The following is a 452,593-nucleotide window of genomic DNA, read 5'->3' as shown; positions in this document are numbered from 1 at the left end:
AACCTCGACGCCAACACGCGTGCGCGCGAGACCGCTCGCCTCAAGCGTCAGGATGCCAACGCCTGAGTCCGAACAGGACCGATAAGAGGGCCTCGCTCCGCAGAAATGCGGCAGCGAGGCCCTTTTCTCATGAAAAGCCCAGGTGGGACCTATATTCCGTCCAGGCTCTGCGGAGGGTTCGTTCAGAAACATGACACAGAATCGATGACTTGCGTCCGATGAGTCGGCTCCCGATGAGCCGCCCTGTCCGCAGGTCCGGGCGCTCGACGACCCGAAAGTCGATTCTTTGCTTCACCTTCAGAACACCCGTGCTTCCCGGCGCGCCCTCGAGGCCGCCACCGCCCACTCCGCCGTCCGCTCACGTCGGCCGTTGCTGCTCCTCGGCACCGCCGTCGGTGCGATGCTCGGCATCACGCTGACCGCCGGACTCGTCGCGGGCCCGGCCTCCGGCGCCACCGAGACCGATGACGCATCGCCCTCGGCGACCACCGGCACCACCACGACCGTCGAGGCGTCGGACGACGTCGCGGCGACCGCGACCGCCGCGACCGATGCCATTGATGCCGCCGATAAGCTGTCCGCCGAGATCGACGCCGCAGGCTTCGACCTGAGCGGAGTCGTCCCCGCCGTCGAGACCGCGCAGTTGCAGAGCAATGTCGACACCCTCGACGGTCGGAAGGCCGTTCCGGCCATCGAGCTCACTCTCACCACGGTCATCGCCCAGCAGCACACCGAGAAGGTGATCGAGCAGACCGCGGCGCTCCAGTCGGCGTTCACCACGGCGCAGGAGAAGAAGGCGGCGGACGACGCGGCCGCCGCAGCCGCCGCGCAGGCGCAGGCAGAGGCCGAGGCGGCAGCTGCAGCGCTCGCCTCGTCGAACACCCCCGAGGGGGCCAAGGCGACCGCACGTGTCATGGCGGCCGACCAGTACGGCTGGGGAGAGGACCAGTTCTCCTGCCTGAGTTCGCTGTGGCAGAAGGAGTCGAGCTGGAACTACCAGGCCTACAACCCGAGCGGCGCGACCGGCATCCCGCAGGCGCTTCCCGGCAGCAAGATGGCCTCGGTGGGCAGCGACTGGCAGACCAATGCCGCGACCCAGATCGCCTGGGGTCTGGGATACATCTCGTCCGTGTACGGCACCCCGTGCAGCGCGTGGGGGCACTCGCAGGCGATGAACTGGTACTGAGCCCGCAGGCACCCGCGAACGCCCCCGGTAGACACCTTCTACCGGGGGCGTTCGAGCGCTATCGTGGCGAATGACGGCTGGGGCGTCGTCGAACGCGAGGAGAGCCCGTGGACACGGCCGGATGGGACCACGTCCCGCAGCAGGTCTCGACCGGGTCATTGCCCGGGTGGCGAGACGTCGAGCGGCTGGTCGGTGATGCGCACGCGCGCTTCGCCGGGGATTCCGACGGCATCGTCGCCGACTACATCCCCGTGCTCGCCGAAGTCGACCCCGAGCTCTTCGGGCTCGCCGTCATCGAGGTCGGCGGGGGAGTGCACGACGCGGGCGACGCGCAGCATCCGTTCTCGATCCAATCGATCTCGAAGATGTTCGTCTACGCCCTCGCCATCCAGGAGCACGGGCACGAGCGCGTCCGCGAGATCGTCGGGGTCAACAACACGGGGCTTCCCTTCAACTCGGTGATGGCGCTCGAGCTGAACGCCGGGCATCCCATGAACCCCATGGTCAACGCCGGCGCGATCGCCACCACCGCGCTCATGCCGGGGGAGACGTCCGCCGAGCAGTGGGAGCGCGTCCGTGAGGGTCTGTCGGCGTTCGCAGGTCGCGCTCTCGGACTCGGCGGCGTCGTCTACGCCTCCGAGGCGCGTACGAACGACCGCAACCGAGCGCTCGGGCGCCTGCTCACCAGCTATGGACGCCTCGAGGGCGACCCCGACGAGGTCGTCGACGTCTACACCCGCCAGTGCGCTCTCACGGTGACCGCGCACGATCTGGCGGTCATGGGGGCCACGCTGGCCGACGGCGGCGTCAACCCCATCACCGGGCAGCGGGTGGTGTCGGCCGAGGTGTGCCGTGACACGCTCGCCGTCGTCGCCGCCAGCGGCCTGTACGAGCGCTCGGGTGAATGGCTGTTCGAGATCGGACTCCCGGCCAAGTCCGGTGTCTCCGGGGGCATCGTCGCGGTCGCCCCCGGCAAGGGCGCCGTCGCGGGCTTCTCGCCGCGTCTCGACGATGCCGGCAACTCCGTGCGCTCGCAGCGCGCGATCGGCTACCTCTCCCGGGCCCTCGGGCTCAACCTGTTCGCGTCCGCACCCGCCGCTGCACCCGCCCCCGAGGAGTCCCGATGACCGAGTCCGCGCCGCAGACCGCATCCGTCGCCGTGAAGTCGTCCTGGCTCCCCATGATCAGCCTGTTCATGGCGCAGGTGCTGATGTCGTTCAACGTCGCCGCGCTCCCCATCTCGCTGGGTGGGATGGTGAGCGAGTTCGGCGTGCCGCCGACGGTCGCGAGCACCACGATCGTCATGTACGGGTTGGCCGTCGCGGCGCTCGTGATGACCGGTGCGAAGCTCGGTCAGCGCGTCGGATGGGTGCTGATCTTCCGCGTCGTGATCGCGCTGTTCGCGGCATCGTCGGTGCTCATGCTGATCGCACCGAGCATCGGATGGGCGATCGCGGGTCAGGCGGTGGCCGGTGCCGCGGCGGCGATCATCGTGCCCTCGATCGTCGCGCTCATCGCCGAGAACTACCGCGGCGCCCAGCAGGCGACGGCGATCGGCGCGATCGGTTCGGCGCGGGCGATCTCCGGCGTCACCGCGTTCCTCATCGGCGGCACTCTCGGCACTCTCGTCGGGTGGCGTCCGATGTTCTTCATCGTCCTCGGCATCGCCGTGCTCGTCTTCGCCTTCAGCTTCACGCTGCGCGGAGACCGCGGCGACCCCGGCATCCGCATCGATCTCGTCGCCTCGCTCCTCATCGGCGCGGCGATCGTGCTCCTCACCCTTGGCTTCAACAATCTCAACGGCTGGGGAGCGATCGAGGCGACGGAGGCGGCCCCGTTCGACATCCTGGGGCTCTCCCCGGCACCGCTCTTCATCGTGGCCGGCGTCGTGCTGGGGCAGGGGTTCTTCCTGTGGACGCGTCGGCGGATCGCCGAGGGACGTGTGCCGCTGATCGACCTCAGTATCCTGCGTTCCTCGAAGGAGCGCGCGGCGGTGTACGCCATGTTCATCGTGGTCGCACTCGAGGCGTGCGTGAACTTCACGATCCCGCTCTACATCCAGATCGTTCAGGGGAGGACTCCCTTCGACACCTCGATCGCGATGATGCCGTTCAACCTCACCGTGTTCATCACCGCGACCCTCGTCGTGCGGTTCTACAAGCGCTACCCGCCGCGTGTGATCGGCGTCTTCGGATTCCTGCTCACGACCGGCGCCCTCGTTTGGCTCTCGTTCGTCGTGAACAACAACTGGGAGACGCTGCCGACGATCCTCGGTCTGGTGGTGTTCGGGATCGGGCAGGGGGCGCTCGTGACCCTCGTCTTCAACGTGCTCGTCACCTCGGCGCCGTCGTCGCTCGCGGGTGACGTGGGATCGCTGCGGGGCACGACCCAGAACCTCGCGTCGGCGGTGGGGACGGCGGTCGCGGGTGCGCTGCTCGTCTCTCTGCTGGGGCTGAGCGTCGGGCGCGCGGTCGTGGAGCATCCGGAGCTGCCGCCGGCGCTCGTCGCGCAGGTCGATCTCGACAGCGTGAACTTCGTGAGCAACGACGACCTGCGCGTGGTGCTCGAGCGCACCGACGCGACGCCCGCCCAGGTCGACGCCGCCGTGGCCGTCAACGAGGAGTCCCGTCTGTCGACGCTGCGGCTGGGTCTGCTCGTGCTCGCCGGGATCAGCGCCCTGGCGATCCTCCCGGCCTCCCGACTGCCGCGATACAAGCCGGAGGAGATCCCGGATCCATCGCCCGTGGCGGCGTCGGACTGATCCTCAGCGCAGCTCGGAGATCAGCACGGCGCTCGTGCTCGGGGCCGTGGCCTCGAACACGTGCGGGGCGTCGCCCGGGTAGGTGAGGTAGTCGCCCGGGTTCAGCAGTGCGGCGGCCTCGGCGGGGCCGACCTTCGCCTGCCCCGAGATCAGCACCACGTGCTCGATGGTCCCGGGGTGGTGCGGATCGGAGCGTCGGGCCTCGCCCGGTTCGGCGGAGATCAGGTACAGGTCGCGCCGTGCGCCGGGCGGGGAAGCGGCCAGTAGGGTGGCGCTGTACGCGGCGGCCGAGGACGGGACGCCACTGAGATCCTCCCGGCGGATGAGCGTGGGCCCGCTCTGGGGCGGGTCGACGAAGACGGCGAACGGCACGTCGAGTGCGACGCCGAGCGCCCAGAGGGTTTCGACGCTCGGGTTCCCGGCTCCGCTCTCGAGCTGCGACACGGTGGCCTTCGAGACGCCGGCGCGCCGAGCGAGTTCCGAGACCGAGAGGGCTGCGGCTTCACGCTCCCGGCGCAGCGTGCGGGCGATGCGGGTGCGGAGATCCTCCATGCGTTCATCATGTCAAACGATCGTTCGCTTGACTAGTCGTCCTTGAATGTTCAGAATGATGGTCATGTGTTCATTGCAGCGAACGGTGCGCGAGGGGATCGCCCCGTGACCGCCGAGCGCGAGGTCTGGCGCGAGGCCCTCGGCGTCGTGCTGGCGACGAGCGCGTACGGCATCTCGTTCGGTGCCCTCGCCGTCGCGGCCGGGCTCGACGTCTGGCAGACCTGCGTGCTGAGCCTGCTCATGTTCACGGGAGGATCGCAGTTCGCCTTCGTCGGGGTCTTCGCGGCCGGCGGTGTCGCGGCGCTCCCCTCGGCGATCGCCTCAGCCGTCCTCCTCGGCGTGCGCAACGTCGCCTACGGCATGCGCATGTCGCCGGTCATCGGAGGAGGGCCCGCGACCCGTGCGCTGGCCGCCCACTTCACGATCGACGAATCGACGGCGGTGGCGATCGCCCAGCGCGATCCGCGCCTGCGCCGGGTCGGATTCTGGGTGACCGGCATCGGGATCTTCGTCGGCTGGAACATCACCACCCTCATCGGCGCCCTCGTCGGCAACGTGCTCGGCGATCCGAGGGACTGGGGGCTGGATGCCGCGGCGGCGGCCGCCTTCCTGGCGCTGCTGTGGCCGCGCCTGCAGCAACGCCAGGCGATCGCGGTCGGGATCGCCGCCGCCGTCGTCGCCGCGGCGCTCACGCCCTTCCTCCTCCCCGGTCTGCCGGTGCTCGTCGCGGCCCTCGTGGCCGTGATCGTCGGGTGGTTCAACTGGCTGGGGCGCCCGGCATCCGATGGCCGCGCAGCGGATGCCGATGAGAAGGGGGAATCATGACCCTGTGGAGTGCGATCCTGCTGGCGGCTCTCGTCTGCCTGTCGCTGAAGGCCGTCGGATACCTCGTGCCGCCGAAGGTGCTCGAGGCGCCCCGACCCGCGCGCATCTCCGACCTGCTGACCGTCGCCCTGCTCGCGGCGCTCGTCGCGGTGCAGACGCTGGGCGACGGTCAGGCGATCGTCGTCGATGCGCGCGTGCCCGCTCTGCTCGTCGCGGCGGGTCTGCTGTGGCTGCGGCAGTCCTTCCTCGTCGTGGTGTTCGCGGCGGCGCTCACCGCTGCCCTCCTGCGTCTGTTCGGACTCGCGGCCTGACCGCGCGTAGGATCGGAGGGTGGGCGTGAGTCGGTTGTCGAGAGTTCTGTCGTGGGTGGCCTCGGCCCTGGTCGGTGGCGTCTACGGTGTCGCCGGCACGATCGCGCACAGCCAGACCTGGGGTCCGATCCCGACCGGCATGATCGTCGGAGCGATCGCGTGCGCCGCGATCCTCGTCGCCATCCGCGTGCTTACCCACGACCGCGGCGCCGCCGTCGCGGCCGGCCTCGGGATGGTGGGCATGCTGCTCCTGATCTCCGGCCGGGGCCCCGGCGGATCCGTCGTCGTCGAGAACACGCTCGCGGGACAGATCTGGACGTACCTGATCGCCGCGATCGTTCTCGTCGTCATCGCGTGGCCGTCGTTCCGGTCGGTGCCCGTCGCCACGGAGGCGGAGAAGTAGACTGGAGCGGTGACGTATGTGATCGCCCTCCCGTGTGTCGATGTGAAGGACCGAGCCTGCATCGACGAATGCCCCGTCGACTGCATCTACGAAGGCGAGCGCTCCCTCTACATCCACCCGGACGAGTGCGTCGACTGCGGCGCCTGCGAGCCGGTGTGCCCCGTCGAGGCGATCTACTACGAAGACGACCTGCCCGACGAGTGGCAGGACTACTACAAGGCGAACGTCGAGTTCTTCGACGAGGTCGGCTCGCCCGGAGGCGCGGCCAAGGTCGGCGTCATCGCGCACGACCACCCGATCATCGCGGCCCTGCCGCCCCAGGGCGAGTAGGCCGGCGCCCGTGAGCGTCCGCGACCTCGCCGACTACCCCTGGGACGCCGTCGTCCCCTTCCGCGAGCGGGCGTCCGCGCACGCCGGCGGACTCGTCGACCTCTCCGTCGGGTCGCCCGTCGATCCCACGCCCGAGATCATCCGGCGCGCTCTCGCCGAGGCGACGGACGCGCACGCCTATCCGCAGACCGTCGGTACACCGGCACTGCGCGAGGCGATCGTCTCCTGGTACGCGCGTCGCCGCGGGGTCGATGACCTCACCGTCGCGAACGTGCTGCCTACGATCGGCTCGAAGGAGCTCGTGGCGCTCCTCCCGACCCTCCTCGGGCTGGGAGAGGGCGACATCGTCGTGCACCCCGAGATCGCCTACCCGACCTACGACGTCGGAGCACGCGTGGTCGGAGCGACGCCGCTTCCCGCCGATGACCCGGCGGACTGGCCCGAGGGCACCAAGCTGATCTGGATCAACACTCCGGGCAATCCCGACGGTCGCACCTGGACGGTCTCGGAGCTCGCCGCCGCGGTGCGCCGTGCGCGCGAGCTGGATGCCGTCATCGCGAGCGACGAGTGCTACGCGGAGCTCGGCTGGGACGGTGCCTGGGCGACCGAGGCGATCCCGTCGATCCTCGATCCGCGGGTGACCGGGGGGTCGCGGGCCAACCTGCTCAGCGTCTACTCGCTGAGCAAGCAGTCGAACCTCGCGGGCTACCGCGCCGCCTTCGTCGCCGGCTGCGCGCGCATCGTCGCCGACCTGCTCACCGCCCGCAAGCACCTGGGCCTCATGCCGCCCGAACCCGTGCAGCACGCCATGGCGGTGGCGCTCGGCGACGACGAGCACGTCGCCGCCCAGAAGGAGCTCTACCGCGAACGGCGGGAGCTGCTGCGTCCCGCCGTGGAGGCCGCCGGCTTCCGTCTCGACGGCTCGGAAGCCGGTCTCTACCTGTGGGTGACCGAGGGGCGTGACGCATGGGAGTCGATGGCTCGCCTCGCCGATCTCGGCATCCTGGCGGGTCCGGGTCCGTTCTACGGAGCAGCCGCCGCCTCGCACGTGCGTCTCGCGCTGACGGCGCCGACGGATCGCGTCGCGGAGGCGGCTCGACGCCTGCACGCCGCCGCTTCGTAGAGAATCTGTAGGTTTCCCCCTCCCAGCGCCGATCCGTTTGGCGGATGCGACAGTAGGCGTGCGGGCCTACTAGGCTGTAAAGGCGATTCGGTCGTGACCCGACCTGGCGCTGTGCGCCGTGCGATCGCCCGCTCCGATGAGATCAGGTTCCAAGGATGACCGATCTGCTCGGGGCGAGACGAGACAGACTACGGGCAGAAACCCCAAGGAGGTCCGCGTGAGTGCAGCGGCAGACCAGCAGGCCACGGCGAAGCTGACGATCGGTGACACGACCGCCGAGTTCCCCGTGCTGCAGGGCACGGCGGGCCACAACAGCATCGACTTCTCGACGCTGACCCGCCAGACCGGCTACACCGGGCTCGACTACGGGTTCGTCAACACGGCGTCGACGAAGTCCGACATCACCTTCATCGACGGCGAAAAGGGCATCCTGCGCTACCGCGGGTACCCGATCGAGCAGCTCGCCGGTCGCACCAGCTACCTCGAGGTCGCCTGGCTGCTCATCTACGGCGAGCTCCCCTCGGAGTCCGAGCTGGCCGAGTTCGACGAGAAGATCCGTCGCCACACGCTGCTGCACGAAGACCTCAAGCACTTCTTCTCGGCACTGCCGCACACGGCGCACCCGATGTCGGTGCTGTCCTCGGCCGTCGCCGCGCTCTCGACCTACTACGAGGGCCAGACCGACCCGCACAACCCCGAGCACGTCGAGATCAACACGATCCGCATGCTCGCGAAGCTCCCGGTGATCGCGGCCTACGCGCACAAGAAGAGCGTCGGTCAGGCCTTCCTCTACCCCGATAACTCGCTCGGCTTCGTCGAGAACTTCCTCAAGCTCAACTTCGGCGTCAACTCCGAGCCCTACGAGATCAACCCGGTCATGTCGAAGGCGCTCGAGCTCCTGCTGATCCTGCACGAGGACCACGAGCAGAACGCGTCGACCTCGACCGTGCGACTGGTCGGATCGACCGGGGCGAACCAGTTCGCGTCGGTGTCCGCCGGCATCCAGGCCCTTTCGGGGCCGCTGCACGGCGGGGCCAACGAGGCCGTTCTCACGATGCTCGGCCAGATCCGCGACTCGGGTCAGAGCGTCTCGCGCTTCGTCGAGCGGGTGAAGAACAAGGAAGAGGGCGTGAAGCTGATGGGCTTCGGGCACCGGGTCTACAAGAACTACGACCCGCGCGCCAAGCTCGTCAAGGACGCCGCCGACGAGGTCCTCGCCTCCCTCGGCGTCACCGACCCGCTGCTCGACCTCGCGAAGGAGCTCGAGGAGATCGCTCTCGCCGACGACTACTTCCGCGAGCGTCGTCTGTATCCGAACGTCGATTTCTACACCGGCGTGATCTACAAGGCGATGGGGTTCCCCACGCGCATGTTCACGGTGCTGTTCGCCATCGGCCGTCTGCCCGGCTGGCTCGCGCAGTGGCGCGAGCTGCAGCTCGACCCGCAGACCAAGATCGGTCGCCCGCAGCAGCTGTACACCGGGTCTCCGGAGCGTTCGTACCCGAACCGCTGACACGACGCCGATGCCCGTCGTCAGCGCCGAGGCTTTCGTTCCGGTCGATCCGGCGACGGCGTTCGCGGTGTCGCAGACGACCGGCGCGGTTCGCCGGCGCTGGGACGGGTTCATCAGTGAGCAGCATTTCCTCGACGGTGCGAAGAGCGCCGCGAAGGGCGTGCGTACCTTAACGCGCCAGCGGTTCGGTCTGTCGATGGTGAGCCGCTACGTGTCGTACGCTCCGCCGACGAACGTGGGAATGGTCATGGAGACCGGCCCCTGGTTCTTCGAGAAGCTGGGCGGTGGCTGGCGTTTCGTCGCCGCACCCGATGGGTCGGGCACGATCGCAACGTGGAAGTACAACTTCTCGTGCCGCCCGGCCTGGCTCGCGCCGGTGGCTGAACGCGTCGGCGCAGTGATCCTCGGTTTCGAGATCCGGCGGCGCCTCGCAGGGTTCGTCGCCGGATGCACGAACCCCGAGGTCATCCGTTCCGTGCGGAACGGGACCCCGGGGTCGTAGACGTGCGGATGCTGCGGGTCAGCGTCCCTGCGAACCGCGGCCGCCCTGGCGGGACTGTCCACCCTGACGACTCTGGCCGCCCTGGCGCGCGAAACCGCCGCCCTGGCTCTGGCCCTGACCGCCACCGGAGCGGGGGCGACGACGGCGTGCGGGCGGGTTCGCCGCGCCGCTGCGCTCGCCACCGGCGGGACGCTGCTTCGGAGCCTGACGCTGCGGAGCCTGCACAGGGGCGGGACGCACGTGCGGTGCGCGCTCCGGGACGAGCTCGGTCACGGCGCCGGCGGTGACGTCTTCGAGCGGGGCGACGATCGCGGCCTTGCGCAGCAGGTCCTTGACGTCGCGGCGCTGCTCGGGGAGCACGACCGTGACGACGGTACCGGCGGCACCGGCGCGGGCGGTGCGGCCCGAGCGGTGCAGGTACGCCTTGTGCTCCATGGGCGGGTCGACGTGCACGACCAGGTCGACGTTGTCGACGTGCACTCCGCGGGCTGCGACGTCGGTCGCGACCAGCACGCGCACGCCGCCGTCGGCGGGGTCCGACGAGAACGCGCCGAGGTTGCGCTCACGGGCGTTCTGCGAGAGGTTGCCGTGCAGGTCGACGGCGGGGATGCCCGCAGCGGTGAGCTGCTTGGCGAGCTTCTTCGCCTGGTGCTTGGTGCGGGTGAACAGGATGCGGCGACCGGTGCCGGACGCGAGGTCGCGCACGAGGGTCGTCTTGTTCTCGGTGGAATCGACGACGAGCACGCGGTGCGTCATCTCGCCCACGGGGACGCTCTCCTCGTCGACCTCGTGGCTGACGGGGTTCGAGAGGAAGCGGCGGGCGAGCGAATCGATGCCGCGGTCGAGCGTCGCGCTGAAGAGGAGACGCTGTCCGCCGGCCGGCGTCGCGGTGAGGATACGCGTGACGCCGGGCAGGAAGCCGAGGTCGGCCATGTGGTCGGCCTCGTCGAGTACGGCGACCTCGACCGCGCTGAGCCGAACGATCTGCTGCTTCATGAGGTCTTCGAGGCGGCCGGGGCACGCGACGACGATGTCGACGCCGCCGCGGAGCGCCTGCTCCTGTGGGCGCTGGCTGACGCCGCCGAAGACGGTGGTCACGCGCAGACCGGCGGCTTCGGCGAGGGGGGAGATCGTCGCGGCGATCTGCGTCGCGAGCTCACGGGTCGGGGCGAGCACCAGGCCGCGGGGGAGGCCCGCGCGGCGCTGCTTGCCGGACGCGGCGAGGCGGGCGACGAGGGGGAGCGCGAAGGCGATGGTCTTGCCACTGCCGGTGCGACCGCGACCGAGCAGGTCGCGGCCGGCGAGCGAGTCGGGGAGGGTGTCGCGCTGGATCGCGAAGGCTTCGGTCTTGCCGGAATCGGCGAGAACGGCGGCGAGTTCGGCGGGAACGCCGAGTTCGAGGAAAGTAGGCATGGATGACTCCGTCCGTACGCGAGAAGACACGCACGATAGTGGGCTGAGGTGGGCGACGGCGCTCGCAGGGGGCGTGCGCATCGGTTCGCCGTGCGAAAGGCCAGCAGAGCGCTGGTGATGGGAGCCGGGTGACTCGCTTCGGTCCTCAGAGACCCCGTGACGACGACGACGTTGGCGAGCTCGTGCTCGGGCAACAGCCACAGTCTATCAGCGCCCGCTCCGAGGCGGCCGCAGGTGCGGATGACCGCGCGTCAGGCGTGCAGCGCCTCGTTGAGCGTGACGCCGACGCCCGCGCGACGCACGGCCTCGACCGCGCCGCTGATCGAGTTGCGGCGGAACAGCAGTCCGTTCTGCCCCGACAGCTCGGCGCCCTTCACGCTGGTGCGGGTGCCCTCGGCCGTCACGGGGCCGTCGACGAGCACGATCTTGGTGCCGGCGGTGACGTAGAGGCCCGCCTCGACCACGCAGTCGTCGCCCAGCGAGATGCCGATACCGGCGTTCGCGCCCAGGAGCGTGCGCGACCCGATCGAGACACGGTGCGAGCCCCCGCCCGAGAGGGTTCCCATGATCGATGCGCCGCCGCCGATGTCGCTGCCGTCGCCCACGACGACGCCCTGCGAGATGCGGCCCTCGACCATCGAGGCCCCGAGGGTGCCCGCGTTGAAGTTGACGAATCCCTCGTGCATCACGGTGGTCCCCGGCGCGAGGTGGGCGCCGAGGCGCACGCGCGAGGCATCGGCGATGCGCACGCCCTGCGGCTGCAGGTAGTCGGTCAGGCGGGGGAACTTGTCGAGCCCCTGCACCTGGATTCCCGCGCGCTGGAGCTGCGGACGCAGGCGGGCGGCATCGGCGGGGAGCACGGGGCCCGCGTTCGTCCAGGCGACGTTCGGGAGGTGACCGAAGATCCCGTCGAGGTTCAGCTCGTTCGGGCGCACGAGCAGGTGCGAGAGCGCGTGCAGACGCAGGTAGGCGTCGGCGGTCGAGGCCGGAGCGGCATCGAGGTCGATCTCGAGCCGCACCGCCTCGACGGTGACATTGCGCCGTGCGTCGGGACCGGTGAGTCCGTCGAGATCTGCCGCGGCATCCGAGGGCAGGGCGCCGGTGCCGAGGGTGGCGTACCAGGCGTCGAGAACCGTGCCGTCGCCGGCGATGGTCGAGAGTCCGATTCCCCACACGGTGCGCGCATCAGTCATGCCTCCACGGTACCGGCTCCCGCGATCACGCCCGGCCCATGTGACCGGCGTCCGATGACCGCGCGCCGAGGTCATAGGCTGGGGGCATGGTGCTCGATCTGACCGCATCCTCTCTCGACCTCACGCGCGCGATCTGCGACATCGCGAGCGTCTCCGGAGACGAGAAGACCCTGGCCGACGAGATCGAACAGGCGCTCGCGCCGCTCGACCACCTCGAGGTGATCCGGCACGGCAACACGATCGTCGCCCGTACCGACCTCGGTCGCGCCCAGCGGGTGGCCATCGCCGGTCACATCGACACCGTCCCCATCAACGACAACCTGCCCACGCGCCTGATCGACGTCGACGGCGAGGCGTACCTCTGGGGCCGCGGCACGGTCGACATGAAGGCGGGCACGGCGGTGCAGCTGAAGCTCGCCGCCGAGCTGACCGATCCCGTCGTCGACATCACGTGGATGTGGTACGACAACGAGGAGGTCGAGGCGTCGAAGAACGGGCTCGGTCTGCTCGCCGCCGTGCGTCCCGATCTCTTCGTCGCCGACTTCGCGATCCTCGGAGAGCCGTCCGACGGTGAGGTCGAGGGCGGATGCAACGGCACCATGCGCGCGATCGTGCGCACGAGCGGTGTCCGCGCGCACAGCGCACGCGCCTGGATCGGCGAGAACGCCATCCACCGCGCGGCCCCCATCCTCGCCCGCCTGGGCGAGTACCGGGCGCGCGAGGTGCTGGTCGAGGGTCTTCTGTACCGCGAGAGCCTCAGCGCCGTGCGCATCAGCGGCGGTGTCGCGGGCAACGTCATCCCCGATGCCTGCGAGGTCGAGATCAACTACCGGTTCGCTCCGAGCAAGTCGGCGGCGGATGCCGAGGCTCACCTGCGCAGTGTGCTCGCGGGCTTCGACCTCGAGGTCACGGACTCGGCGGAGGGTGCACGTCCCGGCCTCGACGCACCGATCGCCCAGCAGTTCGTGGCCGCCGTCGGCGCGGAACCGCGCCCCAAGTACGGCTGGACCGATGTCGCCCGTTTCTCTGCGCTCGGCATCCCGGCGGTGAACTACGGGCCCGGCGATCCCCACCTCGCCCACCACGACGAGGAGCGCGTTCCCGTCGCGCAGATCGATGCCGTCGAGCGGGGACTGCGGGCGTGGCTCAGCTCGCACTGAGCGCCGCGCGTCGGTGGGCGCAGATGCCGCTGCCGCTGCGCATCGCCGTCATCTACCTGATCGCCCGGCTCGTCACGACGGGCTTCCTCCTCTTCGCGGCATCCGCCTCGACGTCGCTGTCGCGCTTCGGAGCGGATGCCGGACTGGCCGACTTCGTGCTCGGCTGGGATGCGCAGTGGTACTGGCTGGTCGCGGAGAGCGGATACCCCTCGACGCTCGAGCTGACCGACGCGGGCACCGTCGTCGAGAACCAGTGGGCGTTCATGCCCGTCTTCGCCTACGCGGCGAAGGCGATCGGGTTCCTTTTCGGATCCTGGGGAGTGGGGGCGTTCCTGCTCTCGTTCGTGGCCGGCTATCTCGCCTGCCTCGCTCTGCATCGGCTGCTGCGTGACCGGATCGGATCCTCCGCGGCGCTGTGGGCGGTGGTGTTCTTCGCCGCGGGGCCGCTCGCGGCGATGTTCCAGGTGGGATACGCCGAAACGCTGTTCCTGCTCCTGCTCTTCCTGGCACTGGACGCGGTGATCCGCCGCCGGTACGCCTGGCTGTACCTCCTGCTCCCGATCATGGCGTTCACCCGCCCGGGCATCCTGGCGTTCGCGCTGCTGCTCGGCCTCCACGGCATCGCCCGCTGGATGAACCGTCGCCGCGAACCGCTGACCGCCGTCGAGATCGTGCACATCGTCGCGACGGCGGCGCTGGCGACCGTCGCCGGTTTCTCGTGGCAGGTGATCGCCGGTCTCGTCACCGGCGACATGGGCGCGTACCTCGCCACCGAGCTGGCGTGGCGTCAGCACTGGATCAGCGGGGGAGTGGCCGGGTTCGTACCCTTCGAGGGCTGGATCCAGGCGTCGCAGTTCTGGTTCGCGCAGTGGGGGATCCCCGCGTGGTGCGGCCCGATCGGACTCGTGGTCATCGTCGTCGCCACCGGACTCGCGCTCCTGCGCTCGCCGCAGGTTCGAGCGCTCGGTCTCGACCTCCGGCTCTGGAGCGCGAGCTACCTGCTGTACCTGCTGGCGGTGTTCTTCCCGCAGTCGAGCACCTTCCGGCTGCTCCTGCCGATCAGTCCGCTCTGGGGAGCGGTGGCGGTGCCGCGCTCGCGGCTCTGGCGGCTGAGCGTTCTGGCGCTGTGCCTCGTGGGTCAGGGCGTGTGGATCTACTTCGTCTACGCGCTCGGGAACACCTTCTGGCAGGTGCCGTGAACATGAAGAATCGATGCATTTCTTCACAGGTGACGCTCAGGTCGCGACGACACCGATAAACTCTTCCCATACCACCGAGGAAAGGAAGCCGCGATGGCAGCGATGAAGCCGAGGACCGGGGACGGCCCCATGGAGGCCGTGAAAGAAGGACGACTCATCATCGTGCGCGTTCCGCTCGAAGGAGGAGGCCGTCTGGTCGTCTCCGTGAACGACGCCGAGGCCAAGGAGCTTCACGACGTGCTGGCAGCCGTCGTGGCGCCGGCCTGAGTCACCCCGATCCGTCTCACGGATCAACCGAAGGAGGCGGCGGATCATCGGATCCGCCGCCTCCTTCGTCTGTCGTGGGGAGCGTCAGTCGCGCTCGGCGACGCTGATCAACTGCAGCAGGCCCTCGCCCGCGGGAGACACGGTCGCGAGCACGGCCGACGACTCCTGGGTCTCCTGGATCAGGGAGCGGTAGCCCGCCGTGATCTCATCGCGCTGCACGGGGTCGGCCACGCGGCCTCCCGCGAGAACGCGGGGGACGAGCACGATACCGCCGCGGCGGACGAGGCGCAGTCCGTGCTCGACGTAGTCGATGACGTTCTCGGGATCGGCGTCGACGAGCACGATGTCGTAGGCGTCCTCGTTCATGCGGGGGAGCACATCGGCGGCGCGGCCCGTGATGAAGCGGGCGCGGGTGGCCGGGACCTTCGCGTCGGAGAACGACTGGCGGGCCGCGGCGAGGTGCTCGGGCTCGTTGTCGATCGAGGTGAGCACGGCCTGCGGCGCGCCGCGCAGCAGCCAGAGTCCGGAGACTCCGGCGCCGGTGCCGATCTCGACGATCGAACGGGCGGCGGTCGCGGCGGCGAGCACGGCGATCTGCGAGCCGACGGCGATGCTGATCGGCGCCGCTCCGAGCTCGACGCCGTGCGCCCGAGCGCGCGCGATCGCATCCGGTTCCGTGAGGGACTCTCGGATGAAACGTGCGTTCGCGTCGTGTTCGCTCATGACCTGATCCTCCCGTCCACGCTGTGACTCCTCCCAGCGTATTGGCTCGGTGCGCACGCGGAGCGCAGGCGCGGCGGTAGCCTGGACAGATGCAGTTCGGGTTGACCTTCGAGAAGCTTCTGCTGATCGGTCTCATCGCGGTGCTCATCGTGGGCCCCGAACGCCTTCCGCGCATGGCCGAGGGCTTCGCCAAGGTCGTGCGCCGCGCCGGGGAGTACCTCCGCGACACGCGCACCCGCGTGCGCGACGAGATGGGCCCCGAGCTCGACGACGTCGACTGGCGCAAGCTCGACCCCCGCCAGTACGACCCCCGTCGCATCATCCGGGACGCCCTCCTCGAGGAGCCGACCCCTCCGACGCATCCGATGGCGGCGGCCGCCGCCATTGCGGAGCCCGAGCCGCGCACCCCGCCGCAGAGGTTCACTCCCGGCGAGCTGCCGCCCTTCGATCTCGAAGCCACCTGATCGCATCGGCGATCGACGGCGGTCGCGACCTCAGCCGAGCGACATCGGCAGCGGGCGACCGGCGAGTCCGCGCCCGCGCCCGGCCAGGGAACGTGCGAGGGTGCGGATGGCCGTGGCCGCGGCATCCGTCTCGGCATCCAGCACGACCGGAGCACCTGCATCCCCGCCGGCGCGCAAGGCGGGGCTCAGGGGGATCGAGGCCAGCAGAGGGACGCCGGCTCCGTCGGACGACAGCGCCTCCGCGACCGCGGCTCCACCGCCCGCACCGAACAGATCGACCACGGTCCCGTCGGGGAGGGTGAGACCCGCCATGTTTTCGACCACCCCAATCACGCGCTGACCGGTCTGACGAGCGACGAGCCCGCTGCGAATGGCGACCTCGGCGGCGGCCGCCTGCGGGGTCGTCACCACGAGCACCTCGGCGTGCGGCAGCAGCTGTCCGATCGAGATGGCGATGTCGCCGGTGCCCGGCGGCATGTCGATCAGCAGGATGTCGAGGTCGCCGAAGTGCACGTCGGTGAGGAACTGCGACACGGTGCGGTGCAGCATCGGGCCTCGCCAGGCGACCACGCCCTCGCCTTCGCGCAGGAACATCCCGATCGATATGGTCTTCACCCCGTGCGCGACCGGCGGCAGCATGAGGTCGTCGATGCGCGTCGGCTGCGTGCCCGCGGGGATGCCCAGCAACCCGGGGATGGAGAAGCCGTGCACATCCGCGTCGACGAGGCCGACCGCGAGGCCGAGGTCGGCGAGGGCGACGGCGAGATTCGCGGTGACGGTCGACTTGCCGACGCCGCCCTTGCCGCTGGAGACGAGGATCACGCGTGTCAGGGAGTCCGGGCCGAAGGGCATCTGGCGGGGTGCTCTGCCGTCGCGCAGCTTCTCGGTCAGGCGCTTGCGCTCCTCGGGCGTCATCACCCCGACCTCGACCTCGACGGCGTCGATGCCGGGAACGGATGCCGCGGCACGGCGCACATCGGACTCGATCTTCGTCGCGGCCGGGCACCCGACGATCGTCAGGACGATCCCGACGGTGGCGCTGCCGCCCTCCACGACGATGTCGCGCACCATGTCGAGGTCGCCGATCGGACGTCGGAGTTCCGGATCGGATACCGCGGCGACCGCGCGTCGGACGTCATCGGCGGACGTCATGCGCGCGGGCGACGCGGAGGCCTCGTCGCCACCGGCCCCGTGGTCGGCGCGGGGGAGGCCGCGGGGGCCTCGGGGTCCGCGTCGTGGTCGCCGAGGTCGGCGAGCAGTGCCTTGAGCTCCTGTCGCAGCACGTCGCGCGTGACGACGTGCGAGTTGCGCTCCTCGAGCGCCATGCGCAGCGCGACGATCTCGCGGGCGAGGTACTCGGTGTCGGCGAGGTTCCGCTCGGCGCGCTGACGGTCCTGCTCGATCTGCACCCGGTCACGGTCGTCCTGCCGGTTCTGCGCGAGTAGGATCAGCGGCGCGGCGTAGGAGGCCTGCAACGAGAGCACGAGGGTCAGAGCGGTGAATCCGAGGGCGGCGTCGTCGAACCGCAGGCTCGTGGGCGACATCGTGTTCCACACGATCCACAGGATGCAGAACAGGCTGAGGATCAGCAGGAACGCCGGTGTGCCCATCGCGCGGGCCACCCACTCGGTGAACCGTCCGAAGCGGTCGCGCGAGGTCGGACGCTGACGGGTCGTGCCGCGCCCGAGCGGGGCGTCGAGGCGGGGGGAGCGGGCCATCAGCGCACCTCCGTGGTCGTGTCGTCCGACACCTCATCGACATCGTGCGTGCGCCAGTCGTCGGGCAGCAGGTAGTCGAGCACATCGTCGACGCTGATCGCACCGACGAGCCGGTGCGCGGCATCGACGACGGGGAGCGAGACGAGGTCGTAGCTGGCCAGCAGACGGGCGACCTCGGCCGCGGAGGCCGTGGCGGACACCGGTTCGAGACTGTCGTCGACGATCGCGCCGAGGCGCTCGTGCGGCGGGTAGCGCAGCATCCGTTGGAAGTGCACGACGCCGAGGAGGCGGCCCGTCGGCGTCTCGAACGGGGGGAGGGTGACGAAGACCGCGGCCGCGAGGGCGGGGTGCAGCTCGTGGCGACGGATCAGCGCGAGCGCCTCGGCGACCGTCGCGTCGGCCGAGAGCACGATCGGCTCGGGCGTCATGAGCCCGCCGGCGGTGTCGGGGCCGTAGCGCAGCAGCATGCGCACGTCTTCGGCCTCCTCCGGCTCCATGAGTTCGAGGAGGTGCTCCAGGCGGTTCGGGGGGAGCTGGGCGAGCAGGTCGGCCGCGTCGTCCGGTTCCATCTGGTCGAGGATGTCGGCGGCGCGCTCGTCGCCGAGGCGGTCGAGGATGTGCACCTGCTCGTCCTCGGGCATCTCCTCCATGGCGTCGGCGAGGCGGTCGTCGGACAGCTCCTCGGCGACCTCGATCATGCGCTGCTGCGGCAGATCGAGGAGCGTGTTGGCGAGGTCGGCCGCGTGCAGCTCGGAGTACGACGCCACGAGCTGTTCGGCGGACTGCGACTCCCCGGGCGCGCGCTCCTCGGTGACCTCGCTCCAGGCGGCGAAGGTCGTCGAGCCCTTCGCGAACGGCGAGGCGCTGGTCTTCGGCTTCCGGAGGAACAGCTGGCTGACGGCCCACTCGCCGAGTCGATTCGGCTCGATGGCGACGTCTTCGATCACAGCCGTGCCGCTGCCGTCGGCGAAGCTGACACGGCGCCCCAGCATCTCGGCGAGGACGCGCACCTCGCCGGCGCGCGGCGAGAAGCGGCGCACGTTGATGAGCCCGGTGCTGATGACCTGACCGGAGCGGATCGAGGTGACCCGACCGATCGACAGGAAGACGTGGCGACGGCCCGGGATCTCGACGACGAGGCCGATCACGCGGGGGGCCGCGGTACTTCGGTACACGATGACGACGTCCCGGACCTTGCCGAGCCGGTCGCCCACGGGGTCGAAGACGGCGCAACCGGCCAGGCGCGCGGCGAATACCCGTTGTGTGCTCACCCACCCAGCGTAGTCCGCGCGGCCCCGGGGCGTCCCCCGGATCGACGCTCCGAGGACGCGCGCATCGAGGCGTGGGACAATGGGCGGATGAGCATGCTCAACCGTCCCGTGAACAGCACCGACACCGGCGAGATGGTGGCGTCCACCCGTGACTACGCCACCGCGCAGAAGACCGTGTCCACGCTGATCGCCGCCGAGATCCCCGCCCGTGACATCGCGATCGTGGGCCAGGGCGTCCGCACGGTCGAGCGCATCACCGGTCGCCTCGGCTACGCGACGGCCGCGCGTTCCGGTGCGGTGAACGGCGTGCTCATCGGCCTCTTCCTTTCGGCGATCCTCGTGATCGGCAATCCCGAGGTCCCGATCCAGCTGTTCCTGGGCTTCGTGCTCATCGGCGTGGCGATCGGCATGATCCTCAGCCTCGTGACCTTCGCGATCGTCCGCCGACGTCGCGACTTCGCGAGTGTGACGCAGCTGGCGGCCGACCACTACGAGGTCACGGTGCTGCCGGCGTCGCTGGCGAAGGCTCGTCAGGCGCTGGGGACCGCCCGCCAGGCGCCCGTGCGCCCGCCGGTCGATCTCGACGAGCCCCCGCGCTACGGCGAGCGGATCACGCCGGGGAGCCAGGGACAGGCGCCCGTGCCCTCCGGCGAACCGGTGATCCCGCCGCGGCCCGCCGCACCGGTCGCTCCCGGAGCAGACGCGCCGACCGCGCCCGAGGGCACCGAGCCCGGCGAAACGGAGCAGGGCAAGCCCGCGAAGCCCTCCGAGGGCGGCGCTCCCGCTGCAGGTACGCCCGAGCCCGCCTGATGCTCGCATCCGGACGCTCGTCGTTCGAGGTCGCCCTGCCCGCAGGTGGCACGCAGGTCTCGGTCGAGCGCACCCCGGGCGAGGGGCGTACGACGATCCTGATCGCCCACGGTGCGGGTGCCGGAATGGACCACCCGTTCCTCACCGGGCTCGCCGCGGCGTTGATGGAGGCCGGGCTCTCGACCGCGAGGTTCAACTTCCCCTACGTGGAGCAGGGGCGACGGATGCCGGGCCCCGCCGCGCACGCGATCGCGACGTGGCGCGCCGCCGTCGCCGCGGAGCGGGAGCTCGACCCGACCGCGCGGATCATCGCGGCCGGCAAGTCGTACGGCGGCCGGATGGCCTCGATGGCCGTGGCCGAGGGACTCGACGTCGACGCTCTCGTCTATCTCGGCTATCCGTTGCACCCGCCGGGCGCCCCCGAGAAGCTGCGCGCCGAGCATCTGCCGGCGATCGCCGTGCCCCAGTTGTTCATCGAGGGCTCGAACGACCCGTTCATCCAGCCGCTCACGCAGTTCGAGGAGGTCGTCGAGGCCTGCCGGGATGCGCGCGTCGCCTGGATCGACGGCGGAGGTCACAGCTTCGAAGTGAAGGGGCGCAAGCGTCCGGCATCCGATATCGGTGCCGGGCTCGCGCCCCTCCTCGTGGACTTCGCCGCCCGGATCTGACTCCCGAGGGATCAGCTCTGGACGCGGGCGATCCAAGCCTCGATCTCGTCGGCCGTGCGGGGGATGCCGGCCGAGAGGTTGACGGGGCCGTCCTCGGTCATGAGGATGTCGTCCTCGATGCGCACGCCGATCCCGCGGAGTTCGGCGGGTACGGTGAGATCGTCGATCTGGAAGTACAGGCCGGGCTCGATCGTGAACACCATGCCCGGGGCGACGATGCCGTCGTAGTACATCTCGCGGCGGGCCTGGGCGCAGTCGTGCACGTCGATGCCGAGGTGGTGCGAGGTGCCGTGCACCATGTAGCGGCGGTGCTGGCCGCCGGCCTCGGCGTCGAGGGCCTCCTCGGCCGTGACGGGGAGCAGACCCCACTCCGCGACGCGAGCGGCGATCACGGTCATGGCCGCGGCGTGGATGTCGCGGAAGCGCACCCCGACCTTCGCGGCGGCGAAGGCGACGTCGGCCGCTTCGCGCACGGCTTCGTAGACGCGGCGCTGCACATCGGTGAACGTGCCGGAGACGGGCAGTGTGCGGGTGATGTCGGCGGTGTAGAGGCTGTCGGCCTCGACACCGGCGTCGACGAGGATCAGATCGCCGGGCACCACGGCGCCGTCGTTGCGGGTCCAGTGCAGGTAGCAGGCGTGGGGCCCGGAGGCGGCGATGGTGTCGTATCCCTCCCCGTTGCCGTCCTCGCGCGCCCGGCGGTGGAACACGCCCTCGACGACGCGCTCGCCGCGCGCGTGCGCCACGGCGGAGGGGAGCTCGCGGATGATGTCGTCGAAGCCGGCGGCGGTGATCTCGACCGCACGTCGCATCTCGGCGATCTCGAAGTCGTCCTTGATGAGGCGCAGCTCGGAGACCGCACGGGTCAGCGCCTCGTCCTCATCGAGCACCAGCTCGCCCTCGGCCGGCGCGAACTCGGCCAGGTGCGCGGTGGTGAGGGCGAGGTCGGCGGCGACACCGGCCAGCGAGGGGCGCGGTCCGATCCAGAACTCTCCGACGGTGGCGTCGGCGTAGAACTCGGTCGTGGTGCGGTCGGCACGCTCGCGGAAGTACAGGGTCACGTCGTGACCGTCGTCGGTCGGGTCGAAGACGAGCACCGAGTCGGGCTCGGTGTCGGATGCCCAGCCGGTGAGGTGCGCGAAGGCGGAGTGCGCACGGAACACGTAGTCGGTGTCGTTGCTGCGCTGCTTGAGGGAGCCCGCCGGGATGACGAGGCGCTTACCGGGGAACGCGGCCGAGAGCGCGGCGCGGCGCACGGCGGCGTAGGGTGCCTGCTCGCGCGCGCCGGGAAGCGTCTCGGGACGCTCGGCCCACCCGGTCGAGATGGTGTCGAGGAAGCCCTGCGGGAACGGCTGCTTGCGATTCGTGTTGCTGTTCTCGACGTCGGGTTCGGCGATCGTGTCGCGTTCTGCTGCGGTGCTCATCCCTCAAGTCTCTCACTCGGGGATGCACGCCGCCTCTCAGCCGGCGGGCTCGAGCTGCACCACGAGGGCACGGTGATCGCTGCCGCCGGCGTCGTCGAGCACGACCGAACCGGTGGGCGTCCAGTTCTGCGAGGCCATCACATGATCGATCGGCGCGCCCGCCAACGGGGGCAGCGAGCTGGGCCAGGTTCCGACGACTCCGTTGCCGGTGCGCGAAGCGACATCGCGGCAGTACCCGATGTCACCGCCCTCGATGCCGAGACCGGCCATGTGGTCGATCGTCGCGTTGAAGTCGCCCGCGAGGATGAAATCGCCCGCGGGGCACTGGTCGGCGATCCACTGGAGATCGGACTGCCACTGCTGCATCTCCTCCACGCGGGGCGCCACGGCGTGCACCGCCACGACCGTCGGCCCGCTCCCATCGACCGGCATCAGCACGACGCTGGGCACCGAGCCGGTGTTGCTCGTGCCGTCCTGCGACGATTCGATGACCGAGTACTCCCCGAGGTCGGGGGAGACCAGGACGGTCGTCTGCCAGGACTGCGGGCCGTCGGGCACGTCGGGGCGGAACTGCACGTGGTGCACCCACATCGGATGCCCCTGCTCGCGCAGCATGAGCGCGATGCGCTCGCCCACGGCCTCGGTCGTCTCGGGGAGTGCGACGATGTCGGCTCCCTGGTCGAGGATCTCCTGGGCGATCTGGTCGGCCGACACCGCCTCGCCGGCGGTGTTCCAGGTCAGAACACGGACGCTCGTCTCCGTCTTGTCGGGGAGGGTCGACGTGCCGAATCCGCGGGTCGCTCCGATGATTCCGGTCGCTCCGGCTCCGAGCAGCGCGACGATGAGGATCGAGGCGGCGAAGCCGCGCAGCGGGCGGGCGAGCAGGAGCAGCAGCGCCAGGAGCGCGATCACCACGAAGATGCCCAGCACCACACCGCGCGCCGCGACGACCTGCGCGAAGGGATAGGTCTGCTCCAGCCGGAAGAACTGCGGCCACACCACGACGGCCGTGGCGGCGGCGAACAGCACGGTGATCAGGATTCCGAGGAGGCGAAACATCCCCTCCAGCGTAGGAGCGCCGCCTGTGAAGTCCCTGCCGCGACAGGCGGGACTGCGCTCCCGTGCGCCCGCCCTCCGCCCCGCTCGGTACGCTCGGAGGATGGCCCCTGAGCACTCCCGTCGATTCGTCGGTCCTGCCGACCTGCATCTGCACTCGAATCACTCCGACGGAACCGAGGCGCCGGCCGAGGTCGTGCGCCAGGCGCACGCGCACGGACTGCGCACGATCGCGCTCACCGACCACGACCGCACGACCGGTTGGGGCGAGGCGGCGGAGGCGACGGCGGCGCTGGGAATGACCTTCCTGCCGGGGATGGAACTGTCGGCGAAGCACGACTGGCGCAGCGTCCACGTGCTGGGCTACCTGTTCGACCCCGACGACGCGGCCCTGCGGGCGGAGACGGATCGCATCCGCGGCGACCGCATCGGCCGGGCCGAGCGGATCGTCCGCAGCATCGGCCGCGACTACGACCTGCACTGGGACGACGTGCTCGCCCAGACCACGCCGGACGCGACGGTCGGTCGCCCGCACATCGCGGATGCGCTCGTCGCACGAGGAATCGTCCGCGACCGCACCGAGGCGTTCGACGGCATCCTGCATCCGCGCGAGGGGTATTACGAGCCGCACTACGCGCCGGATCCGCTCACCGCCGTCCGGCTCATCACGGACGCCGGGGGAGTGGCGATCATCGCCCACCCGGTGACCTCCGGTCGCGACCGTATGATGCCGATGTCGTTCCTGGGGCAGCTGATCGATGCGGGGCTCGGCGGCTTCGAGATCGACCATCGGGAGAACACCGAGGCGGGGAAGGCCCTGCTGCGCGAACTCGCCGCTCGACGCGATCTCATCGTCACCGGCTCCAGCGACTACCACGGCAGCGGCAAGCCCAACCGGCCCGGGGAGAACACCACGAGCGACGAGATGGTCGAGCGCCTGATCGCGCGCGCCTCCGGTACCACACCGCGCTACCCCTGACGGGGCTTCCCGGCATACTGGCGGTCGACTCCCGGCGCTCTCGCCGTCGTCGTCGATACGCTCGCCCGATGCAACGCGCCACCTCGCTCGAGCTCCGGATCGACGCGGCCGCTCACCGTCTGCTCCGCGATGCCCCGGCGAACGGCATCCGCGCGTTCCTCGTCGAGTTCGCCGTCTTCGTGCTCAAGCAGGCCTGGGCCTGCATCTTCGGCGCGGCGCTCCTCGTTGTGATCGTCGCCGCGCGGCTCTGGTATCCCGATGATGCGGCCCTCGCCCGGAACGATGCCCTCACGATCGCCGCCGTGCTCATCCAGGTCGCGATGCTGGTGTTCCGGCTCGAGAGCGGACGCGAGCTGTGGGTGATCCTGCTCTTCCACGTCACCGGCACGGTCATGGAGTTGTTCAAGACCGACGTGGGGTCGTGGGCGTATGCCGCCGACGGCATCCTCCGCATCGGCGGAGTGCCGCTGTTCAGCGGCTTCATGTACGCCGCGGTCGGCTCGTACATGGTGCGCGTCTACCGCCTGTTCGATCTCGGGTTCACGCGCTACCCGCGCCGATGGCTCACCGCCCTCGTCGCCCTGGCGATCTACGCGAACTTCTTCGCGCACCACTACTGGTGGGATGCGCGCTGGGTTCTGCTGATCGCCGTGCTCGTGCTCTGGCTGCCGACGGTCATGCACGCGCGGGTCTGGCGGCGGACGCTGCGTATCCCACTCCTGCTGGCGTTCGCCGGCGTCGCGGTGTTCATCTACTTCGCCGAGAACATCGGCACGCTGGCCGGTGCCTGGGCGTACCCGGATCAGGCCGATGGATGGCAACCCGTCTCGCCGAGCAAGCTCGTGTCGTGGTTCCTGCTCATGATCATCTCGGTCGTGCTCGTGACGTGGGTGTACCCGCCGAAGGCCCCGGCGCGGGCCCGAGCCGGGACATGAAAGAGGGGCGGATGCCGCAGCATCCGCCCCTCTGTCGAAACCGTCTCAGGCGCCCGCGACCGGTGCCGCGCCCGCTCCGCCGGAACCTCCGCGACGACGGCGGCGACGGCGAGCCGGGGCGGGCTTTCCGTCGTGGTGCTCCTTGCCCGCACCGTCGTGCGTGCCGGCGCCCTCGGCGCTGCGATCGGCGGCGGGGGCACCGTCGCCGTCACCCGAGGCCGCAGGTGCGGCGCCCTCGGCGAACGTCGAACCGACCGGGTTCGCCCCGCCGCGACGGCGACGACGGCGGCGCGTGCCGCCCTCGTCGGTGCCCTCGGCAGCGGCATCCGCTGCGCGCTCGGGGCGCGGGGTGCGCGGGGGACGGGTCGACTCCGCCTTGGGCGCCGAGACGAGACGGCCCTTCGTGCCGGCGGGGATGTCGAGGTCCTCGTACAGGTGCGGGCTCGAGGAGTAGGTCTCGACGGGCTCGGGCTGACCGAACTCGAGGGCGCGGTTGATCAGGGCCCACTTGTGCAGGTCCTCCCAGTCGACGAACGTGACCGCGATACCGGTCTTGCCCGCGCGGCCCGTGCGGCCCGCGCGGTGCAGGTACGTCTTGTCCTCGTCCGGGATCGTGTGGTTGATCACATGCGTGACGTCGTCGACGTCGATGCCGCGGGCGGCGACGTCGGTCGCGACCAGGACGTCCTTCTTGCCGGCCTTGAACGCCGCCATCGAGCGCTCGCGCTGGTCCTGGCCCATGTCGCCGTGCACTCCGCCGACATTGAAACCGCGGTCGCCCAGCTCGTCGACCAGGCGCTGCGCGGCGCGCTTGGTGCGGGTGAAGATCACGGTCTTGCCGCGGCCCTCGGCCTGCAGGATGCGGGCGATGACCTCGTCCTTGTCGAGCGAGTGCGCGCGGTAGACGAGGTGCTTGATGTTCGCCTGCGTGAGGCCCTCGTCGGGGTCGTTGGCGCGGATGTGGATCGGGTTCGTCATGAAGCGACGGGCCAGCGCCACGATCGGGCCGGGCATCGTCGCCGAGAACAGCTGGGTGTGGCGCACGGCCGGCACCTTCTGGAAGATCTTCTCGATGTCGGCGAGGAAGCCGAGGTCGAGCATCTTGTCGGCCTCGTCGAGCACGACCTCGGTCGCGTTCGACAGGTCGAGCAGACGCTGGCCGGCGAGGTCGATCAGGCGACCGGGCGTGCCGACGACGATCTGCGCGCCGGCCTTGAGCTGGTCGATCTGGCCCTCGTACGCCTTGCCGCCGTAGATGGCGACGACGCTGGTCGAGCGGTTGCTGGTGAGCAGGTCGATGTCCTCGTAGACCTGCACCGCGAGCTCGCGGGTCGGCACGACGATGAGCGCCTTCACCCCGTGCTCGGGGTCGAGGCCGAGACGCTGCACGACGGGGATGCCGAAGCCGAAGGTCTTACCGGTTCCGGTCTTCGCCTGGCCGATGATGTCCTGGCCCGGAAGGCCGAGGGGGATGGTCTGCTCCTGGATGGGGAACGCGTCGACGATGCCCTTCGCAGCGAGCGCATCGACGATGTCCTGATCGATCCCGAGATCGGAGAAAGTAGTCACTGTATTCAGATTGCCTGTCCGGCGGTCGTGCTGAGACCGCCACGTTAACGATCCACGCCGTCTCTTGTGCCACAGGCGCGGGCCCCGCTCCGACGGCGGGGACACGCCCAGCCTACCGGAGGGCGACCGAACGCCCGAGGAGGACCTCCGCCCCGGGTATTGTGATCGTCGTGGCGAACTCGGTAGGGAGACCTCGTGGTTAAGTGGTTCTGGCAGCGCGACGATGCGCCGCGACGCACTCTCGCCCTGCGCAGCCGGGGCGACCAGGGCGACGCGACCCGCGTGGACTTCGCCGACCTCGCACCCGAGCTGCCCCGCTTCCTGGGCCAGGCCGCCTATCTGCAGCTGGGGTACTTCGAGACCCTCACCCGTCTCATCCGCGCCACGCCGGAGCTCGCCGAGAAGGAGGCGCTCTCCCGTGCGGCCGGCGCCGCTCTCACGAAGCATCGCGGCATCGTCGAGGTGATCGCCGAGCGCGGTGACGACCCCACGCAGCTGATGCTCCCGTTCCGCGAGAACCTCGATGCGTTCCGCCGCAAGACGATCGGTGCGCGACCGCGCGAGACGCTCCTCGCCGTGTACATCACGGCCGGGATGCTCGACGACTTCTATCTCGCCCTCGCGTCCAGCTACGGCGAGACCGGGCGGCGGATCGCCGAGATCCTGCGCGAGGACGACGCCCGCCACGAGATCGTCTCGATCATCCAGGAGACGATCGAGAGCGACGAGGAGTGGCGCTCACTGCTGTCGATGTGGGCGCGACGCCTGGTGGGTGACACGATCCTCGTCTGTCGCTCGGCGCTGAAGCCCGAGGTCTTCGTGGCACCGGACGACGAGCGCATCGAACCGGTGTACACCGAGCTGATGGGCGCGCACGCGCGTCGCATGGATGCGATGGGGCTCGCGTCCTAGACCTGCAGATCTATCTGGACGTGCGGACCTAGATGCCGAGGGCCGCGGTCTTCGCCGCGTCCGAGCGACGTCGGGCGGCGACCAGAGCGAGAGTCGCGACGACGGCGACCACGACACCGCCGAGGATGCTCGCGAGCCAGAGCCACACGTTGTCCTCGCCGAGACCGGCCCACTGCAGGCCCGTGTAGAGCGCGGCGGTGACGACCGTCGCGATGCCCGGGGTCAGTGCGGCGCCGCGGAGTTCGCGGCCGTCGACGAGGAAATGCGCGGCGATGCCCAGAGCGCAGGCCGCGACGAGGGCGAGAAGGATGTACATCGCGATCAGGCGACGAAGCCGACCCGGCGCGATTCCTCGGTGCCCAGCTCGATGTAGGCGAGGTTCGCGGTGGGGACGATGTAGGAGTTGCCCTTGATGTCGGTGAAGCTCAGGTGCGCGGTGCTCTGGTCGAGCGCTGCCGCGACCTGGGTGCGGATCTCTTCTGCTGCGGTGGCGGTCTCGAAGCTCAGCTCGCGGCCGGTGTTGATGATTCCGATGCGGATTTCCACGCGTACTCCTTGGAGTGTCAGGACGATGTCGTCGTCCGAGGTCTGCGCCAACTCTACCCCGCAGGTGCGTCGCCGGATCGGCGCAGGGGAACGGTTTCGCCGTGAGCGCACACGCGCCCGACCCGCCGCGGGAGGCGATGTCGGCGCACGCCGCTAGCGTGGAGTGCATGACAGGGGATGCCGCGCAGCGAGCCGTGATCGACGCCGCGGCGACCGCATCCGGAGTCATCATCGGCGCACCGGGAACGGGCAAGACGCGCACGTTGATCGAGCGCATCGGCAGGCTGCTCGATCACGAGGGGCTGCGCCCCGAAGAGGTGCTGGCCCTCACTCCGAGCAGGCAGGCGGCGACGGCGCTCCGCGACCGTATCGGCGTGCGCGTCCGCCAGGCGACGCCGGGTCCGCTCGCGCGATCGCTCGGATCCTTCGCCTTCCAGATCGTTCGCGGAGCGATGGTGCACGCGGGCTCCGAGCCGCCGGCGTTGCTCACGGGTGCCGATCAGGACCGGATCATCGCCGAGCTCCTCGCGGGCGACGCCGAAGACGGCGGCATCCGCTGGCCCGACGCGCTCAGCGCATCGGTGCGCGGGTCGAAGGGGTTCCGTTCCGAGCTGCGTGCGCTCATCGCCGAGTGCACCGAGCTGGGTGTACTCCCGGACGAGCTGAAGGCATCGGGCGACCCGATCTGGGCGGCCGCCGCCGATTTCATTCTCGAGTACCGCTCGGTGCTCGACGCGTTGCGCTCGGCGCATCGCGACGCCGCAGACCTGCTCGGCGAGGCGAGCACGATCCTCCGTGACGCGTCCCTGGGCACGCTCGGCCCCCTGGCGACCCTGCGCGTGGTGCTCATCGATGACGCGCAGGAGTTGACCCGCGGGGGCGTCGCCGTCGTCCAGGCGCTGCGTGCCCGAGGGGTCTCGGTGCTCGCGTTCGGCGATCCCGACATCTCCTCCGGTGCGTTCCGAGGAGCGAGCCCCGAACTGTTCGCCGACCTCGTGTCGGCGCTCGAAGCGGTGCATGTGCTCGACGGCGCGCACCGCCAGCACCCGGCGCTCACCGCGCTCACCCGCACCGTGACGCAGGCGATCGGGGTCTCGGGAAGGGTCGAGCACCGGCGCGCACCGCAGACCGGCCCCATCGAGGGAGCGGATGCCGCCGTCACGTCGTTCCTCGCCCCGTCACCGCACGAGGAGTTCGACCGCATCGCCGGTGTCATGCGCGAATGGCACCTCATGCAGGGCGTCGCCTGGGATCGCATGGCCGTCATCGCCCACGACACGCGTCAGGTGACACTGCTCGAGACCGAGCTCGCCGCGCGGGAGATCCCGACACGGGCCGCCGGCGTGCAGCGCCCGCTCGGCAGCGAGGGCGTCGTGCGCGACATCGTCGGCATCGTGCGCCTCGCACTCACCCCGGCAGCGGAGCGCACGTCCGCGGAACTCGAAGAAGCCCTGCGCACGCCGTTCGGGGGGATGGACGCGATCGCCCTGCGTCGTCTGCGCGCGCGGCTGCGACACCTCGAGCTGGAACACGGGGGAGCCACACCCGCTCGCGAGCTGCTGCGCCAGGCGATGGCCGACCCCGAGCACTTCACGCTCATCGATGCCCCGGAGTCCCGCACGGCCCGGCGGTTCGCCGAGACGATCGAGGCGGTCTCGGCCGCCGCGCGAGCCGGCGAGACGATCCACGACCTGCTCTGGCGGATCTGGGAGCAGTCGCGGGCGATCGACGGCCGCCGCCTGCACATCGCGTGGCGAGAGGTGTCGGCGCAGCCCGGCGGCGCCGAGACCGCGCGATCGCTGGATGCCCTCGTCTCGCTGTTCGACGCGGCCAAGCGCTTCGTCGAGCGCACGCCGAACGAGCGCCCGGAGACGTTTGTTCGCGACATCCTCGACAGCGAGGTGCCCGAGGACTCGCTCTCGACACCCGATCGGCCGGGGCGGGTCATTCTGCTCACCCCGGCGACCGCGCTCGGCACCGAGTTCGACGCGGTCGTCGTGGCCGGTCTTCAAGACGGCGTCTGGCCGAACCTCCGGCTCCGGGGCGGGATGCTGCAGACCTGGCGTCTTCCCGACGCCGTGACGTCGATGCGTACCGGCGTCCCCCTCGAGACGCCGGGCATCCTGGATCGGCGAAGAGGAGCGCTGCACGACGAGCTCCGCCTCTTCGTCCGGGCCATCTCGCGCGCGCGGGACCGGATCCTCGTGACGGCGGTCGACGACGACGACCAGAGCCCGAGCCCGTTCTTCGCGTTCCTGCCGACGCCCGACGCCCCGGAGGCACACGCATCGGCCGAGCATCCGCTCACCCTCCGCGGACTCGTCGCGCGCCACCGACGCACCCTCACGACGGCGACCTCCGACCCGGCACGTCGTCTCGCCGCGGAGCAGCTCGCGATCCTCGCGGCCGAGGGTGTCGCCGGCGCGGATCCGCGGGACTGGTACGGCGTCACGCCACCGAGCACCGATCGTCCCCTGCGGGACCTCGCCGCCGACGGTGCGCGGGTGTCGCCTTCGAAGATGGAGTCCTACGAGGAGTGCGGCCTGAACTGGGTCGTCTCCGCCCTGGGGGGCGACACCGTGATGCCGCCGACGGCGGGGATCGGCACGATCATCCACGAGGCCATGGAGAAGGTACCGGACGGCGACCTCGAGCAGATGCGGGCGATCGTCGCGGAGCACTGGCCCGAGCTGGACTTCGAGACCGAGTGGATCGGACGCAAGGAGCGGCGTCGAGCCGACCTCTACGTCGACCGGCTGCACACGTACCTCGGCGACGTCCGACGCGACGGAGGGCGGGTCGTCGGCAGCGAGACGCGGTTCGACTTCGCCGTCTCCCTGCCCGATGACGACGGCCTCCCGGTCGTGCACGACGTCGGTGACGACAGAGGAGCGCGCGCGATCGTGAGCGGCTACATCGACCGTATCGAGGCCTATCCTCCGGGGGCGGGGGAGCATCCCCCGGCGCGGGGGCGCGGGTGGACCGAGATGACCGCGGACCGCGAGGGCGAGCGCGCGGTGGTCGTCGACCTCAAGACCGGACGCACCGATCCGGAGGCGGACGCGGGAGTCCGTGAGCACGCCCAACTGGCGGCGTACCAGGTGGCGGTCCAGCAGGGCCTGATCGAGGGTGCCCCCGCCGATGCCCTCGCCGGGGCGCGTCTCGTGATCGTCTCGAAGACCCTCGCCAAGAGCGACTACCGCATCGCCCACCAGCACACGCTCGACGACACCGCGCGCGAGGCGTTCCTGCGCCGTGTGGCCGATGCCGCCCGCGGGATGTCGGCCTCGAGTTTCACCGCGCAGGTCGAGTCGCACTGCGCAGACACCCAGCGCCGCATCCACCCCTGTCGGATCCACACCGTCCCGGCGGTGAGCGCGTGACCGGCTGGGGCGGCGGCCTCGGCCTGTCGGCGACCGATGTCGCGGCAGCTCTCGGCCAGCCCTCACCCACCCCCGCGCAGCAGCAGGTGATCGAGGCGCCGCCGTCGCCCGCCCTCGTCGTCGCCGGAGCGGGCAGCGGGAAGACCGAGACGATGTCGGGGCGCGTGGTGTGGCTCGTCGCCAACGGTCATGTGCGACGTGACGAGATCCTCGGACTCACCTTCACCCGAAAGGCTGCGGGCGAGCTCGCCGAGCGCATCGGCCACCGCCTCGCCGTGATCGACGAGTTCGGTCGCCGCGGTCTGCTGCCGCACGTGCCGGAGATCGTGGCGACGCACGCCCTGCGCCGGGTGGAAGAGGCGGCCGCGGGCCGTCAGCGCGACCTGGTACGGACGCACGTGCTCGACGAGCTCGCCGACCGCTACGGCACGGGCTGGGACCCGACCGCTCCGCGTGCGGCCGAGGAGCTGATGATCCGCCCACGGGTGTCGACCTACAACGCCTTCGCCGACGGCATCGTGCGCGAGCACGCCGCTCGGATCGGACGCGATGCCGACGTCGCGATGCTGAGTCAGGCCGCGTCGTGGATGCTCGCGCGAGAGGTCGTGCTGCGCGCCGACCTCCCGGAACTTGAGGGGATCGACTACGCGCTCGGCACGGTGATCGACGCGGTGCAGCGTCTCGCGGGGGAGGCCCTCGACCATCGGGTCGATCTTGACGAGGCCGAGCGTCTCGCGCGCGAGACGGCGCTGTCGTTCGAGCCGTACCGCGGCAACGGCGACGTCGAGAAGGCGGCGGCGAACCTTCTCAGCCTGCCGACGCTCGCCGCGCTCGTGCGCGAGTACATCGCCGAGAAGGGACGCCGCGGCGTGCTCGACTTCGCCGATCAGGTCGGTGGCGCCTACGACATCGTCGAGGCCGCTCCCGACGTGCGCGCCGAGCTGCGCGAGCAGCATCGCGTCGTCCTGCTCGACGAGTACCAGGACACCTCGGTCATCCAGACCCGTTTCCTCGCCGAGCTGTTCCACGACAGCGCGGTGATGGCCGTGGGAGACCCGCACCAGTCGATCTACGGCTGGCGCGGCGCGAGCGCCGACAATCTGTACGCGTTCTCGAGCGCCTTCGCGCGCGAACAGCGGGCGCAGACGTACAGCCTCATGACCAGCTGGCGCAACGACCGCGGCATCCTCGATATCGCCAATCGCGTGCTCGAGCCGCTGCAGCGGCCGGGGCTCGACGTGCCCCCGCTCGAACCCCGTCCCGGTGCGGGCTCCGGAAGCGTCGATCTGCGATTCGCGTTCACGGTCGACGACGAGGCTGCCGATGTCGCTCGCTGGTTCGTCGAGCGACGAGCCGCGCACGATGCATCCGTCGCCGGGCGCCCGCACACCGGCGCTCTGCTGTTCCGTTCGAAACGTCACATGCAGACCTTCGCGGCCGCGCTCGCCGCGGAGGGCGTACCGCACCGCATCCTCGGGCTCGGCGGACTGTTGGCGACCCCCGAAGTGGTCGACGTCGTTTCCACCCTGCGCGTGGTTCACGACCCGACCGCGGGTTCGGCACTCATCCGTCTGCTCACGGGTCCGCGGTTCGGCGTCGGGGTGGCCGATATGGCCGCGCTCTACGATCTCGGCCGAACCCTCGCCGAACGCGACACCTCGATGATGCCGCTTCCCGAAGAGGTGCGCGTGCGACTGCGCTCGTCGCGCGGCGCCGATGAAGCGGTGTCGATCGTCGATGCCGTCGACGTGGTGCGAGCGGTGCGCGACGACTATCGGCTGCTGGACGGATTCACCCCCGACGGGCGATCGCGCATCCGTGCGGCGGGGGAGATGCTCGAGCGGCTCCGACGGGCCTCGTCGCAGCCGCTGACCGAGCTGCTGCGCCTGATCGAACTCGAGCTGCGCCTCGACATCGAACTGGCGGCGAACGAGACCCGGGGGCCGGCACGGGTCGCCTCGACGCAGCTCCGCGCGTTCTCCGATGAGGTGCGTGCCTTCCTCGCGGCCGACGACCGCGGCACGATCGGCAGCCTCCTCGCCTGGCTCGACAAGGCGGAGAGCACCGACGAGCTCATGCCGCGCCCGGAGCCCCCCGAGCCGGGCGTGGTGCAGCTGCTGACGATCCACGGATCGAAGGGGCTGGAGTGGGATGCCGTCGCCGTCGTCCGTCTCGTCGCCGACGAACTCCCCAGCCGGGTCTCCGACACCTCGGGCTGGTTCGGCTTCGGGGTCGTGCCGTTCGCGCTCCGCGGCGACCGCGACGCGCTGCCGCGATTCGATTGGGACCCCGAGAGCGCGGTCGGCGGCGAGCTCGACCCGAAGAAGCGTCAGGCGCTGGCGCAGGCGTCACTGTCGGGCGGGGCGACCAAGGCCAATCCCCAGGGCGGCGCGATCAAGCGCTTCAAAGACGCATACCGCGCCTATCAGCAGCAGGAGGAACGCCGGCTCGCTTACGTGGCGGTCACACGCGCGCGCACCGACCTGCTTCTCAGCGGTGCGCACTGGGCGGGGCAGAAGGCTCCCCGCACGCCGAGTCCTTTCCTGCTCGAGGCGATCGACGTGCGCGAGCACGAGCCCATCGAACCGGTCGATCCCGACGAGAACCCCTACGACGGGCCGGGAGCGACGATCTCGTGGCCACTGGATCCGCTCGGTGCCCGCCGTCCGCTCGTCGAGTCGGCGGCGGAGATGGTCGCGGGGGCCCTCGCGCGACCCGAGACGCTGATTCCCTCGGAAGAGCTCGGGCGGCTCCTCGCCGAGCGAGCCGCGCGTCTGCGTGGCATCGACGCAGCGGCGCCGACCCGCGTGCCCGCCTCCCGTTTCAAGGACTACGTCACGGACTACGGCGGCACGGTCTCGGCGATCATCCGCCCGATGCCGGAGCGTCCGTACCGGCAGACCCGACTCGGCACGCTCTTCCACGCCTGGGTCGAGCACCGGTCATCGCTCGTGGGCGTCGGTGCCCGCGTCGACGAGGCGCTCTGGGAGATCGACGAAGACGAGGTGGGCGGCGAGATCGCGCCGGCACCGGGAGAGGGAACCGGCGAAGCGGCGGATGCGGCCGACCTCGCCATCCTCCAGGCGACGTTCGAGCGCAGCGAGTGGGGGGCTCTCCAGCCGATCGCCGTCGAGATCGAGATCGACTTCGCGCTCGGCGCCGGGCTCGCGGATGCCCCCGCTGACCGCGCCGGCGAGTCCGACGCGCACATCGTGATCTGCAAGCTCGATGCCGTGTACCGCCGCGACGATCGTGGAGGCCGGATCGAGATCGTCGACTGGAAGACGGGAAAGCCGCCGAAGGGCGAGGCCGAGCGGGACGAGCGGATGCTGCAGCTCGCGCTGTACCGTCTCGCCTACCACCGCCGATTCGGGGTGCCGCTCGACGAGATCGACGTCGCGCTCTACTACGTCGCCGACGACCTCGTCATCCGCGGAGACCGGGTCTACTCCGAGTCCGAGCTCTTCCAGCGCTGGAGCGCCGCGCGCGCCGCGCGCTGAGCCTCGTCGTCATCGCGTTCGTCGTCATCCGCGTCGTCACCGGCGTCCGCCGGAGCCGTGAAGATATCGCCGACGCCGGTGAGGTCCTCGGTCTCGACGTCGACCATCGCGGCGCGACGCGCCGCTTCGGAGGTGTCGGTCGACGACGATTCCTCCTCCGATTCCTGCGCCCAGAGTTCGTCGGGATTGTAGGCGTCGGTCTGCATCGAGGTGTCGATCAATGCTGCGGCTTCCGCGGGAACGCGGTCGAGCGCGTCGAGGGCCGAGTCGACCCCCTCGTTCCGCGCGGCGACGACGGCGAGGTCGTCCGCGCGGAGACCCTCGGCGAGCGCCTCGAGAAGGGCAGCCGCATCGTCGACGATGTCGGGGCGGTGCAGCGAGTCCCCGTGCACCAGCCAGCGCGCGAACTCGAGTTCGGCGAGCATCCGTGCGCGCACCTCGATCGCACCGTCCGGTGAACGCTCCGACGACCGGGCGTAGGCGGCCTGCACGTCGGGTGCCGCGTCGGGCGCGGCCGAGAGCCAGGCGAGGTCGACGGCCGGATCGCCGACCGAGAGGCCGTGCCAGTTCAGCAGTCCGGTGACCTGGGGACCGCGCTCATCGTCGTCCTCGAGCAGGAAGGAGGTCGACTGCACGCCGTTCAGGGTCACGGTCGACTCGAAGCGCCACAACTCGTCGTCGGCGACGGCATCCCGCCAGCGCGCCGTCAGCCGGGCGGGAACACGGCCGGTGGAGGCCGCGTCGTCGACCAGCCGCCGGATGTCCTCACGGCTCTCCTCGGCCGAGCGTGAGACGAGACCCGCGCTCCGGACGATCGAGACGGGCAGGCCGTGCACGGCGGCGATCGCTGCCCCCATCGACTCCGCCGTGCCGCGTCCGGCCGGCACGTGGGCGGCCTCGACCTGGAAGCCGGGGAGGAGTTCGGTGACGAGGGCGCGACCATCGCCGACGCGAGTCTCGCCCACGTACTCGGGTGCGCGGAACGGGAGGATCGCCCGCGCGCCGGCCGTCAGGGCGCGCAGCGCGAGGGACTCGGCGGCGAGCTCACGGGCCGTCTCGTCGTCGTCCGCGACGCGGATCGCGAGCTCGCGCCCGTCGGCCAGCGAGGCGACGGCGGAGTCGAAACGTGCGTCACCGTCTGCGCTCAGCGTGCGAGTACCCGTGACCTCCGCGCCGGGCAGTGCCGCCGTCACGGCCGCGGCTAGAGTGAAAGGTGAGCGTCCCATGCCCTAAGGGTAGGTCGGCTCAGGGGCGGTCCCGCCTCCGCCACGCCCGTGAGAGAGGGAGTCGATCACCCATGCACCGCCCAACCCTCGACCGCGCGGCCGAGCTCCGCGAGGAATCCGGCGTCATCGATCGTCTGCGCGGAGAGACGTCGACACGCGTGATCGCCGTCCGCGACGGTCGAGTGCGCGTGACCGATGATCTGCTGGTCCGCGTCGCCCCGACAGAACCCGTCGATGCCACATGGGCGCTCCTCGGGCGCGACGAGTCCGGAACTCCGCTGTTGTTGGCCGCGCTTCCGGCCGAGAGCGCATCGATCGACGCGGCCCCCGACGAGACGTGGCTCGGGCTGCGTGATCTCGGAGCGCGGCTCCCGGCGCAGGAGAGCGAGATCCTCATTGAGGCGCTGGCGCTCGCCGCCTGGCTGCGCGATGCGCCATTCTGCCCGACCTGCGGCGGAGGCACCGAGATCCGTCAGGCGGGATGGTCGCGTCGCTGTCTGGTCTGCGGGCGCGATCACTTCCCGCGCACCGACCCCGCCGTGATCGTGGCGGTCGAGAGCCGCGACGGCGAGCGACTGCTCCTCGGCGCGAACGCGAACTGGGGCGGTCGGATGTACTCGTGCTTCGCGGGGTTCGTCGAGGCGGGCGAGTCGCTCGAATCGACCGTCCATCGTGAGCTCGCCGAGGAATCGGGGGTGCGCCTCTCCGCGCTGCGCTACGTGTCTTCGCAGGCTTGGCCGTTCCCGCGCTCTCTGATGGTCGGCTTCCGCGCGGTCGTCGACGACGAGGCGGATGCCCGCCCCGACGGCGAGGAGATCGTCGACGTGCGCTGGTTCACCCGCGCGGAGATCACGTCGTCCCTGGCGGGAGAGGGGCCCGTCGGGCTGCCCGGACACGCATCGATCGCGCGTGCACTCATCGTGGACTGGCTCGAGGCGGGCGCGTGAGCGCTCTTGACGCACTCGACGAGCGCCAGCGGCAGGCGGCATCGGTCCTCCGCGGACCCGTCGCGGTGCTGGCGGGGGCCGGTACCGGCAAGACGCGCGTGATCACCCACCGGATCGCGCACGGAGTCGACACCGGCGCGTACTCGCCCGCGCGGGTGATGGCCGTGACGTTCACGGCGAAGGCCGCGGGGGAGCTGCGTGGGCGCCTGCGTGCGCTCGGGGTCGAGGGCGTCGCCGCCCGCACGTTCCACGCCGCCGCTCTCGCGCAGCTCAACTTCTTCTGGCCGACGCTCGCCGGACAGCCCGCCCCGTCGATCATCGACAACAAGGTGCGGATGCTGGGACAGGTCGCCGACGCCATCCGCCTGCGTCCCAGCACCGCGACCCTGCGGGACATCGCGTCGGAGATCGAATGGCGCAAGGTCTCCATGCTCTCGATCGAGCAGCACGCGACCCTGGGACGGTCGGTATCCGGCGTCGATGCGACGCAACTCGCCGAACTGCAGCGCGGATACGAGGCGCTCAAGGACGAGCGGAACCAGCTCGATTTCGAAGACGTTCTCCTGGCGTGCGCCGGGATGCTCGAGGCCGAGCCGCGAGTCGCCGCATCGGTGCACGAGCAGTACCGCCACTTCACGGTCGACGAGTTCCAGGACGTCTCGCCTCTGCAGAACCGCCTGCTCGAGCTCTGGATCGGTGACAGGCACGACATCTGCGTGGTCGGCGACGCCAGCCAGACGATCTACTCCTTCGCCGGCGCCGAGCAGCGTTTCCTCCTCGAGTTCGAACGCCGCCATCCCGATGCGACCGTGGTGCGGCTCGAGACGAACTACCGCTCGCAGGCTCCCATCCTCTCCGCCGCGAACGCGCTGATGAAGGGGCGCCCCGGCGCGCTGGAGCTCACGCCCGCGCGCGAACAGTTCGCGACCGAGCCGCCCACCGTCACCGCCTACGACAGCGAGCGCGACGAGGCGGAGGGAATCGCCGCGTCCATCTCGGCACAGATCGCCGAGGGCATCTCTCCCGCAGACATCGCGGTGCTCTACCGGGCCCATGCTCAATCGGCCGCGCTGCAGCAGGCGCTCGCCGCGGAGGGGATCGCGACCACGGTGCTGGGCGGCACCCGTTTCTTCTCGATGCCCGAGGTGCGTCAGGCGATCCTCGCGATCCGTGCTGCGGCCGTCGCCCCGGTGGAGCAGGGGTTCGTCCCTGCGGTGCAGCGCGTGCTGCGCGAGCTCGGACTCACCGAGGAACCACCGGCGGCGGGCGGAGCCCAGCGCGACGGCTGGGAGGCGCGACGCGCGATCCTCCGCCTCGCCGAGGAGGCCGGGCCCGAAGCCACCTTGCGCTCCTTCGGTGATGCGCTCATGGCCCGGGCGAAGGATCAGCACGAGCCGACCATGCGCACCGTGACGCTCTCGACCCTGCACGCCGCGAAAGGCCTGGAGTGGTTGCACGTGCACCTCGCCGGATGGGCGGAGGGGGCATTGCCGATCTCCTACGCGACGAGCTTCGAATCGGTCGACGAGGAGCGCCGTCTCGCGTACGTCGGCGTCACGCGAGCCGCGCGAACTCTGTCTCTGTCGTGGTCGCGCTCGGCGGGACGAGGCGAACGGGCTCCCTCGCGCTTCCTGGCAGAGATCGGGACGACGGGACGCGGCACAGGCATTCTCCGTGAAACCTCACCGCTCGCGAGTCGCGGGACCCGTCCGCGCTGAGCCGGATGATCTCGCTCTCCGCCGAGGGCGTGGCGGCGAGAAGGCGCGCGGCGATCGCTCCGGCGCCCGCGACGAGCACGGCGCGAACGCGTCCGGGGTCGCGAGCGACGAGCTGCGTGTGCAGTCGGGGCCAGGCGAGGTCGAGATCGCGAGCATGGAGATCGCGGCACGTGAGGCACGGCGTGATGCCGGGGACGACCATCGGGCCGATCGTCACCTGATCGCGACCGACGGCGACGGGCAGGTGCGTCACATCGTCGCGGAGGTACGTCGCCAGTTGCATTGCCGCAGCGCTGCCGGCGACGAGCACCACGGCCGCGTCGGACCGGGAACCGTGCTCTCCGATCGGAACGCCCTCGTCGGCGAGGCTCTCCCGCAAGCGATGCTCGGTGCGGGCATCGGTCACGCCGAGACGCTCGACCCAGGCGGCGCGCGGCGCGGGCGGGTCGTCGATGAGGAGGTGTTCCAGCCGCGCGAGCAGCGCTCGCGCCTCCTCGCGCGGCGCCCCGAGTCCGTGCGCGATCACGTCGAAGGAGGCTCGGCGGAAGCCGGAACCCATCCGTGACAGCAGCAGCTCCACCCATGCCGCTTCGGCGTCGATGTGCAGATCGCCGTCGAGTCCGAGCTGCAGCGTGCGCTCGTCGCGCCAGAGCAGCGGAAGGGCGGGGGAGAGGCGGGTGAGTGTCGTCGGCGTGAGCGGAGGCATCCACCGATTCTGGACATTCCACGGCGTCCATGGGATGCCGCAGAGACATCCGTGGACAACGTGACTGCTCCTCTCCGATGGGGAGGAGCAGTCACGACTCAGACCGGTCGGTCGCCCTCGGGGCGGTCTTCCGACTCGTCTCCGCCCGACGAATCTCCGCCCGACGAATCTCCGCCCGACTTTTCGTCGGCGTCGCCCGAGAAGTCGTCACCGTCGAGCAGACGGGCCAGCGCCTCGTCGAACTCGTCGGCAACCGGCTGCTCACCCCGCGCCGTCGCCTGCAGGCGGGCGACGAGGGCCGTCGGGTCGTCGATGTCGTCGGCGGTCGGCATCAGATCGGGGTAGTCCCAGAGCGCGTCGCGGGCGGCGATGCCCACGGCATCCGTGACCTGCTGCCACATCGCCCCGGCCTCGCGCATGCGGCGCGGGCGCAGCTTCAGACCGACGAGAGCCCCGAGCGCGTCCTCGGCGGGACCGCCGACCGCGCGCCGACGACGCGCCGCCTCCGCGAGCCGTGCACCGTCGGGCAGGCGCGAGGTCGCCTGGGTGGTGACGACGTCGACCCAGCCGTCGATCGTCGCGATGAGGTTCTCGAGCCGTGTCAGTGCCTCGCGCTGCGCCTCGGTCTGCGTCGGCAGCAGGGCACCGCCCTCGATCGCGGCCCGCAGCTCCTCGGGGTTGGACGGATCGAGGCGGCTCGCCACGTCTTCGAGTGCATCCACATCGACCGTCACCCCGCGTGCGAAGTCGGTGATCTGGGCCATCACGTGCAGGTGCAGCCACTTGGCGTGCCGGTACAGGCGGGCGTACGCGAGCTCGCGCGCCGCGAGATAGAGGGCGATCTGGTCGTCGGGGATCTCGAGTCCCTCGCCGAAGGCGGAGAGGTTCTGCGGGATGATCGCGGCGGTGCCGGCGGGGAGCACCGGGATGCCGACGTCTCCGCCCGAGACCACCTCGAGCGAGAGGTTGCCGAGCACCTGGCCGAACTGCGCGGCGAACACCGAACCGCCGAGCCCGCGCATGAGCCTGCCCGCGCCCTGCACGACGTCGCGCATCTCCTCGGGGACCTGCGTGTCGAGTGCGCTGGTGAGCGCATCGGCGATGCTGGTCGAGACGGGGCCGGCGATCTCCTTCCACACGGGGAGGGTCTTCTCGACCCATTCGCCGCGGGTCATCGCGACCGGCGCCTGGGCGAGGTCGGAGATCGTGGTCGCCTCGCCGAGCCAGAGCCCCGCCAGGGCGAACGCATCCACGAGCGAGGTGCGCGAGCCGTCGGTGATGCCCTGTCCGTCGCGGTTCGCGATGTGCAGCGCCTGGCGCAGCGCGTTCTCCCAGGCGTCGCCGCCGAACGCGCCCTGCAACTGCGACATGATCGTCTGCATCATCGCGGGGTCGAGCGCCAGCCCGTCCATGCCCTCGAAAGCACCACGCAGCGCCTCGGGGTCGATGTCGCCTCCCTGGCCTGCGAGCATCCGCCGCAGGAACTCCTGGAAGTCCTCGGGTGTCGGGTCGTTGTCTGCCATGTCGATCGCCCTCTCAGCACGCCTATAGCCGTGCCATCTACGCTAGTCACAGGTTCATGCGAGCGAACCCGATGCGGGCAGATCCCTGTACGCCGCTCGCGAACGACGGAGGATGCTGTGGAACGAACGCGGCCTGTGAAGCTCGGACTCGGCGTCTGGGCGTTGATCGTCGCACTCGTGGCACTGGTCGTCCTCACCTTCCTCCCCACCCCCTACGTCATCCAGCGGCCGGGCCCCGTCTACGACACCCTCGGCACGGCCGCGGGTGCGGACGGGGAGAAGGTGCCGCTCATCAGCATCGAGGGCGCCGAGACGTTCGACACCGGCGGCACGCTCGATCTGACCACCGTCCAGGTCGTCGGCAACCGCGAGCGCACCCCCAGCTGGTTCGAACTCGCGCTGGCGTGGACCGACTCCTCCCGCGCCGTCGTGCCGCTCGACTCCGTGTTCCCGGAGGGCGTGACCACCGAGCAGCGCGATGAGCGCAACGCGACCCTGATGGTCGACTCGCAGCACGAGGCGACCGCCGCGGCGCTGGGAGAGCTCGGCTACGACACCGGGGCCGAGGTCGTCGTCGTCGAGGCCGTCGAGGATTCCCCGGCCGAGGGCATCCTCGAACCCGACGACGTGATCACCGCGATCGACGGCGACCCCGTGGTGTCGGCGAAGCAGCTGCGCTCGCGCATCCAGGACATCGGGGGAGCGGAGATCGACCTCACGGTCCTGCGCGACGGCCAGGAGCAGGACGTCACGATCACTCCGCAGGAGTACACCGAGGGCGACACGACCACGTGGCTGATCGGCATCACCCTTCGCACCGACTACGACTTCCCGATCGACGTGACGATCCAGCTCGACAACGTCGGCGGCCCCAGCGCGGGGATGATGTTCGCTCTCGGGATCATCGACCAGCTCACCCCGGGCGAGCTCAACGGTGGCGAGAACGTCGCCGGCACCGGCACGATCGAGGCCGACGGCACGGTCGGCCCCATCGGCGGCATCCGTCAGAAGCTCTACGGGGCGCGTGATGCGGGGGCCGAGTTCTTCCTCGCTCCGGCATCGAACTGCGACGAGGTCGTGGGCCACGTGCCCGACGGGTTGCAGGTCGTCCGCACCGCCACGCTCGAGGAATCGCTCGACGCTCTCGAGGTCATCGCCGACGGCGGAGACGTCTCGGCGCTGCCCGCCTGCACCGCGTCGTGACCTCGCCGTGACCGGGATGACAGCCGCAGCCCAGTAACGCGTGCCTAGGATGGGGGTGTGACCTCGACCTCAGCTCCGAACCCGGCCACTCCTCGAACCTCCCGACGCATATTCGGCATCTCGCTGGTGATCATCGCCGCATTGATCGCGGTGTTCTTCGTCTTCGCGTCGCTCTACACCGAATTCCTCTGGTTCGATCAGGTGGGCTTCACCGGTGTGCTCACGACCCAGTGGGTCGCCACCGTGGTGATGTTCGTCATCGGCTTCCTCGGGATGGCGGTGCCGCTGTTCGTCGTGATCCAGCTGGCCTACCGCCTGCGCCCGGTCTACGTTCGCCTGAGCTCCCAGCTCGACCGCTACCAGGAGGTCATCGAGCCCCTGCGTCGTCTCGCCATGTGGGGTATGCCGATCTTCTTCGGTCTGTTCGCCGGCTTCTCGGCCGCCGGGCAGTGGAAGACGGTGTGGCTCTGGGCCAACGGCGTCGCGACGAGCGACGTCGACCCGCAGTTCGGCATCGACACCGGCTTCTACATGTTCGCGATGCCGTTCTACTCGATCGCGCTCGCGTTCGTCTCTGCCGTGCTGCTGCTCTCGCTCCTGGTCACGGCGCTCGTGTCGTACCTCTACGGCTCGGTGCGCATCGGTCAGGGAGAGCTGCGCATCTCGAAGGCGGCGCGCATCCAGCTCGCCGTCATCGCCGGTCTCTACATCCTCGTGCAGGCGGTCAGCCTGTGGCTCGACCGCTACAAGACGCTGGTCACCCCCGACGACCGCATCACCGGTGCCGCGTACACGGGCGTCAATGCCACGATCCCCGGTCTCGCGATCCTGGCGATCATCGCCGCACTCGTCGCGATCCTCTTCTTCGTCACGGCCGTGATCGGCCGCTGGCGCTTCCCGCTCGCCGCCACGGCGCTGCTGATCGTCGCCTCGCTGGTCGTGGGTGTCGGATACCCGTGGGTCGTCACGACCTTCCAGGTGAAGCCGAACCAGAACGCCTACCAGGCCGAGTACTACCAGCGGAACATCGACGGCACGAAGGAGGCGTACGGGGTCGCGAACCTCGAGACGACCACCTTCGAGGCCGAGACGGATGCCGAAGCCGGTCAGCTGCGCGCGGATGCCGACACCACGGCCTCGATCCGCATCATGGATCCGAAGGTCATCAGCCCCACCGTGCGGCAGCTCGAGCAGTACCGCGCGTACTACCAGTTCGAGGAGACGCTCGACGTCGACCGCTACGAGATCGACGGCGAGATGCAGGACACGGTCGTCGCCGTCCGCGACCTCGACATCACCAAGCTCGGCGAGGGCGACAACTGGAACAACCGTGTCGCCGTCTACACGCACGGTTACGGCCTCGTCGCTGCCGCGGGTAACCAGCGCACGAGCGACGGCGAGCCCGTCTTCCTCGAGCGCGGCATCCCGTCGTCGGGCTTCCTGACCGACCGCGAGAACTTCGAGCCCCGCGTCTACTTCGGTGAGAACTCGCCCGAGTACTCGATCGTGGGAGCCCCGGAGGGCGCCGACCCGGTCGAGATCGACTACCCGCGCGGCAAGGACGGCGCGAGCGAGACGAAGACGACGTTCAACGGCGAGGGCGGCCCCGCCATCGGCGACACGTTCACGAAGCTCCTCTACGCGCTCAAGTTCCAGTCCGAGCAGATCCTCTTCTCGAATCTGGTGAACGAGGACTCGCAGATCCTCTACGACCGCGACCCGAAGACCCGTGTGGGCAAGGTCGCTCCGTACCTCGAGCTCGACAGCGACCCGTACCCCAGCGTGGTCGACGGCCGCATCGTCTGGATCGTCGACGGTTACACGACGAGCTCGACCTACCCCTACGCGACGAGCGTGAGCCTCTCCGACGCGATCACCGACTCGAACACGCGGGCACCGAGCCTCGCGATCGACGAGATCAACTACATCCGCAACTCGGTCAAGGCGACCGTCGATGCCTATGACGGCACCGTCACGCTCTACGCGTGGGACGCCGAGGACCCGATCCTCAAGACCTGGCAGAAGGTCTACCCGTCGACCGTGAAGCCGATCAGCGACATGTCGGGCGAGCTCATGAGCCACGTCCGCTACCCGACCGATCTGTTCAAGGTGCAGCGCGACATCCTCGGGATCTACCACATCGACACCGCCGGGTCCTTCGCCCAGCAGGACAACCGCTGGCAGACCCCGAACGACCCGCGCAGCGACGCGATGCTGCAGCCGCCGTACTACCTGACCATGCAGATGCCGGGGCAGGACAGCGCGCGGTTCTCGATGTTCTCGACGTTCATCCCGGCGTCGCAGGGCGCCGGCAGCAGCCGAGACGTGCTGATGGGCTATCTGGCCGTCGATTCGGATGCCGGTGCCGAGGCGGGTGTGAAGGCGGAGGGCTACGGCCAACTGCGCATGCTCGAGATCAACGACGACACGACGGTGCCGGGTCCCGGTCAGGTGCAGAACACCTACAACTCCGACACAGCGGTCGTCCCGCAGCTCAACCTGCTGCAGCAGGGAGAGTCGGAGGTCATCTACGGCAACCTGCTGACGCTCCCCGTGGGTGGCGGTCTTCTCTACGTGCAGCCCGTCTACGTGCAGTCGTCCGAGGGCACGCAGCTCCCGCGTCTGCAGAAGGTGCTCGTCGCCTTCGGCGACAGGGTCGCGTTCGAGAACACCCTGACCGAGGCGCTCGATTCCCTCTTCGGCGGTGATTCCGGTGCCACCGGAGGAGATGACGAGGTCGAACCGGTCGACCCCTCTGAGGTCGACCCCGACACGGGTGAAGTGCCGACCACCGAGCCGACCGAGCCCACGACGCCGACCGACGAGCAGGCTGCAGCCCTGGCCGACGCGCGCCAGGCGCTCCTCGACCGCGACACCGCTCTGAAGGCCGGTGACCTCGAGAAGTTCGGCGAGGCCGACAAGCGTCTCACCGAGGCCGTGCAGAAGCTCCTCGACATGGAGTCCGCCTCGGGGGAGTGATCCTCGGACCGCACTGACGAATGCCGCATCCCTCGGGGTGCGGCATTCGTCGTTCCCGGGTGTCGGCGATCGTGTCGGTCCACGCATCCACCGGGCACAGCGAAAGGCCCCCGACCGGGATTTCTCCTGATCAGGGGCCTTTCTTGTGTCGCATTCTCGTTGCGGGGACAGGATTTGAACCTGCGACCTCCGGGTTATGAGCCCGGCGAGCTACCGAACTGCTCCACCCCGCGGCACAAGGAATAGCCTAACACGGGAATCGGGAGTGCGCGAATCGAGGCGCAGTCCGTGGCGATGCGGGAGGATGAGGGCATGTCCGTGAGCCCCGCCGTCCCCGTCGCCGTCTGCCAGTTCGCGCCCACCGATTCCCGCGAGGGCAATCGCGAGCGCATCGCAGAACTCGTGGCGGATGCCGCGGCGCGGGGCGCACGTCTGATCGTTCTGCCCGAGTACTCGAGCTACTTCGTGAATCCGATGGACGAGACCCTCGCCGCACACGCGGAGACGCTGGAGGGCGACTTCGTGCAGACGCTGATCGCGCTGGCGGGGGAGCACGCGGTGGTGATCGTCGCCGGACTCGTCGAGAAGTCGGACGACACCCATCGCGTCCGGAACACGGTGGTCGCCGTTCGGGGCGACGGCATCCTGGCCGTCTACCGCAAGCAGCACCTCTACGACGCGTTCGGGCAGACCGAGTCGGACTGGGTCGAGCCGGGAGAGGTGGGCGAGGCGGCGACGTTCGACCTGGCAGGCCTGCACTTCGGCCTGATGACCTGCTACGACCTCCGCTTCCCCGAGGTGGCCCGCACCCTCGTCGACGCGGAGGCGGACGTGCTGGTCGTGCCCGCCGAGTGGGTGCGCGGTCCGCTCAAGGAGCATCACTGGACCACCCTGCTCGCCGCCCGGGCGATCGAGAACACGGTCTACGTCGTCTCCGCCGACCACCCCGCGCCGATCGGCGTCGGCCACTCGCAGATCGTCGACCCGCAGGGAGTGGTGCTCGCCGGTGTCGGCAGTGCCGAGGGCATCGCGGTGGCGCCCGTCGAAAGGGCGGTCATCGACCGCGTCCGCGAGACGAACCCGTCGCTGCGGGTGCGACGGTACGCCGTCGTTCCGCGCTGACCGGCGAGCTCTCCGCACCTCGCGGCGGAGCCTTCGGCTCCCGTGGGCCGCTGGGAGAGCCTTCAGTCCCGCAGGCGCGCCAGGCGCGAGACGGCCTCGTCGATGACCGACACCTTCTTGCAGGCGGCGAAGCGCACGATGCCCGCGTACTCCGGGTCGGCGCGGTGCGCCGGCGGCAGGAAAGCAGCCAGCGGAATCGCCCCGACGCCGAAGCGCTCGGGCAGGGTGCGGCAGAACTCCGCACCATCGGCGCCGCCGACCGCCGTGGCGTCGGCGAGGGTGAAGTACCCGCCCTGCGGGGCGAAGACGGTGAAACCCGCGGCCTGCAGTCCGGCACCGAGCACGTCGTGCTTGTGGGCGAGCGTCGCCGCGGCATCCGCGAAGAAGGCGTCTCCCAGGCGGAGCCCGACCGCGACGGCGGGCTGGAAGGGGGCGGCCCCGACGTAGGTGAGAAACTGCTTCACGGTGAGCACGGCGGTGATCAGTGCGGCGGGACCGTGGATCCAGCCGACCTTCCACCCGGTGGCCGAGAAGGTCTTGCCCGCCGAGGAGATCGTCAGCGTGCGCTCCGCCGCGCCGGGCAGTGTCGCGACCGGGATGTGCCGGGCACGGAACGCCAGGTGCTCGTAGACCTCGTCCGTCACGATGAGTGCGTCGTGCCGCTCGGCGAGGCGAACGATCTCGGTGAGCACGTCCGCGTCGAACACCGTGCCGGTCGGGTTGTGCGGATCGTTCACGAGGATGATCCGCGTACGGTCGGTGACGGCATCCGCCAACCGGTCGAGGTCCGGCTGGAAGTCCGGCACGCGCAGCGGCACGGTGCGCAGCGTGCCTCCGGCGAGAGAGACCGCGGCCGCGTAGGAGTCGTAGTACGGCTCGAAGACGACGACCTCGTCCTCCGGACCGTCGATCAGGGCGAGGAGCGTCGCCGTGAGAGCCTCGGTCGCTCCGACCGTGACGAGCACCTCGGTGTCGGGATCGACGTCGATGCCGTAGAACCGCTTCTGGTGCTCGGCGATGGCGAGTCGGAGATCGGCGGTGCCCCGACCGGGCGGGTACTGGTTCACCCCATCGGCGATCGCCTGCCTGGCGGCTTCGAGAACCTCGGCCGGGCCGTCCTCGTCGGGGAATCCCTGCCCGAGATTGATCGCTCCCGTCGAGGCCGCGAGGGCCGACATCTCTGCGAAGATGGTGGGCGCGACGGCCCCGTCAGGCGAGAGCAGGCCCGCGCCCGCCGCTGTGCGCCGCCATGCACCGGTGATGACACTCATGAAGAACAGGCTATGGCCATAAGGGAAACTCACCTTCGCCATATGAAACGCACAGACTCGGAGAGCACTCTGAAGGGGCGTTGTTGAAGGAGCACACACCATGAACGAAGACAACACCCCCGACCACTCGGCACCCGACGTGCCGTCCACCGAGGCAGCAGAGGTCGCCGACCGTTCGGCGCCGCAGGCCGCCGCTGACATCCCCGCCGCGCCGGCCGCGGAGCCCGCCGCCCCCGTGGCCGCAGAGTCCGCTCGCGCGCCGCAGCCGGCCGCGGGACACCAGGTGCCCTCGACGTTCGCGTCGCCCGCTCCCGCCGCCCCCGCGCCCGTGATCGCTCCGGCCACCGCGCAGCAGTTCGCTGGCTCGACGGCCACGTCGCCGGGAGCCGCGTTCGGTCTCCACTCCGGCGCCGCCCACACCCAGCCCACGGTTCCCCTGGGCGGAACCGCGCCGCTCGGCCTCGGTGACGCACCGGCCGATCCGCACGTGAAGACCAAGGAGGCCAAGCCGCGCGGCGGCGTGCGCCTCGCGGCCATCGTGGTCGCCGCCGCACTCGTCGGAGGCGTCGCGGGCTTCGGCGGCGGCGCGATCTGGAACGCCGTCGGCACCACGCCCTCGAGCGGTGTCGCAGAGGGGCCGCAGACGGTCACCGTCAACAACCCCGGCTCCGTGAACGAGACCACGGCCGTCGCCACCAAGGCGCTGCCGTCGGTGGTCACGATCGAGGTCGCCGGCACCAGCGAGGCCGGCAGCGGCTCCGGAGTCATCATCAGCGACGATGGCTACGTGCTCACCAACACGCATGTGGTGACGCTCGGTGGTGCCGTCGCCGACCCCACGATCCGTGTGACGACTTCCGACGGTCGCATCTACTCGGCGACTGTCGTGGGGACCGACCCCATCTACGACCTCGCGGTCATCAAGCTCACCGATGCCACCGATCTCACGCCCATCGAGTTCGCGGACTCGTCCGAGCTGAACGTCGGCGACACGGCCGTGGCACTCGGCGCGCCGCTCGGACTGTCGAACTCGGTCACCACCGGCATCGTCAGCGCGCTGAACCGCAGCATCCAGATCGCGTCCTCCGCCCTGCCGGACTCGTCGAGCGAGGACGCCCCGCAGGAACAGGCGCCCGAGGACGGTCAGCAGGACGGCCAGCAGGGTCCGTTCCAGTTCGATCTGCCCGGCAACGGCCAGCAGCAGACGTCGGAGTCGATCTCGATCGCCGTGATCCAGACCGACGCCGCGATCAACCACGGAAACTCCGGCGGTGCCCTCGTCAACAGCAAGGGCGAACTGATCGGCATCAACGTCGCGATCGCCAGCTCCGGATCGTCGGAGGAATCCGGGTCGATCGGCCTCGGGTTCTCGATCCCGTCGAACATCGCCCAGCGCGTCTCCGAAGAGATCATCGCCGACGGTGCGGCCACGCACGGCCTGCTCGGGGCGTCGGTGCAGGATGCGGCCTCCGTGCAGGGCGCGGATGTCGCAGGGGCGTACATCGCCGACGTGACCAGTGGGGGAGCGGCGGCAGCCGGCGGTCTCAAGGCCGACGACATCGTCACCGCCTTCAACGGCGTGCCGATCACCAGCGCCAGCGACCTCACGGCCCAGGTGCGCGCCGCGGCCGGGGGCAGCGACGCGAAGGTGACCTACATCCGCGGCGGCAAGGAGTACCAGATCGAGGTGACGCTCGGCGAACTCGCCGGCTGATCCCACCGCCCAGAGAAGGACGCCACCTCCGCGATAGGCTCGCGGGGTGGCGTCCTTCTCTTTCGGGTCCGGCAATGCGGCCAAGCTGCTGAGGATCCCGCTCTCCCTCGTAGGGCGCCTCGGCACGCTCGTCGTACCGCGCGGCGATCGTTGGGTGTTCGGATGCGGTGCCGGGATCGGTGACGGCGCGCTCGCCCTCCACCGTTACGCGACCGCGCAGGGCCACGAGGCGGTCTGGCTGACCCGATCGCAGCGGGAGGACGACGAGGCCTCAGCGCTCGGCATCCGCACGCTCCGACGATCGAGCATCCGTGGCTGGTGGGCGACCGCACGTGCCGGGGTCCTCGTCGTCACGCACGGTCTCGGCGACATCAACCGGTACGCCGACGGGGGCGGGTTCATCGTCCAGCTCTGGCACGGCATCCCCCTCAAGCGCATCGGACTCGACTCGCCGGCGACGACCCAGGTTCCGAACGTCCCGGGGTCTGCGATCCTGCGGCGGGCCATCGCGATCCTGTACCGGGCCGCCGCGCAGAGGATCCGCGTGCTCCCGGCCGCCTCCGACCGCTCCCGCGGGCGCCTGGAGTCGGCCTTCGGGCTGCCGAGCGACCGCGTCGTCGTCACCGGGGAGCCGCGTGTGGACGTGCTCTCGGAGGGATCGCCGGAGGAGCGTCGCGCACGAGCATCCGCCCGACTGCGCACGGCGCTCGATGGCCTGACCGAAACGTCTCGCGTGGTGCTGTACGCGCCCACCTGGCGCGACGGTGCGGCCGACCCCGCCGTCCCCTCGGCCGACGACTGGGTACGGATCGTCCGAGTGCTCGAAGAGCGCGATGCGACCCTGATCATCCGATCGCATCCGCTCGGCGAAGGAGGCTACGTCCCGCCTCTGCCGAGCCGTCGGGTGCGGACGCTCGGCTCCTCCGTGCTCGCGGACGTGACCCCGGTGCTGCCGGCGGTCGACGTGCTGATCACCGACTATTCGTCTCTCGCCTACGACGTCGGACTCCTGGCGATGCCCGTCCTCTTCCTCGCGCCCGACGCGGAGGAGTACGCGCACTCACGCGGCTTCTACGGTCGCTTCCGCGACGTCGCAGGTGCGGATGCCGCGTCCTCCTGGCCGGACGTGCTGGAGCAGCTCGAGGGGCTGCTGTCCGACGAGGCCGCGTTCACCGAGCGGGCCGCCCGTTCCGCTACGCTCAGCGCGGAGATGCACGCCTTCCGCGACGGCCGAAACACCGAGCGGGTCTATGGTGCGATCCGCGCGCGGGGAATCCGCGCACCGAAGGGAGCAGTATGACAACGGCCCGGATCGATGAGTCGGCGCAGACGCTGGTCATCGCAGGAACCGGACCGCGCCCGGCGCACGCCGAGCTGGTCGGCCCGCGCGCGCGGGTCGACGCCCGCCTGTCGGGTGCGGGGAAGACCTGGAAGGCGGTGTTCGCGCTGCAGGCCGCCCGATGGGGCGGTCCCGCACTCCCGCTTCCCGCCGGCGAGTACCGCTTGACGGTCGCCGACACCGCGTTCGACGACATCGACGTCGCTCCGGTGCTGCTGCCCGGGCTCCGCGTCGAGGTGGCCGGAGACACCGTGCGCATCGCCGCACCGATCGATCCCATCTACGAGACCGCCGAGGGGCAGGCCACGCTCGAGGAGCGCTACGTCGCCCAGGCGGGCGGCACAGAGAATGCGGTGTTCTTCGAGAGCTTCTACGGCCGGAGCGTCGGGTGCAATCCGCAGGCGATCGACCGCGAGATCGCGAAGCGCGCCCCCGACGTGCGTCGCTACTGGAGCGTGGTGGACTTCTCGGTCCCCGTGCCGGAGGGGGCGATCGCCGTCGTCGAGGGAAGCCCGGAGTGGTGGCACGCTCGGGGAGCGGCGCGCCTGCTCGTCGTGAACGACTGGCTGCGCCGGAGATTCGCCCGCAAGCCCGGCCAGAAGGTGCTGCAGACCTGGCACGGGACTCCGCTCAAGCGGCTCGCGCTGCATCGTCCGGGATTCGACCCGCGACGGATGGCGGCCGTCGTCAAGGAATCACGGCGGTGGGACGTGCTGCTCGCGCAGAACACCTACGCCGAGCGCATCCTCAAGAAGGCGTATGCGTTCTTCGGGCGTCCGATCTGGGTCGAGGGATATCCACGCAACGACGCGCTCGCGACCACCGATCCGGCCGTGATCCGCGCGGCGCTCGGCATCGGAGCCGACGAACGCGTGCTGCTGTACGCACCGACGTGGCGCGACGACCGCACCGAGATGGTCGACTTCGTCGACGCCGAGCGGCTGGCCGAGCAGACCGATGCGGTCGTGCTCGTGCGCGGGCACTCCCGCACGCTCGACGCCGGACGCGACCATGCCGGCGCGCGCGTGATCGACGTGACCGGCTATCCCGAGACGGCCCAGCTGCTGCTCGCGGCCGACGCCCTCATCACGGACTACTCCTCGGTGATGTTCGACTTCAGCGTCACCGGCAAGCCGATGTACTTCCTCGTGCCCGACATCGAGCACTACCGCGGAACCCTGCGCGGGTTCTACTTCGATCTCGGCGCCCGAGCTCCCGGGCCGCTCGTGGGGAGTCAGGACGAGCTCGTGCGCGCGCTCGCCGCGCCCGACCACGAGCAGGTGTACGCCGAGCGCTACGACGCATGGCGGCGTCAGTTCAACGCGCGCGATGACGGGCGAGCGGCCGAGCGCGTCGTCGACCGCATCCTCGACCAGGGCTTCCTGACGGCCTGACCCGCGGCCGCAGGTCCTCGGCCCGCCATGGCCGGGCAGGTCAGGGCAGCGGAGTGTTGCGGGTGCCCAGGCGGGAGGCATCGACGGTGTCGCCGGCTCCACGCAGAACGCCGCCCAGGAAACCCCAGCCCCAGGCCAGGTGCATGGTCGGCAGCACGAGCAACGTCCACAACCGCTGTCGGATGCCGCCACCGCCCGGTGCGGCGGCGACGGCCACGACGAGCAGCGCGTAGGCCGCGAGCGGGGCGTAGACGATCGAGGCGATGAGTGAGGCGAGGCCGCTGAGCACCCCGGTGAGCTGCAGGATACCGACGATCACCGCGACGATCGTGAGCAGCACCAGAACCGGCGGGGCGAAGAAGCGGATGCCGTTGCGCCGCCCGAATCGCCGCACGAGCTCTCCGCGCCAGGCGCCGGTCGCGCGGAACTGGCGCGCCAGGCGCACCCAGCTCTCGCGGGGCCAGTACGTGACGGCGAGGGTGGGGTCGAACCACACTCGATGACCGGCCTGGCGGATGCGGAGGTTGAGCTCCCAGTCCTCGCCGCGTCGGATCGTCTCGTCGAAGAGACCGACCTCGTCGAGGACCTCGCGGCGCATCACGCCGAGGTACGCGGATTCTGCTTCCCCCTCGTGCGCGCCGCCGTGGTAGGCGCCGCCTCCGAGGCCGACGGGGGAGTTGTAGAGGCGCGCGACGGCCTTCTGGAACGGTGCGCGCCCCTCGGCGTGCATCACACCGCCGACGTTGGACGCGCCCGTGCGCTCGAGGGTCTGCATGGCACGGGCGGCATAGCCGGAGGAGAGCTCCGAGTGCGCGTCGACGCGGATCACGGTCGAGTACCGGCCCGCGCGGATCGCCGCGTTCAGGCCCACCGGGATGTGCGCGGCGGGGTTGTCGACGAGGCGGATGCGCTCGTCGTCGGCGGCCAGTCGGTTCGCGATCTCGGTCGTTCCGTCGGTCGAGGGCCCGAGGGCGAGGATCAGCTCGACGGGAACGTCGAGATCCTGGGCGAGGACGGACTGCACAGCGTGCTCCAGATACCCGCGTTCGTTCAGCACGGGCATGACGAAGGAGACCCCGACGGGCGGCGCGTGCGAATCGTCATGCTGCATTCGTCGATCATGTCATGGGGCGTCGGACGTTCGCTGATCGAGATCTCGGCCCTGCTCCCGGCTCGGTATCCTGGAAGGATGGGTGCAATCTCCGACGCGAAGAAGGCGTACCGACTGCTGAAGCGGGCGGTGGCGTCGAGGACGGCCGTGCAGCGCGTGCGCCGCAGCCTCGCGGTCAGTGAGCAGTTCCCCGAAGGGCACTTCAAGATCGCCGTCTACTTCGCCGACGGTGCGGTGAACATGTACCAGATGCGGCAGTGGTACCGGCCGCTCGCCGAACTGTCGAAGCGCTGGCCGGTCGTCGTGCTCGCGCGACAGGCGACGGGTGCCGAGAAGCTGCTCGCCGAGGACGCCCCTCCGGTCGCGTTCGTGCCGACCGTGCGCAATCTCGAGAAGTTCGTCGCGCAGCACGACATCCGCATCGTGCTGTACGTCAACCAGAACACCCGCAACTTCCAGATGTTCCGGTACGGACGCCGGTGGCACGTGTTCATCAACCACGGCGAGTCCGACAAGATGTACATGACCACCAACCAGTACAAGGCGTACGACTACGCGATGGTGGCGGGTCAGGCGGCGCGTGACCGTCTCTCGCGCACTCTCTGGGCCTACGACGTCGATCGGCGTACCATCGAGATCGGCCGTCCGCAGGCCGATCACTATTCGGGTGAGCTCCCCTTCACGCCGGACGACCGCACCGTGGTGCTCTATGCGCCCACCTGGGAGGGCGACCGACCGAGCGCGCACTACGGGTCGATCTCCACGCACGGCGAGCGGCTGGTGTCGACACTGCTGGCGACCGGATCTCACCGCGTCATCTACCGGCCGCACCCGCGCAGCGGTGTCGTCGACCACGAGTACGGGGCGGCGCACCGTCGGATCATCGCCGCGATCGCCGCGGCGAACGCCACCGACCCGCGCGCTCAGCACGTGTACGACGACGGCCCCGAGCTCGGATGGCAGCTGTCGGCCGCCGATGTGGCGGTCGTCGACATCTCCGCGATGGTCTACGACCGTCTCGCCTCGGGCAAGCCCCTGATGATCACGCGTCCGGTCGACGAGCGCGCCTCGATCGACACCACGGGCTACCTCTCGGACTGCGAGTGGCTGACCGCGGATGCCGCCGCCGACATCGTGTCGGAGGTCGAGCGGGTCCGCGCCGACGATGCGGCGATCGCGCGTCTGCGCATGTGGGTGCAGCACTACTTCGGCGACACGACTCCGGGCGCCGCGACGGCCAAGTTCCACGCGGGCATCGAACAGCTCATGGCCAAGTGGGACGACTGGGAGGCGCACGAGATGGGTGCCGTCCGGCCGGATCTCGACGACGATGACGAAGAGGGCGACGAGGAGGAGATCTGATCATGGATCTCCCGATCGCGCGAGACGTCGCCCCCCGGATCGAGTACGTGCCGGCGTCGGCATCCACGAACGCCGATCTGCGGCTGCTGGCCGAGGATCCGCTCGGCTGGCCGCACCTGTCGACCCTGATCACACGGAACCAGACCGCCGGTCGCGGACGGCTGGATCGCGTCTGGACGGCTCCCGACGGGGCGGCGCTGGCGATCTCGATCGTCGTGCGCGTCTCGGTGGAACCGGCGCTCCGCGGTTGGATCCCCCTGATCGCGGGGATCGCGATGGCGGATGCCGTCGCCGCACAGCTGCCCGCGCGTGCGGTGGGCGTGAAATGGCCGAACGACGTGCTCGTCGACGAGCGGAAGATCTGCGGCATCCTCGCCGAGGCGACGTCGGATGCGATCATCGTCGGCGCCGGCGTCAATACGGCCATGACGGCGGAGCAGCTGCCCGTGCCCACCGCGACATCGTTCGCCGTGGAGGGGGCCGCCGCCGATGAGGATCGGCTGCTCGCCGACTACCTCCGGGGATTCGACGCGCACCTCGCGGCTCTCGCCGAGGCCGACGACGCGGTCTCCAGCGGCCTGCACGCCGTGGCGACGGAGCGGATCACGACCCTCGGTCGCACCGTGCGGGTGTCGTTGCCGGGGGAGCGGACGCTCGACGGCGTCGCGCGCGAGCTCGACGACGAAGGGCGTCTCGTGGTGCGTGACGGCGGGGTGGATCATCCGATCTCCGCCGGTGACGTCGTGCACGTGCGCCCCCTCGCGGACTGACACGCCGCCCGCCCGCGCGTCGATGTCGGAGATCACGGGCACAATGGTGGGGTGACGCAGCCTGTGACGCTCAGCGGTCGGCCGATGATGCCGCCGCCCGGTGCGCCGTCCGAGGAGCGTCTGATCGCACGCTTCCGCGGGCACGCCCGTCGCCTCTTCTGGTCCGCGCTCGTGCTGGTGGCCACCTTCGGGGCGACCGCCTACTTCTACGACAACCTTCCGGCGCCGTTCGAGAACTGGATGCTGCTGTCCGCCGCCGGCGGCGTGGTGCTGCTGCTCGTCGTGATTCCGTTCACGGTGTGGCTCGCACGTTCGACGACGGTGACGACCCGGCGGGTGATCGTCCACGGCGGCGTGGGCGCGCGCAACCGCCGCGAGATGTCGCACGCGCGCGGGTACACGATCGGAGTGCGCCGCGGACCGCTGCAGCGGATGTGGGGCACGGGGACGATCACGCTCTCCAACGGTGTCGACGCTCCGCTGCGATTGGTCAACGTGCCGAACGTCACTCTCGTGCACGAGACCCTGGCCGATCAGATCGAGGTCAGTCAGATCCTCGCCCACCGCGACGCCCAGACCGGCACCGAGGGCGTCGCATCCGCGTGACGCGCGCCCGCACTACCGTGCACCCGCGATCTCGAGATGTCATCCGCACCGATGACGATGCGCGAGAATGGTCGAGACGAAAGGGAGACGGCACATGGCTTTGCGTGTGGGCGTGATCGGCGGCGGACAGCTGGCTCGGATGATGATCGCTCCGGCGGTCGAACTGGGGCTCGATCTCCGAGTGCTCGCCGAGGGGGAGGGGATGTCGGCCCAGCTCGCCGCGACCGCCGTCGGCGATTATCACGATCTCGAGACCGTGCGCGCCTTCGTCGCCGACGTCGACGTCGTCACCTTCGACCACGAGCACGTGCCGCAGGACATCCTGCGCGCCCTCGTCGCCGATGGCGTGGCCGTGCACCCGGGCCCCGACGCCCTCCAGTTCGCCCAGGACAAGCTGGTCATGCGCGCGCGCCTGGCGGACCTCGGAGTGCCCCAGCCCGACTGGGCTGCGGTCGCCTCCGAGCAGGAGCTGCAGTCCTTCCTCGACGCCCACGACGGGCAGGGCGTCGTCAAGACGCCGCGCGGCGGGTACGACGGAAAGGGTGTGCGCGTCGTCCGTGCCGCGAGCGATGCCCGCGACTGGTTCGCCGCCGTGCCCGCGGGCGAAGCTCTGCTGGTCGAGGAGCTGGTGCCCTTCGTGCGCGAACTCGCGCAGCAGGTGGCGCGCCGCCCGAGCGGTGAGATCGCGGCCTATCCCGTCGTCGAGACCGTGCAGCGCGATGGCGTCTGCGCCGAGGTGATCGCGCCGGCACCGGCGGCCGCCGAGCGCCTCGTCGAGGTGGCCGAGAGCATCGGCGTCCGCATCGCCGAGGGCCTCGGCGTGACGGGGATGCTCGCGGTCGAGCTGTTCGAGACCGACGACGAGCGCATCCTCGTGAACGAGCTGGCCATGCGCCCCCACAACAGCGGTCATTGGAGCCAGGACGGCGCCGTCACCGGGCAGTTCGAGCAGCATCTGCGCGCCGTGGCCGACCTCCCCCTCGGCAGCACCGCCCCGCGCGCACCGTGGTCGGTCATGGTCAACATCCTCGGCGGTCCCGCCGAGGGAGGGCTCGGGGAGCGCTTCGCGAGCGCGATGGTCGCCCACCCCGAGGCGAAGATCCACACCTATGGCAAGGATCCGCGGCCCGGGCGCAAGGTCGGCCACGTGAACGTGTCGTCGAGCGATCTCGACGACGCGGTCTACGTCGCGCGCGCCGCGGCCGCGCATTTCGCCTGATTCGCCGGACGAGGGTGCCGCTCGGCCGCGTGCCGTGGGGGCAATCTCCAGCACCAGACCGTAGCCTGTTCTGGTGACCGAGCCACTGCACTCCTCCGCCGCGCCCCTGGTCGGCGTCGTCATGGGATCCGACTCCGATTGGCGCGTCATGAGCGACGCGTCCCAGGCGCTCACCGACTTCGGCATCGCGCACGAGGTCGAGGTGGTGTCGGCGCACCGCACGCCGGACAAGCTGATGAGCTACGCCCGCGAGGCTCGTGCCCGTGGCATCCGTGTCATCATCGCCGGCGCCGGCGGCGCGGCCCATCTGCCGGGCATGCTCGCCTCGATGACGCCGTTGCCCGTGGTCGGCGTGCCCGTGCCGCTCGCCTACCTCGACGGAATGGATTCGCTGCTGTCGATCGTGCAGATGCCCGCGGGCATCCCCGTCGCCACGGTATCGATCGGGGGAGCGCGCAACGCCGGTCTGCTCGCCGCTCGGATCCTCGGGACCGCCGATGAGGCTCTCGCCGACCGCGTCGAGGACTACGCCCGCGAGCTCGAGGCCCAGGTCGAGGCCAAGAACGAACGGCTGAAGGACTCCCTGTGACCCTCGCGCCACCGCGGGCGGGTGGGCGGCCGCTGATCGAGACCCGGCCCATGCGGCACCCGGACTCCACCGACGAGGGGGCGATGGCGAAGCGCGGCTGGTGGCTGGTCGCGCTGAACGTGCTGATCCCCGGTTCCGCTCAGATCGTCGCGGGCAACCGTCGACTGGGGCGCATCGGTCTGCGGGCGACCCTGCTCGCCTGGTTCCTCGTGATCGTCGCGGCGGGTCTGGCGCTCTTCGCGCGCCCCGTGCTGCTGTGGCTGACCGTGGGCGCGGGATGGTTCTCCGCTCTCGTTCTCACGCTCGTGCAGATCCTCCTCGTCGTGTACGTGGTGCTCTGGGCCGTGCTCACCTTCGACGTGCTCCGCATGGTGCGATTGGTGAAGGTGCCGACGGCATCCCGGTTCGCGATCCCGGTCGTCGCACTGATCCTGCTGGGGCTCGTCGGCGGGGGAGCGGCCTATGCGGCAACGGTCGTGGGATCGACCCGCAACACGATCAGCTCGATCTTCGGGCAGAGCGGACCGAGCCTCCCGCCCGACGACGGCTACTACAACATCCTGCTGCTCGGCGCCGACAGCGGTGACGGCCGCGACTCCATGCGCTTCGACAGCATCTCGGTGGTCTCGGTCAATGCCGACACCGGAGCGGTGACGATCACCGGAATCCCGCGCGAGCTGCCGAATGCACCGTTCAGCGAGGGCAGCCCGATGCAGGAGCTCTACCCGAACGGATTCGAGGGTCACGGTTCGTCCAGCTGCGGGTGGAACGGATGGATGAACCACGTCCGCAACGCCGCCGAGGTGTGCCGCGATGACAACGGCACGGGTCTGTACCCGAATGCGCAGGCTCAGGGATCCGAGCCCGGCATCGAAGCGACGAAGGATGCCGCGGAGGGTGTGCTGGGGATCAAGATCCCCTATTACGTCTTCGTCGACATGCACGGCTTCGCCGATCTGGTCGACGCACTCGGCGGTGTCGACATCACCGTGACGGAGCGTCTGCCGAAGGGCGGACCGCCCGAGGGCTGGCACGGGACGGACGTGAACGAGTGGGCGATCGGGTGGATCGAGCCCGGCGCGCAGCACATGGACGGCGACACGGCGCAGTGGTACGCGCGCTCGCGGTACACGACCAGCGACTGGGATCGTATGAAGCGCCAGCGCGAGCTGCAGGCGGCGATCCTCGCGCAGTTCACCCCGCAGACCGTCCTGACCCGGTTCAATGAGGTGGCGGCGGCCGGTACGGCGCTGATCAGTACGGACCTTCCGCAGGACAAGCTTCCGGAGTTCTTCGACCTGATGATGAAGGCCAAGGAGCTTCCGGTGAACACGATCGAGCTCACCCCGGAGCAGGGTGTCGACGAGTTCCAGCCGGACTACGCCTACATCCACGAGATGATCCAGCAGGCGCTTCACCCGCCGACGCCGACGCCGACTCCCGCTCCGTGACGCGGAGGGTGACGGCGGAAGATCGGCCCCGGGCATGAATGTGCCCACGGCCTCCTCGGGAGAGTGTGGAGGAGGCCGTGGGCTTCCGGTGTATCACCGGATTCGCCAGACGACGGTGATCGGAGGGGGAGGGATCACCGTCGTCCAGTCGACCGCCGCACGAGGCGGCGATCAGATCTAGGCGCGCTTGCGGCGGGCGGCTCCGATGACCACGAGGCCACCGCCGACCGCGAGTGCCGCAGCACCGCCGCCGATCACCCAGGGCGAGATGCTTCCACCGGTGAGCGCGAGTTCGATGGAGCCGTCACCCGAGAGCGGCAGTTCGGTGCCTGCAGCCGCGACGCTCGGGTCGTGGGCACAGCTCGACGTGCCGCTGACCGTGATGACGGCGGTGTACTGGCCGATGCCGGCGACCGATGCCGCTCGAGCCGCGGCATTGGCACCCGCGCCCGTGAACGTGATCGCATACGCGCCGGAGCCGCCGGACGGCGGGCGGAACGAGACCGTGAGGCTACCGTCGGCAGCAGCGGTGTTGCCCGAGATCTCGGACTCTTCGGCGCGGAGGCCGGAGACGGAGACGCCGACGACCTCGGAGGGCTGGAACGATCCGGCCCCGAAGACGATGGTCGAGACGTCGCAGATGTCGATGATCGGGTCGTTGACCGTCACACTCGGCTTGTCGGCATAGGAGTCGGACGACGCCGCAGAAGCGGCGGTCGGCGCGGCGAGAATGATGACGCCAGCGGCAAGGCTGATAGCAGCCAGTTTCTTCAGCATGATGTTTCCCCAGAATTTCACGCGGAATCACACCCGGATACACCCCTGCATCCGACTGTGTGGGCCCTCCCTGCCCCCACGGCAGGTTTTTAGAGCCCAGATATTCCCCAGTGAGATGACGGTACCCCATCCCGGGGAGAAAGTCACGAGGTGCAGCGCAGTTCTTCGCGTGTCGCCGTCGGCGCATCGATCGTGGGCGTCTGCACGACCGAGTCGATGCGCTCTCCTGCACCGTCTCCCTGGAATTGCACGGTGACGGTGGTGGACTCGCCCGGCGCCAGGAGGACGTCGTGCTGCACGACCGAGCGCGTCCCGAGGAGTGCGGTCTGCACGGGCTCCTCCTCGCCGTCGCGATCGGCGCGCGACAGCGTCGCCCCCTCCGGGCCGTAGATCGCGAGCAGGGTACGGGTGCTGCCCGGGTCGACGCCGAAGTTCCCACCGCCCGTGACGTACGGGGGAAGAGCGGTCGCGGCATCCGCCGGCGCCTCGTTCGTCCACGTCACGCTCACCTGCGTCGTCGGCATGCCCGCGCAGCTGCCGATCGCCGTGGAGACCGTGGCGCGCGCGTAGAAGTCCATCTTTCCGCCGGTGGTGTCGTTGATCAGGACGCCGACGTGCGTCCCGGCATCCGTGTCGACCGGGAGCGTGCCTCCGACCGTCGAGGCGGCGAGGACGCTCTGCTCGTCTTCGTGCGCGCTCCAGATGCGGACCCGTCCCTCGTCCGCCGATGTCGCGAGCGCTCCCAGAAGCGCTCGGGGATCGCCGCCCGCGAGTGCCGCGCCGAAGAGACCGGTCGCGGCCTGGGCGAACACCTGGTCCTGGACGACCGGGTCGGCGATCGCGGCGTAGATCTCCGAGAGCAGAATGCTCACCACGTTCTCCGAGGTCGCGGTGAACGGACCGAAGCTCAGCTCGCCGATCGCGTCGACCAGGTGCTTCGCTACGACCGTGTCGACCGCGATCACCCCGTCGACCGGGCCACCGAACACGCCCTCCCAGCGGGCGGCGATGGCGGGGCCGGCCTCGGCGAAGTCCGGGATGCTCGTCAGATTCTGCAGATAGCGGCCGGGGCCGTCCTCGAAGAGGGCGATCGTACTGTCGCTCAGGGGGAGCGGATCCGTCAGCGGCGGGAAGTCCAGAGTGGACGCTTGCCGCTCCAGGGAGATCCTGCCGTTCTCGGCCCGCAACAGGGCGATCGACCCGATGATGCCGCCGGACGAACGGAGTTCGGCGTTGTTCTGCATCGCGAGGACGTAGGTGCGGGGGCCTTCGCCGCCGAGCATCGTGGGGAGCAGGATCGCGGCGCCGTTCAATGTGCCGACCACGGTCGCGGCCTCGGTGACGTTGGTACGCACTTCTCGCACGGCATCCGCCAGTGGAGGGAGCGTGGCATCGGCATCGATGCCCTCCGCTCGTGCGAGCGCCTCATCGAGCACGCTCGATGCCTCCGCGAGCGGCTCCCGGATCGTGGCGAACGGGGCCAGGTCGATCGCGCCCCCGGAGAGGCCGAGGCTCGCCAGATCGACCTCGGCGGCGACGTCGAGCAGCGGTGTGAGCGCGTCCGTCCCTACGCTGTCGGCGATGGCGGCGATGTCGCTCACCGCGCGGAAGTTGGGGCCGACGAACGGCACGGCCGCGAAACCCTGCCACACGAAGTCGGAGGTGAGGTCGTTCGCGGATGCCGCGTGCCGGGCGATGCTGCCGGACACGTCCGCGGCCCTGTCGAGGTCACCCTCCGCGATCGCCGCTTTCAGATCCGAGGACTGCTCGGCGACGTGCGTCAGGTTGTCGACCGCCCCGATCCCTCGAATCGTCACCCAGCCGAGGGCGAGGACGAGGAGCGTCAGGACGATGCCGACGGTCCACCCCACCCATCGGCGCCGTCGTGGAAGTCGCCCGTCGCTCACGTGAGCATTCAAGCATGAACGCGGGGTGCGGGCGAGGATGCTGAGCGAACGCTGTCAGTCCGTGCGACGCGTCGGCGTCCTCCGGGCCGGAAGCGGTCGACGGAGATACTCTGAGCGCATGGGTGCTCGACTGCGTGTGGTTCTGGATCAGCTCGTGCAGGTGGTCGACCCGGATCACGCTGCCGCCGCGATCGAACTCACACGCGGACTCGTCGCGACAGCCCCCTCGGGGTGCGATGTCGAAGCGATCGTCGCCGCGGGTAGCGAGGTGTCGATCCCCGGCGTCACCGAGGTGCGGACCCTCGGACTGGCCCGCCGGGAACTGGCGGCGTCGTGGCAGCTCGGGATCGCCGCCGGCGCCGGTGGAGGACTGATCCATTCGCCGACGCTGATGGCACCGCTGGTGCGGCACGACCGCACCCACGACAACGATCAGACGACCGTGACGGTCTGGGGTCTCGAGGCCTGGGACGCGCCGGACAGCCTGTCCCGCGCCGCGGTCGCGTGGCAGAAGGCGATGCTGCGCCGCGCCGCGAAACATGCGGATGCGGTCGTCGTGCCGACGCACACGATCGCGCAACGGATCCAGGAGATCGCCCGTGTCGGAGATCGTGTGCGCGTGATCGCGGGGGCGGCGCCCGAAGGCTTCGTTCCGCCGTTCGACGCCGCCGAGCGGCGCGGCGGGCTCTCCCTGCCCGAACGTTACGTCGTCGTGCACGGCACTTGGGACTCGGTCTCCGACGGATTCCGCGGCGCGCTGGCGGCCGGGGCGCACGCCGTGGTGCTGGATGCGGCGGAGGGAACGGAGCCCCGCTACTCCGACATCGCGTCCTCCGCGGGACTGGCCGAGTCGCGCGTACACGTCCGGGGTGCCCTCGACACGTCCGACCGCGCCGCCGTGCTCGCCGGAGCCGCCGCCTACGTCGCGAGCAGTCCGACCGCCGCCTGGCCCTGGCGTGCGGTGGAGGCGATGCGTCTCGGTGTACCGGTGGTGGGCGTCGACTCGGGAACGCACCGGGACGTGCTCGCCGACGGGGGACTGCTCGTCGACCCGGGTGACCTGGCCGAAGCGGTCGAGAGCGCGACCGGGGGCGAAGGAGCGCGACTCTCGGTGCTCGCGGCGGACCGCTCGCGGGCGTTCTCGTGGGCCGGATCGGCCGAGCGCGTGTGGGGTCTGCACGCGGATCTGTGACGATGAGGCCGCGCCTGGGAGGTGCCTTCGGATCGGAGGGACACGCCGACACGCGGTAGCCGATATTCCGTAACAGTGGCATCATCACGTGACTTCCGTCACACTGGTCACATGTCTCGACGTGCCCCACGCTCGCGAAACAACCGGAAGATCACCCGTCTCCTCACTTGTTTCCTCGCTGTCACCGCTGTTGTCGCCGGAACCGTGCTCCCGGCCGGTGCGGCATCCGCGGCTGCCCCTGCCGCGGCCCCCGCGGCGACGACGGTCTCGAACGCCGTCTCACAGGTCGTGGGAGACCCGGCGGCATCCGGCATCGTGAAGTCCACGCTCGTGGGCTTCAATCCGGGAAACATCATCAGCGACGCCGTGTTCACCAATAAGAGCACGATGACCGAGGCGCAGATCCAGGCGTTCTTCAACAGCAAGGTGTCGAGATGCCTGGGCGGCACCGACGAGAACGGCAAGCCGATCGTCTGCCTCAAGGACTTCAAGATCACGTCGGTCACGCGTCCGGCTGATCAGTACTGCAGCGGGTACTCGGGAGCTGCGAACGAGTCGGCGGCGCGGATCATCTATCGCGTCTCGCAGGCGTGCAACATCAACCCGCAGGTTCTGATCGTCATGCTCCAGAAGGAGCAGGGCCTCATCACCCACACGTGGCCGAGCGCATGGCGATACAACATCGCGCTGGGCCAGGGTTGCCCCGACACCGCTCCGTGCGACCCCAACTACATCGGCTTCTTCCACCAGATCTACGGCGCCGCGCGTCAGATGCAGATCTACATGGAGGGGCGCTGGTTCCAGTGGTACGCCCCGGGCAAGACCTGGAACATCCTCTACAACCCGACCGCCAGCTGCGGCTCTTCCCCGGTCTACGTCGCGAACAAGGCGACGTCGGCGCTCTACTACTACACGCCGTACCAGCCCAACGCGGCCGCTCTCCGAGCGGGATACGGCAACGGCGACGGATGCTCCGCCTACGGCAACCGCAACTTCTACAACTACTTCACCGACTGGTTCGGGTCGACGCAGGGCATCAAGTACCCGGACGGCCCCATCGTCAATGTCGGCAAGGACATCTACGCGATCTCCAACGGCACGGCGTATCACATCACCGCCGATGTCTGGCCGGAGTACAAGGCCGCGTACGGCAATCCCGAGGCCACGGTGAACGCCCATATCGCGTCGCTCGGTCAGGGCGGAGCCGCCTCGCTGTTCCTCCGCGACGCCACGGCGGGCACCGTGTCGTACCTCAACGGCGGCAAGACCCATCGCTTCGCGAGTTGTGATCTCGTCGCGAAGTGGAAGGGCAACTGCGCCTCGCTCACGACCTTCGATTCCGACGACTTCCGCAGTCCGGGTGCCGGTGCCGAGATGACGACGCGTGCGAACGTGAAGGGCGATGCCCGTATCTTCGCGCTCGAAGGTTCCGCTCTGGTGCCGTATCAGAACGTCGCCGCAATGACGGCATGGGGGCAGCAGGCGCCGTCGGCGTTTGCGGCGACCATGCCCGCCGCTCACGCGGCGAAGTATCCGGCGGTGCCGACGCGGTTCGTTCCGGGGCAGCTCATCACGGTGGTCGGATCGGATCGCGTGTTCCTGCCCACCGCTGACGGCCAACTGATCTATCTGCCGAAGTTCGACAATGCTCGGAGCATGGGGCTCTCCACGGACGTTCTCAAAGCAGTGCCGACCGCCTCGATCGTCAATCATCCCGGGCGGTCGAACCTCGGTCGCTACGTCGTCTGCAACGGTGCTACGTACTTCACGGCGAACGGAGCCCTGTATCGGGTGCCCTCCTCGGGCGGTTTCACGGCTGTCACGCCCGACAGTCGTACGTGCGCTCTGCTGAAGATCGCCGACGACGCTCAGGGCCCACTGTTCGTCAACGCGACGGGGGATTCGACCATCTACATCGCAGACGGAGGAGCCTTTCGCCATGTGGGCAACCCGGCCACCCTCACCGCGCTGAACGGTCCGGGTGCGACGCGGGTCGTCACACTCGCACCGGCTGATCTCGCTGGTCTACCGAAGGGCCAGATTCTCCGTGCCGACATCGGGTTCGTGGTGACGCCCGGCGACGGCAAGGTCTATCTCGCGGACGCCGGACGCCTGCTGTATCTCAACTCCTGGTCGGTGGCAGACGCGCTCGGGCTGCCTCGCGCGGCGGTCAGCATCTCCGACGCCGCAGGCGCGGCGTTGCCCAAGGCCGGCACCGTGACGGCGGTCGTCAGGTGCAACGCGCAACTCTACTCCGCTGCGAGCGGTACCTTCACCAAGATCACCGACGCCGGCGGCACCAGCGTGACCGAACTCTCGGCCGCGAACTGCGCCACCCTGCGACTTCCCTGACACTCGCGCCACCGACGACCTCGGTCGCACGCGGGTGCGCTGACGGCTTCCATCCAGCCTGACGGACTACGATGAGAGACGGTATGCGCGCCTATCGAGGCGTGTGACGAGGAGGCACGGTGGTAGTCAGGTGAGCACGGTCGACGCACGCTTGTATCAATCTCCGGGGCGTGGCCGTGGAGTACTCGACATCTTCCGTCGTAGGTATCTCCTGCGCCTACTCGTGCGCAAGGCGACGGCGACGCGATACCGCAACTCGGTGCTGGGATGGACGTGGTCTTACGTCAAGCCGCTGTCTCAGTTCGCGGTGTACTACTTCGTCATGGGGATCATCCTCAACATCCACCGCGATGTCGACAACTTCGCGATCTACCTGTTCTCGGGCATCGTCATCATCAACCTCTTCAACGAGGGCTTCAGCAACGCGACGAACTCGATCGTCGACAACGGGGCTCTGGTGAGGAAGATCTATCTTCCGCGAGAACTGTTCCCGGTGGCCGCGATCATCGTCGCGTTCGTGCATTTCCTGCCGCAGGTCGCGGTGCTGCTGGTGATATGTCTGCTCCTGGGATGGACGCCGTCTCTGATCGGTCTCGCCGCGATCCTGGCAGCCGTGGTGATCGTCATCGTCTTCGCGATCGGTCTGGGGCTGTTCTTCGGCGGCATCAACGTTCGCTTCCGCGACGCGCAGAACGTGGTCGAGATCATCCGAATGTTCTCCACGTGGACCTCACCGGTGCTCTACATGTGGACGCTCGTGATCGACAAGATGCCGCCGTGGCTGTTCCACATCTACATGTCGAACCCTCTCACGGTCGCCGCCGAACTCTTCCATGTCGGCTTCTGGGCTCCGACGGCATCGTCGACGCCCGGACTTCCGCCGCACTTCATGATTTACGCGCTGGCGGCGTGCGTGGTCAGTCTGATCATGCTCGTCGTCGGGCAGACCGTTTTCCGGCGCTTCGAGCGCAGCTTCGCCCAGGACCTGTGAGCACATGCAAGATCTGATCACCGTCGAGACCTCGACGCCGCCCACGATCATCGTCGAGAACGCCTCGAAGTTCTTCCTCCGCCGCAATTCGCACTCCTTCAAAGAGGCGTTCATCGGCTGGATCCAGCGAAAGAAGGTCGGCACCGACCACTTCCTCGCGCTCGACGACATCAGCTTCCAGGTGGGCGAGGGCGAGTCCGTCGCGATCCTGGGCATGAACGGTTCGGGCAAGTCCACCACGCTCAAGCTGGTGTCCGGCGTTCTCGAGCCGGACTCGGGGCGGGTCCTCACCCGTGGTCGCGTCGCGGGACTCATCGAGGTCGGCGCAGGATTCCATCCGGACCTCTCCGGACGCGAGAACGTGTACCTGAACGCGGCGATCCTCGGGATGTCGCGCAAGGAGACCGACGAGAAGTTCGACGACATCGTCGCGTTCTCGGAGATCGGCGACTTCATCGATCAGGAGGTCAAGCACTATTCCTCCGGCATGTTCATGCGCCTGGCGTTCTCGGTGGCCATCCACGTGAAGCTCGACACGCTCCTCGTCGACGAGGTGCTGAGCGTCGGTGATGCGCCGTTCCGCGCTAAGTGCGCGCTGAAGATCAAGGAGCTCACCGGCCGGGGCGTGACGATGCTCGTCGTCAGCCACGACAGCAACATGGTGAAGCAGCTGTGTTCTCGCGGGATCGTGATCGCCAAGGGCAAGAAGGTCTTCGACGGACCGATCGACGAGGCCGTGGACTTCCTGAAGGCCTGAGCCGCGGGTCAGCGGCGACGCACGCGACGCAGGGCGCGGCGCCAGAACGACGAGGCGACGATCTCCGCACGGATGCCGTTCTCGACGTCCACGAAGCGCTGGTCGATGAACTTGGTCAGATACAGCACGAGTCCCGTGCCGTTCTCCTCGACCCAGCTCCGGAGGGCCTCGTCGCGGATGCTCGCGTCGTACTTCGCGTGGTCGCTGCGGGCGCCGGCGACGCTGTTCGCCGCGTTGCCGGTCGCGCCTCGACGCTGATGCCAGTATGCCAACGGCTGGTCACCGAGGTACTCCAGAGGACCGCGGGAGAGCACCTTGAGGTTGAAGTCCCAGTCCCCGACGACGGGAAGCTTCTCGTCGTACAGGCCGAGCTCCGCGTGCAGGGAGCGTCGGTAGAGGAAACCGATCGGGACGAAGCGGTTGAAGAGGAGGGTGTCGGTGAGCAGGGGCGCGGTGAGCTGCGCCTGGAACTCTTCACGCTCGTCCACGACGAAGTGCCCGTTCTCCTCGCGCTCCCAGACGATCTCGATGCGGGAGACGACGCCCTGACGGTCGGGACGGGCATCCAGGTACTCGACCGCCCGTGCCAGGAAGTCTCGGTGCCAGGAGTCGTCGTCGTCGTGCAGGACGAGGAACTCGCCTGCGGCCGCGAGGACTCCGGCGTTCGCCGAGACCCAACGTCCACGGGACTCGTCGTGGTCGATGACGCGGATGCGGTCGCGATCGGCCGCACGCGGCAGCCCGGCGACGAGAGCGGCGACCTTCTCGGGGTTCCCGCCGTCGTTGACGACGATCGCCTCCCAGCCTTCGAAGGACTGCCCGGTGATGCTCGAGAGGGCGCGCGCGAGGAAGTCCGGTCGATCCTTGGTCCGGACGACGATGCTGACGCGCGGGGCGCTCATGGCCGGCCCATGCCGTGATAGGTCCATCCGGCCGCACGCCAGGCCTCGGGGTCGAGGCAATTGCGCGCATCGACGATGATCCTGGCGGAGGTCGCGGACGACACCGTCTCGGGGTCGAGATCCCGGAACTCGCGCCACTCCGTCGCCACGACGACGACCTCCGCGTCTGCGATCGCAGCGAGCGCGGAATCGGCATAGGCGAGGTCGGGTGCCACTCGGCGCGCGGTCTCATTGGCGGCGGGGTCGAACGCGCGCACCTCGATGCCTGCCGCATGCAGACGACGGGCGACGTCGAGCGCCGGCGAATCGCGCGTGTCGTCGGAGTCGGGCTTGAACGCGAGCCCGAGAACCGCGACTCGCCGACCGTCCGCCGTGCCATCGAGCGCGCCGAGAACGAGATCCGCCACTCGCTGACGACGGCGCAGGTTGATGGCGTCGACCTCGTGGAGGAAACGGACCGACTCACCGACGCCGAGCTCCTCGGCGCGCGCGGCGAAGGCGCGGATGTCCTTGGGCAGGCATCCGCCGCCGAATCCGATACCGGCGTTCAGGAATCGGCGGCCGATGCGGGCGTCGAAGCCGATCGCATCGGCGAGCTGGGTGACATCCGCACCCGTGACCTCGGCGATCTCGGCCATCGCGTTGATGAAGGAGATCTTGGTGGCCAGGAAGGCGTTCGCCGAGACCTTGACGAGCTCTGCCGTGGCGTAGTCGGTGACGACGCGGGGGGTGCCTGCATCGATCGCCGGCCGATAGATCTCGTCGAGTACGGCGACGTCAGCGGACGAGAGGTCGTCGCTCTCGATGCCGTAGACGAGGCGGTCGGGTTCGAGAGTGTCCTGGATGGCGAAGCCCTCGCGGAGGAACTCCGGATTCCAGACCAACCGTGCGCCGGTCGGGCGGATCGCGTCCGCGAGCCGCCGGGCGGTACCCACCGGGACGGTGGACTTACCGACCACGAGGTCGCCGGGGGAGAGCACTGCCGTCAGCGACGCGATCGCGCTGTCGACGTAGCGCAGATCCGCCCCGTCGCCGTCTGCGCGCTGCGGGGTCCCGACAGCGACGAAATGCACCGTCGCGTCGGACGCGGCGGCGAAGTCCGTCGAGAACGTCAGCGTTCCCCGGTCACGCGCTTTCGTGAGGAGATCGTCGAGACCGGGTTCGAAGAACGGAGCCTTCCCCGATGCGAGCATCGCGATCCGGTTCTCGTCGACGTCGATCCCGACCACCTCGTGGCCGAGGGAGGCCATCGCGGTCGCGTGAACGGCCCCGAGGTATCCGCAACCGATGACGCTGAGCTTCATTCCCTCAACCCTTCAGGCCTGCGACGTACGCACGCAGGGACTCTTCTGCCGGAGCGGGCGTGAAGCCCGATGCGATGATCTTGGTCAGGTCCAGACGGCTGTTCCGCGGACGCGGTGCCACCGGACCCGTCGCCGAGGCGAAGTAGTCCTCCGTGCTGACGGCCGTGACGCGCTCGGGGTCGTGGCCGCCGAGACGGAAGACCTCGCGTGCGATCTCGGCCCAGGACCGGGCATCGCCCGATCCGGTCACGTTGTAGACGCCGTAGGCGGCATCCGATGCGTAGAGGTGCGCGATCGCGTCCGCGATGTCCGCGGTGAAGGTGAGGCGCCCGAACTGGTCGCCCACGACCCGCGGGTCGATTCCACGCTCGGCGAGCGAGTGCATCGTCCGGACGAAGTTGCCTCCCTCGCCGATGACCCAGGAGGTGCGAACGACGTAGTGCCGCGACGCTGTGGACGCGGCGAGGTCGCCGGCCGCCTTGCTCTGGCCGTAGACGCCGAGCGGGCGCAACGCGGCGTTCTCGTCGTAGGCGCCGTCGAGCGTTCCGTCGAAGACGTAGTCGCTCGACACATGCACCAGGGTGATGCCGTGATCGTCGGCGACACGGGCGAGCGCGGCGACCGCGGTCGCGTTCGCCGCCCACGCCTGCTCTCGGCCCTCCGGAGTCTCCGCAAGGTCGACTGCGGTGTACGCGGCGGCGTTGACGATCAGACCGTAGTCGCGCCAGCGCCGAGCGGACGAAAGGTCCGAAGCGGTCACATCGATGTCGTCGCGTGTGGCGTACTCGATGTGGGCGGCGTCTCCGAAACGAGCGCGCAACGCGAGTCCGAGCTGCCCGGAGGTCCCGAGGACGAGGATGCGCTTCGGCGGGATCGGGGTGACGTCGGCGAGCCGGGGGTGCGCCTTGTCCTTCTCCGAGATCTCGACATCGACGAGCGGGATGGGCCACGCCACCGCGGCCGTCTCGTCCGCGAGGTTCAGGAAGGAGTACGAGGCATCGGGGGACCAGTGGTCGTTGACCAGGTACGTGTACGCCGTGTCGGCCTCGAGCGTCTGGTACGAGTTGCCCACGCCTCGGGGCACGTAGATCGCCCGAGACGGGTCGATCTCCGTGGTGAACACGGTGCCGAAGGTCGGTCCTTCGCGCAGGTCGACCCACGCGCCGAAGATGCGCCCGGTCGCCACCGAGACCCACTTGTCCCACGGCTCCGCGTGAATGCCGCGAGTGGTACCGACGGCGTCGTTGAACGAGATGTTGTTCTGCACCGGGCCGAAGTCCTCGAGCCCGAGCGCCAGCATCTTCTCGCGCTGCCAGTTCTCCTTGAACCATCCACGCGAGTCCCCGTGGACGGGCAGTTCGAACACGACGAGGCCCGGGATGGGCGTCTCGATCCGTTCGAGCTGCTTCCCGAACGCGGTGCTCACTGGCCCTTGCCCGCGTAGAACGCCTCGACGGCGTCCTTGGACGGCGCCCACCAGGCTTCGTTGTCGCGGTACCACTGGATCGTCGAGGCGAGTCCGGCCTCGAAGTCCGAGAACTGCGGTGCCCAGCCGAGCTCGTCGCGCAGCTTGCTCGAGTCGATCGCGTAGCGGAGGTCGTGGCCTGCGCGGTCGGTGACGTGGTCGTACGCGTCCGCGGGCTGGCCCATCTCGGTGAGGATCAGCTCGACGACGGACTTGTTGTCCTTCTCGCCGTCGGCGCCGATGAGGTACGTCTCGCCGATCGCGCCCTTCTCGAGGATCGTCAGCACGGCCGAGGAGTGGTCGTCGGCGTGGATCCAGTCGCGAACGTTCTGCCCGGCACCGTAGAGCTTCGGGCGGATGCCGCGGATCACGTTCGTGATCTGACGCGGGATGAACTTCTCGACGTGCTGGTACGGACCGTAGTTGTTCGAGCAGTTCGAGATCGTCGCCTGGACGCCGAACGACCGCACCCACGCGCGCACGAGCAGATCGCTGCCCGCCTTGGTGGAGGAGTACGGCGACGAGGGGTTGTAGGGAGTCGACTCGGTGAACCGCTCGGGATCATCGAGCTCGAGGTCCCCGTAGACCTCATCGGTCGAGATGTGGTGCAGGCGAACGTCGTGACGTCGTGCCGCCTCGAGCAGCGTGTACGTGCCGATGATGTTGGTGTCGAGGAACGGCCGGGGGTCGTTCAGCGAATTGTCGTTGTGCGACTCCGCGGCGTAGTGCACCACGGCATCCGTCTCGGCGAACAGGCCGTCGACCAGGCCGGCATCCGTGATGTCGCCGTGGACGAACGTGAGCCGATCCTCGGGGAGTCCCTCGAGCGAGCGTCGGTTCCCGGCGTAGGTGAGGGCGTCGAGCACCGTCACGTGGTGCTCGGTGTTCTCGATCACGTGGTGGACGAAGTTGGAGCCGATGAAACCGGCTCCTCCGGTGACGAGCAGACGGGTCATGCGTGGCCTCTCTTGAGGATGTCGAGCAGATAGGCGCCGTAGCCGGACTTGACGAGTTTCTCCGCGCGTTCGCGCAGCTCGTCGTCGGTGAGGAAGCCCTGGCGCCAGGCGACCTCCTCCGGCATCCCGATCTTCATGCCCGTACGACGCTCCATCGTGCGCACGTACTCGGCGGCGTCGGTCATCTGGTCGAACGTTCCCGTGTCGAGCCAGGCGGTGCCGCGCGGGAGGACCTCGACCTGGAGCTTGCCGCGCTCGAGGTACTCGCGGTTGATATCGGTGATCTCGTACTCGCCGCGGGCGCTGGGCGCCAGATTGCGAGCGATCTCGATCACGTCGTTGTCGTAGAAGTAGAGGCCGGGAACGGCGTAGTTGCTCTTGGGGGAGGCGGGCTTCTCCTCGAGCGAGACCGCGCGTCCTTCGGCGTCGAACTCGACGACACCGTAGGCCTCGGGCTCGGCGACCCAGTAGGCGAAGACCGCTCCGCCGTCGATGTTCTCGAACCGCTGCAGGCGGCTGCCGAGGCCCGGGCCGTAGAGCAGGTTGTCGCCCAGCACGAGGGCGACCGAGTCGTCGCCGATGAAGTCCGCGCCGATCGTGAATGCTTGCGCGAGTCCGTCCGGAGAGGGCTGCTGAGCGAACGTCAGGTTCACGCCGAACTGCGACCCGTCGCCGAGGAGGCGCTCGAAGTGCGCAGCGTCGTGCGGCGTCGTGATCACGAGGATGTCCTTGATCCCCGCCAGCATCAGCGTCGAGAGCGGGTAGTAGACCATCGGCTTGTCGTAGACCGGGATCAGCTGCTTGGAGACGCCCAGCGTGATCGGGTGCAGACGCGTGCCGGACCCGCCGGCGAGAATAATGCCTTTCACGCCTCTATGTTGTCATACCGAGCCTGGATCGCCCGTGTCAGGGACGCCCCGGGGTGCGCTCACCGAGATCGCAGCGCCGCCGGGATATCCTGGGTCGGTTGTCGGTGAGAGGGTCTGGAACACATGGAAATGCTCGAACTGCTCTGGCCTGCCGCCGTGCTTCTCGCGCTGTACGCCGTCTTGGGCGGAACGTTGGCGTGGCTGATCGGACTGCGCGGGCTCTGGGCCGTGGCCGCCGCACCGGCGTTCGCCATGACCGTGGTGGGGGGTGCGAGTCTGCTCGCCGGCTTCGCCGGGATCGGCTGGTCGATCGTGCCGTGCCTCGCCCTGGCTGCGGTGATCGGCGTGGGGATCCATCTCGTGCGCCGCCGCGGACGGCGTGGCGTGACATCGTCGCCGTCGACGTCGCGGTGGTGGACCATCGGCGCCGCTGTGGCCGCCGCCGTGGTCATCGGACTGCAGATCTTCGCGGTGATCGGTCAGCCGTCGGCGATCTCGCAGACGTTTGACAACGTGTTCCACCTCAACGCCATTCGCTACATCATGGACACCGGCGCCGCTTCGCCCCTCGAACTCGGGCAGATGACGAGCCCGAACGGCGGAGTTCCGTTCTATCCGTCGGCCTGGCACGCGACCGCCGCCATCGTGGCGCAGCTGAGCGGCGTCGGGATCCCCGCCGTCGTCAACGCGCAGACCCTCGTGATCGCCGCGGTCATCTGGCCGCTGAGCGCCATGCTCCTGGCTCGGACGCTCATGGGGAAGACGGCGACCGTCACCGTCGCCGCTGCGATCGTGAGCTGCGCCATCCCGATGTTCCCGATCCTGCCGATGGACTACGGCGTCCTCTACCCGTTCCAGCTCGCTCTCGCGATCGTCCCCTTCGCGGTGGCGGCGACGGCATCCGCCTTCGGAATCGGTACATCGGCGAAGGACCTCGCGCCGGGCTGGTGGGGCTTCGTCGCGCTCGGCGCGATCCCCGGAGCTGCTCTCGCGCACCCGGGCGGGTTCGTCGCCTGGCTCGCGTTCTCCGTCCCGATCGTTCTCGTCTTCGTGGTGCGCCTGTGGCGCGCACATCGGTCCGGGAGGGTGCGCGCGGCACTCGCCGCCGGCGTCCTCGCTTACTTCGGTGTCGGTGTGCTCCTGCTCATGGTGCTGCGCCCGCCGCTGCCGACCCGCGGGTGGCCGACGGAGCGCACGCCGGGGCAAGCGGCACTCGAAGTCGCGCAGGTGTCGATGTTCTACGGAACGATCGCAATCGGTGTCGCGATCGCCGTGCTCCTCGGCCTCTTCTGGGTTCTGAAGGAGCGCAGTGAGGCGCTGGTCGTGGGCGCAGCTCTCTGGGCGATCGGTGCACTCCTCTTCATCGTCGTCATCTCACTGCCGATCGGTCCCATCCGGGATGCGCTGACGGGGAGCTGGTACAACAACTGGCCGCGTCTGGCCGCAGTGTTCGGGATCGCGCTGGTCCCGCTCGCGACCCTGGGGATCGCGCGCACGGTCGAGGCGATCGGGCGGCTCTGGTCGCGGTCCCAGCCCGACGGACGTCTCCTGCGCGTGATCGCCGGCGTCGTCGCCGCCGCGCTCGGCTTCGTGGTCCTGCCGCTTCCCGCCATCCCGGCCGCGATCGCGCAGGCGCAGATCCGCTTCGTGCTGGACGAGGGATCCTCCCTCATCAGCTCGGATGAGATGGCCCTGCTCGAACGCCTCCCCGAGCACGTTCCCGCAGGCTCCGTGATCGCAGGGAATCCCTATACGGGCACCGCACTCGCATACGCGATCGGGGGGCGCCAGGTACTCATGCCGCACATCCTGGTCGACGTCTCCGACGATGCGGCGACCATCAACGACCACCTCGCCGACGCCGAATCGATGCCGGCCGTCTGCGACGCGGCAGAAGCGCTCGACGTGCGGTTCGTCCTCGACTTCGGGGATCGGGAGGTGCACGGTGGATCGCATCCGCTCGCAGGCCTCGAGGATCTCGAGGAATCGGGAGCGGTGCGCCTGGTCGACAGCCAGGGCGATGCCAGACTGTACGAAGTGACCGCCTGCGGTCTCGGCTGAACACGGAGAGACTTCCCCCATGAGCGACACCACGCGCATCGATCGCGTCCTGGTCCTCGTCCCCGCGTGGAACGAGGAGCGGAGCGTCGGCGACACCGTGCGCGAGATCCGTGCAGCCTCCTCGCGGTACGACGTCGTCGTCATCGACGACGGGTCGACCGATGACACGGCCGAGGTGGCCCGGGCAGCCGGCGCGGCCGTGCTGTCCCTGCCCTTCAACCTCGGGGTGGGCGGTGCGATGCGCACCGGGTTCACCTATGCGGCGCGCGAAGGCTACGGAGCCGCGATCCAGGTGGATGCCGATGGGCAGCATGACCCCGTCGACATCGATCGGGTGCTCGCCGGTCTGGAGCACGCCGACATCTCGATCGGCGCGCGCTTCTCCGACGTCGGCGACTACTCGGTGCGCGGCCCCCGGCGCTGGGCGATGCTCTTCCTCGCCTCGGTGGTGTCGCGGATCGCCAAGACGCGGTTGACCGATGTGACGAGCGGTTTCCGCGCGGCGAACACCCGCGCGATCGCCCAATACGTGCACTATTACCCGGCCGAGTATCTCGGTGACACCCTCGACTCACTCGTCGCCGCGCTGCACGCCGGGCTGACGGTCACGCAGGTCGGCGTCGCGATGAGGCCGCGCGCGCACGGCAATCCCAGCCAGGGGCCGCTCGGTTCCACCGTCTACCTGCTGAGGTCGGTGTTCGCGCTGCTGCTGGCCGCAATGCGACGTACGGGCTCGCGGCGGCAGGAGGAACGCGCATGATCGTCTTCGTCGGGATCGCTCTCGCCGTCCTGATCCTCGTGATCGTCGTGTGGATGCTCCTCACGCGCAAACTGCGCGAGAAGTACGCCGTCCTCTGGCTCGTGATCGCCGTCTCGGTGCTCATCGTCGGGTTGTTCCCCGGCCTGCTGGGCGGGCTCACGGCGTTGCTCGGTGTTCAGGTTCCCTCGAACCTGCTCTTCGCGACCGCGATCCTCCTGCTCCTCGGCGTCGCCCTGCACCTCTCGTGGGAACTCAGCCAAGTCGAGGAGGAGACCCGGCGACTCGCGGAGGAAGCCGCCATCCTCCGCACCCAGCTGGAGAGCGTCGAGGGGCGGCTCTCGAAGCTCGAGAAGCCGCAGTCGGGTTCGTCCGGCGACCGCCTGTAGGTGTGCGCAGGGCCTCAGCGCCGAGGCGCGGTGACCGCCCGAGCGACGGCGCGTCGGCCACCGCTGAGTGCTCCGCCGATCCAGCTCGCCCGGTACTCCCAGGTGAAGCGCTCGGGGACGATCTCCCGCGCACGTCCCGCACGGAGCAGCGACAGCGCGGTGCGCAGCCTGCGGGAACGACCGAAGGCCAGTTCCTGACGGGAGTCGGTCGCGTCGTCGGTGCGACGCGCGGCGAGGGTGTCGACCATCAGTTGGCGCCAGCCCACATAGGCCCAGAACGTCATCCGGAAGATCGACCGGGGGCTCCGTGAACCTTCGAAGCGCTGGGACTGCGCGAGCACGTTGGTGATGGAACTGCGGATGCTTCCGCTGCCCAGCCTGCTCGGGTCGCCGAACACGTTCGCATCGTGCTGGACGTAGTCCTGGACGACGTCGTCGATGATGCGGGTGCCCCGGTGCGCCGACGCGACGACGGCGAGCCAGTGATCGTGCGCGGCCGCCCGAGTCGAAGCTCGGGGGAACGGCAGCGCGGTCGGAAGTACCTCGGGGTGGAACACGCAGAGCGAGCCGGTGAACTCGTTGGAGAGGATCGTGAAGATCGCGCCGTGGTCGTGACGCGTCGTACGGCCCGTCTCCACTTCGGAGGGGTACGAGACGAGCCGGGCCTGGGCCGAGACGAGAGAGACCTCGTCGAGGTGCGGGAGGAGCTTCTCGATCTTGTCCGCGTCCCAGCGGTCGTCCTGGTCGCAGAGGGCGATCCACTCGCTCCGCTCGTCGACGGCGAGGAGGCCGCGTTCGAAGTTCAGGTAGAAACCGAGCCGTGTGCCGTCGCCGACGATGCGGAATCGGGCGTCTCCCTCGGTGATCTCCGCGACCAGCGCGGCGATCGGCTCGGGATCGCCGTCGACCGAGATCACGCACTCCCACTCGCGGACCGTCTGCTCCTGCAAGGAGGTCAGCTGCCGGCGGAAGAGCTCCGGGTCGGGGGAGTAGGCGGCGAGCACGATCGTGCCGAAGGGATGTGTCGACACAGGCGGCCTTCCGGGTCTGCGGGGATTGAACAGCGAATGAAGCTAGTCTAAATGCGCCATGCTCGTGATTCCCTTCTCCGTCCGTCGTCCGGTGCGTCTCGGATGAGTGCTTCCCCCGTGTGGGCGGTGTTCTCGACGTTCCGTCCCGGTGACGCCGCTCTGGACGCCGTCTCCTCCGTCGCCGAACAGGTCGAGGGAGTGATCGTCGTCGACGACGGCTCGGGGCCCATCGCCGAGGCGGTACTCGACAGGCTCGAGAGCGCGGGGGCGATCGTCGTCCGCAGGCCCGACAACGACGGGATCGCGGCGGCGCTCAATGACGGGATCGCACGCGCGCTCGACGCCGGTGCCGCCTTCGTGATCACCTTCGACCAGGATTCCCGGGTGGCGGAGGGGTTCGTCCGGAACCTCGTCTCCGCCCATGACGTCGCGACCCGTGCCGGTATCCACGTCGGCCTCGTCGTGCCGGAGTACTTCGCCGGCGTGCGTCAGCAGACGGGGCCCGAGGCGACCTTCGGTGACGCCGCGAACGTCATCCAGTCGGGGATGCTCATCCCCGCGGCCGTGATCGCCGAGGTGGGACCCCTGCGGGAGGACTTCTTCATCGACCTCGTCGACATGGAGTTCGGGCTGCGGGTCCGCGCCCGTGGTTGGCGGGTACTCGCCGCGGGAGGGGTGCGGATGGAGCACACGCTCGGCACCCGGTACCGGCGCGAGTTGCTCGGCCGCACGGTCGCGCTCCCGGGGATCCCCGCGGAATTCAGCCTGAGCACGCCATTCCGTTACTTCTACCGCGTGCGGAACCGCCTGATCCTCAACCGCGAGTACTTCCTCTCCGCACCGGGGCAGATCATCCGGGAAACGCTGCTCGACGGCATCCACTTCGCGAACGCCTGGTGGGTCGCGAAGCCGCGCCGCGCGCTCGCGCGTGTGTACCGGGCCGCTCTCGTCGCCGCCGTGCGCGGTCGGATGGGGCGGATGCCGGACGCGCTGATGCCGATCGCGGCCGAGATCCGGTGGGACGCCCCCGTGGTCGCGGAGGGGGACAAGTGAGCGGGCCCATCCGGACTGCGGTCGGCCGTCTCAGCGGGTTCACGATCTCCGTCGGCGTCGTGACGCTGATCGGGATCGTCTCGATCCCGCTCCTGACCGCTTCACTCGGGGACACGACCTGGGGGAAACTCGCACTCGTCCAGACCGTCTCGCAGTTCGGCGGCATCCTCGTCGCTTTCGGGTGGGGAGCGACGGGGGCGGCGACCGTCGCCGGCATCCCCATCGGGCAACGCCAGGCCTTCTATCGCACGTCGCTGCGCGCCCGCGCGTTGCTCTACGTGCTCGTGCTGCCGGTCATCGCCGTGATCCTGGCTCTCCTCACGCGTGGAGACGTGCTGATCTCGGTGCTCGGCGCCGCGGTCTACCTGCTTCCGCAGCTCGGTGCGATCTGGTACTTCACGGGCGAGGGGAAGCCGATGCGCCTGTTGCTCTGCGACACGCTCCCGACCGTCGCGGGAGGCATCGCGGGCGTGATCGGCGCCGTCGTCACGGGGGAGCTCTGGGTCTACCTCGTCGCGCAGGGCCTCGGCTTCATCGGTGCTGTCGTGCTCGACGCCGTCGTCGTGCTGCGTGGGTCGTCCGGAGCCGCGCACACTCCGGTTCCCCTGCGCACCGCGTTGAGCGGGCAACGGCATGCCGTGTCGGCGACGCTCGTCAGCGGTCTGTACGTCACCCTGCCGATGGTGGCCGTGCAGGCGTTCCTCCCCGGGCTCCAGCCGATGTACGCCTTCGCCGACCGCCTCTTCAAGTACGCGTCGGTCGCCCTGCTCCCCATCCAGCAGTACTTCCAGAGCTGGGTGCCCGACCCCGAAGCCGACTTCCGTCGCCGTGCCCGGATCGCGACCGTCGCCGCCATGCTCATCGGCGTCGTCGGCGGCACGTGCATCGCGGTGCTGAGCCCCTGGGTCTCCACGCTTCTCTCGGTGGGGAAGATCAGCGTGCCGTGGCAGGTGTCGCTGCCCCTCGGCGTCGCCTTCGTGGGGATCGCCACGGCCGCCATCGTCGGCTATGCGTGCCTGGTCGTCGTCGGACGCGTGCGCGCGCTCGCCGTGTCGACGCTCATCGGCGCGATCGTCGGAGCGCCCCTGATCCTCCTCTTCGCCGCAGCCGGATCCGTGCCGCTCGTGGCCTGGGCCGTGGCGGTGTCCGAGCTCTGCGTCGGCGGCTATCAGGTTCTCGTCCTGCGGCGGGAGCTGCGCAAGCCGGTCACGGAGGTGGCGTCATGAGCGCGATGCGGGTGAGCGTGTGCATGGCGACGTACAACGGCGAGCGGTTCCTCGGCCCGCAGATCGAGTCGATCCTGCGGGAACTCGAACCCCAGGACGAGCTCGTCGTCGTCGACGACGCCTCGAAGGACGGAACCGTCGCCGCGCTGGAGGCTTTCGACGATCCGCGCATCCGCGTGCACGCACGCCAGGAGAACCGCGGGTACGTCAAGACGTTCGAAGAGGCTCTGGGACGGGCGACCGGAGACATCCTGATGCTCTCCGATCAGGACGACGTCTGGGTGCCGGGGCGTCGCGCGCTGTTCGTGGCGGCGCTCGAGGACTCCGCCGTCGCGGCATCCAACCTGGTGCTGCTCGGTTCGGACGAACCGCTGCCGAACCCAGTCACCCGTCGCCCGTGGCGGCTGCACGCCGCGTGGTCCCGGCAGGGCACCCGTAACGCGCTGCGGATCTTCGCGGGCATGGCGCCGTACTACGGATGCGCGATGGCGATCCGCCGCGACGTCGTGGATCGGATCCTTCCGTTTCCGGACTACCTCGACGAGAGCCACGACCTCTGGATCGCGCTCTTCGGCAACGCCCACCGCACCATGGCGCACATCGAGACGGCGACGATCCGGCGACGCATCCACGACGCGAACGCCTCTCCGTCCCGTCCGCGCGGCATCGGAGCGGTGCTCCGCGCACGCGTGATGCTGCTGCGCGCCTGGGGGAGCGCCCGCCGCCGCTGATCAGCGGAGGATGTGCCGCCAGAGGGCGCGGCGTCCGGCGGCATCGCCACGACGGAGCACCGTCGGCACCGTCGTGAGGGCGTGGAGCCGCGCGAACAGACGGGCCCGGGCGGCTCGGGCCGTCGATGGCCACCCCCGTGCATCCGCTCGACGCGCGGTCTCGAGGAAGAATCGACGGTCGTCGGTGAAGCGGGAGCCGTCGAGGATCGCCTTCTGCGAGGCGCTCTCGGTGTGCCGGCGATAGGCGAACACCTCGTCGTCGATCACGATGAGCGATCCGCCCGCGAACGCGATGTCGAGCAGGATCGCGAGGTCGAGCACGATGGGTAGGTCGTCGCGGAACTCGTGGGCCCGGATCGCCTCGGTGCGGAAGAGCAGCGAAGGCCAGTACAGCCAGTTCCCCCGCGTGAGGCTGGTGGCGAGCCGCTCGTTCGACAGCACGGCGTCGCCCGTTCGCGTGTCGGGGCGGAGCATTCGCTGCTTCACGCGATCGACGAGAGGCAGCGACGGTGCGCCGTTCTCGTCGATGACCCGCACGCCCGGCTGGAAGACGGCGGCATCCGGATGCCGCCGCACGGCGTCGCGCAGGGCGGCGACGTAACCCGGCAGGAGCAGATCGTCGCTGCCCAGCACCACGAGGTGATCAGCCGTCACGAGCCTCACGCTGGCGCGGAAGTTCTCGATGATCCCGACGTTCACGTCGTTGCGCACGTACCGGACGCGCGGGTCGTCCATCTGCGCGAAGTACTCGGCCACGGAGGGATCGGGATACGCGTCGTCGATCACCGTCAGCCGCCACTCGGGATCGGTCTGCCCGAGCACGGATTCGACCGTCTGCCGCAGGAGCAGAGGGTCGCCCCAGAAGGGCAGCATGATATCGATGGTCATCGTGCCTCCAGCATACGAAGTGCCCCGCCGTCGCCGGCTCAGCCGCGCGTGAGGAGGTCCAGACGCGCGCGCATCACGCGGTCGAGACCTTCTGGGAGGTTCGTGCCGATGAGGCCGTCGAGGTCGGGCCAGACCTCCGACCTCACGCGCAGATCCAGGGCCTGTCCGACCGCGGCGCCCTGCCCGACGAGGGAGAATCCGGAGCGACGTCTGAGCCTCCGCAGCTCGCCGATGATCGCCCCGACCGACACCGCACGGCCGGTGCCGATGATCTTGGTCACGGTCTCACCGGCACCCAGCACGCGCGCTCGGGCTGCGGAAGCGCTGATCACGTCTGCGGCGTCGTCTTCGTAGATGTAGTCGCGCAGCGTATCGAGCGAGACGTAGATCGTCGCCGGCTGCAGGGTGATCGCGCTGTTGACCAGGGTCGAGATCAGCCCCTGGCCCTTCGAGAGGTCCTGGCCCGGACCATAGAGATTGGTGAGGCGTCCGATCACCGTGCGCCACCCGTGCGTCTCGCCGTATGCGCGCGCGAGCCGCTCCATGTCGAGCTTGGCTTCACCATAAGCGGATGCCGGCGCTGTCGGGCTGCTCTCGGTGAAGGGGCCTGCGGTCGCGCCGCCATAGGCGCCGCCCACCGACGAGCTGAGGAACAGCACCACCACGGCATCCGACGCCGCGCAGGCTCGCCCGAGTGCGGTGAGGAAGGATTCGAAGACCTCGACCTCCTGCTGCAGGCGCTCGCGCGGGGTCGACGTCACGCCCTTGCCGGCGCACCAGTAGATCTCGTGCACGCCCGAGGGGGCGAGGAAGTCGGTCACGGCGGAGGACAGCGTCTGTTTCGCGCGTTCCGCGTCCGTCCAATCGACGGGCACGGAGAACGGGGTGTCGGACCGGGCGCGCGCGACCGCCTCGCCGAGGAGCCCGCGCCCGATGATCCACCTACGCGCCGCGCTCGCCACCCGGGTCCTTCGACACAGGCTCGCGGTGCCCCAACGGACCGGAGAGCGGATCCCGCACGATGAGATACGTCGGGCGGCCGAGGGCGGAGCTGACGGCGACGCCCAGGTACTCGGCCACGATTCCGAGCGCCATCAGGATGGCCCCGATCCCGACCGCGGTGAGGACCATCTGCGATGTCCAGCCCGCCGGGATGTCGACCGCGAACGCCCGCATGATCACCAGATAGAGCGCGAAGAGGATCCCACCGATGAAGAACAGTGCACCGACTCCGGTGACGAAACGGAGGCCCCGCGTGCCGGACGTCAGCACCATTCGCCAGAAGTGCGCGAAGAGACGCCGATACGAGTACCCGGAGTCCCGATCGCCCTCCTCGCGGAGCAGCACGGGCGAGGTCACCGTGCGCGCCGACACCCAGCTGAGAGCCACATCGAGATAGACCCCCGTGCCGGCATAGGCGGCGACACTGCGCGCGATCTCGCCGAGGATCAGCCGGTAGCTGTTGAACTGCGAGGCGCGACCGCCGCCCAGGAACGACTCGAGCAGCTTCTTCGAGCTCTTCGAGGCCGTGTTCCGCACGAAGCCGTGGGGTGGACGATTGGTGGGCGCGGCGTACACCAGATCCGCCTGCTCGCGCAGCGCCGTGTCGATCATGCTGCCGATGAAGACGGGATCGTGCTGGCCGTCTTCGTCGAGCGTCACGACCCAGTCGCCGCCCGAGCTCGCGATCCCGGCGAGGGTCGCCGCGTGCTGACCGTAGTTGCGGCTGAGCCAGACCGGGCGGATCCAAGGTTTGGATGCCGCGAGCCGACGGATGACCGCCCCGGAGTCGTCGGGGCCGCGGTCGTAGCTGAGGATGACCTCGCTGACGATCGCGCGATGACCTGCCGGTGTCGTGAACTCGTGCGTCCAGGGTTCGATGCTCTCGACCAGAGCGTCGAGTGTGCGCTCGCCCTGGTAGACGGGGGTGACGACGCTGATGCGATGGACGTAGGGATCGCTCATCGGTTCCTCCATCTGAGAACGGTGTAGGAGAGTCGTCGCAGCCGGGCCATCACGCTCGCGCGGATGTTGCCGATCCGCAGATCCCAGGCCGAGACGACGGACGGATGCTCCGCGCGGAACCAGTGGTGGAACCGGCGGGCCTGGTCGGCCTGCGATGCGATCAGCACGGCGCTCCACTGGGAGTCGGAGAGACGGAATGTCGCTCCGGTCTCGGTGTCGGGAACGAACGTTCCGTCGAGCAGGACTCGCGAGTAGGTCGCCTGATCGATCAGGTACGGGAAAGTGGCGTCCCACCCACCAGCCCGCTCGAGCGCATCGCGCCGCATCGTCACGGATGCCGGCTCGCCGAACAGATTCGACCCCGCCCGCACCGCCTTCGCTGCGGCGCGTGCACCATCCATCGGTGCGTCGAGGCCGCGGAGGCCCCAATCCGGCATCAACACCGTGCCCTCGGCATCCGTCACGTCGCGCCGGCAAGCGGTGAGCACGGCTCCGCTCGTTCGGAGCAACTCCACCTGCCGGGCGAGGATGCCCGGCCGCAGCACGTCGTCACCGCAGACGAGCTTGATGTAGTCCCCCTGGGCTTCCGCCGTCACCCGATTCCAGTTGCGCTCGGCCCCGCCGCCGCTCGCGGTGGTGAGGATCGTGACGCGCGGGTCGTCGCGGTATCGGTCGAGCACCGCGTCGGAGCCGTCGGTGGACGAGTGGTCTGCGACGATCAGCTCGAAGTCGATGCCCTCTTGATCGAGCACCGAGTCGATGGTCTCCGCGAGGGTGCCGGCGTTGTTGTAGGCGGGGATCACCACGCTGAGGGTGGGCGTCGTCACGCGGTGGGCTCCTTGCGTCGGAACGAGAAGAGGCTGTGCCCGAAATAGCTCACCATCGTCGTGACGAAGACGATGAGCGCCTGGGCGACGATCGGTTCGAGATGTGCGAACTCCACGAGGAGCGGCAGGAGCACGGCATTGATGCCGAGCGAGGTCAGGTACACCAGCTCGAACCGCATCAGATCGGTCCAGACGTGACCGCGGACCCGGAAGACGAGCCGGCGGTAGAGGACGAAGGCGCACAGGACGCTGGCGACGTGGGCGAACAGTAGCGTCACCATGTAGCCCCAGAGCTGGCCCACGGTGATGTCGAAGAGGGCGAACCACCCGAATCCCACGACGGTGTTGATGCCGCCGACGAAGAGGAAGGCGATGCGACGATCCCGGAACAGACGCAGGAGGGGGCCGTCAGGCCCGCGCATCCCGGCGACCGAGCGATCCTCGTCGGTGGTCGGCTCTCCCTCAGCGGTGCCGGAGGCTGTGACGCTCGATTCGCTGTCGTCTCGACCAGTACTCATCGGCTCGCCCACCTGACCTGCGCTTTCGCTCACCACCGCCGTGCCGGTGCCCATCGAGACTACCGCATGGCACCCCGTCGACCCTGAGCGGGCGGCGGTGCCGTCGCAGGTAGCATGGGAACGCCAACGGCCGCCCTCGACGGGTCCGGCCGCGACGGGTCCTTCGACAGGGATCCAGACAGGAAAGAAGCATCCATGGACCTCCTCATCGTCGGCTCCGGTCTCTTCGGACTCACCATCGCCGAGCGCGCTGCCGCGGCCGGACGCAAGGTGACCATCCTCGAACGACGCCACCACATCGGCGGCAACGCGTACAGCGAGGCCGAGGCCACCACCGGCATCGAGGTCCACCGCTACGGGGCGCACCTCTTCCACACGTCGAACGCGACGGTGTGGGAGTACGTCAATCGCTTCACCACCTTCACGAACTACGTCCACCGGGTGTACTCCGCTCACAAGGGCGTGGTCTACCCGCTGCCGATCAACCTCGGCACGATCAACCAGTTCTTCCAGGCTGCGTACAGCCCCGCCGAGGCCAGGGCTCTCATCCAGGAGCAGGCGGGCGAGTTCGACCCGGCGTCGGCGACCAACCTCGAGGAGCGGGGCATCGGCCTCATCGGACGCCCGTTGTTCGAGGCCTTCATCCGCGACTACACCGCCAAGCAGTGGCAGACCGAGGCCAAGGACCTCCCGGCCTCGATCATCAGCCGCCTCCCGGTGCGGTACACGTACGACAACCGATACTTCAACGACACCTGGGAAGGGCTGCCGACCGACGGGTACACCGCCTGGCTCGAGCGCATGGCCGATCACCCCAACATCGACGTGCGTCTCTCGACCGATTTCTTCGACGAGGCGCAGCCCCTCAACAAGGCGGCGGTCGTCGGGCAGGTACCCATCGTCTACACCGGTCCCGTCGATCGCTACTTCGACTACACCGAGGGCGAGCTGAGCTGGCGGACCATCGACCTCGAGGAAGAGGTCCTCGACATCGGCGACTTCCAGGGCACCAGCGTCATGAACTACCCGGACGCCGACGTGCCCTTCACCCGTATCCACGAGTTCCGCCATTTCCACCCCGAGCGCGCGGATCGGTACCCGAAGGACCGCACGGTCATCATGCGCGAGTTCTCGCGGTTCGCGGGTCGCGACGACGAGCCCTACTACCCGGTGAACACCGCGACCGACCGTGAGCGCCTCCTCGCCTACCGCGAGCTGATGGCGGGGGAGAAGGACGTGCACTTCGGCGGACGCCTCGGCACCTACCAGTACCTCGACATGCACATGGCCATCGGCTCGGCGCTGTCGATGTGGAACAACACGCTCGCCTGATCGGCGACCGGACGATGTTCCTCACACCGGGATGAGCGAGACCTCGATCGGCGCGCCGGGTTCGGCGCGACGCTACCTGCACTCCCTCTGGCTCCTGTCGGCCCGCGATCTCCGCGTGCGCTACGCCACGAGCTGGCTGGGATATCTGTGGTCGGTGCTCGACCCGCTTCTGATGAGCCTGATCTACTGGTTCGTCTTCACCCAGGTCTTCTCGCGCACGGTCGGCGAGCAGCCCTACATCGTCTTCCTGATCTCGGCGCTCCTGCCCTGGGTATGGTTCAACTCGGCCGTCACCGACTTCACCCGCGCCTTCAGCCGCGACTCCAAGCTCGTGCGCTCCACCGCGATCCCGCGATCCATCTGGGTCAACCGGATCGTGCTGAGCAAGGGCATCGAATTCCTCTGCTCGCTGCCCGTGCTCGCGGCCTTCGCGATCTTCGCGGGTGCGACGGTCTCGTGGCAGCTGCTGTGGTTCCCCGTCGCGGTACTCCTGCAGGCGGTGCTGCTGGTGGGCCTCGGGCTCCTGGTGGCTCCGCTGTGCGCGCTGTACGCCGACCTCGAGCGCACCACCCGCCTGATCCTGCGCGTGCTGTTCTACGCCTCACCGATCATCTACGCCGGCTCCGACCTCCCGGGTGCTTTCGGCGAGTTCGCGGCGGCCAACCCGCTGTTCGGCATCTTCAGCCTCTACCGGGTCGCGTTCTTCCCCGATCAGTGGAACCCCACCGAGATCCTGGGCGCGGTGCTCGTCAGCGCCCTCGTGCTGGTCCTCGGCATCCTCGTCTTCCGGCGCCTCGAGCCCGCTGTCCTGAAGGAGCTGTGATGAGCGCGATCGAGGTCGTCGATCTGGGTGTCCGCTTCCGTCGCAATCGGCGGGGGCGCCGAAGTTTCAAGGATCTCTTCGGAGGCAAGGGCCGCGGCAAGCGTCCCGGTGAGTTCTGGGCGCTCCGGAACGTCTCGTTCACGGTGCAGCCCGGCGAATCCATCGGCGTCGTCGGCCGTAACGGTCAGGGCAAGTCGACCCTGCTGAAGCTCGTCGCCGGGGTGCTTCTGCCCGACGAGGGGCGTGTTGACGTGCACCAGGGCGTCGCCCCATTGATCGAGCTCACCGGCGGGTTCGTCGGCGATCTCACGGTGCGCGAGAACGTGCGTCTCACCGCGGGATTGCACGGGATGAGCCGCGCGGAGATCTCCCGCCGGTTCGACGGAATCATCGCGTTCGCAGAGCTGCAGGACTTCCTCGACACCCCGTACAAGCATCTGTCGAACGGAATGAAGGTGCGTCTCGCCTTCTCGGTCGTCTCGCAGCTCGAGGAGCCGATCCTTCTCGTCGACGAGGTGCTCGCGGTGGGGGACAAGGCCTTCCGTGAGAAGTGCTATCGCCGCATCGACGAGCTGCTCGCCGATGGTCGCACGCTCTTCTTCGTGAGCCACAACGAGCGGGATCTGCGTCGGTTCTGCGAGCGCGGTCTCTATCTCGACAAGGGTGCGCTCGTGCTCGACGGGCCGATCGGCGACGTGCTCGACCGCTACAACGCCGACAGCACCCCGGCCTGATCGGGCACCCGACCCGAGTGCCGACTCACTCCGACGGCGTCTCCGGCGTGCGGTACAGGATGAGCTGAGGCCCGCCGTTCGCTCCACCGGCGACTTTCGCGAGGAAGTCGATGCTCTGCCAGATGCGCACGGGCTCCCACGGTGAGGCGGGGGCGATTCCCACGCTGTTCCACTGCGTGTCGACGGGGAGCCGCTGGATCGCCGAGTACACGGCCTGTTCCTCGGGCATGTTGTCGGCGCGCAGATAGCGGTTGACCATCGACGACGACGTCAGGATGTACGGCAACGAATCGATCCCCTCGCGAGGGGTGACGGCACCGTCGACGACCATGAGCTCCGCGGCGAGATTTCGGGGACCGTCACTTCGGAACGGTGTGTAGCCGTCGTAGAACGTGTCGTCGGCGTCGATTCCACGCTCGGCAAGGTCTGCTGCTGAGGTCTGCCGGGTATCCGGTGCGAGTGCCACGGCGAGTTGGGCGAAGGAAGCCAGGAGGAGCGAAGTCGCAGATACCGCCGCCAGGGCGCCCACGATGATCCGCGGCACGCGGCCGCGCGTGGATGTCCAGCGCCAGACGGCATCGAGCCCGACGGCTGCGAGCAGAAGCGGGGTGATGAACATCGGCAGGCCCCAGCGGTCCCAGTGCAGGGTGAGCACGGAGATGGCCACCCAGAAGATCAGGCCGGTCAGGAGGGGAGTCATGTCCCATCGCCGCCCGATGACGGCGGCGATGAGCCCTGCCGCCGCGAAGAGCACGATGATGATGCCGCCGTTGTTGAGGAACGAGGACGCGTAGAAGAGCGCGTTCCCCGACCAGTCCAACCCATCGGCGCCGAGGTGTCCCGTCGAGTTCTGCTGGAAGAGCTGGGCGCGGACCTCGGAAAAATTGGTGAACAGCGTCGGCGACAGCGCGAACGTGAAGCCGAGGACCATGACGATCGCCGCGGCCCCGCGCACCGGGATCCGCCAGTAGTGGCGGGACCGGATCGATGCGACGATCACCGCGAGTGCGATGGTGGAGGTGGCGGCGACGGCCGGGTACTTGGCCGTGATGCCGAGCGCGACCCCGGCGGACGCCAGCACGAGCCACGGCCAGCTCTCGCGCTGGATGTAGCGCACGGCGCCGAGGATCGTCAGCAGCACCGTGAACACGAGGGGGACATCGGGCGTCGCATAGCGCGAGTGCTCGACGAGAGGGGGGAAGAACGCGATCGCGAAGGCAGACCACAGGCCGGCCGCGCGGGTGTACGAGCTGCCGATGAAGTAGGCGACGACGATGGATGCCGTACCGAGCGTCGCCGTCGTCGCCCGGGCAAGGGCGTAGAAGGGGGCCTGATCGACCGCGAAGAGCGTCTCGGGGGATCCGCCGCCGAAGAGGTGCGACCACGCCTGGTAGACGATGTAGCTCAGCTGCGTCTCAAGGTGATCGGGGCGGAAGAAGAACGGCGGCGCGAAGGAGTTCCGCTGGGCCATGTCGATGGCGCCCTCGACGACCACCCACTCGTCGGCGTGGAGCTGGAGAGGGAGCCCCCAGCCGATACCACCGAAGCGGACGACCGCCCCGACCGCCACGATGGCGAGCAGCGCCCACCCGATGATGTCCGGGCGGCGCAGACGGCGGCGCGTCGCGGGCGCGTCGATCGCGCTCACCGTCGACCCTGCGCGGCGAGGTCGGCGATCGCGTGGTCGAGCAGGATGCGTGCGCGCGCTGCGAAGGAGTGCTCCTCGCGGACGCGCCGGCTGATCTCGGCGAGAGCATCTGCGTCAGGGAAGCGCTCGTCGAGGTCGCTCTCGAGGAACGGCACGATCTCGGAGACCGTGTCGTAGGTCTGCACGGCGCCGTCGAAGATCCGATCGATACCGGGAACATCGTCGCTGAAGGCGCGGCCGCCGGCCGCGACGACGTCGAACAGACGATTCGAGATGAATCCCTCGCGTTGCATGTCGGCCCAATGGTCGTTGAGTACGACCGAGGCCGAGGAGTAGAGCTGCCCCAGCTCGGCGTTGTCCACACGCTCACCTGTGATCGCATCTTCGGGAACGAACCGCTCCCAGTCTCCGCCGTAGAGATCGAGGGGAAGCCCGGCGCGGATCGACTCCATCACCGTCGGTCGGGGAATCCCCCGGCTGTTGCCGACGAAGAGCGGTCCGCCGACCTTCACTCCGGCGGGGGAGTCGCCCGGGTGGAATCGATCGGGGTCGGTGCACTGCAGCAGCGGCTCGACGGGGAATCCCCAGCGTTCGGACTGCTGAGCGGACCAGCTGAGCGACGCAGCGAACACGCGGTCGAAGGACTGCGCCTCCGGCCTCGTCACCATGTCGGGATGACTGATCACCCAGAGGTACGACAGAGCGCCCGGGGACGGGACGTAGACGTCGAGACCTCGCAGATGGATGACGACGTCGTCGAGGTAGTCCGTCTCCCGTCGTTGCGCTTCGCGCGCATCGACGACCGTCTCCTGTCCCAGGGACTCGAGGGCCGCAGCGAGGGAGCGGCCGAAGTGCGTGTCACCCCAGGTGTCGCCCTTGGGGCCGGCGGGTGAAGCCGTCTTGATCGCCCACCGCAGGCGCGGAACGGTGCGGCCGTCGATCTCGACATCGCGGCGATCCCGGGTGACGACGGGCGTCAGCGGCGTCGACGGTGTCACGTGCCTGCCGATCTCCTGGGGCTCGACCGGAGCGGGAACCTCCCGGCGCCAGTGCGCGACCCGCAGTCCGGCACGCGCGTACGTCTCGTCGCCGTCGGAGGAGGCGACCGGCAGACTCTTCGAGCGGAGAGCGTTCATCGTTCCGGCGGGGTCGGTCACCATGAACTCGCGCGGGCGATCGAGCTGTGTGAGCACGATATCGGTGCGCGCGGCCGAGCGGCGTCCTGTGAGGCCGGCGCTCAATCCGGCGAGCTCGTGCTCGTTGTAGAGCAGCGGATCGATCCCGCCGATGGAGTCGAGCAGCTCGCGACCGATGGCGAACGTGCGTCCGGAAAGAGCGTTCACAGCGACGCGATCGCCGAGGCGTCGGGCGTCTTCGGCGGGATGCCCACCGAGGATCGGCACAGGTGCTCCGTGCGCCCCGACGAGCATCGAGCCCACGCTCTCCACGGTGCCGTCCAGGCCGAGCGTGAGCGGGATCACGGCATCCGAGTCGTCTGCAGCGACCTCGTCGATCAGCTCGATGATGGCATCCCGGGTGAAGGTCGAGCGCGGATCGACCACAGCGAACACGGCGCTGCGGCTTCGAGCGAGCTCGAGGTTCACCACGTACGCGAACGGCTCGCCGTCCTGGTGCAGGGAAGCGGAGATACGATCCCGTCCGTACGCTGCGGCACTGATCTGACGCCAGTGATCGGGACGAATCCCGACGCCGACGAAGCGCACGTCGGTGTCGTCGGGTGCGTCCGACAGCGCGGCGAGCTTCTCATGGAGGATGGGGTCGTGCGGCTGGATGAGCGTCACGACAGTGGCGGCGCCGACGACGTCCGACGCCTCGACACGCGAGTGACGCAGTCGCACGGACGTGTTCCAACCGATGGCCTCGGTCGTCGAGATCCGGTCGTCGGCGTCATCCGCATTGTCGTAGTGGGCTCCGAGTGACGGGACGTGCGTGATGGGCGAATGCGCTGCGAGCTTGAGGATCAGATCGTAATCCACGGCGCGCCGGAGCTCGGGATCGAAGCCGCCCACCTCGACGATCGCGTCCTTGCGCGCGACCAGAGTGTTGAGGTCGATCGAGTTGCCGAGAATGAGGCTCTGCGGGGCCGGCGAACCGTACCGGTAGCGGACGGTTCGACCGTCGTCGAGCGCGATCGTGGCGTAGGCGCTAGTCAAGGAGTCCCGCGTCATGGTCGTCACCATGTCGCGGAGGAAGTGCGGTTTCCACGTGTTGTCGCTATCGAGGAAGGCGATGAACTCGCCTGTCGCCTCGGCGATTCCCGCGTTACGGGCGGCGCATACTCCGAGATGATCCTGCCGGAGGAGGCGGATGCGCGGATCGCGGGCGGAAAGCAACTCGGCGACGGCGACGGTGTCGTCCCAGGAGCCGTCGTCGACGATGAGCAATTCCCAGTTCTCCCAGGACTGCGCGAGGACGGATTCGATGGCGGTGCGCATGGCGCCCCCGCGATTCCACACCGGCATGATGATGCTCGCTCGAGCTCCTGCGGCCGGACCATCGAAATCGAGGGACTCGGCGTGTTCGAGTTCTGCCCGCGGGTAGCGGTTGCGCCGATCGCGCTGCAGCGCGGCCCATTCGACCGTCGCATCGAAAAGCACGGGGTAGATCTCCGACCAGCGCAGCGGCCGGGCGCCACCGGGCTCGATGACGACCTCGGTGGAGGCGTCCCGTCGCACACGCTCCCAGAGGTGACCGACGGGGCCCGCGGGGTGCTCGAGCGACTCCGGGTACTCGTCGGCGTAGCGCTTCACGCTCCACACTCCGGTGGTGTTCGCGTGCCATGCCTGGGAGTTGAAGTAGTCGTAAAGGGCGGGTCTGTCGGTGCGGATCATCGCGCGGCGGATGACATACGGATCGGTCAGCACGTTCAGCGTGTATCCCCAGCGGAATCCCTCGGAGGCATAGTGCGCCGCCGCGCCCTCAACGGTGATCGAAGGCACTCCGAGCTGTGCGGCGTAGAGCGCGGTGTCGATGATCCCCGTCCGCGCCAGACGCTCCGCGCGTCGCCGGGGGTCGGTCGACTCCAGCACGTCCTTGAGTACGGGCACTCGACGCGCGAGGCGCGAGATCTCACGAATCGACGACATGGGAGGCGCGTCCTCTCAGGTGGCGGGGCTGCGGGGGGCGATATCCGAACATGAGACGTTCCGCGGCGTTCAATCGCGCGAATCCGTAGTTCTCATACCGGCGCTGGCTGTAATAGGGCTGCGTAGCGATCAGGTACTCGCGTACGCCGTCCATCTGCACGGGGTACTTCTTCTCGAGCTCCTCGAGGAGAGTGCCGGCGCCCAACCAGTAGGGGTCATAGCGCAACGTGTCGAGCTTGATGAGAGGCAGACGACCGTCGTCGAGACTGGAATCGGCGAAGGCGCTCGACCAGTTGAGATTGTCCGCCTGCTCGGGGTCGCGCCACTGTCGGGCATCGAAGTAGCCGTCCTCGAGCGTGTCGAAACGGGCGGGGAAGCTCTTGCGTCGCTGCCGCAACCAGTGCACTCCACGGCGGGTGGCGCGAAGGCGCTCGTCTCGGGTCGGCGTGAAGTAGGCGTCGAAGCGGTACCCGGCGTCGGACATCGCGCGGCTGATCCCGACCTCTTGCAGCTGGATGGCGGTCTGGCGGTCGGGTGCGGGCTTCGAATCCGTCCAGAAACGGCGGAACGCCAAGGAATGCAGGGCCTCGCGAGTGAAGTGCAAGTAGTAACTCTGGATGTGCAGGGAGTGCCTGGCGCTCTGAGTGATCCCCCACAGCTCCACCGGCCGCGCGCTCATCGTCTGCATGATCTCGCCCAGCGGGCGGAAGAATCCGACATAGGAGTCGTTCGTGAGGAGGACCTCGTCGTAGGACTGCGCCCAGTCATATCGTTCGAGGCAGTCCCGCCACGAACCGAAGTCGTGGCCGTAGTTGGCTCGCCGGATCAGCGTGGCACGGGAGGAAATCGCGTCCGCGGCGGAGGGGGACAGGTCGACCGTCGTCGCGAGCACGACCTCGTCGAACTGCGTACCGAGTTCGTCGAGCTGACGGAGGACGTGCGGGGCCGCCTCGCCACGGGGGTCGTAATGTGCGACGAGCGCGAGCCGTTTCGTCATGCGTCCTCTCCGGTGGTCTTCCGCTCAGCCATGTCCGTATCCTTCGTCCGATCGAAGCGCGTGGGGCGCTTCATGCGCAAAAGTGCAGTTTACTGGTCGCTTCTCGGGCCGAAGCCGCATCAGATCTCGACGAGATCTCTCAGCGCCTGGAGTCGCTCGCGAGCCGTCGTCACGGAGTCCGTCGTGCCCCCGCCGCTCTCGGCGGCGGAGCGGACCTCGCTCAGCGCCGCGGAGTACTCCGAGACGGCGGTGAACCAGGAGTCCGAGATCGACGTGGGCGGCGTCGTCTCCGCCAACCGCTGAGCATCCTGCTGCAGCTGATCGACGACTCCGACGGCGTCCTGCCCGCTGAGCTGAGCCAGCATGTCGAGGCCGCGGACGCCGTCATCGAGGCGGGGCTGCACCTGTGTCACGAAAGCGGAGAGGTCGGGCGCGGGCGCGACCGGGGGAGTGCCCGGCTCCTCGGACGGGTTCTCGGAGGCTCCTGGATCGGGCTCACCCGACGGCGACGGGCTCGCGGTCTCCGAGGACGACGGTGACGGCGACGGGGTACCGCCCGGGGTCTCGCCGCGGAGCAGGAAGAACCACAGGAGCGCGGCCACGATCGCGAGGGCAAGGATCACCGAGCCGATGATGATCCAGATGCGCGCACGATTCTTCGGTTTGGGCGGGATGGGGGCCCAGCGCAGTTCCGGCTGAGGGGCGTTGGACATCAGGCCTCCAGGGGCGACATCGGCTGCCAGGAGCGATCCCGGGAGATCTTCCGCCCCTCCTTGAGACCGCGGAACAGATTGCTGGTTCCGCGAACGGTGCGCTCGACGAAGACCAGGCGGATCAGCTCCTTGGCGAAGGTCATCGCCGTGCCCAGGCCGAAGAGCACCGGGTTGTAGTTGTCGTGGATGCGGTAGTAGTGCTTGATGTGGGCACGGTTGCGCATGATGTAGAAGCGATAGGCGTTGCTCGACGCGTTCATGTGGCGGATGCCCATGTCCCACTGCTTGATCTCGCGGGTGCGGCGCAGCACGAACTCATCGACGATCACGGCGGTCGTCAGGCGCGATGCCAGCCAGCCGTACATCTGGTCGTCCCAGTAGATGAAGAAGCGGTGGTCGGGGAGGCCGATCCGCTTCACGATCGAGCGGTGGATGAACATGCCCTCGAAGCATCCGCTGTTCATCTCCTTGAACCCGGAGGCGTCGAAGCCGGACGGCGCGAAGGGGATCGGGATCCCCATGCGCTCGGCGATCCGGTACTGCCAGTAGAACTCGCTGCCGTCGTAGTCGTAGCGGCGTCCCTGGATGCTCTTGAACCGCGAGGACCACTTGCCCATCTTCGCGAGACCGTCGGGGATGACCTCGACGTCGTCGTCCATCATCCAGATCCATTCGGAACCCAGCTCGTACGCCGTGCGCATGCCTTCGCTGAACCCACCGGATCCGCCGGTGTTCGTCTCGAGGCGGCGGTAGACGATCTCGGTGCCGATACCCGCCCGGAACGACTCCACGACCTCGGTCGTGTCGTCGGCGGATGCGTTGTCGATGATCACGACATGGCCCGGCTTCGGGTCCATCGTCGTGATGCTCTCCAGCAACCCGGTGAGCAGGTGCGAGCGGTTGTAGGTGACGATGACGATCGTCGCCGTGGCCGGGTCGAAGGCGACGGATGCCGGGGTCATGCCTGCTCCTCGAAGATCTGCTCCCAGGATTCTGGCGAGACGAGTCCGGGCAGCGCATCGCGGTACTGCTTCTGCAGCTCCGGCCACCTGCGCTGCAGTTCTGCGTGGAGGCGCACGCTCTCGCGCAGCATCCGGCGGTACTTCGCGCGGTCGCGCGTGTAGATGTTCTTTCCCGACCCGTCGGCCGTGCTGACGAGTGCGCTGTCGAAGACCGGAAGGCGCCACCAGTGCGCATCGTCCTTACCGAACTCCACCTCGGGCTGGGCCACGTTGGCGGGATTCGGCTTGTGGAGCCAGTGCGCGATCAGCGTCGTCAGGGTGAATTTGCGCAGCGCCAGGCCGCTCGGGCTGTCGTACTCGTGCCGTGAGCGCTGTCGCTGGAAGACCTGGCGTCCACGACGCGAGTGCAGCACGGCCGTCGGGTCCTTATGGATCACGGTCTCGGGGTACTCCGACGACAGCGCTCGGGCGGCCGGCATCGCGGTCGCGAGCGTGCGCCGCATGTGGTCCGGGCCGGAGAGCACGTCACGCAGGGCGCGCGCACGGAGGGCCACCGGGTAGTACTGCATCATCATGAGGTGCTTGAGGTCGACGCGGCGGCTGTGTCGGATCAGGTGCCCGCCCTTCGGGGCGTTCGAGTGGATGAGTCCTGCCACGATGCGGTTGCGGGCGTGGAAGTACGCCTGCCAGTCGATGGTGTCGTCCTTATTGACCCAGGAGACGTGCCAGAGGGCGACGCCCGGCATCGACACCGTCGGGAACCCCGCTTCGCCGGCACGCAGGCAGAACTCCGCGTCGTCCCACTTGATGAAGGCGGGGAGCGAGAGGCCGACCTTGCGGATCGCATCGAGGGGGATGAGGCACATCCACCAGCCGTTGTAGGTGGAATCCATGCGCATGTGAAGGAGGGGGGACTGGCGCAGGTTGGAGACACCGAAGTCGTGCGGCATCTCCTCCTGGTAGAGGTTGCGCCACATGAACGGCGCTTCGTCGACGACCTCGGCCCAGCCGTGCAGCTTGGGCCGGTCGAGCAGATCGAACATGTGGCCACCCACGAGCACCGGGTTCGTGGCGTACTGCCCGAAGACGACGGAACGGCGCAGCGACTCCGGCTCGATGCGCACATCGTCGTCGAGGAGTTGTACGAAGTCGCTCTCCGGGCGCTGCAGGGTCTCGTGCATCGCCCGGGCGAAGCCGCCGGACCCGCCGAGGTTCGCCTGCCGGATCACCTGGAGGGTCTCGCCGAGCTCGGCCGCGACCTCCGTGAATCCGTCCTGATCGGCGACGAGCTGGGTGCCCTGGTCGACGAGGAAGATGCGGTCGACGAACTCGAGAGCATCGGGCGATGCGGCGAGGGCCTGCAGGGTCTCGACGCAGTAGTCGGGCTTGTTGTAGGTCGTGATTCCCAGCGACGCCTTGCCCGTGCGGGCCGGCTCCTGCTCGGTGGTCCACTCGGCGCCCTCGAGGATGACGTTGCTCTCGTCGGCGACGACGTCGAACCAGAGCCATCCGCCGTCGCTGTACTGGGTGAGTTCGAGGTCGAACGTCGTCGACGATTCGCCGGTGACCTCGCTCGTGGCGACGCGCTGACGCACACCGGAGCCGTTCGAGCGGTACACGAGGACGGTGGCGGATCCGCTGGTGCGGACGGTCAGCTGCACCTGGCGGATGCTCGTCCAGTGCTGCCAGTACGAGGCGGGGAACGCGTTGAAGTACGTGCCGAGCGACACTCGTCGGCCAGCGACGATGCGGGCGCGGTGGCGGCCGAGGATGTTGCCGAGATGCGCACGGCTCGAGACGCGCACCGGCTCGTTCTCGATGACCGACCACGTCTCGGGGTCGGCGTACAGCGGGAGGAGGTCGGGGTCGCGATCGAGCGGGAAGACGACGTTCTGCAGGACGTGGGCCACGGGGGAGTTCTCCGGAGGGGTTTGCGCCGACTGCCGCCGGACGGGCGGAGCAGTGGACTCTGCGAGCAGTGAGTAGCCTACCCTCCGCCACCTCGGGATCCGCGGAGAGTCGGCGGGTCCCGGGCGGTGTCGAGGGCGCGGGATAGGATGGCGGGCGATGAAGGTATTGATCACCGGCGGTGCGGGATACATCGGATCGACTGTCGCGACGGCATGCCTGGAGGCCGGGATCGAGACGGTGCTGATCGACGATCTGTCGACCGGGCTGCGCGCGTTCGGCGAGGGGCGGGGCCTCTACGTCGGCGACATCGCGGATGCCGAGGTGCTCGACCGGGTGCTGGCCGACCACCCCGACATCGACGCCGTGGTGCACTGCGCCGCGCGGATCGTGGTGCCCGAGTCCGTCGACGATCCCCTGGGCTACTACGACACGAACGTGGGCAAGACGGTGCTGCTCCTCGCACGCCTGCGCGCGGCCGGAATCGATCGGATCGTGTTCAGCTCCTCCGCCGCGGTCTACGCGGCCGAGACCGGCGGCGGGGTCGACGAGTCCGGGGCGCTCGCGCCGTCGAGTCCGTACGCCTCGACGAAGGCCATGGTCGAGCAGATCCTCCGCGATGCGGCGGTGGCCGGCGACTTCCGTGCGATCGCTCTGCGCTATTTCAATCCGATCGGTGCCGACCCCCGCCTGCGCACCGGACTGCAGAACCCGCGTCCGACCCATGCGCTCGGCAAGATCATGCAGGCGAAGGCCGAGGGCGTGCCGTTCACGATCACCGGCACCGACTGGCCCACGCGCGACGGTTCCGGCCTGCGCGACTACATCCATGTGTGGGACCTCGCCCTCGCCCATGTCGCCGCCGTGCAGCGCTTCGACGACATCGTGACGACGCCGGATCCCTACCGGGTGATCAATCTGGGCACCGGCGACGGCGTCACCGTGCGCGAACTCGTCGCCGCCTTCGAGCGGGTGACGGGGGAGACCCTTCCCGTCATCGATGCGCCGCGTCGCGCGGGGGACCAGGCCGGAGCCTTCGCGATCGTCGATCGCGCGCACGATCTGCTCGGTTGGCGCGCGGAGCGATCGACCGACGACGGCGTGCGCGACGCCCTCGACTGGGCGGAGAAGCTGCCCGCCGTGCGCGCCGCCTCCGACGCGCTCTGATCGAGCGTTCGCTCAGCCCTGCGCGCGCAGCGTCGGGATCACACCCGTGTGCGCGGCGTCGATGTTCTCGCGCCACGAGCGCGACTGGCCGGCGCGCAGCGCGCAGAGCACGAGCAGGAACCACCCGGCTCCCACCAGGGTGAAGCTCTCGAAGACCGAGTCGACGGCGAGCGTGATCAGAGTGATGGGCGTCCACGCGTAGACGACGGAACGGCGCACGCTCGCCACCAACCAGGAACGAACGAGCGCGACGCCTCCGAGCAGGAGGAACAGCACGAGTCCGGCGGTGCCGAGCTGGAGCAGGACGTCGAAGAAGGCGTTCAGTGCGCTTTGATGACGATCGTCGAGCAGGAAGTTGATGTACGTGAAGGGGTATTCGCCCCGCGCCCATGCCCCGAACCAGCCCCAGCCCTCGATCGGCTTGAGGGCGACGAAGTCGAGGATGGTGTTCCACAGGGTGGCGCGGATCGAGAAGTCCGAACCCGCGTCGAGCAGCGCGATGATCTGGTGCCGGAAGGCGAAGGCCACCGCCAGGGCAGCGGTGACGAGCACGCTGAGCGACCATTGCACGATGCTGCGTCGGGCCGGGGGCGAGTGCCGCACCAGGGTCAGCGCCGCGGTCACGATCCCCACCGCGGCGGCGAGGACGAGCACGGTCGGGGAGGACGAGAAGGCGGCGAGGAGTGCCGCGAGAGCGATGGACGGGATGGCGATCGCTCGGCTCACGGACTGGGTACGCCACTCGATCACGAAGGTGATGAGGGCGATCACGGCGACGAAGCCGAGCATGTTCCGGCTGCCGAAGATGCCCTGGACGGGGCCGCCGGCCGCGAGGTTCCCCTGGATCCCGAGCGCGACGAACGGCACGTCGAGCAGGATGCCGGAGAGGGTCTCGAGCGCGAGGGAGACGACGAGGAGTCCGCGCAGCGCATCGCCGAGAGCGCGGACGGTCTGCAGGGTGTCGCGGATATGCCCGACGGTGAGGGCGAGGAACGCGTAGCCGAACAGCGACGACCACCCCAGCAGCGTCTCGCCGCGGTCGGTCGTCCACACCAGGCTCACCAGCGCCCACCCGAGGAAGGCGTAGAGCGAGAACGGTGCCAGGCGCAGCGCGGAGAGCTCCTCGCGCCGCGCCCACAGGATCGCCGCTCCGAGCAGGCAGAGCACGGCGATGATCGTCGCGAGCGTCACACGCGAGGTCAGTCGCTCGATCGCGAACGATCCGAACACGGCGGTGATCACCGCGAGCGTGAATGCCCTGGCCATCTCGACCGACCCGAGGAGTCGGACCGCACGGGTGGTCGACGTCACGGGATCCGCCGGGCGCGCGCGCCGCGGTCGAACAACTGCTCCCGCTCGCCGACGCCGATCAGGGGCACCGACTTGAGCTTGAACGTGAACATCACCAGCAGCATCCATCCCCACAGCATGATCGGGGTTGACTCGGAGAGTCCCTGCACCAGCAGCACGATCGTGAACATGCTCGGCAGGAGCGTGATCGGCGAGAAGTTGCGCGAGGAGTTGAGATCCCATCGGGGGCGGTCGACGGCGAAGAACCACGACCGCCAGAGCAGGCTCAGATACGAGATGCCCATCAGGATCACGCCGAGGACGCCGAGCTGCATGAGCACGTCGAGCCACATGTTGTGCGCGTGGAAGACGGTGAGGCCGTGGTCGACGATCCAGCCGTCGAAGGCGGGATCGTCGGGAATCCATGGGCTCGAGAAGCCGTTGCCGAACAACGGATGCTGGGCCGCGCGCTCGAGCACCGCGGTCCAGATCTTGTCGGAGCGCCCCGTCAGGTCGGCGCTGCGTCCGACCAGGCCGAGCAGCGGCTCCCGGAGCAGCCACACGGCGGCGGCGAGCACGGCGGAGCCGCCGATCGCGATCACGTAGATGCGCGTGCGGTCCTCGGGCGTGCGCGCGCGACGCATGACGAGGGCGACGGCCAGCGCGACGCCCACGGCGGCGGCGCAGATGAGGGCGGTGGTAGAGGCGGTGCGCACGAGGAAGAACGCGGCGAGCAGCATCCACAGCGCGAGCGTGGTCCGCCAGCGCGCGCGGGCGGCGAAGAGCACTCCGAAGGTGAGGATCGCGAACAGGGAGATGATCGCGAGGATGTTCGCGTTCGCCACGATCCCCTGGAGCCGACCGCCGTCGAACAGGTTGTCGCGCACCCAGTACAGCTGCGGGTCGATCCCGCCCTCGGGGATGACGGCGAAGTTCGGAAGCAGCGGGCCGTGGATCACCAGCGACACCCACAGCTCGAGCGCGATCGAGAGGCCGAGGATCCACTTGAACGTCGATGAGAGGGCACGCGCGATCTCGTGCCACGTCAGCACGTGCGCGACGAACAGTCCGTTGACGGTCACCGCGGCGAGGAGCAGCCAGGTGAGCAACGTCGGTCCCCGCCACTGAGACCACGCGACCGAGACGAGCGCGAGGGTCGTGTAGGCGAGAGCCGTCCACGGCAGGCGCCGCCAGCGGAACGCCTGGGGGCGGTTGCGCGCCAGCATCGGGACGCCGATCGCGACCGTGGCCAGCGTGAACACGACGAGCACGACGGCGGCGCCGAGCATTCCGAGGAGGTTGTAGACGGCGGTGTGCGCGAACGTGACGAAGAGCGTGAGGATCACGTAGCCGCGCAACAGCAGATGCCCCGTCGATTCCCGCTCGGGGGCGGTCGGCGGGGCGCTCACCGGATGCTGGGTGTACTGGGCCATCGCGATCAGGGTACCGCGAGGCGGTCACGTGCGTCTGTGAGCGGCGTGGCGCGCTCTACGCTGGGAACATGCTGCTGCACCTCACCAACGCACCCCGCGACTACGCCTGGGGATCGGAGACCCTTCTCGCCGAGCTCGAAGGGCGTGCGCCGAGCGGCGCCCCCGAGGCGGAGGTCTGGTTCGGGGATCACCCGGGCGACCCCGCGGATGTGGTGGGCGGCGGCACACTCGATGCGGTCACGGGCGGAACCCTTCCGTACCTGCTGAAGCTGCTCGCGGCCGCTCAGCCGCTGTCGATCCAGGTGCACCCGACCCTGGCGCAGGCGAAGGAGGGCTGGGAGCGCGAGAGCGGCCTCGCGCTCGACGATCCGCAGCGCAACTATCGCGACGCCAACCACAAGCCCGAGCTGCTGGTCGCGCTGAGCGAGCGCTTCGAGTCGCTCAGCGGCCTGCGCCCGGTCGCACAGACGTTGCAGCTCACCGATGCCCTCGCGCCCACCGCCGCGGTCGGCGCGCTGCGCGAGCGTCTCTCCGCCGAAGGTGACGTCCTGCGCGACACCCTCGAGTGGCTGCTCGACGGGTCGGCGGGCGAGGCCGTCGACGGCGTCATCGACGCGGTCGTCACCGCCTCCCGCGGGGACGCGGGGGAGTGGAGCGACACTCTGCGCGCGATCGCGCGGATCGCCGACACCTACCCCGGTGACCCGGGGGTCGTGGTCGCGCTGCTGATGAACCACCTCGTGCTCCGCCGGGGCGAGGGCGTCTTCCTGCGCGCCGGTCTCCTGCACGCCTACCTCTCGGGCCTCGGCGTGGAGATCATGGCCGCCAGCGACAACGTGCTCCGCGGGGGACTCACGCCCAAGCGGATCGACGTGCCGGAACTCCTGTCGCTCGTCGACACCGCACCCGGGCTGGTCCCGGTGCTGCGCCCTGCCGAGGAGGGCGCGATCACGACGTACGACGTGCCGGTTCCGGACTTCGCGCTGCGCCGCATCGTGCTCGACGGCTCGCCGACGAGCGTGCCCGTCGACGGCCGGACCATGGTGCTCGCCACAGGCGGCACGGTTCGCATCGAAGGCGCGGATGCCGCGATCGATCTGCCCGTCGGGGCCGTCGCCTATGCGTCCGACGACGAGACCGAGCTGCGTCTGTCCGGCGTCGGCGAGGTCTTCATCGCGTCTCCGGGGCGCTGACGCGCGACGTCTGCGCCCGAGTCCACCTCGGGGCGCGCGACACGCCGATATACCGTCAAGAACCTTCAATACATGATTGAGGGTTTACGATCCGCGACTTGACCCGAGCGAATGACACGGGTGTAATTAGTGGTGCACGGCCCGGCGGGGGGCGAGATATGAGGGGTTGGAGGTCGAGATGACGGGATACCGATCCGACGTTCCGGAGAACTGGTTCGTCGACCCGGTCAACCTCGGTGTACCCGGGGTTCGAAAGGTCGAGGCAGACGACGACAACGCTCTCGCCTGGCAGACCGACGCCCTGTGCTCTCAGACCGATCCCGAGGCGTTCTTCCCGGAGAAGGGCGGCTCGACGCGAGACGCCAAGCGCATCTGCACCTCGTGCGACGTGCGCGGGGAGTGCCTTGAGTACGCGCTCAACAACGACGAGCGGTTCGGTATCTGGGGCGGTCTCTCCGAGCGCGAGCGTCGCAAGCTCAAGCGCCGCGCCAGCTGAACGGCGACGCATCCGCCGGTCGACGGTCTCCCGGATGGAATCCGACCGGGACCTTCGCGGGCGCGCCGCACCGGCTGCCTTCTCCCGCGTCGCACCGCGCTTAGGCTGACGATGTCATGCCAGCCCGAGTTCACGCCATCATCGTCGCGCGCCCCGGTTCCTCAGCCCGCGCGCAACTGCTCCGCACCCTCGAGGCGCTGAGATCGCAGACCGCACCGGTGGAAGCGGTCACCCTCGTGGTCTGCGGCGACGCCGCATCGGCTCGTACCAGCGAGGCCGTCGCGCAGACGGTCGAGGGGATCGTCGAGGCCCGGCACTCCACCTCGTTCGCCGAGGCCGTCGAACTCGCGCGTCCCCGGGTCGCCGAGAACAGCGCCGTATGGCTCCTCGCACACGACACCGCGCCGCACCCTCGGGCCCTGGAACGCCTCGTCGGGATGCTCGAGCGTTCGCCGTCGGCCGCGATCGCGGCACCGAAGCTGGTCGCCACCGACAACGATCGTGAGATCGTCTCCCTCGGCGTCAGCATGACGAGCCTCGGCCGTTCGGTCGAGCTCTCGGCGGGTGAGCTCGACCAGGGACAGCACGACGGTCTCGATGAGGCGCTCGCGGCCGACATCCGCGGCATGCTGATCCGCAGCGAGGTGCGCGACGCGCTCCGCCCGGACCCGGCGCTCGCCGGAGCCGATGAGGGCCTCGATCTGGGCGTGCGCGCTCGTCTCGGCGGCGGACGCGTGGTCCTCGCCCCGACCGCGCGGATCTCGGTCTCGCCCGACGGCCCGGCATCGCTCCCTCGCGGCCGCTCCCGGCGTGCCTATGTGACCCGCCTCGCCCAGCTGCATCGCCGCCTCGCCTATGCGCCGGCGATCGCCGTGCCGCTGCACTGGATCGCGCTCCTGCCCCTCGCGCTGTGGCGCTCGATCGCGCACCTCGTCGGCAAGCGCCCCGAGGAAGTCTTCCCCGAGTTCGGTGCCGCCGTGGTGGCGATGCTCCGATTCGGAGCGCTCGCCCGTTCGCGTGCCGCCATCCGATCGTTCCGCACCTCGTCGTGGGCCAGCATCTCGCCCCTGCGCGTCACGGGCTCGCAGCTCCGCCGTCGTCTCGACGACGGCCACGGCAGCGAAGGCGGCGCCGTCAGCGAACTGCACTTCTTCGGCGGCGGTGGCGCGTGGGCCGTGCTGGCCGCCCTCGCCGTGAGCGTCGCGTCGTTCACCTCTCTTCTCGCCTGGCCCTCGCTCGGCGGCGGAGCCCTCCTGCCGCTTCGGCAGACCGTCGCGGGACTCTGGCAGGACGCGGTGTGGGGAGTCCGGGGGCTCGGCCTCGACGTCGTCGGTCCGGCCGATCCCTTCGCCGGTGTGGTCGCCGTCCTCGGCTCGCTCTGGCCGGGATCGCCGTCCTTCGCCCTCGTGCTCCTGTGGGTGCTCGCGCTGCCGCTCGCCGTCCTCGGCGGTTGGTTCGCCGCGACGCGGGTGACGGATCGCGCGGGGCTCCGCATCTTCGCGGGAGTCGGATGGGCTCTGGCGCCGACGTTCCTCACCGCGCTCGTCGACGGCCGCCCGACCGGCGTTCTCGTGCATCTCCTCCTGCCCTGGCTGTTCCATGCGGCGGTCGTCGCCCATCGATCGTGGGGAGCGGCGGGGGCGGCATCGCTGGTGTTCGCCGCCGTGGCCGCATGCTCGCCGTCACTCGTCCCCGCACTTCTCGTGCTCTGGGTCGTCGGGCTCGGGATCACTCTGGGAACGGCCCAGTTCCGTGGTGCCGTTCGCCTGCTCTGGACCCCGATCCCGGCCCTCGTGCTCTTCGCGCCGCTCGCGTACGTGCACCTCGTCGACGGATCGCTCGTCGCACTCCTGGCCGATCCCGGGGCGATCTGGGCCGGCCCGCAGGCGGCGGCGGATGCCGCAGGGCGCCTCGCCCTCGCGACGGGATATCCCACCGCGGATGCCGCAGGGTGGGCGGCTTTCCAGATCGCGCCGCTCGGCGCCTGGGCGGCCGTGTTCAGCGCGCCTCTCGCCCTGCTCGCGCTCGGCGCGGCCGTCGCGCCGCGCTGGCGTGCGGGTATCACCCTGCTCGTCGTCTCGCTCGCTGGCTTCGCGACGGCGTTCCTGGCCGTGGGCGTCACGGTCAGTTTCGCGCAGGGCACTCCGGTCGCCATCTGGCCGGGTGCCGGGCTCTCGCTCGCGTGGATCGGCATCGTCGGTGGCGCGGCCGTCACCCTCGACACCGCTGTCACGCTGCCGCGACTGCGCACGGCTGTCACCGGCATAGCCGCGATTGCTCTGGTGGTCGGAGCGGTGCCGGCCCTCACGGCTCTCCATCTCGACGCCTCCGCTCTGCGCAACGGGCCCGATTCGACGCTTCCGGCGTACGTCGCGGCGCAGGCCTCCGGGGATCAGCCGATCAGCACACTCGTCCTCACACCGCAGAACGACGGCGGACTCGCCGCCGAGGTGGTCTGGGGCGCGAGTGAGACCCTGGGTGCGCAGACCACGATCCTCTCGACAGCGGAGCAGCCGCGAGGGACCGACATCGCCGCCCTCTCGGTCGACCTGCTCTCGGCGCGCGATTTCGATGCGCCGGGGGAGCTCGCCGCCCACGGGATCAGCTACGTGCTCGTCGCGCAGGTGCCGGGCGATGAGGCCGACCAGGCTCGTTCGATGCGGACGTCGGCGATCACCGCGATCGATCAGCGCGCCGGGTTCGTGCACGCCGGCACCACGGATCGCGGCGTTCTCTGGAGGGTCGACACCGACATCGCCGCACCGGCGACTCTCACGAACGCGCAGGAGCATCAGGCGCGACTCGTCGTCACTCTGCAGCTGATCTTCCTGTTCGCCGCTCTGCTCCTCGCTCTGCCCACCCGTGCGTCGCGACGCGCGGCGCGTGCGCAATCCCGCATCGTCGGGCGTGCGCCCGAGGAGCCACTCGTCCTCCCACGGCATCGCGAGGAGCTCGCGGAAGCCTCGATCGTCGAACCGGGCGGAGTCGACGAACTCGCCGAGGCCGCGATCGTCGGCGAGACGCCCGCGGATGCACTCGAGGAGGCCGTCGCACCGGACGGCGAGACCTCGAGGAACGACCTGGAATCACGCGGAGAGGCCGTTGACGCGCCGACAGGAGATGCTGCCGTCGACGACGACGCCGCCGATCCCACCGGGGACCCCGACACCGAGGAGCAGCAGCGATGAGCCGCACGCGAGTCTTCCGAGTGGTCGCCACCGGCGCGCGCGTCGCCGTGGGCGCCGTGGTCGCGGTCGCCTGCGTCACCGGCGTCGTCACGGCGATCCACGCACCGTGGCCCGAGGTCGCGCACGAACCTGCGCAGGTGGAGGTCACGCCGCTTCCCGGAGCGCCGATGCTCGTGTGCAACGGCGACTTCCGCGCGATCGGTCGAGACTCCTCCGACCCGCTGAGCATGCGCTCGGCGGGGTCGCCGTCGGTCACCGTGGACGGGACCGGTGGCGCTCCGGCATCCGCACCCATCGCCGTGCCCGATCTCATCGGCGGTGCCGAGGTCGACCGATTCACCGGAGAGGTCGTCGACCGGAGCGCGCCCCTCATCGCCGCGACCGAGTCGATCTCGGTCTCGGCGACGGATCTGGCGGGCTTCGCCGCCCTGCCCTGCGGGGAGAGCAGCTTGGAATCCTGGCTGGTCGGAGGAAGCGTCGCCACCGGGACCAAGGACATCGTGACCCTCACCAACGCGGCGGCGGTGACGTCCACCGTGACCCTCTCGACGTACGGGGATTCGCGGAGCAACCGCACCGTGATCGTCCCGGCGATGACGCAGGTCGCCCTTCCGCTCAGCTCGATCGCGGCGGGCAACACGACACCCGTGGTCGAGGTCACGGCAGAGGGGGCTCCTGTGAGGGCGGTTCTGCAGTCCTCCTTCGTGCGCACGCTCGACCCGGCCGGCATCGACCTGCAGGAAGCGGTTGCCGGGCCGCAGCGGCATCCGGTGATCGTCGGTGTGCAGTCGTTCGACGGCGACGGTGACAACGCCGACATGACGGTGCTCCGGCTGCTTTCGGCCGGTGAGGACGGGCGAGCCGTCGTCACGGTGCGCGCGGTCGGTTCACCCGAGGTCGTCGAGGAGTTCACGGTGGATCTCGCGGCCGACACCCCGGCGGAGGCGTCGCTCAGCGCCCTCGCGCCCGGGTCGTACTCGGTGTCGATCGACGCCGACACCCCGGTGGTCGCGGGTGTCCGTCAGCAGAACGGATTCGGCAAGGGCGCGGACTTCTCGTGGATGACACCGGCGCCGGAGATCGGCACGGACGCCCTCTTCGCGGTGCCGAACGGACCCCAGCCGGCGCTGTACCTCATCAACGAGGACGGTGCCGATGCGACCGTCACCCTCGAGAACCTCGGCAGCGGGAACTCACGCGAGGTCGTCGTGCCCGCCGGCAGTTCGGTGGCGGCGACACTCAACGGCGATACGGTCTATCGGCTCAGCACCTCTGACGCCGTGCGCGCGGCGATGAGCATGTCCGGTGCCGGAGCGCTCGCGACGTGGCCTCTGCAGCCGAGCGCGGGCGCGGAGAAGAGCATCACGGTCTACCCCTAGACACGGGGTCGATGCGCTCCGGTCAGTGGTCGTGGCCGAGGTCCCACGGCTCGCGGCCGACGTACTCCGCCGCTGCCCGGAAGACGGCGCTCTCGATCGCCATCCGTCGGTGCGCGTTGTCGTCGTGGCCGGGAGGGAGAAGACGCTCGATGGGCAGGCGGAAGAGCACGATGCGTGCGTGCTCGCGATCGAGGTACCAGCGCGGCACCTCGTCACCCGCCTCGAATCCGGGCATCGCACCGATCTCGAATCGCACGTCCTGCAGCTCCGGCCACGTGCCGCGGAGGAACTCGACGGCGGTTCCCACCGAGAGGTCGAACCGGTCGAGGCGTCCGTCCAGAGGAGCCAGGGGAGGCCGCACGACCTCGCTGCGGCCGAGACGGCCGTGGCGTCCGTGCCGCGCGCCGCGCCGGGGCGTCTCGGGGGTGCGGGTGGCGCGTCGACGGGGCATGACGAAAGTCTAGGCCGTGTGCGGCGTCGGACGGCGCGGCATCCGTCGTTGACGCGCACCGGACCGTAGCCTGGCACGGATGGACGGACGACTCTGCTCGAAGGTGGGCTGCGCGCGCGAAGCGGTGGCCACACTCACGTACGACTACGGCGACCAGATGGCCGCGCTCGGTCCGCTCGGACTCGAGCGTCACCCGCACGCTCACGACCTGTGCGCCCAACACGCCGACCGGTTGTCGGTGCCCGCAGGGTGGATCGTCGTGCGCCACGAGGCGCTGCGCGCCTGAGCGTCAGACCCCGACGCGGCGCCCCGAGAGCCGCTCGGCGCGGGCATCCGAGGTGATGAGTGCGCGTCGTTCCCGCTCGCGACGGATGACCGTGATCGCGACCAGGACTCGCTCCGGCGAAGCCTGCGGCAGGGGGGAGACGAAGGCGGATGCCTCGGCGAGCAGCTCATTCGCGACGCGCGCGCGTGCCCCGGGCACGAGCTGGTGCGCCGCGGCGAGGAACTGCGAGATGCGCCGGGCGAGACGGTCGGGCAAACGCGCGACGTCGGCGATCTGCGACCAGCCGAGGAGCTCACCGGGCATCACCGGAACGCTCTGGGCAAGCTTAGGCGTGCGCACGCGCTGGCTGTAGGTGCCCGCCACGAGATCTCCCAGGCGCTGGGACCGTGCGGTGAGGGCGCCTGAAAGGACGGCGAGGCCGCCGAAGGTCATGTAGATCTCGAGCACGCCGAGAAGCGCGCGGATGAAGGCGTGACGGAATCCCGTCGCGCCGCCGTCGATCCGGACGATGCGCCCGCCGACGGCCAGCTTGCCGAGGCTGCGGCCCTTCGTCAGCATCTCCATGCTCAGGGGGAGCACGAGGAAGCTCACCGCGAGAGAAGCGATGGTCGCGATCCGGTCGGTCGCCTCGGTGAGAACACCGGCATCGAGCAGCCAGACGCGGAGGAACAGCCACAGGATGAAGACCCCGTAGCCGAGCAGCATGTCGATGAGCGCACCGAGAGAACGCATGAGGAACCCGACCGGCTGGACGTCGATGGCGACGGCTTCCCCGGACAGCATCTCGTCGGTCGTATCGATCGGCACGGACATGAGTACAGTAAATCAGGTGGATGCCGATGCGTTGACCGATGCACGCCGCGCGGAGTGGGCGCGACTGGATGAGCTCAGCCGCGCCGCACTGGACGGCGCGGCGGTCGACGAACTCATCGTGCGTTACCGCGCCGCGTCAGCGGATCTCGCCGAGCTCAAGACGTCGGTCGGCGACTCGCCGCAGGGTAACTACCTTTCGACGATCCTCGTTCGCGCTCGCATGCGACTCACGGGTGCTACGGACAGCGTCCTGACGCAGGCGGCGCGGTTTTTCGCCGATCAGTTTCCGGCGGCGCTGTACCGCCTTCGATGGACGACGCTCATCGTCGCAGTCTCCTTCGTCGTGATCGCACTCGGAACGGCGTTCTGGATATCGAACGACCCCGCTCTGATCGCTACACTCGGGCCTCCGGACGCGCTGCAGCAGTACGCCGACGAATCCTTCACCGGTTACTACACCGAGAATCCTGCTGCGGTGTTCATGGGGATGGTCTGGACGAACAACGCCTGGATCGCGCTGCAATGCGTGCTCTTCGGGGTCACGGGAATCTGGCCGCTCTACATGATCGTGCAGAACGCTTTCGGTCTGGGTGTGTCCGGCGCCGTCATGATCGCGCACGGCCACGGCGACGTCATGCTGCTGTACATCCTTCCGCACGGAATGCTCGAGCTCACGTGCATCTTCGTCGCGGCTGCGGCAGGTCTACACGTCTTCTGGTCGTGGGTCGCTCCAGGGAACCGTACGCGCACGGAATCCCTGGCGATCCAGGGGAGGTCACTCGCAACGGTGGCGTTGGGACTCGTCTTCGCTCTCTTCCTCGCCGGCCTCGTCGAGGGCTTCGTGACCGGGTGGGCTCTGCCCTGGCCGCTCAAGATCGGCATCGGCGCGGCGGCGCTGGCCGTGTTCCTGATCTACATGCTCGTCGTCGGCGGACGCGCCTATCGCCGCGGCGAGACGGGTGATCTCGTCGAGTACGAGGCGGGCACCCCACGACTTCTCGCGGGGTGACCGGAGCGCTCAGAGTCGGCCTGCAGCCTTGAGCTCGAGATAGCGGTCGGCGATCCGCGGCGGGAGATCCTCGGGGTCAGCGGAGATCGCTTCGCCGCCCGCTCGGCGGATCGCGTCCGCCACGTTCTCGGCGTCGCGCAGAGTGCGCTCGGCGGCCGCGGCGAGGTAGACCTCCTCGCGCGAACCGCGCTGCTGCGCCAGCTCGACGATCGACTCGTCGGTGACGGAGCCCACGAGGATCGACGTCGCCCGCGAGGCATCCGGAAAAGCGCCGAGGAAGCCTCGCGCCGATTCCGCGGCGTCCTGCGCGGTGAGTACGACGATCAGCGAGGGGCGAGTCGTCAGCGTGCGCACGGCTGCGAACGCGCCGTGCCAGTCGGTGTCGACGAGGCGCGCGTGCACCGGGGCCATGGCGTCGGTCAGCGCGGGCAGGAGAGCATTGCCCTCGACACCGGTCACCCGTGCCCGGACGACGCGGTCGTACATCAGCAGGTGCACGTGGTCGCCCGCGCGCGCCGCGAGAGCCGCGAGCAGGAGGGCGGCCTCGAGCGCGGCATCCGCTCGTGTTCCGTCGCCCACGCGGGCCGCCGCGGTGCGTCCGGTGTCGATGATGATGACGACGTGCCGATCGCGCTCCGGCCGCCAGGTGCGCAGCATGGTGGTCCCGGCGCGGGCAGTTGCCCGCCAGTCGATCGATCGCACGTCGTCGCCGCGCACGTACTCGCGCAGCGAGTCGAACTCGGTGCCCTGACCGCGCACCTGGATGCTCGTGTTGCCGTCGAGCTCGCGCAGCCGGGCGAGACGCGAGGGGAGGTGCTTGCGGGACGAGAAGGCGGGGAGCACTCGGATCGCTCCCCGCACGCGGTGGACGGCTTGCCGTCCGGCGAGACCGAGGGGGCCGCGCGAGCGGATCACGACGAACTCGCTCACCAGTTCGCCGCGGCGACGGGGGAGGAGCGGGATGTCGACCCGACGGCGCTCGCCGCTCGGGATGTCGAGGGTCTGCCGTGCGGTTCCCGCGCCGGCCGTCGGTTGCCAGGCGTCGCGGAGAAGCGCGTGCAGTTCGCGGGACCCGTGATTGTGCACGGCGACGCTGACCGGCACCGCCTCGCCCAGCCGTGCACGAGCGGGCACGCGCCGGGTCACGGTCACCGACCGCGGGCTCGCGCTGAAGACGACGTCGACGGCGACCAGCACCACGCAGAGGCCCAGCCACGCGCCGAGCACCGCGTACGGCGGAATACCCGCGAGCCCGGCGATGACCAGCGGCACGACGCCCGCAGCCACGGCGAGCGCGAGGCGACCCGTGACGAACACTTAGATCGGTACCCGGGTCTGCTGCACCACGGAGGTCAGCACGGCATCCGCCGAGACGCCCTCCATCTGCGCGTCCGGGCGCAACTGCAGACGGTGGCGCCAGACCGGTACGAGCATCGTCTGCACGTGATCGGGCGTGACCGCCGTCGAGCCGTTGAGCCAGGCCCAGGCCTTCGCCGCCGCGAGGAGGCCCGTCGAGGCGCGCGGGCTGGCCCCGAGCTCGACCGATGGGGACTGCCGCGTGGCGCGGGCGAGGTCGACGACGTAGGCGAGGACGTCGTCCGTCACCTCGACGCGTCCTGCGGCGGCCTGCGCTGCGCGGATCTCGTCGGCGGTGACGACGGCTTCGACGCCGGTGAGCTCGCGTGGCGAGAAGCCGGAGGCGTGCTTGCGCAGCACGGCCACCTCGGCGTCGCGCTCGGGCATCCCGACCACGAGCTTCATGAGGAACCGGTCGAGTTGAGCCTCGGGAAGCGAGTACGTGCCCTCGTGCTCGATGGGGTTCTGGGTCGCCGCGACGAGGAACGGGTCGGGGAGGGCGCGGCTCGTGCCGTCGGCCGACACCTGGCGCTCCTCCATCGCCTCGAGGAGCGCCGCCTGCGTCTTCGGGGGCGTGCGGTTGATCTCGTCGGCCAGCAGGATGTTCGTGAACACCGGGCCGGCGCGGAAGTCGAATTCTCCCGTGCGCGCGTCGTACACGAGCGATCCGGTCACGTCGCCGGGCATCAGGTCGGGAGTGAACTGCACGCGCTTGGTGTCGAGGCCGAGGGCCCGGGCGAACGAGCGCACGACCAGGGTCTTCGCGACGCCCGGGACGCCCTCGAGCAGCACGTGTCCCCGGGCGAGCAGAGAGACCAGTAGGCCGGTCACCGTGCCGGCCTGTCCGACCACGGCCTTGTCGACCTCGCTGCGCACGCGGTGCATCGCCCCGCGCAGGGCCGTGTCATCGGCGGGATTGTACTCAGCGGTCACGGGTGTCCTCGGCTTCCGTCGTGGATGGAGTGTGTGCGGATGGTGCGTCCGTCGCGCGGGCGGTTCGGTGCGTCTTCTCGACGGCCTCTTCGAGGTCGGCGAGGCGCCGAGCGAGCTCGACGAGTGCGGCGTCGTCGGTGGGCAGCGGGCCGGCGAGGAGCGCCTGGAGCGTGCCGCGGGGAATGCGCAGACGATCGGATGCCGCATCGGCGACCTCGTCGGATGTCGCGCGTGCCGTCAGCCCGAGTCGCCGGGCCAGGCGCCGCTGCGCGCCGTCGCGGATCGCGAGCGCTGCGTGCGGGGCATCCGCCGCCTTCGCCGTCAGACGTGCGCGACCGTGCATCGTCTCGGAAGCGCGGACCGTGACCGGCAGCGTCTCGGCGACCAGCGGACCGAACCGTCTGCCGCGCCACAGGGCGGCCGCAGCACCGGACAGCATCAGCAGGATGATCGCCGGGGTGACCCACGGCGGCGTCAGAGTGCCCAGCGTGTCGGGAGACGTCGCCTCGATGTCGGAATCGCCGAGCGAGGGGACGTACCAGACCACGCGATCGGTCTGGCCGAGCAGGGCGAGCGCGAGGGCGGCGTTGCCGTTCTCGGCGAGATAGGCGTTGCTGAACAAACGGGAGCCGTCGACGATCGAGGTGCGTCGACCATCGCTGTCGTCGATGAGCACGGCCGCGCCCTCTTCGTCGCCGAAGCACCACTCCACGCCGGAGTGAGGAGTCATCAGTCGATCGGGTTCGATCGTGCCGACCTCGGCGAACTCCTCGGCGGTGCACTGCGCGTCGACCTCGGCGAGCGGCGCCGAGGAGTAGGCACCGAGATCGAGGTCGTCGAGCAGATGAGCTCCCACCGAGAGGAAGACGACACGGTCGGCCGGCCCCATCAGCTCGGCGAGACCCTCATCGCTGAGTGTGTACGGATTGGTCATGACGAGCGTCGTGGCCTCGTCCAGAGCGTCACGCGCCTCGACGTGCGAGCGATACACGTCGACCTCGACCCCCTGGTCCCGCAGGATCTCGGCGAGCGCCAGCGCGCCCGCATCTCCACGGCCCTCGGGGTCGAGTGAACGGCGCTCGCTCGGGGCGGTCGCGGCGATCTGGAGTCCCACCCACGCCACACCGACGACGAGCGCGGCGACGATCACCCAACCGATGATCGAGCGCAGGCGTCTCGTCGGTTCCGCGGTGGTGGGAGGGGTGATCCGCTCCTCGGTGACGGTCATGCGGTCACCACCGCCGGCCTGCGGGACCGCAGGCGCTCGTCGGTCGCGGCCAGGGCGGCGTACGACTCGGGCGTCGCGGGGTGGCGCAGATAGCGGACGTCGTCGAACGCTGTCGCGGCGCTGCGCATCGGTGTCGACTCGTCGGGGAAGACCGCGCTTGCCTCTCGGGCGATGGCCTGGGCGGTGGCACCTGGAGCAGGGTCGATGATGTCGCGCTCGAGGAGGTCACGGGCGATCGCGCGGAACCTCAGGACGGTGGCGGCATCCCAGTCCTCGGCACGGGCGCTGCGTTCCGCCTCGGCGCGCAACTGGGCCGCCGAGCGGTCGTCATCGACACCGAGGAGGTCGGTGCGGGCCCGGGCGACGGAGCGGGAGCGTCGCGGGCGCCCCCAGACGATCAGAGCGACGATCAGCGCGGCACCGATCAGGATGCAGACGATGACGAGGGCGGAGGGACCGACGGCCGCGCCGTTGTCGGAGCTGAAGAGGTTGTCGATGAATCGGCCGATGTCCCGCGCGAGGTAGTCGAACCACGAGGGCTCGGCATCGGCGTAGCGCGGATTGCTCAACTCTTCTTCGGCCCAGCGGCGTGCGTCGTCGCCGTCCGGGACGAACAGGTCGTCGAACGGTCGGATCATGCCCGGGGGTCACCGTCGCCCGGAGCGGTCCACGGTGCCGCTGCGGGCGGTGCCGCCGCGGGTGGTGTCGCGGGAGCGGGCGGTGCGGTGTACGCCGGGGGTGCGGGCGGTGCGGTGTACGCGGGGGGAGTGGGCGGGGCGCCGTAGGCCTGCGGTGCGGGCGCGTAGCCGTACTGCGGGGGCTGCGGCGGGGAGGAGGGCTGGCCCGGCTGCTGCTGCGCGTATCCGTACGGTCCGGGATACCCGGGCTGTTGCGGGGCACCCGTGGGCGCCGGGTACGCGTACGACTGCGAGAGGAGGACGTAGTCGGGGACGGCCTTGGGCGGGGGTGCGCTCGAGACGGCCCGCGCCGGGTCGACCGCGTAGGGGTCCCCGAGCTGCTCCTCCGTCCACCCCATGTCGCTGCGCTCCACGTAGGAGACGAGAGTCTGGTCGAGCCCCTCGTACCGCATACGGGAGTCGAGGTAGATGAGCGCCGCGCTCGTGCTCTGCACGACCAGAGTGATCGCCTGGAGCACGAGGGTGAGGATCTGCGGTGCGAGGAGCAGGAGGATCATGCCGATGATCGCGCTGGGTTCGGGGTCGCCGGTGGGCGCAAGCACCGTGCCGAACATCTGGGCGAACAGCTGCGCGGGCACGGCCACCACGTTCATCGCGATGCCCATGATGAAGCTGATGAGGAAGCTCACACCGAAGGCGACCCAGAAACGGCCGCGGATCAGCCGCCACGAGCGCACGATCGCGTCCTTGAGCCGCGCGCGCTCGAACACCAGGATCGAGGGCACGAGCATCAGCTTGGTGCTGAGCCAGACGTAGAGGGGGATGCAGGCGAGGAAGAAGACGACCACGACCAGCACGATGAGGCCGACCGTCTCGGGGGAGGCTCCCATCCCGCCCGCGATGCCACCGGCGATGATCCCGAACAGGATGAGCGCGACCACGATGACGAGGCCGAACACGGCGACGATGACGAGCGCCGAGTATGCGACGAGACGCCAGAAGGCCGGAGTCATCCGGCGCCACAGCATTCGCAGCGTGGCCTTCTTGCCGATCGTGGCGTAGCTGACGTCGGCGGCGATCACGCCCTGCATGATCGCGGTGACGGCGACCGAAGCGAGACCGACCAGGATGCCGGCGATGATGTTGATCGCGATGGTTCCGGCAGCGATCGCCTCGAAGTCAGGGCTCGCGGTCGACACGGTCTCGAGTCGGGAGAAGGTCGTGAAGAGGATGAGCCCCATCGCGAGCGCCGCGAGGATGAGGACGGCGAGCTGGAGGATGACGGCGAAGCCGAACAGAACCTTGGGGTTGTGCCGCAGCGCGGCGAACGCCTTCCCGAGCAGCATTCCGAACGTCATCGGATGCAGGGGGATGATGCCCTTCTTCCGGGCAGGGGTCCAGGTCTGGGCGCTCACAGCACTTCCCTCCGTCGTGCGCCTCCATCGTGCCATATCCCCGGTGTTGGCGCGCAGACCTGGGGAACGTGAGACCGAGTGCCATAAGGTAACAGTTATGACCTCACGCATCCTTGTGGTCGATGACGACACCGCGCTCGCCGAGATGATCGGCATCGTGCTGCGCACCGAAGGATTCGAGCCCGTGTTCTGCGCCGACGGAGCACGTGCCGTCGACGAGTGGCGCGCACAGCGCCCGGACCTCGTCCTCCTCGATCTGATGCTCCCCGGCATGGACGGGATCGAGATCTGCACGCGCATCCGCGCCGAGTCCGGTGTGCCCGTCATCATGCTCACGGCTCGCACCGACACCGCTGACGTCGTTCGGGGTCTCGAGGTGGGCGCAGACGACTACATGGTCAAGCCGTTCAACCCGAAGGAATTGGTCGCCCGCATCCGCACGCGGCTTCGTCCCGTGCCGCAGACGACCAGCGAGCAGCTCCGCGTCGGCGATCTGACCGTCGACGTCGATGCGCACGAGGTGCGCCGCGGCACGGACCCGATCGCCCTCACCCCTCTCGAGTTCCAGCTGCTCGTCGCTCTCGCCTCCAAGCCGCAGCAGGTGTTCTCCCGCGAGATGCTGCTCGAGCAGGTCTGGGGCTACCACTACAAGGCCGACACGCGTCTCGTGAACGTGCACGTGCAGCGACTGCGCGCGAAGGTCGAGCTCGACCCCGACAACCCGCGGATCGTGATGACGGTCCGCGGGGTCGGCTATCGCGCCGGGAGCGCTGTCTGACACGCCCATGGCCGTGACGACAGCCACCACCACGGCGGTCGCCGTCCTGCGCGATTGGCGCGGCTGGCCGACGGTTCTGGGATCCCTGTGGCGCAGATCGCTGCGGTTCCGCACCCTTGCGGTGACCCTGCTCGCGACCTCCCTCGCGATCCTCATCACTTGCGTCACCATGGCGCTCGTGATCCAGAACGACCTCTTCGTCTCGCGCAAGAACCAAGCGCTCGAAGACGCCCGTCGCGCGGTCGACGTCGCCCAGAGCACGCTCGACGTCGCCGAGGTCGGCGACGACCCGGCGGCCCTCGCCGACCTGTGGAACACGATCCAGGCCGGATTCGCGCAGAACTCGAACGCCGATCAGCTCACCGGCATCCGGATCGACGCCGATGCGAACGGCGTCCGCCTCAACGGCTTCACGGCCGGACTCAGCGCGAGCCTGCTCAGCGACGGCCTCCGCGCACGCGTCGTGGAATTCGACGACCGCCAGGCCTGGCAGTCGGTCGCCCTCCCCGTCGAAGGCGGGGGAGAGGTGCCGGGCATCATCGTCGGGCAGCAGGTCGTCGTACCCGAGGCGGGCCCCTTCGAGATCTATTTCGCGTACGACCTCTCGGATGCCGATCAGACCCTCGTGTTCGTGCAGCGGACGCTCTGGATCGCGGGGATCGGCCTGGTCGCGATCGTCGCGGCCATCTCGTGGATCGTCCTGCGCACGGTCTCGACGCCGATCATCCAGGCGGCGGAGACGAGTGCGCGACTCGCCTCGGGCGATCTGGCCGTGCGCCTGGAAGTGCACGGTGAGGATGAACTCGCGACGCTGGGCCGCTCGTTCAATGCGATGGCCGACAGCATCGAGGCGCAGATCAAGGAGCTCGGGGAGCTGTCGATGGTGCAGCAGCGGTTCGTGTCCGACGTCTCGCACGAGCTCCGCACGCCGCTGACGACGATCCGTCTCGCCGCCGACATGCTCAACGATCAGCGTGCGGACTTCGACCCGGTCACGGCGCGGGCGGCCGAGCTCATGCACGCCCAGGTGCAGCGCTTCGAGACGTTGCTGTCGGACCTCCTCGAGATCAGCCGATACGACGCAGGGTCGGTGCAGCTCGAGCTGGAGGCGACGAGTCTCGCGCACGTCGCCGAGGACGTCATCGAGCAGATGCGTCCTCTCGCCGACGGTCACGGCACGGAGCTGCGGCTCGTCGCTCCCGGGGGATATTCCCCGGTCGACATGGATCCGCGTCGAGTGCGCCGCGTACTCCGCAACCTCATCGGCAACGCGATCGAACACGGTGAGGGGCGTCCGATCGTCGTCACCGTCGACAGCAACCAGCACGCGGTCGCCGCCGGGGTGCGCGACTTCGGGTTGGGGATGGACCCGGCCGATGCCGAGCGCGTGTTCGACCGGTTCTGGCGCGCCGATCCGTCGCGTCAGCGCACCATCGGGGGCACCGGACTCGGGCTGTCGATCGCGCTCGGCGATGCCACACTCCACGGGGGCACCCTGTCGGTGTGGTCGGAGCTCGGCGCCGGCACCAACTTCGTGCTCACCCTTCCACGCCACGGCACGACGCTCGACGGGCCGAGCCCTGTTTCCGTCGAACCCCAGGACTCCCTCGCCGAACTCGGCGATGCCACGCAGCCCCTCTCGCTCACGGACGTGCGACGCGAGATGCTCGACGGGGGTGAGGCCCCGTGAGTCCTGCACGGATGAGGAACCTCCTGCGGGGCATCGCGCTCGCCGCAGCGAGCCTGGTGCTGCTCACCGCGTGCACCGGTCTGCCGACGTCCGGTGACGTGAACGTGGGCCTGGAGCTGGGCGAGTCGCCCGACGACGCGGACTTCCTCCCTCTCGCCTCCGGCCCCGCGCCGGGTGCGGGCCCCCGGGAGATCGTCGAGGGCTTCATGGAGGCGGCGATCACGCCGGCCGAGAACTGGGAGATCGCCCGCCGGTTCCTCACTCCCGACATGCAGCGATCCTGGCGCCCCAGCACGGGTGTGGCCGTCGACGCCTCCGCCACGGACCGGGCCGTATCCTCTTCGGTGCTCGACGAGGACATCGACGACGCGGATGCCGCAGACGTGCAGGTGCAGCTCGACCAGGTGGCGAGCGTCGACTCCTCCGGGGAGTACTCCTCGGCGGCGGGGCCGGCGAACCTCGCCTTCGCCCTGGAGCGCACCGATGCGGGGGAGTGGCGCATCTCGCAGGCGCCCGATGGCATCGTCATCGACGAGGAGCGTTTCTCGACCGTGTTCGAGGGGTATCCCCTCCAGTACTTCGACCGCACCTGGTCGCGACTCGTGCCGGATGTGCGCTGGTTCCCGCGTCGCACGAGCATCGCGACGACCGTGGTGCAGGCTCTGATCAGCGGGTCGCCGAGTTCGTGGCTCGAGCCCGCCGTGCAGACGGCCTTCCCCGCCGATGTGCAGCTCGCGCAGGATGCCGTGCCGATCAACGCCAATCAGGTGGCGGAGGTCGCCCTGACCCGCCCGGCCGCGGCTCTCGAGACGCAGACGCTCGCCCGGATGCGCACGCAACTGCAGGAGACCCTGCGCGCATCGGGGGTGCACGTGTCGCAGGTGCGGTTCACGGTCGACGGTCGCACGCTCGACGCGGGGGTCGTGAACGTCGTCGTGCCCCCGCAGGAATCCGGTCCGCTCGTGCTCACCGACGGCGCATTCGGAACCATCGTGGGAGACGAGGTCTCCCCGATCGACGGACTCAGCGACGAGATCCTGAGCATCTCGGAGCCGATCGCCGCGATCGACGTCGCGGCGGACGACGGGATGGCGGCGGTCCAGCTCGTCGATGGACGCGCGTATCTGGTCGGCGACGGCCGACTCGATGAACCCGATGTACGGGGCGGTCTCATCGCTCCGTCGCTCGATCCGTACGACTACACCTGGACGGTGCCGACGGCGAGTCCCACCGAGGTGCTCGTCTGGGGCAGCGACCGGATGTCGCATCCCGTGGCGAACGCGTGGCCCGATGCCTCGGCCGTCCTGCAGATGCGGGTGTCGGCAGACGGCTCGAGGATCGCCGCGGTGATCGAGGTGGGCAGCCAGCGCTGGGTCGTGGTCGCCGCGGTCGTGCGTGATGAGAGCGGTGTTCCGACCGAGCTGGGACCGATGAAGCAGCAGACCCGTGTCGACGGCGACGTGCAGGGACTGGTCTGGGTCGGCGACTACCGCCTGGCGGTGCTGGCGGACTCGCCGAGTCCCGACCTGCTCACCCAGGTGGTCGGCGGGACCGCGACGGTCGAATCCGCCCCGACCGGCGCGACCGCGCTCTCCGGCGCCAGGATCGTATCGGGCGTGCGGGTGCTGTCGACCGACGGCGCCCTCCTCGCGCACGCCGGATCGGCGTGGCGAGAGGTCGCGACCGGCGTACGCGTGCTGGCCACGCGCGCGGGGCAGTGACGCCCGTCTCTTCCTGCACCGGCGTGGGAGAGCCCTCTCCTCTTCCGAAACGTGGGCGTGCGGAAGGACGATCTGCCGTCGGCGCGTGAAGATCGGCGGATGCCTGCGATCTCGAACCTCGCATCCCTCGGTGATGAACTGCTCGCCTTCCTCCTCGCCGCATCGTGTGCGGGCTGCAGTGCAGGGGGGACGGTGCTCTGCGCAGGGTGCCGTGCCGAGCTGCGCCCCGCGCCCCGGACGGTGCGCACCCCGAGCGGACTCGAGGTGCGGGCGGCTCTGGATTTCACGGGTGTCGCCGCACGGTGCATCCGGCGGCTGAAGGGCGAGGGCGAGACTCTGCTCGCGGTCCCGCTCGGCGCCGCGCTCGCCGGGGTGCTGGCGCCGCTGGTGGCGGACGCGCATCATGTCGTGCCGGTGCCCACGTCGGGGTCGGCCTTCCGGAGACGGGGCTATCGGGTGCCGGAGCTGCTGCTGCGCAGAGCCGGTGCCGCTCCAGCCCCGTTGCTGCGGTCAGTCGCACGTCGGGCGGATCAGCGCGGCCTCGATGCCCGGGCGCGAGCCGCGAACGTCCGGCGCAGCATGACCGCCCGTCGGCGTGGCGACGGTGCTCCCGTGCTGGTGGTGGACGATGTGGTGACCACCGGGGCGACGCTCGACGAGGCCGCGAGAGCGCTCACCGAGGCGGGCTATCGGGTCGTCGGTGCGGTCGCGCTCGCCGCCACGCCGCGTCACGGGAGACTCATCAGAGACTCTTCCACGACACGGAGGAAGTGACCCGTGACATCCGCACCCAAGCGGACTAGCGTGGGGGGTCACAAGGCGACCACGGTCCGCCCTTGGCCGGGAGGACCGGGACAAGGAGGCAGCAATGGAAACGAGCATCGTTGGCGTCGGAGTGGGTATCACCGATCGCTTCCGAACCGTTGTCGAAGAGAAGATCGCCAGGATCCAGACATTCGCGGCTCGCGCGCAACGACTGGATGTGAAGGTCACCCACCGGGTCTACCGCAACGGCCAGGTGCCGGAGGAGACCGTCGAGCTCACGCTGGTGAGCAAAGGCCCGGTCGTCCGTGCCGAGGCGACCGACGGCGACAAGTTCGTCGCACTCGATCTCGCGGTCGACAAGATGGCCGAGCAGTTGCGCCGCGCCAAGGAGAAGCGAGTCGACGGGCGGCAGCACCCCCGCGGCGCGCACTTCGAGAAGGGCAGCGGCGCCCTCGAGGGGATCGATGTCGAGCCGGCATCCGTCGACGTCCTGCGGGCCGTGGCCACCGGCAACATCCCGGTGCAGAACGACGAGGAGGAGACCTACTCGCCCGTCGTCATCCGCACGAAGAACTTCGATGCCGAGTGGATGACGGTCGAAGAGGCCGTCGACCGGATGGAACTGGTCGGACACGACTTCTTCCTGTTCGTCGACGCTCGTACCGATCACCCGAGCGTGGTCTACCGCCGCAAGGGCTGGGACTACGGTGTCATCGCGTTGAGCGCGCAGGCCCCGCCCGCTGAGGCTCTCGCCTCCTGACAGCACGGAAGCGGCCCGGCCCCGAGAGGGGACCGGGCCGCTTTTCTCTTATGCCGAGCGTCAGTCGAAGATGCCGTCGAGGAGGCTGCCGATGACGAGGCCGCCGAGGATGCCGGAGGCGATGTCGCCGCCCCCTCCGCGTCGGCCGCCGCCGCCCCAACCGCCGCCGCCCCATCCGCCGTCGCCGCCCCAGCCCTGATCCTGCGGGCGGGAGGAGTCGATATCGCGCTGAGCGAGCTGGAGCGCCTCGGACGCGAGGTGCGCCACGCGTCGCGCGACGAGGAGCGCCTGCTCGCGCGTCTCTTCGGCGGGCAGGAGGTCGTTCAGATCCACCCGCAGCCGCTCGGATTCGGCAAGGCGCGTGCGGGCGTCGGCGCCGATCCACCCGCGGTGGCCGGAGATGAGACCGCGGGCGACTCCGAGCTGGCGGTCGGCGTCATCGATGGCGTGCTGCACCTGGGCGACAGAGGGGAGCGGGTTGGCGGCACGGTGCTCGGCGGTCGCGATCGCCTCGTCGAGGCCGGTGTTCGCGTCGCGCAGGCGAGAGAGTTCGGCGAACGGATCGTTCGGAGTTCCCGAGGGGGTGAGAGCGCTCAGCGCTTCCTGGAGGGCGGAGACGGCGGCGGCGACCGCGGGAACCTGCGGTGCGTTGCGCGCGGCGATCAGGTCACCGCGTGAGTCGGCGATGACCTCGGCCAGAGTGGACTCCGCGCGCAGCGCTTCGATCTCGAAATCCTCGACGGCGTCGAGCAGGGTGGCGGCGCGTCGGGTCGCCTCGGTGGCGGTCTCGAGTGCGAGGTTCGCCTCCTCGTTCTGCTTGGCGGCGCGGCGACGCTCCGAGACCGATGCCCCGTGCACAGCGAAGGCGATGAGCTGCTCGGCCTCGCGTGCGCTCGCGGTGATCTGCGTCATCGCCGAGGGGGCGTAGCGGGAGGAAAGACGCTCGATCGTGGCGGTCGTCGCCGGGATGCGCGCGCTGAGAGTCTCGGCATCCGCCCGCACCTTGGCGATCACCTCGGGTGCCCGCCGCACCTTCGCGACCGACTCGGCGAGGACGGTGGTCTTCTCGTCGAGGAGATCCTGCGCCCAGTCGCACAGCTGGATGATGCGCGCGTTGCGCGTGCGCAACTCCTCCGGGGTGTCGGGGATCTCGTCGTGGTTGAGCTGGTGCAACTGGAACGCTTCGCGCAGGTGGGTGCGGACGGCGGCGAGCGCCTTCTTCAGATCGCCGGTCAGCGATTCCCCGAGCTCGGCTTCGGCGAATGCCAGCTCGTCGGATGTCGATCGGATCCGCTCATCGGCGGAGACGAGCGCCTGCTCCGCCCGGCGCGCGAGATCTGCGTCCTGGACCGCGAGGGCTTCCTGTTCGCGTTTGCGTCTGCCCCAGATACCTGCCATGACCCGATCCTACTTTCCACGGACGAGTGGATGCCTGTGCATCCGCTCCAGGCGAACGCGGGATTCGCGGCAATGCCTCAGATCAGCACCGCGTCGCCGGAGCTCTTCGACGGGCGACCGCGCTTGGGGCGCTCCTGCGTGAGGCCGAGTGCGAGGGCGTGCCTGGGGTGCGCCGCGAGCCGCTCCTCGAGATGGGTGAGCCAGCGATCCTCCGCCTCCGCCGCGAAGATCAGGGAGTCCATGACGAGAGAGCGGGCGAGCTGCTCGGCGTCGTCCGCATCCCCGATGGTCGTCGCCTCCGCGCGCAGGCGGACCAGGTGCCCCCGCGTCTCGGCGCGCTGCGCCCGGATGGCCGCACGCGCGTCGACGCCGGGCAGTGTGGCCGCCACGGCCAGCTTGATCGCGACCTCGTCGCGGACGGCGGTCGCGCGGACGACGGGGGAGGAGAGCCATCGGGCGACCTCGGCCGATCCGTCGGCGGTGATCTGCCAGTAGATGTGCCCTTGGGCATCCGCATCGAGTCTCGTGACGAGCCCGTCCCGCTCGAGTCGTTCGAGCGTGTTGTAGATCTGGCCGACGTTGAGCGGCCAGCGCGACCCCGTGCGTCGATCGAACTCGTGCCGCAGCTGGTAGCCGTAGCACGGCCCCTGGTCGAGGATCGCGAGCAGACTCTGCCGAACGGACATCGCCACCTCCTGAAGTGTTTTCCCAGCATATGCATACCTGGAAAAGCGTGGGAGCGCGGCCATGCAGGCGACGTGGAGGTCACGGCCCGGTAACATGACAACATATGCCTGGGGCACGCTCCGTCGTGCGCCGGCACTTTACCCACCAACAGGGAGATGACATCCGTGGCCAATCCTCTTGAGAAGCTGCTGCGCGCCGGCGAGGGGCGGGTCATCCGCCGCCTGAACCAGGTGGTCAAAGCCGTGGGAGCGCTGGAAGAGGACATCTCCAAGCTCACCGACGACGAGCTGCGCAACGAGACCGCCGAACTGCGTGCACGTTTCGAGAAGGGCGAGACGCTCGACCAGCTGATGCCCGAGGCGTTCGCCGCCGTCCGCGAGGCGGCCAAGCGCACGCTCGGCATGCGCGCCTACGACGTGCAGATCATGGGTGGCGCCGCGCTCCACCTCGGCAACATCGCCGAGATGAAGACGGGTGAGGGAAAGACGCTCGTCGCGACGTTCCCCGCCTATCTCAACGCGATCGCCGGCAAGGGCGTCCACGTCATCACGGTCAACGACTTCCTCGCGAGCTACCAGGCCGAGCTGATGGGACGCGTCTACCGCGCCCTCGGCATGACCACGGGCATCATCGTCTCGGGCCAGACCCCGGCCGTGCGCCGCGAGCAGTACGCCGCAGACATCACCTACGGTACGAACAACGAGTTCGGCTTCGACTACTTGCGCGACAACATGGCATGGCGCAAGGAGGACCTCGTCCAGCGCGAGCACTTCTTCGCCGTCGTCGACGAGGTCGACTCGATCCTCATCGACGAGTCCCGCACCCCGCTCATCATCTCCGGTCCGTCCTCGGGCGAGGCCAACCGCTGGTTCGCCGAGTTCGCGAAGATCGCCCGCACCCTCGAGGTGGGCGTCGACTACGAGGTCGACGAGAAGAAGCGCACCGTGGGAGTGCTCGAACCCGGCATCGAGAAGGTCGAGGACTACCTCGGCATCGACAACCTCTATGAGTCGGCGAACACCCCGCTCATCTCGTTCCTGAACAACTCGATCAAGGCGCTCGCGCTGTTCAAGAAGGACACCGACTACGTCGTGATGAACGACGAGGTCATGATCGTCGACGAGCACACCGGCCGAATCCTCGTCGGACGCCGCTACAACGAGGGAATCCACCAGGCGATCGAGGCGAAGGAAGCGGTGCCGGTCAAGGCCGAGAACCAGACGCTCGCGACCGTGACCCTGCAGAACTACTTCCGTCTCTACGAGAAGCTCGCCGGTATGACCGGTACGGCCGAGACCGAGGCCGCGGAGTTCATGTCGACGTACAAGCTCGGCGTGATCCCGATCCCGACGAACCGGCCGATGATCCGCAAGGACCAGCCCGATCTGGTCTACAAGAACGAGACCGCGAAGTTCGCCCAGGTCGTCGAGGACATCGCCGAGCGCCATGCCGCAGGTCAGCCGGTCCTGGTCGGTACGACGAGCGTCGAGAAGAGCGAATACCTCTCGCGTCTGCTCGCGAAGAAGGGCGTGAAGCACGAGGTGCTCAACGCGAAGAATCACGCGCGCGAGGCCGAGATCGTCGCCCGCGCCGGACGTCTGGGAGCGGTCACGGTCGCGACGAACATGGCCGGTCGTGGTACCGACATCATGCTCGGTGGAAACGCCGAGTTCCTCGCGGTCCAGGAGCTCAAGTCGAAGGGCCTCGACCCTGTCGAGACGCCCGAGGAGTACGAAGCGGCCTGGGACGAGACCTATGAGTCGATGAAGGGCATCGTCGCGGAGGAGGGCGAGAAGGTCACCGAAGCCGGCGGTCTCTACGTCCTCGGGACCGAACGGCACGAGTCGCGTCGAATCGACAACCAGCTGCGCGGTCGTTCCGGCCGTCAGGGCGACCCGGGCGAGAGCCGGTTCTACCTCAGCCTCACCGACGACCTCATGCGCCTCTTCCAGTCGGGGGCCGCCGAGGCGATCCTCTCGCGCACGAACTTCCCCGACGACGTGCCGATCGAATCGGGTCTGGTCTCGCGTGCCATCCGCAGCGCGCAGTCGCAGGTCGAGGCGCGCAACGCCGAGATGCGCAAGAACGTCCTGAAGTACGACGACGTCCTCAACCGTCAGCGCGAGGCCATCTACGCCGATCGCCGGCACATCCTCCAGGGCGATGACATCGCCGGTCGGGTGCAGCACTTCATCGAGGATGCCATCAGCGGCGTCGTCCGCGATCACACGGGCGAGGGCCACAACGAGAGCTGGGACTTCGACGCTCTGTGGACCGAGCTCAAGACCCTGTACCCCGTGAGCGTCACGATCGACGAGGTCGTCTCCGAGGCGGCCGGTCGCAAGGGCGGCATCACCGCGGACGGACTGACCCGTGAACTGCTCTCCGACGCGAAGATCGCGTACGAGGCCCGCGAGGAGACGCTCGGCGAGGCGGCGACGCGCGAGCTCGAGCGACGCGTGGTGCTGCAGGTTCTCGACCGTCGCTGGCGCGACCACCTCTACGAGATGGACTACCTCAAGGACGGCATCGGACTGCGGGCGATGGCTCAGCGCGACCCGCTCATCGAGTACCAGCGCGAGGGGTACGCGATGTTCCAGTCGATGATGGGACAGATCAAGGAGGAGTCCGTAGGCTACCTCTACAACCTCGAGGTCGAGGTGCGCCGTGCGGGCGACTCGCAGGTGACCGAGGTCGAGGCGAAGGGTCTTGCCGAGGGAGCCACCGAACAGCGTCTGGAGTACTCGGCCGCCAACGACGCCGGCGAGGTCGAGGTCCGCAACGATCGCGGTCAGGTCCAGCAGGCGGCGACCGACCGCCTGCGGCAGGCCGCTGCGCGCACGCAGGCACCGCAGGCCGAGCCCGAGGAGGCCCCGCGCGGAGCATTCGGGCAGCGCACGGATGCTCCGGCTCCGGCCGCCGGCAACCGCGAGCAGCGTCGGGCGCAGGGCAAGAAGAAGAAGTAGATCTCACCTGGAGAAGAGGGCCAGTCCATGTGGATTGGCCCTCTTTTCGTCCCTGTAGGCTTGGGCGATGACACCAACGCGCCACTTCGACCAGTCGTCGAAGCTCAAGAACGTCCTGTACGAGATTCGCGGAAACGCCCTCGTCGAGGCGGCGCGATTGGAAGCAGAGGGTCACAAGATCCTCAAGCTGAACACCGGAAATCCTGCGATCTTCGGCTTCGATGCGCCGCAGCAGATCGTCCAGGACATGCTCGCCGCACTGCCGACCGCACACGGGTACAGCGACAGTAAGGGCATCGTCTCGGCACGCCGCGCGGTCGTCAGCCGCTACGAGGAGATCGAGGACTTCCCGCGCTTCGGACCGGAGGACGTCTTCCTCGGGAACGGCGTCTCCGAGCTCATCACGATGACCATGCAGGCGCTTCTCGACGAGGGCGATGAGGTGCTGATCCCGGCGCCGGACTATCCGCTCTGGACCGCGATGACGAGCCTGGCCGGAGGGACGCCGACCCACTACCTCTGCGACGAGGACAACGGCTGGCAGCCGGACCTCGAGGACATCCGCTCGAAGATCACGCCGCGCACCAAGGCGCTCGTGATCATCAACCCGAACAACCCCACGGGTGTCGTGTACTCCCGCGAGGTCCTCGAGGGGCTCGTGCAGATCGCGCGGGAGAACCAGCTGCTGCTGCTCTCGGACGAGATCTACGACCGCATCCTGTTCGACGGTGCGGTGCACATCCCGACCGCGACGCTTGCACCCGACTTGCTCTGCCTGACCTTCAACGGTCTGTCCAAGACCTACCGTGTGGCCGGGTATCGCTCGGGTTGGCTCGTCATCACCGGGCCGCAGCAGCACGCGAAGGGCTTCCTCGAGGGCATCACCCTCCTCGCCTCGACGCGTCTGTGCCCGAATGTGCCCTCGCAGCATGCGGTGCAGGCGGCGTTGTCGGGAGTGCAGTCCATCGACGCGCTGATCGCGCCGAGCGGGCGGCTGCACGAGCAGCGCGATGTGGCCTGGCAGGGTCTCGAGTCGATCCCCGGCGTCTCGTGCGTCAAGCCCGAGGGTGCGCTCTACGCGTTCCCACGACTCGATCCGAACGTGCACGAGATCCGCGACGACGCGCGACTGGTGTACGACCTGCTGGTCTCCGAGCAGATCCTCCTCGTGCAGGGCACCGGGTTCAACTGGCCGACTCCCGATCACCTCCGCATCGTCACGCTCCCCGAGCCGCGCGTGCTGAGCGAAGCAGTCGAGCGGCTCGGGAACTTCCTCGCGAGCTATCGGCAGAACTAATCGTCGGCGCGGCGCCCGGGGCCAGCACGGCCGCCAGGCGCCGCGCGCCGGCGACGAGTGCTGATCGCGGGGTCAGATCCGACATCGGTCGGGCGTGCAGGAGAGCGGCGTCCGCCGCGCGCTGGTCGTGCGGAAGGAACAGCGGATCGGTGATGCCGGCGAACCGATCGAGCGTGTTCCGGATCTGCCCGCGGGCATCCAGGCCCAGGGGCCCCGGGCGAACCTGATTGACGACGACGGTGACCGGCGTCGGCGTCGTCAGGTTGCGCAGCTCGGCGTAGTCGCGGAGGAATCGGCTGACGCCGAGGGGGTCCGCCGACGCGACGGCGATGATCGCATCCGCCTCGTTCAGGGCGGCCGTCGTCGCGGCGTGCCGGCGGGGGCCGAGAACGTCGTACGTGGCTTCTTCGTCCGCATCGAACGAACCCGCCACATCGATGACGGTCTCCTCGGTCCATTCCCGGCAGGTCTGCAGGGCACGGGTGAGGCGGGAGGCCGAGAGTTCCGGCCATCGGCTGGGGCGATTGATGCCGGGGAGCACATCGAGGTCTCCGGCGCTCGTCGGCACCACGGTGGCGAGGCGGGTGAGTTCCGCGCTGTCGAGCCCGCCGAGCTCGGCACGGCGGCAGGCGGCGGCGATCCCGGGAGCGTCATCGCCGAGACCCAGGAGCAGCGCGAGGGAGGGCGCGACGGTGTCGGCGTCGACGAGGGCGGTGCGTCGACCGAGACGCGCGAGTTCGACGGCCAGCAGCATCGCAACGGTCGAGCGTCCGGGGGAGCCGTGCGGCCCCCACACGGCGATCAGACGATGCGGGAGGTCGCCGCGCGCGCGGTCCTGGATCGTTGCGGGTGTCCGGAGCGCGCGTGAGATCTGCCAGCCGGTGGCATCGACGGGCAACCCGGGCCCGATGCCGAAGTTCTGGAGCAGGCGACTCTCCGCACCGCCCAGGGCGAGGATCCGTACGCCCGCCCGGTCGCAGGCCGACACCAGCTCGGGCGTGAGGGTTTCTCGGCTCGCGGGCATCACGAGCGCCTGGGCGCCGGAGAGGAGCGTCGTCGCCGAGGTCGCCGAGACGATCGCGATGATGTGCTCGCCCTCGAGTTCGAGCTCGCGGGCGAGAGCGCTCGCGCGCGGCTCCTCGACGGCGAGGATCAATCCCGTCATGACCGCGCACCGACCGGCACGACCGAGAGGGCTGCGCCGCCCGAGATCGCTGCGAGCACGTCGGCGACAGCGGCGCGGTCGACCACGATCTCGACGGCGCTGCGCGAAGCGGAGAGCATCCCCTCGGAATCGAGCACCTCCGCCACGATCGCATCGGCGACGAGGATGCGCGGCGCGTCGTACGTGCGGCCGTCCTCGAGCAGCGGCGCTTGCCAGAGCTCGACGACCGTGCCTGCGGCGACGCCCTCGGGGATGCTGATGCTGCTCTCGATCACGAGCGTCGTGCTCCGACTGTCGTCGGCCTTCCCGGATGCCGTGTGCGGGACGAGCTCGCCCTCCGCGATGGTCCGAGCGGCGACCTGGCCGGATTCGAGATCCTGGGGCTGCAGATAGTCGTCGGTCAGCGCTCCCAGGGAGACGTCGACGACGCGGAAGTCCGCGGCGGTGATCGCCTCGCCCTGGATGATCGTGCGGTCGGCCTGCAGGATCGGCGTCGCGGAGTCCGCGGAGGACACGATCAGCCAGACCCCGGTGATGGAGACCCCGACGAGGGCGATGCCGATGAGGAAGCGGAGGTCGCCCCAGAAGGCGCGACGCGGCCGAGAGAAAGTGCTCATGGCGACCCATGCTCACAGATATCCGCGAAACGGTCTGAGAGTTATCCACAACGGCGACGCCCGGACGCGGTGCGGATGCCGTGCGGGGCAGAATGGGTGCATGCCCGATCCGTCTCGCGTCGCTCCGCGCTACCTCGCTCCCGCGCAGGTGGCGGAGTTGTTGAGCGTCGAGGTCGACGAGGTGATCGAGCTCGTCCTGGCCGGGCGTCTGCGTGGCGCTCAGCTCGGTGTCCCCGCACGATGGCGCATCGAGGAATCGAGTATCGAGGGGTATCTGGCCGCGCAGTCGGAGGATTCCCGTCGGATGGCGCTCTGGCGTCAGTCACAGGAGGCGAGCTTCCCCGAGATCTGGGGAGCCTCCACCGCTCACAGACGCTGATCGCCGGCGAGCCGGATGGCGACCAGGGCCTCGAAGGGCACGATCCGGAAGCTCTGCACCGCACTCGCCAGTCTCACGGTGCCCGCATCGTGCACAGCGAGATCGAGGTGATCGGCGCCCGCACGATCGATGGTCCCGTGCACGTCGTCGCCCCTCGTGGTGCTGAGGTGGAGCGCGACGCGTCGGCGCGCCAGGTCGCGGAGCACGAACCCGAGGGTCATCCTCTCGCGCAGGATGCTGGGGGGATCGGCGTCCTCTTCGAGACTGCTCAACAGCATTCCGTGATCGCTGCCGAGGCTCTGGATCGCGCGCAGGGGGACGACGAGCATCGACCGGGAGGCGAGAGCACCGAGCGCGGTGGAGATCTCGGCCGCGAGCCAGTCGGCGCCCACGGTGCGCAGGATCACCGGCATCCGTCGCCCGTTCGCGAGCTCGATCACGATCGACGCACGCCGTGCGCTCATCGCACGCAGGCGCGTTCGCAGCGCGAGCTGTGAGATGCGCACACGCTCCGACTCCGCATCGAGAGCGACGCGCTCCGCCTCCCACTCCGACGCGAGCTGACCCTCGAGGTCCTCAAACAGCCTGTCCCAGTTCATCGGATCGAGCGTAGGGGAGGGCGAAGGGCGACATACGAGTTATCCACATACCTCTGTCGAAGGGCCCTGCGCGCGGGCTTCCGCGTGCTCTACTGGCTCGCGTTCCCCGACTGAGAGTGTGACGATGACGCTTCATGAGTACTTCGCGCGGCAGCCGACCCCGACCGTCGAGCTGCCCGATCCGGCCCCGCTGCTGCGCAGCCTCACCCAGGGTGTGCTCGAGGTGCTCGCCGGTGTGCGGGAGGTCGATCAGCTCGCTCGATGGTTCAGTGAAGACGCCTACCGCAGCCTGGTCACGCGATCGAACCTCTCGGCACGGGCGCGCAGCGCACGGGGAGTGGTGCCGGCCCGCCCCAGCTTCGAGATCCGTTCCCTGCGCATCTCCGCTCCCGTCGACAGCGTGATTGAAGCGGTCGTCATCGTGGCAGGGCCCGGACGCACGCGCGCCGTCGCCGTGCGCCTGGAGGGGCTGGATCGGCGCTGGCGCGCGACGTCGCTGGCGATCCTCTAGAGCGAAGGACCGTAGGCTGGTGGGGTGTCGACCCTCACTGATCTCGCCCATGCCCAGGGCCGTCTGAACGACGGCGATGTCGAGTGGCTGCATCGCCTGGCCGGGGACGGTCAGCTGCTCGCCGATCTCTCATCGGCCGACATCGTCGTCTGGGTGCAGACCGACGACGGCTCCTTCATCGCGGTGGCCCATGCCCGCCCGAGCGGCGCGGCGACTCTCTTCTATCGGGACATCGTCGGGGAGCGCGTGCGTCCGCAGTGGCGTACCCAGGTGCAGGGGGCGTTCGACACCGCGGAGATCGTGGACTCGTCCTCACCCGATTGGTTCGAGGAGACGCCCACGCGGGTGCGCGCCGTGCCGATCGTGAACGCGCGGCGCTCGGGCGACGTGCCACCGTCCGTCATCGGTGTCGTCACCCGGCACACGAACCTCGGTGAGGCGCGCACGCCCTCCCGTCAGCAGATCACGTTCGACGACTGCGCCAACGATCTGTTCCGGATGATCGCCGACGGCAGCTTCCCGGATCTCGCGGCTCCGACCTCGCCGCGCCGCGGCGCTCCCCGTGCCTCGGACGGTCTGATCCGCATCGACGTCGACGGCATCACCACGTTCGCGAGCCCGAACGCCTTGTCCGCGTTCAACCGCATGGGATTCGACGACGAGCTCGAGGGCGAGTCCCTCGCCGAGGTGACCACACGTCTCGTCCCACCGTCCCGGCAGGTCGACGAGTCGCTCCCCGTCGTCGTGACCGGACGGGCGCCGTGGCGCACCGACATCGAGGCGCGCGGGGTGACGGTCTCCCTCCGAGCGATTCCGTTGAAGGATCACGGCACGCGGATCGGCGCGATCCTGCTCTGCCGCGACGTCTCGGAGCTGCGTCATCAGGAGCAGGAACTCATCACCAAGGACGCGACGATCCGCGAGATCCATCACCGCGTCAAGAACAACCTGCAGACGGTGGCCTCCCTGCTGCGCATCCAGGCGCGCAGGACGCACTCCGACGAGGCCAGGGATGCGCTCACCCAGGCGATGCGACGCGTCGACGCGATCGCGGTCGTCCATGACACGCTCGCCCAGGGACTGACCCAGAAGGTCGACTTCGACGAGGTCTTCCATCGCGTCCTCAAGCTGGTCGCCGAGGTCGCCTCCGCTCCGAACACACGGGCGCAGACGCAGTCGACCGGTCGGTTCGGCGTGCTGCCGAGCGAGTACGCGACCCCGCTGGCGCTCGCGCTCACCGAGGTCGTCACCAACGCCGTCGAGCACGGGCTCGCGGGCCAGGAGGGCCTCGTCACGATCGACGCCGCACGCACCGAGGAGAACCTCCGGGTCACGGTGCACGACACCGGACACGGGCTGCCGGAGGGGCGGATCGGTCAGGGCCTCGGCACGCAGATCATCCGCACGCTCATCCAGGGCGAGCTCGGCGGCACGATCGAGTGGCGCGGCAGCGAGGGCGAGGGGACGTCCGTGGTCATCGACATTCCGCTGCGGTGGTTGCAGAAGTGAGCCCTCGGGGGAGCTGAGGGCACGCGAAAGCCCCGCCGGAAGAGGAGTTCTCGACGGCGGGGCTTCGTGGTGCGTCAGGAGGCGCGGCGGGCGCGTGCGGCGCGGCGCTTGAGGGCGCGGCGCTCGTCTTCGGAGAGGCCGCCCCAGACACCCGAATCCTGGCTGGACTCGAGTGCGTACTGCAGGCAGATCTCGGTGACCGTGCAGGTGGCGCAGACGGTCTTCGCCTTCTCGATCTGGTCGACGGCCGGGCCGGTGTTGCCGACCGGGAAGAACAGCTCGGGATCGACGGTCAGGCAGGCGGCTTTGTCGCGCCAGTCCATGGGGGCTCCTCGGTGTGGATTTCAGAATCGCGATGCGATGTCTCGATTCGGGTGACGGCTCGGGATCCGTTACCCTGTGTGAGATGCGGACGGTTGCCCGCGAAGTGTGATGCGGGCAGAGAGCCCGCCCCACGCCGCTGTGGGAGCACATGACTGTTTCTATTGTGTTACAGGAAACCTTCGAAATCAAGGCTTTTTGCCATTCACTCTCGATTCCCAGGAGACTCCGTGCGCGCACCCGGACTCGCCCTCGCCGCCGCGGCGGTGCTCGCCGCCGAGGGGGCCGCTCTCGTGGTCTTCGCCCTGATCGAGCTGATGGGGATCGGTGCCGGCGACGCGGCATCCGTGCCCACGGCTGTCGCGCTGATGGTGCTCACCCTGATCGGTGCGGCGGCGCTCTTCGCCTTCGCCTGGGGTGCGCGCGCGGGGCGCTCGTGGGCGCGATCCGGGGGCGTGGTGTTCCAGATCCTCGCGGTCGTGATCGCTCTCGCGTCACTGACCCTGCAGCCCATCCCGTGGGCGTTCGTGCTCGGGGCGGGTCTGCCGGGACTGCTCGGGTTCGTGCTCCTCATCGCGAGCACGCGGCGCGAGGCCGAGTTGCACGAGAACGACGGGCCCGCGGGCGACTGACGCGCTTCAGGCGTCGATGCCGAGCAGCTTCCTCAGCCGGGCCACGTGTCCGGTCGCCTTCACGTTGTAGAGGGCGTGCGCGATCACGCCGTCCTCGTCGATGACGAACGTGGAACGGATGACGCCTTCGATGACCTTGCCGTAGTTGACCTTCTCGCCCCAGGCGCCGTAGGCGCTGTGCACGGCATGTTCGGGGTCGCTCAGAAGAGTGAAGGTCAGGCCGTCGCGCTCGCGGAACGCCGCGAGCTTCTTCGGCTCGTCGCGCGAGATGCCGATCACGCGGTAGCCGGCACCCTGGAGAGACGAGATGCTGTCGCGGAAGTCGCACGCCTGCGTGGTGCAGCCGGGGGTCATCGCGGCCGGATAGAAGTAGAGCACCGTCTTCTCGCCGCGCAGGTCGGAGAGCGAGACGCTCGTACCGTCCTGGTCGAGAAGGGTGAAATCGGGGGCGGGCGTTCCGGCTTCGAGGCGCTGAGTCACCCGTCCAGTTTATCGGCCGGTCGCCTGCTCCGCCTTGTCGGCGAACGTCTGCAACAGGCGTTGCAGAGAGTCCAGTCGGGCGAGGCCGGTCTCGCTGAGTTCGCCGCGCTCGGCCGCCTCGATGAGGGCGCAGTCCGGCGCATCGGCGAGGTGCGTGCATCCGCGCGGGCAGTTCTCCGCGATCTCGGCGAGTTCGGTGAAGGCCGCGAGGATGTTCTCGGGCTTCACATGCCCGAGCCCGAACGATCGCACACCGGGGGTGTCGATGACCCATCCGTTGCCGGTCGGACCCTGGTAGCGCAGGGAGACCGTCGACGACGATGTGTGCCGACCGCGTCCCGTCACCTGGTTCACATGCCCGGTCGCCCGACCGGCGGTGGGGACGAGCGCGTTCACGAGCGTCGACTTGCCCACACCCGAGTGACCGACGAACACCGTGGAGTGCCCGACCAGCGCGGATCCGATCTCGTCGATCGGCATGACGTCCTGGGCGCTGGTGAAGACGGTCAGATCGAGTCCGTCGAAGTGCGACAGGAAGTGCGCGGGGTCTGCCAGATCGGTCTTCGTCACGACGAGGAGCGGGCGGATGCCGGCATCGAGGGCGGCGACGAGATAGCGGTCGACGAGGCGTTCGCGGGGTTCCGGATCGGCGGCCGCGACGACGATGAGCATCTGATCGGCGTTCGCGACGATCACGCGCTCGACCTGATCGGTGTCATCGGCGCTACGACGCAGGAGCGACGTGCGATCGACGATCCCGACGATGCGGCCGAGCGTGCCGTCCTCCCCGGAGAGGTCGCCGACGACGCGCGCCCGGTCTCCCGTGACGATGGGGTTCCGGCGCAGTTCCCGCGCACGGGCGGCGGTGATCGTGCGCTCGGTCGGGGCGTCCTCGTCGAGCAGCACGGAGTAGCGGCCGCGATCCACGCCGAGCACACGTCCGATCTCGGCATCCTCGTGCGCAGGCCGACGCTTGGTGCGGGGCCTGTTCGCCTTCGGATTGGGGCGCGAGCGGATCGCGCTCTCGTCGTAGTCCTCGAAGTCGTCCTCGAGGTCGTCGTCGCCGTCGAGCCAGCTCACGCGGCCGCGCCTCGCAGCATCCGCTCCCACAGCAGCGTGAACTCGGGCAGCGTCTTCGCGGTGGTGCCGATGTCGTCGATCTCCACTCCCGGCACGCGGAGCCCGATCAGGGCCCCGGTGGTCGCCATCCGGTGGTCGTGGTGAGCGGCCCAGGTGCCGCCGTGCAACGCGCGGGGGATGATCCGCAGACCGTCGGGGAGTTCCTCCGCCTCGCCGCCGAGCGCGCGGAGGTTGCCGATGAGAGCGGCGATCCGATCGGTCTCGTGCAGGCGGATGTGACCGATCCCGCGGATCGTCGTGGGGCCGTCGGCGAAGGCCGCGAGGCCGACGAGGGTCGGGGTGAGTTCGCTCGCCGCCGACAGGTCGAGGTCGAGGCCGCGGATGACGTCGCCGGAACGGACGGTCAGGGCTCCGCCGTGCCGGCTGGTGTGGGCACCCATCGCCTGGAGGATCTCGGGCAGCAGCGCTCCGGGCTGGGTGGAATGCGCCGGCCAGCCGGTGATCGACACCGCCCCTCCGGTCACCATCGCCGCCGCGAGGAACGGGGCGGCGTTGGAGAGATCCGGTTCGATGGCGATCTCCTTGGCGCGCGGAACACCGGCTTCGACGAGCCATTCCCCGGTCGCCGGACGTTCGATGCGGATGCCGCGACGGCTGAGGGCCTCGATCGTCATGTCGATGTGGGGGAGGCTCGGCAGGTGCTCTCCGGTGTGCACGAGGTGCAGGCCGACGTCGAAGCGCGGAGCGGCGAGCAGCAGACCCGAGACGAACTGGCTCGAGGCGGAGGCGTCGATCTCGACGCGTCCACCGCGGATGCGTCCGTGCCCGCGGATGGTGAACGGCAGCGCCCAGGTGCCCTCGTCGTCGATGTCGACCCCGAGGTCGCGGAGAGCGCTGATCAGCCCGCCCATGGGGCGGTGCAGGGCATTCTCGTGCGCGGTGAGATGCACGTCGTGGGCCGCGAGGCCCGCGAGGGGCGCGATGAACCGCATGACCGTGCCGGCCTGGCCGCAGTCGACCGTGGTGCCCCCGGAGAGCTTCGCAGGGGTGACGACGAGGTCGGGTCCGAACTCGCCCCCGGCATCCACCTCCTCGATGCCGACGCCGAGCGCACGCAGCGCGTCGACCATCCGGCGGGAGTCATCGGAGTGCAGTGGACTGATCAGACGACCGGGGCCGTCGGCGATCGCGGCGATGATGAGCTCCCGGTTCGTGAGGGACTTCGAGCCGGGGATCGTCAGCGTCGCGTGGATCGGATCGTCGAAAACCGGCGCGGTGTAGGCGCCCGTGACGGGGGGAGGGGAATACCTGTTGGCGCTCATCGGTTCCACCTTAGTGAACGGCGGCGTACCCGCCGAGGAGGAGAGCAGGATGCTGGCGACCTTGGAGCGTGGGTCGGTGGACATCAGCGGCCTAGACTGGCCCGTGATGGATGACACCGCAACCGCAGCGACCTCGAGCGACTCTCAGCGTGAGTTCGAGGAACAGGCGATCCCGTTCATGGATCAGCTGTACGCCGCCGCCATGCGCATGACGCGCAATCCCGCTGACGCCGCCGACCTCGTGCAGGAGACGTTCGTGAAAGCGTACGGCTCGTGGGCGACCTTCTCGCAGGGGACGAACCTCAAAGCGTGGTTGTACCGGATCCTCACGAACACGTACATCAACATCTACCGCAAGAAGCAGCGCGAGCCGTTCCAGGGCACGATCGACGAGCTCGAGGACTGGCAGCTGGGCGGCGCGGAATCGACGACCGCGTCGCACAGCAGGTCTGCGGAGGCCGAGGCGATCGATCACATGCCGGCGTCCGTCGTGAAGGACGCCCTGCAGGCGGTCCCCGAGGACTTCCGGTTGGCGGTGTACCTCGCGGATGTCGAGGGCTTCGCCTACCAGGAGATCGCCGACATCATGAAGACCCCCATCGGCACCGTGATGAGCCGTCTGCACCGTGGCAGACGGATGCTGCGGGAGCTGCTGGCAGATTACGCCGCGGAGCGGGGCATCGCCGCGGCTGAGAAGAGGAGCGGGAAATGAGCGACTGCGGTTGCGACAAAGCGCGTCAGGATCTGGAGGAGTACCTCCGCAACGAGGTGTGCAAGACCGAGCACACCGAGATCCGAGAGCACCTCGAGAACTGCCCGTCGTGCCGCGATGAGGTCCTCGTGGCGAAGACGCTCACCGAGGTCATCGCGCGCGCCTGCAAGGAGACCGCTCCCGAGGAGCTGCGCGATCAGGTGTTCGCCCGCCTGCGTGAGGCGCAGGCCGCGCAGCACTGACATCTCGGGATCCGATGTCGTCAGCCACCCGTAGGGTGGAGGCATGACGCTCATCGACGCCCGCGACATTCCCGCCGACGCGACCTCCCGCGACCGACTGAACGGTTCGGGTCTCGATTATCGCGTGGTCGATCTGAGTGACGACGCGGCCGCGACGCCCTTCCTCCGCGCGGTCGGTCGCGGATTCCTCGGTGAGGAGTCGACCCCCGAGGCGCTCGCCCACAGCCGGGAGACCGTCGCGCAGCGTCGGACGACCGGGGTCTTCGAGACCGAAGCGGCCTCCGGCGACCTCCCGGTCGCGACCATCGACTCGTGGGTGACGCCCCTGACGGTGCCCGGGGGAGCGGAGATCGGGATGTGGGCGATCAGCGGGGTGACCGTCGCCGCCACGCATCGGCGCCGGGGCATCGCTCGTTCCCTCCTCGAGGGAGAGCTGCGCGCCGCCCACGGCGCGGGGATCGCGATCGCCGGGCTCACAGTGTCGGAGGCCACCATCTACGGCCGCTACGGCTTCGGGTCGGCGTTGCCGGCCGTGCGCTTCACCGTCGACACCCGGCGGGCGGGATGGGGCGGGCACGAACCGTCCGGACGCCTGGAGTACCGTGAGCGCGCGCAGCTCGTCGACGATCTCGCGACGGTCCACGAACGGGCCCGTCGCACGCGCGCCGGCCGCATCGCCGGGTGGGCGGGGCGATGGGAGCAGTTCGCCGGTACCGCCCCGGGCGAGACCGATCGCGACAAGGTGCGCGGTGTGCGCCACGTCGATGCCGACGGCGAGACCCGCGGTGTGCTCGTGTACACGGTGACCGATCGCAGCGGCAGCTTCCGATTCGGCCTGAACGTGCGGATGCTGGTGGCCGAGACCGCGGATGCCCGTGCAGCGCTGTGGCGGTTCGCCCTGCAGCACGACCTCGTCGACGAGGTCACCGCCGACCTGCAGACGGCGGATGACCCGCTGCCGTGGCTGGTGGCCGATCAGCGTGGCGTCGCGCAGGAGGTGCACGATCACGGCTGGCTGCGAGTGCTGGATGTCGCTCGAGCACTGATCGCGCGACAGTACTCGGTTCCGGTCGATCTGGTGCTCCGCATCCACGACCCCCTCGGCTTCGCTGCGGGGGACTGGCGACTCCACGTCGATGTCTCGGGCGTGGCGACCGTCGAAGCGGCGGAATCCGCCGCACCGGATGCCGTCCTCGGCGTCGCCGCTCTGTCGTCGCTGTACGCGGGGGCGGTGCGCGCGACCGCGCTCGCCGGAGCGGGCCTCATCGATGCCGAGGCATCCGTCGTCGACCTCCTCGACCGTGCCTTCTTCACGTCTCCCGCGCCCTCGCTCGACATCTGGTACTGATCGCGCGGAGCGTACGCAGAAGGGCCCCCGCCCCGCGGGGGGGGCCCTTCTGCGTACGAGTGAACGTCAGGCCGTGGTCAGCGCTTCGCGCAGGAGCGTGGCCTGCTCTGCGGCGTGCACCTTCGACGACCCGGTCGCGGGCGACGCCGACGCGGCGCGAGCGACGGGTCGGAATGCGCGGTCCCCGGGAACGTCCGCGAAAGCGAGTGCCAGGAACGGCCAGGCGCCCTGGTTCTCCGGCTCCTCCTGCACCCACACGAGCTCGGCGTTCGGGTACGAGTCGGTGATGGCCTTGAGCTCGTCGATCGGCGTCGGGTAGAGCTGCTCGAGACGCACGAGCACCACCTCGGGGTTCGGGTTCTTCTCGAGCTCGGCGCGCAGATCCCAGTGGACCTTGCCCGAGTGCACGAGCACGCGCTTGACGGCGCTGCGGTCGAGAGCGCGGTCGTCGTCGATCACCGGCTCGAAGCGCCCCTGCGTGAACGCCTCGACGGGGCTGGTCGCGCCGCGCAGACGCAGCATGGCCTTCGGCGTGAAGACGATCAGCGGCTTGCGCGGACGGGCGTAGGCCTGACGGCGCAGCAGGTGGAAGTACGAGGCCGGCGTTGACGGACGTGCGACGATCATGTTCTCCTGGGCGCAGAGCTGCAGGAACCGCTCGATGCGTGCCGACGAGTGGTCGGGCCCCTGGCCCTCATAGCCGTGGGGGAGCAGCAGGGTGACGCTGGACTGCTGGCCCCACTTTTGCTCGGCGGCCGAGATGTACTCGTCGATCACGGACTGGGCACCGTTGACGAAGTCGCCGAACTGCGCCTCCCAGAGGACGAGGGCCTCGGGGGCCTCGACCGAGTAGCCGTACTCGAATCCGAGCGCCGCGTACTCGCTGAGCAGGGAGTCGTAGACGAAGAAGCGGCCCTGGGCGTCGGAGAGGTTGGAGAGCGGCAGCCACTCCTGGCCGTTCGCACGGTCGTGGAGAGTGGCGTGGCGCTGGACGAACGTTCCGCGGCGCGCATCCTGACCCGCGAGACGCACCGGGGTGCCTTCGACGAGGAGCGATCCGAACGCGAGCAGCTCGCCGAAGCCCCAGTCGATGCCGCCGTTGCGGCTCATGTCGAGACGCTTCTCGAGCAGCTGCTGGATCTTCGGGTGCACGGTGAAGCCCTCGGGCTTGTTCACGAACGCATCGCCGATGAGCTGGATGACCTCACCCGCGACACCCGTGACATCCGGTGCGCCGACCTGGCCGTCGACCGGCGGCAGCTCGGGCGCGATCGGCGTGGCCCCGGTCTCGGCGGCATGCGTCTCGGCGAAGGCGATCTCGAGCCGGTTCTGGAAGTCGGCCTTGGCCTCGTCGTACTCCTGCTCGGTGATGTCACCGCGACCGACGAGCGACTCGGTGTACAGACGGCGCACGGAGCGCTTGGCCTGGATCAGGTCGGTCATCAGAGGCTGCGTCATCGAGGGGTCGTCGCCCTCGTTGTGACCGCGACGGCGGTAGCAGACGAGGTCGATCACGACATCGCGGTGGAAGCGCTCGCGGTACTCGAAGGCGAGCTGCGCGACGTGGATCACGGCTTCGGGGTCGTCGCCGTTCACGTGGAAGACCGGCGCCTGGATGGTCTTCGCGACATCCGTGGCGTACACCGAGGTGCGGCCGTCGTTCGGGGTCGTGGTGAAGCCCACCTGGTTGTTCACCACGACGTGGATCGTGCCACCGGTGCGGTAACCGCGCAGCTGCGACATCTGCAGGGTCTCGACGACGACGCCCTGACCGGCGAAGGCCGCGTCGCCGTGCACGAGGATCGGCAGCCAGGCGAACGTGCCGATCGGCTTGCGGTCCTGCTTCGCGCGGACGATGCCCTCGAGCACGCCGTCGACGGTCTCGAGGTGCGAGGGGTTGGCGGCGAGGTAGACCGGGAGCTCCGATCCGTCGTCGGCCACGAAGGTGCCCTCGGTGCCGAGGTGGTACTTTACGTCACCGGAACCGCGCTGGTTGCCCGGGGTCTGGGTGCCCTCGAACTCCTGGAACACCTGGCCGTAGGTCTTGCCGGCGATGTTCGTGAGCACGTTGAGGCGGCCGCGGTGCGCCATACCGATGGCGGCGCCCTCGAGGCCGGCGGTCGCGGCACCCTGGAGGATCTCGTCGAGCAGCGGGACGAGCGACTCGCCGCCCTCGAGCGAGAAGCGCTTCTGGCCGACGAACTTCGTCTGCAGGAACGTCTCGAACGCCTCGGCCTCGTTGAGCTTGCGGAGGACCCGCAGCTGCTCGTCGTGGCCGGGCTTCTGGTACTTGACCTCGACCTTCTCCTGGAACCAGCGGCGCTGCTCCGGGTCCTGGATGTGCATGTACTCGATGCCGAGCGTGCGGCAGTACGAGTCGCGCAGGACTCCGAGGATGTCACGCAGCTTCGCGACGCGACGTCCGCCGAAGCCACCGGTGACGAACTCGCGGTCGAGGTCCCAGAAGGTGAGCCCGTGGCTCTCGATCTCGAGGTCGGGGTGCGAGCGCTGGCGGTACTCGAGGGGATCGATGTCGGCCATGAGGTGGCCGCGGACGCGGAAGGAGTTGATGAGCTCCTGCACGCGGGACTGCTTGTCGACACGCTCGGCGAGGTCGACGGCGATGTCGGGGTTCCAGTGGATCGGCGCGTACGGGATGCGCAGCGCCGCGAAGATGTCGTCGTAGAAGCCGCGCTGCCCGATGAGGAGCTCGTGCACCTTCTTGAGGAACTCGCCCGATCCCGCGCCCTGGATGACGCGGTGGTCGTAGGTGCTGGTGAGCGTGATCGTCTTGCCGATCGCCAGCTCGTTGAGCGTCTTCTCGCTCGCGCCCTGGAACTCGGCCGGGTACTCGAGTGCCCCGGCGCCGATGATGCAGCCCTGGCCCTTCATCAGACGCGGGACGGAGTGCACCGTGCCGATGCCGCCCGGGTTCGTGAGCGAGACCGTCGTGCCCTGGAAGTCGCCGGCGGTGAGCTTGTTGTTGCGCGCGCGGGTGACCAGGTCCTCGTAGGCCGAGAGGTACTCGGTGAAGGTCATGGTGTCGGCGCGCTTGATGCTCGGCACCATGAGGGCGCGCGTGCCGTCGGGCTTCGGCAGATCGATCGCGATGCCGAGGTTGACGTGCGCGGGGGCGACGACGGAGGGCTTGCCGTCGACCTCGGCGTAGAACACGTTCTGGCTGCGGAACTCGTCGAGCGTGCGGATGAGCGCCCAGCCGATGAGGTGGGTGAAGCTGATCTTTCCGCCTCGGGTGCGCGCCATGTGGTTGTTGATGACGATGCGGTTGTCGATCATCAGCTTGGCGGGGATGGTGCGGACGCTTGTCGCGGTGGGGACGGTGAGCGACTCGTCCATGTTGGCCGCGAGGGTCTTGGGCATGCCCCGGAGGACGGTGACCTTGTCTTCCTCGGCCTCGTCCGCGGGGGCCGGGGACGGGTCCTTGGCGGCGGGCTTGGGCGCCTGCGCCGGGATCGGAGCCGCCGCTGCCGGCTTCGCCGTCGTGCGCGCCACGGGCTGCGAGCCGATCACGGGGATCGGAGCCGTCACCGGGTGGGCGGGCTGCTCGGCCGCCGGGCTGCTGGCGGGGGCCGTCGCACCGGCGTTTTCGGAGTGGTACTTCTCGAGGATCGGCCACCATTCCTTGTCGACGGAATCGCGGTTCACCTTGAACTGCTCGTAGAGCTCTTCGACGAGCCAGGAATTGGCTCCGAACCCCCCGTCGCCCCCGACGCCGGTCACCTGGTTCGACACGCTCGATCGCCCTCTTTCATCGCTGAAGATTCACAGTGCTCGCGGGACGCAGGATGCGCCCAGGTCCGCACACTCTCGATCGACAAGCCTAACGTGTTTCCCGGTGCGAATCTTCGACGCCATGCCCAGGGAGTGCTCGATCTCGATACCGTGGAGTCATGGAGTTCTCAGGTGCGCAGCCGACCGTCGATCTGACCTATTCCGACGTGTTCCTCGTGCCGCGACGATCGTCGGTCACCAGCCGGCTCCAGGTCGACCTGGCGCCGCAGGACGGCACGCCCACGACCCTGCCTCTCGTGGCGTCGAACATGAACTCCGTGACCGGGCCGCGCCTGGCCGCGGTGATGGCGCGACGCGGAGGTCTCGGGGTGCTGCCGCAGGACATGCCCCTCCAGGATCTCGACGCCGCGATCCGCGATGTGAAGGCGCAGCCGGTGCTGTGGGACACGGCTCTCGTCCTGCCGCCCCACGCATCGGTCGCCGACGCCCTCCGGCTCCTTCCCGCCGCGCCGGGGCACGGGATCGTGGTCGCGCACGGTGCCGCGCCGATCGGCGTCGAGGACATCCTCGGCATCCTTCCCGCGAATCGGCTGGCGACTGCTCTGCCGGACGCGCAGCTGGGCGACCTCGTGCACCGGGGGACGCCGTCGATCGACGCCGACGACATCGGATCCGAACGGCACGCCTTCGACGTGATCACCGAGGCCGGCGCCGAGATGGTCACGGTCGTGCATCACGGGCATCTCGTCGGGACGCTGAGCGCGCGCAGCGCCCTGCGCTCCACTCTCTACCGACCCGCGCTCGATGCCGACGGGCGGCTCACCGTCGCCGCGGCGGTGGGGATCAACGGCGACGTCGCCGCGAAGGCGACCGCGCTCGCAGGTGCCGGGGTCGACGTGCTCGTGCTCGACACGGCGCACGGCCATCAGGACGGGATGCTGCGCGCCCTGCGCACCGTGTCCGATCTGAACCTCGGGCTCCCCATCGTCGCCGGGAACATCGTGACCGCCGACGGCGTGCACGATCTCGTGGATGCCGGAGCCTCGATCCTCAAGGTCGGCGTCGGCCCGGGCGCGATGTGCACGACCCGCATGATGACCGCGGTCGGCCGACCCCAGTTCTCGGCGGTGCTCGAGACGGCTCAGGCGGCCCGCGAACTCGGTGCGCACGTCTGGGCGGACGGAGGGGTCCGGTACCCGCGCGACGTCGCCCTGGCGCTCGCCGCGGGCGCGGCATCCGTGATGATCGGCTCCTGGTTCGCCGGGACGATCGAGGCTCCGGGCGAGTTGCAGCGCGACGCCGAGGGGCGCATCTTCAAGGAGTCCTGGGGGATGGCGTCGACCAAAGCGGTGCAGGCCCGCTTCGGCAGGCTCGACGCCTACGAGCGGGCGCGCAAGGAACTCTTCGCCGAGGGCATCTCCTCGTCAAAGATCTACCTCGATCCGCTGCGGCCGGGCGTCGAGGACCTGCTCGACATGATCACCTCGGGCGTGCGCTCGTCGTTCACCTACGCCGGAGCATCCTCCGTCCCGGAGTTCCACGATCGCGCGCTCGTGGGTCTGCAGTCGGCCGCGGGCTACGAAGAGGGCAAGGCGCTGCCGGTGAGCTGGTAGCGGAATCGCGCGCGGGTGACGCGACCGCGCGCGAGCGCATTCGGTAGAATCGTCCACACTATGGACGACCCTCCCAGTTGCAGTAGATCGCCCCACCGTCCCCCTCTCCCACCGGAGAGGAACCTCTGATGGACTACGTCATGTTGGGCGTGGGGCTCCTGCTCACGATCGGCACCGGTCTGTTCGTCGCGAGCGAGTTCGCACTGGTCAATCTCGACCGCGCGGATCTCGAAGCGCGACAGGCGCGTGGTGAATCCCGACTCGCCCTCACGATCGGTGCTCTCAAGCACACCTCGACGCATCTCTCGTCGGCTCAGCTCGGCATCACGCTCACGACGCTGCTGACCGGTTACACGATGGAGCCGGCGCTGTCGAACCTGCTGCGGCCGACGCTCGTCGCCTGGCACATTCCGGAGCCCGCCGTCGCGCCCATCGCCACCGTCGTCGCGATGTTCGTCGCCACGGTGCTGTCGATGATCCTGGGCGAACTCGTGCCCAAGAACTTCGCGCTCGCCCTGCCGCGCGCCACCGCCAAGCTCGTGGTTCCGTTCCAGGTCGCTTTCACCACCGTCTTCAAGCCCGCGGTCGTCGTGCTCAACGGCAGCGCCAATGGCGTGCTGCGCAGCATGGGCATCGAGCCGAAGGAAGAACTCTCCGGGGCGCGCAGCGCCGAGGAGCTCTCCTCGCTCGTGCGCCGATCGGCGAGCGCCGGTGTGCTCGAAGCCGACACCGCGACCCTGCTCGACCGCACCCTGACGTTCTCGCGCCTCACGGCGGCGGACGTCATGACCGCACGCCCGAGCATGCACGCGATCGCGGCCGGGGATTCGGCGGACGACGTCATCCAGCTCGCCCGTCGCACGGGGCACAGCCGGTTCCCCGTGTACGACGACGATCTCGACGACATCATGGGGGTCGTGCACCTGAAGGCAGCGATCTCGGTGCCGCGCGACCGTCGCACCGAAGTGCCGGTCGGCGCGCTCGCGACCGACCCCCTGCGCGTTCCCGAGACCGTGCATATCGACGGTCTCATCTCCGAGCTCCGTGCCCGGGGCTACCAACTCGCGGTCGTCGTCGACGAGTACGGCGGGACCGCCGGTCTCGTCACCCTCGAGGATCTCGTCGAGGAGATCGTCGGCGAGGTGTCGGACGAGCACGATCGCACGCGCGCCGGCGTGATCCGCGGGCGCGACGGCCTCACCTTCCCGGGCGAACTGCGCCCGGACGAGCTGCGCAGCCGCGCGGGGATCGACGTGCCGGAGGGCGATGTGTACGACACGGTCGGGGGCTACGTGATGAGCGTCCTCGAGCGCGTCCCCGCGGTCGGCGACGAGGTGTCGCTCGACAGCGGCATGCTGCAGGTGGTCCGCATGGACGGCCGCCGGGTGGACCGCATCCGCTTCGTTCCGAGACCCGTCGATGCGGATGAGGAGGTGACCCGATGAGCGATTGGGGAGGACTCGCCTGGCTCGTCGTGCTGCTGGTCGCGAACGCTTTCTTCGTCGGCGCGGAGTTCGCGGTGATCTCGGCACGCCGCTCGCAGATCGAGCCGCGTGCCGAACAGGGATCGCGCGCCGCGAAGACGGCGTTGTACGCCATGGAGCACGCGACGCTCATGCTCGCGACCTCGCAGCTGGGCATCACCATCTGCTCGCTCCTGATCCTGAACGTCTCGGAGCCCGCGATCCACCATCTCCTGGCCGTGCCGCTGCACGCGCTCGGGTGGCCCGACGGCGCCGTCGATGCGGTCTCGTTCACCATCGCCCTGCTGATCGTGTCGTTCCTGCACGTGGTCTTCGGCGAGATGGTTCCGAAGAACCTCGCGTTCTCGGTGCCGGACCGCGCCGTGCTGATCCTCGCGACCCCGCTCGTGTGGGTGTCGAAGGTGTTCATGCCGGTGATCTGGCTGCTCAATGCGGCCGCCAACGGTGTGCTGCGACTCTTCCGCGTCGAGCCCAAGAACGAGGCGGCTTCGACGTTCACGCTCGAGGAGGTCGCGACGATCGTCGATCAGTCGCGCCGCGAAGGGGTGCTCACCGACACCGCGGGGACCGTCGCCGCCGCCGTCGAGTTCACCGACAAGAAGGCGCGCGATGTCGCGGTCCCGCTGGGCGACCTCGTCACGCTGCCGGCCACGACGACCCCCGACGACATCGAGAAGGCGGTCGCGCGGTACGGGTTCTCCCGCTACGTGATCGTCGACACCGAGGGTGCGCCGATCGGCTACGTGCACCTCAAGGACATCCTCCGAGCTTCGGATGGCCCGGATGCCGAGGTGAAGATGGTCGAGCCGCTTCCCGCCAAGCGCATCCACCACATGGTGCCCGTGCAGGAGGACACCGACCTCGAGGACGCCCTCGCGGTCATGCGCCGCGCCGGCCGTCACCTGGCCAAGGTGCGCGATGCCCGGGGCGAGACCACGGCCGTGCTCTTCCTGGAGGACATCCTCGAGGAGCTGGTCGGAGAGGTGCAGGACGCGACGCGTCGCGTCCGCGGGCACTGATGATGCACACGAAGGCCGCCGACCCGATCACGGGTCGGCGGCCTTCGTCGTGCGCGGATCGGCCGCGGCGTCTCAGCGCCAGCGCGCGCGGTCGTACTGCGGGGGCCAGGCGACGTCGACACCGAGATCGTGCGCGGCGCGCAGGCCGAAGTGCGGGTCGCGCAGCCACTCGCGTCCCGCGAAGATCGCATCCGCGGCGCCGTCGGAGAGCACCTGCTCCGCCTGCTCGGCGGCGGTGATCAGCCCGACCGCCGAGACCGGGATGCGACCGCCCTGGCGGACGGTCTCGGCCAGCGGCACCTGGTATCCCGGGAACACGCTGATCTGCTGGTGGGCGACGAGACCGCCACTGGAGACGTCGATGAGGTCCGCGCCGTGCGCGGTCGCCCATTCCCCGACCTGCGTCGCCTCGTCGGCGGTGAATCCGCCCTCGGCGTGATCGGTGGCCGAGATGCGCACGAACACGGGGACTCCGGGACCCGCGACGTCGCGCACCGCATCGAGGATGCGGAGCAGCAGGCGGGCGCGGTTCTCGAGCGAGCCGCCGTAGTCGTCATCACGCCGGTTCGACAGCGGCGAGAGGAACTGGTGCACGAGGTAGCCGTGGGCACCGTGGATCTCCAGCACGTCGAACCCGGCGTCGAGCGCGCGACGGGCGGCGTCGGCGAAGCCGGAGACGACGCGTTCGATCCCCTCGGCATCGAGGGCCTCGGGCTCGGCGAATCCCTCGAACGCGAGGGCGGACGGCGCGGTCGTCGTCCAGCCGCCGTCGGTGACCGGAACCGATCCGCGCAGCTCCGCCCAGGGCCACCAGGTCGAAGCCTTGCGGCCGGCGTGGGCGAGCTGGATGCCCGCGAGCGAGCCGCGCTCGTGGATCGCCCGGACGATCGGCACCCACGCATCGCGCTGCTCGTCGTTCCAGAGTCCGACGTCGCGCGGTGAGATGCGGCCCTCGGGAACCACGGCGGTCGCCTCCGCGACGATCAGACCGGCGCCGCCGGAGGCGAACTGCGCCAGATGCGTGTGATGCCATTCCTGCACCACACCGTCGATCGCGCTGTACATGCACATCGGCGACACCCAGAGACGGTTGGAGAACTCGACGGAACGGATGCTCAGGGGAGAGAAGAGAATGCTCACCGTTCGACGCTACCGCCGCTCGCACGGCCCGAGGGCCGTCGCACTAACGTGGAGTCATGGTCGAGGTTCGCGAGTGGTCCCGCAGCGATGCGGCGCGGTTGTTCCGGGTGCCGTCAGCCGACGACGACAAGTACTCGCGCGGTGTCGTGGCGCTGCGCACCGGCTCAGCGGCATACCCCGGCGCGGCGGTGCTGGGCGTCGAGGCCGCATGGCGCGCCGGCGCGGGGTTCGTGCGCTTCGTCGGCGACGGCCGGGTGTCGGACGCCGTGCTCGCTCGTCGTCCCGAGACGGTGACGGGGAGCGATGTCGGGCGCACGCGGGTGGACGCCTGGGTGATCGGGTCGGGGACGGATGCCGCGCATCGCAGCGCCGACGAGGAAGCGGCGCTGCGCGCCCTGCTGACCGGGAGCACCCGAGTCGTGGTCGACGCCGGCGCACTCGACCTCGTCGATCGCCCGACCGCTCCTGTACTGCTGACGCCCCACGCGGGGGAGTTCTCGAAACTGCGTGCGCGCCTGCGTCTGGCCTCTGCCGAGGAAGATCGCGCCGGCGGCGCCGCCGAGGTCGCTCGTGCGCTCGGCGTCACCGTGCTGCTGAAGGGCGCACGCACACTGATCGCGACGCCCGACGGGGGAGCGATCGCCGTCGCGGCGGGGACCGGCTGGCTCGCCACGGCGGGCACGGGCGATGTGCTGGGCGGAGTGCTCGGTGCGTTGCTCGCCGCGAACCCCGGTGCTCCTCTGGAAGAGGCCGCCGCCGCGGGAGCGTGGCTGCACGGCTACGCCGCACGGATCGCCTCCGGGAGCGCGAACGGTGAGGCGGGGCATCCGATCGTCGCGTCGGACGTCGCGCAGGCCCTGCCGCGCGCGATCGCGGACGTGCTGGCGTGAAGCAGGGCGCGGAACGACTCATCGCGCTCTGGGTCGTCTTCGTCGCGGTCCATGCCCTGACCGCGTGGCTGGGGTGGGTTTACCCGAGTCAGCCGATGGGCGATGTGGTGCTCGTCTACGAACCCTGGGCGACGGCGGCGGCGAGCGGCGGACCGATCGTCGGGATCACCGAGACCTGGGTGTACCCGCAGCTCGCCCTCGCGCCGATCCTCCTGGTGAAGGCGATGGCGGTCCCGTTCGTCGGACTCCTCGGCGTCTCCGGGGCATATCTCGTCGCCTGGGCGATCCTCGTGACCGCTCTCGACGCGCTCGCCTTCGCCGTGCTGCTCGGGCGCTCGCCGTCGGCACCGCGTCGCACCGCCGCATGGTTCTGGAGCGCCGCCCTCCTGCTGCTGGGGCCGATCGCGCTCTACCGGCTGGATGCCGTCACCCTGCCCATCGTCGTGATCGCCGGTCTCTGGCTCGTCTCGCGTCCCGCGCTCGCCGCAGCCCTCTTGACGATCGGCGCGTGGATCAAGATCTGGCCCGGAGCGGTGCTGCTCGCGGCACTGATCGCCGGGCGCCGTCGGCTGCGCATGATCATCGCGGCTCTGGTGGTGACGACGGCCGTCATCGCCGGTCTGCTGCTGCTCGGAGCGCACGAGCATCTCTTCGGCTTCCTCACCGAGCAGGGCGGACGCGGTCTGCAGATCGAGGCGGTCGCGGCGACGCCTTTCCTGTGGGCGGTCCCCGGCGGATCCGCGGGCATCGAGTACAGCTTCGACATCCTCACGTTCCAGGTCGCCGCTCCGGGCGCCGACGTCGTCGCCGCGGCGCTCTCCGGAGTCATGGTCGCGGTGGTCGCCGGCATCCTCGCGCTCGCGGGTTGGAAGGCGATGCGCGGGGCCGCGTTCGCCCGGCTGCTTCCACCGCTCGCGCTCTCGCTTGTGGCGGCGCTCATCGTGACCAACAAAGTCGGCTCCCCGCAGTTCCAGGTCTGGCTGATCGCGCCCGTGATCCTCTGGCTCGTGTTCGACCGGGCGAGGGCGGTCCTGCCCGCGGTCGTGGTGCTTGCGCTCTGCCTCCTCACCTGCCTCGTCTATCCGCTCGGCTACGACGCGCTGCTGCAGGGACAGGTCCTGCCGATCGTGGTGCTGTCGGTGCGCAACCTCCTGCTCGTCGTCCTCCTCGTGATCGGCATCCGAGCCGTCGTGCTCACTCCCGTCGACGGCGAGGGCCGGAGCCGGAGCCTATGATGCATCGTGTGGCAGCAGCGGCCGCGCAGGTCCTCGCCTCGATGCTCGGCTCGGACCCCGCCGGCCGAGAAGTCGCTCCCACCGCCATCGAAGAGACACGAGGTTCCCCATGCTGATCGCCTTCTCCGTCGCTCCCTCCGGCACCGGCCGCGAAGACGGCTCCGTCCACGTCGCCGTGGCCGCCGCCGTGCGCGTCGTCCGCGAGTCCGGGCTGCCGCACCGGACGACGAGCATGTTCACCGAGATCGAGGGCCCCGACTGGGACAGCGTGATGGACGTCGTCAAGCGCGCCACCGAAGCGGTCATGCCCTTCGGCTCGCGCGTGTCCTTGGTGCTCAAGGCCGATATCCGCCCCGGCTTCACCGGCGAGCTCGACGGCAAGATCGAGCGTCTCGAGCGTGCGATCGACGAGGCCGAGTAGAACGCACACGTCGTTCAGGCGTGCATGCGCGCGCCCTTGAGCATGCGGTCGACGGCGTTGCGCGGACCCCGCAGCGCGAGCCCCACGAGATCGAGGTCGGCCGTTGCGACGGCCGCGACGGCGGCGCGATTGGCATCGTCGTGCCCTGTCGCGAAGAGCTCGCGGGTGTAGACCGCGAGCGCGACATCGTCTCGGGCGGAGGCCCGATCGCGAACCGAGCGCAGGAGATCGGAGTTCCCGGTCATGACGAGCACGGGCTGACGCAGCATCGGCAGATACGTCGTGCCGTCGCGGTCGCGGTAGGGTCCGCCGGTGAGATCGGGGGCACTCACGGTGATGCCGGAGATCAGGAAAGCGGTCACGTTGAGCTCCTGCCAGGCGGCGAGGTCTTCGCCGAGGAGGACGACGACCTTCGTGTCGAAGCGGGCGGTCTTTTCAGCGGGGATGCTCGTCGGCAGTGCGGTGGTCATGTATCCACGATCGCGCCGGAAGCCCGCGGCGTCTTGTACGTTTCTTGCATGGTCGATCGCGTGCACGCCTGGCATCCCGAGGTGCCCGCGGTGCGGGAGGTGTATCACGCCTCCTTCGAGCACGCCTACCCGCTTCACGCCCACGACGTCTGGACGGCGATGCTCGTGGACGAGGGAGCGGTCGCCTACGGTCTCGATCGTTCGTCGCACATCGCCGCGCCGGGTGCGGTGACGCTGCTGCCCCCGGGCGTCCCGCACGACGGGCGTTCGACCGTGGACGGTCGCATCTATCGCAAACGTGTCGTGTACTTCGATCCGGCGTGGCTTCCCGCCGAGGCGGTGGGCAGGTCGGTCGTGCACCCGACGGTGCGCGACCCGCGAGCGACGGCGGCGGCGCGACGCATCCACGCCGCACTCGCCCTGCCCGGTGACCTGCTCGCCGCCGAGCAGTGGACGCTCGCGCTGAGAGGGCGCATCCTCGCCCATCTCGGGTCATCGACCGTTGCCGCTCGAGACACGCCGCTCGCTCGCCGCCTCCGGGCGCTCATCGACGATCGTTTCACGGAGTCCTTCACCCTCTCCGAGATCGCCACCGCATGGGGAGCGCATCCGAGCCATCTGACGCGTTCCTTCACGCGCACGTACGGCATCGCGCCGCATCAGTACGTGCTGAGCCGACGCATCGATCTCGCGCGAAGGCTCCTGGTCGACGGCATCCGACCGTCCGACGCCGCGGCGCAGGCCGGGTTCCACGATCAGGCCCATCTCACGCGACACTTCCGGCGCGTGCTCGGGACGACCCCCGGTGCCTTCGGGCCGTCGGCGGGCCGGTAGGCTGGACCGGTGAATCCCTCGACTGAATCGAGGGGTGCGGCGAAGAGGGCGCTCCTCTCTCTCGCCATCGGCAGTTTCGGCATCGGCATGACCGAGTTCGTCGTCATGGGCCTGCTCCCGAACATCGCCTCCGACCTGCTTCCCTCCCTCTGGGCCTCGAGCCAGGAGGATGCGCTGAGCCAGGCCGGATGGCTCATCTCGCTGTATGCGCTCGGCGTCGTGGTGGGCGCGCCGACCATCGCCGGTTTCGTCGCGCGCTTCCCGCGGCACCGCGTCATGATCGTCCTGGCGATCGCGCTCACGGTCTTCAACGCCCTCACCGTGGTGCTGCCGACGTTCGAGCTGGTCGGGGCGTCGCGCTTCCTCGCCGGCCTCCCGCACGGGGCCTACTTCGGCATCGGCGCTCTCGTCGCGGCCGACGTCATGGGGCCGGGCAACCGCGCCAAGGGCGTCGCCTTCATCCTCACCGGCCTTACGGTCGCGAACGTCGTCGGGGTTCCGCTCGGCACGTTCCTCGGCCAGGCCTGGGGATGGCGCGCCGCGTTCGGCGTCGTCGCCCTCGTCTTCGCCCTCGCGACGATCTGCATCGTGTTCTTCGTGCCCGAGCACCCGGGTTCCCCCGGCCGGACGATGCGTCAGGAACTGGGCGTCTTCCGCATCCGGCAGGTCTGGTTCACGCTGGGCATCGGCGCGATCGGCTTCGGCGGGTTCTTCGCCGTGTACAGCTACATCGCCCCGTTAGTGACCGAGGTGGCCGGGTCACCGGAGTGGGTGGTGCCGATCGTTCTGGTGCTCATGGGCATCGGCATGACGGTCGGAAACCTCGTGGGCGGTCATCTCGCCGACATCGATCTGCGGCGCACGCTGCTGTTCGGACTCGCGGCGATGGCGGTCGTCTTCGCCCTGCTCGCCGTGTTCTCGTTCTGGATCATCTCGCTGAGCCTGCTGGTGCTCATCGTCGGCTTCGTGTCGTCGGTGCTGAGCCCGACGATCCAGACCCGTCTCATGGACGTCGCCGGAGACAATCAGTCGATCGCCGCGGCCATGAACCATTCGGCGCTGAACATCGGCAACAGCCTCGGGGCGTTCCTGGGTGGCGTCGTGATCGCCGTCGGCTGGGGCTTCACGGCTCCCGCGTGGACCGGCACCGTGCTCGCGATCGCCGGTCTGCTGATCGCGCTGCTCTCGTACCGCGTCGAGGCTCGTCGCTCCGCTGCCCTGGTGGGCGCATCGTCGTAGGGTGAGGGGATGCTCACCCCCGATGCTCTTCCGGTGGCCGGAACGGCCGTGCTGGTGCGTGACTCGACCGGCGGCGTCGAGGTGCTGATGATCCGTCGGCCCGAGCGGGGTTCCTTCGCGGACGCGTGGGTCTTCCCGGGCGGAAAGGTGGAGGAAAACGATCGGAGACACGGCTCCGCGGAGATCGACGAGGCGCGACGCGCCGCCATCCGAGAGACGCAGGAGGAGGTCGGCCTCGAGATCTCCGGTCTGTCGGCGTTGTCGCAGTGGCATCCGCCCGCCGAGGCGCCCACGCGGATCCGGACGTGGTTCTTCCTCGCTGCGGCACCGGATGCCACGCCCGTCCCGTCGCCCGACGAGGTCGTCGAGTACGCCTGGACGACCCCGGCACAGGCGCTCGAACGGCACGCGACGGGGGAGTGGACTCTGTTTCCGCCGACGTGGATGACACTCCACGGTTTGATCGCGGTCACCGACGCCGCTTCCGCGCTCGCCGCGCCGTCGACACCGGCCCTGTTCCGAACGCGCGTGATCCCGACGGATACCGGGCGCGACTTCGCCTGGGAGCAGGGGCGTCTGCTGACCGGGGGACTCCCGTGGCGGTTCGTCGAGGAGTGCGCCGGCGAGTGAGCCGTCGGGGCGTCAGCTGTCGAGCAGTCGCCGCAGGTGAGCGCCCACGGCCTCGTTCTCGATGAGGAACCCGTCGTGCCCGAAGTCGCTGTTCAGCACGACCGCGTCGTGGCCGTCGAGGGTGTTCGGGATGCTCCGGGCGATGCGGTGCTGGCCATCGACCGGGAAGAGGCGGTCGCTGTCGATCCCCAGCACGAGCGTCGTCGCGGTCACGGTGCGCAGAGCCTCCTCCACGCCGCCGCGGTCGCGCCCGACGTCGTGCGAGTTCATGGCCTCGACGAGCGTGATGTAACTGTTCGCGTCGAAGCGGCGCGTGAACTTGTTGCCGTGGAAGTCGAGGTATGACTCGACGGCGAAGCGCCCGCCGTGCCCGAGCGGTGAGACCCCCGACTGCCAGGAGCGCTGGAACCGCTGATTGAGCTCGATCGGGCTGCGGTAGTTCAGCAGAGCCATCCGTCGGGCGAGGGCCAGACCCCGGTGCGGGCCGTCGCCGTCGCCGAGGTCGTAGTACTCGCCGCCCTGGAACCGCGGATCCATGCGGATCGTCTCGAGCTGCACGGTGTTGAGCGCGATCTGGTCGGCGGTGGTCACGGGAGGCGACGAGAGCACGGCGAGCCGTTCGACCCGTTCCGGATGCGTCACCGCCCACTCGAGCGCGTGCATACCGCCCATCGAGCCGCCGATGACCGCGGCCCACGTGTCGATGCTCAGGGCATCGGCGAGGCGCACCTGAGCGGCGACCTGATCGCGGATCGTCAGGTACGGGAAGCGCGAGGCCCATTCGTAGCCGTCGGGGGCGACGCTCGCGGGTCCGGTCGAGCCCTGGCAGCCGCCGAGCATGTTGGGGGCGACGACGAACCAGCGGTCGGTGTCGAGGGGCGCGCCGGGACCTGTGAGCTCTTCCCACCATCCGGCGGTCGGATGCCCCGCACCGGCCTCGCCGCGCACGTGGCTGTCGCCGGTGAGGGCGTGCAGCACGAGCACCGCGTTGTCGCCCGCGGCGTTCAGCTCGCCCCACGACTCGTAGGCGATCCGGATGCTGGGGAGCTCGGCCCCGCTCTCGGTCCGGAATACGCCGGACCGCGCGAAGCGGCGTCCGCCCACGGGGTCGCCGTCGCGCCAGGCACCGGTCGCCGGAGGTCGCGCGCGGAGGAGCCGGACGTCGGCCTCCGTCACGAGCGCCGAGGGCACCGTGTCTTCAGAGGTCGTCTGCCAGTCCATGCTTCCATTCTCGCGTGACCTGCGGGTCGGGCGGCGAACGTTACGCCGTCGGAAGACACGGATGCCCCGGACTCCGGGAGTCCGAGGCATCCGTGGTGGACGAATCGTCAGGCGCGAGCGGCCTCCGAGACGCGACGGGCAGCGGCCAGGGCCTGGTCGAGGTCGGCCTTGAGGTCGTCGACGTTCTCGATGCCGACCGAGAGGCGCACCAGGCCGGGCGTGACGCCCGCCGTGAGCTGCTGCTCGGGGGTGAGCTGCGCATGTGTGGTCGATGCCGGGTGGATGACGAGCGAGCGCACGTCGCCGATGTTCGCCAGGTGGCTGAACAGCGAGAGGCTGTTCACGAACTCGCGACCCGCCTCGACACCGCCCTTCAGCTCGAACGACAGCACCGCTCCGACGCCCTTGGGCGCGTACTCGTTGGCCTTGGCGTACCAGGGGGAGGACGGCAGCCCCGAGTAGTTGACGGTCGCGACGTCGTCGCGTCCGTCGAGCCACTCGGCGATCTCCTGCGCGTTCTGCACGTGGCGCTCGATGCGCAGCGACAGCGTCTCGACGCCCTGGATCAGGTTCCACGCGCTCTGCGGGGCGATCGCGGATCCGAGGTCGCGGAGCAGCTGCACGCGGGCCTTGATGATGTACGCGAGCGGGTCGCCGACCGCGGTCGTGTAGCTGGCCCCGTGGTACGAGGGGTCCGGAACGGTGAGCCCCGGGAACTTCTCGACGTTCTTCGACCACTCGAACGAACCGCCGTCGATGATCACGCCGCCGATCGTCGTGCCGTGGCCGCCGAGGAACTTGGTGACCGAGTGGATCACGATGTCGGCGCCGTGCTCGAACGGACGGATCAGGTACGGGGTGGCGATCGTGTTGTCGACGATGAGCGGCACACCGCTGGCGTGGGCGACGTCGGCGACGGCGCGGATGTCGAGGACGTTGATCTGCGGGTTGCCGATCGTCTCGGCGAAGAACAGCTTGGTGTTCGGGCGGACGGCGCGGCGCCATTCCTCGGGGTCGTCCTGGTTCTCGACGAACGTGACCTCGATGCCGAGCTTGGCGAGCGTGTACTTGAAGAGGTTGTAGGTGCCGCCGTAGATCGAGCTCGAGGCGACGAAGTGGTCGCCGGCCTCGGCGATGTTCAGGATCGCGAAGGTCGATGCCGCCTGGCCGCTCGAGAGCACCAGTGCTCCCGTGCCTCCCTCGAGGGCCGCGAGGCGCTGCTCGAGGACGTCCTGCGTCGGGTTCTGGATACGGGTGTAGATGTTGCCGAACTCGGCCAGGGCGAAGAGGTTCGCCGCGTGGTCGGCGCTGTCGAACACGTACGACGTGGTCTGGTAGATCGGCGTGGCACGCGCCTTCGTCACCGGGTCGGGCGCAGCGCCGGAGTGGATCTGCTTGGTCTCGAAACGCCAGGTCTCGGGTGCGGACATGTTGTTCCCCCTGGAACGATCGATGGTCGGATGGCGGATGCCGTTTCAGCGAGAGTACGGAATGTTCCCTCCTGTCAACAATGAGTGGGAAATGTGACGTAACAGTCCCGATCGGCGAAAAACCGCGGAACATCGTACGGTGGAGGCATGGTGAACAGACGTGCAGTTGTGACGGGAGCGAGCTCGGGGATCGGGGCGGCGACGGTGCGGGAGCTCCGCTCGCGCGGATGGGACGTCGTGGGCGTCGCCCGGCGGGAGGATCGCCTCACCGCCCTCGTGGCCGAGACCGGGGCATCCGCCATCGCCTGCGACCTGACCGACTCCGCCGCCGTCGATGCCCTCATCGCCGAGCTGGAGGCCAGCGGCCCCGTGCACGCGCTCGTGCAGGTGGCCGGGGGAGCGCGCGGGACCGACCGCATCGAGGATGCCTCGGTCGAGGACTGGCAGTGGATGTTCGACGCGAACGTGCTCTCGACGCAGCGGCTCGTGAAGGGCCTGCTTCCGCTGTTGCGCCGCGCCGCAGCAGCCGACGGCCACGCCGACACGGTGTTCGTGACGTCGACGGCGGCCCAGACCGCGTACGCGGGCGGAGCCGGGTACAACGCAGCGAAGGCCGCCGAGGCGATGCTCGTCCGGGTGCTCCGTCAGGAGCTGAACGGCGAGCCGATCCGCGTGGTCGAGGTCGCCCCGGGAATGGTGCACACCGAGGAGTTCACCCTCAACCGTCTCGGCGGGGACTCCGTCGCAGCCGAAGCCGTCTACGCCGGGGTCGAGGCTCCGCTCGTCGCCGGAGACGTCGCCGACGTCATCGCCTACGCGCTCGATGCGCCGGGGCACGTGAACCTCGACCTCGTCACGATGCGTCCGGTCGCGCAGTCGGCTCAGCACCTGCTGGCGCGCGGACCGCTGCGCGTGCGCTCCGCCGAATGACGATGGCCCGCACCCTCGCCGAGCTCGCCGCGGATGGCGAGATCGACCCGGGATGGGCGGAGGCGCTCGCGCCCGTGCAGCACGACATCACCGCCCTGGGCGAGCGTCTGCGCGGCGAGGTGCAGGCGGGGCGCGGATACCTTCCGGACGGCGCGAACGTGCTCCGGGCGTTCCGGCGACCGCTCGCCGATGTGCGGGTTCTCATCACCGGTCAGGATCCCTATCCGACCCCCGGTCATCCGATCGGACTCTCGTTCGCGGTCGACCGCGACGTGCGGCCGCTGCCGCGCAGCCTCGCCAACATCTACCGCGAGCGGGAGAGCGATCTCGGCATCCCGCCCGCGCCGCACGGCGACCTCTCGGCGTGGAGCGATCAGGGGGTGCTGCTGCTCAACCGGGTGCTGACCGTGCAGCCGGGCGTGGCGGGCTCGCACCGGCGGTGGGGGTGGGAGAAGGTCACCGAAGCCGCGATCCGGGCGCTCGTCGCGCGCGACCGCCCGCTCGTCGCGATCCTGTGGGGCAAGGACGCCGAGAACCTGCGTCCGCTCCTGGAGGCGACGCCGATCATCGCGTCGGCCCACCCCTCGCCGCTGTCGGCGCGTCGCGGTTTCTTCGGATCCCGCCCGTTCTCCCGCGCGAACGAGCTGCTCGAGGGCCTGGGAGCGGCGCCGATCGACTGGCGGGTAGAGGGCGAACGCCCCGGATCCCTAAGCTGATCGCATGCAGTTCGAACCGGGGGACCGTCGTCGCATCCTGCCGCGCCACCTGCGTCCTGCGGCGGCCCCCGAGATCTTCTCGTACACGATCCGTCCCGCCCGGCCCGGTGATCTGCCCTCCGTGCGCGAGATCTACAACCACTTCGTGAGCAACTCCGCCGTCACGCTCGACGAGAAGAGCAGCAGCATCCCGTACTGGCGCGACAAGTTCGCCCTGCTGGATCGGCTCGGGCTCCCGTTCCTCGTCGCGGTGTCACCTTCCGGGGTAGTCATCGGCTATGCGCTCGCGCAGCCCTGGGCGGGCAAGAACGCCTATCGCTACACGGTCGAGGACTCGATCTATCTCGGCCCTGGTGCCGGCGGAAAGGGCCTCGGTGGCGCGCTGCTCCAGGCGCTGATCGACGCCTGCGAGCAGTTCGGCATCCGCGAGATGGTCGCGGTCATCAGCGACAGCGGTGCCGAGGCGTCGATCCGTCTGCACGCTCGCCTCGGTTTCGTGGAGGCGGGGCGCATGGCCCGGGTCGGCCACAAGTTCGGTCGCGAGCTCGGCACCGTGTACATGAAGCGCGCCCTGAGACCGGTCGCGCGGCGCCGTCGGTTCCTCGCCGCCGGTCGCGGTCACTGATCACGCGGGATGACCGGGATCGCGGCCAGCAGAGCCTTCGTGTAGTCGTGCTGCGGGCGCAGGAGCACGTCGCCGGTCGTGCCGCGCTCGACGATCCGGCCGTCCTTCATCACCACCACGGTGTCGCTGAGGTTCTGCACCACACCGATGTCGTGCGACACGAGTACGAGGGTGAGGTCGGTCGTCCGTCGCAGATCGACGAGGAGCTCGAGGATCTGCGCCCGTACTGTCACGTCGAGGGCCGAGAGCGGCTCGTCGCCGATGAGGATGCGGGGGCCGTGCACGATCGCGCGAGCCAACGCGATGCGCTGTCGCTGCCCGCCGGAGAACTCGTGCGGATATCTGTCGCCGGCATCGGGCTCCAGCCCGACCCGGGCGAGCACCTCCCGCACACGCGCCCGATGATCGCCGTCGATGCCGAGAGCCCACAGCGGCTCGCGAACGATCTGCCCGGCGGTCATGCGCGGGTCGAGGGAGGCGTAGGGGTCCTGGAAGACGAGTCCCGTCTGTCGGCGCAGCCACCGGAGGGACGTCGCGGATGCCGAGGCGTCCACGCGCCGTCCGTCGACGGTCACCGTCCCCGATGTCGGTCTGTCGAGGCCCAGCAGCAGGCGCACCAGTGTCGACTTCCCCGAACCGGACTCGCCGATGATCCCGACGGACGAGCCCTCGACGATGTCGAGGTCGGTCGGCTCGAGCGCCGTCTGCCGACGTGTGCGCTCGAGGGGCGAGCGCTTCGGGACGATGAACTCGCGGGTGAGCCCACGCGCTTCGACGAGACTCATGCGATGCCTCCGTCCGGGCGCCACAGCGTCGCCGTCGCATCGCGGAGCAGCCCCTGCGTGATCGGCGAGCTCGGTGCGGTGAGCAGCGTCGAGACCGGAGCGGACTCGACGACGCGCCCGTGTTCGAGAACCACGCCCTCGGTGGCGACCTGTGCGAGGACGGCGAGGTCGTGGGTGATGAAGACGAGCGACATGCCCTCGTCCTCGACGAGGTGCAGCAGGAGCGCCAGGATCTCGGACTGGATCGTGACGTCGAGCGCCGTGGTCGGCTCGTCGGCGATGAGCACGCGCGGGCGGCAGGCGAGTGCCATCGCGATCGCGACGCGCTGGCGCTGGCCGCCGGAGAGCTGGTGCGGGTAGCGATCGACGATCGACTCCGGATCGGGGAGCCGCACGCGGGCGGCTTCCTGAACCGCGCGTGCGCGCGCTTCGCGTCGCCCGATGCCCTCGTGGATGCGGATCGCCTCGGCGATCTGCCGACCGACCGTGCGGATCGGATTGAGGGCGGTGCGCGGCTCCTGGAACACGATGCCGATCTCGTCACCGCGCAGTCGGGCGAGCTCGCGGTCCGGCATCCCGATCAGTTCCGTGCCGTTCCAGCGGATGCTGCCCGCCGCCGTCGCGCCGTCGGGCAGGAGCCCGAGGATCGCGAGAGCGGTGAGCGATTTGCCCGACCCGGACTCGCCGATCAGGCCCAGACGGGCGCCGTCCGCGACCTCGAACGAGACGCCGTCGACGACGCGACGCCCGTCGATCTTGACGGTCAGGTCTTCGACGACGAGGCTCATGCGACCACTCCGGGGGTGTGCGTCTCGGCGCGGCGGTGGCGCAGCGTGGGGTCGGTCGCTTCGCGCAGGGCGTCGCCGAGGAGATTCAGGGCGAGGACGGTGAGGGTGATCGTGAGACCCGGCCAGATCACCGAGAGCGGGTGCACGCCGATGTAGCGCTGCAGGTCGGCGAGCAGCAGGCCCCAGCTGGGCTCGACGACCGACGCGCCGAAGCCGAGGTACGACAGTCCGGCTTCGGCCAGCACGGCGACGGCCATCGACCACGACAGCTGCACGATGAACACCGGAGCGACGTTGGGAAGGAGGTGGCGCAGCAGGCTCTGCGCGGGGGTGAGGCCGGATGCCTTCGCCGCGAGGATGAAGTCGCTCTGCTGCACCCTCCGCAGCTCGGGGCGGGTGACGCGCGCGATGTTCACGCCGAAGCCGATGCCCACGGCCCAGATCACGACCCAGAGGGAGCCGCCCCAGACCGAGGAGATCATCATCGCGATGAGCAGCACCGGGAAGGCGATCAGGATGTCGACCAGAACCGCGATCGTCTCGCGCAGCCACCGGGCGGTGAGGGCGCCGAGCGCGGCGAGGGCGATGCCGACGACGGTGGCGACGACTCCGGCACCGATGCTGACGAACACCGTCGTGCGCGCCCCCGCCATGATCAGGCTCAGGATGTCGCGCCCGGTGTCGTCGGTGCCCAGGAGGTGCGGCCAGCTCGGACCGAGCCACCGGTCGCTGATGGTCGAGGATTGCGGGTCGAACGGCGTCCAGAACAGCGCGACGAGGGCTGTCAGGCCGATGAGGGCGACGACGATCAGGCCGAAGGCGCCCGTCGGGGTCGCCCACAGGCGGCGGAGCCACAGCGGAGCCATCATGCCTCCCTCTGGCGCGGGTCGATCGTACGGTGGAGCAGGTCGACCAGGAATCCGATCACGAGCACGAAGCCGGTGAGCACGAGGAGTTCGCTCTGCACCTTGATGAGGTCGCGGGTGCCGACGTCCGCCACCAGCATCCGTCCGATTCCCGGGAGGGTGAACAGCTGCTCGATCACGACGGAGCCCACGATGATGCCGGCGACCTGCAGGCCGAGCACCGTGATGATCGACAGCCCGACGGCGGGGATGCCGTGTCGGATCAGCGCCTGCGTACGCGTGAGTCCCTTGGCCGCCGCCGTGCGGACGAAGTCCTGGCCGGCCGCCTGCAGGGTCGCACTGCGCACGAAGCGCATGAGCATGGCACCCTCCACGATCCCGATCGTGAGAGCCGGTAGGAGGAGCGCCTCGATGGCCTCGCCGGGCGTGCTCCACCCGGTGCGGGGGAAGCCCTGCGGGGGCAACCACCCGAGCCAGACCGAGAAGACGACGATGAGCATCATGCCGGCCCAGACGACGGGGACGGCGGCGAGGGTCTGCGCGCCGACACTCAGCGCGGTGCCTGCGCGCCGTCCGCGAGCCAGCGCGGCGAGGATGCCGAAGGGGATCGCGATCACGACGGCGATGAGGAGCGACATCAGCCCGAGCGGCACCGTGACCTGCGCCTTGAGCAGGAGCTCTTCACCGACCGAGGCGCCGGAGAGCAGTGACGTGCCGAGGTCTCCGCGGAAGATGCCTCCGATCCAGTCGGTGTACTGCGACAGGAGCGGCCGGTTCAGGCCGAGCGATTCGCGCAGCGCTTCGACCTCGGCCGGCGATGCCTGGGTGCCGGCGATGAGCTGGGCGACATCACCCGGGAAGACGCGCAGGGTGAGGAAGATGAGGGCGCTCGCGACGAGGAGCCCTGCGATGAGCAGGGCTCCTCGAACGAGCGCGTAACGGATCACGGAGGACGAGACCGCCGCTTACTCGGCGGACGAGACCGTCACGCCGGCCAGGTTGATGCGCGAGTTGATCGAGTCCTCGGGGAAGCCGGTGACGATCGGCGCGACCGCCGTGATCGTCTGGCCGTTGTACAGCCAGTCGGCCGCGTGGTCCTCCGAGACGATCCGCGCCGCCTGGGCGAGGAGATCGGCGGACTTGTCGGGGTCGACCTCGGCGAGGGCCTCGGCGTAGAGGCTCTGCACCTCGGCGTTGTCGTACCCGAAGTAGTAGTCCGGGTTCGCGAAGTTGCCGAAGTCACGCGGCTCGACGTGCAGCACGTAGCTGAGGTCGTAGTCGTGGTTCGTGTAGACGTCTTCGAGCCAGGTGGCGAACTCGACCGAGTCGACGTCGAGGGTGACGCCCACCTTCGCGAAGTCCGAGATGAGCACCTTCGGCACCGTGGTGCCGTAGAACGAGGGGATCGTGAGGGTCAGCTCGAGATCCTCCTGCCCGGCCTCCGCCAGGAGTTCCTTCGCGCGCTCGGGGTCGTAGGAGACGACATCGGAGAGGTCTTCGTAGCCCGGGTCGAGCTCGGGGATCGGTCCGTAGAGCGGGGTGCCCGCGCCGGCCGCCTCGATGAGCGCGTCGTGGTCGATCGCCAGGCGCAATGCCTCGCGCACGCGGACGTCGTCGAGCGGCGCCTTCGCGTTGTTGAACGCGAGCGTGGCCTTGTCGGTCGTGCGACCCGTGGTGAGGGTGAAATCTCCCGAGTCCTCGAGCTGCGACGCGAGGTTCGGGTCGACGGCGGTCAGCACGTCGACGTCGCCCGCGATCGCGGCGTTCACACCCGCGGTGAAGTCGGGGATGTACTGGAACTCGACCGACGCGACGCCGGCGGGCTCGCCCCAGTAGGCGTCGCTGCGCGCGAACGTGATCGTGCTGCCCTTGTTCCAGCGGGTGAGGGTGAAGGGGCCGGTGCCGTTCTCCGCCGTCTGCAGGTCGGTGGTGTCGCCGCTCTTGAACACCAGGCCGGCGGGACCGGTCAGGGCGAAGAGGAAGTTCTGGTTCGGCTCGGAGAGCACGATCTCGACGGTCTTCTCGTCGGGCGCGGTGATCGCGGAGACCGAGGCGAACTCCGCGTTGCCCTGGATGGTCTCGTCGGTGCGCACCTGCTCGTACGAGGCGACGACATCGGCCGACGTCAGGGGCGAGCCGTCGTGGAAGACCACTCCGTCGTTGAGGGTGAACGAGTAGGTCAGGCCGTCGTCGGAGACCGAGTAGATCGAGGCGATGCGCGCCTCGATCTCGTTGTCCTGAGTGCGGGTGACCAGGCCCTCGTAGATGTTGTCGATGAGGATCTGCTCGAGTGCCGCGCCACTGGTGTGCCGGATGTCGAGGTTGGTCGGCTCGAGCACGAGACCCACGTGGAGGGTCGCGTCGGGGTCGACCTCACCGGTCGAGGTGGCGGCGGGCTGCGGACTGCCGGAGCACGCGCTGAGGATGACAGCGGTGGCGGCGAGCGCGGAGATGAGCGCTACGCGTCGGGAGCGTCGGAACATGATGGTTTCCTCTCGGTGCGGCAGGTGCTGTGTGCCGGTTGAACGAGCCTAGGGATGAGCGAGAAATCGAAGGGTGCGGTGTGGAACGCGACGTCACATTCCGTTTCACACCGACGCGGAGGCTGCGGCGACGAACTCGGCGAGTTCGACGGGAGCGGTCTCCTGAACGTTGTGGGTGGCATCGAACACCACGACGCGTGCGGTCGGGATGCGGCGCTGCAGGTCATCGGCATCCGCTTCGCTGACGAATCCCCGCGTCGCCCGGATCAAGGTCAGGGGAGCGCGGACGGCGGCGAGGTCGTCCCATCCCGTCTCGTGCAGGACGGACGGTGCCGCCGGGGTGCCCGGGGCGTGGGATGCGAGAGCCTGCGCGGCGAGGTGCGCGAAATGGTGCTTCCACTCGATGCGTCCGTCCGGTCGCACGCGGGTGTTCAGGAACACGCCTCGCTCGGTCTCGGGGCGTGTACCGCCGAACCCGAGCGCGATCGCCTTGTCGACGAGTTCATCGCGGGTCGCGAAGTCCACGGGCCCGGCGTAGAACTCGCGGAGGGCCGCGGGACCGGCGGAGGTGTCGATGCCGGGGGTGATGTCGACGACGATGAGCTCGGCGACGAGATCGGGGCGGCTCGCCGCCAGCGCCGCGCCGGTCAGGCCGCCCAGGGACTGTCCGACGACGATCTGCGGTACATCGGTCCAGGCATCGAGCGCCGCGGCCACGTCGACGGCGAGGGTGCGCGGCGTGTAGTCGAGGTCGTCGCGCCAGGACGAGTCTCCGTGCCCGGCGAGGTCGATCGCGAGGAGCGGGGTGCCGAGGGCGAGCGCTGTGGTGTCCCAGGTGTGCGCGTTCAGACCAGCACCGTGCAGTAGCGTCACACGGGCGGGTTCCGTCCCGAAGCGCAGCGCGCTGACCGTGCGGCCATCCTGCAGGGGGAGGGTGAGCCGTTCGACCGGGGGAACGGGGAGGCCGAGCGCCTCGGCCTGCGCGGGAAGATAGCTGAACTCGCTGATGTCGATCGCCACGCCCATATTCTGCGCCCCTGGAGCAAGCATCGCGAAATGGCGGACCAAAATGAGCATCTAGAACCATCAAACGCTTGTCTAAAAGTTAAGCAAACAGCTTGCAGGATTGGCTTTGTGCATTTTTCGATGACGGGATGCGTCGGCCGTCCGACACCGGCAGCCGAATATCATGGAGTCATGAGCGAGACGCGAGTGCACCTCTCCAAGACCGAGCCGACCGCCTACCAGGCCCTCGATGCGTTCTCGCGCACCGTCGGAGAGATCTGCGCCGCCAATGGCATCGACGATCGTCTCAAGGAGCTCGTCATGATCCACTGCTCGCAGCTCAACGGCTGCGCCTACTGCACACGCATCCACGTCGACCGTGCCGAGGCTGCCGGTATCGACGCCGACACCATGATGCAGATCGCGACCTGGCGCGAGAGCGGCGTGTTCAGCGAGCGCGAACGCGCGGCGCTCGAACTCGCCGAGGCGTTCACGTTCATCTCGGAGGAGGGCGTGTCCGACGAGGTGTACAACCGCGTCGGCAGCGTGTTCACCGAGAAGGAGTACGCGGCCCTGAGCTGGGCGTGCGTGTCGATCAACGCGTTCAACCGCGTCGTGGTCGCCGGGCGATACCCCGTACCGGCCCGTTCGCCGCAGGCCCGGCCATGAGCGTGCTCGACGTCGGCGGCGTCAACAACGTACGCGACGTCGGCGGGATGCCGGCGGCAGGCGGTCGCATCCGTCAGGGCATCCTGTTGCGCTCCGGTCAGCTCTCCGGAGCGACGGCGAAGGGGGCCGAGGAGCTCCGCGGACGTGTCGCGCACATCGTCGATCTGCGCGACGGCGAGGAGGTGGCGGCGGAGCCCAGCGAGATCGTCGGTCCGGATACCACCCACCTCCCGCTGTTCCTGGGGTCCGTGCGCTCGTTCTTCGAGACCGACACGAGTCTCGAAGACCTCTACCTGCATCTCCTCGAGGAGAGCGGTGGGAGGCTCGTCGAGGCCATCCGCATCATCGCGGCGGGGGAGCCGACGCTCGTCCACTGCACGGTCGGCAAGGACCGCACGGGGGTGACGGTCGCACTGGCACTGTCGGCCGTGGGTGCCGATCGCGAGGCGGTGATCGAGGACTATGCGCTGACCGAGTCGCAACTCCCACCCGAGCGGAACCGACGGATCGCCGCATACCTGACCGAGCTCCACCCCGAAGCCGTCAACGCCGTCGCTCTCGCGACGCAGTCCCCGGCTCCGGTGATGCGCCGTCTTCTCGAGATGGTTGACGAGCGCTGGGGGTCGGCGGCCGACTATCTGCGGGCGCAGGGGATGACGGATGCCGAGCTCGCGGCGCTGACCGCGGCACTCGTCGAGCCCGTCGGCTGAGGCGAATCGCGGAGCAAGGTTAGGCATGCCTTCATCGGTGTTACGATGGAGGAACCATGGACACCTCGTTCGACATCCGCAGCACACGCGCAGCGCGCCGTGCCGCTCGTCAGCGCTCGCACCACCTCGTGACGGCCGATGAGAAGTCGCTCGTCGACCTCGAGATGTTCCTCTCCACGCTCCCGCTGTGCGCATCGGGTCGGATCTTCATCGAAGTTCCGACCGCTGCCGATATCCAGGTCATCGACGCGCCGGCACGCATGACCGTGACCTGGCTGGCACGCGCAGACCGCTCGGGTGCTCCGGGTTCCGGTCGTTCCTGCGCCCCGGGTCAGGCACTCGCGCGCGCCACGTGCGCGTGGGCCGACGAGATGCTCTGCGATGACGAGGTCTCCACCCAGGTCACGCTTCTCGGCGGTTACCTCGGCACCGCCGACATCGTCGATCACCTCACGACGAGCCTCGCGGTCGAGGCGACGTCGATCCACGCTCCCGAGCGCTTCGGTCTGCTCCCGATCGATCGCTGAACGTTCCGGTCGATCGCTGACCGTCAGCGGGAGCGGCGCACGTAGTTGCCGTCCTCCAGCCCGGCTTCGATCTCGAAGCGGTTGCGCAGCGGGTCGCGCCCGGCGACGAAGTAGAGCACCGGCATGAGGAAGCCGTACCGCAGCCACTGAGCCTTGTGGACCGCCTCGTGACGCAGGACGGCGTCGGTCGGACGCACGTCACCGGTGAGGAAGCATCCTCCGACGCACACGCCGCCACGGTTGAAGGTCCACGTGGGCATTCCCCGGAAGATCCAGAGTCCGCCGCGGCGTTCGACGGGGCCGGTGCTCCACAGCGACCCCCAGAGCCAGCCCACGGCCGTACCCCAGGCGTAGCCGATCCGGCTCACGGGGGAGCGGAGGAGGAAGGAGGGGATGCGGCGGTCGAAGCGTCGGCCGCGGGCCAGCGCCTCCTCGGCCGCGGGTCTCCAGTCCGTCGTCATGCGACGGCACCGATCAGACGCAGGATCGCACCGAGGTCGTCCACCGCGTCGGCGGGCGTGCGCGGGGCGAAGCCCGAAATCGTGGCACCCGCGAGCGGGATGTCTTCGCGGAGTCGGCGGATGGCCGAGGCGAGCGCCGCCGGGGTCGTGCCGAACGGCGCGGGATCGGAGACTCCGGTGATCTCGGCGGGATCGAGCACATCGACGTCGATGTGCACCCAGACCCGTGAGGCGCCGGTCGCGCGGACGGCATCGAGCAGCGCGTCCGTGTCGTCGAGGTCGGCGACCTGCAGGTGGGCGAACGAAGAGATCTCGTCGACCTCGGCATCATCGAGGGCACGCATTCCGACCGTGACGATGCGTTCTCGGGGGAGGGCAGCGGTGAGCGCGAGTTGCGGCTCTCCCTCGCCCAGGATCGCGCGGAGCGCCATGCCGGAGAACGCCCCGGACGGAGAGGTCTCCGGCATGTTCAGGTCGGCGTGAGCGTCGCACCACACCACGGCCAGGTCGTCGGTGCCGCCGGGCAGCGCGTCGAGGGCGGCGACGGTGATGCTGCAGTCTCCACCGATCAGCACGCTGTACTCGTCGGTGAGGTGCTCGCGGATCAGCTCGCGGGTGCGCAGCAGAGCGCTGAGCCGCCGCACACCGGTCCCCAGCGACTCGCCGGCTTCGACCGGCACGTCGAGGGTGGTCGTGCGGGCGCGCGGCAGGTCGCCGGCGATGGCCGATGCGCCGTCGACGAGGAGCATCGCGCGTGCGGCCGGTGATCCCTGCCATTGCGGGACGACGAGGAATCGCACCATGGGTGCCTCCCGGGAAAGAGGAAGTGCGGATGCCCCGGACGGCGGGTCCGGGGCATCCGCGGGGTGGATCAGTTGCCTTCGAGGGCCTGACGGGGAGCGGTGCCGCCGGCCTTCAGCTCGGCGAGGCGCGCCTCGACCTCGGTGAGCTCGCCGAGGTCCTCGAGGCTCTCGAACTGGGCGTCGAGGCTCGATGCCGCGAGCTCGATCTTGCCCTGCGCGATGGCCTCCTGACGGCGGACCTTGTCTTCGAAGCGGCCCAGCTCGCTCGTGGGATCGAGCACGTTGATCGATCCGACGGCGTCCTGCACCTTGGTCTGCGCCTCGGCGACCTTGGCGCGTGCGAGAAGCTCGCTGCGCTTGTTCTTGAGCTCGCCGAGCTTGTCCTTCATGCCGTTCAGGCCGCTCTTGAGCTTGTCGACGATCTCGGTCTGAGCGGCGATCTGCGGCTCTGCGCCGCGGGCCTCGCGCTCGGCGCTGATCTGACGCTGCAGCGCGATCTTCGCGAGGTTGTCGAACTTGTCGGCGTCGGCGGTGTCGCCGGAGCCGCGCATCTCATCGGCCTTGCGGCTGGCGGCGAGGGCCTTGTTGCCCCACTCGGTGGCCGACTGCACGTCTTCTTCGTGGTCGCGCTCGAGCAGGCGCAGGTTGCCGATCGTCTCGGCGATCGCGGACTCGGCATCGGCGATGCTGTTCGTGTAGTCGCGCACGAGCTGATCGATCATCTTCTGCGGGTCTTCGGCAGAGTCGAGGAGCGAGTTGATGTTCGCGCGGACGAGGGTCGAGATTCGTCCGAAGATGGACTGCTTGGTCATGCGAGGTTCCTTTCAGAGGGTCGGAATCGAAGTCTTGTCGAGTGGCCTATGAGGTTCAGAAGCGCCCACCTCCCGAGCGGCCGCTGCGCCCGCCGCTGGAGCGGCCGCCGCCGAAGCCCGAGCTGCGGAATCCACCGCCTCCGCTCGAGCGCCAGCCGCTGCTCCGGGAGGAGGATCGACTGCCACCACCTCCGCCCGCGAGGAGGCCGCCGATGATGCCGCCGAGGATGTCGCCACCGAGGCCGGAACCACCGGACGAGCCGGAGCCCCCGGAGTTTCCGAACGGTCCGCTGCCCCAGCCGTCGTATCCACGGGAGTCGTAGGCGGACACGTCGGCGGACGCGGAGGAGATCGCCTGTCGTGCGAGATCGAGGGCGCGGGTGGCCTCGGTGAGCGCGGCGTCGGGCGAGGTGGTGCGGAGGGCGACCGCCTGCGTGAGGCTCGCATCGGCCTGCGAGAGGCGGGTGCGGGCGGTGGACCCGACCGTTCCGCGTCGGGTCTCGATGAACTCCCGGGCGGTGCGGATCTCGGAGCCCGCCTGGGTCAGGGTCTGCTCGAGCATCTGCTCCGCGCGCCGAGTGCGCTCGAGCGCCTCGCGCCCCTGCGCGATCGCGGCATCGATCTGGGCGTTCGCGGCAGACAGGGCATCGAAAGCGCGCTGCGGATTGCGCGCTGTACCGGTGAGATCGGCCTGCGCGGCCTGCAGGTACTGCAGGGTCGTGGACGCGGCTGCGGAGAGTGCTCCGCCGGTGTCGGGGAGCTGCTGCGCGGCGGCGACATCGGACTGCAGCTCGGCGACGAGCGCCCGCGACTGTGTCTCGACGGCGGCGAGATCCGAGCCGAGGGCCGTGATCGCCTGCACGAGTTGGGTCGCCTGGGCGACGGATTGCTCGGCCGTGCGGATGGCGAACGCCGCTTCGCCCGTGCGGCCGGCCGCGATCGCCTGGCCCGCCGCCTCGATCGCGTGGTCGGCGAGGCCCGCACGCTCCTGAGCCTGGACGGGGTTGTCGGCGACGGTGCTCAGCGCTTCGCCCGCGTAGGTCGCCGAGAGCGCCGCTAGGGCCGGCGCCGCTGCGGCGAGTACGGGCGCGAGTGCGGCGTGCTCGCGACGCACGCGTTCGAGTTCCTGCGGGGCGTTCTGCTCGAGCTTGCGGAGGGAGTCGAAGGCTTCGGTGTTCGCGTCGAGGACGTCGTCGATCTCGTCGGCGATCCGGATGATCCGGATGTTCCAGGCGCGCTGCTCGTGCACCGTGTCCTCGATCTCGTCATCGAGCTTCTGCTTGAGGTCGAAGGCCTCCGACAGCTTCGCCTTCGCCTGATCGACGGCGGTCGTGAACTCGGCCGTCGCGCCCTCACCGAACTGCGCGATCGCGAACCCCAGCTCCTCGCGGCTCGAGGTGATGGCGTCGTCGGCCTGCACGAGAGCGGAACCCGCCTGCGTCTGCACCTGCTCATCGGTCAGCGTCGAGAACGGGTCGGCGGGGTCCGGATGCTCCGGCATCGCCCCGCGCTTGCGGATCGCGGCCGCCCGGCGGCTCCGCCGGACGAGAGCGATGACCAGCCACGCCACGAGAGCGAGAGCGATGAGCCCGGCCACGACGAGGAACGCCTGCAGGGCGCCCGCGCCGCCATCGCCCTGGATCTCGTCGGCGGCGAGGAGTATCGCTCCGTCCCAGTCGTCCTGTGCGAGCAGGGGCTGGATCTCCTGCTCGATGTCGTCGAGGCGGGAGTTGCTCAACGGCCCGCCCTCGGCCGCGGAGATGTAGTAGCTGCGCTGATCGGTCGCGATCGCGAGCAGGTACTGATCGGGACCGAGGTTGCTGCGCGTCGCCGTCGTGTCCGCCCATTCGACGCGGTCGTTCGGCGAGGTGAACTCGTCGACGAAGACGACGAAGAGATCGGCGGACGAGTTCTCGGTGAGCTCCTGGAGCCGCGTTTCGACGGCGTCCTTCTCACTCGCGCTGAGGACACCCGCGGCATCGGTCACGTACCCCGAGTCGAGCGTGAGGGGATCGGTCGCGGAGGCGGCCCCGGAAGTGACAAGACCCGCCGCGACGGCGACGACCGCGGCGCTCAGCGCCAGCCACCGTGTCTTCATCGTTTTCCCTCCGACCGGCAGGCGAGCCCCATGCCCCGAGTCTATTCACACAGCCCGACACGCGACAGCATCCGAGAGCGGATCGCCGTTCGCCCTCAGCGGAGACGCATACGCTGGAAGGCATGGACGACAGGTACGGATCGGATGTGCTCGCATCGGGTTGGCGCGAGCGCGGTGCGAAGCAGGTGCCGACGGTCCCCGCCGAGCTCGATCTCGTCGTCGAGGTCGCCGACGACGGGTACTGCGGAGCGGTCACCCGCGTGCAGGGCGGAAACGTCGAACTCGAGGACTGGAAGGGCCGCAAGCGTCTGTTCCCGCTCGGCGGCGGCTTCCTCATCGAGGGCAGGCCTGTGCGGCTGGCGCCCCCGGTGCCGAAGATACAGGCACCGCAGCGCACGGCATCCGGATCCTTCGCCGTCGGAGACCAGCGCGCGCGCATCGCGTTGCCGAGCCGCATCCTCGTCGAGGGCAAGCACGACGCGGAGCTCGTCGAGAAGGTGTGGGGTGCCGATCTCCGCGTCGAGGGCGTCGTGGTCGAGTACCTGCAGGGCGTGGACCTCCTCGACGAGCTGCTCGCCGACGAGCCTCCGTCCGCGAAGCGGCGTTACGGCGTGCTCGTCGACCACCTCGTGCCGGGCTCGAAGGAGTCGAGGATCGCGGATGCCGTCGCCCGGGGGCCGCACGGGCGCCACGTGCGCATCGTCGGGCATCCGTTCGTCGACGTGTGGCAGTGCGTCACCCCGCGGGCACTCGGTATCACGCGCTGGCCCGAGATCCCGCGGGGCACGGACTGGAAGACCGGGATCTGCCGCGCCTTCGGATGGCCGCACGAGACCCAGGCCGACACCGCGCGTGCGTGGCAGCACATCCTGAGCAAGGTGCACAGCTACCGAGATCTCGAGCCGGCGCTGCTCGGCCGGGTGGAAGAACTCATCGACTTCGTGACGGAACCCGCGAGCTGACCCGCGCACCGGTCGAGGGGACGCACCCGGCTACCCTGGAAGCATGCCCGAACCCCGAACCTTCCGTGACGAGCCGGTGTCCTTCGTGCGCCGGAGCGGACGGATGTCCGAGGCGCAGGACCGCGCCTTCACCGACCTCGCCCCGCACTACCTGCTCGACGTGCCGCGGGCCGTCGCGTGGACCTCGGTGCACCCGGAGGCCCGCCTCGACGTGGCCGCCGAATACGGTCGCGACGCCCCTCTGATCGTCGAGATCGGCTCGGGGCAGGGGCACGCGATCGTCGCCGCTGCGGCGTCGCGGCCCGATGACGACTTCCTCGCCGTCGAGGTGTTCCGTGCAGGGCTCGCCCGCACCATGCTCGACGCCGACCGGGAGGGCGCGAAGAACCTGCGGGTCATCGAGGCGAACGCGCCCGAGGTGCTCTCGTCGTACCTGCCGGAGGCCGCCGCCGCGGAGACCTGGATCTTCTTCCCCGATCCGTGGCACAAGAAGAAGCACACGAAGCGTCGCCTCGTGCGTCCGGGATTCGCCGACAACGCGGCCAGGGCGCTCGTCGACGGGGGGCTGCTCCGTCTCGCGACGGACTGGGAGGACTACGCGCTGCAGATGCGCGAGGTGCTGGATGCCGAGCCGCTCTTCGAGCGCGCCTTCGAGGGGGAGTGGGCCGACCGCTTCGACGGACGCGTCATGACGGCCTTCGAGCGCAAGGGCATCGCGAAGGGGCGCGATATCCGCGACCTCGTCTACCGACGTCGCCCGCGCCCGTGACCGACGTGCGGAGCGACGTGCGCACCCGGGGCATCGTCCCGGCGGTGCTCGTCTGCGCCGCTGCGCCCGCGTTCTTCGTGGCGGAGATCGCCTGGCTCGGATGGGTGCTGCTGGCGATCGGGATCGGCGTCTCCTGGGCGATCGAACGCGGACGGGTCACGGCATCCGCCCCCTCGCTCACGCGCGACCTCTCGCTCATCGCCCTCGGCCTGCTCGTCGTGAGTGTGATCCCGCTGGCCGCCGAACTCGACAACCTCGCGATGCTGCGCTTCACCCTCGCGCTCGGCGGCGCGGTCGCTCTGCCCTATCTCGTGTCGCGCTTCGTCTATCGCGACCGGGCGATCTCTTTCCCGTGGCGGGCGCACCGCCGGTGGGGCCGGTTGCAGTGGGGCTGGCTCGTCGCCGTCCTCGTGCTCGGCTGGCTGATCCTGCCGTTCTACTTCATCACGAGCGGCGTCTACGCCAACTGGCCCGTCGTCGACACCCCCGATCTGATCGCGCGCCTCTTCGTCGGTGTCGGCGCGGTCGGCATCTGGGACGAGCTGTTCTTCATCTGCACCGTGTTCGCCCTGCTGCGCCGGCACTTCCCGGACGCGGTGGCGAACGTGCTGCAGTCGATCGTGTTCGTCTCGTTCCTCTGGGAACTCGGCTACCGGGAGTGGGGCCCTCTCCTGACGATCCCGTTCGCACTGCTGCAGGGGTTCATCTTCTTGCGCACCCATTCGCTCGCCTACGTGGTCACGGTGCACCTGCTGTTCGACGCCGTCGTCTTCGCCGTTCTGGTGCACGCGCACAATCCCGGACTGCTGCCGATCTTCCTCGTCTGAGGCCGCGCGCGAGGGCGCGAGTCTGCGACAATCGGAGGATGCTCATCGCCGGACTCGTCCTCGCCGCGGCCGCTGCCGCCTTCCACGTCTTCATCTTCGCGCTCGAGTCGCTGAAGTGGACCGAGCCCGAGACCCGCAAGATCTTCGGCGTCGCCAGCGAGGCGGATGCCGTCACGATGAAGCAGCTCGCCTTCAACCAGGGTTTCTACAATCTGTTCCTGGCGCTCACGACCCTCTTCGGCATCGGGTTCACGATGTTCGGGTTCGTCACGATCGGGCTGACCCTGGTCTTCGCCGGCACCGGGATGATGCTGGCCGCCGCTCTCGTGCTCGTGCTCGCGGACCGGACGAAGGCGCGTGCTGCGGCGATGCAGGGCACCCTGCCGCTCCTCGCGGTCGTCGTCACCGCGATCGGTGCATCGCTCGCCTGATCGCGGCACCGGATCGCCGGACGCCCGTCAGGCGCGCACGACGGCGGCGACGGCGCTGATCTCGATCAGCGCGCCGGGAACGCCGAGCGCGGAGACGATCGCGGCGGTCACCAGCGGAGGCTCGCCGTCTCGCGCGAGCCGTGAGGCGACCGCGCCGTAGGCGGCGCGAAGATCCGCATCCTGATGGATCAGCACCGTCCAGCTGATCACGTCGTCGAGCGTCGCCTCGGCCGCTGCCAGAGCGATCGCCGCATTCTCGACCGCGCGGATCGACTGCTCTGCGGCGTCGTCGGAGACGATCTTCCCGGACTCGTCGACGCCGTTCTGGCCGCCGACGTGGATCGTCGTCGCTCCCGGCGGGACGACGGCGACGTGGCTGAACGCGGGACTCATGACGAGCCCTGCCGGTCTGATCAGTGAGATGTCCATGAACGCAGTATGGGCCGGGTCGCCGACATCGGCGACCCGGCCCATACCGGTCGGAGGGGGTCAGAAGCGCAGCAGCACCTTGCCGACACGACCGGGGGTCTTGCTCAGGCGAACGGCATCCGCGATGTCGGCGGCGTCGAAGGTGCCGGCGACCGGGAGGGTGAGCGTGCCGTCGGTGATGCGTTGGATCAGCTCGGTGAACAGTGCACCGCGGGTGGACGCATCCATCGTCTGGATGACCTTGCTGCCCCAGAACCCCTTCACCGTCGCCTGCTTGAAGATCACATCGGACGAGGCGATCTCCATGACCGGGGAGTTCATCGCGCCGAAGGCCACGAGCGTGCCGCCCTCGCCGATCAGCGACAGCACGTCGCCCGCCGACGATCCGCCGACCGAGTCGACCCCGGCGACGATCGTGGCACCGCCGGTCAGCGCGGCGGCCTGCTCGCGCCAATCCGTCTGGTCGGTCGCGATGACGTTCTCGATGCCCTGCGCGCGCAGCTCGTCGACGCCGGCCGAGCGCCGCACGAGGCCGAGCACGTTCACGCCGCGTGCGGCGCCGAGCTGGGCGAGCATGCGCCCGACGGCGCCGTTCGCCGCGTTCTGGACGATCCAGTCGCCCTCGTTCACATCGAGGAACTGCAGCAGGCTGATCGTGCTGAAGGGCATCGAGACCAGCTGCGCGGCGCTCTCATCGGAGAGGACGTCGGGCACGGGGATGAGCCCTGCGGCGTTCGCGACGATGTACTCGGCCCAGGCGCCGAAGGTGCCACCCGTCGCGACACGCTGGCCGACGACGAGATGCTCGACGCCGTCGCCGAGGGCATCGACGACGCCGAGCGCCTCGGTGCCGGAGGCGGCGGGCAGCTCGGGCTTGAACCCGTAGGTGCCGCGCACCGTCCACAGATCGTGGTTGTGGATGGGGGAGAGAGCGACGCGCAGACGGACCTGACCGGGCCCCGGCTGGGGAACGGGCCGCTCCTCGAGGGCGAGGACGTCTTCGGCTTCTCCGAAGGTGTGGTGGATGAGTGCGTGCATGGACATGCTCCTTCGGTCTCAGTCGTCGGAGACGGTGATCGTGACGTCGATGTTGTCGCGGGTCGCGTTCGAGTACGGGCACACCTGGTGCGCAGCATCCGCGAGGGCCTGCGCCTGCTCGTGGGGGAGCGTGGGGATCACGACCTCGAGTTCGACGGCGAGGCCGAAGCCGCCCTGGCCGTTCGAACCGATGTGCACGCGCGCGCCGACCGAGGAGTCCTCGATCTGGACCTTCTGCGCCCGGGCGACGGACTGCAGCGCGGAGTGGAAGCAGGCCGCGTAGCCGGCGGCGAACAACTGCTCGGGGTTCGCCCCGTCGCCGCTGCCGCCCATCGCCTTCGGAATGGCGAGATCGAACTCGACGCGACGGTCGTCGGTGGCGACGTGTCCGTTGCGGCCGGCGCCGGTGGCGAGTGCTTCGGCGGTGTACAGAGCTTCCATGGGTGTGTTTCCTTCCGGGAGGGTGGTCATTCGGAGCCGCGAGCGCGTGCGGCAGCGCCGGCGGGAGTCGGGGTGGATGCCTGGAGCAGGCGCGTCAGCTCGTGGAGCTCGGAGATCAGGCGCAGGCGGTGCGCGTCGTCGTGGATGCCGGAGAACCCGGCGACCTCTGCGGGGATCTTCGCCAAGTCGCCGCGGAGTGCCTGGCCCTCGGCCGTGAGCTGCACAGCGACGACCCGCTCGTCGTCGGAGCCGCGCTGCTTGCGCACGAGTCCCGACTGCTCGAGGCGTCGCACGAGCGGGGAGAGCGTGCCGGAGTCGAGTTGCATCGCCTCGCCGAGCGATCCGATGGTCTGCTCGCCCTCGTGCCAGAGGATCGCGAGCACGAGGTACTGCGGGTAGGTGAGGCCCCACGGGGCGAGCAATGTCCGGTACGCCTGGGTGGTCGCGCGTGCGGCGGAGTAGAGGGAGAAGCACACCATCTCGTCTGTCACAGCCATGCGTCAAGTATTGCACGCGATTAGATTGTGCACAATTGAATTGAAGGAGACTATCCCGCGTACTCGGGAGCGCGGCGCCGACGGACCTCGATCTCGGTCGGGATGCCGCGCGAGAAGAACAGTGACAGCAGGCTGATGACGATGAGTCCGAAGAAGGCGATGCGCAAGGACGACAACTGCGAATCGCGGTAGATCTCAGCCAGTTGCTCTGCAGCAGCGTCGTCCAGACCGGCATCTTCGGCGATCTGCGCCACATCTGCGGAGGGGACGATCGTCACACCGTTCTGCGTCGAGTTGCTCACCGTCTGCTTCGTCTCGGTGGGCAGGTCGCTGCCGGCGACTCCCGACGCGAACGATGTCGACAGCGCGCCGATCAGGATCGAACCGATCAGGGCGGTGCCGAGCGACGATCCGAGGTTCTGGAACACGCCCTGCAAGCCGCCCACCTCGCTCGTCTCCTTCTCGGTGACGCTCGACATGTTCACGTTGCCCAGCTGCGAGGCGAGCAGGCCCAGGGCCGCTCCCGAGAGGAACATCCCGAGCGCGAAGAGACCTCCGCGGAGATCGCTCGTCGCGGAGCCGAGCAGGATGAACGCGCTGAAGACGAGCAGGAGCTGGCCGGTGCGCACGATCGCTCGCGGCGACATCCTCTTCGAGAGTGCGGTGCCGACGATCGAGAAGAGCACGAGCGCGACCGACAACGGGAAGATCCGGATCCCCGTCTGCAGTGCGTCGAGCCCCAACGTCATCTGCAGATAGACCGGGACCATGAAGAAGAGCCCGGCCGTCACCGTGTACTGCGCGCCGAGCACTGCGAGTCCGCTGCGCAGGGAGGTGAGGGTGAACATCTCGACGTTGAGCAGCGGCGGGCGGGCTGTACGGACGAGTCGACGCTGACGGACGACGAAGAGGGTGAGGAAAGCCACGCCCGCGACGATAAACCACGCGGTCAGCGAGATGCCGAGGGGAGCGACGCTCACGCCGCCGATCAGCGGGATCTTCAGGGGGAGAACCCAGCCCCAGGTCTTGCTCTGCAGCATCCCCAGTACGACGAGGACGAGCCCCGCCGATGACAGGCCGACGCTGAGGACGTCGATGCGGATGGACCGGCGACGGGTGGCGTCGGTGATGATTCGCGCGCACAGCACGACACCGAGCATGATGACGACTTCGGCGACGAAGACGTAGCGCCAGTCGAAGTAGGTCGTGACGAAGCCGCCGATCAGCGGGCCGGCAGCGACGGCTGCGCCGGACACCGCACCCACGACCGCGAACGCGGTCACCCGATCACGGCCGTGATAGTTGTCGGCGACGAGCGCAGCGATCGCCGGGATGACGAGCACCGCACCGAGTCCTTCGATCACCGACCAGCCGAGGAAGAGGGTCTGCACGTTCGGGCTCAGGGCGGTGACCAGCGAACCGGCCGCGTACACGCACGAACCGATCACGAAGGCACGTCGTCGGCCCCATACGTCTCCGAGCTTGGCGCCGAGCAGCATGAACGCGGCCATCGTGAGCGTGTAGAAGGTGATGGCGCCCTGCATGGCGGCGACGGTCGTGTCGAGGTCATCGACGACGGTCGAGATGGAGACGTTCATGACTGTGCCGTCGAGCACCATGACGAACTGCGCGCAGCCGAGCACGAAGACGACGTTCCACTTCTTCATGGGGTCTCCTTCGTCGGTGCTGACTGGTCGGCGGTGCGCATGCCACTGGCGCCGCGCATGATGCGGGCGACCGCGGTGATGAGGAAGAGCTGCCCGGTGATCGCCTCGATCACGGCGATCGCCTGCCCGTTCGCGCCCACCGGCACGAGGTTGCCGTAGCCGGTCGTCGTGAGCGTGGTGAAGGAGAAGAACAGCTGATTGGCGAGAGAGTCCTCGCCGGCGTCGCCGAAGAGGGGCGCCTGCGAGACCAGTGCCAGCAGGTTGAACGCGAACGCGAAGAACAGGCCGACGAGCACGTATGCGGCGATGGTGGCGAGCAGCGCCTCGAGATTGAGCCCGCGTCGCTTCACCTGATGGCCGATGATCGCGGTCGGAGACACCAGGAGAGCGAGCAACGTGGCGGCCGAGAGCAGGATGTCGAGGACTTGTCCTTTCGCCCCGAGGAGGGACGCCGCGATCGTCACCGCGGCGGATACCGCGAGGATCACCCAGCTGGCGCGCTGGACAGCCGTGCGCACATCGGTGATCCGGAACACCACGGCGACGGTGACGAGGATGATGAGGAAAGCGAGCGGACTCGGGTCAGGAGTGCGCTGGGCCGCGGAGAGAGCGTACGACGCCACGAGCAGCACGATGACGAGCGCGTATCCCGCGACACCGTCGATCTCCCCGATGCCCCACCGCGACCTGCGCGCTCGTGCGGCCGACGAGCTCCGCCGCGTCGTCGTCACGGCGCTGATCCCGTCGACTCATCGGAGGGGAGCCGCCCCGAATCCAGAGCAGCCCGGAACGATGCGAAGTCCTGCTCGTTCTGATCCGCATACGAGTCGGCGAATGCGCACACGGCAGCCTCGAACCCGCGGCCCCGCCCGAGGTAGCCCGCGACCGCCAGCCGGTCTCCACCTCGCGCGTGGGCGCGGGCGAGCGTCTCGCCGCAGACCCGCGCGTAGAGCATCGCACCCCGCGGGGTCATGGTCTCGGGATCGATCCCGCCCTTCCAGTCGTGAAGCTGGCGCACGGAGAAGTCGCGGCTGCGACCGTCGAGACCGACGATGCGTTGCCATCCGAGGAAGATGTCGCTGGACGCCTGCATGAGTCGTTGCCCCCGCACGACCCGCTCGCCTGCGTTGTCGTACGCGCTCGGACCGAGAAAGCGCTCGAGCACCGAATGCTGCGCCTCCTTGGCCTGCAGCAGCAGGGGGTCATCGTCGTCCCGCCCGCTGAGCAGGATCACCCAGGCGCGCGTGCCGACGCTGCCCACGCCGACCACTTTGCGAGCCATGTGCCGATAGCGGTACTCGGTGATCGGATGCCGGTCGCCGATGAGCGTGCGCTGATAGGCGTCGAGGACCTCGCGCATGATGCCGCCGTCATCGGATGCGGCATCCGTCCCCGCGGCGAGATCCTCGATCGGCACGATCAACGGAGGGTTCGCGATGATGCGCAATCGTCCGTCGACGGTCTCGACCAGTTTGGAGAACGACCGCCGCCTGTCCCGCTTGCGTGCCTTCGACAGGGCGGCGTCCAGCCGGGCAACGGCTTCGTCATCCGCTCGCTGCCGTCGACGTTCGGATCGGATGCGCCGGCGCGCTCGCTCGGCATCGAATCGGTCGTACCAGGCATCGAGGACGGAGGCCTCGGCGGCATGGGCGATCGTGACCCGGTAACCGCGGACGGCCGCGGCGACGCAGCCACGCGTCGCCGACGGGGAGAACCCGCGCTGCCGTCCGGCCACGGCGAAGCTGGTGGCGAGTCGCTTCACGTCCCATTCGAACGGGCCGGGAAGCGTCTCGTCGAAATCGTTCATGTCGAAGATGAGCTGCCTCTCCGGGGTTCCGAAGACTCCGAAGTTCGACAGGTGCGCATCACCGCAGAGCTGCACGGTGATGCCGCTGTGAGGCATGGTCGCCAGATCGGACGCCATGAGCAGAGCGGCTCCGCGGTAGAAGGCGAACGGCGAGGTCGCCATGCGCTCGTACCGCAGCGGTACGAGTTCGGCGACACGGGATTCCGCCTGCTCTTCGAGCAGCGATATCGGGTCGACGCGATCGGGCGGCGGGACCCACGGTCCCTGCCCCGATCGCGGGGCCCGTGCGCGCGCATCTCGGCCCCTGCTGCGTCGAAGAACGAATTCGGGCGCGACCGCGGTCGGTGGCTCGGAGGAGCGCACGTCGGAGCCCGGGTTCTCGCCCATGTCAGACCTCGGCCCCGGTGGCGCGATCGTCGGCGGGAGGAGTGTCCGTCGACACGACGCGCGATGAAGCGCTGTCCGCTGAAGCATCGTCGTCTGGAATGCCATCGTCGGTGGTCGGGGCGGGGCCGCCTGGAGGCCGCTCCGCGATCTCCAGGACGATGACGACGAGCGCGGCGAGGGCTACGGTCCACATGACGAGCCCTGGGGACAGAGGCCTCACCAGCAGGACGACGGCGGCACCGATCGCCGCAACGAGGAAGCGCAGAAATGCGTGGTGCGCGTGCATCCAAACCCCCACGCGCCCCGTCGTCACCCCGTACCGCTCCATCCCGCCGCGCACGCGGGCGGCTCCGCCCTGCGGGGCGGCGCGGAGACGACGCGGAACGTCGAACGGCCCCCCGAACCACGTGACCGCGGCGACGGCGACCGCGAGGACGAGCACGGCCACAGCGGTGTCACGCATGGGCCCGGCCACTGTTTCGTACATGACGCCGCCCGCATCGGGCGAGACCGGACCCGCGCGCAGGGCTCCGTCGAAGAAGATCCTTCCGATCGCGAAGCCCGCGAGGAGGATCAGCATCGACGTGGCGAGCGCCAGCGCCGCGACGATCGCTGCGCTCCACCGGCGGCGGGCGACCAGAGCCCCCGCGACGAGGAGAACGATGGCGATCCACGGCAGCCACAGTCCGGACGCGACGGCGAGGCCGTACGCGAGCTGCACGGTGGGGAGGGCATCGGATGTCGCGACGACGATCGTCCGATCGACGCTGGGGATCGCCGAGACGAAGCCGACCCCCTGTGCCAGCAGCACCTCCTTGACCTGATCGATGATGGGAGCGAGTTGGATGCCGATCGTGCCGCCGGATCCGAGTTCGATCGCGACGCTCGCATCATTGCGGAGGGCGCCCGTCACCTGCGAGTGGCTCACACGCAGTGCCGATGCCCAGACATCGGCGAATGCATCCGATTCGATGAACCGGCTGACCATCGTCGCCACGAGCGACTGCACGCCTTCGGCGGCTGGTCCCTTCAGTAACTCGAGTGCTCGCGTGGCCCTGTCGCCGGTGCCGAGATCGATGATCCCGTCGATCACATCGGACGTGAGAGCCGGGATGTCCACCTGATCGTCGATGACGTCGATGACCTGCGTCGTGACGAGGGCCTGCACCGCGGGGTCGTCGGCGAGGGGACCGAAGCTCTGCACGAATCGGTCGGTGTCGGTCAGCTGCACGTTCGCCCAGGCGGCGACGACGGCGACGGGAGCGAGGAGTGCTCCCAGAAGGATCAGCACGGTGGCGAGGAGGGTGCGCCCCCACGACCATCCATGCCGCCTCTCTCGGGGAGCCGCCGGACCGGTACCGCCCCCGCGAGGAAGGCTGTCTCGCAGAACCGAGTTCTCCGCCTCGAGGGCGGCCAGCCGGTGTTGCAGGTCTTCGATGGTCGGGGTGCTAATGGGGTCTCCATGCTCAGGTCTTCGCGTCTTGTCGGGGAATCACGAGCTGCTTGATGATCAGCAGGATCGCCGCGGTCACCGGGATCGACACCAGAGCACCGAGCAACCCGAGGAGGGTTCCGCCCACGAGGGCACCGATGATGACGAGCGCCCCCGGTACGGCGATGGCCTTGTTCATGATTCGGGGTGTGAGCAGATACGCCTCGAACTGCATGTAGATCAGGTAGAGCACCGCGAAGATCAGAGCGATGACAGGGTTCGTGAACAGGGCGACCACGGAGGCGATGATCCAGTAGAGGACGGGACCGACCAGGGGGATCAGCGTGATGAGGAACGCGGCGAGTCCCATGAACGCCGGGAACGGCAGCCCGAGCACCAGATGCAGGAGGGTGGCGAACGCGGCGTTGCACGCGGCGAGGATCACCATGCCGATCAGATAGGCGCCGACGGAGTCCGTGATCTTCTCCGTGAGTTCGGCGACGGTCGGCCGGTCGCGTGCCGGTGCGAGGCGGTAGAAGCTGGTCTGGAAGGCGGTGAGGGACGCGAGGAAGTACAGGGTCAGCACGATGACGATGAGCATCCCCGAGATCGCATTTCCGACTCCGAAACCGACCGCGAGCACCCCGCCACCCACGGCGAGGAGGTTTCCGGGGTCGGCGAGGAAGGTCGAGAGCTGGTCGAGGGCGGTTCCGACCACGTCGCCGATCTGCGCTTCGAACCCGCGATACCAGTCGGAGTTCTGCAGCTGCGTGATGCCGGCCGGCACCGAACGGACGAACTCGGCCACCTGCCGGAGCGCAGGCGGCACGATGAAGACGATGACGACCACGAGGATGACGAGGAAGATGCCGAACACGATGGCGATCGCGCGGGGCCGGGACATGCCGTGCCCTTCGAGTCGCTTCACGACCGGGTCGAGGCCGAGTGCGATGAAGATCGCGAGTGCGATGTAGATGAGGATCGTCGACAGCGACGTGAGGGCGAGGCCGAGGACGAATGCAGCGAGGCCGCCGAGCACGAGCGCGAAGCCCAGCCCGAACGGGTGGTCCACCGAGGTGAGGATGCTGCGCCGACGGGCGAGCTGCGGGAACGGCGCCGGCACGGGCACCGCCGGGTCGGCGGCGTCGGGTGCGGGCGTTGTCGCGTCGCTCATGGTGACACTCTGCGACCCGGGTTCTTCGGCCGCGTCATCCTTTGCGGGCGATTTGAAGGCGGGGCCTCGAGGCGTGCGTCCGGGCGAGTCAGAGGAAGCCGAGCTCCTGGGCCTTGGCGACGGCACCGTTGCGGTTGGCGACGTCGAGCTTGCGGTAGATGTGGGCGGTGTGCGTCTTGATGGTGTTCACCGAGACGAAGCATCGCGCCGCCAGTTCGGTGTTCGTCATCCGCGAGGGCAGGTAGGCGAGGATCTCGAGCTCACGATCGGTGAGTTGCTCGGCCAGTTGCGGCGATGCCGCGCGCGGCTGTCGCATCTCGTGCGCGCACCGGATGACGGTGGCGCGGAACGGCGACGGCACCCCGGGCAGCTCGGCGACCAGACGCACCGCCTCCGGGCCGATGCGCGGGAACACCGCGACGAGGTCATGCGGTTCCGCGGCCGACAGCGCTTCGGAGAGCAGACGGGTCGAGAGCGTCGGATCTCCCTCCACGGACGCGAGCCATCCGCCGAGCACGAGACGCTCCACGCTCTCGCGGGGGAGTGCATCGTGGGTGGGTGTAGACATCTGGAGGCGCCGCCGCGCGAGGTCCGGTCGATGGTCGGCGAGCGCGCCGGCGACCCGCTCGGCGACGACGGGTGACCACGCCGCGGTCGGCCCGCCGTCGAACGTCTGCGCTCCCCGTCCGCGCGTCATGCGCGCCGCTTCCGCGCGCAGCGCGAGATCGACGATGGGTGGCGGACCGCCGGGGCACTGCGGCCGTGCGTTGGTCGGATCGTCGGGATCGATCGACGCACGGAGGAGATGCCCGATCCACAGCAGCTGCGACCGACGGTTGGCTTCGGCGCGGACGATGCCCTCGTGCAGGTTCAGGGCGGCGTTGCGCGGTTCGCCTCTTTCGACGGCTGCCAGAGCGGCGGCGAGATAGGCATCGGCGGGCGCGGGGTGTGCGAGCAGCTGTGCGTCCGCCGCCAATTCGAGTGCCTCCTGCGCGAGGGCCGTTGCGGCGGTGATGCGGCCGCACCAAGCGTCGAGCAGTGCGATCGACCCGAGGAGATGAACGCGGTAGGGCGAGTACGACGATGCCGGGCCCGCGAGCGCATCGTCGAACCAGCGGCGCGCTCGCACGAAGTCGCCGGCGAGGAAATGGGCTCGGCCGCCGGACGTCCGCGCGAGAGTGTGCAGGAACGACGGATGCGTCAGCCCGAGGAGATCGGGCGGATGCAATGACGGATCTCGTGTGAGGTGTTCGAGCGAGGTCTTCGCTGCGCGCAGGGCGATCTCGGGCTCGGAGCGGAACTGCACACGCGCGGCGATATAGGCGTTGACCACGGCCGATTGGGCTGACGTGAGGTCATCACGTGTGGCCTGACCGCGGAGCACGTCCTCTCCCCGTACCGCGTCACCGCTCATGCCCAGCACGATTCCCCGCAGGATCTCGGCATCCGGTCGCGTCGCACGCTTTTCGGCAGGAACGGCGTCCAACCACCTGCTCACAGAGAGCGTGCGGCTCCGTTCGAACACGTCGCGGCCGCTGGCGAGGATCAGGTCGAGTGCGCGATCCCATTCATGAGCGCGCAGGAGATAGTCCATGGCGGAGTCGAGGTCTCCGTCACGCAGGTGCCAATCCGCGGCCGCGATCAGCAGTCGGCTCTCGTCGGCGCCGTGTCGTGCACGAAATCTGTAGTGCAGGAGATCGCGGAACAGGCGATGGAATCGGAACCACTCCTGTTGATCGTCGAGTGCGATGAGGAACATCGAGTCGTGCTGCAGTTCCTCGAACAGTTCGGCGGCATCGTCGATGTGCAGCACGGCCTCGATGAGGTCGGCCGACATTCGATCGAAGACGGACAACCGCAGCAGGAGGTCCCGACGATCGGGAGGTTGCTGGGCCAGCGCCTGTTCGCCGAGGTAGTCGGAGATGAGGCGATCCGTTCCGCGGAGGTTACGGGCGAACCGTTCCGGGTCGGCTTGGTCGCGCAGGCCCAAGGCGGTCAGCTGCACTCCGGCTGCCCATCCCTCTGTCCTGTCCATGACGGCCGAGAGGGTCGCTTCGCTCACGCGCGTTCCCACGATGCGCTCGAGCAACGTGCCCGCGCTCGCCGCGTCCAGTGCGAGGTCGGCCTGCCGGAGTTCGATGAGCGAGTGGCGTAGCCGGTGCCGACTCCAGGCGAAGCCGAGGTCCACCCGCGACGAGAGCACGATATGGCTCTGAGGGGGCAGATGGTCGGCCAGCCACCAGAGATCGGCGAGGAGTGCCGAGTTCGTGATCGCATGCGCGTCATCGATCACGACGGCAGTGCCCGCATGCTCGCGGAAGACGGCCGACAGCGCGTCGAGTGCGGGTCGACCGATCGTCCTGTCGCTCAGGGCGTGCGGAGTGCCCAGGTCGTGAGGCGCATCGGTGTGCCCCCGGAATCCGTCGAGCAGACGATCGATGAAGTGCTGGGGGTCGTTGTCGGATGCGTGCAGTTCGAGCCAGATGAATCTCACGTCCGGGCGGGACATCGCCCACTGCGACAGCAGCACGGTCTTACCCGATCCCACCGGGGCCACGAGAGTGCTCACCGGCGCGCTGAGGGCCGCGTCGAGCCGGCCGCGCAGACGCGGGCGGTCGACGGCGTGAACCGGCACAAGGGGGAGGACGGTCATCGCGATCCCGGCCAGTATCCCAGTACGCGACGAGATCATCCAGAGGGGGTGAGGACGGATGCTCGACGCACGCCGATCATGAGGGGGACCCCCGTCGGAGAGACGCCGCGATGTCGGCGAGGTAGCGAGGCCGGAATGGTTCAGACGTTCGAGGTGATCGTCCGCGGCCGGCTGAGCCCGGACATCGCGGAGGCACTCGACGGGTTCGTCGTCGTGAACCGGGAGGGCGGGGTCGCGAGCATCATCGGACCGGTGGTCGACCAGCCGCGACTGCTGGCGCTCCTGGGGGCGTTCGATGACCTCCACATCGAGGTGATCTCGGTGAATCCGGTCGAGGAACGCGAGCCGGAACATCCGGCTGATCACCCCGACGAGTCACCCGAGCAGGGTGACGCCGACGGGCGGCTCGCTCACTAGCTTCGGTCCTGGCACGTTCGTGTCCTGAACAAAGGAAGCACTATGAACATCTGGGATCTCATCGGCTGGTTCTTCTGGTCCTTCGTCTTCATCTCGTACCTGATGGTCGTTTTCACGATCATCGGCGACATTTTCCGCGATCACTCCCTCAACGGGTGGCTCAAAGCGGTCTGGATCATCTTCCTGGTCTTCCTGCCGTTCCTCACCGCGCTCGTGTACTTGATCGTCCGAGGACAGGGCATGGCCGAACGTCGGGCCGAGCAGATCGGGCAGCTGCGTGAGGCGCAGACCGCCTACATCCGAGAGACCGCGGGAACGGCATCGCCCGCCGACGACATCGCCAAGGCGAAGACGCTGCTCGACTCCGGGGCGATCACTCCGGGGGAGTACGAGTCGTTGAAGGCGAAGGCTCTCGCCCGCTGAACCCACGCGTCAGCCGAGCTGCTCCGCCTTCGGCGATGCCGTGGTGAATGCTCGCAGTGCGGTCACGGGCGCAGCGCCTCGCTCAGCCAGCGGGCGTAGAGCTCCCAGGGAGAACCGCCGGACGACAGCCCGGCGATATGCGCGCGCAACGGCGCCGTCAGCGTGAACCACTCGCCCCCCTCGCGCGCTTCGGCGAATTCGAGATGCCGTCGCCGCTCCACCGTGCGGCCGCCGCGCTCGAATGCGAGGAGTTCATCATGGCGGATGCTCGCGAGCCGCTGCCGCGGGCGCATGCTCGTGCCGATCTTCACCCGTCGGTCGTACCGGAGGTAGTACACGACGTCGATGCGAGGACGCGGCAGGTCGGCGTCGGGCACATCGCCGTAGCGCCATCCGCACGTTGCGCACTCCCACGCACCGCCGGTGCGGGTCCCGGAGACGCTGCCGCAGAGGTGGCACGGCCCCGGAAGAGTACGCGGTGTCGGCATGGATCCACGATAGGCAGGGGTACCGACAGTCCCCGGTTACACCTTTCCCGTCCGCGGGCGCAAGGGGTGACGCGTGGGCCCGCTCATGTGACAGGTTGGGCGCATGGTCCGCACTGGGAGAACCGCATGAGCTCTGCTGCAGAATCGGCACCGCCCACGGCATCCATCCCCATCCTCACCCAGGAGCCGTTCCCCGACACCCCGGGCAGTCCCGCGCCCGAGTGGTTCAAGACCGCGGTGTTCTACGAGGTCCTCGTCCGCTCGTTCAAGGACGGCGACGGCGACGGGTCGGGTGACTTCCGCGGACTGATCGACAAGCTCGACTACCTGCAGTGGCTCGGGGTGGACTGCCTCTGGATCCCGCCGTTCTTCCCCTCCCCGCTGAGAGACGGCGGGTACGACGTCGCCGACTACACGGGCATCCAATCCGACCTCGGCACCACGGCTGACTTCCAAGAGTTCCTCGACGCCGCCCATGCGCGCGACATGCGGGTGATCATCGACTTCGTCATGAACCACACCAGTGACGAGCATCCGTGGTTCCAGGCGAGCCGGAACGATCCCGACGGGCCCTTCGGAGACTTCTACGTGTGGAGCGACACCGACGATCTCTACGAGGACGCGCGGATCATCTTCGTCGACACCGAACCCAGCAACTGGACCTGGGACCCGGTGCGCCAGCAGTACTTCTGGCACCGCTTCTTCTCCCACCAGCCCGACCTCAACTTCGACAATCCGAAGGTGCACGAGGCGATGATCGACGCCATGCGGTTCTGGCTCGACATGGGGCTGGACGGATTCCGCCTCGACGCCGTCCCGTATCTCTACGAGCGCCCGGGCACCAACGGCGAGAACCTGCCCGAGACCCATGACTTCCTCAAGAAGGTGCGGCGGATCGTCGACGACGAGTACCCCGGTCGGGTGCTGCTCGCCGAGGCGAACCAGTGGCCGGCCGACGTCGTCGACTACTTCGGCGACCCCGAGGTCGGCGGCGACGAGTGCCACATGTGCTTCCACTTCCCGGTGATGCCGCGGATCTTCATGGCGGTCCGACGGGAGTCCCGGTACCCGATCAGCGAGATCCTCGCCGAGACGCCCTCGATCCCCTCCGGATGCCAGTGGGGGATCTTCCTCCGCAACCACGACGAGCTCACGCTCGAAATGGTGACCGACGAGGACCGCGACTACATGTGGAGCGAATACGCGCAGGATCCCCGGATGAAGGCCAACATCGGCATCCGCCGTCGCCTCGCGCCGCTCCTCGACAACGACATCGATCGCATCGAGCTGTTCACGGGACTCCTGCTGTCGCTGCCCGGATCGCCGGTGCTGTACTACGGCGACGAGATCGGGATGGGGGACAACATCTGGCTCGGCGATCGCGACGGCGTGCGCACTCCGATGCAGTGGACCTCGGATCGCAACGCGGGCTTCTCGACCGCCAACCCCGGACGGCTCTCCCGTCCGATCGTGCAGGATCCCGTGTACGGGTACCTCGCGGTGAACGTCGAAGCTCAGCAGGAGGACCGGTCATCGCTGCTGCACTGGACGCGGCTGATGATCCACGCCCGCAAGAAGCACCCGGCCTTCGGGCTCGGCAGCTTCAACGACCTCGGGGGATCGAACCCCGCCGTGCTGTCGTACACGCGCGAGCACACCAATGACGACGGCACCGTCGACGTCATCCTCTGCGTCAACAACCTGTCGCAGTTCCCGCAGCCGGTCGAACTCGACCTCCGTCGCTTCGAGGGGATGGTGCCGGTCGAGCTGGTCGGCGGCGTGCCCTTCCCCCGCGTCGGCGAGCTGCCGTATCTGCTGACGCTCGGCGGACACGGGTTCTTCTGGTTCCAGCTGCAGGAACCCGCCGACGATGCGGATGAACGGGGGATGCTGTGAACGTCGTCGCTCCGGGAGTCCTGGAGGACTATCTCGTACGCACCCGCTGGTTCGCCGGCAAGAGCCGACCGTTCCGCGTCTCGCGGGTTCGGCGGATCGCTGACCTCGAGGGCCCGGATCAGGGCGTGCGGGTGGCGGTCTTCCTCGTGACCGTCGACTACTCCGACGGCGAGGCGGGTCACGAGACCTATCAGGTACCCCTGTCGATCTACGACGAGCCGCAGGAGGCGATCGCCCACGCGTTCATCGGGGCGGCGGAGGACGAGGGGCGCATCCGGCACGTCTACGACGCCGTGCACGATCGTTACGCCATGGCGCTCTGGCTCGACGGGCTCGTGGCGGCGGAGCACAGCGCGACGTTCGACCGGGGAGGACTCCGTTTCCATCGCGTGCCGGGAACCGATCCGCTCGACCCGGGGCTGCGGGCATCCCCGCTGAGCGGCGAGCAGTCCAACTCGTCGATCCGCTTCGACGACGTCGCGATCATGAAGGTGTTCCGCAAGGTGACCCCGGGCGCGAATCCCGACATCGAGATCCATCGGGAACTCACCCGGCAGCACTCGGAGCACGTCGCCGCGCTCTACGGCTGGGTCGAGGCCGATGTCGACGGCGAGACCGTGCAGCTGGCGATGATGCAGGAGTTCCTGCGCACCGCTTCCGACGGTTTCGAACTGGCGACCGGGAGCGTGCGATCCCTGCTCGCCAACCCGTCGCAGAGCGTCGAGGAGTCGGGGGCGGACTTCGCCGGCGAGGCCGCGCGCCTCGGAACTGCGGTCGCCGAGGTGCACGCGGCGTTGCGCGGACGGTTCCCCTCGGAGACGCGTGATGCGGCCGCCGCGCAGGCCCTGGCGCGTGCGTTGGAGGATCGCCTCGACCATGCACTCGGTGTCGTGCCGGAACTCGCACCGTACGCCGAGCGCCTTCGGGCGATGTACGCGACGGTGGCCGCGCTCGGCCGGCTCGACGTGCAGCGCGTGCACGGCGACCTTCACCTGGGGCAGACCCTCCGCACCGCGCACGGGTGGCGCATCGTCGACTTCGAGGGCGAGCCGGGGCGCCCGTTCGCGGAGCGCTCGCTCCCCGATTCACCCTGGCGCGATGTCGCCGGGATGCTGCGCTCCTTCGACTACGTGCCCGGCACGGTGGCCCTCACTCAGGCGACGGAGGAGGGGGCCGATCCGGATGCCGAAGACGATCTGCGCGCCGATCTCGCTCGTGAGTGGGCGCGTCGGGCGCGGGGGCATTTCCTCGACGCCTACGTCGGCGCGCTCTGCCGTACCGAGTCGGTCGGGGCGGATGCCGCGGCGCCGGGGGAGGAGGAGCAGATCCTCGCCGACAACCGCACGCTGCTCGACGCATACGTCGCCGACAAGGCCGTGTACGAGGCCGTCTACGAGAAGCGCAACCGCCCCGCGTGGATCGCGATCCCGCTCGCCGCGCTCGCCGACGTGGTCTGACGACGCGGTTCAGTGGGTCTGCTCCGGTGGATCAGGATGCCGAGAGTACCGAGAGCACGTTGCCAGCCGGATCTCTGAACCAGGCGATGTCCGGCCCGCGATCGGGTCCGCCGCGCATGATCCCCTTGGCGTCGGTGCCCATCTCGTCGTCGTAGATCTTCGTGACCACGCCCCGGGCGTTCAGATCGTCGACCGCGGCCTCGACGTCGTCGACGGGGAAATTGAGGATCGTGAAGCTGGCCGGTGTGTGATCGGGTTTGGCGTACACGAGGATCGACCCTCCGTCGGGCAGCCGGATGTCGAGGAACCCCATCGCGTTGGTCGTGACGTCCAGGCCGAGGGTGTCGCCGTAGAAGGCGCGGGCCGCGTCGATCGAGTCGACGCTGAACCCGCTGAACGGATGCGTGATCTGGAAAGCGGTCATGGAATCAGCATGCGCTCGTCGCGGGGGCGTGTCCAGAGGCGGAGTCCGGGATGGAGCGACGCCTCGCCGATCGTCGACTATTCATCATTCGCTGTATAGTCACCGCATGCTGACCATTGCCTCCCGGATCGATGTGATGAACCGTCTCGGCCGCGCCATGGCCGATCCCACGCGTTCGCGGATCCTCCTGCAGCTTCTCGACGGCCCCGCGTACCCTGCGCGCCTCTCGGAGACGCTCGCCCTCTCGCGCACGAGCGTCTCGAATCACCTGTCGTGCCTGCGGGGATGCGGGATCGTGGTCGCGACGCCGGAGGGGCGGCAGACCCGCTATGAGATCGCCGACCCCCACGTGACGAAGGCGATCACCCTTCTGGTGAACACCGTGCTCGCGGTAGACGACGGCGAACCGTGCACCGACGAGAACTGCGACGTGCCGCTGTGCTGTTCACCCGCCGATGTCGAACTGTGATGCGTGCTGCGGTCCGGTGATCGCAGCGGCAGGGGCGGTCGGGCACACGGATGCCGAGCATGAGGTGCGTCCGTCGCTCTGGCGTGATAGCGCGCTGCTGCCGTCCGTCATCGCCGGCGTGATGATGCTCGTCGGCTACGTGCTCGAGTGGAGCGGGTTCCTCATCCCGGCCCTCGTGCTGCAGGGGGTCGCCCTCCTCGCCGGCGCGTACACCTTCGTGCCCGGAGCGCTTCGCCGCCTGGCGCGGGGGCGCCTCGGCGTCGGGCTGCTGATGACCATCGCGGCGATCGGAGCGGTGGCTCTCGGTCACGTGGGAGAGGCAGCGGCATTGGCTTTCCTGTTCTCCCTCGCCGAGGCGCTGGAGGATCGCGCGATGGACCGAGCGAAGGAGGGCCTCCGCGCTCTTCTCTCGCTCATCCCCGAGACGGTGCGCGTGTCGAGGCTGAGCGGCGACACGAGCATTCCCGCCACGGAGGTGCGAGAGCTCGACGTCCTCCTCGTCGGGGCGGGGGAGCGGATCGCGACCGATGGCGTGGTCGTGGAAGGACGCTCGAGCATCGACACGTCCGCCGTGACGGGCGAGTCGATCCCGGTCGCGGTCGGTCCGGGGGAGGCGGTGCCGGCGGGCTCGGTGAACGGATCGGCGACGCTCCGCATCGAGGCGACGGCCGACGGACGGGACAACTCCCTCACCCGGATCGTCGAGCTCGTCGAGCAGGCGCACGCCCGCAAAGGCGAGCGTGCGCGCCTGGCCGACCGGATCGCCCGCCCGCTCGTGCCGGTGGTGCTCATCGTCGCCGCGCTGATCGTCGGGTTCGGGTTCGTGGTCGGGGACCCCGGTCTGTGGGTCGAGCGCGCCCTCGTCGTTCTCGTGGCCGCATCCCCCTGTGCTCTCGCCATCGCCGTTCCCGTGACCGTCATCAGCGCCATCGGCTCGGCATCGAAGTTCGGCGTCGTCATCACCTCGGGCGAGGCGTTCGAGCGGTTCGGAACCATCCGCACGATCGCATTCGACAAGACCGGCACGCTCACCCGCAACGAGCCCGAGGTGGTCGCCGTCGCCGCGGCCCCCGGCCGCACGCGCGAGGAGATCCTCGCACTCGCCGCCGCGCTCGAGAGGACGAGCACACACCCGCTCGCGGCCGCGATCGCACGCGCGGCGGCGGACGCTCCCGCGGCGACCGAGGTCGTCGAGGATGCGGGCCACGGTGTGGCGGGTCGGGTCGGGGCCACTCGCGTCCGCGTCGGAAGTGTGCGGTGGCTCCCCGAACTGGGCGACCTCGGGGGCGCCGCCGAAGAGATGGCGGACGACGGGATGACCGTGGTCGCGGTCGAGGTCGATGCACGGATCGCGGGGGTCGTCGGTGTACGCGATGAGCTGCGCCCCGAGGCGGCGGGGACCATCTCGTTGCTCGAGGAGCAGGGCGTTCGCGCCATCATGCTCACGGGCGACAACGAGCGCACCGCCCGCGCGCTCGCCGCCCGCGCGGGAGTGAGCGACGTCCGTGCGGAGCAGCTCCCCGCGGACAAGGCGGCCGCCATCACCGCCCTCCTCGCCGAGGGGCCGACGGCGATGGTCGGTGACGGCATCAACGACGCTCCGGCGCTCGCGACCGCGACCGTCGGCATAGCGATGGGAGCGGGCGGTTCGGCGGCGGCCGTCGAATCCGCCGACATCGCGTTCACCGGCCACGACCTCCGCCTCCTACCCGCAGCCCTCGCCCACGCGCGCCGCGGGCGCCGAATCATGACCGTCAACATCGGCCTCGCCCTGGCGATCATCGTGGTGCTGTTCCCGTTGGCCCTGTTCGGAGTGCTCGGCCTCGCCGGCGTCGTGCTCGTGCACGAGATCGCCGAAGTCGTCGTCATCCTCAACGGGGTGCGGGCCGCCCGGCGGACGGCATCCGTGCCCCGCTGATCGCATCACCCGGAAACGCGAAGAAGGACCGCCCTCACGGACGGTCCTTCTTCGCGTATACGTGCCCCCGACAGGAGTCGAACCTGCGACCTACGGTACCGGAAACCGGCGCTCTATCCACTGAGCTACGGAGGCGTACCGAACGACGATATCACTGCTCGGGGGTGGTCTCCGACTCGCCGGCGATCGTGACCGGCGCGCCGCTGAGCGCATCGAGCGCGGCGACGACGCGTTCGGCGAGGTAGCGGTGCCCGGCGGAGGACGGATGCTTGCGCCCCACCTCGACGTCGATGACCTCGAGGTAGTTCTGATCGGTGATCCAGTCCTCGGCGACGGGGGAGACGTACCACCAGCCGCGGGCGGCGGCGAGATCCGCGAGGTCGGCGTCGATGCGTGCGGTGCCGGCACCGACGGGGAGCTCGTGCGGGGCGGGTCCGAGGATGACGATCGTCGCCTCGGGGTACTTCGCCGCCATCGCATTCCAGGCCGCGTTCACGGCCTCGCGGTATCCGGCCTCGCCCTGCTCGCGGTCGTTGATCGAGCCCTGCAGGATCACGAGGTCGGGAGACAGTGCGGGATCGAGCGCCCCGATGCGCTCGCCGAAGGCGGGGCCGTCGAGTCCGGGCTTGAGATAACCGCTGCCGCGCACACCCTTCACGATCGTCTCGCCGTCGAGCAGATCGGCGAGGAGATACGCGTATCCCTCGGTCGGGACGGTGGCGGCCGAGCCGTACGTCCAGGAGTCGCCGAAGACGAGCACGGTCGGGTGCTCCGGCAGGACGAGCGGAGCCGGTGCGATCGCGGCGGCGGGCTCGCCTTCCGCGGCGCCGACGGGGGCGGTCGAGGGGAACGGTGCCCAGGGGCGCCAGACGCCGAGGACGCCCGCGACGACGGCGACGGCGAGCACGGCGGCGACGCCGGCGAAACGCAGTCGGCGGCGGGCGGGAGCGACGGTCATGGCATGAGGGTAAGTCACAGATCGGTCTGCGCAAATTCGACACCGTCCCGAGCCGTAAACTTGGTGGTCTATGAATCCTGAAACGCTCGCCGAAGCCCTCCTCGCAGTCCTCGCTCCGATCGCGGACGAGCGACGCCCCGGCGAGCCCCTCGGGCTCTCGGCATCCGACATCGTCCTGGAGCGCCCGCGCAACCGCGACCACGGCGACTGGGCCTCGAACATCGCGATGCGCCTCGCCAAGCCGTTCGGCACGAACCCGCGCGAGCTCGCGCAGCAGATCGCCGACGGTCTGGTCTCGGTCGACGGCATCGCCACCGCCGAGGTCGCGGGCCCCGGATTCATCAACATCCGTCTCGAGGCCGCTGCAGCGGGCGCGCTGGCGAAGACGATCGTCGACGCGGGCGTCGCCTACGGCACGAACACCTCGCAGCAGGGCGTGAGCGTGAACGTCGAGTTCGTCTCGGCGAACCCGACCGGACCGCTGCACATCGCCCACACGCGCTGGGCGGCGCTCGGTGACGCGATCGTCCGCCTGCTCCTCGCCAGCGGCGCGCACGCCGTGCGGGAGTACTACATCAACGACGCCGGCGCGCAGATGGACCGCTTCGCATCGTCGCTGGTCGCCGCCGCGAAGGGCGAGCCGACCCCCGAGGGCGGATACCCGGGGGAGTACATCACGGCGCTCGCAGGTCGCATCCTCGAGGCGCGCCCGGATCTGCTCGACCTCTCCGACGAGGAGCAGCTCGCGGTCGCCGGCGACCTCGGATACGAGTACCAGCTCGCCGAGATCAAGAGCTCGCTCGACCGCTTCAACGTGCCGTTCGACGTGTGGTTCTCGGAGCGCACCCTGCACGCCAAGGACGCGTCGGGCACGAGCCTGATCGACCAGGCGGTCGAGCGCCTGCGCGAGCAGGGCCACGTCTTCGACGAGGACGGCGCCGTCTGGGTGCGCACCACCGACTTCGGCGACGACAAGGATCGGGTGATCCGCCGCTCGAACGGCGAGTACACCTACTTCGCCGCGGATGCCGCCTACTACCTCAACAAGGGCGACCGCGGATTCGAGAACAAGATCTACCTCCTCGGCGCCGACCACCACGGGTACGTGCACCGCCTCAAGGCGGTCGCCGGTGCGGCGGGCGAGGATCCGGAGCGCAACGTCCAGGTGCTCATCGGGCAGATGGTGTCGATCAACGGCGCCCGCCTCAGCAAGCGCGCCGGCAACATCATCGAGATGGACGACCTGCTCGAGTGGCTCGGCGCCGACGCCCTGCGGTATTCGCTCGAGCGCTCGCCCGCGGACTCACCGCTCGATCTCGACCCCGAACTGCTGCAGAAGCGCACGAACGACAACCCCGTCTTCTACGTGCAGTACGCGCACGCCCGCACGCACAACGTCAGCCGCAACGCGAACGACTCGGGCGTCGACCGCTCCGAGTTCGCCCCCGAGACGCTGACGCACGAGTCCGAGGCGGCGCTGCTCGGCGCGCTCCAGGAGTTCCCGCGCATCGTGGCGTTCGCCGCCGAGGTGCGCGAGCCGCACCGCGTCGCCCGCTACCTCGAGGAGCTCGCGGGCCTCTACCACCGCTGGTACGACAACTGCCGCGTGATCCCGCAGGGCGACGACCCGATCGAGAGCGTGCACCGCACGCGTCTGTGGCTCAACGACGCCGCCGGACAGGTCTTCCGCAACGGGCTCGACCTCCTGGGCGTCTCCGCACCGGAGCGCATGTAACCCCCCGTCCGCACCACCGAGGTAGGGCAGGATGACCCCATGAGCGAAGACAACCGCACGCTGCCGTACCCGGAGCCGGATGCCGAGCATCCGACGCTCGTCCTCCCGGGCGCCGGGACCGGGACCGACGACGGCGTCGCGAGCGCTCCGCAGCGTCGTCGCCGACGCTGGCCGTGGGTGGTGCTCATCGTCGTCGTCGTGCTCGCGGGACTCGTGGTCGCGGCGGAGTTCGTCGCGCGGGCGATCCTTCCGGGAGTCGTGCGCTCGCTCGTCATCGACCAGCTCGACCTCCCCGCCGATCAGCAGCTCGACGTCGACGCCGAGGGCATCCTGCTGCCGCAGCTGATCGGCGGACGTCTCGACAGCCTGCACCTGTCGACCGACGCGGTCACCCTCGAGGGGATCACCGGTGCGGTCGACGTGACCGCGACGGGGGTGCCGCTGCGCGGCGGCGATCTCGCGGGCGCATCGGGCACGATCCGCATCGACGAGGATCAGTTCACCTCCCTGCTGGCGACCACCGACCTGCCGGTCGACACGGTCGCCCTCGACGAACCGAACGCCACCGTCAGCGGGTCGATCACCGTTCTGGGCCTCGCCGTCCCGATCTCGCTCACCCTCACGCCCGGAGCGCTCGAGGGCGACCTCGAACTGACGCCGGTGTCGTTGAGCGTCGGCGGGATCGAGATCGACGCCTCGCAGGTCGGATCGAACCTGGGGTCCATCGGCGCGGATCTCACCCAGCCGCAGCGGATCTGCATCGCCGATCAGCTCCCGGCTGGCCTCACGCTCACCGGGCTGGAGATCGACGGATCCGTGGCCGTGATCGACATCGACGTCGACGGAGCCATCGTCACCGACGAGAGCCTGCTCGAGAAGGGCACCTGCCCGGCCGGGTGAGTCAGGCGTCGCGGGCGGCTTCCTGAGCGGCGCGCAGTTCGTCGGTCGCGATCTTCACATCGATCTCGGCCCGCTGCACACGACGCTGCGGGAAAGTGGTCGCGCCGAAACGAGCGCGCACCCGGTCCTGCCGCTCCTCCTCGCCCGTGACGATGTAGGCGCACGAGATGAGCATGACCTGCGCCGACAGGTTGAGCCAGATCAGGAGGGCGAGCAGCGACGCGAACGAGGCCAGCAGAGGATTGCTGGTCGCGCCGCCGACGAAGAGCGAGGAGAGCTCCTGGAGCACCAGGAGGCCGACGGCGCCGAGAAGGGCACCGCTCCAGAGGGACCGCGCCGACGGGCGGACCCCGGAGAGCACGAGGAACACGGCGATGAGCAGAGCGGTGTTCAATGCGAAGACGATCGCCAGCGAGAGGATCCGCACGCCCCAGGTCGCCAGCGCGGAGTCGGTGGGGATCCCGAGCAGATCGCTCACCCAACCGACGCCGATCCGTCCGACGATGGAGAGGAATGCCGCCGCGATGAACGCCGCCCCGATGCCGATCGCCAGGGAGAGGTTGCGCAGGATCACCCAGATGAACAGGACGTCGCTCTGCGCGGTGCCCGAGATCACACGAACGGCGGTGCGGAGCGACCCCACGGCACCCAGGGCGGCGCCGATCAGGGCGATCGCCGACACCGCACCCGCCAGCGAGAACGAGATCGGTTCGCGGAGATCGGCCGGATCGATGACTCCGTCCTCGCCGATCAGGCCGGGCACGACGGATTGCACGGCGTCGATGATCGCGTTCCAGGCCTGCGGGTTCCCGGCGAGCCACAGTGCGGCGATGGAGAATCCCAGGAGCACGCCGGCGAACACGCTGAACAGGGCGCGGTAGGTGACGCTGTCGGCGAGCATCGGGCCGCGGCGCTCGCTGTAGAGAAGGAAGGCCCGCACGGGCTTGCGCTGGAGCGCCCAGCGCGTGACGGCTGCGATGGCACGCGGGATCGGCCCGGGGCGGGCAGGGGCTTCGGACGTCGACGGGGCTTCCACGTTCTCACCCTACGAGTGAGCGCCGGCCGCCGTCACAGGGGTTGCGGGACGGGCGTCACCATGGCTAGGGCGGCATGCGCCGTGCCCTAGAATCGGGGTCAGTCTCGTCGTGCGCTTCCCGCCCGAGTCCCGCTCCACGATTGGTGTTCCTTGCTTCCCGCTGCCGATTCGCTCGCGCCCGAGTGGCTCGCCGTTCCCGATGACGCGAATGATCTCGCGGCCGGTGTCTGGCCCTCGCGCGCCGCCCGAGACGCCGACGGCGTCCTGACCCTCGCCGGGGTGGATGCCGCGACCCTCGCCCGCACCTACGGCACCCCCCTTCTGGTGCTCGACGAGGACGAGGTACGTCAGCGCGCACGGGAGTTCCGCCGGGCCTTCGACCAGGCGGCGTCGGAGCACGGCACGGTCGCGCAGGTGTACTACGCCGGCAAGGCGTTCCTCAGCGCCACCGTCGCGCGCTGGGTGGTCGACGAGGGACTCCGCGTCGACGTGTGCACCGGGGGAGAGCTCGAGGTCGCGCTGGCCGCGGGAGTCGCCCCGGCATCCATCGGCTTCCACGGCAACAACAAGTCGACGCGCGAGCTCGAACGAGCGGTCGAGGTCGGTGTGGGCAGCATCATCGTCGACAGCGCGATCGAGATCGAGCGACTCGCGGCGATCACCGCCCGCGTGGACGCGGTGCAGCGTGTGCTCGTGCGCGTGATCAGCGGCGTGCACGCCGAGACCCACGACTTCCTCGCCACCGCGCACGAAGACCAGAAGTTCGGATTCCCGCTCGAGGATGCCGAGGTCGCCGTTGCTCGCATCCGAGAGATCCCCGGGCTCGACTTCGTGGGTCTGCACTGCCACATCGGGTCGCAGATCTTCGGCGTCGCCGGGTTCCGCGAGTCCGCCTCGCGCGTGCTCGAGCTGCACGCGGCGCTGCTCGAGGGCGGCGCGGTCCCGCAGATGAACCTGGGCGGCGGCTTCGGCATCGCCTACGTCCGCAGCGACGACCCCACTCCGATCGACGTCCTCGCCGGTGAGATCGTGTCCGCCGTCGCCGAGGGCTGCGCCGCGCGCGGCATCGCCGTGCCCGCGCTCTCGTTCGAGCCCGGTCGCGCGATCGTCGGAACGGCGGGCGTCACGCTCTACGAGGTCGGCACGACCAAGGACGTCACCATCGACTCGGGTGCCGTCCGGCGCTACATCAGCGTCGACGGCGGGATGAGCGACAACGCTCGCCCGGCGCTCTACGGGGCGCAGTACTCCGCGCGCATCGCCTCGCGCGTGGGGATCGGCGCCCCGCAGCTGAGTCGCGTGGTCGGCAAGCACTGCGAATCCGGCGACATCGTCGTCGATCACGAGTACCTGCCCTCCGATCTGGTACCGGGCGACCTGCTCGCCGTGCCGACGACGGGCGCGTACTGCGTCTCGCTGTCGAGCAACTACAACCATGTTCCGCGTCCGCCGGTCGTCGCCGTGCGCGACGGTCGCTCGAGGGTCATCGTCCGCGGTGAGACCATCGACGATCTCCTCTCCCGTGACGCGGGCATCGACGGGGCGAACGCCCCCGAGGGAGAGAAATGACCCACTTCCGAAGGAGCAACAATGGCTGAGTACCGACGACTTCGAGTGGCGCTTCTCGGCGCCGGAGCGGTCGGATCCCAGGTCGCCGACCTCCTGCTGCGCCACGGCGACGAGCTCGCCGACCGCGCGGGCGCCTCGCTGGAGCTCGCCGGCATCGCCGTGCGCGACGTCGATGCACCGCGCGACGTCGACCTTCCGCGCGAGCTCTTCACCACGGATGCCGAGTCGTTGATCCTCGGATCCGACATCGTGATCGAGCTCATGGGCGGCATCGAGCCCGCACGCACGAGCATCCTGCAGGCGATCGGCTCCGGCGCCGATGTGGTCACGGCCAACAAGGCACTCCTCGCCACGCACGGCCCGGAGCTCTTCGAAGCCGCCGACCGCGTCGGTGCCTCGGTGCACTACGAGGCCGCTGCGGCCGGCGCCATCCCGATCATCCGCCCGCTGCGCGATTCACTCGCCGGCGACCGCATCGTGCGCATCATGGGCATCGTGAACGGCACGACGAACTACATCCTCGACCGCATGGACACCGAGGGCGCCGACTTCGCCGACGTGCTCGCCGACGCGCAGCGTCTCGGATACGCGGAGGCCGACCCCACGGCCGACGTCGAAGGCTACGACGCGGCGCAGAAGGCCGCGATCCTCGCGAGCCTGGCTTTCCACACCGCCGTGCCGCTCGACGCGGTCTACCGCGAGGGCATCACCACCGTCACCGCCTCGATGATCGAGGAGGCCCGTGCCGCGGGCTTCGTGATCAAGCTCCTCGCCGTGTGCGAGCGCCTCGACGTCGACGGAACCGAATCGATCTCGGTGCGCGTGTACCCGGCACTGGTACCGCACTCGCACCCGCTGGCGTCGGTGCACGGCGCCAACAACGCGGTGTTCGTCGAGGCCGAGGCCGCCGGTTCCCTGATGTTCTACGGCGCGGGCGCCGGTGGAGTGCAGACCGCGTCGGCCGTGCTCGGTGACGTCGTCTCCGCCGCTCGCCGCCACATCGCCGGCGGCGTGGGCGTCGGCGAGTCGACGCGGGCGAACCTGCCGGTCGTGCCCATCGGGCACGTCACGACCCGATACCAGGTCACCCTCGAGGTCGCGGACGCTCCGGGTGTGCTCGCCACGGTCGCCGGCATCCTGAGCGACGGGGGCGTCTCGGTCGCCACGATCGTCCAGACGGTCGAGGGCGACGAGGAGCCCACCGCGCGACTCATCATCGGCACGCACCGGGCAGCCGAGCAGTCGCTCAGCGCCGCGGTCGCGGCACTCGCCGACAGCTCGGTCGTCGAGCGCGTCGTGTCGGTGCTGCGCGTGGAAGGCGAGTGACGGTGGCGGAAGGGCGCACGATCGAGGTCCGCGTTCCCGCCACGAGCGCGAACCTCGGGCCGGGATTCGACACCCTCGGCCTCGCGCTCAGCGTCTACGACTCCCTCGTCGTCACCGAGCTCCCGGCGGGTGAACTCGACATCGAGGTGTCGGGTTCGGGCGCCGAGGAGATCCCGCGCGACGCGTCGAACCTGATCGTCCGCACGGTCGAGCACGTCTACGCCGATGCCGGCCGGCCGATGCCGGGGCTGCGGATCGTCGCCGAGAACGGCGTGCCGCACGGCCGCGGCCTGGGATCCTCCGGCGCGGCCGTGGTCGCCGGGGTCCTGATCGCGAAGGGCCTCCTCGCCGGAGACGTCGAGATCGGCGACTCCGATCTGCTGCGACTCGCGACCGAGCTCGAGGGGCACCCCGACAACGTCGCGCCCGCACTCTTCGGCGGCCTGACGATCGCCTGGATGAGCGAGCGCGGTGCGCAGCACAAGAAGCTCCTCGTGCACCGGGGCGTCTCGCCCCTCGTGCTCGTGCCGGCGTACACGATGTCGACGTCGCAGGCGCGCTCTCTGCAGCCGCCGCAGGTGTCCACTGCGGATGCCGTGTTCAACGTGTCGCGTTCGGCGCTGTTGATCGCGGCGCTGACGCAGAGCCCCGAGCTCCTCCTCGACGCGACCGCCGATCGGCTGCACCAGGATTACCGCGCCGAGGCGATGCCCGAGACGCAGCGGCTGGTGCAAGCCCTGCGTGCCGCCGGTTTCGCCGCCGTGGTCTCCGGTGCCGGCCCCAGTGTGCTGGTGCTCGCCGACGGGCCGGGAAGTCGTCAGGACGCGGTCGAACTGGCCGGGCGAGTGACCGACACTCCGTGGGAATCCCTCCTGCTCGCCGTCGATGTGCGTGGTGGTACAGTGGGGGATCGAGCGGAGGGCTCCACGTAACGTCTTCGTGAATCTGGCCCCATTGCAACTCTTGCAAGACCCGCACGTCCAACCTCATGGCACAAGTGCCCAGGCCGGCTGGCGCCGAGCGTCAGCCCGTGCGAACGCGCGCAGCACCCGTTGCGCGTGTGGACCGCTCACTACCCCCGAGAAATAGAGGGAGTACTCGTGGAGAACTTCTCCGAGACCCAGAACGACCAGGCCGCCCCGGTCGTCGATGCCCCGGCAGCAGCCGGCACCGACGCATCCGCTGAGGCGGCACCCGCCCGCAAGCGCGCACCGCGACGTGCGACGACGGCGACCGCCGCCGCGAAGGCCGAGAAGGCGGCAGAGGCCGCGCCGGCCGCCGACGCGGCACCGGTCAAGGCAGATGCCGCAGGCGACAGCGCCGAGGCCGCTCCGAAGGCCAAGGCGCCGCGCCGCAGCCGCGCCAAGAAGGCGGATGCCGAGGCCCCCGCCGCGGAGTCCGCGGGCGAGACGCCCGCTGCGGAGAAGGCTGCCGAGAAGGCGGCTCCCGCCCAGGCCTCCGACGAGAAGTCGACGGAGAAGCCCGCTGACGCCGGCGCTGCGGATGCTTCCGCCGAGCAGGCCCCCAAGACCACGGGACGCGGTCGCCGCGCCCCGAAGAAGACGGCGGAGTCCGACGCTTCGGCCGCCGACGCCCCTGCCGCCGATTCCGCTGCCTCCGACAACGCTCCCGCCGCGGACAACGCCGGTGAGGGTGGCGACGGCGGAGACGAGCAGAGCGGTCGCGGCCGCAGCCGCAACCGCAGCCGCAACCGCGGACGCGGCCAGAACGGCACCGGTGCCGCGCAGGAGCAGCAGGCGCAGCCCGCCGGCGACGACGAGCAGGGCGGCAACGGCCGCAACCGTCAGCGCAACAAGCGCCGCGGCAACGCGCAGACCGACGAGTTCGACACCGAGATCGGTGAGGACGACGTCCTGATCCCGGTCGCCGGCATCCTCGACGTGCTCGACAACTACGCCTTCGTCCGCACGACCGGTTACCTCGCCGGCCCCAGCGACGTCTACGTCTCGCTCGGGCAGGTCAAGAAGTACAACCTGCGCAAGGGCGACGCGGTCGTCGGCTCGATCAAGCAGCCCCGCGAGGGCGAGCAGCAGGGGCGCCAGAAGTACAACGCCCTGGTCAAGGTCGACTCGATCAACGGGCTGTCGATCGACGATGCCGCCACGCGCGTCGAGTTCGGCAAGCTCACGCCGCTGTACCCGCAGGAGCGCCTGCGCCTCGAGACCGCGCCCGAGAAGCTCACGCAGCGCATCATCGACCTGGTCGCGCCGATCGGCAAGGGCCAGCGCGGCCTGATCGTCGCGCCGCCGAAGGCCGGTAAGACGATCGTCCTGCAGCAGATCGCCAATGCGATCGCGCAGAACAACCCCGAGGTCCACCTCATGGTCGTGCTCGTCGACGAGCGCCCCGAAGAGGTCACCGACATGGAGCGCACGGTCAAGGGCGAGGTCATCGCCTCGACGTTCGACCGTCCGGCCGAGGACCACACCACGGTCGCCGAGCTCGCCATCGAGCGTGCGAAGCGCCTGGTCGAGCTCGGTCGCGACGTGGTCGTGCTGCTCGACTCGATCACCCGTCTCGGCCGCGCGTACAACCTGGCGGCTCCGGCTTCCGGCCGCGTGCTCACCGGTGGCGTCGACGCCTCGGCGCTCTACCCGCCCAAGCGCTTCTTCGGTGCCGCACGCAACATCGAGAACGGCGGGTCCCTCACGATCCTCGCCACGGCTCTCGTCGAGACCGGCTCCAAGATGGACGAGGTCATCTTCGAGGAGTTCAAGGGCACCGGCAACAGCGAGCTGCGCCTGTCGCGTTCGCTCGCCGACAAGCGCATCTTCCCGGCCGTCGACGTGAACGCGTCGAGCACCCGCCGTGAAGAGATGCTGCTCTCCTCCGACGAGGTCAAGATCACCTGGAAGCTCCGTCGCGCCCTCGCCGGCCTCGACACCCAGCAGGCCCTCGAGGTCGTGCTCGGAAAGCTCAAGGAGACGCAGTCGAACGTCGAGTTCCTCGTGCAGATGCAGAAGTCGATCCCGACCCTGCCCGCAGGTTCGCACGACAACAACATCCGCTGAGCGGAGAGTCCGTGTTCGAGTCCGTCCAGGCTCTGATCGACGAGCACCGCCGGGTCCAGGAGGAACTCTCCGACCCGGCGGTGCACGCCGACGCCGCGCGTGCCAAGCGTGTGAACCGCCGCTATGCCGAGCTGTCGCGCATCGTCGCCGCGTACGAGGCGTGGGTCGCGGCATCCGACGACCTGGATGCCGCGCGCGAGCTCGCTCGTGAGGACGAGGCCTTCGCGGCGGAGGTCCCCGGACTCGAGGCCGGACTGCAGGCCGCGCAGGAGAAGCTCCGGCGACTCCTCATCCCGCGTGACCCGGATGACGCCCGTGACTTGATCATGGAGATCAAGGCGGGGGAGGGCGGCGCCGAGAGCGCGCTCTTCGCGGCCGATCTGCTGCGCATGTACGTGCAGTACGCGGCGTCGATGGGCTGGAAGACCGAGCTGCTCGAGCGCAACGAGTCCGATCTCGGTGGCTACAAGGACGTCCAGGTCGCGATCAAGGGCTCCTCCACCGACCCGGCGCAGGGCGTCTGGGCGCACCTCAAGTACGAGGGTGGTGTGCACCGCGTGCAGCGCGTGCCGGCGACCGAGTCGCAGGGACGCATCCACACCTCGACCACCGGTGTGCTCGTCTTCCCCGAGGTCGACGAGCCCGACGAGATCGAGATCAACCAGAACGATCTCAAGATCGATGTCTTCCGCTCTTCGGGGCCGGGCGGGCAGTCGGTCAACACGACCGACTCCGCGGTGCGCATCACGCACGTCCCGACGGGCATCGTCGTCTCGATGCAGAACGAGAAGTCGCAGCTGCAGAACCGCGAGGCGGGAATGCGCGTGCTCCGTGCGCGGCTGCTCGCGAAGCAGCAGGAGGAGCTCGATGCGGCGGCATCCGATGCTCGACGGTCGCAGATCCGCGGCATGGACCGGTCCGAGCGGATCCGCACCTACAACTTCCCCGAGAACCGCATCGCGGATCACCGCACGGGATTCAAGGCGTACAACCTCGATCAGGTGATGGACGGCGCGCTCGGACCGATCATCGAATCGGCGATCACGACCGACGAAGAGGCCCGGCTCGCCGCCGTCGGCACCGAGTCCTGATCCGCACGCCCCCGGAGCGCTAGGCTCGGCGCGTGATCACATTCCTCTTCCGCACCCTCATCTACATCGTGTCCGCGGGGCTCGGGCTGATCGTCGCCGATCTCCTGCTCGACGGATTCCAGATCGAGTGGTCGAAGTGGTGGGGCTTCGTTCTGTGCATTCTGATCTTCGCGCTGCTGCAGAGCATCCTCTCGCCGTGGATCAGCAAGATCGCCGACCGCTACGCGCCGGTGCTGCTCGGTGGAATCGGCATCTTCTCGACCCTGGTGGCGTTGATCATCGTCGTGCTGCTGCCCATCGGCGGTCTGCGCATCGTCGATGTCACCGGCTGGTTGCTCGGAGCGGTGATCGTCTGGCTCATCACGGCGCTGGGCACGGTGCTGCTGCCGCTGATCTTCCTCAAGCGCCGAGTCGGCGACGCGCGCGAGAAGCGAGATCGTCGCACACGCTGACCGGACTCAGATCGAGTAGTCAGGCACGGTGAGCAGCGCGCGCGTGTCTTCGCCGCCCGCGCGCTGACGCGGCTTGGCCGGGACGCCGACGAGCACGCTGTCCGCGGGCGCATCCCGGGTGACGACGGCGTTCGCTCCGACGAAGGAGTGCGCCCCGATCGTCACGGGTCCGAGGATCTTCGCTCCGGCTCCGACGGCGACACCGTCGCCGAGTGTGGGGTGGCGTTTGCCGGTGGAGCGCGAGCGCCCGCCGAGCGTGACCCCGTGGTAGAGCATCACGTCGTCGCCGATCTGCGAGGTCTCGCCGATCACGACGCCCATGCCGTGGTCGATGAAGAAGCGGCGGCCGATCCGGGCCCCCGGATGGATCTCGATGCCCGTGAACCAGCGGGCGAGCTGCGAGTTGGCGCGTGCGAGGAAACGCAGCCGCCGTCGCCACAGCGCATGCGAGACGCGGTGCGCCCAGATGGCATGGAGTCCGGGGTACAGCAGTGCGACCTCCGCGGCGCTGCGGGCCGCGGGATCGCGGAGCCGGGCAGCGGCGATGTCCTCGCGCATTCGACCGATCATGCGGTGGTCGTCAGTCCTCGCGCAGGTCCGCGAACAGCGCGGTCGACAGGTAGCGCTCCCCGGTGTCGGGAAGGACGACGACGATGTTCTTCCCCGCGTTCTCGGGGCGGGAAGCGACCTGCAGGGCTGCCCATGTCGCTGCGCCGCACGACATGCCGACGAGGAGACCCTCGCGGGCGGCCAGCTCCCGAGCCACCCGGATGGCGTCGTCGAACTCGACGGGGATCACCTCGTCGATCACCTCACGGTCGAGGATCGCGGGGACGAAATTCGGCCCGATGCCCTGGATCTTGTGCGGGCCGGGGTGGCCCTCGCTGAGCATGGGGGAGTCCTTGGGCTCGACGGCGATGACCTGCACACCGGGCTTGGCGGCCTTGAGCGCCTGTCCGGTGCCGGTGACGGTGCCACCGGTGCCGACTCCGGCGATGAAGATGTCGACCTCGCCGTCCGTGTCGCGGAGGATCTCCTGTGCAGTGGTCTCACGGTGGATCTGCGGGTTCGCGGCGTTCTCGAACTGCCGCACCCAAACCGCGCCCGGGGTGTCGGCGACGATCTGCTTCGTGATCTCGATCGCACCGCTCATGCCCTTGGTCGGGTCGGTGAGGACGATCTCTGCGCCGAAGGCCTTGAGCAGCACACGGCGCTCCTTCGACATGGACGCGGGCATGGTGAGGATCACCTTGTAGCCACGCGCTGCCCCGACCATCGCCAGGGCGATGCCGGTGTTGCCGCTGGTCGACTCCACGATCGTGCCGCCCGGCTGCAGTTCACCGGATGCTTCGGCGGCGTTGATCATCGCGATGCCGATGCGGTCCTTCACGCTGGAGGCGGGGTTGTAGTACTCGAGCTTCGCGAGGACGGTGGCGCCGAGGCCCTCGGTCACGCGGTTCAGACGGACCAGCGGCGTGTTGCCGAACGCGGTCGTGATGTCGGAGTGGATACCGGGCATGGAGGAGCCTTCCTGTGCGGGTCGCTTCGCTCTCAGCCTATGGGAGGGGTACGGGGGAGAGGGCAATGTGACACCCGGCGGGCGCTCTACGCTGGAGATCATGCCCGACACGTCTTTCGCCGCACTCGTCCGTGCGGCCGCTCAGCGCCTCGCCGATGCCGGTGTGACCGATCCACTCGTCGACGCGGAGCTCCTGGTCGGTCACGTGCGGGGTCTGCGTCGCGGCGAGGTGCAGGCGGCCGTCGTCCGAGGCGACGTGATGAGCGACGCGGATGCCGAGCGGCTCGACGCTCTCGTGACGCGCCGGGAGTCGCGGGAACCCCTGCAGCACATCACCGGCACCGCGCCGTTCCGGCATCTCGAACTGGCCGTGGGCCCCGGGGTGTTCGTCCCCCGACCCGAGACGGAGATGGTGGTGCAGCACGCGATCGACGCGCTCCTGCACGCACCCGATCCGCAGCCGATCGGCATCGATCTCGGTACGGGGAGCGGGGCGATCGCACTCGCGATGGCGACCGAGGTGCCGCACGCGCGGATCTACGCCGCGGAGCTCTCGCCCGAGGCGCACGCGTGGGCGAGCCGCAACACCGCCGATGCCGAGAACCTCACGCTGGTGCTCGCCGACATGGCGGATGCCTTCCCCGAACTCGCCGGTGCCGCCAGCGTCGTCATCTCGAACCCGCCGTACGTGCCGGACGAGGCGATCCCGCGCGACCCCGAGGTGCGCCTCTTCGACCCGGCGATGGCGCTGTACGGCGGTGAGGACGGTCTCGATCTCGTGCGCGCGCTCAGCACCAATGCGCTGCGGCTCCTCCGTCCCGGCGGGCTGCTGGTGATCGAGCACGGTGAACTCCAGGGTGCCGAGATCCGCGGCATCCTCGAGCGCGACGGCTGGCGTGCCGCGGCGACGCACCGCGACCTCACCCTGCGCGACCGCGCCACCACGGCCATCCGCCCCTGATCCGCTCTCTCGGCGGCCTCCCGTAGAATCGGAACGACATGTCCTCCATCTTCGACTGCGGCGACGAGGCGCAGCTGCTCGCCGGTATGCGCCATGCACGCCAGGCGATCGGCCGCGGTGAACTCATCGTCATGCCCACCGATACCGTCTACGGCGTGGCCGCCGACGCCTTCTCGCCCGCTGCCGTGCAGCGGCTGCTGGATGCGAAGGGACGGGGGCGCGATCAGCCGCCGCCCGTCCTCATCGGCACCAAGGAGACGCTGACGGCTCTCGCGGAGTCGGTCCCCGAGCCGGTTCAACGCCTCGTCGACGCCTTCTGGCCCGGCGGGTTGACCATCGTGCTCCCTGCTCAGCCCTCGCTCGTCTGGGATCTCGGCGAGACCCGGGGAACCGTCGCCGTGCGGATGCCCGAGGGGCGCGTGGCGCTGGAGCTGCTGGCCGAGACCGGACCGCTCGCGGTCTCGAGCGCGAACCTCACGGGTCAGGCCGCAGCGATCTCGGCCTTCGACGCCGAGAAGATGCTCGGCGACAGCGTCGCCGTCTACCTCGCAGACGGAATGAGCCGCGACGGTGTGGCCTCGACGATCGTCGATGCCACTTCGCTCGTGCGTCCGCCGGCGGATTCGGATGCCGGACGCGTGCGCATCCTGCGTGACGGGGCGATCAGCCGGGAGCAGCTGGAGGAGGTGCTCGGCGATCTGCTCGAGCCCGCCCCGGAGCCGGACTCCGCGGCGCCCGCGCCTCGACAGGACGGGGATTCGTGAAGCAGTACCTCTTCACGATCATCCTGACCGCCGCGATCACCTTCGTACTGACCTGGGCGGTCCTGCGGGTGAGCCTGCGGTTCAAGCTGTACCCCGAGATCCGTGATCGCGATGTGCACACGCGTCCCACTCCGCGGCTCGGCGGGGTCGCGATCTTCCTCGGCATCGCCGCCGCGATGGGGATCTCGGCAGCGAACCCCTTCTTCCAGAGCATCTGGATGCCGCCGCAGACGATGTGGTCCATCCTCGGAGCCGCACTGCTGATCGCCGTGATCGGAGTCGTCGACGACCTGTGGGACCTCGACTGGATGATCAAGCTCGGCGCGCAGTTCCTTGCGGCCGGGATCCTCACGATCGGGGGAGGGCTGCAGATCCTCTCCCTCCCGTTCGGCGATCTCATCGTCTTCTCGAGCTGGCTGAGCATCACGATCACGATGTTCGCGATCGTCGTGGTCATGAACGCCGTCAACTTCATCGACGGCCTCGACGGCCTCGTCGCCGGGGTGTGTCTTATCGCCAACGGCGTCTTCTTCGCCTACTCCTACATCTTCACGCGCGACTCCGGCGCCTCGAGCTACTTCAACCTCTCGACCTTCATCGCCGCCGTCCTCATCGGCGCCTGCATCGGTTTCCTGCCCTGGAACTGGAGTCCGGCGAAGCTGTTCATGGGCGACTCGGGCGCACTCGTGCTCGGCCTGCTGATGGCCGTCTCCGCGATCTCCCTCACCGGGCAGATGGATCCGTCCGCGCTCGACCCCGAGCGTCTCGGGCGGTCCCAGCTGCTCGGTGCGTTCATCCCGATCCTGCTGCCGCTGATGGTGGTGCTGCTGCCGTTGCTCGATTTCGGCCTGGCGGTGCTGCGCCGCATGCACGCCGGCAAGTCGCCGTTCTCGCCGGACCGCAAGCACCTGCACCACCGCATGCTCGACCTCGGTCACCGCGACCGTGATGCCGTCCTCATCTTCTACGCCTGGACGGCGGTGATCTCACTCGCCGTCCTCCTCATGTACGTCGGAGCCCGCGAGGACTGGCCGGGCCAGTACCTTCCCGGTGTGGGATTCGGTGTGGTCGGGATCGCGGCCTGCCTGGTTCTCACCCTGAAGCCCTCGCGACGTGCGATCGCCGCAACCCCCGACTCCGACCCGACCCCCGTGGAGCCCTCATGAGTCCGAACCCCGTTTCCAGCACGCCGATCCTGCGACGCACTCTCATCTGGTCGGGAGTCGCCACCGTGGTCCTCGCGATCGCCGCGGCGGTCGTGGGCTACCTCGTCGGGCAGGAGAACGGACTGATCAGCGGCCTGCTCGGTGTGCTCATCGCCGCCGTGTTCCTCGGGATCACCGGTGCGAGCATCCTGATCGCGAACCGGTGGTTCGGCGAGCCGCTCTACGTCCAGTTCTTCTTCGCGATCGTGCTCGGCGGGTGGTTGCTCAAGCTGATCGTGTTCTTCCTCGGCGTCATCGTCCTCAAGGACCAGCCCTGGCTCGACCCCGTGATCTTCTTCGTCGCGATCGTCGCCGGCGTGCTGATGTCGCTGATCGTCGACGCCGTCGTCCTCATGACGATGCGCCTGCCGAATGTCAGCGATGCATCGCTTCCCTCGGTCGCCCCGGAGGACGTCGCTCCGGGGGCCCCGACCGCCGACGAGGACCCTCAGAGGTCTTAGGGCCGCCTCATACTCTGATAGTGTTGAAACGTGCCCGCCGCTCGCCCGCGAGCGCTTGCGCTGTGAAGCACACCGACCATCGTCGCCCCGGTTCTGACCGGTGCCCCGAAGCTGGAGCCCGCGCTGTTTAATCTTGCTGCGACCCTGACGCCACGACTTGCCACCGATGACGAGTTCCACGCTCCGTCGATCGCGGAGTTCTTCCCCGATGCGGTGTTCCAGATCGGCGACCTGGTCATCCACCGCATCCACCTGATCCAGTTCCTGGCCACGATCGCGGTCGTGCTGATCCTCTGGCTCGGAACGCGCAACATGCGCGTCGTCCCCGGGCGCTTCCAGAGCCTCGTCGAGATGGGCCTCGACTTCGTGCGAGTGAACGTCGCCGAGGACCTGCTCGGGCGCAAGGACGGCCGTCGCTTCCTGCCGATCCTCGCCACCATCTTCTTCATGGTGCTGTTCATGAACATCACGGGAATCATCCCGTTCCTGAACATCGCGGGTACGAGCATCATCGCGGTCCCGCTGCTGCTGGCCGTCGTCAGCTACGTCACCTTCATCTACGCCGGCATCAAGAAGAGCCCCAAGGGCTTCTTCAAGAACTCGCTGTTCCCGTCGGGCGTCCCCCCGTTCCTCTACATCATCGTGACGCCGCTCGAGTTCCTCTCGACGTTCATCATCCGGCCCGTCACGCTGACCCTCCGACTGCTGATGAACATGATCGTCGGGCACCTGATGCTCGTCCTGTTCTTCTCCGCAACGCAGTTCTTCGTCATCACTCTCGGAGGGTGGTGGACGGCACTCGGCGCGGGCACGCTCGCGTTCGGCTTCGCGTTCACCCTGTTCGAGATCCTGGTGGCGTTCCTGCAGGCCTACGTCTTCACCATCCTCACCGCGGTCTACATCCAGCTCGCGGTCGCAGAAGAGCACTGAGCGGGTCGGCAACAACCGCCTTCCCACCCAACGAAAGGAAAAACCCGTGGACGCAACTACGGTTCTCGCTGAAATCTCCGGCAACATCGGCACCGTCGGCTACGGCCTCGCGGCTATCGGACCGGCCATCGGCGTGGGTATCGTCGTCGGCAAGACGATCGAGGGCGTCGCCCGTCAGCCCGAGCTGGCCGGTCGCCTCCAGGTCCTCATGTGGATCGGTATCGCCTTCACCGAGGCGCTCGCCTTCATCGGCATCGCGACCTACTTCATCTTCCAGTCCTGACAGACACCCTCTGCGATAAGGAGACAGGATGCTGAACGCTCTTGTCACGTACGCGGCGGAGGAGGCGGACCACAATCCGCTCATCCCCGCCTGGTACGACATCATCTGGTCGGCGGTCTGCTTCGTCGTGATCCTGGTCGTCGTCTGGAAGGTGGCGCTGCCCAAGCTCTACACCCTCCTCGACGCTCGCTCCAACGCGATCGAGGGCAACATCGCCAAGGCCGACGAGGCCCAGAAGCAGGCCGAGGCGGCTCTCGAGGAGTACACCCGTCAGCTCGCCGAGGCACGCACCGAGGCCGGTGAGATCCGAGAGGCCGCCCGCGAGGACGGCAAGAAGATCGTCGCCGAGGCCAAGGATGCCGCTTCGTCCGAAGCAGCTCGCATCACGGCGACCGCGCACACGCAGATCGAGGCCGAGCGTCAGACCGCTCTCGTCTCGCTGCGCAGCGAGGTCGGCACGCTGGCCATCGACCTCGCCGGTGGCGTCGTCGGTGAGACGCTCTCCGACGATGCCCGCGCGACGGCGGTCGTCGACCGCTTCCTCGCCGACCTCGAAGCATCCGAGAAGGCGGCTCAGTAATGGGCAGCGCGACCACTCAGGCACTCGCGGCATCCATCCAGACGCTTGCCGCAGCGAAGGACGTCACCCTCGACACCGCGCGGGAGCTCTTCGCCGCCGCGCACGCCGTGGGCGATTCGTCTCAGCTGAGCGGCGCGCTGGCTGACCCGGCGGCCCCCGCAGCGGCACGGCAGAACGTCGTGACCGCGGTGTTCGGCGGGCTGTCGGCGAACACGCAGGCCGTGCTCAAGACGGTCGTCTCGGAACGCTGGTCCAACGCCGACGAGCTCGTCGACGGCATCGACGAGCTCGCGATCCGTGCCTCGGCGATCGCCGAGGCAGGCGCCGACATCGAGGGGGAGCTGTTCGGCTTCTCCCGCGTCGTCGCCGCGAACCCCGAGCTCGAGCTCGCACTGGGAAGCCGTCTCGGCGGTCAGGACGCGAAGTCGGCTCTCGTCGAGCGTCTGCTCTCCGGAGCGACCAGCGCCCCCGCGGCCCTGATCGTCTCCTCCCTCGTGCGTCAGCCGCGCGGGCGGCGGATCCGTCAGCTCCTCAACCGCGCCATGCGGATCGTCTCCGACCAGCGTGACCGCGTCGTCGCGACGGTCTACAGCGCGAGCGAGCTGAACGACGCGCAGCGCGCCCGCCTCGGCGAAGCGCTCTCGCGACGCTACGACGGTCAGGTGGCGCTCAACGTCGTCATCGACCCGACGATCATCGGTGGTCTGCGCGTGCAGATCGCCGACGACGTGATCGACGGCAGCATCTCCGCACGACTCGCCGACCTTCGCCAGAAGCTCGCGGGCTAACACGACTTCGCGCGGGGAACCGCGCACCCAGATACAAAGGGAAGACAATGGCAGAACTATCGATCAGCCCCGACGTCATCCGTGACGCGCTGAAGGACTTCGCCGCCGCTTACGAGCCCACCGGGGCCGCGGCGACCGAGGTCGGCACGGTCATCGACGCCGCTGATGGCATCGCGCACGTCGAAGGACTGCCCGGTGTCATGGCGAACGAGCTCGTGATCTTCGCCGACGGCACCAAGGGCCTCGCCCAGAGCCTCGACGAGCACGAGATCGGCGTCGTGGTCCTCGGCGACTTCGCCGGCATCGAGGCCGGTCAGGAAGTCACCCGCACGGGTGAGGTCCTCTCCGTTCCCGTCGGCGACGGCTACCTCGGCCGCGTGGTAGACCCGCTCGGAAACCCGATCGACGGGCTCGGCGCGATCGCCACCGAGGCCGTCCGCGAGCTCGAGCTGCAGGCGCCCGGCGTCATGCAGCGCAAGTCGGTGCACGAGCCGATGCAGACCGGCATCAAGGCCATCGACGCGATGATCCCCGTCGGCCGCGGCCAGCGTCAGCTGATCATCGGCGACCGCCAGACCGGTAAGACGGCCATCGCGATCGACACGATCATCAACCAGAAGGCCAACTGGGAGTCGGGCGACGTCAACAAGCAGGTTCGCTGCATCTACGTCGCCATCGGCCAGAAGGGCTCGACCATCGCTTCGGTGAAGGGCGCGCTCGAAGAGGCCGGCGCTCTGGAGTACACCACGATCGTGGCCGCTCCGGCATCCGACCCCGCGGGCTTCAAGTACCTCGCCCCCTACACCGGTTCGGCCATCGGTCAGCACTGGATGTACGGCGGCAAGCACGTCCTCATCATCTTCGACGACCTGTCGAAGCAGGCCGAGGCCTACCGTGCCGTCTCCCTTCTGCTGCGCCGCCCGCCGGGCCGCGAGGCTTACCCGGGTGACGTCTTCTACCTGCACTCGCGTCTGCTCGAGCGTTGCGCGAAGCTGTCCGACGAGCTCGGCGCCGGTTCCATGACGGGCCTCCCGATCATCGAGACCAAGGCGAACGACGTCTCGGCCTACATCCCGACCAACGTGATCTCGATCACCGACGGCCAGATCTTCCTGCAGTCCGACCTCTTCAACGCCAACCAGCGTCCGGCGGTCGACGTGGGTATCTCGGTGTCGCGAGTCGGTGGTGACGCTCAGGTCAAGTCGATCAAGAAGGTCTCCGGAACGCTGAAGCTCGAGCTCGCGCAGTACCGCTCGCTCGAGGCGTTCGCGATGTTCGCCTCCGACCTCGACGCCGCCTCGCGTCGTCAGCTGTCGCGCGGTGCACGTCTGACCGAGCTGCTCAAGCAGCCGCAGTACTCGCCGTACCCGGTCGAGGAGCAGGTCGTCTCGATCTGGGCCGGAACCAACGGCAAGCTCGACACGATCGAGGTCGAGGACGTCCTGCGCTTCGAGCGCGAACTGCTCGACTACCTGCGTCGCAACACCTCGGTGCTCGACACCCTGCGTGAGACCAACGTCCTCAGTGACGACACGGTCGCGGAGCTCGAGAAGCACACGGATGCCTTCGTCCTGGAGTTCCAGGGTGGCAAGGGACACGCCATCGGCGCCCCGGGTCACGAGGAGCACGCCGCTGCGGAGGCAGACGACGTCAACCAGGAGAAGATCGTCAAGGGTCGTCGCGCGTAATCGCGTGAGGTACTGATTTCATGGGCGCTCAACTCAGGGTCTACAAGCAGAAGATCAGTTCTGCTCAGACGACCAAGAAGATCACGAAGGCGATGGAACTCATCGCGGCTTCGCGCATCCAGAAGGCGATGGCACGCGTCAAGGCGTCCACCCCCTTCGCGCGAGCCGTGACGAGGGCCGTGTCCGCCGTCGCGACGCACTCGAACGTCGACCACCCGCTCACGCGTGAGCCCGAGAACATCAGCCGCTCCGCGGTCGTGATCTTCTCGTCGGACCGCGGTCTCGCCGGTGCCTTCAACTCGCAGATCCTCCGTGAGGGTCTCGAGGTGGCGGAGCTGCTGCGCGGTCAGGGCAAGGAGCCGGTGTTCTACCTCGTCGGTCGCAAGGCCGTCGGCTACTTCCAGTTCCGTCGCATCGCGGCGGCAGCGGAGTGGACCGGCGACACCGACACCCCGTCGTTCCACACGGCCGAAGAGATCTCGTCGACTCTGCTCGACGCGTTCTCGCGCGGCGGTGCGGGCGGCGGTGTCGACGAGATCCACCTCGTGTACAACCGCTTCGTCAGCATGATGACGCAGTCGCCGGAGTCCGTGCGCCTGCTTCCGCTGGAGATCGCGGAGGCCGACGAGTCGGAGGCGGGCAGCGCTGTCTACCCGCTCTACGAATTCGAGCCCGACGCCGAGACCGTGCTCGACGCGATCCTGCCGGTGTACATCCAGAGCCGCGTCTTCAACGCCCTTCTGCAGTCGTCTGCCGCCAAGCAGGCTGCGACGCAGAAGGCGATGAAGTCCGCCAGCGACAACGCCGACAAGCTCATCACCGACTACACCCGTCTGCGCAACAACGCGCGCCAGGCGGAGATCACGCAGCAGATCGCGGAGATCGTCGGCGGCGCCGACGCCCTCTCGTCTGGCAAATAGACCATCAGGAAAGAGACGAAGAAATGACCACCACCGCTACGGCTGACCAGCCCGCGACCGCGGTCGTCGGGCGCGTCGCACGCGTCAACGGTCCGGTTGTCGACATCGAGTTCCCGCACGACTCGATCCCCGGCATCTACAACGCGCTGAAGACGACGATCACCATCGGCGAGGAGTCGACCGAGATCACCCTCGAGGTCGCTCAGCACCTCGGTGACGAGCTCGTCCGCGCCATCGCCCTGAAGCCGACCGACGGCATCGTCCGCGGCCAGGAGGTTCGCGACACCGGAGAGGCCATCTCGGTCCCGGTCGGCGACATCACCAAGGGCAAGGTCTTCAACGTGATCGGCGAGGTCCTCAACGGCGAGCCCGGTGAGACCCTCGAGGTCACGGAGCGCTGGCCGATCCACCGCAAGGCGCCCAACTTCGACCAGCTCGAGTCGAAGACCACGATGTTCGAGACGGGCATCAAGTCCATCGACCTCCTCACCCCGTACGTCCAGGGTGGAAAGATCGGTCTGTTCGGTGGAGCCGGTGTCGGTAAGACCGTCCTCATCCAGGAGATGATCCAGCGTGTCGCGCAGGACCACGGTGGCGTCTCGGTGTTCGCCGGTGTCGGTGAGCGCACCCGTGAGGGCAACGACCTGATCCACGAGATGGAAGAGGCGGGCGTCTTCGACAAGACCGCGCTCGTGTTCGGCCAGATGGACGAGCCGCCGGGGACGCGTCTTCGCGTCGCACTGTCGGCCCTGACGATGGCGGAGTACTTCCGCGACGTGCAGAAGCAGGACGTGCTGCTCTTCATCGACAACATCTTCCGCTTCACGCAGGCCGGTTCCGAGGTCTCCACGCTTCTCGGCCGTATGCCGTCCGCCGTGGGTTACCAGCCGAACCTCGCCGACGAGATGGGTGTGCTCCAGGAGCGCATCACCTCGACGCGTGGTCACTCGATCACCTCGCTGCAGGCGATCTACGTGCCGGCCGATGACTACACCGACCCGGCTCCGGCGACCACCTTCGCCCACCTCGACGCGACCACCGAGCTCTCTCGTGAGATCGCTTCGAAGGGTCTCTACCCGGCCATCGACCCGCTGACCTCGACGTCGCGCATCATGGACCCCCGCTACCTGGGCGAGGACCACTACCGCGTCGCCACGACGGTCAAGCAGATCCTCCAGAAGAACAAGGAGCTGCAGGAGATCATCGCCATCCTCGGTGTCGATGAGCTCTCCGAGGAGGACAAGATCGTCGTGTCGCGTGCGCGTCGCATCCAGCAGTTCCTCTCGCAGAACACCTACATGGCCAAGAAGTTCACGGGTGTCGAGGGTTCGACCGTCCCGCTCAAGGAGACCATCGAGTCCTTCGATGCGATCACCCGCGGTGACTTCGACCACGTGGCCGAGCAGGCCTTCTTCAACGTCGGTGGTATCGGCGACGTCGAAGAGCGCTGGGCGCAGATCCAGAAGGAGAACGCCTGACCATGGCGCTCAACGTCAGCCTCGTCTCCGCCGACGCGGAGGTCTGGACGGGGGAAGCGAGCCTCGTGATCGCCAAGACCGTCGAGGGTGAGATCGGCTTCATGTCCGGTCACGAGCCGGTGCTGGCCATCCTCGCCGAGGGCCAGGTCCGGATCACCCAGACCGATGGCACCAAGGTGCTCGCGAACGCGCAGGACGGGTTCCTCTCGATGGAGGGCAACGTCCTGACGATCGTCGCCGGCAACGCGGCGCTCATCGCCTAGCAGTCGACTACATGCGTCCGCCTCGGACCCGATCTCCGGGTTCCGAGGCGGACGCATGTGCATTCCCCGAGGACTCATGAAGATCCTTCTCCCTCCGTCCGAGACCAAGCATCCCGGCGGTACCGGTGAGCCACTCGATCCCGCCGCACTGGCGCTGCCGGGTCTGCACGAGCACCGCACGGCGGTGATCGACGCTCTCGTCGATCTCGCGGCCGATGAGGAGCAGGCTCGACGGGTGCTGAAGCTGAGCGAACGCCAGGTGGGCGACATCGTCCACAATCGGATGCTGCGGAGCGCACCGACGATGCCCGCGATCGACCGCTACACCGGAGTGCTCTTCGATGCGCTCGACGCGCGCACGCTCGCTGCGGCGTCGCGCCGCTGGCTGGGGGAGCACGTGTGGATCCACTCGGCACCGTTCGGGCCGGTGGGAGCGCTCGACGGCATTCCTCCCTACCGCCTCGCGGCGGGCACCGCCCTCCCGGGACTGGTCGCGATGCGCCGGCACTGGGCCGATGCCACCAGCGCCGCCCTCGCCGAAACGGAACCCGCGTTCGTCCTGGATCTGCGGAGCGAAGCCTACGTCGCACTGGGACCGATTCCCACTTCCGTGCCGTCGGCCTACGTCCGGGTCGTCACCGACGATGGCGACGGGGGAGCGCGGGCTCTCAACCATTTCAACAAGAAGTCGAAGGGTCAGCTCGTCCGCGCTCTCGCGGAGAGCCGGCCGCGGATCGGCTCGCTGCGATCGCTCCTCATCTGGGCGTCGAAACACGACATCATCCTTCGGCGCACCGAAGACGACCGGGTGCTCGAGCTGGTCGTCACGGAGTGACGCCCGTCCGCGCATGGGGAGATGTCCCCGTGCGTGTCGTTGCCGCGTCGTTATCTGCACCGCTATGGTGGGTCTCGCGGCGTGGATTACGCCACCAATTCGGATCCGGAGGGGATCATGAATCCTTACTACGACTCGAGCTACTGGGCATTCCTCGGTGGCGTCATCATCTTCAGCGTCATCATCGGCCTCGCCGCCTACGTGCTCGTCTCCCTCTTCTTCATGAAGATCTTCGAGAAGGCCGGTGTCGAGGGCAAGTGGCGCGCGTGGGTGCCCGTGTACAACTACATGGTCTTCGCCAAGCTGGGCGACATGTCGCCGTGGCCGGTGCTGATCGTGATCGGTCTTTCGCTCATCCCGTACCTGAACTTCCTCACCGGACTCGCGGCGGCAGCGCTCTTCGCCGTCATCGCATGGCGCGTCGGACTCAAGCTCCAGAAGGATGCGGTGTGGGTGGTCCTGTGGATCTTCCTCTCCATCGTCTGGCTCGGCATCAACGCGTTCGACAAGTCGCGATGGAACCCGAACATCCAGCCCGCTCCGTGGGCCGGAAACGGATTCTTCGCTGACCGCACCGTCTGGGCGGGCATCCCCGTCCAGCCTTCTGCCGCCGCCCCGCAGGCCGGATACGGCGCTCCCGGTTACGGCGCGGCCCCGCAGGGGTACGCACCCCCCGCTCCGCAGGGCTACGCCCCGCCGGCTCAGCCCGGATACGCACCTCCCGCACAGCCCGGATACGGCACCCCCGCGGCGCCCCCGGCGAGTGCACCCGCTACGCCGCCCGCGCCGCCGGCTCCGCCCGCGACTCCGCCGGCACCGCCCGCTGCTCCGCCTGCTCCGCCGACGGACCCCACGCAGCCTCCGGCCTGATCGTCCCGTGCGAAGAGCCCTCGACCTCACGGTCGGGGGCTCTTCCCGTCTTCACGGCGCTTCGGCCCGTCGCCGAAAACCGGCACGCCGCTGGGATAGCGTGAGGGTATGGTCATGTCACAGCGCCGCGTCGGTGCGTCCGGACTCCTCGTCTCCGCCGCCGGCCTCGGATGCAACAACTTCGGGCGGGCCGGCACCGCCACCGAGACGATCGAGGGCACGCGCGAGGTGATCTCCGCGGCGATCGCCAACGGCATCACCCTGTTCGACACGGCGGACATGTACGGCGCCGAGGCCGGAACGAGTGAGACGCTCATGGGGGAGGCCCTCCAGGGGCGGCGCGACAGCGTCGTGCTCGCGACGAAGTTCGGTCACGAACGCGACATGGGTTACGCCTTCCCCGCAGCCCGGGGATCTCGGCGCTACGTCCGTCGCGCGGTCGAGGAGTCCCTGCGTCGTCTGCAGACGGACTGGATCGATCTGTATCAGTTGCACCTGCCCGATCCTGAGACGCCGATCGCCGAGACCATTGATGCTCTCGACGAGCTGGTCCGTGAGGGCAAGATCCGCTATTACGGTCACTCGAACTTCACCGGTTGGCAGATCGCCGAGGCCGAGTTCACCTCCACCGCTCGCTCGAGCGGTCGCTTCGTCTCGGCGCAGAACCACTACTCGCTGCTCGCCCGCGCCGCCGAGAGGGAGGTCCTCCCCGCGGTCGAACGGTACGGGCTGGGTTTCTTCCCGTTCTTCCCCCTCCACAACGGGCTCCTCACGGGCAAGTTCACCCGCGAGGGTGGACCCGCGAGCAGCCGGATCATGTCGTCTCGGCGTCACGTGTGGGAGAACGCGCCGTGGGAGGCGTTGGAGGCGTATCGCGTGTTCTGCGAGGAACGCGGGATCACGATGGTCGAGGCGACGTTCGGCTGGTTGCTGTCCCGTCCCGCGGTCTCCAGTGTCATCGCGGGCGCGACGTCGGCGGCGCAGGTGGAGTCGAATGCGCGCGCCGGCGATGCATGGCGACCCGACGCCGAAGAGCTCGCCGTCATCGATGCGCTCTTCCCTCTGCCTCAGGACCCGGGGGCGCAGGTGTGAGCGCAATCAGCGATTCGACTACGATGTGTGAGTACCTCGCGGCCGTCCGATCCGCCGTGGGACCATCGGAGGCAGCACGTGGCTGAGACGACAACGACGACGCGTAGCGTCACGGTCGCGCAGCGCCCGCTGCTGCTCTCCTGGGCGGGCACGACTGATCAGGGGCGCCGTCGCGACACGAATCAGGATGCATTCCTCGCGGAGTATCCGCTGTTCATCGTCGCCGATGGAATGGGTGGACACGCAGGAGGCGAGATCGCCAGCCGCAGCACGGTTCAGCGGCTGCAGGCACTGGTCGATGACGGATCCGTGGAGCGGCCGGCGATCGAGAAGGCGCTCGAACTCGCGGTGGCGGACATCGCGGATCACCCCGAGACCACCGACGAGGGAACCGGGACCACGCTGACCGGCGTGTTCCTGGAGCTTCAGGACGGGGAGCCGCACTGGGTGTCGCTGAACATCGGCGACTCACGCGTGTACCTCCTGCGCGACGATCGCCTCGTGCAGGTGACGACCGATCACTCGGTCGTCCAGGAACTCATCACGGCGGGGAAGCTGAGCCCGGAGGAAGCGGAAGGGCATCCCTACAGCAACGTGATCACACGGGCGGTCGGGGCGAGTGAGCTGACGCCGCCGGACTACCTGACGATCGAGGTCCGCGCCGGCGATCGGTTCGTGATCTGTTCCGACGGACTCACCAAGGAGCTCACCGACTACGGCATCCAGCACTTCCTGCGGGAGAACCCCGAACCGGGGCCGGCCGTCGACGCGATGCTCGCCGCGGCCCTCGAGAACGGCGGCCGAGACAATGTCACCGTCATCATCGTGCAGGTGACCGATCCTGCGGACTCCTCCTCCACAACGGACGAGAACGGCGAATAGCCCCGATCGCCTGTGAGCGGAGACCCTCCGCCGATCCCCATGCCGTCGAATGGAGGGCATGGATCCCCTCCCGATCGTGCTGCCGGCCACGCAGGTCCCGCCTCGACGCGCCCCTTTGCCGTTCCTCGCCGCCGGTATGCCCGTCGTCGCCGGCGTCGTTCTCTGGCTGATCACCGGCTCGCTCTTCTCCCTCTGCTTCGCCGCGCTCGGCCCCGTGATGATGGTGGCCTCGCTCGCCGATTCGGGACGCGGTCGTCGTCGGGAACAGCGACGCATCCTCGAGGAGGATGAGCGGTCATGGGCGGTGGCGGAGGAACAGCTCTCCTCGATGCACGGGGAGGAGAGACACCGCCGCTGGGGTCAGCACCCCGACGCGGCCACCTGCACGCAGGAACCGCCGCTGCGCGGCACGGAGCCGCCCGAGGCGAGGACGCCCGTCGTGGTCGGTTCCGGTGCTGTCGCCAGCATCATCCGTACGACCGGTGGTGACGGTGAGCGGGCACGTGAACTCCAGGAACGTGCGCGTGTGCTCGAGTCCGCTCCGATCATCGTTCCCCTGGGCGCGGGAATCTGCGTGCGGGGCCCGCAGCCTCTCACCCTCGCCGTGGCGCGTGCGCTGGTTCTGCAGCTCTCTCTGCGGTTCGCGCCGGGACAGCTGAAGCTCGTCGGCGAGGGGTTCCCCGACGGGGACTACGCCGGGCTTCCGCACTCGTCGTCCCTCCGGCGAGGATTCCGCCTCGGTGTCGGACCCGCGTCGATCCGGGAGGTCGAAGCGGACGCGACGATCTGGCTGGCGCGGTCCGGCGAAGAAGTACCCGACGGCATCCTCACCGTCCTGGATCTGCAGGAACCGCGGGAGGCCACGCTCCGAACCCCGGAGGGCGTCGTCACGATCGCCGCCGAAGGGGTGTCCCGCCAGCAATTCGAGACGATCGCCTCCCGCCATCTCGCCTCCGACGACGAGGCGGATGCCGTGCCGGAGGCGGTGGAGTTCGCTCAGCTCGTGCAGACACCGGCCGAATCAGGGCTGCGGGCGGTCATCGGTCGAGGAGCGGGTGCGGACGGAGAGGTCGACATCGTCGAAGACGGTCCGCACGCCATCGTCACCGGCACCACGGGTACCGGCAAGAGCGAGCTGCTGGTGACCTGGGTCACCGCGATAGCCGCGTCGTACGGCCCTGAGCGAGTGAACTTCGTCCTGGCCGACTTCAAGGGCGGAACGGCGTTCGAACCGCTCCGGGCGCTGGCCCAGGTGACCGCGGTCATGACGGATCTCGACGAGGCGGGAGCGCGACGCGGCGTGGAGAGCCTGCGTGCCGAACTGCGCCGTCGGGAGGGCGCTCTCGCCGCAGCCGGTGTGCGCGATATCGCCGACGTGGAGATTCCGCGACTCCTGATCGTCGTGGACGAGTTCGCGGCCCTCCTGCAGGACCATCCGGATCTCGGCTCCGTGTTCACCGACATCGCCGCGCGAGGCCGCGCGCTGGGGATGCATCTGATCCTCGGCACCCAACGCGCCTCCGGGGTGGTGAGGGACTCCCTCGCCGCGAACTGCCCGTTGCGGCTCAGCCTTCGGGTCAGCGATCCGTCCGACAGCCGCGCGATGATCGGGACGGCGGCTGCGACGGAGATCCCCGGGGGAGTGAGCGCCCGAGGCCTCTGCCTCGTGCGCCGCCCGCAGGACGACGATGCCGAACCCCTTCGCGTCGCGTTGACCCGTGAAGACGACCTGAGCGGGGTGGCGAAGCGCTGGGCGCACCTGCCCAGGCCCGTGAGTCCCTGGCTGCTTCCGCTCGCCGAGATGATCCCGCTGCCGGAGGATGCGACGAGGCCGGGGAGCTCGGAGATCCTCTGGGGAGTCGCCGATGTCCCGGAGTCGCAGGAGCAGCCGCGGCTCGTCATCCGGGCGGGCCAGGATCGTGGGATCTCCGTGATCGGCGCTCCCGGGTCGGGGCGCACCGCCGCTCTCCGCGTGCTCGCCGCACAGGTCCCGGAGGCGCTGTGGATCCCCGCCGACGCGGAGCGGATGTGGGACGTCGTGCAGTCGCTGGTCGAGGGACACACACGGATGCCCGCGCTCGTCCTCTGCGACGACCTCGACGCCCGTGTCGCGGAGCTGCCGCCCGAGTATGCGCAGACTCTGGTGCAGCGGTGGGAGCAGATCCTGCGCGGTGCGACCGGGAGCAGCGTCGTTATCACGGCGACGCGATCGAGCGGAGCCATCGGGCGCGTGCTCGACGCGCTGCCGCGCCGAGCCCTGCTGCGCGCCGCGAGCAGGGTCGATCACGTCGCCGCCGGCGGCGAGAGCGCGACGTTCGACGAGCGTCGTCCACCCGGCCGTGCTCGCCTCGACGGCCACGAGACGCAGTTTTTCTGGAAGCCCGACGGAGCTGCGAGTGACGGGCGCGCGATCGGCGGCGAGGGGCCGGAGCGCTGGGAGCCGGGAGCGGGGCTCCATGCCATCGTCACGGCCGGGGCCGCGTCGCTCGTCTCCGCGGTTCAGCAGGCGCACCCCTCCGCGCGGGTGAGCGTGATCGGGTCGGGGGCCGTCATCGGTGCGGGTCAGGGCTTCACGCAGACCCCGGGCGGAGAACACGAGCCGGTCGTCCTCCTCGGCGACACCGATGCCTGGCAGCGCGAGTGGTCGCTCTGGCAGCGCGTCCGCACGGACGGCGAGGTGCTCATCCGCGCGGAGCGGCCTTCGGATCTCCGGCAGTTGGTCGGGCTCCGGGAACTGCCGCCGTTCGCGCGGCTTCACGCCGGACGGGTGTGGGCGGTGCGCGGAGCTGAGGCACCGCGGCGACTCGTGGTTCCCGCGCTCCTCGGTGAGCGGGAAACCTGGAGACGTGAGCCCGCGCCCGTGACGGCAGCGAGCGTCGGTGCGCAGCCGCCGGCGGACCAGCCCCGCACACGGCGGAGCCTGCGGGAACGTCGGGGATGAGGCGTCAGATCCCGGGGGAGACGAGAACCCGACCGACCGGCTGTCCGCCGCCGAGCACGTCGAGCGAGAGCGCGTCGGCCAGGTCGGCGACATCACGATCCGTGAGTGCCCCGGCTCGCGCGAGCAGCGTCGCAGCCACGATGGTCGATGCGCGTGCTCCGCCGTCGAGCATCTTCAGGGCGACGGTCGTGCCGTTGGGGGCCACCATGACCATGACGCCCTCGGCGCCTCCCTTGGCGAAGACTCCGAGCTTCTCGATGGCGACGGTGTCGGGCCGTCCGGGACCCTCGATGGTCCAGGGGTGCTCGCGCACCGCGCGCACCAGGGAACCGGCGACGCGATGGAGGGCGAACGGCGAGCGATCCGATGCCGTGCCGATCCGGTGGATCGCGCGGGCGAGGCCCGTCAGCGTCATCGCGTAGACCGGTGTGCCGCAGCCGTCGATCGACGTGTGGGAGATCTTCTCGCCGGTGAGACGCTCGATCACCTCGCGGATGTGCGCCTGCAGAGGGTGGCCCTCCTCCAGATACCCTTCCGTGGGCCAGCCGGTGGCGATGCAGGCGCGCAGCATCGCGGCGTGCTTGCCCGAGCAGTTCATCCGCACGCTCGCCTGCTGGCCGTGCTCCCGCACCATCTCGTCGCGGGTCGCCTGGTCGCTCGGCCAGGCCGGCGGGCAGGCGAGCGCGTCTTCGTTCAGACCACCGGCCGTCAGCATCTCCCGCACCGCGGCGGCATGCCGATCGGTCCCGATGTGACTCGCCGTCGACAGAGCGAGGTGCTCGCCCTCGAGCGCGGCTCCCGCCGTGATGCAGGCGACCGCCTGCAGGGGCTTCATGCTGGAGCGCGGCAGGATGAGCGCATCGGCGTTGCCGAGACGCGCGACCACCTCTCCCTCAGAGGAGAGCACCACCGCCGCTCCCGCGTGTCGCGACTCGACGAAGCCGCTCCGCTCTACGACGGCGAGTTCGACGGAATCCTGAACGGTGAGAGTCTCCAGCACCCGTCCAGACTATCCCCGCCGCCCGACGAGTCGCCGAAGCGAGTGCGGCGCCGGGAGTGTCGGCGACCGGTGGCACACTGGGGAGCATGGCAGAACACGCAACGCGCATCCTCGGAGAGCACCGTTATGCGCTCACGAGCATCTGGACCGGCAACACCGGGACCGGCACGAGCGGCTACCGCGACTATCGGCGCGACGTCGAGATCTCCGTCGAGGGAAAGCCAATGCTCCTCGCATCCGCCGACAAGCCTTTCCGCGGCGACCCCGCGCGATGGAACCCCGAGGACCTCCTCGTCGCAGCGCTGTCGGAATGCCACCTGCTCTCGTACCTGCACGCGTGCGTCACCGCGGGCGTGGTCGTCCTCTCCTACCGCGACGACGCGACCGGCACGATGCGCGAAGACGGCGCGGGCGGCGGAGCGTTCTCCGAGGTCACGCTGCACCCGCAGGTCGTCGTCGCCGACGCTTCCATGATCGAGGCCGCGGAGCGCGCGCACGTGCAGGCCAACGAGTGGTGCTTCATCGCGAACTCGATGAACTTCCCCGTGCGGCACGAGGCCACGGTGACCGCCCTCGGCTGAGCGCTCGACGACCGTCAGCGACGCTCGTGCGGCAGAGCCTGCTTGATCTTCTCGATCGCTCCCTGCGCGGGAGCTTCGTTGTATGCCCCGGCGAGCTCCTGGCCCGAGAGCGCGTGGATCGCGGCCATGATCTCGTCGGTCGCGAGACGACGCGCTCGACCGCTCGTCGCCGGACCGTGCGGGGCGAGATCGAGGGGTTTGCCGAAACGCACCGTGATGCGCTCCTTCGTCGTGGGGATCTTCGCGCCGACCGGCATCACCTTGTCGGTTCCGATGAGCCCGACGGGGACGACGGGCGCTCCGGTCTGCAGAGCCAGGAAGGCGACGCCCGTGCGGCCCTTGTAGAGCCGACCGTCGGTGGAACGGGTGCCCTCCGGGTAGAGCGCTACGGCGAGTCCCTCATCGAGCAGCTGGCGCTGCAGGTCGAGTGCGTCCAGAGCAGCCTGTCCGGCACCGCGGCGTACCGGTATGGCTCCGATGGATTCGAAGAAGGTCTTGCTCAGCCAGCCCTTGGCGCCGGTGCCCTCGAAGTAACTGGATTTCGCGAGGAAATGCACCGGACGGGGGGCTGCAACCGGGATCGCGATGGAATCGATGAAGGACAGGTGGTTGCTGGCGAAGATCACGGCCCCGGTGCGCGGGACGTTCTCCTTGCCCTCGACGCGCGGACGATAGATCAGCCGGGCGAGCGGGCTGATGATGCTGCGCCCCAGCGCGTAGGCGAATCCGGCGTGACGAGGCTCCGCTGACTTCGAGGTCTCTGCGGTCTCTGCGGGGGACGATTCCGGGTCCACGGACGGCTCAGAGGTCATCAGAGAAGGCTACTCCGAGATCCATGCCGGCACTGGAATGAAGCGGTTGTGTCGCGTCTCCCAGCGCGGGCCAAGCGAAATGCGAGAGGATGAAGCGTCCCGCCCGCGATCTCGAAGGCTCAACTGTGCGCAAGCGTCCGCTCGTCCTCCTGTCCACCGTCGCCGCGGCGACCCTTCTGCTGGCCGGCTGCTCCGGCAGCGCTGAGCCGGAGAGCTCGGCCACGCCGGAGGAGACCGCGGGAGCGACGTCGTGCCTCGCCGACCTCGCATCCGGTGCCGGATCCGACGCCGTCACGGTCGAGGGAACGGACGGCGACGCGAAGGTGACGGTCCCCGCAGGCACCGAGATCACCGAGCCCGAGCGTTCGGTGATCACCGAGGGCGACGGCGACGAGGTGCTTCCCGGCGACCTCGTCTCGCTGCGCTACCAGCTCGTCGACGCGACGACCAACGAGGTGTTGAGCAGCTCCGAGCGCGGCCCGGACGGCATCCTCTCCGCGTTGCTCGCCTCGCAGCAGCAGCAGATCTCCGACCCCACGCAGTCGACCGTGTTCACGGTCGCAGCGGAGTGCCTCCCCGTCGGGTCGAGCGTCGTGCTCACCCTCCCCGCCTCGCAGGAGGGCCTGAACCCGAGCGTGCTCTACGTCCAGACGATCGAGAAGCTCCCGACCATCGCATCGGGTACGGACGTCGAGCCCGAAGCGGGGATGCCCACCGTCGACCTCGACGCGGACGGCGCCCCCACCATCACTCTCCCGGACGGCGACGCTCCGGCCGAGACGAAGGTCGCGGTCCTGAAGCAGGGCGACGGCGCGACGGTCGCCGAGGGTGATCTCGTCACTGTTCAGTACCGCGGCATCAAGTGGTCGGACGGGGAAGAGTTCGACTCCAGCTGGAGCCGCGGAGCGGCGCCGGCGCAGTTCCCCACGACGGGTGTCGTGACCGGCTTCAAGAAGGCGCTCGAAGGCCAGAAGGTCGGATCGCAGGTCATCGTGACGATGCCGCCGTCCGAGGCGTACGGCGCGAGCGAGGGCAACGAGCTCCAGAACGAGAGCCTCGTGTTCGTCGTGGACATCCTCGCGACCACCCCGCCGGAGCAGGTCCAGCAGTAAGCGGCGGAGCCGAGGACGTGTCATAGGCTGACGACATGCAGCGCATCATCGTCCTCGGCTCCACCGGTTCCATCGGCACGCAGGCGCTCGACGTCATCCGTGCCAACCCCCGCCGTTTCGAACTGGTCGGTCTCGCTGCAGGCTCGAACGCAGAGATGCTGGGCGAGCAGGCCGAGAGCTTCCGTGTCGAGAGCACCGCTCTGGGGGCGGTCGAGGCCGAGCAGCTCGTGCGCGACGTCGACGCCGACGTGGTGCTGAACGCGATCACGGGATCGATCGGCCTCGGCTCGACACTCGCCGCTCTGAAAGCCGGACGCACGCTCGCCCTGGCGAACAAGGAGTCCCTCATCGTGGGCGGCGAGCTGGTGCTCGCCGCGGCACGGCCCGGGCAGATCGTGCCCGTCGACTCCGAGCACTCCGCGATCGCGCAGGCGCTCCGCAGCGGAACGCACGCCGAGGTGCGTCGGCTCGTCGTCACGGCATCCGGCGGTCCCTTCCGCGGGCGCACCCGGCAGGAGCTCGCCGAGGTCACGCCGGCCGAAGCCCTGGCCCACCCGACCTGGGATATGGGGCGCATGGTCACCACCAACTCCGCCACCCTCGTCAACAAGGGCCTCGAGGTCATCGAGGCGCACCTGCTCTTCGACATCGCCTACGACGACATCGACGTCGTGGTGCACCCGCAGTCGATCGTGCACTCGATGGTCGAATTCATCGACGGCTCGACCATCGCCCAGGCATCGCCGCCCGACATGCGCCTGCCGATCTCGCTGGGACTCGACTGGCCGAACCGCGTCGGTGGGGTGGGGCGCCCCCTCGATTGGAGGACGGCGTCCTCCTGGACGTTCGAACCTCTCGACGAGGAGGCCTTCCCCTCCGTCGCGCTCGCGAAGACCGTCGGACGTGCGGGAGCGACGTTCCCCGCCGTCTACAACGCCGCGAACGAGCAGGCGGTCGACGCCTTCCACGACGGACGACTTCCGTTCCTGGGAATCGTCGACACGATCGCCCGCGTCGTGGATGCGCACGAACCGCCCGAGCAGCTCACGGTGGAGTCGCTCGCCGCGGCCGAGCTCTGGGCGCGGCAGAAGGCGGACCGGCTGATCGCCGCCGCCTGAGCCTCAGTCCTCGTCGGGGTAGGGCACGGGCCAACGCGAGTCCGGCACCGGCCACCCGGCCGCGCGCAGAGCGCGGCGGGCGAGTTCCCTGGCCGAGTACGGCGTGCGCACACCGCGGATATCGCGGTAGTCCTGGTGCCCGGGTCCTGCCCAGAGGATCGCATCGCCGTCCCCGACGAGCTCGACAGCGGCGACGATGGCCGTCTCCGGCGGCGAGTACTCGTGGATCTCGGCATCCGGGCGTGCTTTCCGTGCGCCCGCCACCAGCGTCGCACGGATCGACTCGGGATCCTCGAAGCGGGGGTGGTGATCGGTCACGACGAGGATGTCGCTGCCCTGCACGGCCGTGCGGGCCATGTCGAATCGCTTGCTCGCGTCGCGGTCGCCATCGGCGCCGAAGAGCATGACGACGCGTCCCGGCGTCACGCGACGCACGGCGGCGAGTGTCTTCTCGAACGCGTCGGGGGAGTGGCCGAAGTCGACGAAAACGGCCGGGCCGCGTTCGCCCGACACGAGCTGCGTGCGCCCGGGCAGATACGCGCGGATGCCGCCGTCGCGCTCGAGGGCCGTGACGATCCGCTCCCAGGCGTAGCCGCCTTCGAGGAGCATCACGATCGCCAGTGCGGCATTCGCGGCCATGTGCGGGCCGATCACCGGGACCGTCGTCGTGAGGGTTCCCGCGGGGCCCGCGAGGGTGAAGGTGGTGCCGGCGGCGCGCTCGTCGTCGATCGTGACGACCCAGTCCGCTTTCGCCGCGGCCTCCGGGTCGGCGGCGATCAGCGGGGTGCCCACCGTCACGACCGGGATCTCGGCGCGTTCGACGACGATCGCGCCGGAGGGGGAGTCGAGGCAGATAACGCCGCGCTTCGAGCGGTCGGGGCGGAAGAGCGGCAGCTTGGCCTCGAAGTACTCCTCCATGTCGGCGTAGTCGTCGAGGTGGTCGTGGCTGAGGTTGGTGAAGCCGGCCACGTCGAAGTGGATGCCGTCGACGCGGTGGCGCGAGAGCGCCTGGGCGCTCACCTCCACGGCCACGGCCTCGACGTCGCGCTCGCGCATGAGGGCGAGGAGGGCGTGGAACTCGGATGCTTCGGGCGTCGTCAGTCGCGAGACGATGACCTCGCCCGCGATGTGCCGTTCGGCGGTCGAGGAGAGCCCGGTGACGACGTCGATCTGGTCGAGGATGCCGGCGAGCAGATGGGAGACGCTCGTCTTGCCGTTGGTCCCGGTGGTCGCGAAGAGCAGGGGGAGCGGATCGTCGGCCCCGGTGCCGTAGACCCAGGCGCTCAGGTCGCCCAGGACCGCACGCGGATCGTCGACGATCAGGATCGGGAGGCCGACCGACTCGGCGATCGCGGCGCCGTCGTCGTCGGTGATGATCGCGACCGCGCCCTTCTCGGCGGCCGCGGCCGAGAACTCGGCGCCGTGGCGGTTCACGCCCCGGATCGCGACGAAGGCCTCTCCCGCGCGGAGGTCGGCGGTCGCGAGGGTGATGCCGCTGACGGCCACCCCCTGCAGCTCGCCGCGCGTGTCGCGAGCGAATCGGGAGGCGAGTTCGGACAGCTGACGCCGGGGCGGGTTCGCGGGGCGGAGCACGGGAGGCAGGCTCGGTTGTTGTTCAATCGACATGTCTCTTCCATGATCTCACGCGCCGGGCGTATTCCTAGGCTCCAGGCAGTAGCGTTGGCGCGTGGAAACCCTGCTCTATGTGGGTGGCATCCTGTTCATGCTGGTCGGGCTCGCGCTCTCGATCGGACTGCACGAGATCGGTCACCTCCTGCCCGCGAAGCTCTTCGGCGTGCGCGTCGGCCAGTACATGATCGGCTTCGGGCCGCGCATCTGGTCGCGCCGGATCGGCGAGACGGAGTACGGGTTCAAGCTGCTGCCGATCGGCGGGTTCATCTCGATGTCGGGCATGTACCCGGCCTCGAAGAACTCCCGCGCAGCAACAGGGATCTTCCGTTCGCTCGTCCAGGACGCGCGCGCCGCGAACGACGAGACGATCGCGGCGGGCGAGGAGGACCGCGTCTTCTACAAGCTCCCGGTCTGGAAGCGCGTGATCGTCATGCTCGGCGGGCCGTTCATGAACCTCGTTCTGGCGCTTCTCATCTTCACGGTTCTCGCTTCGGGGATCGGACTGCAGCAGGGCACCACGACGATCTCGTCGGTGACGGAGTGCGTGCTGCCGGCCGGTTCGTCGCAGACCGAGTGCACGGCCGACGACCCGGCCTCACCGGCGGCCGAAGCCGGGATCCTGCCCAACGACATCCTCGTCTCGATCGACGGCACCCCGGTGTCGACCTTCGCGGAGGCCACCGCGATCGTGCAGGCGGCGCCGGGCGAGACGCTCGACGTGGTCGTGCGGCGGGGCGGCACCGAGCAGAACCTCGAGATCACCCCGATCGTCGCCGAGCGCACGCTGACGGATGCCAGTGGCCGCCCGATCCTCGACGACGCCGGGGATCCGGTGGTGAAGGAGGTCGGCTACGTCGGGATGTTCGCGCAGATGGGCTACGTCCCGCAGCCGCTGTCGGTCGGACCCCAGATGGCCATCGAGAACGTGGGCCGTGTCGCGAATCTGATCGCGACGCTGCCCGTGCGCCTCTGGGACGTCGGCGTCTCCCTGTTCACCGGGAGCGAGCGTGATCCGAACGGACCGCTCAGCGTCGTCGGCGTCGGGCGGCTCGCCGGTGAGGTCGCCGCCACCGATGCGCCGGTGCTCAACCGTTTCGCCGTGCTGCTGAACCTGCTCGGCTCATTGAACATCGCCCTCTTCGTCTTCAACCTGATCCCGCTGCTGCCGCTCGACGGCGGTCACATCGTCGTCGCGCTGTGGGAGGGGATCAAGCGCGGATGGGCGCGCCTGTTCCGCCGCCCGCCGCCCGCACCGGTCGACGCCACGAAGCTGGTGCCGCTCACCGTCGTGGTCGCGGTCCTGCTGATCGGGATGGGCGCACTTCTGCTCCTCGCCGATCTGTTCAACCCGGTGAACTTCCTGCAGTAGGGGGCCCGCTCAGCGGAGTGCGTGAGCGACGAGGCGTTCCAGGGTGCGGATGCCGTCGCGAGACAGGATCGACTCGAGGTGCCCCTGCACCGATGAGAAGCGCGGCCCGCGCAGAGCGTAGACGTCACCGCTGGTGGAATCGGCCGAGACCTCGGCGTCGCCGATGACGGTCGCACCGGGGGAGACCCGCGCGGTGAACGTGTTGTAGAAGCCGATCGACGCGTCCTCGCCGAAGACCGGGACCGACTTCTGCAGACCCTGGTGGGGAGCATCCAGCGGGGTCAGCGCGATGCCGAGGGAATCGGCGAGGATCTGGTGGCTGAGGCAGACCGCGAGGAGCGGTGCCCCCGCCGAGCGGCGGCGCGCGACGACGTCGCGCATCCGCGAGATGCGCGGGCTCTCGGTGTCGCGCGGGTCTCCCGGACCGGGACCCGCGACGACCAGGTCGACCGCGTCGATATCGGCGTCGTGCACATCGCTCCACGTTGCGATCCGCACGTCGAGACCCAGGTGCCGCAGCTGATGCGCCAGCATCGTGGTGAAGCGGTCCTCCGCATCGACGACGAGTACGGTGCGCCCGGCGAACGGACCCGAATCGTCATCGCCCTGCGGGTTCAGCCAGAAATCCGCCAGGCGTGCGTTCCGCGAGGAGAGCAGCGCCGCGACCGTGGGGTCGTCGGCGAGCGTCAGCGGGGCGCCCGGGGCATCCGCATCGCTGCGCTCCTCGGCGACACGGTCCCGATCGATCGCCCCGATGGCGCCGAGCACACCGGCAGCCTTCCCATGGGTCTCGCTGACCTCACCGTGCGGATCGGAGTGGCGCACGAGCGTCGCCCCGACGGGCACCCGCACCTCCCCGCCCTTCAGATACACGGTGCGGATGAGGATGGGGGCGTCGAGGTCATGACCGCCGTCGAGGTTCGGGGTGAAGAGCGCGGCGACGCCGGAGTAGTAGCCACGCGGTTCGCGTTCGTGCCGGTGGATCACCGCGCAGGCGTTCTGCATGGGAGACCCGGTGACGGTGGGGGCGAACATCGTCTCGCGGAGGATGTCGCGCGGGTCGAGTCGGCTCCGGCCCCGCAGCATGTACTCGGTGTGCGTGAGCCGGGACATCTCCTTGAGGTGCGGCCCCGTGATGCGACCGCCGTCGGAGCAGACCGCGCTCATCATCTTGAGCTCTTCGTCGACGACCATGAAGAGCTCCTCGGTCTCCTTCGTCGATGACAGGAAGTCGACCAGTGTCTCCTTGGTCGCTCCTCCCGCGGGGTGGCGGAACGTGCCGGAGATCGGATTCATCGTGACGATTCCGTCGCGTGCGACGACGTGCGCCTCGGGGCTGGCGCCGACGGCGATGTGACCGGGTGTGAAGACGGCGAAAGTCCAGTACGCGCCGCGCTCGTGCGTGAGCAGTGCGCGGAACCAGGTGAGGGCCGCGGTGCGCTCGTCGACGTCGATGCGTGCGGTGAAGTCGCGCCGGATGACGAAGTTCGCGCCCTCGCCGCGGCCGATCTCGTCGGCGATGACGCGTTCGACGATCGCGGCGTACTCGTCGTCGGCGATGTCGAAGCCGTCGTCCTGCAGGGGGATCCGCGCTTCGGGCAGCGCGGTGAGGAGGTCGGGCGTCGGGAGGTGCAGATGCTCGTCGACGACGATGCAGCGCAGCGGCGCACCGTCGTCCTGCGAGACGAAACCGCGCTCGCGCACCTGGCGATACGGAACGAGGGCGAACACCTCGCGGGCGGCTCCGTCGACGGTCAGCGGGATGTCCGCGAGCAGATCGACGTCGACCACCTCGCCGGTGAGCAGCTCGACGGTGTCGGCGCCATCGCGTGCGATCAGCACGAAGGAAGAACGCGGGTCGGCCGTGAGCGCGGCGAGTCGTGAGAGGGTCATCGATGGTCTCCTGTGCAGGGCTCCGGCTCGGCGCAACGAAAAGACCGCCCCGGAGGCGGTCTGGATTCGTGGGAACGCGAACACACCGCCTAGGAGGCGGGCCACCAGGTGAAGTTCGCGAGCATGGGGCGAAACTACCACACCGGGGGTGCGTCGGCCGGGCGGATGACGGCCCGTTCCCCCGGCTCCGCTTCCAGCCTGCGCCCATCCTGGCGGCGTAGTCTGGAGCAGTGCCAGCAGTGAACCTCGGAATGCCGAAGATCCCCGAAGTCCTCGCCCCGCGCCGCAAGTCTCGCCAGATCAAGGTGGGCAAGGTGCTCGTGGGTGGGGATGCTCCCGTCACCGTTCAGTCGATGACGACGACGAAGACGACCGACATCAACGGGACCCTTCAGCAGATCGCCGAGCTCACGGCGTCCGGCTGCGAGATCGTGCGCGTGGCCGTTCCCCACCAGGACGACGCGGACGCGCTCAAGATCATCGCGATGAAGAGCCAGATCCCCGTGATCGCCGACATCCACTTCCAGCCGCGCTACATCTACACGGCGATCGACGCCGGATGCGGTGCCGTTCGGGTGAACCCCGGCAACATCCGCGAGTTCGACGGCAACGTCGGCAAGATCGCCGAGGCGGCGAAGGCCGCGGGCGTCTCCCTGCGCATCGGCGTGAACGCCGGTTCGCTCGACCGGCGCATCCTCGCCAAATACGGCAAGGCCACCGCCGAAGCGCTCGTCGAGAGCGCGGTCTGGGAGGCCTCGCTGTTCGAGGAGCACGACTTCCACGACTTCAAGATCTCCGTCAAGCACAACGACCCGATCGTGATGGTGAAGGCATACCGTCAGCTCGCCGAGCGCGGCGACTGGCCCCTCCACCTCGGCGTCACCGAGGCGGGACCGACGTTCCAGGGCACGATCAAGAGCGCCACCGCGTTCGGCATCCTCCTCGGCGAGGGGATCGGCGACACCATCCGCGTCTCGCTCTCCGCCCCGCCGGCCGAAGAGGTCAAGGTCGGGCACCAGATCCTGCAGTCGCTGAACCTGCGCGAGCGCAAGCTCGAGATCGTCTCCTGCCCCTCGTGCGGCCGTGCGCAGGTCGACGTCTACACGCTCGCCGAGAACGTCACCGAGGGCCTCAAGGACATGACGGTGCCGCTGCGCGTGGCCGTCATGGGCTGTGTGGTCAACGGGCCGGGCGAGGCGCGCGAAGCAGACCTCGGAGTCGCGTCGGGCAACGGCAAGGGCCAGATCTTCGTCAAGGGCGAGGTCATCAAGACCGTGCCCGAAGCCGACATCGTCGCGACGCTGATCGAGGAGGCGAACCGGATCGCCGCCGAGATGGGTCCCGAGGCCCCGCTCGGCACCGCGCAGGTCGTCACCGTCTGACCCGGCAGGGAGAAGCAATGTCGTCGACAGTCGTGTCGTTCGCCGACGGTTCCGTCCGGGGCGAGAGCGTCATCACCCGTATCGAGCCGGTCGACGACGGCGCCGTCGTCGTCGTCGAGGCGACGCCCTTCCACCCGGTCGATCACACGTGGCCCGATCAGCCGGGCGATACGGGAACGATCGTCGTGGGCGAGGAGAGCGTCACGGTCGCGGAGGCGCTCATGGCCGCCGTCAGCGATGAGGGCGACTTCGCGATCGGCGCGGCGATCCCGGTGCGACGCGGGGCCGACGGGTGGACGTGGTTGGTCGCCCATCGCCTCGACGGCTCGGCGCCTGCGGGATTCACGGAGGGCGCGGCGGCCCGGCTCGTGGTCGACGAGCCGCGCCGAGCGGGACTCAGCCGTGGTCATACGGCCTGCCATCTCGCGTCGCTGGCGCTCGATCTGGCCGTCGCCGACCTGTGGCGCAAGGATCCGGGAACCGATGCCCTCGGTACGCCCGACTTCGAGGGGCGGGCGAATCAGTCCAGTCGTATCCACGAGGACGGCAGCGTCGACGAGTATCGCCTGGGCAAGAGCCTGCGGCGCGCCGGCTTCGACACCGAGACGTTCGCGGCGACGCTCGCCGAGCGGGAGGCATCGATCAACGCGCAGTTGACCGCGTGGGTGTCCTCCGCCGCGGGCAGCCGGATCGTCACCGAGGGGCCGGCGATCGTCGACCGGCGCCGGTGGCACTGCGAGCTCCCCGAGGGGGAGGCGGTGATCCTCTGCGGCGGTACGCACGTGGATTCGCTGGCGGCGTTCGAAGCGATCCGGGTGTCGCTCGATCTGAGTGATCCGCAGCTGCTCGTGATGACGACGACCGTCGTCCCCGCGGCCTGACGCACGGTCAGTCCAGGGAGAACTCGATCTCGCCCGCACCGATGTCCGCACGCGCGACGCGCAGGCGGACGACGTCTCCCGGGCGCGCATCGATCGGAACGGGTGCGGATGCCGTGACGGCGGGGTCCGCCAGCTGGATCCGCGCGCGCTCCCCGCGGAGCTCGATGATCGTCGCATCGACCCGGGAACCCACCAGCGGGGTGATGAGCGCGGCCTCGACGGCGTTCACGGTGGCGGCGTCGAGCCGGGAGGCGCGCTGCGACGAGTCCTGCATCAGACCGGGCAGGTCGGCGAGCGAGTCCCGCACCCACGAGGGCACGGCTTCACCGCGGGACACGGCGAGGCAGATCGTCAGCGTCCATCGGTCGACGAGTCGGCGCAGCGGCGCCGTCGCGTGGGCGTAGGGCGCGGCGATCGCGGCCTGCACGGTGTCGGTCGGTGTCGAGCCGTCGAAGGTCACGTAGCCGGCACCTCGGAACAGGGTCGCGGCCGCCTGCAGCACGGGAAGTGTCAGCGGGTCGGTGCGATCCAGGTCCCGGAGGAAGTCGCCGTAATCGCCGGTGGTCCAGGGCCGTCCCAGCGCCGCCGTCTGTCGGCGGAACGTGTCGAACGCCGCGTCGTCGGGGCGGGGCATCGTGCGCAGGATACCCACCTCCGCCTCGAGCATGAGCGAGGCGGCCGCCATGCCCGTCATGAGCGACAACTGCGCGTTCCACTCCTCGACGGGGAGGGGGCTGCGCCGTCGGATCGCGTATCCGCCGGCGTCGGTCCGGACGACCTCTTCGTCGGGCAGGTTCAGGCTGGCGCCGCCCCGGGCTCGCTCCTGCGCGATGCGCAGCCGGCCGATCTCGGGCAGGAGGGAGACAGGCCCGTCCTCGCCACGGTCGACCGCATCCTGGGCGCTGGCGTACTCGAGTTGCACCCGCGACCGGATCAGCGCTCGTTCGAGTGAGGTGCCGACGACGGTTCCGTCACCGTCGAGACCGAAGGTCCATACGAGAGCGGGGCGATCGACGTCGGGGAGCAAGGAGGCGCGGTCCTCGCTCAGCACGGGCGGATGCAGCGGGATCGATCCATCGGCGGCGTAGAGCGTCTGGCCGCGGCGCCGCGCCTCGACATCGACGGCGCCCCCGGGGGAGACGAAGCCGGGGACATCCGCGATCGCGTAGCGCACGGTGTACCCGCGGCCGGCGCGCTCGAGATGGAACGCCTGGTCGAGATCGCGGGAGCCGGGCGGGTCGAGCGTCGCGAACGGCACATCGCGCAGGTCGAGCTCGGGCGGCGGCGAGGGGGAGGAGAGTGCTTCGTCGAGCGCTTCGGCGGGAAAGTCGACCGGGGCATCGAGGTCTGCACGCAGTGCCGAGAGCGCGACGGCGAGCTCGGTCTGCGCGGCGGAGGGGTCGACGTGCGAACGACGCTGCGGCATGCGTCCACACTAGGCGGATCCTCACGCGGAGGATCGTCACGGGGCGATTCCCGGCGGCCCGATCGTCGGGGGTTCGCGTTAGCGTGGAGGACATGACCACTTCAGCCAAGGCTCAGACCCTCGTCGACCTCTATGACGCCCCCGAGATCCTCCGCGTCGTGAACGTATGGGATGTGGTGTCCGCGCGAGCGGTCGCCAAGCTCCCCGAGACCCGGGCGATCGCGACGGCCGGTCACGGCATCGCCGCATCGTTCGGCTACGACGACGGCACGATCCCGCGCGACATCATGCTCGACATGGTCGGCCGGATCGCGGCATCCGTCCACGTGCCGGTCACCGCCGACCTCGACGACGGTTACGACGACGCGGGGGAGACCACGCGTCTCGCCATCGCCGCCGGTGTCGTCGGCGCGAACGTCGAGGATCGCCTCAAGCCCCTCGACGAGTCGGTCGCCGTAGTGGAAGCCATCGTCAAGGCGGCCGAGGCGGAGGGCGTGCCGTTCGCCCTCAACGCACGCACCGACGCGTTCGTCCGCGCCGGCGGGCGCCCGGTCGAACAGAGCGTCGCCGACGCGATCCAGCGCGGTCGCGCGTTCATCGATGCCGGCGCCACGTCGGTGTTCGTACCCGGCATCCTCGACGCCCACGTCACTCGCCAGCTGGTCGAGGGCATCGGCGAGAGGAAGGTGAGCGTGATCGGCTTGCCGGGCGCGCTCAGCGCCGCCCAGTACGAGAAGCTCGGCGTCGCCCGTATCTCCTACGGCCCGCTCCCGCAGCGAGCCGCGTTGACGGCGCTGCAGGAGCTCGCCGCCAGCCTCTACAAGGGTGGCGTCGTGCCTGAGGGGCTCCCGGCGCTCAACTGAGTCATCCGCCGAAAGACGACGACCACGGGTCAGTAGACTTGGCCCGTGGTCACTCGTCTTTCGAACTTCTTCCTCCGTACTCTCCGTGAAGACCCTGCAGGTGCAGAGGTCGCGAGTCACAAGCTGCTGATCCGCGCCGGCTACATCCGGCCGCAGGCGGCGGGCATCTTCGCGTGGCTGCCACTGGGCCTGCGGGTCAAGTCGAAGATCGAGACCGTCGTGCGCGAGGAGATGGCCGCGGCCGGCGCGCAGGAGGTTCACTTCCCGGCGCTCATGCCGCGCGAGGCCTATGAGGCGACGGGACGCTGGGACGAGTACGGCGACCTGCTCTTCCGCCTGAAGGACCGCAAGGGGGGCGACTATCTGCTCGCGCCCACCCACGAGGAGGCCTTCACGCAGCTCGTCAAGGATCTCTACTCCTCGTACAAGGACCTGCCGCTGACGATCTACCAGATCCAGGACAAGTACCGCGATGAGGCCCGCCCGCGTGCCGGTCTGCTGCGCGGACGCGAGTTCACGATGAAGGACGCCTACTCCTTCGACGCATCCGACGAGGGGCTGGAGGCCAGCTACCAGGCGCAGCGCGATGCGTACGAGCGCATCTTCCAGCGGCTGGGGCTCGAGTACGTGATCGTCCAGGCGGATGCCGGGGCCATGGGCGGCTCGCGGAGCGAGGAGTTCCTGCACCCGACCCCGGTCGGCGAGGACACCTTCGTGCGCAGCGCCGGCGGATACGCCGCGAACGTCGAGGCGTTCACCACCGCCGTGCCCGACGCCGTCGCCTTCGACGCCGATGCCGCGCCGATCGTGTTCGACTCGCCGGACACCCCGACCATCGACACGCTGGTCGCGCATTCCAACGCCGTTCTCGACGGGGAGTACTCGGCGGCGGACACGCTCAAGAACGTCGTCCTCGCCCTCACGCACCTCGACGGCACGCGCGAGCTGGTCGTCGTCGGCATCCCGGGCGACCGTGAGGTCGACGAGAAGCGCGCCGAGGTGGCCTTCGCGCCGGCCGAGGTCGAGACCGCCACCCCGGAGGACTTCGCGAAGCATCCGCTGCTCGTGAAGGGCTACATCGGCCCGTGGTCGACCACGGGCGCGGTGCTGGGCGAGGAGTCCGCCACCGGGATCCGCTATCTCGTCGACCCGAGGGTCAGCGAGGGCACCAGCTGGATCACCGGGGCGAACATCGACCAGAAGCACGCGCACTCGGTGGTCGCCGGGCGCGACTTCACAGCCGACGGCATCGTCGAGATCGCCAACGTGCGCGCCGGCGACCCCGCCCCCGACGGCTCCGGACCCGTGGAGCTCGCGCGCGGCATGGAGATCGGGCACGTCTTCCAGCTCGGGCGCAAGTACGCCGAGGCGCTCGGTCTCAAGGTGCTCGACGTCAACGGCAAGCTCGTCACGGTCACGATGGGCTCGTACGGCATCGGCGTCACGCGCATCCTGGCGATCATCGCCGAGCTCAACAACGACGACAAGGGGCTCATCTGGCCCGCGTCGGTCGCGCCCTTCGACGTGCAGGTCGTCGCCGCCGGCCGCGACCAGATCGCGTTCGACGTCGCGGCGGAGCTCTCGTCCGCTCTGGAGGGCATCGGGCTCGACGTGCTCTACGACGATCGCCCCAAGGTCTCACCCGGTGTGAAGTTCGGCGATGCCGAGCTCGTGGGCGTGCCGAAGATCGTGATCGTCGGGCGCGGCGCGGCCGAGGGCCAGGTCGAGCTGTGGGATCGCGCCACGGGTGACCGCGAGGCCGTGTCGATCGCCGAAGCCGTCGAACGACTCTCCCGCTGACGATCGAACGAACGCCGCGTCCCGTCGGGGCGCGGCGTTCGCGTTCTCGGTGTGGCACCTCGCGCCCGTTCAGCGGGTCGTGACACGCTGGACGCATGATCGACGAACCGCTCCCCGATGCCCTGAGTGCCGAGATCAACGCCGTGCTCGACGATGCCGGAGTGCATGCCGACCGTCGGCTCGTGATGAGGATGCTGCGCACCGCGATCCTGCTGGGGGAGGACGGCACCGACCGTCTCGACCTCAAGATCGCTTCAGCGGCGCTCGCGGAGATGCGCGACGCGTTCCGACTGTTCGCGCCGTACCGCGGTGTGCCCAAGGTCACGGTCTTCGGATCCGCTCGCACGCGCACCGACGATCCGCTGTACCGGCAGGCCCGCGACGTCGCGGCGGCGCTGGCGACCGATGGATGGATGGTCGTCACGGGTGCAGGGCCGGGGATCATGCAGGCCGCTGCGGAGGGAGCCGGGCCCGCACTCTCGCTCGGTGTCTCGATCCGCCTACCCTTCGAAGAGAAGCCCAACGGGATCGTGTCGTCCGGTCAGGACCACGTCGTGGCGATGAAGTACTTCTTCACCCGCAAACTGATGCTCATCAAGGAGTCGGCGGGGTTCATCTGCCTGCCCGGCGGGTTCGGCACGCTCGACGAGATGTTCGAGCTCCTCACCCTTCAGCAGACGGGCAAGGCGGAGCCGATGCCGATCGTGCTCCTCGACGAGACCGGTGGGCGATTCTGGGAGGGGCTGCGCAGTTTCGTCGACGAGCACCTCGCGCCGGCGGGGGTGATCTCGGAGGGCGATTTCGATCGAGTGGTGATCACGGACTCCGTCGACGCCGCGCGGGCGGAGATCACGGGGTTCTGGCGCAACTACGATTCGCTGCGCTGGTTCGGGGACACGCTGGTGCTGCGGCTCCGGGCGGAACCGACGGATGCCGAGCTCGCCGACCTGAACGAGCGCTTCGCGTCGATGCTGGCGTCCGACCGCATCGAGCGCGCCACCCCGCGATCCGTGGAGATCGCCGATGGCGATGCCGTCGACCTTCCTCGGCTGGCGCTCCGCCTCGACCAGCGACGCGTGGGCGACCTGTTCCGATTGATCGGCGCGATCAACGCCCTGCCCTCCGCGGATGCGCTGCCGGAGAGGTCGCCGTCGGCCTGACGTGGCGACCCGTGGCGGGGGCGGGGTATCGTTGTACGGATGTCGCGTGTGTGATTCCGCGCGACGAGAGCTGAATAGGGAGCCGTCATGGATATCGAACTGAGCCTGCTGCGTGGAATCGAGAAGGAGAAGGGGATCCCCTTCGACGAACTCGTCGCGATCATCGAGCAGGCGATCCTGACCGCCTACTCCAAGCACGTCTCGGCCGAGGGCGACCTTCCCGAGGGCGTGCGCGTCGACCTCGATCGCAAGACCGGTCACGTCGCCGTTCTGCAGGCGGTCTCCGACGACGAGGGCGCCATCATCGGCGAGGAGGACGCGACGCCGAGCGACTTCGGCCGCATCGCCGCTTTCGCCGCCAAGCAGGTCATCAGCCAGCGCCTCCGCGACATCGCCGACGAGGCCGTGCTCGGCGAGTTCCGCGGCAAGGAGGGCGACATCGTCGCGGGCGTCATCCAGCAGGGTCCGAACCCGCGGATGATCCATGTGGATCTCGGTTCCGTCGAGGCCATCCTGCCCCCCGAGGAGCAGGTTCCCGGCGAGGAGTACACGCACGGATCGCGCATCCGCGTCTACGTGACGAGTGTGGCGAAGGGGCTGAAGGGCCCGCAGATCACCGTTTCGCGCACGCACCCCGGTCTCGTCCGCAAGCTCTTCGCGCTCGAGGTCCCCGAGATCGCGGCCGGCCTCGTCGAGATCGTCTCCCTGGCCCGCGAGGCGGGGCACCGCTCGAAGATCGCGGTCAAGGCCAACGACCCGTCCATCAACGCCAAGGGTGCCTGCATCGGCGAGCTCGGCCGCCGCGTGCGCGCCGTCACCGAAGAGCTGTCGGGGGAGAAGATCGACATCGTCGACCACGACCCGGAGCTCGCGGCTTTCGTCGCGAACGCGCTCTCCCCGGCGAAGGTGACGAGCTCGTTCATCCTCGACGCCACCACCAAGGCCGTCCGAGCCCTCGTTCCCGATTACCAGCTCTCGCTGGCGATCGGCAAGGAGGGGCAGAACGCCCGTCTCGCCGCGAAGCTCACGGGCGCCAAGATCGACATCCAGCCGGACAGCGTCCTGGACTGAGCGCCCACCGTCCGCTCGGCACGCGCCGCCCGCGTGCCGAGCGAGAGGAAACGCAGGTGTAAGATGGAACCCGTACGAACGTGCGTCGGCTGTCGCATGCGTGCTCCCCGCTCCGCCCTCCTCAGGGTGGTGTCCCAGAACGGAATCCTCATCATCGATGAGCGCGCCGTCCTGCCGGGGCGAGGCGCGTGGATGCATCCGACGCAGGAATGCATGGCGTCCGCACTGCGGCGCCGCGCTTTCGGACGAGCACTCCGTGTGTCCACCCCTGTGGACACGCAGACCATCGAGAAACGGCTGAACGGCTATGGAAACAAAGTGAACGGCTCGAAATGAGACCCGTCCGCGACTAATGGTCTGCCCTGTCTGGGCAGACTGCCCCAGACAGGAGAATTGTGGCTGGTAAACCACGCGTACACGAGATCGCCGCCGAACTCGGCGTCGACAGCAAGGTCGCACTTGCAAAGCTGAAGGAACTCGGCGAATTCGTCAAAAGTCCCTCATCGACCATCGAACCGCCGGTGGCGCGCAAGCTGCGCGCGGCGATCGATGCCGACCCCTCGCTCAAGGCATCCGCTGAGACTGCTCCGGCTGCGAGCCCCGCCGCCAAGCAGGCAGCCGCCAAGCCGGCAGCGGCCAAGCCGGCCGGCAAGTCGGCGCCGACCCCGGGCCCCAAGCCCGGTCCCAAGCCCGCACCCGCACCGGTCGTCGAGACGCCCGCTGCGGAGGCTCCCGTTGCGGAGTCGTCCGCGCCCGCCCCGGCGGCCTCTGCACCGGAGGCACCGGCACCCGCCGCGCCCGCCGGTGACAGCGGCGCGCCCAAGCCCGGCGCTCCGCGCCCGGGGAACAACCCGTTCTCCTCGGCCCAGGGCATGGGACAGCGTCCCACCGGTCCTCGCCCGGGGAACAACCCCTTCGCTTCGGCGCAGGGCATGGGACAGCGCCCGACTCCGGGCAACATCCCGCGCCCGCAGGCGCCTCGCCCCGGGGCACCCCGTCCGGGTGCTCCGCGTCCCGGCTCGCCCCGTCCCGGTGCCCCTCGCGGTGGACAGGGCGGTCGTCCCGGTGCTCCGTTCCAGCAGCGTCCCGGCGGCCCCGGTCGTCCCGGTGGCGCCGGTGGACCCGGTGCCGGTCCCGGCGCACGTCCCGGTGGTGGCTTCGCCGGTCGTCCCGGTGGCGGCGGCGGTCGTGGCCGTGGTCCCGGCGGTGGTACCGCCGGTGCGTTCGGTAAGGGCGGCGGCAAGAGCAAGCAGCGCAAGTCGCGGCGGGCGAAGCGGCAAGAGTTCGAGATGCGGAGCGCCCCGGTCGTCGGCGGCGTCAACGTCACCCGTGGAAACGGGGAGATCATCCGCATGCGCCGTGGTGCGTCGATCGCGGACTTCGCCGACAAGATCGAGACGCTGACCGGTTACACGGTCCAGCCCGGAACCCTCGTCACGATCCTCTTCAACCTGGGTGAGATGGCCACGGCCACCGAGTCCCTGGACGAGGCCACGTTCGAGGTCCTCGGCGAGGAGCTCGGCTACAAGATCCAGATGGTCTCGCCCGAGGACGAGGACAAGGAGCTCCTCGAGGGCTTCGGTCTCGACCTCGAGAAGGAGCTGGAGGAGGAGAGCGACGACGACCTCGAGATCCGTCCGCCGGTCGTCACCGTCATGGGTCACGTCGATCACGGTAAGACCCGACTGCTCGACGCGATCCGTCAGACCAACGTCATCGAGGGCGAAGCCGGCGGCATCACCCAGCACATCGGTGCCTACCAGGTGTGGACGGAGCACGAGGGCATCGAGCGTGCCATCACCTTCATCGACACGCCGGGTCACGAGGCCTTCACGGCCATGCGTGCCCGTGGTGCCCAGGTCACCGACCTCGCGATCCTCGTGGTCGCGGCCGACGACGGCATCATGCCGCAGACGGTCGAGGCGCTCAACCACGCCCAGGCGGCGAACGTGCCGATCGTGGTCGCGGTGAACAAGGTCGACAAGCCCGACGCCAACCCGTCGAAGGTGCGCCAGCAGCTCACCGAGTACGGGCTGGTCGCCGAGGAGTTCGGTGGCGACGTCATGTTCGTCGACGTCTCGGCGCGTGCCAACACCGGCATCCAGGAGCTCCTCGACGCCGTGCTGCTCACGGCCGACGCGGGTCTCGACCTCACCGCCAACCCGAACAAGGCCGCTCGCGGTGTCGCCATCGAGGCGAAGCTCGACAAGGGCCGCGGTTCGGTCGCGACGGTGCTCATCCAGTCCGGAACGCTCCGCGTCGGAGACGCGATCGTCGCCGGCACCGCCTACGGACGTGTGCGTGCGATGGCCGACGAGAACGGCGAGCAGGTCCTCGAGGCCTACCCGTCGCGTCCGGTCCAGGTTCAGGGTCTGAACTCGGTGCCCCGCGCCGGTGACGTGTTCATCGTCACCGACGAGGACCGCATGGCTCGCCAGATCGCCGAGAAGCGTGAAGCGGTCGAGCGCAATGCGCAGCTGGCCAAGGCCCGCAAGCGCATCTCGCTCGAGGACTTCACCCGGGCGCTCGAAGAGGGCAAGGTCGAGTCGCTCAACCTCATCATCAAGGGTGACGTCTCGGGTGCCGTCGAGGCGCTCGAGGAATCGCTGCTCAAGATCGAGGTCGACGACTCCGTCCAGCTGCGCATCATCCACCGCGGTGTGGGTGCGATCACCGAGTCCGACGTCAACCTCGCGACGATCGACAACGCGATCATCGTGGGCTTCAACGTCCGCCCCGACACGAAGGCGCGCGAGCGCGCCTCCCGCGAAGGCGTGGACATCCGGTTCTACTCGGTCATCTACAACGCGATCGACGAGATCGAGAACTCCCTCAAGGGAATGCTCAAGCCGGAGTACGAAGAGGTCCAGTCGGGTGTCGCCGAGATCCGCGAGGTGTTCCGCTCCTCGAAGTTCGGCAACATCGCCGGTGTCATCGTGCGATCGGGAACGATCACGCGAAACGCCAAGGCCCGCGTCATCCGCGACGGAGTCGTCCTCGCGGACGGCCTGGCGATCGAATCGCTGCGTCGCTTCAAGGACGACGTCACCGAAGTGCGTACGGACTACGAAGCCGGTATCGGCCTCGGCAAGTACAACGACATCCAGATCGGTGACGAGATCGAGACGACCGAGCTGGTGGAGAAGCCGCGCGGCTGATCCTCGTTGAGTCGCTCCGGCGATGGATGCCATCGGGATAACGGGAACCCCCAAGACCCCGACTATCCCGATGGCATCCATCGCCTCCGCAACAGTTTCACGCCGCTTCGGCGGTTGAAGAGAGAGAATCAAGCATGGCTGGAGAACGACAGGCTCGCCTCGCCGACCGGATCCGCGTGATCCTCGCCGAGCGGCTCGAGAAGGGGCTGCGCGACCCGCGGCTCGGCTTCGTGACGATCACCGACGTACGCGTGAGCGGTGACCTCCAGCACGCGTCGGTGTTCTACACCGTCCTCGGCACCGAGGAGGAGCGCATCGCCAGCGGCGCGGCGCTGACCTCGGCCACGGGGATGCTGCGCAGCGAGGTGGGGCGACAGCTCAGCACCCGTCTGGTGCCCACGCTGGAGTTCATCCCCGATGCGCTACCGGAGAACGCCGACCACATCACCGCGCTGCTGCGTCAGGCTCAGGAGCGCGACGCGGAGGTGGCGAAGCTCGCCTCCTCCGCCTCGCACGCCGGCGACGCCGACCCGTACGTGCGCGCGGAAGACGAGGACTCCGACCGCTGATCCCGCCTGCGCGGAGACGCGTTGGGTATATCGGTCGATGACCGTCGCGGTCGCGGTTCTGCTTGCTACCGTCGCACCGGATGAGAAGCGTCTCATCCGGTGCGAGGGGGTGCATCATCGACGGCGCAGTGGTGTCCGGAGGAACGAGTCACGCGTGGGCGACGGTCGGTCCGTTGCTCGGCGAGCTGATCGACGAACAGATCGGGTGCGCGCCGCACGTGCTGTCGCGCCTCATGGTCGATCTGCACGCGAGTGCGCCCACGATCCGTCAGGTGGCGGCCGCGTTGACGCGCGGGCAGCGCCAGGGGCTGCTTCCGCTGCCGTCTCCTCTCCCGATGGTGCCCGCCGTCGTCGAGGCCTTCCGAGGGCTCGATCTCTCGGCGCGTGATCGTGCTCTTCTCTTCGCGCTGGCCGTGACGCTGACCGACGAGCTGGAGCCGCTGCTGGCCTTCGACGGACGCACGGCCGAGGATCTCGCGGCATCCGCGATCGGCGGGCATCTCGACCTGCACGCCGGCCGCATCCGTCTCCAGGACCGGCGACTCGCGATCTGGATATCCGACGGCATGGGGTCGGGCGAGGCCGCCCGGGTGCACGCGCGTCTGCACGAGGTTTTCGCGCGGCAGCGGCGCACGATCGAGGCGGACTGGCATCGAGCGCGCGCGTCGCTGGAGATGGACCCCGGATCCGCCCGCGAACTCACGCGGATCGCGAGAGGGCTGTCGGAAGCGGGGCACGCCGATCGCGCCCTGATGATCGCGCGCGAGGCGGCCGCGCACGCCGCGGGACAGGATCTCGACGAAGCTCGGATGGTCACCGGCGCGGCCGCGATCGGGGGCGGGTACGCGCTCGAGGCTGCCGCCTGGCTGGGCACACTGTTCCCGCACGGAACGGAGCGCTATCGGTTGCAGGGCCTCGCCGGCCTGCTCATCGCACAGGCTCACCTGCAGGGGTCGGTTCCCGAGATCGACCTGGAGGCGCTGCGCCCGGCCTCGGATGCACCGGAGGACTGGTACTCGATCGCTCGGGGAGCGGCGCTGGCCGTGCCCCTGTGCGCGGAGCGCGGTGACCGACGGGGCATGCGCGCCTGGCGGGAGTCGCTGCGGTACGCCTCTGCCCGGGTCGGTGTCGAGTCGAAGCTCCGAGACCCCGCAGTCGCCCTCGCGTGGCTGCTCGTGGGCGAGTCCGAAGAAGACGATGCCGAGGGCACGGGCCCGGTGACGGGAGGCCTGATGCGCGCGCTGACCTCCGCTCTCGACGGACGGATCGACGTCGGGCTGCGTCTGCTCGCGCATGAGGACGCGCTCGCGTCGGGTGTGGATCCGCTCGTGGAGGGATTCGAGCGGAGTCCGCTCGTCGATGCGTACCGCGCGGTCGCGCACGCCCTGCTCCTGGTCTGGCGCGGTGACATGGCCGAGGCACGCGAGCATCTGCTCACGGCATCCATGACGCTCCCGGTGAGCATGCCGTTCGCCGGACTCGGTGTCGTTCTCGCCCGCAGGCTCGACCTCGCCGTGCTCGGAGAACTGGGACCGTTCGCTCGTGCGCTGACCTGTGCGCTGCCGTCGGCTCAGCGGATCGATCTGCTGGTCGATCAGGGCATCGAGGCGTTCCTCGACGGAGACTTCGACGGAGCCGCCGGATTCGTCCGGCTGTGGCGCGAGCTCGGGGCACCGCAGACGTCGTTCGCCGTTCCCGGGCTCGAGGAGATCCGCCCGGGCGGTGACGAGGAACCGGCCGTGCGTCTCATCGAGCCCCCGGAGGTCAGCCTCGCCCGCTCGCTCCGTACACGCGTCGCCACCGCTCCCGATGTGCGCTGGCACTCCGAGCGCGACGAGGTCCTGCGCGCGGCCCGCACTCTGCGGTCGCCGTTCGCGCGCGCTCGCATCGAGGCGATGCTCGGTACCCGTGCGGCGATCCGCGGGGAGGCGGTCGTCGCTCGCGAGCACCTGCGCACGGCCCTCAGCCTGTTCGAGCTCTCGGGGGCTCACGCCTGGGCGCGATCGGTCGTGCGCCGGATCGCGACCCTCGACGCCGATGACGCATCTTCGGCGATCGATCCACTGGCGGCGTGCCGGGCAGCATGGTCGCAGCAGCTCACCGCGCGCGAGCTCGAGGTCGCGATGCGGGCGGCGGCCGGCGCGAGCAACCGGGAGATCTCGGAAGCGCTGGTGGTGTCCGTGCGCACGGTCGAGGTGCACATCGGACGGGCGTTCGCGAAGCTCGGCGTACGCTCGCGGGTCGAGCTCACCGTGCTGGCTCACCGGACCAATCAGCTGCTGTGAGGAGTCAGTGCGGTAGCGCGATCTCTCCGTTCCCGGCCTCGGCGAGCCCGTCCGCGACGAGCGAGTCGATCGCGCGATCCCGTTGCAACGGATCCGGCCAGTCCGGCAGCAGATCCTCCAGGGCGATCCCTGCGGGGGCGATCTCCCTGAGCACGCGCAGCACCGCGCCGCGCGCCTGCCGATCCGATCCTTCGTAGGCCGCCTGCTTTCGGCGCGTGTCCACCGTCGCGGGACTCCCCGCGGCGATCCACGCGCACCGGTCGGCGATCGGGCACTCCTCGCAGATCGGCGCGCGTGCGGTGCACACGGTGGCACCGAGCTCCATGACGGCGGCGTTGAACACCGCGGCGGCGGAGTCGTCCACCGGCATCTGCGCCTCCATCAGAGCGAGGTCGCGCCGTGAGGGAGGGCCCGGGTGCGCGATGCCGTCGACGGCGCGCGCGAGCACGCGGCGCGTGTTGGTGTCGACCACCGGATGCCGGTCGCCGTAGGAGAAGACGGCCACCGCGCGGGCGGTGTAGTCGCCGATCCCGGTGAGCGCGAGCAGCGCGGGGACGTCTCGGGGCACCGTTCCGTCGTGCTCGCGGACGACCTCCGTCGCCGCACGGTGGAGCCAGAGCGCGCGGCGCGGATAGCCGAGGTTCGCCCATTGCTGCACGACCTCGGCGGGGGAGGCCGTGGCCATGTCCGCCGGCGACGGCCAGCGCTCCAGCCACGCATCGAGACGGGGGATCACGCGGGCGACGGGCGTCTGCTGCAGCATGAACTCGCTCACGAGCACGCCCCAGGCGCCGAAACGCTCGTGGAACTCCGGCCGACGCCAGGGCAGATCGCGAGCCGCGGAACGGTACCAGTCGATGACCGGGGCGGCGATCTCCCGGTCGCGGTTCTCGAGCGTCTCCGGCATCCGACAAGCCTATTCGAGCCGCGACCGCGTGTTCGCCCGTGCGGCCGGGCACCGTAGGCTGGAGGGATGGTTCTGCCGGGCATCCTCCTCGTCGACAAGCCCGCAGGGCTGACCAGCCACGACGTCGTCGCGCGCACGCGTCGTGCGTTCGGCACCCGCAAGGTCGGGCACGCCGGAACGCTCGACCCGATGGCGACCGGACTGCTCGTGATCGGCATCGAGGGTGCCACCCGGCTCCTCACCTACATCGTGGGCGCCGGCAAGACCTACGAGGCGACCATCCGTCTCGGACAGGCCACGGGCACCGACGACGCCGACGGAGAGATCACCGCGTACGCGGATCCCGCCGCCTGGGCGGACGTCTCCGACGCACGCATCGCCGCGGAGATCTCGGCCCTGACCGGTGAGATCTCACAGGTTCCCAGCGCGGTGTCCGCGATCAAGGTCGACGGTCGCCGCGCATACGATCGCGTCCGTGCGGGGGAGGAGGTCGTCCTCGCCGCGCGGAACGTCGTCGTCTCGCGCTTCGATGTCGTCGGCGACAGAGCGGGTGACGGCATCCGCGATCTCGACGTGATCGTGGACTGCTCGTCCGGTACGTACGTCCGGTCGCTGGCCCGCGACCTCGGTGCCGCGCTGGGCGTCGGCGGGCACCTCACCGCGCTGCGGCGTACCCGGGTGGGGTCGTTCGACGTCGCGGATGCCGTCGACATCGACTCCCTCGAGGGGGCTCCGGTCCTTACCCCTGCGCAGGCCGCGGAGCTCATCCTGCCCGTGCTGTCCGTCTCCGCCGAGGAAGCGCGGGATCTGCGCCACGGGAAGCGACTCGCCGGCCAAGCCGGCCGGATCGATGCACCGCTGGTCGCGGCCATCGACGACGAGGGCGTTCTCGTCGGTGTCGTCGAGAAACGCGGAGGCGACCTCAAGAGCGCCATGAACATGCCGGAGAGTGCCCGATGATCCTGTGGTTCACCCTCGCCCAGATCGTGGTGGCGGTCGTCGCCGGAGCGTTCTGCGTCGTGGCGGGACTCGCCGGCCGTCGCCCGAGCGACTGGTCCGTCGGCGCCGTCGCCCTCGTCGAGGCCCTGCTGGTCGCCCAGGTGGTCACCGCGATCATCGCTCCACTCGTGGGGAACCCGCCCACGGGGGATCTCCTCGAGTTCTGGGTCTATCTCGTCTCCGCCGTGCTCCTGCCGGTCGGGGCCGTGCTCTGGGCGTTGATGGAGCGCAGCCGCTGGAGCACCGTCATACTCGGAGTCGCCGCCCTGGCCATCGCGATCATGGTGTGGCGCATGCACGTCATCTGGACCGTGCAGATCGCGTAACCCGGAGCCGCACACGGACGTCGGTCCCTTCTGGCGCATCTAGGATGGAATGCGCTATGAGCACCACCGCCCCCACCACCAGGATGACCGGAATCGGTCGCGTCCTCGTGATCGTCTACGCCGTCATGGCGCTCGCGGCCACCGGCCGGAGCTTCGTGCAGATCTTCCGACGGTTCGACGAGGCTCCTCTCGCGTACTCGCTCTCGGCCGTCGCCGCTGTCGTCTACATCCTCGCGACCCTGGCGCTCGTGCTCGCGAGGCGGCGCGGCTGGTACACCGTGGCCTGGGTGGCGATCGTCTTCGAACTCACGGGTGTCCTGGTCGTGGGCCTGCTCAGCATCCTGATCCCCGAGCAGTTCCAGCACGAGACCGTGTGGTCGCTGTTCGGACGCGGATACCTCTTCATCCCGCTGGTGCTCCCGGTGTTCGGCATCTGGTGGCTGCGGACCAACCGGCCGGACGTCGCACGGACGACCGTCGAGGTCGACGCGTGATCGTCTTCCGCGATCTCGCCGAGGTCCCGGAGGGCTTCGGCCCCAGCATCGTGGCGATCGGTAAGTTCGACGGGGTGCACGCCGGCCATCGTGCCGTGATCCGACGGCTCGAGGAACGAGCGGCCGAGACGGGCGCGCGTTCCGTCGCCGTCACCTTCGACCGCAACCCGCTGGCGATCCTGCGGCCCGACCGCTGCCCCGAGAACGTCGTGACGGTGGAGCGCAAACTCGAGCTCCTCGGCGAGCTCGGTCTGGACGCCACGCTGCTGCTCACCTTCGACGAGGAGATGGCCTCGCTCAGCGCCGAGGACTTCGTGACCGAGATCCTGGTCGCGGCTCTCGGGGTCTCGACCGTCCTCGTGGGCGAGGACTTCCGCTTCGGGAACCGCGGTGCGGGCACCCCCGAGCTGCTGCGCGAGATGGGGCCCAGCCACGGGTTCACCGTCGAGGTGGTCGATGACGTCTACCTTCCCGGCTCCGCACGACGGGTGTCGTCGACGTGGATCCGCGAGCTCCTCATCGCCGGCGATGTCACCGGCGCCGCACGGGTGCTCGGACGCTCACCCGATGTGCGCGGCGTCGTCGTCCACGGCCTCAAGCGGGGACGGGAGTTGGGATACCCGACTGCGAACCTGTCGGCCGTCGTCGATGCGTTCGTCCCGGCCGACGGCGTGTACGCCGGATGGTTGATCGACCACGACACGGGCATCCGTCACCCCGCCGCGATCTCCGTCGGGACGAACCCGACCTTCGACGATGTGCTCGAGCGTCAGGTCGAGGCGCACGTGCTCGGCGAGACCGGTCTCGACCTCTACGGGCACGACGTCACCGTCGAGTTCACCGAGCGCCTGCGCGGCATGGTCGCCTTCGAGGGCATCGAGAAGCTCACGGCGCAGATCGCCGCCGACGTGAGCGATGCGGAGCGCGTGCTGCGCGAGCACACGGCCTGATCGGTCCGCCGCGCGCGTCGCCACGGGGGTTCCCCGCCCGGGATGGCGTAGAGTGGTGGCAGTCATCGTCGAATCTTCCGCGTCCTGCGCGCATCGGCGAGATGATCGATCTACATCCGCACGGTCCTGGCTCACGCCACACGCGGACAACAGAGCGCCGGAGCCCCTGGGGCGTTCCGGCCTTCACGCTCAGGAGGAGCATGCCGACCACGGCAACCGCCGCCACACGGCGCAAGAAGTCGTCTCGTCGCGATGACGAGGCGCCCCTCATCCCGATCCTCGCGCGCAAGGTGCGCGAGATCGAGGCCAAGTCCCAGCGCGGAAAGCTGGGACCGACCAACCGCGTCAAGTTCCAGGTGATCGCGTTCCTGGTACGCGAAGAGCGCGCCAGGGTCAAAGCGGATGCCGACATCGGTGATGCCGCACGCGCCGAGCTGCTCAAGCGGCTCGACGGCGTCGCGACCATCCTCGCCAAGACGGCGGCGCGCGACACGTCGCTCATCCAGCTGCTCGAAGCGGACCAGGCGACCTCGCCGGTCGCCAAGCGCATGCGCCGCGACTGGCTGCTCGAGTCCGGTGCGGAGCTCGCTCCGGAAGAGTTGATCATCGCCGATGCCGCGCCGGTTCAGATCTCCGTCGTTCCTGCGGCGATCGCCGAGCGTCAGGTGACCCCGCCGTCGGTCGAGGCCCGCCAGCTCGCGAACCCGTTCCTCGCCCCCGATCTCACGCCGCGCGTGACCACCACCCCGCGCCGTCGCCTCGACGGCTGGGAGCTGATGGGCCCGCTGTACAAGGCGTTCGAGACCGGTGCGGGCGGCTCGGCCGCCAGCATGGAGCTGCCTCCGGCACCCGAGTACGACCACATCTCGCCGAAGGGTCTCGAGGTGATGGTGCATCAGTCCCGCTTCCTCGAGGCGGTTCGCGACGGGCATCGCAGCTTCCTCCTGGCCGATGAGCCCGGCCTGGGCAAGACCGCCCAGTCGGTTCTCGCCGCCTCGGTCGCGGGCGCCTACCCGCTCCTGGTCGTGGTCCCGAACGTCGTCAAGATGAACTGGGCGCGCGAGGTCGAGCGGTGGACGCCGCAGCGGCGTGCGACCGTGATCCAGGGCGACGGCGACGACATCGACGCCTTCGCCGACATCTTCATCGTCAACTACGAGATCCTCGATCGGCATCTCTCGTGGCTGTCGTCGATCGGACTGCGCGGCATGGTCGTCGACGAGGCGCACTTCATAAAGAACCTGTCGTCGCAGCGCTCGCAGAACGTGCTGTCGTTGGCCTCTCGTGTGCGCGAGCGCGCGCCCGGCGGGAAGCCGCTCATGCTGGCCCTGACCGGTACGCCGCTGATCAACGACGTCGAGGACTTCGACGCGATCTGGCGGTTCCTCGGCTGGACCACGGGGGAGAAGCCCGGTCCGGAGCTCATGGAGAAGCTCGACGCGACCGGATTCACTCCGGCCGACAAGGCGTTCTACCCCGAGGCGCGCGACGCCGTCATCTCGATGGGGATCGTCCGCCGCAAGAAGAAGGACGTCGCAGCCGATCTGCCCGACAAACTGATCGCCGATCTCCCCGTGCAGCTCGACGACGAGTTCGGGCGGAGCATCCGCCAGGCCGAGCGCGAGCTGGGGGAGCGTCTCGCCGCCCGCTACCGTCGGATCATCGAGGCCCGTGGCGATCGCGGCCTCGCGCCGGGCGAGATCGACGACGACATCGTGCGTCTCGTCGCCCAGAACGAGCTCGAGGAGTCGAAGGCAGCCGGAACCGGGGGCGACAACGTCTTCACCATGGTCCGGCGTATCGGCCAGGCCAAGGCGTCGCTCGCAGCCGACTACGCCGCGCAGCTGCAGCGCTCGGTGGGCAAGGTCGTGTTCTTCGCGAAGCACATCGACGTGATGGATCAGGCGGAGGCGCACTTCGCCGCCGCGGGCATCCGCTCGGTCTCGATCCGTGGCGACCAGACGACGACGGTCCGTCAGCAGGCGATCGACGACTTCAACGGCGACCCCGAGGTCGGCATCGCGGTCTGCTCCCTCACCGCAGCGGGCGTCGGTCTCAACCTGCAGGCGGCGTCGAACGTCGTGCTCGCCGAGCTGTCGTGGACGGCGGCCGAGCAGACGCAGGCTATCGACCGCGTGCACCGCATCGGTCAGGACGAGCCGGTCACCGCGTGGCGCATCATCGCCGCGCACACGATCGACACGAAGATCGCCGAGCTCATCGATCAGAAGCAGGGCCTGGCCGCTCGTGCGCTCGACGGCGAGGCCGTCGACGATGCGGCAGCCGAGCCCGTGCAGCTCGGGGCGCTCATGCATCTGCTACGGGAGACGCTGCGCAGCGCGTGAAAAGTCGTTAAGAATCGCGATTCTTGATTGCGATTCGAGGGCAGAGAAGGGCCATTCGGAGAAGTTGTGCCGGATGGCCCTTTTTCGTCGGCAAGATCTCCGGTTTTCGACATGCTCGAATGGCGCTCGACGGGCGCATGGCACTAGTGTCGATCGCAGGCAGCGTCGCCTTTCCCCTTTCCTTCTCCCGAGCGTCTGAGGCAACAGCATGAAGATCGGAATCCTGACGAGCGGTGGCGACTGCCCCGGACTCAACGCGGTGATCCGCGGCGTCGTGCTCAAGGGCACGACCACTTACGACATGGAGTTCGTCGGCATCCGCGACGGCTGGCGAGGGGTCGTCGACGGCGACTTCTTCCCGCTCACGCGCCACGAGGTCAAGGGCCTCTCGAAGGTCGGCGGAACGATCCTCGGCACCAGCCGGACGAACCCGTACGAGGGGCCGCGGGGCGGCGCCGAGAACATCGCGAAGACGCTCGCGGCGCACAACATCGACGGCATCCTGGCGATCGGCGGAGAGGGCACGCTCGCGGCCGCCAACCGTCTCGCGAACGACGGCATCAACGTGATCGGTGTGCCGAAGACGATCGACAACGATCTGCGAGCGACCGACTACTCGTTCGGCTTCGACACCGCGGTGAACATCGCCACCGATGCCATGGACCGTCTGCGCACCACCGGCGATTCGCATCAGCGCTGCATGGTGGCCGAGGTCATGGGTCGCCACGTCGGGTGGATCGCACTGCACGCGGGTATGGCCGCCGGCGCGCACGTCATCTGCATCCCCGAGGTGCCGATGTCGATCGACGAGATCACCGCTCTCGTCTCGAGCGCGCACGACCGCGGTCGTGCGCCGCTCGTCGTCGTCTCCGAGGGCTTCACGCTCACCGGGATGGACACCGCGTACAGCGACAAGGGGCTCGACGCGTTCAACCGTCCCCGCCTCGGTGGCATCAGCGAGGTGCTCGCCCCCGAGATCGAGCGCATCACCGGTATCGAGACGCGTTCGACGGTGCTCGGACACATCCAGCGCGGAGGGTCTCCCTCCGGATTCGACCGGGTCCTCGCGACACGCCTCGGCCTGCACGCGGCGGATTCGCTCGTCGCCGAGTCCTGGGGCCGCATGGTCTCGCTGCGCGGCACCGACATCGTCGAGGTGCCGTTCGCCGAGGCGCTGGGCGAGCTGAACACGGTTCCCCGCAGCCGCTATGACGAGGCCGCAGCGCTCTTCGGCTGAGCGCGTCAGGTCGAATCAGACGATCGCGCCGCATCGGGCCGCTCCTCAGCGGAACGGACCCATACGGCGCGATCGCCTTCTCTTTGCGCGGTCAGTCGGCGAGGCCGAGCGTGTCGAGCAGCCAGGCGAGCTCGAACGCACGCTCGCGCCAGGAGTTGTAGCGCCCGCTGACCCCGCCGTGCCCGGCGACCATCTCGCACTTGAGCAGGACGTCGGAGGCTCCGGCCTCCCGCAGACGGGCGACCCACTTCGCCGGTTCGACGTAGAGGACGCGCGTGTCGTTGAGTGACGTCACCGCGAGGATGCACGGGTACTGCACGCCGTCGCGGACGTTCTCGTACGGCGAGTAGGACTTCATGTACGCGTAGACGTCGGCGTCGTGGAGTGGATCGCCCCACTCGTCCCACTCGATGACGGTGAGGGGGAGCGACGGATCGAGGATGGTCGTGAGGGCGTCCACGAACGGGACGGCGGCGAGCACGCCGGTGAACAGTTCGGGAGCGAGGTTGGTGACGGCGCCCATCAGGAGTCCGCCGGCGCTGCCGCCCTCGGCGACCAGGCGGTCGGGAGCGGTCACCCCGGTGTCGACGAGGTGACGCGCGCTCGCGACGAAGTCCGTGAAGGTGTTGCGCTTGTGCAGCAGCTTGCCGTCCTCGTACCACTGGCGGCCCATCTCGCCGCCGCCGCGCACGTGCGCCACGGCGAAGACGACGCCGCGATCGAGTTCCGACAGGCGGGCCACCGAGAACCCGGGATCGATCGAGTGCTCGTAGGAGCCGTAGCCGTAGAGGTGCAGAGGGCGCGGAGTTTCGCCCGGGGCTCCGAACGCCTTCTTCCACACCAGCGAGATCGGCACTCGGGTGCCGTCGTCGGCCGTCGCCCAGTCCCGCCGCTGCCCGTACTCGGTCGGGTCGTAGCCGCCGAGCACGGTGACGCGCTTGCGGAGCAGCAGCTCCTTCGTCGCGAGGTCGAGGTCGTACACGGTGCCCGGAGTGACGAACGACGTGTATCCGAGGCGGAGGAAGGGGGAGTGCCACTCCGGGTTGCCGCTCACTCCGGCCGAGTACAGCGGTTCGTCGAAGGGGATGTCCGCGACGGCGTCCGTCGTGTAGTCGAGCAGACCCACCCGCTCCAGGCCTTCCGCCCGGTACTCGACCGTCGCGAAGTCGCGGAACGCATCGACGCCGAGCAGCCGCCGACCGGGCTCGTGCGGCAGGATGATGCGTCGCGCGCCCTGGGGTGCATCGGCCGCGACCGAGACCAGTTCGAAGTCGAGGGCATCGTCGTTGTGGAGGATGAGCAGCCGGTCCTCACCGTCGACGACCGCGTGCTCGATCGAGTACTCGACGCCTTCGGCGCGCGGCCAGACGATCCGCGGCTCCGCCGTGAGAGGCCCCGCGAGATCCACCAGGTACTCCTCGCTCGTGATGCTCGAGCCGACGCCGATGACCAGGTACTTCCGGCTGCGGGTGATGCCCGCGCCGAGCCAGAACTTCTCGTCGGGTTCGTGGAACAGCTGGACGTCCTCGGACACCGGGGTTCCGAGCGCGTGCAGCCAGAGAGTGTCGGGACGCCAGGCGTCGTCGCGCGTCGTGTAGAGGATGGCCGAGCCGTCGGGCGTGAAGAATGCGCCGGCGGTGTTCGGGATCTCGTCGGCCAGGGTCTCGCCGGTGGTGAGGTCGCGCACACGGATCGTGTAGACCTCGTCGCCCTCGAAGTCGGTCGACCAGAGCAGCTTCGTCGCGTCGTCGGAGGTGTCGAACGCTCCGAGGGAGAAGAACTCGTGACCCTCGGCCTCGACGTTCCCGTCGAGGAGCACGACCTCGCCGGGAACGGCGACGTTCGGCGTCAGCTGCGGGGGAGTCCAGTCGTCGGCGTCGGCCGCCGCACGGCAGTGGATCGGGTACTGCGCCCCCTCGACCGTGCGGCTGTAGTACCACCAGCCGCCGCGGCGGGTCGGCACCGAGAGATCGGTCTCCTGCACGCGGCCCTTGATCTCCTCGAACAGCGTCTCGCGGAGTCCGGCGAGGTGCGCGGTCTCGGCATCCGTGTGCGCGTTCTCGGCCTCGAGGTGCGCGACGACCTCGGGGGACTCCTTCTCGCGCAACCATTCGTACGGGTCGTCGAACGTGTCGCCGTGGTGGGTGCGGAGGGTCGAGCGTCGGTCTGCGATCGGGGCGTTGGTCACCGCTCCACGCTATCCCAGGTCGAGTTGACCGGCACCGGGGACGGTGGGAGGATTCAACGGGGCCGGTTAACGGAAGTCAAACCCACGGTGAACTCTTCGTTCGTCACGTCGATCTCGTCGACATCTCCCTCTTCCTCAACGACCGAAAGCGAACGGTGGAAACCGCAGCCCTCCTCGTCGTGCTGGTGATCCTGCTGGCACTCTTCTTCGACTTCACCAACGGCTTCCACGACACCGCGAACGCCATGGCCACGCCCATCGCCACCGGTGCCCTCAAGCCCAAGACCGCCGTGCTCCTCGCGGCGGTGCTGAACCTCGTCGGCGCCTTCCTGTCGACCGAGGTCTCCAAGACCGTCTCGCACGGGATCATCCACGAGGACGGCATCCAAGCCGCCGTCTTCCTGCCGATGATCTTCGCCGGGCTCATAGGCGCGATCACCTGGAACATGCTCACGTGGCTGCTCGGGCTGCCCTCGAGCTCGTCGCACGCGCTGTTCGGCGGTCTCATCGGCGCCACGCTGGTGGGCGTGGGCGTGCAGGGCATCGACTTCGGGATGGTGCTGTCGAAGATCATCCTTCCCGCTCTGATCGCGCCGGTCACCGCCGGGATCATCGCCTTCGTCGCCACCAAGGCGGCGTACTCGATCACGCGTCGCTACGACGGCAAGCCCGACGGCCGTGACGGTTTCCGCTGGGGGCAGATCTTCACGTCCTCGCTCGTCGCACTCGCGCACGGAACCAATGACGCGCAGAAGACGATGGGTGTCATCACCCTGGCCCTCATCACCGTGGGATGGCAGAACGCCGATCAGGCCGACCCGTACCTCTGGGTGATCATCGCCTGTGCGGTGACGATCGCTCTCGGCACGTACCTCGGCGGATGGCGGATCATCCGCACCCTCGGCAAGGGCCTCACCGACGTGAAGCCGGCGCAGGGCTTCTCGGCCGAGAGCGCGACGGCGGCCACGATCCTCGCCTCGAGCGCATTCGGCTTCGCGCTCTCGACGACGCAGGTCGCCTCCGGCTCGGTGATCGGTTCCGGTCTGGGCCGCCGCGGGTCGACGGTGCGCTGGCGGACGGCCGGTCGCATCGCGATCGGCTGGCTCCTCACGCTTCCGGCCGCCGGCGCGGTCGGCGCGCTGGCCGCGCTCATCGCGCTCTGGCTCGGAGGCTGGGGCATCGCGATCGACGCGGTCCTCGCCCTCGCCGTCATCATCGGGCTCTTCCTGCGCTCGCGGCGTGACGCGGTCACGCCCGCGAACGCGATGAGCGATGTGGCCGAGTCCGGCCTCGCGATCGATCTGCCGGATGCCCCGCCGCCCACGCGGCGCCAGCAGCGGATCGAGCAGGCTAAGGCCGAGGCGAAGGCCCGCAAGCAGGCGAAGGCGGATGCGCGAGCGCAGGGCAAGAACGGCACGCGCACGAAGAGCACGACCGCGGTCCGCGACGAGGCCAGCACCGAGAAGGGAACGGGCGAATGAGCGTCTCCATCGATTGGCTCGCCTTCTTCCAGGTGTTCGTCGCGGCGCTGATCGGCGCCGTCGCGATCGTCACCTTCTACGCCTTGGGTCTGCGCCTGCTGGTGCGCAGCGGACACGCTCCTGTCGTGAGCCCCGCGGAGTTCACGGACGCGATCACGGTCATCACCGAGAAGGACCTCCGGCGAGCCGAGAAGCAGGCCGCCAAGGCGGCGCGCAAGAGCCCGCTCACCGACGGGCAGAAGCGCCTGTCGCTCGTCGGTGCGTACGGATGCTTCGCCCTCTGCGCGCTCGCGGTCGTCGCCGGCATCATCATCATCGTCGTCGGCCACTGACGGCCCAGGGCGCTCCGGCGTCCCACCCCCGTCGTAGGCTGGTGCCATGCCAGGGCCCTACGTCTTCGGTCGGCATCAGCCGGCGTCGCACACGATCATCCATGTCAGCGACCCGCACTTCCTTGCCGGAGGCGCGCGCTTGGGCGGGCGCTACGACGTCGACGACACGTTCGCGCGCACGCTGGTCGCCATCCGAGCGGTTCACCCCTCTCCGGCAGCGATCGTCCTCACCGGTGACCTGACCGATCTGGGGGGAGCCCGACGCCTATCGTCGCCTGCGTGCCGCGGTCGAGCCGGTCGCCCGGGAACTCGGGACGCGGGTGATCTGGGTCGCGGGCAACCACGACGAGCGACCCGCGCTGCGGGAGGGACTGCTGGACGCGCCCGCGACGGAGGAGCCCGTCACGGGTGTCTGGGAGATCGACGGCCTGCGCATCATCGCGCTCGACACCTCGGTGCCCGGCTGGCACCACGGCGACCTCGACGACGGCCAGCTCGCCTGGCTCGCCGACGTTCTGCGGACCCCTGCTCCGCAGGGCACGCTGCTGGCCATGCACCACCCGCCCCTGCCGAGCCACCTCCCGCTGTTCGACATCCTCGAACTGCGCCATCAGGAGAAGCTCGAGGCCGTGATCCGGGGGAGTGATGTACGCGGCATCCTCGCCGGCCACCTCCACTACTCGTCGACCGGGGTGTTCGCCGGGGTGCCCGTGAGCGTCGCCTCCGCCACCTGCTACACCATGAACGTGGCGCGTCCGGCGGCCGAGGTCAACGGGATGGATGCCGCGCAAGCGTTCAACCTCGTGCACGTCTACCCCGACACCATCACGCATACGGTCGTGCCGGTGACGACGGCGCCCACCGGCGAGTACTTCTCGGAGGCGTGGCTCGAGAAGATGGCGGCGCTGGATCCCGAGGCGCGTCTGGAGGCGTTCTCGCGGAAGCCGACGCGCTGATGCGGTGCCCCGAACGCGGCGAAGGCGCGGGCGTAGACTGGAGTCATCCCCCACTCCACTCATTCGCCACGACCCACAAGGATGTGACATGGCATCTGCCGCGCCGACCCTGACCCGTACTGAGACCGACTCCCTCGGGAGCATGGAGATTCCCGCCGACGCGTACTGGGGCATCCACACCGCCCGCGCCGACGAGAACTTCCCGATCACGAAGCGCCCGATCTCGGTCTACCCGGATCTCGTTCGCGCCCTCGCGATGGTCAAGCAGGCCAGTGCCCGCGCGAATCGCGAGATCGGAGTGCTCGATCCGGAGCGGGCGGATCTGATCGACCGCGCGGCCCAGCGCGTCATCGACGGCGAGTTCCACGACCAGTTCACGGTCGGGGTGATCCAGGGCGGTGCCGGCACCTCGACGAACATGAACGCGAACGAGGTCATCACCAACATCGCGCTCGAGATGGCGGGACACGAGAAGGGCGACTACGCGTTCCTCTCGCCGATCGACCACACCAACCGCAGCCAGTCCACCAACGACGTGTACCCGACCGCCGTGAAGATCGGCCTGTCGCTGACCCTGCGGGCGCTGCTCGAGGAGCTCGACCTGCTGCGCCGATCGTTCCTGGCGAAGTCGGGGGAGTTCCACGACGTACTGAAGGTCGGACGCACGCAGTTGCAGGACGCCGTGCCGATGACGCTCGGCCAGGAGTTCCACGGTTTCGCGACGACCCTCGGCGAGGATCACAGCCGGCTCACCGAGAACGCCTCGCTCATGTTCGAGATCAACATGGGCGCGACGGCGATCGGCACCGGCATCACGACCCATTCCGACTACGCGCCCGCCGTCCTCAAGCACCTGCGTGAGATCACCGGCCTCGACCTCGAGACCGCCACCGACCTCGTCGAGTCGACGAGCGACACCGGTGCGTTCATGTCGTTCTCGTCGTCGCTCAAGCGCAACGCCATCAAGCTCTCGAAGATCTGCAACGACCTGCGCCTGCTCTCGTCGGGACCGCAGGCCGGTTTCGGCGAGATCAACCTTCCCGCCCGCCAGGCGGGCTCGAGCATCATGCCGGGCAAGGTCAACCCCGTGATCCCCGAGGTCGTCAACCAGGTCGCCTTCGCCGTCGTGGGCGCGGACATGACGGTGACGATGGCGGTCGAGGGCGGGCAGCTCCAGCTCAATGCCTTCGAGCCGGTGATCGCGCACTCGATCTTCCAGTCGATCACCTGGATGCGCCAGGCGATGTGGACCCTCCGGGTGAACTGCGTCGACGGCATCACGGCCAACCGCGACCGCCTCGGGACCATGGTGGGTGCCTCGGTCGGCGTGATCACGGCGCTCACCCCCTTCATCGGGTACGCGGCCGCGGCAGCGCTCGCGAAGACCGCTCTGCTCACCAACCGGAGCGTCGCCGACCTGGTCGTCGAGGCCGGCCTCATGTCGCGGGAAGAGGTCACCAAGCAGCTGTCGCCCGCGCGTCTGTCCGGACTCGAGGCCGTCACGGCCGCGATCCCGATCATCCCGACCGACGATCTCATCGAGATCTGAGCAGAGACGGAAGAAGGGCGGATGCTTCGGCATCCGCCCTTCTGTGATTCCGCGTCCCGACGACGATCAGTCGAGGATGCGGCAGTGCGTCGTGAGTTCGCCGATGCCGTCGATGCCGACGGTGACGGTCGAACGGTCGCGGAGGAAGATCTGCGGATCGCGGGAGTAGCCGGCACCGCCCGGGCTGCCGGTGGAGATGAGCGTGCCGGGCAGCAGCGTGAGCGACTGCGAGAGGTGCGCGATGAGCGTCGCGACCGAGCGCACCATCTGGCCGGTCGTCGCGTCCTGCACGGTGTGACCGTCGACGACGGTCCAGATGTGCAGATCCTGCGGGTCGGCGATCTCGTCGGCGGTCACCGCGAAGGGACCCGTCGGAGTGAAGCCGTCGAAGGACTTGCAACGCGACCACTGCGCCTCCGCGAACTGGATGTTCCGCGCGGTGATGTCGTTGACGACCGTATAGCCCCAGACGTGGGAGAGTGCGTCGCTCGCCGCGACGTTCTTCGCCGGGGTGCCGATCAGAACACCGAGCTCCGCCTCGTAGTCGACCGCTTCGCTGAGCGCGCGGGGCCAGGAGGTCGTCTGCTGGTGACCCGTCAGCGAGTTCGGCCACAGGGTGAAGACGGTCGGTGCGGCGTCGGTCTTGAGACCCAGCTCGCTCGAGTGGGCCGCGTAGTTCAGTCCCACGGCCAGCACGGCCGGGGGCGCCAGAACCGCCGAGGCGAACGACCAATCGGCGAGCGGATGCCGGGGCGCGGCCCCGTCGGCGAGGGCGGAGCGGAGCAGGTCGAGTGCGGTGTCCCCGCGTTCGATGAGCTGCTGCAGCGTCGCCGGAGCGTCGGTGAGGAGGTCGGAGACGAGGATGGCGTCGGCGTCTTCCACCACGGCGAGAACCGCAGAGGGGGAATCCGGACGGCGCAGATGAGCGAACCGCATGCCTCTACGCTACCCGGTGGCTGCGCCCTGTCCGCGGAGGCGTCCGGTATACCGCTACGGGCACCGCTGCGGCCTCTATGCTCGTGGCTATGAGTTTCGGAGGACCGTCCCAGCCGCAGCAGCCCTCGCCGTACACCCCGCCGCCGGCCCCGCAACAGCCTCCCGCTCCGCAGCAGCCCGCGGCGGTTCAGCAGCCTCCCGCTCCGCAGCAGCCTCCCGCTCCGCAGCAGGCGCCGGCCCCCCAGTTCTCGCAGCAGCAGTACGCGCAGTCGGCGTACACGCCCCGGCAGTTCTCGCAGCAGCCGGCCTATGCCTCCGCTCTCGCGCAGCCGACGCCGTACACTCCGCCCGCTCCGGCCGCGCCCTCTCCCGCCGAGGGGCTGCCGGCGCTCCCCGTGCCGACGCGCAAGGGGCGCAGCGTATCGATCTGGCTCTTCGGATTCCTCGGGCTGCTCCTCCTGGCGCTGATCGGGTACTTCGTCGTGGCACTCGGGCCCTCGGCATCCGTCATCGGGCTGGTGCTCGCGCTCATCCCGCTCGCGATCGTGTTCCTCGGCGTGAGACTGATCGATCGATGGGAGCCCGAGCCCAGGAGTCTCGTGATCTTCGCGATCGCGTGGGGTGCCGTCGCTGCGGTCGGCCTCACACTGCTGGTCGATCTCGCGCTCACCTTCGCCTTCGGTTTCCGCGCGGAGGAGCTGGCCGCGGTCGTGCAGGCGCCCATCGTCGAGGAGTTCTGGAAGGGATTCGGCGTCTTCCTCATCTTCCTGGTGGCACGTCGCGCGTTCGACGGTCCGATCGACGGCGTCGTATACGGCGCGCTCGTCGGCGCGGGGTTCGCGTTCACCGAGAACATCCAGTACTTCGCGATCAGCCTGATCGAGGGTGGGGGAGAGCAGCTCTCGGTGACCTTCGTCGTACGCGCGCTCCTCTCTCCGTTCGCCCATGCGATGTTCACGTCACTGACGGGACTCGCGATCGGACTCGCAGCACGCCGTCACTCCTCGGCATGGGCGGCCCTCGGCGCGGGGCTCCTCGGCCTGCTGGGCGCGATCCTGCTGCACGCGTTGTGGAACGGATCCGCGACCTACGCCGACTTCTTCCTGCTGTATTTCACGCTGCAAGTCCCGCTGTTCGCCGGCTTCATCATCGGCATCGTCGCGCTGCGCCGGGAGGAGGCGCGACTGACGAAGGCGCGTCTGAGCGACTACGCGGCAGCGGGGTGGTTCACTCCCGAGGAGGTCACGATGCTCGCGACACCGGCGGGGCGCAAGGTCGGAATGGCCTGGGCGGCGCGTTTGCGTGGAGATCGTCGACCCCTGATGCGCGAGTTCATCAAGGACGCGACGACGCTGGCATCCGTCCGCCAGCGGGCGATCACCGGACGGGATCCGCTCGCGTCGGACGACGAGCGCGCGCTCCTCATCCGCACCCGCGCGACGCGCGCCGCGCTGCTCGCGTACTGAGCGATCCGGGGTGGGACCCCGCCCCCAAACAGACTCAGCGCCCGGTGCTGCGGCGATGCCTGCATGTCTCCCGGGCGCTGAGTTGGCTTGAAACCAGGGTGCACCCGCCTCCCGGGAGTGTCAAGGGCGACTTCGTAGGGTGTTCGCTGTGAGCAGGTGCGGTCGCGTTGACCGGTCGGCGTCCACTCGGGTTGGATGGAGTCATGACTGATCGTACGAAGCCCGAGTTCGACGCCCCCACCGGTCCTGCCCCCGCAGAGCTGGTCATCCGCGACATCATCGAGGGTGACGGCACCGAGGCCAAGCCCGGCGACACCGTCACCGTGCACTACGCCGGTGTCGAGTTCGAGTCCGGCGAGGAGTTCGACTCCTCGTGGGGCCGCGGTGAGACCATCCAGTTCCCCCTGCGCGGCCTGATCCAGGGCTGGCAGGACGGCATCCCCGGCATGAAGGTCGGCGGCCGTCGCGAGCTCACCATCCCGCCGCACCTCGCCTACGGACCGGCCGGGGGCGGGCACTTCCTCTCCGGCAAGTCGCTGATCTTCATCATCGACCTCGTCGCCGTCGGCTGATCCCACGACGTTCACGAAGACGCCTCGTCCCGTTCGCGGGCGGGGCGTCTTCCGTTGCACTCAGGAGATTCTTATTCATGGGAATATATCTTTCGAGAGCACGGTTCCCTTTCCTGTCGCCATTCGAGCGGCCCCCACGTCCCAAGGAGATCCCATGACCAGCATCGACATCCCCGGCTACCGCCCCGGCACCTACGTCCTCGACCCCTCCCACAGCGAGGTCACCTTCAGTGTCCGTCACATGATGATCTCGAAGGTGCGCGGCACCTTCGGCGTGAAGAGCGCGACGCTGACCGCTCCCGAGAACCCGCTCGAGACCACGGTCGAGGCGAGCGTCGACGTCTCGTCCGTCGACACGAAGGACGAGGGTCGCGACCAGCACCTGCGTTCGGCCGACTTCTTCGACACCGAGAACTTCCCGACCATGGACTTCGTCTCCACCGGTGCCCGTGCCGAGAACGGCGAGCTGTACGTCGACGGTGACCTCACCATCCGCGGCATCACCAAGCCCGTCAGCTTCGAGGTCGACTTCGGTGGCTTCGGTTCCGACCCGTGGGGCAACTACAAGGCCGGCGCGTCGGCCAAGGCCGTCATCAACCGCGAGGACTTCGGCCTGACGTGGAACGCCGCCCTCGAGACCGGCGGCGTGCTCGTCGGCAAGGACGTCACGATCAACCTCGACCTGCAGGCTGCACTGCAGCAGGACTGATTCGCGTGCGATGAGGACCCCGGGCCGTTCACGGCTCGGGGTTCTCTGCGTCGTAGTCGTGGAAGCGCGCGCTGCGCCGCACGAGTGCGGCGACCAGCGCGATCACGATCACCCCGCCCAGCACGGGCGGGAACCAGAGCGCTGTGAACGTCGAGAGGGTGCCTGCGTACAGCGCGCCGACCCGGGGCCCGCCCGCCACGACGACGATGAAGACGCCCTGGAGGCGGCCGCGCATGGCATCGGGCACCGCCGCCTGCATCATGGTGTTGCGGTAGATCGAGCTCACGTTGTCGGCCGCTCCGGAGAACGCGAGCGCGATGCACGCCACGACGATGAGGGCGATGTTCGGTGCGGCCTCGGAAGCCGGCGGGAGGAAGACGCCCGTGAGCAGGACGATCCCGAACGCCAGGATCGACGCGCCGTACGCCTGGACGGCACGGGCGATGCCGCGTCCGTGCCAGCGGTACTGCACCACGCGGCCGGAGAACAGGCTCGAGGCGAAGGTGCCCAGTGCGACGGCGGCGGTGAGGAGGCCCGTCGTCACGGCGCCGCCGCCCAGCAGGATCGTGCCGAGGGCGGGAAAGAGCACGAGCGGCTGGCCGAAGGTCATCGCGATGATGTCGACGATGTACTGCATGCGGATGTTGCCGGCCCGTCGGAGGAATCGCCAGCCATCGACGAGGGAGGCCAGTCCGGGGCGCACGATGTCGCCTTCGGGGCGGAGTGCGGGCAGGGTCCAGAGTCCGAGGAACATCGACAGCATGAGGACGACGTCGATCGTGTAGGTCCATCCGTACCCGGTCAGGGCGACCAGGATCCCGGCGAGAGCCGGGCCCGCCATGACGGTGAGACCCATCGAGATCCCGTTCAGAGCGGATGCCGGCGCGAGCAGGTCGCGCGGGATCAGGCGCGGAACGATGGCGGTGCGGGTCGCCATGCCGACCGAGTTCGCGGCGGCGGTGATCATGCTCAGGGCGTAGAGCCACCAGATCGTCTCCGAGCCGGCCCACGTCAGCGCGGCGAGCAGCGCTGTGGACGCGAAGGTGACCGTCGCGGCGATGAGTGCGACGCGTCGTCGGTCGAACGCGTCGGCGAGCATGCCGCCGTAGAGTCCGGCGAGGATCATCGGGATGAGCCCTGCGACCGCGATCATCGAGACCGCGAAGGTGCTGCCGGTGAGGCTGAACACGTGCAGCATCACGGTGACGAGTGTCAGCTGCCCGCCGATGCCGGCGAGGGCCGATCCGATCCACATCCGAGCGAACGCGGGGCTCGCCTTCAGAGGGGAGAGGTCGATGAGATGTCCGCGTGATCCGCTCATCGCGATGCCTGGCCGTGCTGCACCTCTCGAGCGTATCCGAGGGGGAACGGGTGGGCGCGGATCGCGGTCGTCGGCAGGGGGCTGGGGCTGGTAGACTCTTCAGGTTGCCGTTTGATCGGCCGCGGATAAAGAGAGCCCTCGCATCAGGCGTCGGGCGCCGCGCAACAAGCTGAAAGGGGATCGAATCTATGGCACTCGAAGCAGACGTCAAGAAGGCGATCATCGAAGAGTACGCGACGCACCCCGGTGACACCGGATCCCCCGAGGTGCAGGCCGCAATGCTGACGCAGCGCATCAAGGACCTCACCGAGCACCTGAAGGAGCACAAGCACGACCACCACTCGCGTCGTGGTCTGTTCCTGCTCGTCGGTCAGCGCCGTCGTCTCCTCGGCTACCTCCAGAGCGTCGACATCGAGCGTTACCGCTCGCTGATCGCTCGCCTGGGTCTTCGCCGATAAGGCAGAGCACGCCAGCGTACAATCGCGCAGAACATTCTTGAGAAGGCCGCCCCAGGTGTGGGGCGGCCTTCGTCATTTCCCGGAGGGGTTGATCTCGCTCCCGCTTTCCCGTAGGAAAGTAAGAAGCTTTCCCCGTGGAAAGCGGAGGAGGTCGAATCATGGACCAGAAGCCCGTCGCGGGCCAGGAGGCGCTCGTTCCGCCCGATGCGGAGACTGCCCGACGGTATCTCGAGGAGGCGCGAGCGGTGACCGGTCGTCGGCAGCGCGCCGTCGATCGGCGGGCGCTCGCTCGGTTGCAGATCGTCAGTGCGGTGGTCACGGCCGCCTTCCTCGTGGCCAGCGTGATCGCACTTCGCCGGCCAGCGGACGGCGGAGCGCAGGCCCTTCTGTTCGCCTTCCTCGTCTACGGTCAGATCTTCAGCGGCTCCGCTCAGCGCAGCGGACTGCAGTGGCGTTTCACCCGCGGGCAGTGGCCGTTGGTGGTCTCCGGTGCAGCCGCGATGGTCCTTGCACTCGTCGCCTTCGGGTTCGCCGTTTTCGTGCCCGACGTTCCGTGGTGGGTGACGGTGCTCCCCGGCGCACTCGTCCTCCTCGTCTTCGGCGGGTACGGGGCCGTGCGACTGGCGCGCGCGTCGAGCGACCCGCCCGGACCGGACGTACCCCGCGTGCCTCTACCGAGGGGTGCCCGTGTCGGCACGCTCGGCGTCGGTGTCGTTCTCGGAGCGCTCCTGATGCTCTCCGTCGCCCCGGCGGGCGTCCTCGCGAGCGTGCTCCTGCTGCTGCTCGCCCTGTGCGTGCTCGCCTGGTTCTGCGCCGGTGCGACCGATCTCGGTCTTCCCGCCATCGGTGCGCTCTGGCGGTGGCCGCACGAGGTGGGTCTCGCGATCGGCTTCACCCTTCTGGTCGGGCTGACGGTCTTCGACGTCGGGCGCGCGGAGGGTGGAGCGACGGCGGGTGTGATCGCCGGATGCGGCGTCGTGCTGCTCTTCGTCGGATTGACGTTCGTGCCGGGGCGTGGCGCGCGTGGCTGACCGGTCCGCCCATCCGCGCACGCGACTCGATGACAACTTCGCGTCGCCGCTCCGGTTCTCGCTGTTGGCGACGCTGAGTGAGGGAATCGAACTCGACTTCGCGACGCTGCGCGAGATCCTGCAGTGCGCCGATTCGCCGCTGAGCAAGTCGATCAGCCACCTGCACGCCGCAGGTTACGTCACGGTGCGCAAGGCGAGTCTGGGGAGCAGGCAGCGAACGTGGGTGCGCTCGACCGGCGAAGGGCGGGAAGCCTTCGCCGGTCATCTCCAGGCGTTGCGGGAGATCGTCGCACTCGGCGGCGGCGCACCGCTGTGAGAGTCAGGCGTTGGCGCCCACGAGGTCGGCATGATGGATCGCCGCGACGTCGGGGTGTGCGCGCAGCCGCGACTTGAGCGCGTTCTCGCCGTAGAGAGCGTGGATCGGGTTGCTCGGATCCTCGGTCACCCCCGTGGCCTCGGCGGCGAGATCGGCGGGGAGCTCGATCAGCGGCAACCGCTTGTCGAGCGCGGGGTTGAAGAAGAACGGGATCGAGATGCGCTCGTTCGGCGCCTGCGGAGAGACGACGCGGTGGTTGGTGGCCTTGAGATAGCCGCCGGTCGCGTACTCGAGGAGCTCGCCGATGTTCACGACGAAGGCTCCGGGCACCGGGGGAGCGTCGACCCACTCGCCGTCGCGCTCGACCTGCAATCCGCCCTTGCCGGGCTCGACCCACAGCAGCGTGAGCACACCGGAGTCCTTGTGCGCACCGACGCCCTGCTGGGGTTCCGGCTCATGCGTGCCCGGGTAGCGGACGATCTTGATCAGGGTGGAGGGTTCACCGAAGTGCTCGTCGAAGTACGACGAGTCCGCACCGAGGGTCTCGGCCCACGCGCGCAGGAGCTTGCGCGCGACCTCCGAGAGGGTCGCGTGCCACTCGGCGACGATCTCCTGCAACTCGGGCTGCGCGGCGGGCCAGAGGTTCGGTCCGATGAGGCGGTTGAACGCCGGGCCGCCGTCGATCGCGTCGCGCTCGGGGCCGATGTCGATCTGCTCGCGCCAGTCGACCTTGCCCTGCGTCCGCTCGCCACCGATGCGCGTGTACCCGCGGAAGTGCGGGCTGTTGACGTTCTCGATCGCCAGCTTGTCGGCCTCGGGCAGTGCGAAGAAGTCCAGCGCGGCCCGGTGCAGGCGTGCCTCGAGGGCGGGGGAGATGCCCGTGCCGGTGAGGTAGAAGAACCCGACGTCGTGCGTGGCGGCGCGCAGGTCCTCGCGGAAGCGCGCGGCGGCCGCGGGTCCCTCGTCGAGCTGGGAGAGGTCGAGGATCGGGAGCGAGAGTTCTGCCATGGCACGAGAGTACGTCGCCGCCGCGCCGGGACGGGCGTGTGTTGCGGAGGATTACCGCGGTGCTAAAGTCTCGTAGGTAAGGGATGCCTTACCTCAGTAATATTCTGCAGAGAGATCCCTCCGTGCTCGCCACTTTCCTCATCGGCCTCCGTGAAGGCCTGGAAGCCGCCCTCGTCGTCGGCATCCTCGTCGCCTACCTCGGACGACTCGGCCGGCGTGACGTGCTGCCGCGGCTGTGGGGCGGCGTCGGCCTCGCGGTCGCCCTCGCGCTCGGCATCGGCGCCGTCCTGACCTTCGGGGCGTACGAGCTCACCTTCGTGGCGCAGGAGCTGATCGGCGGGCTGCTCTCGCTGCTCGCGGTCGCCATGGTGACGTGGATGATCTTCTGGATGCAGAAGGCCGGGCGCACGATGAAGGCCACGCTCGAGGGCGGCATCGACCGTGCGCTCACGCAGGGCGGGCTGTGGGCCCTCGTCGCGATCGGCTTCGTCTCGGTCGCCCGCGAGGGGATCGAGACCACCCTGCTGCTGTGGTCGATGGTGCAGTCGTTCGGCGACGCGCCCTCCGCTCTGCTCGGAGCACTCCTCGGACTCGCCGCCGCGGTGGTGATCGGTGCCCTGATCGCGCGCGGTGCCGTGCGCCTCGACCTGCGGCGCTTCTTCGCCTGGACCGGCGGCTTCCTGGTGATCGTCGCCGGAGGCGTGCTCGCCTACGCGTTCATGGATCTGCAGGAGGCCGGGGCGCTCCCCGGACCGTTCACGGCCGCCGCCCCCATCGATGCGGTGACCGGTGCCGTGGCCGTCGGCTGGCAGGCGTTCCCGTTCGGGTGGGCGTTCGACGTGACGTCGGCGATCGCTCCCGGCAGCGCGTGGGCCGCCATCCTGCAGGCCACCGTCGGCTTCATGCCGCGGATGACCTGGCTGCAGGTGACCGCCTGGGCCGTCTACATCGCGGTCGTCGGCTTCCTCTTCGTGCGCGGTCTCCGCTCGCGTCGTCCCTCGGCATCCGCCCCGCTCGTCTCGTCGAACGCCGCGGACGCATCGGTTTCCTCACCCACACAGCAAGGAGCAGCATGACCACCTCCCACCGGATCCTCGGCGCCGTCGCCGCGACGGGCGCGGCCGCGCTCGTGCTCAGCGGCTGCGTCGCGAAGAGCGATGTCACCGCCGGCGCGGCCTTCGACGTCTCATCGACCGACAGCGCCTGCTCGGTATCGGGCACCACGGCCGAGAGCGGCACCCTGACGTTCGAGGTCACCAACGACAGCGGTCAGGTCTCGGAGTTCTACCTGCTCGCCGACGACGGGCTGCGAATCGTCGGCGAGGTCGAGAACATCGCGCCCTCCGCCTCGCGCACCCTGACCGTCGTGGCGCAGCCGGGCGACTACTTCACGCTCTGCAAGCCCGGGATGATCGGCGAGGGCGTCGGCAAGTCGGCGTTCACCGTCACCGGTGAGCGCGTCACGGTCGACGGTCCCGACGCCGAGCAGAAGCAGCAGGCCGTCGACCTCTACGCCGCCTTCGTGAAGGACCAGGTCGGCCAGCTCGTTCCTGCGGTCGAGGACCTCGTCGCCGCATACGAGGCAGGCGATGACGACACCGCTCGGAGCCTCTTCCCCCTCACGCGCGCCTTCTACGAGCGCATCGAGCCGGTCGCCGAGGCGCTGGGCGACCTCGACCCGCGCATCGACTACCGCGAAGTCGACGCCGTGGCCGAGGGGCTCGACTGGACGGGCTTCCACCGCATCGAGAAGGACCTCTGGGTTCCCGCGCAGGACGCCTTGAACGCGGACGGCGAGACGCCGGCCTGGCAGGATTGGGCGCCGTCGACGACCGAGGAGCGCGCCGACTTCGGCGACCTGCTGCTCGCCGACGTGCAGGAGCTGTACGACTACGTGCACTCCGACGACTTCACCGAGACGCTCGACGATCAGGGGATCGGCGGAATCTCCAACGGCGCCATCGCGCTGCTCGACGAGGTCGCGACGGGCAAGATCTCCGGCGAGGAGGACTGGTGGTCGGGCACCGACCTCTACGACTTCGCCGCGAACGTCGAGGGATCGAAGATGGCGTTCTCGCTGGTGCAGGACTTCGCCGAGGCGCAGGGCGACGACGGGGCCGCGCTCGTCGCGGAGATCGAGTCCGGCTACGCGGCGCTCGAGGAATCGCTCGCGGCGCACGGCTCGCTGACCGACGGCTTCGTCGGGTACTCCGAACTCACGGATGCCGACAAGCGCGAGTTCACCGACCTCATCAACGCGCTCGCCGAGCCGCTCTCGCAGCTCACCGGCACGGTTCTCGACTGAGCACCGGGATCGACGGAAGGGTACGATCACGCACGTGAACGACACAGGAGCGGATGCCCCGGCCGACTCGTCCTCCGACGAGGCGGTGGCCGCGGCATCCGCGCCGACCGGCCTCAGCCGCCGGGGCCTGCTCGGCCTGGCGATCGGCGGAGGAGTCGCGGGCCTGGCCGTCGGTGCGGGCGCCGGGCTGTCCGGCGGCGTCGCCCTCGGGCGCGCACGGGCCGCCGAGGACGCCCTCGCCGCCTATGACTTCTTCGGGGAGCATCAGGCGGGGATCACGACGCCGGTGCAGGATCACCTGCATTTCGCGTCGTTCGACATGATGCCGCGCACGGATCGCGACGATCTCGTCTCACTCCTGCAGGACTGGACGTACGCGGCATCGCGCATGACCCAGGGCCTCGACGTCAGCGCGACGGGAGCGGTCGGCGGGTCGGCGGAGGAGCCGCCGGACGATACCGGCGAGGCGCAGGGCCTCCCTGCTTCCGGGCTCACGATCACGATCGGCTTCGGTCCCGGTCTGTTCGAGAACGAAGACGGCGACCGGTACGGGATCGCCGCGTCCCGTCCCGCCGCTCTCGAACGGCTGCCGGCCTTCCTCGGCGACGACCTCGACCCGCAGGCGTCGCACGGGGACCTCTGCATCCAGGCCTGCGCCGACGATCCCCAGGTGGCCGTGCACGCCATCCGCAACCTCAGCCGCATCGCCTTCGGCCGCGCGCGTCTGCGCTGGTCGCAACTGGGCTTCGGCAAGACCTCGCGCACGACAGCGGCGCAAGCCACTCCGCGCAATCTCTTCGGATTCAAGGACGGCACCGCGAACATCCTCGCCGACGACACCGCCGCGCTCGACGCCCACGTCTGGGTCGCGGACTCCGACGAACCGGCCTGGATGGCGGGCGGGTCCTACCTCGTCGCCCGCAAGATCGCGATGCTCATCGAGACCTGGGATCGCGTGCGGCTGTCGGAGCAGGACACGATCATCGGAAGGGACAAGGGGGAGGGTGCGCCGCTCTCCGGGGGCACCGAACTCACCGAGCCCGACTTCTCCGGATCCGCGATCGACGCCAACGCGCACGTGCGGCTCGCCCACCCCGACCAGAACGACGGCATCCGGATCCTGCGGCGCGGCTACAACTACGTCGACGGGAACAACGACCTCGGACGGCTGGACGCCGGGCTCTTCTTCCTGTCGTACCAGCGCGACCCCGCGCAGTTCATCACGCTGCAGCGCCGGCTGTCGACCGACCTCATGAACGAGTACCTGCGCCACGTCGGCTCGGGGATCTGGGCGATCCCACGCGGGGCGACCGCGGGGTCGTACATCGGGGCGGAACTCTTCGCCTGATCCGCCGCCCGGCGAGCGGCGGAGCGGGTCACTCCGCGATCATGCGCATGATCGCGGCGGTGGCGGCATCCGCCCCGAAGTGATCCTCGGCGGTGATCGTGACGACGGCGTCGCCGGCGAAGATCAACAACTGCCCGTGTGCGCCGTGCAGGCGCCATCCCGCGCCCGGCCCGTCCCACCCGGCCAGGGCGTACCTCTCGTAGCCGGGGTTCTGGCCGCACGCGACCCACTCGGAATGCATCCGGTCGATCCAGTGCGCGTCGATCAGGCGGTGCCCCTGCCACTCTCCACGATCTCGGATGAGGCGTCCGATCCGGGCCATCTCCTCGGTGCGCAGGAAGAGTCCGCCACCGGCGACGATCCGGCCGTTCGGGCAGTGCTCCCACTCCGTGTCGACGATGCCGAGCGGCGCGAACAGGCGCGGTTCGAGGTAGGCGTGCACGTCGCCCACGTGCTCGGCGAGCACGCGCATCGCCGTGTACGTGCTCGCGTTCGAGTACTGGAAGGCGCGTCCGGGCGTCGGTCGGCGGAGGAACTCCGCCGCGAGGTCGGGCCAGTCCGTCATCATCGTCTCCGACCACGGGAGATCGATTCCGCTCGACATGGTGAGCAGGTCGCGCAGCGTGACCTCCTCGACCCCGGCGCCGAGCTCCCATCCGGGAAGGGAGGCCGCCACGGGTGCGTCGACGGAGATCAACCCTTCGTCGGCGGCGATGCCTGCGGCGAGCACGCACACGCCCTTGGCGACCGACTGGATGTCGATCCGGTCGTCGGGCGCCCAGCGATGCTCGGCGGTCTCGTCACCGACGAGGACGTGCAGACCGAGGGCGCCGAACCCGTCGGTCTCGATCTCATCGACGATGCGGTCGCGGAGGGTCGAGGCTCGGGTCACGTCGTCCAGGCTATCGCGGCCGTCGCGAGCCGGTCGGGTCGTTGCGCCGTCCCTCGCGGGAGGTCAGTTCGGGGTCGCGGAAGAGCCACTTCGGTCGCGGCTCGACGAGGGGGCGGAACACCCGTCGGACGGGCTTCGTGGCCAGCGCGAGCGCGACGACGACCGAGAGCAGTGTGACGAGCGGCAGCCAGATCCAGGTGGGTTCGAGGTCGCGCAGGATGCCGGACTCGCGGAACGGGTAGAGAACGAAGGAGTGCAGAAGGAAGACGTACATCGTGTACTGGCCGAAAGTGGTCCACCAGTACGTGCCGCGGGGGATCAGCGCGAAGAACGCCGCGCACAGCAGCACTGCGAGCAGCATCAGCGCGATGCGCACACCGCCGGCCCACCACTGCTCGCCGCCGAGCCCGAGGTCGGCGTAGGAGTCCTCGTAGAAGAGCCAGTGGCGCAGATCGAACTCCTGCCAGAACGGGAGCCAGTTCCAGGCCGCCCACCCGGTGCCCGCGAGCACGGCGACCGCGACGACCCTGATCCACCACGGGCGGAAGTCGAGCAGGCGCAGACGGGCTACGACGTCCCGTTCGCGCAGCCACCAGCCGAGGGTGAAGAACGGCAGGAGGCCGAGGGTGCGCGAGAGCGAGAAGGTGCTGTCGATGTTGGGGAGGTAGCCCACGCCGATCGAGATCGCGACGGTCCAGAGCAGCGGCCAGCGCAGCAGCGCGAGGTAGGGGAGGACGAGGCGGAAGATCCCGAGGGCGAGGAGGAACCAGAGGGTCCAGGACGGCTGCGTCGGATTGGGGTTCGCCTGGCCCTCGACGAGCCACTTCGTGAGCGTCCAGAGCGTCTCGAAGATGATGTACGGCAGGAGGATGTCGGTGATCACCCGAGCCATCTGCGTCTTGGTCGGCGAGCCCGACTTCGAGAAGTATCCCGAGATGATCGCGAACGCCGGCATGTGGAAGGCGTAGAGGGCGAGGTAGAAGGCGAACGCGATGTCGGAGTCGTAGATGAGACGCTGGATCGCGTGGCCCAGCACCACCAGCACGATGCAGGCGTAGCGTGCGTTGTCCCAGAACGGGACGCGGCGTCGGGGGCGCGGAGTGGTTCCTGTCGCCGGCGGTGTGGAGTCCGCTCCGGTGGTGCTCATCCTCCGAGGCTACCGCCGGGAATAAAGTTGGTGCGATCGCGTTGACTCATATACATTCAAGTGAATAGAACCGGGTGCAATCATCGGGTTCGGAGAAGTTGGAGAGAAATCATGAGCGAGCAGTCAGGGGCACCCGCGATGCAGTTCGGCATCATGTCGGTGAGCGACATCACGCGCGACCCCACCACCGGAGTGACGCCGAGCGAGCAGGAGCGCATCAGGGCGACGCTGGCGATCGCGAAGCACGCCGAAGAGGTCGGCCTCGACGTCTTCGCCGTCGGCGAGCACCACAACCCTCCGTTCTGGTCGTCCAGCCCCACCACGTTCCTCGCCGCCCTCGCGGCGCAGACCGAGCGCCTCATCGTCTCCACCTCGACGACGCTCATCACGACCAATGACCCCGTGCGCATCGCCGAGGAGTACGCGATGCTCCAGCACGTGTCCGACGGTCGGATGGACCTCATGCTCGGGCGCGGTAACACCGGCCCCGTCTACCCCTGGTTCGGCCAGGACATCCGCCAGGGTCTGCCCCTCGCGATCGAGAACTACGCGCTGCTGCACAAGCTGTGGCGCGAGGACGTCGTCGACTGGGAGGGCAAGTTCCGCACGCCGCTGCAGGGCTTCACCTCCACCCCGCGCCCGCTCGACGGCATCGCGCCGTTCGTGTGGCACGGATCGATCCGCACGCCGGAGATCGCCGAGCAGGCCGCGTACTACGGCGACGGCTTCTTCGCGAACAACATCTTCTGGCCCAAGGAGCACTACCAGCGCCTGATCGAGCTGTACCGCCAGCGCTACGCCCACTACGGCCACGGCACGCCCGAGCAGGCGATCGTCGGTCTCGGCGGACAGGTCTTCATGGCGGCCAAGTCGCAGGACGCGGTGAACCAGTTCCGCCCCTACTTCGACAATGCACCGGTCTACGGTCACGGTCCGAGCATGGAGGACTTCACCGAGATGACTCCGCTCACGGTCGGATCGCCGCAGCAGGTCATCGACCGCTACGCCGGCATGCGCGACCACTACGGCGACTACCAGCGTCAGCTGTTCCTGATGGACCACGCGGGTCTCCCGCTCAAGACCGTCCTCGAGCAGCTCGACATCCTGGGTGGCGAGGTCGTGCCCGTCCTGCGCAAGGAGCTGGCGGAGAACCGTCCGGAATCGGTGCCGGATGCTCCGACGCACGCCGCGCGAGTGAAGGCGGAGTTCGGCGACGGACCCACCCGCCAGGCCCGCCCGGGCGCGAACCGCGGAGACAACCTCACCGGCGACAGCCCCTACCAGGACACGCCGGCCCCCGCCGGTGCGTCGTTCGGCCTCGGCCGCAAGGAGGCGTGAGATGACCTCGCGTCGGATCGCCGTCGTCTCGGCCGGACTCTCGAACCCGTCGTCCACACGGATGCTCGCGGATCGTCTCGCAGCCGAGACCGTGAGAGAACTCGCCGCTCGCGAGATCGATGCGACGGTCGACGTGATCGAACTGCGCGACTACGCGCACGACATCACGAACAACCTGCTCACGGGGTTCGCTCCTCCCGCCCTCGAGACCGCGATCAACACGGTCGTCTCGGCGGACGCCCTCATCGCGGTGACGCCGATCTTCTCGACGAGCTACTCGGGACTCTTCAAGTCGTTCATCGACGTGCTCGACCCCGACGCGCTCACGGGAAAGCCGGTGCTCATCGGTGCGAATGCGGGCACGGCCCGTCACTCGCTCGCGATCGACTACGCCATCCGGCCGCTCTTCGCCTACCTCCACGCCGACGCGGTCTCGACCGGCGTCTTCGCGGCCTCGAGCGACTGGGGCGGCGCGGGTGACGACGTCGCCCCGCTCGCCAAGCGCGTCGAGAAGGGTGCGCGCGAGCTGGCCGACGTCATCGCTCGCCGGGAGGCAGCGGTCGCGACCGATCCGTTCGACCCCGCGACCTACCTCGGCGAGGGACGCTCGTTCGGGCACATGCTCGGAGGCCTCGCCGGCGAGTGAGCGCGGGGCATGACGCCATCGACAATGTCCGTGGGGCATCGTACGGTGGCGTCATGTCAGCCTCCGAAGCAATCGCCGCCCTCCGTCGTTCGTTCGCGGGGCGGATGCTGCTGCCCGACGATGCCGGTTTCGACGCCGCACGAGCGCCGTGGAACCTCTCGATCGATCAGCACCCCGCGCTGGTGGCGAATCCTCGAGACGTCGACGATCTCCGGGCGCTGCTCGTCGCGGCTCGCGAGACCGGGATGCCCCTCGCGGTGCAGCCCGGCGGTCACGGGGCGGGGAGCGATGTGACCGGGGCGATCCTGGTGCGCATGGCCGACTTCGACATGCTCGACATCGACACGGCCGCAGGGACCGCCGTCGTCGGTGCCGGTGTGCGGTGGGGGCGCGTGATCGAGGCGCTCGAGGGCTCGGGATGGGTCGCTCCGGCGGGGAGCAGCCCGGTCGTCACCGTGGCCGGTTACACGCTCGGCGGCGGTCACTCCCTGTTCAGCCGCACGGCGGGTCTCGGGTCCGACAACCTGCGTGCCGCGTGGGTGCTGCGCCCCGACGGGCGCCACGAGCGCGTCGACGACGGGAGCGACACCGATTTCATGTGGGCACTGCGCGGCGCGGGCGGGGTCGTCGGCATCGTCACGGCGCTCGAGATCGATCTGGTGCCCGCCCCCGCCGTCTGGGGCGCGACGCTGGTCTTCGACGTCGCGGATGCCGAGGCGGTCCTCCGCGGTGTGCGCGACCTGGCCCCGATCGCACCGCCGACGCTGAACGCGTCGGTCACGTCGACCCGCATGCCCGACGCGCCGCAGCTGCCCGAAGCGATTCGCGGCAAGAGCTTCGTGACGGTGCAGCTCATCTCGACCGCGGGCCCGGCCGATGATCTGCTCGAGCGCCTACGGAGCGTCGCGCCCGTGCAGCGAGAGGCGGTGGGGGAGACCTCTCCCGTCACCATCGCTGCGCAGTCGGGGGAACCGACCGAGCCCACGCCGAGCCGTGGTGCCTCGGCGGCGCTGGCCAGTCTCGACGACGACACGATCGATGCGCTCCTCTCGTTCCATCGGCACGACGACCAGTGGCCGGTGATCGGAATCGAGTTCCGCATGCTCGGAGGGGCGCTGGCAACACCGCGGCGCGCGGGATTCGCCGGTCTCGAATCGGCCGGATGGCTCGTGTACGCGCTCGCTCCGCTGTTCCCGGGCGCTCCGGTTCAGCCCGGTGATGCGAGCCTCGCGCGTTTCCGCGAGATCGTCGCCCCGGCATCCGCCGAGCGCACGGTTCCCACCTTCCTCACGCCCGGGCAGACGCTCGCCGGGGCGGCGACCGGCGAGGCGCTCGCACGCCTGCGTGCGGTGCGGGAGCGGTTCGACCCGGATGGCCTCCTCCACCACGGACGTCTTCCGCGCTGAGCGCCCCGCATGCACGGCAGCCGGTGCACGCGTGGGCTCAGGTTCCGTCGCCTCGTCGCCACGTGTACTCGGTCTCCGGGCGACCGCGGGCGCCATAGCGTGCCCCGCGGTCGGCGAGGCCCTCAGCGGCGAGGTGTTCGAGGTACCTCCGAACGGCGACGCGCGACATCCCCAGCTCGGCCGCAGCCTCGGTCGCCGAGAGCGGTCCGCTGCGGCGCAGCGCGGCCGTCACCCGATCCAGAGAGGAGGGTGAGAGGCCCTTCGGCAGGGGAATGCTCCCGGTCGACCTCCCCAGCAGCGCGTCGATCTCGGCCTGGGTCGCTTCTCCGTCCGTCGCCCGCGCCTGCGTGCGATGCGCGCGGTACTGCGCCAGTCGCTCCTGGAAGACGGAGAACGAGAACGGTTTGACGAGGTACTGGAAGACACCGAGCGCCGCCATCTGACGGACCGTGTCGGCGTCACGCACCGCGGTGATCGCGATCACGTCGACGGCGGCGGAGCGGACGCGGAGGGTGCGCAGCACATCGAGTCCGGAGCCGTCGGGCATCGTCACGTCGAGGAGCACGAGGTCGAATCCGTCGCCGTTCGCGCGGTCCAGGATCGCCCGCACCGCGGCGCGTGCTCCGGTGCACTCCCCGGCGACGACGAACCCATCGAGCCGGTCGATGTAGTTCCGATGAAGCTCGAGCGTGAGGGCATCGTCGTCGACGAGCAGCACACGGATCATCGCCTGCCCCGCCCACGCGCAGCCGGAAGGGTCACGTGGAAGGTGGTCGGATCGTCGCGGACTTCGATCCGACCACCGGCATCGAGCACGAGAGCCCGCACGAGCGCCAACCCGACCCCTCGCCCTGCGGCGCCCGCTTCCTTCGTCGAGAATCCGGAGGCGAAGATCTCGTCGCGCAGCGGAGGGGGGACACCGGGGCCGCTGTCGGCCACGTCGAGCTCGATCCCGTCGCTTGGCGAGCGACGCAGCGTGACCGACACCCATCTGTCGTCGGCATCCGTCACGGCATCCATCGCGTTGTCGATCAGGTTGCCCAGGACCGACACGCTGTCGACGGGCGACAGCGGCGTCGGCGGAGTATCGGGCGCGATGGTCATGCGCCAGTCGATTCCGCGCTCCTTCGCCTGGGAGGCCTTGCCGAGCAGCAGTGCTCCGACGGTGGGGTCGCCGTGCCGGCGGGCGGTGACCTGGTCCACCAGCGACTGGCTCTGCCGCGAGGTCTCGGTGAGGATCTCGATGGCCTCGTCGATGCGCCCCAGTTCGAGAAGCGCGACAGCGGTGTGCATGCGGTTGCCGTGCTCATGTGTCTGAGCGCGCAGCGCGTCGCCGAGGGTACGGATCGACTCGTAGGACGACACGGCGTCTCTCACCTGACCCGGAGGCAGATCCCCGGCGATCCGTCGAGTGATCCGCCGTGCCGCCCAGGCGCCGAGTGCCCCGGCCGCCACGAGTGCGGCGGTGATGCCGAGGGAGAGGGGCAGGCGTCGCAGCAGCGTTCGCTGATGGTCTCTGTGGTGACGCCCGCGGCCACCCAGCCGAGGAGACGCCCGTCCGCGCCCGTCACCGGGACGATGGTGCGGACCGAGGGGCCCAGTGTGCCGGTGAACTCCTCGGTGAGAGGCTGCGGGCGATCGGGGATGGTGCCGAGGTAGGGCTTCCCGATCTCGTCGAGGTCGGGATGGGTCACGCGGAGGCCGGCGGCCGTCATGATCGTGATGAAGTCGAGGCCCGCGGCGTCGATGACTTCCAGGGCGTACGGTTCGAGCGTGCGCGTCGCGCGCTCCCGGTCCGCGTCCGCGAGCGACGACGAGACGAGCGGTGACGCGGCGAGCGCGACGGCGGTGGACGCGGTCACCCGCTCGGCCTCCGCACGCGTGGCGCGCTGCGCCTCGACGACCAGGAACAGCGCCACCAGGGCGCCGATGACGACGGCGGACACCAGCAGGACGAGGAACACGCGCGAGGCCGCGCTCCGGTCGGTGCGGGCGTGCGACATCGCGTCTCCCTTCGTCTGCGGTGGCGAATGTGACCAATACGACCACAAATGGTGCCGTCGCGGGAAGTCGGCGAACGTGGGCACACCGCCGGCGACGACGCCGGTCCCGAACGACGACGTTCATCTCCGAGGAGGAACAATGGCCATCACCACCGGATTCAGTCTGCCCGGCTTCCACTGGAGGCGCGGCAAGCAGTCCTGGGACCGTCACACCTGGCTCTACGTGTCGGTGATCATCGCGGTCGTGCTCGGCGCACTCGTCGGGCTGATCTGGCCCGAGGTCTGGCAGAGCTTCGAGCCGCTCGGCAAGGGATTCGTGGCGCTGATCAAGATGATGATCGCCCCGATCATCTTCTGCACGATCGTCGTCGGGGTCGGGTCGATCGCCAAGGCCGCGACGGTCGGGAAGATCGGCGGACTCGCGCTGCTGTACTTCATGGTGATGTCGACCTTCGCCCTGGCCATCGGGCTGGTCGTCGGCAACCTCATCCACCCGGGATCGGGCCTCGACATGGCCGGCGCGACGTACGACGCCGACACTGCGGAGGCGAAGAGCACCCAGGACTTCATCCTCGGGATCATCCCGGCGACGTTCTTCTCGGCGTTCACCGGAGAGAGCGTGCTGCAGGTGCTCTTCATCGCGCTGCTCACGGGCTTCGCGCTGCAGGGGTTGGGCGACCGCGGCGCACCGATCATGGACGCGGTCAAGAACCTTCAGAAGGTCGTTTTCCGCATTCTCGGGATGATCCTCTGGCTGGCACCACTCGGCGCGTTCGGAGCGATCGCCGCGGTCGTCGGCAAGACGGGCATCTCGGCGATCTGGAGCCTCGGCATCCTGATGGTGGCGTTCTACATCACGTGCATCCTGTTCATCGTCGTGATCCTGGGCGTTCTGCTCTACGCCGTGACGCGGGTCAACATCTTCCGGTTGATGAAGTACCTGGGCAGGGAGTACCTGCTGATCGTCGGCACGTCGTCGTCGGAGTCGGCCCTTCCGCGGCTGATCGCGAAGATGGAGCACGTCGGGGTGTCGAAGCCCGTCGTCGGCATCACCGTTCCCACCGGTTACTCGTTCAACCTCGACGGAACGGCCATCTACCTCACCATGGCCTCGCTGTTCATCGCGACCGGCATGGGGCAGCCGATGTCGATTGGCGAGCAGATCGGTCTGCTGGTCTTCATGATCATCGCGAGCAAGGGAGCGGCCGGGGTCACCGGCGCGGGACTCGCGACGCTGGCAGGGGGACTGCAGGCCTACCGTCCCGATCTCGTCGACGGCGTGGGCGTGATCGTCGGCATCGACCGGTTCATGTCCGAAGGACGCGCTCTCACCAACTTCACCGGCAACGCGGTCGCGACGCTCCTGATCGGCACGTGGACCAAGCAGATCGATCGCGATCGGGTCGGTCGGGTGCTCAGGGGCGACCTGCCGTTCGACGAATCACTGCTGGACGGGGTCGACGACCACGGGATGTCCGACGGCAGCGAGGCTGCTGACGTGCACGAGCTCAAGGAATCCGCGCTCGACGAGATGTCGGCGAAGGAGGAGCGCGCGCGTCGGCGTGCGCTGCAGAGCTGACTCGAACACCGGATGAAGGATGCGGGAGCCGACGGACATGTCGGCTCCCGCATCGGTGGTCAACCGCTCTTGCGTCGGAACTCGCGCCGCGTCTGCGGGGCCGCACCGCCGTGGACGGCGGAATCGCCATCCAGGTGGGACTCGCCCTGGCGGTGCTGCGCGTTCTTCTTCTCGAGCGCTTCCTTGAACTTGCGCTTCATCTCCTCGGAGGAGGAGGTGGCGCCTTCTTCGGTGCTCATGTCCGCCAGCCTAGGCCACCGGCGTCTCGTCCGGGAGGTCTCGCCTGCTGCGGCGCGTGATGAGATCGATGAGCAGACCGAGACCGATCGCCACCGCGACAGACACGGGGACCGCCACGATCGGTCCGCCCGGAAGGAGCGCGGCGACGGCTGCGCCGACCGATGCCTGGTACACGGCCCATCCGAGTGCTGCCACGGCGACCAGGGCGAGATAGCGCGGAGGATGCACGCGGGACGCTCCGGCGACGAGGTTGATCGCGAGACGGGCGAACGGAACGAACCGTGCGGTGAAGAGAACCGTGGCCATCCCGCCGTCCAGTCTGCGGCGGGCCCAGTCGAGCGCCCGTCGGACGCGCGGCGCGCGCATCCACCCCCAGCGTTCGGTTCCGACGAAGCGCCCGATCAGGTAGCACGCGATGTCGCCGAGAGCCGCCGCAGCTGCGGCGCAGGCGATGACGGCCCAGAGCGGGGGAGCGCCCGTCGAGACGGATGCCGCCCCCAGAGCCGTCACCGCGACCTCTCCGGGGATCACCACCAGGAAGGCGTCACCGAACACGAGGAGGCACATGACCGCGAGCGCCCAGGGGCCGGCGAGTACATCGGCGAGGAGATCGGTGGGCACGTCCTCAACGGTGCCCTCCGGCGGTGAACGGCAACTGAAATCCGGATAGCCGGTGACGGGCTTTCGTGCATCCGGTGAACATCTGGTGCGCGCCCCGCGAATCGGCCTCGACCGTCGATCGCTGCCTCCATCCTGGGGGTGTGAGAGTCGCGATCGTGACAGAGTCCTTCCTTCCGCACATGAACGGTGTGACCGGATCCGTCCTGCAGATCCTGCGTCACCTCGAACGACACGGGCACGATGCCCACGTCATCGCCCCCGCCGCGAACGGCATGCCGCAGGACCTGCACGGTGCCCCGATCGAGGCGATCCCGAGCCTCGCACTCCCGGGGTACCGCAACGTCCGCGTCGGCACCTCGCCGGCCTCGCGCCTGGCGGTCTCCCTCCGGCGCTTCCGCCCGGACGTCGTGCACCTGGCGTCACCGTTCGCGCTGGGATGGCGGGGCGTGCTCGCCGCAGAACGGCTCGAGGTGGCGTCGGTCGCGGCCTACCAGACCGACGTCGCGGCCTACACCGAGCGCTATCGCGTCGCCGCGACGACGGGGATCGCACAGACGCACATCGCCCGGCTCCATCGGCGCGCGACGCTGACCCTCGCCCCCTCGTCGGATTCCGCCCGGCAACTCGAGCACCTCGGCGTCGACCGGATCCGCCGGTGGGGGAGAGGCGTCGACGCGGAACGCTTCCAGCCGGCGCGCCGTGATGAGAGTCTGCGCGCCCGATGGGGTGCGGAGGTCATCATCGGGTACGTGGGCCGCCTCGCCCCGGAGAAGCAGGTCGAGGACCTCGTCGCGCTGCGTTCCCTCCCCGGCGCGCGCCTCGTCATCGTCGGAGACGGACCGAGCAGAGCGCGCCTGCAGGCGATGCTGCCGGATGCCGTCTTCCTCGGTCACCTCGACGGCGATGCGCTCGCCACCGCCGTCGCCTCGTTCGATGTCTTCGTGCATCCCGGGGAGAGCGAGACCTTCGGACAGACGTTGCAGGAAGCGCACGCGAGCGGTGTGCCCGTGGTGGCCACCGGTCGCGGCGGGCCCCTCGACCTCGTCCGGATGGGGATCGACGGATGGCTCTACCGCCCGGGAGACCTCGACGACCTGCGGATGCGGGTGGCCGACCTGGCGGGCGACGCCCGCAAACGCCGGGCGTTCGGTGAAGCCGGCCACGACGCGGTGCAGGAGCGTTCCTGGGACAGCGTGTGCGGACGACTCCTCGAGCACTTCGACGAGGCCCGCACGTTGAAGCGGGTCGACACCTCGCTCCGCGCTCGCCGCAGCATCCGACCCGAGACGCCCCTGCCCGTCGTCCCCGCACGGTGGCAGAGGTACATCGCCCTCGGCGACTCCCTCACCGAGGGGTTGTGCGATCCCGCCCCCGACGGCGCGCTGCGCGGATGGGCCGACCGCCTCGCCCTCCTGCTGGCCTCGCGGGGAGGGCTCCACTACGCCAATCTCGCCATCCGCTCCAAGCGGGTCGCCGATGTGTGCGGCCCTCAGCTGGACCGCGCCCTGCAACTCCGTCCCGACCTGGTCTCCGTGCTCATCGGTGCCAACGACCTGGTGAAGCACCGCGTCGACATCCCCGCGCTCGCCGCGGAGCTCGAGCGTGCGATCGTGCGTCTGCGGGCGACGGGAGCCACGGTCGTCCTCGTGACGCCGTTCCTGCCGGGGCGGCGTGCGGCGGCGATCTACACGGCCCGGTTCGCGGCGTTCGCCACGGCGCTCGGCGGCATCGCCGCGCGTACGGGCTCGGTACTGATCGACACCGACCTCCACCCGGCGCTGCGCGAGCGCGAGCACTGGGGGGAGGACCTCGTGCACCTCAGCAGCAGTGGTCACCGCTTCCTGGCGTATCGCGCGGGCGAGATCCTCGGGGTTCCGCACGCCGAGGCCCTCGGCGCCCTCGACGCCTCCCTGCACGAGCAGATCGACATCGGTACCGGACTGTGGTGGTCCCGCCATGCCCTGCCCTGGGTGTGGCGGCGGCTGCACGGCCGTGCAGCCGGCGACGGCCGTGTCGCGAAGCACGACGACTACGTCTACCTGGGGCGCTCGACGGCGCAGCGCGGCGTACCGGCGGGGCGGGGGTGAAATCGGGCGTCCCTGGTAGGGTTGGGGAGGCTGACCTGTGTCGGCCGGACAACTTCACATCGACTCATGGAGCGATCGGCGGAGGAGCTGGTCCCCTGTGGTGGGTTCCTCGGCAGACGTCATGTCGGGTGGCTTTCTACTGGTGGCCAGCGCAGGCGACATTCGCGAGAGTGCTCGCGCGCCCTTATCCTGCCGTTCCGCTCCTTCATGAACACGCTCGCGCGTCACACGGATTCGCGAGTCTAAACAAAGAAGGAGAGACCTCTTGGAAGGTCCTGAAATCACCGCCACCGAGGCCGTTCTCGACAACGGCCGCTTCGGCACCCGTACCATCCGCTTCGAGACCGGCCGCCTCGCGCAGCAGGCTCAGGGCGCAGTCGCCGCGTACCTCGACGGCGAGACCATGCTCCTCTCGGCCACCAGCGCCGGCAAGCACCCGCGTGAGGGCTTCGACTTCTTCCCGCTGACGGTCGACGTCGAGGAGCGCTCCTACGCCGCCGGCAAGATCCCCGGCTCGTTCTTCCGTCGCGAGGGTCGTCCCTCCACCGAGGCGATCCTGGTCTGCCGTCTGATCGACCGTCCGCTGCGTCCGTCGTTCGTCGACGGTCTGCGCAACGAGGTCCAGATCGTCATCACGGTCCTCTCGATCGCTCCGGGAGAGTTCTACGACGCTCTCGCGATCAACGCGGCATCCGCGTCGACGCAGATCTCGGGTCTCCCGTTCTCCGGCCCCGTCGCCGGTGTGCGCCTGGCGTTCATCCCCGGCCAGGGCGAGCACGCCGACCAGTGGGTCGCGTTCCCGACGGCCGAGCAGGTCAGCGAGGCCGTGTTCGACCTCATCGTCGCCGGTCGCGTGGTCACCAAGGCCGACGGCACCGAAGACGTCGCGATCATGATGGTCGAGGCCGAGGCGACCGAGGGCAGCTGGAACCTCATCAAGGCGGGCGCCACCAAGCCCGACGAGGCCGTCGTCGCCCAGGGCCTCGAGGCCTCGAAGCCGTTCATCGCGCAGCTCGTCAAGGCTCAGGCCGAGCTCGCCGCCACCGCGTCCAAGGAGCCGGGCGTGTACCCGGTCTTCCCGCCGTACTCGAGCGAGGTCTACGACTTCGTCGCGGGTCGTGCGTACGACGAGCTGGTGAACGTCTACCAGATCGCCGACAAGACCGAGCGCCAGAACGCCGACGATGCGATCAAGGACCGCGTCAAGGCGGAGCTCATCGCGGCGACTGAGGCTGGTGAGCTGCCCGCTGGCGCACCCCTCGAGTTTTCGGGTGCGTACAAGTCGGTCACGAAGAAGATCGTCCGCGGTCGCATCCTCACCGAGAGCGTCCGCATCGACGGTCGCGGCCTGGCCGACATCCGTCCGCTCGACGCCGAGGTGCAGGTCATCCCGCGCGTGCACGGCTCCGCGATCTTCCAGCGCGGCGAGACCCAGATCATGGGCGTCACCACGCTGAACATGCTCAAGATGGAGCAGCAGATCGACTCGCTGTCGCCCACGACGAGCAAGCGCTACATGCACCACTACAACTTCCCGCCCTACTCGACCGGTGAGACCGGCCGCGTGGGTTCGCCGAAGCGTCGCGAGATCGGGCACGGCTTCCTCGCCGAGCGTGCACTCGTGCCGGTGCTGCCGAGCCGCGAGGAGTTCCCCTACGCGATCCGTCAGGTCTCGGAGGCGCTCAGCTCCAACGGTTCGACGTCGATGGGCTCCGTCTGCGCGTCGACCCTCTCGCTGCTGAACGCGGGTGTGCCGCTGCGCGCCCCCGTCGCCGGTATCGCGATGGGTCTCGTCTCCGACGAGGTCGACGGTGAGACCCGCTACGCCGCCCTCACCGACATCCTCGGTGCGGAGGACGCGCTCGGCGACATGGACTTCAAGGTCGCCGGTACCAGCGAGTTCGTCACGGCGATCCAGCTCGACACGAAGCTCGACGGCATCCCGTCGTCGGTGCTCGCGGGCGCGCTGACCCAGGCGCGCGACGCGCGTCTGACGATCCTCAACGTCCTCAACGCCGCGATCGACGCGCCCGACGAGATGGCGCCGACCGCACCGCGCGTCATCAGCGTCCAGATCCCGGTCGACAAGATCGGCGAGCTGATCGGCCCGAAGGGCAAGACGATCAACGCGATCCAGGACGAGACCGGCGCGCAGATCTCCATCGAGGAGGACGGCACCGTCTACATCGGCGCGACCGACGGCCCCTCGGCCGAGGCCGCCCGCGCTCAGGTCAACGCGATCGCCAACCCGACCAACCCGGAGGTCGGCGAGCAGTTCCTCGGCACCGTCGTGAAGATCGCCACCTTCGGTGCGTTCGTCTCGCTGCTGCCCGGCAAGGACGGCCTGCTGCACGTCACCGAGGTGCGCAAGCTCGCCGGTGGCAAGCGCGTCGAGAACGTCGACGACGTGCTCTCGGTCGGTCAGAAGATCCTCGTGAAGATCACGAAGATCGACGACCGCGGCAAGCTCTCTCTCGAGCCCGTGATCGACGAGGCCCCCGCGGCCGACGCCGCTCCGGCCGAGGAGGCCGCGGCCGAGTAGTCGGCTCCGTACGACGAGGCCCGGTGCCTTCCCGCAGGGGAGGGCATCGGGCCCTCGTCGTTCTCGTGATCGAACTGTTATGGGAAGTTTGCCCGCCGTTCCGCGGATTGGTCGGCGAGTTCGCCGGTTTCGCATACCCTCGAAGTACGCACCGGGGGGTGCATGAATGCAGGTACGAAGATCGGATCGCACCGATCGACGTGGGGGTGAGAGTATGCGATTGTTCGGCGTAGGCGCAGGGGCCCCGGATGATCGCGCGCTCGCGCAGGGTGCGGAGCATCCTTCCGCCCCGATCCCGATCGTGGGTCCGGGGGTAGGCGAGACCATCCGCGTCCCGCTCGGTGAGACCGGGCTCGAGACATTCCCGCTCATGCTCGGCGCCGCCGAGTTCGGGTGGAACGTCGATCTCGAGACGAGCCACGGCATCCTCGATCGTTACATCGAGTTCGGCGGCAACGCCGTGCACACCGCCGACGGGTTCTCGGGCGGTCGCAGCGAGCACATCATCGGTCAGTGGTTGCGGTCCCGCGGGCTGCGCGACGAGGTCGTGCTGAGCGCGCGCATCGGTGCGCACGCGGACAACCCGGGGCTCGGGTCGGTCAACCTCGTGCGCGCGGTCGAGGGGTCGCTGACGCGGTTGGGCACCGAACGCATCGACGTGCTCTACCTCGATGCCACTCTCGACGCCACGACGAATCTCGAAGACACCCTCGCGACCGTGGAGTGGCTGGTCGACGCCGGCAAGGTGGCGGCCGTCGGCGCGTTCGGATTCGCTCCGGAGCGTCTGGTCGAGGCGCGCATCCTCGCGTCGGCGGGCTATCCGCGCATCGAGGTCGTCGACGCTCCGTACAACTTGATCCGCCGCCAGTCGTTCGAAGGTGATCTCCGCCTCGTCGCCGGTGCGCAGAACCTCGCGGTGACCCCGTCGCACGCGCTCGAGCACGGATTCCTCTCGGGCCGCCACCGGAACAAGTCCGTCGCCTCCCGCGGAGTGCGGGGCGAGCAGCTGCGGGGCAACCTCAACCGTCGCGGCATTCGCATCCTCCGCGCGCTCGATCAGATCGCGGAGGAGCTGAGCGTGCCGGTCGCCGCCGTCTCGATCGCCTGGTTGCTCGCCCAGAGGTCGATCGTCGCGCCGATCGTCAACACCTTCGCCGCCGAGCACGTCGACGAGCTCATGCAGGGGGCGGGCGTCGCCCTGTCGCGCGCGCAGCTCGCCGATCTCGCGCGAGCGGGCACCTGAGCGGCTTCACACGACTGTCATATGCGTGGCATAGGGTGGAGTGAGAGCCCGGCAGATGCTGGCGATGAAGCGAGCGAGTAGTGACGCACTATATCTATCTGGTCAGACACGGTGAACATCAGGATGCCGAGCACGGCCTGGCCGACGGACCCCTTTCCCCGCGTGGACAGCGCCAAGCCGAATTGATCGCCGACCGCCTGGGCGGACTCCCGCTCGATGCCGTCTGGCACTCTCCGCTGCTGCGGGCGAACGAGACGGCACGGGCGATCGCGGCCCGCCTGCCCTCCGTCGATCCCAAGCCGACCTCGTTGCTGTTCGACTGCGTCCCGACCGGCATGACCGAGGAGACTCCGGCCGCGTTCGAGCCGTTCTTCGGATCGATCACCGACGCGGAGATCGAGGCCGGCGGCGCGCAGATGTACGACGCCGTCAATGAATTCCTCGTGCGCAAGACCGGCGAGGTGCACGAGGTGCTCATCACCCACAACTTCGTGATCTCGTGGTTCGTGCGCGAAGTGCTCGGGGCACCGGAGTGGCGGTGGATGACGTTGAATCAGGCCCACTGCGGTCTCACCGTCATCGCGCAGAAGCAGGGCCGTCCGTGGACGCTGCTGAACCACAACGACACCGGCCATCTGCCCATGGAGCTCCGCACGGGTATTCCGGACGCGATCCCGGTCTGAGTCCGCGGCGGTTACCGCGCGCCCCCGGCCGTGGCGCGCAGTGCCCGAAATAGACTGGTACCCATGACCACGCAGGTAGCAATCGTCGGCGGGACCGGCAAGCTCGGGGCGATCATCCACGCCGTCATCGACGACCTGGACGGGTTCGAGGTGAGCCGCATCCTGTCCTCGTCGAGCGACCTGTCGGAGCTCGTGGGTGCCGACCTGGTGATCGACGCGTCGACGCCCCAGGTGAGCATCGACGTCGTGCGCTCGGCGGTCGAGCACGGGCAGAACGTGCTCGTCGCGACATCGGGCTGGTCGGCCGAGCGCATCGCGCTCGTGCGACCTCTGGTCGAAGCCGCAGGGACCGCCGCGGTGTTCATCCCCAACTTCTCGCTCGGTTCGGTGCTCGGTTCCGCTCTCGCCGCTGCGGCGGCACCGTTCTTCGACTCCGCCGAGATCGTCGAGGCGCATCGCGAGACGAAGATCGATTCGCCCAGCGGCACTGCCGTGCGCACCGCCGAACTCATCGCGGCCGCGCGTTCCGAGCAGGGGCCGGTGAGCGCCCCGCACGCCGATCAGCGGGCCCGAGGTCAGCAGGTCGGCAGTGTCCCGATCCACTCGCTCCGTCGTCCCGGCGTCATCGCGAAGCAGGAGGTGGTGCTCGCGGGCCCCGGCGAGTCGCTGACGTTCACGCACGACACCGTCGAGCCCGCCCTCGCCTATGCCCCCGGCATCCGCCTCGCGGTTCCGTTCGCTCGGGACGCGACGGGGGTCGTCGTCGGTCTCGAGAACATGATCGACATCGGCATCCGCTCATGATCTCCCGCATCGGCGTCGGAGTGATGGCCCTGTGCCTCGCGCTCTACATCGTCGTGGTGGGCTATCGCGCCGTGCTGATGCTCGGCACCGGCGAGCCGATCGCGATCGCGATCGGCGTCGCGCTGCTCGTCATGCCGTTGATCGGCGCCTGGGCACTGATCCGCGAGATGCAGTTCGGCTTCGCCGCGGACCGGCTCGGGCGCACGCTCGATGCCGAAGGCGGGATGCCGGAGGCGGAGACGGAGCTGACCCCGAGCGGACGCATCGCCCGGGCGGATGCCGACCCGCTGATCGAGCGATACACCGCCGCGGCGGAGGCCGCTCCGGAGGAGTGGCGCGCGCGATTCCGGCTGGGTGTGGTGCAGGATGCCGCGGGGCGACGCAAGGACGCCCGCGCGAGCATCCGCGAGGCGATCAGGCTCTCGCGCGGCTGACCGCCGCCGGCTCAGGCCAGAGTGGCTTCGAGGGTGATGTCGATGCCCGCGAGCGCCTGGGAGACCGGGCATCCGGACTTCGCCCCTTCGGCGATCTCCTGGAACGCCTCGGGGGAGAGCCCGGGCACCACCGCGTTGACGTTGAGGTGGCTGCCGGTGATGCCGACGCCCGGCTTGAAGGTGACGGATGCGCTCGCGTTCACGCGCTCCGGCGGGGTGCCGTTCTCGCTCAGCGCGTGAGCCAGGGCCATGCTGAAGCACGACGCGTGCGCGGCGGCGATGAGCTCCTCCGGGGTCGTGGTGGTGTCGCTGCCCTCACTGCGTGCCTTCCAGTCGATGGGGAAGGTGCCGAGCTTCGACGACGAGAACGCGACGGTGCCGGAGCCCTCCGCCAGTGATCCGGTCCAGGTGGTGGTCGCTTCGCTGGTGACGGGCATGATTCCTCCGGTTCTCGCACTGCAGATGCGCAGCGTCGCGTCGTCGCCAGCCTAGCGAGCGGCGCTCTCCGGGGGAACGTGTCAGGCCGTGCGCGTGCGTCCGAGAAGTCCCGCGCGCTGGAGCAGCAGGTACAGCTGGCAGCCGAGGCACAGGCCGATGGCGGCGTTCAGGAACGCGGCGATGAACGCGGCGGCGGTGGCGATCGGGAGCGCCCAGGGGACACCGGCGAGCTGGAGGACGAGGCCGACGGTCACGACGAACAGGCCGACTCCCTGCGCGAAACGCGGCGGACGGGGGTCTTCGAGCTCGGTCGGGGGCGCGAGACGCGGACGGATCGCGCGGCGGAAGAGCACTCCCCACGGGGCGGTCGCGGGGGAGAGGATGCTCCAGAGGAAGAGCAGCGCGATCACCACGGTGAGAAGGAAAGCGGGATCGAGTGCGCGATCCGAGACCGGTGCATCCGCGATCACCCATTGGCTGCCGGACGTGAACGTCGAGTCGGAGAGAGGCTGGTAGGCGAACCACCCGAAGGTCGCCACGCCCCGAGCCGTCGCGAGTCCGGTGAGTCCGAGGAACGTCGCGATCAGTAGCAGGACGGACGTGATGGTCGCGGCGAAACGCGGACCGCGGGGATCGATGCCGGCGGGAGAGGGCATGGGTGCTCCTGACGTCGTCTCAGAGGGAGGCGAGGGCTTCGGTGAGGGCGCGTCGCTGCGGCACGCCGTGGAATCGGGAACGCACGGCACCGGACTCGTCCACGAGGAACGTGGTCGGCGTCTGGAGCACGTGATAGCGCGAGGAGAGGTCGGGGCGGTGGGTGAGGTCGACCTCGATATGACGGAGGCCGTCGCCCTCCTCCGCATACGAGCGCAGCATCCGGCGCACCTGGGGGCAGCGTGCGCACATCTCGGTGCTGAACTGCACGAGCGTGGCTTTCGATCCGAGCTCGGCGGGAACGGCATCCTGTGCATCGAATCGCAGCGCTCCGCCCGCCCTGCGGCGTCCGTCCCGACGCTTCGCGACTGCGCCGATCACGACCGAGAACGCCACGAGCGCGGCGAGGATCGCGAGGGCGACGACGGGAGACATGCATCGAGGGTACGGCGCGGGTGCGGATGGAGGGGCCGATGTGTCCGACGATGACGGCAGCGGGCGGATGCACCTCCGCCCGTGTCGTGATGCGGGAAGGTATTCTGGCTCTCATGAGCGCAGCCGTCCCGACGCCGTACGAAGACCTCCTCCGCGACGTCCTCGAGAACGGAACGCACAAGTCCGATCGCACCGGTACAGGGACGACGAGCGTGTTCGGTCGGCAGATCCGCTTCGACCTGTCGCAGGGTTTCCCGCTGATCACCACCAAGCGTGTGCACTTCAAGTCGATCGCCTACGAGCTGCTGTGGTTCCTGCGCGGCGAGTCGAACGTGCGATGGCTGCAGGAGAACGGCGTGACGATCTGGGACGAGTGGGCGGACGACGCCGGGGAACTCGGTCCCGTCTACGGCGTGCAGTGGCGTTCGTGGCCGACACCGGCGGGGGAGAGCATCGATCAGCTGGCGGAGGTCATCGAGCAGATCCGCCGCTCGCCGGATTCCCGTCGCCTGATCGTGTCCGCCTGGAACCCCGCCGACATCCCCGACATGGCCCTCGCGCCCTGCCACGCGCTCTTCCAGTTCTACGTCGCCGACGGCAAGCTGTCGTGCCAGCTCTACCAGCGCAGTGCCGATATGTTCCTCGGCGTCCCGTTCAACATCGCGTCCTACGCGCTCCTCACCTTGATGATCGCCCAGCAGGTCGGTCTCGAGCCCGGCGACTTCGTGTGGACGGGCGGCGACTGCCACATCTACGACAATCACATCGAGCAGGTCACCGAGCAGCTGACCCGCGACCCGTACCCGTATCCGACGCTGCGCCTCGCGCGCACGCCCGAATCGATCTTCGACTACACGTTCGAGGACTTCGTCGTCGAGGACTACCAGCACCACGCTCCGATCCGCGCGGCGGTCGCGGTATGACCTGGGTCGGCCTGATCTGGGCGGAGGCGGCCGGTGGCGTCATCGGCGCCGAAGGTGGCATGCCGTGGCACGTTCCCGAGGACCTGGCGCACTTCAAGGAGGTCACGCTGGGTGCCCCCGTCGTGATGGGGCGCAAGACGTGGGACTCGCTGCCCGAGCGGTTCCGCCCGCTGGCCGGCCGCGAGAACATCGTCATCACCCGCCAGCAGGACTGGAGCGCCGAAGGGGCACGCCGCGCGGCGACCGTCGCCGAGGCGGTGCGCGGCCAGGACCGGGTCTGGATCATCGGGGGAGCCGAGATCTTCCGGCAGGTGATCGGCGACGCCGATCGGCTCGAGGTCACCGAGCTCGACCTCGACGTCGACGGCGATGCTTACGCGCCCGCGAAGACCGGATGGCGCCTGGTCGACGAGGGGGAGTGGCTCACCTCCCGCACCGGCGTGCGCTACCGCTTCCTCGGATACGAGCGCTGATGCCCACCGCGCTGATCACGGGAGCGAGCGCCGGCCTCGGGGCCGAGTTCGCACGTCAGCTCGCGCGGCGCCGCGCCGACCTCGTGCTGGTCGCGCGGTCGGAGGAGGCCCTGTCGTCGTTCGCGGCCGAGCTGCGCAGCGAGTTCGGTGTCGCCGTCGAGGTGCTTCCGGCCGATCTCGCGATCGAGGAGGGCGTCGAGCGGGTCGAGCAGCGACTCGAGCGCGCGGACGACCCGATCGACCTGCTCGTCAACAACGCCGGGTTCGGCTTGCCCCTGCAGTTCGCCGACAACGACATCGCCGACGAGGTGCGTCACCTGCGGGTGCACGTCGAAGCCTCGATGCGCCTCATGCACGCCGCGCTGCAGACCATGCGCGGTCGGGGAGGGCGCATCATCAACGTGGCCTCGGTGGCCGGATTCATCTCGCGTTCGACCTATTCCGCCTGCAAAGCGTGGCTGATCCAGTTCAGCCGGTGGGCCAACGCCGAATACGCACGGGACGGGGTCAGCGTGACCGCGCTGTGCCCCGGGTTCACCCACACGAGCTTCCACGAGCGGATGGGCCTGGCTCCGGGGCACGAGGGCGTTCCGGCGATCATGTGGCTCGACGCGCGCGACGTGGTGCGCGAGGGACTGCGAGACGCCGCGCGAGGGAAGTCCGTGTCGGTGCCTTCGCTGCGGTACAAGGTGATCGTGGCCGTGGCGGGTCTGCTTCCGCGGTCGGTCACGGCAGGGATCGCGCGGCGCGGACGGGTGTGACGATCCGGCTCAGCGGAATCGTCCCAGGCGGATGCCGGCGAGGGCCAGCGCACCGATCGTCTCGCCGTCCCTGATGCGTCCCTCGGCGATCATCGCGAGCGCATCGGCGAACGGCACCCAGGAGACCTGGTCGATGCCCTCCTCGCGCTGACTCTCCGCAGCCGTCGCCGGGTCGGACGCGGTCAGTCCACGGGCCAGGAAGACGTGCTCCGGAGCATCCGCGACGCCGTTGAGCGCGTTCATGATGCCGAGCTCGTGCCATTCGGATGCCGTGAATCCGGTCTCCTCGAGAAGCTCGCGCCGTGCGGCGACGAGAGGATCCTCGCCGTCGCTGCCGCCGGCGGGCACCTCCACGGAGATCCCCGTCGTGTAGCGCTCGAGGGTGACGAGACAGACGCGCTCCTCATCGTCGAGCGCGACCACGAAGACGGCGGGATGCTGCATCCGCACGACCCCGTAGATACCGTCGTCCCCGCCGGGGCCGGTGACCTTGTCCTCGCGTACCTCGATCCAGCGATTGGCGTAGACGGTGTCGGACTCGTGCGTGACCCATGCCATGCCACGAGCCTAGTTCGCGGCCGCGTCCTCGTGAGGTCGGGCCGAGACGATACTCTGGTTGCATGACGCACTCGGGCAACCCTTTCGGACAGGTTCTCGTCGCGCTCGTCACTCCGATGACGGCCGACGGCGAAGTCGACTGGCCCGCCGTCGAGAAGCACATCGATGACGTCATCACCGCCGGTGCTGACGGTGTCGTCGTGACGGGAACGACCGGCGAGACCTCGACCCTCACGGACCCCGAGAAGCTCAAGCTCGTCGAGATCGGCAAGTCCGTCTCCGCCGGTCGCGCCAAGATCATCACGGGGGGCGGGTCGAACGAGACCGCCCACGCGATCGAGCTGTACAAGGCGAGCGAGAAGGCCGGCGCCGACGGCATCATGATCGTCACGCCGTACTACAACAAGCCGACTCAGGCCGGCATCCTCACGCACTTCCGTCTGGTGGCCGATGCCACCGACCTGCCGGTGATCCTGTACGACATCCCCGGGCGCACCGGTGTGCCGATCAAGTACGAGACCATCCTCCGCCTGGCGAAGCACCCGAACATCCTCGCGGTGAAGGACGCCAAGGGCGACTTCTCCGAGGTGAGCCGAGTGCTCAACCAGACCGATCTCATGTACTTCTCGGGTGACGACGCGAACGTGCTCCCGCACCTCGCCATCGGCGCGACGGGCCTGATCGGTGTGACCGCGAACATCACCGCGACTCCGTACCGCACGATCGTCGACGCCGTGAACCGGGGCGATCTCGCCACCGCGACCGCCGAGCACAAGCGTCTCGAGCCGCTCGTGCGCGCCGTGATGACCCACGTTCCCGGAACGGTCGCCGCCAAGTACATCCTCCACGGCCTCGGACGGATCTCCAGCCCGCGCGTGCGTCTTCCGCTCGTCGGGCCGGAGGAGTGGGAGGCCGCACTCATCGAAGACGAGCTCGATCTCGTCGCCGGCGTCCCGGGCGCCGATTTCTCGAACTTCCGCCCCGACCGCAACGCGGCCGCCGGTGGTGCCCTGCCCAAGGTGCACGGCACGACGCGCTGAGTCGCGTCGCCATGAACGAACGGACGCGCCGAGTGTCCGACTGAGGAGACAGCATGTCCATTCCCCTGGCCGAACCGTCCGCTCTCGACGAAGGAACGCTGCGGGTCATCCCGATCGGCGGTCTCGGCGAGATCGGTCGGAACATGACGATGTTCGAGTACGACGGCAAGATCCTGATCGTCGACTGCGGTGTGCTCTTCCCCGAGGAGCACCAGCCCGGCGTCGATCTGATCCTCCCGGACTTCGAACCGATCCGCGACCGCCTCGACGACATCGTCGGCGTCGTGCTCACGCACGGCCACGAAGACCACATCGGCGCGGTTCCGTACCTCCTGCGCCTCAAGGGCGACATCCCTCTGATCGGGTCGGGTCTGACCCTGGCGCTCGTCGAGGCGAAGCTCAAGGAGCACCGCATCAAGGCGTTCACGCTGACGGTCAAGGAAGGTCAGCAGGAGAAGGTGGGCCCCTTCGATCTCGAGTTCGTGGCCGTGAACCACTCCATCCCCGATGCTCTGGCCGTCGCCATCCGCACGCCGGCGGGCATGGTGCTCGCCACCGGTGACTTCAAGATGGACCAGCTGCCGCTCGACGGACGCATCACCGATCTCCGCGCGTTCTCGCGCCTGGGGGAGGAGGGAGTCGACCTCTTCCTGGTGGACTCGACCAATGCGGATGTGCCGGGCTTCACCCCGACCGAGCGTTCGATCGGTCCGGTGCTCGACCAGGTGATCGGCAAAGCGCCGCGACGGGTGATCGTCGCGAGCTTCTCGAGCCACGTGCACCGCGTGCAGCAGGTCATCGACGCCGCCCACGCCCACGGGCGGCGCGTGGCGTTCCTCGGCCGCAGCATGGTGCGCAACATGACCATCGCCGAGCAGCTTGGGTACCTGAAGGTGCCGGCCGGTGTGCTCATCGACTTCAAGAAAGCGCGCGACCTCCCCGACGAGCAGATCGTCTACATGTCGACCGGTTCGCAGGGCGAGCCGATGGCGGTGCTCAGCCGCATGGCGAACATGGATCACGCGATCGAGGTCAGCGAGGGCGACACCGTCATCCTCGCCTCGAGCCTCATCCCGGGCAACGAGAACGCCGTCTACCGCGTGATCGACGGCCTCACCAAGCTCGGTGCGAATGTCGTGCACAAGGCGAACGCCCGCGTGCACGTCTCGGGACACGCCGCGGCGGGGGAGCTGCTCTACTGCTACAACATCCTCAAGCCCAAGAACGTGCTGCCGGTGCACGGCGAGTACCGTCACCTCATCGCGAACGCCAAGCTGGCGCAGGACACGGGGATCGCCGAGGAGCGCACGATCATCGCCTCCAACGGCACCGTCATCGACCTGCGCGACGGCGTGGCGTCGGTCGTCGGACAGCTCGACCTCGGCTTCGTGTACGTCGACGGCTCGACGGTCGGCGAGATCACGGATGCCGATCTCAAGGACCGTCGGATCTTGGGCGAGGAGGGCTTCATCTCGGTCATCGTGGTGGTCGATGCCGCGACCGGACGCATCATCTCCGGGCCGGAGATCCACGCGCGCGGTGTCGCCGAGGACGACTCGGTCTTCGACGACGTGACGCCGAAGATTGTCGCCGCGCTCAAGGAGGCCTCCGGCAACGGTGTGCGCGACACCCATGCGCTCTCTCAGGTCGTGCGTCGCACGATCGGCCGGTGGGTCAACCAGCGTCTGCGTCGCCGTCCGATGATCGTCCCTCTCGTGATCGAGGCGTGATCAGCGGGATCGGCTGAAAGCCGCGTCGATACGCGGGAATGTCGGCCGTGGGCCGTAACGTGAGGGCATGGCCAGGAGTACGACCAAGTCCGAGCGCGCGTCCGGGAGCGCGCCGTCCCGCCCCTCGCGGCGGGCGGCTCCCCAAGCCTCGCCTGCGCCCAAGAAGCCGGCAGCGAAGAAGCCCGTCCCGAAGAAGTACATCGACGAGCTCGACAAGCCGCCGGTGGCGGTCCGGGCGTGGACGGGGCTCGCACACGGCGTGGGTGGGCTCTTCCGCGCCTTCGGCCCGGAGACGCTGGAGAAGGACGACCGTCGTGACGGCTTCCCGTTCCTGCTGGTGCTGCTGGCGATCCTCGGTGCGGTGAACGAGTGGTTCTTCATCGGCAACGAGGTCGCCGCCAACATCAGTGCGTACTCGGTGGGGATGCTCGTCGGGCGGATCGCCTTCTTCATGCCGGTGCTCCTGCTCCTGCTCGCCGGTTGGCTGTTCCGCCATCCTTCCTCGGTGCACGACAACGGACGCATCGGAATCGGTTTCGGTCTCTTCGTGCTGGCCCTCGCGGGCATCAGCCATGTCGCCGCCGGTGCTCCGAACGGCGCGGGCGGGGTCACCCGACCGCAGCCGAGTCAGGGACCGACGGCTGTCAGTGAAGGCGGGGGCCTCGGTGGCTGGCTCGTCGGTGAGCCGCTCGCGCTGGTGCATCCCGCCGTGGCGTACGTCGTGCTCGGGCTCATCATCGTGCTGAGCATCCTCATCCTCACCAAGACGCCGCCCAACCGCATCGGGCGACGCCTCGGCGACCTCTACGCCTGGATGTTCGACGCAGAGCGCCCGGAGCCGAAGGCGGAGACGCCCGAGATCGACGATGCCGACAAGACCGACGACGAGAACGTCCTGCCCTGGTGGCGCCGCAACAAGAGCGGCCGCGAGGAGGACCCCGACGAGGGCACCCTCGGCTCCGACGACATCACTGCGCTCCTCTCGACGGCGGAGCCGACCCCGGCATACGACCAGGCCGTCGTCGTCGAGAACCCGTACGACTCCGCCACCGAGGTTCTGTCCGACGTGCGCTCCGTCGCCGATTCCCTCGCCGAGCAGCAGACGACGGCCCTCCTCGACGACGATTCCGACACCGGTGAGGTGCCCGAGCTCCCGGGCCTCGACGGCTTCGGGACCGAGGGCCCGGGAGACCGCGGCCCCCAGGCGCCGGTCGCGCCGTACATCCTCCCGTCGCCCGGCCTCCTGGTCGAGGGGCCGCCCCCGGTCATGCGCTCCGAAGCTACCGACAAGGTGATCGAACAGATCACCAGCGTGCTCACGCAGTTCAAGGTCGACGCGAAGGTCACCGGCTTCTCGCGCGGACCGACGGTGACGCAGTACGAGGTCGAGGTGGGCCACGGCGTCAAGGTCGAGAAGATCCTGCAGCTGAGCAACAACTTCGCCTACGCCGTCGCCTCGAACGACGTGCGCATCCTTTCGCCGATCCCCGGTAAGAGCGCGATCGGTATCGAGATCCCGAACGCCGACAAGGAGATGGTCGCGCTCGGCGACGTGCTCCGCTCACCGGCCGCGCAGAAGAGCACGCACCCGATGACGATCGGCGTGGGCAAGGACGTCGGCGGCAACATCGTCATCGCGAACCTGGCGAAGATGCCCCACCTCCTGGTCGCCGGTTCCACCGGTTCCGGAAAGTCCAGCTTCGTGAACTCGATGATCACGAGCCTGCTGATGCGTGCGCGCCCGGCGGACGTGCGCATGGTGCTGATCGACCCGAAGCGCGTCGAGCTCACCAGCTACGCGGGTGTGCCGCACCTGATCACTCCGATCATCACCAACCCGAAGAAGGCGGCCGAGGCGCTGCAGTGGGTCGTCAAGGAGATGGACATGCGATACGACGACCTCGCGTCGTTCGGATTCCGTCACATCGACGACTTCAACCGTGCGGTGCGCGCCGGCGAGGTCGAGGTACCCGTCGGCAGCGAGCGCGTGCTCAAGCCGTATCCGTACCTCCTCGTCGTGGTCGATGAGCTCGCCGACCTCATGATGGTCGCCCCGCGCGACGTCGAGGACTCGATCGTGCGCATCACCCAGCTCGCCCGTGCGTCCGGCATCCACCTGGTGCTCGCGACCCAGCGCCCGAGCGTCGACGTGGTGACCGGCCTGATCAAGGCCAACGTGCCATCCCGTCTCGCGTTCGCGGTGACGAGCGTCACCGACAGCCGCGTGATCCTCGACAGCCCCGGTGCCGACAAGCTCATCGGACAGGGTGACGCACTGTTCTCGCCGATGGGTTCCTCGAAGCCGTTCCGTCTGCAGGGCGCGTGGGTCGATGAGAAGGAGATCGACGCGGTCGTCAAGCACGTGACGCGACAGGCCCGGCCCGAGTACCGCAACGACGTCCAGGAGGCGCTGGAGCCGCGCAAGAAGGAGGTCGACGAAGACATCGGCGACGACCTCGAGCTGCTGTTGGCCGCCGCCGAGCTGGTCGTTTCCTCGCAGTTCGGATCGACCTCGATGCTGCAGCGCAAGCTCCGCGTCGGCTTCGCCAAGGCCGGACGCCTGATGGATCTGCTCGAGTCGCGCGAGATCGTCGGCCCGTCCGAGGGTTCCAAGGCTCGTGACGTGCTCGTCACGGCGGAGCAGCTCGGGGGAGTGATGGCGAAGCTGCGCGGTGAAGATGTTCCCGCGGCGCCGGCGGCTCCCGCCCCGGCACCGGCGGCGGCGATGGCCTCCGATCCTCTCGACGCGCAGTTCGAGGGTCTTCCCGTCGTCGAGGCCGAGGGCGATGAAGACGCCTGGGGCCTGACGGGACGCGACTGATGGCGATTCCTCGGCAGCTGCCCAACGCGATCACCATCGCGCGCATCCCGCTCGCGGTGGTGTTCTTCGTACTGCTCCTGCTCGGAGGTACCTACGGGGTTCCCGATCTCGCGCTGCGCTGGACTGCCGCCATCCTGTTCATCTTCGCCATCTCGACCGACTGGGTCGACGGCTACCTCGCCCGCCGCTACGAGATCGTCAGCGATTTCGGCAAGCTCTGGGATCCGATCGCCGACAAGCTGTTGACGGGCGCGGGTTTCATCGGACTCGCGATCCTCGGCGAGGTGTCCTGGTGGATCGTCGCGATCATCCTCGTTCGCGAGTGGGGCATCACGATCCATCGCCTGATGATCGTCAACGAGCACGTCGTCGCGGCGGCGTGGATGGGCAAGGTGAAGACCGCTGTGCAGGGTGTCGCTCTGGCCTGGGCGCTGATGCCTCTGCACGTGGTGATCGGCCTTCCCGCCTGGACCCTCATCACCTTCGTGCTCATGCTCGTGGTGCTGGTGCTGACCATCTGGAGCGGGATCGACTACGTCGTCGCCCAGGTGCGCGGAGCGCGTCGGAGTCGATGACCGACCTCGCGGCATCCGTGATCGAGACGCTCGGGCGTCGCGGCTGGACACTCGGCGTGGCGGAATCGCTCACGGGCGGGGCGGTGATCGCCGAACTCGTCGGCGTGCCGGGTGCGTCCTCCGTGGTTCTCGGCGGAGTGGTGGCGTACGCGACGCCGGTCAAGCACACGCTGCTCGGGGTGGACGAGTCGCTCCTCGACCGTGAGGGCCCGGTGCATCCTGAGGTCGCGCGGCAGATGGCACGTGGTGTCCGGCACGCCGTGAGCGTGGACGGCATCGACGCGGCAGTCGGCGTCGCGACGACGGGAATCGCCGGCCCCGTCTCGCCCGACGGGCAACCGGTCGGAACCGTGCACATCGCCGTCGCCACGCCGGAGCGCATCGAGGCGCGATCGTTCCTCTTCCCCGGTGACCGGAATCGGATCCGGTCGGCGTCCGTTCGAGCCGCCCTCGAGATGGTCCGAGAGCTGTGCCGGGAATAGTCGCCGTCGCGACGAGGTTATTGATTTCGTGCTCACACTCAAACCACAGAGTGCAGTTGTAGATTTTATGAAGGTCGGCGAGGTTATACTGGCCATCACTTCGGGGGAGACTCCGAGAAACCGATTGGGGAGGAGGTTCCGATGATTCTTGTACGACAGGAAATCGGCGATGTGCTGAGGGACTTCCGTCTGCAGAAGGGGCGCACCCTTCGGCAGGTCGCGAGCAAGGCTTCCGTGGCGCTCGGCTATCTGAGCGAAGTGGAGCGCGGTCAGAAGGAAGCGTCGAGCGAGATCCTCGCCTCCGTCGCCGATGCGCTCGACGTCCCCATCTCCACCATCATGCGCGAGGTCGGAGATCGCATCTCCGTACTCGAGGGCATCCAGGTGTTCCCCGACGTCGTTCCCGACGATCTGGTCGCCTCGATCGAGCCCGAGCTCTCGCTCCACTGAGCCCACGCACCCCGTCGTTGCGCGATGCGTCGAAGTGAGTTCCTGCGTGCCGTCGAGGACGAGTTCCCCGGCCGCACGTCGTCGGTGTTGAACGATCTGGTGCTGACCCCGCTCGCCGGTCGCACGGCGAAAGAGGCTCTGGCTGCGGGGATACCCCCGCGAGAGATCTGGTTCGCGCTCTGCGACGAGATGGAAGTGCCCGAGAACCGACGGCACGGTGCCGGCCGGCTGGAGCCGCGTCGGCGCTGAGTTCGCGCATGCGTTCGATCGATGTCGAGATCGGATGCCGGGACCCGGCGTGTCGTCGAATATTCGTTCGAAGCGGGCGTAGTCTTCTGCACAGTGGTTCAGACGCTCGTGTTCTCCACTGTTCGTGTGACTTGACGACGCAATGTCGGAGGCTCCTCGTACGGTGAAGACATGGCCACCGAGCCATACGCCTTGTCGGAGAGTTGCTTCCAGCCGGAAGCGCCGCGACAGCCTACAGGCGGCACCACGCGAAGCAGAAGGAGCACGACATGCCATCTCCCGCCGACCGCGAGAAGTCCCTCGAGACCGCACTCGCCCAGATCGACCGCCAGTTCGGAAAGGGCTCGGTCATGCGGCTGGGCAGCGACGAGCGCGCACCCGTCGCAGTCATCCCCACCGGCTCCATCGCCCTCGACGTCGCTCTCGGCGTCGGAGGCCTCCCGCGTGGCCGCATCGTCGAGATCTACGGCCCGGAGTCCTCGGGTAAGACCACGCTCACGCTGCACGCGATCGCCAACGCCCAGCGCGCCGGTGGTATCGCGGCGTTCATCGATGCCGAGCACGCGCTCGACCCCGATTACGCCGCCAAGCTCGGCGTCGACATCGACGCCCTGCTCGTCTCGCAGCCCGACACGGGTGAGCAGGCGCTCGAGATCGCCGACATGCTCGTGCGCTCCGGTGCCATCGATCTGATCGTCATCGACTCCGTGGCAGCGCTCGTGCCCCGCGCCGAGATCGAAGGTGAGATGGGCGACTCGCACGTGGGTCTGCAGGCGCGACTGATGTCGCAGGCGCTTCGCAAGCTCACCGGTGGTCTGAACCAGACCAACACCACGATGATCTTCATCAACCAGCTGCGCGAGAAGATCGGTGTGTTCTTCGGCTCTCCCGAAACGACCGCCGGTGGTAAGGCGCTCAAGTTCTATGCATCGGTTCGCCTCGATATCCGTCGCATCGAGACCCTGAAGGACGGCACCGACGCGGTGGGTAACCGTACCCGCGTGAAGGTCGTCAAGAACAAGATGGCCCCGCCCTTCAAGCAGGCAGAGTTCGACATCCTCTACGGAGTCGGCATCTCGCGCGAGGGTAGCCTGATCGACTTCGGTGTCGAGCACGGAATCGTCAAGAAGTCGGGGTCGTGGTACACCTACGACGGTGACCAGCTTGGTCAGGGCAAGGAGAACGCCCGTACGTTCCTCCTGAACAACACCGACGTGGCACTCGCCATCGAGACGCAGATCCTGCAGAAGCTCGGCATTGGCGGCGCGGCTGCTCCCGCCGCTCCGGCAGATGAGCTCGCCGAGCGTCGCCCGGCCTGATCATGAACGGTGAGAACGGGGGCGGTCCGCATCAGGACATCGGGCGGGTCGCCCCCGTCATCCCTCTTTTCGGAGCGCGCGGCGTAACCCCGCCGCCCGCGACCGCGAAGACTCCCGATACACCGGTGGAGCCACCCGCTCCAGTATCCGCTTCCATCTCACTCGTCTCGTTCGTCGACGACCGAATCCCCGGCGACGATGCGCCGGACCCGGTCGAGGTTCGAAAAGCGGCCGAAGAGAGTCTGGTGCGCAAGCTCCGTACTCGATCGCTCTCGGTCTCCGAGGCCCGGCAGGTCTTGAGGACTCACGGGCTCGATGGCACACAGATCGACGACGTCATCGACGACTTCCTCCGGCGCCGGTATCTCGACGATCAGGAGCTCGCGCAGATGCTCGTGGCCGCGGGGGTCGATCGCAAGGGCCAGGGTCGCGTCGCCATCTCCCGCTCGCTCTCGCAGCGCGGGATCCCGCGCGACGTGATCGCCGCAGCGCTCGACGAACTGCCGGACGACGACGCGGAGCGCGCGCTGGACTTCGCTCGCACCAAGGCCCGCTCGCTCAGCCGCCTCGACCACGACACCGCTCTCCGGCGTCTGCTCGGACAGCTCGCTCGTCGTGGGTACGGCGGATCCGTCGCGACGAACGCGGCGAAGACGGCGTTGAACGAGGCATCGTTCGGGACGAAGAGCTCTGGGGTGCGCTTCGTCGAGTCAGACTGACGCGTCAGCCCGGAGGAGCCGTCTCCCGCTCGTACAATGGAGAGATCATGACTACTCCGCGCAGTGAACCGACGATCATCACCTCGTCGTCGGCAGCCGTCGACGTCGACGGTCGTCAGAGATCCTACGAAGTACGCACGTTCGGCTGCCAGATGAACGTGCACGATTCCGAGCGTCTCTCCGGCTCACTGGAGAGTGCAGGCTACGTTCGCGCCGCGGCCGGTGACGAAGCCGATGTCGTCATCATCAACACCTGCGCGGTGCGCGACAACGCGGCGGGGAAGCTCTACGGAACACTCGGCCAGCTCGCAGGCGTCAAGCGCCGCAAGGACGGAATGCAGATCGCGGTCGGCGGATGTCTCGCGCAGATGGACAAGCAGACCGTGCTCGACAAGGCTCCGTGGGTCGATGTCGTCTTCGGCACCCACAACATGGGCTCGCTGCCGCGTCTCCTCGAGCGCGCACGCCACAACGGCGATGCCGAACTCGAGATCCTCGAGTCGCTCGAAGTGTTCCCCTCCACGCTCCCCACCAAGCGCGACGCCGCGCACAGCGGCTGGGTGTCGATCTCGGTGGGCTGCAACAACACCTGCACCTTCTGCATCGTGCCGAGCCTGCGCGGCAAGGAGAAGGACCGGCGTCCCGGCGACATACTCAACGAGATCCGGCTGCTCGTCGAGGACGGAGCGATCGAGGTCACCCTCCTCGGACAGAACGTCAACTCCTACGGCGTCGAGTTCGGTGATCGTCAGGCGTTCAGCAAGCTGCTGCGTGCCGCCGGCGAGATCGAAGGGCTCGAGCGCATCCGCTTCACCAGCCCGCATCCCGCCGCGTTCACCGACGATGTGATCGATGCGATGGCCGAGACTCCCAACGTGATGCCGCAGCTGCACATGCCGCTGCAGTCCGGCAGCGACCGCATCCTCAAGGCAATGCGCCGCTCCTACCGCAGTGAGAAGTTCCTCGGCATCCTCGATCGTGTGCGCGATCGGATGCCCGACGCGGCCATCACGACCGACATCATCGTCGGTTTCCCCGGTGAGACCGACGAGGATTTCGAAGACACGATGCGCGTCGTCGAGCTCTCCCGGTTCTCCAGCGCCTTCACGTTCCAGTACTCGATCCGGGAGGGCACCCCTGCCGCGACGATGGAGGATCAGGTTCCCAAGGCCGTCGTGCAGGAGCGCTACGACCGCCTGCTCGCGTTGCAGGAGCGGATCTCGCTCGAAGAGAACCAGAAGCAGGTCGGTCGGTCCGTCGAGGTTCTCGTCTCGACGGGCGAGGGGAAGAAGGACGCCGAAACGCATCGGCTCACCGGACGCGCTCAGGACAACCGTCTCGTGCACTTCGAGGTCACACCGGGCTCCGACCTGCCCCGTCCGGGCGATGTCGTCACCGTGACGATCACCCACGCGGCGCCGTTCCATCTCCTCGCTGATGACCCGACCGGTGCGCCGTTGCAGATCCGCCGCACGCGTGGAGGCGACGCCTGGGATCGCGCGCAGTCCGAGTCGTGCGCGGTCCCCGCTCCGGTGGGCGACGGCGGTCCGCGGGCCGTGTCCCTCGGGCTCCCCACCCTGCGTGTCGGAGTGTGAACGACTCCGCCGATACTGCGCCCGAGGCGGCGCCGCGTCTCTGGGCGGTGGTCGGCGCCACCGGTACGGGCAAGAGCGAACTCGCACTGAACATCGCCGAGGGACTGAGATCACGCGGGAATCCGGCTGAGATCATCAACGTCGACGCGATGCAGCTGTATCGCGGTATGGACATCGGCACCGCCAAGCTTCCTCTCGATGAACGACGGGGAATTCCGCACCATCTCTTCGACGTCCGCGAGGTCGACGAGGAGGCGGCGGTCGCCTGGTACCAGCCCGAGGCGAGGGCCGCCGTCCTCGACGTGCAGAGCCGCGGTGGTGACGCGATCCTCGTCGGCGGGTCGGGACTCTACGTCTCGAGCGTCGTCTTCGACTTCCGGTTCCCGCCCCGTGACGAGTCCGTCCGCGTGCGCCTCGAAGCGGAGCTCGCCGAACACGGAGCCGACGCCCTGCTCTCTCGGCTGAAGGTAGCGGACCCTGCGACGGCGGCGCGTATCGATCCGAAGAACTCCCGCCGCATCGTGCGTGCGCTGGAAGTGCTCGAACAGGGAGCCACCACACACGGCGCCGCTCTGCCGACCACGCCGACGCTCTGGCAGCGGAGCACGCGCGTGATCGGTGTGCACGTCGAACGCTCCGCACTCGTCGAACGGCTCGATGCCCGCGTGGAGCGGATGTGGGCCGAGGGGCTTCTCGGAGAGGTGGAGCGGCTCCGCTCTCAGGGACTCGAACGAGGCGTCACGGCCAGCCGCGCGATCGGTTATGCGCAGGCGCTGGGTCAACTGGACGGTCGTCTCGACCAAGCCGAAGCCATCGCCGAGACCCAGGCCCTCACCCGCCGTTACGCGCGGCGACAGGTGTCGTGGTTCAAGAGGTACCCCGCGATCGAATGGGTCGAGCATCCGATCGATGTCGCGGCGCTGATCGCCGACTGACCGATGTCGGTGGCCGCTGGGATCATGACCACATGGCGACCCATTTCTACACGGCCTCGAGCCTTGACGGTTTCATCGCGACGGCGGATCACTCCCTCGAGTGGCTGCTGAGCCAGGACTTCGACCAGGACGGTCCCATGGCCTACCCGGCGTTCGTCGAGGGGATCGGTGCTCTCGCGATGGGCGCATCGACCTACGAGTGGCTGTTGCGCGCGCAGGGCGAGGAACCCTGGCCCTATACGCAGCCCACCTGGGTGTTCACGCATCGAGAGCTCGCTGTTCCCTCCGGCGCCGACGTGCGTTTCGTCCAGGGAGACGTCAGCGACGCGCACGCGGCGATGCGGCTCGCAGCCGGCGGCGATGACATCTGGGTCGTCGGTGGTGGCGACCTCGCCGGCCAGTTCGCCGACGCCGGTCTGCTCGACGAGGTGTGGATCCAGTTCGCCCCCGTGACGCTCGGGGCTGGGGCGCCCCTGTTTCCCCGCGCCCTGGAGTTCGAGCTGCTCGACGTGGCTCGTAACCGCGGCTTCCTCTGCGGTCACTACCGCGTCGTCGGGTAGCGCCCGCCCCGGATAGGCTCGTTCTTCGGCGCGATCCGGGAGGCGTCGATGAACAGGAGCACCATGGCGTGGAACGTGCGGGCATTCGAACGGGCCGACACCGATGCGGTCATCGAGCTGTGGACCGAGGCCGGACTCACCCGGCCCTGGAACGATCCTCGCCTCGACATCGAGCGCAAGCTGCGAGTGCAACCCGAGCTGTTCCTCGTCGCGACGGACCCGGAAGGCGTGACCGTCCTCGGTTCGGTCATGGCCGGGTACGACGGCCATCGCGGATGGCTCTACTACCTCGCCACAGCAGCTTCCCATCGCGGCCGCGGCATCGCGCGTGAACTGGTCGCCGAGGCGGAACGGCTGCTGCTGGCGCTCGGATGCCCGAAGGTGCAGCTCATGGTCCGCGAGGGCAACGAAGGGGTGCTGGGCTTCTACGATGCGCTCGGATACGAGCGGTTCGCGGTGGCGAACACCGGCAAGCGGCTCATCGCCGACGCATAGCCGAGATCCCTAGACTGGGAGCATGGTCGCATTCACCAAGGGTCACGGCACGGGCAACGACTTCGTCATCATCGCCGACCCCGACGGTGCTCTCGACCTCACCGCCGATCAGGTCGCGGCACTCTGCGACCGTAACTTCGGTATCGGCGCCGACGGTGTGCTGCGAGTCGTCCGCTCCGCTGCGATCGCCGACGGTGCTGCAGCGCTGGCCGAGGAGCCGGATGCCGAGTGGTTCATGGACTACCGCAACGCCGACGGTTCGATCGCCGAGATGTGCGGCAACGGCATCCGTGTCTTCGCGCACTACCTCCTGTGGGCGGGCCTCGCCGTCATCGAGTCGGGGTCGACGCTCCCGATCGGAACCCGCGCCGGGGTGCGCGACGTCACCCGCAGCGAGAACGGGTACCAGGTCGACCTCGGCCGCTGGCGTCTCGACGGCGACGATCCGCTGGTGACCGCCAGCGGGCTCGCGGTCACCCGACCCGGTCTGGGAATCGACGTGGGAAATCCGCACGTCGTCGTGGCCGTCGCGAGCGAGGCGGAACTGGCTTCTCTCGACCTCCACCGACCTCCGCTCCTCGATCCGCTCCCGCCCGCCGGTGCCAACGTGGAGTTCGTCGTGCCGGGCGAACCCCTGGTGCGCGACGGCATCGGCCATGTGCGCATGCGGGTGTTCGAGCGCGGGGTGGGTGAGACTCTCAGCTGTGGAACGGGCGTGGCCGCCACGGCTCTCGCCGTTCGCCACTGGGCGGGGGAGCAGGCGCCCGACAACTGGCGCGTCGAGGTTCCCGGCGGGACGCTCGGAGTGCGGATGTTCGCCGCCGAGGACGGAGAGCACGTCGCTCTCGCCGGTCCCGCCCAACTCGCCTTCCACGGCGAGATCGAGCTCGCCTGAGCTCAGCGCCCCGCCCGCGGGCCGGCGAGCGGTCGCTGACGCCTCAGGCGATCGTGATGGGCTCGGTCGGGGGAGTCCCGTGCTTGCGCACCTTGAGCACGCGGTAGCCCTTGCTGGTCGCGGTGCGATAGACCGTGAAGCCGGGGTGGAACGTCGAACCGATCCAGCGCTGGAGGGAGTCGGCGCCGAGGTTTCGCTGCACGACCAGCCAGGCGTCACTGCGCTCGTCGAGGCGCGGAATCCACTTCTCGAGCAGAGAGTGCAGAACGTTCTTGCCCACGCGGATCGGCGGGTTCGAGCGGATCGTCCGGAAGGTCACATCGGCGGGAACATCCTCGGGCAACGAGGCGTTGACATTGGTGAGCCCGAGAGACGCCGCATTACGGCGGACGAGATCGAGGGCACGCTCATTCACATCCACGGCCCAGACCTTCGCGTGGGGCGCGGCGAGTGCCATCGACAGCGTGATGGGACCCCAGCCGCTGCCGAGGTCGAGAAGATTGCCCCCCGGAGGAACGGGAGGCATGTTGGCGAGAAGCACTGACGTACCGGCGTCCAGGCGATCCGGGCTGAAGACACCGCCGGCGGTGGTGAGTTCGAGCTCGCGTCCTGCGAGCGTCACACGGATCGTTCGCAGGTTCTCAGGACTGGCCGGGGCCGCAGTGAAGTAGTGATCGGACCCCATACGGTGAGCGTACCGGAGAGCGCGGGCTAAGGTTAAGGCTCGAAACGAAAGCAAGAGATCAGGGACGGATGACGGAAACCACCACACAGCACGAAGACGGCGATGCACTCGATCGTGTGCTCGCTCACGCCGAGAGTCGCTCGGAAGTCCGCGTGTTCGGAGCAGCACAGGCGCTGCAGGACCGGTCGACGGCGGCGCACGCCGCATCGGACGGTGACCAGTGGGACCTGGAGGATCGTCATGCGCTTCGTCGCGTCGGCGGCCTCTCGACCGAACTCGAAGACGTCACCGAGGTCGAGTACCGGCAGCTCCGACTCGAGAACGTCGTGCTCGTCGGGGTCTACCCGCAGGGTGCGCAGACCGACGCCGAGAACTCCCTCCGCGAACTCGCGGCCCTCGCCGAGACCGCGGGCGCCGTCGTGCTCGATGGTGTTCTGCAGCGTCGGCCCCACCCTGACGCCGCCACCTACCTCGGTCGCGGAAAGGCCCAGGAACTCAAGGACATCGTGGCCGCTGTCGGCGCGGACACGGTCATCGCCGACACGGAGCTGGCGCCGAGCCAGCGCCGTGCGCTCGAGGACGTCGTGAAGGTCAAGGTCATCGATCGCACGACCGTGATCCTCGACATCTTCAGCCAGCACGCCAAGAGTCGTGAGGGCAAGGCGCAGGTCGAACTCGCCCAGCTCGAGTACCTCCTGCCGCGTCTGCGCGGCTGGGGTGACTCGATGAGCCGCCAGGCGGGTGGACAGGTCGGTGCCGGTGGCGCCGGAATGGGCTCGCGCGGCCCGGGTGAGACGAAGATCGAGCTCGACCGCCGACGCATCCGCACGAAGATGGCCCTTTTGCGTCGTCAGATCCGCGACTTCGGTCCGGCTCGCGAGGCGAAGCGCGCGGAGCGCAAGCGCAACACGATCCCCTCCGTGGCGATCGCCGGGTACACGAACGCCGGCAAGTCGAGCTTGCTCAACGCTCTGACGAGCGCCGGCGTGCTCGTCGAGAACGCCCTGTTCGCGACGCTGGATGCGACCGTCCGTCGCTCCGAGACCGCTGACGGACGCGTGTTCACGCTGACCGACACGGTCGGGTTCGTCCGCAACCTGCCGCATCAGCTCGTCGAGGCTTTCCGCTCGACGCTCGAGGAGGTCGGTGACGCCGACGTCGTGCTCCACGTCGTCGACGGCTCCCACCCCGATCCGGCCGGTCAGTTGCAGACCGTTCGCGATGTGATGGGCGACGTCGGTGTGCGCGACATGCCCGAGCTCGTCGTGTTCAACAAGGCCGACCTGATCGATGACGACGAGCGACTCGTGCTGCGCGGTCTCGAGCCGAAGGCGCACTTCGTGTCGTCGCGCTCGGGGGAGGGCATCGCCGAGCTTCGTGCCGCGATCGAGGAGGCGCTCCCGAAGCCGGCCGTCGAGGTGCACGCCGTGGTTCCGTACGATCGGGGCGACCTGGTCGCCGCGATCCACGAGACCGGGATGCTGTTGGCCGTCGACCATCGCGAAGAGGGCACCGCGGTGCACGCTCGGGTGTCGGAGCGGCTCGCCGCCGATCTCGCGCCCTACGCGAGCTGAGGCCGACCGCAGCGGTCAGGAGGCGATGAACCGCCCCTCGACCGTGGCAGACACGACGATCTCCTCCGGTTCGTACTCCATTCCGGGTGAGGCGTCTGCCATCGCGAAAGCCGCCCCGCGCGCCTTCAGCATCGGTGCCGCGGGCTGCGCCTCGCGATTCGAGATGAGTCCGACATCGGCGATCTCGACGGGCGTGACCGAATCGCGTCCGAGGGCGCCGGCGTAGGCCTCGGCGCGGGTGACGGCGACTCCGACGGCCGCGGCGGCGACCTCGCGCTCGATGCGCGTCCGCGTCTCGGGCGTGAGGTGCCAGTTCACCCAGCCGACCTCGACGCCGTCCCAGGCGGAGATGTCGGACACCCAGATCGACAACTCGGATGCTTCGGTGAACGTGGCTGTGAAGTCGATGCTCGCGTAGTACACCGGAGCGAGTCGCTTGCCCTCGTTGTTCCACGGCCTCTCGGCGCGCACCGAGAGGCGCTTGCTCGACCAGTCGACGACTGTCTGAGCGTCGCTGCGCTCGGTGATGCTCGCGCGCAGAGGTTCGGCGAGACGCATGACGGTGTCGACGACCGCCGCCCGCTCGGGGCCCTCGGAGCGGACGGTGACGCGGATGGTGGCGCGCTCCGGCGCGACGCGCGCCTCGTGCTCGCCGCGGACGGTGACGGTGACATCGCTCATGGGGCCGACTCTACGCCAGGCACCTGACGCACGAATGACGGCGACTGCTCAGCGCCGGGAATGGCAGGTGCGCAGGATCCGTTGTATCCTGTGAAGCTGGGTGCCACGGCATCCGGATGAAAACTCCACAGTGCGACAGCGGCTCCTTCGAGAGAAGGACCACGGGGCTGATCGGTTTCGACAGCGCCTGTGAATCCACGAGAAGCGGGCCGAGGATGCAGAGTTATCTCGTAAACGCTCTCTGCAAAACAATAGTTGCCGAAACCAAGCGCAACGACTTCGCCCTCGCTGCATAAGCGAGCCCGATAGTCCGTCAGGCCGTATGTGATTCCGATACGGATCCTGGCGTCATCTAGGAATCTTGCTGCGTGGTGGCGTCTGGACGCCACGTGGGACTCTTCCCAGGCTGGGCTCGTCGACTTAGGTGTCTGTGACAAAGGTCGGAGCCGAGCAGAACGTCTTCACAGACTGCGCCCGGAGAAGGCGTGGAGACTCAGCGTTGGACGGGGGTTCGATTCCCCCCAGCTCCACCAGGTCGCTGTCGCGAAGGAGAAGGCCCTCGGGTTCCCATCATGTGTGGGAACCCGAGGGCCTTCTTCGTGGGGCGACGGCGGTTACTTCTCCGCCGACACGTCGTCACCGTGCGTCGGCGGTACCGTGGGCGGCTCGCCCTTGGCATCTTCTGCGCCGAGGTTGTCGTTCTCCTCGGGGCCCGGGGACTGTTCCGTGCTGATGTCGTTGCGATCGCTGTCTGCGTTCATGGCGTCACCTTCTTTCTCGGTCGGATGGGGGAGTGATGCGGCGCTCTAGAGCGGGATCGTCGGTTCCTGCGGGTTCGGCGCCAACGGCTCCTCCGGGTTCGGCGCGAGCGGTTCGTCCGGAACGGGGGCGAGAGGCTCGCCCGGTGTGGGATCGAGCGGCTCGGGCCTGGTGGGCTGCTCGCCCGGTGCGAGCGGAGTGGAGAACGGGTCGGACATGTGCGCTCCTTCCGCGGCGCGGTCTGCGTCGCTGGGTCCTGAGCGAACCACGCACAGCCATCTACGTCTGCTCCCTTGCCCTTTTCGCGCGGATGTGATGCCATGCAGGCCTTCCGCACGAGGGGTCCATGGTGCACTCTGGGAGCGACCGAGAGGGGCAGCGATGGGAGAGTTCGTCATCGGAGCGACGATCGAGGGCGCCGAGCCGGTGCAGCTCGACCCGCGACGATTCAATCGGCACACCTTCTGGTGCGGCCAGAGCGGCAGCGGCAAGACCTACGCACTGGGCGTGGTGCTCGAGCAGCTGCTCCTGCACACGGAACTACCCGTGCTCGTCTTCGATCCCAACGCGGACTTCGTGCGGTTGCGTGAGATCCGCCCCGGCACCGATGACGCAGCGGCGCGCCGACTGGGCGATCTCGATGTCCGTGTGTTCCGCTCCGGCCGTGCGGAGGGCGAGCGTCTGCGGGTGCGCTACGTGGACCTCTCGCCGGCGGCCAAGGCCGCTGTGCTGCGCATCGATCCGATCGCGGATGCCGAGGAGTACAACGCGCTGCTGCACACGCAGGTGTCGTCCGGGCAGTTCGATTCGGCGGAGATGATCCGCGGCCTCCGCGAGAGCGGGGAGGCGGTGAAGGTGCGACTCGCGAATCGCATGGAGAACCTCCAAGTGCTCGAGTGGGAGCTGTGGTCGCGTGGTGCGGCATCCGTCGTCGACGTGATCAGCGAGCGCCCGAGGGTGACGGTCCTCGACCTCGGAGGCTTCGATCATCCGGCCGAACCCGGCGTCGCCGCCCTGGCCGTTCTGGAGGATCTCTGGGCGCGTCGGGAAGAGCGCCGACCGCTGCTGATCGTGATCGACGAGGCTCATAACCTCTGCGTTCCGGAGCCGACGACGGCCGTGGAACGGGAGTTGACGGCGCGCCTCGTGCAGATCGCCGCGGAGGGCCGGAAGTTCGGGCTGTGGCTCTTCCTGTCGACACAGCGCCCCACGAAGATCCACCCGAACGTGCTGTCGCAGTGCGACAACCTCGGGCTGATGCGCGTCAACGCTCCACGCGATCTTGCCGAACTCGCCGAAGTGTTCGGGTTCGCCTCGGAGGACGCCATCCGTCGTGCGCAGACCTTCACGCAGGGTCAGGCGCTGTTCGCCGGCGGTTTCATCGCCGAGCCGACGTTCGTGCAGATGGGAGCGCGTCTCACCGAGGAAGCGGGCGGCGACGTCCGTGTACCGATGGCGTGAGCGTCGACGCGCTCAGGACTCCTCGGGGATCGGCGTCTGCACGGGGACGGCTCCGGTCCGCAGACGCTCGACGGTCTCCTTCTCGACGAGAACCGGCACGTAATCCTGGATGCGCCCGCCGCTGAGGCGTTCGTGCTCCTCGTGGGCGATGTGCTCGATGCTCTCCCTCGGAACGTCGGGGAATCGGGTGGCGATCCGGTCGAGCATCGCGGCGGTGTTCGCTTCGTCGTTGCGTTCGCTCATGGGCCGATTGTCTCCCGGCTGCCCGGCATCCGCAATGGAGTCCTCTCAACCGGCGCCTTCGATGAGGAGGAGGCCCTGCTTGGTGTCGGCGAGCTTCACCCACCCGTCGCCGAACAGGTAGGTCATGCCGTACCCGTCGTCGTCGGTGCCCATCGCGTACTGCGGATCCTCGGTGATGTACACGCCCTCGGGACCGTCTTCGCGATGCCACCCCGCGGCCAGGAGCGACGTCTGCGCATCGCTCGCCGCGCCCGCGCTCAGCTCGGCCCAACCGTACAGCTGGCCGTGATCGGAGGCGACGGCGTAGTCGCCCCAGAAGCAGAGGAGGCCCTCGTCCTCCGGGATGGTTGTGTCGCCGATGACGAAGTCCTTGGTCTCGGCCGTCCACCCCGCTTCGGTGAGCGCGGCGACCGTGCCGGGCGAGATCATCGACTCGCACGTGAGCGCTGCGGAGGTGGGTTCGGGGTCCGGCGTCGCGGCCGGCTCGACGCTCGCCTGCGGCGCCGACGTCGCGGGGTCGGTCGTCGGGGTCGGGGCGGTCTCGCCAGGGGCGGAGCACGCCGTCAGAGCGGCGAGGAGGAACGCTGCTCCGGCGGTGATGGAAACGATGCGGGGAGGGATCATCGCGGGCCTCGGGAGATCAGGGATGCAGGAAGGTGAGGAAGGCGTCGTGCAGGATGCCGTTGGTGGCGAGTGTCGAGCGCGTCGAGATCGTCTCGGCCCCCGCGTAGTCGGTCATCGTGCCGCCCGCCTCGCGGACGATCGGCACTGCGGCCGCGATGTCGTACTCCTTGACGTCGAACTCGGCGACCATGTCGAGGCGTCCCTCGGCCAGGAGCATGTACGAGAAGACGTCACCGTAGGCGCGGTCGCGCCACACCCGGTCTGCGAGCGCGATGAGAGTGTCGATGCGTCCGGCATCCGCCCACTGCGCGATGCTCTGGAAGCTGACGCTGGCGTCGTCGAGCGACGAGACGGAGGAGACGTGCAGTCGGCGCGGCTCGTTCTCCGTCGCCGTCCAGGCACCCTCCTCGGGCGAGGCCCACCAGCGTCGGCCGAGCGCGGGCATACTGACGACGCCGACCTGCGGAACGCCGTCGACCGCGAGGGCGATCATCGTGCCCCAGAGCGGCACACCGCGCAGGAAGTTGGCGGTGCCGTCGATCGGATCGATGATCCACTGGCGGTGAGTGTCGCCTTCGGCACCGAACTCCTCGCCGAAGATGCCGTCCTCCGGGCGCTCTGTCGCGAGGATGTCGCGGATCGCGCGTTCGGTCGCGAGGTCGGCATCGGTGACGTGGGAGTTGTCGGCCTTGGTCGAGATCTGCAGATCGGCGGCGTCGAACCGGGGGAGCGACTGCGCATCGGCCGCGTCGGCCAGACGCAGGGCGAGTTCGAGATCGCTGCGGAAGTCGGATGCGCGGGGGATGGCGGTCACGCCACCAGCGTAGTCGCCCGTGCCGAGGGTCTCGATCGGGGGATGACCGTCCGGTGACGCGGCCGAGAAGACGTGCCCGAGAAGCAGAAAAGCCCCGAAGACTGGCGAGAGTCAACGAGGCTGATCCGTGCACCCCCTCGGACTTGAACCGAGAACCCACTGATTAAGAGTCAGTTGCTCTGCCGATTGAGCTAGAGGTGCGTGGCCCGGGATGACCCCGACCGAGGAATTACATTACCAGGGGATCGACGCGGTGCGAAATCGAGCCCGCACCCCCGGGAGTGTCGCAGCGATCGAGGTGGCGCGACGCTCCCGGGGCGGATGATCAGGCGGCGTCGCCGACGAGGATCGCCTGGGCGTCTTCGGCGGCGGGAACCGCACCGTGCGAGTCGATGTGGGCGAGTGCGCGCCGTCCCAGGAAGACCGTGAGAGCGGCGATCAGGACGGATGCCGCGGCGAACAGGTACGGGACCGTCACGTTGAACGAGTGCCACAGCAGTGCGGCGAGGGGAGGGGCCATCGCCCCGCCGAGGAAGCGCACCGCCGAGTACGACGACGAGGCGACCGAACGGGGGAGGTCGGTGGCCTCCATGACCGCCTCGGTGAGCACGGTGTTCATGATGCCGAGCAGGAGGCCGCCGATGATGATGCACACGACGAGGGCCGCAGGGTTGCCGGCGAGGAAGCCGGCCGCGACGAGATCGACCGCCAGCAGGGGCAGCACGGTCACGATGATGCGGGTCCGCGGCATCCGGCGCATGAGGAGCGGAGCGACCCAGACGCTCGTGATCGCGAGCGCGACGCCCCAGCCGAAGAACGTGAAGCCGATGCCGAGTGCGCCGAAGCCGAGGGGGAAGGGCGAGAAGGCGAGGAGCACGAAGAAGCCGATGTTGTAGAACAGCGCGGCGACGGCGAGGATCGCGAGCGCCGGGCGGCGGAGCGCGGTGAAGGGGGCGGAGAACGGCACCGGAGTGCGCTTCTCGGCGGGGCCGCGCAGCAGCACGAGGACCGCGACGAACGCGATCGCCATGAGGGCGACGACGCCGAAGAAGGGTCCGCGCCAGCTCATCTCGCCGAGGAGCCCGCCCAGGAGCGGACCGATCGCGATGCCGAGACCCAGTGCCGCCTCGTAGAGGATGATCGCCGCACTGCTGCCGCCGGACGCCGCGCCGACGATCGTGGCGAGAGCGGTGGAGATGAAGAGCGCGTTACCGAGGCCCCACCCGGCGCGGAAGCCGATGACGGCGTCGACGCTGCCGCTGAGGGCGCAGAGCAGGGCGAACGCGACGATGAGCGCGAGCCCGATGAGGAGGGTCGCCTTCGCGCCGATCCGGCTCGAGATCCAGCTCGTGACGAGCATCGCGAGGCCCGTGACGAGCAGATAGCTCGTGAAGAGGAGTTCGGTCTCGACGGGCGAGGCCTGCAGGGACTCCGCGATCGCCGGGAGGATGGGGTCGACCAGTCCGATACCCATGAACGCGACGACGCAGGCGAAGGCGACGGCCCACACCTGCGCGGGTTGCTTCCAGACGGAGGGGGTGGCGGTCGTGTTCACTGCGAGGAGTCCTTTCGGTCGGTGGGGTCGGTGTGCGCGGCGAGGATCTCGGCCGCACGGGTCAGGGTCGCCCAGTCGGCGTCGTCGAGCGCGTGGAACCGCGGCGCGAGCGTGTCGCGGAACTCATCGCGCCAGGCGGCGAGAGCACGGGCTCCGGCGTCCGTCGCCTCGACGACCACCGCGCGGGAGTCGGCGGGGTCGGGGGAGCGGCGCACCAGTCCGTCGCGCTCGAGCGCGCCGATCAGGCGGGTCATTCCCGGTTGCGTGGTGCGAGCGGCGGCGGCGAGTTCGCCGACTCGCGAGGCGCCCTGTCGGCCGAGCAGGCTGAGCACCCGCCACTGGGCGGCGGGTGCCTCGTTGCCGGCATCCTGCGCGGCGATGCGGCCGAGCGCATACGCCGAGAGCACGATGGAGGGGATCACTTCCGAACGTTGCATACCAACGAGTATATACCCGATGGTATGTAATGGGTGTCAGTGGCGAGCGCCCGCGATCCTCGCCGAGAGTTCGTGGGCGTGAGCGAGCAGCGTGCGGCCGAGGTGCGCGAGGCGATCAGGGCCGAAGCGGAACTCCACGCCCGTCAGGCTCAGAGCCCACTCCGGACGGCCGTGGCGATCGAACACGGCCGCGCCGATGCCCCAGCTGCCCTCCACGATGAGGCCGGGATTGACCGCGAAGCCGCGCTCCTTCGTCTCGGTGAGGCGCGCACGTAGCGGCTTCTGCGCATGCGGGCGGCCCCACGTCGACGCGAGCTCCGGATGCCGACCGAGATACGCATCCACATCGTGGTCGGGAAGGAACGCCAGGATCGCGAGGCCCGCGCTCGCCACGCCGAGGGGGAAGCGCACGCCCTCGCTGAGCACGAACGAGCGGATCGGGAAGGCGCCTTCCTCACGGAGGAGGCATACGGTCTCATCGGCTCGTCGTACCGAGAAGAAGGCGCTCTCCTCGGTCTTGACGGCGAGCGACCGCACGATGTCGCGCGCGAGAGCGGTGACATCGTAGCGCGCGGCTGCGGCGTTGCCCATGAGGTACAGCTCGGGCCCGGGCATCCAGCGGGCGGTCGTGTCGTCCCGATCGACGAGTCCCTCGGCGCGGAGCGCGCTGAGCAGGCGATGCGTCGTCGACCTCGACAGGTCGGCGGCGTGGGCGAGCTCCTGGAGCGCCATCCCTTCGGGGCGCCCGCCCGAGACGAGGCGGAGGAGTCCGGCCGCCCGTGCGATGGCCTGCGCTCCCGGTACGCTCGTCGACGCTCGTTCCATAATGTGGACGCTACTCGGCGAAACGTCCACATCGCAAGCATCCGCTGTCGCTCCCACCGCGCGACCGTCAAGCTGGACCCAACGCCCGTTCGAAGGAGTACGCGTGATCGACAAGCACTGGCCCTCTGCCGCGGAGGCGGTCGCCGACATCCCCGACGGAGCGTCCCTCGCCGTCGGCGGGTTCGGCCTCTCCGGGAACCCCATCGCCCTCATCGAAGCTCTGCTCGCCCAGGGGACGACGGACCTGAGCGTCGTCAGCAACAACTGCGGCGTCGACGACTGGGGTCTCGGCATCCTGCTCGGAGCGCACCGCATCCGCAAGATGACGTCGTCGTACGTGGGCGAGAACAAGGAGTTCGAGCGTCAGTTCCTCACCGGTGAACTCGAGCTCGAGCTCACCCCGCAGGGAACCCTCGCCGAGAAGCTGCGTGCCGGCGGGTCGGGGATCGCCGCCTTCTTCACGCAGACGGGCGTCGGCACGCAGGTGGCCGAAGGGGGTCTGCCGCGCAGATACGCTCCCGACGGCACGATCGCCGTCGCCTCGCCCGCCAAGGACGTGCGCACCTTCGGCGAGGGGGACGACGCCCGCGAATACGTGCTGGAAGAGGCGATCACCACCGACTTCGCCCTCGTGCACGCTGCCGTCGGAGACCGCCACGGCAATCTCGTCTTCACCAAGGCCGCACGCAACTTCAACCCGCTCGCCGCGATGGCGGGCCGGATCTGCATCGCGCAGGTCGAACACCTCGTCGAACCGGGCGAACTCGACCCGGACGGGGTGCACCTGCCCGGCGTGTACGTGCACCGCGTCGTCGAGGTCGGACCCGACCTCCCCAAGCGCATCGAGCGACGCACCGTCGCCACGGAAGGAGTCTGACATGGCGCTCACCCGAGACCAGATGGCCGCCCGCGCCGCCGTCGAGCTCGAGGACGGCTCGTACGTGAACCTCGGCATCGGGCTTCCCACCCTCGTCCCGAACTTCGTACCGACGGGCGTCACCGTGGTGCTGCAGTCCGAGAACGGCATCCTCGGCGTCGGCCCGTACCCGACGGAGGATGCCGTCGACCCCGATCTCATCAACGCGGGTAAGGAGACGGTCACCGTGCTCGCGGGATCGGCGTTCTTCGACTCGGCGACGAGTTTCGGCATGATCCGCGGGGGCAAGATCGACGCCGCGATCCTCGGCGCCATGCAGGTGTCGGCGACCGGGGACCTGGCGAACTGGATGATCCCCGGGAAGATGGTCAAGGGCCCCGGTGGGGCGATGGACCTCGTGCACGGCGCCGCACGCGTCATCGTGCTCATGGAGCACGTCGCGAAGGACGGATCCGCCAAGATCGTCGATCGGTGCTCCCTGCCGCTCACCGGTCGGGGGGTGGTCGACCGCATCATCACCGACCTCGCCGTGATCGATGTGACCGAGGCGGGCCTCGTGCTCGTCGAGACGGCCCCCGGAGTCACCGCCGACGAGGTCATCGCCGCCACCGAGCCCCCGTTGACACTGTCGCCCGCGCTCGCCGGTCTGAGAGGCTGAAGGGCATGCACGACACCGATATCGTCATCGTCTCCGCCGCCCGCACCCCGCAGGGTCGTCTCAAGGGTCAGCTCGCGGCCTTCACGGCCCCGCAGCTGGGCGCCTTCGCGATCCGCGGCGCGCTCGAGCAGGCATCCATTCCCCCGGAGGACATCGACGCCGTCATCGTCGGGCAGGTCCTCTCGGCGGGATCCGGGCAGAACGCCGCGCGTCAGGCGGCCATCGGGGCGGGCATCGGCTGGGACGTGCCCGCGCACACCGTCAACAAGGTGTGCCTCTCCGGCCTCACCGCGATCATCGACGCCGCTCGCATGATCCGCACGGGAGATGCCGAGGTGGTCGTCGCGGCCGGCATGGAGTCGATGACCCGCGCCCCGCACCTGCTCATGGGGTCACGCGACGGATGGGCCTACGGCAGTGTCGAGGTGCTCGATCACATGGCCTACGACGGGCTCACCGACGCCTATGACCGGGAGAGCATGGGAGCGTCCACCGAACGGCACAACGCCCGATACGAGCTCACGCGCGAGGCTCAGGACGCCGTGGCCGCGCTCTCGCATCAGCGTGCGGCGGCCGCCCAGGCTGCGGGCGTGTTCGACGACGAGATCGTCACGGTCTCGGTGCCTCAGCGCCGCGGGGAACCCCTGCTCGTCGCGGCGGACGAGGGAATCCGCCCCGACACGACGGTGGAGTCGCTCGCAGGACTCCGTGCCGCCTTCGCAGAAGGGGGCACGATCACGGCGGGCAACTCCTCGCAGATCTCCGACGGAGCCTCTGCCGTCGTCGTCACGACGCGCGCGCTCGCCGCGGAGAAGGGATGGCCCGTCCTCGTGACGGTCGGTGCAAGCGGCCAGACCGCCGGGCCGGACAACTCCCTGCAGGCGCAGCCGGCGCGCGCGATCGAACGCGCGTGCGAGAAGCAGGGGATCTCGCCGTCCGATCTCGATCTGGTCGAGATCAACGAGGCGTTCGGCGCCGTGGTCGCGCGTTCGCAGGTCGAACTCGGCCTGGATCCCGCGCTCGTCAACATCCACGGGGGAGGGATCGCGATCGGGCATCCGATCGGCGCATCGGGTAATCGCCTCGTCGTGCACCTGGCGCACGAGCTGGCGCGTCGCGGCTCCGGCACGGCGGCCGTCGGCCTCTGCGGCGGTGGCGGGCAGGGAGAGGCGCTGATCCTCACCCGGTGACGCGCGGACTCAGGAGGAGCGGCGGCGCGTGCGCTTCTGCGCCGCCGCCTTCTGCGCCTGCTTCTCGTCGCGGTTCGCGCGCTTCGCCTGCGCGGGGGCGAGGGGCGAATCCAGGGCGACCTCGAGACCGCGGTCGAAGCGGCGGGTGTCGCGCACGGCGCCGATCGCGAGGGCGAAGGTGATGGCCCAGCTGATCCAGGCGAGCGCAGCGCGCCAGGTGACGGGGGACTCGCGGGTGCCGCGGAGGAGCGAGACACCGGTGGTGATCGCTCCGAACAGGCCCGTGCTGAACAGATAGCGCATGCCCCTACGCTACCGCCCGAGTCCCGGCCGGGGCGGGGGATTGACACGAACACCGGATGCCGGGCATACAGCCCCTTCGGATCGGCACTCGCTATCATGGGTGTCAGTCGCGGCTCGCCCGCGACCGTAGAACCGTGTATCTACCGGCCGTCGGCACTCCGACGGACAGCGGCGGCACCCGACCACCGCGTCCGCGGGCGCGCGAGAGCCATGACCCAGACACACACCTCCACCGAGCCGAGCCTCTTCCGTCTCGCCGGCTTCCCCTACTTCCTCATCGCCTTCATCGCGAGACTGCCCTTCGCGATGATGGTCGTCGGCGTGCTGACCGTCGTCGTCTCGGCGCGCGGATCGCTGTCGCTCGGCGGGCTCACCTCCGCCGCGGTCGGCCTCGGCACCGCGTGCTTCGGCCCGCTCCTCGGTGCCGCCGCGGATCGCTACGGCCAGCGGACCGTGCTGCTGCTGCTCGCCATCGCGAACGGCACGATGATGGTCGTGTTCACCCTCGTCGTCTACGGCGACGCAGTCGACGGCCTCGTTCTCCTGGCCGCAGCCGGCATCGGAGCGACGGCCCCGCAGGTATCGCCGCTGTCGCGTGCGCGGCTGGTCACGATGATCAGCGAGCGGATGCCGGAGACCCGCCGGGCCCGCACGGTCTCGGGCACCATGGCCTACGAGTCCGCCGCCGACGAGACGGTGTTCGTCTTCGGACCGTTCATCGTCGGCATCCTCGCGTCGCTGATCGCGCCGTGGGCTCCTCTCGTGGGCGCGGCGGTCCTGACGATCGTCTTCGTCGGTGCGTTCGCCCTCCACCCGAGCGGTCGACACGTCGCCGCCGTGCGCGGGGCCGACGGGGCAGCGCCCTCGGCGGTGTCGGAACTCTTCCGCCCGCAGCTCGTCATCGTCGTGATCGGCATCCTCGGCGTCGGCATGTTCTTCGGCACCATGCTCACCTCGCTGACGTCGTTCATGGCGGATCGGGGCGCCTCCGAACAGGCGGGTCTGCTCTACGGTGTGATGGGCGTCGGCTCGGCCGTCCTGGCGCTCGGCGTCGCGTGGCTTCCGGTCCGCTTCTCGCTCCGCGCCCGGTGGCTGGTCTTCTCGGGCATCCTCTTCGCGGGCTCGCTCCTGCTGGGCGTCGTGGATTCTCCCGCGATGATGATGCTCGCTCTCGGCATCATGGGGGTCGGCATCGGCCCGACGCTCGTGACGCAGTACAGCTTCGGCGCCGCGCGCAGCCCGCTCGGACGCTCGGCGACGGTCATGACGATGCTCGGCTCGGGAATCGTCGTCGGTCAGTCGATCGGCGCGGCCGTCGCCGGTGAGCTCGCCGAGAACGTCGGCACCTCGGCGGCGCTCGTGCTGCCGATCGTCGCGGCCGGGGTCGCGTTCGCAGCGGGTCTCGTCAACTGGGTGCTCAGCCGCACGCGTGCGCGGAACGTGGTCGTCGCGGCGTGACGCGGTGAACCGGGGCCGCGAACCTCGATAGCCTGGGGGTACCCCCTGGTGTGAGGAGCCATCTTGGCCGCTGCAGAGTTCGTCGTCGTCGCCAACCGTCTTCCCGTCGATCGGGTCGAGGGCCCCGACGGGGAGGAGACCTGGCGCACGTCGCCCGGCGGACTCGTCGCGGCTCTCGAGCCGATGATGCGCAGCACCCGCGGCGCGTGGGTCGGCTGGGTCGGCCAGCCCGACGTCGAGCGTGACCCCTTCGAGGCCGACGGCATCCACCTCATCCCGGTGTCCTTGAGTGCGCAGGAGGTCGCGGAGTACTACGAGGGCTTCGCCAACGACACCATCTGGCCGCTGTACCACGACGTCATCGCGCCCCCGCAGTTCCACCGCGAGTGGTGGGACGCCTATGTCACCGTCAACCGGCGCTTCGCCGAGGCGGCGGCCGCCGCGGTCGCGGAAGACGGCACGGTGTGGGTGCACGACTACCAGCTGCAGCTCGTTCCGCAGATGGTGCGTGAGCTCCGCCCGGACGTCACGATCGGGTACTTCCACCACATCCCCTTCCCCGCGCATGGCCTCTATGCGCAGCTGCCCTGGCGCGACCAGGTGCTGCAGGGCCTGCTCGGAGCCGACGTGATCGGGTTCCAGCGCGCGCAGGACGCCACCTACTTCCTCACCGCCGTGCGGCGCCGCCTGCGTTACGAGGTCAAGGGCGCGAACATCGCCGTCCCGCAGGACGACGGCTCGATCCGGACGGCCGTCGCCCGCGCCTTCCCGATCTCGATCGACACCGCTCCCTACCTGGATCTCGCTGCGAACCCCGCCGTCCAGGCCAGAGCCGCGGAGATCCGTGCGAGCCTCGGCAACCCGAAGCGCATCCTGCTGGGCGTCGATCGCCTCGACTACACCAAGGGCATCCGTCACCGGATCAAGGCCTACGGCGAGCTCCTCGCCGAGGGGCGTCTGAGCGTCGACGACGTCACGCTCGTGCAGGTCGCGAGCCCCAGCCGCGAGCGCGTCGACGCGTACGTGCACCTGCGCGACGAGATCGAGCTGGCCGTCGGGCGCATCAACGGCGACAACGACACGATGGGGCACACCGCGATCCGCTATCTGCACCAGGGATATCCCCGCGAGGAGATGGTCGCGCTGTACCTCGCGGCCGATGTCATGCTCGTCACCGCTCTGCGCGACGGCATGAACCTGGTCGCGAAGGAGTACGTCGCCACGCGCGTCGACAACCGGGGGGTGCTCGTCCTCAGCGAGTTCACGGGCGCCGCCGACGAACTCCGCCAGGCGGTGCGCGTCAACCCGCACGACATCGAGGGCGTCAAGGCAGCGATCATGACCGCGGTCGAGATGACACCGGCCGAACAGGGCAAGCGCATGCGCTCGCTCCGTCGCCGCGTGCTCGAGAACGACGTGGACGCCTGGTCGTCGTCGTTCCTCTCCGCGCTCGACGACGCACGCCGTTGAGCCGCCCCGCATCTTCCCGCCCCCACGACTGGAGACACCCATGACCAGCCCCTGGATCCCCGGAACCCCCTCGCCCGAACTGAGCGCGCTCGCGCGTACCGAGCGCCTCGTCGTCGCCCTCGACTTCGACGGCGTCGCCTCGCCGCTCGTGCCCGATCCCATGGCGGCCCGCGCGCTGTCGGAGACCGTGGAACAGATCCGTCGTCTGACGGCCCTGCCCGACACGATCGTCTCGTTCGTCTCCGGGCGCAGCCTGCACGACCTCCGCATCATCACCGAGCACGAGGACGACTCGCCGGTCGCCCTCGCGGGATCGCACGGTGCGCAGTACTGGTTCCCCGGCGAGGGCGAGGCCGCACCGACCGGCGACGCCACCGAGGAGGGTGCCCGAGAGGAACTCTGGGCGGCCGCTCGTCCGATCATCGACCGCTACGAAGGCGCCGAGTTCGAGCCGAAGACCTTCGGCATGGGTGTGCACACACGACGGGCGGATCGGGAGACCGAGGAGAAGCTCTTCGCCGAGATCGACGCGCTCGCCGCCGAGCGGTTCCCGCACTGGCGCCGTCGCGCGGGCCATCGCGTGCTCGAGTTCTCGTCGCGGACGGAGGGCAAGGACGCCGCGATCGGAGTGCTCCGCGAGCGCTTCCACGCCACCGGCATCCTCTTCGCCGGCGACGACGTCACCGATGAAGACGCCATGCGCGTGCTGCAGCCGGGCGATCTCGGCGTGCGTGTCGGCCCGGGGGAGAGCGCCGCGGCGCTGCGCGTCGACGGACCCGTCGATGTCGCACGCCTTCTCGGCGCGCTGGCGGACGAGCGGGCCGCCGGGCGGGAATAGACTGCCTGCATGTCTCCGCACGATCCTGCCAGCGCGTCCATCGACATCAAGCCCCGCAGTCGTGTCGTCACCGACGGCATCGAAGCCACGACCTCACGAGGCATGCTGCGTGCCGTCGGCATGGGCGACGAGGACTGGGAGAAGCCCCAGATCGGCATCGCCTCGAGCTGGAACGAGATCACGCCCTGCAACCTGAGTCTCGACCGGCTCGCGCAGGGTGCGAAGGAGGGCGTGCACTCGGGCGGCGGCTACCCGCTGCAGTTCGGCACGATCTCCGTCTCCGACGGCATCTCGATGGGCCACGAGGGCATGCACTTCTCGCTCGTCTCGCGCGAGGTCATCGCCGACTCGGTCGAGACGGTCATCATGGCCGAGCGCCTCGACGGAACCGTGCTGCTCGCGGGCTGCGACAAGTCCATCCCCGGCATGCTCATGGCGAGTGCGCGCCTGGGGCTGTCGAGCGTGTTCCTCTACGCCGGCTCCATCGCGCCGGGATGGGTGAAGCTCTCCGACGGCACCGAGAAGGACATCACGATCATCGACTCCTTCGAGGGCGTCGGCGCCTGTCGCGCGGGTCGCATGACGGAGGAGGACCTGAAGCGCATCGAGTGCGCCTTCGCTCCCGGAGAGGGTGCCTGCGGCGGCATGTACACCGCCAACACGATGGCCTCGGTGGCCGAGGCCCTGGGGCTCAGCCTTCCCGGCTCCGCGGCGCCGCCCTCGGCCGACCGTCGCCGTGACTACTTCGCACACCGCTCCGGCGAGGCCGTCGTCAACCTGCTGCGCCAGGGGATCACCACGAAGGACATCCTGACGAAGGAGTCGTTCGAGAACGCGATCGCCCTCGCGATGGCGCTCGGCGGTTCGACCAACGTCGTGCTGCACCTGCTGGCGATCGCTCGCGAGGCCGAGATCGACCTGAGCCTGCACGACTTCAACCGCATCGGCAGCAAGACGCCGCACGTCGCCGACATGAAGCCCTTCGGCAAGTACGTGATGAACGACGTCGACCGCCACGGCGGCATCCCCGTGATCATGAAGGCGATGCTCGACGAGGGCCTGATCCACGGCGACGCACTCACGGTCACCGGGAAGACGGTCGCCGAGAACCTGCGCGACCTCAATCCCGATCCCGTCGACGGCGACGTCATCCACACGTTCGACAACCCCATCCACGCGTCCGGAGGCATCACGATCCTGCACGGCTCGTTCGCCCCGGAGGGAGCGGTCGTGAAGTCCGCAGGCTTCGACGCCGACGTGTTCGAGGGCCCGGCGCGCGTGTTCGAGCGCGAGCGCGGAGCGATGGATGCTCTGGCGAACGGCGAGATCAACGCCGGCGACGTCGTGGTGATCCGCTACGAGGGTCCGAAGGGCGGGCCGGGCATGCGCGAGATGCTCGCGATCACCGCGGCCATCAAGGGCGCGGGACTCGGAAAAGATGTACTACTCTTGACGGACGGACGATTCTCAGGCGGCACAACCGGCCTGTGCATCGGCCACATAGCACCCGAAGCGGTGGACGCAGGTCCTATCGCCTTCGTGCGCGATGGTGATCTGATACGGGTCGATATCGCAGCTCGCTCTCTCGACCTACTCGTCGACGAGGCGGAGCTCGCCTCCCGCCGCTCTGGCTGGGAGCCGCTTCCCCCGCGCTATACCCGTGGCGTTCTTGCCAAGTACTCACGCCTCGTGCGGTCCGCCGCCGAAGGCGCGACGACGGGCTGATCCCGACTCGTTCGGCACGCAGCATCGTCGTCTCCGGCATCCGATGCCCTACAGATCACCAGAAGGAAAGTCATGACTGCTGACTCCGTCTCGGCTGTGCCGAGGCCGCCCGCCCGTCAATCCAACGCCCCCGAGATCACCGGCGCCGAGGCCGTCGTCCGTTCGCTCGAGCTGCTCGGGATCACCGACGTCTTCGGGCTTCCCGGCGGCGCGATCCTGCCCGTGTACGACCCGCTCATGGACGCGTCCGACCTGCGTCACATCCTCGTGCGGCACGAGCAGGGTGCCGGCCACGCTGCCGAGGGCTATGCATCCGCCTCCGGCAAGGTGGGCGTCTGCATCGCGACGTCCGGACCCGGAGCCACGAACCTCGTCACCGCGATCGCCGACGCCTACATGGACTCGGTGCCCCTGCTGGCGATCACCGGACAGGTGTTCTCGACGCTGATGGGAACGGATGCCTTCCAGGAGGCCGACATCGTGGGAATCACGATGCCGATCACGAAGCACTCCTTCCTGGTGAAGGACGCCGCCGACATCCCCGGCGCGATCGCCGCCGCATACGAGGTGGCATCGACCGGCCGTCCCGGTCCCGTGCTGGTCGACATCACGAAGGACGCGCAGCAGGCGATCGCGCCGTTCGTCTGGCCGCCCAAGGTCGATCTGCCCGGTTACCGCCCCGTCACCAAGGCGCACGGCAAGCAGATCCAGGCCGCAGCCGCCCTGCTCGCCGAGGCCAAGAAGCCCGTGCTCTACGTCGGCGGCGGCGTGATCCGCGGACGCGCGTCCGCCGAACTGCTCGAACTCGCCGAGTCGACCGGTGCGCCCGTCGTGACCACACTCATGGCCCGCGGTGCATTCCCCGACTCGCACCCGCAGCACCTGGGCATGCCGGGCATGCACGGCACGGTCCCGGCCGTGCTCGCGCTGCAGGAGGCCGATCTGCTGATCTCGCTCGGCGCCCGCTTCGACGACCGTGTGACCGGTAAGGCTGCGCTCTTCGCGCCGAACGCGAAGGTCGTGCACGTCGACATCGATCCCGCCGAGATCTCGAAGATCCGCATCGCGGACGTGCCGATCGTCGGCGACGTGCGCGACGTGCTCGTCGACCTCGAAGCCGCCTACCGCGGCGCGATCGGCAGCGCGAAGCCCGACACCGAGGAGTGGTGGTCGTACCTCGACGGACTCCGCAACGAGTTCCCGCTCGGCTACACGCCTCCGACCGACGGCCTGCTCGCGCCTCAGCACGTGATCCAGCGCATCGGCGAGCTGACGGGCCCCGAGGGCATCTATGCGGCCGGCGTCGGACAGCACCAGATGTGGGCGGCGCAGTTCATCAAGTACGAGCGCCCCAACGCCTGGCTCAACTCCGGCGGCGCCGGGACCATGGGGTACTCCGTGCCCGCGGCCATGGGTGCCAAGGTCGCCGAACCCGACCGCGTGGTGTGGGCGATCGACGGCGACGGATGCTTCCAGATGACCAATCAGGAGCTCGCGACCTGCGCGATCAACAACATCCCGATCAAGGTCGCGATCATCAACAACTCCTCGCTGGGCATGGTGCGCCAGTGGCAGACCCTGTTCTACGACGGGCGCCACTCCAACACCGACCTGAACACCGGGCACGGCACGGTCCGCATCCCCGACTTCGTGAAGCTCGCCGAGGCCTACGGATGCCTCGCGATCCGCGTCGAGAAGGAGGACGAGGTCGATGCGGCGATCCAGCTCGCCCTCGAGACGAACGATCGCCCCGTCGTGATCGACTTCGTCGTCAGCGCCGATTCCATGGTGTGGCCGATGGTGCCCCAGGGCGTCAGCAACAGCTACGTCCAGTACGCCCGCGAGCACGCGCCCGCATTCGACGAGGAGGACTGACCATGTCGACCCACGTGCTGAGCCTCCTGGTCGAGGACACCCCCGGCCTCCTCACCCGCGTCGCAGGGCTCTTCGCCCGGCGCGGATTCAACATCCACTCGCTCGCCGTCGGCGTGACCGAGGTGCCCGGCATCTCGCGCATCACCGTCGTCGTCGATGTCGACGAGCTGCCGCTCGAGCAGGTCACCAAGCAGCTCAACAAGCTGATCAACGTGATCAAGATCGTCGAGCTCGACTTCGCCACCTCGGTGCAGCGCGAGCACATGCTCGTGAAGGTGCGCACCGACAACGCCACCCGCTCGAACGTGATCGAGGTCGTGAACCTCTTCCGCGCCTCGGTGGTCGACTACGCCGCCGACGCGCTCGTGATCGAGGTCACGGGCGACAAGGGCAAGGTCGACGCGATGCTCCGCGCGCTCGAGCCCTTCGGCATCAAGGAGATCGCGCAGTCGGGCCTCCTCGCCATCGGCCGCGGCGGCAAGAGCATCACCGAACGCGTCCTGCGCGGCTGACCCAGACCCCCCCATCCATCCGCTCCACCGCCGTCCGGCACGGAGCGAGAAGAACCGCCACGAACAAGGAGAAACACACAGTGAGCACCGAGATCTTCTACGACGCCGACGCCGACCTGTCCCTGATCCAGGGCAAGAAGGTCGCCATCGTCGGTTACGGCTCGCAGGGCCACGCCCACGCGCAGAACCTGCGCGACTCGGGCGTCGAGGTCGCGATCGCCCTCAAGGAGGGCTCCAAGTCGGCTCCGAAGGCCGAAGAGGCCGGCTTCGCGGTCAAGACCGTCGCCGACGCCACCGCCTGGGCCGACGTCATCATGATCCTCGCGCCGGACCAGCACCAGCGCACGATCTACAGCGAGTCGATCGCCCCCAACCTGACCGCGGGCAAGACCCTCGCCTTCGCGCACGGCTTCAACATCCGCTTCGGTTACATCGATGCTCCCGAGGGCGTCGACGTGATCCTCGTCGCCCCGAAGGCGCCGGGCCACACCGTCCGTCGCGAGTTCGTCGCCGGTCGCGGCATCCCCGACATCATCGCTGTCGAGCGCGACGCCTCGGGCAAGGCCTGGGACCTCGCACTCTCGTACGCGAAGGCGATCGGCGGTACCCGTGCCGGCGTCATCAAGACGACCTTCACCGAGGAGACCGAGACCGACCTGTTCGGCGAGCAGGCCGTGCTCTGCGGTGGCGTCAGCCACCTCGTGCAGGCCGGTTTCGAGACGCTGACCGAGGCGGGCTACCAGCCGCAGATCGCGTACTTCGAGGTGCTCCACGAGCTCAAGCTCATCGTCGACCTCATGTGGGAGGGCGGCATCGCCAAGCAGCGCTGGTCGATCTCCGACACCGCCGAGTTCGGCGACTACGTCTCGGGCCCGCGCGTCATCGACGAGCGCGTCAAGGAGAGCATGAAGGGCGTGCTCGCCGACATCCAGTCGGGTGCGTTCGCGAAGCGCTTCATCGACGACCAGGACAACGGAGCCGAGGAGTTCCTGGCGCTGCGCGCCAAGGAGGAGCAGCACCCGATCGAGGTCACCGGTAAGGAGCTGCGTTCGCTCTTCGCATGGAAGCAGCAGGACGAGGACTACATCGACGGCAGCGCTGCGCGCTGATCGACCGATAGACGAGAGCGGGCGTCCCGGAAGGGGCGCCCGCTCTTTCGCGTCCGGTGGTGGTCAGGGGCGGGTGAGCTCCTCGAGCACCTCGACGACGTGGCGGTACGGCTGTCCCGTGGCGCGGGTCATCCCGATCTCGCACGTGCGGTTCGCGGAGACGAAGGCGTCGAAGCCGCCCCGATCGGCATCGGCCGCACGTACCTCCTCCGATTCGACCGCGGTCGCGCTGGCAGTGAGCTCGGGGTGCAGCATGCCCCGATCTCCGGCGAAGGCGCAGCATCCCCAGCCGTCGGGAACGAACACGTCCGTGGCGACGGCCGCTGCGATCTCGGTCAGCGCGCCGGTCGCTCCGAGCGCGGTCGTCGAGCAGGTCGGATGCACCGCCACGCTGTCGAGCTTCGCCTGAACGGTCACGCGGGGGAGCACCTCCCGAGCGATGTAGGTCGTCGCGTCCTCGATGACGAGGCCTGCGTACTCCGGATACTCGGAGACGGACTTCGCGAGCATCGTGTGGAGCCCCTCGGTGCAGGAGGCGGCATCGCACACGACCGGAAGCTCGCCGAATCGGCTCGCCTCCCAGAGGCTCGACAGCACGCGCTTCGTCATGCGGTCGTAGCCGGCGAGGTGCCCCTTCGACTTCCAGGGCGTGCCGCAGCACATTCCGCCGGCATCCTCCGGGATCGCCACGGCGATCCCGGCCCGATCGAGAAGCGCGCGGACCGCGTCCCTCGACCCCTCTCCGTGCCCCTCCGCGCCGAACATCGTGCCGATGCACGCCCCGAAGAACACGGCACGGGCGTCGGACGGGTTCTGGGCGGACGGGGCCTTCGTACCGCCGCGCGGGAGTCCGCCGTCGTAGAGAGGGACGGTATCGGATCCCAGGATCGCTCGTCCGACCCGGGTCGCGCCGGTCACGATCGGGGCGGGCAGGGCGGAGGCGAAGGTCAGCGCCGTACCGCCGACGCGCGTCACGGCGCCCCAGCCCTTCGCCGCGGCATCCCAGAGGCCGTCCTCGATCTTCGACGCTTCCTCGGCGCGCAGGCGACGGACGAGATCGCCGGTGTTGATGTCGACGGGGCACGCGACTGCGCACATGCCGTCGACCGCACAGGTCTGCACTCCGTCGTAGTCGTAGTCGGCGCGCAGGTCCTCGAGAAGCGCGGTGTCTCCCTGCTCCTCGGCCCAGGCCATGTCGCGCCGCAGTACAATGCGCTGGCGCGGGGTGAGGGTGATGCTCTTGCTCGGGCACGTCGGCTCGCAGTAGCCGCATTCGACGCACCGGTCGACCTCCTTCTCGACCGTCGGCACGCGCTTGAGGTCGCGGAGGTACGAGTCCGGGTCGTCGGAGAGCACGACGCCCGGATTGAGGATGCCGGCGGGATCGAAGAGACGCTTGATCGACCACATCATGTCGGTCAGCTCATCGCCGTACTGACGGCGGACGAACGGCGCCATGATGCGCCCCGTCCCGTGCTCCGCCTTCAGCGAGCCGCCCTGGCCGAGCACGAGCTCGACGAGGTCGTCGGTGAAGCGCCGGTAGCGCGCGACGCTGTCGGGATCGTCGAAGCGTTCGTTGAGCAGGAAGTGCACGTTGCCGTCCTTGGCGTGACCGAAGATCACCGAGCCCTCGTAGTCGTGCTCGGCGAACAGCTCGATCAGGCGCTCGCAGGTCACCAGCAGACGGTCGACCGGCACGACGATGTCCTCGAGCAGCGCGGTGGTGCCGGACGGACGTGCTCCGGCGACGGCGGTGTAGAGGCCCTTGCGCACGTGCCACAGCGCCGCGCGCTCCGAGGTGTCGGTGGTCAGCGCCGCCTCGATCGCGAGGGGGAGGTCGGCGAAGTGTGCGAGCGCGGTCGCACTGTCGATCGCCAACTGATCGGTGCTGCCGGCATGGACCTCGACGAGGAGTGCCGCGTGCTGATCGACATCGATGTCGGCGATCGCGGCGGGCACGTCGCCGAGCCCCTGCGCGACGCGGAGTGACGCGGCATCGAGGAGCTCGATCGTGGCGAGCCCGAGGTCGCCGAGCCCGGGGAGGGCGGCCATCGCATCGGAGAGCGTGGTGAACACGAGCAGGCCGGTGGCGATCGCGGGACGGATCGGGATGGTGCGGAAGCGCGCTTCGGCGACGAAGGCGAGTGTGCCCTCCGAGCCGATCACGAGGTGCTCGAGGATGCGCACCGGGGTGTCGAAGTCGAGGAGGGCGTTGATGCCGTAGCCCATCGTGTTCTTCATCGAGAACTGGCGGCGCACGAAGGCGACGTTCTCGGGGGAGGAGAGCAGCTGTGCGCGGAGGGCGAGGAGCCCCGCGGCGAGGTCGGGATCGGAGTCACGCAGGCGCTCATCGGCGTCGGGAAGTGCGGTGTCGAGGACGGTGCCGCTCGGCAGGACGAGGAGGAGAGACTCCACGGTCCGGTAGGAGTTCTCGACGATGCCGCAGGCCATGCCGCTGGAGTTGTTCGCGACGACACCCCCGATCGTGCAGGCGATCTCGCTGGCGGGGTCGGGGCCGAGCTTGCGACCGTGGCGCACCAGACGCGTGTTCACCTGGCGCACGGTGGCGCCGGGGCCGACCTGCACCGAGGCGCCGTCGTCCTCGACGCGGATGTCGCGGAATCCGCTGCGCGTGTCGACGAGGATGTCGCCGCTGACGCCCTGTCCCGAGAGGCTCGTGCCCCCGGAACGGAACGTGAGCGTGCGCCCCGCCGCGCGTACGGCCTCGAATACCCGGGCGACTCCCGCGGCGTCGGTGGGGGAGAGCACGGCATCCGGCACGAGCAGGTAGTGGGAGGCGTCGTGCGCCCGGGCGAACCGGTCGATCGAGCGGGCGTGCACCTCGGTCGACGGTCCGAGGATCGTCGGATCGAGTGGTTCGGCGAGAGTGATCGACACGGGAGGCTCCTCGGCGCTGATGGAAGATTGTCAGACAAGTGTACCGATGACCACGATCTCGCTAATCTGAGTGGGTGAACAGTCCCACGGATGCCCCGCTCGCGGTCGTCGGCGTCGTCGATGCCGTCACGTCACGGCTGCGGGATCGTATCCTGAGCGGGGACCTCCGCTCAGGCTCGGCGCTCACCGAAGCGTTCGTGTCGGAGGAGTACGCGGTCGCACGGCCGAGTGCGAAGGCCGCGATCGAGCAGCTCGTCGCCGCGGGCCTCCTCGACCGCACCGCGCACCGCAGTGCCCGTGTCGTGGCGATCGACCCGGAGACCGTGCGCGATGTCTATCGCACCCGGACGCGACTCGAGAGCGCGGCGTTGCGAGAGCTCGCCGGCACGCGCACGGTACCGGCTGCGGCGATCGCGGCGAACGCCGAGATCCAGGCGATGCCCGCGGGGCCCGATCCCGCCACGGTCGATCCCGATCTGCGCTTCCACACGGCGCTGATCGATGCCCTCGGCAGCGCTCGAACGGGCCGGATGTACCGCAGTGTGCTCGACGAGGCGCGGTTGTGCATGGCGCAGGTGCAGGGCCGTCGTCTGCTCGAGGCCGGCGTCATCGCCGCCCAGCATGCCGAGATCCTCGACGCTTTGGCGGCCGGTGAAGCAGAGCGGGCCACCGCCGTTCTCGGCATCCACCTCTCGTCGGCGCAGGAGCGTCTCGTCGACGCTCTCGGCGCGGACTGAGTGACGAATCCGGCGATCAGCTCGCCGGGGCCTCTTCGACGACGAGCGGGGCCTCCGCCGGGTCCGCCCACACCGGTGCGGGCAGCACGGTGTCGACCTGTCCGGCCTGGATCGCGCGGAGAGCCTCGGTGATCTCCTCGTCGTTCTCGGGGGCCGGGAGGCCGCAGGCGCGCAGCTCGGAGCCGAACTGGAGGGTCAGGCGGATCTTGCCGGCCTCGACCGCTTCGGCGGTGGTGCCGGTGCGGATCTCGCTGCCGGTCTGGATCGCCGACACCTCGTCGCACACGTGATAGACGGCGCCGCCGTCGACCCACACGACTTCGTCCTTGCCCAGCAGCTGGATCACCGCGGACTGATCGGCCGTGTACTGCTCGACGGAGGGCGGGTCGAAGTCGATGCCGATGAACACCGCGATCGCCGCGAGCACGATGCCGACGATGCCCGCCGTCGTCTTCTGGCCCTTGTCCATGTCCTTGTTGAGGAAGACCAGGATGATCAGGGGGAGGAACGCCACGATGGCGATGATCGCGCCGAGCTGATTCTGCACGAAGAAGCGCACGGGGTCGGATCTCCGCGCGGGATCCAGGCGATTGGCCTTCTTCCAGAGCACCGACCCGGTGATCGAGAGTGCGGCGATGACGACGAGCAGCACGAGCAGCGCGATGAACGCCCACTGCGGGAACTGCGCCGTGACGCCCTGCTCCTCGAGCAGACCGGTGTCGGGGTCGCGGACGAACGTGCCGTCCTCGCCGACGAACACGCGCTGACGGAGCAACCAGAAGATGCCGACGGCCTCACCGACGATCGCGAGGAGCCACAGCGCTCCGGCGATCCAGCGGAAGCGTGTGGCCTTCGCCTTCGCTTCGGGGGTCGGCTTCCAGTTCGCGGGCGGTTCGACACCCTCTGCATTCGTTGTGCGCTGCTCAGCCACGATGGCCCCCTCCTCGGTCGTGACGCCGAGCCTAGTGGACGAGGTGTCCTACGCTGGAGACATGACCTCCGATTCCGATGACGCCCTGAACTGGGACGGGGATGACGACGCCTCGCTCGCGCGTCCGGCTCCGGTGAGGCGCGAGAAGATCGCCGCCGAAACGCCTGCCCCCGTCGTCGCCGATCGCGTCGAGGGTCCGTCGCAGGACGCCGCGCCCCTCGGGGACGACCGAGCGGGAGAGGAAGACGAGCGTGCACCCCTGAGCACGGCGATGCTGCTCATCACGGGTGTCGTCGGTGGTGTGTACCTCCTGTACTCGATCGGCTGGGTGGTCGGTGGTCTGAGGCTCAAGCCGCTCGCCAACTTCTTCGTCGCCGACGAGATGTTCGTCCCGTGGTTCGTGCTGGCGGTCGCCGCACCCGCGCTGTGGTTCCTGGCCACGTGGGTGCTCACCCGCGGGCGGGCGTCGTGGGTGCGGGCATCCCTTCTCCTGCTCGGTGTCGTGCTCCTCGTGCCGTGGCCGTTCGTGACCGTGGGGGTGATCGGAGCATGAGCGCCGAGCAGAGCATCGACAGCACGCGCACCTCGCCCCGCTGGATCACCGGCCTCATCCTGGGGCTGGCCGGGCTGTTCTACGCCTATGCGGTGTGGAACGCCGTCGCGCACCTGATCCAGATGGCGCAGGGCGGGCTGACCGCTGGGGGGTGGATCACGCTGCTGTTCGGCGTCGTGTTCCCCGCGATCGTCTTCGTGTTCGCGTCCGCGATCGGACGTCGGCGCCGCGCGGGTGAACTCGCGCTGGCACTGCTCGCCGGCCTCGGGATCGTGGCGGTGTTCTGGCTCTGCGTGCTGTCGTTGAGCCTCGGGCTCATCGCCGCCTGACGGGCGTCACACGGTAAAGCCGAGCGATCCCCTCGGGTACAGTGGAGGAGATCGCGCCCCCGAAGGCGTGCGGCGCATCGGCCCCTATTGTGTTGCCCCGAAGGATCCACTGTGCCGAAGCCCGTAGTGCTCATCGCCGAAGTTCTCTCTCCTGCCACGATCGAGGCCCTGGGCCCGGACTTCGATGTCCGCAATGTCGACGGCACCGATCGCGAGGCGCTGTTCTCGGCGCTGTCGGAGGCGGATGCCGTGCTCGTGCGCTCGGCGACGCAGATCGATGAAGAGGCGCTGACGCACGCGCCGAAGCTGAAGGTCGTCGCCCGCGCCGGCGTCGGACTCGACAACGTCGACATCAAGGCGGCCACCGCGGCCGGCGTCATGGTCGTCAACGCGCCGACCTCCAACATCGTCTCGGCCGCCGAACTCACCGTCGGTCACATCCTCAGCCTCGCGCGCCGCATCCCCGCCGCGCACGCTTCGTTGTCGGCCGGGGCCTGGAAGCGCAGCTCCTTCACCGGAGCGGAGCTCTTCGAGAAGACCGTCGGCATCGTCGGCCTCGGCCGCATCGGCGCGCTGGTCGCCGCACGTCTGGCCGCGTTCGACATGCGCGTCGTCGCCTACGACCCCTACGTCACCTCGGCGCGTGCGCAGCAGCTCGGTGTGCAGCTCCTCTCGCTCGACGAGCTCGTCGCCGAGTCGGACTTCCTCACGATCCACATGCCGAAGACGCCCGAGACCACGGGGATGATCGGTGCGGAGCAGTTCAAGGCCATGAAGCCGACCGCCTTCGTCGTGAACGTCGCGCGTGGGGGGCTCATCGACGAGGAGGCTCTGCGCGAGGCGCTCGTCGCGGGCGAGATCGCCGGCGCCGGCCTCGACGTCTTCACGTCCGAGCCTCCGGTCGAGGGCGGGAGCGCCCACGCGCTCCTCGACCTCCCGAACGTCGTCGTCACCCCGCACCTCGGTGCCAGCACCGAGGAGGCGCAGGAGAAGGCCGGTGTCTCGGTCGCCCGCTCGGTGCGCCTCGCCCTCGGTGGCGATCTGGTGCCCGACGCGGTGAACGTCGCCGGTGGTGTCATCGACCCGTACGTGCGCCCCGGCATCTCGCTCGTCGAGAAGCTCGGCCAGATCTTCGCCGCTCTCGCGACGTCGCCGCTCACGAGCCTCGACGTCGAGGTGCACGGCGAGCTGAACGACTACGACGTGAGCGTCCTCAAGCTCGCGGCTCTCAAGGGCGTCTTCACGAACATCGTGAGCGAGACGGTGTCGTACGTCAACGCTCCGCTGCTCGCCGAGCAGCGCGGCATCGCGGTGCGTCTACTCAAGGACGATGTCAGCGCCGAGTACCGCAACGTCATCACCCTCACCGGTGCCCTCTCCGATGGTTCGCAGCTCTCGGTGTCGGGCACGCTCACCGGCCCGAAGCAGGCCGAGAAGCTGGTCGGCATCAACGACCACGCACTCGAGCTCCCGATCGAGAAGCACCACGTCGTCATGCTCTACACCGACCGTCCCGGAATCGTCGCGGTCTACGGGCAGAAGTTCGGCGAGGCCGGCATCAACATCGCCGGCATGCAGATCGCCCGCGAGGCCGCCGGTGCCCAGGCGCTGAGCGTTCTCACCCTGGACTCGCCGGTCTCCGACGAACTGCTCGACGACGTGCGCGATGCGATCGACGCCGACCTGTTCCGTCAGATCGAGATCACCGACATCTGATCACGACGGGGGATTCGAGGGCGGGGCGCGCGAGCGCCTCGCCCTTCGTCGTCGACGGGATGCCGATCACGGAGCCGTCGTGCGGAGGACGAGCGCGATCAGTGCGGAGAGTTCGTCGGGCCGGGGGACGAGATGCTCGGAGCCGTTCACGTCGAGGGAGTTGTTGAAGTAGAGGCCGTCGCTGAGCAGCATGACGAGGTCGAGCCCCGCCTGGTCGCGCACGTGCGGACGGATGGTGTCCTCCCAGCGCCTGCGCGAGTCCCGAAGGGCGTCCGCAGCGGCGACCGAGCCGCCCTGGGCGAGCCGTGAGGCGGTGACCAGCGCACGGTCGAGGGCGTCGTCCTCCATGACGGAGGTGCGGACGTAGTACGACACGGGGCCTTCGTCCGCGGCGTTCATGCGTGCGAGGTCGGCGGTCGTCAACTCCTCCAGGCGCTGCAGGAGCCCGGCGACGAGCTCGTCCTTCGATCCGAAATGGTAGAGCAGACCGCCCTTCGAGACACCGGCGGCCTTGGCTGTCGCCTCGATGGTGGCGGCCCGCTCGCCCTCGGTGAGGACGAGCTCTTCGAAGGCGTCGAGCACGCGCTCGCGGGCGAGAGGTGGTCGGGGCATCGGGTCCTCTGCTCAGTCGTCGATCAGGGCGGATTCTGTTACTATACCAGCCGGACGGTTTAGTAATGCCGCCGCAGAAAGTAAGAGGTGTGACATGACCCGGACCGCGTCGATCCCGACGGCAGGAACGGATGCCCCCCGCGTCGGAGCCCGCGGATGGGCCGCGCTCATCGTGCTGATGCTGCCGGTGCTGCTGGTTTCGGTCGACAATACGGTGCTCAGCTTCGCGCTGCCCGAGATCTCCATCGCGCTCGCGCCCTCCGGTGCCGAGCAGTTGTGGATCATCGACGTCTACCCGCTCGTGCTCGCGGGACTCCTCGTGACGATGGGAACGCTGGGCGACCGGTTCGGCCGCCGCAGGATGCTGTTGATCGGCGCGAGCGGATTCGCCGCCGTGTCGGTGCTCGCCGCCTTCGCCCCGACCGCCGGTCTGCTCATCGCCGCCCGTGCGCTGCTGGGATTCTTCGGCGCGATGCTGATGCCCTCGACTCTCTCGCTGCTGCGGTCGATCTTCGTGAACCGCGATCAGCGTCGGCTCGCGATCGCCGTGTGGGCCTCCGCGTTCTCCGCCGGCTCCGCGCTCGGACCGATCGTCGGCGGGATCCTGCTCGAGCACTTCAGCTGGGGCTCGGTGTTCCTCATCGCCGTGCCGGTGCTCATCCCGCTCCTCATCGCCGCGCCGCTGCTCGTTCCCGAGAGCCGCGACCCGAACCCCGGGCGCATCGATCTGCTCAGCATCGCCCTGTCGATGGCCGCGATGATCCCGGTCGTCTACGCGATCAAGTCGCTCGCGGTCGACGGACCATCGGTCGTCGCCGGTGCATGGGCGTCGCTCGGGGTCGTGATGGGCGTGCTGTTCGTGCGCCGCCAGCTCCGCGCCGAGATCCCGATGCTCGACATGGCGCTCTTCCGGCGCGGCACCTTCTCGGGGGCGATCCTGGTGAACCTCCTGAGTGTCGTCGCGCTCGTGGGGTTCCTGTACTTCGTGTCGCAGCATCTGCAGCTCGTGCTCGGCCTGTCGCCGATGATGGCCGGTCTGGCCCTCGTGCCCGGCATGGCCGTGATGATCGTCGCGGGGCTCGGCGTCGTACCGATCTCGCGACGCGTGGCGCCGCACCTCGTCGTGCCGATCGGTCTCGCGTTCTCGGTGGCGGGGTACCTGATCGTGGCGTTCACGACCCACGAGCACGGTGTCGCTCCGCTCATCATCGCCTTCGTGGTGCTCGGCATCGGCATCGGCGCCGCCGAGACGATCTCCAACGAGCTGATCCTCTCCAGCGCGCCGGCCGAGAAGGCGGGTGCGGCCAGCGCGGTCTCGGAGACCGCGTACGAACTCGGTGCGGTGCTCGGTACCGCGGTGCTGGGCGGCATCATCACCGCGTTCTACCGCGCTGCGATCGTGCTTCCGGCGGGGCTGCCCACCGAGACCGCGGATGCCGCGCGCGAGACGCTCGCCGGTGCCTACACCGCCTCGAACGAGCTCTCGGGCACGCTGGGCGACGAGCTGTGGCAGGCGGCGGCGGACGCCTTCGGCTCGGGTGTCTTCATCACCTCGCTCATCGGTGCGGGACTCGTCGTGGTCGCGGGCGTCATCGCCGCCGTCACACTGCGCACGCGCACCCCACGCTGACCAGTACGCTGGGGGAACCGAGCCGTCGACACCGACTCGCGGCTCGGTTCCCGAAGCAAGGAGTGTCATGTCGCGTGTCGTGAAGCTGGCCGTCATCCCGGGTGACGGCATCGGTCCCGAGGTCATCGCCGAAGCCGAGAAGGTGCTCGACGCGGTCACCGCCGAGACGGACGTGACGTTCGACAAGACCCGCTTCTCGCTCGGAGCCGCCCGGTTCCTCGAGACCGGAGACACGCTCGCCGACGACGACCTCGCCGCGATCTCCGCCCACGACGCGATCCTGCTCGGCGCGGTCGGCGGAACGCCGGGCGACCCGCGGCTCAAGAACGCGAACATCGAGCGCGGTCTGCTCCTCAAGCTCCGCTTCACGCTCGACCACTACGTGAACCTGCGCCCCTCCAAGCTCTTCACGGGCGCCGCGGGACCGCTCGCGAACCCCGGTGACATCGACTTCGTCGTCGTGCGCGAGGGCACCGAAGGTCCCTACGTCGGCAACGGGGGAGCGATCCGTCAGGGCACCCCGCACGAGATCGCCAACGAGACCTCGGTGAACACGGCGTTCGGCGTCGAGCGCGTGGTCCGCTACGCGTTCGAACTCGCGGAGCGTCGTCGCAAGAAGCTCACGCTCGTGCACAAGACGAACGTGCTCGTGCACGCCGGTGCCATCTGGCAGCGGATCGTGAACGAGGTCGCGGCCGAGCATCCCGATGTCGCGGTCGACTACCTCCACGTCGATGCCGCCACGATCTTCCTCGTGACGGATCCGGCGCGTTTCGACGTCATCGTCACCGACAACCTCTTCGGTGACATCCTCACCGATCTCGCCGGTGCCGTCACCGGCGGAATCGGACTCGCCGCCTCGGGGAACATCAATCCCTCGGGCGCCTTCCCGTCGATGTTCGAGCCGGTGCACGGTTCGGCGCCCGACATCGCGGGGCAGCAGAAGGCCGATCCGACCGCTGCGATCCTCTCGATCGCGCTGCTGCTCGACCACCTCGGCCTCACGGCCGAATCCGCACGCGTCAGCGCGGCGGTCGAGGCGGACATCGCGAGCCGTGACGGCGCGCGCACGACCGCCGAGATCGGCTCCGCGATCGCCGCACGCCTCTGATCCGCAGGCGTAGGCTGGAACCGCGCGAGGACGCGTACACCCCTCAGAACGGAACATCACCATGACGACCATCGACGCACAGGCAGCAGTGGCTCCGCTCGATTTCGCTGTGACCAAGAACCTCACCGCGGCCTCGCCCGCACGAGTCGCCGAAGTGCTGGAGAACCCCGGCTTCGGCGTCGTCTTCACCGACCACATGGTCGACATCTGCTGGTCGCTCAAGGGCGGCTGGCACCGACCGCGCGTGCAGCCCTACGGCCCGATCCCGCTCGACCCCGCGGCATCCGTGCTGCACTACGGTCAGGAGATCTTCGAGGGCATCAAGGCTTACCGCCACGCCGACGGGTCGATCCACACCTTCCGTCCCGACCGCAATGCCGCTCGCCTGCAGGCGAGCGCGCGTCGCCTCGCGCTCCCGGAGCTCCCGACCGAGTACTTCATCGAGTCGCTGCGTCAGCTCATCGCCGTCGACGGACGATGGGTGCCGTCCGGTGCCGATCAGAGCCTCTACCTCCGGCCGTTCATGTTCGCCAAGGAGGCGTTCCTCGGCGTCCGCGCCGCGCAGAAGGTGGCCTACTACGTCATCGCGAGTCCCGCGGGCGCGTACTTCACCGGGGGCGTGAAGCCCGTGCGCATCTGGCTCTCCGAGGAGCACTCCCGCGCGGGTCGCGGTGGTACGGGCAAGGCGAAGACCGGTGGGAACTACGCGTCGAGCCTCCTGCCGCAGGCGCTGGCGAGCTCGAAGGGCTGCGACCAGGTCGTCTTCCTCAACGAGAAGAACGACGTCGAGGAGCTCGGCGGCATGAACGTGGTGTTCGTGTTCAAGGACGGCCGCATCGTCACCCCCGAGTCCGACAGCATCCTCGACGGCATCACGCGCGACTCGCTGCTGCAGCTCGCCGAGGACCGTGGGTACACGGTCGAGCGCCGGGCGATCTCGATCGACGAGTGGCGCGAGGGCGTCGCCTCGGGCGACATCACCGAGGTGTTCGCGTGCGGCACGGCCGCCGTCGTCACCCCGATCGGTGCGCTCGTGGGCGAGGGCTTCGATGAGCCCCAGCCGATCGGCGATCTCGCGCTGTCGCTGCGCGAAGAGCTCACCGACATCCAGTACGGGCGCCGCGAGGACCGCCACGGCTGGTTGCTGCGTCTCGACGCCTGACCGCTCACACGCCACCCGAGACCCCGCTTTGCAGAACCGGCAAAGCGGGGTCTCGTCGTCCGGGCCGCTGGATAGGCTGGAGTCATGAAGATCGCCCGATTCAGCCATGACGACGCCATCCTCTTCGGGATCGTCGACGAGAAAGACCTCGTCGTCCTCTCGGGCGACCCTCTCTTCGCAGGCTACGAGCCGACCGGTGACCGTGTGCCGATCGCTGACGCCGTCATCCTCGCCCCGGTGATCCCGCGATCGAAGATCGTCTGCGTCGGCAAGAACTACCACGACCACGCCGCCGAGATGGGCGGAGAGGCCCCCGAGGAGCCGCTGCTCTTCCTCAAGCCGAACACCGCCGTGATCGGCCCGGGCGACACGATCGTGCGCCCGGCGATCTCGGAGCAGACCGAGTACGAGGGCGAACTCGCCGTCGTGATCGGCAAGGTCGCGAAGAACGTCTCGGCGGCGGATGCCCTCGACTACGTGCTCGGATACACGATCGGCAACGACGTGACCGCCCGCGACCTGCAGCGCAAGGACGGCCAGTGGGCGCGAGCGAAGGGCTTCGACACCTTCTGCCCGCTCGGCCCGACGATCAACACCGACTTCGACCCGTCCGAGGCGACGATCGAGACGCGCGTCAACGGAGAGGTCCGCCAGAAGGCGCCGCTGACCGACATGATCCATTCGGTCGAGGAGATCATCGCGTACGCGTCGGCCGTCTTCACACTGCTCCCGGGTGATGTCATCCTCACCGGAACGCCCGCGGGCGTGGGCACCTTCGCGGCCGGTGACACGGTCGAGGTCGAGATCACGGGTCTCGGCATCCTGCGCAGCGCCGTGCGCGACGCCGTTCCCGCGGCATGAGCGCGCCGGCCCTCACCGCCGCGCAGCAGTCGGCGGTGCAGCGCCGCACGGTCCTCGTCCTCTCCCTCGGGCAGGTTCTCGGAGGGATCGCCTTCGGCGCGACGGTGTCGCTCGGCGCGCTCCTGGCCGCCGACATCTCGGGAGACGACGCACTGTCGGGGCTCGCGACGGCGTCGGTCACGCTCGGCGCGGCGCTCTGCGCGATCCCGCTGGCGCGTCTCGCCGCGCGGGTAGGCCGTCGAAGGGCACTGACCCTCGGCAACCTCTTCGCGCTCGTCGGCATCGCGGTCGTCATCCTCGCTGCGTCGCTGCGCGTCTTCCCGCTGCTGCTGGCGGGCATCCTCATGATCGGCGCGGGCAACGCGGGCAACCTGCAGTCGCGCTTCGCCGCGACCGATCTCGCCGTTCCCGCCCATCGAGGCCGCGACCTGTCGATCGTCGTCTGGGCGACCACGATCGGTGGCGTCGCCGGCCCGCTGCTGCTCGGGCCGGGGGAGATCGTCGGCGCCTCGATCGGGATGCCGCCGCAGACTGGGTCGTACGTCTTCTCGTTCGTCGCGCAGTCGGCGGCCCTCGTGCTCTACCTCGTCGCGCTGCGCCCGGATCCGCTGCTGGCCGCGCAGCGCATCGCGACCGTCGCGGCGTCGGCCTCGAGCGTCCAGGCCGTCGACCGCCCCGTCGTCGCGCGCTACGCGATGTTCGCGATCGCGGGTTCCCACGTCGTGATGGCCTCCGTGATGGCGATGACCCCGATCCATCTCTCGCACATGGCGCACAGCATGCACGCGGGGCACGATACGGCGGCTGCCGCGGCCGACGTCTCGCGGCTCGTCGGGATCACGATCGCGCTCCACGTCGCCGGGATGTACGCCCTCTCCCCGGTCTTCGGCATCCTCGCCGACCGCTGGGGGCGGCTGCAGGTCGTGCTGTTCGGGCAGGTGCTGCTCGGCGGGTCGTTGATCTTCGCGATCTTCGCCAACGACCGGGCCTGGGGCGTCATGGTCGCCCTCATCCTTCTCGGTCTCGGCTGGAGCGCCGCGACCGTCGCCGGTGCCGCGCTGCTGACCGAGTCGAGTGCACCCGAGCTGCGCACGCGCCGGCAGGGGCGCAGCGACTCGCTGATGAGCCTGTCGGCGGCCGCCGGCGCGGTGCTGGCCGGGGTCATCCTGTCGAACTTCCAGTACGCGGGACTCGGGATCGCGGCATCCGTCCTGGTGCTGATCATCGTCGCGCTGTCACCTCTCGGCCGCCGCGCACGCTCGTGAAGTCCTGGGCGGGAGTGGGGGAGGCGTATGCGACCTCGTACGCATCGCTCTGCGCGGGCACGGTCGGCACCCTGCTCGACGCCCTCGGGCCGGCTCGGGGACGCTCGCTGCTCGACGTGGGCGCGGGAACCGGAGAGCTGGTCGCCCGCGCGACAGGAGCCGGATGGACGGTGACCGGTTGCGAGCCCGAGCCGACGATGCGGGAGGTCGCCGGGCGTGCGCATCCCGGACTGTCGTTCCTCGCCGCGGCGCTCCCCGAACTCCCGTTCGCGTCAGCGTCGTTCGATGCGGTGACGGCGAACTTCGTGCTCAACCATGTCGTCGATCCGCGAGCATCGGCTCAGGAGATGACCCGGGTGGCGTCGCACGGTGGTCTGCTCGCCGGCACGATCTGGACATCGTCTCCGTCGTGGTTCTGGCTCGAGGTGTGCGAGCGGGCAGGCGTGACGCCTGCCGCTGGCGAGCGGCTTCCGGCGCACAAGGACTTCGAGCGCACCGTCGGGGGCTTCTCCACGATGCTGGCGGACGCCGGTTGGCGGGACACCTCGACGACCGAGCAGACATGGACGTGGGAGGCTGCGCCGGAGACCCTGTGGAGCTCGGCGGAGGGCGGCGTCGCCTCTGCGGGCCAGTTCTATCGCAGCCTCGATCGCGAAGAGCGTGCACGCTTCCGATCCGGTTTCGATGAGGCGTGTGCCGTCCACGCGCGCGGCGGGATGGTTCCCCTGCGTCATTCGGCGGCGGTGGCGGTGGGGCGCGCGCTCTAGAATCGAAGGGCTATGGCTACTCCTCACCCCCTCACCACGACCGCCAGCGGTGCCGACGTCCGCGTCCGCTTCTGCCCGTCGCCCACCGGCCTGCCGCACGTCGGCATGGTTCGCACCGCTCTCTACAACTGGGCGTACGCGCGCCACAACGGCGGCAAGCTCGTCTTCCGCATCGAAGACACCGATGCGGCGCGCGACAGCGAGGAGAGCTTCCGGCAGCTCGTCGACGCCCTCACGTGGCTGAAGATCGATTGGGACGAGGGCGTCGAGGTCGGCGGACCGCACGAGCCGTACCGCCAGTCGCAGCGACACGACATCTACCGGGGTGTCATCGACAAGCTCATCGCCTCGGGTGCCCTCTACGAGAGCTACTCCAACGCCGAGGAGATCGACGCCCGCAACGAGGCCAACGGTCGTGCGAAGCAGCTCGGATACGACAACTACGACCGCACGCTGACCGAGGAGCAGAAGGCCGCCTTCCGCGCCGAGGGCCGCCAGCCCGCTCTGCGTCTGCAGGTGCCGGATGAAGACCTCACCTACGTGGACCTCATCCGCGGAGAGGTCACCTTCCCCGCCGGGTCCTTCCCCGACTTCGTCGTGGTGCGCCCGAACGGCATCCCGCTGTACACCTTCGTGAACCCGGTCGACGACGCGCTCATGGGCATCACGCACGTGCTGCGCGGCGAAGACCTCATGCCCTCGACCGCCCGTCAGCTCGCGCTCTACGCCGCGCTCATCGACGCAGGCGTCACGACGTTCGTGCCGCGCTTCGCCCACATGCCGCTCGTGCTGGGGGAGACGGGCAACAAGAAGCTCTCGAAGCGCGACCCGCAGGCCGACCTGTTCCTGCACCGCGAGCGCGGCTTCATCCACGAAGGTCTCCTCAACTACCTCGCCCTGCTCGGCTGGTCGATCGGTCACGATCGTGACGTGTTCTCGCTCGACGAGTTCATCGCCGCGTTCGACATCGAGAACGTCAACCCGAACCCGGCCCGCTTCGACCAGAAGAAGGCCGAGTCGATCAACGGCGACCACATCCGCATGCTCGACGTGAAGGACTTCGCCGAGCGCACGATCCCATATCTCGCCGCGGCCGGGCTCTTCGACGAGCCGACCCACGAGCAGCTCGTGCTGGCGTTCCGCGCCGCTCCGCTCGTGCAGGAGCGCGTGCAGTTGCTGGGGGAGGTGCCCGGCATGCTCGGCTTCCTCTTCACCGACGACATCGCCTACGAGGCCGATGCGCTCAAGGGCCTCCCGGCGAACGCCGGCGAGCTGCTCGACGCCTGCGTCGCGGCGCTGGAGCCCGTCACCGAGTTCACTCCGGAGAAGATCCAGGATGCCCTGGCGACGGCGCTCGTCGAGAACCTCGAGCTCAAGCCCCGTGTCGCCTACGGCCCGCCGCGCGTCGCGATCACCGGTCGCCGCGTGTCGCCGCCGCTCTTCGAGTCGATGGAGCTGATCGGCAAGGACGAGACACTGCGTCGCCTGCGTCTGCTGTCGGAGACGCTGGCGGGCTGAGACGCCCGACGAACCGCCTGGAGGAGGACCCCGTTCGCGGTGGTCCTCCTCTTCGCGTTCGGGGCACGCGCACGGGAGCGCGACACGCGCGGCGGGAGCCGCTCCATTTGGCGCTTCCCGATCCGTCCGGTAGGCTTGACTCTCGGTGCGAGGCTCCGGTTTCGCCCTTGGGGTATGGTGTAATTGGCAACACGGCGGTTTCTGGTTCCGTTGTTCTTGGTTCGAGTCCAGGTACCCCAGCAAGACGAAGAGGCCCGGAATTCCGCGAGATGCGGAACCCGGGCCTCTTGCTTTGCCTGCGGGGAGCGGGCCCCGGAGGGCCTACTCGCACTCCCCGATGAACTCGAGGTAGCAGACGGCCTCGTGGGTGACGGCGGGCTCGTAGTCGTCGTTCGACACCTCGCGGGTCGCGGTCTCCGCGGTCTTCGTCAGATGCCCGAACGACCCGAGCGACGAGACGTACATGCCCTCCTGATCGAGGCCGCGCATCCGGTCGATCTCGGTGCGGTGCTGCGTGCAGAGCAGAGTCGCCGCCCCCGTCAGCTCGACATCTGCGCAGGCGCCGGCGTACTGGGCCTCCATGAGGCCGATGCAGTCGGTCCAGTCCTGGTTGACCGTGCACGGGCTCACACCGTCGTCAGCGACGTTGTAGAGGCCCGTCTCGTACTCCTCGGTGTGGAACGTCTCGGGCTTCTCGGCGACATCGGTCTTGGTCCAGTGGCGCGCGGTCGTGAACGCGATCACGACGACGATGATCGCGGCGATCACGAGGGCGCCCACGATCGAGAGGGTGACCCACAGGCCGGTGCGCTTCTTCTTGGCGGGGGCTTCCCCTCCCGGCGTTCCGTACGGTGTGGTCGCTGCGTACGGATCCCCGGGCCCGCCGTAGGGCGCGCCCGTCGGGCCGTCGTGCGGCGCGGTCGCGGCGAAGGCGGCCGGCGCGGCGAACGCAGCGGGCGCGGCTCCGTATGCGGCGGTCGGGGCATCGGATGCCGGTGCCTGATCGACGGGCGGCGACGGCTCCGCGGGCGGAGCGGCAGGCGGGGGAGCCGCGGCGAAGCCGCCGACCGGTGCGCCGGTATACCCGTCAGACGCAGAAGAAGGTGCGGGCGCGGCCTCGGATGCAGGTGCAGGCGCGGGTGCCGCGGCCTCGGGCGCCGGGGGAGCGGGCTGACTGATCGACTGCCAGTACCTGTACCAGCTCTGGCTGGCCTGGGGATCGGCGACGACCTGCTGGGCCTCGGCATCCGAGAGCTGGATGCCCAACGACTGGCGCGCCTGCGCATTCAGGAGGTACGAACGGAATTCATCGAGTGACAGGCCCATGCTGGCGATGATGGCAGAAACCCGCAGCGCGCGACAATCCGGTTGGGTATTCCTCCCCATGCCCGCCGCACCTAGCAGAGCGCACGCGAACGTGACCAGCCCCTTCTCGGATCGGGTGCCGGCGGGCAGAGTGCTGGCATGGCAGCTCTCGTGCGCGTGATCCCCGGTGAAGACCTCGGCTTCCGAAGGATCCGATCGGGATCCGGCTTCCGTTATGTCGACAAGGGCGGTGACGCCGTACAGGAGGCCGATCGGGAGCGTATCCACGACCTGGTCATCCCGCCGGCGTGGACGGACGTCTGGATCGCCGCGGACCCGCTCGCGCACATCCAGGCCGTCGGCGTCGACGGAGCGGGGCGCAAGCAGTACCTGTACCACCCGCTCTGGCGGGTCAAACGCGACCGCCACAAGTTCGGCCGCGCGCTGGCCCTCGCCGAAGCCCTTCCGCATGCGCGGGGGCGGGTCACCCGAGCATTGCAGCACGAGACCCTCTCCCGCGAGAAGGTGCTGGCCACCGCATTCCGGTTGCTCGATGACGGAGCCCTCCGGATCGGGTCGGAGCGCTACCTCGTGCGCCACGGCAGCCGCGGCCTGACGACGCTGCGCCGCCGTGACGTGCACGTCGAGGGGAACGTCGTGTCGCTCTCGTTCCCGGCGAAGAGCGGGCAGACCGCGGCGATCGAGATCACCGACGACGTGCTCGCGGCCGTGCTCGACGATCTGGCCGCTGGCCCGGACCGGGCGCCGCTCCTCGCGTATCGGCGGGGACGCCGGCGCGTGAAGATCACGCCCGCCGAGGTGAACCGCTACCTCAAGGACGTCACGGGCGACGCGTTCACGGCGAAGGACTTCCGCACCCTCCACGGCACGATCCTCGCGGCCGACGCCCTCGCGCGCATCGGCCCGCTCGACTCGCGTCGGGATCGCGAGCGCGCCGAGCGCCTCGCCGTACAGGCCACGGCCTCCGCGCTCGGCAATACGGTCGCGGTCGCCCGGGGCAGTTACATCGATCCCCGCGTCTTCAAGCTGTACTCCCGCGGGAAGACGCTCGACCTCTCGGTCGCCCCGGAGACCGCGATCCGCCGTCTTCTGGGCGACACGAGGCGGCGTCGCTGATCAGCTCTCGCGGGGGTAGGTGTAGAAGCCCTCACCCGTGGCCACGCCGAGCTTGCCCTGGTCGATGTAGCGCTCCTTGATGAGGTCGGCGAATGCCTGCTGCTTCGCGTCGCCCATCCGCGAGATGTTGTAGGCGGTCGTGAGTCCGACGATGTCGTAGATCTCGAAGGGGCCGGCGGGTGCTCCGGTGCCGATGCGCCATGTGGCGTCGATCGCCTCCGGCTCCGCGATGCCGTCGACGAGCAGCTCGCCCGCAGCCTGGAGGAAGGGCACGAGGAGGGAGTTGAGGAGGTAGCCCGCCTTCTCCTTCTTGATCTCGATCGGCACCATGCCGATGCGGCGTGCGAACTCGACGACCTCGGCATACACCGCCGGGTCGGTGGAGGGAGTGCCCATCACCTCTGCCGTGTTGTGCGACCAGATCTCGTTGGCGAAGTGCAGGGCGAGGAAGCGGTCGGGGCGCCCCGTCGAATCGGCGAGCGCGCTCGGGAGAAGGGTCGACGAGTTGGTCGCGAAGACGGTCGACGACGACGCGGCCTCCGCCATGCGCCGGTAGATGCCCTGCTTGAGCTCGAGGTTCTCGGGAACGGCCTCGATCACGAGGTCGGCTGCGGCGACGGCGTCTTCCAGATCGGAGGTCAGACGGATCCGCGGGATGGCCGCGTCCGCGCCGCCGTCGGCTGCGCCCTCCACCGAATCCGCCACGTACCGCGCGGCCAGTCCGCGGAATCGCTCGCCGGCCCGCTCGAGGGCCGCATCGTCGATGTCGTAAGCGGTGACGTCGAATCCATGGAACGCGGTCTGGAACGCGATCTGCGATCCGAGGACGCCGGTGCCCAGGACGGTGATGTTCTTCATTTCTCTTCCTTCTTCTGCGGCCTCGTGGGCCGTTCTCGGGGACGACGCGTCCGGGTCAGGACGCGTCGGCGGTGCGGTCGAACCTTTCGAGATCGTGCGCGAAGCGGGCGACCTCGCCGTCGGACCACGGAGCGAGGTGCGCCTCGACGATCCGCTGGAGCGACGTGAGCGCACGGTGGAAGGCATCTGCGCCGTCCTTCGTGAGCTCGAGCGGGCGTCCGCGTCCGGTGTCGTTCGGCGTCTCGCGGACGAGTCCGAGACGGATCAGCGCTGCGAGCTGGCGTGAGACCGTCGATCGGTTGAGGCGGAACATGCGGGCGATGTCGGTGGAACGGATGCCGGGCTGCTCGGCGATCGCCATCATGATCGACTGCTCGGTCATCGAGAGGGGAGTCTCCTCGTCGCGCGCGTCGGCGAGGCCGCGGCGGGTGATCGCGACGAGAGAGCGGAGCACGCTCATGCTGTGGTCCTGACGATCCATGTCCATCTCACCCTCCTGTTGCTTGATGCAACGCTACGCCGATGTGTTGCATTCCGCAACATACTCACGGGATGGCCTGCACCCCGACGGTGCGGATGGGAGGATGGAGGGATGGAAACCGCCAACCTCACCCGTGACGAGACCGCGGCGCGATCCGCCGCGATCACCGCGCACCGGATCCGTGTCGAGCTCGATCTCGCGGGCGCTCCCGAGCGCGCGCGGACAGGCTTCCACTCCCGGACCACGCTCGAGTTCGACGCCACGGCGACCGAGACCTGGCTCGACTTCATCGGGGAGTCGGTCGAGCGCGTCGTGGTCAACGGCGACGAGGTCGAGGTCGAGTACGACGGCGCCCGCATCGCTCTGCGCGGTCTCGCGGCCACGAACACGGTCGTCGTCGATGCCGTCGGTGCCTACAGCCGTTCGGGCGAAGGTCTGCACCGGTTCCACGATCCCGCCGATGGCGAGACCTACCTGTACACGCAGTACGAACCGGCGGACTCGCGCCGGGTCATGGCCTGCTTCGAGCAGCCCGACATCAAAGCGTCGTACACCTTCGTCGTCGATGCGCCGGCCGGCTGGGAGGTCCTCTCCAACCAGGCCGCCGTGCGCACCGAGGCGGGCGTCGGTATCCAGCGCGTCGAGTTCGCTCCGACGCTGCCGATCTCGAGCTATATCACCTCGGTCGCTGCGGGCCCCTACGCCCGTGTCGACGGGGAGTGGCAGGGCGGCGACCAGCGCATCGCGCTCGGGGTGTTCGCCCGCCGATCGCTCGCCCAGTACCTGGAGGCGGAGGAGATTCTCGAGGTCACCCGTCAGGGTCTGGGCTTCTTCGCGGAGGCGTTCGCCTATCCGTATCCCTGGGGCAAGTACGACCAGATCTTCGTGCCCGAGTACAACCTCGGGGCGATGGAGAACCCGGGGCTGGTCACCTTCACCGAGGCGTACCTCTCCCGCGGCGCGGCGACCGATGCCCAGCGCGCGGCACGAGCGAACACGATCCTCCACGAGATGGCGCACATGTGGTTCGGCGACCTCGTGACGATGCGCTGGTGGGACGACCTCTGGCTCAAGGAGTCCTTCGCCGACTACATGGGTGCCCACGCCTCGGCCGCCGTGACCCGTTACACCGATGCCTGGGTGACGTTCGCGGCACGGCGCAAGGCCTGGGCCTACCAGCAGGATCAGCTGCCGACGACGCATCCGATCGTCGCCGACATCACCGATCTCGAGGCCGCCAAGCTCAACTTCGACGGCATCACGTATGCGAAGGGCGCGTCGGTCCTCAAGCAGCTCGTCGCCTTCGTGGGCGAGGACGCGTTCTTCGAAGGAGCCCGCCGCTACTTCGCCGCCCACGCGTTCGGCAATACGACGCTCGACGACCTGCTCGTGCAGCTGAGCGCCGTCTCGGGTCGAGACATGGGCGAGTGGTCCCGGGCGTGGCTGGAGACGACGGGCATGTCGACGCTGCGGCTGGAGGAGACGGACGATGCGGATGCCGCAACCCGTGTGCTCGTGCAGACCGACCCGCGTCCGCACCGCCTGCGCATCGGTCTGTACGCCCACGAGGGGGAGCGGCTCGTGCGTCGCGAGCAGATCGCCGTCGACATCAGCGAGGAGCGCACGTCGATCGTCGTCCCCGAGGCGGATCTCGTTCTGCTGAACGACGACGACCTCACCTATGCGAAAGCGCGTCTGGATGAGCGCTCACTCACCGCCGTCGAGGAGTCGCTGTCGGCGATCGACGACCCGCTCGCGCGTGCACTCGTCTGGTCGTCGCTGTGGAACGCCACCCGCGACGGCGATCTCGATCCCCGGCGGTATCTCGGCATCGTGCGCGCGCACGCACCGCTCGAATCCAACAGCGGGCTCCTCACCGGCGTCCTCGCCAACGCCGCGTTCGCGATCCGCCACTTCGTCGCGGACGCGCATCGCGACGCGGAGCAGCGGTCCTGGCTCGCGGCGTCGCTCGTCGCCGTGTGGGACGCGGATGCCGGCAGCGATGCACAGCTGTCGTGGGCGCGCGCCTTCGCCGGGGCATCCGCGTACGACGACCACCATGCCGAGCAGGTGCGGGAACTGCTGGGCGGGCACGTGCCCGACGGCCTCGTCGTCGACCCCGACCTCCGTTGGCAGCTGCTGACCGCGTTGGCGACCACCGGGCACGCCGATGCCGCGGAGATCGCCGCCGAGCTCGAGCGCGATGACACCGGAAGCGGCCGGACGGCCGCGCGTCGCGCGCTGGCCACCCGTCCGGAAGCCGATGTGCGTGCTGCGGCCTGGGAGGCGGCCTGGAACGACCTCTCGCTCAGCAACGACCACCTCGATGCCGAGATCGGGGGGTTCCGTGCCGGCGGACGCCGTGATCTCATCGCGGGCTTCGACGCGGAGTACTTCCGCCGCATCGGCGACGCGTGGCGGAGCCGCAGCATCGAACTCGCGCGGCGCCTCGTGCTCGGGCTGTTCCCCTCGTCGGACACCACTGACGCGGCCGACGCCTGGCTGGCCGAGAACGCGGAGGCGCCCGCTGCCCTGCGCCGACTCGTGCTCGAGCAGCGCGATCACCTCGCCCGCGAGATCCGCGTGCGGGCGGCGCAGAGCTAGGGCGTCCGCGGTTCGAGGGCCATGCCCATCACCGTGCGCACGATCCACGGATGCGCGCGGTCGTCGTCGATGTGGGTCATCCCCAGGTTCTCGGCGACGCCGCGCGAGGCGCGGTTCTCGGGATGGATGATCGCCGTCAACGCGATCGGCGCGTAGCGCTGTCGTGCGAGCTCGACGCAGGCGTGCGCGGCCTCGGTGGCGAAGCCCCGTCGTTGCATCTCCCGTCGCACGTGGTACCCGACCTCGAGCACACGCTCGTCGTTCACCGATTGCCAGGTGAGTCCGCAGTCTCCGACGAACTCGCCCTCGTGGGTCTCGATGATCCACAGGCCGTGGCCGTCCTCGGCATAGCGAGTGCGCATCCGTGCGATCCAGTCGGCGCTCTCCGCCCGCGTCTTCGGTGCCGGGTAGTAGGCCATGACCTCGGGGTCGCCGAGCATCGCCGCGACGCGGGCGAGGTCGTCATCGACCATCTCCCGGAACCGCAGGCGTTCGGTCGGGTGGGGGAGGAGGCTGAGTGTCGACATCAGATGTCGAGCGATTCTCCCGGCTCGAGCACGAAGAACTCGCCGCCGCCCTGCTGAGTCGCCCACTCCAGACGCTGGCGGTGCATGGTCTTTCCCGCCACCGAGAGTGTCATGTCGTGCGTGCCGAAAGCTCGGCGGGGCTTCACCGCGAGGACGTAGTCGATCGCCTCGCCGATCTTCAGCCACGGGGCACCGAGGGGTGCCGCGAGAGTGCCGACCTCGACGCCCTCCGGCACGGCGTAGGAGTCGCCGGGGTAATACAGCTCGTCGTTCACGAGCACGCCGACGTTCTCGATGACGGGGATCGACGAGTGGATGATCTCGTGCGTTCCGCCGAAGAAGCGCAGAGTGAATCCACCGACCGTGCGCGTCTCGCCGGGGGAGACGACGGTGATCTCGTAGCCCTCGGCCGCGCGGGCGACACCCGCCGGTCCGAAGATCGGAACGCCCGGCGCCATCCGCAGGATGCGGTCGAGATGCTCCGGCGTCCAATGATCGGGGTGTTCGTGGGTGAGCACGACGGCGACGACGTCGCCGAGGTCGTCGAGCGGAGTGGTGAAGGAACCCGGATCGATGAGCAGGGTCTCACCGTTCTGATCGATGCGGAGGCTGGCATGTTCGAACTTGGTCACGCGCATGCGTCGAGTCAACTCCCTCTCCGTGCGCCGTGCAAACCCTTGACTTTCCCTGCGCCACGCCCGGGCGACGCGATGCCGAGGCCTCGATTTGGCGTCGTGAGAAATGCCGTGGCATACTTGAACGGTTGTCGCGCGACGGAAACGAAACGCAGACGGCCCCATCGTATAGCGGCCTAGTACGCCGCCCTCTCACGGCGGTAACGCGGGTTCGAATCCCGCTGGGGTCACACAACAAGAGAAGGCCCCCGGTTCTCCGGGGGCCTTCTTCGTGCGTCGACGTCTGGTCTCAGGTCGCGCGCTTCGCGCCGGTCAGCCACAGCGCGACCGCCGTCGTCACCAGAGCCGCCGCGGCGAGCGGGAAGTCGAGCCCGTACATCGTGATGCCGATCACCGGGGAGACGAACACGAGCACCGCGACGGTCGTCGCTGCCGGGGAGGGGAAGCGCGCGGGTGTCTGCCGCGGAGCCTTCTCGAAGCGCACGAGCCACAGCGATGCCAGCCACACGGCGCCGAGGACGATCGCGAAGAACACCGGACGCGTCCACCACCATGCGGCGCTTCCGGGGGTGGGCATCGGCAGGGGCAGCAGCAGCTCGATCCCGATGAGCACGAGGATCACCGGGAAGTGCCAGAGGTAGATCGTCATCAGGCGGGAACCGATCAGGAAGACCGCGCCCTGCGCCGGTCGCGTGCGCATGAGAGCCGTCAGCGGCTGGCGCAGGAGCGTCAGCCCCGCAGCCTGCACGATCGCCAGTAGCGCCATCGGCGCGGTCGGAGGCCACTGGTTCGTGAGCATGCTCGCGGGATATCCCGCGATCGCGACGAGCGCCCAGAGAGCGCCGTAGCCGGCCACGAAGATCGTCGCGAGCTGCCACCGACTGCGCCGTGCGAACCAGCCGTCGTAGAGGAAGAAGCCCACCTGCTGCGCGAACAGCCAGATGAAGACGATGTTCGGGATGCCGAAGATCTCCTGGCCGAAGCCGTACCCCGTCGGCGGCACGCGATCGATGCCCAGCAGCTCGCCGAGAACCAAGAACCGGAAGGCGTCGACCGCGAAGCCGGCGAGCAGCAGCACGACGAGTACGCGCGCGCCGAACCGCTCGTGCAGACGCATCATGAACGGCGCGCACGCCTGAGCGATCAGATACGCGGCGAGGAACCACAGCGGTGAGCCGACGCCGATCGCGATCGAGTCCACGAAAGCGGGATCGAGGTCGATCAGCCGTGTGACGCCCAGGGCGACCGTGAAGAACACGAAGACCGGGAGTGTGGGGCGGGCGAGCCGGGCGAGCCGCACGCGCACGAAACCGTCGGCCGTCTCTCCTCGGGCGGTCGCGGAGCGCCATCCCGCGCGCGCCGCGTATCCGCCGACGACGAAGAACAGCGGCATGATGTTGACGATCCACGTGCCGGCGACGAACCAGGACTGCAGCTCGACGGTCTTCTCGATCACCAGAGATCCGTCCGAGCCTCGGCCGACCCCGGTGAACAGGATGTGCACGAAGACCACGAGGAGCACGCACGCCACGCGTGCGAGGTCGAGCGTGAGGTCTCGTCCGGCGGGGACGGTGCGGGTCGTCGTGTCGGCGGCGGCGCGAGTCATGCCGAAGACTCTAGCGCCGCGAGGCCGTCGCCCAGGTGCCCGTGCCGTCACCTGTGCAGAAAGCCCCGAAGGGGCACCCGCAGAGTATGCGGGCGCCCCTTCGGGTTCGAGCGTCGGTCAGGCCTCGACGTCGGATGCCGCAGCCGTCGCAGCGTCTCGTCGCATCCGGCGTGCCCGACGGATGAGCCAGATCACGAGCACCACGGCGCCGGCGATCGCGGCCCAGGGGAGGAGGAAGCCGACGGCGATCACGAGAGCGTTGAGCGAGACGATGAGCCCGTTCCACCCCGCCCACAGCCCGTCACCGAACCCCGCGGGATCGGCGGTCGTCGTCGTGGCGGTCCGGGTCAGCTGCACCTGGAGGCTGGACATCGCGACCTGGTCGTCGAGCGCGGCGAGCTGCTGCTCGTAGGACTCGAGTTGCGCCTGGCGGTCGGTCAGCGCGACCTCGGCCTCGATGAGCTCCGAGACGGATCCCGTCTGCGCCATGAGTTCGGTGAGCCGCTGGACCGAGGCCTTCGTCGCGTCGACACGCGCCCGGAGATCCACGGCGACGTCGGTGACGTCCTGGCGGGAGATCGACGACGACAGCACCTCCCCGGATTCGTCGAGCTCGGCGATGACCGCCGCCAGGTCGGCGGACGGTACGCGGATGCTGATCCACCCGTACCCCGAATCCGCCGGAGCGGGCTCCGACGCGCCGTCGACGGCCAGGGCCTTGCCGACCTCGGTGCTCTCGACGTACCCGCCGTGCTCCTCGGCCAGCGCGCTGATGGCGTCCGCGGCATCCGCGATGTCCTCCACCTCGAGCGTGGCGTTCGCGTTCGCGATGATCTCGCGGTCGGCCGTGGCGACGTCTCCGCTCGCGAGCGAACTCGATTCGGCGGCGCTGTCGAGGCTCGCACTGCGATCGCCGGAGACACCCTGCTCGGGCATCGCGACACCCGGGACGGGCGCATCGACGGCGGGCGAGCTGAAGCCATCGGCCGTGCTCGAGGCGCCGCCGGAACCGACGACGCCGAGGATCGGGGGCGTCACCAGCACGCCGACCGCGAAGGCCGCGGCGACGCCGACACCGGTCAGCCAGCGACGGCGGCGCGCTCCGGCACGCGCAGGGGCCACCTGCGGGGCCGGGCCGGGAGCGCGCTCCTCGGCGATCTGGGCGAACACGGCGTTCTCGATGCGCGTGACCGCCTCATCCGACAGCTCGGGCAGCTCTTCCGGGGTGGTCTGGTCGTTCATGCGTCTCTCGCTTCCTGGACGGCGCCCCGCAACTGGGTGCGCACTCGGGAGAGACGGTTCCGAACGACGGCGTGACTCACACCCAGCTCCTCCGCGGCCGCCTGATAGGCGTACCCCTCGGTGGCGCAGAGGCGGAAGATCTCGCGATCGATCTCGCTGAGGTTTCCCACCTCATCGGCGATCCGAGCCGCGAGCGCCGCCGTGATGACCTGCTCCTCGACGTTCACCGTGTCGGGGAGGGAGTCATCGAGCGCGTCGGAGGTGTGCGCCTGATCCCGCCGCCGCTGCCGCAGGCGATTCGCCGCCTGGAAGCGGCAGATCGTCGCGAGCCACGGCAGGATCGACTCGCCCTGGAGGTCGAGTGCGGGGAGCTTGCGCCAGGCGACCAGGAAGGTCTCCTGGGCGATGTCCTCGGCATCCGCGGGGGAGGAGAGGATGCCGTAGGCGATCCAGTACACGGGTCGGACATGTGCGCGGTACAGCTCGCGGAAGGCGCTCTCGTCACCCGACGCGGCCTGCGCCGCCCATCTCTGATCACTCGTCTGCGTAGGCATCCTGATTCCGTTCGGTGTCTCTCACCCGGAGAGTGTCGAGGGATGCCCCATCGTCTCAGAATCCTCCGCGCGCCGATATCGTCGGCGCTCCGATAGCATTGCGTCTGCGAGGGGGAGTATCCCGGATCCGCGCGTAACGTCATCACGAGCACCAAGGCCGCTGCTCCGGGCGCGCGACGCACCGTGTGCGGGGGAGAGACTCTCGATCCTTCTAGACCCTTCGCGAAAGCTGTCGTTCCCCGTGGAAATCCCTCTCTGGTTCGAGATCACCTCGATGATCGTCCTCACGGTCATCCTCATCGGCGACCTCCTGCTCATCCGGCTCCGGCCGCACATCCCCTCCACGAAGGAGTCGACCCTGTGGGTCGTCTTCTACGTCGGGCTCGCCCTGCTGTTCGCCCTCCTCCTGGGCAACGTCGGCGGGTGGCAGAACGCCGGCGACTTCATCACCGGGTGGGCGCTGGAGTACAGCCTCTCGGTCGACAACCTCTTCGTCTTCGTGCTGATCATGGCCCAGTTCGCCGTGCCGCGGCGTCTGCAGCAGCAGGTCCTCATGGTGGGCATCATCATCGCGCTGCTCCTGCGCGGTGCCTTCATCCTCGTCGGCGTCACGATCATCGAGAACTTCTCCCCGATCTTCTACATCTTCGGCGCCTTCCTCGTGTGGACGGCGATCCGCCAGGCGATGCCCGAGGGCGACCACGACGGCGAGGTGCAGCGCGAGAACTTCATCGTGCGCCTGCTGCGCCGCCGGATCGACATCAGCGAGACGTACGACGGATCCAAGATCCGCACGACCGTCGACGGCAAGCGCATGTGGACCCCGATGATCATCGTGTTCATCACGATCGGAGTGACCGACCTGATCTTCGCGATCGATTCGATCCCCGCGATCTTCGAGATCACGACGAACGGGTTCCTCGTGTTCTCGGCGAACATCTTCGCTCTCATGGGCCTGCGTCAGCTGTACTTCCTGCTCGGTGACCTGCTCGACCGCCTGCGTTACCTCCATTACGGCATCGCGGTGATCCTCGGGTTCATCGGCATCAAGCTGATCCTGCACGCGCTGCACGTCAACGAGCTGCCGTTTATCAACGGCGGTGAGCACGTGGAATGGGTGCCCGACATCGACAACATGGTCTCGCTCGGAGTCATCCTGGTCTCGATGACCGTGGCGACCATCGCGAGCCTGATCGCGGCTTCGCGGGAGAAGCGGGCGCAGAAGGTGGCACCGCCCGCGGAGTGATCCCGGAGAGACGCGACTCGGGCGCGGATCACTCCGCCGACCAGAGGATCTCCGCGTCGAGGGTGGCGTCGATCGTCTGACGGAGCAGTGCCCCGACCGATTCCGACTGCAGAAGCGAATAGCGGTCGTACTCGCCGAGCGGGGCGATCGCGGCGAGCTGCCAGGACGCGGCGAGGGGATCGTCGGAGAGTTCGGTGTTCGGATCCCAGCGGGCCTCGGGTGCGCGGGCGAGCACGCGCCGCACGATCGACTCGCCCTCGGCGAGCAGGGGAGTCAATCCGTCGTGCCACTCCAGAGTGGGGAGCGGGGTCAGTGCGGCCCGTGGATGCGGGTCGTCGTCGAGCCACTGCTCGACCAGGAAACGTTCCGTGCCGACGGCGAGCGCATGCAGCACCTCGGTGTCGGCGGACACGCTGACGAGCCGCGCCAGGGTTCCGACGCGACTGCGCTGATCGCCACCGCCCGCCTCGGCGCCGCGCTCGATCAGCACGACGCCGAACTCCGGATCCTCTTCGTCGAGCAGCCGCCCGATCATGGTGAGATAGCGGGTCTCGAACACGCGGAGCGGGAGCGGGGTGTACGGGAACAGCACCGAACCGAGGGGGAACATCGGCATCGGGTTCATGGGATCAGTCAACACCCCGCGCCGCGCGGAGGCCAGCGACGTACAGTGAAGAGATGCGCAGACCGCTCCCCGTCACTCCCGCGCCCGGCCAGGAATCGGTGTGGGACTACCCGCGACCGCCTCGAGTGGAAGCGGTGGCGGCACGCGTGACGATCCGGCTCGGTGGCGAACTGATCGCGGACACCCACCGGGCGATGAGAGTGCTCGAGACGAGCCACCCGCCGGTCTACTACCTCCCGATCGCCGACTTCGCACCGGGTGCGCTCACTGACGCGGCCGGTTCGTCGTTCTGCGAGTTCAAGGGTGCAGCGCGCTATCTCGATGTCCACGGCGGAGGTGTCGTGCGCGCGGGCGCCGCATGGAACTACCCGGCTCCGACGCGGGGTTTCGAAGCGCTCGAGGATCGCGTCGCCGTGTACGCCGGGCCCATGGACGAGTGCACGGTCGGCGGAGAGATCGTCGTCCCGCAGCCGGGTGGTTTCTACGGAGGCTGGGTCACGTCCGCCGTCGTGGGTCCGTTCAAGGGGATCCCGGGCTCGATGGGCTGGTAGTTCCCGCCCGCCGACGATCAGAACGCCCGCAGGTTCGCCTGCAGCCCGCCGTCCGCGTACTCACGGCGCAGGATGCCGCGCCGACGGAGGATCGGCACCAGCTCGTCGAGCGTGCGGTGCAGGGTCACCGGGTGGAAATCGCCCCAGAGCAGTACGCCGTCGTTGCCCCACTCGCCGAGCTCCTCGATCAGGTCGGCGAACTCCTCCGCCGTACCCACGAAGCCGCTCCGATCGCTGATGCGTCCGGCGCGGACGAGGGCGGTGAGGTGCGCGCGCAGGGGGGCGTCCTCGCCGCGGTCGCCGATCAGCCGCTGGATGCTTCCGCGTGACACGTGTGCGCCGAAGATCGACAGATCGAGCGGGCGATCGAGGTCGAGTCCGGTGAGATCGGTCTCGAGGTCGCTCGACTGCTTGCGCGCGATCTGCTCGAGGGCGGCGTCATCGGGATGGGCCGAGGCGGCGACGATCCGGTCCGCTTCCTCGGGCGACGAGACGATGACGGGCTGGATGGCGAACAGGATTTTGATGTCCTCCGGGCGGCGTCCGCGTTCGATCGCCGCATCGTGGATCTTCTTCCGATACGCGCGCACCGACTTCTCGTTCAGTGGCGCGAGCGCGAGCTGCACATCGGAGTTCGCGCCCGCGAAGCCGAGGCCGCGGCCCGACCCGCCCGGCGACACGATCGCCGGTTCGCCGTCGGTGAAGGGGATCGCGTTGAGCGGCCCGTCGAAGGAGTAGTACTCGCCGCGGTGCTGTACCGGGCGCAGCTTCGAGCCGTCGGCATAGACGTCGCTGTCACGATCGAGCACGAGGGCTCCGTCGTCCCAGCTGCGCCAGAGCGCGCGGATGCCGTCGAGCCATTCCTCCGCGCGGTCGTAGGCCTCGTCGTGCCCGAGCTGCGCCGCGCCGGAGAAGTGACGGGCGCTCCCGGTGTCGGTGACGACGTTGAGACCGAGGCGATGTCCGCTCAGATGCTGGAGCGTGGCGAACTGGCGGGCCGACGTGAACGGCAGGGACGCCGCGGGATTCACCGTGGGCACCACGCCGAGATGCTTCGTCGCCTGGAACAGGTAGGGGGCGAGCAGCAGAGGGTCGTGCTTGGGCCCACCGAAGGCGTGGCGCACCCGCAGATCGATGGTCGAGGGCGATCCGAGCGAGGGGCCGTCCTCGATGATCACCAGATCGAATCCGGCCTGCTCGAGCGTGCGCGCAGCTTCCTGGTAGATCTCGGGTCGTGTCCAGTCGTAGTCCCAATCGAGCGACGGGTAGCCCCAGCCCTGCGGTCCGAAGCCGCGCGCGAGGAACCAGCCGAAGTGCTGCGGGCGGCTCATGCGACGACCTCCCGAACGGTCTCGAGCACGCGCGACAGATCGGCGATGAGGTCGTCGATGTCCTCGATGCCGATCGAGATGCGCAGGGTACCCGGGTGCACGCCGAGGGCGAGGCGCTCGTCCTCGGTGCGGTGGGAGTGGCTGGTCGTGCCCGGATGCAGCACCAGGGAGCGGACGTCGCCGATGTGCGTCATGTGGATGAAGACGCCGACGCTCTCGACGAAGTCGCGTGCGGCGGGGAGGCCTCCGCGGAGGGTGACGGTGAAGATGGAGCCGAACCCGCCCTGGAGATAGCGCGCCGCGGTCGCGTGATCGGGGTGGGTGGGGAGACCGGCGTAGTCCACCCGCTCGACGTCGGGATGCTCCGACAGCCACTCGGCGACCGCTTGGGCGTTGTGCGACTGCCGTTCGACCCGCAGTCCGAGCGTCTCGACGCCCTGACCGATGAGGAAGGCGTTGAGCGGGGAGGGAGAGGCGCCGAATCGAGGAGCCACGCTCTCCCGGGCGTACGCGATCCGCGCGTTCCCACCGTGCCGTGCGGCGACACTCGGCTCGCCGTTGCGGCCCGGGAGAACGAGATGGGGAGCATTGTGTCCGGCGACCGCCGGGTCGAAGCGGCCGTCGTCGACGATCACACCGCCGAGCACCGAGCCGTGCCCGGCCAGGAACTTCGAGGCGGAGTGCACCACGATCGCCGCTCCGTGCTCGAGCGGACGCACGAGGAACGGCGTCGCGAGCGTGTTGTCCACGATCAAGGGGATGGCCGACTCGTCGGCGACCGCGCTCACCACGGCGATGTCGAGGATGTCGTTGCGGGCGTTGGCGATCGACTCGGCGAACAGGGCCCGGGTGTTCGGACGGATGGCGGCGCGCCAGGCATCCGGATCGGCGATGTCGTCGACGAACGTCGTCTCGATCCCCAAGCGGGAGAGATTGTCGAGGAAGAGTCCGCGACTTCCCTCGTAGATGTGCGTCGACGAGACGATGTGGTCGCCTGCGCCCGCGACCGTCAGAAGGGCGGTCACGACCGCCGCCTGACCGCTCGCGACGAGCAGGGCATCCGCCCCGGACTCGAGCGCGGCGATCTGCCGCTCCACGGCCCGAACGGTCGGATTGCCCGTGCGGGTGTAGCCGAAGCCGGCTCCGGTGCCGAAGTGATCGGCGGCGTGATCGAAGTCGTCGAACTCGAAGCCGGCGGTCAGGTAGATCGGCGTCGCGCGCGCAGCGGCGGAGTCTCGCGTCCTCGCGGCGTGCACGGCGCGAGTCGCGAAGCGGGCGTTGTCGGCGGTCATGCGATGCCTCTCGATGATTCGGGTGAACAGTAGAGTGTCACGGCGCGTCATCGGGCGCCGAAGCGGTGGTAACCTGACGTCATGCGGATCGTGCTCCTTCTTAGCGGCCGCGACGAGACCTCGTTCTGAGCCCCTCCTCGTCGCGGAGTCCATCGTGGGCCGAACCGCCAGCTTCAGGAGAAGAGCCATGAACACCCCCGCAGTCGACGTCGATTCCTCACGCCCGAGAACCCTGGCCGAGAAGGTCTGGGACGACCACCTGGTCGTCAAGGGCGAGAACGGTGAGCCGGATCTCATCTACATCGATCTGCACCTCGTGCACGAGGTCACCAGTCCGCAGGCCTTCGACGGCCTGCGCTCGGAAGGGCGGCCGCTGCGCCGCCTCGACCTCACGATCGCCACGGAGGACCACAACACTCCGACGTGGGAGATCGACAAGCCGATCGCCGATCTCACCAGCCGCACGCAGATCGAGACGCTGCGCCGCAACGCCGCCGAGTTCGGAGTCCGCCTGCACTCCCTGGGAGACGCCGAGCAGGGGATCGTCCACGTGGTCGGCCCGCAACTCGGACTCACCATGCCGGGCATCACGGTCGTCTGCGGCGACTCGCACACCTCGACCCACGGTGCCTTCGGCGCCATGGCCTTCGGCATCGGTACGAGCGAGGTCGAGCACGTCATGGCGACCCAGACGCTGCCCCTGAAGCCGTTCAAGACGATGGCCATCAACGTCGAGGGAACGCTGCGACCCGGCGTCACCGCCAAGGACATCATCCTTGCCGTGATCGCGAAGATCGGCACCGGCGGTGGCCAGGGCTACGTGCTCGAGTACCGCGGCAGCGCGATCCGCGCCCTCTCGATGGAGGGGCGCATGACGATCTGCAACATGTCGATCGAGGCAGGTGCCCGCGCCGGGATGGTCGCGCCCGACCAGACGACCTTCGACTACCTCGAGGGTCGTCCGCACGCGCCGAAGGGTCAGGACTGGGAGGATGCCGTCGCCTACTGGCGCACGTTGCCCTCCGACGACGGGGCCGCCTTCGACGCCGAGGTGTTCATCGACGCCGACGACCTCGAGCCGTTCGTGACCTGGGGCACCAACCCCGGGCAGGGAAGTTCGCTCTCGGCGGCGGTGCCGGATCCCGCCGCGATCACCGATCCGAACGAGCGCGCCGCCGCGGAGCGCGCACTCGAGTACATGGACCTCACGCCGGGGACGCCTCTCAAGGAGGTGCCGGTGGATGCCGTCTTCATGGGGTCGTGCACGAACAGCCGCATCGAGGACCTGCGCGCCTTCGCATCGATCATCGAGGGCAAGAAGAAGGCGGACGGGGTGCGCGTGATGGTGGTGCCGGGCTCGGCGCGTGTACGCCTCGAGGCCGAGGCCGAGGGCCTCGACCGGATCATCAAGGACTTCGGCGCCGAGTGGCGTTTCGCCGGGTGCTCGATGTGCCTGGGCATGAACCCCGACCAGCTGGCACCGGGGGAGCGCTGCGCATCGACCTCGAACCGCAACTTCGAAGGCAGGCAGGGCAAGGGCGGGCGCACGCACCTCGTGTCGCCCCTCGTCGCGGCGGCCACGGCCATCCGCGGAACCCTGTCGAGCCCGAGCGATCTGGAGGTCTGATCATGGAGAAGTTCACCACCCACACCGGCATCGCCGCTCCTCTGAAGCGGTCGAACGTCGACACCGACCAGATCATCCCCGCCGTCTTCCTCAAGCGGGTCACCAAGACCGGCTTCGAGGACGCGCTGTTCCACGGCTGGCGGCAGGACCCCGAGTTCGTGCTCAACCAGCCGTCGTATCAGGGCGCCTCCGTGCTGCTGGCCGGCCCCGATTTCGGCACAGGCTCGAGCCGTGAGCACGCCGTCTGGGCGCTGCGCGACTTCGGCTTCACAGTCGTGCTCAGCCCGCGCTTCGCCGACATCTTCCGCGGCAACTCGGGTAAGCAGGGCTTGCTCGCCGCAACGATCTCCGAAGAGGATCTCGAGCGTTTCTGGGCCGAGATCGAGCGGAATCCCGGGGTTCGGATGACCGTCGACCTCGAGGCGCGCACCGCGTCGATCGGCGACATCCAGGCCGACATCGGTATCGACGATTACACTAGATGGCGGCTCCTCGAAGGGCTCGATGACATCGGGCTCACGCTGCGCAACGAAGACAAGATCGCGCAGTTCGAGGCCCGTCGCGAGTCGTGGCGGCCCCGGACCCTTCCCGTTCAGTAACGCGGTGGAGGCGGGTGGCTGAGGGGCACCCGCCCCGAACACAGTGAACTGAAGTGAGGCTCCGAATGACGACACCCGTGCGCGACGCTCTTCCGGACGGAGTCCCCGCACTCACCGGAGACGTCCTCGCGATTCGAGGCGGACGCCCGCTGCGCGGCCGCGTCGACGTCAAGGGGGCGAAGAACCTCGCCACCAAGGCGATGGTCGCCTCCCTCCTCGGTGAGACCGTCAGCACCCTCCGCGACGTGCCCGCGATCAGCGACGTCGCGGTCGTCCGCTCCCTCCTCGAGGTGCACGGCGTGCGCGTGTCCGAGGGCGACGAGCCCGGTGCGCTCGTCTTCGACCCGAGCGACGTCGAGTCGGCCCACTTCGAGGAGATCGACGCCCACGCCGGTGCATCGCGCATCCCGATCCTCTTCTGCGGCCCGCTCCTGCACCGTCTCGGTCAGGCGTTCATCCCCGACCTCGGCGGGTGCCGCATCGGCGACCGCCCCATCGACTTCCACCTCGACGCGCTCCGCAAGTTCGGCGCCGTCGTCGAGAAGCTCCCCAGCGGCATCCGTCTGTCGACCCCCAACGGTCGCCTGCACGGCGCGAATATCCACCTCCCGTACCCGAGCGTCGGCGCGACCGAGCAGGTCCTGCTGACGGCCGTGCGAGCGGAGGGCGTGACGGAGCTGCGCAACGCCGCGATCGAGCCCGAGATCATGGATCTCATCGCCGTGCTCCAGAAGATGGGCGCGATCATCTCGTACGAGCCCAACCGGGTCATCGTCATCGAGGGCGTCGAGAAGCTCCGCGGCTACGACCACCGGTCGATCTTCGACCGCAACGAGGCGGCTTCCTGGGCCTCCGCCGCTCTGGCGACCGACGGCGAGATCTTCGTCGGCGGCGCGAAGCAGCAGGAGATGCTGACCTTCCTCAACGTCTTCCGCAAGGCGGGCGGATGGTTCGACATCCAGGAGGACGGCATCCTCTTCCGTCGTGAAGGCGAGCTGCGCCCCGTGGTCGTCGAGACCGACGTCCACCCCGGCTTCATGACCGACTGGCAGCAGCCGCTCGTGGTCGCCCTCACCCAGGCCAACGGCCGGTCGGTCGTGCACGAGACGGTGTACGAGAACCGCATGGGCTTCACCGAGGCGCTCGTGAAGATGGGCGCCGACATCGTCGTCCACCCGCGCGGGCTGCAGGCCGGACCGCGCCGCGTGCCGCGCCGCGACCTCGAGCAGGCCGCCGTCATCACGGGGCCGACCCCGCTGCACGGCGCCGACATCGTCGTGCCCGACCTCCGGGGAGGGTACAGCCACGTGATCGCGGCGCTCACCGCTTCCGGCGAGTCCAAGGTCTCGGGGGTCGACATCCTCAGCCGCGGCTACGAGAAGTTCCTCGCGAAGCTCGACGCGCTCGGCGCCGACTTCGACGTCCTCCGGTGACGCCGATGCGCAACAGGTCGCCGGAGACGACGCGGCCCAGCATCTTCTGGCCGGTCGCAGTGATCGTCCTCCCGCTCGTCTCGTTGATCGCGAAGATCCGGGTGAGGAACCCGGAGAAGCTCCCGCGCGACGGGGCGTACGTGCTCGCGCCGAACCACTATTCGGAGTTCGATCCGCTGATCGTGGCGGTCGCCGTGTGGCGGATCGGACGCGCACCGAGGTTCATGGCGAAGGAGAGCCTCTTCCGTGTGCCGGTTCTCGGATGGATCCTGCGCAGGACGGGGATGATCCCCGTGGCGCGGGCATCGTCGGCCACGGCGGCCAAGCAGACGATGCTGCAGTCGAAGGAGATCGTCGAGCACGGTCGCGGGGTCATCGTCTACCCCGAGGGCACCCTCACCCGCGATCCCGACCTGTGGCCCATGCGCGGTAAGTCCGGCGCGGTCCGCCTGGCCCTGACCGACGGCATCCCGCTGATCCCGATGGCCCAGTGGGGCACCCAGGAGATTATGGGCCGGTACCAGAAGGGGCTGAGCCTCTGGCCGCTCCGGAAGCCCGTGGACGTGATCGTCGGCGACCCCGTCGACGTCTCCGACCTCCAGGGGCGTGGCGGCGACCAGGCCGCCCTGAACGAGGCCACCACGCGGTTGATGAACGCGATCACCGTTCTGCTCGAAGAGCTGCGCGACGAGAAGGCCCCCGCCGAGCGCTGGAACCCGTCGACGCACGGTCAGAAGGAGACGGGGCGCCTTGACTCCTAAGCGAACGACGCACCAGGGGCCGCGCGTCGCCGTGATCGGCGCCGGCAGCTGGGGCACGACCTTCGGCAAGATCCTCGCCGACGGCGGCGCCCAGGTCACCATGTGGGCACGCCGCGCCGAGCTGGCGCAGGAGATCAACGAGGCCAAGCGCAACTCGCGATACCTCCCCGGCATCAACCTTCCGCGGTCGATGGCCGCGACGCATGAGCTCGCGACCGCGCTCGAGGGCGTCGATCAGGTCTACCTGTCCGTGCCCAGCCAATCCCTGCGCGAGAACCTGAAGGCGTTGCGGCCGCTGCTCGCCGGATCGGACGCCAAGATCGTCAGCCTCATGAAGGGCGTCGAGCGCGGCACCGGACTGCGCATGAGCCAGGTCATCCAGCAGGAGCTCCGCTGCGATCCCGACCGAGTGGCCGTCGCTTCGGGACCCAACCTCGCGCTTGAGATCGCTCGGGAGCAGCCGACGGCCGCCGTCATCTCGTCGCGTAGTCAGGAGACGGCCGAGACGGTCGCCCGCGCCGCGCGCAACGACTACTTCCGCACCTTCGTGAACACCGATGTGATCGGCACCGAGTTCGGCGGAGTGCTCAAGAACCTCATCGCCGTCGCGATCGGGATCGTCGACGGCGTCGGCTACGGCGAGAACACGAAGGCGTCGATCATCACCCGCGGACTGGTCGAGATGACCGACTTCGCGGTCGCCAACGGTGCGCACCCGGAAACCCTCCAGGGGCTGGCGGGACTGGGCGATCTGATCGCGACCTGCCAGTCGCCGTTGAGCCGCAACAACACGGCCGGGCGTCTGCTCGGCCAGGGGTACAGCTTCCAGGACGTCGTCAAGCAGATGCAGCAGACCGCCGAGGGACTCGCGTCCGTCGCGCCGATCCTGCAGCTGGCACGCGAGTCCGAGGTGCACATGCCCATCGTCGAACAGGTGAAGATGGTGCTCGACGGCAAGATGAGCCCGCGCGACATCGCACCCCACCTGACGACGGACGACGACACCCCGCAGGGGGAGAGGACCAACCATGGACAAGCAGACGGTGGTGGTGCTGTTCGGAGGGCGCTCCAGCGAGCATTCGATCAGTTCCGCAACGGCGGGCGGAGTGCTGGGCGCGATTGATCGCGGTCGCTACGACGTGATCCCCGTCGGGATCACCCGCGAGGGCGCCTTCGTTCTCGAGGACGACGACCCGGCCAAGTTCCCGCTCGACGCCGCTCACCTCCCTGAGGTGGTCGACAACGGCACCCGCGTGCTGTGGCCCGAACCCGGCGGAGACCGCACGCTGCGCGTCGTCCGTGTCGACGGAACGATCGACGGTCTCGGTGAGATCGACGTGGTTCTCCCGATCCTCCACGGCCCGCACGGAGAGGACGGCACGATCCAGGGGTACTTCGACACCCTCGAGGTGCCGTATGCCGGTGGCGGTGTGCTCGACTCGGCGCTCTGCATGGACAAGCACTTCATGAAGATCGCGCTGCAGGCAGCCGGCATCGTCGTGGCGCCCTGGGTCACGGTTCGGCGCCGTGCATGGGAGCAGGATGCCGCGCAGGTGCGCGCACAGGCTGCCGAACTGGGCCTCCCGCTGTTCGTCAAGCCCGCGCGTGCGGGTTCGAGCGTCGGCGTGTCGAAGGTGGAGGCGCTGGACGAACTCGACGCGGCGCTCGCGATCGCGTTCGCCGAAGACGACAAGGTACTGATCGAGACCGGCGTCAGCGGACGTGAGATCGAGGTGGCGGTGCTCGAAGGCGCCGACGGCGTGCGCGCATCGCTGCCCGGCGAGATCGTGCTGACCTCGCGCGGGTTCTACGACTTCGAGGGCAAGTACCTCGGGGGAGACGGCGTCGACGTCGTGTGCCCGGCCGTGCTCACGGATGCCGAGATCGCGGCGATCCAGAGCGCGGGTGTGAGCGCGTTCGAGGCCGTCGACGGTCGCGGGTTGGCGCGCGTCGACATGTTCCTCACTCCGGAGGGCGACCTCGTCGTCAACGAGCTCAACACGATGCCGGGGTTCACCCCGATCTCGATGTTCCCGAAGTGCTGGGTGGCCTCCGGTCTCAGCTACGGCGACCTGATCTCGGAGCTCATCGAGGCGGGCCTGCGCCGCTGATCGGCGACGCGAGGTGCCTCAGCCCGCTGTCGGAGGCTGAGGCTGGCCGGGGTGCGGGCCCGGGTACTGCTGCTGCGGATACGCCTGCTGGGGCGGGTACGCAGGTGCGGGATGCCCGGCGCCGTACGCACCGCTCGGCGCCGCCGGGCCGGCTGCAGCGCGGTGGACGATCGCGGCCACGAGAGCGGTGACCCACCCCCAGACGAGTGCCCAGGTGACTCCCGCGGTGCTGATCGTGAAGAACTGCACCTGGTAGATCTCGATCTGCGTGGGGTCGATCTGGAGGTACGCGAGCGTCAGCGGCGCACGGACGAGACCGGCGGCTGCGGACGCGATCATCACGGCGCCCCAGGTGCCGAAGAAGACGGCGGCGCCGCGCCCGGGAAGAGCTCCGCGGACGATCATTCTCACGAAGAGCCAGGTCAGGCCGCTCAGCACGACGAGGGCCAGGAGCATGCCCAGAACCGGCAGCGGCGAGCCTCCGCGGCCGAAGCCCCACCCGAGCGGATCGGGCAGGATCCAGGCCCGCGGGACGTTCGGCACGCCGCCGAGCACGAAGAGGTAGCCGGCGAGGGAGCTGAGGAGAGCGCCGACGCCCACCAGGACGGCGGCGATGACGGGAGTTCGATTCGCGGGCTGAGGGTTCATGCCGCGAGTCTAGGAGACCGCGCTCAGCCGGCGGGGAACTCCACGCGGTCGGTGCATTTCGCGGTCGCCCGCTCGAGCCCGGGCTGGATGCTGGCGGAGAGCTTCTCGACGACCGTGCGGAAGTCGATCTCGGCGCCGCGTCGGATGATGACCTCGACGGCGGGGTCGCGCCCGTAGGTGACCAGGCGTTGACGCTCCTCCTCCTGGTCGAGCACGAGCCAGTCCACGCTGCCGATAGTGGTGCAGACGAGATCCGACGGCGCGGGCGGGGCGACGCCGCAGCGGAGCACGATCGTCGGATCACCCCATGCTCCGGTGGCCTGGGCATCCGTCCACACCCGGTCGAAGCCGGCGACGTTCTCGGGCAGCAGCACCGATACGTTCGCACAGGCCGGGTTGTTCGCGTCATCCGCGGGCTCGAGGTGGATCGTCGTGGAGCATCCGGCGAGGGCGATCGCAACGGCTCCGGCGACCGCGACGGCAGCAGCGAGGCGACGGAAGAGGGGCATGCTTCCAGGCTACCTTTGAGTTCATGCCCTCCCGACCCGAGAACCACGACCCCCTGCTCGGCGAGCTCTCGGAGGGAAGCATCCTGCGCGCGATCCTGTCGCGCACGCCGCCCGGGTCGCACACGATCCTCGGTCCCGGAGATGACGCGGCGGTGATCTCCGCCCCATCGGGTTCGGTGGTCGCGACGACCGACACCCTCGTGCACGGTCCCGACTTCCGTCTCGCCTGGACCTCCGGCTACGACCTCGGGTGGAAGGCCGCCGCGGTCAACCTCGCCGACGTCGCCGCGATGGGGGCCCGTCCGACGGCCCTGCTGGTCGCCCTCGCCGTCCCTCGCGACCTGCGGCTGTCGTTCGTCGAGCGGCTGGCCGACGGCTTCCGCGACGCGTGCGAGGCGCTCGCGCCGGGGTGCGCGGTGGTCGGCGGCGATCTGACGGTCTCGGATGTGCTGACCGTCGCGGTCACCGCCCTCGGCGATCTCGAGGGGCGCTCGGCCATCACCCGCTCGGGCGCGCGACCCGGGGAATCCGTCGCCATCGCCGGTGAGCTGGGCCTCGCTGCCCGCGGGCTGGCGGTGCTGTTCGGTCGTTTCCGCGACGGCGAGACGCCTGTCCCCGTCGATCCGTCGAGGCTCGGCGACGGTGAGGCGGCCGCGGTCGCCGCCCAGCTGCGACCGTCACCGCCGATCGGCCTCGGACCGATGGCCGCCGTGACGGGTGCGACCGCGATGATGGATGTGTCCGACGGGCTCGCGCTCGACGCCGGTCGCCTGGCGGATGCCTCCGGTGTCACCCTCGCACTCGACGGGCACGCGCTCGGGTCGGATGCGCGTCGCGCCCTGGCCGGAGGCGAGGACCACGCCCTTCTGGCCACCTTCCCCGAGGGGATGCTCGCTCCGGGCTTCCGCGTGATCGGACGCGTTGTCGAGCGATCCGGTGACGGTGTGCTGTGCGATGGCGAACCCGTCGATGTCCGGGGTTGGGACCCCTATCGCGACTGGGACTCCGCCGCGGGCTGATCGCGATCCGCGCCGTCGAGCGGCTGCCCCCACCACACGGTGGTGTCGCCGTAGGTCTTCTCGCGCACGAGCTCGAGCCCCGCGGCGTCGAGATCCGGGGGTGTCGATCGGCGCGCACGCTCGACCACGACCAGTGCGTCGGGGGAGAGCAATGGCGCGAGGGCGACGAGATCCGCGGTCATCGCCTCGTCATCGAGGTCGTACGGCGGGTCGGTGAACACCAGGTCGAACGGACCCTGCGCACGCATGAGGAACGGATGCACGGCGCTCTCGTGCACGCGGGCCGCCGCGACTCCGCCGGCGCGTGCGACGGCCGCGGAGTTCTTGCGCACGATCGCTGCGGCGGCGCGCCCCCGTTCGACCAGATCGGCGCTGCGAGCGCCGCGGCTGAGCGACTCCAGCCCCAGGGCGCCGGAGCCGGCGTACAGATCGAGCACTCGGGCGTCATCGATGGCACCGAACGACTCGAGCGCTCCGAAGAGCGACTCCCGCACCCGATCGCTCGTGGGGCGGGTGCCGGCGTCCGGCACCTCCAGGCGCGTTCCTCCGGCCGTACCGGCGATGATCCTCGTCACCCGTTCACGATACGACAGGCGGAGTGACGCGGGTGTCGGTGGCGTTCCCTAGACTCGATGCATGTCGCTCACCCTGGATTCGTCGCTCGACGACGCGTTGGGTACGACGACCGCGAAGACGCTGGATCGGGCGTTCTCGATGCGCACGGTGGGCGATCTTCTCTCGCACTATCCTCGCCGCTACGCCGATCCGGGCGAGCTGACTCCGATCCGCGAGCTCCCGCTCGGCGAAACGGTGACGATCGTGGCCGAGGTGCTCTCGTCGAGCTTCCGTCGCATGCGCAATCGCAACGGGGCGATGGTGGACGTCGTGATCGGCGACGGGATCGGTCGGATGTCGCTGACGTTCTTCGCGAAGAACATCGGTCAGGCGGAGTGGCGGTCGAACGATCTCGCGGTGGGTCGGCGAGGCGTGTTCTCCGGCAAGGTCGGGGAGTTCAACGGCGTGACGCAGTTCGCGCATCCCGAGTACGAGTTGTTCGATGACGAGGATTCCGCTCGACGCAGTGCGGATGCCCGCGCTTCGGTGCCGATCCCGATCTACCCGGCGACGTCGACGGTACAGACCTGGCAGATCGCGAGATTCGTCGGTCGGGTGATCGATGCGCTCGTCGACGTGCCCGATCCGCTCCCGGAATCCGTGCGATCCCGAGAGGAGCTCCTCACCGCGCGCGAGGCCATCGAGCTCATCCATCGGCCCCGCACCAAGAACGACATCGATCCTGCGGTGCGCACTCTGCGCATGCACGAGGCATTGACCCTGCAGACCGCTCTGCTCCAGCAGCGTGATGCGGTGCGCGCGCTCTCCGCGACCCCCCGCGCCGCGTCGCCGGGAGGGCTGCTCGAGCGCTTCGATGCCGCGTTGCCCTACACGCTCACGCCCGACCAGCAGACGGTCGGTGCGCAGGTCGCCGAAGACCTGATCGGCGCGTGGCCGATGAACCGGCTGGTGCAGGGCGAGGTCGGTTCGGGAAAGACGCTCGTCGCGCTGAGGGCGATGCTCCAGGTGGCCGAGAGCGGGGGACAGGCGGCGCTCATCGCGCCGACCGAGGTGCTCGCGGGGCAGCATCTGCGCTCGATCACCAAGATGCTGGGTCGCGAACTGGCTCCGCTCGTGATGCCGACTCTCCTCACCGGCCAGATGCCGGCTGCCGAGCGACGCAAGGCCGCCCTGCGCGTCGCCTCCGGCCAGGCATTGATCGTGGTCGGCACCCACGCACTCCTCGGCGAGAAGACCACGTTCGCCGACCTCGGTCTCGTGGTCGTCGATGAACAGCACCGCTTCGGCGTCGAGCAGCGCGAGGCGCTGCGCGCGAAGGGCTCGAGCCCGCATGCACTCGTGCTCACCGCGACACCGATCCCGCGCACGGTGGCCATGACGGTCTTCGGCGACCTCGACACCTCCGTCATCCGGACGATGCCGGCGGGGCGCGCGGGCATCGAGTCCTTCGTCGCTCCGCTCGCCGAGCATCCCGGGTGGTTCAACCGTGTCTGGGAACGCGCGGCCGAGGAGATCGCCCAGGGGCGTCAGGTCTTCGCGGTGTGTGCGGCCATCGACACGACCAAGAAGACCGGCGAGGCGGGGGAGCAGCCGGCGATCGCGTCGGAAGGCGGGAACGGCCCGCGCTGGGGCGTCGTGCAGCTCGATGAGGCGCTCGCGACCCATCCCACACTCGGCGGGTTGCGACGTGCGGTCCTGCACGGGCGGATGCCGTCCGACGAGAAGGATGCGGTCATGCAGGCGTTCGCGCGCGGCGAGATCGATCTCCTGCTCGCGACGACCGTGATCGAGGTCGGCGTCGACGTTCCGAACGCGTCGACCATGATCGTGCTCGACGCCGATCGCTTCGGCGTGTCCCAACTCCACCAACTGCGTGGACGCGTCGGTCGCGGTGGCGTCCCGGGGCTCTGCCTGCTGGTCACGGAGGCCGAGTCCGGCTCCGTCGCCCGTGAGCGCGTCGATGCCGTCGCGGCTACGCTCGATGGCTTCGCGCTGGCCGAGGTCGATCTCGAGCTGCGCGGCGAAGGCGACGTGCTCGGCGCCGCCCAGGCGGGCGTGCGCTCCTCGCTCAAGCTCCTCCGGGTCGTGAAGGACGCGGGCCTCATCGTGCGTGCTCGCGAGCTGGGTGAGGAGATCCTCGCGGCGGACCCCGACCTCGCACGACACGCCGGTCTGCGCGACGCGATCCTCCGGCGAGTGAGTGACGAGGACAGAGCCGCGCTCGCGAAGAACTGAGCTCGATGTCGCCTCACGGGGAGTGCATCGAAGAGGTGCCCTAGGCTGGTGGGCATGAGCAGCAGGATCGCCGTCGTCCCCGGTTCCTTCGATCCGCCCACGCTCGGACACCTCGACGTGATCCGGCGGGCCGCGACCCTGTTCGACGAGCTCCACGTGCTCGTCGTGCACAACCCGGGCAAGGAGGCGATGCTCCCGATCGCTCAGCGCATGTCCTTGCTGGAGCGATCGATCGCCGACGACGGGATGCCCGGCAACATCATCATCGGCTCGTGGAGCATGGGGCTGCTCGTCGACTACGCGCGCGACGTGAATGCGGGAGTCCTCGTCAAGGGCATCCGATCGCAGATCGACGTGGCCTACGAGTCGCCGATGGCGATCGTGAACCGCCACCTCGCCGACATCGAGACCGTGTTCCTCCTGCCCGATCCCGCGCACGCGCTGGTGTCGAGCTCACTCGTGCGTCAGGTGGCCTCGCTCGGGGGCGACATCTCCCCGTTCGTCCCGCCGGTGGTGGCCGAGTTCCTCGACACGGGCGCCCGGGGGATCTGAGACCGAGCGTTCGTCCAGCCCCGCCCCGGTGAGGGCCGGTAGCATTGTCGGGTGCGATCCCGACTGAACGGCCCCTTCATCCTGCCCGTCCGCGACATCGTCCGGCGGCCGGGGGAGATGCGCGAGCATACCTTCACGGTGACGCTTCCCGAGCAGTGGGGCGAGGGGATCGTCTCGTTCGAGAAGGGCTCGAACCTCGACCTCGACGTGCGACTGGAGTCCGTGCACGAGGGGATTCTCGTCTCCGGAGCGGCCGACGCGGAGTACGTCGGCGTGTGCGGTCGATGCCTCATCGACATCGCTCGGCCCGTCGAAGTCGAGTTCCAGGAGCTTTTCGCGTATCCTGGTGAGGAAGAAACTGACTTCGAGGTTCAAGACGACCACGTGGATCTTGAAACTCTCGTCAGGGATGCGACCGTTTTGGCGCTTCCATTTCAGCCGGTGTGTCAGCCGGATTGCCTGGGTCTCGACCCGGAAACGGGCGAAAGGCTGACCGCGAGCACCGGGACGGAGCAGGCCGCTCCCATCGATCCTCGATGGAGTGCGCTCCAGCAGATCACAGACCAAGACGGAACGGCACAGAGCCGCGCCGCCGAGAAAGAAGAGAGCTAGTCATGGCTGGTAACCCCCCGAAGCGCAAGGTTTCCCGTTCGAACACCCGCTCGCGCCGCGCGCAGTGGAAGGCGGCGCCCGTCGCCCTCGTGAAGACGATCGAGAACGGCAAGGTCGTCTACAGCCGTCCGCACCAGGCGAAGGTCGTCACCGACTCGCAGGGCACCGAGCTGTTCCTCGAGTACAAGGGCCGCAAGGTCGCTGACGTCTGAGTCGCGAGTCATCGTGACGGAGGTCCCTGAGGGGAAGCGACCTCTCCCAGCCAAGCTCCGCGTCGATATCGACGCGGAGCTTCTGGAGTTGGCGCTCACTCACCGTTCCTACGCCTACGAGCACGGCGGCATCCCGCACAACGAGCGTCTCGAGTTCCTCGGGGACTCGGTGCTCGGGCAGGCGGTGACCGTGATGCTGTTCACCACGCACCCCGAACTCGATGAGGGGCAGCTGGCGAAGCGCCGAGCGAGCGTCGTGTCGACCGTGGCGCTGGCCGAGGTGGCACGAGGAATCGATCTCGGCAGTCACCTTCTTCTGGGACGCGGCGAAGAGCAGACCGGTGGACGCGACAAGGACTCGATCCTCGCCGACACCATGGAAGCCGTCATCGGCGCGACCTACCTCTCGGCGGGTCCGGATGCAGCGACCGAGCTCGTTCTGCGACTCACCCGACCGCTGCTCGACGACCCCGAGCGCTACGGCGCGGCGATGGACCCGAAGACCAGCCTGCAAGAGCTGGCCGCGCGTATCGGGGCGACCCCGCCCGTCTACGGCGTGGTCGCCAGCGGTCCGGATCACGATCGGCGCTTCACAGCGACGGTCGTCGTCGGCGATGTCCGGATGAACGGCCTGGGAAGCAGCAAGAAGACGGCCGAGATGGCTGCGGCGCTCAGCGCCTGGCGCTTCCTCAGCGAACGTGCCTGAGCTTCCCGAGGTCGAGGTCGTCCGAGCGGGGCTCGCTCCCGCCATGACCGGCGCGATCATCACGGGTGTCAGCGTGTTCGACGAGCGTGCCCTCACCCGACATCCGGCCGGCGCCGCGGATTTCGTGCGTCGCCTCGAAGGGCGCCGTGTCGTCACGGCCTCGCGACGCGGCAAGTTCCTGTGGCTGCCGCTCGAGTCGGATGACTCCGCCTTGATCGCGCATCTCGGGATGAGCGGTCAGATGCTGCTGCGCGCGCCGGATGCTTCGGCCGAGCGTCACGAGCGCATCCGACTGCACATCGAACATCCGACGCACGGCGAGCTCGCCGTCGTGTTCGCCGACCAGCGCACGTTCGGATCACTCGCCGTCGACGCTCTCGTCGCCGACGGCCCGAGCGCCGTGCCATCGCAGGTGCTGCACATCGCCCGCGACCCGATCGATCCGTTCTTCGACGACGTGATCTTCCGCGCGGCCCTGGCCAAACGCGGCAGCGCGATCAAACGGGTTCTCCTCGACCAGACGGTCGTCAGCGGCATCGGCAACATCTACGCCGACGAGGCGCTGTGGGCCGCTCGCATCCACCCCGAGACCCCGGCCGACCGACTGTCGACGCAGGCCGTGCGTCGGCTTCTCGGCGAGGTCCGATCCGTGCTCGCCAAGGCCCTCGCCGAGGGCGGGACGAGTTTCGATGCGCAGTACGTCAACGTCAACGGCCAGGCGGGGTACTTCGCCCACTCGCTCAACGCCTACGGGCGCGGCGGCAAACCCTGCCCGCGCTGCGGAAAGCCCATCGTGCGGGAGAGCTTCATGAATCGCTCCTCGCACTACTGCCCGCGCTGCCAGCGGCGTCGCTGACCCGCCGACCGCACTCAGAGCTTCTTCTGCCACGCCCCGGCATACGAGACCGGTACGAAGCCGATCGCCTCGTTGATGTCGAGCATCGGCCGGTTCTCCTCGGCATTGAAGGTCGAGACCCGCCTCGAGTCGGGCGCGAGTTCGCGCCACCGCAGCAGGTTGGCGCACTTGACGATGGTGCCGAGCCGATGCCCGCGGTGCTCCCGAGCGACGAGCGTGCCGAACTGATGCGTCACGCCCGCGCGGTCCTCGCCGATGAGCAGCTCGTTGTACGCGACGATCGCGCCGGTCGGCACATGTCGCACCGCGGCGACGGAGACCATCTGGCCGGCGCTCGTGAGGCGGGCATCACGACGCACGACGCGTGCGGCATCCCACTCCTCGGCGTCGAACTCCATGTCGCCGCTCGGTGCATCGGTCACCAACCGTGCCAGCACATCGGCGTAGCCGTCGCGCAGCTCCGGCGGGGTCGGCAGATTCCACTCGATGCGGCGGTAGTCGGAACCGGCTCGGCTCATCGCCTGCGCCAGAGCGTCGCGCAGCGGCGCCGGGTCGGCGGTGAGATCGAGTTCGCTGTTGCGTTCGACCTGCTCGAGTCGGTAGCCGCGCGCCTCCAGCAGGTCGGTCAGCGCGATCGCGGGCACTCGTCCCCATCCGGTCTTCGGGACCAGCATCCGATCAGCCTCGATCGGGCGGTGCAGGCTCCAGATCTGGAGGATGTCGCGTCCTCGTGCGCGGGCCTCGTCCTCAGCGCGATCGAGCAGAGCCTCCTCGACGCCTTCGTTCCAGTGCTCCTCCGGCACGAGCAGGTCGAGCTCGGCTGCCCGTGCCCCCGCCTCCTGGGCGTAATCGACCGTGACGGCACCGACGATGCGGTCGCCCCGTCGGGCGAGGAAGCCCGTGTGCAGTGTGTCGGTCGTGTCGTGCCACGCGGGCAGCATCTGCGCGGCGGTCGGTGCGAGATCGGGCAGGCCGACCATCTCGTCGCATACCCGGTGTCCGAGCTCGCCATAGGCGAGGAACCCCGCGGCGTCGGGGTCGTCGAGCGTCAGGGGAACGGCGAGGGGGACGATCGTCGTCGGGGCGGTCATGTCAGTTCTTTCTTCCAAGCGCCCTCGTAGGCGCGCGCGGTGAAGCCGATCGCTTCGTTGATGGCGAGCATCGGCCGATTCTCTTCGGCGTTGTAGGTGATGACCCGCTGGGAGGTCGGCGCGATCGCAGTCCAGCTCTGTAGGGCTGCGCATTTCACGCGCAGCCCGAGTCGGTGTCCGCGGTGCTCGCGCAGCACCAGGGTGTCGTGCTGGATCGTCGTCGTCGATCCGCTCGTGCCGGTGCCGAGTTCGGTGAACGCGGCGAGTTCGCCCGTGACGATGTGCTGGGCGGCGGTGACCTGGAGAGTGTGACCCGCCTCGGCCTGCCGTTGCTCCATGCGGCGCACGCGTGCCGCATCCCATGCCTCCTCGTCGGCGTCGAGGTCGGCCGACGGTGCGTCCGTCGACATGCGCGACTTCAACCAGGCGTACCCGTCGAGGTGTTCGCCCGGTGTCGGCAGCGTCCAGCGCACGACCCGGTAGTCGCTCGATGCGGCCTCCGCCTCGGCGAGGAGCTCGGCGCTCCGCGCGCGGGCGACGTCGTCGAGGTCCAGCAGGCTGATCCGGTGCACCTGCTCGAGCGAGAAGCCGCTGCGGGTGAGGAAGCGGGCGACATGATCGTTCGGGACGCTGCCGTGCCCGGTGGGCGATTCGAGGCGCGCCCCGTCAGCGGTGGGCTGCTCCGTCCAGTTCTGGATGACACCGCGGCCGTGCGCTCGCGCAGCCTCCTCGACGTGAGGGAGGATCGCCCGCCCGATTCCGCGCCCCCAGGCAAGGGGACGCAACTCGATGGTCGCGATCGCCACACGCGACCCCGCCTCGTGGGGGAGATCGACGACAACGCGACCGATCATCTCGTCGGCGAGCCGAACGGTCCACACGAGCGTCGTCTGCTCCTCGCGCGATCGCAGTCGGGGGAGGAGTTCGGCCGGCGAGAGATCCTGCTCGTCGCGTCCGGTGAGTTCGCGATAGACGAGGTTGCGGACGCGGGCGAGCTCACGGAACTCGCCCGCGTCCGCAACATCCGCTCGGGCCGGAACCACGAGCGGATGCAGGGTCGCGCCTGCGCTGAGGGGGATGCTCATCCGATTCTCCTTCTCAGTGCATCTGACGCTGGAGGTGGTAGGCGAGGATCGCCGCGCTCTCCTGGGGGCTGCGGTGCTGTTCGTGGAGGAACAGCGGTGCAGCCGGAGCGAACTCGCGCTTCGGTCGGCGGGGGCGTTGCGTCCGATGGAGCAGCCAGAGGCCGATCCGCAGTGACAGTCGATCGCCGAGCGACAGGGCGCGCAGTTCTTCGGGTTCGGGGATGTGCAGGACCGTGCGGTCCTGAGTATCCGGTGGGTGGGTGATGTTGCGGGACAGCGTGATGTTCACGGTGGTTTCCTTCGAAAGGGGTGTGCAGAAACGCGGAGACGCGGCGTCGACGGCCGGACGGCCGGACGGACGGATGCGCAGAGGGCGCGGAGAGCGGATGCCGAGAGGCGTGAGCCGCGGATCGATGACGATCGGCGGCGGTGGCGCACAGGGCGATCGACGCGGACGGATCCCCGAGGGGATCAGTCGAGGGCGGGTGCTGTTCTAGGAGACAGCGTTGCCGTCGACGCCGAGGTCGGTTACCGAGTACGCAAGGCGCGGCGCAGTGGAAGCGTGCGCGACCAGACCGTTGGTCTGTGCGGAGAGCTGAATGTTCATCATCGGTAACCTCCCTTCTTGAGGTGTCGGTGGCCCAAGCTAACGAACGTTCGGGCGCCGAGTCAAGCATTTTCCCAGTTTCACGGCGTGTCGCGCGTGTCGGTCTCCGGTGCTTCCCGCGCGGTCTCCCGGCCGAATCCCGCGTTTCCGGTAACGTATGGGCGTGATTCTCCCCGAACGATCGGTGCCCCGATGCATCTGAAGAGCCTGACCCTTAAGGGCTTCAAGTCGTTCGCGCAACCGACGAGCTTCGTCTTCGAACCCGGTGTGACGTGCATCGTGGGACCGAACGGCTCCGGTAAGTCGAACGTCGTCGACGCTCTCGCCTGGGTGATGGGGGAGCAGGGCGCGAAGACCCTCCGCGGCGGCAAGATGGAGGACGTCATCTTCGCGGGCACGTCGACGCGCGGCCCGCTGGGTCGTGCCGAGGTTCAGCTGACGATCGACAACAGCGACGGTGCGCTCCCGATCGAGTACGCCGAGGTGACGATCAGCCGAACGCTCTTCCGCAACGGATCGAGCGAGTACGCCATCAACGGCGACAGCTGCCGGCTCCTGGATCTGCAGGAGCTGCTCAGCGATTCCGGCCTCGGTCGTGAGATGCACGTGATCGTCGGGCAAGGGCGTCTCGATACCGTTCTGCAGGCGTCGCCCGAAGATCGGCGCGGCTTCATCGAAGAAGCCGCCGGCATTCTCAAGCACCGTCGACGCAAGGAGAAGACGGTCCGCAAGCTCGACGCGATGGAGACGAACCTGACGCGTCTGAGCGATCTCGCGGGGGAGATCCGTCGCCAACTCAAGCCGCTCGGTCGTCAGGCCGAGATCGCCCGCGAGGCGCAGTCGATCGCTGCCGTCGTGCGCGATGCGAAGGCACGAATCTTCGCCGACGACGTCGTGGCCCTTCGCACGGCGCTGGCCGACCACACGCGCACGGAGAAGGAACGACACACCGAGCGCCTCGTGCTCTCGGACCAGGCCGAGACCGTGCGGGCCAGCATCCACCGGCTCGAACAGGATCAGAACTCCGTCGCCGTCGATCAGGCGCGCAGCGTCGCGTTCGGGCTGGAGCAGGTGCAGGAGCGCATGCGCGGTCTCTACACGCTCGCCAATCAGCGACTCGCCCTCCTCGGCACCGAGGACGACGATGCCGCGGTCACCGCGGTCACCGTGACGCAGGCGACGATCGACGAGGCCAAGGACGACATCACCGAGATCTCGGCCGGTCTGGGCGACGCCCAGGACGCGGCGGTCGCGGCCAGTCGGGAAGTCCTGAACGCCCGCGCCGAACTCGACACGCTCGACGTCGACATCGCGGAGCAGAGCGCTCTGGTGTCGGAGTACGACATGCGTCTCTCGGAGCTGCGCGGCACCGCCGATGCGGCCGCCTCCGCGCTTGCCGCCGTGCGCGGCGCGGTGCTCCGCCAGGAGAACGCGCTCGAGGCCGCGAACGAGCGGCGGCGAGAGGCGTCGGAGGCGCTCGAGGCGATCGAGGATGCCGAGGCGCCCGAAGGTTCTGCGGCCGATTACTCCGCGGCGTACGAGAGTGCGCAGCGCGCGGCGACCGCGGCGGAGGCTGAGCGCGAGACTCTGCGCGAACGGCTGCACGCCGCCGAGCGCGAGGTCGACTCGTTGACGGCCAAGGCGGCGGCGCTCGGGAGCGCGCTGGCGCTCTCGGGTGGTTCCGCCGAGATCGTGAAGGCGGGTGGCCCGGGGATCCGGGGTCTCGTCGGCGACGCGGTGCAGGTCCGATCGGGCTTCGAAGCCGCGGTGGCTGCCGTGCTCGGTCCCCTCGCCGAGGGCGTACTCGTCGATACAGCGGCCGATGCGTTCACGCTGGCTGCCGAAGCGGCCGACCAGCGGAGGGGAGTGGTCGACTTCGTCGCGGCCGAGACCTCGCGTCGTTCGGTCGAACTCCCGCAGTTGCCCGGAGTGACCCCGGCGGTTTCGGCCGTCGATGCGCCCGCGGGAGTGCTCGGCATCCTCGCCCACGTCCTCATCGCCGACGATCTCGATGCTGCTCGCGCTGCGCGCACCGCACTGGATGCACTCGACGACGAGTCGACCACGATCGTCACCGTCGGCGGAGACGTCGTCACCGCCCACAGTCTGCGCACCGGGTCGGGAGGCGAACGCTCGCGCCTCGAGCTCGCGGCCGAGCGCGACGCCGCCACAGAGCGGCTCGCCGAGGTGCAGGTGATCGTGGATTCGCTCCGCGAGGCACGGGAAGACGCGAACGAGGCCGTCGAGACGACGCGGCGCCAGTCGAAGGACGCGCTGCGTGCACTGCGCGAGCTGGACGCGGCGCTGGCCACGCACGCCGAACAGGTGAACCGCATCACGGTGCGTCACGAAGCCGCGGTCGCCGAGTGCGAGCGACTCGAGACCGGTCTCGCACAGGCGCAATCGGCCGTGGCGGATGCCGAGGCGAAGGCGGAGTCCGCGAAGACCGCGCTCGACGATGCCGTCTCCGCTCCCCGTCCCGTGCTCGATGCCTCGGCGCGTGACGGTCTGCTGGAGGCGTTGGAATCCGCACGCGAGGGCGAGGTACGGGCGCGGCTCGAGATCGAGACGCTTCGCGAACGTGTGCGTGCGGCGCAGTCGCGGGTGACCGCCCTGGAGCGCCAGCGCGAGCAGGAGCGGGATGCCGCCGCCGAAGCTGCCCGCCGTGCCGTGATCCGCCGCGCGCAGCGCGAGGCGGCCGCCGGTGTCGCCGAGGAGCTCCCTCGCGTCCTCGACTCGCTCGACCGTTCGGTCACCGAGGCGCGCGTGGCGCTGGCCGAGGCCGAGACGGCTCGGGCGGCCCAGAACCAGGAGCTCACCGCACTGCGGGCACAGGAGTCGTCATTGCGGGAACGCCTGGCCGGGCTCACCGAGAGCGTGCACGGCCTCGAACTGCAGATCCACGAGAAGAAGCTCCACCTGACCGGGCTGCTCGAACGCGTCGCCTCCGAGCTCGCGCTCGACGAAGACATCCTCGTCGCCGAGTACGGCCCCGATCAGCCCGTTCCGCGCGACGTCGCCGAGGTCTCGGACGACCACGAGATCGACGTCGACCTGACCATTCCGTTCGACCGCCGCATCCAGCAGCGACGCCTGGCAGACGCCGAACGCAAGCTCGCACAACTCGGCCGGGTGAATCCGCTCGCGCTCGAGGAGTTCGCCGCGCTGGAACAGCGTCACGCGTTCCTCACCGAACAGCTCGCGGATCTCACGCAGACCCGTCAAGACCTGATGACGATCATCGCAGACCTCGACGAGCGGATGCAGACCATCTTCGCGAGCGCGTTCGCGGATACCCAGGAGGCGTTCGGCGAGGTCTTCCCCCTGCTGTTCCCCGGCGGTACGGGGAGCATCTCGCTCACCGACCCCGACAACATGCTCACGACCGGGATCGAGGTCGCCGTGCGCCCGGTCGGGAAGAAGATCGAACGGCTCTCCCTGCTCTCGGGCGGAGAGCGCTCACTCGCAGCCGTCGCTCTGCTCGTGGCGATCTTCAAGGCGCGTCCGAGCCCGTTCTACATCCTCGACGAGGTCGAGGCCGCGCTCGACGATGCGAACCTCGGCCGACTTCTCACGGTCTTCGAGCAGCTGCGCGAGACCTCGCAGCTGCTCGTGATCACGCATCAGAAGCGCACGATGGAGATCGCCGACGCGCTGTACGGTGTGTCGATGCGTCAGGACGGCGTCTCCGCGGTGGTCGGGCAGCGCGTGGGCGATCGCGCGGCCGCGGCGAGCTGAGGCCTCCGAGCGAATCGCCGGGGAACAGCGGCGGACTCCGCGAGGCCTCCCGCCCCGTAGGCTGGGGGGATGGCGGAGAAGTCCTGGTCCCTCGGTCGCGCACTGCGCGGCATGTTCGTCAAGCCCACGATCGATGAGACGACCTGGGACGACCTCGAGACGGCGCTGATCACGGCGGACTTCGGTCCCGACATCAGCGAGCGCATCGTCGAGGAGCTCCGGGCGAAGGTCGAACGGTTCCGTACGACCGACCCGAAGGACCTCCAGCGGATGCTGCGCGAGACGCTCGAGGAGCACTTCGCGAAGTTCGACACCACGCTCAAGCTCACCGAGCGCCCCGCCGTGGTGCTCGTCGTGGGCGTGAACGGCGTCGGGAAGACGACCACGATCGGGAAGTTCACGAAGTTCCTGCGCGGATTCCAGCGCAGTGTCGTCGTGGGCGCCGCCGACACCTTCCGCGCGGCGGCCGTCGACCAGCTCGCCACCTGGGCCCAGCGCGGTGGCGCCGCGATCGTGCGGCCTCAGCAGGAGGGCCAGGACCCCGCATCGGTGGCGTTCCAGACCGTCGAGTACGCGCAGCGCGAGGGGATCGAGATCGCGATCATCGACACCGCGGGCCGACTGCACACCAAGGGCGGCCTGATGGACGAGCTCGGCAAGATCCGGCGTGTGGTCGAGAAGCAGGCGCCGATCAGCGAGGTGCTGCTGGTGCTCGACGCCACGACCGGGCAGAACGGGGTGATGCAGGCGGAGTCCTTCCTGCAGCACGCGGGGGTCACGGGACTCGTCCTCACGAAGCTCGACGGGTCTGCCAAGGGCGGTTTCGTTCTGGCGGTTCAGGAGCGCACCGGCATCCCCGTCAAGCTCCTCGGTCAGGGTGAGGGCATCGATGACCTGACCGGATTCACCCCGCACGTGTTCGTGCAATCACTTGTCGGATGACGACGGGACTACCGTCGCGAGCATGAGGCTGGTTTCATAACGGTATGGCGATCGAACACGACTACTTCGGGCTCCTGTCCTCAGGGCCGGACGGATCGATCTTCTGGTCGGAGACGGTCGAACTCGGCGACCAGAGCGTCACCGTCGACCTGACCGCGCCCGATCAGGACGATGTGTCGTCCGAGGCGCTCGACATCGCAGCCTCGTTGATCGCCGGGCTCGAGAACGTCGACGACACGGCACGTCGCGGGATGCTGTCGGAGGTCGACGATCGCACGAGCGAGGTGACTGAGTACATCCTGCAGCAGCAGGAGGCCTACGGTGACGACCTCCCTGATGTCCTCGTCGACATCTCGGGCGACGCCGCCGTCGACATCATCCGTTCTCTCCGGCTCATGAGCATGACGATCCTCGCCGACGAGCACGGCGGGTCCGAGCCGTTCGCGGTGCTGGAGTACGCGCTCGACGCCGCCACCACCGACGACGTGCTCCTGGTGAACCTCGGTTCCGACGGCAGCGTGCAGTCGGTGATGAGCGCCGACTGACGCGACGGTCTGTGCTCAGACCGCCTGGGCGAATCCCAGATCTGCGCTGTCGGCGATGTGGGCGAGGTGCGCGGGGATCTCCCGTCCCTTCGACACCATCGACTGCGCCCACAGGCGGCCCGCACGGTACGACGAACGCACGAGGGGCCCGGCCAGGACACCGAGGAACCCGATGCGCTCGGCCTCGTCCTTGAACTCGACGAACTCCGCCGGCTTCACCCAGCGCGCCACCGGGAGGTGACGCGGCGACGGGCGCAGGTACTGCGTGATGGTGATGATGTCGCACCCGGCGTCGTGCAGATCCTGGAGCGCCTGGACGACCTCCTCCGGTTCCTCACCCATGCCCAGGATGAGGTTCGACTTGGTGATGAGGCCGGCGTCTCGCGCCTGTGTGATCACGTCGAGCGAGCGCTCGTAGCGGAACGCCGGGCGGATGCGCTTGAAGATGCGCGGCACGGTCTCGACGTTGTGCGCGAAGACCTCGGGGCGCGCATCGAAGATCTGCCCCAGGAACGCCGGATCGGCGTTGTGCTCGTTGGCCAGCAGCTCGACGCCGGTGTTCGGATTGAGCTCGTGGATCTTGCGGACGGTCTCCGCGTTGAGCCAGGCTCCCGTGTCCGGCAGATCGTCACGCGCGACGCTGGTCACCGTCGCGTAGCGAAGGTTCATCCGCACCACGCTCTCGGCGACCCGACGCGGCTCGTCGGTGTCGTAGTCGGCGGGCTTGCCCGTGTCGATCTGGCAGAAGTCGCACCGGCGCGTGCATTGCGAGCCCCCGATGAGGAAGGTGGCCTCGCGGTCCTCCCAGCACTCGAAGATGTTGGGGCAACCGGCCTCCTGGCACACGGTGTGCAGGTCCTCGCTCTTCACGAGCGACTGCAGGGCCGTGTACTCCGGGCCCATCTTCGCCTTGGTGCGGATCCATTCGGGCTTGCGTTCGATCGGCGTCTCGGCGTTTCGTACTTCGAGGCGGAGGAGCTTGCGCCCCTCGGGGACGGCGGTCATGCGGTGACTCCTGAGTACTCGGTGGCGAAGGTGCGGATCACGGAGGAGAGGATGTCGGCGGGGGAGACGTCCGCCCCGACGATCTCGCTGATGGTGGTGACGCCGGCATCGGTGATGCCGCACGGGATGATGCCGCGGAAGCCTGCGAGGGAGTTGTCGCAGTTGAGCGCGAACCCGTGCATCGTCACGCCCTGCTGCACCCGCACGCCGATCGCGGCGACCTTGTCCTCGGACAGCGGGCGGCGCACCCAGACGCCGCTCCTGCCCTCGACCTGGTAGCCGTCCACGCCGAGCGGTCCGAGGACATCGATCAGCAGACGCTCCAGGCGGCGCACGTGGGCGACGACGTCGAGCGGCTCCTCGAGTCGGACGATGGGGTATCCGACGAGCTGCCCCGGTCCGTGCCAGGTGATCTTCCCACCGCGGTCGACATCGATCACGGGTGTCCCGTCCGCGGGGCGTTCGTGCGGCTCGGTGCGCTTGCCGGCGGTGTACACGGCCTCGTGCTCGAGCAGGATGAGCGTGTCGGGGCGGGTGCCGTCGACCACGTCCGTGTGGATCCGTCGTTGAAGATCCCATCCCTCGGCGTAAGGGACGAGGTCCGGAGCGAGTCCGGCCGTCACGATGTCCAGCATCCGATCTCCCGTCAAAGCGCATTGTTGTAACGCGTCCAACAATACGCCTCTCGATGCGCGCCGCGACGCATCGGCGCGGCGCGGTACCGTGAAGGCATGAAGACCACCGGTCGTGCCGGACGCCCGAAGGCGTCGTCTCGCGAGACGCTCGCCGAGGCCGCCTGCGAACTCTTCCTCGAGCAGGGGTACGAGTCGACCTCCATCGCCGAGATCACTCAGCGGGCAGGGGTGAGCCGGTCGAGCTTCTTCAACTACTTCGCGTCGAAGAGCGACGTGCTCTGGTCGGGGCTCGACGCTCGCATCGCTGAGGCATCCGATGCTCTCGACGCCCTCGATCGTGACGCGAGCGACGCGGACGTGCGCCTGATCCTGCTCGCAGCGGTGCGGGAGTTCGCCCCCGACCCCCTGGCCCTCGCACTGCGGAACGTCGCGGCGATGGGCCTCGAGGACGAGCTTCCGCGCGACGCGGGCGTGCGCCAGGCGCGGCTGGCCGCGGCGATCGCACAGGCCGCCCGCGCCTCGGGGATCGATGAGATCCGCGCCGATATCCTCGGTGCGGCTCACGCCGCCGCGGTGCTCTCGTCGCTCCGGGTCTGGGCGGAGCAGGGGGCGGGTCGTGCGGCACCCGAGAACGTGCTCCGCGATGCGCTCGACCTCATCGGCGACCTCCGCTGGTCCCGCTGATTCGAGAAGCCGGGCCGAGCCGACGATCCGCGTCGGTCGACTCGCGTAGAATCGGAGCACCATGGCTACGTTTGGCACGCTCTCCGATCGGCTCACCGAGACCTTCCGCAATCTGCGCACGAAGGGAAAACTCACCGCGAGCGATGTCGACGGCACCGTGCGCGAGATCCGCCGCGCACTCCTCGACGCCGACGTCGCACTCACGGTCGTCAAGGACTTCACGGCGAAGGTCCGCGAACGTGCGCTCGGAGACGAGGTCAACAAGGCGCTGAACCCCGCCCAGCAGGTCGTTCAGATCGTCAACGAGGAGCTGGTGCAGATCCTCGGCGGAGAGCAGCGTCGTCTGCAGTTCGCGAAGACCGCTCCGACCGTCATCATGCTCGCCGGCCTCCAGGGCTCGGGAAAGACGACGTTCGCCGGAAAGCTCGCCAAGCAGCTCGAGGGCGAGGGGCACACGCCTCTGCTCGTCGCCGCGGACCTCCAGCGCCCGAACGCCGTGAACCAGCTGCAGGTCGTCGCCGAGCAGGCCGGCGCCACCATCTACGCCCCCGAGCCCGGCAACGGCGTCGGCGACCCGGTCAAGGTCTCGCGGGACGGTGTCGAGCACGCGCGCCGCCAACAGCACGACGTCGTGATCATCGACACCGCCGGACGACTCGGCGTCGACGCCGAGCTCATGAAGCAGGCGGCCGATATCCGCGCGGCGGTCCAGCCCGATGAGGTCCTGTTCGTGATCGACGCGATGATCGGTCAGGATGCCGTGAACACGGCGAAGGCGTTCCAGGAGGGCGTCGATTTCACCGGTGTCGTGCTCTCGAAGCTCGACGGCGACGCGCGCGGTGGAGCCGCGCTCTCGGTCGCGTCGATCACCGGTCGCCCGATCATCTTCGCCTCCACGGGTGAGCGTCTCGAAGATCTCGAGCCCTTCTACCCGGATCGCATGGCGAGCCGCATCCTCGACCTCGGTGACATCCTCACTCTGATCGAGCAGGCGCAGCAGGCGTTCGACGAAGAAGAGGCGATGAAGGTCGCCGAGAAGCTCGCGACCGAGCAGTTCACCCTCGAAGATTTCCTCGAGCAGCTTCAGCAGATGAAGAAGATGGGCTCGATGAAGAAGATGCTGGGGATGCTCCCCGGCATGGGCCAGATGAAGCAGCAGCTCGACGACTTCGACGAGCGCGAGATCGACCGCACCGAAGCGATCATCCGGTCGATGACGCCGGGCGAGCGCCGCAATCCCAAGGTGCTCAACGGCTCGCGCCGCCTGCGCATCGCCCGGGGCTCGGGCATGACGGTCACCGACGTGAACCAGCTCGTCGCCCGCTTCGAACAGGCCGCGAAGATGATGAAGACCGTCGCCCGCGGCGGCACCCCGAACATCCCCGGCATGGGCCCGGTTCCCGGAATGGGGCGCCCCGGTGCATCGTCCAAGCGCGGGAAGAAGGGCAAGTCGTCGAGCGGATCACGCTCGGGCAACCCGGCCAAGCGTGCGGCCGAGAACTCCGGAGCCGTCGCTACCGCGCAGCCGACCGGTTCGGGATTCGGTCTGGGCGGCGGCGCGAAGGCGCCGACCGAGGCCGATCTCGCCGAGATCCAGAAGCTGTTCGGCAAGAGCTGACGGCCCGCCCGGGCATCGCCGCGAACTGCCCGCCGACCAATGCGGCGAGGACGACGGCGATCCCGACACCCTGAATGACGGTGAACGACTCGCCGGCGACGACGACGCCAAGGAGCGTCGCCACCACCGGGGAGAGCAACGCGAGCAGTCCGGGCGCGATCACCGGCAGTTTCTGGATGCCGCCGAACCACAGGGTGTAGGCGAAGATGCCGCCCACTGTCGCGAGCCACGTGTAGCCGAGTGCGGCCGTCGCGTCGATCGCGGGGGGCGTTCCCTCGATCAGGAGCGTGAGGGGCAGGAGAACGAGACCTCCGGCGCCGAGCTGCCACCCCGCGTAAGTGATGGGACCGACCCCCTTCGGCCGTCCCCAGCGCTTCGTCAGGACCATTCCGGCGCCGGTCGCCGTCACGCCTCCGAGCGCCGCGAGGACTCCCCACGCGTCGAGCCCCGCCGACGGCCCGAGGACGATGAGTGCGACGCCCATCGTGCCTCCCAGTGCCGCAGCCGCGGAGAATGGACGGATGCGTTCGTGCAGCACGAGCGCACCCAGCGCGAGCACGATCAGCGGTTGAGCGCCGGCGACCGCGGCGGCCACCCCTCCCGGAAGACGCTCGGCGGCGAGGAAGAGCAGGGGGAAGAACGCCCCGATGTTGAGCGCGCCGAGCACCACCGCCTTTCCCCACCAGGCGCCGCGGGGGAGCCTGCGCGAGAGCAGGATCGCGAGGACCCCGGCGGGGAGGGAGCGCAGGAGTCCGGCGAAGAGCGGATGCCCCGGCGGCAGCATCTCCGTCGTGACGAGGTAGGTCGTTCCCCAGGCCATCGGTGCGAGGGCGGTGAGGAGCAGGATGCGCAGACGGTTCATGTTCTCAGCATGGACACGCAGCCAACATGGATCCAACGCATTCTGAGCATGCTGTTCATGACGTGAGATCATGTGCAGATGGAGCTTCAACAGATGCGCTACGTCGTCGAGGTGGCCGCGACGCGGAGCTTCACCCGAGCCGCCGAGCGTTGCTTCGTCACGCAGTCCGCGCTGAGCCACCAGATCGCCGCCCTCGAGCGGGAGCTGGGTCAGCGACTGTTCATCCGGTCGAGCCGCGGTGTCCGGATGACCGAAGCGGGGGAGGCCTTCCTCCCACCGGCGCGCAGCGCGCTCGCTTCTGCGCAGCAGGCCATCGATGCGGTGGCCGCCGAGCCCGATCAGCTGGACGGCACCGTTCGGATCGGAATCATCCCGACGGTCGTCGCCGTCCGCGTTCCGCGCCTCCTCGCGTCGTTCCGAGCCGCACACCCCGCCGTACGGGTCGAACTGGAGATGGGCAACAGCGATGACCTCGTCGCGAAGATCCGGCGCGGCGATCTGGATGTCGCGCTTCTCGGGCTGCAACCGGGCGCCGAGCCCCGCGGTGTCGGATACCGGGAGATCGCCGTCGATCATCACGTCGCGGTGCTCCCGCGTGCCCACCGACTCGCGGCGCGCACCCGACTGAGACTCGGAGATCTCGCCGAGGACGTCTTCGTGGACTTCCCGGCCGGGACGTCGGGGCGAGCCCAGAGCGACGTCGCCTTCCGGGCGGCGGGCGTCGATCGCGACGTCGCATTCGAAGTCGACACGGCCGGAGTCATGCTCGGCCTGGTCGCCGAGGGACTCGCGGTCGCGCTCCTCACTCCGGGGGCGGTTCCCGCGGGTATGGCCGGGGTGAGCACGGTGCCGGTCGTCGACGGCCCGAGGCGAGCGGAGTACGTCGCCTGGGATCTCGCCTCGCCTCGGCGTGTCGCTCGTGCGTTGCTGACGGTGCTCGATGGGGAGGCATCCGTCTGACAACGGCGAAGGGGCGGGCCCGGAGTTCCCTCCGGACCCGCCCCTCGCGGTGATCGGTCGTTACTTGACGTCCTCGTCGACCCAGTCCATCGACTTGGTGACGGCCTTGCGCCACAGGCGCAGCTGGCGGTCGCGCTCGTCGCTCTCCATGGAGGGCTCCCAGCGACGGTCTTCCTGCCAGTTGGAGGAGAGCTCGTCCAGGCCGCTCCAGAACCCGACGGCGAGGCCGGCGGCGTAGGCGGCGCCGAGGGCGGTCGTCTCCGCAACGACCGGCCGCACGACCGGCACGCCCAGGACATCGGCCTGGAACTGCATCAGAGCGTCATTGGCGACCATACCGCCGTCGACCTTGAGCTCCGTGAGGTCGACGCCCGCGTCCGCGTTGACCGCGTCGAGCACGTCGCGGGTCTGGAAGGCCACGGCCTCCAGGGCGGCGCGCGCGATGTGGTTCTTGTTCGCGTAGCGGGTGAGGCCCACGATCGCGCCACGCGCATCCGGTCGCCAGTACGGTGCGAACAGGCCCGAGAACGCCGGGACGATGTACACGCCGCCGTTGTCCTCGACCTTGTCGGCCAGTTCCTCGACCTCGGGGGCCGAGGAGATGATGCCGAGCTGGTCGCGCAGCCACTGGATCAGCGACCCGGTGACGGCGATCGAACCCTCGAGCGCGTAGTGCGTCGGAGCGTCGCCGAGCTTGTAGCCGACGGTGGTGAGCAGACCGTTCTTCGAGTGGACGATCTCCTCGCCGGTGTTGAAGATGAGGAAGCAGCCGGTTCCGTAGGTGTTCTTGCTCTCACCTGTCTGGAAGGCGGCCTGTCCGAACGTCGCGGCCTGCTGGTCGCCGAGGATGCCGGCGATCGGCGTCTCGCGAAGCAGCGAGGAGTCCTCCGCCGCACCGTAGACCTCGGAGGAGGAGCGGATCTCCGGCATCATCGAGCGCGGCACGCCGAACGCCTCGAGGATGTCGTCGCGCCACTCGAGCGTCTCGAGGTCCATGAACATCGTGCGCGAGGCGTTCGTGACATCGGTCACGTGCACGCCGCCGTCGACGCCGCCGGTGAGGTTCCACAGCACCCAGCTGTCGGTGGTGCCGAAGATGAGGTCCCCGGCTTCCGCCTTCGCGCGCGCACCCTCGACGTTCTCGAGGATCCACGCGATCTTCGTCCCCGAGAAGTACGTCGCCAGCGGGAGTCCGACGATCGGCTTGAAGCGCTCGACTCCGCCGTCGGCCGCGAGGCGGTCGACGATGTCCTGCGTGCGCGTGTCCTGCCAGACGATCGCGTTGTAGGCGGGCTTGCCGGTCGTCTTGTCCCAGACGACGGCCGTCTCGCGCTGGTTGGTGATGCCCACCGCCGCGATGTCGTGACGGGTGAGGTCGGCGCGGCTCAGTGCGAGGCCGATGACCTCCTGCACGTTGCGCCAGATCTCGGAGGCGTCGTGCTCCACCCAGCCGGCCTTCGGCAGGATCTGCTCGTGCTCCTTCTGGCCCGTCGCGATGATGCTGCCCTTCTTGTCGAAGATGATCGCGCGGCTGGAGGTGGTTCCCTGATCGATGGCGAGGATGTAGTCAGCCATGGTGTGTTCTCCTTTGAAGTGGGATTCGGGTGGCGTCAGGCTGCGAGGCCGAGCAGGGCGGGGGCGGCGAAGGCCGCGATCGCACCACCGATGAGCGGTCCGACGACCGGCACCCACGAGTAGCTCCAGTCGCTCGAGCCCTTGCCCTTGATCGGGAGGATCGCGTGGGCGATGCGGGGGCCGAGGTCACGGGCCGGGTTGATCGCGTAGCCGGTCGGTCCACCGAGCGAGGCGCCGATGGCGACCACGAGCAGCGCGACGGGCAGCGCGGTGAGCGGTCCGAGGCCTCCGGGCACGCCGACCTCGATGTCGCCGTAGTCGGCGAATCCGAAGATCACGAACACGAGGACGAACGTACCGATGATCTCCGTGACGAGGTTCCAGCCGTAGGAGCGGATCGCCGGGCCGGTCGAGAAGACGCCGAGCTTGTTGGCGGCCTCCGGCTCCTCATCGAAGTGCTGCTTGTAGGCGAGCCAGACGACGATCGCACCGAGGATCGCACCGAGCAGTTCTGCTGCGGTGGCGACGAGGAACATCGTGAAGGTGATCTTGCCGGCGATCGCCAGGCCGACACCCACGGCCGGGTTGAGGATCGCACCCGAGTACGCCGAGACGATGACACCCGCGAACACCGCGAGGCCCCATCCCCAGTTGACCATCAGGAAGCCGCCGCCGAAGCCCTTGTTCTTCGCGAGGGCGACGTTGGCGACGACACCGCATCCGAGAAGGACCAGCATCGCCGTGCCGACGAACTCCGACAGGAAATAGAGACCGAGATTGACATCAGGCATGTCTTCTTTGACCTTTCTTACGTGTCACGTCATCCCTGCCGTGACACTTCTTGGGTTACGCCGCGGGGAGGCGGCGGTTCCGTCTCGTCAGCCGCGGGTGCGGGACGAGATGTCGAGGCCGTGCCGCTCGTTCAGCAGCTGGCGGGTCTGTTCGAGTTCAGCATCGTGCCTCGAACGGTCCCAGTCCAGTAGGGGAACGAGCGCGTCGGCGATCTCATCGAGGACCTCGGCATCGGCATGACCGGTGAACGCGATGCTCGTGCGACGCAGGATGACGTCCTGCAGGCGCGCGACGAGCTCGTTCTGCACCATCCACTCGAGCTCCCGGGTCGAGAGGTCGCCGCCGGCGAGCGGGGCGTCCGCTCCCTGCTCGACGTACTCCCAGACCTGGGCGGCGCGGGTGCCGTAGCGGGCGAGGAGCTTCTCGGCGCGGTCTCCGGCGCCCGCGAGGTTCTCCTGGATCCAGATGCGCTTCGCCTTCTCGGTGCGCGGGAAGTCGCGGCCGCCTCCGATGGCGCGGCCGGCGGTCGAGACCGTGCGGGTGCGGTTCAGCAGGCCGAGCACGACGTCGGAGAGCGACTCGCCGAGCGCACGGAAGGTCGTCCACTTGCCGCCGACCAGGCTCACGAGCGGGACGGCGCCCTTCTCGTCGACCTCGATGCGGTAGTCGCGCGAGACGAAACCGGGTGCGGTGTCCTCGTGACGGGGGAGCGGACGGATGCCGGAGAACCGGTACACGATCTGCTCACGGTCGACCGCGATCTGCGGGAAGACGTGGTGGATCAGGTCGAAGAAGTAGTCGACCTCCTCCTCGGTGCAGACGGCGACCTCGCGGGGATCCGCGTCGATGTCGGTCGTTCCGACGAGCACCTTGCCCTTGAGCGGGTAGATCAGCACGATACGACCGTCGGAGTGCTCGAAGAAGATCTCGCGTCCACGCGTGGCGGCGAGCAGCTCCGGGTGGTCGAGCACGATGTGCGACCCCTTGGTGCCGCCCATGAATCGCGTGTCGGTGCCGAGGGCGTCGTTCGTCAGGTCGGTCCAGGGGCCGGAGGTGTTGACGACCACGTCGGCCTTCACCGGGAACTCCGTGCCGCTCTCGCGGTCACGGAGGACGATGTTCTCGCCGTCGCGGGCGATCGCCTCGACGTAGTTGAGCGCGTGCGCGCCCGGGTGCGCGGAACGGCCGTCCTGCAGGACGTCGAGGGCCAGGCGCTCCGGGTCGTGCATGGACGCGTCGTAGTACGTGGCGGTGTACTTGATGTTCGGGTCGAGCGCGGGCAGTTCGGCCAGCGAACGCTTGCGGCCGAGGAAGCGGTGGCGCGGCACGCTACCGCCGTCACGGGAGAACGTGTCGTAGATCGTCAGACCGATCTTGATGAGGAACGCACCGCGCTCCTGCGGCTTGCCGCTCTTGTGCGTGAGAAAGCGCAGGGGCGCCGAGAGGATGCCCGAGAACGTCGAGTAGATCGGGATCGTCGTCTGCAGCGGCTTCACGTAGTGCGGAGCGATGCGCAGAAGGCCGTTGCGCTCCTCGACCGACTCGCGAACGAGACGGAATTCGCCGTTCTCGAGATAGCGGATGCCGCCGTGGATCATGTGGCTGGACGCCGACGATGCCCCGGAGGCGAAATCGCCGCGTTCGACGAGGACGACGTCGACGCCCTGGAGGGCGAGGTCACGGAATGTCGATATTCCGTTGATGCCGCCGCCGATGAGCAGCACCGTCGTACGTCCGGATTCGCGGAGCGCGCGTACGTCGTCGCGCTCGGCCGATGAGTGTGTCGATTCGATCATTCTCGAGCTCGCTTCCTTGCTTGCCCCCAGCATCGACCTCTCGTCCGCTGCGCGCAAGCCCAGTGCACATATGTGCAAGGATCGAGGGCAAGGAGGCGGTCTTGGCTGATCACAGTGCACATCCGCGTGACGGGAAGCTGGTCGCCGCGCTCACCGCGGCCCAGCTCTACTACATGCAGGACAAGACGATGGAGGTCATCGCGCGCGAGCTCGGCACCTCCCGCTCATCGGTATCTCGTCTTCTGAGCTATGCCCGGGAGAGCGGTTTGGTCGACATCCGCATCAATTCGCCTCTCGAGCGGCTCGGCATGCTCGAGCAGCGGATCCGGGATCGTCATCGCATCGTGGCGCACGTCGTTCCCATGCCCGAGATCGTCAGTGAGGTCGAGCGCCTGGAACGGGTGGCGTTGACCGCGGGGCGACTGCTGTCGCAGTTCGTCGACTCGAACATGATCATCGGCGTGGCGTGGGGGTCGACCATCAGTGCGGTCAGTCGCGGCCTCACGCAGAAGGAGACGCACAACACGACATTCGTGCAGTTGAACGGTGCGGGCAACACCCAGACCAGCGGTGTCGAGTACTCGAGCGACATCCTCCAGCGCTTCGGCAGCGCGTTCGGTGCGCAGGTGCAGCAGTTCCCGGTGCCGGCGTTCTTCGACGACCCGGCGACGCGCGAGGCGATGTGGCGGGAGCGGAGCACACGGCGTGTGCTCGACCTGCAGTCGAAAATGGACATCGCGGTCTTCAGCCTCGGATCGCCCGCGGCCGAGGTGCCGAGCCGCGTGTACGTCGGCGGATACCTCGGGCGCGACGACTATCGGAGCCTGCGCGAGGACCATGCGATCGGAGACGTCGCGACCGTCTTCTTCCGTGCCGACGGCTCCTGGAAGGACATCCGTCTCAATGCGCGAGCGACCGGCCCGACACTCGATCGCCTGCGACGCGTACCCCGACGGGTCTGCGTCGTGTCCGGCATCCCCAAGCTCGCCAGCGTCCGTGCGGCGATCGCCGCGGATCTGATCACCGATGTGGTCCTCGACGAGGGACTGGCGCGCCGCCTGGCGGAGGACTGAGGGTCAGGCTTCGTGCGTCGAGGCCTCCGGGCCGGAGCGGAACTCGCGGATGAGGTGCTGCACGACCTCTCCGAGGTCGCCCTCGGCGGCGTCCGCCACTGCCACCTGCCGCGCATAACTGGCTCCGTCGCGCAGGATCGTGCCGACGCTGCCGAACTCCCGTTCGCATCCGAGCGCTCGTGCCACGGGCGCGAGTTCCTCGAGGGTCTCGGCGAGGTGATCCCGCACGTCGCGCTGCGCGCCGGAGTCGTCGACGATCACCCGCGCGTCGAGTCCGTAGCGGGCCGCGCGCCATTTGTTCTCGCGGTGGAACCAGGAGGGCAGGGCGGGGAGCGGGCGTCCCTCGTCGAGTTCTCGCGAGAAATGCTCGACGAGGACCTGCACGAGCGAGGCTACCGCGGCGAGTTCGGGGAGCGTCGACATCCCGTCGCAGGCGCGCACCTCGATCGTTCCCCAGCGGGGTGCGGGGCGGATGTCCCACCGGACCTCGGAGGCATCCTTCATCACGCCGGTGCGCACCATGTCGTCCATGTACGACTCGAACTGCGCCCAATCGTGCAGAGGCCAGGGGAGCCCGGCGGTCGGCAGCTGCTGGAACACCAGCGCGCGATTGGAGGCGTACCCGGTGCGCTCTCCGGCCCAGAACGGACTCGAAGCCGCGAGTGCCTGCAGGTGAGGGAGGTACGCGGTGAGCGCGTTGACGATCGGGAACACCTTGCGATGGTCATCGACGCCGACGTGCACGTGAATGCCCCAGATCATCATGTTGCGACCCCACCACTGCGTGCGCTCGATCAGCGTGTGGTACCGCGTCTTATCGGTGACCTGCTGGTCGTACCACTGCGCGAACGGGTGGCTGCCGGCCGACAGCAACTCGATCCCGATCGGGTCGGTGGCCTCGCGCACCGCGGAGATCGCCCGGGCGATGTCGTCGACGGCGTGGGCGACGGACTCGCCGACGCCGCTCGTGACCTCGATCGTGTTGGTGAGGAGCTCACCGGTGACGGTGTGGCGTTCGCTGGCGCTCTGTTCCTCGAGCACGGCGAGGAGTTCGGGCGCTCGTCCGGCCAGATCACCGGACGCCGGATCGGCGAGCATGATCTCCCACTCCAAGCCGACGGTGGAGCGGGCTGAGGGGGCGAACTCGAGCGTCACGTGCACATTCTGGCACGCGGCCGACGCGACACGGCAAAGCCGGAGTCCTCACGTTTCGCGCCCGGGCTCGGCATCTGGCAGAATAGAAGGTCGGACGGCATGCTCGACCCTCTATCCAGCTTCCGTCCTCCTCTTTGAGCTTCCGCCGGATGTGCACCCCACTCTCCAGGCGACCAGTTCGTTTCCTTCCACACAATTCAGGAGAATCGTGGCTGTCAAGATTCGTCTCAAGCGCCTGGGCAAGATCCGTGCGCCGTACTACCGCATCGTCGTCGCCGACTCGCGCACCAAGCGCGATGGTCGCGTGATCGAGGAGATCGGCAAGTACCACCCCACCGAGGAGCCCTCGTTCATCGAGGTCGACTCCGAGCGTGCGCAGTACTGGCTCTCCGTCGGCGCGCAGCCGACCGAGCAGGTCGCCGCGATCCTCAAGATCACGGGCGACTGGGGCAAGTTCAAGGGCGACGCCGACGCGAAGTCGACCCTCAAGGTCGCCGAGCCGAAGGCCGCCTTCGAGGTCGACTCCTCGAAGAAGTCCGTCGTCAAGCCCAAGGCGGAGAAGAAGGTGGAGGCTCCCGCTGAGGAGGCTCCCGCCGCCGACGCCGACGCGGAGGCCGCCGAGGCTCCCGCCGCCGACGCAGAGTAATCCGTCGTGCTCGCCGCCGCGCTCGAACACATCGTCAAGGGGATCGTCGATCACCCGGAGGATGTGCGCATCACCGCATCCACGTCGCCGCGAGGCGATCTCCTCGAGGTGCGCGTGCACCCCGATGATCGTGGACGCGTGATCGGGCGCGGCGGCCGCACCGCCAAGGCACTCCGTACGCTCGTCGCCGCCCTGGCCGACGGCCGTCGCGTGCGCGTCGATGTCGCGGACGACTGACGTGGTGCCGCAGGACACCCCACAGGGCAAGAACCAGCTCCGGGTGGGGCGCCTCGTGAAGGCCCATGGCCTCAAGGGCGGGCTCAAGCTCGAGCTGTACACCGACAACCCGGAGCGTCGCTTCGTCACGGGAGCCGAGTTCACGTTGCAGGTGCCCGAGGCATCTCCGTGGCACGGCAAGACGATTACCGTGCGCGAGTACCGGGTGATGAACGGCAACCCGGTCGCCTTCTTCGACGACGTCGACGACCGCACCGCCGCCGAAGGCCTCGTGCGGGCCATCCTCTGGATCGACCAGGACGTCGACGAGACCGAGGACGACGCGTGGTTCGACCACCAGCTCGTGGGCCTCGATGTCGTCCGTGACGGCGCCGTGGTCGGACGCGTCCAGCGCATCGAGCATTTCCCGGCGCAGGATCTCCTCATCGTCAAGTCCGGTGAGAAGGAGATCATGGTGCCGTTCGTCTCGGCCATCGTTCCGACCGTCGACGTGGCTGCCGGTCGAGTGATCGTCACCCCGCCGCCCGGGCTCTTCGAGGAGCTTCCGGATGCCGACGACGACTCGGCGGCGGCCGAGGAACCGCTCGCAGCCGAGGATTCCCCGGCGGCCGAGTAGCCGCTGAGAGGTCACTCCCGTGCGCATCGACGTCCTCTCCATCTTTCCGTCGTACTTCGACGGTCTCACGCTCTCCCTGCTCGGCAAGGCGCGCGATGCGGGCATCCTCGACCTGAACGTCCACGACCTCCGAGACTGGACGTCGGATCGTCACCGCACCGTCGACGACACCCCGTACGGCGGGGGTGCCGGAATGGTGATGAAGCCGGAGCCCTGGGGGCTCGCGCTCGACGAGGTCGCCGCGGCCACCGAACGTCCGACGATCATCTTCCCTTCGCCGGCCGGTGAGGTCTTCACGCAGGCCACCGCGCGCGATCTCGCGACGCGCGAGCACATCGTCTTCGGCTGCGGCCGGTACGAGGGCATCGACGAGCGGGTCTTCGAGTACGCCGCGGCGCTCGGTGAAGTCCGCCTGATCAGTCTCGGCGACTACGTGCTCAACGGCGGCGAGGTGGCGACGATGGCGATGATCGAGGCCATCGGACGCCTGGTGCCGGGAGTCGTCGGCAATCCCGAGAGCCTGGTCGAGGAATCGCACGAGGACGGCCTGCTGGAGTACCCCTCGTACACGAAGCCGGCGGTCTGGCGGGAGCGCGCCGTTCCGGAGGTGCTCCTCAGCGGGAACCATGCGCGCATCGCGCAGTGGCGCCGTGATCAGCAGTTCGAGCGCACGCGAGCGCGTCGACCGGATCTGCTCGCCGACGACGCCGACTGACGGGGACGGATAGACCTCCTCCTTCTCGGTGATAGCGTCCGAGGATGATCGATCGCGCGCTCGCGGATTCCTTCCAGACCATCGGAGCGGACTACGACCGCTATCGACCGGGCTTCCCGGATGCCGCCGCCGACCTGATCCTGCCGGAGCGGGTCGGGGCGGTGCTGGACCTCGGTGCCGGAACCGGCAAGTTCACCGAGCTTCTGATCGGTCGCGCGACCTCCGTCCAGGCAGTCGAGCCGTCCGAACCGATGCTCGACGTGCTGCGGGCGAAGCTGGTCGATGTGACGGCGCATCTCGGCACGGCCGAGAGCATCCCCCTCTCCGACGCCTCCGTCGACGCGGTCACGGTGGCGCAGGCGTTCCACTGGTTCGAGCGCGAGGCGGCGTGTGCCGAGATCGCTCGCATTCTTGCGCCCGGTGGTGTCCTGGGGCTGGTCTGGAACCACTCCGATCCCGCCTGCACCTGGGACCGTGCTGCTCACCGCATCGCTCATCCGGCAGTGGGCGCCGACGATCAGACGACCGGGAGTGCCGTCGAGGATCTTCCCGGCTTCGAGTTCGATTCGCATGCGGTGATCACGTGGTCCGAGAACATCTCACGTGATGACTACCTGCGTCGGTGGGGCACGATCAGCAGTGTCCTCGTCGCCGACCGCCGATCGAAGACCGAGATGCTCGCGGCGATCGAAACAGTCCTCGACGACGCCCCCGAGACGAGTGGGCGGGCGGAGCTGGTTCTCCCGCAGCTCACCGAGGTGTACAGGTACCGCCGGACGGCGTGACCGCGAGGACGCTCAGTCGACCCCGAGGAACGATCGGTCGGTCAGCACGATGGGTCCGTCCGCGGTGATCGCGACGGTGTGCTCCGAGTGCGCGCCGCGCGAACCGTCGACGCTGCGCAGAGTCCAGCCGTCGGGGTCGGTCACCAGCTCGTCGGTCGTCGCGAGGAACCAGGGCTCGAGTGCGAGCACGAGTCCGTCGCGGAGCGGGAATCCGCGTCCGGCGCGACCGTCGTTCGCGACGTGGGGGTCGCCGTGCATCGTGCGACCCACTCCGTGCCCGCCGAAGTCCGTGTTGATCGAGTACCCCTCGCCATGGGCGACGGCTGCGACGGATGCCGAGATGTCGCCGATCCGGTTGCCGACGACGGCCGCGGCGATGGCGGCATCCAGTGCGCGCTCCGTCGTCTCGATCAGCCGGAGGTCCTCGTCGCGCGGGGTGCCGACCACGAACGACACGGCGGAGTCGGCCACCCATCCGTCGACGGATACGGCGAAGTCGAGCGAGACGAGGTCGCCGTCACGCAACGTGTAGTCGTGGGGGAGCCCGTGAAGCACTGCGTCGTTCACCGATGTGCAGATGACTTTCCCGAACGGGCTCGCACCGAAGGACGGGTGGTAGTCGATGTAGCAGGACTCGGCACCGCGCTGACGGATCAGGTCATGGGCGCGACGGTCGATGGAGAGGAGGTTGGTCCCGACCTTCGTGTCGGAGCGCAGCGTGGCCAGCGTCTCCGCGACGAAGCGGCCGGCTGCACGCATCTCGTCGATCTCGGCAGGGGTGCGCAGTTCGATCATTCGGGGGAGTCCTCTCGTCCTCGTCCATTCTCCCCGATCCGGGCGGACGCGGCATCGCCGCGCTCACAGCGAACAGCCGTGCGAGCCGTCCCCCACCGGCATACCATCGGAGCATGTGGTTGCGACGGGCGTTTTTCCGCTGGCTCCTGCCGGCGGCCTTCCTCCTGCCCCTGTGGCTCCTCGTCGGATGGGGAGTGTTCCAGGGCGGATGGGCCATCCTCTGGGTGCTGTTCATCGCGATTCCCTCGGTGTTCCTGGGCCAGCTCCTCCTCACCCTCCTCACTCGTTCGCGTCCGTCGGTGCGCGCCGACCGTGCCGTGTCGTGGTGGGACGTGGCCGGGTTCACGCTCTGGCACGGTCTCACGATCGCGGTCGGATGCTTCATCCCCGGGGTCTTCCCGTGGTTGCTGACCGCCGCGGTGATAGTCGGCCTCGCACTCGTCTGGTTGCAGGGGTGGCAGCTCTGGAGCGAGGCGAAGGGGAGCGGGGCGCGGTTCCGCGAGACGATCGCCTGGTCCTCGTTCCCGGCATCCGATGACGCATCACCGGAGCCTCGCCCGCGCGAGGTCATCATCGTGCAGGAGAAGGACCCGCTCGGCTGAGACGCGTGTTTTGGCGGCTGCGGTCATCCATGGCAGAATAGATGTTTGTGCCGTGACCGGTTCTGCCTCAGGGGAACCCGCGGATGCTTCGGCCCCGTACGGTGCACACCCATTCTTGTTCCTTCCACCATGCATGCGACCTGAGGCGAGTGCAGAGAGAGACGATCATGCAGATCCTCGACGCCGTAGACGCGGCTTCCCTCCGTTCGGACATTCCGGACTTCTTCCCCGGTGACACCGTCAAGGTGCACGTCAACATCACCGAGGGCAGCCGCTCGCGTATCCAGGTCTTCCAGGGCGTCGTCATCGGCCGCTCGGGCGACGGCGTGCGCGAGACCTTCACGGTCCGCAAGATCAGCTTCCAGGTCGGCGTCGAGCGTACCTTCCCGGTGCACTCGCCGGTGATCGACCACATCGAGGTCGTCACCCGCGGTGACGTCCGTCGCGCGAAGCTCTACTACCTGCGCCAGCTGCGTGGCAAGAAGGCGAAGATCAAGGAGAAGCGCGACCGCTGAGTCGCCGCATCTCCACAGCACCCCAGGACACGATGTCCTGGGGTGCTTTGTTTCGTCCCCGATATGCGAACCTTGATACTGCCGCTCGATGGCACGCACGACTGACGAAGGATGCCGATGACCTCTGAACCCTCCGCCGCGCCCGCCACGGGCACGAGACGGCGCCGTGGACTGCTGGTCTTCCTGCGCGATGTGCTGATCATCATCCTGATCGCCGCGCTCGTCTCGTTCGTGGTCAAGACCTTCATCGTCCGCTCGTTCTACATCCCCTCGGCCTCCATGGAGCGCACGCTCATGGTCAACGACCGCATCCTGGTCGATGAGCTCACGCCGCGATGGACGGGATACGAGCGCGGTGACGTGGTGGTGTTCCAGGACCCGGGCGGATGGCTGGGTGACCAGCCGCAGCCGCCGGCATCCCCTCCGCTCATGCAGGCGATCGACGGCGTGCTGACCTTCATCGGCATCTCCGCCTCCGATTCGCAGGACCATCTCGTCAAGCGCATCATCGGCCTCCCTGGCGATCACGTCGTGTGCTGCAACGCGCTCGGACAGATCACGATCAATGGTGCTCCGATCGACGAGCTCGACTACCTGAACCTTCCCGAAGGGAACACCGCGGCGTCGAACGAACCTTTCGACGTCGTCGTGCCCGAGGACTCGCTGTGGCTGCTCGGCGACAATCGCACTCAGTCGCGGGACTCGCGAGCGCATCAGGAACTTCCCAGCGGCGGCTTCGTCCCGGTGTCGAACGTCGTGGGGAAGGCCTTCCTGACGACCTGGCCGTTCGGACGGATCGGGGCGATCGACGGACACCACCAAGCCTTCGACAGCGTTCCGGACGAAGAATGACGGTCGTTTCCCCGACCCTCACGCTCGAGCGGCGCATCCTCGGAGACAGCGCCCTGATCATCTCGCTCGACGAGGTCGGTCGCGGAGCGCTCGCGGGCCCGGTCGCGGTGGGCGCGGCGGTGATGGATGCCGCCGGAGCGCGACGTCGTGTGCCCGAGGGGCTCCGCGACTCCAAGCTCGTCACCGAGCGACGTCGACCCGATGTCGCGGAGCGGGCGACGGCGTGGGTACGCGCCTCGTCGGTCGGATGGGCCAGTGCCGGGGAGGTCGACGAGGTCGGCATCATCCGGGCACTGGGTCTGGCCGCCTCCCGTGCCGTCGATGCGGTCGTCGCGCAGGGCACATCGACCGCGGGGGCGGTCGTGCTGCTCGACGGGAACCATGACTATCTCTCGGCCGTGCATCATTCCGTGCTCGACGTGCGTCCGGTGATCAAAGGCGATCGGGACTGCGCTTCCGTCTCGGCCGCATCCGTGATCGCGAAGGTCGCGCGCGACGCGCACATGGCCGAGCTCCATGCCGACTACCCGCAGTACCAGTGGGATCGCAACAAGGGATATGCGAGCACCGAGCATCGAGAGGCCATCCGCACGCTCGGGCTCTCGCCGCTGCATCGTGCGTCATGGGCGATCGCCGATGCTCCCGCCCTGTTCTGAGCGCCGGGTGCGGTGCCGCACGCGGGCTCTTGCGACCCTAGGATGGAACCACCATGGATGAGGAAGCCTTCGACGACTACGACCGCGAGCTCGAGCTCGCGCTGTTCCGCGAGTACCGAGACGTGGTCTCGCAGTTCCAGTACGTCGTCGAGACCGAGCGTCGGTTCTACCTGGCGAACGATGTGAACGTCGTGCGGCGCGACACGGAGCACGACTTCTACTTCGAGATCTCGATGAGCGATGTGTGGGTGTGGGACATCTACCGCGCCGATCGCTTCGTGAAGGCCGTGCGTGTGCTGACCTTCAAGGACGTCAACGTCGAGGAGCTGCAGCGCCGGGAGTTCGAACTTCCCCAGGAACTCTCGCTCGACGGCGAGTGAGTCGGAGAAGCGCACCTCTCCTGCACGACTGACGCCTGAGGGCCGGGTTTCCGCCGTGCGGTGGACGCTCGGAGACCGCCCCGCCGCGCGGGCGCCACGATCGTCATGCTGTCGGAATGGCAGCGAAGGATGACCTCGGTAGAGCCGGGGAAGAACGGGCGGCACGGCATCTCGTCGGGGCCGGGTACACACTCCTGGACCGCAACTGGCGTTGCGCGCAAGGTGAGATCGACATCGTGGCTCTTCAGGGCGAGGACCTCGTCTTCGTCGAGGTGAAGACGCGGCGGACGATCGACTACGGTCATCCGTTCGAGGCGATCGACGCGCGCAAGAAGCGGCGGATGTGGGGGCTCGCCCACGCCTGGGCCGTCGCGCACCCGCTGGATGCTCGGGGGCGTCGGATCAGGCTCGATGTGGTGGGGATCGTCGGTGACGACCCGTCATCCGGGTCGCTCGAGCACGTGGCGGACCTCGAATGAGCACCACACGCACCTGGGCGGTCGCCATCACAGGGGTGGACGGGCACATGGTCGAGGTCGAGGCGGACCTCTCGAACCAGACGCCGGAGTTCAAGATCATCGGGCTGCCCGACAAATCGCTCGGAGAGGCGGTGCAGCGCGTGCACAACGCATGCAAGAACTCCGGACTCGACCTCCCGCGGCGAAGGATGACGGTGAATCTCTCGCCGGCCAGCCTGCCGAAGCACGGATCGGGCTTCGACCTCGCGGTCGCCGTCGCGACACTCGCTGCGGGGGATGCGATCTCCCCGCGATCGATCCGGGGCACCGTACACGTCGGCGAGCTCGGTCTCGACGGTCGCGTTCGACCGGTGGCCGGAGTGCTTCCCGCGGTGTTCGCGGCGGCGAGGGCAGGGTTCGAGCGCGTGATCGTGCCCCAGGCCAACGCCGCCGAAGCGCGACTGGTGACCGGGATCGAGGTCCGCGGGGCGCGCTCGCTCGCTGAGGTGGCGGTCTGGCACGGGGCGGATGTCGAGATCCCCGAGGTGCCCGTCGAAGAACCGCCCGCCGTGGAGGAGGAACCGAGCGAGTCGCTCGACCTCGCGGACATCGTGGGGCAGGAGTCGGCGGTCGAGGCGCTCGTGGTCGCCGCAGCGGGCGGGCACCACATGCTCCTCAGCGGTCCCCCTGGCGCCGGCAAGACGATGCTCGCGCGACGCCTCCCCGGAATCCTTCCACCGCTCACCGAAGGCGAAGCACTCGAGGTCGCCTCGATCCGCTCGCTGATGGGTGATCGAGTGGCGTGCCTCGACCGGACTCCACCGATCGAGGCACCGCATCACAGCGCATCCGTCGCCGCGCTGGTCGGCGGCGGATCGCGGGTGGCGCGTCCCGGCGCGATCGTGCGCGCCCATCGCGGCGTGCTGTTCCTCGACGAGGCGGCCGAGTTCTCGAGGGTGGCTCTGGACGCGCTTCGCCAGCCGCTCGAATCCGGCGCGATCGAGGTGATCCGCTCGGGGTTCACCGCACGGTTCCCCGCGCGCTTCCAACTCCTGCTCGCGATGAATCCGTGTCCGTGCGGCAATTACGGCGTGCGCGGCGCGGAATGCACCTGCCCGGCGCAGGCGATCAGGCGATATGCGACCCGGCTCTCGGGACCTCTCCGCGACCGTGTCGACATCGAGTTGCGTGTCTCGAGAGTGGCCGCATCGCGCGCGACCGCAGGTGGCCGCTCCGAATTCTCGACGGCCTCCGCTCGACAACGCGTCGCCGATGCGCGGGGTCGTGCGGCCGCGAGGTGGACGGGGACGCCGTGGTCGCGGAACGCCGACATCCCGGGGACGTGGCTCCGGCAGGGGGAGTTCCGCTTGGACTCCGCGGATCGTCAGCCGCTCGATCGCGCACTCGAACGGGGAGCGCTGACCCTGCGCGGGTACGACAGGGTGTTGCGGTTGGCGTGGACGATGGCCGACCTCGCCGGACTCGCGCGTCCTCGACAGGATGAGATCGGTCGAGCGCTGCTCCTCAAGAGGGGGATGACGCCGTGACCCACGAGATGGTCGACGACCGGGAGGTCGTTCATGCGGCGTCCGCTCTCCGAGCAGGTGAGACGGGCGCATCGACGGAGGCGATCGCCCGCGCGGCGTGGTCGGTGCTCGCGGAACCGGGCGACGGCGTCGCAGGCTCGCTGATCCGGGAACTCGGTGCCGCCGGTGCCCTCGAGCTTGCCCTCGATGCGCCGAGTCCGGCGGATGGTCGTGTGGACGGCTCCGCACGGGCGCGTCGCGCGTTGGCGGAAGGGAGAGCCCGCTGGCGGCCGCGTGCGCAGACCCGTGCGTTGGTCGATGCCTTGCACGGTGCGAGCCAGGTCGGTGCGCGCCTGGTGATCCCCGGCGACCCGGACTGGCCGGATTCGCTGGACGACCTGGGGGCGCACGCTCCACCGGCGCTGTGGGTTCGCGGGGACGCCCGACTCCTGAGGGCGACCCCGCGCGTGGCCATCGTCGGCGCTCGCGCGGCGACCGGGTACGGCGAGCACATCGCCGCCGAGATCGCCGGAGATCTCGCCGCGGGCGGTGCGACGGTCGTCTCGGGCGGGGCGTACGGCATCGACGGCGTCGCGCATCGTGCGGCGCTCGGAGTCCGAGGGGCGACCATCGCGTTCCTGGCCGGCGGTGTGGACCGCGCGTATCCCTCCGGACACCAGGAGCTCTTCTCCCGAATCGCCGGGCAGGGGGCGGTCGTCAGCGAGTTGCCGTGCGGAGCCGCACCGACCAAGTGGCGCTTCCTGGCCCGAAACCGTCTGATCGCGGCACTCGGCCAGGCGACCGTAGTCGTCGAGGCGGGATGGCGGAGCGGCTCCCTCAACACGGCGGGTCACGCGGCGGCGCTGGGGAGACCCCTCGGAGCCGTGCCGGGGCCGGTTACCTCGGCGGCCTCGGCGGGATGCCATCGCCTGCTCCGTGAGTACGACGCACGCTGTGTGACCTGCGCGGCGGAGGTCCGCGAGCTCTGGGGCGACGACACGCAGGAGGCGTCGGCTTCGCGGCGCCAAGATCCGGATCGCACCCGTCTGCTCGACGCTCTCGGAACGCGGACGCCGCTCGACGTCATGGAGATCTGTCGGCGTAGCGGTCTCGCCCCCGAGCGGGTGCGGGCGTTACTCGGTCTGCTCGACCTCGAGGGGATCCTGACACGATCGGATGCGGGGTGGGTGCGCGCGGCGACCCGCTGATCGAGCCGAGGCGGCGAGGTGCGATCTCTCGCACCGTCATCCGGTGCATGCTGGAGCCATGCAGCTCGCCGCCGCCGTCCAGGCCTTCACGGAGTACCTCGAGCGGGTGCGCCGGCTGTCGGCGGCGACGGTGCGCGCCTATCGCTCCGACCTGCGGGACCTGACAGTGTCGGCCGGAGACATCACGATCGGCGACGTAGATCTCGACGTGCTCCGAGACTGGCTGTGGAAAGCGACCCAGCGCGGAGATGCACGCTCGACGTTGGCGCGCCGCGCGGCGGCGGCGCGATCGTTCTTCACCTGGGCGACCGAGCACGAGATCATCGCGCACGATCCGAGTCTCCGTCTGATCGCTCCGAAGCGCGGTCGCACCCTGCCGGTCGTGGCCTCGAAGGACGCGATGAGTTCGCTTCTCGAGCAGCACCGCAGCCGCGCGACCGCCGGCGGAGATCCGCTCGCTCTCCGCGACCATGCGATCCTCGAGACGCTCTACGGCTCCGGCATCCGTGTCTCCGAACTCTGCGGACTGGACATCGACGATCTCGACGTCGATCGCCGTACCGCGCGCGTGCTCGGCAAAGGCGCCAAGGAACGAGTCGTGCCCTTCGGGGTGCCCGCCCGGGAGGCGCTGAACGCGTACCTGCGGCGCGCGCGGCCGGCGCTCGTCGCCCGGAGCGATGCTTCCGGTGCCGCCGTCTTCCTCGGCAGCCGCGGCGGGCGAATCGGACCGCGTGCGGTGTACTCGCTGGTGGCAGAAGTGCTCGGCCCTCTCGTGGGGTCGGAGACGGTCGGTCCACATGCACTCCGGCATACGGCGGCGACGCACCTCCTCGACGGCGGCGCCGACCTGCGCGCCGTGCAGGAGATCCTCGGCCACGCCAGCCTGGGTACCACCCAGATCTACACGCACGTCTCCGCCGAGCGACTGACCGCCACCTACCGCCTCGCGCACCCGCGCGCCTGAGCGGGCGTCACGAACCGTCGCAGCACGGCAGAAGGACCGCTCTGGCCGGTGCGCCGAAGAGCAGGAGCGGATTGATGTAGACACGGTCGAGGCGCACCCCCACGTGCAGGGTGCCGACCACGCTGTGCCCACCCTGAGCGACGACCCCCACGATGTCTCCCGCCACCACGGTGTCGCCGGGATTCAGAGAAGAGGCGAGCGGCTCGAAGGTCGAGACGTATCCGGCGCCGTGGTCGATCGTGAGTAGCGGACGGTCGACGACGGTTCCCCGGAAGGCCACGACGCCGTCCGCGGGTGCACGGACCTCCTGTCCCGGAACGCCGGCGATGTCGATCCCGCGGTGGCCGGCCCCGTAGGCGTGAGCGGGAGCGCGGTACGGCGCCGTCACGGATCGCGGGCCGTCGAGGGGCCAGCGCCACGCGGCGTCGTCCTCCGACGAGTGGGACCGGACCGAGGGGTCGGGCTCGAGGGCGGCGATCGCAGGATCGTGCGCGCCGAGTGCGAGCGCGATGAGGAGGGCGGCGATCAGGAAGACACGTCCGGGTGGGGTCATGCCGAGAGTCTGCGGGTCGTTCAGGTCGACGAGACGTGAGTCCGCGCGACAGGCCCGGAGGCGGGGGAGAAGTGCGCGATGTCGCCGCCCGTGGAGAGCAGGACAGGCGGTCGTTGTCCTGTATGCTGGAGGGGCACCTCGAAATCGGGGTGACTACGCGTGCCCAGAGCGACTCCGGTCGTGGCATCCACTCCCACAGGTCCTTCCTCGGAAGGCGGGTGTGCGCCGGGCACCAGGAAGTCCGATCGAACGATCGGCGAAAACCTCAACGGCGCACCGCGCCAGAACAAGGAGACGACCATGGCTGTGGTCACCATCCGCCAGCTGCTCGACAGCGGCGTGCACTTCGGACACCAGACCCGTCGGTGGAACCCGAAGGTGAAGCGCTTCATCCTCACCGAGCGCAGCGGCATCCACATCATCGACCTGCAGCAGTCGCTCGGCTACATCGACAAGGCCTACGACTTCGTCAAGGAGACCGTCGCCCACGGTGGCACGATCCTCTTCGTCGGCACCAAGAAGCAGGCGCAGGAGATCCTCGCCGAGCAGGCCACGCGCGTCGGTCAGCCCTTCGTCAACCAGCGCTGGCTCGGTGGACTCCTCACGAACTTCCAGACGATCTCCAAGCGCCTCGCGCGCATGAAGGAGCTCGAGGAGCTCGACTACGAGACCCCGGCGAACAGCGGCTTCACGAAGAAGGAGCTCCTGCTCAAGAAGCGCGAGCTCGACAAGCTGCACAAGTCGCTCGGTGGAATCCGCAACCTCACCAAGACGCCGTCGGCCATCTGGGTCGTCGACGCCAAGCGCGAGCACCTCGCCATCGACGAGGCCAAGAAGCTCGGCATCCCCGTGATTGGCATCCTCGACACGAACGCCGACCCTGACGACTTCCAGTACCCGATCCCCGGCAACGACGACGCGATCCGCTCGGTCTCGCTGCTGACCCGCATCATCGCCGACGCCGCTGCCGAGGGCCTGCAGCAGAAGCACAACCCGGAGACGGGCGACGCCGAGCCTCTCGCCGACTGGGAGAAGGAGCTCCTCGAGACTCCCGCCCAGGAGGTCCAGGAGTCCGCTGACGCCGCTGCCGTCGAGACCGCGGCCGACGAGGCCGCCGTCGTCGAGACGCCCGCCGCCGACGAGACCGCTGCCGACGCGGCCGGTGCCGAGGCTCACGACGAGGCGATCGCCGCCGCCTCCGGTGAGGAGACCGCTGAGGTCGCCGCCGCCGAGGCCGCAGACGCCAAGTAATCCCGCGACCACCACACACATCACGAAGCAAGGAGCCACCACACATGGCCAACTTCACCATCGCTGACCTCAAGGCGCTGCGTGAGCAGCTCGGTACGGGAATGGTCGACACCAAGAAGGCGCTCGAGGAGGCCGACGGAGACGTCGAGAAGGCCACCGAGATCCTGCGTCTCAAGGGTGCGAAGGGCAACGCGAAGCGCGCTGACCGTTCGACCAGCGAGGGACTCGTCGTCGCTCGCGAGCAGGCCGGTGCCGTGACGCTGATCGAGCTCGCGTGCGAGACCGACTTCGTCGCCAAGAACGACCGCTTCATCGCGCTGGCCGACAAGGTCGCCGACGCCGCTGCAGCCGTCAAGGCCGACTCGGTCGAGGCGGCCCTGGCCGCCGACGCGGCGGGTCAGTCCGTCGAGCAGCTGATCTCGGAAGAGGCTGCGATCATCGGCGAGAAGGTCGAACTGCGTCGTGTGCGTACGATCGCCGGCGACAACGTCGAGGTCTACCTGCACCGCACCAGCAAGGACCTGCCGCCGCAGATCGGTGTCGTCGTCGCCTACTCGGGCGACGACGCGGACACCGCTCGCAGCATCGCGCAGCACATCTCGTTCGCCAACCCGTCGTACCTCTCCCGCGAGGACGTTCCGGCTGACGCCGTCGAGAAGGAGCGGGAGATCGTCACCGAGATCTCGCGCAACGAGGGAAAGCCCGAAGCGGCTCTCCCCAAGATCGTCGAAGGCCGCGTCTCCGCGTTCATCAAGCAGGTCGCCCTGCTGGAGCAGGACTACGCCAAGGACAACAAGCTCTCTGTCGCCCAGGTGGCGAAGGACGCCGGTATCACTGTGACGGACTTCGCGCGCTTCAAGGTCGGCGCGTAGCAGAGTCGAAGGGGTTCGGATCGGTGAGATCCGAACCCCTTCTTCATGCCCAGAAGGCACTATCTTGAATCGGGACGAGAGGACAACACCCATGACCGAACGCACCGGACGCCGCCGCGTCCTTCTCAAGCTCTCCGGAGAGGCATTCGGCGCCGGTCAGCTGGGTGTCAACCCGGATGTCGTCGGCCAGATCGCGCGCGACATCGCCGCAGCCGTCGACCGCGTCGAGGTCGCCATCGTCGTGGGCGGGGGCAACTTCTTCCGCGGCGCCGAGCTGAGCCAGCGCGGCATGGACCGGGGGCGCGCCGACTACATGGGCATGCTCGGAACCGTGATGAACGCACTCGCGCTGCAGGACTTCCTCGAGCAGGCCGGGGCGGCGACGCGTGTGCAGTCCGCGATCTCCATGACCCAGGTCGCCGAGCCCTACATCCCGCGCCGGGCGGAGCGTCACCTCGAGAAGGGCCGCGTCGTCATCTTCGGTGCCGGTGCCGGCCTCCCGTACTTCTCCACCGATACGGTCGCCGCTCAGCGCGCGCTCGAGATCGGGGCGGAGGAGGTCCTCGTCGCGAAGAACGGCGTCGACGCCATCTACACGGCCGACCCCAACAAGCACGCGGATGCCGAGCGCATCGAGCGGGTCACGTACAGCGACGCGCTGCAACGCGGACTGAAGGTCGTCGATTCGACCGCCTTCAGCCTGTGCATGGACAACAACATGAACATGCGCGTCTTCGGCATGGAGCCGGCGGGCAACGTGACGCGCGCCCTTCTCGGTGAGCCGATCGGCACCCTGGTCACCACCTGAGTGTGTGACGCGGCGGAGAAGGCTTCGCCCGATAGAATTTGCAGAACACCCCGACGATAGGAGTCACCGTGATCGCGGACGTCCTCGCTGAAACCACCACCCGCATGGACCGGGCGGTCGAAGCTGCCAAGGAGGACTTCTCCACGGTGCGCACCGGTCGCGCGAACCCCCAGCTCTTCCAGAAGGTCCTCGTCGACTACTACGGAACGCCGACCCCGATCGGTCAGCTGGCCTCGATGGTCAACCAGGAGGCGCGCACCCTCGTCATCACGCCGTACGACAAGTCGGCGCTCAAGGCGATCGAGCAGGCCATCCGCGACATGCCGAACCTCGGGGCGAACCCGACGAACGACGGCAATCTCGTGCGCGTGACGATGCCGGAGCTGACGGCCGACCGTCGCAAGGAGTACGTCAAGCTCGTCAAGTCGAAGGGCGAGGACGCGAAGGTCCACGTCCGCGGCATCCGCCGCAAGGCGAAGGACGACCTCGATGCGCTCAAGAGCGAGGTCGGTGAAGACGAGATCGCGCGTGGCGAGAAGGAGCTCGATGCTCTCACCCGCCAGCACGTCGACCTCATCGACGACGCGCTCAAGCGCAAAGAGGCAGAACTCCTCGAGGTGTGAGGACGGATGTCTGACACGCGAGATTCCGAGGACGGTGCGCCGTTGACCCGCCGCGAGGCGCGGGATGCGACGACGCCGGACTCGGGCATCCCGTTGGCGGACGAGGCGTTCCCCGCCTTCGACGCCTCGCTCATCCCGCCCCGCCCCCCGCTCCCGGATGAGCCGGCCGTGGTGATCCCCGACATGATCGACACGGCCGATCACAATGCCATCCGTGAACAGTGGCGGGCGAAGCGCGACGAGTTCGGCAGTCACGTCTCGCATGCCCGAGACCAGATCGACCAGGCGAACGAGCGGATCAAGCAGCGCACGGGTCGTGACCTCGTGCTCGCGATCCTCATCGGCCTCGCGTTCGGTGCGGCTCTTCTCGGTTCCCTCCTGTTCATCAAGGTGCTCTTCGTTCCGTTCGCCCTGGCGGCTGCGCTGCTCGGGGTCTACGAACTCGCGCGGGCTCTCCGGGCATCCGGCCGCCGCATCGATGTCGTCCCGCAGCTGGTGGCTGCCGGCGCGCTCGTGCTCTCCGGCTATTTCGCGGATATCTGGCTGTGCTGGATCGTGCTGTTCCTCGCCGTGGCATTCGTCATCGTCTGGAGGCTCATCGCGCAGATGTTCGCTCAGGACGGGCGCACCTACGGTGATGTACTCGCGGATGCCGTCATCGGCGGCTTCGTGCAGGTCTACGTTCCCTTCCTCGCAGCCATCGCGCTGATCCTGCTCGGGCAGGAGGGCGGACAGTGGTGGGTGCTCGGCTTCATCGCCATTGCGGTCGCGGCCGACACCGGCGCGTACGCCGCCGGCCTCGCCTTCGGGCGGCATCCGATGGCTCCACGGATCAGCCCCAAGAAGACCTGGGAGGGTTTCGCCGGTGCGGTCGTCGCCTCGCTGACCGCGGGTGTGTTGCTCGCGATGTACCTGCTCGAACTCCCGTGGTGGGGTGGGATCGTCTTCGGTGCCGCCATCCTGCTGTCGGCGACACTGGGCGATCTCGGTGAGTCGATGCTCAAGCGCGATCTCGGGATCAAGGACATGAGCTCCTGGCTTCCGGGCCACGGCGGACTGCTCGATCGGCTCGACAGCATCCTGCCGTCGACGGTCCCCGCCCTCTGCCTCTACTTCCTCCTCTCTCCCTGGGTGGTGCTGTCATGAACGACCAGAAGACCGAAGAGCAGCAGTCCTCCCGTGCGGCCTTCGCCGTCGCCACGGGGCGCACCAAGGGGTATCACCCTGCGGCCGTCGACACCTTCCTCGCCTCGGCGCGCGCCGCCTTCGAGCACGGGGGAGATCTCGGTGCGGCGGATGTCCGCACAGCCTCGTTCCCGCTCGTGAAGGGCGGCTACGTGGTCGGTGACGTCGACGCCGCGCTGAGCCGTGTCGAGGACGCTTTCGCGGCGCGCGAGCGCGATCGTGCCGTGCGTTCCGAGGGCGCGGGCGTCTGGGTCGAGCAGGCACGCGACGAGGCTCAGGTGATCCTCGATCATCTCGCGCGTCCGCGCCGGCACCGCTTCGCCCGCACGGGTGCACTCACCTTCGGATACCGCGTCGACGAGGTCGACCACGTGGCGACGCGCATCGTGCGCTACCTTCGCGACGGCGACGCGTTGAGCGCGGAACAGCTGCGTTCGGCGGCCTTCCGGATGCAGCGCGGCGGTTATCGCGAGGAGCAGGTGGACGCCCTGCTCGACGCGGCGATCGACGTGATCCTCGCCGTCCGCTGACCTTCTCATGGCCGTCCCAGGCAGTCTTGCGTAGACTGTCGACCATCGTGAACTCCCGAAACGACATGACACCTGCACGACGTGACGCCTCGCCGGTACCTGTGGCGACGGCGAATTCCGCGCATCGTGGTACTCGTCGATGGTCGCGTCGTCGCGGTGTGGTCGCGGCATTCGCATCGCTCGCGGTCGTCGGTTTCGCGGCCGCGATGGTCGCACCGACCGCCGTCGCTCTCGCGGATCCGCCCGAGCAGGAGACGCCGGACAGCGCGTACTCCGTCGCACTCGAAGACACCCAGAATCTGACGGTGACGGTCGAAGGTGCCGAGATCGCTCCGGTCGAGCGCGGGTCCTTCGAGGTCTACGTGACGCCGAAGCCGACTCCCACGCCCACGCCGACGACGGCCTCCAAATCGAACTCGGGAGGGACGGCCCCCGCGGCCCCGCTCTTCTACACCGGTGGCGGAGCGCCGGCGGACTGGATGGCTGCCGCGGGAATCGCCGAAGCCGACTGGGGTTACGTCGATTACGTCGTCTCGCGCGAGAGCGGGTGGAACCCGAACGCCACGAACAGCAGTTCGGGTGCCTGCGGCCTCGTGCAGGCTCTGCCCTGCAGCAAGGTGCCGGGCAACGGGTACGACCCGGTCGACAACCTGCGCTGGGCGAGCGGCTACGCGACCGGGCGCTACGGCAGTTGGGCCGGCGCCTACAACTTCTGGATCAACAACCACTGGTGGTGAGCAGGCACGATGCCCCGCTCCCGCAGGCGGCCTCCTTCGCGATCTGAGGCCGACGAGTCCTTCGAACGCCTCCTCGCGGGGTGGAAACGTACCGAGACCCGTCGCGGTGCGGAGTGGACCGTGCAGCCCGTCTCGGCGATGCAGGCCCAGAAGTCCTACGTGTGCCCCGGGTGCTCTCGCACGATCGAACCGGGCACCGCTCATCTCGTCGCCTGGCGCGCCGATGGAGTCCTCGGCGATGCCGCCGACCTCGCCGCACGCAGGCACTGGCACACACACTGTTGGAGGCAATCGTGACCATCGAGATCCGAGGACCGCTCGAACTGCCCGCGCAGCGGGAGGACATCGAGCTGCGTACGGCCGACGGCCTCACGCTCGTCGGTGAACTCGCGCTCCCCGAAGGGGCCGACCCCGTCGCGACCCTCGTGACTCTGCACCCGCTCCCCACCGCGGGAGGGTTCATGGACTCGCACATCCTGCGCAAGGCCGCGGCGCGCCTCCCTGCCCTCGCGAACCTCGCCGTCCTGCGGTTCAACACGCGGGGGACGACGTCGCCCCGTGGCACGAGCGAAGGGGCGTTCGACGGGGGAGCGGCGGAGCAGTTCGATGTGGCCGCCGCGATGGAGTTCGTCCACGAGCGCGAGCTGCCGCGCCCCTGGCTGCTCGGATGGTCGTTCGGTACGGAGCTGGCACTCAAATACGGGCGGGATCACGACATCGCGGGCGTCATCCTGCTCTCTCCGCCCCTGCATCGCGCGACGGACGCCGAGGTCGCCGCGTGGGCGCAGTTCGATCGGCCGGTCGTGATCCTCGTCCCCGAGTTCGACGACTACCTCCGGCCCGAGGAGGCGCGTGAGCGCTTCGCCTCGATCCCGCATGCGACGCTGATCGCCGTCGACGGCGGCAAGCACCTCTGGGTGGGGGAGTCACAGACGCGCCGTGTGCTCACCGAGATCGTGGCCGCCGTCCACCCGGCGGCCCTCCCGCTGCCGACAGAGTGGCCGGCATCGCGCTGAGCGGCGTCAGAGCTCGTTCATGCGGGGGATGAGCACCTGGCGGTAGATAATCAGAATGCTCGCGGCGACGGGGATCGCGATAAGCGCTCCGAGGAGTCCGAGCAGGCTGCCGCCGGCGAGGGCGGCGACCACGACGACCGCACCCGGTACCGACACGGCGCGGCTCATGATGCGCGGAGAGATCACGTACGCCTCGATCTGCATGTAGATCAGGTAGTAGATGCCGGCGGCGATCGCGGTCGCGGGGGATCCGAGACCCGGGATCAGGCAGATGAGCACGATGAGTGTCGAGCCGGTGAGCGTGCCCACGAGCGGGATGAGCGAGAAGAAGAACGCGATGACCGCGAGTACGGCAGGGAAGGGCGCCTGGATGATCGAGAGGAAGATCGCGCTCAGCACGCCGTTGATCACGCCGAGCGAGACCTGGCCCATGACGTAGTACCCGACCGAGTCGGTGATCTGGTCGGCCAGGTCGATGAAGCGCTCCCGCTTCGAGGCCGGCGCGAGCTGGTAGACCGCGCGCTTGAGTGAGGGAGTGGATGCCGTGAGGTACACCGTGAGGATCAGCACGATGAAAGCGCCGAACAGGCCGGTGATGATCGAGGTGCCGACCACGATCACGCTCTCGGTTATCGTTCCCCAGTTCTCGAGCAGCCAGTCGGTCGCACGCGTGAACGTATCGTCGATGAACGAGGGCTGCAGGCCCGGGAAGACATCGCTGATCCAGTCCTTCACGTCGCCGATGTAGGTGCTCTGCAGGAACAGCGTGATGCGTCGGACGAGCTGGCTGATCTGATCGATCAGGATGGGGAGCACCATCAGGACGATGCCCGCGAAGACGCCCAGCACTCCGAGGATGGTGACGAGCACCGCCAGCCAGCGGGGGAGCTTGCGGCGTTCGAGGAATGCGACCACCGGGTCGAGTCCGAGGCTGAGGAACAGCGCGGTGCCGACGTACAGCAGGACGGTGGAGAGGTTCTGCAGGCTTCCGATCAGGAGGATGCCGAGGCCCACTCCGAGCGTCGCCACCAGGGCGGTGCGGAAGGGGTTGTGGATCTTCATCTCGACTCCTCGTGTCGGGGTGCTGCCAGGCTACCGATCGTGCCACGCGCAGCCCGCGCGACGTGCCGTTCCACACCGGGGGAATCACCCTTGTGGGCAACACACAGGTGGTTTCGCTAGTCTGAAATGTCGAGTGTTGCGTCCCGGCCGATCGTGCGGGATGCGTGAGGAGACTATTCGTGCGTTTCGTATGGGCCGTCGTGGCCTTCGTCCTGGCCGCGGCCCTGATCGGTGCCGGCATCGCTCAGCGCACCATCTTCATGGGGCCGGATTCGGTGCAGGAGAAGGTGCAGATCGAAGAGCCTGCGCCGTTCATCCTGCTCGACGGGGATGTGCTGCGTGCCCACCCCGGCGCGCAGACGCTGCTGATCAGCGGCGACGGCGACATCTTCTCCGCTTACGGACGCACGGCCGACATGGAGGCGTGGCTCGCCGACTCCGACTACAACCAGGTGACCGTCGACGACGACGGATCCTTCCAGGTCGAACACATCGCCGCGCCTGCGGCCGAGGATGACGCGGTCGACTCGGGAGACGCGGAGACGGAGGAGCCGACCGCCGAGGACGACCCCGCTGCAGACAGCGGACGCAACCCCGTCGGATCCGACCTGTGGCTGAACTCCTTCAGCGACACCGACTCGCTGTCGCTCGACAATCTCCGTCTCCCCGAGGGAGTCAGCGTGCTCGTCGCCTACGACGGGACCGAGAACGCGCCCGACGACATCGTGGCGTCCTGGCCGCTCGACACGTCCACCCCGGCCGCAGGTCCGCTCATGGCAGGCGGCGGTGTGCTGTTGCTGGTGGGGCTGATCCTCTACGTGCTCGGCATCCGTCATCAGCGTCGCGGTCGTGGTCCGCGTCGCAAGGGCCCGGGTCCACTCCCGGTGACCGAGCCCATCGACCTCGCTTCCCTGCCCGCGGCCGAACGCGCGGCGATATCGAGCGAAGCGACCCCGGCGAAGCCGCAGGCCACCGACGACGTCCAGGACGCAGAGATCGTCGATGAGCCCGCTGCGCCCGCTGACGATAAGACCGACGAGCAGACCGAGGGGAAGTCGACGATGAAGGCCGCAGATCCCGCTCGCCGGCGTCGCCGTCTCCTCGTCGTGCCGATCCTCGGGCTCACCGCGGTGCTCGCGGCCGGTTGCTCGTCCGACTCGTGGCCGCAACTGGGCGCTCCCGAGGCGACCCCGTCGCCCACTCCGACGGTGATCGCCCCCGAGAACCAGAAGCCGCCCGCCGTCACCGAGGGCCAGGCCGAACGCATCCTCGGCGAGATCTCCACCACACTCGTGGAAGCCGACACGAACCGCGATCTCGATCTCGCCAAGACGCGGCTTGACGGACCGGCGCTCACGGCTCGCACGACGGACTACGCCCTGCGCACCGCGATCCCCGATTCTCCCGTTCCCGCCGCGATCCCCACCGACGACGTGGAGGTCGTGCTCCCCGAGGCGACCGATCGCTGGCCCCGCACGACGCTCCTGCTCTCCAAGAGCGCGGACGACGAGACCGTCCCGCCCGTGCTGCTCACCATGACGCAGCAGGATCCGTGGTCGAACTACAAGGTGACGAACATCGCGGAGATGTCGGCGGACGCGGTGTTCCCGGACGTCGCCGCCGCCTGGCTCGGCACCGCGCTGGTCCCGGATGACTCCGCCTTCCTCAGCATCGCTCCCGGCGAACTCGCCGCCGCGTTCGCGGACGTCGTCGATACGGGGGAGAAGAGCGGCTCCAACGGGCTCTTCGACGATCTCTCGCAGAAGCTCGCGACCTCGATCCGCGACAGTCGGCAGACGGTGGTCCAGAACCTCATCGACAACGGTGCGGCCGAGACGTCCGAGGTCAGTTTCGACATGGCGCCGACCGATACCCCCGCCGTCTCGATGACGACCCTCGACAGCGGAGCGATCGTCGGCATCACGCTGACCGACGCCGAGACGGTGAAGCCGACGTCCGCCGACGCCGTCATCCGCTTCGGGGACAATGCGAAGGCCAATGCTCTCACCGGCGTCTCGGAGTCCGCGAAGGGCGTCGTGACGACCTATGAGTTCCAGCTCTTCTTCTCGGTCCCCGCGCAGGGATCCACCGAGCAGATCAAACTCCTGGCATCGCGTCAGGATCTCGTCTCCGTAGAGGTGATCAAGTGACCGAGTTGTCTCCTGCGGCGCTGCGTGGTGCCGTCGATCTGTCGAGCCTGCGCAACCGGCCGGCCGCTCCCGCGCCCGGCGCCCCGGCGGCGCCCGCCGCGGGTACCCCCTTCGCCGATCTCGTGATCGATGCGACCGACCAGACGTTCGGCCAGGTGCTCGAGCTGTCGCGCACGGTGCCGGTCGTCGTCGACCTCTGGGCAGAGTGGTGCGGGCCGTGCAAGCAGCTCAGCCCCATCATCGAGAAGGTCACCCGCGAGCTGGGCGGGCGTGTGCTGCTGGCGAAGGTCGATGTCGATGCGAATCCGCAGCTGGCGCAGAGCTTCCGTGCGCAGTCCATCCCGATGGTCGTCGCCCTGATCGCCGGACAGCCCGTGCCGATGTTCAACGGCGCCGTTCCCGAGGAGCAGGTGCGCGCGGTCTTCGCGCAGCTGCTGCAGCTCGCCGCGCAGAACGGCGTGACCGGTTCGCTCGCGGTCGACGGCGCGCCGGCCGGCGAGGAGGCTGCGGCTCCCGAGGAGCCCGCGCTGCCGCCGCTTCACGCCGAGGCCTTCGCTGCGATCGAGGCGGGTGACTACGCCGCCGCGATCGTCGCGTATGAGAAGGCGCTCGCGGAGAACCCCCGCGACGAGGACGCGATCGCCGGGCTCGGGCAGGTGCGGTTGCTCGATCGCGTGCAGTCTCTTGATCTGCAGACCGCTCGTGCCGCCGCTGCGGCGGCACCGCTCGACATTTCGGCACAGTTCGACGTCGCCGACCTCGATCTCGCGGGCGGGCACGTCGACGATGCCTTCGGACGCCTCCTCGATCTGTTCGCACAGCTACCGTCGGATGAGCGCACACCGGTGCGCGAGCGTCTCGTCGAGCTCTTCGGACTCATCGGTGCCGGCGACCCTCGCGTCGTCTCGGCGCGGAACCGCCTGACCTCGCTCCTCTTCTGATCACCGCTTCCGGCTCGGGTCGCCCTAGCCGCGGGTGACGCTCGGAACGTGGGGGTCGGTCTGGTACCGGAGCCACAGCGTCGACAGCGCCGGGAGGGTGATCGTCGCCGTCGCCGGACCGCCGTCCTCCACGTGCGCGACGACGACACCGAGATTGCCCGATCCGCGGCCTCCGAACGCCGAGGCATCCGTGTTGAGGATCTCCTCCCACACGCCTTCACGGGGGAGTTCGAGGCGGTAGCCGACGTGCTCGATGCCGGAGAAGTTGCTGATCACGACGACGCGTCCGCCGTGACCGTCGCGGCGCTCGAACGCGATCACGGTCGGATCCCAGCTCGGTGCTCCCAGACGTGAGAACGACGAGGCATCGCTGTCGCGGGCCCACAGCGGCGCCTGCACGCGATACGCCGCGTTGAGAGACGCGACGAAGTCCTGCAGCTGAGCATGGGACGGCTGGTCGAGCAGCCACCAGTCCAACTCACGTGACTCCGACCATTCGGCGAGCTGACCGAACTCCTGGCCCATGAAGAGCAGCTTCTTGCCGGGGTGGCCCCACATGTAGCCGAGGTAGGCGCGCACGTTGGCGAGCTTGTGCCAGTGGTCGCCGGGCATCTTGGTCACGAGGCTGCCCTTGCCGTGGACGACCTCGTCATGGCTGATGGGCAGCAGGTAGTTCTCGCCGAAGGCGTACACGAACGAGAACGTCATCTCGCCTTCGTGGTGCGCGCGGTACATCGGATCGCGGGCGATGTACTGGAGCGAGTCGTTCATCCAGCCCATGTTCCACTTGAAGCCGAATCCGAGACCGGCATGGTCGGTCGGTGCGGTCACTCCGGGGAAACTCGTCGACTCCTCGGCGATCATCATGATCCCGGGGTGCAGCCGATACGACGTCGCGTTGACCTCCTGCAGGAACCGGATGGCCTCGAGGTTCTCGCGACCTCCGTGGATGTTCGGCTCCCACTCGCCCTCGTTGCGCGAGTAGTCGAGGTAGAGCATCGATGCGACGGCGTCGACGCGGAGACCGTCTACGTGGAACTCGTCGAGCCAATACAGCGCGTTGGCCACGAGGAATCCTCGCACCTCGGGGCGGCCGTAGTCGAAGATGAGGGTTCCCCAGTCCTGGTGCTCGCCACGACGCGGGTCCGGATGCTCGTACAGGGGCTGGCCGTCGAAGCGGGCCAGCGCGAACGCGTCCTTCGGGAAGTGCCCCGGAACCCAGTCCATGATCACGCCGATGCCCGCCTGGTGCAGACGATCGATGAGGTACCGCAGGTCGTCGGGCGTCCCGAACCGGCTGGTGGGCGCGTAGTAGCCGCTCACCTGATAGCCCCAGGACCCGCCGAACGGATGCTCGGCCACCGGCATGAACTCGACGTGGGTGAACCCCGTCGTCGTCACGTGCTCGATCAACGGCTCGGCGAGGTCCCGATACCCGAGACCGCCCCGCCAGGAGCCGATGTGGACCTCGTAGACGGAGAGAGGCTGCGCGACGGCATGCGTGGCGGCGCGTCGGGTCATCCATGCACCGTCGCTCCAGACATACGACGATGCCGTGACGACCGACGCCGTGTCCGGCGGTACCTCGGCCCACTGCGCCATCGGGTCGGCCTTGAGGATCCACTCGCCGGAGCGCGTACGGATCTGGTACTTGTAGCGGGTGCCGACCGCGAGGTCGGGCACGAACAGCTCCCAGACGCCGCTGGCGCCCATGGAGCGCATGGCGTGGGATTCTCCGCTCCATCCGTTGTGGTCGCCGATCACGCGTACCGCCGTGGCGTTGGGCGCCCACACGGCGAACGCGACACCCGTCTCTCCGTCGACGTCGCCGGGATGCGCCCCGAGCACGTGCCAGAGGCGTTCGTGCCGACCCTCGGCGATCAGATGGATGTCGACGTCGCCGAGGGTGGGCGTGTGGCGATAGGGATCGCCGGTTACGGTCTCCTCGTCGTCTCCATAGGCCGTCGCGAGACGGTAGGGCACGGGCGGGCCGTCGTGCTGCGCCTCCCAGATCCCGTGAGCGACGTGGGCGAGGTCGAGCCGCTGGCCGTTGCCGAAGACGGCGGCGACCGACGAGGCGAGCGGTCGGCGCGCACGGATCACCGTGACGGTGCGGTCGGCGCCATCCTTGTGCGGGTGGGCGCCGAGGACGGCGTGCGGGTCGTGGTGGGTGCCCGAGGACACCGCCTGCCACTCGGCGGATGCCGTCAGGTCGTCGATGGAAGTCATGGGCGGTGCCTCACCTTCAGGATGTGCACGGGCTCGGCGAAGGCGTCGAGGCGCACGTAGTTGTGATCCGACCAGGTCCACACCGCTCCCGTGAGCAGATCCTCGACCTCGAACTGCTCACCGAGGGGGACCCCCCAGCGCGAGGTGTCGAGGTGCACGGTGGTCTCGCGGACGGAATGCGGGTCGACGTTGGCGACGACGATCAGCGTGTCGGGGGAGCCGGTTCCGGTGAAAGCAGCATCCAGGTGCTTGCTGTAGACCAGCACGTGGTCGTCGTCGCTCCAGTGCACGTCGAAGTTGCGGAGCTGACGCAGCGCGGGATGCTGTCGGCGGATCTCGTTCAGTCGGCGCAACAGCGGAGCCAGCGACTCGCCGCGGGCTTCGGCGCCGTCCCAGTCGCGGAACTTGAACTCGTACTTCTCGTTGTCGATGTTCTCCTCGGACCCGGGACGGGCGACGTTCTCGAGGAGCTCGTACCCGGCGTACACGCCCCACAGCGGTGCGGCGGTCGCGGCGATGCAGGCCCGTACCCGGTACGCCGCGCGCCCGCCGAACTGCAGGTACTCGGTGAGGATGTCGTGCGTGTTCACGAAGAGGTTGGGGCGCATGTAGTCGCTGGTCTCGTGCGACACCGAGGTCAGGAACTCCTCGAGCTCGGCCTTGGTGTTGCGCCACGTGAAGTAGCTGTAGCTCTGCTGGAAGCCCACGGCGGCGAGCGCGCGCATGACGGCGGGGCGGGTGAACGCCTCGGCCAGGAAGATCACGTCGGGGTCCTGGGCGTTCACGGTCGCGATGAGCCACTCCCAGAACTGCAGGGGCTTGGTATGCGGATTGTCGACCCGGAAGATCTTCACGCCCTGCGCGACCCAGTGCTGCACGATCCGGAGCATCTCGGCGTAGATGCCCGCCGGGTCGTTGTCGAAGTTCAGCGGGTAGATGTCCTGGTACTTCTTCGGCGGGTTCTCGGCGTACGCGATCGTGCCGTCGGGCAGCGTGGTGAACCATTCGGGGTGCGCGGAGACCCACGGGTGATCGGGAGACGCCTGGAGGGCGAGATCGAGCGCGACCTCGAGTCCCTCCTTCTTCGCCGCGCGGACGAATGCACGGAAGTCGGCGGCGGTGCCGAGCTCGGGGTGGATGGCGTCGTGCCCTCCCTCCGCCGCGCCGATCGCGTAGGGCGACCCCGGGTCGCCGGGCTCGGTGGTCAGCGTGTTGTTGCGTCCCTTGCGATTCGTCGTACCGATGGGATGGATCGGCACGAGGTAGAGCACATCGAAGCCCATGGCCGCGACACCGGGCAGCCGCTTCGTCGCGCTGCGGAACGTGCCGCTCTTCACCGTTCCGTCCTTGAGGCGCTTGGCGCCTTCGGAGCGGGGGAAGAACTCGTACCAGGACGCGACGCCGGCGGCGGTGCGGTCGACCACGAGCCGATGGTCCGGCGTCGCGGAACGGAGGGTGGTGACGGGTCGATCGGTGAACGCGCGTGCGAGGTCGGCATCCGTCGACAGCGCCGAGGTCGTTGCGGCATCCCCGGTGGCGAGGGAGGCCGCCGCTGCGGTCAGCCGCTTGCGCTCCGCCGCCGGACGATCGCGCTCCGCCGCCGCGCGCTGGAGGATCTCGGCACCGAGCGCTGCCATCACCGGGACGTCGACCCCGGCGGCGACCTTGAGCTCCGCGGCGTGCGCCCACGTCGCGAAATCATCGGAGAACGCCTCGAAACGGTACGTCCACGATCCCTGGGCATCGAGCGCGATCTCCGCCGCCCAGGTGTCGGTGCCGTCCTGACGGGGAGCGAGTCGGTGCAGGCTCTCGGCGCCGTCCGGTGCGGTGAGCCGGAGATGGACCCCGATGATGTCGTGACCCTCACGGAACGAGACCACGCTGAACGGGACGACCTCGCCGACGAACGCCTTGGGCGGGAATCCACCGGGAACGGAGGGCTGCACGTTCGTGAGCGGGAGTCTTCCGGTGGTCACCCCTTCGGTGATCGTTTCGTCCGCGCGGGGACGCAGGGGGATCTGGGCGGGGCTCCGAAGAGCCGAGGGAGAACTTCCGACGCGTGCAGCCACATCCCGAATGTACCGCTCCGGTCAGACCTCCGATACCGGGTGGACAAGCGCGTCGCGACCCGACATCATTCGACCAGGAAAAGTCGCATCGACGTGCCGGCGACGGGGAGAACGTCACCGGGGGCGAACACCTCGCGGTCGTCCGACGGACGCTCGTCGGCGCTGGACCAGAGCGACACGAAGCGGGTGGCGCCTTCGATCTCCTCCGGCAGCCGTACGTCGATCGGGGACTCGGTGCCGTGCACGATCAGGAGGATGCGATTCGCGTCCTCGGCATCCGGAGTGGATGCCGCGACGTACTGGAGCGTGCGGTTGCCCGGATCCGTCCACTGATCGCTCTCCATCGTCTCGCCGTTCTGGTCGAACCAGTCCATCACCGAGGCGTTCGGGATGTGCTCGCCGAGGCGCGCGTAGCGGCTCGGGCGCAGTGCGGGGTTCTGCGAGCGCAGCTCGATCAGGCGTGCGACGTGCGCCTGCAGGTCGAGCTGCCACGGTTCGTAGTCCCAGGCCAGCCACGTGAGGGCGGAGTCCTGTGCGTAGGCATTGTTGTTGCCCCGCTGCGTGCGACCGACCTCATCGCCCGCGGTGAGCATGGGGATACCGGCCGAGAGCAGCAGCGTGCCGAGGAGATTGCGCATCGCCTTGCGCCGGGCGGAGAGGATCGCGGCATCGTCGGTCGGTCCCTCGACACCGTGGTTGAAGGCGCGGTTCGTGTCCGCGCCGTCGCGGTTGTGCTCGCCGTTGGCCTCGTTGTGCTTGACGTCGTACGAGACGAGATCGTGCAGGGTGAAGCCGTCGTGGGCGGTGACGAAGTTGACACTCGCGAGCGGCCCGCGCTTCTCGTCGAACGTGTTCGACGATCCGGCGAGCCGCGTCGCGAATCCGCCGATGCCGACCGGCGCCGACGCCCGACGCGCGTAGTCGATGTCGCTCAGCCAGAAGTTGCGGACGCGGTCGCGGTAGCGGTCGTTCCACTCGTGCCACCCGGCCGGGAAGTTGCCGGTCTGCCATCCGCCGAGCCCCACGTCCCACGGCTCGGCGATCAGTTTGGTGTCGCGCAGCACCGGATCGTTCGCGATGGCCGTCAGGAGCGGATGCTCGGGGGAGTAGGTGTGGTCCGCGTCGCGGGCGATCGACGTCGCGAGGTCGAAGCGGAACCCGTCGATCTGCATCTCCTGCGCCCAGTAGCGCAGGGAGTCGAGCACGAGGCGCGCACCGGCATCCGTCGACGTGTTCAGGGTGTTGCCGCAACCGGTCGTGTCGATGTACGCGCCGCTCGCGTCCTGACGGTAGTAGTTCGCGTTGTCGAGACCGCGCAGGCTGGAGCGGGGGCCGCCGATGCCCTCTTCCGACGTGTGGTTGTACACGACGTCGAGGATGACTTCGAGCCCCGCTTCGTGGAGCAGACGGACCATCCCCTTGAACTCCGCGAGGACCGCTTCGGGTCCCTCCTTGCGTGCATCCTCCGAGGCGTAGGCGGTGTGCGGGGTGAAGAAGTTCAGCGTGTTGTAGCCCCAGTAGTTCGTGAGCCCGCGCTCCAGCAGGCGCGGCTCCGGGACGAACGCGTGCACGGGGAGGAGCTCGATCGAGGTGATCCCGAGCGTGTGGAAGTACTCGATCATCGCCGGATGGGCGAGCCCGGCGTAGGTGCCGTGGAGGGCGGGCGGCACATCGGGCTGTCGCTTGGTGAGGCCCTTGAGGTGGCCCTCGTAGATGATCGTGCGGTCGAGCGGGACACGCGGCTTACGGGATTCCCCCCAGTCGAAACCGTCGACGATCACGACCGACCGCCATTCCTCGTACCCGTCACCCTGGGCGAGTCCGCGGGAGTAGGGATCGAGGAGCAGCGTCTCGGGGTTGAACGTATTGCCCGGTCCGTGCGGGCCACCGACGCGGATCGCGTACCGGGTTCCGGGCTGGAGGAGCGGTGTCGTGACCTCCCACACCCCGCCCGGAAGGCGCTCGAGGGAGACCTGGTCGGTCGCCCAGTCGAGATCGGTCGCGTCGAACACCACGAGTTCGACGGAGGACGCATTCTGCGACCAGACGCGCAGGGTGCCGACCCCGTCGTGCAAACGCACGCCGAGATCGTCGAGGGTGGTGCCGCCGGGCGCGGCGAAGACTCGGGTCTCGGGCATGAATACACCCTAGAGTGCTGTGCTCGGGTGTCGGACCAGTGAGAACCGGGTTCCGTGCGCCGATGCACGTCGGAATGGGGGAGAGTGGAGAGATGCACTATCTCGACCACGCCGCGACGACTCCGCTGCGCCCGGAGGCGCGCGATGCCTGGCTCGCCGCGAGCGAGACGATCGGCAATGCATCGTCGACGCACGGCGCCGGACAGGATGCCCGTCGGCTCCTCGAGGAGTCGCGTGAACGTGTGGCCGAGGTGCTCGACGCCGACCCGATCGAGATCGTCTTCACCTCGGGCGGGACCGAGTCGATCAATCTCGCGCTCCAGGGGAGCTGGCGCGCCCGCGCTCAGGGACGCGACGCGATCGTCCTGCCCGACGGTGAGCATCACGCGACCATGGACACCGTGGAGTCCCTCCAGAGCGAGGGGGCGGTCGTGCGCCCCGTCGCCCTGACCTCGACGGCGCTCATCGATCCGGGGCGCTTCGCCGCGGCACTCCCCGGAGCCGCCCTCGCCACCGCATTGGTCGCGAACAACGAAGCGGGCACGGTGAACCCCGCCGCAGAGCTGGCCTCCACCGCGGCGGAGGCCGGCGTGCCCCTGCACCTGGATGCCGTCGCCGCGCTCGGCCATCTGCCGCTGTCGTTCCGGCGACTCCGCGGTGACGCCGGAACGGGGGTCGGGCTCGTGGCCCTCAGCCTCGCCGGGCACAAGATCGGAGCGCCGGTCGGCGTCGGTGCGCTGATCGTCGCCCGGACCGCGCGCATGGCTCCGTTGCTCCGGGGCGGGGCGCAGCAGCGCGGCCTCCGCGCCGGTACCCAGGACGTCCCGGGCGCCGCCGCCTTCGCCACGGCTCTCGAGCTCGCCGAGCGTGAGCGTCCCGCCGAAGCGATCCGACTCGGCGCGCTGCGGGACCGGTTGGTCGCGGGCATCCGAGCGCGGGTGCCCGAGGCGGTGCTGCTCGGCGACCCGGTCGATCGGCTGCCGGGAAACGCGCACCTCCTCTTTCCCGGGGCGGTGGGGGAGAGCCTGCTCTTCCTGCTCGACACCGCGGGCGTCGCCGCCTCGACCGGGTCCGCGTGTCAGGCGGGGGTCGCGGAGCCCTCGCACGTGGTGCGGGCGATGGGGCGGAGCGAGCAGGATGCGCGGAGCGTCCTGCGGTTCAGCCTGGGACGAACGTCGACGGACGATGACGTCACCGCCGTCGTGGAGGTGATCGGAGACGCCTATCTCCGCGCATCCGGCTCCGGCACAGCCGCACGCTCGTAGACTGGATCCATGCGAATCCTGGCGGCGATGAGTGGCGGAGTGGACTCCGCCGTTGCCGCGGCGCGCGCGGTCGAGGCCGGCCACGAGGTCGTGGGGGTGCATCTCGCGCTCTCGCGTGCCGGTGGCACTCTCCGCACCGGCAGCCGCGGATGTTGCACGATCGAGGACGCCATGGACGCGCGCCGCGCGGCGGACCGGCTCGGCATCCCCTTCTACGTGTGGGACTTCTCGGAGCGGTTCCGCGACGACGTGATCGACGACTTCATCTCGGAGTACCAGGCGGGTCGCACCCCCAACCCGTGCATGCGCTGCAACGAGAAGATCAAGTTCGCGGCCCTGTTGGAGCGGGCGATCGAACTGGGCTTCGATGCGGTCTGCACGGGGCACTACGCCACACTCGTGGAAGGCGAGGGCGGGCTCGAGCTGCATCGCGCATCCGACAACGCGAAGGATCAGTCCTATGTGCTGGGAGTGCTCACGGCCGAGCAGCTCGCGCACACGTACTTCCCGCTGGGGACGACGCCGTCCAAGGCTCTGGTGCGCGCGGAGGCCGCGGAGCGCGGCCTGAGCGTCGCGCAGAAGCCCGACAGCCATGACATCTGCTTCATCCCCGACGGCGACACGCGCGGCTGGCTGGCCGAGAAGGTCGGCACCGCGACCGGCGAGATCGTCGACCGCAGCGGAGCCGTCGTCGGGTCGCACGAGGGGGCGCACGGCTACACGGTCGGACAGCGCAGAGGCCTGAAGCTCGGCATCCCGGCCGCCGACGGCAAGCCGCGCTTCGTGCTCGAGGTCCGTCCCGTGTCGAACACGGTCGTCGTCGGTCCCAAGGAGGCGCTCGCGATCCGCGAGATCTCGGGCGCGAGATTCAGCTGGGCGGGGGCAGCGCCGACGGCATCCGACTTCGACTGCCACGTGCAGATCCGCGCCCATGCCGAGCCGGTCGAGGCGACCGCTTCCGTCGATGCAGACGGCGTGAGGGTGGTGCCGGTCGTGCCGCTCGACGGCGTCGCCCCCGGACAGACCGCGGTGCTCTACGTCGGTACGCGCGTGCTCGGCCAGTTCACCATCGACCGCACGGTCTCGGCGGTTCCGGTCGACGCCTGAGCGGAACCGCCGAATGTCGGTGCCCGCTCGTAGACTTGCCGGGTGCCCGACATCATCTCGCTCGAAGACGCCCGCACCGAGGCCGAGGAGCTGACCACTCGCATCCTCGAAGCGAAGGATGCCTACTACGGTCGCGATACCTCGCTGGTCGACGACGCGACCTACGACGGGTGGATGCATCGGCTCGAAGAACTCGAGCGTCTGCATCCCGAGCTGCAGGGTCAGGATTCGCCCACGCAGATGGTCGGCGCGGCCGAGACGACAGGGCTCGCGACGATCGAGCACGCCGAGCGCATGCTCAGCCTCGACAACGTGTTCTCCCTCGACGAGCTCCGGGAGTGGGCGGCGAAGACCCGCGCCTCCGCCGGTCGTGACGTCGCGTGGCTCACCGAGCTGAAGATCGACGGCCTCGCGATCAATCTCCGCTACGAGAACGGCGTCCTCACCTCCGCGGCCACGCGCGGCGACGGACGGGTCGGCGAGATCGTGACCGAGAACGCGCTGCGGCTGCCGGAGATCCCCGAGCGCCTGGACGGCGAAGGGCATCCCGCGATCGTCGAGGTGCGCGGCGAGGTCTTCATCCCGGTGGCCGCGTTCGAGCGACTCAACGCGGCGCAGGCGTCCTTCCGGGAACGCGCCTACTCCGATGCGCTCGCGCGCTGGGAGGCCCGCACCGGTACGAAGCGCCCGTTCGACGAGGAGAAGGCGCGTACGGCGGCCGCTCGTCGTTTCCCGTCGTTCGCCAACCCCCGCAACGCCGCCAGTGGCGGGCTGCGCCAGCAGATCGACAAGAAGGACGGCCTCGAGCTCGAGGCGGGACTGCTGCGCATCGAATCCCTCGCTCTCTACGTGCACGGCATCGGCGCCTGGCAGGACCCGCCGGTCGCGGCTCAGAGCGAGGTGTACGAGCTCCTCTCGACCTGGGGCCTCCCGACGAGCCCGCACACGAAGGTCTGCGCGAGCATCGACGAGGTCACCGGCTTCGTGGAGTACTTCGGCGAGCATCGTCACGACATCGAACACGAGCTCGACGGCATCGTGGTCAAGGTCGACGAACTCGAACTCCACGATGAGCTCGGCGCGACGAGCCGGGCGCCCCGGTGGGCGATCGCCTACAAGTACCCGCCCGAAGAGGTGCAGACGAAGCTGCTCGACATCGTCGTCTCGGTCGGGCGTACCGGGCGCGCCACACCCTTCGCGGTGATGGCCCCGGCGCAGGTGGCGGGTTCCGTCGTGCGCCAGGCCACGCTGCACAATAAGGACGTGGTCAAGGCGAAGGGCGTGCTGATCGGAGACACGGTCGTGCTCCGCAAGGCCGGCGACGTGATCCCCGAGGTGCTGGGCCCGGTCGTCGAGCGTCGCGACGGGTCGGAGCGCGAGTTCGTGATGCCGGAGGTCTGCCCCGAGTGCGGCACGGAGTTGCGGGCGATGAAGGAGGGCGACATCGATCTGCGTTGCCCCAACGCCCGCTCGTGCCCCGCCCAGGTGCGCGGTCGTGTCGAGCACATCGGTTCGCGTGGTGCGCTCGATGTCGAGGCGCTCGGTGAGGTGACGGCGGCCGCGCTCACTCAGCCGACGTCACCGGCGGAGCCGCCGCTCGTGACCGAGGCCGGCCTGTTCGACCTGTCGTTGGAGCAGCTGGTCCCGATCGAGCTGTTCGTGCGCGACGCCGAGACCGGCCTGCCCAAGCAGGACGACGACGGCATCGTCAAGACCCGTGCGCCGTTCCGTCGCAACCCGACGGCAGCCGAGAAGAAGTCGGGTGTCGAAGGTCCTCAACCGTCGTCCCAAGCGGTGACGCTGCTGGCGGAGCTGGAGAAGGCGAAGACCAAGGAACTCTGGCGCCTGCTGGTCTCGCTCAACATCCGTCACGTCGGACCGGTCGCGGCGCGCGCACTGGCCCAGTGGTTCGGCTCGCTCGATGCGATCCGTGGGGCGTCTCGCGAGGAGCTGGCGGCCGTCGAAGGAGTGGGCGGGATCATCGCCGACTCCCTTCTGGCATGGTTCGACGTGGATTGGCACGTCGCGATCGTCGATCAGTGGGCGGCGGCGGGAGTGCAATGGGCGACTCCCGGACACCCCGGCCCCGGCGCCGCCGTCTCGGCCGGAGGCGTGCTCGAGGGTCTCACGATCGTGGCCACGGGGTCGCTCGACGGGTACACGCGTGAAGGCGCCCAGGAGGCGATCATCCAGGCCGGCGGAAAAGCGGCCTCGAGCGTCTCGAAGAAGACCGACTTCGTCGCCGCAGGACCGGGGGCCGGATCCAAGCTCGGCAAGGCCGAGGAACTCGGCATCCGCATCCTCGACGCCGCGCAGTTCCACCTGCTGGTGACGGAGGGACCCGAGGCGCTCGGCGAGGTGTCTTCCGCGGAATGAGGCGTTACGGTCCGCTCATCGTCGCCGAGGGTGCGCTCGTCGTGGGTGACCCGGGGCGCGGCCACCTCCGCCTCACGGAAGACGTCGTCGTGCACCGGCACGGGGCCGGAGCAGGCCGGGTGTTCGCGTGGGAGCACCTCTCGTCGGTGCGGCTCGACGTTCCGACGACAGGATTCCGTTACCCGGGCTGGCAAGCACGATCGGGCTGGGAATCCTCGCTGCGGCGGCGCAGGAGGATGTCGGTATCGGACCGGATGACGGTTCGGTGGAGCTCATCGTCCGCGGAGAGGCGCAGCGCCTCGATCTCGGACGCCACCACGTCGGAGGGTACTGGCGCCCGACGGTCGTCGGCGCTCAACTGCTGCTCGACCAGTTGATCGGTCACCCCGAGCAGCGCCTTCTGCTGGCGCGACCCGAGGTGCTGGTCGATCTCGCGGCGAAGCTCGCGCGGCGCGAGGCCGGCTAGCTCCGCCGCGAGCGCTCAGTTCTTGTGCCGCGGCTTGCGGAACGGCTTCTCCTCGCGGTCGCCACGCGGCGGACGGCTGTCGTCGTTGCGGCGCGGACGATCGTCACGGTCGCGCCGGTCGAAGCGAGCGCCGCCCTCACGCGGCCCGCTGCGTCGCGCACCCGGTCCACGATCCGGCTTGATCTCGATGAGCTGGCCCGAGATGCGTGTGCTGCTCAGCTTCTCGAGAACGGCCGGGTCGAGGTTCGCGGGAAGCTCGACGATCGAGAAGTCGGGGCGGATGTTGATCGCCCCGAAGTCGTCGCGTCCGAGGCCGCCCTCGTTCGCCAGCGCGCCGACGATCTGTCGCGGCTCGACACGGTGGCGCCGGCCGACCTCGATGCGGTAGGCGGCGTAGTCGCCACGCCCGCGACGCTCGGTGCGGGGCTCGCGGCTCTCGCGCGCGTTGCGTTCGCGCGGCGGGCGGTTGTCGGCGGCGACGGCCTTCGCGAGAGGGTCGTCCGCCGGGTCGAGCAGCAGGGGAGTGTCCCCCTGCGCGACGATCGCGAGGGCCGCGGCGACATCACCCTCGGGGACGTCGTGGTTGCGGACGTAGTGGGCGACCACATCGCGGAACGACTCGATCCGGGCGGCGTCTCCGAGAGCGGCGGTGATCGCGTCGTCGAACCGGGTGAGGCGCGTGGTGTTGACGTCTTCCGTGGTCGGGAGCTGCATCTGCGTCGGTTCCTGACGCGTCGCCTTCTCGATGTGCTTGAGGAGGTAGCGCTCACGCGGAGTGATGAAGCTGATCGCGTCACCGGTGCGACCGGCACGGCCGGTGCGACCGATGCGGTGCACGTACGATTCCGTGTCGGTCGGGATGTCGAAGTTGATGACGTGGCTGATGCGCTCGACGTCGAGGCCGCGCGCGGCGACATCGGTGGCGACGAGGATGTCGAGCTTGCCGTCCTTGAGCTGGTTGACGCTGCGCTCACGCTGCACCTGCGGCACGTCGCCGTTGATCGCCGCGGCCGAGTACCCGCGCGCACGCAGCTTCTCGGCGAGCGTCTCGGTCTCGTTCTTGGTGCGGACGAAGACGATCATGCCGTCGAAGTTCTCGACCTCGAGGATGCGGGTCAGCGCATCGACCTTCTGCGCATAGGACACGACCAGGTATCGCTGGGTGATGTTCGTGCCGGTCGCGGTCTTCGACTTGATGCTGATCTCTTCGGGATCGCGCAGGTACTTCTGCGCCAGACGGCGGATCTGCGGCGGCATCGTGGCGGAGAAGAGGGCGACCTGCTTCTCTTCGGGCGTCTGCGCGAGGATCTGCTCGACGTCTTCCGCGAAGCCCATCTTGAGCATCTCGTCGGCCTCGTCGAGCACGAGGTACTGCAGCTCGGAGAGGTCGAGCGTGCCCTTGGCGAGGTGGTCCATGATGCGGCCGGGGGTACCGACCACCACGTGCACGCCGCGGCGGAGAGCCGACAACTGGACGCCGTAGCCCTGGCCGCCGTAGACGGGCAGCACGTGGACGCCCTTCATCTTCGAGGCGTACGACTCGAATGCCTCGCACACCTGGAGCGCGAGTTCGCGGGTCGGGGCGAGCACGAGGGCCTGCGGCGTCTTCTGCGAGACGTCGAGACGCTCGAGCACGGGCAGCGCGAAGGCCGCGGTCTTTCCCGTGCCGGTCTGCGCCATGCCGACGACGTCGCGACCCGCGAGGAGCGTCGGGATGGTGGCCGCCTGGATGGGCGACGGGGTCTCGTAGCCGAGGTCACGGATGGCTTTGAGGACGGGCCCGGTGATGCCGAGATCCTCGAATCCGGGGGTCGCGGGGGAGTCCTCGGGGGCGTCGGTCAGCACTGCATCTTCAGGGGTCACTTCCCAAGGGTAGCGCCCCGAGGGTGTTGCGCGCCTGTGAGGGCGTCCTCAGGAACCGCTGGTGAGTGCGAGAAGACGCTCCTTGACCTGCCGCCGGAGCACCTTTCCGATGAGGGATTTCGGCAGTTCGTCGACCACGAACAGCCGGCGCGGAACCTTATAAGGGGTGAGGATCCCCCGCACGAACTCGCGGATCGCTTCGACGTCGACATCGACACCGCCGTCGACGACGATCGCTGCGGCGACCTCTTCGCCGGAGTGCGCGCTCGGAAGGCCGACGACCGCGGCATCGACGATCTGCGGATGCTGGCGCAGCGCGTTCTCGACCTCGGTGGGGGCGACGTTGAACCCGCCGGTGATGATGAGCTCTTTGATGCGGTCCACGATCCGCACGAAGCCGGCGTCATCGATCGTGACGATGTCACCCGTGCGATACCAGCCGTCGGCGAAGACGGCATCCGTCTCCTCCGGCTTGCCGTAATAGCCCGAGAAGACCTGCGGACCGCGCACGACGAGCTCGCCCGCCGATCCGGCCGGGACATCGACCGTCGGATTCTCGGGATCGACCACGCGGCATTCGGTACCGGGCAGCGGGAGACCGACGGTGCCGGGCACGCGGTTGTCGGCGACGGGGTTGGCCATGAGCACGGGGGAGCACTCGCTGAGTCCGTATCCCTCGACGAGGAAACCGTGCGTCGCCGCCTCGAAGGGTACGACCAGCTCGTGGGGCAGCGCCATGGCGCCGGAGATCGCGACCTCGATGCCGTCGAGCGAGACGCCCTTCTGGTTCGCCGCCGCGAGCAGGCGATCGGCGATCGGCGGCACGAGGGGCAGGAACGTGGCGGGGTGCTTCTTCATCGCGTCGAGCACGAGATCGGGATCGAACTTGGGGAAGAGCACGAGGCGCGCACCCATCGACATCGCGAACGTGAGGCACAGCGTGAGGCCGTAGGCGTGGAACATCGGGAGGACGGCGTAGACGACGCATCCCTTGCCGCGCTGGATCGACGGGACCCACGCCTTGGCCTGCGCGGCATTCGCCAGGAGGTTGCGGTGGGTCAGCGCGGCGCCCTTGGGGGCGCCGGTCGTGCCGGACGTGTACTGGATGATGGCGAGGTCGTCCGTCGAGGGGCGCGGATGCGACTCGGGGATCGGGTCGTGGGAGACGAGCGACTCCCAGGTCACCGTTCCACGCACGCGAGTGGTGAGCGCCGCGCGGGATTCCCGAGCCTTCGCCACGGGAAGGCGCAGGGCGACGCGGGTGAGGAACGGCATCGCCGTGGTCACGTCGACCGAGACGAGGGTCGACACCGCGAGATCGGACGGGAACTCCTGCACGGTCGAGACGACCTTGTTCCAGACGATCGCATGCTTCGCGCCGTGGTCCTCGAACTGCTTCCGCAGCTCGCGGGGCGTGTACAGAGGATTGTGCTCGACGACGACCGCTCCGAGCCGCAGGACGGCATAGAACGCGACGATGTGCTGCGGGCAGTTCGGCAGCACGATCGCAACCGGGTCGCCCGCGCGCACGCCGAGATCGCGGAGCCCGCCGGCGACACGGTCGATCGCGTCCTGCAACTCGGCGTACGTGGTCTCGCGGCCGAAGAACTGCAGAGCCGGCGCATCGGGATAGTCCCGCACCGACTCGGCGACGATGTCGATCAGGGATCCCGAGACGGGAGCGAGGTCTTCCGGGACGCCGTCTGCGTAGCTGGCGACCCACGGGCGAGGAGGCTGGAACGTACTCACGCGCCCCAGCATAGGGGGAGGGATCGAACGCACGGAGGCGGCTGTGGAGGAAGCCGCTGACTAGACTTGCAGGCGTGTCTGAAATCACCCCCGAACTCGTGCGCCATCTCGGTGTGCTCGCACGCATCCAGCTGAACGACGACGAGGTGTCGCGGCTCACGGGCCAGCTCGACGCGATCGTCGACAACATCGCGAAGGTGTCGGAGGTCGCGACCGCCGACGTCGTCGCGACGAGCCACCCGATCCCGCTGAGCAACGTCTTCCGTCCCGACGTCGTCGGGCAGACGCTGACGCACGAGCAGGTGCTGCAGAACGCTCCGGATGCCGCCGACGGCCGCTTCCGCGTCACCGCGATCCTGGGAGAAGAGCAGTGAGCGACATCATCCGCCTGGACGCCTCCGACCTCGCGGCGAAGCTCGCCGCCGGGGAGGTGTCGAGCGTCGAGGCGACGCAGGCGCACCTCGACCGCATCGCCGCCGTGGACGGCGACGTCCACGCCTTCCTGCACGTCAACGCGGGGGCGCTCGAGGCCGCTGCGGCCATCGACGCGCGCCGCGCCGCGGGGGAGGAGCTGGGTCCGCTCGCCGGTGTGCCGCTCGCGATCAAGGACGTGCTGGTCACGACCGATCAGCCCACCACCAGCGGCTCGCGCATCCTCGAGGGATACCGTTCGCCGTACGACGCGACGGTCGTGGCGCGCTCGCGCGCCGCAGGTCTCGTGCCCCTCGGCAAGACCAACATGGACGAGTTCGCGATGGGCTCGTCGACCGAGCACTCGGCTTACGGCCCCACCCACAACCCGTGGGACCTGGAGCGCATCCCGGGCGGTTCCGGCGGTGGGTCGGCTGCAGCCGTCGCCGCTTTCGAGGCCCCGATCGCCCTCGGCTCGGACACCGGCGGATCGATCCGCCAGCCCGCGCACGTGACCGGCACGGTCGGCGTGAAGCCGACCTATGGCGGAGTCAGTCGCTACGGGGCGATCGCCCTGGCGTCCAGCCTCGACCAGGTCGGTCCCGTCTCGCGCACCGTCCTCGACTCCGGACTCCTGCACGATGTCATCGCCGGTCACGACCCGAAGGACTCGACGTCGCTGAAGGACGCCTGGCCGTCGTTCGCCGACGCCGCCCGCGAGGGCGCGCGCGGCGACGTGCTCAAGGGCCTCAAGGTCGGTGTCATCCGCGAACTGCCCGACAGTGGCTTCCAGCCGGGTGTCGCGGCATCCTTCCGGGCCTCGCTCGCGCTCATGGAGGCGCAGGGAGCCGAGATCGTCGAGATCGGCGCACCGCACTTCGAATACGGTGTGGCGGCGTACTACCTGATCCTCCCCGCGGAGGCGTCGAGCAACCTCGCGAAGTTCGACTCGGTGCGCTTCGGCCTGCGGGTCACCCCGGACGGGAACCCGACCGTCGAAGACGTCATGTCGGCGACGCGCGACGCCGGTTTCGGCGACGAGGTCAAGCGCCGCATCATCCTCGGCACCTACGCGCTGTCGGCGGGATACTACGACGCGTACTACGGCAGTGCCCAGAAGGTGCGCACGCTCATCCAGCAGGACTTCGCCGCCGCCTTCGCGGAGGTCGACGTGATCGCGACGCCGTCGGCGCCGACGACCGCGTTCAAACTCGGCGAGAAGATCGACGACCCGCTGCAGATGTATCTCAACGACATCACGACGATTCCCGTGAACCTCGCGGGCGTGCCGGGGATCTCGATCCCGAGTGGCCTGGCGGACGACGACGGTCTCCCCGTCGGTATCCAGTTCATCGCTCCGGCGCGTGAGGACGCCCGCCTCTACCGTGTGGGAGCCGCACTCGAAACGCTCCTCGTCGATTCGTGGGGCGCCCCGCTGCTCACCCGCGCACCCCAGCTCGCAGGAGGGAACCGCTGATGGCCGCCGCCAAGCTCATGGACTTCGACAAGGCCCTCGAACTGTTCGAGCCCGTGCTCGGATTCGAGGTGCACGTCGAGCTGAACACGAACACGAAGATGTTCTCGGACGCGCCGAACCCGGCGAACGAGGCGTATCACGCCGCGGAGCCGAACACGCTGATCGCGCCGGTCGACCTCGGTCTCCCCGGCTCACTGCCCGTCGTGAACGAGACGGCGATCCGGTCGTCGATCAGCCTCGGGCTCGCCCTGGGCTGCTCGATCGCGGAGTCGAGCCGTTTCGCGCGCAAGAACTACTTCTACCCCGACCTCGGGAAGAACTATCAGATCTCGCAGTACGACGAGCCGATCGCGTACGAGGGGTCAGTCGAGGTCGAGCTCGAGGACGGCACGCTCATCACGATCCCGATCGAGCGCGCGCACATGGAGGAGGACGCCGGCAAGCTGACCCACATGGGCGGCGCGACCGGTCGTATCCAGGGTGCGGAGTACTCGCTGGTCGACTACAACCGCGCGGGCGTGCCGCTGGTCGAGATCGTGACGAAGGTCATCACCGGCACGGAGCACCGCGCTCCCGAGGTCGCCAAGGCCTACGTCGCTGCGATCCGCGACATCGTGCGTGGACTCGGCATCTCCGAGGCCCGTCTCGAGCGGGGCAACCTGCGCTGCGACGCGAACGTCTCCCTGCGACGCCGGGGCGAGGAGAAGCTCGGCACCCGCACGGAGACCAAGAACGTCAACTCCATGCGCTCGGTCGAGCGTGCGGTGCGGTACGAGATCCAGCGCCAGGCGCAGATCCTCGCCGACGGCGGATCCATCACGCAGGAGACCCGCCACTGGCACGAGGACACCGGAACCACGTCTCCGGGTCGTCCGAAGTCGGATGCCGATGACTACCGCTACTTCCCGGAGCCGGATCTCCTCCCCGTCGAGCCGGCCCCTGCACTGATCGAGGAGCTGCGGGCGGCACTGCCCGAGCAGCCCGTCGCGCGGCGTCGTCGTCTGATGACCGAGTGGGGCTTCACCGATCTCGAGTTCCAGGACGTGCGCAACGGCGGCATCCTCGATGAGGTCGAGGCGACGATCGCGGCCGGGGCCGCGCCCGCGGCCGCTCGTAAGTGGTGGACCGGCGAGATCGCCCGTCTCGCCAACGCCCAGGAGAAGGATGCCGCTGCCCTGGTGAGCCCGCAGAACGTCGCGGCCCTGCAGAAGCTGGTCGACGCGGGAACGCTGACGGACAAGCTCGCCCGTCAGGTGCTCGAGGGCGTCATCGCCGGCGAGGGAACGCCGCAGGAGGTCGTCGACGCCCGTGGGCTCGCGGTCGTCTCGGACGACGGCGCGCTGATCGCGGCGATCGACGATGCGTTCGCCGCACAGCCGGACGTGCTGGCGAAGATCAAGGACGGCAAGGTGCAGGCTGCCGGTGCCGTGATCGGTGCGGTCATGAAGGCGATGAAGGGTCAGGCGGACGCCGCGCGCGTGCGCGAACTGATCCTCGAGCGCGCCGCGCAGTAGGTCCTGTTCTCCCTCGGGCCGGTGTCGGTGGTCCGAGGGAGAATGTTCTCATGGGGCACGGAGACGGCAGAGGGCGCATGGTGTCGTCGGCGGGAGCCGACGACACGGGAACGCGCATCCTGCACGTCGACATGGATGCGTTCTACGCGGCGGTCGAGGTGCTCGACGATCCGGGTCTTCGTGGGCTCCCGATCATCATCGGAGCGCCCGATGGGCGTTCGGTCGTCTCGAGCGCGTCGTACGAGGCCCGTCGTTACGGGGTGCGCTCGGCCATGCCGGTCTCCCAGGCGATCAGGCTCTGCCCCTCGGCGCGGATCGTGATGCCGCACTTCCACCGGTATCAAGAGGTCTCCCGACAGGTGATGGCGATCTTCGAGTCGTTCACGCCGCTGGTCGAGCCGCTGTCCGTCGACGAGGCGTTCCTCGATGTGCGGGGCGTGCGCCGGTTGTGGGGGAGCCCGGGGGTGATCGCCCGGCTCGTGCGCGAGCGCGTGGCGGACGAGGTCGGTATCACGTGCAGCGTCGGCGTCGCGGCGACCAAGCACGTCGCGAAGATGGCGTCGACGATCGCGAAACCCGATGGAATGCTCGTCGTTCCGGCGGCACGCACGCTCGAGTTCCTCTCGCCGCGGCCGGTACGTGCGATGTGGGGTGTCGGCCCGAAGGCTGCGGAGGCGCTCGAGGCGCGCGGCATCCGGACGATCGGCGACATCCGTGAGTCCTCTCCGGAGATGCTCGACCGCGCCGTCGGCTCGGCGCTGAGCGCCCGTCTGGCGCAGCTCGCCCGCGGAGAAGACGCCCGAGCCGTCGACACCGAGCGTGTGGAGAAGAGCATCGGACACGAGGAGACGTTCGAGCACGACATCCTCGATCGTCCGTTCCTCCGAGCGGAACTGTTGCGGCTCGCGGACCGCGTCGCCGCCCGTCTTCGCCGCGCGCAGTGGGAGGCGGCGACGGTCTCGATCAAGATCCGCTTCGACGACTTCCGCACCGTCAACCGCTCTCAGACGCTGTCGGAACCCACCGCGGTCGGACAGCGCATCGGCGAGGCCGCCCAGGCGCTGTTCGAGCAGATCGACCGTCGTGACCCGATCAGGCTCGTCGGAGTGCGTGCCGAGAAGCTGCAGCCGGCGGGCGGCGGTGGGATGGGGCTGTGGGACGACGATGAGGACTGGAGGCGGGTCGAGGGAGCGGTCGACGATGCCGTGGCTCGCTTCGGGACTGCGACCATCACGCGCGCGCGACACATCGGGCGCGGCGAAGGGCGCGGTGCTGCACAGCATCCTCGGGCGCACGGCGTGGATTGACGCTCCGCAATCCCTTGCGGTCGACTAGCGTGGTCCCATGCCGAACATTGCACTGGAACTCGGAAAGCAGGCCGCGTCCATCGGGGTCAAGAGCGCATACGGAGAGCCGCAGGACGTCGACGGCGTCAGCATCACTCCCGTCGCCTTCACCTACTCGGGCTTCGGCGGGGGAAGCGGCGACGGCGCGGAAGGCGGTGGCGGCGGCGGAGTCTCCGTTCCCGTCGGCGTCTACGTGCGTCGCGAGGAGGGGCTGCGTTTCGAGCCCAACATCGTCACGCTGCTGGTCGTGGCGGTGCCGTTCGTCTGGGTCGCCGGCCGAGCTCTCTCACGCATCATCCGTGCCCTCAAGAAGTGATGATCCTGTCGCTGCGGCGCTCGCCCGCGCGGCGGGGCTGATCTGCGACGATCTCCGCGCGTTGGCCGCGTCGAACCCGGTCGTCCTCATCGACGGCTGCAGCGGCGCGGGGAAGTCCACTCTCGCGGCGCGGGTCGCGGAAGCGTGGCCGCTCGTCGGTCGTGTGCAGGTCATCGCCCTCGATTCGCTCTACCCCGGATGGGACGGCCTCGATGGGGGAGTCGAGCGGGCGCTGGAGGGAATCCTCCGGCCGCACGGGCGCGGGAAGCTCGGCGCATGGCAGCGTTGGGATTGGGAACGCGCTACCGAGGCGGAGACGCATGCGGTGGATCCTGCGCTCGGAGTGATCGTCGAGGGCAGCGGACTGTTGACACCGGCCACGGCAGCCCTGGGCGATGTGCGGGTGTGGCTCGAGGCTGCGGAGCCGGTGCGCAAGCGCAGGGCGCTGACGCGCGACGGCGAGACCTACCGTCCGCACTGGGATCGTTGGGCGGCGCAGGAGCGCGCGCACATCGCGCGTGACGACCCCCGGTCGTTGGCGACGCGGATCATCGACATTCCCTGACCCGCGGGCGCGTCAGTCGCCCATCTCCGCATCGATGAGGAGCTCGAGGCGGTACCCGATCCAGTCGTAGATCCCGAAACGCGAATCCTCGGGGTCGTGGTCGTCGTCCTCGATGATCCCGAGGCGGGTGGCGAGGACCAGGCGGATGGCGTTCAGAGTGCGCAACCACGCATCGACCTCGCCGCGCGGGACCTCGAGGGTGTGGGAGCGGAGCATGTCGTCGTCGGTCATCGACGCACGGAAGGACTGGAACGGGGCGAGTGCGCGGCGCACCACGTCGGCATCTGCGAGGCGGCGCTCGAGCAGATCGTCTCGGGTGGCCTCGGCGAAATCGCGTGACGCGTGCTCATCGTCGGGATAGGGGTTCGGTGCGAGACGATCGAGGGCCTCGTCGTTCGCATCCGCGGACGACAGCAGCGTCGTGTACTCGTCGACGACCTCGTCCAGTCGCACGCCCTCGAGGGTGACGAGGGTGATCTCGACGGCAGCGGCGCTCACTGCGGGGCCTTCCGCACGGTCGCCCAGAGGCCGTACTCGTGCATGGCCTGAGCGTGGACCTCCATGGTCTCGCGGGGCCCCGTGGCGACGATCGCGTGCCCGTCGTGGTGCACGGCGAGCATCAGCGACGTCGCGCGATCGATCGAGTAGCCGAAGTACGTGCGGAACACCCGTACGACGTAGCTCATGAGGTTGACCGGATCGTTCCAGACGACGACCTGCCAGGGCTCGAGCGGCGCGGCGCGGAGATCGATGTCCTCCACGACGTCCGGGACCACCGCAGGCGTGCTCATGCCCACCCCAGATCGTGGAGCTGGGCGTCATCCAGGCCGTAGAAATGCGCGATCTCGTGCACGAGCGTGGTGTGGAGCTCGTCGCGGAGCCCCTCCTCGTCCTCGCACACGGCGAGGTGGGGTTCGCGGTAGACGACGATCCGGTCGGGGAGCTCGCCCATCCCGTACTGGGTGCGCTCGGTCAGGGCGAGACCGTCGTACAGGCCGAGGAGGTCGAGGCTGCCGTCCTCCGGGCGGTCCTCGACGACGAACACGACGTTGTCGAGTCCGTCGACCATGTCGTCGGGCAGCCGATCGAGCTCGTCGACGACGAGGGTCTCGAAGGTCGCGGCATCCATTTCCATCGTGTTCAGCCTAGGGGCCGCGCAGGATCAATGCAGGAAGACGAGGAGCCCGGCGACCGCGATGAAGAGGACGCCGAAGACGGTGTTGAGGGTGCGCTGGCCCCTCGCCGTGCGCGTGAAGCGTCGGAACGGCCGGGCGGCTGCGGCGAAGAAGCCCCACATCACGAGGACATCCACGACGATGACCGTGGCCAGGAGGATCAGGTATTGAGGCAGTTGGGGTTCGTCGAGGCGGATGAACTGGGGGATGAAGGCGAGGAAGAACACGATCGCCTTGGGGTTGAGCAGGTTGACCCAGAAACCCCGACGGATCATGGACCAGTGGCCCTCGTGCGCATCGACCAGGTCGAGTGCGTCGTCGGCGACGGGAGCCGTGGGCTTCGCCAGGATCAGGCGCAGGCCGAGGTAGACGAGGTAGGCCGCGCCCGCGTAACGGATGCCGTTGAACAGCAGTTCGGACCGCGAGACCAGCAGCCCGACTCCCGCCGCCACCACGACCACGTGCACCACGAGGGCGAGCTGCTGCCCGATGATGCCCCAGATCGATCGACGCCAGCCTTGGGAGAGGGCGTTCGACATCGTATTGATGGCGCCGGCGCCCGGGGTGAAGCTGATCACCACGGATGCCGTCAGAAGCGAGAACCAGACCGCGAGTGACACCTCGTCAGTCTAGGGGCGCGACTCGGAGCGAGATCCCGCAAAGCGAAAGGCCCGAATCCGGGGACTCGGGCCTTTCGTATGGGGTGAGTAACGGGACTCGAACCCGCGACATCCGGCACCACAAGCCAGCGCTCTACCAGCTGAGCTATACCCACCATGTGCCTACCGGAGCAGGCAACCAGACGAGTCTATTACATGTTTGGGGTGAACTCCGACACGGTGCGCTGAGCGATGGTCTTCGCGTCGTCGCTCGAGGGGCCGGGCTCGTCGACGAACACCGCCTCCCGGTAGTAGCGGAGCTCACGGATGGACTCGAGGATGTCTGCGAGCGCGCGGTGCCCGCCGTCTTTGGACGGAGCCTGGAAGAAGACTCGCGGGTACCACCGGCGCGAGAGCTCCTTGATGCTGGACACATCGACGTTGCGGTAGTGAAGCCACTGATCGATTGTCGGCATGTACTTCGCGAGGAACATGCGATCGGTGCCGATCGTGTTGCCGGCGAGGGGCGCCTTGCGCTCGACGGGGACGAAGCGACGGATGTAGGCGAGGGTCTGCGCCTCAGCCTCTTCGAGCGTCACTCCGAGGGGGATCTCCTCGATCAGGCCCGACTTCTCGTGCATCTTGGTCACGAAGTCGTTCATGTTCTCGAGCGAGGCGGCGCTCGGGCGGATCACGATCTGGAATCCGGGATCGACGGGTTGGAGTTCGAAGTCCGTGATGACGACGGCGATCTCGACGAGTTCATCGATCGAGAGATCGAGCCCCGTCATCTCACAGTCGATCCATACGAGACGATCGTTCTCCGACGCAGATACCATGCCGTCATACTATCGACGGCTCCGACATCGGAGCGCGAGCACGGTACGGTAGTGCTATTCGCCTCCGTAGCTCAGCGGAAGAGCAGCGGCCTTCTAATCCGCCGGTCGCAGGTTCGAATCCTGCCGGGGGCACGACTGCGTCATCGGTTCACGAGTAACGCAGCGCGGATACCGCGTCGTCGACCCGCCAGAACTCGCCGATCAGTCGGAACGCACCGGTCTCGAGGTGGAGACGCTCGGCGCGATAGCGCAGACCGAGCGGATCGGTGGCGACGCGAAGGTGGCCGAGGACTCGACCGGACGCATTGTCCTGCACACGCCACAACTGATCGGCGGCGCGGATCAGGTGTTCACGCGTCGAGGCGATGCGGGGCGTCGTCCAGGGCTGTGCGGTGGTGGGTGCGATCAGTGTGTCGTTCATGAGTTCTCCTCTCACCTCGAACGTATGACCGACCACCGACATTCGGATCGACGGCCGGGGGCACTCTTCCTGCACGCTGACCGGGGATTCCCGTTCGTCCACCAACCGCGTGATCCGCGTCCCGCTGTGCCATCTGCCTGGCGCAGTCTGGAGCGAGCCGAGCGGAAGACTCGGGAGCGAAGGAGAACGAGATGATGGATACCGTGACGATCGTCGGCAAGGTGGCGACCGACCCCAACCAGGCGCAGACGGGCGGAGGCGTCACTGTGACGAACTTCCGTCTCGCGAGCACCCATCGCCGATTCGATCAGTCGGCCCAGGCCTGGGTCGATTCCGGAACGAACTGGTACTCCGTCGCCGCGTATCGGCAGCTCGGCGAGCATGCGAAGGCCTCGCTGCGCTCCGGCGACAGCGTGATCGTCACCGGGCGTCTGCGGATCCGCAACTGGGAGAGCAACGGCAAGAGCGGCACGAGCGTCGACATCGACGCGGATGCGATCGGGCACGACCTCCGGTGGGGGACGACCGCCTACCTCCGTTCGAGCCGCACGACGCCGACCAGTGAGGCGCCGGCCGCGGCGAACGATACGCACGGAGGCACTCGCGGCGACGAGGAGTCCGCGCCGCTCGCGCTCGACACGGCATGGGCCGAGACGGACACCCCCGCGGTGGACGAGGAAGCGACGGCGACGGCACTCTACTGAGCCCGCGAGAGGCCGCGACTCCCGCCGTGTCGTGTGACGGCGATCGTCGGCACGTCCCCGTAGACTCGGGGCGTGCTTCGACGATCGGTCCTCCCCGTCATACGCGCGGTCGTCGGTGCGTCCGTCGCTGCGGCCGCTGTTCTCGTGCTCGCGGGCTGTGTGGGCGACCCCGATCCCGCGCCCACGTCTTCGGCTCCGTCGCCCTCGGCGACCGACGCCCCCGTGGAAGTAGCCTTCGTGCCCGACGGCTCCGCCGACGACAACCTCCCGATCTTCACTCAGACCGCACAGGGCGTGTGGGATTCGGAGCAGCGCGGCGAGGGGCGAGCGTACATCGACGCGCTCGTGGGCGTCGGCTTCGACAAAGCGGCGATGCAGGTCACCAACGACCAGTCGACCGTGGGGAACGCGGCCGAGAGTCTGCAGTTCTCGGTGCGCTGGGGCGACACCGAGTGCCTCATCGGCCAGGTCGGTCCGTCGACGGGCCAGCTGGTGGCGCAGGTGATGCCGCAACTCGCCGAGGGGCGATGCCTCATCGGCACCACGCGCGCGATCGACTGGTGACCCGCACTCCAGCCGGTAGGCTGGAGTGTCGATCAGACGCCGACAGAAGGAGCGATTCCCGGTGGCAGAGTACATCTACTCGATGGTCCGTGCGCGCAAGGCGGTGGGCGAGAAGCTCATCCTCGATGACGTCACGATGGCCTTCCTCCCCGGAGCGAAGATCGGCATGGTCGGCCCGAACGGTGCCGGTAAGTCGACGATCCTCAAGATCATGGCCGGCCTCGACACGCCCTCCAACGGCGAGGCGAAGCTCTCGCCGGGGTTCAGCGTCGGCATCCTGATGCAGGAGCCGGAGCTCGACGAATCCAAGACGGTGATCGAGAACATCCAGGACGGCATCGCCATCAAGGCGAAGGTCGACCGTTTCAACGAGATCTCGGCGCTGATGGCCGATCCCGACGCCGACTTCGACGCCCTCCTCGCCGAGATGGGCACCCTGCAGGAAGAGATCGACGCAGCCGACGGATGGGACCTCGACTCCCAGCTCGACCAGGCGATGGATGCGCTCCGCACCCCGCCGGCCGATGCGGCGATCGCTCCACTCTCCGGTGGTGAGAAGCGCCGCGTGGCTCTCGCCAAGCTGCTGCTGCAGAAGCCGGATCTGCTGCTGCTCGACGAGCCCACCAACCACCTCGATGCCGAGAGCGTGCTCTGGCTCGAGCAGCACCTGCAGGCGTACAAGGGCGCGGTCATCGCGATCACCCACGACCGCTACTTCCTCGACCACGTCGCCGAGTGGATCGCAGAGGTCGACCGTGGTCGCCTGATCGGCTACGAGGGCAACTACTCGACCTACCTCGAGAAGAAGGGCGAGCGCCTCGAGATCCAGGGCAAGAAGGACGCCAAGCTCGCGAAGCGCCTCAAGGAGGAGCTCGAGTGGGTCCGCTCCAGCGCGAAGGGGCGTCAGACCAAGTCGAAGGCGCGTCTCGCCCGGTACGAGGAGATGGCATCCGAGGCGGAGCGCACCCGCAAGCTCGACTTCGAGGAGATCACGATCCCCGCCGGTCCTCGACTCGGCAGCATCGTCATCGACGCGAAGAACCTGCAGAAGGGCTTCGACGGTCGCTCTCTCATCGACGGACTCAGCTTCAACCTGCCGCCCAACGGCATCGTCGGCGTGATCGGCCCGAACGGCGTCGGAAAGACCACGCTGTTCAAGACGATCGTGGGCTTGGAGCCGCTCGACGGCGGCACCCTGAAGATCGGTGAGACGGTCAAGATCAGCTACGTCGACCAGTCTCGGGCGAACATCGACCCCGACAAGACGCTGTGGGAGGTCGTCTCCGACGGACTCGACTTCATCACCGTCGGCAAGACCGAGATCCCGTCGCGCGCCTACGTGTCGAAGTTCGGATTCAAGGGGCCGGACCAGCAGAAGAAGGCCGGTGTGCTCTCCGGTGGTGAGCGCAACCGTCTGAACCTCGCCCTCACGCTCAAGGAGGGCGGCAACCTGCTACTCCTCGACGAGCCCACCAACGACCTCGACGTCGAGACGCTTAGCTCGCTCGAGAACGCGCTGCTCGAGTTCCCCGGCTGCGCCGTGGTCATCACGCACGACCGGTGGTTCCTCGACCGCATCGCCACGCACATCCTGGCGTACGAAGGCACCGACGAGAAGCCCGACCAGTGGTACTGGTTCGAGGGCAACTTCGAGGCCTACGAGGAGAACAAGATCGAGCGCCTCGGGCCGGACGCGGCGAAGCCGCACCGGTCGACGCACCGCAAGCTCACGCGCGACTGAGCGCCGATGTCCGATTCGAGCACAGCGGCAGGTCCTCGTCTGCACATTCCCATCCACCTGCGGTGGGGAGATCTGGACGCATTCAACCACGTCAACAACACCTCCATGCTCAAGCTCCTCGAAGAGGCGCGCGTGCGGGCGTTCTGGCGTGCGGGACCGGGGGAGGAAGCCCCCTCGACCGCTGTGCTCGATTCGGGGATCGATGAGGGCGTGCTCACGCTCATCGCCCGCCAGGAGATCGAGTACCTCGCGCCGGTGCCGTACCAGCGCCGGCCGCTCGAGGTGCAGATGTGGTTCGGCAAGCTCGGCGGATCGAGCGTCGAGGTCTGCTACGAGGTGCACAACGACCCCGCGTCCGAGCCGCGCACCATCTACGCCCGCTCGACCGCGATCATCGTGCTCGTCGATGCCCGCACCGGGCGGCCGACCCGCCTCACCGGAGAGATGCGCGAGGCGTGGGAACCCTACGTCGGCGCGTCGATCGAGTACGCGCACCGCTGAGCGGGTCGAGCGCTGGATCGGGGATCAGGCGCCTTCGGGCACGCGGATCATGATCTCCTGTGCGACGCTCGCGACCAGAGCTCCATCACGCGTGTAGATGCGTCCCGTCGCGAGTCCGCGACCCCCGCGGGCGTTCGGCGACTCCTGCACGTAGAGCAACCACTCGTCGACCCGCGCCGGACGATGCCACCACATCGCGTGGTCGAGGCTCGCCACCTTCAGCCCGGGAAGCGCCCAGTAGACGCCGTGCGCCCGCAGGATCGACTCCTGGATCGTCATGTCGCTGAGGTACGCGAGAGCCGCGCGGTGCAGGCGCGGATCGTCGGGAAGCGGTGCACGCATCCGCATCCACACCGCCTGACGGGGTGCCCGCTCGTCACCGCTCGGCAGGTAGAGCGGGTGGTCGACGTGACGGATGTCGGCAGCGCGGTCGGTCAGCATCCGCACCGTCCCGCCGGGTAGACCCTCGACCGTCGCCTCATCCGGGGCGAGTGCCTCCGGATCGGGGATTCCCTCGGGTAGCGGCTCGGCATGCTCGACGCCGGGATCCTCGTCCTGGAACGAGGCGATCATCGAGAAGATCGGCACCCCGTTCTGGTACGCCTGCGACCGCCGGGTGGAGAAGGACCGCCCGTCGTGGATACGATCGACCGCGATCGTTATCCCCTGTGCGGAATCGCCCGGGCGCAGGAAGTAGCCGTGCATCGAATGCACCGGTCGGTCCTCGGGGAGCGTGCGCTCGGCGGCGATGAGGCTCTGGGCGAGCACCTGGCCGCCGTAGATACGGCCGGTGGGCATCGGGTGCGACGCGCCGGTGAAGATGTCCTCCGTCGTACGCGCCTGCGTCGAATCGAGATCGAGCACCTCGAGCAACTGCTCGACGGTGCGGACGGCGTGGCTCTCCGCGCTCATATCTCCCTCTCCGCGGCCGGACCGCCGCTCCGTTGATAGTTTAGAACCCGTGCCCCACGACCTCCTGCTCGCCGACCGCGAGACCGCGAAAGACGTCCTCACCTTCCTGGGACGGGCGGCGCGGATCACCGACGAGGGGGTGCGTCTGCAGGCGGCGAACGGAGTTCTCGCGTTGACCACCGCGGCGCTCGCTCCGCAGGGGCTGTTCGACAAGACCCCCACCGTGCTGGCGATGCGCATCGTCCATGCCGATCCCGAGCTGCAGTGCGACATCGTGGTCGACCGACTCACAGCCGGTGACGACGACGTGCGACTCGCACTACCCGAGACGGGTCTCTCCCCGGCGTGGGCGGGTGTCGCGCCGCCGCGAAGCGGATGGGAGCAGATCGCCGCGCTTCCGGCATCCGTCATCGCGAATCGTGCCCAGTGGGGGATCTCCGCCGTCGCGCGCGGTGCGACTCCCGGCGCCGGAGAGGAAGCCGTCCGCGCGTTGCGTGCGGCCATCTGGGGCGAACCGGACGAGGAGCTGGCGGGCCTGCCGCGCGGGATCGCCTTCGCGGCCGACGCGCTGGGATTCATCTCGGGTGAGGAGCAGGTGCCGGTGACGCGCTCGGGGCGATGGTCGCGCCTCGCATTCCGTCGCGGGCATGTGCTCGCGCGCGGTCCCGTCGCGACCGGACTCACCGCCGTGCGGGGTACGGGACTCCAGGGCTCGATCTAGGGCGCCCGCTGCCGGCTCATCGCGCCGCGGCGCGTCCTGCCTGCCGTCCGGAGAACAGGCAGCCGCCCAGGAACGTCCCTTCGAGCGCGCGATAGCCGTGCACGCCGCCGCCGCCGAAGCCGCTCGCCTCGCCTGCCGCGAAGAGACCGGGGATGGCAGAGCCCTGGCCGTCGAGCGCACGCCCGTCGAGATCGGTCTGGATGCCTCCGAGCGACTTGCGGGTGAGCACATGGAGCTTCACGGCGACCATGGGGCCGGCGGACGGGTCCTGCAGACGATGCGGCGCGGCTGTGCGGATGAGCTTGTCTCCGCGATAGCTGCGCATCGAGCGGAGCATGCCGATCTGGGCATCCTTGGTGAAGTCGTTCTCGATCTCCCGATCACGCGCCTGCACCTCGCGCCGCACGGTGTCGATGTCGAGGTGTTCTCCGCCCGGATGGGCCTGCATCTGCTCGAGCAACGACTCCAGATCGTTCTCGACGATGAAGTCAGCGCCCTCATCGAGGAACGACTGGACGGGGCCGGTCGGTCCCTTGGCGAGACGCGACTTCAGCAGCAGCCCGACGTCCTTGCCCGTGAGGTCCGGGTTCTGCTCGCTCCCGGAGAGCGCGAACTCCTTCTCGATGATCTGACGGGAGGTCACGAACCACGAGTGGTCGTGGCCCGTCGTGCGCAGATGAGCCAGGGTGCCGAGCGTGTCGAAGCCCGGGTACAGCGGTACGGGCAGGCGCGAGCCGGTCGCATCGAGCCAGAGCGATGAGGGACCGGGGAGGATGCGGATGCCGTGCGACGGCCAGACCGGATCCCAGTTCGTGATGCCCTCGACGTAGTGCCACATGCGGTCGCCATTGATCAGCCGGGCGCCGGCCTCGGCGGAGACGCGCTGCATCGAACCGTCCACGTAGGCGGGCACGCCGGTGAGCATGTGGGCCGGGGGAGTGCCGAGCCGCTCGGGCCAGGCCGCACGCACCAGATCGTGGTTGCCGCCGATGCCGCCCGAGGCCACGATCGTCGCGCCCGCACGGATCTCGAAGTCGCCGACGATCTCTCGGGAGGAGGGGATTCCGCGCTCCTCGCCGGTCGAGGCGAGGATGTCGCCGCGGGCACCCGATACGGCGCCGTCGGCCGTGAGGAGTGCGGTGACGCGATGGCGGGGCAGGACGGTGAGCCGCCCCTCGCGCTCGCCCTGTTCGACCCGGGCCGCGAAGGGAGCGACCACTCCCGGACCGGTGCCCCAGGTGATGTGGAAACGCGGCACGGAGTTTCCGGGGCCGATCGCCCCGTAGCCTCCGCGTTCCGCCCATCCCACGACGGGGAAGAAGCCGACGCCCCGTTCGCGCAGCCAGGCGCGCTTCTCCCCGGCGGCGAACTGCAGGTAGGCCTCCGCCCATCGGCGCGGCCACTCGTCCTCCGGGCGGTCGAAACCGGCGGAGCCGAACCAGTCCTGCGTCGCGAGCTCGATCGAGTCTCGGATGCCGAGGCGTCGCTGCTCGGGGGAATCGATGAAGAACAGTCCGCCGAACGACCACCACGCCTGTCCGCCGAGGTTCGTGCGTGGCTCCTGATCGATGAGCACGACGCGGCGACCGGCGTCGAGCGCCTCGGAGGCGGCGACGAGTCCGGCCAACCCCCATCCGATCACCAGGACATCCGTGGACAGGGGCGTGTTCGTCATGGTGTCTCCGTTGATTCCTGACGTGAGCGGGTCTCGAGCGTGGGCCGTCCGTCGGCGCCGGCACCGATTCCCGACGGCTCGAACGTGTTCACCATGGCATACGCGGCGCGCTCGAGGTAGTCCCAGAGCGTGGATTCGTGCAGAGGCGACAACTCCGCCTCGTCGACGGCGGTGCGCATGCAGCGGAGCCAACGATCGCGGGCGTCGGGGTCGACGTGGAACGGCATGTGGCGCATGCGCAGCCGCGGGTGCCCACGGGTCTCCCCGTACGTGGTGGGCCCTCCCCAGTACTGCTCGAGGAACAGCAGCAGGCGCTCTTCCGCGGGACCGAGATCCTCCTCGGGGTACATGGGCTTCAGCACCGGATCGATCGCGACCTCGCGGTAGAACACCGAGACGATCTTCGCGAACGTCTCACGGCCGCCGACCTCGTCGTAGAACGTCACTTCTCCGTGCTCCCGTCGCCCGTCGTGGGCTTCTTGCGCCGCCAGATCCCGCGGTCGGGGATCACCGGAACGCCGGTCACCGCGTTCGGACGCGTCTTGGGGGGATTCGCTCCGCGGACGCGTCGCGCTCCGTCGAGGCCGGTGGGGATCACGGCCTGCATGCGGGGGATCGCGACCTCCTTCTCGGCCAGCGCCGTGCGCAGACGCTTGCGCAGCTCCTGCGCGACATCGTCCTTCGCGTTCGCGCGGGCCTTGATCACGATGCGCACGACGAGGGCGTCGCCCTCGATCGATTCCAGGCCCCACAGCTCGGGCTTCTCGACGATCCGGGTGCGCCACTTCGGGTCCTTCGCGAGGGCGAGGGCGGTGTCGAGCATCGTCTGCTCGACCACTTCGAGATCGGAGTCGACGGGCACGCCGATGTCGATGATCGCGCGGGCCCAGCCCTGCGACATGTTGCCGATGCGCAGGACCTCGCCGTTGCGCACGTACCAGAGGGTGCCGTTGACATCGCGCACCTGCGTGATGCGCACGCTCACGTACTCGACCACGCCGGTCGCGAGACCGAGGTCGACGACGTCGCCGATGCCGATCTGATCCTCGGCGACGAGGAAGATGCCGTTCAGCACGTCCTTGACGATGTTCTGGGCGCCGAAACCGAGGCCGGCACCGACCGCGGCGGTCAGCAGTGTCAGGGAGCCGAGCAGGCTGTTGTCGATCGCGTTCACGATGAGCACGAGCGCGATGATCACCAGCATCACGTTCACGATGTTCTGAAGGATCGACCCCAGGGTGCGTGTGCGCTGCACGAGGCGCATGTCGGCGAGCGGCGAGCGTTCCAGGGCCTGCGTGTCGTCGACGGATGCCTTGTTCTTCGCGCTGTCGACGATGCGGTGCACGACCCGACGGATCACCACGCGCAGAACGAGGGCGATGAGCACGCAGCTCACGACGATGATCGCGACCAGGAGTGCTTTGCCTCCGACGATCCCCAACACGCGGAGCGTCTCCTCCCAGATCGCTGGGACGTCGGTCGGCTCGACAGGATCGGTGTTCTCGAACGGAATGATCATCGCCACCGATTCTAGCGATCGGGTCTCGGTGCGGGCTGGGTACGAGAAGGGGCCCGGGGCGACGTCGTCAGACGCACCCCGGGCCCCGTCACGCAGACGCTCAGTCGTCGCTGTCGCGGGACTGCGCGGTGAGCGCGCGCTCGACGTCGGCGAGGTTCTCGAGCACGAGGCGGCGCAGCGCCGGCGCGGCATCCTGATGCTCGGACAGCCACGCGCGCGTCGCGTCGCGAAGAGCGACATCGGCCAGTGCCGTCGGGAACAGACCCGTCACGAGGTACTGCGCGATCTGATAGGTGCGCGACTCCCACACGGGGAGGAGCATCTCGAAGTACGGCCCGACGAACTCGCGGAGAGCTTCGGCACCCGCGGGGTGCACGAAGCCCAGAGCCGCCGAGCGGACGATCGTGTTCGGGGCATCGTCACGGTCGACGAGGGAGGCCCACGCCGCCTTCTTGGATGCGACGTCGGGGAGAGCCGCACGTGCCTGCGCGGCGAACTCGCCACCCTTGGAGGTGTTGTCCGCGGCGAGAGCGGCGTCGATCGTCGCGGCATCCGTGGCCCCGATGGTCGCGAGGCCCACCAGCAGCTGCCAGCTCAGGTCGGCATCGATCTCGAGACCGGGCAGCGTCTCCTCGCCCGAGCGCAGGCGACCGACGATGCCCGCGTGCTCCGGCGTCACGAGAGAGGTGGCGAAGGCGGTGACGAACTGCAGCTGGCTGTCGCTGCCGGACTCGGCCGACTCGGCGAGTGCCCACAGGCCGTCGGCGACCTTGAGTCGCGCCGCGTCGCGCTCCTCGGGCGCGACGTAGAGCGTCGCCGCCGTGCGCAGCTGCGCGAGCGTCGTGCGCACGGTCGTCGACTCGCTCTCCCGGCCGATGTTGCCGAGCACGAGATCGATGTAGTCGGATGCCGCGCTCTCGGCGTCGCGGGTCTGATCCCACGCCGCACCCCAGACGAGCGAGCGCGCGAGCGGATCGTGGATGTCGGCGAGGTGCGCGATGGCCGTGGCGAGCGAGCGCTCGTCGAGGCGGATCTTCGCATAGGCGAGGTCCTGGTCGTTCAGCAGCACGAGGTCGGGCTGGGCCTGGCCCTGCAGCTCCGGCACCTCGGTGCGATCGCCGTCGACGTCGACCTCGACGTAGTGCGTGCGGCTGAGTGCACCGTCGGTCAGGTTGTAGAACCCGATGCCCAGACGGTGCGGGCGGATCGTCGGGTAGTCGGCCGGGGCGGTCTGCGTCACGGCGAAGCGCGAGATCGTGCCGTTGCCGTCCTCCGCGATGACGGGCTCGAGGGTGTTGACACCCGCGGTCTCGAGCCACTTCTTCGACCACGTGCTCAGGTCGCGTCCGCTGGTGGCCTCGAGCTCGACGAGCAGATCGCTCAGCTCGGTGTTGCCCCACGAGTGCTTCTGGAAGTACTGCGAGACACCGGCGAAGAACGCCTCGATGCCCACCCACGCGGCGAGCTGCTTGAGCACGGAGCCGCCCTTGGCGTACGTGATGCCGTCGAAGTTGACCTGCACGTCCTCGAGGTCGTTGATCTCGGCGACGATCGGGTGCGTCGACGGGAGCTGGTCCTGGCGGTACGCCCAGGTCTTCTCCATCGCGTTGAAGGTCGTCCATGCCTCGGTCCACTCGGTGGCCTCGGCGGTCGCGATGGTCGACGCCCACTCGGCGAACGACTCGTTCAGCCAGAGGTCATTCCACCACTTCATGGTCACCAGATCGCCGAACCACATGTGTGCGAGCTCGTGGAGGATCGTGACGACACGACGCTCCTTCACGGCATCCGTCACCTTGCTGCGGAAGACGTAGGTCTCGGTGAAGGTGACAGCGCCGGCGTTCTCCATGGCTCCGGCGTTGAACTCCGGCACGAAGAGCTGGTCGTACTTGGCGAACGGGTAGGGAACGCCGAACTTGGACTCGTAATAGGCGAAGCCCTCACGGGTCTTGTCGAAGATGTAGTCGGCGTCGAGGTGCTGCCAGAGGCTCTTGCGTCCGTAGACACCGAGGGGGATGACGCGGCCGGATGCGCTCGTGAGCTCGGAGAAGGTCGACTCGTACGGGCCGGCGATCAGGGCCGTGATGTACGAGGAGATGCGGGGGGTCGGCTCGAAGCCCCAGGTCGCGGTGACGTCGTCGTCGTGCACGATGGGCTCGGGCGTGGGGGAGTTCGAGATCACCTTCCAGGCGGCGGGCGCCGTGATCGTGAACTGGAACGTGGCCTTCAGATCGGGCTGCTCGAACACCGCGAACACGCGACGGGAGTCGGGCACCTCGAACTGGGAGTAGAGGTAGACCTCGCCGTCGACGGGATCGACGAAGCGGTGCAGGCCCTCGCCCGTGTTCGTGTAGAGGCAGTCGGCGTCGACGACCAGCACGTTCTCGGCCTGCAGGCCCGTGAGGGTGATGCGCGAGTCCGCGAAGACCTCGTTCGGGTCGAGCTGCTCGCCGTTGAGCGAGATCTCGCGCACATCGCGCGCGATCAGGTCGATGAACGTGAAGCTGTCGGGCGTCGCGGTGAAGCGGACGACGCTCCGGGATCCGAAGATCTCGGCGCCCTTCGTCAGGTCGAGTGCGATGTCGTACGA

428 protein-coding genes, 7 tRNA genes, 1 other RNA gene and 1 pseudogene (2 of these 437 cut by a window edge) are annotated in these 452,593 nt (G+C 69.0%); 271 read left to right on the top strand and 166 right to left on the bottom strand.

Features of this window, described 5'->3' with window-relative positions; translation table 11 throughout:
• The 4 genes from typA to WFJ97_RS05010 form a co-directional block, all read left to right on the top strand.
• Nucleotides 1-66, top strand: the end of a protein-coding gene (gene typA, locus WFJ97_RS05025; RefSeq protein WP_247622959.1) for a translational GTPase TypA. Its footprint begins 1,848 nt before the window's first position; 66 of the gene's 1,914 nt are visible here — the last part of the coding sequence; its start codon lies off the left edge, out of view; it ends in the stop codon at nt 64-66.
• A gap of 220 nt (nt 67-286) precedes the next feature.
• Nucleotides 287-1,186 carry a phospholipase gene (locus tag WFJ97_RS05020; RefSeq protein WP_336640683.1) on the top strand — a complete coding sequence of 300 codons (900 nt, stop codon included), beginning with the start codon at nt 287-289 and terminating at the stop codon, nt 1,184-1,186.
• Between the two features lie 107 nt (nt 1,187-1,293).
• Nucleotides 1,294-2,313 carry a glutaminase A gene (glsA, locus tag WFJ97_RS05015; RefSeq protein ID WP_336640682.1) on the top strand — a complete coding sequence of 340 codons (1,020 nt, stop codon included), beginning with the start codon at nt 1,294-1,296 and terminating at the stop codon, nt 2,311-2,313.
• A complete protein-coding gene (locus tag WFJ97_RS05010; RefSeq protein ID WP_336640681.1) occupies nt 2,310-3,947 on the top strand; it encodes an MFS transporter in 1,638 nt (545 codons plus the stop codon). The genes glsA and WFJ97_RS05010 overlap by 4 nt, the downstream gene beginning before the upstream one ends.
• A gap of 3 nt (nt 3,948-3,950) precedes the next feature.
• Here WFJ97_RS05010 and WFJ97_RS05005 read toward each other — a convergent pair whose 3' ends face one another.
• Nucleotides 3,951-4,499, bottom strand: coding sequence for a helix-turn-helix domain-containing protein (locus WFJ97_RS05005; protein WP_336640680.1), 549 nt, complete (start codon nt 4,497-4,499; stop codon nt 3,951-3,953).
• A 105-nt stretch (nt 4,500-4,604) separates the two neighbouring features.
• On the opposite strand from WFJ97_RS05005, the gene WFJ97_RS05000 reads away from it, so the two are divergent.
• From WFJ97_RS05000 to WFJ97_RS04970, 7 genes are all read left to right on the top strand, one after another.
• The gene (locus WFJ97_RS05000; RefSeq protein ID WP_336640679.1) at nt 4,605-5,324 is read left to right on the top strand and encodes an AzlC family ABC transporter permease; all 720 of its coding nucleotides are present in this window, start codon (nt 4,605-4,607) and stop codon (nt 5,322-5,324) included.
• Nucleotides 5,321-5,635: an AzlD domain-containing protein gene (locus WFJ97_RS04995; protein WP_247622953.1), complete on the top strand. Its 315-nt coding sequence runs from the start codon at nt 5,321-5,323 to the stop codon at nt 5,633-5,635. Before WFJ97_RS05000 ends, WFJ97_RS04995 begins: the two co-directional genes overlap by 4 nt.
• A 19-nt stretch (nt 5,636-5,654) precedes the next feature.
• On the top strand, nt 5,655-6,038 hold the full coding sequence (locus WFJ97_RS04990) for a histidinol dehydrogenase (protein ID WP_247622952.1): 384 nt from the start codon (nt 5,655-5,657) through the stop codon (nt 6,036-6,038).
• 9 nt (nt 6,039-6,047) lie between these two features.
• On the top strand, nt 6,048-6,368 hold the full coding sequence (gene fdxA, locus WFJ97_RS04985) for a ferredoxin (protein ID WP_042542002.1): 321 nt from the start codon (nt 6,048-6,050) through the stop codon (nt 6,366-6,368).
• 10 nt (nt 6,369-6,378) lie between these two features.
• Complete coding sequence (gene dapC / locus WFJ97_RS04980) at nt 6,379-7,491, top strand: succinyldiaminopimelate transaminase (protein WP_336640678.1); 1,113 nt, start codon at nt 6,379-6,381, stop codon at nt 7,489-7,491.
• Between the two features lie 217 nt (nt 7,492-7,708).
• Nucleotides 7,709-9,004 carry a citrate synthase gene (locus WFJ97_RS04975; protein ID WP_336640677.1) on the top strand — a complete coding sequence of 432 codons (1,296 nt, stop codon included), beginning with the start codon at nt 7,709-7,711 and terminating at the stop codon, nt 9,002-9,004.
• Nucleotides 9,005-9,014: 10 nt separating this feature from the next.
• A complete protein-coding gene (locus WFJ97_RS04970) occupies nt 9,015-9,506 on the top strand; it encodes an SRPBCC family protein (protein WP_336640676.1) in 492 nt (163 codons plus the stop codon).
• A gap of 18 nt (nt 9,507-9,524) precedes the next feature.
• On the opposite strand, the gene WFJ97_RS04965 is transcribed toward WFJ97_RS04970, so the two are convergent.
• A complete protein-coding gene (locus tag WFJ97_RS04965) occupies nt 9,525-10,919 on the bottom strand; it encodes a DEAD/DEAH box helicase (protein ID WP_336640675.1) in 1,395 nt (464 codons plus the stop codon).
• A gap of 251 nt (nt 10,920-11,170) precedes the next feature.
• Complete coding sequence (dapD, locus tag WFJ97_RS04960) at nt 11,171-12,112, bottom strand: 2,3,4,5-tetrahydropyridine-2,6-dicarboxylate N-succinyltransferase (RefSeq protein WP_336640674.1); 942 nt, start codon at nt 12,110-12,112, stop codon at nt 11,171-11,173.
• An 86-nt stretch (nt 12,113-12,198) separates the two neighbouring features.
• Between dapD and dapE the strand changes: the two genes are divergently transcribed.
• The 3 genes from dapE to WFJ97_RS04945 all read left to right on the top strand — a co-directional run bounded on the left by dapE (nt 12,199) and on the right by WFJ97_RS04945 (nt 14,738).
• The gene (dapE, locus tag WFJ97_RS04955) at nt 12,199-13,272 is read left to right on the top strand and encodes a succinyl-diaminopimelate desuccinylase (RefSeq protein ID WP_336640673.1); all 1,074 of its coding nucleotides are present in this window, start codon (nt 12,199-12,201) and stop codon (nt 13,270-13,272) included.
• Nucleotides 13,254-14,471 (top strand): hypothetical protein, encoded by a 1,218-nt coding sequence (locus tag WFJ97_RS04950; RefSeq protein WP_336640672.1) that lies wholly within the window; start codon nt 13,254-13,256, stop codon nt 14,469-14,471. The genes dapE and WFJ97_RS04950 overlap by 19 nt, the downstream gene beginning before the upstream one ends.
• A 93-nt stretch (nt 14,472-14,564) precedes the next feature.
• Nucleotides 14,565-14,738, top strand: coding sequence for a DUF3117 domain-containing protein (locus WFJ97_RS04945; RefSeq protein WP_017203323.1), 174 nt, complete (start codon nt 14,565-14,567; stop codon nt 14,736-14,738).
• Nucleotides 14,739-14,822: 84 nt separating this feature from the next.
• On the opposite strand, the gene WFJ97_RS04940 is transcribed toward WFJ97_RS04945, so the two are convergent.
• On the bottom strand, nt 14,823-15,461 hold the full coding sequence (locus tag WFJ97_RS04940) for an O-methyltransferase (protein WP_247622945.1): 639 nt from the start codon (nt 15,459-15,461) through the stop codon (nt 14,823-14,825).
• An 89-nt stretch (nt 15,462-15,550) separates the two neighbouring features.
• Between WFJ97_RS04940 and WFJ97_RS04935 the strand changes: the two genes are divergently transcribed.
• Nucleotides 15,551-15,925, top strand: a complete 375-nt coding sequence (locus WFJ97_RS04935; RefSeq protein ID WP_247622944.1) for a Sec-independent protein translocase TatB — start codon at nt 15,551-15,553, stop codon at nt 15,923-15,925.
• A 30-nt stretch (nt 15,926-15,955) separates the two neighbouring features.
• Here WFJ97_RS04935 and WFJ97_RS04930 read toward each other — a convergent pair whose 3' ends face one another.
• Genes WFJ97_RS04930 through WFJ97_RS04920 form a run of 3 tightly spaced genes read right to left on the bottom strand, consistent with a single transcriptional unit; the run spans nt 15,956 to nt 18,914 of the window.
• On the bottom strand, nt 15,956-17,077 hold the full coding sequence (locus tag WFJ97_RS04930; protein WP_336640671.1) for an Mrp/NBP35 family ATP-binding protein: 1,122 nt from the start codon (nt 17,075-17,077) through the stop codon (nt 15,956-15,958).
• On the bottom strand, nt 17,074-17,643 hold the full coding sequence (locus WFJ97_RS04925; RefSeq protein ID WP_247622942.1) for a DUF1003 domain-containing protein: 570 nt from the start codon (nt 17,641-17,643) through the stop codon (nt 17,074-17,076). Before WFJ97_RS04925 ends, WFJ97_RS04930 begins: the two co-directional genes overlap by 4 nt.
• A complete protein-coding gene (locus WFJ97_RS04920; RefSeq protein WP_247622941.1) occupies nt 17,643-18,914 on the bottom strand; it encodes a magnesium transporter MgtE N-terminal domain-containing protein in 1,272 nt (423 codons plus the stop codon). The genes WFJ97_RS04925 and WFJ97_RS04920 overlap by 1 nt, the downstream gene beginning before the upstream one ends.
• A gap of 87 nt (nt 18,915-19,001) precedes the next feature.
• Between WFJ97_RS04920 and WFJ97_RS04915 the strand changes: the two genes are divergently transcribed.
• Complete coding sequence (locus WFJ97_RS04915; RefSeq protein ID WP_336640670.1) at nt 19,002-19,724, top strand: general stress protein; 723 nt, start codon at nt 19,002-19,004, stop codon at nt 19,722-19,724.
• On the top strand, nt 19,724-20,392 hold the full coding sequence (locus tag WFJ97_RS04910) for an alpha/beta hydrolase family protein (protein WP_336640669.1): 669 nt from the start codon (nt 19,724-19,726) through the stop codon (nt 20,390-20,392). Before WFJ97_RS04915 ends, WFJ97_RS04910 begins: the two co-directional genes overlap by 1 nt.
• Nucleotides 20,393-20,403: 11 nt before the next feature.
• On the opposite strand, the gene WFJ97_RS04905 is transcribed toward WFJ97_RS04910, so the two are convergent.
• Together WFJ97_RS04905 and WFJ97_RS04900 are read right to left on the bottom strand one after the other, a co-directional pair.
• Nucleotides 20,404-21,816, bottom strand: coding sequence for an aminopeptidase P family protein (locus tag WFJ97_RS04905; protein WP_336640668.1), 1,413 nt, complete (start codon nt 21,814-21,816; stop codon nt 20,404-20,406).
• Nucleotides 21,817-21,852: 36 nt separating this feature from the next.
• Nucleotides 21,853-22,875: an endonuclease/exonuclease/phosphatase family protein gene (locus tag WFJ97_RS04900; RefSeq protein ID WP_336640667.1), complete on the bottom strand. Its 1,023-nt coding sequence runs from the start codon at nt 22,873-22,875 to the stop codon at nt 21,853-21,855.
• Nucleotides 22,876-22,975: 100 nt separating this feature from the next.
• On the opposite strand from WFJ97_RS04900, the gene WFJ97_RS04895 reads away from it, so the two are divergent.
• Nucleotides 22,976-23,851, top strand: coding sequence for a PHP domain-containing protein (locus WFJ97_RS04895; protein ID WP_336640666.1), 876 nt, complete (start codon nt 22,976-22,978; stop codon nt 23,849-23,851).
• 68 nt (nt 23,852-23,919) lie between these two features.
• The gene (locus WFJ97_RS04890; protein WP_336640665.1) at nt 23,920-24,786 is read left to right on the top strand and encodes a DUF817 domain-containing protein; all 867 of its coding nucleotides are present in this window, start codon (nt 23,920-23,922) and stop codon (nt 24,784-24,786) included.
• Nucleotides 24,787-24,831: 45 nt separating this feature from the next.
• On the opposite strand, the gene WFJ97_RS04885 is transcribed toward WFJ97_RS04890, so the two are convergent.
• The gene (locus tag WFJ97_RS04885; RefSeq protein ID WP_336640664.1) at nt 24,832-26,355 is read right to left on the bottom strand and encodes a DEAD/DEAH box helicase; all 1,524 of its coding nucleotides are present in this window, start codon (nt 26,353-26,355) and stop codon (nt 24,832-24,834) included.
• A 195-nt stretch (nt 26,356-26,550) separates the two neighbouring features.
• On the opposite strand from WFJ97_RS04885, the gene WFJ97_RS04880 reads away from it, so the two are divergent.
• Nucleotides 26,551-27,267, top strand: a complete 717-nt coding sequence (locus tag WFJ97_RS04880) for a ferritin-like fold-containing protein (RefSeq protein ID WP_247622933.1) — start codon at nt 26,551-26,553, stop codon at nt 27,265-27,267.
• Between the two features lie 28 nt (nt 27,268-27,295).
• Here WFJ97_RS04880 and WFJ97_RS04875 read toward each other — a convergent pair whose 3' ends face one another.
• Together WFJ97_RS04875 and WFJ97_RS04870 are read right to left on the bottom strand one after the other, a co-directional pair.
• Nucleotides 27,296-27,583, bottom strand: coding sequence for a hypothetical protein (locus WFJ97_RS04875; protein WP_336640663.1), 288 nt, complete (start codon nt 27,581-27,583; stop codon nt 27,296-27,298).
• Nucleotides 27,584-27,588: 5 nt separating this feature from the next.
• Nucleotides 27,589-27,813, bottom strand: coding sequence for a DUF3107 domain-containing protein (locus WFJ97_RS04870; protein WP_247622931.1), 225 nt, complete (start codon nt 27,811-27,813; stop codon nt 27,589-27,591).
• A 167-nt stretch (nt 27,814-27,980) separates the two neighbouring features.
• Between WFJ97_RS04870 and WFJ97_RS04865 the strand changes: the two genes are divergently transcribed.
• Both WFJ97_RS04865 and WFJ97_RS04860 read left to right on the top strand, forming a co-directional pair.
• Entirely contained in the window at nt 27,981-31,196 is a 3,216-nt protein-coding gene (locus tag WFJ97_RS04865; protein ID WP_336640662.1) for an ATP-dependent helicase, read from the top strand.
• On the top strand, nt 31,193-34,696 hold the full coding sequence (locus WFJ97_RS04860; protein WP_336640661.1) for an ATP-dependent DNA helicase: 3,504 nt from the start codon (nt 31,193-31,195) through the stop codon (nt 34,694-34,696). The genes WFJ97_RS04865 and WFJ97_RS04860 overlap by 4 nt, the downstream gene beginning before the upstream one ends.
• On the opposite strand, the gene WFJ97_RS04855 is transcribed toward WFJ97_RS04860, so the two are convergent.
• Complete coding sequence (locus WFJ97_RS04855) at nt 34,642-35,922, bottom strand: phosphotransferase (protein ID WP_336640660.1); 1,281 nt, start codon at nt 35,920-35,922, stop codon at nt 34,642-34,644. The genes WFJ97_RS04860 and WFJ97_RS04855 overlap by 55 nt on opposite strands.
• A 71-nt stretch (nt 35,923-35,993) precedes the next feature.
• On the opposite strand from WFJ97_RS04855, the gene nudC reads away from it, so the two are divergent.
• Entirely contained in the window at nt 35,994-36,869 is an 876-nt protein-coding gene (nudC, locus tag WFJ97_RS04850) for an NAD(+) diphosphatase (protein ID WP_336640659.1), read from the top strand.
• Nucleotides 36,866-38,587: an ATP-dependent helicase gene (locus tag WFJ97_RS04845; protein WP_336640658.1), complete on the top strand. Its 1,722-nt coding sequence runs from the start codon at nt 36,866-36,868 to the stop codon at nt 38,585-38,587. Before nudC ends, WFJ97_RS04845 begins: the two co-directional genes overlap by 4 nt.
• A gap of 804 nt (nt 38,588-39,391) precedes the next feature.
• On the opposite strand, the gene WFJ97_RS04840 is transcribed toward WFJ97_RS04845, so the two are convergent.
• The gene (locus tag WFJ97_RS04840) at nt 39,392-40,816 is read right to left on the bottom strand and encodes a zinc-dependent metalloprotease (protein WP_336640657.1); all 1,425 of its coding nucleotides are present in this window, start codon (nt 40,814-40,816) and stop codon (nt 39,392-39,394) included.
• 117 nt (nt 40,817-40,933) lie between these two features.
• Between WFJ97_RS04840 and WFJ97_RS04835 the strand changes: the two genes are divergently transcribed.
• Nucleotides 40,934-42,019, top strand: a complete 1,086-nt coding sequence (locus WFJ97_RS04835; RefSeq protein ID WP_336640656.1) for a YlbL family protein — start codon at nt 40,934-40,936, stop codon at nt 42,017-42,019.
• Between the two features lie 57 nt (nt 42,020-42,076).
• A complete protein-coding gene (locus WFJ97_RS04830; RefSeq protein ID WP_336640655.1) occupies nt 42,077-44,998 on the top strand; it encodes a UPF0182 family membrane protein in 2,922 nt (973 codons plus the stop codon).
• 159 nt (nt 44,999-45,157) lie between these two features.
• On the opposite strand, the gene WFJ97_RS04825 is transcribed toward WFJ97_RS04830, so the two are convergent.
• Nucleotides 45,158-45,231: transfer RNA gene (locus tag WFJ97_RS04825), tRNA-Met, on the bottom strand.
• 79 nt (nt 45,232-45,310) lie between these two features.
• Between WFJ97_RS04825 and WFJ97_RS04820 the strand changes: the two genes are divergently transcribed.
• Nucleotides 45,311-46,120, top strand: a complete 810-nt coding sequence (locus WFJ97_RS04820; protein ID WP_336640654.1) for a carbon-nitrogen hydrolase family protein — start codon at nt 45,311-45,313, stop codon at nt 46,118-46,120.
• 62 nt (nt 46,121-46,182) lie between these two features.
• Here WFJ97_RS04820 and WFJ97_RS04815 read toward each other — a convergent pair whose 3' ends face one another.
• Nucleotides 46,183-47,391, bottom strand: coding sequence for an aminotransferase class I/II-fold pyridoxal phosphate-dependent enzyme (locus WFJ97_RS04815; protein ID WP_336640653.1), 1,209 nt, complete (start codon nt 47,389-47,391; stop codon nt 46,183-46,185).
• A 100-nt stretch (nt 47,392-47,491) separates the two neighbouring features.
• Between WFJ97_RS04815 and WFJ97_RS04810 the strand changes: the two genes are divergently transcribed.
• Genes WFJ97_RS04810 through WFJ97_RS04800 form a run of 3 tightly spaced genes read left to right on the top strand, consistent with a single transcriptional unit; the run spans nt 47,492 to nt 51,838 of the window.
• Nucleotides 47,492-49,105 carry a S1C family serine protease gene (locus tag WFJ97_RS04810; protein ID WP_336640652.1) on the top strand — a complete coding sequence of 538 codons (1,614 nt, stop codon included), beginning with the start codon at nt 47,492-47,494 and terminating at the stop codon, nt 49,103-49,105.
• 46 nt (nt 49,106-49,151) lie between these two features.
• Complete coding sequence (locus WFJ97_RS04805) at nt 49,152-50,405, top strand: CDP-glycerol glycerophosphotransferase family protein (protein ID WP_336640651.1); 1,254 nt, start codon at nt 49,152-49,154, stop codon at nt 50,403-50,405.
• Nucleotides 50,402-51,838 (top strand): CDP-glycerol glycerophosphotransferase family protein, encoded by a 1,437-nt coding sequence (locus WFJ97_RS04800; RefSeq protein ID WP_336640650.1) that lies wholly within the window; start codon nt 50,402-50,404, stop codon nt 51,836-51,838. Before WFJ97_RS04805 ends, WFJ97_RS04800 begins: the two co-directional genes overlap by 4 nt.
• Before the next feature lie 40 nt (nt 51,839-51,878).
• On the opposite strand, the gene WFJ97_RS04795 is transcribed toward WFJ97_RS04800, so the two are convergent.
• Nucleotides 51,879-52,949, bottom strand: a complete 1,071-nt coding sequence (locus WFJ97_RS04795; RefSeq protein WP_336640649.1) for a glycosyltransferase family 2 protein — start codon at nt 52,947-52,949, stop codon at nt 51,879-51,881.
• 78 nt (nt 52,950-53,027) lie between these two features.
• On the opposite strand from WFJ97_RS04795, the gene WFJ97_RS04790 reads away from it, so the two are divergent.
• From WFJ97_RS04790 to WFJ97_RS04765, 6 genes are all read left to right on the top strand, one after another.
• The gene (locus WFJ97_RS04790; protein ID WP_336640648.1) at nt 53,028-54,311 is read left to right on the top strand and encodes a CDP-glycerol glycerophosphotransferase family protein; all 1,284 of its coding nucleotides are present in this window, start codon (nt 53,028-53,030) and stop codon (nt 54,309-54,311) included.
• A 2-nt stretch (nt 54,312-54,313) separates the two neighbouring features.
• Nucleotides 54,314-55,081 (top strand): biotin--[acetyl-CoA-carboxylase] ligase, encoded by a 768-nt coding sequence (locus tag WFJ97_RS04785; protein WP_336640647.1) that lies wholly within the window; start codon nt 54,314-54,316, stop codon nt 55,079-55,081.
• 51 nt (nt 55,082-55,132) lie between these two features.
• Complete coding sequence (locus WFJ97_RS04780; RefSeq protein WP_336640646.1) at nt 55,133-55,687, top strand: PH domain-containing protein; 555 nt, start codon at nt 55,133-55,135, stop codon at nt 55,685-55,687.
• 67 nt (nt 55,688-55,754) lie between these two features.
• Nucleotides 55,755-56,906, top strand: coding sequence for a 5-(carboxyamino)imidazole ribonucleotide synthase (locus WFJ97_RS04775; protein WP_308194247.1), 1,152 nt, complete (start codon nt 55,755-55,757; stop codon nt 56,904-56,906).
• A 121-nt stretch (nt 56,907-57,027) separates the two neighbouring features.
• Nucleotides 57,028-57,495, top strand: coding sequence for a 5-(carboxyamino)imidazole ribonucleotide mutase (gene purE, locus WFJ97_RS04770; RefSeq protein ID WP_247957597.1), 468 nt, complete (start codon nt 57,028-57,030; stop codon nt 57,493-57,495).
• The gene (locus WFJ97_RS04765) at nt 57,492-58,946 is read left to right on the top strand and encodes an LCP family protein (RefSeq protein ID WP_247632538.1); all 1,455 of its coding nucleotides are present in this window, start codon (nt 57,492-57,494) and stop codon (nt 58,944-58,946) included. The genes purE and WFJ97_RS04765 overlap by 4 nt, the downstream gene beginning before the upstream one ends.
• Nucleotides 58,947-59,123: 177 nt before the next feature.
• On the opposite strand, the gene WFJ97_RS04760 is transcribed toward WFJ97_RS04765, so the two are convergent.
• Together WFJ97_RS04760 and WFJ97_RS04755 are read right to left on the bottom strand one after the other, a co-directional pair.
• The gene (locus WFJ97_RS04760) at nt 59,124-59,723 is read right to left on the bottom strand and encodes a hypothetical protein (protein WP_336640645.1); all 600 of its coding nucleotides are present in this window, start codon (nt 59,721-59,723) and stop codon (nt 59,124-59,126) included.
• A 143-nt stretch (nt 59,724-59,866) separates the two neighbouring features.
• Nucleotides 59,867-61,630 carry a DUF4012 domain-containing protein gene (locus WFJ97_RS04755; RefSeq protein WP_336640644.1) on the bottom strand — a complete coding sequence of 588 codons (1,764 nt, stop codon included), beginning with the start codon at nt 61,628-61,630 and terminating at the stop codon, nt 59,867-59,869.
• A 118-nt stretch (nt 61,631-61,748) separates the two neighbouring features.
• Here WFJ97_RS04755 and WFJ97_RS04750 point away from each other — a divergent pair, with 118 nt between their 5' ends.
• From WFJ97_RS04750 to WFJ97_RS04735, 4 genes are all read left to right on the top strand, one after another.
• The gene (locus tag WFJ97_RS04750; protein WP_336640643.1) at nt 61,749-62,822 is read left to right on the top strand and encodes a glycosyltransferase; all 1,074 of its coding nucleotides are present in this window, start codon (nt 61,749-61,751) and stop codon (nt 62,820-62,822) included.
• Nucleotides 62,823-62,933: 111 nt separating this feature from the next.
• The gene (locus WFJ97_RS04745; protein WP_336640642.1) at nt 62,934-65,174 is read left to right on the top strand and encodes a hypothetical protein; all 2,241 of its coding nucleotides are present in this window, start codon (nt 62,934-62,936) and stop codon (nt 65,172-65,174) included.
• A 130-nt stretch (nt 65,175-65,304) separates the two neighbouring features.
• Complete coding sequence (locus tag WFJ97_RS04740) at nt 65,305-66,165, top strand: ABC transporter permease (RefSeq protein ID WP_336640641.1); 861 nt, start codon at nt 65,305-65,307, stop codon at nt 66,163-66,165.
• Nucleotides 66,166-66,169: 4 nt separating this feature from the next.
• Nucleotides 66,170-66,922 carry an ABC transporter ATP-binding protein gene (locus WFJ97_RS04735; protein WP_336640640.1) on the top strand — a complete coding sequence of 251 codons (753 nt, stop codon included), beginning with the start codon at nt 66,170-66,172 and terminating at the stop codon, nt 66,920-66,922.
• Between the two features lie 8 nt (nt 66,923-66,930).
• On the opposite strand, the gene WFJ97_RS04730 is transcribed toward WFJ97_RS04735, so the two are convergent.
• The 5 genes from WFJ97_RS04730 to rfbA are packed head-to-tail and all read right to left on the bottom strand — an operon-like array spanning nt 66,931 to nt 72,418.
• Nucleotides 66,931-67,824, bottom strand: a complete 894-nt coding sequence (locus WFJ97_RS04730) for a glycosyltransferase family 2 protein (protein WP_336640639.1) — start codon at nt 67,822-67,824, stop codon at nt 66,931-66,933.
• Nucleotides 67,821-69,128 (bottom strand): UDP-glucose dehydrogenase family protein, encoded by a 1,308-nt coding sequence (locus tag WFJ97_RS04725; RefSeq protein ID WP_336640638.1) that lies wholly within the window; start codon nt 69,126-69,128, stop codon nt 67,821-67,823. Before WFJ97_RS04725 ends, WFJ97_RS04730 begins: the two co-directional genes overlap by 4 nt.
• A gap of 4 nt (nt 69,129-69,132) precedes the next feature.
• Nucleotides 69,133-70,554, bottom strand: coding sequence for a bifunctional dTDP-4-dehydrorhamnose 3,5-epimerase family protein/NAD(P)-dependent oxidoreductase (locus tag WFJ97_RS04720; protein ID WP_336640637.1), 1,422 nt, complete (start codon nt 70,552-70,554; stop codon nt 69,133-69,135).
• Nucleotides 70,551-71,549 carry a dTDP-glucose 4,6-dehydratase gene (rfbB, locus tag WFJ97_RS04715; RefSeq protein ID WP_247632530.1) on the bottom strand — a complete coding sequence of 333 codons (999 nt, stop codon included), beginning with the start codon at nt 71,547-71,549 and terminating at the stop codon, nt 70,551-70,553. Before rfbB ends, WFJ97_RS04720 begins: the two co-directional genes overlap by 4 nt.
• Nucleotides 71,546-72,418 (bottom strand): glucose-1-phosphate thymidylyltransferase RfbA, encoded by an 873-nt coding sequence (gene rfbA, locus WFJ97_RS04710; protein ID WP_247622902.1) that lies wholly within the window; start codon nt 72,416-72,418, stop codon nt 71,546-71,548. Before rfbA ends, rfbB begins: the two co-directional genes overlap by 4 nt.
• A gap of 123 nt (nt 72,419-72,541) precedes the next feature.
• On the opposite strand from rfbA, the gene WFJ97_RS04705 reads away from it, so the two are divergent.
• From WFJ97_RS04705 to WFJ97_RS04695, 3 genes are read left to right on the top strand one after another with little or no spacing between them, the layout of a single operon-like run.
• Nucleotides 72,542-74,479 (top strand): DUF6541 family protein, encoded by a 1,938-nt coding sequence (locus tag WFJ97_RS04705; protein ID WP_336640636.1) that lies wholly within the window; start codon nt 72,542-72,544, stop codon nt 74,477-74,479.
• Nucleotides 74,480-74,498: 19 nt separating this feature from the next.
• Complete coding sequence (locus WFJ97_RS04700; protein WP_336640635.1) at nt 74,499-75,239, top strand: glycosyltransferase family 2 protein; 741 nt, start codon at nt 74,499-74,501, stop codon at nt 75,237-75,239.
• The gene (locus WFJ97_RS04695) at nt 75,236-75,625 is read left to right on the top strand and encodes a DUF2304 domain-containing protein (protein WP_336640634.1); all 390 of its coding nucleotides are present in this window, start codon (nt 75,236-75,238) and stop codon (nt 75,623-75,625) included. Before WFJ97_RS04700 ends, WFJ97_RS04695 begins: the two co-directional genes overlap by 4 nt.
• A 14-nt stretch (nt 75,626-75,639) precedes the next feature.
• On the opposite strand, the gene WFJ97_RS04690 is transcribed toward WFJ97_RS04695, so the two are convergent.
• Nucleotides 75,640-76,656 carry a glycosyltransferase gene (locus WFJ97_RS04690; protein ID WP_247622898.1) on the bottom strand — a complete coding sequence of 339 codons (1,017 nt, stop codon included), beginning with the start codon at nt 76,654-76,656 and terminating at the stop codon, nt 75,640-75,642.
• A gap of 102 nt (nt 76,657-76,758) precedes the next feature.
• On the opposite strand from WFJ97_RS04690, the gene WFJ97_RS04685 reads away from it, so the two are divergent.
• From WFJ97_RS04685 to WFJ97_RS04675, 3 genes are read left to right on the top strand one after another with little or no spacing between them, the layout of a single operon-like run.
• The gene (locus WFJ97_RS04685; RefSeq protein ID WP_336640633.1) at nt 76,759-77,709 is read left to right on the top strand and encodes a glycosyltransferase; all 951 of its coding nucleotides are present in this window, start codon (nt 76,759-76,761) and stop codon (nt 77,707-77,709) included.
• The gene (locus tag WFJ97_RS04680) at nt 77,706-78,935 is read left to right on the top strand and encodes a lipopolysaccharide biosynthesis protein (protein ID WP_336640632.1); all 1,230 of its coding nucleotides are present in this window, start codon (nt 77,706-77,708) and stop codon (nt 78,933-78,935) included. Before WFJ97_RS04685 ends, WFJ97_RS04680 begins: the two co-directional genes overlap by 4 nt.
• Complete coding sequence (locus tag WFJ97_RS04675; RefSeq protein ID WP_336640631.1) at nt 78,932-79,666, top strand: glycosyltransferase; 735 nt, start codon at nt 78,932-78,934, stop codon at nt 79,664-79,666. The genes WFJ97_RS04680 and WFJ97_RS04675 overlap by 4 nt, the downstream gene beginning before the upstream one ends.
• Here the strand turns inward: WFJ97_RS04675 and WFJ97_RS04670 are convergent, their stop codons facing one another.
• Genes WFJ97_RS04670 through WFJ97_RS04650 form a run of 5 tightly spaced genes read right to left on the bottom strand, consistent with a single transcriptional unit; the run spans nt 79,667 to nt 83,864 of the window.
• Nucleotides 79,667-80,554: a glycosyltransferase family 2 protein gene (locus WFJ97_RS04670; RefSeq protein ID WP_336640630.1), complete on the bottom strand. Its 888-nt coding sequence runs from the start codon at nt 80,552-80,554 to the stop codon at nt 79,667-79,669. It lies immediately after the preceding gene.
• A 38-nt stretch (nt 80,555-80,592) separates the two neighbouring features.
• Nucleotides 80,593-81,516, bottom strand: a complete 924-nt coding sequence (locus tag WFJ97_RS04665; protein ID WP_336640629.1) for an NAD-dependent epimerase/dehydratase family protein — start codon at nt 81,514-81,516, stop codon at nt 80,593-80,595.
• The gene (locus tag WFJ97_RS04660) at nt 81,497-82,519 is read right to left on the bottom strand and encodes a glycosyltransferase (protein WP_336640628.1); all 1,023 of its coding nucleotides are present in this window, start codon (nt 82,517-82,519) and stop codon (nt 81,497-81,499) included. Before WFJ97_RS04660 ends, WFJ97_RS04665 begins: the two co-directional genes overlap by 20 nt.
• Nucleotides 82,516-83,346, bottom strand: a complete 831-nt coding sequence (locus tag WFJ97_RS04655; RefSeq protein ID WP_336640627.1) for a glycosyltransferase family 2 protein — start codon at nt 83,344-83,346, stop codon at nt 82,516-82,518. The genes WFJ97_RS04660 and WFJ97_RS04655 overlap by 4 nt, the downstream gene beginning before the upstream one ends.
• On the bottom strand, nt 83,343-83,864 hold the full coding sequence (locus WFJ97_RS04650) for a GtrA family protein (protein ID WP_336640626.1): 522 nt from the start codon (nt 83,862-83,864) through the stop codon (nt 83,343-83,345). The genes WFJ97_RS04655 and WFJ97_RS04650 overlap by 4 nt, the downstream gene beginning before the upstream one ends.
• Before the next feature lie 195 nt (nt 83,865-84,059).
• Between WFJ97_RS04650 and glf the strand changes: the two genes are divergently transcribed.
• The 3 genes from glf to WFJ97_RS04635 are packed head-to-tail and all read left to right on the top strand — an operon-like array spanning nt 84,060 to nt 86,753.
• Nucleotides 84,060-85,196, top strand: a complete 1,137-nt coding sequence (glf, locus tag WFJ97_RS04645; RefSeq protein WP_247622889.1) for a UDP-galactopyranose mutase — start codon at nt 84,060-84,062, stop codon at nt 85,194-85,196.
• 31 nt (nt 85,197-85,227) lie between these two features.
• Nucleotides 85,228-86,019 (top strand): ABC transporter permease, encoded by a 792-nt coding sequence (locus tag WFJ97_RS04640; protein ID WP_336640625.1) that lies wholly within the window; start codon nt 85,228-85,230, stop codon nt 86,017-86,019.
• Nucleotides 86,019-86,753 carry an ABC transporter ATP-binding protein gene (locus WFJ97_RS04635; RefSeq protein WP_336640624.1) on the top strand — a complete coding sequence of 245 codons (735 nt, stop codon included), beginning with the start codon at nt 86,019-86,021 and terminating at the stop codon, nt 86,751-86,753. Before WFJ97_RS04640 ends, WFJ97_RS04635 begins: the two co-directional genes overlap by 1 nt.
• Before the next feature lie 25 nt (nt 86,754-86,778).
• Here WFJ97_RS04635 and WFJ97_RS04630 read toward each other — a convergent pair whose 3' ends face one another.
• From WFJ97_RS04630 to WFJ97_RS04605, 6 genes are all read right to left on the bottom strand, one after another.
• Nucleotides 86,779-88,401, bottom strand: coding sequence for an ArnT family glycosyltransferase (locus WFJ97_RS04630; RefSeq protein WP_336640623.1), 1,623 nt, complete (start codon nt 88,399-88,401; stop codon nt 86,779-86,781).
• Nucleotides 88,398-91,508, bottom strand: a complete 3,111-nt coding sequence (locus WFJ97_RS04625; protein ID WP_336640622.1) for a glycosyltransferase — start codon at nt 91,506-91,508, stop codon at nt 88,398-88,400. Before WFJ97_RS04625 ends, WFJ97_RS04630 begins: the two co-directional genes overlap by 4 nt.
• Nucleotides 91,492-92,505 (bottom strand): rhamnan synthesis F family protein, encoded by a 1,014-nt coding sequence (locus tag WFJ97_RS04620; protein ID WP_336640621.1) that lies wholly within the window; start codon nt 92,503-92,505, stop codon nt 91,492-91,494. The genes WFJ97_RS04625 and WFJ97_RS04620 overlap by 17 nt, the downstream gene beginning before the upstream one ends.
• Before the next feature lie 119 nt (nt 92,506-92,624).
• Nucleotides 92,625-93,218 (bottom strand): hypothetical protein, encoded by a 594-nt coding sequence (locus WFJ97_RS04615; protein ID WP_336640620.1) that lies wholly within the window; start codon nt 93,216-93,218, stop codon nt 92,625-92,627.
• Nucleotides 93,218-94,180, bottom strand: a complete 963-nt coding sequence (locus WFJ97_RS04610) for a glycosyltransferase (protein ID WP_336640619.1) — start codon at nt 94,178-94,180, stop codon at nt 93,218-93,220. Before WFJ97_RS04610 ends, WFJ97_RS04615 begins: the two co-directional genes overlap by 1 nt.
• Complete coding sequence (locus WFJ97_RS04605) at nt 94,177-96,090, bottom strand: glycosyltransferase (RefSeq protein ID WP_336640618.1); 1,914 nt, start codon at nt 96,088-96,090, stop codon at nt 94,177-94,179. The genes WFJ97_RS04610 and WFJ97_RS04605 overlap by 4 nt, the downstream gene beginning before the upstream one ends.
• Before the next feature lie 157 nt (nt 96,091-96,247).
• Here WFJ97_RS04605 and galE point away from each other — a divergent pair, with 157 nt between their 5' ends.
• Entirely contained in the window at nt 96,248-97,255 is a 1,008-nt protein-coding gene (galE, locus tag WFJ97_RS04600) for a UDP-glucose 4-epimerase GalE (RefSeq protein WP_336640617.1), read from the top strand.
• Nucleotides 97,256-97,267: 12 nt separating this feature from the next.
• Here the strand turns inward: galE and WFJ97_RS04595 are convergent, their stop codons facing one another.
• Together WFJ97_RS04595 and WFJ97_RS04590 are read right to left on the bottom strand one after the other, a co-directional pair.
• Nucleotides 97,268-98,521, bottom strand: a complete 1,254-nt coding sequence (locus WFJ97_RS04595; RefSeq protein ID WP_336640616.1) for an O-antigen ligase family protein — start codon at nt 98,519-98,521, stop codon at nt 97,268-97,270.
• Nucleotides 98,522-98,562: 41 nt separating this feature from the next.
• Nucleotides 98,563-99,978, bottom strand: coding sequence for an O-antigen ligase family protein (locus WFJ97_RS04590; RefSeq protein ID WP_336640615.1), 1,416 nt, complete (start codon nt 99,976-99,978; stop codon nt 98,563-98,565).
• Between the two features lie 68 nt (nt 99,979-100,046).
• Here WFJ97_RS04590 and manA point away from each other — a divergent pair, with 68 nt between their 5' ends.
• The 4 genes from manA (at nt 100,047) to WFJ97_RS04570 (ending at nt 106,234) form a co-directional block, all read left to right on the top strand.
• Nucleotides 100,047-101,171 (top strand): mannose-6-phosphate isomerase, class I, encoded by a 1,125-nt coding sequence (gene manA, locus WFJ97_RS04585; RefSeq protein ID WP_336640614.1) that lies wholly within the window; start codon nt 100,047-100,049, stop codon nt 101,169-101,171.
• Between the two features lie 178 nt (nt 101,172-101,349).
• Complete coding sequence (locus tag WFJ97_RS04580; RefSeq protein WP_247622876.1) at nt 101,350-101,667, top strand: WhiB family transcriptional regulator; 318 nt, start codon at nt 101,350-101,352, stop codon at nt 101,665-101,667.
• A gap of 116 nt (nt 101,668-101,783) precedes the next feature.
• Nucleotides 101,784-104,855 (top strand): glycosyltransferase, encoded by a 3,072-nt coding sequence (locus tag WFJ97_RS04575; protein WP_336640613.1) that lies wholly within the window; start codon nt 101,784-101,786, stop codon nt 104,853-104,855.
• Nucleotides 104,852-106,234: a DUF5719 family protein gene (locus WFJ97_RS04570; RefSeq protein WP_336640612.1), complete on the top strand. Its 1,383-nt coding sequence runs from the start codon at nt 104,852-104,854 to the stop codon at nt 106,232-106,234. Before WFJ97_RS04575 ends, WFJ97_RS04570 begins: the two co-directional genes overlap by 4 nt.
• A 22-nt stretch (nt 106,235-106,256) precedes the next feature.
• Here the strand turns inward: WFJ97_RS04570 and WFJ97_RS04565 are convergent, their stop codons facing one another.
• The gene (locus WFJ97_RS04565) at nt 106,257-106,685 is read right to left on the bottom strand and encodes a hypothetical protein (protein ID WP_247622873.1); all 429 of its coding nucleotides are present in this window, start codon (nt 106,683-106,685) and stop codon (nt 106,257-106,259) included.
• Between the two features lie 79 nt (nt 106,686-106,764).
• Between WFJ97_RS04565 and WFJ97_RS04560 the strand changes: the two genes are divergently transcribed.
• Nucleotides 106,765-106,971: a DUF3499 family protein gene (locus WFJ97_RS04560; RefSeq protein WP_247622872.1), complete on the top strand. Its 207-nt coding sequence runs from the start codon at nt 106,765-106,767 to the stop codon at nt 106,969-106,971.
• 3 nt (nt 106,972-106,974) lie between these two features.
• Here the strand turns inward: WFJ97_RS04560 and WFJ97_RS04555 are convergent, their stop codons facing one another.
• Nucleotides 106,975-107,784, bottom strand: a complete 810-nt coding sequence (locus WFJ97_RS04555) for an RDD family protein (protein ID WP_336640611.1) — start codon at nt 107,782-107,784, stop codon at nt 106,975-106,977.
• A gap of 16 nt (nt 107,785-107,800) precedes the next feature.
• On the opposite strand from WFJ97_RS04555, the gene WFJ97_RS04550 reads away from it, so the two are divergent.
• On the top strand, nt 107,801-108,793 hold the full coding sequence (locus tag WFJ97_RS04550) for a stage II sporulation protein M (RefSeq protein WP_336641856.1): 993 nt from the start codon (nt 107,801-107,803) through the stop codon (nt 108,791-108,793).
• 9 nt (nt 108,794-108,802) lie between these two features.
• Here the strand turns inward: WFJ97_RS04550 and WFJ97_RS04545 are convergent, their stop codons facing one another.
• From WFJ97_RS04545 to WFJ97_RS04525, 5 genes are read right to left on the bottom strand one after another with little or no spacing between them, the layout of a single operon-like run.
• Nucleotides 108,803-110,110, bottom strand: a complete 1,308-nt coding sequence (locus WFJ97_RS04545; RefSeq protein ID WP_336640610.1) for a DUF58 domain-containing protein — start codon at nt 110,108-110,110, stop codon at nt 108,803-108,805.
• Nucleotides 110,111-111,034, bottom strand: coding sequence for an AAA family ATPase (locus WFJ97_RS04540; RefSeq protein WP_247624703.1), 924 nt, complete (start codon nt 111,032-111,034; stop codon nt 110,111-110,113). It abuts the gene before it with no gap.
• 37 nt (nt 111,035-111,071) lie between these two features.
• Nucleotides 111,072-112,310 (bottom strand): DUF4350 domain-containing protein, encoded by a 1,239-nt coding sequence (locus tag WFJ97_RS04535; RefSeq protein WP_336640609.1) that lies wholly within the window; start codon nt 112,308-112,310, stop codon nt 111,072-111,074.
• Entirely contained in the window at nt 112,307-112,948 is a 642-nt protein-coding gene (locus WFJ97_RS04530; protein WP_336640608.1) for a DUF4129 domain-containing protein, read from the bottom strand. Before WFJ97_RS04530 ends, WFJ97_RS04535 begins: the two co-directional genes overlap by 4 nt.
• Nucleotides 112,945-114,363 carry a hypothetical protein gene (locus WFJ97_RS04525; RefSeq protein ID WP_336640607.1) on the bottom strand — a complete coding sequence of 473 codons (1,419 nt, stop codon included), beginning with the start codon at nt 114,361-114,363 and terminating at the stop codon, nt 112,945-112,947. The genes WFJ97_RS04530 and WFJ97_RS04525 overlap by 4 nt, the downstream gene beginning before the upstream one ends.
• A 97-nt stretch (nt 114,364-114,460) precedes the next feature.
• Here WFJ97_RS04525 and mtrA point away from each other — a divergent pair, with 97 nt between their 5' ends.
• The 5 genes from mtrA (at nt 114,461) to hpf (ending at nt 120,077) form a co-directional block, all read left to right on the top strand.
• A complete protein-coding gene (gene mtrA / locus WFJ97_RS04520) occupies nt 114,461-115,141 on the top strand; it encodes an MtrAB system response regulator MtrA (RefSeq protein ID WP_247632497.1) in 681 nt (226 codons plus the stop codon).
• A gap of 7 nt (nt 115,142-115,148) precedes the next feature.
• A complete protein-coding gene (gene mtrB, locus WFJ97_RS04515; RefSeq protein ID WP_247955927.1) occupies nt 115,149-116,831 on the top strand; it encodes an MtrAB system histidine kinase MtrB in 1,683 nt (560 codons plus the stop codon).
• Nucleotides 116,832-116,842: 11 nt separating this feature from the next.
• Entirely contained in the window at nt 116,843-118,552 is a 1,710-nt protein-coding gene (locus WFJ97_RS04510; RefSeq protein WP_336640606.1) for an LpqB family beta-propeller domain-containing protein, read from the top strand.
• A gap of 99 nt (nt 118,553-118,651) precedes the next feature.
• A complete protein-coding gene (locus tag WFJ97_RS04505) occupies nt 118,652-119,326 on the top strand; it encodes a ComF family protein (protein ID WP_336640605.1) in 675 nt (224 codons plus the stop codon).
• 94 nt (nt 119,327-119,420) lie between these two features.
• Entirely contained in the window at nt 119,421-120,077 is a 657-nt protein-coding gene (hpf, locus tag WFJ97_RS04500) for a ribosome hibernation-promoting factor, HPF/YfiA family (protein ID WP_247622862.1), read from the top strand.
• A 60-nt stretch (nt 120,078-120,137) separates the two neighbouring features.
• Here the strand turns inward: hpf and WFJ97_RS04495 are convergent, their stop codons facing one another.
• Nucleotides 120,138-121,475, bottom strand: coding sequence for a hypothetical protein (locus tag WFJ97_RS04495; protein ID WP_247632493.1), 1,338 nt, complete (start codon nt 121,473-121,475; stop codon nt 120,138-120,140).
• 77 nt (nt 121,476-121,552) lie between these two features.
• Complete coding sequence (locus tag WFJ97_RS04490; RefSeq protein ID WP_336640604.1) at nt 121,553-122,161, bottom strand: PadR family transcriptional regulator; 609 nt, start codon at nt 122,159-122,161, stop codon at nt 121,553-121,555.
• Between the two features lie 165 nt (nt 122,162-122,326).
• On the opposite strand from WFJ97_RS04490, the gene secA reads away from it, so the two are divergent.
• Both secA and WFJ97_RS04480 read left to right on the top strand, forming a co-directional pair.
• Entirely contained in the window at nt 122,327-125,128 is a 2,802-nt protein-coding gene (secA, locus tag WFJ97_RS04485; protein WP_247622860.1) for a preprotein translocase subunit SecA, read from the top strand.
• 67 nt (nt 125,129-125,195) lie between these two features.
• A complete protein-coding gene (locus WFJ97_RS04480; RefSeq protein ID WP_247632490.1) occupies nt 125,196-126,425 on the top strand; it encodes a pyridoxal phosphate-dependent aminotransferase in 1,230 nt (409 codons plus the stop codon).
• On the opposite strand, the gene WFJ97_RS04475 is transcribed toward WFJ97_RS04480, so the two are convergent.
• Complete coding sequence (locus tag WFJ97_RS04475) at nt 126,346-127,590, bottom strand: AAA family ATPase (RefSeq protein ID WP_336640603.1); 1,245 nt, start codon at nt 127,588-127,590, stop codon at nt 126,346-126,348. The two genes, WFJ97_RS04480 and WFJ97_RS04475, sit on opposite strands and share 80 nt — an antisense overlap.
• Entirely contained in the window at nt 127,587-128,207 is a 621-nt protein-coding gene (locus tag WFJ97_RS04470; RefSeq protein WP_336640602.1) for an SAF domain-containing protein, read from the bottom strand. Before WFJ97_RS04470 ends, WFJ97_RS04475 begins: the two co-directional genes overlap by 4 nt.
• Nucleotides 128,208-128,307: 100 nt before the next feature.
• Between WFJ97_RS04470 and WFJ97_RS04465 the strand changes: the two genes are divergently transcribed.
• A complete protein-coding gene (locus WFJ97_RS04465) occupies nt 128,308-128,586 on the top strand; it encodes a helix-turn-helix domain-containing protein (RefSeq protein ID WP_247622856.1) in 279 nt (92 codons plus the stop codon).
• On the opposite strand, the gene WFJ97_RS04460 is transcribed toward WFJ97_RS04465, so the two are convergent.
• On the bottom strand, nt 128,574-129,185 hold the full coding sequence (locus tag WFJ97_RS04460; protein WP_336640601.1) for a hypothetical protein: 612 nt from the start codon (nt 129,183-129,185) through the stop codon (nt 128,574-128,576). The two genes, WFJ97_RS04465 and WFJ97_RS04460, sit on opposite strands and share 13 nt — an antisense overlap.
• A 124-nt stretch (nt 129,186-129,309) precedes the next feature.
• On the opposite strand from WFJ97_RS04460, the gene WFJ97_RS04455 reads away from it, so the two are divergent.
• Nucleotides 129,310-129,696: an Rv3235 family protein gene (locus tag WFJ97_RS04455; RefSeq protein WP_247622854.1), complete on the top strand. Its 387-nt coding sequence runs from the start codon at nt 129,310-129,312 to the stop codon at nt 129,694-129,696.
• Nucleotides 129,697-129,720: 24 nt separating this feature from the next.
• Nucleotides 129,721-131,205, top strand: a complete 1,485-nt coding sequence (locus WFJ97_RS04450) for a sensor histidine kinase (protein WP_247622853.1) — start codon at nt 129,721-129,723, stop codon at nt 131,203-131,205.
• Between the two features lie 74 nt (nt 131,206-131,279).
• Here the strand turns inward: WFJ97_RS04450 and WFJ97_RS04445 are convergent, their stop codons facing one another.
• A complete protein-coding gene (locus WFJ97_RS04445; protein WP_028503730.1) occupies nt 131,280-131,528 on the bottom strand; it encodes a WhiB family transcriptional regulator in 249 nt (82 codons plus the stop codon).
• 228 nt (nt 131,529-131,756) lie between these two features.
• On the opposite strand from WFJ97_RS04445, the gene WFJ97_RS04440 reads away from it, so the two are divergent.
• Nucleotides 131,757-132,158 (top strand): hypothetical protein, encoded by a 402-nt coding sequence (locus WFJ97_RS04440; protein ID WP_336640600.1) that lies wholly within the window; start codon nt 131,757-131,759, stop codon nt 132,156-132,158.
• A 6-nt stretch (nt 132,159-132,164) separates the two neighbouring features.
• Here the strand turns inward: WFJ97_RS04440 and bcp are convergent, their stop codons facing one another.
• From bcp to aroA, 3 genes are read right to left on the bottom strand one after another with little or no spacing between them, the layout of a single operon-like run.
• Nucleotides 132,165-132,638: a thioredoxin-dependent thiol peroxidase gene (gene bcp / locus WFJ97_RS04435; RefSeq protein WP_336640599.1), complete on the bottom strand. Its 474-nt coding sequence runs from the start codon at nt 132,636-132,638 to the stop codon at nt 132,165-132,167.
• Between the two features lie 9 nt (nt 132,639-132,647).
• A complete protein-coding gene (rsgA, locus tag WFJ97_RS04430; protein WP_336640598.1) occupies nt 132,648-133,718 on the bottom strand; it encodes a ribosome small subunit-dependent GTPase A in 1,071 nt (356 codons plus the stop codon).
• Nucleotides 133,715-135,040 (bottom strand): 3-phosphoshikimate 1-carboxyvinyltransferase, encoded by a 1,326-nt coding sequence (gene aroA / locus WFJ97_RS04425; protein ID WP_336641855.1) that lies wholly within the window; start codon nt 135,038-135,040, stop codon nt 133,715-133,717. The genes rsgA and aroA overlap by 4 nt, the downstream gene beginning before the upstream one ends.
• Nucleotides 135,041-135,089: 49 nt before the next feature.
• Here aroA and WFJ97_RS04420 point away from each other — a divergent pair, with 49 nt between their 5' ends.
• The 3 genes from WFJ97_RS04420 to WFJ97_RS04410 are packed head-to-tail and all read left to right on the top strand — an operon-like array spanning nt 135,090 to nt 137,342.
• A complete protein-coding gene (locus WFJ97_RS04420) occupies nt 135,090-135,752 on the top strand; it encodes a sigma-70 family RNA polymerase sigma factor (RefSeq protein ID WP_281731228.1) in 663 nt (220 codons plus the stop codon).
• Nucleotides 135,749-135,994, top strand: coding sequence for an anti-sigma factor family protein (locus WFJ97_RS04415; protein ID WP_247622847.1), 246 nt, complete (start codon nt 135,749-135,751; stop codon nt 135,992-135,994). Before WFJ97_RS04420 ends, WFJ97_RS04415 begins: the two co-directional genes overlap by 4 nt.
• Before the next feature lie 43 nt (nt 135,995-136,037).
• Nucleotides 136,038-137,342 (top strand): GNAT family N-acetyltransferase, encoded by a 1,305-nt coding sequence (locus tag WFJ97_RS04410; RefSeq protein WP_336640597.1) that lies wholly within the window; start codon nt 136,038-136,040, stop codon nt 137,340-137,342.
• A gap of 66 nt (nt 137,343-137,408) precedes the next feature.
• Here WFJ97_RS04410 and WFJ97_RS04405 read toward each other — a convergent pair whose 3' ends face one another.
• Nucleotides 137,409-141,095, bottom strand: a complete 3,687-nt coding sequence (locus WFJ97_RS04405; protein WP_336640596.1) for a multifunctional oxoglutarate decarboxylase/oxoglutarate dehydrogenase thiamine pyrophosphate-binding subunit/dihydrolipoyllysine-residue succinyltransferase subunit — start codon at nt 141,093-141,095, stop codon at nt 137,409-137,411.
• Nucleotides 141,096-141,253: 158 nt separating this feature from the next.
• Between WFJ97_RS04405 and WFJ97_RS04400 the strand changes: the two genes are divergently transcribed.
• The 3 genes from WFJ97_RS04400 (at nt 141,254) to WFJ97_RS04390 (ending at nt 145,211) form a co-directional block, all read left to right on the top strand.
• Nucleotides 141,254-142,708, top strand: coding sequence for a GuaB1 family IMP dehydrogenase-related protein (locus tag WFJ97_RS04400; protein ID WP_336640595.1), 1,455 nt, complete (start codon nt 141,254-141,256; stop codon nt 142,706-142,708).
• Nucleotides 142,709-142,836: 128 nt separating this feature from the next.
• Nucleotides 142,837-144,153 (top strand): hemolysin family protein, encoded by a 1,317-nt coding sequence (locus WFJ97_RS04395; RefSeq protein ID WP_247622843.1) that lies wholly within the window; start codon nt 142,837-142,839, stop codon nt 144,151-144,153.
• A complete protein-coding gene (locus WFJ97_RS04390; protein ID WP_247622842.1) occupies nt 144,150-145,211 on the top strand; it encodes a hemolysin family protein in 1,062 nt (353 codons plus the stop codon). The genes WFJ97_RS04395 and WFJ97_RS04390 overlap by 4 nt, the downstream gene beginning before the upstream one ends.
• A gap of 72 nt (nt 145,212-145,283) precedes the next feature.
• On the opposite strand, the gene WFJ97_RS04385 is transcribed toward WFJ97_RS04390, so the two are convergent.
• Nucleotides 145,284-146,351 carry an NADH:flavin oxidoreductase/NADH oxidase gene (locus WFJ97_RS04385; RefSeq protein WP_336640594.1) on the bottom strand — a complete coding sequence of 356 codons (1,068 nt, stop codon included), beginning with the start codon at nt 146,349-146,351 and terminating at the stop codon, nt 145,284-145,286.
• Between the two features lie 56 nt (nt 146,352-146,407).
• Here WFJ97_RS04385 and WFJ97_RS04380 point away from each other — a divergent pair, with 56 nt between their 5' ends.
• The 3 genes from WFJ97_RS04380 to WFJ97_RS04370 all read left to right on the top strand — a co-directional run bounded on the left by WFJ97_RS04380 (nt 146,408) and on the right by WFJ97_RS04370 (nt 148,897).
• Entirely contained in the window at nt 146,408-147,241 is an 834-nt protein-coding gene (locus WFJ97_RS04380) for an ADP-dependent NAD(P)H-hydrate dehydratase (RefSeq protein WP_336640593.1), read from the top strand.
• Nucleotides 147,238-148,476: a hypothetical protein gene (locus WFJ97_RS04375; RefSeq protein ID WP_336640592.1), complete on the top strand. Its 1,239-nt coding sequence runs from the start codon at nt 147,238-147,240 to the stop codon at nt 148,474-148,476. The genes WFJ97_RS04380 and WFJ97_RS04375 overlap by 4 nt, the downstream gene beginning before the upstream one ends.
• Nucleotides 148,477-148,585: 109 nt before the next feature.
• Entirely contained in the window at nt 148,586-148,897 is a 312-nt protein-coding gene (locus WFJ97_RS04370; protein WP_336640591.1) for a thiamine-binding protein, read from the top strand.
• Between the two features lie 14 nt (nt 148,898-148,911).
• On the opposite strand, the gene WFJ97_RS04365 is transcribed toward WFJ97_RS04370, so the two are convergent.
• Nucleotides 148,912-149,367, bottom strand: coding sequence for a DUF2000 family protein (locus WFJ97_RS04365; RefSeq protein ID WP_336640590.1), 456 nt, complete (start codon nt 149,365-149,367; stop codon nt 148,912-148,914).
• Between the two features lie 48 nt (nt 149,368-149,415).
• On the opposite strand from WFJ97_RS04365, the gene WFJ97_RS04360 reads away from it, so the two are divergent.
• Genes WFJ97_RS04360 through WFJ97_RS04350 form a run of 3 tightly spaced genes read left to right on the top strand, consistent with a single transcriptional unit; the run spans nt 149,416 to nt 152,070 of the window.
• A complete protein-coding gene (locus WFJ97_RS04360) occupies nt 149,416-150,201 on the top strand; it encodes a helix-turn-helix transcriptional regulator (protein ID WP_247632472.1) in 786 nt (261 codons plus the stop codon).
• 9 nt (nt 150,202-150,210) lie between these two features.
• Nucleotides 150,211-151,440, top strand: a complete 1,230-nt coding sequence (locus WFJ97_RS04355) for an MFS transporter (protein WP_336640589.1) — start codon at nt 150,211-150,213, stop codon at nt 151,438-151,440.
• A gap of 9 nt (nt 151,441-151,449) precedes the next feature.
• Nucleotides 151,450-152,070, top strand: coding sequence for an NUDIX hydrolase (locus WFJ97_RS04350; RefSeq protein ID WP_336640588.1), 621 nt, complete (start codon nt 151,450-151,452; stop codon nt 152,068-152,070).
• A gap of 12 nt (nt 152,071-152,082) precedes the next feature.
• On the opposite strand, the gene metX is transcribed toward WFJ97_RS04350, so the two are convergent.
• Complete coding sequence (metX, locus tag WFJ97_RS04345) at nt 152,083-153,291, bottom strand: homoserine O-acetyltransferase MetX (protein ID WP_336640587.1); 1,209 nt, start codon at nt 153,289-153,291, stop codon at nt 152,083-152,085.
• A gap of 107 nt (nt 153,292-153,398) precedes the next feature.
• Nucleotides 153,399-154,721 (bottom strand): bifunctional o-acetylhomoserine/o-acetylserine sulfhydrylase, encoded by a 1,323-nt coding sequence (locus WFJ97_RS04340; protein ID WP_247632468.1) that lies wholly within the window; start codon nt 154,719-154,721, stop codon nt 153,399-153,401.
• Between the two features lie 147 nt (nt 154,722-154,868).
• Between WFJ97_RS04340 and WFJ97_RS04335 the strand changes: the two genes are divergently transcribed.
• The 3 genes from WFJ97_RS04335 to WFJ97_RS04325 are packed head-to-tail and all read left to right on the top strand — an operon-like array spanning nt 154,869 to nt 156,992.
• Complete coding sequence (locus tag WFJ97_RS04335) at nt 154,869-155,651, top strand: SDR family oxidoreductase (RefSeq protein WP_247955949.1); 783 nt, start codon at nt 154,869-154,871, stop codon at nt 155,649-155,651.
• 2 nt (nt 155,652-155,653) lie between these two features.
• On the top strand, nt 155,654-156,367 hold the full coding sequence (locus WFJ97_RS04330) for a uracil-DNA glycosylase (RefSeq protein WP_336640586.1): 714 nt from the start codon (nt 155,654-155,656) through the stop codon (nt 156,365-156,367).
• 4 nt (nt 156,368-156,371) lie between these two features.
• Nucleotides 156,372-156,992, top strand: coding sequence for a GNAT family N-acetyltransferase (locus WFJ97_RS04325; protein WP_247632465.1), 621 nt, complete (start codon nt 156,372-156,374; stop codon nt 156,990-156,992).
• On the opposite strand, the gene WFJ97_RS04320 is transcribed toward WFJ97_RS04325, so the two are convergent.
• The 6 genes from WFJ97_RS04320 to WFJ97_RS04295 form a co-directional block, all read right to left on the bottom strand.
• Nucleotides 156,986-157,777, bottom strand: coding sequence for an ABC transporter ATP-binding protein (locus tag WFJ97_RS04320; protein ID WP_336640585.1), 792 nt, complete (start codon nt 157,775-157,777; stop codon nt 156,986-156,988). The genes WFJ97_RS04325 and WFJ97_RS04320 overlap by 7 nt on opposite strands.
• Nucleotides 157,774-158,565 carry an ABC transporter ATP-binding protein gene (locus WFJ97_RS04315; RefSeq protein ID WP_336640584.1) on the bottom strand — a complete coding sequence of 264 codons (792 nt, stop codon included), beginning with the start codon at nt 158,563-158,565 and terminating at the stop codon, nt 157,774-157,776. The genes WFJ97_RS04320 and WFJ97_RS04315 overlap by 4 nt, the downstream gene beginning before the upstream one ends.
• On the bottom strand, nt 158,562-159,434 hold the full coding sequence (locus WFJ97_RS04310; protein ID WP_372491556.1) for an ABC transporter permease: 873 nt from the start codon (nt 159,432-159,434) through the stop codon (nt 158,562-158,564). Before WFJ97_RS04310 ends, WFJ97_RS04315 begins: the two co-directional genes overlap by 4 nt.
• Nucleotides 159,431-160,378 carry an ABC transporter permease gene (locus WFJ97_RS04305; protein ID WP_247955953.1) on the bottom strand — a complete coding sequence of 316 codons (948 nt, stop codon included), beginning with the start codon at nt 160,376-160,378 and terminating at the stop codon, nt 159,431-159,433. The genes WFJ97_RS04310 and WFJ97_RS04305 overlap by 4 nt, the downstream gene beginning before the upstream one ends.
• A gap of 18 nt (nt 160,379-160,396) precedes the next feature.
• Nucleotides 160,397-161,914, bottom strand: a complete 1,518-nt coding sequence (locus tag WFJ97_RS04300) for an ABC transporter substrate-binding protein (protein WP_336640583.1) — start codon at nt 161,912-161,914, stop codon at nt 160,397-160,399.
• A 105-nt stretch (nt 161,915-162,019) separates the two neighbouring features.
• A complete protein-coding gene (locus WFJ97_RS04295) occupies nt 162,020-162,940 on the bottom strand; it encodes an alpha/beta fold hydrolase (RefSeq protein WP_336640582.1) in 921 nt (306 codons plus the stop codon).
• A 171-nt stretch (nt 162,941-163,111) separates the two neighbouring features.
• On the opposite strand from WFJ97_RS04295, the gene WFJ97_RS04290 reads away from it, so the two are divergent.
• Genes WFJ97_RS04290 through WFJ97_RS04280 form a run of 3 tightly spaced genes read left to right on the top strand, consistent with a single transcriptional unit; the run spans nt 163,112 to nt 164,825 of the window.
• On the top strand, nt 163,112-163,588 hold the full coding sequence (locus WFJ97_RS04290) for a carboxymuconolactone decarboxylase family protein (RefSeq protein WP_247622822.1): 477 nt from the start codon (nt 163,112-163,114) through the stop codon (nt 163,586-163,588).
• Complete coding sequence (locus WFJ97_RS04285; protein WP_247622821.1) at nt 163,585-164,298, top strand: tyrosine-protein phosphatase; 714 nt, start codon at nt 163,585-163,587, stop codon at nt 164,296-164,298. The genes WFJ97_RS04290 and WFJ97_RS04285 overlap by 4 nt, the downstream gene beginning before the upstream one ends.
• A 56-nt stretch (nt 164,299-164,354) precedes the next feature.
• Nucleotides 164,355-164,825: an SIP domain-containing protein gene (locus WFJ97_RS04280; RefSeq protein WP_336640581.1), complete on the top strand. Its 471-nt coding sequence runs from the start codon at nt 164,355-164,357 to the stop codon at nt 164,823-164,825.
• A 23-nt stretch (nt 164,826-164,848) separates the two neighbouring features.
• Here the strand turns inward: WFJ97_RS04280 and WFJ97_RS04275 are convergent, their stop codons facing one another.
• The 4 genes from WFJ97_RS04275 to WFJ97_RS04260 all read right to left on the bottom strand — a co-directional run bounded on the left by WFJ97_RS04275 (nt 164,849) and on the right by WFJ97_RS04260 (nt 168,999).
• Complete coding sequence (locus WFJ97_RS04275) at nt 164,849-165,286, bottom strand: Fe-S oxidoreductase (protein ID WP_336640580.1); 438 nt, start codon at nt 165,284-165,286, stop codon at nt 164,849-164,851.
• Nucleotides 165,283-166,089 carry an arginase family protein gene (locus tag WFJ97_RS04270; RefSeq protein ID WP_336640579.1) on the bottom strand — a complete coding sequence of 269 codons (807 nt, stop codon included), beginning with the start codon at nt 166,087-166,089 and terminating at the stop codon, nt 165,283-165,285. The genes WFJ97_RS04275 and WFJ97_RS04270 overlap by 4 nt, the downstream gene beginning before the upstream one ends.
• A gap of 68 nt (nt 166,090-166,157) precedes the next feature.
• Nucleotides 166,158-166,901, bottom strand: a complete 744-nt coding sequence (locus tag WFJ97_RS04265; protein WP_247622817.1) for a PspA/IM30 family protein — start codon at nt 166,899-166,901, stop codon at nt 166,158-166,160.
• A 55-nt stretch (nt 166,902-166,956) separates the two neighbouring features.
• On the bottom strand, nt 166,957-168,999 hold the full coding sequence (locus WFJ97_RS04260; RefSeq protein WP_336640578.1) for a TPM domain-containing protein: 2,043 nt from the start codon (nt 168,997-168,999) through the stop codon (nt 166,957-166,959).
• 122 nt (nt 169,000-169,121) lie between these two features.
• On the opposite strand from WFJ97_RS04260, the gene WFJ97_RS04255 reads away from it, so the two are divergent.
• From WFJ97_RS04255 to WFJ97_RS04240, 4 genes are read left to right on the top strand one after another with little or no spacing between them, the layout of a single operon-like run.
• The gene (locus tag WFJ97_RS04255) at nt 169,122-169,961 is read left to right on the top strand and encodes a DUF3097 domain-containing protein (RefSeq protein WP_336640577.1); all 840 of its coding nucleotides are present in this window, start codon (nt 169,122-169,124) and stop codon (nt 169,959-169,961) included.
• 43 nt (nt 169,962-170,004) lie between these two features.
• The gene (trmB, locus tag WFJ97_RS04250) at nt 170,005-170,730 is read left to right on the top strand and encodes a tRNA (guanosine(46)-N7)-methyltransferase TrmB (RefSeq protein WP_336640576.1); all 726 of its coding nucleotides are present in this window, start codon (nt 170,005-170,007) and stop codon (nt 170,728-170,730) included.
• A gap of 5 nt (nt 170,731-170,735) precedes the next feature.
• Entirely contained in the window at nt 170,736-171,557 is an 822-nt protein-coding gene (locus tag WFJ97_RS04245) for a CPBP family intramembrane glutamic endopeptidase (protein WP_372491579.1), read from the top strand.
• A gap of 38 nt (nt 171,558-171,595) precedes the next feature.
• Nucleotides 171,596-171,988, top strand: a complete 393-nt coding sequence (locus WFJ97_RS04240; RefSeq protein WP_336640575.1) for a DUF1304 domain-containing protein — start codon at nt 171,596-171,598, stop codon at nt 171,986-171,988.
• Between the two features lie 27 nt (nt 171,989-172,015).
• Here the strand turns inward: WFJ97_RS04240 and WFJ97_RS04235 are convergent, their stop codons facing one another.
• The 10 genes from WFJ97_RS04235 to WFJ97_RS04190 all read right to left on the bottom strand — a co-directional run bounded on the left by WFJ97_RS04235 (nt 172,016) and on the right by WFJ97_RS04190 (nt 183,513).
• Nucleotides 172,016-172,417: a RidA family protein gene (locus WFJ97_RS04235; protein ID WP_336640574.1), complete on the bottom strand. Its 402-nt coding sequence runs from the start codon at nt 172,415-172,417 to the stop codon at nt 172,016-172,018.
• Between the two features lie 60 nt (nt 172,418-172,477).
• Complete coding sequence (locus WFJ97_RS04230) at nt 172,478-173,455, bottom strand: zinc-binding dehydrogenase (protein ID WP_336640573.1); 978 nt, start codon at nt 173,453-173,455, stop codon at nt 172,478-172,480.
• Nucleotides 173,456-173,473: 18 nt separating this feature from the next.
• The gene (locus tag WFJ97_RS04225; protein ID WP_336640572.1) at nt 173,474-173,896 is read right to left on the bottom strand and encodes an organic hydroperoxide resistance protein; all 423 of its coding nucleotides are present in this window, start codon (nt 173,894-173,896) and stop codon (nt 173,474-173,476) included.
• A gap of 26 nt (nt 173,897-173,922) precedes the next feature.
• Nucleotides 173,923-174,393, bottom strand: coding sequence for a MarR family winged helix-turn-helix transcriptional regulator (locus WFJ97_RS04220; RefSeq protein WP_336640571.1), 471 nt, complete (start codon nt 174,391-174,393; stop codon nt 173,923-173,925).
• A gap of 50 nt (nt 174,394-174,443) precedes the next feature.
• Nucleotides 174,444-176,060, bottom strand: coding sequence for an MFS transporter (locus WFJ97_RS04215; RefSeq protein WP_336640570.1), 1,617 nt, complete (start codon nt 176,058-176,060; stop codon nt 174,444-174,446).
• Nucleotides 176,057-176,791, bottom strand: a complete 735-nt coding sequence (locus WFJ97_RS04210; protein ID WP_336640569.1) for an ion channel — start codon at nt 176,789-176,791, stop codon at nt 176,057-176,059. The genes WFJ97_RS04215 and WFJ97_RS04210 overlap by 4 nt, the downstream gene beginning before the upstream one ends.
• Nucleotides 176,788-178,254: a DUF2252 domain-containing protein gene (locus WFJ97_RS04205; RefSeq protein WP_336640568.1), complete on the bottom strand. Its 1,467-nt coding sequence runs from the start codon at nt 178,252-178,254 to the stop codon at nt 176,788-176,790. Before WFJ97_RS04205 ends, WFJ97_RS04210 begins: the two co-directional genes overlap by 4 nt.
• A gap of 1 nt (nt 178,255) precedes the next feature.
• Nucleotides 178,256-179,545 carry a hypothetical protein gene (locus tag WFJ97_RS04200; RefSeq protein WP_336640567.1) on the bottom strand — a complete coding sequence of 430 codons (1,290 nt, stop codon included), beginning with the start codon at nt 179,543-179,545 and terminating at the stop codon, nt 178,256-178,258.
• A 175-nt stretch (nt 179,546-179,720) separates the two neighbouring features.
• Nucleotides 179,721-180,860 carry an AI-2E family transporter gene (locus WFJ97_RS04195; RefSeq protein WP_336640566.1) on the bottom strand — a complete coding sequence of 380 codons (1,140 nt, stop codon included), beginning with the start codon at nt 180,858-180,860 and terminating at the stop codon, nt 179,721-179,723.
• 88 nt (nt 180,861-180,948) lie between these two features.
• Nucleotides 180,949-183,513, bottom strand: a complete 2,565-nt coding sequence (locus WFJ97_RS04190; RefSeq protein WP_336640565.1) for a LuxR C-terminal-related transcriptional regulator — start codon at nt 183,511-183,513, stop codon at nt 180,949-180,951.
• A gap of 135 nt (nt 183,514-183,648) precedes the next feature.
• Here WFJ97_RS04190 and WFJ97_RS04185 point away from each other — a divergent pair, with 135 nt between their 5' ends.
• Complete coding sequence (locus tag WFJ97_RS04185; protein WP_336640564.1) at nt 183,649-183,930, top strand: hypothetical protein; 282 nt, start codon at nt 183,649-183,651, stop codon at nt 183,928-183,930.
• A gap of 42 nt (nt 183,931-183,972) precedes the next feature.
• Nucleotides 183,973-184,353 carry an SHOCT domain-containing protein gene (locus WFJ97_RS04180; protein WP_336640563.1) on the top strand — a complete coding sequence of 127 codons (381 nt, stop codon included), beginning with the start codon at nt 183,973-183,975 and terminating at the stop codon, nt 184,351-184,353.
• Nucleotides 184,354-184,415: 62 nt separating this feature from the next.
• Here WFJ97_RS04180 and WFJ97_RS04175 read toward each other — a convergent pair whose 3' ends face one another.
• Nucleotides 184,416-184,841 (bottom strand): GIY-YIG nuclease family protein, encoded by a 426-nt coding sequence (locus WFJ97_RS04175; RefSeq protein WP_336640562.1) that lies wholly within the window; start codon nt 184,839-184,841, stop codon nt 184,416-184,418.
• 126 nt (nt 184,842-184,967) lie between these two features.
• Here WFJ97_RS04175 and treS point away from each other — a divergent pair, with 126 nt between their 5' ends.
• Together treS and WFJ97_RS04165 are read left to right on the top strand one after the other, a co-directional pair.
• Nucleotides 184,968-186,737 (top strand): maltose alpha-D-glucosyltransferase, encoded by a 1,770-nt coding sequence (gene treS, locus WFJ97_RS04170; RefSeq protein WP_336640561.1) that lies wholly within the window; start codon nt 184,968-184,970, stop codon nt 186,735-186,737.
• A complete protein-coding gene (locus WFJ97_RS04165) occupies nt 186,734-188,194 on the top strand; it encodes a maltokinase N-terminal cap-like domain-containing protein (RefSeq protein ID WP_336640560.1) in 1,461 nt (486 codons plus the stop codon). The genes treS and WFJ97_RS04165 overlap by 4 nt, the downstream gene beginning before the upstream one ends.
• 31 nt (nt 188,195-188,225) lie before the next feature.
• Here the strand turns inward: WFJ97_RS04165 and WFJ97_RS04160 are convergent, their stop codons facing one another.
• On the bottom strand, nt 188,226-188,618 hold the full coding sequence (locus WFJ97_RS04160) for a VOC family protein (protein ID WP_336640559.1): 393 nt from the start codon (nt 188,616-188,618) through the stop codon (nt 188,226-188,228).
• A gap of 106 nt (nt 188,619-188,724) precedes the next feature.
• On the opposite strand from WFJ97_RS04160, the gene cmtR reads away from it, so the two are divergent.
• The gene (gene cmtR, locus WFJ97_RS04155) at nt 188,725-189,087 is read left to right on the top strand and encodes a Cd(II)/Pb(II)-sensing metalloregulatory transcriptional regulator CmtR (RefSeq protein WP_336640558.1); all 363 of its coding nucleotides are present in this window, start codon (nt 188,725-188,727) and stop codon (nt 189,085-189,087) included.
• Entirely contained in the window at nt 189,074-191,005 is a 1,932-nt protein-coding gene (locus WFJ97_RS04150) for a heavy metal translocating P-type ATPase (RefSeq protein WP_442928378.1), read from the top strand. Before cmtR ends, WFJ97_RS04150 begins: the two co-directional genes overlap by 14 nt.
• A 62-nt stretch (nt 191,006-191,067) precedes the next feature.
• Here WFJ97_RS04150 and WFJ97_RS04145 read toward each other — a convergent pair.
• Together WFJ97_RS04145 and WFJ97_RS04140 are read right to left on the bottom strand one after the other, a co-directional pair.
• A tRNA-Arg gene (locus WFJ97_RS04145) sits at nt 191,068-191,140 on the bottom strand.
• Between the two features lie 16 nt (nt 191,141-191,156).
• Nucleotides 191,157-191,963, bottom strand: a complete 807-nt coding sequence (locus WFJ97_RS04140; RefSeq protein ID WP_336640557.1) for an SGNH/GDSL hydrolase family protein — start codon at nt 191,961-191,963, stop codon at nt 191,157-191,159.
• Between the two features lie 70 nt (nt 191,964-192,033).
• Between WFJ97_RS04140 and argS the strand changes: the two genes are divergently transcribed.
• On the top strand, nt 192,034-193,698 hold the full coding sequence (gene argS / locus WFJ97_RS04135; RefSeq protein WP_336640556.1) for an arginine--tRNA ligase: 1,665 nt from the start codon (nt 192,034-192,036) through the stop codon (nt 193,696-193,698).
• 39 nt (nt 193,699-193,737) lie between these two features.
• The gene (locus tag WFJ97_RS04130; RefSeq protein WP_336640555.1) at nt 193,738-194,598 is read left to right on the top strand and encodes an LmeA family phospholipid-binding protein; all 861 of its coding nucleotides are present in this window, start codon (nt 193,738-193,740) and stop codon (nt 194,596-194,598) included.
• 1 nt (nt 194,599) lies between these two features.
• On the opposite strand, the gene WFJ97_RS04125 is transcribed toward WFJ97_RS04130, so the two are convergent.
• Entirely contained in the window at nt 194,600-195,634 is a 1,035-nt protein-coding gene (locus tag WFJ97_RS04125; RefSeq protein ID WP_336640554.1) for a YhjD/YihY/BrkB family envelope integrity protein, read from the bottom strand.
• 150 nt (nt 195,635-195,784) lie between these two features.
• On the opposite strand from WFJ97_RS04125, the gene lysA reads away from it, so the two are divergent.
• The 6 genes from lysA (at nt 195,785) to WFJ97_RS04095 (ending at nt 203,104) form a co-directional block, all read left to right on the top strand.
• Nucleotides 195,785-197,203: a diaminopimelate decarboxylase gene (gene lysA / locus WFJ97_RS04120; protein ID WP_336640553.1), complete on the top strand. Its 1,419-nt coding sequence runs from the start codon at nt 195,785-195,787 to the stop codon at nt 197,201-197,203.
• Between the two features lie 21 nt (nt 197,204-197,224).
• Complete coding sequence (locus WFJ97_RS04115; protein WP_247955967.1) at nt 197,225-198,529, top strand: homoserine dehydrogenase; 1,305 nt, start codon at nt 197,225-197,227, stop codon at nt 198,527-198,529.
• Entirely contained in the window at nt 198,526-199,461 is a 936-nt protein-coding gene (gene thrB, locus WFJ97_RS04110; RefSeq protein ID WP_247622791.1) for a homoserine kinase, read from the top strand. Before WFJ97_RS04115 ends, thrB begins: the two co-directional genes overlap by 4 nt.
• 168 nt (nt 199,462-199,629) lie before the next feature.
• The gene (gene rho, locus WFJ97_RS04105) at nt 199,630-201,561 is read left to right on the top strand and encodes a transcription termination factor Rho (protein WP_336640552.1); all 1,932 of its coding nucleotides are present in this window, start codon (nt 199,630-199,632) and stop codon (nt 201,559-201,561) included.
• A gap of 11 nt (nt 201,562-201,572) precedes the next feature.
• Nucleotides 201,573-202,652 carry a peptide chain release factor 1 gene (gene prfA, locus WFJ97_RS04100; RefSeq protein ID WP_336640551.1) on the top strand — a complete coding sequence of 360 codons (1,080 nt, stop codon included), beginning with the start codon at nt 201,573-201,575 and terminating at the stop codon, nt 202,650-202,652.
• Nucleotides 202,653-202,684: 32 nt separating this feature from the next.
• Nucleotides 202,685-203,104 carry a hypothetical protein gene (locus WFJ97_RS04095; RefSeq protein WP_336640550.1) on the top strand — a complete coding sequence of 140 codons (420 nt, stop codon included), beginning with the start codon at nt 202,685-202,687 and terminating at the stop codon, nt 203,102-203,104.
• 6 nt (nt 203,105-203,110) lie between these two features.
• On the opposite strand, the gene epsC is transcribed toward WFJ97_RS04095, so the two are convergent.
• Complete coding sequence (epsC, locus tag WFJ97_RS04090; RefSeq protein ID WP_247622787.1) at nt 203,111-203,674, bottom strand: serine O-acetyltransferase EpsC; 564 nt, start codon at nt 203,672-203,674, stop codon at nt 203,111-203,113.
• Between the two features lie 10 nt (nt 203,675-203,684).
• On the bottom strand, nt 203,685-204,623 hold the full coding sequence (cysK, locus tag WFJ97_RS04085) for a cysteine synthase A (RefSeq protein WP_247955971.1): 939 nt from the start codon (nt 204,621-204,623) through the stop codon (nt 203,685-203,687).
• Nucleotides 204,624-204,723: 100 nt separating this feature from the next.
• Between cysK and prmC the strand changes: the two genes are divergently transcribed.
• The 17 genes from prmC (at nt 204,724) to WFJ97_RS04000 (ending at nt 221,564) form a co-directional block, all read left to right on the top strand.
• Entirely contained in the window at nt 204,724-205,584 is an 861-nt protein-coding gene (gene prmC / locus WFJ97_RS04080) for a peptide chain release factor N(5)-glutamine methyltransferase (protein ID WP_336640549.1), read from the top strand.
• Between the two features lie 38 nt (nt 205,585-205,622).
• Nucleotides 205,623-206,348: an L-threonylcarbamoyladenylate synthase gene (locus WFJ97_RS04075; RefSeq protein WP_247622784.1), complete on the top strand. Its 726-nt coding sequence runs from the start codon at nt 205,623-205,625 to the stop codon at nt 206,346-206,348.
• On the top strand, nt 206,345-207,514 hold the full coding sequence (locus WFJ97_RS04070) for a glycosyltransferase family 4 protein (RefSeq protein WP_247622783.1): 1,170 nt from the start codon (nt 206,345-206,347) through the stop codon (nt 207,512-207,514). The genes WFJ97_RS04075 and WFJ97_RS04070 overlap by 4 nt, the downstream gene beginning before the upstream one ends.
• Nucleotides 207,511-208,014 carry a hypothetical protein gene (locus tag WFJ97_RS04065; RefSeq protein ID WP_247622782.1) on the top strand — a complete coding sequence of 168 codons (504 nt, stop codon included), beginning with the start codon at nt 207,511-207,513 and terminating at the stop codon, nt 208,012-208,014. The genes WFJ97_RS04070 and WFJ97_RS04065 overlap by 4 nt, the downstream gene beginning before the upstream one ends.
• 123 nt (nt 208,015-208,137) lie before the next feature.
• Nucleotides 208,138-208,944: a F0F1 ATP synthase subunit A gene (atpB, locus tag WFJ97_RS04060; protein WP_372491578.1), complete on the top strand. Its 807-nt coding sequence runs from the start codon at nt 208,138-208,140 to the stop codon at nt 208,942-208,944.
• Between the two features lie 46 nt (nt 208,945-208,990).
• Nucleotides 208,991-209,227: an ATP synthase F0 subunit C gene (gene atpE, locus WFJ97_RS04055; protein ID WP_045258877.1), complete on the top strand. Its 237-nt coding sequence runs from the start codon at nt 208,991-208,993 to the stop codon at nt 209,225-209,227.
• Nucleotides 209,228-209,255: 28 nt separating this feature from the next.
• A complete protein-coding gene (locus WFJ97_RS04050; RefSeq protein WP_247622780.1) occupies nt 209,256-209,807 on the top strand; it encodes a F0F1 ATP synthase subunit B in 552 nt (183 codons plus the stop codon).
• A complete protein-coding gene (locus tag WFJ97_RS04045) occupies nt 209,807-210,595 on the top strand; it encodes a F0F1 ATP synthase subunit delta (protein WP_247622779.1) in 789 nt (262 codons plus the stop codon). Before WFJ97_RS04050 ends, WFJ97_RS04045 begins: the two co-directional genes overlap by 1 nt.
• Nucleotides 210,596-210,642: 47 nt before the next feature.
• A complete protein-coding gene (gene atpA, locus WFJ97_RS04040) occupies nt 210,643-212,283 on the top strand; it encodes a F0F1 ATP synthase subunit alpha (RefSeq protein ID WP_247622778.1) in 1,641 nt (546 codons plus the stop codon).
• A gap of 20 nt (nt 212,284-212,303) precedes the next feature.
• On the top strand, nt 212,304-213,203 hold the full coding sequence (locus tag WFJ97_RS04035) for a F0F1 ATP synthase subunit gamma (protein ID WP_247622777.1): 900 nt from the start codon (nt 212,304-212,306) through the stop codon (nt 213,201-213,203).
• Between the two features lie 23 nt (nt 213,204-213,226).
• Complete coding sequence (gene atpD / locus WFJ97_RS04030) at nt 213,227-214,681, top strand: F0F1 ATP synthase subunit beta (RefSeq protein WP_247622776.1); 1,455 nt, start codon at nt 213,227-213,229, stop codon at nt 214,679-214,681.
• A 2-nt stretch (nt 214,682-214,683) separates the two neighbouring features.
• The gene (locus WFJ97_RS04025; protein WP_247622775.1) at nt 214,684-214,944 is read left to right on the top strand and encodes a F0F1 ATP synthase subunit epsilon; all 261 of its coding nucleotides are present in this window, start codon (nt 214,684-214,686) and stop codon (nt 214,942-214,944) included.
• Between the two features lie 76 nt (nt 214,945-215,020).
• Entirely contained in the window at nt 215,021-215,779 is a 759-nt protein-coding gene (locus tag WFJ97_RS04020) for a YaaA family protein (protein ID WP_336641853.1), read from the top strand.
• Nucleotides 215,780-215,896: 117 nt separating this feature from the next.
• Nucleotides 215,897-216,649, top strand: a complete 753-nt coding sequence (locus tag WFJ97_RS04015; RefSeq protein ID WP_336640548.1) for a large exoprotein — start codon at nt 215,897-215,899, stop codon at nt 216,647-216,649.
• Between the two features lie 108 nt (nt 216,650-216,757).
• Complete coding sequence (locus tag WFJ97_RS04010) at nt 216,758-217,741, top strand: aldo/keto reductase (RefSeq protein ID WP_336640547.1); 984 nt, start codon at nt 216,758-216,760, stop codon at nt 217,739-217,741.
• Between the two features lie 78 nt (nt 217,742-217,819).
• Complete coding sequence (locus WFJ97_RS04005) at nt 217,820-218,623, top strand: PP2C family protein-serine/threonine phosphatase (RefSeq protein ID WP_336640546.1); 804 nt, start codon at nt 217,820-217,822, stop codon at nt 218,621-218,623.
• A gap of 58 nt (nt 218,624-218,681) precedes the next feature.
• A complete protein-coding gene (locus WFJ97_RS04000; protein WP_336640545.1) occupies nt 218,682-221,564 on the top strand; it encodes an FtsK/SpoIIIE domain-containing protein in 2,883 nt (960 codons plus the stop codon).
• A gap of 4 nt (nt 221,565-221,568) precedes the next feature.
• On the opposite strand, the gene WFJ97_RS03995 is transcribed toward WFJ97_RS04000, so the two are convergent.
• Nucleotides 221,569-222,564, bottom strand: a complete 996-nt coding sequence (locus WFJ97_RS03995; RefSeq protein ID WP_336640544.1) for an asparaginase — start codon at nt 222,562-222,564, stop codon at nt 221,569-221,571.
• Between the two features lie 86 nt (nt 222,565-222,650).
• Between WFJ97_RS03995 and WFJ97_RS03990 the strand changes: the two genes are divergently transcribed.
• Nucleotides 222,651-223,145, top strand: a complete 495-nt coding sequence (locus WFJ97_RS03990) for an OsmC family protein (protein WP_247632427.1) — start codon at nt 222,651-222,653, stop codon at nt 223,143-223,145.
• Nucleotides 223,146-223,159: 14 nt separating this feature from the next.
• Here the strand turns inward: WFJ97_RS03990 and WFJ97_RS03985 are convergent, their stop codons facing one another.
• Nucleotides 223,160-223,957 (bottom strand): lysophospholipid acyltransferase family protein, encoded by a 798-nt coding sequence (locus tag WFJ97_RS03985; protein WP_247622768.1) that lies wholly within the window; start codon nt 223,955-223,957, stop codon nt 223,160-223,162.
• 89 nt (nt 223,958-224,046) lie between these two features.
• On the opposite strand from WFJ97_RS03985, the gene WFJ97_RS03980 reads away from it, so the two are divergent.
• Together WFJ97_RS03980 and dxr are read left to right on the top strand one after the other, a co-directional pair.
• A complete protein-coding gene (locus WFJ97_RS03980) occupies nt 224,047-225,069 on the top strand; it encodes an FKBP-type peptidyl-prolyl cis-trans isomerase (RefSeq protein WP_336640543.1) in 1,023 nt (340 codons plus the stop codon).
• A 35-nt stretch (nt 225,070-225,104) separates the two neighbouring features.
• Nucleotides 225,105-226,187: a 1-deoxy-D-xylulose-5-phosphate reductoisomerase gene (gene dxr / locus WFJ97_RS03975; RefSeq protein ID WP_247622766.1), complete on the top strand. Its 1,083-nt coding sequence runs from the start codon at nt 225,105-225,107 to the stop codon at nt 226,185-226,187.
• A 3-nt stretch (nt 226,188-226,190) separates the two neighbouring features.
• On the opposite strand, the gene WFJ97_RS03970 is transcribed toward dxr, so the two are convergent.
• Nucleotides 226,191-227,813 carry a Mur ligase family protein gene (locus tag WFJ97_RS03970; protein ID WP_336640542.1) on the bottom strand — a complete coding sequence of 541 codons (1,623 nt, stop codon included), beginning with the start codon at nt 227,811-227,813 and terminating at the stop codon, nt 226,191-226,193.
• Nucleotides 227,814-227,874: 61 nt separating this feature from the next.
• Here WFJ97_RS03970 and WFJ97_RS03965 point away from each other — a divergent pair, with 61 nt between their 5' ends.
• Nucleotides 227,875-229,188 carry a M50 family metallopeptidase gene (locus WFJ97_RS03965; protein ID WP_336640541.1) on the top strand — a complete coding sequence of 438 codons (1,314 nt, stop codon included), beginning with the start codon at nt 227,875-227,877 and terminating at the stop codon, nt 229,186-229,188.
• 9 nt (nt 229,189-229,197) lie between these two features.
• On the opposite strand, the gene WFJ97_RS03960 is transcribed toward WFJ97_RS03965, so the two are convergent.
• On the bottom strand, nt 229,198-231,081 hold the full coding sequence (locus WFJ97_RS03960; protein WP_336640540.1) for a chorismate-binding protein: 1,884 nt from the start codon (nt 231,079-231,081) through the stop codon (nt 229,198-229,200).
• A 251-nt stretch (nt 231,082-231,332) separates the two neighbouring features.
• On the opposite strand from WFJ97_RS03960, the gene ispG reads away from it, so the two are divergent.
• Together ispG and WFJ97_RS03950 are read left to right on the top strand one after the other, a co-directional pair.
• The gene (gene ispG / locus WFJ97_RS03955; RefSeq protein WP_336641852.1) at nt 231,333-232,463 is read left to right on the top strand and encodes a flavodoxin-dependent (E)-4-hydroxy-3-methylbut-2-enyl-diphosphate synthase; all 1,131 of its coding nucleotides are present in this window, start codon (nt 231,333-231,335) and stop codon (nt 232,461-232,463) included.
• Between the two features lie 17 nt (nt 232,464-232,480).
• A complete protein-coding gene (locus tag WFJ97_RS03950) occupies nt 232,481-233,344 on the top strand; it encodes a hypothetical protein (RefSeq protein ID WP_336640539.1) in 864 nt (287 codons plus the stop codon).
• A gap of 7 nt (nt 233,345-233,351) precedes the next feature.
• Here WFJ97_RS03950 and WFJ97_RS03945 read toward each other — a convergent pair whose 3' ends face one another.
• Nucleotides 233,352-234,770, bottom strand: coding sequence for an RNB domain-containing ribonuclease (locus WFJ97_RS03945; protein WP_336640538.1), 1,419 nt, complete (start codon nt 234,768-234,770; stop codon nt 233,352-233,354).
• A gap of 92 nt (nt 234,771-234,862) precedes the next feature.
• Here WFJ97_RS03945 and WFJ97_RS03940 point away from each other — a divergent pair, with 92 nt between their 5' ends.
• The 8 genes from WFJ97_RS03940 (at nt 234,863) to WFJ97_RS03905 (ending at nt 245,676) form a co-directional block, all read left to right on the top strand.
• Entirely contained in the window at nt 234,863-235,633 is a 771-nt protein-coding gene (locus WFJ97_RS03940; RefSeq protein ID WP_247632419.1) for an isocitrate lyase/PEP mutase family protein, read from the top strand.
• 45 nt (nt 235,634-235,678) lie between these two features.
• Nucleotides 235,679-237,433 carry a proline--tRNA ligase gene (locus WFJ97_RS03935; RefSeq protein ID WP_336640537.1) on the top strand — a complete coding sequence of 585 codons (1,755 nt, stop codon included), beginning with the start codon at nt 235,679-235,681 and terminating at the stop codon, nt 237,431-237,433.
• Between the two features lie 95 nt (nt 237,434-237,528).
• The gene (locus WFJ97_RS03930) at nt 237,529-238,593 is read left to right on the top strand and encodes a TIGR00730 family Rossman fold protein (RefSeq protein WP_336640536.1); all 1,065 of its coding nucleotides are present in this window, start codon (nt 237,529-237,531) and stop codon (nt 238,591-238,593) included.
• A gap of 87 nt (nt 238,594-238,680) precedes the next feature.
• Nucleotides 238,681-239,664, top strand: a complete 984-nt coding sequence (gene nusA, locus WFJ97_RS03925) for a transcription termination factor NusA (protein ID WP_247622757.1) — start codon at nt 238,681-238,683, stop codon at nt 239,662-239,664.
• A 63-nt stretch (nt 239,665-239,727) separates the two neighbouring features.
• Entirely contained in the window at nt 239,728-240,000 is a 273-nt protein-coding gene (locus tag WFJ97_RS03920) for a YlxR family protein (RefSeq protein WP_281731225.1), read from the top strand.
• 59 nt (nt 240,001-240,059) lie between these two features.
• Nucleotides 240,060-242,822, top strand: coding sequence for a translation initiation factor IF-2 (infB, locus tag WFJ97_RS03915; RefSeq protein ID WP_336640535.1), 2,763 nt, complete (start codon nt 240,060-240,062; stop codon nt 242,820-242,822).
• A 134-nt stretch (nt 242,823-242,956) separates the two neighbouring features.
• Complete coding sequence (gene rbfA, locus WFJ97_RS03910; protein ID WP_247622754.1) at nt 242,957-243,391, top strand: 30S ribosome-binding factor RbfA; 435 nt, start codon at nt 242,957-242,959, stop codon at nt 243,389-243,391.
• Between the two features lie 128 nt (nt 243,392-243,519).
• Complete coding sequence (locus WFJ97_RS03905; RefSeq protein ID WP_336640534.1) at nt 243,520-245,676, top strand: LuxR C-terminal-related transcriptional regulator; 2,157 nt, start codon at nt 243,520-243,522, stop codon at nt 245,674-245,676.
• A 4-nt stretch (nt 245,677-245,680) separates the two neighbouring features.
• Here WFJ97_RS03905 and WFJ97_RS03900 read toward each other — a convergent pair whose 3' ends face one another.
• Complete coding sequence (locus tag WFJ97_RS03900) at nt 245,681-246,583, bottom strand: A/G-specific adenine glycosylase (protein ID WP_336640533.1); 903 nt, start codon at nt 246,581-246,583, stop codon at nt 245,681-245,683.
• Nucleotides 246,584-246,649: 66 nt separating this feature from the next.
• Between WFJ97_RS03900 and truB the strand changes: the two genes are divergently transcribed.
• From truB to WFJ97_RS03870, 6 genes are all read left to right on the top strand, one after another.
• Nucleotides 246,650-247,543 (top strand): tRNA pseudouridine(55) synthase TruB, encoded by an 894-nt coding sequence (gene truB, locus WFJ97_RS03895; protein ID WP_336640532.1) that lies wholly within the window; start codon nt 246,650-246,652, stop codon nt 247,541-247,543.
• The gene (locus WFJ97_RS03890; RefSeq protein WP_247622750.1) at nt 247,540-247,908 is read left to right on the top strand and encodes a hypothetical protein; all 369 of its coding nucleotides are present in this window, start codon (nt 247,540-247,542) and stop codon (nt 247,906-247,908) included. The genes truB and WFJ97_RS03890 overlap by 4 nt, the downstream gene beginning before the upstream one ends.
• A gap of 56 nt (nt 247,909-247,964) precedes the next feature.
• Entirely contained in the window at nt 247,965-248,402 is a 438-nt protein-coding gene (locus WFJ97_RS03885; protein ID WP_247622749.1) for a hypothetical protein, read from the top strand.
• The gene (locus tag WFJ97_RS03880; protein WP_336640531.1) at nt 248,399-249,352 is read left to right on the top strand and encodes a bifunctional riboflavin kinase/FAD synthetase; all 954 of its coding nucleotides are present in this window, start codon (nt 248,399-248,401) and stop codon (nt 249,350-249,352) included. The genes WFJ97_RS03885 and WFJ97_RS03880 overlap by 4 nt, the downstream gene beginning before the upstream one ends.
• Before the next feature lie 200 nt (nt 249,353-249,552).
• Entirely contained in the window at nt 249,553-251,697 is a 2,145-nt protein-coding gene (locus WFJ97_RS03875; protein ID WP_336640530.1) for a DEAD/DEAH box helicase, read from the top strand.
• 208 nt (nt 251,698-251,905) lie between these two features.
• Nucleotides 251,906-252,934 (top strand): ATP-dependent 6-phosphofructokinase, encoded by a 1,029-nt coding sequence (locus tag WFJ97_RS03870; protein WP_336640529.1) that lies wholly within the window; start codon nt 251,906-251,908, stop codon nt 252,932-252,934.
• A gap of 91 nt (nt 252,935-253,025) precedes the next feature.
• Here WFJ97_RS03870 and WFJ97_RS03865 read toward each other — a convergent pair whose 3' ends face one another.
• A complete protein-coding gene (locus WFJ97_RS03865; RefSeq protein WP_336640528.1) occupies nt 253,026-255,122 on the bottom strand; it encodes a S9 family peptidase in 2,097 nt (698 codons plus the stop codon).
• A gap of 155 nt (nt 255,123-255,277) precedes the next feature.
• Here WFJ97_RS03865 and WFJ97_RS03860 point away from each other — a divergent pair, with 155 nt between their 5' ends.
• The 4 genes and pseudogenes from WFJ97_RS03860 (at nt 255,278) to WFJ97_RS03845 (ending at nt 259,440) form a co-directional block, all read left to right on the top strand.
• Nucleotides 255,278-256,603 carry an inorganic phosphate transporter gene (locus WFJ97_RS03860; RefSeq protein WP_336640527.1) on the top strand — a complete coding sequence of 442 codons (1,326 nt, stop codon included), beginning with the start codon at nt 255,278-255,280 and terminating at the stop codon, nt 256,601-256,603.
• Nucleotides 256,600-256,935 (top strand): peptidase, encoded by a 336-nt coding sequence (locus WFJ97_RS03855; RefSeq protein ID WP_247622743.1) that lies wholly within the window; start codon nt 256,600-256,602, stop codon nt 256,933-256,935. Before WFJ97_RS03860 ends, WFJ97_RS03855 begins: the two co-directional genes overlap by 4 nt.
• A 46-nt stretch (nt 256,936-256,981) precedes the next feature.
• A pseudogene (locus WFJ97_RS03850) lies at nt 256,982-257,891 on the top strand (phosphodiesterase).
• A gap of 88 nt (nt 257,892-257,979) precedes the next feature.
• Nucleotides 257,980-259,440 (top strand): aspartate ammonia-lyase, encoded by a 1,461-nt coding sequence (locus tag WFJ97_RS03845; RefSeq protein ID WP_247622741.1) that lies wholly within the window; start codon nt 257,980-257,982, stop codon nt 259,438-259,440.
• A 66-nt stretch (nt 259,441-259,506) separates the two neighbouring features.
• Here WFJ97_RS03845 and WFJ97_RS03840 read toward each other — a convergent pair whose 3' ends face one another.
• The gene (locus WFJ97_RS03840; RefSeq protein ID WP_336640526.1) at nt 259,507-260,376 is read right to left on the bottom strand and encodes a fumarylacetoacetate hydrolase family protein; all 870 of its coding nucleotides are present in this window, start codon (nt 260,374-260,376) and stop codon (nt 259,507-259,509) included.
• A gap of 89 nt (nt 260,377-260,465) precedes the next feature.
• On the opposite strand from WFJ97_RS03840, the gene WFJ97_RS03835 reads away from it, so the two are divergent.
• From WFJ97_RS03835 to WFJ97_RS03825, 3 genes are all read left to right on the top strand, one after another.
• Nucleotides 260,466-261,842, top strand: coding sequence for a PrsW family intramembrane metalloprotease (locus tag WFJ97_RS03835; RefSeq protein ID WP_336640525.1), 1,377 nt, complete (start codon nt 260,466-260,468; stop codon nt 261,840-261,842).
• Between the two features lie 203 nt (nt 261,843-262,045).
• Complete coding sequence (locus WFJ97_RS03830; protein WP_247622738.1) at nt 262,046-262,414, top strand: FKBP-type peptidyl-prolyl cis-trans isomerase; 369 nt, start codon at nt 262,046-262,048, stop codon at nt 262,412-262,414.
• Between the two features lie 154 nt (nt 262,415-262,568).
• The gene (locus tag WFJ97_RS03825) at nt 262,569-263,123 is read left to right on the top strand and encodes a YceI family protein (protein ID WP_247632403.1); all 555 of its coding nucleotides are present in this window, start codon (nt 262,569-262,571) and stop codon (nt 263,121-263,123) included.
• A 28-nt stretch (nt 263,124-263,151) separates the two neighbouring features.
• On the opposite strand, the gene WFJ97_RS03820 is transcribed toward WFJ97_RS03825, so the two are convergent.
• Entirely contained in the window at nt 263,152-264,444 is a 1,293-nt protein-coding gene (locus tag WFJ97_RS03820; RefSeq protein ID WP_336640524.1) for an MFS transporter, read from the bottom strand.
• A 188-nt stretch (nt 264,445-264,632) separates the two neighbouring features.
• Here WFJ97_RS03820 and rpsO point away from each other — a divergent pair, with 188 nt between their 5' ends.
• The 3 genes from rpsO (at nt 264,633) to WFJ97_RS03805 (ending at nt 266,249) form a co-directional block, all read left to right on the top strand.
• Nucleotides 264,633-264,902, top strand: a complete 270-nt coding sequence (gene rpsO, locus WFJ97_RS03815; RefSeq protein WP_017203073.1) for a 30S ribosomal protein S15 — start codon at nt 264,633-264,635, stop codon at nt 264,900-264,902.
• Nucleotides 264,903-265,060: 158 nt separating this feature from the next.
• Nucleotides 265,061-265,933 carry a hypothetical protein gene (locus WFJ97_RS03810; RefSeq protein ID WP_336640523.1) on the top strand — a complete coding sequence of 291 codons (873 nt, stop codon included), beginning with the start codon at nt 265,061-265,063 and terminating at the stop codon, nt 265,931-265,933.
• On the top strand, nt 265,926-266,249 hold the full coding sequence (locus tag WFJ97_RS03805; RefSeq protein WP_336640522.1) for a transcriptional regulator: 324 nt from the start codon (nt 265,926-265,928) through the stop codon (nt 266,247-266,249). Before WFJ97_RS03810 ends, WFJ97_RS03805 begins: the two co-directional genes overlap by 8 nt.
• A 3-nt stretch (nt 266,250-266,252) precedes the next feature.
• On the opposite strand, the gene WFJ97_RS03800 is transcribed toward WFJ97_RS03805, so the two are convergent.
• Nucleotides 266,253-267,257, bottom strand: coding sequence for an isopenicillin N synthase family dioxygenase (locus tag WFJ97_RS03800; RefSeq protein ID WP_336640521.1), 1,005 nt, complete (start codon nt 267,255-267,257; stop codon nt 266,253-266,255).
• Nucleotides 267,258-267,379: 122 nt separating this feature from the next.
• Here WFJ97_RS03800 and efeU point away from each other — a divergent pair, with 122 nt between their 5' ends.
• The 3 genes from efeU to efeB are packed head-to-tail and all read left to right on the top strand — an operon-like array spanning nt 267,380 to nt 270,910.
• Nucleotides 267,380-268,333: an iron uptake transporter permease EfeU gene (efeU, locus tag WFJ97_RS03795; RefSeq protein WP_336640520.1), complete on the top strand. Its 954-nt coding sequence runs from the start codon at nt 267,380-267,382 to the stop codon at nt 268,331-268,333.
• Nucleotides 268,330-269,562, top strand: a complete 1,233-nt coding sequence (efeO, locus tag WFJ97_RS03790) for an iron uptake system protein EfeO (RefSeq protein ID WP_247632397.1) — start codon at nt 268,330-268,332, stop codon at nt 269,560-269,562. The genes efeU and efeO overlap by 4 nt, the downstream gene beginning before the upstream one ends.
• A 34-nt stretch (nt 269,563-269,596) precedes the next feature.
• Nucleotides 269,597-270,910, top strand: coding sequence for an iron uptake transporter deferrochelatase/peroxidase subunit (efeB, locus tag WFJ97_RS03785; RefSeq protein WP_442928377.1), 1,314 nt, complete (start codon nt 269,597-269,599; stop codon nt 270,908-270,910).
• A 28-nt stretch (nt 270,911-270,938) separates the two neighbouring features.
• Here efeB and WFJ97_RS03780 read toward each other — a convergent pair whose 3' ends face one another.
• Both WFJ97_RS03780 and WFJ97_RS03775 read right to left on the bottom strand, forming a co-directional pair.
• Complete coding sequence (locus WFJ97_RS03780) at nt 270,939-271,802, bottom strand: serine hydrolase domain-containing protein (protein WP_336640519.1); 864 nt, start codon at nt 271,800-271,802, stop codon at nt 270,939-270,941.
• 10 nt (nt 271,803-271,812) lie between these two features.
• A complete protein-coding gene (locus WFJ97_RS03775) occupies nt 271,813-272,949 on the bottom strand; it encodes an acyltransferase family protein (RefSeq protein WP_247622728.1) in 1,137 nt (378 codons plus the stop codon).
• Between the two features lie 111 nt (nt 272,950-273,060).
• On the opposite strand from WFJ97_RS03775, the gene WFJ97_RS03770 reads away from it, so the two are divergent.
• From WFJ97_RS03770 to WFJ97_RS03760, 3 genes are read left to right on the top strand one after another with little or no spacing between them, the layout of a single operon-like run.
• The gene (locus tag WFJ97_RS03770; RefSeq protein ID WP_336640518.1) at nt 273,061-274,287 is read left to right on the top strand and encodes an LLM class flavin-dependent oxidoreductase; all 1,227 of its coding nucleotides are present in this window, start codon (nt 273,061-273,063) and stop codon (nt 274,285-274,287) included.
• A 1-nt stretch (nt 274,288) separates the two neighbouring features.
• Nucleotides 274,289-274,933, top strand: a complete 645-nt coding sequence (locus tag WFJ97_RS03765) for an FMN reductase (protein WP_336640517.1) — start codon at nt 274,289-274,291, stop codon at nt 274,931-274,933.
• A gap of 53 nt (nt 274,934-274,986) precedes the next feature.
• On the top strand, nt 274,987-276,339 hold the full coding sequence (locus tag WFJ97_RS03760) for an FAD-binding oxidoreductase (protein WP_336640516.1): 1,353 nt from the start codon (nt 274,987-274,989) through the stop codon (nt 276,337-276,339).
• Between the two features lie 37 nt (nt 276,340-276,376).
• On the opposite strand, the gene WFJ97_RS03755 is transcribed toward WFJ97_RS03760, so the two are convergent.
• Genes WFJ97_RS03755 through WFJ97_RS03745 form a run of 3 tightly spaced genes read right to left on the bottom strand, consistent with a single transcriptional unit; the run spans nt 276,377 to nt 278,342 of the window.
• On the bottom strand, nt 276,377-277,066 hold the full coding sequence (locus tag WFJ97_RS03755; RefSeq protein WP_336640515.1) for a response regulator: 690 nt from the start codon (nt 277,064-277,066) through the stop codon (nt 276,377-276,379).
• Complete coding sequence (locus WFJ97_RS03750; RefSeq protein WP_336640514.1) at nt 277,063-277,704, bottom strand: sensor histidine kinase; 642 nt, start codon at nt 277,702-277,704, stop codon at nt 277,063-277,065. Before WFJ97_RS03750 ends, WFJ97_RS03755 begins: the two co-directional genes overlap by 4 nt.
• 8 nt (nt 277,705-277,712) lie before the next feature.
• The gene (locus tag WFJ97_RS03745) at nt 277,713-278,342 is read right to left on the bottom strand and encodes a hypothetical protein (protein WP_336640513.1); all 630 of its coding nucleotides are present in this window, start codon (nt 278,340-278,342) and stop codon (nt 277,713-277,715) included.
• A gap of 139 nt (nt 278,343-278,481) precedes the next feature.
• On the opposite strand from WFJ97_RS03745, the gene WFJ97_RS03740 reads away from it, so the two are divergent.
• Nucleotides 278,482-279,921 (top strand): cation:dicarboxylate symporter family transporter, encoded by a 1,440-nt coding sequence (locus WFJ97_RS03740; RefSeq protein WP_336640512.1) that lies wholly within the window; start codon nt 278,482-278,484, stop codon nt 279,919-279,921.
• Nucleotides 279,922-279,980: 59 nt separating this feature from the next.
• Here the strand turns inward: WFJ97_RS03740 and WFJ97_RS03735 are convergent, their stop codons facing one another.
• Nucleotides 279,981-280,160, bottom strand: coding sequence for a DUF5302 domain-containing protein (locus WFJ97_RS03735; RefSeq protein ID WP_247622721.1), 180 nt, complete (start codon nt 280,158-280,160; stop codon nt 279,981-279,983).
• 10 nt (nt 280,161-280,170) lie between these two features.
• Nucleotides 280,171-280,782: a DedA family protein gene (locus WFJ97_RS03730; protein WP_336640511.1), complete on the bottom strand. Its 612-nt coding sequence runs from the start codon at nt 280,780-280,782 to the stop codon at nt 280,171-280,173.
• A gap of 155 nt (nt 280,783-280,937) precedes the next feature.
• Here WFJ97_RS03730 and WFJ97_RS03725 point away from each other — a divergent pair, with 155 nt between their 5' ends.
• The 6 genes from WFJ97_RS03725 (at nt 280,938) to WFJ97_RS03700 (ending at nt 288,575) form a co-directional block, all read left to right on the top strand.
• A complete protein-coding gene (locus WFJ97_RS03725; RefSeq protein WP_336640510.1) occupies nt 280,938-282,869 on the top strand; it encodes a GDSL-type esterase/lipase family protein in 1,932 nt (643 codons plus the stop codon).
• 265 nt (nt 282,870-283,134) lie between these two features.
• Nucleotides 283,135-285,411: a polyribonucleotide nucleotidyltransferase gene (locus tag WFJ97_RS03720; RefSeq protein WP_247632386.1), complete on the top strand. Its 2,277-nt coding sequence runs from the start codon at nt 283,135-283,137 to the stop codon at nt 285,409-285,411.
• A 214-nt stretch (nt 285,412-285,625) separates the two neighbouring features.
• On the top strand, nt 285,626-286,654 hold the full coding sequence (locus tag WFJ97_RS03715) for an aldo/keto reductase (protein ID WP_247622717.1): 1,029 nt from the start codon (nt 285,626-285,628) through the stop codon (nt 286,652-286,654).
• Nucleotides 286,655-286,734: 80 nt separating this feature from the next.
• Entirely contained in the window at nt 286,735-287,337 is a 603-nt protein-coding gene (locus tag WFJ97_RS03710; RefSeq protein ID WP_247622716.1) for a histidine phosphatase family protein, read from the top strand.
• A 63-nt stretch (nt 287,338-287,400) separates the two neighbouring features.
• Nucleotides 287,401-288,141: a 4-hydroxy-tetrahydrodipicolinate reductase gene (gene dapB, locus WFJ97_RS03705; RefSeq protein ID WP_247622715.1), complete on the top strand. Its 741-nt coding sequence runs from the start codon at nt 287,401-287,403 to the stop codon at nt 288,139-288,141.
• Entirely contained in the window at nt 288,138-288,575 is a 438-nt protein-coding gene (locus WFJ97_RS03700; protein ID WP_247956004.1) for a hypothetical protein, read from the top strand. Before dapB ends, WFJ97_RS03700 begins: the two co-directional genes overlap by 4 nt.
• 11 nt (nt 288,576-288,586) lie before the next feature.
• On the opposite strand, the gene WFJ97_RS03695 is transcribed toward WFJ97_RS03700, so the two are convergent.
• The 3 genes from WFJ97_RS03695 to WFJ97_RS03685 form a co-directional block, all read right to left on the bottom strand.
• Nucleotides 288,587-289,012: an OsmC family peroxiredoxin gene (locus tag WFJ97_RS03695; RefSeq protein WP_247632384.1), complete on the bottom strand. Its 426-nt coding sequence runs from the start codon at nt 289,010-289,012 to the stop codon at nt 288,587-288,589.
• A gap of 81 nt (nt 289,013-289,093) precedes the next feature.
• On the bottom strand, nt 289,094-289,669 hold the full coding sequence (locus tag WFJ97_RS03690; RefSeq protein WP_336640509.1) for a DUF4395 domain-containing protein: 576 nt from the start codon (nt 289,667-289,669) through the stop codon (nt 289,094-289,096).
• Between the two features lie 19 nt (nt 289,670-289,688).
• On the bottom strand, nt 289,689-290,102 hold the full coding sequence (locus tag WFJ97_RS03685) for a thioredoxin family protein (RefSeq protein ID WP_336640508.1): 414 nt from the start codon (nt 290,100-290,102) through the stop codon (nt 289,689-289,691).
• 113 nt (nt 290,103-290,215) lie between these two features.
• On the opposite strand from WFJ97_RS03685, the gene WFJ97_RS03680 reads away from it, so the two are divergent.
• The 3 genes from WFJ97_RS03680 to WFJ97_RS03670 are packed head-to-tail and all read left to right on the top strand — an operon-like array spanning nt 290,216 to nt 292,259.
• Nucleotides 290,216-291,025: a thymidylate synthase gene (locus tag WFJ97_RS03680; RefSeq protein WP_336640507.1), complete on the top strand. Its 810-nt coding sequence runs from the start codon at nt 290,216-290,218 to the stop codon at nt 291,023-291,025.
• Complete coding sequence (locus WFJ97_RS03675; protein WP_247956007.1) at nt 291,022-291,498, top strand: dihydrofolate reductase; 477 nt, start codon at nt 291,022-291,024, stop codon at nt 291,496-291,498. The genes WFJ97_RS03680 and WFJ97_RS03675 overlap by 4 nt, the downstream gene beginning before the upstream one ends.
• On the top strand, nt 291,498-292,259 hold the full coding sequence (locus WFJ97_RS03670; RefSeq protein WP_247632379.1) for an SDR family NAD(P)-dependent oxidoreductase: 762 nt from the start codon (nt 291,498-291,500) through the stop codon (nt 292,257-292,259). Before WFJ97_RS03675 ends, WFJ97_RS03670 begins: the two co-directional genes overlap by 1 nt.
• 9 nt (nt 292,260-292,268) lie before the next feature.
• On the opposite strand, the gene WFJ97_RS03665 is transcribed toward WFJ97_RS03670, so the two are convergent.
• Entirely contained in the window at nt 292,269-292,817 is a 549-nt protein-coding gene (locus WFJ97_RS03665) for an NUDIX domain-containing protein (RefSeq protein WP_247622707.1), read from the bottom strand.
• A gap of 62 nt (nt 292,818-292,879) precedes the next feature.
• Here WFJ97_RS03665 and dapA point away from each other — a divergent pair, with 62 nt between their 5' ends.
• From dapA to dapF, 14 genes are all read left to right on the top strand, one after another.
• Nucleotides 292,880-293,857 carry a 4-hydroxy-tetrahydrodipicolinate synthase gene (dapA, locus tag WFJ97_RS03660; RefSeq protein ID WP_247622706.1) on the top strand — a complete coding sequence of 326 codons (978 nt, stop codon included), beginning with the start codon at nt 292,880-292,882 and terminating at the stop codon, nt 293,855-293,857.
• 53 nt (nt 293,858-293,910) lie between these two features.
• Nucleotides 293,911-295,587, top strand: coding sequence for a ribonuclease J (locus WFJ97_RS03655; RefSeq protein WP_247622705.1), 1,677 nt, complete (start codon nt 293,911-293,913; stop codon nt 295,585-295,587).
• Nucleotides 295,588-295,654: 67 nt separating this feature from the next.
• Nucleotides 295,655-298,408, top strand: coding sequence for a DNA translocase FtsK (locus WFJ97_RS03650; protein ID WP_336640506.1), 2,754 nt, complete (start codon nt 295,655-295,657; stop codon nt 298,406-298,408).
• Nucleotides 298,408-298,983: a CDP-diacylglycerol--glycerol-3-phosphate 3-phosphatidyltransferase gene (gene pgsA, locus WFJ97_RS03645; RefSeq protein WP_247622703.1), complete on the top strand. Its 576-nt coding sequence runs from the start codon at nt 298,408-298,410 to the stop codon at nt 298,981-298,983. The genes WFJ97_RS03650 and pgsA overlap by 1 nt, the downstream gene beginning before the upstream one ends.
• Nucleotides 298,980-299,465: a CinA family protein gene (locus WFJ97_RS03640; protein WP_336640505.1), complete on the top strand. Its 486-nt coding sequence runs from the start codon at nt 298,980-298,982 to the stop codon at nt 299,463-299,465. The genes pgsA and WFJ97_RS03640 overlap by 4 nt, the downstream gene beginning before the upstream one ends.
• Nucleotides 299,466-299,606: 141 nt before the next feature.
• Nucleotides 299,607-299,915 carry a helix-turn-helix domain-containing protein gene (locus WFJ97_RS03635; protein WP_060925763.1) on the top strand — a complete coding sequence of 103 codons (309 nt, stop codon included), beginning with the start codon at nt 299,607-299,609 and terminating at the stop codon, nt 299,913-299,915.
• Between the two features lie 24 nt (nt 299,916-299,939).
• A complete protein-coding gene (locus WFJ97_RS03630) occupies nt 299,940-300,164 on the top strand; it encodes a DUF3046 domain-containing protein (RefSeq protein WP_247632374.1) in 225 nt (74 codons plus the stop codon).
• 269 nt (nt 300,165-300,433) lie between these two features.
• Nucleotides 300,434-301,483, top strand: a complete 1,050-nt coding sequence (recA, locus tag WFJ97_RS03625) for a recombinase RecA (protein WP_247622700.1) — start codon at nt 300,434-300,436, stop codon at nt 301,481-301,483.
• A gap of 245 nt (nt 301,484-301,728) precedes the next feature.
• The gene (locus WFJ97_RS03620; protein WP_247956013.1) at nt 301,729-302,202 is read left to right on the top strand and encodes a regulatory protein RecX; all 474 of its coding nucleotides are present in this window, start codon (nt 301,729-301,731) and stop codon (nt 302,200-302,202) included.
• 47 nt (nt 302,203-302,249) lie between these two features.
• Nucleotides 302,250-303,797 (top strand): tRNA (N6-isopentenyl adenosine(37)-C2)-methylthiotransferase MiaB, encoded by a 1,548-nt coding sequence (gene miaB, locus WFJ97_RS03615; protein ID WP_336640504.1) that lies wholly within the window; start codon nt 302,250-302,252, stop codon nt 303,795-303,797.
• Nucleotides 303,794-304,732, top strand: coding sequence for a tRNA (adenosine(37)-N6)-dimethylallyltransferase MiaA (gene miaA, locus WFJ97_RS03610; protein WP_247622697.1), 939 nt, complete (start codon nt 303,794-303,796; stop codon nt 304,730-304,732). The genes miaB and miaA overlap by 4 nt, the downstream gene beginning before the upstream one ends.
• A 32-nt stretch (nt 304,733-304,764) precedes the next feature.
• Nucleotides 304,765-305,292, top strand: a complete 528-nt coding sequence (locus WFJ97_RS03605; protein WP_247632369.1) for a dihydrofolate reductase family protein — start codon at nt 304,765-304,767, stop codon at nt 305,290-305,292.
• Between the two features lie 48 nt (nt 305,293-305,340).
• A complete protein-coding gene (locus WFJ97_RS03600; protein WP_336640503.1) occupies nt 305,341-305,787 on the top strand; it encodes a GNAT family acetyltransferase in 447 nt (148 codons plus the stop codon).
• A 22-nt stretch (nt 305,788-305,809) separates the two neighbouring features.
• Nucleotides 305,810-306,682, top strand: a complete 873-nt coding sequence (gene dapF, locus WFJ97_RS03595; RefSeq protein ID WP_247622694.1) for a diaminopimelate epimerase — start codon at nt 305,810-305,812, stop codon at nt 306,680-306,682.
• A gap of 43 nt (nt 306,683-306,725) precedes the next feature.
• On the opposite strand, the gene WFJ97_RS03590 is transcribed toward dapF, so the two are convergent.
• Nucleotides 306,726-307,367, bottom strand: coding sequence for a class I SAM-dependent methyltransferase (locus WFJ97_RS03590; protein WP_336640502.1), 642 nt, complete (start codon nt 307,365-307,367; stop codon nt 306,726-306,728).
• Between the two features lie 68 nt (nt 307,368-307,435).
• On the opposite strand from WFJ97_RS03590, the gene hflX reads away from it, so the two are divergent.
• Complete coding sequence (hflX, locus tag WFJ97_RS03585) at nt 307,436-308,941, top strand: GTPase HflX (protein WP_247622692.1); 1,506 nt, start codon at nt 307,436-307,438, stop codon at nt 308,939-308,941.
• Nucleotides 308,942-308,956: 15 nt separating this feature from the next.
• Here the strand turns inward: hflX and WFJ97_RS03580 are convergent, their stop codons facing one another.
• Complete coding sequence (locus WFJ97_RS03580) at nt 308,957-309,622, bottom strand: SIMPL domain-containing protein (protein ID WP_336640501.1); 666 nt, start codon at nt 309,620-309,622, stop codon at nt 308,957-308,959.
• Between the two features lie 163 nt (nt 309,623-309,785).
• Here WFJ97_RS03580 and ssrA point away from each other — a divergent pair.
• Nucleotides 309,786-310,155: a transfer-messenger RNA gene (gene ssrA / locus WFJ97_RS03575) on the top strand.
• Between the two features lie 81 nt (nt 310,156-310,236).
• Here ssrA and WFJ97_RS03570 read toward each other — a convergent pair.
• Together WFJ97_RS03570 and WFJ97_RS03565 are read right to left on the bottom strand one after the other, a co-directional pair.
• A complete protein-coding gene (locus WFJ97_RS03570) occupies nt 310,237-310,383 on the bottom strand; it encodes a hypothetical protein (protein ID WP_247622690.1) in 147 nt (48 codons plus the stop codon).
• Nucleotides 310,384-310,428: 45 nt separating this feature from the next.
• Entirely contained in the window at nt 310,429-310,599 is a 171-nt protein-coding gene (locus WFJ97_RS03565; RefSeq protein ID WP_247622689.1) for a hypothetical protein, read from the bottom strand.
• A 163-nt stretch (nt 310,600-310,762) separates the two neighbouring features.
• On the opposite strand from WFJ97_RS03565, the gene WFJ97_RS03560 reads away from it, so the two are divergent.
• Entirely contained in the window at nt 310,763-311,842 is a 1,080-nt protein-coding gene (locus WFJ97_RS03560; protein ID WP_336640500.1) for an ATP-binding protein, read from the top strand.
• Between the two features lie 12 nt (nt 311,843-311,854).
• Here WFJ97_RS03560 and WFJ97_RS03555 read toward each other — a convergent pair whose 3' ends face one another.
• From WFJ97_RS03555 to WFJ97_RS03525, 7 genes are all read right to left on the bottom strand, one after another.
• Nucleotides 311,855-312,085, bottom strand: coding sequence for a three-helix bundle dimerization domain-containing protein (locus WFJ97_RS03555; RefSeq protein ID WP_336640499.1), 231 nt, complete (start codon nt 312,083-312,085; stop codon nt 311,855-311,857).
• A gap of 45 nt (nt 312,086-312,130) precedes the next feature.
• Nucleotides 312,131-312,709, bottom strand: coding sequence for a hypothetical protein (locus WFJ97_RS03550; protein ID WP_336640498.1), 579 nt, complete (start codon nt 312,707-312,709; stop codon nt 312,131-312,133).
• 16 nt (nt 312,710-312,725) lie between these two features.
• Nucleotides 312,726-313,523: an inositol monophosphatase family protein gene (locus tag WFJ97_RS03545; RefSeq protein WP_247622685.1), complete on the bottom strand. Its 798-nt coding sequence runs from the start codon at nt 313,521-313,523 to the stop codon at nt 312,726-312,728.
• Nucleotides 313,524-313,651: 128 nt separating this feature from the next.
• Nucleotides 313,652-313,724: transfer RNA gene (locus WFJ97_RS03540), tRNA-Lys, on the bottom strand.
• A 124-nt stretch (nt 313,725-313,848) separates the two neighbouring features.
• Nucleotides 313,849-315,078, bottom strand: coding sequence for an MFS transporter (locus tag WFJ97_RS03535; protein ID WP_336640497.1), 1,230 nt, complete (start codon nt 315,076-315,078; stop codon nt 313,849-313,851).
• The gene (locus WFJ97_RS03530) at nt 315,075-315,515 is read right to left on the bottom strand and encodes a MarR family winged helix-turn-helix transcriptional regulator (protein ID WP_336640496.1); all 441 of its coding nucleotides are present in this window, start codon (nt 315,513-315,515) and stop codon (nt 315,075-315,077) included. The genes WFJ97_RS03535 and WFJ97_RS03530 overlap by 4 nt, the downstream gene beginning before the upstream one ends.
• Nucleotides 315,516-315,551: 36 nt before the next feature.
• Nucleotides 315,552-316,340: an IclR family transcriptional regulator gene (locus tag WFJ97_RS03525; RefSeq protein ID WP_336640495.1), complete on the bottom strand. Its 789-nt coding sequence runs from the start codon at nt 316,338-316,340 to the stop codon at nt 315,552-315,554.
• A gap of 103 nt (nt 316,341-316,443) precedes the next feature.
• Here WFJ97_RS03525 and WFJ97_RS03520 point away from each other — a divergent pair, with 103 nt between their 5' ends.
• From WFJ97_RS03520 to WFJ97_RS03510, 3 genes are read left to right on the top strand one after another with little or no spacing between them, the layout of a single operon-like run.
• On the top strand, nt 316,444-317,217 hold the full coding sequence (locus tag WFJ97_RS03520) for a CoA transferase subunit A (protein ID WP_336640494.1): 774 nt from the start codon (nt 316,444-316,446) through the stop codon (nt 317,215-317,217).
• A gap of 1 nt (nt 317,218) precedes the next feature.
• Nucleotides 317,219-317,875 (top strand): 3-oxoacid CoA-transferase subunit B, encoded by a 657-nt coding sequence (locus WFJ97_RS03515; protein ID WP_247622675.1) that lies wholly within the window; start codon nt 317,219-317,221, stop codon nt 317,873-317,875.
• 5 nt (nt 317,876-317,880) lie between these two features.
• On the top strand, nt 317,881-319,065 hold the full coding sequence (locus tag WFJ97_RS03510; protein WP_336640493.1) for an acetyl-CoA C-acetyltransferase: 1,185 nt from the start codon (nt 317,881-317,883) through the stop codon (nt 319,063-319,065).
• Between the two features lie 9 nt (nt 319,066-319,074).
• Here the strand turns inward: WFJ97_RS03510 and WFJ97_RS03505 are convergent, their stop codons facing one another.
• Nucleotides 319,075-319,368 (bottom strand): hypothetical protein, encoded by a 294-nt coding sequence (locus tag WFJ97_RS03505; protein WP_247622673.1) that lies wholly within the window; start codon nt 319,366-319,368, stop codon nt 319,075-319,077.
• Between the two features lie 210 nt (nt 319,369-319,578).
• Here WFJ97_RS03505 and WFJ97_RS03500 point away from each other — a divergent pair, with 210 nt between their 5' ends.
• The 7 genes from WFJ97_RS03500 to ilvC all read left to right on the top strand — a co-directional run bounded on the left by WFJ97_RS03500 (nt 319,579) and on the right by ilvC (nt 328,355).
• A complete protein-coding gene (locus tag WFJ97_RS03500) occupies nt 319,579-320,826 on the top strand; it encodes an MFS transporter (RefSeq protein ID WP_336640492.1) in 1,248 nt (415 codons plus the stop codon).
• Nucleotides 320,827-320,889: 63 nt separating this feature from the next.
• Complete coding sequence (locus WFJ97_RS03495) at nt 320,890-322,296, top strand: alpha,alpha-trehalose-phosphate synthase (UDP-forming) (protein WP_336640491.1); 1,407 nt, start codon at nt 320,890-320,892, stop codon at nt 322,294-322,296.
• A gap of 40 nt (nt 322,297-322,336) precedes the next feature.
• Nucleotides 322,337-323,134, top strand: a complete 798-nt coding sequence (otsB, locus tag WFJ97_RS03490; RefSeq protein ID WP_336640490.1) for a trehalose-phosphatase — start codon at nt 322,337-322,339, stop codon at nt 323,132-323,134.
• Nucleotides 323,135-323,143: 9 nt separating this feature from the next.
• Nucleotides 323,144-324,859, top strand: coding sequence for a dihydroxy-acid dehydratase (gene ilvD, locus WFJ97_RS03485; protein ID WP_247622669.1), 1,716 nt, complete (start codon nt 323,144-323,146; stop codon nt 324,857-324,859).
• A gap of 72 nt (nt 324,860-324,931) precedes the next feature.
• Nucleotides 324,932-326,734, top strand: a complete 1,803-nt coding sequence (locus WFJ97_RS03480) for an acetolactate synthase large subunit (RefSeq protein ID WP_247622668.1) — start codon at nt 324,932-324,934, stop codon at nt 326,732-326,734.
• A gap of 2 nt (nt 326,735-326,736) precedes the next feature.
• Nucleotides 326,737-327,246: an acetolactate synthase small subunit gene (gene ilvN / locus WFJ97_RS03475; protein ID WP_247622667.1), complete on the top strand. Its 510-nt coding sequence runs from the start codon at nt 326,737-326,739 to the stop codon at nt 327,244-327,246.
• Between the two features lie 80 nt (nt 327,247-327,326).
• Nucleotides 327,327-328,355 carry a ketol-acid reductoisomerase gene (ilvC, locus tag WFJ97_RS03470; protein ID WP_247622666.1) on the top strand — a complete coding sequence of 343 codons (1,029 nt, stop codon included), beginning with the start codon at nt 327,327-327,329 and terminating at the stop codon, nt 328,353-328,355.
• Between the two features lie 63 nt (nt 328,356-328,418).
• Here the strand turns inward: ilvC and WFJ97_RS03465 are convergent, their stop codons facing one another.
• Entirely contained in the window at nt 328,419-331,253 is a 2,835-nt protein-coding gene (locus WFJ97_RS03465; protein WP_336640489.1) for an FAD-binding and (Fe-S)-binding domain-containing protein, read from the bottom strand.
• A 74-nt stretch (nt 331,254-331,327) separates the two neighbouring features.
• Here WFJ97_RS03465 and WFJ97_RS03460 point away from each other — a divergent pair, with 74 nt between their 5' ends.
• A complete protein-coding gene (locus WFJ97_RS03460; protein ID WP_336640488.1) occupies nt 331,328-331,990 on the top strand; it encodes a GntR family transcriptional regulator in 663 nt (220 codons plus the stop codon).
• A gap of 16 nt (nt 331,991-332,006) precedes the next feature.
• On the opposite strand, the gene WFJ97_RS03455 is transcribed toward WFJ97_RS03460, so the two are convergent.
• The gene (locus WFJ97_RS03455) at nt 332,007-332,921 is read right to left on the bottom strand and encodes a hypothetical protein (RefSeq protein ID WP_336640487.1); all 915 of its coding nucleotides are present in this window, start codon (nt 332,919-332,921) and stop codon (nt 332,007-332,009) included.
• Nucleotides 332,922-332,982: 61 nt separating this feature from the next.
• Here WFJ97_RS03455 and WFJ97_RS03450 point away from each other — a divergent pair, with 61 nt between their 5' ends.
• From WFJ97_RS03450 to serA, 3 genes are all read left to right on the top strand, one after another.
• Nucleotides 332,983-333,474, top strand: a complete 492-nt coding sequence (locus WFJ97_RS03450) for a hypothetical protein (protein ID WP_336640486.1) — start codon at nt 332,983-332,985, stop codon at nt 333,472-333,474.
• Nucleotides 333,471-333,803, top strand: a complete 333-nt coding sequence (locus WFJ97_RS03445) for a hypothetical protein (protein ID WP_336640485.1) — start codon at nt 333,471-333,473, stop codon at nt 333,801-333,803. Before WFJ97_RS03450 ends, WFJ97_RS03445 begins: the two co-directional genes overlap by 4 nt.
• Nucleotides 333,804-333,914: 111 nt before the next feature.
• On the top strand, nt 333,915-335,519 hold the full coding sequence (gene serA, locus WFJ97_RS03440; protein WP_247622660.1) for a phosphoglycerate dehydrogenase: 1,605 nt from the start codon (nt 333,915-333,917) through the stop codon (nt 335,517-335,519).
• 66 nt (nt 335,520-335,585) lie between these two features.
• Here serA and WFJ97_RS03435 read toward each other — a convergent pair whose 3' ends face one another.
• Nucleotides 335,586-336,131: a TetR/AcrR family transcriptional regulator gene (locus tag WFJ97_RS03435; protein ID WP_247622659.1), complete on the bottom strand. Its 546-nt coding sequence runs from the start codon at nt 336,129-336,131 to the stop codon at nt 335,586-335,588.
• 94 nt (nt 336,132-336,225) lie between these two features.
• Here WFJ97_RS03435 and WFJ97_RS03430 point away from each other — a divergent pair, with 94 nt between their 5' ends.
• The 8 genes from WFJ97_RS03430 to WFJ97_RS03395 all read left to right on the top strand — a co-directional run bounded on the left by WFJ97_RS03430 (nt 336,226) and on the right by WFJ97_RS03395 (nt 344,685).
• Nucleotides 336,226-337,761: an MFS transporter gene (locus WFJ97_RS03430; protein WP_336640484.1), complete on the top strand. Its 1,536-nt coding sequence runs from the start codon at nt 336,226-336,228 to the stop codon at nt 337,759-337,761.
• 67 nt (nt 337,762-337,828) lie between these two features.
• A complete protein-coding gene (locus tag WFJ97_RS03425) occupies nt 337,829-338,872 on the top strand; it encodes a 3-isopropylmalate dehydrogenase (RefSeq protein WP_336640483.1) in 1,044 nt (347 codons plus the stop codon).
• A 61-nt stretch (nt 338,873-338,933) separates the two neighbouring features.
• Nucleotides 338,934-340,034: a branched-chain amino acid aminotransferase gene (locus WFJ97_RS03420; protein WP_336640482.1), complete on the top strand. Its 1,101-nt coding sequence runs from the start codon at nt 338,934-338,936 to the stop codon at nt 340,032-340,034.
• Nucleotides 340,035-340,118: 84 nt separating this feature from the next.
• Nucleotides 340,119-340,895 (top strand): fumarylacetoacetate hydrolase family protein, encoded by a 777-nt coding sequence (locus tag WFJ97_RS03415; protein ID WP_247632345.1) that lies wholly within the window; start codon nt 340,119-340,121, stop codon nt 340,893-340,895.
• Nucleotides 340,892-342,160 carry an MFS transporter gene (locus WFJ97_RS03410; RefSeq protein WP_336640481.1) on the top strand — a complete coding sequence of 423 codons (1,269 nt, stop codon included), beginning with the start codon at nt 340,892-340,894 and terminating at the stop codon, nt 342,158-342,160. The genes WFJ97_RS03415 and WFJ97_RS03410 overlap by 4 nt, the downstream gene beginning before the upstream one ends.
• The gene (locus WFJ97_RS03405) at nt 342,157-342,927 is read left to right on the top strand and encodes a class I SAM-dependent methyltransferase (protein ID WP_336640480.1); all 771 of its coding nucleotides are present in this window, start codon (nt 342,157-342,159) and stop codon (nt 342,925-342,927) included. Before WFJ97_RS03410 ends, WFJ97_RS03405 begins: the two co-directional genes overlap by 4 nt.
• Nucleotides 342,928-342,939: 12 nt before the next feature.
• Nucleotides 342,940-344,445, top strand: a complete 1,506-nt coding sequence (gene gltX / locus WFJ97_RS03400) for a glutamate--tRNA ligase (RefSeq protein WP_336640479.1) — start codon at nt 342,940-342,942, stop codon at nt 344,443-344,445.
• A gap of 168 nt (nt 344,446-344,613) precedes the next feature.
• Nucleotides 344,614-344,685 (top strand) — tRNA-Gln (locus tag WFJ97_RS03395).
• A gap of 81 nt (nt 344,686-344,766) precedes the next feature.
• Here the strand turns inward: WFJ97_RS03395 and WFJ97_RS03390 are convergent.
• Nucleotides 344,767-345,771 carry a hypothetical protein gene (locus WFJ97_RS03390; RefSeq protein WP_336640478.1) on the bottom strand — a complete coding sequence of 335 codons (1,005 nt, stop codon included), beginning with the start codon at nt 345,769-345,771 and terminating at the stop codon, nt 344,767-344,769.
• Nucleotides 345,772-345,909: 138 nt separating this feature from the next.
• Here WFJ97_RS03390 and WFJ97_RS03385 point away from each other — a divergent pair, with 138 nt between their 5' ends.
• On the top strand, nt 345,910-346,887 hold the full coding sequence (locus WFJ97_RS03385; protein ID WP_247622650.1) for a DNA topoisomerase IB: 978 nt from the start codon (nt 345,910-345,912) through the stop codon (nt 346,885-346,887).
• On the opposite strand, the gene WFJ97_RS03380 is transcribed toward WFJ97_RS03385, so the two are convergent.
• Nucleotides 346,888-347,745: a 3-hydroxyacyl-CoA dehydrogenase gene (locus WFJ97_RS03380; RefSeq protein ID WP_336640477.1), complete on the bottom strand. Its 858-nt coding sequence runs from the start codon at nt 347,743-347,745 to the stop codon at nt 346,888-346,890.
• A gap of 55 nt (nt 347,746-347,800) precedes the next feature.
• Nucleotides 347,801-348,226 carry a MarR family winged helix-turn-helix transcriptional regulator gene (locus WFJ97_RS03375; RefSeq protein ID WP_336640476.1) on the bottom strand — a complete coding sequence of 142 codons (426 nt, stop codon included), beginning with the start codon at nt 348,224-348,226 and terminating at the stop codon, nt 347,801-347,803.
• A 111-nt stretch (nt 348,227-348,337) separates the two neighbouring features.
• Here WFJ97_RS03375 and pepN (WFJ97_RS03370) point away from each other — a divergent pair, with 111 nt between their 5' ends.
• A complete protein-coding gene (gene pepN, locus WFJ97_RS03370) occupies nt 348,338-350,830 on the top strand; it encodes an aminopeptidase N (RefSeq protein ID WP_336640475.1) in 2,493 nt (830 codons plus the stop codon).
• Here pepN (WFJ97_RS03370) and WFJ97_RS03365 read toward each other — a convergent pair.
• Nucleotides 350,827-351,357: a GNAT family N-acetyltransferase gene (locus WFJ97_RS03365; RefSeq protein ID WP_336640474.1), complete on the bottom strand. Its 531-nt coding sequence runs from the start codon at nt 351,355-351,357 to the stop codon at nt 350,827-350,829. The two genes, pepN (WFJ97_RS03370) and WFJ97_RS03365, sit on opposite strands and share 4 nt — an antisense overlap.
• Complete coding sequence (locus WFJ97_RS03360) at nt 351,357-351,995, bottom strand: MBL fold metallo-hydrolase (RefSeq protein WP_247622645.1); 639 nt, start codon at nt 351,993-351,995, stop codon at nt 351,357-351,359. The genes WFJ97_RS03365 and WFJ97_RS03360 overlap by 1 nt, the downstream gene beginning before the upstream one ends.
• A gap of 154 nt (nt 351,996-352,149) precedes the next feature.
• Between WFJ97_RS03360 and WFJ97_RS03355 the strand changes: the two genes are divergently transcribed.
• Nucleotides 352,150-352,222, top strand: a tRNA-Glu gene (locus WFJ97_RS03355).
• Nucleotides 352,223-352,281: 59 nt separating this feature from the next.
• Here the strand turns inward: WFJ97_RS03355 and WFJ97_RS03350 are convergent.
• From WFJ97_RS03350 to WFJ97_RS03340, 3 genes are all read right to left on the bottom strand, one after another.
• Nucleotides 352,282-353,598, bottom strand: coding sequence for an acyltransferase (locus WFJ97_RS03350; protein ID WP_336640473.1), 1,317 nt, complete (start codon nt 353,596-353,598; stop codon nt 352,282-352,284).
• A gap of 117 nt (nt 353,599-353,715) precedes the next feature.
• Entirely contained in the window at nt 353,716-354,840 is a 1,125-nt protein-coding gene (locus tag WFJ97_RS03345) for a DUF4349 domain-containing protein (RefSeq protein ID WP_336640472.1), read from the bottom strand.
• Nucleotides 354,837-355,394: an RNA polymerase sigma factor gene (locus tag WFJ97_RS03340; RefSeq protein ID WP_336640471.1), complete on the bottom strand. Its 558-nt coding sequence runs from the start codon at nt 355,392-355,394 to the stop codon at nt 354,837-354,839. Before WFJ97_RS03340 ends, WFJ97_RS03345 begins: the two co-directional genes overlap by 4 nt.
• Before the next feature lie 241 nt (nt 355,395-355,635).
• Here WFJ97_RS03340 and WFJ97_RS03335 point away from each other — a divergent pair, with 241 nt between their 5' ends.
• On the top strand, nt 355,636-356,640 hold the full coding sequence (locus tag WFJ97_RS03335) for a TerC/Alx family metal homeostasis membrane protein (RefSeq protein WP_247622641.1): 1,005 nt from the start codon (nt 355,636-355,638) through the stop codon (nt 356,638-356,640).
• A 28-nt stretch (nt 356,641-356,668) separates the two neighbouring features.
• Here the strand turns inward: WFJ97_RS03335 and WFJ97_RS03330 are convergent, their stop codons facing one another.
• Nucleotides 356,669-357,265, bottom strand: coding sequence for an LON peptidase substrate-binding domain-containing protein (locus WFJ97_RS03330; RefSeq protein ID WP_247956059.1), 597 nt, complete (start codon nt 357,263-357,265; stop codon nt 356,669-356,671).
• Between the two features lie 53 nt (nt 357,266-357,318).
• Between WFJ97_RS03330 and WFJ97_RS03325 the strand changes: the two genes are divergently transcribed.
• A complete protein-coding gene (locus WFJ97_RS03325; protein ID WP_336640470.1) occupies nt 357,319-357,816 on the top strand; it encodes a DUF427 domain-containing protein in 498 nt (165 codons plus the stop codon).
• Between the two features lie 17 nt (nt 357,817-357,833).
• Here WFJ97_RS03325 and WFJ97_RS03320 read toward each other — a convergent pair whose 3' ends face one another.
• A complete protein-coding gene (locus WFJ97_RS03320) occupies nt 357,834-359,147 on the bottom strand; it encodes an LLM class flavin-dependent oxidoreductase (protein ID WP_336640469.1) in 1,314 nt (437 codons plus the stop codon).
• Complete coding sequence (locus tag WFJ97_RS03315) at nt 359,144-360,439, bottom strand: O-acetylhomoserine aminocarboxypropyltransferase/cysteine synthase family protein (protein WP_336640468.1); 1,296 nt, start codon at nt 360,437-360,439, stop codon at nt 359,144-359,146. The genes WFJ97_RS03320 and WFJ97_RS03315 overlap by 4 nt, the downstream gene beginning before the upstream one ends.
• 187 nt (nt 360,440-360,626) lie before the next feature.
• Here WFJ97_RS03315 and leuC point away from each other — a divergent pair, with 187 nt between their 5' ends.
• The 6 genes from leuC (at nt 360,627) to WFJ97_RS03285 (ending at nt 366,970) form a co-directional block, all read left to right on the top strand.
• Nucleotides 360,627-362,066 carry a 3-isopropylmalate dehydratase large subunit gene (gene leuC, locus WFJ97_RS03310; protein ID WP_247622636.1) on the top strand — a complete coding sequence of 480 codons (1,440 nt, stop codon included), beginning with the start codon at nt 360,627-360,629 and terminating at the stop codon, nt 362,064-362,066.
• Between the two features lie 2 nt (nt 362,067-362,068).
• On the top strand, nt 362,069-362,665 hold the full coding sequence (leuD, locus tag WFJ97_RS03305) for a 3-isopropylmalate dehydratase small subunit (RefSeq protein WP_336640467.1): 597 nt from the start codon (nt 362,069-362,071) through the stop codon (nt 362,663-362,665).
• Nucleotides 362,666-362,730: 65 nt separating this feature from the next.
• The gene (gene murA / locus WFJ97_RS03300; RefSeq protein WP_247622634.1) at nt 362,731-364,098 is read left to right on the top strand and encodes a UDP-N-acetylglucosamine 1-carboxyvinyltransferase; all 1,368 of its coding nucleotides are present in this window, start codon (nt 362,731-362,733) and stop codon (nt 364,096-364,098) included.
• Nucleotides 364,099-364,103: 5 nt separating this feature from the next.
• Nucleotides 364,104-364,859 carry a lysophospholipid acyltransferase family protein gene (locus WFJ97_RS03295; RefSeq protein ID WP_336640466.1) on the top strand — a complete coding sequence of 252 codons (756 nt, stop codon included), beginning with the start codon at nt 364,104-364,106 and terminating at the stop codon, nt 364,857-364,859.
• Nucleotides 364,849-365,982 (top strand): NAD(P)H-dependent glycerol-3-phosphate dehydrogenase, encoded by a 1,134-nt coding sequence (locus tag WFJ97_RS03290; RefSeq protein WP_247632328.1) that lies wholly within the window; start codon nt 364,849-364,851, stop codon nt 365,980-365,982. The genes WFJ97_RS03295 and WFJ97_RS03290 overlap by 11 nt, the downstream gene beginning before the upstream one ends.
• Nucleotides 365,888-366,970 (top strand): D-alanine--D-alanine ligase family protein, encoded by a 1,083-nt coding sequence (locus WFJ97_RS03285; RefSeq protein ID WP_247956064.1) that lies wholly within the window; start codon nt 365,888-365,890, stop codon nt 366,968-366,970. Before WFJ97_RS03290 ends, WFJ97_RS03285 begins: the two co-directional genes overlap by 95 nt.
• Before the next feature lie 18 nt (nt 366,971-366,988).
• Here the strand turns inward: WFJ97_RS03285 and WFJ97_RS03280 are convergent, their stop codons facing one another.
• Nucleotides 366,989-367,618: a hypothetical protein gene (locus tag WFJ97_RS03280; protein WP_336640465.1), complete on the bottom strand. Its 630-nt coding sequence runs from the start codon at nt 367,616-367,618 to the stop codon at nt 366,989-366,991.
• A gap of 23 nt (nt 367,619-367,641) precedes the next feature.
• Nucleotides 367,642-368,127: a DUF3515 family protein gene (locus WFJ97_RS03275; protein ID WP_336640464.1), complete on the bottom strand. Its 486-nt coding sequence runs from the start codon at nt 368,125-368,127 to the stop codon at nt 367,642-367,644.
• A gap of 23 nt (nt 368,128-368,150) precedes the next feature.
• On the opposite strand from WFJ97_RS03275, the gene thiL reads away from it, so the two are divergent.
• Entirely contained in the window at nt 368,151-369,146 is a 996-nt protein-coding gene (thiL, locus tag WFJ97_RS03270; protein WP_336640463.1) for a thiamine-phosphate kinase, read from the top strand.
• Here the strand turns inward: thiL and rsmD are convergent.
• Entirely contained in the window at nt 369,116-369,721 is a 606-nt protein-coding gene (gene rsmD / locus WFJ97_RS03265; protein ID WP_336640462.1) for a 16S rRNA (guanine(966)-N(2))-methyltransferase RsmD, read from the bottom strand. The genes thiL and rsmD overlap by 31 nt on opposite strands.
• Before the next feature lie 61 nt (nt 369,722-369,782).
• Between rsmD and WFJ97_RS03260 the strand changes: the two genes are divergently transcribed.
• The 6 genes from WFJ97_RS03260 to mutM all read left to right on the top strand — a co-directional run bounded on the left by WFJ97_RS03260 (nt 369,783) and on the right by mutM (nt 374,895).
• Nucleotides 369,783-371,957, top strand: coding sequence for an ATP-dependent DNA helicase RecG (locus WFJ97_RS03260; protein WP_336640461.1), 2,175 nt, complete (start codon nt 369,783-369,785; stop codon nt 371,955-371,957).
• A 54-nt stretch (nt 371,958-372,011) separates the two neighbouring features.
• Nucleotides 372,012-372,509, top strand: coding sequence for a pantetheine-phosphate adenylyltransferase (gene coaD / locus WFJ97_RS03255; RefSeq protein WP_247622625.1), 498 nt, complete (start codon nt 372,012-372,014; stop codon nt 372,507-372,509).
• Nucleotides 372,510-372,572: 63 nt separating this feature from the next.
• Nucleotides 372,573-373,121: a YceD family protein gene (locus WFJ97_RS03250; protein WP_247624698.1), complete on the top strand. Its 549-nt coding sequence runs from the start codon at nt 372,573-372,575 to the stop codon at nt 373,119-373,121.
• Between the two features lie 2 nt (nt 373,122-373,123).
• Complete coding sequence (gene rpmF / locus WFJ97_RS03245) at nt 373,124-373,333, top strand: 50S ribosomal protein L32 (protein WP_247622624.1); 210 nt, start codon at nt 373,124-373,126, stop codon at nt 373,331-373,333.
• 13 nt (nt 373,334-373,346) lie between these two features.
• A complete protein-coding gene (gene rnc / locus WFJ97_RS03240) occupies nt 373,347-374,039 on the top strand; it encodes a ribonuclease III (RefSeq protein ID WP_282185349.1) in 693 nt (230 codons plus the stop codon).
• Nucleotides 374,032-374,895, top strand: a complete 864-nt coding sequence (gene mutM, locus WFJ97_RS03235; RefSeq protein WP_336640460.1) for a bifunctional DNA-formamidopyrimidine glycosylase/DNA-(apurinic or apyrimidinic site) lyase — start codon at nt 374,032-374,034, stop codon at nt 374,893-374,895. Before rnc ends, mutM begins: the two co-directional genes overlap by 8 nt.
• A gap of 14 nt (nt 374,896-374,909) precedes the next feature.
• Here the strand turns inward: mutM and WFJ97_RS03230 are convergent, their stop codons facing one another.
• Genes WFJ97_RS03230 through WFJ97_RS03220 form a run of 3 tightly spaced genes read right to left on the bottom strand, consistent with a single transcriptional unit; the run spans nt 374,910 to nt 377,360 of the window.
• The gene (locus WFJ97_RS03230) at nt 374,910-375,986 is read right to left on the bottom strand and encodes a GNAT family N-acetyltransferase (RefSeq protein WP_336640459.1); all 1,077 of its coding nucleotides are present in this window, start codon (nt 375,984-375,986) and stop codon (nt 374,910-374,912) included.
• Complete coding sequence (locus WFJ97_RS03225; RefSeq protein WP_336640458.1) at nt 375,983-377,071, bottom strand: GNAT family N-acetyltransferase; 1,089 nt, start codon at nt 377,069-377,071, stop codon at nt 375,983-375,985. Before WFJ97_RS03225 ends, WFJ97_RS03230 begins: the two co-directional genes overlap by 4 nt.
• Nucleotides 377,072-377,084: 13 nt before the next feature.
• Complete coding sequence (locus tag WFJ97_RS03220) at nt 377,085-377,360, bottom strand: hypothetical protein (protein WP_336640457.1); 276 nt, start codon at nt 377,358-377,360, stop codon at nt 377,085-377,087.
• A gap of 510 nt (nt 377,361-377,870) precedes the next feature.
• Between WFJ97_RS03220 and smc the strand changes: the two genes are divergently transcribed.
• The 3 genes from smc to WFJ97_RS03205 all read left to right on the top strand — a co-directional run bounded on the left by smc (nt 377,871) and on the right by WFJ97_RS03205 (nt 382,903).
• A complete protein-coding gene (gene smc / locus WFJ97_RS03215; protein WP_336640456.1) occupies nt 377,871-381,416 on the top strand; it encodes a chromosome segregation protein SMC in 3,546 nt (1,181 codons plus the stop codon).
• 69 nt (nt 381,417-381,485) lie between these two features.
• Complete coding sequence (gene ftsY / locus WFJ97_RS03210; RefSeq protein WP_247622614.1) at nt 381,486-382,358, top strand: signal recognition particle-docking protein FtsY; 873 nt, start codon at nt 381,486-381,488, stop codon at nt 382,356-382,358.
• A 44-nt stretch (nt 382,359-382,402) separates the two neighbouring features.
• A complete protein-coding gene (locus WFJ97_RS03205; protein ID WP_247622613.1) occupies nt 382,403-382,903 on the top strand; it encodes a DUF2004 domain-containing protein in 501 nt (166 codons plus the stop codon).
• A 15-nt stretch (nt 382,904-382,918) separates the two neighbouring features.
• On the opposite strand, the gene lipA is transcribed toward WFJ97_RS03205, so the two are convergent.
• On the bottom strand, nt 382,919-383,908 hold the full coding sequence (lipA, locus tag WFJ97_RS03200; RefSeq protein ID WP_247622612.1) for a lipoyl synthase: 990 nt from the start codon (nt 383,906-383,908) through the stop codon (nt 382,919-382,921).
• Entirely contained in the window at nt 383,905-384,543 is a 639-nt protein-coding gene (lipB, locus tag WFJ97_RS03195) for a lipoyl(octanoyl) transferase LipB (protein WP_336640455.1), read from the bottom strand. Before lipB ends, lipA begins: the two co-directional genes overlap by 4 nt.
• A gap of 96 nt (nt 384,544-384,639) precedes the next feature.
• On the opposite strand from lipB, the gene WFJ97_RS03190 reads away from it, so the two are divergent.
• Both WFJ97_RS03190 and ffh read left to right on the top strand, forming a co-directional pair.
• Complete coding sequence (locus WFJ97_RS03190) at nt 384,640-385,227, top strand: TetR/AcrR family transcriptional regulator (RefSeq protein ID WP_247622610.1); 588 nt, start codon at nt 384,640-384,642, stop codon at nt 385,225-385,227.
• Nucleotides 385,228-385,288: 61 nt separating this feature from the next.
• Nucleotides 385,289-386,845: a signal recognition particle protein gene (gene ffh, locus WFJ97_RS03185; protein WP_247622609.1), complete on the top strand. Its 1,557-nt coding sequence runs from the start codon at nt 385,289-385,291 to the stop codon at nt 386,843-386,845.
• Here ffh and WFJ97_RS03180 read toward each other — a convergent pair.
• Nucleotides 386,742-387,707, bottom strand: a complete 966-nt coding sequence (locus tag WFJ97_RS03180) for an EamA family transporter (protein ID WP_336640454.1) — start codon at nt 387,705-387,707, stop codon at nt 386,742-386,744. The two genes, ffh and WFJ97_RS03180, sit on opposite strands and share 104 nt — an antisense overlap.
• A 78-nt stretch (nt 387,708-387,785) precedes the next feature.
• On the opposite strand from WFJ97_RS03180, the gene WFJ97_RS03175 reads away from it, so the two are divergent.
• A complete protein-coding gene (locus tag WFJ97_RS03175; protein WP_336640453.1) occupies nt 387,786-388,667 on the top strand; it encodes a LysR family transcriptional regulator in 882 nt (293 codons plus the stop codon).
• A gap of 60 nt (nt 388,668-388,727) precedes the next feature.
• Here WFJ97_RS03175 and glpK read toward each other — a convergent pair whose 3' ends face one another.
• The 3 genes from glpK to WFJ97_RS03160 form a co-directional block, all read right to left on the bottom strand.
• A complete protein-coding gene (gene glpK / locus WFJ97_RS03170; protein ID WP_336640452.1) occupies nt 388,728-390,242 on the bottom strand; it encodes a glycerol kinase GlpK in 1,515 nt (504 codons plus the stop codon).
• 35 nt (nt 390,243-390,277) lie between these two features.
• Complete coding sequence (locus WFJ97_RS03165) at nt 390,278-391,033, bottom strand: MIP/aquaporin family protein (protein WP_336640451.1); 756 nt, start codon at nt 391,031-391,033, stop codon at nt 390,278-390,280.
• A gap of 87 nt (nt 391,034-391,120) precedes the next feature.
• Complete coding sequence (locus tag WFJ97_RS03160; RefSeq protein ID WP_336640450.1) at nt 391,121-392,830, bottom strand: glycerol-3-phosphate dehydrogenase/oxidase; 1,710 nt, start codon at nt 392,828-392,830, stop codon at nt 391,121-391,123.
• Nucleotides 392,831-393,003: 173 nt separating this feature from the next.
• On the opposite strand from WFJ97_RS03160, the gene WFJ97_RS03155 reads away from it, so the two are divergent.
• Nucleotides 393,004-393,903 carry a sugar-binding transcriptional regulator gene (locus WFJ97_RS03155; protein ID WP_336641850.1) on the top strand — a complete coding sequence of 300 codons (900 nt, stop codon included), beginning with the start codon at nt 393,004-393,006 and terminating at the stop codon, nt 393,901-393,903.
• A gap of 3 nt (nt 393,904-393,906) precedes the next feature.
• Here WFJ97_RS03155 and WFJ97_RS03150 read toward each other — a convergent pair whose 3' ends face one another.
• Nucleotides 393,907-395,058, bottom strand: a complete 1,152-nt coding sequence (locus tag WFJ97_RS03150; protein WP_336640449.1) for a glutamate--cysteine ligase — start codon at nt 395,056-395,058, stop codon at nt 393,907-393,909.
• Nucleotides 395,059-395,266: 208 nt separating this feature from the next.
• On the opposite strand from WFJ97_RS03150, the gene rpsP reads away from it, so the two are divergent.
• The 5 genes from rpsP to WFJ97_RS03125 are packed head-to-tail and all read left to right on the top strand — an operon-like array spanning nt 395,267 to nt 398,057.
• Nucleotides 395,267-395,704, top strand: coding sequence for a 30S ribosomal protein S16 (gene rpsP / locus WFJ97_RS03145; protein ID WP_247622602.1), 438 nt, complete (start codon nt 395,267-395,269; stop codon nt 395,702-395,704).
• A gap of 6 nt (nt 395,705-395,710) precedes the next feature.
• Nucleotides 395,711-395,941, top strand: a complete 231-nt coding sequence (locus tag WFJ97_RS03140) for an RNA-binding protein (RefSeq protein ID WP_247622601.1) — start codon at nt 395,711-395,713, stop codon at nt 395,939-395,941.
• A complete protein-coding gene (rimM, locus tag WFJ97_RS03135; protein ID WP_336640448.1) occupies nt 395,925-396,557 on the top strand; it encodes a ribosome maturation factor RimM in 633 nt (210 codons plus the stop codon). The genes WFJ97_RS03140 and rimM overlap by 17 nt, the downstream gene beginning before the upstream one ends.
• A 19-nt stretch (nt 396,558-396,576) precedes the next feature.
• Nucleotides 396,577-397,272 (top strand): tRNA (guanosine(37)-N1)-methyltransferase TrmD, encoded by a 696-nt coding sequence (gene trmD / locus WFJ97_RS03130; protein ID WP_247956083.1) that lies wholly within the window; start codon nt 396,577-396,579, stop codon nt 397,270-397,272.
• A 44-nt stretch (nt 397,273-397,316) separates the two neighbouring features.
• Nucleotides 397,317-398,057 (top strand): class I SAM-dependent methyltransferase, encoded by a 741-nt coding sequence (locus WFJ97_RS03125; RefSeq protein ID WP_336640447.1) that lies wholly within the window; start codon nt 397,317-397,319, stop codon nt 398,055-398,057.
• Between the two features lie 12 nt (nt 398,058-398,069).
• Here the strand turns inward: WFJ97_RS03125 and map are convergent, their stop codons facing one another.
• Nucleotides 398,070-398,852 carry a type I methionyl aminopeptidase gene (map, locus tag WFJ97_RS03120; protein ID WP_247622597.1) on the bottom strand — a complete coding sequence of 261 codons (783 nt, stop codon included), beginning with the start codon at nt 398,850-398,852 and terminating at the stop codon, nt 398,070-398,072.
• Nucleotides 398,853-398,965: 113 nt separating this feature from the next.
• On the opposite strand from map, the gene WFJ97_RS03115 reads away from it, so the two are divergent.
• The 9 genes from WFJ97_RS03115 (at nt 398,966) to WFJ97_RS03075 (ending at nt 406,013) form a co-directional block, all read left to right on the top strand.
• On the top strand, nt 398,966-399,454 hold the full coding sequence (locus WFJ97_RS03115) for an MFS transporter permease (RefSeq protein WP_247622596.1): 489 nt from the start codon (nt 398,966-398,968) through the stop codon (nt 399,452-399,454).
• Nucleotides 399,455-399,621: 167 nt separating this feature from the next.
• A complete protein-coding gene (rplS, locus tag WFJ97_RS03110) occupies nt 399,622-399,969 on the top strand; it encodes a 50S ribosomal protein L19 (protein WP_247622595.1) in 348 nt (115 codons plus the stop codon).
• A gap of 117 nt (nt 399,970-400,086) precedes the next feature.
• On the top strand, nt 400,087-400,821 hold the full coding sequence (gene lepB, locus WFJ97_RS03105) for a signal peptidase I (RefSeq protein ID WP_336640446.1): 735 nt from the start codon (nt 400,087-400,089) through the stop codon (nt 400,819-400,821).
• Entirely contained in the window at nt 400,818-401,477 is a 660-nt protein-coding gene (locus WFJ97_RS03100; protein ID WP_336640445.1) for a ribonuclease HII, read from the top strand. Before lepB ends, WFJ97_RS03100 begins: the two co-directional genes overlap by 4 nt.
• A 53-nt stretch (nt 401,478-401,530) precedes the next feature.
• The gene (locus tag WFJ97_RS03095) at nt 401,531-401,857 is read left to right on the top strand and encodes a DUF2469 family protein (protein WP_247622592.1); all 327 of its coding nucleotides are present in this window, start codon (nt 401,531-401,533) and stop codon (nt 401,855-401,857) included.
• 116 nt (nt 401,858-401,973) lie between these two features.
• A complete protein-coding gene (locus WFJ97_RS03090) occupies nt 401,974-402,336 on the top strand; it encodes a YraN family protein (RefSeq protein ID WP_336640444.1) in 363 nt (120 codons plus the stop codon).
• Complete coding sequence (locus WFJ97_RS03085) at nt 402,333-403,862, top strand: YifB family Mg chelatase-like AAA ATPase (RefSeq protein WP_336640443.1); 1,530 nt, start codon at nt 402,333-402,335, stop codon at nt 403,860-403,862. Before WFJ97_RS03090 ends, WFJ97_RS03085 begins: the two co-directional genes overlap by 4 nt.
• Nucleotides 403,859-405,049, top strand: coding sequence for a DNA-processing protein DprA (dprA, locus tag WFJ97_RS03080; protein WP_336640442.1), 1,191 nt, complete (start codon nt 403,859-403,861; stop codon nt 405,047-405,049). The genes WFJ97_RS03085 and dprA overlap by 4 nt, the downstream gene beginning before the upstream one ends.
• A 58-nt stretch (nt 405,050-405,107) precedes the next feature.
• Entirely contained in the window at nt 405,108-406,013 is a 906-nt protein-coding gene (locus WFJ97_RS03075; RefSeq protein ID WP_336640441.1) for a tyrosine recombinase XerC, read from the top strand.
• A gap of 7 nt (nt 406,014-406,020) precedes the next feature.
• Here the strand turns inward: WFJ97_RS03075 and WFJ97_RS03070 are convergent, their stop codons facing one another.
• Nucleotides 406,021-406,566, bottom strand: coding sequence for a murein hydrolase activator EnvC family protein (locus WFJ97_RS03070; RefSeq protein ID WP_336640440.1), 546 nt, complete (start codon nt 406,564-406,566; stop codon nt 406,021-406,023).
• A gap of 300 nt (nt 406,567-406,866) precedes the next feature.
• On the opposite strand from WFJ97_RS03070, the gene rpsB reads away from it, so the two are divergent.
• The 9 genes from rpsB to WFJ97_RS03025 all read left to right on the top strand — a co-directional run bounded on the left by rpsB (nt 406,867) and on the right by WFJ97_RS03025 (nt 413,588).
• Nucleotides 406,867-407,817, top strand: a complete 951-nt coding sequence (rpsB, locus tag WFJ97_RS03065) for a 30S ribosomal protein S2 (protein ID WP_247622586.1) — start codon at nt 406,867-406,869, stop codon at nt 407,815-407,817.
• 44 nt (nt 407,818-407,861) lie between these two features.
• Nucleotides 407,862-408,689, top strand: coding sequence for a translation elongation factor Ts (gene tsf, locus WFJ97_RS03060; protein WP_247622585.1), 828 nt, complete (start codon nt 407,862-407,864; stop codon nt 408,687-408,689).
• 91 nt (nt 408,690-408,780) lie between these two features.
• Complete coding sequence (gene pyrH / locus WFJ97_RS03055; protein WP_247622584.1) at nt 408,781-409,497, top strand: UMP kinase; 717 nt, start codon at nt 408,781-408,783, stop codon at nt 409,495-409,497.
• 68 nt (nt 409,498-409,565) lie between these two features.
• Nucleotides 409,566-410,120 (top strand): ribosome recycling factor, encoded by a 555-nt coding sequence (gene frr, locus WFJ97_RS03050; protein WP_247622583.1) that lies wholly within the window; start codon nt 409,566-409,568, stop codon nt 410,118-410,120.
• Between the two features lie 6 nt (nt 410,121-410,126).
• Nucleotides 410,127-411,266 (top strand): phosphatidate cytidylyltransferase, encoded by a 1,140-nt coding sequence (locus WFJ97_RS03045; RefSeq protein ID WP_336640439.1) that lies wholly within the window; start codon nt 410,127-410,129, stop codon nt 411,264-411,266.
• A complete protein-coding gene (locus WFJ97_RS03040) occupies nt 411,263-411,835 on the top strand; it encodes a DivIVA domain-containing protein (RefSeq protein WP_247632297.1) in 573 nt (190 codons plus the stop codon). Before WFJ97_RS03045 ends, WFJ97_RS03040 begins: the two co-directional genes overlap by 4 nt.
• A 158-nt stretch (nt 411,836-411,993) precedes the next feature.
• Complete coding sequence (locus WFJ97_RS03035) at nt 411,994-412,572, top strand: transglycosylase SLT domain-containing protein (RefSeq protein ID WP_247632296.1); 579 nt, start codon at nt 411,994-411,996, stop codon at nt 412,570-412,572.
• A 9-nt stretch (nt 412,573-412,581) separates the two neighbouring features.
• Nucleotides 412,582-412,869, top strand: a complete 288-nt coding sequence (locus tag WFJ97_RS03030) for a hypothetical protein (protein ID WP_336640438.1) — start codon at nt 412,582-412,584, stop codon at nt 412,867-412,869.
• 2 nt (nt 412,870-412,871) lie between these two features.
• Entirely contained in the window at nt 412,872-413,588 is a 717-nt protein-coding gene (locus WFJ97_RS03025) for an alpha/beta hydrolase (RefSeq protein WP_336641849.1), read from the top strand.
• 6 nt (nt 413,589-413,594) lie between these two features.
• On the opposite strand, the gene WFJ97_RS03020 is transcribed toward WFJ97_RS03025, so the two are convergent.
• Nucleotides 413,595-414,650 carry an AI-2E family transporter gene (locus tag WFJ97_RS03020; RefSeq protein ID WP_336640437.1) on the bottom strand — a complete coding sequence of 352 codons (1,056 nt, stop codon included), beginning with the start codon at nt 414,648-414,650 and terminating at the stop codon, nt 413,595-413,597.
• A gap of 179 nt (nt 414,651-414,829) precedes the next feature.
• Here WFJ97_RS03020 and WFJ97_RS03015 point away from each other — a divergent pair, with 179 nt between their 5' ends.
• Nucleotides 414,830-416,800, top strand: coding sequence for a glycosyl transferase (locus tag WFJ97_RS03015; RefSeq protein ID WP_336640436.1), 1,971 nt, complete (start codon nt 414,830-414,832; stop codon nt 416,798-416,800).
• Nucleotides 416,797-417,741, top strand: coding sequence for a tetratricopeptide repeat protein (locus tag WFJ97_RS03010; RefSeq protein WP_336640435.1), 945 nt, complete (start codon nt 416,797-416,799; stop codon nt 417,739-417,741). The genes WFJ97_RS03015 and WFJ97_RS03010 overlap by 4 nt, the downstream gene beginning before the upstream one ends.
• A 24-nt stretch (nt 417,742-417,765) precedes the next feature.
• Here the strand turns inward: WFJ97_RS03010 and glgB are convergent, their stop codons facing one another.
• The 3 genes from glgB to glgX all read right to left on the bottom strand — a co-directional run bounded on the left by glgB (nt 417,766) and on the right by glgX (nt 424,177).
• Nucleotides 417,766-419,970: a 1,4-alpha-glucan branching protein GlgB gene (glgB, locus tag WFJ97_RS03005; protein WP_336640434.1), complete on the bottom strand. Its 2,205-nt coding sequence runs from the start codon at nt 419,968-419,970 to the stop codon at nt 417,766-417,768.
• On the bottom strand, nt 419,967-421,946 hold the full coding sequence (locus WFJ97_RS03000) for an alpha-1,4-glucan--maltose-1-phosphate maltosyltransferase (protein WP_442928375.1): 1,980 nt from the start codon (nt 421,944-421,946) through the stop codon (nt 419,967-419,969). The genes glgB and WFJ97_RS03000 overlap by 4 nt, the downstream gene beginning before the upstream one ends.
• A 158-nt stretch (nt 421,947-422,104) precedes the next feature.
• Complete coding sequence (glgX, locus tag WFJ97_RS02995; RefSeq protein WP_336640432.1) at nt 422,105-424,177, bottom strand: glycogen debranching protein GlgX; 2,073 nt, start codon at nt 424,175-424,177, stop codon at nt 422,105-422,107.
• A 92-nt stretch (nt 424,178-424,269) separates the two neighbouring features.
• Here glgX and WFJ97_RS02990 point away from each other — a divergent pair, with 92 nt between their 5' ends.
• The 4 genes from WFJ97_RS02990 (at nt 424,270) to WFJ97_RS02975 (ending at nt 429,391) form a co-directional block, all read left to right on the top strand.
• Nucleotides 424,270-425,442, top strand: coding sequence for a cysteine desulfurase family protein (locus WFJ97_RS02990; RefSeq protein WP_336640431.1), 1,173 nt, complete (start codon nt 424,270-424,272; stop codon nt 425,440-425,442).
• 9 nt (nt 425,443-425,451) lie between these two features.
• Nucleotides 425,452-426,549 carry a tRNA 2-thiouridine(34) synthase MnmA gene (mnmA, locus tag WFJ97_RS02985; RefSeq protein WP_336640430.1) on the top strand — a complete coding sequence of 366 codons (1,098 nt, stop codon included), beginning with the start codon at nt 425,452-425,454 and terminating at the stop codon, nt 426,547-426,549.
• A gap of 42 nt (nt 426,550-426,591) precedes the next feature.
• Nucleotides 426,592-428,925 (top strand): NAD-dependent DNA ligase LigA, encoded by a 2,334-nt coding sequence (gene ligA / locus WFJ97_RS02980; RefSeq protein WP_336640429.1) that lies wholly within the window; start codon nt 426,592-426,594, stop codon nt 428,923-428,925.
• A gap of 265 nt (nt 428,926-429,190) precedes the next feature.
• On the top strand, nt 429,191-429,391 hold the full coding sequence (locus WFJ97_RS02975; protein ID WP_336640428.1) for a hypothetical protein: 201 nt from the start codon (nt 429,191-429,193) through the stop codon (nt 429,389-429,391).
• A gap of 15 nt (nt 429,392-429,406) precedes the next feature.
• On the opposite strand, the gene WFJ97_RS02970 is transcribed toward WFJ97_RS02975, so the two are convergent.
• Complete coding sequence (locus WFJ97_RS02970; RefSeq protein ID WP_442928374.1) at nt 429,407-431,254, bottom strand: DEAD/DEAH box helicase; 1,848 nt, start codon at nt 431,252-431,254, stop codon at nt 429,407-429,409.
• 48 nt (nt 431,255-431,302) lie between these two features.
• Nucleotides 431,303-433,015: a long-chain-fatty-acid--CoA ligase gene (locus WFJ97_RS02965; RefSeq protein WP_336640427.1), complete on the bottom strand. Its 1,713-nt coding sequence runs from the start codon at nt 433,013-433,015 to the stop codon at nt 431,303-431,305.
• Nucleotides 433,016-433,077: 62 nt separating this feature from the next.
• Between WFJ97_RS02965 and gatC the strand changes: the two genes are divergently transcribed.
• Genes gatC through WFJ97_RS02935 form a run of 6 tightly spaced genes read left to right on the top strand, consistent with a single transcriptional unit; the run spans nt 433,078 to nt 438,632 of the window.
• Entirely contained in the window at nt 433,078-433,377 is a 300-nt protein-coding gene (gene gatC, locus WFJ97_RS02960) for an Asp-tRNA(Asn)/Glu-tRNA(Gln) amidotransferase subunit GatC (RefSeq protein ID WP_029259178.1), read from the top strand.
• Nucleotides 433,374-434,891 (top strand): Asp-tRNA(Asn)/Glu-tRNA(Gln) amidotransferase subunit GatA, encoded by a 1,518-nt coding sequence (gatA, locus tag WFJ97_RS02955; protein WP_336640426.1) that lies wholly within the window; start codon nt 433,374-433,376, stop codon nt 434,889-434,891. Before gatC ends, gatA begins: the two co-directional genes overlap by 4 nt.
• Nucleotides 434,891-436,405: an Asp-tRNA(Asn)/Glu-tRNA(Gln) amidotransferase subunit GatB gene (gene gatB / locus WFJ97_RS02950; RefSeq protein ID WP_336640425.1), complete on the top strand. Its 1,515-nt coding sequence runs from the start codon at nt 434,891-434,893 to the stop codon at nt 436,403-436,405. The genes gatA and gatB overlap by 1 nt, the downstream gene beginning before the upstream one ends.
• A gap of 50 nt (nt 436,406-436,455) precedes the next feature.
• On the top strand, nt 436,456-437,712 hold the full coding sequence (gene dinB, locus WFJ97_RS02945) for a DNA polymerase IV (RefSeq protein ID WP_336640424.1): 1,257 nt from the start codon (nt 436,456-436,458) through the stop codon (nt 437,710-437,712).
• Between the two features lie 37 nt (nt 437,713-437,749).
• Nucleotides 437,750-438,067, top strand: coding sequence for a hypothetical protein (locus tag WFJ97_RS02940; RefSeq protein WP_247622565.1), 318 nt, complete (start codon nt 437,750-437,752; stop codon nt 438,065-438,067).
• Nucleotides 438,051-438,632 (top strand): hypothetical protein, encoded by a 582-nt coding sequence (locus WFJ97_RS02935; protein ID WP_336640423.1) that lies wholly within the window; start codon nt 438,051-438,053, stop codon nt 438,630-438,632. The genes WFJ97_RS02940 and WFJ97_RS02935 overlap by 17 nt, the downstream gene beginning before the upstream one ends.
• 12 nt (nt 438,633-438,644) lie before the next feature.
• On the opposite strand, the gene WFJ97_RS02930 is transcribed toward WFJ97_RS02935, so the two are convergent.
• The 6 genes from WFJ97_RS02930 to orn form a co-directional block, all read right to left on the bottom strand.
• Nucleotides 438,645-439,130: a DUF2017 family protein gene (locus WFJ97_RS02930; RefSeq protein WP_247632283.1), complete on the bottom strand. Its 486-nt coding sequence runs from the start codon at nt 439,128-439,130 to the stop codon at nt 438,645-438,647.
• Nucleotides 439,127-439,423: an ATP-dependent Clp protease adapter ClpS gene (gene clpS, locus WFJ97_RS02925; RefSeq protein ID WP_247956104.1), complete on the bottom strand. Its 297-nt coding sequence runs from the start codon at nt 439,421-439,423 to the stop codon at nt 439,127-439,129. The genes WFJ97_RS02930 and clpS overlap by 4 nt, the downstream gene beginning before the upstream one ends.
• On the bottom strand, nt 439,420-439,767 hold the full coding sequence (locus WFJ97_RS02920; RefSeq protein WP_336640422.1) for a metallopeptidase family protein: 348 nt from the start codon (nt 439,765-439,767) through the stop codon (nt 439,420-439,422). Before WFJ97_RS02920 ends, clpS begins: the two co-directional genes overlap by 4 nt.
• A gap of 27 nt (nt 439,768-439,794) precedes the next feature.
• A complete protein-coding gene (locus WFJ97_RS02915) occupies nt 439,795-440,427 on the bottom strand; it encodes a LysE family transporter (RefSeq protein WP_336640421.1) in 633 nt (210 codons plus the stop codon).
• A 79-nt stretch (nt 440,428-440,506) separates the two neighbouring features.
• Nucleotides 440,507-440,582 (bottom strand) — tRNA-His (locus WFJ97_RS02910).
• A gap of 36 nt (nt 440,583-440,618) precedes the next feature.
• Nucleotides 440,619-441,245 (bottom strand): oligoribonuclease, encoded by a 627-nt coding sequence (gene orn / locus WFJ97_RS02905; protein ID WP_247622559.1) that lies wholly within the window; start codon nt 441,243-441,245, stop codon nt 440,619-440,621.
• A gap of 60 nt (nt 441,246-441,305) precedes the next feature.
• On the opposite strand from orn, the gene WFJ97_RS02900 reads away from it, so the two are divergent.
• Nucleotides 441,306-441,377 (top strand) — tRNA-Arg (locus tag WFJ97_RS02900).
• Between the two features lie 16 nt (nt 441,378-441,393).
• Here WFJ97_RS02900 and WFJ97_RS02895 read toward each other — a convergent pair.
• Nucleotides 441,394-441,666 carry a hypothetical protein gene (locus tag WFJ97_RS02895; RefSeq protein ID WP_247622558.1) on the bottom strand — a complete coding sequence of 91 codons (273 nt, stop codon included), beginning with the start codon at nt 441,664-441,666 and terminating at the stop codon, nt 441,394-441,396.
• A gap of 191 nt (nt 441,667-441,857) precedes the next feature.
• On the opposite strand from WFJ97_RS02895, the gene WFJ97_RS02890 reads away from it, so the two are divergent.
• The 4 genes from WFJ97_RS02890 (at nt 441,858) to WFJ97_RS02875 (ending at nt 445,176) form a co-directional block, all read left to right on the top strand.
• Nucleotides 441,858-442,370 (top strand): single-stranded DNA-binding protein, encoded by a 513-nt coding sequence (locus WFJ97_RS02890; protein WP_336640420.1) that lies wholly within the window; start codon nt 441,858-441,860, stop codon nt 442,368-442,370.
• 72 nt (nt 442,371-442,442) lie between these two features.
• The gene (locus tag WFJ97_RS02885; RefSeq protein ID WP_336640419.1) at nt 442,443-442,934 is read left to right on the top strand and encodes a DUF6993 domain-containing protein; all 492 of its coding nucleotides are present in this window, start codon (nt 442,443-442,445) and stop codon (nt 442,932-442,934) included.
• A 61-nt stretch (nt 442,935-442,995) separates the two neighbouring features.
• Nucleotides 442,996-444,675, top strand: coding sequence for an energy-dependent translational throttle protein EttA (ettA, locus tag WFJ97_RS02880; RefSeq protein ID WP_247622555.1), 1,680 nt, complete (start codon nt 442,996-442,998; stop codon nt 444,673-444,675).
• A gap of 6 nt (nt 444,676-444,681) precedes the next feature.
• Nucleotides 444,682-445,176, top strand: coding sequence for an acyl-CoA thioesterase (locus tag WFJ97_RS02875; RefSeq protein ID WP_247622554.1), 495 nt, complete (start codon nt 444,682-444,684; stop codon nt 445,174-445,176).
• A 24-nt stretch (nt 445,177-445,200) separates the two neighbouring features.
• On the opposite strand, the gene WFJ97_RS02870 is transcribed toward WFJ97_RS02875, so the two are convergent.
• A complete protein-coding gene (locus WFJ97_RS02870) occupies nt 445,201-446,088 on the bottom strand; it encodes an acyl-CoA thioesterase (protein ID WP_336640418.1) in 888 nt (295 codons plus the stop codon).
• Nucleotides 446,089-446,137: 49 nt separating this feature from the next.
• Here WFJ97_RS02870 and WFJ97_RS02865 point away from each other — a divergent pair, with 49 nt between their 5' ends.
• Nucleotides 446,138-446,809 (top strand): hypothetical protein, encoded by a 672-nt coding sequence (locus WFJ97_RS02865; protein WP_336640417.1) that lies wholly within the window; start codon nt 446,138-446,140, stop codon nt 446,807-446,809.
• Nucleotides 446,810-446,825: 16 nt separating this feature from the next.
• On the opposite strand, the gene WFJ97_RS02860 is transcribed toward WFJ97_RS02865, so the two are convergent.
• From WFJ97_RS02860 to pepN (WFJ97_RS02845), 4 genes are all read right to left on the bottom strand, one after another.
• Nucleotides 446,826-448,484, bottom strand: coding sequence for an FAD-binding dehydrogenase (locus tag WFJ97_RS02860; RefSeq protein WP_336640416.1), 1,659 nt, complete (start codon nt 448,482-448,484; stop codon nt 446,826-446,828).
• A complete protein-coding gene (locus WFJ97_RS02855; protein ID WP_247622550.1) occupies nt 448,481-448,930 on the bottom strand; it encodes a globin in 450 nt (149 codons plus the stop codon). Before WFJ97_RS02855 ends, WFJ97_RS02860 begins: the two co-directional genes overlap by 4 nt.
• Entirely contained in the window at nt 448,927-450,003 is a 1,077-nt protein-coding gene (locus WFJ97_RS02850; RefSeq protein ID WP_336640415.1) for a mechanosensitive ion channel family protein, read from the bottom strand. Before WFJ97_RS02850 ends, WFJ97_RS02855 begins: the two co-directional genes overlap by 4 nt.
• A 100-nt stretch (nt 450,004-450,103) precedes the next feature.
• Nucleotides 450,104-452,593, bottom strand: the 3' portion of a protein-coding gene (gene pepN, locus WFJ97_RS02845; RefSeq protein ID WP_336640414.1) for an aminopeptidase N. It continues 63 nt past the right edge of the window; the window shows 2,490 of its 2,553 coding nt (coding positions 64-2,553); the start codon falls outside the window, past its right edge — the gene reads right to left on this strand; its stop codon occupies nt 450,104-450,106.

Source organism: Microbacterium sp. USHLN272 (genome assembly GCF_037149655.1).
Classification (GTDB): domain Bacteria; phylum Actinomycetota; class Actinomycetes; order Actinomycetales; family Microbacteriaceae; genus Microbacterium; species Microbacterium galbinum.
Note: the sequence above shows the minus strand (reverse complement) of the source record. Positions and strands in the feature narration are given on the sequence as shown.

Excerpts from the sequence above, each read along its gene's own strand:
- cmtR (WP_336640558.1), top strand. The coding sequence starts at position 188,725 with ATGCTGACCATTGCCTCCCGGATCGATGTGATGAACCGTCTCGGCCGC.
- WFJ97_RS04470 (WP_336640602.1), bottom strand. The coding sequence starts at position 128,207 with ATGAGCACTTTCTCTCGGCCGCGTCGCGCCTTCTGGGGCGACCTCCGC.
- coaD (WP_247622625.1), top strand. The coding sequence starts at position 372,012 with ATGAGCAGCAGGATCGCCGTCGTCCCCGGTTCCTTCGATCCGCCCACG.
- ispG (WP_336641852.1), top strand. The coding sequence starts at position 231,333 with ATGCCGAAGATCCCCGAAGTCCTCGCCCCGCGCCGCAAGTCTCGCCAG.
- WFJ97_RS03205 (WP_247622613.1), top strand. The coding sequence starts at position 382,403 with ATGGCGATCGAACACGACTACTTCGGGCTCCTGTCCTCAGGGCCGGAC.
- WFJ97_RS03900 (WP_336640533.1), bottom strand. The coding sequence starts at position 246,583 with ATGCCGGAGACGCTCGAGAACCGCGACCGGGAGATCGCCGCCCCGGTC.
- WFJ97_RS03410 (WP_336640481.1), top strand. The coding sequence starts at position 340,892 with ATGAGCGCGCCGGCCCTCACCGCCGCGCAGCAGTCGGCGGTGCAGCGC.
- WFJ97_RS03090 (WP_336640444.1), top strand. The coding sequence starts at position 401,974 with ATGGCAGCGAAGGATGACCTCGGTAGAGCCGGGGAAGAACGGGCGGCA.
- map (WP_247622597.1), bottom strand. The coding sequence starts at position 398,852 with ATGATCGAACTGCGCACCCCTGCCGAGATCGACGAGATGCGTGCAGCC.
- WFJ97_RS03320 (WP_336640469.1), bottom strand. The coding sequence starts at position 359,147 with ATGAGCCGCCCGCAGCACTTCGGCTGGTTCCTCGCGCGCGGCTTCGGA.
- WFJ97_RS04280 (WP_336640581.1), top strand. The coding sequence starts at position 164,355 with ATGGACACCTCGTTCGACATCCGCAGCACACGCGCAGCGCGCCGTGCC.
- WFJ97_RS03565 (WP_247622689.1), bottom strand. The coding sequence starts at position 310,599 with ATGTCCGACCCGTTCTCCACTCCGCTCGCACCGGGCGAGCAGCCCACC.
- WFJ97_RS02940 (WP_247622565.1), top strand. The coding sequence starts at position 437,750 with ATGCCGAACATTGCACTGGAACTCGGAAAGCAGGCCGCGTCCATCGGG.
- WFJ97_RS04775 (WP_308194247.1), top strand. The coding sequence starts at position 55,755 with ATGGTCGAGACGAAAGGGAGACGGCACATGGCTTTGCGTGTGGGCGTG.
- WFJ97_RS04730 (WP_336640639.1), bottom strand. The coding sequence starts at position 67,824 with ATGAGCGCCCCGCGCGTCAGCATCGTCGTCCGGACCAAGGATCGACCG.
- WFJ97_RS03885 (WP_247622749.1), top strand. The coding sequence starts at position 247,965 with ATGAGCACCACCGCCCCCACCACCAGGATGACCGGAATCGGTCGCGTC.
- WFJ97_RS03970 (WP_336640542.1), bottom strand. The coding sequence starts at position 227,813 with ATGTCGATTGAACAACAACCGAGCCTGCCTCCCGTGCTCCGCCCCGCG.
- WFJ97_RS03570 (WP_247622690.1), bottom strand. The coding sequence starts at position 310,383 with ATGAACGCAGACAGCGATCGCAACGACATCAGCACGGAACAGTCCCCG.
- WFJ97_RS03115 (WP_247622596.1), top strand. The coding sequence starts at position 398,966 with ATGTGGTTGCGACGGGCGTTTTTCCGCTGGCTCCTGCCGGCGGCCTTC.
- WFJ97_RS04220 (WP_336640571.1), bottom strand. The coding sequence starts at position 174,393 with ATGGCTGTGACAGACGAGATGGTGTGCTTCTCCCTCTACTCCGCCGCA.
- WFJ97_RS03580 (WP_336640501.1), bottom strand. The coding sequence starts at position 309,622 with ATGAGCGATGTCACCGTCACCGTCCGCGGCGAGCACGAGGCGCGCGTC.
- WFJ97_RS04785 (WP_336640647.1), top strand. The coding sequence starts at position 54,314 with ATGGATCTCCCGATCGCGCGAGACGTCGCCCCCCGGATCGAGTACGTG.
- WFJ97_RS04340 (WP_247632468.1), bottom strand. The coding sequence starts at position 154,721 with ATGTCCGCACCCGAGACCTGGCGTTTCGAGACCAAGCAGATCCACTCC.
- cysK (WP_247955971.1), bottom strand. The coding sequence starts at position 204,623 with ATGCCCGGTATCCACTCCGACATCACGACCGCGTTCGGCAACACGCCG.
- WFJ97_RS03415 (WP_247632345.1), top strand. The coding sequence starts at position 340,119 with ATGAAGATCGCCCGATTCAGCCATGACGACGCCATCCTCTTCGGGATC.
- WFJ97_RS03825 (WP_247632403.1), top strand. The coding sequence starts at position 262,569 with ATGACCAGCATCGACATCCCCGGCTACCGCCCCGGCACCTACGTCCTC.
- glf (WP_247622889.1), top strand. The coding sequence starts at position 84,060 with ATGGACCTCCTCATCGTCGGCTCCGGTCTCTTCGGACTCACCATCGCC.
- WFJ97_RS03390 (WP_336640478.1), bottom strand. The coding sequence starts at position 345,771 with ATGGGCCTGTCACTCGATGAATTCCGTTCGTACCTCCTGAATGCGCAG.
- WFJ97_RS03420 (WP_336640482.1), top strand. The coding sequence starts at position 338,934 with ATGACGACCATCGACGCACAGGCAGCAGTGGCTCCGCTCGATTTCGCT.
- WFJ97_RS04580 (WP_247622876.1), top strand. The coding sequence starts at position 101,350 with ATGACGGGATACCGATCCGACGTTCCGGAGAACTGGTTCGTCGACCCG.
- WFJ97_RS03650 (WP_336640506.1), top strand. The coding sequence starts at position 295,655 with ATGGCCAGGAGTACGACCAAGTCCGAGCGCGCGTCCGGGAGCGCGCCG.
- WFJ97_RS04315 (WP_336640584.1), bottom strand. The coding sequence starts at position 158,565 with ATGAGCCTCGTCGTCGAAGACCTGACCGTCAAGATCGACGGGCGTCGC.
- WFJ97_RS04670 (WP_336640630.1), bottom strand. The coding sequence starts at position 80,554 with ATGACCATCGATATCATGCTGCCCTTCTGGGGCGACCCTCTGCTCCTG.
- dapE (WP_336640673.1), top strand. The coding sequence starts at position 12,199 with ATGGTGCTCGATCTGACCGCATCCTCTCTCGACCTCACGCGCGCGATC.
- WFJ97_RS03505 (WP_247622673.1), bottom strand. The coding sequence starts at position 319,368 with ATGCGCTATCTGTTCAGCACGGGCCTGTTCGGAGCGATCACCACCGGT.
- WFJ97_RS03740 (WP_336640512.1), top strand. The coding sequence starts at position 278,482 with ATGGCCATCACCACCGGATTCAGTCTGCCCGGCTTCCACTGGAGGCGC.
- WFJ97_RS03085 (WP_336640443.1), top strand. The coding sequence starts at position 402,333 with ATGAGCACCACACGCACCTGGGCGGTCGCCATCACAGGGGTGGACGGG.
- WFJ97_RS04925 (WP_247622942.1), bottom strand. The coding sequence starts at position 17,643 with ATGGCCCGCTCCCCCCGCCTCGACGCCCCGCTCGGGCGCGGCACGACC.
- WFJ97_RS04590 (WP_336640615.1), bottom strand. The coding sequence starts at position 99,978 with ATGGCCCAGTACACCCAGCATCCGGTGAGCGCCCCGCCGACCGCCCCC.
- WFJ97_RS03550 (WP_336640498.1), bottom strand. The coding sequence starts at position 312,709 with ATGATCCCTCCCCGCATCGTTTCCATCACCGCCGGAGCAGCGTTCCTC.
- WFJ97_RS04410 (WP_336640597.1), top strand. The coding sequence starts at position 136,038 with ATGACGCTCATCGACGCCCGCGACATTCCCGCCGACGCGACCTCCCGC.
- WFJ97_RS03345 (WP_336640472.1), bottom strand. The coding sequence starts at position 354,840 with ATGAACGACCAGACCACCCCGGAAGAGCTGCCCGAGCTGTCGGATGAG.
- WFJ97_RS04275 (WP_336640580.1), bottom strand. The coding sequence starts at position 165,286 with ATGACGACGGACTGGAGACCCGCGGCCGAGGAGGCGCTGGCCCGCGGC.
- orn (WP_247622559.1), bottom strand. The coding sequence starts at position 441,245 with ATGGTATCTGCGTCGGAGAACGATCGTCTCGTATGGATCGACTGTGAG.
- WFJ97_RS04895 (WP_336640666.1), top strand. The coding sequence starts at position 22,976 with ATGGCCCCTGAGCACTCCCGTCGATTCGTCGGTCCTGCCGACCTGCAT.
- efeO (WP_247632397.1), top strand. The coding sequence starts at position 268,330 with ATGACCACCTCCCACCGGATCCTCGGCGCCGTCGCCGCGACGGGCGCG.
- rbfA (WP_247622754.1), top strand. The coding sequence starts at position 242,957 with ATGGCTGGAGAACGACAGGCTCGCCTCGCCGACCGGATCCGCGTGATC.
- trmB (WP_336640576.1), top strand. The coding sequence starts at position 170,005 with ATGCCCGAACCCCGAACCTTCCGTGACGAGCCGGTGTCCTTCGTGCGC.
- WFJ97_RS04495 (WP_247632493.1), bottom strand. The coding sequence starts at position 121,475 with ATGGCAGGTATCTGGGGCAGACGCAAACGCGAACAGGAAGCCCTCGCG.
- WFJ97_RS04420 (WP_281731228.1), top strand. The coding sequence starts at position 135,090 with ATGCTGGCGACCTTGGAGCGTGGGTCGGTGGACATCAGCGGCCTAGAC.
- rpsO (WP_017203073.1), top strand. The coding sequence starts at position 264,633 with ATGGCACTCGAAGCAGACGTCAAGAAGGCGATCATCGAAGAGTACGCG.
- WFJ97_RS03045 (WP_336640439.1), top strand. The coding sequence starts at position 410,127 with ATGTCTGACACGCGAGATTCCGAGGACGGTGCGCCGTTGACCCGCCGC.
- WFJ97_RS04890 (WP_336640665.1), top strand. The coding sequence starts at position 23,920 with ATGCAACGCGCCACCTCGCTCGAGCTCCGGATCGACGCGGCCGCTCAC.
- WFJ97_RS04625 (WP_336640622.1), bottom strand. The coding sequence starts at position 91,508 with ATGTCGTCGATTCGTGAGATCTCGCGCCTCGCGCGTCGAGTGCCCGTA.
- manA (WP_336640614.1), top strand. The coding sequence starts at position 100,047 with ATGCTGCTGCACCTCACCAACGCACCCCGCGACTACGCCTGGGGATCG.
- tsf (WP_247622585.1), top strand. The coding sequence starts at position 407,862 with ATGGCCAACTTCACCATCGCTGACCTCAAGGCGCTGCGTGAGCAGCTC.
- mnmA (WP_336640430.1), top strand. The coding sequence starts at position 425,452 with ATGCGAATCCTGGCGGCGATGAGTGGCGGAGTGGACTCCGCCGTTGCC.
- WFJ97_RS03945 (WP_336640538.1), bottom strand. The coding sequence starts at position 234,770 with ATGCCGCAGCGTCGTTCGCACGTCGACCCCTCCGCCGCGCAGACCGAG.
- WFJ97_RS05005 (WP_336640680.1), bottom strand. The coding sequence starts at position 4,499 with ATGGAGGATCTCCGCACCCGCATCGCCCGCACGCTGCGCCGGGAGCGT.
- WFJ97_RS04575 (WP_336640613.1), top strand. The coding sequence starts at position 101,784 with ATGCCAGCCCGAGTTCACGCCATCATCGTCGCGCGCCCCGGTTCCTCA.
- truB (WP_336640532.1), top strand. The coding sequence starts at position 246,650 with ATGGTTCTGCCGGGCATCCTCCTCGTCGACAAGCCCGCAGGGCTGACC.
- WFJ97_RS02890 (WP_336640420.1), top strand. The coding sequence starts at position 441,858 with ATGATGGATACCGTGACGATCGTCGGCAAGGTGGCGACCGACCCCAAC.
- WFJ97_RS04465 (WP_247622856.1), top strand. The coding sequence starts at position 128,308 with ATGCCCGATCCGTCTCGCGTCGCTCCGCGCTACCTCGCTCCCGCGCAG.
- WFJ97_RS03515 (WP_247622675.1), top strand. The coding sequence starts at position 317,219 with ATGGCGCTCACCCGAGACCAGATGGCCGCCCGCGCCGCCGTCGAGCTC.
- WFJ97_RS04395 (WP_247622843.1), top strand. The coding sequence starts at position 142,837 with ATGGACTACGTCATGTTGGGCGTGGGGCTCCTGCTCACGATCGGCACC.
- WFJ97_RS04840 (WP_336640657.1), bottom strand. The coding sequence starts at position 40,816 with ATGGCAGACAACGACCCGACACCCGAGGACTTCCAGGAGTTCCTGCGG.
- WFJ97_RS04045 (WP_247622779.1), top strand. The coding sequence starts at position 209,807 with ATGGGCAGCGCGACCACTCAGGCACTCGCGGCATCCATCCAGACGCTT.
- WFJ97_RS03985 (WP_247622768.1), bottom strand. The coding sequence starts at position 223,957 with ATGACCTCTGAGCCGTCCGTGGACCCGGAATCGTCCCCCGCAGAGACC.
- WFJ97_RS03765 (WP_336640517.1), top strand. The coding sequence starts at position 274,289 with ATGACCTCGCGTCGGATCGCCGTCGTCTCGGCCGGACTCTCGAACCCG.
- leuD (WP_336640467.1), top strand. The coding sequence starts at position 362,069 with ATGGAGAAGTTCACCACCCACACCGGCATCGCCGCTCCTCTGAAGCGG.
- WFJ97_RS04195 (WP_336640566.1), bottom strand. The coding sequence starts at position 180,860 with ATGAGCGACGCGACAACGCCCGCACCCGACGCCGCCGACCCGGCGGTG.
- WFJ97_RS03735 (WP_247622721.1), bottom strand. The coding sequence starts at position 280,160 with ATGAGCACCGAAGAAGGCGCCACCTCCTCCTCCGAGGAGATGAAGCGC.
- WFJ97_RS04115 (WP_247955967.1), top strand. The coding sequence starts at position 197,225 with ATGGCTGAGTACCGACGACTTCGAGTGGCGCTTCTCGGCGCCGGAGCG.
- WFJ97_RS04160 (WP_336640559.1), bottom strand. The coding sequence starts at position 188,618 with ATGACCGCTTTCCAGATCACGCATCCGTTCAGCGGGTTCAGCGTCGAC.
- ftsY (WP_247622614.1), top strand. The coding sequence starts at position 381,486 with ATGGCGGAGAAGTCCTGGTCCCTCGGTCGCGCACTGCGCGGCATGTTC.
- WFJ97_RS04760 (WP_336640645.1), bottom strand. The coding sequence starts at position 59,723 with ATGCTGAAGAAACTGGCTGCTATCAGCCTTGCCGCTGGCGTCATCATT.
- WFJ97_RS02965 (WP_336640427.1), bottom strand. The coding sequence starts at position 433,015 with ATGCTGGGGCGCGTGAGTACGTTCCAGCCTCCTCGCCCGTGGGTCGCC.
- WFJ97_RS03960 (WP_336640540.1), bottom strand. The coding sequence starts at position 231,081 with ATGACCCTCTCACGACTCGCCGCGCTCACGGCCGACCCGCGTTCTTCC.
- WFJ97_RS05010 (WP_336640681.1), top strand. The coding sequence starts at position 2,310 with ATGACCGAGTCCGCGCCGCAGACCGCATCCGTCGCCGTGAAGTCGTCC.
- WFJ97_RS04910 (WP_336640669.1), top strand. The coding sequence starts at position 19,724 with ATGCTCGCATCCGGACGCTCGTCGTTCGAGGTCGCCCTGCCCGCAGGT.
- WFJ97_RS03690 (WP_336640509.1), bottom strand. The coding sequence starts at position 289,669 with ATGCCCTCTCCCGCCGGCATCGATCCCCGCGGTCCGCGTTTCGCCGCG.
- WFJ97_RS04065 (WP_247622782.1), top strand. The coding sequence starts at position 207,511 with ATGAGTCCGAACCCCGTTTCCAGCACGCCGATCCTGCGACGCACTCTC.
- WFJ97_RS04475 (WP_336640603.1), bottom strand. The coding sequence starts at position 127,590 with ATGACGGGATTGATCCTCGCCGTCGAGGAGCCGCGCGCGAGCGCTCTC.
- WFJ97_RS03655 (WP_247622705.1), top strand. The coding sequence starts at position 293,911 with ATGTCCATTCCCCTGGCCGAACCGTCCGCTCTCGACGAAGGAACGCTG.
- WFJ97_RS03840 (WP_336640526.1), bottom strand. The coding sequence starts at position 260,376 with ATGCGGTTCGCTCATCTGCGCCGTCCGGATTCCCCCTCTGCGGTTCTC.
- WFJ97_RS04185 (WP_336640564.1), top strand. The coding sequence starts at position 183,649 with ATGGTTCAGACGTTCGAGGTGATCGTCCGCGGCCGGCTGAGCCCGGAC.
- pgsA (WP_247622703.1), top strand. The coding sequence starts at position 298,408 with ATGGCGATTCCTCGGCAGCTGCCCAACGCGATCACCATCGCGCGCATC.
- WFJ97_RS04510 (WP_336640606.1), top strand. The coding sequence starts at position 116,843 with ATGAGGAACCTCCTGCGGGGCATCGCGCTCGCCGCAGCGAGCCTGGTG.
- hpf (WP_247622862.1), top strand. The coding sequence starts at position 119,421 with ATGGAAACGAGCATCGTTGGCGTCGGAGTGGGTATCACCGATCGCTTC.
- WFJ97_RS04320 (WP_336640585.1), bottom strand. The coding sequence starts at position 157,777 with ATGAGTCTCGTCGAAGCGCGTGGGCTCACCCGCGAGTTCATCGTCCCG.
- WFJ97_RS04565 (WP_247622873.1), bottom strand. The coding sequence starts at position 106,685 with ATGCCCCGTCGACGCGCCACCCGCACCCCCGAGACGCCCCGGCGCGGC.
- WFJ97_RS03360 (WP_247622645.1), bottom strand. The coding sequence starts at position 351,995 with ATGCGCGTGACCAAGTTCGAACATGCCAGCCTCCGCATCGATCAGAAC.
- WFJ97_RS03225 (WP_336640458.1), bottom strand. The coding sequence starts at position 377,071 with ATGAGCATCCCCCTCAGCGCAGGCGCGACCCTGCATCCGCTCGTGGTT.
- nusA (WP_247622757.1), top strand. The coding sequence starts at position 238,681 with ATGGATATCGAACTGAGCCTGCTGCGTGGAATCGAGAAGGAGAAGGGG.
- WFJ97_RS03165 (WP_336640451.1), bottom strand. The coding sequence starts at position 391,033 with ATGCCTGATGTCAATCTCGGTCTCTATTTCCTGTCGGAGTTCGTCGGC.
- WFJ97_RS04140 (WP_336640557.1), bottom strand. The coding sequence starts at position 191,963 with ATGACCGTCGCTCCCGCCCGCCGCCGACTGCGTTTCGCCGGCGTCGCC.
- WFJ97_RS04505 (WP_336640605.1), top strand. The coding sequence starts at position 118,652 with ATGCCTGCGATCTCGAACCTCGCATCCCTCGGTGATGAACTGCTCGCC.
- WFJ97_RS03835 (WP_336640525.1), top strand. The coding sequence starts at position 260,466 with ATGAGTTTCGGAGGACCGTCCCAGCCGCAGCAGCCCTCGCCGTACACC.
- murA (WP_247622634.1), top strand. The coding sequence starts at position 362,731 with ATGACGACACCCGTGCGCGACGCTCTTCCGGACGGAGTCCCCGCACTC.
- glgB (WP_336640434.1), bottom strand. The coding sequence starts at position 419,970 with ATGACTTCCATCGACGACCTGACGGCATCCGCCGAGTGGCAGGCGGTG.
- WFJ97_RS03450 (WP_336640486.1), top strand. The coding sequence starts at position 332,983 with ATGACCTCCGATTCCGATGACGCCCTGAACTGGGACGGGGATGACGAC.
- aroA (WP_336641855.1), bottom strand. The coding sequence starts at position 135,040 with ATGAGCGCCAACAGGTATTCCCCTCCCCCCGTCACGGGCGCCTACACC.
- WFJ97_RS04335 (WP_247955949.1), top strand. The coding sequence starts at position 154,869 with ATGGTGAACAGACGTGCAGTTGTGACGGGAGCGAGCTCGGGGATCGGG.
- WFJ97_RS04330 (WP_336640586.1), top strand. The coding sequence starts at position 155,654 with ATGGCCCGCACCCTCGCCGAGCTCGCCGCGGATGGCGAGATCGACCCG.
- WFJ97_RS03190 (WP_247622610.1), top strand. The coding sequence starts at position 384,640 with ATGAAGACCACCGGTCGTGCCGGACGCCCGAAGGCGTCGTCTCGCGAG.
- WFJ97_RS04310 (WP_372491556.1), bottom strand. The coding sequence starts at position 159,434 with ATGATGGCTCCGCTGTGGCTCCGCCGCCTGTGGGCGACCCCGACGGGC.
- WFJ97_RS04265 (WP_247622817.1), bottom strand. The coding sequence starts at position 166,901 with ATGACCAAGCAGTCCATCTTCGGACGAATCTCGACCCTCGTCCGCGCG.
- WFJ97_RS04390 (WP_247622842.1), top strand. The coding sequence starts at position 144,150 with ATGAGCGATTGGGGAGGACTCGCCTGGCTCGTCGTGCTGCTGGTCGCG.
- WFJ97_RS04735 (WP_336640640.1), top strand. The coding sequence starts at position 66,170 with ATGCAAGATCTGATCACCGTCGAGACCTCGACGCCGCCCACGATCATC.
- WFJ97_RS04695 (WP_336640634.1), top strand. The coding sequence starts at position 75,236 with ATGATCGTCTTCGTCGGGATCGCTCTCGCCGTCCTGATCCTCGTGATC.
- WFJ97_RS04790 (WP_336640648.1), top strand. The coding sequence starts at position 53,028 with ATGGGTGCAATCTCCGACGCGAAGAAGGCGTACCGACTGCTGAAGCGG.
- rpmF (WP_247622624.1), top strand. The coding sequence starts at position 373,124 with ATGGCTGGTAACCCCCCGAAGCGCAAGGTTTCCCGTTCGAACACCCGC.
- WFJ97_RS04370 (WP_336640591.1), top strand. The coding sequence starts at position 148,586 with ATGCTGATCGCCTTCTCCGTCGCTCCCTCCGGCACCGGCCGCGAAGAC.
- WFJ97_RS03430 (WP_336640484.1), top strand. The coding sequence starts at position 336,226 with ATGACCCGGACCGCGTCGATCCCGACGGCAGGAACGGATGCCCCCCGC.
- WFJ97_RS04725 (WP_336640638.1), bottom strand. The coding sequence starts at position 69,128 with ATGAAGCTCAGCGTCATCGGTTGCGGATACCTCGGGGCCGTTCACGCG.
- WFJ97_RS03510 (WP_336640493.1), top strand. The coding sequence starts at position 317,881 with ATGCACGACACCGATATCGTCATCGTCTCCGCCGCCCGCACCCCGCAG.
- WFJ97_RS03040 (WP_247632297.1), top strand. The coding sequence starts at position 411,263 with ATGAACGACCAGAAGACCGAAGAGCAGCAGTCCTCCCGTGCGGCCTTC.
- WFJ97_RS03180 (WP_336640454.1), bottom strand. The coding sequence starts at position 387,707 with ATGAACCGTCTGCGCATCCTGCTCCTCACCGCCCTCGCACCGATGGCC.
- WFJ97_RS03330 (WP_247956059.1), bottom strand. The coding sequence starts at position 357,265 with ATGAACCCGATGCCGATGTTCCCCCTCGGTTCGGTGCTGTTCCCGTAC.
- WFJ97_RS03030 (WP_336640438.1), top strand. The coding sequence starts at position 412,582 with ATGCCCCGCTCCCGCAGGCGGCCTCCTTCGCGATCTGAGGCCGACGAG.
- WFJ97_RS04260 (WP_336640578.1), bottom strand. The coding sequence starts at position 168,999 with ATGAAGACACGGTGGCTGGCGCTGAGCGCCGCGGTCGTCGCCGTCGCG.
- WFJ97_RS04915 (WP_336640670.1), top strand. The coding sequence starts at position 19,002 with ATGAGCATGCTCAACCGTCCCGTGAACAGCACCGACACCGGCGAGATG.
- WFJ97_RS03530 (WP_336640496.1), bottom strand. The coding sequence starts at position 315,515 with ATGCAACGTTCGGAAGTGATCCCCTCCATCGTGCTCTCGGCGTATGCG.
- WFJ97_RS03100 (WP_336640445.1), top strand. The coding sequence starts at position 400,818 with ATGACGGTCGTTTCCCCGACCCTCACGCTCGAGCGGCGCATCCTCGGA.
- WFJ97_RS04400 (WP_336640595.1), top strand. The coding sequence starts at position 141,254 with ATGGAGTTCTCAGGTGCGCAGCCGACCGTCGATCTGACCTATTCCGAC.
- WFJ97_RS03315 (WP_336640468.1), bottom strand. The coding sequence starts at position 360,439 with ATGACCGCCGACAACGCCCGCTTCGCGACTCGCGCCGTGCACGCCGCG.
- WFJ97_RS03555 (WP_336640499.1), bottom strand. The coding sequence starts at position 312,085 with ATGAGCGAACGCAACGACGAAGCGAACACCGCCGCGATGCTCGACCGG.
- WFJ97_RS03755 (WP_336640515.1), bottom strand. The coding sequence starts at position 277,066 with ATGATCCGTGTGCTGCTCGTCGACGACGATGCCCTCACGCTCGAGCTT.
- pyrH (WP_247622584.1), top strand. The coding sequence starts at position 408,781 with ATGACCGAACGCACCGGACGCCGCCGCGTCCTTCTCAAGCTCTCCGGA.
- gatB (WP_336640425.1), top strand. The coding sequence starts at position 434,891 with ATGGCCGCCGCCAAGCTCATGGACTTCGACAAGGCCCTCGAACTGTTC.
- WFJ97_RS03680 (WP_336640507.1), top strand. The coding sequence starts at position 290,216 with ATGAGCGCAGCCGTCCCGACGCCGTACGAAGACCTCCTCCGCGACGTC.
- WFJ97_RS03375 (WP_336640476.1), bottom strand. The coding sequence starts at position 348,226 with ATGGATCGTCAGGACCACAGCATGAGCGTGCTCCGCTCTCTCGTCGCG.
- WFJ97_RS03365 (WP_336640474.1), bottom strand. The coding sequence starts at position 351,357 with ATGTCGACACTCAGCCTCCTCCCCCACCCGACCGAACGCCTGCGGTTC.
- argS (WP_336640556.1), top strand. The coding sequence starts at position 192,034 with ATGAATCCTGAAACGCTCGCCGAAGCCCTCCTCGCAGTCCTCGCTCCG.
- WFJ97_RS04535 (WP_336640609.1), bottom strand. The coding sequence starts at position 112,310 with ATGACCGTCACCGAGGAGCGGATCACCCCTCCCACCACCGCGGAACCG.
- WFJ97_RS03700 (WP_247956004.1), top strand. The coding sequence starts at position 288,138 with ATGATCTCCCGCATCGGCGTCGGAGTGATGGCCCTGTGCCTCGCGCTC.
- atpD (WP_247622776.1), top strand. The coding sequence starts at position 213,227 with ATGACCACCACCGCTACGGCTGACCAGCCCGCGACCGCGGTCGTCGGG.
- WFJ97_RS03980 (WP_336640543.1), top strand. The coding sequence starts at position 224,047 with ATGAAGCGTCCCGCCCGCGATCTCGAAGGCTCAACTGTGCGCAAGCGT.
- WFJ97_RS04560 (WP_247622872.1), top strand. The coding sequence starts at position 106,765 with ATGGACGGACGACTCTGCTCGAAGGTGGGCTGCGCGCGCGAAGCGGTG.
- WFJ97_RS03820 (WP_336640524.1), bottom strand. The coding sequence starts at position 264,444 with ATGAGCGGATCACGCGGACATCTCATCGACCTCTCCCCTCTGAAGGCG.
- WFJ97_RS03890 (WP_247622750.1), top strand. The coding sequence starts at position 247,540 with ATGATCCTGTGGTTCACCCTCGCCCAGATCGTGGTGGCGGTCGTCGCC.
- WFJ97_RS04270 (WP_336640579.1), bottom strand. The coding sequence starts at position 166,089 with ATGGTGCGATTCCTCGTCGTCCCGCAATGGCAGGGATCACCGGCCGCA.
- WFJ97_RS03020 (WP_336640437.1), bottom strand. The coding sequence starts at position 414,650 with ATGAAGATCCACAACCCCTTCCGCACCGCCCTGGTGGCGACGCTCGGA.
- WFJ97_RS02990 (WP_336640431.1), top strand. The coding sequence starts at position 424,270 with ATGCACTATCTCGACCACGCCGCGACGACTCCGCTGCGCCCGGAGGCG.
- WFJ97_RS04965 (WP_336640675.1), bottom strand. The coding sequence starts at position 10,919 with ATGCCTACTTTCCTCGAACTCGGCGTTCCCGCCGAACTCGCCGCCGTT.
- WFJ97_RS04930 (WP_336640671.1), bottom strand. The coding sequence starts at position 17,077 with ATGACGTCCGCCGATGACGTCCGACGCGCGGTCGCCGCGGTATCCGAT.
- metX (WP_336640587.1), bottom strand. The coding sequence starts at position 153,291 with ATGGACTGGCAGACGACCTCTGAAGACACGGTGCCCTCGGCGCTCGTG.
- WFJ97_RS04480 (WP_247632490.1), top strand. The coding sequence starts at position 125,196 with ATGACACCAACGCGCCACTTCGACCAGTCGTCGAAGCTCAAGAACGTC.
- WFJ97_RS04000 (WP_336640545.1), top strand. The coding sequence starts at position 218,682 with ATGGATCCCCTCCCGATCGTGCTGCCGGCCACGCAGGTCCCGCCTCGA.
- dapF (WP_247622694.1), top strand. The coding sequence starts at position 305,810 with ATGGTCGCATTCACCAAGGGTCACGGCACGGGCAACGACTTCGTCATC.
- WFJ97_RS03260 (WP_336640461.1), top strand. The coding sequence starts at position 369,783 with ATGTCGCTCACCCTGGATTCGTCGCTCGACGACGCGTTGGGTACGACG.
- WFJ97_RS03075 (WP_336640441.1), top strand. The coding sequence starts at position 405,108 with ATGCAGCTCGCCGCCGCCGTCCAGGCCTTCACGGAGTACCTCGAGCGG.
- WFJ97_RS03160 (WP_336640450.1), bottom strand. The coding sequence starts at position 392,830 with ATGATCGAATCGACACACTCATCGGCCGAGCGCGACGACGTACGCGCG.
- WFJ97_RS03670 (WP_247632379.1), top strand. The coding sequence starts at position 291,498 with ATGCCCACCGCGCTGATCACGGGAGCGAGCGCCGGCCTCGGGGCCGAG.
- rplS (WP_247622595.1), top strand. The coding sequence starts at position 399,622 with ATGCAGATCCTCGACGCCGTAGACGCGGCTTCCCTCCGTTCGGACATT.
- WFJ97_RS04800 (WP_336640650.1), top strand. The coding sequence starts at position 50,402 with ATGACAACGGCCCGGATCGATGAGTCGGCGCAGACGCTGGTCATCGCA.
- rimM (WP_336640448.1), top strand. The coding sequence starts at position 395,925 with ATGTCGCGGACGACTGACGTGGTGCCGCAGGACACCCCACAGGGCAAG.
- WFJ97_RS03930 (WP_336640536.1), top strand. The coding sequence starts at position 237,529 with ATGATCGACGAACCGCTCCCCGATGCCCTGAGTGCCGAGATCAACGCC.
- WFJ97_RS03675 (WP_247956007.1), top strand. The coding sequence starts at position 291,022 with ATGACCTGGGTCGGCCTGATCTGGGCGGAGGCGGCCGGTGGCGTCATC.
- WFJ97_RS03525 (WP_336640495.1), bottom strand. The coding sequence starts at position 316,340 with ATGGAACGAGCGTCGACGAGCGTACCGGGAGCGCAGGCCATCGCACGG.
- WFJ97_RS03715 (WP_247622717.1), top strand. The coding sequence starts at position 285,626 with ATGCGATTGTTCGGCGTAGGCGCAGGGGCCCCGGATGATCGCGCGCTC.
- WFJ97_RS04750 (WP_336640643.1), top strand. The coding sequence starts at position 61,749 with ATGGGTGCTCGACTGCGTGTGGTTCTGGATCAGCTCGTGCAGGTGGTC.
- WFJ97_RS04635 (WP_336640624.1), top strand. The coding sequence starts at position 86,019 with ATGAGCGCGATCGAGGTCGTCGATCTGGGTGTCCGCTTCCGTCGCAAT.
- WFJ97_RS04945 (WP_017203323.1), top strand. The coding sequence starts at position 14,565 with ATGGCAGCGATGAAGCCGAGGACCGGGGACGGCCCCATGGAGGCCGTG.
- WFJ97_RS04020 (WP_336641853.1), top strand. The coding sequence starts at position 215,021 with ATGAAGATCCTTCTCCCTCCGTCCGAGACCAAGCATCCCGGCGGTACC.
- WFJ97_RS03775 (WP_247622728.1), bottom strand. The coding sequence starts at position 272,949 with ATGAGCACCACCGGAGCGGACTCCACACCGCCGGCGACAGGAACCACT.
- WFJ97_RS02850 (WP_336640415.1), bottom strand. The coding sequence starts at position 450,003 with ATGATCATTCCGTTCGAGAACACCGATCCTGTCGAGCCGACCGACGTC.
- WFJ97_RS04855 (WP_336640660.1), bottom strand. The coding sequence starts at position 35,922 with ATGGGACGCTCACCTTTCACTCTAGCCGCGGCCGTGACGGCGGCACTG.
- WFJ97_RS03095 (WP_247622592.1), top strand. The coding sequence starts at position 401,531 with ATGGATGAGGAAGCCTTCGACGACTACGACCGCGAGCTCGAGCTCGCG.
- prmC (WP_336640549.1), top strand. The coding sequence starts at position 204,724 with ATGCCCGACACGTCTTTCGCCGCACTCGTCCGTGCGGCCGCTCAGCGC.
- WFJ97_RS04255 (WP_336640577.1), top strand. The coding sequence starts at position 169,122 with ATGGACGACAGGTACGGATCGGATGTGCTCGCATCGGGTTGGCGCGAG.
- WFJ97_RS04025 (WP_247622775.1), top strand. The coding sequence starts at position 214,684 with ATGGCGCTCAACGTCAGCCTCGTCTCCGCCGACGCGGAGGTCTGGACG.
- lipB (WP_336640455.1), bottom strand. The coding sequence starts at position 384,543 with ATGCTGGACATCGTGACGGCCGGACTCGCTCCGGACCTCGTCCCTTAC.
- WFJ97_RS04075 (WP_247622784.1), top strand. The coding sequence starts at position 205,623 with ATGTCCTCCATCTTCGACTGCGGCGACGAGGCGCAGCTGCTCGCCGGT.
- WFJ97_RS04595 (WP_336640616.1), bottom strand. The coding sequence starts at position 98,521 with ATGGCCAGGGCATTCACGCTCGCGGTGATCACCGCCGTGTTCGGATCG.
- WFJ97_RS04820 (WP_336640654.1), top strand. The coding sequence starts at position 45,311 with ATGTCCGTGAGCCCCGCCGTCCCCGTCGCCGTCTGCCAGTTCGCGCCC.
- WFJ97_RS03285 (WP_247956064.1), top strand. The coding sequence starts at position 365,888 with ATGGACAAGCAGACGGTGGTGGTGCTGTTCGGAGGGCGCTCCAGCGAG.
- WFJ97_RS04150 (WP_442928378.1), top strand. The coding sequence starts at position 189,074 with ATGTCGAACTGTGATGCGTGCTGCGGTCCGGTGATCGCAGCGGCAGGG.
- WFJ97_RS04640 (WP_336640625.1), top strand. The coding sequence starts at position 85,228 with ATGAGCGAGACCTCGATCGGCGCGCCGGGTTCGGCGCGACGCTACCTG.
- WFJ97_RS03810 (WP_336640523.1), top strand. The coding sequence starts at position 265,061 with ATGGACCAGAAGCCCGTCGCGGGCCAGGAGGCGCTCGTTCCGCCCGAT.
- WFJ97_RS04290 (WP_247622822.1), top strand. The coding sequence starts at position 163,112 with ATGAGCGAGACGCGAGTGCACCTCTCCAAGACCGAGCCGACCGCCTAC.
- ilvN (WP_247622667.1), top strand. The coding sequence starts at position 326,737 with ATGTCGACCCACGTGCTGAGCCTCCTGGTCGAGGACACCCCCGGCCTC.
- WFJ97_RS03990 (WP_247632427.1), top strand. The coding sequence starts at position 222,651 with ATGGCAGAACACGCAACGCGCATCCTCGGAGAGCACCGTTATGCGCTC.
- WFJ97_RS04660 (WP_336640628.1), bottom strand. The coding sequence starts at position 82,519 with ATGAGCGATCCCTACGTCCATCGCATCAGCGTCGTCACCCCCGTCTAC.
- WFJ97_RS03155 (WP_336641850.1), top strand. The coding sequence starts at position 393,004 with ATGCAGGACAAGACGATGGAGGTCATCGCGCGCGAGCTCGGCACCTCC.
- lipA (WP_247622612.1), bottom strand. The coding sequence starts at position 383,908 with ATGACCGCCGTCCCCGAGGGGCGCAAGCTCCTCCGCCTCGAAGTACGA.
- WFJ97_RS03560 (WP_336640500.1), top strand. The coding sequence starts at position 310,763 with ATGGGAGAGTTCGTCATCGGAGCGACGATCGAGGGCGCCGAGCCGGTG.
- WFJ97_RS03435 (WP_247622659.1), bottom strand. The coding sequence starts at position 336,131 with ATGCCCCGACCACCTCTCGCCCGCGAGCGCGTGCTCGACGCCTTCGAA.
- rpsB (WP_247622586.1), top strand. The coding sequence starts at position 406,867 with ATGGCTGTGGTCACCATCCGCCAGCTGCTCGACAGCGGCGTGCACTTC.
- WFJ97_RS02875 (WP_247622554.1), top strand. The coding sequence starts at position 444,682 with ATGTCCGATTCGAGCACAGCGGCAGGTCCTCGTCTGCACATTCCCATC.
- WFJ97_RS03635 (WP_060925763.1), top strand. The coding sequence starts at position 299,607 with ATGATTCTTGTACGACAGGAAATCGGCGATGTGCTGAGGGACTTCCGT.
- WFJ97_RS03275 (WP_336640464.1), bottom strand. The coding sequence starts at position 368,127 with ATGCCCCTCTTCCGTCGCCTCGCTGCTGCCGTCGCGGTCGCCGGAGCC.
- WFJ97_RS04325 (WP_247632465.1), top strand. The coding sequence starts at position 156,372 with ATGCAGTTCGAACCGGGGGACCGTCGTCGCATCCTGCCGCGCCACCTG.
- dxr (WP_247622766.1), top strand. The coding sequence starts at position 225,105 with ATGCAGCGCATCATCGTCCTCGGCTCCACCGGTTCCATCGGCACGCAG.
- WFJ97_RS04445 (WP_028503730.1), bottom strand. The coding sequence starts at position 131,528 with ATGGACTGGCGCGACAAAGCCGCCTGCCTGACCGTCGATCCCGAGCTG.
- WFJ97_RS04350 (WP_336640588.1), top strand. The coding sequence starts at position 151,450 with ATGCTCACCCCCGATGCTCTTCCGGTGGCCGGAACGGCCGTGCTGGTG.
- WFJ97_RS04900 (WP_336640667.1), bottom strand. The coding sequence starts at position 22,875 with ATGTTTCGCCTCCTCGGAATCCTGATCACCGTGCTGTTCGCCGCCGCC.
- WFJ97_RS04540 (WP_247624703.1), bottom strand. The coding sequence starts at position 111,034 with ATGCACCGCGTGCGCAGCGAGGTCGACAAGGCCGTGGTCGGACAGGCC.
- WFJ97_RS03125 (WP_336640447.1), top strand. The coding sequence starts at position 397,317 with ATGATCGATCGCGCGCTCGCGGATTCCTTCCAGACCATCGGAGCGGAC.
- rfbB (WP_247632530.1), bottom strand. The coding sequence starts at position 71,549 with ATGACCCGTCTGCTCGTCACCGGAGGAGCCGGTTTCATCGGCTCCAAC.
- WFJ97_RS03745 (WP_336640513.1), bottom strand. The coding sequence starts at position 278,342 with ATGTCGCACGCCCGCACCGACCGGAGCGCGGCCTCGCGCGTGTTCCTC.
- WFJ97_RS03605 (WP_247632369.1), top strand. The coding sequence starts at position 304,765 with ATGGCGACCCATTTCTACACGGCCTCGAGCCTTGACGGTTTCATCGCG.
- WFJ97_RS03600 (WP_336640503.1), top strand. The coding sequence starts at position 305,341 with ATGAACAGGAGCACCATGGCGTGGAACGTGCGGGCATTCGAACGGGCC.
- WFJ97_RS04205 (WP_336640568.1), bottom strand. The coding sequence starts at position 178,254 with ATGGGCGAGAACCCGGGCTCCGACGTGCGCTCCTCCGAGCCACCGACC.
- gltX (WP_336640479.1), top strand. The coding sequence starts at position 342,940 with ATGGCTACTCCTCACCCCCTCACCACGACCGCCAGCGGTGCCGACGTC.
- WFJ97_RS03630 (WP_247632374.1), top strand. The coding sequence starts at position 299,940 with ATGCGTCGAAGTGAGTTCCTGCGTGCCGTCGAGGACGAGTTCCCCGGC.
- WFJ97_RS03950 (WP_336640539.1), top strand. The coding sequence starts at position 232,481 with ATGTCGTCGACAGTCGTGTCGTTCGCCGACGGTTCCGTCCGGGGCGAG.
- WFJ97_RS04700 (WP_336640635.1), top strand. The coding sequence starts at position 74,499 with ATGAGCGACACCACGCGCATCGATCGCGTCCTGGTCCTCGTCCCCGCG.
- otsB (WP_336640490.1), top strand. The coding sequence starts at position 322,337 with ATGACCAGCCCCTGGATCCCCGGAACCCCCTCGCCCGAACTGAGCGCG.
- WFJ97_RS02870 (WP_336640418.1), bottom strand. The coding sequence starts at position 446,088 with ATGAGCGCGGAGAGCCACGCCGTCCGCACCGTCGAGCAGTTGCTCGAG.
- WFJ97_RS03830 (WP_247622738.1), top strand. The coding sequence starts at position 262,046 with ATGACTGATCGTACGAAGCCCGAGTTCGACGCCCCCACCGGTCCTGCC.
- WFJ97_RS04380 (WP_336640593.1), top strand. The coding sequence starts at position 146,408 with ATGGTCGAGGTTCGCGAGTGGTCCCGCAGCGATGCGGCGCGGTTGTTC.
- WFJ97_RS03325 (WP_336640470.1), top strand. The coding sequence starts at position 357,319 with ATGCGCAGACCGCTCCCCGTCACTCCCGCGCCCGGCCAGGAATCGGTG.
- WFJ97_RS04415 (WP_247622847.1), top strand. The coding sequence starts at position 135,749 with ATGAGCGACTGCGGTTGCGACAAAGCGCGTCAGGATCTGGAGGAGTAC.
- WFJ97_RS03280 (WP_336640465.1), bottom strand. The coding sequence starts at position 367,618 with ATGAACCCTCAGCCCGCGAATCGAACTCCCGTCATCGCCGCCGTCCTG.
- WFJ97_RS03940 (WP_247632419.1), top strand. The coding sequence starts at position 234,863 with ATGACCACTTCAGCCAAGGCTCAGACCCTCGTCGACCTCTATGACGCC.
- epsC (WP_247622787.1), bottom strand. The coding sequence starts at position 203,674 with ATGATCGGTCGAATGCGCGAGGACATCGCCGCTGCCCGGCTCCGCGAT.
- WFJ97_RS03385 (WP_247622650.1), top strand. The coding sequence starts at position 345,910 with ATGGCAGCTCTCGTGCGCGTGATCCCCGGTGAAGACCTCGGCTTCCGA.
- WFJ97_RS04675 (WP_336640631.1), top strand. The coding sequence starts at position 78,932 with ATGAGCGCGATGCGGGTGAGCGTGTGCATGGCGACGTACAACGGCGAG.
- WFJ97_RS04130 (WP_336640555.1), top strand. The coding sequence starts at position 193,738 with ATGAGCGAAGACAACCGCACGCTGCCGTACCCGGAGCCGGATGCCGAG.
- WFJ97_RS03500 (WP_336640492.1), top strand. The coding sequence starts at position 319,579 with ATGACCCAGACACACACCTCCACCGAGCCGAGCCTCTTCCGTCTCGCC.
- WFJ97_RS03640 (WP_336640505.1), top strand. The coding sequence starts at position 298,980 with ATGACCGACCTCGCGGCATCCGTGATCGAGACGCTCGGGCGTCGCGGC.
- WFJ97_RS04235 (WP_336640574.1), bottom strand. The coding sequence starts at position 172,417 with ATGGACATCTCACTGATCAGACCGGCAGGGCTCGTCATGAGTCCCGCG.
- WFJ97_RS04810 (WP_336640652.1), top strand. The coding sequence starts at position 47,492 with ATGAACGAAGACAACACCCCCGACCACTCGGCACCCGACGTGCCGTCC.
- WFJ97_RS03665 (WP_247622707.1), bottom strand. The coding sequence starts at position 292,817 with ATGGCATGGGTCACGCACGAGTCCGACACCGTCTACGCCAATCGCTGG.
- ffh (WP_247622609.1), top strand. The coding sequence starts at position 385,289 with ATGGCTACGTTTGGCACGCTCTCCGATCGGCTCACCGAGACCTTCCGC.
- WFJ97_RS04365 (WP_336640590.1), bottom strand. The coding sequence starts at position 149,367 with ATGACCACCGCACTGCCGACGAGCATCCCCGCTGAAAAGACCGCCCGC.
- WFJ97_RS04530 (WP_336640608.1), bottom strand. The coding sequence starts at position 112,948 with ATGATCCGACCGTTCGACGACCTGTTCGTCCCGGACGGCGACGACGCA.
- WFJ97_RS04190 (WP_336640565.1), bottom strand. The coding sequence starts at position 183,513 with ATGACCGTCCTCCCCCTTGTGCCGGTTCACGCCGTCGACCGCCCGCGT.
- WFJ97_RS03695 (WP_247632384.1), bottom strand. The coding sequence starts at position 289,012 with ATGCCCGTCACCAGCGAAGCGACCACCACCTGGACCGGATCACTGGCG.
- WFJ97_RS04865 (WP_336640662.1), top strand. The coding sequence starts at position 27,981 with ATGACAGGGGATGCCGCGCAGCGAGCCGTGATCGACGCCGCGGCGACC.
- WFJ97_RS04230 (WP_336640573.1), bottom strand. The coding sequence starts at position 173,455 with ATGCACGCACTCATCCACCACACCTTCGGAGAAGCCGAAGACGTCCTC.
- nudC (WP_336640659.1), top strand. The coding sequence starts at position 35,994 with ATGCACCGCCCAACCCTCGACCGCGCGGCCGAGCTCCGCGAGGAATCC.
- WFJ97_RS04685 (WP_336640633.1), top strand. The coding sequence starts at position 76,759 with ATGAGTGCTTCCCCCGTGTGGGCGGTGTTCTCGACGTTCCGTCCCGGT.
- galE (WP_336640617.1), top strand. The coding sequence starts at position 96,248 with ATGAAGGTATTGATCACCGGCGGTGCGGGATACATCGGATCGACTGTC.
- WFJ97_RS02920 (WP_336640422.1), bottom strand. The coding sequence starts at position 439,767 with ATGGAAATGGATGCCGCGACCTTCGAGACCCTCGTCGTCGACGAGCTC.
- ilvD (WP_247622669.1), top strand. The coding sequence starts at position 323,144 with ATGTCTCCGCACGATCCTGCCAGCGCGTCCATCGACATCAAGCCCCGC.
- WFJ97_RS03070 (WP_336640440.1), bottom strand. The coding sequence starts at position 406,566 with ATGACCCCACCCGGACGTGTCTTCCTGATCGCCGCCCTCCTCATCGCG.
- purE (WP_247957597.1), top strand. The coding sequence starts at position 57,028 with ATGGGATCCGACTCCGATTGGCGCGTCATGAGCGACGCGTCCCAGGCG.
- WFJ97_RS04610 (WP_336640619.1), bottom strand. The coding sequence starts at position 94,180 with ATGACCCCGGCATCCGTCGCCTTCGACCCGGCCACGGCGACGATCGTC.
- WFJ97_RS04705 (WP_336640636.1), top strand. The coding sequence starts at position 72,542 with ATGGAAATGCTCGAACTGCTCTGGCCTGCCGCCGTGCTTCTCGCGCTG.
- WFJ97_RS02895 (WP_247622558.1), bottom strand. The coding sequence starts at position 441,666 with ATGAACGACACACTGATCGCACCCACCACCGCACAGCCCTGGACGACG.
- WFJ97_RS04035 (WP_247622777.1), top strand. The coding sequence starts at position 212,304 with ATGGGCGCTCAACTCAGGGTCTACAAGCAGAAGATCAGTTCTGCTCAG.
- WFJ97_RS04815 (WP_336640653.1), bottom strand. The coding sequence starts at position 47,391 with ATGAGTGTCATCACCGGTGCATGGCGGCGCACAGCGGCGGGCGCGGGC.
- WFJ97_RS03770 (WP_336640518.1), top strand. The coding sequence starts at position 273,061 with ATGAGCGAGCAGTCAGGGGCACCCGCGATGCAGTTCGGCATCATGTCG.
- WFJ97_RS04935 (WP_247622944.1), top strand. The coding sequence starts at position 15,551 with ATGCAGTTCGGGTTGACCTTCGAGAAGCTTCTGCTGATCGGTCTCATC.
- WFJ97_RS04175 (WP_336640562.1), bottom strand. The coding sequence starts at position 184,841 with ATGCCGACACCGCGTACTCTTCCGGGGCCGTGCCACCTCTGCGGCAGC.
- WFJ97_RS04010 (WP_336640547.1), top strand. The coding sequence starts at position 216,758 with ATGGTCATGTCACAGCGCCGCGTCGGTGCGTCCGGACTCCTCGTCTCC.
- WFJ97_RS03845 (WP_247622741.1), top strand. The coding sequence starts at position 257,980 with ATGGCATCTGCCGCGCCGACCCTGACCCGTACTGAGACCGACTCCCTC.
- WFJ97_RS03685 (WP_336640508.1), bottom strand. The coding sequence starts at position 290,102 with ATGTCTCCCGTCGTCGCCCTCGCGATCCTCGCCGCGCTCGTGGCGTTC.
- WFJ97_RS04360 (WP_247632472.1), top strand. The coding sequence starts at position 149,416 with ATGGTCGATCGCGTGCACGCCTGGCATCCCGAGGTGCCCGCGGTGCGG.
- WFJ97_RS03175 (WP_336640453.1), top strand. The coding sequence starts at position 387,786 with ATGGAGCTTCAACAGATGCGCTACGTCGTCGAGGTGGCCGCGACGCGG.
- WFJ97_RS03870 (WP_336640529.1), top strand. The coding sequence starts at position 251,906 with ATGAAGATCGGAATCCTGACGAGCGGTGGCGACTGCCCCGGACTCAAC.
- dapA (WP_247622706.1), top strand. The coding sequence starts at position 292,880 with ATGACGCACTCGGGCAACCCTTTCGGACAGGTTCTCGTCGCGCTCGTC.
- recA (WP_247622700.1), top strand. The coding sequence starts at position 300,434 with ATGCCATCTCCCGCCGACCGCGAGAAGTCCCTCGAGACCGCACTCGCC.
- WFJ97_RS04570 (WP_336640612.1), top strand. The coding sequence starts at position 104,852 with ATGAGCCGCACGCGAGTCTTCCGAGTGGTCGCCACCGGCGCGCGCGTC.
- clpS (WP_247956104.1), bottom strand. The coding sequence starts at position 439,423 with ATGAGCACGCCTGCGGTGGTCCCGGACGTCGTGGAGGACATCGATCTC.
- hflX (WP_247622692.1), top strand. The coding sequence starts at position 307,436 with ATGACGGAAACCACCACACAGCACGAAGACGGCGATGCACTCGATCGT.
- WFJ97_RS03875 (WP_336640530.1), top strand. The coding sequence starts at position 249,553 with ATGCCGACCACGGCAACCGCCGCCACACGGCGCAAGAAGTCGTCTCGT.
- mtrB (WP_247955927.1), top strand. The coding sequence starts at position 115,149 with ATGGCCGTGACGACAGCCACCACCACGGCGGTCGCCGTCCTGCGCGAT.
- WFJ97_RS03230 (WP_336640459.1), bottom strand. The coding sequence starts at position 375,986 with ATGACCGCCCCGACGACGATCGTCCCCCTCGCCGTTCCCCTGACGCTC.
- WFJ97_RS04970 (WP_336640676.1), top strand. The coding sequence starts at position 9,015 with ATGCCCGTCGTCAGCGCCGAGGCTTTCGTTCCGGTCGATCCGGCGACG.
- dapD (WP_336640674.1), bottom strand. The coding sequence starts at position 12,112 with ATGACTGATGCGCGCACCGTGTGGGGAATCGGACTCTCGACCATCGCC.
- WFJ97_RS03350 (WP_336640473.1), bottom strand. The coding sequence starts at position 353,598 with ATGACTCGCGCCGCCGCCGACACGACGACCCGCACCGTCCCCGCCGGA.
- dapB (WP_247622715.1), top strand. The coding sequence starts at position 287,401 with ATGACCACGCAGGTAGCAATCGTCGGCGGGACCGGCAAGCTCGGGGCG.
- WFJ97_RS04240 (WP_336640575.1), top strand. The coding sequence starts at position 171,596 with ATGCTCATCGCCGGACTCGTCCTCGCCGCGGCCGCTGCCGCCTTCCAC.
- miaB (WP_336640504.1), top strand. The coding sequence starts at position 302,250 with ATGACTACTCCGCGCAGTGAACCGACGATCATCACCTCGTCGTCGGCA.
- WFJ97_RS04300 (WP_336640583.1), bottom strand. The coding sequence starts at position 161,914 with ATGTTCCGACGCTCCCGACGCGTAGCGCTCATCTCCGCGCTCGCCGCC.
- WFJ97_RS04015 (WP_336640548.1), top strand. The coding sequence starts at position 215,897 with ATGAATCCTTACTACGACTCGAGCTACTGGGCATTCCTCGGTGGCGTC.
- WFJ97_RS03380 (WP_336640477.1), bottom strand. The coding sequence starts at position 347,745 with ATGAAGAACATCACCGTCCTGGGCACCGGCGTCCTCGGATCGCAGATC.
- thiL (WP_336640463.1), top strand. The coding sequence starts at position 368,151 with ATGCCCTCCCGACCCGAGAACCACGACCCCCTGCTCGGCGAGCTCTCG.
- WFJ97_RS03445 (WP_336640485.1), top strand. The coding sequence starts at position 333,471 with ATGAGCGCCGAGCAGAGCATCGACAGCACGCGCACCTCGCCCCGCTGG.
- WFJ97_RS04650 (WP_336640626.1), bottom strand. The coding sequence starts at position 83,864 with ATGAGTACTGGTCGAGACGACAGCGAATCGAGCGTCACAGCCTCCGGC.
- WFJ97_RS03590 (WP_336640502.1), bottom strand. The coding sequence starts at position 307,367 with ATGGGGTCCGATCACTACTTCACTGCGGCCCCGGCCAGTCCTGAGAAC.
- WFJ97_RS03920 (WP_281731225.1), top strand. The coding sequence starts at position 239,728 with ATGGAACCCGTACGAACGTGCGTCGGCTGTCGCATGCGTGCTCCCCGC.
- WFJ97_RS03800 (WP_336640521.1), bottom strand. The coding sequence starts at position 267,257 with ATGGCAGAACTCTCGCTCCCGATCCTCGACCTCTCCCAGCTCGACGAG.
- WFJ97_RS04620 (WP_336640621.1), bottom strand. The coding sequence starts at position 92,505 with ATGACGAAACGGCTCGCGCTCGTCGCACATTACGACCCCCGTGGCGAG.
- WFJ97_RS04875 (WP_336640663.1), bottom strand. The coding sequence starts at position 27,583 with ATGTACATCCTTCTCGCCCTCGTCGCGGCCTGCGCTCTGGGCATCGCC.
- glpK (WP_336640452.1), bottom strand. The coding sequence starts at position 390,242 with ATGGCTGACTACATCCTCGCCATCGATCAGGGAACCACCTCCAGCCGC.
- WFJ97_RS04795 (WP_336640649.1), bottom strand. The coding sequence starts at position 52,949 with ATGCAGCATGACGATTCGCACGCGCCGCCCGTCGGGGTCTCCTTCGTC.
- WFJ97_RS04905 (WP_336640668.1), bottom strand. The coding sequence starts at position 21,816 with ATGAGCACCGCAGCAGAACGCGACACGATCGCCGAACCCGACGTCGAG.
- WFJ97_RS04615 (WP_336640620.1), bottom strand. The coding sequence starts at position 93,218 with ATGTCCAACGCCCCTCAGCCGGAACTGCGCTGGGCCCCCATCCCGCCC.
- WFJ97_RS03425 (WP_336640483.1), top strand. The coding sequence starts at position 337,829 with ATGTCGCGTGTCGTGAAGCTGGCCGTCATCCCGGGTGACGGCATCGGT.
- WFJ97_RS04995 (WP_247622953.1), top strand. The coding sequence starts at position 5,321 with ATGACCCTGTGGAGTGCGATCCTGCTGGCGGCTCTCGTCTGCCTGTCG.
- WFJ97_RS04460 (WP_336640601.1), bottom strand. The coding sequence starts at position 129,185 with ATGAACTGGGACAGGCTGTTTGAGGACCTCGAGGGTCAGCTCGCGTCG.
- glgX (WP_336640432.1), bottom strand. The coding sequence starts at position 424,177 with ATGCCCGAGACCCGAGTCTTCGCCGCGCCCGGCGGCACCACCCTCGAC.
- leuC (WP_247622636.1), top strand. The coding sequence starts at position 360,627 with ATGAACACCCCCGCAGTCGACGTCGATTCCTCACGCCCGAGAACCCTG.
- WFJ97_RS03855 (WP_247622743.1), top strand. The coding sequence starts at position 256,600 with ATGAGCGTCTCCATCGATTGGCTCGCCTTCTTCCAGGTGTTCGTCGCG.
- pepN (WP_336640475.1), top strand. The coding sequence starts at position 348,338 with ATGGAAACCGCCAACCTCACCCGTGACGAGACCGCGGCGCGATCCGCC.
- WFJ97_RS04215 (WP_336640570.1), bottom strand. The coding sequence starts at position 176,060 with ATGAAGAAGTGGAACGTCGTCTTCGTGCTCGGCTGCGCGCAGTTCGTC.
- WFJ97_RS04225 (WP_336640572.1), bottom strand. The coding sequence starts at position 173,896 with ATGGAAGCTCTGTACACCGCCGAAGCACTCGCCACCGGCGCCGGCCGC.
- lepB (WP_336640446.1), top strand. The coding sequence starts at position 400,087 with ATGACCTCTGAACCCTCCGCCGCGCCCGCCACGGGCACGAGACGGCGC.
- WFJ97_RS04745 (WP_336640642.1), top strand. The coding sequence starts at position 62,934 with ATGTCTCGACGTGCCCCACGCTCGCGAAACAACCGGAAGATCACCCGT.
- dinB (WP_336640424.1), top strand. The coding sequence starts at position 436,456 with ATGGGGCACGGAGACGGCAGAGGGCGCATGGTGTCGTCGGCGGGAGCC.
- WFJ97_RS04295 (WP_336640582.1), bottom strand. The coding sequence starts at position 162,940 with ATGGGCGTGGCGATCGACATCAGCGAGTTCAGCTATCTTCCCGCGCAG.
- WFJ97_RS04180 (WP_336640563.1), top strand. The coding sequence starts at position 183,973 with ATGAACATCTGGGATCTCATCGGCTGGTTCTTCTGGTCCTTCGTCTTC.
- WFJ97_RS03340 (WP_336640471.1), bottom strand. The coding sequence starts at position 355,394 with ATGCCTACGCAGACGAGTGATCAGAGATGGGCGGCGCAGGCCGCGTCG.
- WFJ97_RS04455 (WP_247622854.1), top strand. The coding sequence starts at position 129,310 with ATGACGCTTCATGAGTACTTCGCGCGGCAGCCGACCCCGACCGTCGAG.
- WFJ97_RS02860 (WP_336640416.1), bottom strand. The coding sequence starts at position 448,484 with ATGACGAACACGCCCCTGTCCACGGATGTCCTGGTGATCGGATGGGGG.
- WFJ97_RS04285 (WP_247622821.1), top strand. The coding sequence starts at position 163,585 with ATGAGCGTGCTCGACGTCGGCGGCGTCAACAACGTACGCGACGTCGGC.
- WFJ97_RS03480 (WP_247622668.1), top strand. The coding sequence starts at position 324,932 with ATGACTGCTGACTCCGTCTCGGCTGTGCCGAGGCCGCCCGCCCGTCAA.
- WFJ97_RS04490 (WP_336640604.1), bottom strand. The coding sequence starts at position 122,161 with ATGTCCGTTCGGCAGAGTCTGCTCGCGATCCTCGACCAGGGGCCGTGC.
- WFJ97_RS04555 (WP_336640611.1), bottom strand. The coding sequence starts at position 107,784 with ATGTCCGTGCCGATCGATACGACCGACGAGATGCTGTCCGGGGAAGCC.
- treS (WP_336640561.1), top strand. The coding sequence starts at position 184,968 with ATGAGCTCTGCTGCAGAATCGGCACCGCCCACGGCATCCATCCCCATC.
- mtrA (WP_247632497.1), top strand. The coding sequence starts at position 114,461 with ATGACCTCACGCATCCTTGTGGTCGATGACGACACCGCGCTCGCCGAG.
- WFJ97_RS03295 (WP_336640466.1), top strand. The coding sequence starts at position 364,104 with ATGCGCAACAGGTCGCCGGAGACGACGCGGCCCAGCATCTTCTGGCCG.
- atpA (WP_247622778.1), top strand. The coding sequence starts at position 210,643 with ATGGCAGAACTATCGATCAGCCCCGACGTCATCCGTGACGCGCTGAAG.
- WFJ97_RS04050 (WP_247622780.1), top strand. The coding sequence starts at position 209,256 with ATGCTGAACGCTCTTGTCACGTACGCGGCGGAGGAGGCGGACCACAAT.
- smc (WP_336640456.1), top strand. The coding sequence starts at position 377,871 with ATGCATCTGAAGAGCCTGACCCTTAAGGGCTTCAAGTCGTTCGCGCAA.
- WFJ97_RS03760 (WP_336640516.1), top strand. The coding sequence starts at position 274,987 with ATGTCAGCCTCCGAAGCAATCGCCGCCCTCCGTCGTTCGTTCGCGGGG.
- WFJ97_RS04940 (WP_247622945.1), bottom strand. The coding sequence starts at position 15,461 with ATGAGCGAACACGACGCGAACGCACGTTTCATCCGAGAGTCCCTCACG.